Origin of the sequence: Thauera sedimentorum, from assembly GCF_014489115.1 — a bacterium.
GTDB lineage: Bacteria > Pseudomonadota > Gammaproteobacteria > Burkholderiales > Rhodocyclaceae > Pseudothauera > Pseudothauera sedimentorum.
Window position 1 is genome coordinate 56,696 of the sequence record NZ_JACTAH010000001.1, and the last position, 453,958, is coordinate 510,653.

General features: G+C 67.1%; 393 protein-coding genes, 12 tRNA genes, 3 other RNA genes, 3 pseudogenes and 1 riboswitch (2 of these 412 cut by a window edge). Of the genes and pseudogenes, 247 read left to right on the top strand and 164 right to left on the bottom strand.

Annotated features, from left to right (window positions below; translation table 11 throughout):
- On the top strand, nucleotides 1–206 hold the end of the coding sequence (locus IAI53_RS00260; RefSeq protein WP_187716181.1) for a hypothetical protein. It extends 928 nt beyond the left edge of the window; 206 of the gene's 1,134 nt are visible here — the last part of the coding sequence; its start codon lies beyond the left edge, outside the window; it ends in the stop codon at nucleotides 204–206.
- Nucleotides 207–221: 15 nt separating this feature from the next.
- On the opposite strand, the gene cysN is transcribed toward IAI53_RS00260, so the two are convergent.
- Both cysN and cysD read right to left on the bottom strand, forming a co-directional pair.
- A complete protein-coding gene (cysN, locus tag IAI53_RS00265) occupies nucleotides 222–2,141 on the bottom strand; it encodes a sulfate adenylyltransferase subunit CysN (protein WP_187716182.1) in 1,920 nt (639 codons plus the stop codon).
- Complete coding sequence (cysD, locus tag IAI53_RS00270; protein ID WP_222948195.1) at nucleotides 2,141–3,136, bottom strand: sulfate adenylyltransferase subunit CysD; 996 nt, start codon at nucleotides 3,134–3,136, stop codon at nucleotides 2,141–2,143. Before cysD ends, cysN begins: the two co-directional genes overlap by 1 nt.
- A gap of 670 nt (nucleotides 3,137–3,806) precedes the next feature.
- Here cysD and IAI53_RS00275 point away from each other — a divergent pair.
- The 5 genes from IAI53_RS00275 to IAI53_RS00295 all read left to right on the top strand — a co-directional run bounded on the left by IAI53_RS00275 (nucleotide 3,807) and on the right by IAI53_RS00295 (nucleotide 13,321).
- On the top strand, nucleotides 3,807–4,586 hold the full coding sequence (locus IAI53_RS00275; protein ID WP_187716184.1) for a sulfite exporter TauE/SafE family protein: 780 nt from the start codon (nucleotides 3,807–3,809) through the stop codon (nucleotides 4,584–4,586).
- Nucleotides 4,587–4,745: 159 nt separating this feature from the next.
- On the top strand, nucleotides 4,746–8,231 hold the full coding sequence (locus tag IAI53_RS00280) for a glycosyltransferase (RefSeq protein ID WP_187716185.1): 3,486 nt from the start codon (nucleotides 4,746–4,748) through the stop codon (nucleotides 8,229–8,231).
- 109 nt (nucleotides 8,232–8,340) lie between these two features.
- Nucleotides 8,341–11,091, top strand: a complete 2,751-nt coding sequence (locus IAI53_RS00285) for a rhamnan synthesis F family protein (RefSeq protein ID WP_187716186.1) — start codon at nucleotides 8,341–8,343, stop codon at nucleotides 11,089–11,091.
- Nucleotides 11,092–11,299: 208 nt separating this feature from the next.
- A complete protein-coding gene (locus IAI53_RS00290) occupies nucleotides 11,300–12,016 on the top strand; it encodes a class I SAM-dependent methyltransferase (RefSeq protein WP_187716187.1) in 717 nt (238 codons plus the stop codon).
- A 51-nt stretch (nucleotides 12,017–12,067) separates the two neighbouring features.
- The gene (locus tag IAI53_RS00295; RefSeq protein WP_187716188.1) at nucleotides 12,068–13,321 is read left to right on the top strand and encodes a class I SAM-dependent methyltransferase; all 1,254 of its coding nucleotides are present in this window, start codon (nucleotides 12,068–12,070) and stop codon (nucleotides 13,319–13,321) included.
- Here IAI53_RS00295 and IAI53_RS00300 read toward each other — a convergent pair.
- Nucleotides 13,274–14,056 (bottom strand): lysophospholipid acyltransferase family protein, encoded by a 783-nt coding sequence (locus tag IAI53_RS00300; protein ID WP_225433209.1) that lies wholly within the window; start codon nucleotides 14,054–14,056, stop codon nucleotides 13,274–13,276. The two genes, IAI53_RS00295 and IAI53_RS00300, sit on opposite strands and share 48 nt — an antisense overlap.
- Before the next feature lie 71 nt (nucleotides 14,057–14,127).
- Complete coding sequence (locus tag IAI53_RS00305; protein WP_187716189.1) at nucleotides 14,128–14,886, bottom strand: GNAT family N-acetyltransferase; 759 nt, start codon at nucleotides 14,884–14,886, stop codon at nucleotides 14,128–14,130.
- A gap of 242 nt (nucleotides 14,887–15,128) precedes the next feature.
- Between IAI53_RS00305 and IAI53_RS00310 the strand changes: the two genes are divergently transcribed.
- The 3 genes from IAI53_RS00310 to IAI53_RS00320 all read left to right on the top strand — a co-directional run bounded on the left by IAI53_RS00310 (nucleotide 15,129) and on the right by IAI53_RS00320 (nucleotide 17,904).
- Nucleotides 15,129–16,358, top strand: coding sequence for a glycosyltransferase family 4 protein (locus IAI53_RS00310; RefSeq protein WP_187716190.1), 1,230 nt, complete (start codon nucleotides 15,129–15,131; stop codon nucleotides 16,356–16,358).
- Between the two features lie 143 nt (nucleotides 16,359–16,501).
- Complete coding sequence (locus tag IAI53_RS00315; RefSeq protein ID WP_187716191.1) at nucleotides 16,502–17,452, top strand: carbohydrate kinase family protein; 951 nt, start codon at nucleotides 16,502–16,504, stop codon at nucleotides 17,450–17,452.
- Nucleotides 17,431–17,904: an outer membrane lipoprotein gene (locus tag IAI53_RS00320; protein ID WP_187716192.1), complete on the top strand. Its 474-nt coding sequence runs from the start codon at nucleotides 17,431–17,433 to the stop codon at nucleotides 17,902–17,904. Before IAI53_RS00315 ends, IAI53_RS00320 begins: the two co-directional genes overlap by 22 nt.
- 110 nt (nucleotides 17,905–18,014) lie before the next feature.
- Here the strand turns inward: IAI53_RS00320 and IAI53_RS00325 are convergent, their stop codons facing one another.
- The 8 genes from IAI53_RS00325 to IAI53_RS00360 form a co-directional block, all read right to left on the bottom strand.
- Nucleotides 18,015–18,407, bottom strand: coding sequence for a diacylglycerol kinase (locus IAI53_RS00325; protein ID WP_187716193.1), 393 nt, complete (start codon nucleotides 18,405–18,407; stop codon nucleotides 18,015–18,017).
- Between the two features lie 237 nt (nucleotides 18,408–18,644).
- Nucleotides 18,645–19,847 carry a DUF3426 domain-containing protein gene (locus IAI53_RS00330; protein WP_187716194.1) on the bottom strand — a complete coding sequence of 401 codons (1,203 nt, stop codon included), beginning with the start codon at nucleotides 19,845–19,847 and terminating at the stop codon, nucleotides 18,645–18,647.
- Nucleotides 19,844–20,746: a 50S ribosomal protein L11 methyltransferase gene (gene prmA / locus IAI53_RS00335; RefSeq protein ID WP_187716195.1), complete on the bottom strand. Its 903-nt coding sequence runs from the start codon at nucleotides 20,744–20,746 to the stop codon at nucleotides 19,844–19,846. Before prmA ends, IAI53_RS00330 begins: the two co-directional genes overlap by 4 nt.
- A 13-nt stretch (nucleotides 20,747–20,759) precedes the next feature.
- Nucleotides 20,760–22,121, bottom strand: coding sequence for an acetyl-CoA carboxylase biotin carboxylase subunit (gene accC / locus IAI53_RS00340; protein WP_187716196.1), 1,362 nt, complete (start codon nucleotides 22,119–22,121; stop codon nucleotides 20,760–20,762).
- Between the two features lie 128 nt (nucleotides 22,122–22,249).
- On the bottom strand, nucleotides 22,250–22,699 hold the full coding sequence (accB, locus tag IAI53_RS00345) for an acetyl-CoA carboxylase biotin carboxyl carrier protein (RefSeq protein ID WP_187716197.1): 450 nt from the start codon (nucleotides 22,697–22,699) through the stop codon (nucleotides 22,250–22,252).
- 47 nt (nucleotides 22,700–22,746) lie between these two features.
- Nucleotides 22,747–23,244, bottom strand: coding sequence for a type II 3-dehydroquinate dehydratase (aroQ, locus tag IAI53_RS00350; RefSeq protein ID WP_187716198.1), 498 nt, complete (start codon nucleotides 23,242–23,244; stop codon nucleotides 22,747–22,749).
- 52 nt (nucleotides 23,245–23,296) lie between these two features.
- Nucleotides 23,297–23,851: a TlpA family protein disulfide reductase gene (locus tag IAI53_RS00355; RefSeq protein WP_187716199.1), complete on the bottom strand. Its 555-nt coding sequence runs from the start codon at nucleotides 23,849–23,851 to the stop codon at nucleotides 23,297–23,299.
- Nucleotides 23,848–24,453, bottom strand: coding sequence for a hypothetical protein (locus tag IAI53_RS00360; RefSeq protein WP_187716200.1), 606 nt, complete (start codon nucleotides 24,451–24,453; stop codon nucleotides 23,848–23,850). The genes IAI53_RS00355 and IAI53_RS00360 overlap by 4 nt, the downstream gene beginning before the upstream one ends.
- A gap of 90 nt (nucleotides 24,454–24,543) precedes the next feature.
- Here IAI53_RS00360 and mpl point away from each other — a divergent pair, with 90 nt between their 5' ends.
- Complete coding sequence (gene mpl, locus IAI53_RS00365) at nucleotides 24,544–25,911, top strand: UDP-N-acetylmuramate:L-alanyl-gamma-D-glutamyl-meso-diaminopimelate ligase (RefSeq protein ID WP_187716201.1); 1,368 nt, start codon at nucleotides 24,544–24,546, stop codon at nucleotides 25,909–25,911.
- Between the two features lie 96 nt (nucleotides 25,912–26,007).
- Here mpl and IAI53_RS00370 read toward each other — a convergent pair.
- From IAI53_RS00370 to IAI53_RS00405, 8 genes are all read right to left on the bottom strand, one after another.
- Nucleotides 26,008–26,084 (bottom strand) — tRNA-Ile (locus tag IAI53_RS00370).
- A gap of 39 nt (nucleotides 26,085–26,123) precedes the next feature.
- Entirely contained in the window at nucleotides 26,124–28,124 is a 2,001-nt protein-coding gene (gene rpoD / locus IAI53_RS00375; RefSeq protein ID WP_187716202.1) for an RNA polymerase sigma factor RpoD, read from the bottom strand.
- A 58-nt stretch (nucleotides 28,125–28,182) separates the two neighbouring features.
- A complete protein-coding gene (gene dnaG, locus IAI53_RS00380; RefSeq protein WP_187716203.1) occupies nucleotides 28,183–29,979 on the bottom strand; it encodes a DNA primase in 1,797 nt (598 codons plus the stop codon).
- A gap of 24 nt (nucleotides 29,980–30,003) precedes the next feature.
- Nucleotides 30,004–30,453 (bottom strand): GatB/YqeY domain-containing protein, encoded by a 450-nt coding sequence (locus IAI53_RS00385; RefSeq protein WP_187716204.1) that lies wholly within the window; start codon nucleotides 30,451–30,453, stop codon nucleotides 30,004–30,006.
- A gap of 91 nt (nucleotides 30,454–30,544) precedes the next feature.
- Entirely contained in the window at nucleotides 30,545–30,757 is a 213-nt protein-coding gene (rpsU, locus tag IAI53_RS00390; protein ID WP_002924646.1) for a 30S ribosomal protein S21, read from the bottom strand.
- A 117-nt stretch (nucleotides 30,758–30,874) separates the two neighbouring features.
- Entirely contained in the window at nucleotides 30,875–31,519 is a 645-nt protein-coding gene (locus tag IAI53_RS00395) for a BON domain-containing protein (protein ID WP_187716205.1), read from the bottom strand.
- The gene (locus tag IAI53_RS00400; RefSeq protein WP_187716206.1) at nucleotides 31,516–32,109 is read right to left on the bottom strand and encodes a phosphoheptose isomerase; all 594 of its coding nucleotides are present in this window, start codon (nucleotides 32,107–32,109) and stop codon (nucleotides 31,516–31,518) included. Before IAI53_RS00400 ends, IAI53_RS00395 begins: the two co-directional genes overlap by 4 nt.
- A gap of 159 nt (nucleotides 32,110–32,268) precedes the next feature.
- Complete coding sequence (locus IAI53_RS00405; protein WP_187716207.1) at nucleotides 32,269–32,682, bottom strand: YraN family protein; 414 nt, start codon at nucleotides 32,680–32,682, stop codon at nucleotides 32,269–32,271.
- Between IAI53_RS00405 and rsmI the strand changes: the two genes are divergently transcribed.
- The 21 genes from rsmI (at nucleotide 32,681) to IAI53_RS00510 (ending at nucleotide 54,010) form a co-directional block, all read left to right on the top strand.
- Nucleotides 32,681–33,541 carry a 16S rRNA (cytidine(1402)-2'-O)-methyltransferase gene (gene rsmI / locus IAI53_RS00410; RefSeq protein WP_187716208.1) on the top strand — a complete coding sequence of 287 codons (861 nt, stop codon included), beginning with the start codon at nucleotides 32,681–32,683 and terminating at the stop codon, nucleotides 33,539–33,541. The genes IAI53_RS00405 and rsmI overlap by 2 nt on opposite strands.
- 86 nt (nucleotides 33,542–33,627) lie before the next feature.
- On the top strand, nucleotides 33,628–34,662 hold the full coding sequence (gene pyrC, locus IAI53_RS00415) for a dihydroorotase (RefSeq protein WP_187716209.1): 1,035 nt from the start codon (nucleotides 33,628–33,630) through the stop codon (nucleotides 34,660–34,662).
- Nucleotides 34,663–34,679: 17 nt separating this feature from the next.
- Nucleotides 34,680–35,096: a hypothetical protein gene (locus tag IAI53_RS00420; RefSeq protein WP_187716210.1), complete on the top strand. Its 417-nt coding sequence runs from the start codon at nucleotides 34,680–34,682 to the stop codon at nucleotides 35,094–35,096.
- Nucleotides 35,097–35,120: 24 nt separating this feature from the next.
- An RNA gene (gene rnpB / locus IAI53_RS00425) (RNase P RNA component class A) lies at nucleotides 35,121–35,615 on the top strand.
- Between the two features lie 359 nt (nucleotides 35,616–35,974).
- Nucleotides 35,975–36,418 (top strand): division/cell wall cluster transcriptional repressor MraZ, encoded by a 444-nt coding sequence (gene mraZ, locus IAI53_RS00430; RefSeq protein WP_187716211.1) that lies wholly within the window; start codon nucleotides 35,975–35,977, stop codon nucleotides 36,416–36,418.
- Nucleotides 36,415–37,350: a 16S rRNA (cytosine(1402)-N(4))-methyltransferase RsmH gene (gene rsmH, locus IAI53_RS00435; protein WP_187716212.1), complete on the top strand. Its 936-nt coding sequence runs from the start codon at nucleotides 36,415–36,417 to the stop codon at nucleotides 37,348–37,350. Before mraZ ends, rsmH begins: the two co-directional genes overlap by 4 nt.
- Nucleotides 37,347–37,613, top strand: coding sequence for a cell division protein FtsL (gene ftsL, locus IAI53_RS00440; RefSeq protein WP_187716213.1), 267 nt, complete (start codon nucleotides 37,347–37,349; stop codon nucleotides 37,611–37,613). The genes rsmH and ftsL overlap by 4 nt, the downstream gene beginning before the upstream one ends.
- Nucleotides 37,610–39,373, top strand: a complete 1,764-nt coding sequence (locus IAI53_RS00445) for a peptidoglycan D,D-transpeptidase FtsI family protein (protein ID WP_187716214.1) — start codon at nucleotides 37,610–37,612, stop codon at nucleotides 39,371–39,373. Before ftsL ends, IAI53_RS00445 begins: the two co-directional genes overlap by 4 nt.
- Complete coding sequence (locus IAI53_RS00450) at nucleotides 39,370–40,881, top strand: UDP-N-acetylmuramoyl-L-alanyl-D-glutamate--2,6-diaminopimelate ligase (protein WP_187716215.1); 1,512 nt, start codon at nucleotides 39,370–39,372, stop codon at nucleotides 40,879–40,881. The genes IAI53_RS00445 and IAI53_RS00450 overlap by 4 nt, the downstream gene beginning before the upstream one ends.
- Nucleotides 40,878–42,290 (top strand): UDP-N-acetylmuramoyl-tripeptide--D-alanyl-D-alanine ligase, encoded by a 1,413-nt coding sequence (locus tag IAI53_RS00455; protein WP_187716216.1) that lies wholly within the window; start codon nucleotides 40,878–40,880, stop codon nucleotides 42,288–42,290. The genes IAI53_RS00450 and IAI53_RS00455 overlap by 4 nt, the downstream gene beginning before the upstream one ends.
- Nucleotides 42,280–43,368: a phospho-N-acetylmuramoyl-pentapeptide-transferase gene (gene mraY, locus IAI53_RS00460; RefSeq protein WP_187716217.1), complete on the top strand. Its 1,089-nt coding sequence runs from the start codon at nucleotides 42,280–42,282 to the stop codon at nucleotides 43,366–43,368. The genes IAI53_RS00455 and mraY overlap by 11 nt, the downstream gene beginning before the upstream one ends.
- A gap of 7 nt (nucleotides 43,369–43,375) precedes the next feature.
- On the top strand, nucleotides 43,376–44,773 hold the full coding sequence (gene murD / locus IAI53_RS00465; RefSeq protein ID WP_187716218.1) for a UDP-N-acetylmuramoyl-L-alanine--D-glutamate ligase: 1,398 nt from the start codon (nucleotides 43,376–43,378) through the stop codon (nucleotides 44,771–44,773).
- Nucleotides 44,770–46,005 carry a putative lipid II flippase FtsW gene (gene ftsW, locus IAI53_RS00470; protein WP_187716219.1) on the top strand — a complete coding sequence of 412 codons (1,236 nt, stop codon included), beginning with the start codon at nucleotides 44,770–44,772 and terminating at the stop codon, nucleotides 46,003–46,005. Before murD ends, ftsW begins: the two co-directional genes overlap by 4 nt.
- Complete coding sequence (gene murG / locus IAI53_RS00475; protein ID WP_187716220.1) at nucleotides 46,002–47,069, top strand: undecaprenyldiphospho-muramoylpentapeptide beta-N-acetylglucosaminyltransferase; 1,068 nt, start codon at nucleotides 46,002–46,004, stop codon at nucleotides 47,067–47,069. The genes ftsW and murG overlap by 4 nt, the downstream gene beginning before the upstream one ends.
- Nucleotides 47,066–48,481: a UDP-N-acetylmuramate--L-alanine ligase gene (gene murC / locus IAI53_RS00480; protein ID WP_187716221.1), complete on the top strand. Its 1,416-nt coding sequence runs from the start codon at nucleotides 47,066–47,068 to the stop codon at nucleotides 48,479–48,481. The genes murG and murC overlap by 4 nt, the downstream gene beginning before the upstream one ends.
- Nucleotides 48,478–49,404: a D-alanine--D-alanine ligase gene (locus IAI53_RS00485; protein WP_349771871.1), complete on the top strand. Its 927-nt coding sequence runs from the start codon at nucleotides 48,478–48,480 to the stop codon at nucleotides 49,402–49,404. The genes murC and IAI53_RS00485 overlap by 4 nt, the downstream gene beginning before the upstream one ends.
- Nucleotides 49,397–50,230, top strand: coding sequence for a cell division protein FtsQ/DivIB (locus IAI53_RS00490; protein ID WP_187716222.1), 834 nt, complete (start codon nucleotides 49,397–49,399; stop codon nucleotides 50,228–50,230). Before IAI53_RS00485 ends, IAI53_RS00490 begins: the two co-directional genes overlap by 8 nt.
- Nucleotides 50,227–51,456 (top strand): cell division protein FtsA, encoded by a 1,230-nt coding sequence (gene ftsA / locus IAI53_RS00495; RefSeq protein WP_187716223.1) that lies wholly within the window; start codon nucleotides 50,227–50,229, stop codon nucleotides 51,454–51,456. The genes IAI53_RS00490 and ftsA overlap by 4 nt, the downstream gene beginning before the upstream one ends.
- A 144-nt stretch (nucleotides 51,457–51,600) precedes the next feature.
- Nucleotides 51,601–52,743: a cell division protein FtsZ gene (gene ftsZ / locus IAI53_RS00500; RefSeq protein WP_187716224.1), complete on the top strand. Its 1,143-nt coding sequence runs from the start codon at nucleotides 51,601–51,603 to the stop codon at nucleotides 52,741–52,743.
- 150 nt (nucleotides 52,744–52,893) lie between these two features.
- A complete protein-coding gene (lpxC, locus tag IAI53_RS00505; RefSeq protein WP_187716225.1) occupies nucleotides 52,894–53,811 on the top strand; it encodes a UDP-3-O-acyl-N-acetylglucosamine deacetylase in 918 nt (305 codons plus the stop codon).
- Between the two features lie 13 nt (nucleotides 53,812–53,824).
- A complete protein-coding gene (locus IAI53_RS00510) occupies nucleotides 53,825–54,010 on the top strand; it encodes a hypothetical protein (protein WP_187716226.1) in 186 nt (61 codons plus the stop codon).
- Between the two features lie 21 nt (nucleotides 54,011–54,031).
- Here IAI53_RS00510 and IAI53_RS00515 read toward each other — a convergent pair whose 3' ends face one another.
- Nucleotides 54,032–54,460, bottom strand: a complete 429-nt coding sequence (locus IAI53_RS00515; RefSeq protein WP_187716227.1) for a DciA family protein — start codon at nucleotides 54,458–54,460, stop codon at nucleotides 54,032–54,034.
- Between the two features lie 127 nt (nucleotides 54,461–54,587).
- Between IAI53_RS00515 and secA the strand changes: the two genes are divergently transcribed.
- Both secA and argJ read left to right on the top strand, forming a co-directional pair.
- Complete coding sequence (gene secA, locus IAI53_RS00520) at nucleotides 54,588–57,311, top strand: preprotein translocase subunit SecA (RefSeq protein ID WP_187716228.1); 2,724 nt, start codon at nucleotides 54,588–54,590, stop codon at nucleotides 57,309–57,311.
- Between the two features lie 34 nt (nucleotides 57,312–57,345).
- On the top strand, nucleotides 57,346–58,584 hold the full coding sequence (gene argJ / locus IAI53_RS00525) for a bifunctional glutamate N-acetyltransferase/amino-acid acetyltransferase ArgJ (protein WP_187716229.1): 1,239 nt from the start codon (nucleotides 57,346–57,348) through the stop codon (nucleotides 58,582–58,584).
- Nucleotides 58,585–58,671: 87 nt separating this feature from the next.
- On the opposite strand, the gene IAI53_RS00530 is transcribed toward argJ, so the two are convergent.
- Nucleotides 58,672–59,784: a PA0069 family radical SAM protein gene (locus IAI53_RS00530; RefSeq protein ID WP_187716230.1), complete on the bottom strand. Its 1,113-nt coding sequence runs from the start codon at nucleotides 59,782–59,784 to the stop codon at nucleotides 58,672–58,674.
- 159 nt (nucleotides 59,785–59,943) lie between these two features.
- Here IAI53_RS00530 and IAI53_RS00535 point away from each other — a divergent pair, with 159 nt between their 5' ends.
- Nucleotides 59,944–60,774 (top strand): PP2C family protein-serine/threonine phosphatase, encoded by an 831-nt coding sequence (locus IAI53_RS00535; protein WP_187716231.1) that lies wholly within the window; start codon nucleotides 59,944–59,946, stop codon nucleotides 60,772–60,774.
- A 182-nt stretch (nucleotides 60,775–60,956) separates the two neighbouring features.
- Nucleotides 60,957–61,778 carry a LysM peptidoglycan-binding domain-containing protein gene (locus IAI53_RS00540; protein WP_187716232.1) on the top strand — a complete coding sequence of 274 codons (822 nt, stop codon included), beginning with the start codon at nucleotides 60,957–60,959 and terminating at the stop codon, nucleotides 61,776–61,778.
- Between the two features lie 22 nt (nucleotides 61,779–61,800).
- On the opposite strand, the gene IAI53_RS00545 is transcribed toward IAI53_RS00540, so the two are convergent.
- The 3 genes from IAI53_RS00545 to apaG form a co-directional block, all read right to left on the bottom strand.
- On the bottom strand, nucleotides 61,801–63,504 hold the full coding sequence (locus IAI53_RS00545; protein WP_187716233.1) for a protein kinase domain-containing protein: 1,704 nt from the start codon (nucleotides 63,502–63,504) through the stop codon (nucleotides 61,801–61,803).
- 13 nt (nucleotides 63,505–63,517) lie between these two features.
- Nucleotides 63,518–64,036, bottom strand: a complete 519-nt coding sequence (locus IAI53_RS00550) for an FHA domain-containing protein (RefSeq protein ID WP_187716234.1) — start codon at nucleotides 64,034–64,036, stop codon at nucleotides 63,518–63,520.
- 254 nt (nucleotides 64,037–64,290) lie between these two features.
- Nucleotides 64,291–64,674 carry a Co2+/Mg2+ efflux protein ApaG gene (gene apaG, locus IAI53_RS18510; RefSeq protein ID WP_187716235.1) on the bottom strand — a complete coding sequence of 128 codons (384 nt, stop codon included), beginning with the start codon at nucleotides 64,672–64,674 and terminating at the stop codon, nucleotides 64,291–64,293.
- Between the two features lie 132 nt (nucleotides 64,675–64,806).
- Here apaG and purB point away from each other — a divergent pair, with 132 nt between their 5' ends.
- Together purB and IAI53_RS00565 are read left to right on the top strand one after the other, a co-directional pair.
- Nucleotides 64,807–66,174 carry an adenylosuccinate lyase gene (purB, locus tag IAI53_RS00560; protein ID WP_187716236.1) on the top strand — a complete coding sequence of 456 codons (1,368 nt, stop codon included), beginning with the start codon at nucleotides 64,807–64,809 and terminating at the stop codon, nucleotides 66,172–66,174.
- 139 nt (nucleotides 66,175–66,313) lie between these two features.
- Nucleotides 66,314–66,631 (top strand): DUF2322 family protein, encoded by a 318-nt coding sequence (locus tag IAI53_RS00565; protein WP_187716237.1) that lies wholly within the window; start codon nucleotides 66,314–66,316, stop codon nucleotides 66,629–66,631.
- Nucleotides 66,632–66,706: 75 nt separating this feature from the next.
- Here the strand turns inward: IAI53_RS00565 and secF are convergent, their stop codons facing one another.
- The 13 genes from secF to putA form a co-directional block, all read right to left on the bottom strand.
- Entirely contained in the window at nucleotides 66,707–67,639 is a 933-nt protein-coding gene (secF, locus tag IAI53_RS00570) for a protein translocase subunit SecF (protein ID WP_187716238.1), read from the bottom strand.
- A 21-nt stretch (nucleotides 67,640–67,660) separates the two neighbouring features.
- A complete protein-coding gene (gene secD, locus IAI53_RS00575; RefSeq protein WP_187716239.1) occupies nucleotides 67,661–69,514 on the bottom strand; it encodes a protein translocase subunit SecD in 1,854 nt (617 codons plus the stop codon).
- An 84-nt stretch (nucleotides 69,515–69,598) separates the two neighbouring features.
- Entirely contained in the window at nucleotides 69,599–69,922 is a 324-nt protein-coding gene (yajC, locus tag IAI53_RS00580) for a preprotein translocase subunit YajC (RefSeq protein WP_187716240.1), read from the bottom strand.
- Nucleotides 69,923–70,049: 127 nt separating this feature from the next.
- On the bottom strand, nucleotides 70,050–70,955 hold the full coding sequence (locus IAI53_RS00585; RefSeq protein ID WP_187716241.1) for a DMT family transporter: 906 nt from the start codon (nucleotides 70,953–70,955) through the stop codon (nucleotides 70,050–70,052).
- A gap of 121 nt (nucleotides 70,956–71,076) precedes the next feature.
- Nucleotides 71,077–71,850 carry a MetQ/NlpA family ABC transporter substrate-binding protein gene (locus tag IAI53_RS00590; RefSeq protein WP_187716242.1) on the bottom strand — a complete coding sequence of 258 codons (774 nt, stop codon included), beginning with the start codon at nucleotides 71,848–71,850 and terminating at the stop codon, nucleotides 71,077–71,079.
- 40 nt (nucleotides 71,851–71,890) lie between these two features.
- On the bottom strand, nucleotides 71,891–72,556 hold the full coding sequence (locus IAI53_RS00595; RefSeq protein ID WP_187716243.1) for a methionine ABC transporter permease: 666 nt from the start codon (nucleotides 72,554–72,556) through the stop codon (nucleotides 71,891–71,893).
- Nucleotides 72,553–73,563, bottom strand: coding sequence for a methionine ABC transporter ATP-binding protein (locus IAI53_RS00600; RefSeq protein ID WP_187716244.1), 1,011 nt, complete (start codon nucleotides 73,561–73,563; stop codon nucleotides 72,553–72,555). The genes IAI53_RS00595 and IAI53_RS00600 overlap by 4 nt, the downstream gene beginning before the upstream one ends.
- Before the next feature lie 157 nt (nucleotides 73,564–73,720).
- Nucleotides 73,721–74,437, bottom strand: coding sequence for an ABC transporter ATP-binding protein (locus IAI53_RS00605; protein WP_187717895.1), 717 nt, complete (start codon nucleotides 74,435–74,437; stop codon nucleotides 73,721–73,723).
- Entirely contained in the window at nucleotides 74,437–75,273 is an 837-nt protein-coding gene (locus IAI53_RS00610) for an ABC transporter ATP-binding protein (protein WP_187716245.1), read from the bottom strand. Before IAI53_RS00610 ends, IAI53_RS00605 begins: the two co-directional genes overlap by 1 nt.
- Nucleotides 75,270–76,586 (bottom strand): high-affinity branched-chain amino acid ABC transporter permease LivM, encoded by a 1,317-nt coding sequence (livM, locus tag IAI53_RS00615; protein WP_187716246.1) that lies wholly within the window; start codon nucleotides 76,584–76,586, stop codon nucleotides 75,270–75,272. The genes IAI53_RS00610 and livM overlap by 4 nt, the downstream gene beginning before the upstream one ends.
- Nucleotides 76,586–77,500, bottom strand: a complete 915-nt coding sequence (locus IAI53_RS00620) for an ABC transporter permease subunit (RefSeq protein ID WP_187716247.1) — start codon at nucleotides 77,498–77,500, stop codon at nucleotides 76,586–76,588. Before IAI53_RS00620 ends, livM begins: the two co-directional genes overlap by 1 nt.
- 158 nt (nucleotides 77,501–77,658) lie before the next feature.
- Complete coding sequence (locus tag IAI53_RS00625; protein WP_187716248.1) at nucleotides 77,659–78,753, bottom strand: branched-chain amino acid ABC transporter substrate-binding protein; 1,095 nt, start codon at nucleotides 78,751–78,753, stop codon at nucleotides 77,659–77,661.
- 173 nt (nucleotides 78,754–78,926) lie between these two features.
- Nucleotides 78,927–82,592 (bottom strand): trifunctional transcriptional regulator/proline dehydrogenase/L-glutamate gamma-semialdehyde dehydrogenase, encoded by a 3,666-nt coding sequence (gene putA, locus IAI53_RS00630; RefSeq protein WP_349771872.1) that lies wholly within the window; start codon nucleotides 82,590–82,592, stop codon nucleotides 78,927–78,929.
- A gap of 168 nt (nucleotides 82,593–82,760) precedes the next feature.
- On the opposite strand from putA, the gene IAI53_RS00635 reads away from it, so the two are divergent.
- Entirely contained in the window at nucleotides 82,761–83,237 is a 477-nt protein-coding gene (locus tag IAI53_RS00635) for an Lrp/AsnC ligand binding domain-containing protein (protein WP_187716249.1), read from the top strand.
- A gap of 111 nt (nucleotides 83,238–83,348) precedes the next feature.
- A complete protein-coding gene (locus IAI53_RS00640) occupies nucleotides 83,349–86,285 on the top strand; it encodes a transporter substrate-binding domain-containing diguanylate cyclase (RefSeq protein ID WP_222948128.1) in 2,937 nt (978 codons plus the stop codon).
- Between the two features lie 27 nt (nucleotides 86,286–86,312).
- On the opposite strand, the gene tgt is transcribed toward IAI53_RS00640, so the two are convergent.
- The gene (gene tgt / locus IAI53_RS00645) at nucleotides 86,313–87,425 is read right to left on the bottom strand and encodes a tRNA guanosine(34) transglycosylase Tgt (RefSeq protein ID WP_187716250.1); all 1,113 of its coding nucleotides are present in this window, start codon (nucleotides 87,423–87,425) and stop codon (nucleotides 86,313–86,315) included.
- Nucleotides 87,415–88,464: a tRNA preQ1(34) S-adenosylmethionine ribosyltransferase-isomerase QueA gene (gene queA, locus IAI53_RS00650; protein ID WP_187716251.1), complete on the bottom strand. Its 1,050-nt coding sequence runs from the start codon at nucleotides 88,462–88,464 to the stop codon at nucleotides 87,415–87,417. The genes tgt and queA overlap by 11 nt, the downstream gene beginning before the upstream one ends.
- A 47-nt stretch (nucleotides 88,465–88,511) precedes the next feature.
- Here queA and IAI53_RS00655 point away from each other — a divergent pair.
- From IAI53_RS00655 to IAI53_RS00675, 5 genes and pseudogenes are all read left to right on the top strand, one after another.
- Nucleotides 88,512–88,596, top strand: a tRNA-Leu gene (locus tag IAI53_RS00655).
- Between the two features lie 267 nt (nucleotides 88,597–88,863).
- On the top strand, nucleotides 88,864–91,437 hold the full coding sequence (locus IAI53_RS00660; protein WP_187716252.1) for a sensor histidine kinase: 2,574 nt from the start codon (nucleotides 88,864–88,866) through the stop codon (nucleotides 91,435–91,437).
- Entirely contained in the window at nucleotides 91,434–92,066 is a 633-nt protein-coding gene (locus tag IAI53_RS00665; protein WP_187716253.1) for a response regulator, read from the top strand. Before IAI53_RS00660 ends, IAI53_RS00665 begins: the two co-directional genes overlap by 4 nt.
- Nucleotides 92,067–92,195: 129 nt before the next feature.
- Nucleotides 92,196–92,648, top strand: coding sequence for a response regulator (locus IAI53_RS00670; RefSeq protein ID WP_187716254.1), 453 nt, complete (start codon nucleotides 92,196–92,198; stop codon nucleotides 92,646–92,648).
- Between the two features lie 28 nt (nucleotides 92,649–92,676).
- A pseudogene (locus IAI53_RS00675) lies at nucleotides 92,677–93,960 on the top strand (putative bifunctional diguanylate cyclase/phosphodiesterase); the annotation flags it as partial.
- A gap of 49 nt (nucleotides 93,961–94,009) precedes the next feature.
- Here IAI53_RS00675 and nhaR read toward each other — a convergent pair.
- Entirely contained in the window at nucleotides 94,010–95,023 is a 1,014-nt protein-coding gene (gene nhaR, locus IAI53_RS18515; RefSeq protein WP_225433102.1) for a transcriptional activator NhaR, read from the bottom strand.
- A 128-nt stretch (nucleotides 95,024–95,151) separates the two neighbouring features.
- Between nhaR and IAI53_RS00680 the strand changes: the two genes are divergently transcribed.
- The 4 genes from IAI53_RS00680 (at nucleotide 95,152) to tilS (ending at nucleotide 98,683) form a co-directional block, all read left to right on the top strand.
- Nucleotides 95,152–95,493, top strand: a complete 342-nt coding sequence (locus tag IAI53_RS00680; RefSeq protein ID WP_187716256.1) for an HPF/RaiA family ribosome-associated protein — start codon at nucleotides 95,152–95,154, stop codon at nucleotides 95,491–95,493.
- A 69-nt stretch (nucleotides 95,494–95,562) separates the two neighbouring features.
- Nucleotides 95,563–96,228, top strand: coding sequence for a Bax inhibitor-1/YccA family protein (locus tag IAI53_RS00685; RefSeq protein ID WP_187716257.1), 666 nt, complete (start codon nucleotides 95,563–95,565; stop codon nucleotides 96,226–96,228).
- 133 nt (nucleotides 96,229–96,361) lie between these two features.
- Nucleotides 96,362–97,330, top strand: a complete 969-nt coding sequence (locus tag IAI53_RS00690; RefSeq protein ID WP_187716258.1) for an acetyl-CoA carboxylase carboxyltransferase subunit alpha — start codon at nucleotides 96,362–96,364, stop codon at nucleotides 97,328–97,330.
- A 9-nt stretch (nucleotides 97,331–97,339) separates the two neighbouring features.
- Nucleotides 97,340–98,683: a tRNA lysidine(34) synthetase TilS gene (gene tilS / locus IAI53_RS00695; RefSeq protein ID WP_349771873.1), complete on the top strand. Its 1,344-nt coding sequence runs from the start codon at nucleotides 97,340–97,342 to the stop codon at nucleotides 98,681–98,683.
- On the opposite strand, the gene IAI53_RS00700 is transcribed toward tilS, so the two are convergent.
- Together IAI53_RS00700 and IAI53_RS00705 are read right to left on the bottom strand one after the other, a co-directional pair.
- A complete protein-coding gene (locus IAI53_RS00700; protein WP_187716259.1) occupies nucleotides 98,664–99,269 on the bottom strand; it encodes a response regulator transcription factor in 606 nt (201 codons plus the stop codon). The genes tilS and IAI53_RS00700 overlap by 20 nt on opposite strands.
- Nucleotides 99,266–101,231: pseudogene (locus IAI53_RS00705) on the bottom strand (sensor histidine kinase). Before IAI53_RS00705 ends, IAI53_RS00700 begins: the two are co-directional and overlap by 4 nt.
- 241 nt (nucleotides 101,232–101,472) lie before the next feature.
- Here IAI53_RS00705 and ndk point away from each other — a divergent pair.
- The 16 genes from ndk to IAI53_RS00785 all read left to right on the top strand — a co-directional run bounded on the left by ndk (nucleotide 101,473) and on the right by IAI53_RS00785 (nucleotide 116,929).
- A complete protein-coding gene (gene ndk / locus IAI53_RS00710) occupies nucleotides 101,473–101,901 on the top strand; it encodes a nucleoside-diphosphate kinase (protein ID WP_187716260.1) in 429 nt (142 codons plus the stop codon).
- Between the two features lie 80 nt (nucleotides 101,902–101,981).
- On the top strand, nucleotides 101,982–103,103 hold the full coding sequence (rlmN, locus tag IAI53_RS00715) for a dual-specificity RNA methyltransferase RlmN (RefSeq protein WP_187716261.1): 1,122 nt from the start codon (nucleotides 101,982–101,984) through the stop codon (nucleotides 103,101–103,103).
- Nucleotides 103,100–103,903, top strand: a complete 804-nt coding sequence (gene pilW, locus IAI53_RS00720; RefSeq protein ID WP_187716262.1) for a type IV pilus biogenesis/stability protein PilW — start codon at nucleotides 103,100–103,102, stop codon at nucleotides 103,901–103,903. The genes rlmN and pilW overlap by 4 nt, the downstream gene beginning before the upstream one ends.
- Nucleotides 103,900–104,853 (top strand): RodZ domain-containing protein, encoded by a 954-nt coding sequence (locus tag IAI53_RS00725; protein ID WP_349771874.1) that lies wholly within the window; start codon nucleotides 103,900–103,902, stop codon nucleotides 104,851–104,853. The genes pilW and IAI53_RS00725 overlap by 4 nt, the downstream gene beginning before the upstream one ends.
- A gap of 10 nt (nucleotides 104,854–104,863) precedes the next feature.
- Nucleotides 104,864–106,114: a flavodoxin-dependent (E)-4-hydroxy-3-methylbut-2-enyl-diphosphate synthase gene (gene ispG / locus IAI53_RS00730; RefSeq protein WP_187716263.1), complete on the top strand. Its 1,251-nt coding sequence runs from the start codon at nucleotides 104,864–104,866 to the stop codon at nucleotides 106,112–106,114.
- Between the two features lie 19 nt (nucleotides 106,115–106,133).
- On the top strand, nucleotides 106,134–107,435 hold the full coding sequence (gene hisS / locus IAI53_RS00735) for a histidine--tRNA ligase (protein WP_187716264.1): 1,302 nt from the start codon (nucleotides 106,134–106,136) through the stop codon (nucleotides 107,433–107,435).
- Complete coding sequence (locus IAI53_RS00740; protein WP_187716265.1) at nucleotides 107,422–108,066, top strand: YfgM family protein; 645 nt, start codon at nucleotides 107,422–107,424, stop codon at nucleotides 108,064–108,066. The genes hisS and IAI53_RS00740 overlap by 14 nt, the downstream gene beginning before the upstream one ends.
- A 3-nt stretch (nucleotides 108,067–108,069) precedes the next feature.
- Nucleotides 108,070–109,215, top strand: coding sequence for an outer membrane protein assembly factor BamB (bamB, locus tag IAI53_RS00745; protein ID WP_187716266.1), 1,146 nt, complete (start codon nucleotides 108,070–108,072; stop codon nucleotides 109,213–109,215).
- A gap of 15 nt (nucleotides 109,216–109,230) precedes the next feature.
- The gene (gene der, locus IAI53_RS00750) at nucleotides 109,231–110,559 is read left to right on the top strand and encodes a ribosome biogenesis GTPase Der (protein ID WP_187716267.1); all 1,329 of its coding nucleotides are present in this window, start codon (nucleotides 109,231–109,233) and stop codon (nucleotides 110,557–110,559) included.
- A 93-nt stretch (nucleotides 110,560–110,652) separates the two neighbouring features.
- A complete protein-coding gene (gene hfq / locus IAI53_RS00755; RefSeq protein WP_187716268.1) occupies nucleotides 110,653–110,898 on the top strand; it encodes an RNA chaperone Hfq in 246 nt (81 codons plus the stop codon).
- A gap of 51 nt (nucleotides 110,899–110,949) precedes the next feature.
- On the top strand, nucleotides 110,950–112,104 hold the full coding sequence (gene hflX / locus IAI53_RS00760) for a ribosome rescue GTPase HflX (protein WP_187716269.1): 1,155 nt from the start codon (nucleotides 110,950–110,952) through the stop codon (nucleotides 112,102–112,104).
- A 14-nt stretch (nucleotides 112,105–112,118) separates the two neighbouring features.
- Nucleotides 112,119–113,378 carry an FtsH protease activity modulator HflK gene (hflK, locus tag IAI53_RS00765; RefSeq protein WP_187716270.1) on the top strand — a complete coding sequence of 420 codons (1,260 nt, stop codon included), beginning with the start codon at nucleotides 112,119–112,121 and terminating at the stop codon, nucleotides 113,376–113,378.
- Nucleotides 113,378–114,259, top strand: coding sequence for a protease modulator HflC (gene hflC, locus IAI53_RS00770; protein ID WP_187716271.1), 882 nt, complete (start codon nucleotides 113,378–113,380; stop codon nucleotides 114,257–114,259). The genes hflK and hflC overlap by 1 nt, the downstream gene beginning before the upstream one ends.
- A 4-nt stretch (nucleotides 114,260–114,263) precedes the next feature.
- Nucleotides 114,264–114,449: a DUF2065 domain-containing protein gene (locus IAI53_RS00775; RefSeq protein ID WP_187716272.1), complete on the top strand. Its 186-nt coding sequence runs from the start codon at nucleotides 114,264–114,266 to the stop codon at nucleotides 114,447–114,449.
- Nucleotides 114,450–114,457: 8 nt separating this feature from the next.
- Nucleotides 114,458–115,612 carry an ATP phosphoribosyltransferase regulatory subunit gene (locus tag IAI53_RS00780; RefSeq protein WP_187716273.1) on the top strand — a complete coding sequence of 385 codons (1,155 nt, stop codon included), beginning with the start codon at nucleotides 114,458–114,460 and terminating at the stop codon, nucleotides 115,610–115,612.
- A 6-nt stretch (nucleotides 115,613–115,618) separates the two neighbouring features.
- Nucleotides 115,619–116,929, top strand: a complete 1,311-nt coding sequence (locus IAI53_RS00785; RefSeq protein ID WP_187716274.1) for an adenylosuccinate synthase — start codon at nucleotides 115,619–115,621, stop codon at nucleotides 116,927–116,929.
- 104 nt (nucleotides 116,930–117,033) lie between these two features.
- Here IAI53_RS00785 and IAI53_RS00790 read toward each other — a convergent pair.
- Together IAI53_RS00790 and IAI53_RS00795 are read right to left on the bottom strand one after the other, a co-directional pair.
- Nucleotides 117,034–117,118 (bottom strand) — tRNA-Leu (locus tag IAI53_RS00790).
- Nucleotides 117,119–117,349: 231 nt separating this feature from the next.
- Nucleotides 117,350–117,434: transfer RNA gene (locus IAI53_RS00795), tRNA-Leu, on the bottom strand.
- A gap of 38 nt (nucleotides 117,435–117,472) precedes the next feature.
- Between IAI53_RS00795 and rnr the strand changes: the two genes are divergently transcribed.
- The 15 genes from rnr to IAI53_RS00870 all read left to right on the top strand — a co-directional run bounded on the left by rnr (nucleotide 117,473) and on the right by IAI53_RS00870 (nucleotide 138,528).
- A complete protein-coding gene (rnr, locus tag IAI53_RS00800; protein WP_187716275.1) occupies nucleotides 117,473–119,977 on the top strand; it encodes a ribonuclease R in 2,505 nt (834 codons plus the stop codon).
- A 70-nt stretch (nucleotides 119,978–120,047) separates the two neighbouring features.
- A complete protein-coding gene (gene rlmB, locus IAI53_RS00805; protein ID WP_222948206.1) occupies nucleotides 120,048–120,770 on the top strand; it encodes a 23S rRNA (guanosine(2251)-2'-O)-methyltransferase RlmB in 723 nt (240 codons plus the stop codon).
- A 155-nt stretch (nucleotides 120,771–120,925) separates the two neighbouring features.
- Nucleotides 120,926–122,221 carry a nitrate regulatory protein gene (locus IAI53_RS00810; protein WP_187716277.1) on the top strand — a complete coding sequence of 432 codons (1,296 nt, stop codon included), beginning with the start codon at nucleotides 120,926–120,928 and terminating at the stop codon, nucleotides 122,219–122,221.
- Between the two features lie 453 nt (nucleotides 122,222–122,674).
- Nucleotides 122,675–124,075, top strand: coding sequence for a CmpA/NrtA family ABC transporter substrate-binding protein (locus IAI53_RS00815; RefSeq protein ID WP_187716278.1), 1,401 nt, complete (start codon nucleotides 122,675–122,677; stop codon nucleotides 124,073–124,075).
- 28 nt (nucleotides 124,076–124,103) lie between these two features.
- Nucleotides 124,104–125,021, top strand: coding sequence for a nitrate ABC transporter permease (gene ntrB / locus IAI53_RS00820; protein WP_187716279.1), 918 nt, complete (start codon nucleotides 124,104–124,106; stop codon nucleotides 125,019–125,021).
- A 13-nt stretch (nucleotides 125,022–125,034) separates the two neighbouring features.
- Nucleotides 125,035–125,826, top strand: a complete 792-nt coding sequence (locus IAI53_RS00825; protein ID WP_187716280.1) for an ABC transporter ATP-binding protein — start codon at nucleotides 125,035–125,037, stop codon at nucleotides 125,824–125,826.
- 15 nt (nucleotides 125,827–125,841) lie between these two features.
- Entirely contained in the window at nucleotides 125,842–126,603 is a 762-nt protein-coding gene (cobA, locus tag IAI53_RS00830; RefSeq protein ID WP_187716281.1) for a uroporphyrinogen-III C-methyltransferase, read from the top strand.
- Between the two features lie 18 nt (nucleotides 126,604–126,621).
- Nucleotides 126,622–129,138, top strand: coding sequence for a nitrite reductase large subunit NirB (gene nirB, locus IAI53_RS00835; RefSeq protein ID WP_187717899.1), 2,517 nt, complete (start codon nucleotides 126,622–126,624; stop codon nucleotides 129,136–129,138).
- A complete protein-coding gene (gene nirD / locus IAI53_RS00840) occupies nucleotides 129,110–129,427 on the top strand; it encodes a nitrite reductase small subunit NirD (protein ID WP_187716282.1) in 318 nt (105 codons plus the stop codon). The genes nirB and nirD overlap by 29 nt, the downstream gene beginning before the upstream one ends.
- Before the next feature lie 290 nt (nucleotides 129,428–129,717).
- Nucleotides 129,718–132,480 (top strand): nitrate reductase, encoded by a 2,763-nt coding sequence (locus IAI53_RS00845; RefSeq protein WP_225433103.1) that lies wholly within the window; start codon nucleotides 129,718–129,720, stop codon nucleotides 132,478–132,480.
- 38 nt (nucleotides 132,481–132,518) lie between these two features.
- On the top strand, nucleotides 132,519–133,712 hold the full coding sequence (locus tag IAI53_RS18520; RefSeq protein WP_187716284.1) for a methyl-accepting chemotaxis protein: 1,194 nt from the start codon (nucleotides 132,519–132,521) through the stop codon (nucleotides 133,710–133,712).
- 9 nt (nucleotides 133,713–133,721) lie between these two features.
- Nucleotides 133,722–134,579 (top strand): nitrate- and nitrite sensing domain-containing protein, encoded by an 858-nt coding sequence (locus tag IAI53_RS00855; protein WP_187716285.1) that lies wholly within the window; start codon nucleotides 133,722–133,724, stop codon nucleotides 134,577–134,579.
- Between the two features lie 193 nt (nucleotides 134,580–134,772).
- Nucleotides 134,773–135,555, top strand: a complete 783-nt coding sequence (locus IAI53_RS00860; RefSeq protein ID WP_187716286.1) for an enoyl-CoA hydratase/isomerase family protein — start codon at nucleotides 134,773–134,775, stop codon at nucleotides 135,553–135,555.
- A 1-nt stretch (nucleotide 135,556) separates the two neighbouring features.
- Nucleotides 135,557–137,725 (top strand): acetate--CoA ligase family protein, encoded by a 2,169-nt coding sequence (locus tag IAI53_RS00865; RefSeq protein ID WP_187716287.1) that lies wholly within the window; start codon nucleotides 135,557–135,559, stop codon nucleotides 137,723–137,725.
- A 17-nt stretch (nucleotides 137,726–137,742) separates the two neighbouring features.
- Nucleotides 137,743–138,528, top strand: a complete 786-nt coding sequence (locus IAI53_RS00870; protein WP_187716288.1) for an enoyl-CoA hydratase-related protein — start codon at nucleotides 137,743–137,745, stop codon at nucleotides 138,526–138,528.
- Nucleotides 138,529–138,640: 112 nt separating this feature from the next.
- Here IAI53_RS00870 and IAI53_RS00875 read toward each other — a convergent pair whose 3' ends face one another.
- Nucleotides 138,641–140,050 carry a TonB-dependent receptor gene (locus IAI53_RS00875; protein ID WP_187717900.1) on the bottom strand — a complete coding sequence of 470 codons (1,410 nt, stop codon included), beginning with the start codon at nucleotides 140,048–140,050 and terminating at the stop codon, nucleotides 138,641–138,643.
- Nucleotides 140,051–140,107: 57 nt separating this feature from the next.
- On the bottom strand, nucleotides 140,108–140,938 hold the full coding sequence (locus tag IAI53_RS00880) for a nitroreductase family protein (protein ID WP_187716289.1): 831 nt from the start codon (nucleotides 140,936–140,938) through the stop codon (nucleotides 140,108–140,110).
- A gap of 84 nt (nucleotides 140,939–141,022) precedes the next feature.
- Here IAI53_RS00880 and ffs point away from each other — a divergent pair.
- An RNA gene (gene ffs, locus IAI53_RS00885) (signal recognition particle sRNA small type) lies at nucleotides 141,023–141,121 on the top strand.
- Between the two features lie 63 nt (nucleotides 141,122–141,184).
- On the opposite strand, the gene IAI53_RS00890 is transcribed toward ffs, so the two are convergent.
- The gene (locus tag IAI53_RS00890; RefSeq protein WP_187716290.1) at nucleotides 141,185–142,072 is read right to left on the bottom strand and encodes a ZIP family metal transporter; all 888 of its coding nucleotides are present in this window, start codon (nucleotides 142,070–142,072) and stop codon (nucleotides 141,185–141,187) included.
- 123 nt (nucleotides 142,073–142,195) lie between these two features.
- Nucleotides 142,196–143,389 (bottom strand): cyclopropane fatty acyl phospholipid synthase, encoded by a 1,194-nt coding sequence (gene cfa / locus IAI53_RS00895; protein ID WP_187716291.1) that lies wholly within the window; start codon nucleotides 143,387–143,389, stop codon nucleotides 142,196–142,198.
- A gap of 384 nt (nucleotides 143,390–143,773) precedes the next feature.
- On the opposite strand from cfa, the gene dnaX reads away from it, so the two are divergent.
- The 8 genes from dnaX (at nucleotide 143,774) to IAI53_RS00935 (ending at nucleotide 150,943) form a co-directional block, all read left to right on the top strand.
- The gene (dnaX, locus tag IAI53_RS00900) at nucleotides 143,774–145,687 is read left to right on the top strand and encodes a DNA polymerase III subunit gamma/tau (RefSeq protein WP_187716292.1); all 1,914 of its coding nucleotides are present in this window, start codon (nucleotides 143,774–143,776) and stop codon (nucleotides 145,685–145,687) included.
- 41 nt (nucleotides 145,688–145,728) lie between these two features.
- The gene (locus IAI53_RS00905) at nucleotides 145,729–146,052 is read left to right on the top strand and encodes a YbaB/EbfC family nucleoid-associated protein (protein ID WP_187716293.1); all 324 of its coding nucleotides are present in this window, start codon (nucleotides 145,729–145,731) and stop codon (nucleotides 146,050–146,052) included.
- Nucleotides 146,053–146,321: 269 nt separating this feature from the next.
- Nucleotides 146,322–146,915, top strand: a complete 594-nt coding sequence (gene recR / locus IAI53_RS00910) for a recombination mediator RecR (protein WP_187716294.1) — start codon at nucleotides 146,322–146,324, stop codon at nucleotides 146,913–146,915.
- Nucleotides 146,916–147,105: 190 nt separating this feature from the next.
- On the top strand, nucleotides 147,106–147,699 hold the full coding sequence (gene petA, locus IAI53_RS00915) for a ubiquinol-cytochrome c reductase iron-sulfur subunit (protein ID WP_187716295.1): 594 nt from the start codon (nucleotides 147,106–147,108) through the stop codon (nucleotides 147,697–147,699).
- A gap of 3 nt (nucleotides 147,700–147,702) precedes the next feature.
- Complete coding sequence (locus IAI53_RS00920; RefSeq protein ID WP_187716296.1) at nucleotides 147,703–148,971, top strand: cytochrome b; 1,269 nt, start codon at nucleotides 147,703–147,705, stop codon at nucleotides 148,969–148,971.
- Complete coding sequence (locus IAI53_RS00925) at nucleotides 148,968–149,723, top strand: cytochrome c1 (protein WP_187716297.1); 756 nt, start codon at nucleotides 148,968–148,970, stop codon at nucleotides 149,721–149,723. Before IAI53_RS00920 ends, IAI53_RS00925 begins: the two co-directional genes overlap by 4 nt.
- Before the next feature lie 108 nt (nucleotides 149,724–149,831).
- Complete coding sequence (locus IAI53_RS00930; RefSeq protein WP_187716298.1) at nucleotides 149,832–150,428, top strand: glutathione S-transferase N-terminal domain-containing protein; 597 nt, start codon at nucleotides 149,832–149,834, stop codon at nucleotides 150,426–150,428.
- Between the two features lie 53 nt (nucleotides 150,429–150,481).
- Entirely contained in the window at nucleotides 150,482–150,943 is a 462-nt protein-coding gene (locus IAI53_RS00935; protein ID WP_187716299.1) for a ClpXP protease specificity-enhancing factor, read from the top strand.
- Here the strand turns inward: IAI53_RS00935 and IAI53_RS00940 are convergent.
- Nucleotides 150,878–152,104, bottom strand: a complete 1,227-nt coding sequence (locus IAI53_RS00940) for a glycosyltransferase (protein WP_187716300.1) — start codon at nucleotides 152,102–152,104, stop codon at nucleotides 150,878–150,880. The two genes, IAI53_RS00935 and IAI53_RS00940, sit on opposite strands and share 66 nt — an antisense overlap.
- Nucleotides 152,105–152,277: 173 nt before the next feature.
- On the opposite strand from IAI53_RS00940, the gene IAI53_RS00945 reads away from it, so the two are divergent.
- Nucleotides 152,278–152,763, top strand: a complete 486-nt coding sequence (locus tag IAI53_RS00945; RefSeq protein WP_187716301.1) for a hemerythrin domain-containing protein — start codon at nucleotides 152,278–152,280, stop codon at nucleotides 152,761–152,763.
- Nucleotides 152,764–152,832: 69 nt separating this feature from the next.
- Here the strand turns inward: IAI53_RS00945 and IAI53_RS00950 are convergent, their stop codons facing one another.
- Nucleotides 152,833–153,453: a glycine zipper 2TM domain-containing protein gene (locus IAI53_RS00950; protein WP_222948129.1), complete on the bottom strand. Its 621-nt coding sequence runs from the start codon at nucleotides 153,451–153,453 to the stop codon at nucleotides 152,833–152,835.
- A 58-nt stretch (nucleotides 153,454–153,511) separates the two neighbouring features.
- Nucleotides 153,512–154,771: a D-amino acid dehydrogenase gene (locus tag IAI53_RS00955; protein ID WP_187716303.1), complete on the bottom strand. Its 1,260-nt coding sequence runs from the start codon at nucleotides 154,769–154,771 to the stop codon at nucleotides 153,512–153,514.
- Between the two features lie 180 nt (nucleotides 154,772–154,951).
- On the opposite strand from IAI53_RS00955, the gene IAI53_RS00960 reads away from it, so the two are divergent.
- The 9 genes from IAI53_RS00960 to IAI53_RS01000 all read left to right on the top strand — a co-directional run bounded on the left by IAI53_RS00960 (nucleotide 154,952) and on the right by IAI53_RS01000 (nucleotide 165,447).
- On the top strand, nucleotides 154,952–155,953 hold the full coding sequence (locus IAI53_RS00960) for a class 1 fructose-bisphosphatase (RefSeq protein WP_187716304.1): 1,002 nt from the start codon (nucleotides 154,952–154,954) through the stop codon (nucleotides 155,951–155,953).
- 52 nt (nucleotides 155,954–156,005) lie between these two features.
- Nucleotides 156,006–157,694, top strand: a complete 1,689-nt coding sequence (locus tag IAI53_RS00965) for an autotransporter assembly complex protein TamA (RefSeq protein ID WP_187717901.1) — start codon at nucleotides 156,006–156,008, stop codon at nucleotides 157,692–157,694.
- A gap of 2 nt (nucleotides 157,695–157,696) precedes the next feature.
- Complete coding sequence (locus IAI53_RS00970; RefSeq protein ID WP_187716305.1) at nucleotides 157,697–158,287, top strand: chemotaxis protein CheD; 591 nt, start codon at nucleotides 157,697–157,699, stop codon at nucleotides 158,285–158,287.
- 160 nt (nucleotides 158,288–158,447) lie between these two features.
- Nucleotides 158,448–158,738 (top strand): co-chaperone GroES, encoded by a 291-nt coding sequence (gene groES / locus IAI53_RS00975; RefSeq protein WP_107494252.1) that lies wholly within the window; start codon nucleotides 158,448–158,450, stop codon nucleotides 158,736–158,738.
- 55 nt (nucleotides 158,739–158,793) lie between these two features.
- Nucleotides 158,794–160,443: a chaperonin GroEL gene (gene groL / locus IAI53_RS00980; protein WP_187716306.1), complete on the top strand. Its 1,650-nt coding sequence runs from the start codon at nucleotides 158,794–158,796 to the stop codon at nucleotides 160,441–160,443.
- Nucleotides 160,444–160,751: 308 nt separating this feature from the next.
- Entirely contained in the window at nucleotides 160,752–161,438 is a 687-nt protein-coding gene (locus tag IAI53_RS00985) for a response regulator (RefSeq protein ID WP_187716307.1), read from the top strand.
- Entirely contained in the window at nucleotides 161,413–162,906 is a 1,494-nt protein-coding gene (locus IAI53_RS00990) for a sensor histidine kinase (protein WP_187716308.1), read from the top strand. Before IAI53_RS00985 ends, IAI53_RS00990 begins: the two co-directional genes overlap by 26 nt.
- Before the next feature lie 88 nt (nucleotides 162,907–162,994).
- Nucleotides 162,995–163,070: transfer RNA gene (locus IAI53_RS00995), tRNA-Phe, on the top strand.
- Nucleotides 163,071–163,473: 403 nt separating this feature from the next.
- Nucleotides 163,474–165,447 carry a PhoX family protein gene (locus IAI53_RS01000; RefSeq protein WP_187716309.1) on the top strand — a complete coding sequence of 658 codons (1,974 nt, stop codon included), beginning with the start codon at nucleotides 163,474–163,476 and terminating at the stop codon, nucleotides 165,445–165,447.
- Nucleotides 165,448–165,619: 172 nt separating this feature from the next.
- Here the strand turns inward: IAI53_RS01000 and IAI53_RS01005 are convergent, their stop codons facing one another.
- Nucleotides 165,620–166,501 (bottom strand): pirin family protein, encoded by an 882-nt coding sequence (locus IAI53_RS01005; RefSeq protein WP_187716310.1) that lies wholly within the window; start codon nucleotides 166,499–166,501, stop codon nucleotides 165,620–165,622.
- A 32-nt stretch (nucleotides 166,502–166,533) separates the two neighbouring features.
- Nucleotides 166,534–167,133: an FMN-dependent NADH-azoreductase gene (locus IAI53_RS01010; RefSeq protein ID WP_187716311.1), complete on the bottom strand. Its 600-nt coding sequence runs from the start codon at nucleotides 167,131–167,133 to the stop codon at nucleotides 166,534–166,536.
- Nucleotides 167,134–167,229: 96 nt separating this feature from the next.
- Between IAI53_RS01010 and IAI53_RS01015 the strand changes: the two genes are divergently transcribed.
- Nucleotides 167,230–168,150, top strand: coding sequence for a LysR family transcriptional regulator (locus tag IAI53_RS01015; protein ID WP_187717902.1), 921 nt, complete (start codon nucleotides 167,230–167,232; stop codon nucleotides 168,148–168,150).
- Between the two features lie 22 nt (nucleotides 168,151–168,172).
- On the opposite strand, the gene IAI53_RS01020 is transcribed toward IAI53_RS01015, so the two are convergent.
- On the bottom strand, nucleotides 168,173–169,150 hold the full coding sequence (locus IAI53_RS01020) for a threonine dehydratase (RefSeq protein ID WP_187716312.1): 978 nt from the start codon (nucleotides 169,148–169,150) through the stop codon (nucleotides 168,173–168,175).
- A 68-nt stretch (nucleotides 169,151–169,218) separates the two neighbouring features.
- Here IAI53_RS01020 and IAI53_RS01025 point away from each other — a divergent pair, with 68 nt between their 5' ends.
- On the top strand, nucleotides 169,219–170,571 hold the full coding sequence (locus tag IAI53_RS01025; protein ID WP_187716313.1) for an aminotransferase-like domain-containing protein: 1,353 nt from the start codon (nucleotides 169,219–169,221) through the stop codon (nucleotides 170,569–170,571).
- 55 nt (nucleotides 170,572–170,626) lie between these two features.
- Here IAI53_RS01025 and IAI53_RS01030 read toward each other — a convergent pair whose 3' ends face one another.
- Complete coding sequence (locus tag IAI53_RS01030) at nucleotides 170,627–171,505, bottom strand: class I SAM-dependent methyltransferase (protein ID WP_187716314.1); 879 nt, start codon at nucleotides 171,503–171,505, stop codon at nucleotides 170,627–170,629.
- Between the two features lie 271 nt (nucleotides 171,506–171,776).
- Between IAI53_RS01030 and hemA the strand changes: the two genes are divergently transcribed.
- The 4 genes from hemA (at nucleotide 171,777) to grxD (ending at nucleotide 175,438) form a co-directional block, all read left to right on the top strand.
- Entirely contained in the window at nucleotides 171,777–173,030 is a 1,254-nt protein-coding gene (gene hemA / locus IAI53_RS01035) for a glutamyl-tRNA reductase (RefSeq protein ID WP_187716315.1), read from the top strand.
- Nucleotides 173,031–173,089: 59 nt separating this feature from the next.
- Nucleotides 173,090–174,169, top strand: coding sequence for a peptide chain release factor 1 (gene prfA, locus IAI53_RS01040; protein ID WP_187716316.1), 1,080 nt, complete (start codon nucleotides 173,090–173,092; stop codon nucleotides 174,167–174,169).
- Between the two features lies 1 nt (nucleotide 174,170).
- On the top strand, nucleotides 174,171–175,016 hold the full coding sequence (prmC, locus tag IAI53_RS01045) for a peptide chain release factor N(5)-glutamine methyltransferase (RefSeq protein WP_187716317.1): 846 nt from the start codon (nucleotides 174,171–174,173) through the stop codon (nucleotides 175,014–175,016).
- A gap of 98 nt (nucleotides 175,017–175,114) precedes the next feature.
- Nucleotides 175,115–175,438, top strand: coding sequence for a Grx4 family monothiol glutaredoxin (gene grxD, locus IAI53_RS01050; protein ID WP_187716318.1), 324 nt, complete (start codon nucleotides 175,115–175,117; stop codon nucleotides 175,436–175,438).
- A 91-nt stretch (nucleotides 175,439–175,529) separates the two neighbouring features.
- On the opposite strand, the gene IAI53_RS01055 is transcribed toward grxD, so the two are convergent.
- The 13 genes from IAI53_RS01055 to argH all read right to left on the bottom strand — a co-directional run bounded on the left by IAI53_RS01055 (nucleotide 175,530) and on the right by argH (nucleotide 188,112).
- Nucleotides 175,530–175,949, bottom strand: a complete 420-nt coding sequence (locus IAI53_RS01055) for a type IV pilin protein (RefSeq protein WP_187716319.1) — start codon at nucleotides 175,947–175,949, stop codon at nucleotides 175,530–175,532.
- Between the two features lie 2 nt (nucleotides 175,950–175,951).
- The gene (locus tag IAI53_RS01060) at nucleotides 175,952–176,302 is read right to left on the bottom strand and encodes a hypothetical protein (protein WP_187716320.1); all 351 of its coding nucleotides are present in this window, start codon (nucleotides 176,300–176,302) and stop codon (nucleotides 175,952–175,954) included.
- A gap of 25 nt (nucleotides 176,303–176,327) precedes the next feature.
- Nucleotides 176,328–179,789, bottom strand: a complete 3,462-nt coding sequence (locus IAI53_RS01065; RefSeq protein ID WP_187716321.1) for a pilus assembly protein — start codon at nucleotides 179,787–179,789, stop codon at nucleotides 176,328–176,330.
- A 57-nt stretch (nucleotides 179,790–179,846) separates the two neighbouring features.
- Nucleotides 179,847–180,365, bottom strand: a complete 519-nt coding sequence (locus IAI53_RS01070; RefSeq protein ID WP_187716322.1) for a pilus assembly PilX family protein — start codon at nucleotides 180,363–180,365, stop codon at nucleotides 179,847–179,849.
- 33 nt (nucleotides 180,366–180,398) lie between these two features.
- Nucleotides 180,399–181,412 carry a PilW family protein gene (locus IAI53_RS01075; RefSeq protein ID WP_349771875.1) on the bottom strand — a complete coding sequence of 338 codons (1,014 nt, stop codon included), beginning with the start codon at nucleotides 181,410–181,412 and terminating at the stop codon, nucleotides 180,399–180,401.
- Nucleotides 181,412–181,906, bottom strand: a complete 495-nt coding sequence (gene pilV, locus IAI53_RS18755; protein ID WP_187716324.1) for a type IV pilus modification protein PilV — start codon at nucleotides 181,904–181,906, stop codon at nucleotides 181,412–181,414. Before pilV ends, IAI53_RS01075 begins: the two co-directional genes overlap by 1 nt.
- 42 nt (nucleotides 181,907–181,948) lie before the next feature.
- Nucleotides 181,949–182,443 carry a GspH/FimT family pseudopilin gene (locus tag IAI53_RS01085; RefSeq protein ID WP_187717903.1) on the bottom strand — a complete coding sequence of 165 codons (495 nt, stop codon included), beginning with the start codon at nucleotides 182,441–182,443 and terminating at the stop codon, nucleotides 181,949–181,951.
- 134 nt (nucleotides 182,444–182,577) lie between these two features.
- Complete coding sequence (locus IAI53_RS01090) at nucleotides 182,578–183,660, bottom strand: nucleotidyltransferase domain-containing protein (RefSeq protein WP_187716325.1); 1,083 nt, start codon at nucleotides 183,658–183,660, stop codon at nucleotides 182,578–182,580.
- Entirely contained in the window at nucleotides 183,657–184,499 is an 843-nt protein-coding gene (locus IAI53_RS01095; RefSeq protein ID WP_222948131.1) for an HprK-related kinase A, read from the bottom strand. The genes IAI53_RS01090 and IAI53_RS01095 overlap by 4 nt, the downstream gene beginning before the upstream one ends.
- A 77-nt stretch (nucleotides 184,500–184,576) precedes the next feature.
- On the bottom strand, nucleotides 184,577–184,831 hold the full coding sequence (locus IAI53_RS01100; RefSeq protein ID WP_187716327.1) for an HPr-rel-A system PqqD family peptide chaperone: 255 nt from the start codon (nucleotides 184,829–184,831) through the stop codon (nucleotides 184,577–184,579).
- Complete coding sequence (locus IAI53_RS01105; protein WP_187716328.1) at nucleotides 184,828–185,538, bottom strand: hypothetical protein; 711 nt, start codon at nucleotides 185,536–185,538, stop codon at nucleotides 184,828–184,830. The genes IAI53_RS01100 and IAI53_RS01105 overlap by 4 nt, the downstream gene beginning before the upstream one ends.
- 226 nt (nucleotides 185,539–185,764) lie before the next feature.
- Nucleotides 185,765–186,673 (bottom strand): fructosamine kinase family protein, encoded by a 909-nt coding sequence (locus tag IAI53_RS01110; RefSeq protein ID WP_187716329.1) that lies wholly within the window; start codon nucleotides 186,671–186,673, stop codon nucleotides 185,765–185,767.
- Nucleotides 186,674–186,693: 20 nt separating this feature from the next.
- The gene (gene argH / locus IAI53_RS01115; protein WP_187716330.1) at nucleotides 186,694–188,112 is read right to left on the bottom strand and encodes an argininosuccinate lyase; all 1,419 of its coding nucleotides are present in this window, start codon (nucleotides 188,110–188,112) and stop codon (nucleotides 186,694–186,696) included.
- A gap of 79 nt (nucleotides 188,113–188,191) precedes the next feature.
- Here argH and IAI53_RS01120 point away from each other — a divergent pair, with 79 nt between their 5' ends.
- Nucleotides 188,192–189,202, top strand: coding sequence for a sensor histidine kinase (locus IAI53_RS01120; RefSeq protein WP_187716331.1), 1,011 nt, complete (start codon nucleotides 188,192–188,194; stop codon nucleotides 189,200–189,202).
- Nucleotides 189,199–189,978 (top strand): LytR/AlgR family response regulator transcription factor, encoded by a 780-nt coding sequence (locus IAI53_RS01125; RefSeq protein WP_285891452.1) that lies wholly within the window; start codon nucleotides 189,199–189,201, stop codon nucleotides 189,976–189,978. Before IAI53_RS01120 ends, IAI53_RS01125 begins: the two co-directional genes overlap by 4 nt.
- Before the next feature lie 95 nt (nucleotides 189,979–190,073).
- On the opposite strand, the gene ppc is transcribed toward IAI53_RS01125, so the two are convergent.
- Complete coding sequence (gene ppc, locus IAI53_RS01130; RefSeq protein ID WP_187716332.1) at nucleotides 190,074–192,827, bottom strand: phosphoenolpyruvate carboxylase; 2,754 nt, start codon at nucleotides 192,825–192,827, stop codon at nucleotides 190,074–190,076.
- 25 nt (nucleotides 192,828–192,852) lie between these two features.
- Complete coding sequence (locus IAI53_RS01135) at nucleotides 192,853–193,290, bottom strand: thioredoxin fold domain-containing protein (RefSeq protein WP_187716333.1); 438 nt, start codon at nucleotides 193,288–193,290, stop codon at nucleotides 192,853–192,855.
- A gap of 99 nt (nucleotides 193,291–193,389) precedes the next feature.
- Here IAI53_RS01135 and hemC point away from each other — a divergent pair, with 99 nt between their 5' ends.
- From hemC to IAI53_RS01155, 4 genes are read left to right on the top strand one after another with little or no spacing between them, the layout of a single operon-like run.
- Nucleotides 193,390–194,352 carry a hydroxymethylbilane synthase gene (gene hemC, locus IAI53_RS01140; RefSeq protein ID WP_187716334.1) on the top strand — a complete coding sequence of 321 codons (963 nt, stop codon included), beginning with the start codon at nucleotides 193,390–193,392 and terminating at the stop codon, nucleotides 194,350–194,352.
- Between the two features lie 14 nt (nucleotides 194,353–194,366).
- A complete protein-coding gene (locus tag IAI53_RS01145; RefSeq protein ID WP_187716335.1) occupies nucleotides 194,367–195,161 on the top strand; it encodes a uroporphyrinogen-III synthase in 795 nt (264 codons plus the stop codon).
- 9 nt (nucleotides 195,162–195,170) lie between these two features.
- Nucleotides 195,171–196,397 carry a uroporphyrinogen-III C-methyltransferase gene (locus IAI53_RS01150; protein WP_187716336.1) on the top strand — a complete coding sequence of 409 codons (1,227 nt, stop codon included), beginning with the start codon at nucleotides 195,171–195,173 and terminating at the stop codon, nucleotides 196,395–196,397.
- A 9-nt stretch (nucleotides 196,398–196,406) separates the two neighbouring features.
- Entirely contained in the window at nucleotides 196,407–197,618 is a 1,212-nt protein-coding gene (locus IAI53_RS01155; RefSeq protein WP_187716337.1) for a heme biosynthesis HemY N-terminal domain-containing protein, read from the top strand.
- Nucleotides 197,619–197,726: 108 nt separating this feature from the next.
- On the opposite strand, the gene hemF is transcribed toward IAI53_RS01155, so the two are convergent.
- The 9 genes from hemF to IAI53_RS01200 form a co-directional block, all read right to left on the bottom strand.
- Nucleotides 197,727–198,641: an oxygen-dependent coproporphyrinogen oxidase gene (hemF, locus tag IAI53_RS01160; RefSeq protein WP_187716338.1), complete on the bottom strand. Its 915-nt coding sequence runs from the start codon at nucleotides 198,639–198,641 to the stop codon at nucleotides 197,727–197,729.
- Nucleotides 198,642–198,739: 98 nt separating this feature from the next.
- Nucleotides 198,740–200,014 carry a phosphoribosylamine--glycine ligase gene (gene purD, locus IAI53_RS01165; protein ID WP_187716339.1) on the bottom strand — a complete coding sequence of 425 codons (1,275 nt, stop codon included), beginning with the start codon at nucleotides 200,012–200,014 and terminating at the stop codon, nucleotides 198,740–198,742.
- 24 nt (nucleotides 200,015–200,038) lie between these two features.
- Nucleotides 200,039–201,622 (bottom strand): bifunctional phosphoribosylaminoimidazolecarboxamide formyltransferase/IMP cyclohydrolase, encoded by a 1,584-nt coding sequence (gene purH, locus IAI53_RS01170; RefSeq protein WP_187716340.1) that lies wholly within the window; start codon nucleotides 201,620–201,622, stop codon nucleotides 200,039–200,041.
- Nucleotides 201,623–201,683: 61 nt separating this feature from the next.
- On the bottom strand, nucleotides 201,684–201,920 hold the full coding sequence (locus IAI53_RS01175) for a helix-turn-helix domain-containing protein (protein WP_187716341.1): 237 nt from the start codon (nucleotides 201,918–201,920) through the stop codon (nucleotides 201,684–201,686).
- Nucleotides 201,917–202,939: a tRNA dihydrouridine synthase DusB gene (gene dusB, locus IAI53_RS01180; RefSeq protein WP_187716342.1), complete on the bottom strand. Its 1,023-nt coding sequence runs from the start codon at nucleotides 202,937–202,939 to the stop codon at nucleotides 201,917–201,919. Before dusB ends, IAI53_RS01175 begins: the two co-directional genes overlap by 4 nt.
- Before the next feature lie 171 nt (nucleotides 202,940–203,110).
- On the bottom strand, nucleotides 203,111–204,256 hold the full coding sequence (locus IAI53_RS01185) for an FAD-dependent monooxygenase (RefSeq protein WP_187716343.1): 1,146 nt from the start codon (nucleotides 204,254–204,256) through the stop codon (nucleotides 203,111–203,113).
- Nucleotides 204,253–205,593 (bottom strand): Xaa-Pro aminopeptidase, encoded by a 1,341-nt coding sequence (pepP, locus tag IAI53_RS01190; RefSeq protein ID WP_187716344.1) that lies wholly within the window; start codon nucleotides 205,591–205,593, stop codon nucleotides 204,253–204,255. The genes IAI53_RS01185 and pepP overlap by 4 nt, the downstream gene beginning before the upstream one ends.
- Before the next feature lie 8 nt (nucleotides 205,594–205,601).
- Nucleotides 205,602–206,291 carry an N-acetylmuramate alpha-1-phosphate uridylyltransferase MurU gene (murU, locus tag IAI53_RS01195; protein WP_187717905.1) on the bottom strand — a complete coding sequence of 230 codons (690 nt, stop codon included), beginning with the start codon at nucleotides 206,289–206,291 and terminating at the stop codon, nucleotides 205,602–205,604.
- Between the two features lie 17 nt (nucleotides 206,292–206,308).
- A complete protein-coding gene (locus IAI53_RS01200) occupies nucleotides 206,309–207,313 on the bottom strand; it encodes an aminoglycoside phosphotransferase family protein (RefSeq protein WP_187716345.1) in 1,005 nt (334 codons plus the stop codon).
- Nucleotides 207,314–207,439: 126 nt separating this feature from the next.
- Here IAI53_RS01200 and IAI53_RS01205 point away from each other — a divergent pair, with 126 nt between their 5' ends.
- From IAI53_RS01205 to rsmA, 4 genes are read left to right on the top strand one after another with little or no spacing between them, the layout of a single operon-like run.
- Entirely contained in the window at nucleotides 207,440–209,941 is a 2,502-nt protein-coding gene (locus tag IAI53_RS01205) for an LPS-assembly protein LptD (protein WP_225433105.1), read from the top strand.
- An 18-nt stretch (nucleotides 209,942–209,959) separates the two neighbouring features.
- On the top strand, nucleotides 209,960–211,270 hold the full coding sequence (locus IAI53_RS01210) for a peptidylprolyl isomerase (RefSeq protein WP_187716347.1): 1,311 nt from the start codon (nucleotides 209,960–209,962) through the stop codon (nucleotides 211,268–211,270).
- Nucleotides 211,242–212,252, top strand: coding sequence for a 4-hydroxythreonine-4-phosphate dehydrogenase PdxA (gene pdxA / locus IAI53_RS01215; RefSeq protein ID WP_187716348.1), 1,011 nt, complete (start codon nucleotides 211,242–211,244; stop codon nucleotides 212,250–212,252). Before IAI53_RS01210 ends, pdxA begins: the two co-directional genes overlap by 29 nt.
- A 26-nt stretch (nucleotides 212,253–212,278) precedes the next feature.
- A complete protein-coding gene (gene rsmA, locus IAI53_RS01220) occupies nucleotides 212,279–213,073 on the top strand; it encodes a 16S rRNA (adenine(1518)-N(6)/adenine(1519)-N(6))-dimethyltransferase RsmA (RefSeq protein WP_187716349.1) in 795 nt (264 codons plus the stop codon).
- Nucleotides 213,074–213,101: 28 nt separating this feature from the next.
- On the opposite strand, the gene IAI53_RS01225 is transcribed toward rsmA, so the two are convergent.
- From IAI53_RS01225 to xth, 3 genes are all read right to left on the bottom strand, one after another.
- Nucleotides 213,102–213,293 carry a YgaP family membrane protein gene (locus IAI53_RS01225; RefSeq protein WP_187716350.1) on the bottom strand — a complete coding sequence of 64 codons (192 nt, stop codon included), beginning with the start codon at nucleotides 213,291–213,293 and terminating at the stop codon, nucleotides 213,102–213,104.
- 180 nt (nucleotides 213,294–213,473) lie between these two features.
- On the bottom strand, nucleotides 213,474–214,139 hold the full coding sequence (locus tag IAI53_RS01230) for a Crp/Fnr family transcriptional regulator (RefSeq protein ID WP_187716351.1): 666 nt from the start codon (nucleotides 214,137–214,139) through the stop codon (nucleotides 213,474–213,476).
- Between the two features lie 6 nt (nucleotides 214,140–214,145).
- A complete protein-coding gene (gene xth / locus IAI53_RS01235) occupies nucleotides 214,146–214,907 on the bottom strand; it encodes an exodeoxyribonuclease III (RefSeq protein ID WP_187716352.1) in 762 nt (253 codons plus the stop codon).
- 204 nt (nucleotides 214,908–215,111) lie between these two features.
- On the opposite strand from xth, the gene amt reads away from it, so the two are divergent.
- Nucleotides 215,112–218,513: an ammonium transporter gene (gene amt / locus IAI53_RS01240; protein WP_187716353.1), complete on the top strand. Its 3,402-nt coding sequence runs from the start codon at nucleotides 215,112–215,114 to the stop codon at nucleotides 218,511–218,513.
- A gap of 161 nt (nucleotides 218,514–218,674) precedes the next feature.
- On the opposite strand, the gene IAI53_RS01245 is transcribed toward amt, so the two are convergent.
- The 7 genes from IAI53_RS01245 to aceB all read right to left on the bottom strand — a co-directional run bounded on the left by IAI53_RS01245 (nucleotide 218,675) and on the right by aceB (nucleotide 227,335).
- A complete protein-coding gene (locus IAI53_RS01245; RefSeq protein ID WP_187716354.1) occupies nucleotides 218,675–219,151 on the bottom strand; it encodes a glutaredoxin family protein in 477 nt (158 codons plus the stop codon).
- Nucleotides 219,148–221,205, bottom strand: coding sequence for a M3 family metallopeptidase (locus IAI53_RS01250; protein ID WP_187716355.1), 2,058 nt, complete (start codon nucleotides 221,203–221,205; stop codon nucleotides 219,148–219,150). Before IAI53_RS01250 ends, IAI53_RS01245 begins: the two co-directional genes overlap by 4 nt.
- Nucleotides 221,206–221,302: 97 nt before the next feature.
- Nucleotides 221,303–222,076: a DUF2189 domain-containing protein gene (locus IAI53_RS01255; protein ID WP_187716356.1), complete on the bottom strand. Its 774-nt coding sequence runs from the start codon at nucleotides 222,074–222,076 to the stop codon at nucleotides 221,303–221,305.
- Between the two features lie 121 nt (nucleotides 222,077–222,197).
- Entirely contained in the window at nucleotides 222,198–223,469 is a 1,272-nt protein-coding gene (locus IAI53_RS01260; protein ID WP_187716357.1) for an MFS transporter, read from the bottom strand.
- A 188-nt stretch (nucleotides 223,470–223,657) separates the two neighbouring features.
- A complete protein-coding gene (locus IAI53_RS01265) occupies nucleotides 223,658–224,593 on the bottom strand; it encodes a phosphoribosylaminoimidazolesuccinocarboxamide synthase (RefSeq protein WP_187716358.1) in 936 nt (311 codons plus the stop codon).
- Between the two features lie 72 nt (nucleotides 224,594–224,665).
- Nucleotides 224,666–225,601 carry a nucleoside recognition family protein gene (locus tag IAI53_RS01270; protein WP_187716359.1) on the bottom strand — a complete coding sequence of 312 codons (936 nt, stop codon included), beginning with the start codon at nucleotides 225,599–225,601 and terminating at the stop codon, nucleotides 224,666–224,668.
- A 135-nt stretch (nucleotides 225,602–225,736) separates the two neighbouring features.
- Entirely contained in the window at nucleotides 225,737–227,335 is a 1,599-nt protein-coding gene (gene aceB / locus IAI53_RS01275) for a malate synthase A (RefSeq protein ID WP_187716360.1), read from the bottom strand.
- Nucleotides 227,336–227,552: 217 nt separating this feature from the next.
- Here aceB and IAI53_RS01280 point away from each other — a divergent pair, with 217 nt between their 5' ends.
- The 10 genes from IAI53_RS01280 (at nucleotide 227,553) to IAI53_RS01325 (ending at nucleotide 251,638) form a co-directional block, all read left to right on the top strand.
- Entirely contained in the window at nucleotides 227,553–228,449 is an 897-nt protein-coding gene (locus tag IAI53_RS01280; RefSeq protein WP_187716361.1) for a LysR family transcriptional regulator, read from the top strand.
- A 66-nt stretch (nucleotides 228,450–228,515) separates the two neighbouring features.
- Entirely contained in the window at nucleotides 228,516–230,015 is a 1,500-nt protein-coding gene (amaB, locus tag IAI53_RS01285; protein ID WP_187716362.1) for an L-piperidine-6-carboxylate dehydrogenase, read from the top strand.
- A 137-nt stretch (nucleotides 230,016–230,152) separates the two neighbouring features.
- A tRNA-Thr gene (locus IAI53_RS01290) sits at nucleotides 230,153–230,228 on the top strand.
- 660 nt (nucleotides 230,229–230,888) lie between these two features.
- Nucleotides 230,889–236,183 (top strand): DEAD/DEAH box helicase, encoded by a 5,295-nt coding sequence (locus IAI53_RS01295; protein WP_187716363.1) that lies wholly within the window; start codon nucleotides 230,889–230,891, stop codon nucleotides 236,181–236,183.
- A gap of 806 nt (nucleotides 236,184–236,989) precedes the next feature.
- Nucleotides 236,990–239,839, top strand: coding sequence for a DUF8741 domain-containing protein (locus tag IAI53_RS01300; RefSeq protein WP_225433106.1), 2,850 nt, complete (start codon nucleotides 236,990–236,992; stop codon nucleotides 239,837–239,839).
- Between the two features lie 27 nt (nucleotides 239,840–239,866).
- A complete protein-coding gene (locus IAI53_RS01305) occupies nucleotides 239,867–243,724 on the top strand; it encodes an Eco57I restriction-modification methylase domain-containing protein (RefSeq protein WP_187716364.1) in 3,858 nt (1,285 codons plus the stop codon).
- A complete protein-coding gene (locus IAI53_RS01310; protein WP_187716365.1) occupies nucleotides 243,721–247,518 on the top strand; it encodes an RNA-directed DNA polymerase in 3,798 nt (1,265 codons plus the stop codon). Before IAI53_RS01305 ends, IAI53_RS01310 begins: the two co-directional genes overlap by 4 nt.
- A gap of 60 nt (nucleotides 247,519–247,578) precedes the next feature.
- Nucleotides 247,579–248,913 carry a deoxyguanosinetriphosphate triphosphohydrolase gene (locus tag IAI53_RS01315; protein WP_262407732.1) on the top strand — a complete coding sequence of 445 codons (1,335 nt, stop codon included), beginning with the start codon at nucleotides 247,579–247,581 and terminating at the stop codon, nucleotides 248,911–248,913.
- A 128-nt stretch (nucleotides 248,914–249,041) separates the two neighbouring features.
- Nucleotides 249,042–250,820 (top strand): GmrSD restriction endonuclease domain-containing protein, encoded by a 1,779-nt coding sequence (locus tag IAI53_RS01320; protein WP_187716366.1) that lies wholly within the window; start codon nucleotides 249,042–249,044, stop codon nucleotides 250,818–250,820.
- Nucleotides 250,820–251,638: an HNH endonuclease gene (locus IAI53_RS01325; RefSeq protein WP_187716367.1), complete on the top strand. Its 819-nt coding sequence runs from the start codon at nucleotides 250,820–250,822 to the stop codon at nucleotides 251,636–251,638. Before IAI53_RS01320 ends, IAI53_RS01325 begins: the two co-directional genes overlap by 1 nt.
- A gap of 300 nt (nucleotides 251,639–251,938) precedes the next feature.
- Here the strand turns inward: IAI53_RS01325 and IAI53_RS01330 are convergent, their stop codons facing one another.
- The 9 genes from IAI53_RS01330 to IAI53_RS01370 all read right to left on the bottom strand — a co-directional run bounded on the left by IAI53_RS01330 (nucleotide 251,939) and on the right by IAI53_RS01370 (nucleotide 257,445).
- Nucleotides 251,939–252,265: an HGGxSTG domain-containing protein gene (locus tag IAI53_RS01330; protein ID WP_187718015.1), complete on the bottom strand. Its 327-nt coding sequence runs from the start codon at nucleotides 252,263–252,265 to the stop codon at nucleotides 251,939–251,941.
- A 258-nt stretch (nucleotides 252,266–252,523) separates the two neighbouring features.
- A complete protein-coding gene (locus IAI53_RS01335; protein ID WP_187716368.1) occupies nucleotides 252,524–253,303 on the bottom strand; it encodes an ATP-binding protein in 780 nt (259 codons plus the stop codon).
- Between the two features lie 10 nt (nucleotides 253,304–253,313).
- Entirely contained in the window at nucleotides 253,314–254,066 is a 753-nt protein-coding gene (locus tag IAI53_RS01340) for a helix-turn-helix domain-containing protein (protein WP_225433231.1), read from the bottom strand.
- A 9-nt stretch (nucleotides 254,067–254,075) separates the two neighbouring features.
- Nucleotides 254,076–254,468, bottom strand: a complete 393-nt coding sequence (locus IAI53_RS01345; RefSeq protein ID WP_187716370.1) for a helix-turn-helix domain-containing protein — start codon at nucleotides 254,466–254,468, stop codon at nucleotides 254,076–254,078.
- Entirely contained in the window at nucleotides 254,465–254,701 is a 237-nt protein-coding gene (locus tag IAI53_RS01350; RefSeq protein WP_187716371.1) for a hypothetical protein, read from the bottom strand. Before IAI53_RS01350 ends, IAI53_RS01345 begins: the two co-directional genes overlap by 4 nt.
- A 114-nt stretch (nucleotides 254,702–254,815) precedes the next feature.
- Nucleotides 254,816–255,301 carry a hypothetical protein gene (locus tag IAI53_RS01355; RefSeq protein WP_187716372.1) on the bottom strand — a complete coding sequence of 162 codons (486 nt, stop codon included), beginning with the start codon at nucleotides 255,299–255,301 and terminating at the stop codon, nucleotides 254,816–254,818.
- Between the two features lie 115 nt (nucleotides 255,302–255,416).
- Nucleotides 255,417–255,704 (bottom strand): HigA family addiction module antitoxin, encoded by a 288-nt coding sequence (locus IAI53_RS01360; RefSeq protein WP_187716373.1) that lies wholly within the window; start codon nucleotides 255,702–255,704, stop codon nucleotides 255,417–255,419.
- A gap of 9 nt (nucleotides 255,705–255,713) precedes the next feature.
- Nucleotides 255,714–255,992, bottom strand: a complete 279-nt coding sequence (locus IAI53_RS01365; RefSeq protein ID WP_187716374.1) for a type II toxin-antitoxin system RelE/ParE family toxin — start codon at nucleotides 255,990–255,992, stop codon at nucleotides 255,714–255,716.
- A 70-nt stretch (nucleotides 255,993–256,062) separates the two neighbouring features.
- The gene (locus tag IAI53_RS01370; RefSeq protein WP_187716375.1) at nucleotides 256,063–257,445 is read right to left on the bottom strand and encodes a tyrosine-type recombinase/integrase; all 1,383 of its coding nucleotides are present in this window, start codon (nucleotides 257,443–257,445) and stop codon (nucleotides 256,063–256,065) included.
- A 378-nt stretch (nucleotides 257,446–257,823) separates the two neighbouring features.
- Between IAI53_RS01370 and IAI53_RS01375 the strand changes: the two genes are divergently transcribed.
- The 11 genes from IAI53_RS01375 (at nucleotide 257,824) to IAI53_RS01425 (ending at nucleotide 267,553) form a co-directional block, all read left to right on the top strand.
- A complete protein-coding gene (locus IAI53_RS01375) occupies nucleotides 257,824–258,591 on the top strand; it encodes a 3-hydroxyacyl-CoA dehydrogenase (RefSeq protein WP_187716376.1) in 768 nt (255 codons plus the stop codon).
- Between the two features lie 179 nt (nucleotides 258,592–258,770).
- Nucleotides 258,771–261,248: a heavy metal translocating P-type ATPase gene (locus IAI53_RS01380; RefSeq protein ID WP_187716377.1), complete on the top strand. Its 2,478-nt coding sequence runs from the start codon at nucleotides 258,771–258,773 to the stop codon at nucleotides 261,246–261,248.
- Between the two features lie 14 nt (nucleotides 261,249–261,262).
- The gene (gene ccoS, locus IAI53_RS01385; protein ID WP_187716378.1) at nucleotides 261,263–261,511 is read left to right on the top strand and encodes a cbb3-type cytochrome oxidase assembly protein CcoS; all 249 of its coding nucleotides are present in this window, start codon (nucleotides 261,263–261,265) and stop codon (nucleotides 261,509–261,511) included.
- Nucleotides 261,512–261,878: 367 nt separating this feature from the next.
- Nucleotides 261,879–263,303: a cytochrome-c oxidase, cbb3-type subunit I gene (gene ccoN / locus IAI53_RS01390; RefSeq protein ID WP_187716379.1), complete on the top strand. Its 1,425-nt coding sequence runs from the start codon at nucleotides 261,879–261,881 to the stop codon at nucleotides 263,301–263,303.
- A 15-nt stretch (nucleotides 263,304–263,318) separates the two neighbouring features.
- A complete protein-coding gene (gene ccoO, locus IAI53_RS01395; RefSeq protein WP_187716380.1) occupies nucleotides 263,319–263,954 on the top strand; it encodes a cytochrome-c oxidase, cbb3-type subunit II in 636 nt (211 codons plus the stop codon).
- A gap of 17 nt (nucleotides 263,955–263,971) precedes the next feature.
- Nucleotides 263,972–264,160, top strand: coding sequence for a cbb3-type cytochrome oxidase subunit 3 (locus IAI53_RS01400; RefSeq protein WP_187716381.1), 189 nt, complete (start codon nucleotides 263,972–263,974; stop codon nucleotides 264,158–264,160).
- Entirely contained in the window at nucleotides 264,153–265,049 is an 897-nt protein-coding gene (ccoP, locus tag IAI53_RS01405; RefSeq protein ID WP_187716382.1) for a cytochrome-c oxidase, cbb3-type subunit III, read from the top strand. The genes IAI53_RS01400 and ccoP overlap by 8 nt, the downstream gene beginning before the upstream one ends.
- 92 nt (nucleotides 265,050–265,141) lie before the next feature.
- The gene (ccoG, locus tag IAI53_RS01410) at nucleotides 265,142–266,569 is read left to right on the top strand and encodes a cytochrome c oxidase accessory protein CcoG (protein ID WP_187716383.1); all 1,428 of its coding nucleotides are present in this window, start codon (nucleotides 265,142–265,144) and stop codon (nucleotides 266,567–266,569) included.
- 25 nt (nucleotides 266,570–266,594) lie between these two features.
- Nucleotides 266,595–267,089, top strand: coding sequence for a FixH family protein (locus tag IAI53_RS01415; RefSeq protein WP_225433107.1), 495 nt, complete (start codon nucleotides 266,595–266,597; stop codon nucleotides 267,087–267,089).
- Nucleotides 267,090–267,118: 29 nt separating this feature from the next.
- Entirely contained in the window at nucleotides 267,119–267,268 is a 150-nt protein-coding gene (locus tag IAI53_RS01420) for a DUF3149 domain-containing protein (protein ID WP_187716385.1), read from the top strand.
- Nucleotides 267,269–267,298: 30 nt separating this feature from the next.
- Nucleotides 267,299–267,553, top strand: coding sequence for a hypothetical protein (locus IAI53_RS01425; RefSeq protein ID WP_187716386.1), 255 nt, complete (start codon nucleotides 267,299–267,301; stop codon nucleotides 267,551–267,553).
- Between the two features lie 56 nt (nucleotides 267,554–267,609).
- Here IAI53_RS01425 and IAI53_RS01430 read toward each other — a convergent pair whose 3' ends face one another.
- Complete coding sequence (locus IAI53_RS01430; RefSeq protein WP_187716387.1) at nucleotides 267,610–268,053, bottom strand: universal stress protein; 444 nt, start codon at nucleotides 268,051–268,053, stop codon at nucleotides 267,610–267,612.
- 124 nt (nucleotides 268,054–268,177) lie between these two features.
- Between IAI53_RS01430 and IAI53_RS01435 the strand changes: the two genes are divergently transcribed.
- Together IAI53_RS01435 and IAI53_RS01440 are read left to right on the top strand one after the other, a co-directional pair.
- Nucleotides 268,178–269,587: an MBL fold metallo-hydrolase RNA specificity domain-containing protein gene (locus IAI53_RS01435; protein ID WP_187716388.1), complete on the top strand. Its 1,410-nt coding sequence runs from the start codon at nucleotides 268,178–268,180 to the stop codon at nucleotides 269,585–269,587.
- An 86-nt stretch (nucleotides 269,588–269,673) separates the two neighbouring features.
- Entirely contained in the window at nucleotides 269,674–271,407 is a 1,734-nt protein-coding gene (locus tag IAI53_RS01440) for a PHA/PHB synthase family protein (RefSeq protein ID WP_225433108.1), read from the top strand.
- Between the two features lie 99 nt (nucleotides 271,408–271,506).
- On the opposite strand, the gene IAI53_RS01445 is transcribed toward IAI53_RS01440, so the two are convergent.
- Nucleotides 271,507–272,193 (bottom strand): Crp/Fnr family transcriptional regulator, encoded by a 687-nt coding sequence (locus IAI53_RS01445; RefSeq protein WP_187716389.1) that lies wholly within the window; start codon nucleotides 272,191–272,193, stop codon nucleotides 271,507–271,509.
- A gap of 69 nt (nucleotides 272,194–272,262) precedes the next feature.
- Here IAI53_RS01445 and IAI53_RS01450 point away from each other — a divergent pair, with 69 nt between their 5' ends.
- The 3 genes from IAI53_RS01450 to IAI53_RS01460 are packed head-to-tail and all read left to right on the top strand — an operon-like array spanning nucleotide 272,263 to nucleotide 274,418.
- Nucleotides 272,263–273,483 carry an NnrS family protein gene (locus IAI53_RS01450; RefSeq protein ID WP_187716390.1) on the top strand — a complete coding sequence of 407 codons (1,221 nt, stop codon included), beginning with the start codon at nucleotides 272,263–272,265 and terminating at the stop codon, nucleotides 273,481–273,483.
- Between the two features lie 4 nt (nucleotides 273,484–273,487).
- Nucleotides 273,488–273,883 (top strand): SirB2 family protein, encoded by a 396-nt coding sequence (locus IAI53_RS01455; protein ID WP_187716391.1) that lies wholly within the window; start codon nucleotides 273,488–273,490, stop codon nucleotides 273,881–273,883.
- Nucleotide 273,884: 1 nt separating this feature from the next.
- Complete coding sequence (locus IAI53_RS01460; protein ID WP_187716392.1) at nucleotides 273,885–274,418, top strand: hemerythrin domain-containing protein; 534 nt, start codon at nucleotides 273,885–273,887, stop codon at nucleotides 274,416–274,418.
- Nucleotides 274,419–274,481: 63 nt separating this feature from the next.
- Here the strand turns inward: IAI53_RS01460 and fnr are convergent, their stop codons facing one another.
- Complete coding sequence (fnr, locus tag IAI53_RS01465) at nucleotides 274,482–275,222, bottom strand: fumarate/nitrate reduction transcriptional regulator Fnr (RefSeq protein WP_187717909.1); 741 nt, start codon at nucleotides 275,220–275,222, stop codon at nucleotides 274,482–274,484.
- 117 nt (nucleotides 275,223–275,339) lie between these two features.
- Here fnr and hemN point away from each other — a divergent pair, with 117 nt between their 5' ends.
- Together hemN and IAI53_RS01475 are read left to right on the top strand one after the other, a co-directional pair.
- The gene (hemN, locus tag IAI53_RS01470) at nucleotides 275,340–276,731 is read left to right on the top strand and encodes an oxygen-independent coproporphyrinogen III oxidase (RefSeq protein WP_187716393.1); all 1,392 of its coding nucleotides are present in this window, start codon (nucleotides 275,340–275,342) and stop codon (nucleotides 276,729–276,731) included.
- A gap of 55 nt (nucleotides 276,732–276,786) precedes the next feature.
- Nucleotides 276,787–277,488, top strand: coding sequence for a sulfite exporter TauE/SafE family protein (locus tag IAI53_RS01475; RefSeq protein WP_187716394.1), 702 nt, complete (start codon nucleotides 276,787–276,789; stop codon nucleotides 277,486–277,488).
- Between the two features lie 9 nt (nucleotides 277,489–277,497).
- Here IAI53_RS01475 and IAI53_RS01480 read toward each other — a convergent pair whose 3' ends face one another.
- Entirely contained in the window at nucleotides 277,498–277,950 is a 453-nt protein-coding gene (locus IAI53_RS01480; RefSeq protein ID WP_187716395.1) for a MerR family transcriptional regulator, read from the bottom strand.
- A gap of 75 nt (nucleotides 277,951–278,025) precedes the next feature.
- Here IAI53_RS01480 and IAI53_RS01485 point away from each other — a divergent pair, with 75 nt between their 5' ends.
- Nucleotides 278,026–280,431, top strand: a complete 2,406-nt coding sequence (locus IAI53_RS01485) for a heavy metal translocating P-type ATPase (protein ID WP_225433109.1) — start codon at nucleotides 278,026–278,028, stop codon at nucleotides 280,429–280,431.
- Nucleotides 280,432–280,469: 38 nt separating this feature from the next.
- Entirely contained in the window at nucleotides 280,470–280,679 is a 210-nt protein-coding gene (locus tag IAI53_RS01490; RefSeq protein WP_187716396.1) for a heavy-metal-associated domain-containing protein, read from the top strand.
- Nucleotides 280,680–280,702: 23 nt separating this feature from the next.
- Here IAI53_RS01490 and IAI53_RS01495 read toward each other — a convergent pair whose 3' ends face one another.
- Entirely contained in the window at nucleotides 280,703–281,521 is an 819-nt protein-coding gene (locus tag IAI53_RS01495) for an energy transducer TonB (protein WP_187716397.1), read from the bottom strand.
- Nucleotides 281,522–281,623: 102 nt separating this feature from the next.
- A riboswitch (cobalamin riboswitch) is annotated at nucleotides 281,624–281,775 on the bottom strand.
- Nucleotides 281,776–281,836: 61 nt separating this feature from the next.
- Here IAI53_RS01495 and ppa point away from each other — a divergent pair.
- A complete protein-coding gene (ppa, locus tag IAI53_RS01500; protein ID WP_187716398.1) occupies nucleotides 281,837–282,364 on the top strand; it encodes an inorganic diphosphatase in 528 nt (175 codons plus the stop codon).
- Between the two features lie 66 nt (nucleotides 282,365–282,430).
- On the opposite strand, the gene IAI53_RS01505 is transcribed toward ppa, so the two are convergent.
- Nucleotides 282,431–283,558, bottom strand: coding sequence for a GNAT family N-acetyltransferase (locus IAI53_RS01505; protein WP_187716399.1), 1,128 nt, complete (start codon nucleotides 283,556–283,558; stop codon nucleotides 282,431–282,433).
- Between the two features lie 176 nt (nucleotides 283,559–283,734).
- Between IAI53_RS01505 and IAI53_RS01510 the strand changes: the two genes are divergently transcribed.
- Both IAI53_RS01510 and IAI53_RS01515 read left to right on the top strand, forming a co-directional pair.
- The gene (locus tag IAI53_RS01510) at nucleotides 283,735–285,351 is read left to right on the top strand and encodes an NAD+ synthase (protein ID WP_187716400.1); all 1,617 of its coding nucleotides are present in this window, start codon (nucleotides 283,735–283,737) and stop codon (nucleotides 285,349–285,351) included.
- 54 nt (nucleotides 285,352–285,405) lie between these two features.
- A complete protein-coding gene (locus tag IAI53_RS01515; protein ID WP_187716401.1) occupies nucleotides 285,406–285,744 on the top strand; it encodes a P-II family nitrogen regulator in 339 nt (112 codons plus the stop codon).
- 94 nt (nucleotides 285,745–285,838) lie between these two features.
- Here IAI53_RS01515 and IAI53_RS01520 read toward each other — a convergent pair whose 3' ends face one another.
- Both IAI53_RS01520 and trxB read right to left on the bottom strand, forming a co-directional pair.
- A complete protein-coding gene (locus IAI53_RS01520; protein ID WP_187716402.1) occupies nucleotides 285,839–286,612 on the bottom strand; it encodes a Smr/MutS family protein in 774 nt (257 codons plus the stop codon).
- Between the two features lie 8 nt (nucleotides 286,613–286,620).
- Nucleotides 286,621–287,580 (bottom strand): thioredoxin-disulfide reductase, encoded by a 960-nt coding sequence (gene trxB / locus IAI53_RS01525; RefSeq protein ID WP_187716403.1) that lies wholly within the window; start codon nucleotides 287,578–287,580, stop codon nucleotides 286,621–286,623.
- Between the two features lie 230 nt (nucleotides 287,581–287,810).
- Here trxB and IAI53_RS01530 point away from each other — a divergent pair, with 230 nt between their 5' ends.
- From IAI53_RS01530 to IAI53_RS01545, 4 genes are all read left to right on the top strand, one after another.
- Nucleotides 287,811–288,482: a Crp/Fnr family transcriptional regulator gene (locus IAI53_RS01530; RefSeq protein WP_187716404.1), complete on the top strand. Its 672-nt coding sequence runs from the start codon at nucleotides 287,811–287,813 to the stop codon at nucleotides 288,480–288,482.
- Nucleotides 288,483–288,608: 126 nt separating this feature from the next.
- Nucleotides 288,609–290,900, top strand: a complete 2,292-nt coding sequence (locus IAI53_RS01535; protein WP_187716405.1) for a DNA translocase FtsK — start codon at nucleotides 288,609–288,611, stop codon at nucleotides 290,898–290,900.
- Between the two features lies 1 nt (nucleotide 290,901).
- Complete coding sequence (gene lolA, locus IAI53_RS01540; protein ID WP_187716406.1) at nucleotides 290,902–291,552, top strand: outer membrane lipoprotein periplasmic chaperone LolA; 651 nt, start codon at nucleotides 290,902–290,904, stop codon at nucleotides 291,550–291,552.
- Between the two features lie 13 nt (nucleotides 291,553–291,565).
- A complete protein-coding gene (locus IAI53_RS01545) occupies nucleotides 291,566–292,912 on the top strand; it encodes a replication-associated recombination protein A (protein WP_187716407.1) in 1,347 nt (448 codons plus the stop codon).
- Between the two features lie 16 nt (nucleotides 292,913–292,928).
- Here the strand turns inward: IAI53_RS01545 and IAI53_RS01550 are convergent, their stop codons facing one another.
- A complete protein-coding gene (locus IAI53_RS01550; protein ID WP_187716408.1) occupies nucleotides 292,929–293,192 on the bottom strand; it encodes a hypothetical protein in 264 nt (87 codons plus the stop codon).
- 265 nt (nucleotides 293,193–293,457) lie between these two features.
- On the opposite strand from IAI53_RS01550, the gene serS reads away from it, so the two are divergent.
- Complete coding sequence (serS, locus tag IAI53_RS01555; protein WP_187716409.1) at nucleotides 293,458–294,750, top strand: serine--tRNA ligase; 1,293 nt, start codon at nucleotides 293,458–293,460, stop codon at nucleotides 294,748–294,750.
- A 13-nt stretch (nucleotides 294,751–294,763) separates the two neighbouring features.
- On the opposite strand, the gene mltF is transcribed toward serS, so the two are convergent.
- Nucleotides 294,764–296,146, bottom strand: a complete 1,383-nt coding sequence (gene mltF / locus IAI53_RS01560; RefSeq protein ID WP_187716410.1) for a membrane-bound lytic murein transglycosylase MltF — start codon at nucleotides 296,144–296,146, stop codon at nucleotides 294,764–294,766.
- A gap of 155 nt (nucleotides 296,147–296,301) precedes the next feature.
- Here mltF and IAI53_RS01565 point away from each other — a divergent pair, with 155 nt between their 5' ends.
- From IAI53_RS01565 to IAI53_RS01595, 7 genes are all read left to right on the top strand, one after another.
- Entirely contained in the window at nucleotides 296,302–296,673 is a 372-nt protein-coding gene (locus IAI53_RS01565; protein ID WP_187716411.1) for a carboxymuconolactone decarboxylase family protein, read from the top strand.
- An 89-nt stretch (nucleotides 296,674–296,762) separates the two neighbouring features.
- Nucleotides 296,763–296,855 (top strand) — tRNA-Ser (locus IAI53_RS01570).
- Nucleotides 296,856–297,004: 149 nt separating this feature from the next.
- Complete coding sequence (locus IAI53_RS01575) at nucleotides 297,005–298,768, top strand: site-specific integrase (RefSeq protein ID WP_187716412.1); 1,764 nt, start codon at nucleotides 297,005–297,007, stop codon at nucleotides 298,766–298,768.
- A gap of 471 nt (nucleotides 298,769–299,239) precedes the next feature.
- Nucleotides 299,240–300,097, top strand: a complete 858-nt coding sequence (locus tag IAI53_RS01580; protein WP_187716413.1) for a DNA adenine methylase — start codon at nucleotides 299,240–299,242, stop codon at nucleotides 300,095–300,097.
- Between the two features lie 2 nt (nucleotides 300,098–300,099).
- Nucleotides 300,100–301,353, top strand: coding sequence for a metallophosphoesterase family protein (locus tag IAI53_RS01585; RefSeq protein ID WP_187716414.1), 1,254 nt, complete (start codon nucleotides 300,100–300,102; stop codon nucleotides 301,351–301,353).
- Nucleotides 301,350–303,128: an ORC-CDC6 family AAA ATPase gene (locus IAI53_RS01590; RefSeq protein ID WP_187716415.1), complete on the top strand. Its 1,779-nt coding sequence runs from the start codon at nucleotides 301,350–301,352 to the stop codon at nucleotides 303,126–303,128. Before IAI53_RS01585 ends, IAI53_RS01590 begins: the two co-directional genes overlap by 4 nt.
- A gap of 3 nt (nucleotides 303,129–303,131) precedes the next feature.
- A complete protein-coding gene (locus tag IAI53_RS01595) occupies nucleotides 303,132–304,112 on the top strand; it encodes a hypothetical protein (protein ID WP_187716416.1) in 981 nt (326 codons plus the stop codon).
- Nucleotides 304,113–304,696: 584 nt separating this feature from the next.
- Here the strand turns inward: IAI53_RS01595 and IAI53_RS01600 are convergent.
- Complete coding sequence (locus IAI53_RS01600) at nucleotides 304,697–305,284, bottom strand: YkgJ family cysteine cluster protein (protein WP_187716417.1); 588 nt, start codon at nucleotides 305,282–305,284, stop codon at nucleotides 304,697–304,699.
- Between the two features lie 108 nt (nucleotides 305,285–305,392).
- Between IAI53_RS01600 and IAI53_RS01605 the strand changes: the two genes are divergently transcribed.
- Nucleotides 305,393–305,620, top strand: coding sequence for a helix-turn-helix domain-containing protein (locus IAI53_RS01605; RefSeq protein ID WP_225433110.1), 228 nt, complete (start codon nucleotides 305,393–305,395; stop codon nucleotides 305,618–305,620).
- Nucleotides 305,621–305,688: 68 nt separating this feature from the next.
- Here the strand turns inward: IAI53_RS01605 and IAI53_RS01610 are convergent, their stop codons facing one another.
- Nucleotides 305,689–306,498, bottom strand: coding sequence for a hypothetical protein (locus tag IAI53_RS01610; protein WP_187716418.1), 810 nt, complete (start codon nucleotides 306,496–306,498; stop codon nucleotides 305,689–305,691).
- Between the two features lie 1,525 nt (nucleotides 306,499–308,023).
- On the opposite strand from IAI53_RS01610, the gene IAI53_RS01615 reads away from it, so the two are divergent.
- A tRNA-Arg gene (locus tag IAI53_RS01615) sits at nucleotides 308,024–308,100 on the top strand.
- Here IAI53_RS01615 and IAI53_RS18760 read toward each other — a convergent pair.
- The 4 genes from IAI53_RS18760 to IAI53_RS01640 all read right to left on the bottom strand — a co-directional run bounded on the left by IAI53_RS18760 (nucleotide 308,056) and on the right by IAI53_RS01640 (nucleotide 311,721).
- Nucleotides 308,056–309,681 carry a recombinase family protein gene (locus IAI53_RS18760; RefSeq protein WP_225433233.1) on the bottom strand — a complete coding sequence of 542 codons (1,626 nt, stop codon included), beginning with the start codon at nucleotides 309,679–309,681 and terminating at the stop codon, nucleotides 308,056–308,058. The genes IAI53_RS01615 and IAI53_RS18760 overlap by 45 nt on opposite strands.
- Before the next feature lie 353 nt (nucleotides 309,682–310,034).
- A complete protein-coding gene (locus IAI53_RS01630) occupies nucleotides 310,035–310,223 on the bottom strand; it encodes a hypothetical protein (protein WP_187716419.1) in 189 nt (62 codons plus the stop codon).
- Nucleotides 310,217–311,290 carry a hypothetical protein gene (locus IAI53_RS01635; protein ID WP_187716420.1) on the bottom strand — a complete coding sequence of 358 codons (1,074 nt, stop codon included), beginning with the start codon at nucleotides 311,288–311,290 and terminating at the stop codon, nucleotides 310,217–310,219. Before IAI53_RS01635 ends, IAI53_RS01630 begins: the two co-directional genes overlap by 7 nt.
- Entirely contained in the window at nucleotides 311,287–311,721 is a 435-nt protein-coding gene (locus tag IAI53_RS01640) for a hypothetical protein (RefSeq protein ID WP_187716421.1), read from the bottom strand. The genes IAI53_RS01635 and IAI53_RS01640 overlap by 4 nt, the downstream gene beginning before the upstream one ends.
- Before the next feature lie 233 nt (nucleotides 311,722–311,954).
- Here IAI53_RS01640 and IAI53_RS01645 point away from each other — a divergent pair, with 233 nt between their 5' ends.
- Nucleotides 311,955–312,803 (top strand): toll/interleukin-1 receptor domain-containing protein, encoded by an 849-nt coding sequence (locus tag IAI53_RS01645; protein ID WP_187716422.1) that lies wholly within the window; start codon nucleotides 311,955–311,957, stop codon nucleotides 312,801–312,803.
- Between the two features lie 161 nt (nucleotides 312,804–312,964).
- Here IAI53_RS01645 and IAI53_RS01650 read toward each other — a convergent pair whose 3' ends face one another.
- Genes IAI53_RS01650 through IAI53_RS01660 form a run of 3 tightly spaced genes read right to left on the bottom strand, consistent with a single transcriptional unit; the run spans nucleotide 312,965 to nucleotide 315,523 of the window.
- A complete protein-coding gene (locus IAI53_RS01650; RefSeq protein ID WP_187716423.1) occupies nucleotides 312,965–313,417 on the bottom strand; it encodes a DUF411 domain-containing protein in 453 nt (150 codons plus the stop codon).
- 22 nt (nucleotides 313,418–313,439) lie between these two features.
- On the bottom strand, nucleotides 313,440–314,840 hold the full coding sequence (locus IAI53_RS01655; protein ID WP_187716424.1) for a heavy metal sensor histidine kinase: 1,401 nt from the start codon (nucleotides 314,838–314,840) through the stop codon (nucleotides 313,440–313,442).
- Between the two features lie 2 nt (nucleotides 314,841–314,842).
- Nucleotides 314,843–315,523: a heavy metal response regulator transcription factor gene (locus IAI53_RS01660; RefSeq protein WP_187716425.1), complete on the bottom strand. Its 681-nt coding sequence runs from the start codon at nucleotides 315,521–315,523 to the stop codon at nucleotides 314,843–314,845.
- 150 nt (nucleotides 315,524–315,673) lie between these two features.
- Here IAI53_RS01660 and IAI53_RS01665 point away from each other — a divergent pair, with 150 nt between their 5' ends.
- The 7 genes from IAI53_RS01665 to IAI53_RS01695 are packed head-to-tail and all read left to right on the top strand — an operon-like array spanning nucleotide 315,674 to nucleotide 323,153.
- Nucleotides 315,674–316,039, top strand: coding sequence for a copper-binding protein (locus tag IAI53_RS01665; RefSeq protein WP_187716426.1), 366 nt, complete (start codon nucleotides 315,674–315,676; stop codon nucleotides 316,037–316,039).
- A gap of 13 nt (nucleotides 316,040–316,052) precedes the next feature.
- Nucleotides 316,053–316,529: a c-type cytochrome gene (locus IAI53_RS01670; RefSeq protein WP_187716427.1), complete on the top strand. Its 477-nt coding sequence runs from the start codon at nucleotides 316,053–316,055 to the stop codon at nucleotides 316,527–316,529.
- Nucleotides 316,530–316,566: 37 nt separating this feature from the next.
- Nucleotides 316,567–317,844: a TolC family protein gene (locus IAI53_RS01675; protein WP_187716428.1), complete on the top strand. Its 1,278-nt coding sequence runs from the start codon at nucleotides 316,567–316,569 to the stop codon at nucleotides 317,842–317,844.
- Nucleotides 317,844–319,373 (top strand): efflux RND transporter periplasmic adaptor subunit, encoded by a 1,530-nt coding sequence (locus IAI53_RS01680; RefSeq protein ID WP_187716429.1) that lies wholly within the window; start codon nucleotides 317,844–317,846, stop codon nucleotides 319,371–319,373. Before IAI53_RS01675 ends, IAI53_RS01680 begins: the two co-directional genes overlap by 1 nt.
- A gap of 1 nt (nucleotide 319,374) precedes the next feature.
- Nucleotides 319,375–322,536, top strand: coding sequence for an efflux RND transporter permease subunit (locus IAI53_RS01685; RefSeq protein ID WP_187717913.1), 3,162 nt, complete (start codon nucleotides 319,375–319,377; stop codon nucleotides 322,534–322,536).
- A 57-nt stretch (nucleotides 322,537–322,593) separates the two neighbouring features.
- Entirely contained in the window at nucleotides 322,594–322,764 is a 171-nt protein-coding gene (locus IAI53_RS01690; protein WP_187716430.1) for a hypothetical protein, read from the top strand.
- On the top strand, nucleotides 322,761–323,153 hold the full coding sequence (locus tag IAI53_RS01695; protein ID WP_187716431.1) for a c-type cytochrome: 393 nt from the start codon (nucleotides 322,761–322,763) through the stop codon (nucleotides 323,151–323,153). The genes IAI53_RS01690 and IAI53_RS01695 overlap by 4 nt, the downstream gene beginning before the upstream one ends.
- Nucleotides 323,154–323,271: 118 nt before the next feature.
- Here IAI53_RS01695 and IAI53_RS01700 read toward each other — a convergent pair whose 3' ends face one another.
- The 7 genes from IAI53_RS01700 to IAI53_RS01730 all read right to left on the bottom strand — a co-directional run bounded on the left by IAI53_RS01700 (nucleotide 323,272) and on the right by IAI53_RS01730 (nucleotide 333,469).
- Nucleotides 323,272–324,405: an aminotransferase class V-fold PLP-dependent enzyme gene (locus tag IAI53_RS01700; RefSeq protein WP_187716432.1), complete on the bottom strand. Its 1,134-nt coding sequence runs from the start codon at nucleotides 324,403–324,405 to the stop codon at nucleotides 323,272–323,274.
- A 113-nt stretch (nucleotides 324,406–324,518) separates the two neighbouring features.
- Entirely contained in the window at nucleotides 324,519–324,749 is a 231-nt protein-coding gene (locus IAI53_RS01705; protein WP_187716433.1) for a hypothetical protein, read from the bottom strand.
- 150 nt (nucleotides 324,750–324,899) lie between these two features.
- On the bottom strand, nucleotides 324,900–325,460 hold the full coding sequence (gene phaP / locus IAI53_RS01710) for a TIGR01841 family phasin (protein ID WP_187716434.1): 561 nt from the start codon (nucleotides 325,458–325,460) through the stop codon (nucleotides 324,900–324,902).
- A gap of 247 nt (nucleotides 325,461–325,707) precedes the next feature.
- Complete coding sequence (gene lpdA, locus IAI53_RS01715) at nucleotides 325,708–327,483, bottom strand: dihydrolipoyl dehydrogenase (protein ID WP_187716435.1); 1,776 nt, start codon at nucleotides 327,481–327,483, stop codon at nucleotides 325,708–325,710.
- 12 nt (nucleotides 327,484–327,495) lie between these two features.
- A complete protein-coding gene (aceF, locus tag IAI53_RS01720) occupies nucleotides 327,496–329,163 on the bottom strand; it encodes a dihydrolipoyllysine-residue acetyltransferase (protein ID WP_187716436.1) in 1,668 nt (555 codons plus the stop codon).
- A 13-nt stretch (nucleotides 329,164–329,176) separates the two neighbouring features.
- Nucleotides 329,177–331,858 carry a pyruvate dehydrogenase (acetyl-transferring), homodimeric type gene (aceE, locus tag IAI53_RS01725; RefSeq protein ID WP_187716437.1) on the bottom strand — a complete coding sequence of 894 codons (2,682 nt, stop codon included), beginning with the start codon at nucleotides 331,856–331,858 and terminating at the stop codon, nucleotides 329,177–329,179.
- 399 nt (nucleotides 331,859–332,257) lie between these two features.
- Nucleotides 332,258–333,469 (bottom strand): ABC transporter substrate-binding protein, encoded by a 1,212-nt coding sequence (locus IAI53_RS01730; protein ID WP_187716438.1) that lies wholly within the window; start codon nucleotides 333,467–333,469, stop codon nucleotides 332,258–332,260.
- 195 nt (nucleotides 333,470–333,664) lie between these two features.
- Between IAI53_RS01730 and IAI53_RS01735 the strand changes: the two genes are divergently transcribed.
- From IAI53_RS01735 to IAI53_RS01780, 10 genes are all read left to right on the top strand, one after another.
- Entirely contained in the window at nucleotides 333,665–336,376 is a 2,712-nt protein-coding gene (locus IAI53_RS01735; protein ID WP_187716439.1) for a PAS domain S-box protein, read from the top strand.
- Nucleotides 336,351–336,986: a response regulator transcription factor gene (locus IAI53_RS01740; protein WP_187716440.1), complete on the top strand. Its 636-nt coding sequence runs from the start codon at nucleotides 336,351–336,353 to the stop codon at nucleotides 336,984–336,986. Before IAI53_RS01735 ends, IAI53_RS01740 begins: the two co-directional genes overlap by 26 nt.
- Nucleotides 336,987–337,122: 136 nt before the next feature.
- Nucleotides 337,123–338,871 (top strand): potassium/proton antiporter, encoded by a 1,749-nt coding sequence (locus tag IAI53_RS01745; RefSeq protein ID WP_187716441.1) that lies wholly within the window; start codon nucleotides 337,123–337,125, stop codon nucleotides 338,869–338,871.
- Between the two features lie 164 nt (nucleotides 338,872–339,035).
- On the top strand, nucleotides 339,036–340,901 hold the full coding sequence (locus IAI53_RS01750; protein ID WP_187716442.1) for a thiamine pyrophosphate-dependent enzyme: 1,866 nt from the start codon (nucleotides 339,036–339,038) through the stop codon (nucleotides 340,899–340,901).
- Between the two features lie 13 nt (nucleotides 340,902–340,914).
- Nucleotides 340,915–341,532 (top strand): indolepyruvate oxidoreductase subunit beta, encoded by a 618-nt coding sequence (locus IAI53_RS01755; protein WP_187716443.1) that lies wholly within the window; start codon nucleotides 340,915–340,917, stop codon nucleotides 341,530–341,532.
- Nucleotides 341,533–341,709: 177 nt separating this feature from the next.
- Nucleotides 341,710–342,585 carry a bifunctional methylenetetrahydrofolate dehydrogenase/methenyltetrahydrofolate cyclohydrolase FolD gene (gene folD / locus IAI53_RS01760; RefSeq protein ID WP_187716444.1) on the top strand — a complete coding sequence of 292 codons (876 nt, stop codon included), beginning with the start codon at nucleotides 341,710–341,712 and terminating at the stop codon, nucleotides 342,583–342,585.
- 1 nt (nucleotide 342,586) lies between these two features.
- Nucleotides 342,587–343,075: a 5-(carboxyamino)imidazole ribonucleotide mutase gene (purE, locus tag IAI53_RS01765; RefSeq protein ID WP_187716445.1), complete on the top strand. Its 489-nt coding sequence runs from the start codon at nucleotides 342,587–342,589 to the stop codon at nucleotides 343,073–343,075.
- Between the two features lie 10 nt (nucleotides 343,076–343,085).
- Nucleotides 343,086–344,240, top strand: coding sequence for a 5-(carboxyamino)imidazole ribonucleotide synthase (locus IAI53_RS01770; protein WP_187716446.1), 1,155 nt, complete (start codon nucleotides 343,086–343,088; stop codon nucleotides 344,238–344,240).
- The gene (locus IAI53_RS01775; RefSeq protein WP_187716447.1) at nucleotides 344,237–345,271 is read left to right on the top strand and encodes an L-threonylcarbamoyladenylate synthase; all 1,035 of its coding nucleotides are present in this window, start codon (nucleotides 344,237–344,239) and stop codon (nucleotides 345,269–345,271) included. Before IAI53_RS01770 ends, IAI53_RS01775 begins: the two co-directional genes overlap by 4 nt.
- A 75-nt stretch (nucleotides 345,272–345,346) precedes the next feature.
- A tRNA-Ala gene (locus IAI53_RS01780) sits at nucleotides 345,347–345,422 on the top strand.
- A gap of 43 nt (nucleotides 345,423–345,465) precedes the next feature.
- Here the strand turns inward: IAI53_RS01780 and cadR are convergent.
- The gene (cadR, locus tag IAI53_RS01785) at nucleotides 345,466–345,918 is read right to left on the bottom strand and encodes a Cd(II)/Pb(II)-responsive transcriptional regulator (RefSeq protein WP_187716448.1); all 453 of its coding nucleotides are present in this window, start codon (nucleotides 345,916–345,918) and stop codon (nucleotides 345,466–345,468) included.
- Nucleotides 345,919–346,093: 175 nt separating this feature from the next.
- On the opposite strand from cadR, the gene IAI53_RS01790 reads away from it, so the two are divergent.
- Together IAI53_RS01790 and IAI53_RS01795 are read left to right on the top strand one after the other, a co-directional pair.
- Entirely contained in the window at nucleotides 346,094–346,654 is a 561-nt protein-coding gene (locus tag IAI53_RS01790; protein WP_349771906.1) for a cation efflux transmembrane domain-containing protein, read from the top strand.
- 42 nt (nucleotides 346,655–346,696) lie between these two features.
- Complete coding sequence (locus tag IAI53_RS01795; RefSeq protein WP_187716450.1) at nucleotides 346,697–346,987, top strand: DUF3175 domain-containing protein; 291 nt, start codon at nucleotides 346,697–346,699, stop codon at nucleotides 346,985–346,987.
- A gap of 27 nt (nucleotides 346,988–347,014) precedes the next feature.
- On the opposite strand, the gene IAI53_RS01800 is transcribed toward IAI53_RS01795, so the two are convergent.
- Nucleotides 347,015–347,299, bottom strand: coding sequence for a hypothetical protein (locus IAI53_RS01800; protein ID WP_187716451.1), 285 nt, complete (start codon nucleotides 347,297–347,299; stop codon nucleotides 347,015–347,017).
- A gap of 210 nt (nucleotides 347,300–347,509) precedes the next feature.
- On the opposite strand from IAI53_RS01800, the gene acsA reads away from it, so the two are divergent.
- From acsA to IAI53_RS01825, 5 genes are read left to right on the top strand one after another with little or no spacing between them, the layout of a single operon-like run.
- Nucleotides 347,510–349,282: an acetate--CoA ligase gene (gene acsA, locus IAI53_RS01805; protein WP_222948134.1), complete on the top strand. Its 1,773-nt coding sequence runs from the start codon at nucleotides 347,510–347,512 to the stop codon at nucleotides 349,280–349,282.
- A complete protein-coding gene (gene pdhA, locus IAI53_RS01810; RefSeq protein WP_187716453.1) occupies nucleotides 349,279–350,283 on the top strand; it encodes a pyruvate dehydrogenase (acetyl-transferring) E1 component subunit alpha in 1,005 nt (334 codons plus the stop codon). The genes acsA and pdhA overlap by 4 nt, the downstream gene beginning before the upstream one ends.
- Nucleotides 350,280–351,251 (top strand): alpha-ketoacid dehydrogenase subunit beta, encoded by a 972-nt coding sequence (locus IAI53_RS01815; RefSeq protein ID WP_187716454.1) that lies wholly within the window; start codon nucleotides 350,280–350,282, stop codon nucleotides 351,249–351,251. The genes pdhA and IAI53_RS01815 overlap by 4 nt, the downstream gene beginning before the upstream one ends.
- The gene (locus IAI53_RS01820; protein ID WP_187716455.1) at nucleotides 351,244–352,335 is read left to right on the top strand and encodes a dihydrolipoamide acetyltransferase family protein; all 1,092 of its coding nucleotides are present in this window, start codon (nucleotides 351,244–351,246) and stop codon (nucleotides 352,333–352,335) included. The genes IAI53_RS01815 and IAI53_RS01820 overlap by 8 nt, the downstream gene beginning before the upstream one ends.
- Nucleotides 352,336–352,364: 29 nt before the next feature.
- Nucleotides 352,365–352,622, top strand: coding sequence for an acyl carrier protein (locus IAI53_RS01825; RefSeq protein ID WP_187716456.1), 258 nt, complete (start codon nucleotides 352,365–352,367; stop codon nucleotides 352,620–352,622).
- A gap of 152 nt (nucleotides 352,623–352,774) precedes the next feature.
- Here IAI53_RS01825 and IAI53_RS01830 read toward each other — a convergent pair whose 3' ends face one another.
- A complete protein-coding gene (locus IAI53_RS01830; protein WP_187716457.1) occupies nucleotides 352,775–354,568 on the bottom strand; it encodes a tetratricopeptide repeat protein in 1,794 nt (597 codons plus the stop codon).
- Between the two features lie 175 nt (nucleotides 354,569–354,743).
- Here IAI53_RS01830 and IAI53_RS01835 point away from each other — a divergent pair, with 175 nt between their 5' ends.
- Complete coding sequence (locus tag IAI53_RS01835; protein WP_187716458.1) at nucleotides 354,744–356,072, top strand: tetratricopeptide repeat protein; 1,329 nt, start codon at nucleotides 354,744–354,746, stop codon at nucleotides 356,070–356,072.
- A gap of 51 nt (nucleotides 356,073–356,123) precedes the next feature.
- Here IAI53_RS01835 and IAI53_RS01840 read toward each other — a convergent pair whose 3' ends face one another.
- Nucleotides 356,124–357,626 (bottom strand): ABC transporter substrate-binding protein, encoded by a 1,503-nt coding sequence (locus IAI53_RS01840; protein WP_225433113.1) that lies wholly within the window; start codon nucleotides 357,624–357,626, stop codon nucleotides 356,124–356,126.
- A gap of 109 nt (nucleotides 357,627–357,735) precedes the next feature.
- Here IAI53_RS01840 and IAI53_RS18720 point away from each other — a divergent pair, with 109 nt between their 5' ends.
- A complete protein-coding gene (locus tag IAI53_RS18720; RefSeq protein WP_187716459.1) occupies nucleotides 357,736–359,337 on the top strand; it encodes a GGDEF domain-containing protein in 1,602 nt (533 codons plus the stop codon).
- A gap of 68 nt (nucleotides 359,338–359,405) precedes the next feature.
- Here IAI53_RS18720 and IAI53_RS01850 read toward each other — a convergent pair whose 3' ends face one another.
- Together IAI53_RS01850 and IAI53_RS01855 are read right to left on the bottom strand one after the other, a co-directional pair.
- On the bottom strand, nucleotides 359,406–362,234 hold the full coding sequence (locus IAI53_RS01850) for an AMP-binding protein (RefSeq protein ID WP_187716460.1): 2,829 nt from the start codon (nucleotides 362,232–362,234) through the stop codon (nucleotides 359,406–359,408).
- A gap of 52 nt (nucleotides 362,235–362,286) precedes the next feature.
- Nucleotides 362,287–363,729, bottom strand: a complete 1,443-nt coding sequence (locus IAI53_RS01855) for a putative nucleotidyltransferase substrate binding domain-containing protein (protein WP_187716461.1) — start codon at nucleotides 363,727–363,729, stop codon at nucleotides 362,287–362,289.
- A gap of 133 nt (nucleotides 363,730–363,862) precedes the next feature.
- Between IAI53_RS01855 and IAI53_RS01860 the strand changes: the two genes are divergently transcribed.
- Nucleotides 363,863–364,372 (top strand): methylated-DNA--[protein]-cysteine S-methyltransferase, encoded by a 510-nt coding sequence (locus tag IAI53_RS01860; protein ID WP_187716462.1) that lies wholly within the window; start codon nucleotides 363,863–363,865, stop codon nucleotides 364,370–364,372.
- On the opposite strand, the gene IAI53_RS01865 is transcribed toward IAI53_RS01860, so the two are convergent.
- Complete coding sequence (locus tag IAI53_RS01865; protein WP_187716463.1) at nucleotides 364,366–364,803, bottom strand: hypothetical protein; 438 nt, start codon at nucleotides 364,801–364,803, stop codon at nucleotides 364,366–364,368. The two genes, IAI53_RS01860 and IAI53_RS01865, sit on opposite strands and share 7 nt — an antisense overlap.
- A 5-nt stretch (nucleotides 364,804–364,808) precedes the next feature.
- Nucleotides 364,809–365,135, bottom strand: a complete 327-nt coding sequence (locus tag IAI53_RS01870) for a hypothetical protein (protein ID WP_187716464.1) — start codon at nucleotides 365,133–365,135, stop codon at nucleotides 364,809–364,811.
- 300 nt (nucleotides 365,136–365,435) lie between these two features.
- Between IAI53_RS01870 and IAI53_RS01875 the strand changes: the two genes are divergently transcribed.
- Complete coding sequence (locus tag IAI53_RS01875; protein ID WP_187716465.1) at nucleotides 365,436–366,374, top strand: LysR family transcriptional regulator; 939 nt, start codon at nucleotides 365,436–365,438, stop codon at nucleotides 366,372–366,374.
- A 124-nt stretch (nucleotides 366,375–366,498) separates the two neighbouring features.
- Nucleotides 366,499–367,803 carry a Glu/Leu/Phe/Val family dehydrogenase gene (locus IAI53_RS01880; RefSeq protein WP_187716466.1) on the top strand — a complete coding sequence of 435 codons (1,305 nt, stop codon included), beginning with the start codon at nucleotides 366,499–366,501 and terminating at the stop codon, nucleotides 367,801–367,803.
- Between the two features lie 73 nt (nucleotides 367,804–367,876).
- Here the strand turns inward: IAI53_RS01880 and ssrA are convergent.
- From ssrA to IAI53_RS01900, 4 genes are all read right to left on the bottom strand, one after another.
- Nucleotides 367,877–368,254, bottom strand: a transfer-messenger RNA (tmRNA) gene (gene ssrA / locus IAI53_RS01885).
- Between the two features lie 91 nt (nucleotides 368,255–368,345).
- A complete protein-coding gene (gene ubiG / locus IAI53_RS01890) occupies nucleotides 368,346–369,047 on the bottom strand; it encodes a bifunctional 2-polyprenyl-6-hydroxyphenol methylase/3-demethylubiquinol 3-O-methyltransferase UbiG (RefSeq protein WP_187716467.1) in 702 nt (233 codons plus the stop codon).
- A 134-nt stretch (nucleotides 369,048–369,181) separates the two neighbouring features.
- Nucleotides 369,182–369,886 (bottom strand): outer membrane protein OmpA, encoded by a 705-nt coding sequence (gene ompA / locus IAI53_RS01895; protein WP_187716468.1) that lies wholly within the window; start codon nucleotides 369,884–369,886, stop codon nucleotides 369,182–369,184.
- A 98-nt stretch (nucleotides 369,887–369,984) separates the two neighbouring features.
- The gene (locus tag IAI53_RS01900) at nucleotides 369,985–371,304 is read right to left on the bottom strand and encodes a TRZ/ATZ family hydrolase (protein ID WP_187716469.1); all 1,320 of its coding nucleotides are present in this window, start codon (nucleotides 371,302–371,304) and stop codon (nucleotides 369,985–369,987) included.
- 222 nt (nucleotides 371,305–371,526) lie between these two features.
- On the opposite strand from IAI53_RS01900, the gene gyrA reads away from it, so the two are divergent.
- The 30 genes from gyrA to rpoS all read left to right on the top strand — a co-directional run bounded on the left by gyrA (nucleotide 371,527) and on the right by rpoS (nucleotide 401,023).
- Nucleotides 371,527–374,160 (top strand): DNA gyrase subunit A, encoded by a 2,634-nt coding sequence (gyrA, locus tag IAI53_RS01905; protein ID WP_187716470.1) that lies wholly within the window; start codon nucleotides 371,527–371,529, stop codon nucleotides 374,158–374,160.
- The gene (gene serC / locus IAI53_RS01910; protein ID WP_187716471.1) at nucleotides 374,157–375,254 is read left to right on the top strand and encodes a 3-phosphoserine/phosphohydroxythreonine transaminase; all 1,098 of its coding nucleotides are present in this window, start codon (nucleotides 374,157–374,159) and stop codon (nucleotides 375,252–375,254) included. The genes gyrA and serC overlap by 4 nt, the downstream gene beginning before the upstream one ends.
- Before the next feature lie 32 nt (nucleotides 375,255–375,286).
- Nucleotides 375,287–376,351 (top strand): prephenate dehydratase, encoded by a 1,065-nt coding sequence (gene pheA / locus IAI53_RS01915; RefSeq protein ID WP_187716472.1) that lies wholly within the window; start codon nucleotides 375,287–375,289, stop codon nucleotides 376,349–376,351.
- 50 nt (nucleotides 376,352–376,401) lie between these two features.
- Nucleotides 376,402–377,499, top strand: a complete 1,098-nt coding sequence (gene hisC / locus IAI53_RS01920; RefSeq protein ID WP_187716473.1) for a histidinol-phosphate transaminase — start codon at nucleotides 376,402–376,404, stop codon at nucleotides 377,497–377,499.
- A 19-nt stretch (nucleotides 377,500–377,518) separates the two neighbouring features.
- Nucleotides 377,519–378,406: a prephenate dehydrogenase gene (locus IAI53_RS01925; protein WP_187716474.1), complete on the top strand. Its 888-nt coding sequence runs from the start codon at nucleotides 377,519–377,521 to the stop codon at nucleotides 378,404–378,406.
- Between the two features lie 6 nt (nucleotides 378,407–378,412).
- Nucleotides 378,413–380,353, top strand: a complete 1,941-nt coding sequence (locus tag IAI53_RS01930; protein ID WP_187716475.1) for a bifunctional 3-phosphoshikimate 1-carboxyvinyltransferase/cytidylate kinase — start codon at nucleotides 378,413–378,415, stop codon at nucleotides 380,351–380,353.
- A 118-nt stretch (nucleotides 380,354–380,471) separates the two neighbouring features.
- The gene (rpsA, locus tag IAI53_RS01935; RefSeq protein ID WP_187716476.1) at nucleotides 380,472–382,178 is read left to right on the top strand and encodes a 30S ribosomal protein S1; all 1,707 of its coding nucleotides are present in this window, start codon (nucleotides 380,472–380,474) and stop codon (nucleotides 382,176–382,178) included.
- A gap of 11 nt (nucleotides 382,179–382,189) precedes the next feature.
- Nucleotides 382,190–382,474: an integration host factor subunit beta gene (locus IAI53_RS01940; protein ID WP_136383424.1), complete on the top strand. Its 285-nt coding sequence runs from the start codon at nucleotides 382,190–382,192 to the stop codon at nucleotides 382,472–382,474.
- A 93-nt stretch (nucleotides 382,475–382,567) separates the two neighbouring features.
- Entirely contained in the window at nucleotides 382,568–382,867 is a 300-nt protein-coding gene (locus tag IAI53_RS01945) for a LapA family protein (RefSeq protein ID WP_187716477.1), read from the top strand.
- 5 nt (nucleotides 382,868–382,872) lie between these two features.
- Nucleotides 382,873–384,048 carry a lipopolysaccharide assembly protein LapB gene (gene lapB, locus IAI53_RS01950; RefSeq protein ID WP_187716478.1) on the top strand — a complete coding sequence of 392 codons (1,176 nt, stop codon included), beginning with the start codon at nucleotides 382,873–382,875 and terminating at the stop codon, nucleotides 384,046–384,048.
- Nucleotides 384,049–384,102: 54 nt separating this feature from the next.
- Entirely contained in the window at nucleotides 384,103–385,437 is a 1,335-nt protein-coding gene (locus IAI53_RS01955; protein WP_187716479.1) for a UDP-glucose dehydrogenase family protein, read from the top strand.
- 69 nt (nucleotides 385,438–385,506) lie between these two features.
- Entirely contained in the window at nucleotides 385,507–386,397 is an 891-nt protein-coding gene (gene cysM, locus IAI53_RS01960; protein WP_187716480.1) for a cysteine synthase CysM, read from the top strand.
- Entirely contained in the window at nucleotides 386,381–388,405 is a 2,025-nt protein-coding gene (locus IAI53_RS01965) for a translocation/assembly module TamB domain-containing protein (protein WP_187716481.1), read from the top strand. Before cysM ends, IAI53_RS01965 begins: the two co-directional genes overlap by 17 nt.
- A 54-nt stretch (nucleotides 388,406–388,459) precedes the next feature.
- A complete protein-coding gene (locus tag IAI53_RS01970) occupies nucleotides 388,460–388,648 on the top strand; it encodes a hypothetical protein (RefSeq protein WP_187716482.1) in 189 nt (62 codons plus the stop codon).
- Nucleotides 388,645–389,067 carry a YdbL family probable chaperone protein gene (locus IAI53_RS01975; RefSeq protein WP_187716483.1) on the top strand — a complete coding sequence of 141 codons (423 nt, stop codon included), beginning with the start codon at nucleotides 388,645–388,647 and terminating at the stop codon, nucleotides 389,065–389,067. Before IAI53_RS01970 ends, IAI53_RS01975 begins: the two co-directional genes overlap by 4 nt.
- Nucleotides 389,067–389,864 (top strand): 3'-5' exonuclease, encoded by a 798-nt coding sequence (locus tag IAI53_RS01980; protein WP_187716484.1) that lies wholly within the window; start codon nucleotides 389,067–389,069, stop codon nucleotides 389,862–389,864. Before IAI53_RS01975 ends, IAI53_RS01980 begins: the two co-directional genes overlap by 1 nt.
- Before the next feature lie 50 nt (nucleotides 389,865–389,914).
- Nucleotides 389,915–389,991 (top strand) — tRNA-Val (locus tag IAI53_RS01985).
- A 162-nt stretch (nucleotides 389,992–390,153) separates the two neighbouring features.
- On the top strand, nucleotides 390,154–392,073 hold the full coding sequence (thrS, locus tag IAI53_RS01990; RefSeq protein ID WP_187716485.1) for a threonine--tRNA ligase: 1,920 nt from the start codon (nucleotides 390,154–390,156) through the stop codon (nucleotides 392,071–392,073).
- 27 nt (nucleotides 392,074–392,100) lie between these two features.
- On the top strand, nucleotides 392,101–392,625 hold the full coding sequence (gene infC / locus IAI53_RS01995; RefSeq protein WP_187717915.1) for a translation initiation factor IF-3: 525 nt from the start codon (nucleotides 392,101–392,103) through the stop codon (nucleotides 392,623–392,625).
- 130 nt (nucleotides 392,626–392,755) lie between these two features.
- Nucleotides 392,756–392,953 (top strand): 50S ribosomal protein L35, encoded by a 198-nt coding sequence (gene rpmI / locus IAI53_RS02000; protein ID WP_015437124.1) that lies wholly within the window; start codon nucleotides 392,756–392,758, stop codon nucleotides 392,951–392,953.
- Nucleotides 392,954–392,965: 12 nt separating this feature from the next.
- On the top strand, nucleotides 392,966–393,325 hold the full coding sequence (gene rplT, locus IAI53_RS02005) for a 50S ribosomal protein L20 (protein WP_011764816.1): 360 nt from the start codon (nucleotides 392,966–392,968) through the stop codon (nucleotides 393,323–393,325).
- Nucleotides 393,326–393,392: 67 nt separating this feature from the next.
- Entirely contained in the window at nucleotides 393,393–394,424 is a 1,032-nt protein-coding gene (gene pheS / locus IAI53_RS02010; RefSeq protein ID WP_187716486.1) for a phenylalanine--tRNA ligase subunit alpha, read from the top strand.
- A gap of 7 nt (nucleotides 394,425–394,431) precedes the next feature.
- Complete coding sequence (gene pheT / locus IAI53_RS02015; protein WP_187716487.1) at nucleotides 394,432–396,813, top strand: phenylalanine--tRNA ligase subunit beta; 2,382 nt, start codon at nucleotides 394,432–394,434, stop codon at nucleotides 396,811–396,813.
- Between the two features lie 4 nt (nucleotides 396,814–396,817).
- On the top strand, nucleotides 396,818–397,129 hold the full coding sequence (locus tag IAI53_RS02020; protein WP_187716488.1) for an integration host factor subunit alpha: 312 nt from the start codon (nucleotides 396,818–396,820) through the stop codon (nucleotides 397,127–397,129).
- Entirely contained in the window at nucleotides 397,110–397,490 is a 381-nt protein-coding gene (locus IAI53_RS02025; protein ID WP_187716489.1) for a MerR family transcriptional regulator, read from the top strand. The genes IAI53_RS02020 and IAI53_RS02025 overlap by 20 nt, the downstream gene beginning before the upstream one ends.
- Nucleotides 397,491–397,557: 67 nt before the next feature.
- Nucleotides 397,558–397,634: transfer RNA gene (locus IAI53_RS02030), tRNA-Pro, on the top strand.
- Between the two features lie 132 nt (nucleotides 397,635–397,766).
- Nucleotides 397,767–398,510 carry a 5'/3'-nucleotidase SurE gene (gene surE / locus IAI53_RS02035; protein WP_187716490.1) on the top strand — a complete coding sequence of 248 codons (744 nt, stop codon included), beginning with the start codon at nucleotides 397,767–397,769 and terminating at the stop codon, nucleotides 398,508–398,510.
- Nucleotides 398,507–399,163, top strand: a complete 657-nt coding sequence (locus tag IAI53_RS02040; RefSeq protein WP_187716491.1) for a protein-L-isoaspartate(D-aspartate) O-methyltransferase — start codon at nucleotides 398,507–398,509, stop codon at nucleotides 399,161–399,163. Before surE ends, IAI53_RS02040 begins: the two co-directional genes overlap by 4 nt.
- Nucleotides 399,164–399,174: 11 nt before the next feature.
- Nucleotides 399,175–400,077, top strand: a complete 903-nt coding sequence (locus IAI53_RS02045) for a M23 family metallopeptidase (protein ID WP_187716492.1) — start codon at nucleotides 399,175–399,177, stop codon at nucleotides 400,075–400,077.
- A 10-nt stretch (nucleotides 400,078–400,087) separates the two neighbouring features.
- On the top strand, nucleotides 400,088–401,023 hold the full coding sequence (rpoS, locus tag IAI53_RS02050) for an RNA polymerase sigma factor RpoS (RefSeq protein ID WP_187716493.1): 936 nt from the start codon (nucleotides 400,088–400,090) through the stop codon (nucleotides 401,021–401,023).
- Nucleotides 401,024–401,039: 16 nt separating this feature from the next.
- On the opposite strand, the gene mltB is transcribed toward rpoS, so the two are convergent.
- From mltB to IAI53_RS02070, 4 genes are read right to left on the bottom strand one after another with little or no spacing between them, the layout of a single operon-like run.
- Nucleotides 401,040–402,035, bottom strand: coding sequence for a lytic murein transglycosylase B (gene mltB, locus IAI53_RS02055; protein WP_187716494.1), 996 nt, complete (start codon nucleotides 402,033–402,035; stop codon nucleotides 401,040–401,042).
- On the bottom strand, nucleotides 402,032–403,969 hold the full coding sequence (locus tag IAI53_RS02060; RefSeq protein ID WP_187716495.1) for a transglutaminase TgpA family protein: 1,938 nt from the start codon (nucleotides 403,967–403,969) through the stop codon (nucleotides 402,032–402,034). Before IAI53_RS02060 ends, mltB begins: the two co-directional genes overlap by 4 nt.
- Complete coding sequence (locus IAI53_RS02065) at nucleotides 403,959–404,945, bottom strand: DUF58 domain-containing protein (RefSeq protein WP_187716496.1); 987 nt, start codon at nucleotides 404,943–404,945, stop codon at nucleotides 403,959–403,961. The genes IAI53_RS02060 and IAI53_RS02065 overlap by 11 nt, the downstream gene beginning before the upstream one ends.
- Nucleotides 404,945–405,862, bottom strand: coding sequence for an AAA family ATPase (locus IAI53_RS02070; RefSeq protein ID WP_187716497.1), 918 nt, complete (start codon nucleotides 405,860–405,862; stop codon nucleotides 404,945–404,947). The genes IAI53_RS02065 and IAI53_RS02070 overlap by 1 nt, the downstream gene beginning before the upstream one ends.
- A gap of 135 nt (nucleotides 405,863–405,997) precedes the next feature.
- Here IAI53_RS02070 and IAI53_RS02075 point away from each other — a divergent pair, with 135 nt between their 5' ends.
- The 3 genes from IAI53_RS02075 to bamC all read left to right on the top strand — a co-directional run bounded on the left by IAI53_RS02075 (nucleotide 405,998) and on the right by bamC (nucleotide 409,109).
- Entirely contained in the window at nucleotides 405,998–406,924 is a 927-nt protein-coding gene (locus IAI53_RS02075) for a histone deacetylase family protein (RefSeq protein ID WP_187716498.1), read from the top strand.
- A 151-nt stretch (nucleotides 406,925–407,075) separates the two neighbouring features.
- Nucleotides 407,076–407,954, top strand: coding sequence for a 4-hydroxy-tetrahydrodipicolinate synthase (gene dapA, locus IAI53_RS02080; RefSeq protein WP_187716499.1), 879 nt, complete (start codon nucleotides 407,076–407,078; stop codon nucleotides 407,952–407,954).
- 27 nt (nucleotides 407,955–407,981) lie between these two features.
- A complete protein-coding gene (bamC, locus tag IAI53_RS02085) occupies nucleotides 407,982–409,109 on the top strand; it encodes an NlpB/DapX family lipoprotein (RefSeq protein ID WP_187716500.1) in 1,128 nt (375 codons plus the stop codon).
- A gap of 141 nt (nucleotides 409,110–409,250) precedes the next feature.
- Here the strand turns inward: bamC and IAI53_RS02090 are convergent, their stop codons facing one another.
- From IAI53_RS02090 to IAI53_RS02100, 3 genes are all read right to left on the bottom strand, one after another.
- A complete protein-coding gene (locus IAI53_RS02090; RefSeq protein WP_187716501.1) occupies nucleotides 409,251–409,625 on the bottom strand; it encodes a hypothetical protein in 375 nt (124 codons plus the stop codon).
- 170 nt (nucleotides 409,626–409,795) lie between these two features.
- Nucleotides 409,796–410,290, bottom strand: coding sequence for a DUF7931 domain-containing protein (locus IAI53_RS02095; RefSeq protein WP_187716502.1), 495 nt, complete (start codon nucleotides 410,288–410,290; stop codon nucleotides 409,796–409,798).
- 4 nt (nucleotides 410,291–410,294) lie between these two features.
- Complete coding sequence (locus tag IAI53_RS02100; protein WP_187716503.1) at nucleotides 410,295–411,416, bottom strand: cupin domain-containing protein; 1,122 nt, start codon at nucleotides 411,414–411,416, stop codon at nucleotides 410,295–410,297.
- A 156-nt stretch (nucleotides 411,417–411,572) separates the two neighbouring features.
- On the opposite strand from IAI53_RS02100, the gene rlmD reads away from it, so the two are divergent.
- The gene (gene rlmD, locus IAI53_RS02105; RefSeq protein WP_187716504.1) at nucleotides 411,573–412,880 is read left to right on the top strand and encodes a 23S rRNA (uracil(1939)-C(5))-methyltransferase RlmD; all 1,308 of its coding nucleotides are present in this window, start codon (nucleotides 411,573–411,575) and stop codon (nucleotides 412,878–412,880) included.
- A 152-nt stretch (nucleotides 412,881–413,032) separates the two neighbouring features.
- Nucleotides 413,033–413,122 (top strand) — tRNA-Ser (locus IAI53_RS02110).
- A gap of 112 nt (nucleotides 413,123–413,234) precedes the next feature.
- Here the strand turns inward: IAI53_RS02110 and IAI53_RS02115 are convergent.
- The 11 genes from IAI53_RS02115 to lnt form a co-directional block, all read right to left on the bottom strand.
- Nucleotides 413,235–413,516 (bottom strand): type II toxin-antitoxin system RelE family toxin, encoded by a 282-nt coding sequence (locus IAI53_RS02115; protein ID WP_187716505.1) that lies wholly within the window; start codon nucleotides 413,514–413,516, stop codon nucleotides 413,235–413,237.
- Nucleotides 413,506–413,754: a type II toxin-antitoxin system Phd/YefM family antitoxin gene (locus IAI53_RS02120; RefSeq protein WP_187716507.1), complete on the bottom strand. Its 249-nt coding sequence runs from the start codon at nucleotides 413,752–413,754 to the stop codon at nucleotides 413,506–413,508. The genes IAI53_RS02115 and IAI53_RS02120 overlap by 11 nt, the downstream gene beginning before the upstream one ends.
- 185 nt (nucleotides 413,755–413,939) lie before the next feature.
- Nucleotides 413,940–414,782 (bottom strand): hypothetical protein, encoded by an 843-nt coding sequence (locus tag IAI53_RS02125; RefSeq protein WP_187716508.1) that lies wholly within the window; start codon nucleotides 414,780–414,782, stop codon nucleotides 413,940–413,942.
- An 11-nt stretch (nucleotides 414,783–414,793) separates the two neighbouring features.
- A complete protein-coding gene (locus IAI53_RS02130; protein WP_187716509.1) occupies nucleotides 414,794–414,952 on the bottom strand; it encodes a hypothetical protein in 159 nt (52 codons plus the stop codon).
- Nucleotides 414,953–415,001: 49 nt separating this feature from the next.
- Complete coding sequence (locus IAI53_RS02135) at nucleotides 415,002–415,748, bottom strand: hypothetical protein (RefSeq protein WP_187716510.1); 747 nt, start codon at nucleotides 415,746–415,748, stop codon at nucleotides 415,002–415,004.
- Between the two features lie 122 nt (nucleotides 415,749–415,870).
- Nucleotides 415,871–416,674 carry a hypothetical protein gene (locus IAI53_RS02140; RefSeq protein ID WP_187716511.1) on the bottom strand — a complete coding sequence of 268 codons (804 nt, stop codon included), beginning with the start codon at nucleotides 416,672–416,674 and terminating at the stop codon, nucleotides 415,871–415,873.
- Nucleotides 416,675–416,777: 103 nt separating this feature from the next.
- Nucleotides 416,778–417,647: a hypothetical protein gene (locus IAI53_RS02145; protein WP_187716512.1), complete on the bottom strand. Its 870-nt coding sequence runs from the start codon at nucleotides 417,645–417,647 to the stop codon at nucleotides 416,778–416,780.
- Entirely contained in the window at nucleotides 417,644–417,802 is a 159-nt protein-coding gene (locus tag IAI53_RS02150) for a hypothetical protein (protein ID WP_187716513.1), read from the bottom strand. Before IAI53_RS02150 ends, IAI53_RS02145 begins: the two co-directional genes overlap by 4 nt.
- 49 nt (nucleotides 417,803–417,851) lie before the next feature.
- A complete protein-coding gene (locus IAI53_RS02155) occupies nucleotides 417,852–418,724 on the bottom strand; it encodes a hypothetical protein (protein WP_187716514.1) in 873 nt (290 codons plus the stop codon).
- Entirely contained in the window at nucleotides 418,721–423,766 is a 5,046-nt protein-coding gene (locus IAI53_RS02160) for an RHS repeat-associated core domain-containing protein (protein ID WP_187716515.1), read from the bottom strand. The genes IAI53_RS02155 and IAI53_RS02160 overlap by 4 nt, the downstream gene beginning before the upstream one ends.
- Nucleotides 423,763–425,349 carry an apolipoprotein N-acyltransferase gene (gene lnt, locus IAI53_RS02165; RefSeq protein ID WP_187716516.1) on the bottom strand — a complete coding sequence of 529 codons (1,587 nt, stop codon included), beginning with the start codon at nucleotides 425,347–425,349 and terminating at the stop codon, nucleotides 423,763–423,765. The genes IAI53_RS02160 and lnt overlap by 4 nt, the downstream gene beginning before the upstream one ends.
- A gap of 139 nt (nucleotides 425,350–425,488) precedes the next feature.
- Between lnt and IAI53_RS02170 the strand changes: the two genes are divergently transcribed.
- The 17 genes from IAI53_RS02170 to IAI53_RS02250 all read left to right on the top strand — a co-directional run bounded on the left by IAI53_RS02170 (nucleotide 425,489) and on the right by IAI53_RS02250 (nucleotide 444,648).
- Nucleotides 425,489–425,716 carry a hypothetical protein gene (locus tag IAI53_RS02170; RefSeq protein WP_222948135.1) on the top strand — a complete coding sequence of 76 codons (228 nt, stop codon included), beginning with the start codon at nucleotides 425,489–425,491 and terminating at the stop codon, nucleotides 425,714–425,716.
- Complete coding sequence (locus IAI53_RS02175) at nucleotides 425,706–427,121, top strand: hypothetical protein (RefSeq protein ID WP_187716518.1); 1,416 nt, start codon at nucleotides 425,706–425,708, stop codon at nucleotides 427,119–427,121. Before IAI53_RS02170 ends, IAI53_RS02175 begins: the two co-directional genes overlap by 11 nt.
- The gene (locus IAI53_RS02180) at nucleotides 427,118–428,053 is read left to right on the top strand and encodes a hypothetical protein (RefSeq protein WP_187716519.1); all 936 of its coding nucleotides are present in this window, start codon (nucleotides 427,118–427,120) and stop codon (nucleotides 428,051–428,053) included. Before IAI53_RS02175 ends, IAI53_RS02180 begins: the two co-directional genes overlap by 4 nt.
- A gap of 8 nt (nucleotides 428,054–428,061) precedes the next feature.
- On the top strand, nucleotides 428,062–428,934 hold the full coding sequence (locus tag IAI53_RS02185; protein ID WP_222948136.1) for a hypothetical protein: 873 nt from the start codon (nucleotides 428,062–428,064) through the stop codon (nucleotides 428,932–428,934).
- A 4-nt stretch (nucleotides 428,935–428,938) separates the two neighbouring features.
- On the top strand, nucleotides 428,939–429,673 hold the full coding sequence (locus tag IAI53_RS02190) for a hypothetical protein (RefSeq protein WP_187716520.1): 735 nt from the start codon (nucleotides 428,939–428,941) through the stop codon (nucleotides 429,671–429,673).
- The gene (locus tag IAI53_RS02195; RefSeq protein WP_187718016.1) at nucleotides 429,670–429,903 is read left to right on the top strand and encodes a hypothetical protein; all 234 of its coding nucleotides are present in this window, start codon (nucleotides 429,670–429,672) and stop codon (nucleotides 429,901–429,903) included. The genes IAI53_RS02190 and IAI53_RS02195 overlap by 4 nt, the downstream gene beginning before the upstream one ends.
- Before the next feature lie 36 nt (nucleotides 429,904–429,939).
- Nucleotides 429,940–430,824 (top strand): Flp pilus assembly protein CpaB, encoded by an 885-nt coding sequence (cpaB, locus tag IAI53_RS02200; RefSeq protein WP_187716521.1) that lies wholly within the window; start codon nucleotides 429,940–429,942, stop codon nucleotides 430,822–430,824.
- 93 nt (nucleotides 430,825–430,917) lie between these two features.
- A complete protein-coding gene (locus IAI53_RS02205; RefSeq protein WP_187716522.1) occupies nucleotides 430,918–432,936 on the top strand; it encodes a secretin GspD/PilQ domain-containing protein in 2,019 nt (672 codons plus the stop codon).
- A complete protein-coding gene (locus IAI53_RS02210; protein ID WP_187716523.1) occupies nucleotides 432,936–434,687 on the top strand; it encodes a TadA family conjugal transfer-associated ATPase in 1,752 nt (583 codons plus the stop codon). Before IAI53_RS02205 ends, IAI53_RS02210 begins: the two co-directional genes overlap by 1 nt.
- Nucleotides 434,684–435,544, top strand: coding sequence for a type II secretion system F family protein (locus IAI53_RS02215; RefSeq protein ID WP_349771876.1), 861 nt, complete (start codon nucleotides 434,684–434,686; stop codon nucleotides 435,542–435,544). The genes IAI53_RS02210 and IAI53_RS02215 overlap by 4 nt, the downstream gene beginning before the upstream one ends.
- Nucleotides 435,545–435,575: 31 nt before the next feature.
- Nucleotides 435,576–436,493, top strand: a complete 918-nt coding sequence (locus tag IAI53_RS02220; RefSeq protein WP_187716524.1) for a type II secretion system F family protein — start codon at nucleotides 435,576–435,578, stop codon at nucleotides 436,491–436,493.
- Nucleotides 436,494–436,606: 113 nt separating this feature from the next.
- A complete protein-coding gene (locus IAI53_RS02225; RefSeq protein WP_187716525.1) occupies nucleotides 436,607–436,978 on the top strand; it encodes a glutaredoxin family protein in 372 nt (123 codons plus the stop codon).
- A 7-nt stretch (nucleotides 436,979–436,985) separates the two neighbouring features.
- On the top strand, nucleotides 436,986–437,399 hold the full coding sequence (locus IAI53_RS02230; RefSeq protein WP_187716526.1) for a DUF192 domain-containing protein: 414 nt from the start codon (nucleotides 436,986–436,988) through the stop codon (nucleotides 437,397–437,399).
- Nucleotides 437,396–438,337, top strand: a complete 942-nt coding sequence (locus IAI53_RS02235) for a TadE/TadG family type IV pilus assembly protein (protein WP_222948137.1) — start codon at nucleotides 437,396–437,398, stop codon at nucleotides 438,335–438,337. Before IAI53_RS02230 ends, IAI53_RS02235 begins: the two co-directional genes overlap by 4 nt.
- Nucleotides 438,338–438,387: 50 nt before the next feature.
- The gene (locus tag IAI53_RS02240) at nucleotides 438,388–443,766 is read left to right on the top strand and encodes an RHS repeat-associated core domain-containing protein (protein WP_349771877.1); all 5,379 of its coding nucleotides are present in this window, start codon (nucleotides 438,388–438,390) and stop codon (nucleotides 443,764–443,766) included.
- On the top strand, nucleotides 443,763–444,464 hold the full coding sequence (locus IAI53_RS02245) for a hypothetical protein (protein WP_225433118.1): 702 nt from the start codon (nucleotides 443,763–443,765) through the stop codon (nucleotides 444,462–444,464). Before IAI53_RS02240 ends, IAI53_RS02245 begins: the two co-directional genes overlap by 4 nt.
- A 16-nt stretch (nucleotides 444,465–444,480) precedes the next feature.
- Nucleotides 444,481–444,648, top strand: a complete 168-nt coding sequence (locus IAI53_RS02250) for a hypothetical protein (protein ID WP_187716528.1) — start codon at nucleotides 444,481–444,483, stop codon at nucleotides 444,646–444,648.
- 30 nt (nucleotides 444,649–444,678) lie between these two features.
- Here IAI53_RS02250 and IAI53_RS18540 read toward each other — a convergent pair whose 3' ends face one another.
- Nucleotides 444,679–444,882, bottom strand: a complete 204-nt coding sequence (locus IAI53_RS18540) for a hypothetical protein (protein ID WP_225433119.1) — start codon at nucleotides 444,880–444,882, stop codon at nucleotides 444,679–444,681.
- 53 nt (nucleotides 444,883–444,935) lie between these two features.
- Here IAI53_RS18540 and IAI53_RS18545 point away from each other — a divergent pair, with 53 nt between their 5' ends.
- Entirely contained in the window at nucleotides 444,936–445,514 is a 579-nt protein-coding gene (locus IAI53_RS18545; RefSeq protein ID WP_225433121.1) for a hypothetical protein, read from the top strand.
- A gap of 51 nt (nucleotides 445,515–445,565) precedes the next feature.
- Here the strand turns inward: IAI53_RS18545 and IAI53_RS02260 are convergent.
- Nucleotides 445,566–445,907, bottom strand: a pseudogene (locus IAI53_RS02260) (transposase); the annotation flags it as partial.
- Nucleotides 445,908–445,994: 87 nt separating this feature from the next.
- Here IAI53_RS02260 and IAI53_RS02265 point away from each other — a divergent pair.
- Nucleotides 445,995–446,777, top strand: a complete 783-nt coding sequence (locus IAI53_RS02265) for a hypothetical protein (protein WP_187716529.1) — start codon at nucleotides 445,995–445,997, stop codon at nucleotides 446,775–446,777.
- A gap of 244 nt (nucleotides 446,778–447,021) precedes the next feature.
- Complete coding sequence (locus IAI53_RS02270; RefSeq protein WP_187716530.1) at nucleotides 447,022–447,462, top strand: hypothetical protein; 441 nt, start codon at nucleotides 447,022–447,024, stop codon at nucleotides 447,460–447,462.
- Between the two features lie 47 nt (nucleotides 447,463–447,509).
- On the opposite strand, the gene parC is transcribed toward IAI53_RS02270, so the two are convergent.
- From parC to flgA, 7 genes are all read right to left on the bottom strand, one after another.
- Entirely contained in the window at nucleotides 447,510–449,873 is a 2,364-nt protein-coding gene (gene parC / locus IAI53_RS02275; protein WP_187716531.1) for a DNA topoisomerase IV subunit A, read from the bottom strand.
- A complete protein-coding gene (vapC, locus tag IAI53_RS02280; RefSeq protein WP_222948214.1) occupies nucleotides 449,870–450,301 on the bottom strand; it encodes a type II toxin-antitoxin system tRNA(fMet)-specific endonuclease VapC in 432 nt (143 codons plus the stop codon). The genes parC and vapC overlap by 4 nt, the downstream gene beginning before the upstream one ends.
- 5 nt (nucleotides 450,302–450,306) lie before the next feature.
- A complete protein-coding gene (gene vapB, locus IAI53_RS02285; RefSeq protein ID WP_187716533.1) occupies nucleotides 450,307–450,537 on the bottom strand; it encodes a type II toxin-antitoxin system antitoxin VapB in 231 nt (76 codons plus the stop codon).
- A 74-nt stretch (nucleotides 450,538–450,611) separates the two neighbouring features.
- Nucleotides 450,612–452,591, bottom strand: coding sequence for a DNA topoisomerase IV subunit B (locus IAI53_RS02290; RefSeq protein ID WP_187716534.1), 1,980 nt, complete (start codon nucleotides 452,589–452,591; stop codon nucleotides 450,612–450,614).
- 212 nt (nucleotides 452,592–452,803) lie between these two features.
- Nucleotides 452,804–453,274 (bottom strand): flagella synthesis protein FlgN, encoded by a 471-nt coding sequence (locus IAI53_RS02295; protein WP_349771878.1) that lies wholly within the window; start codon nucleotides 453,272–453,274, stop codon nucleotides 452,804–452,806.
- Entirely contained in the window at nucleotides 453,271–453,579 is a 309-nt protein-coding gene (gene flgM, locus IAI53_RS02300) for a flagellar biosynthesis anti-sigma factor FlgM (RefSeq protein WP_187716535.1), read from the bottom strand. The genes IAI53_RS02295 and flgM overlap by 4 nt, the downstream gene beginning before the upstream one ends.
- Nucleotides 453,580–453,680: 101 nt before the next feature.
- Nucleotides 453,681–453,958, bottom strand: the final stretch of a protein-coding gene (gene flgA, locus IAI53_RS02305; protein WP_187716536.1) for a flagellar basal body P-ring formation chaperone FlgA. It continues 415 nt past the right edge of the window; the window shows 278 of its 693 coding nt (coding positions 416–693); its start codon lies off the right edge, out of view; its stop codon occupies nucleotides 453,681–453,683.

Sequence of the window (453,958 nt, forward strand, 5' to 3'; positions counted from 1 at the left end):
TGCGCCTCCTCTCGGCAGACAGGGAACTGATTGCCGTTGGTGTTCCCGGTGACGTGCAGCTGGGCATCGATTTCTGGAAGTACATCAATAGTGGCGATGAACCGTTGCAGCGCATGCTTCTGGACTGCAGTGAGAAGCGGGATCTAGTACTGGAGAATGACTGCGAGAACGGGCCTGACTGGCTGGCTCGGGCAGGCGCGCGGTGAACCTCGCCGGGCTTGTCAGGGCGTGTCATTGATCCGCTCAATCAGGGTGCGAACGGCATCGGGCAGCGGGGTGGTGCCGGTGTCGATGGTGATGTCGGGTTGCTCGGGCGCTTCGTAGGGGCTGCCAATGCCTGTCATGTTGGGTAACAACCCTGCCCTGGCCTTCTTGTATAGGCCTTTAGTGTCACGCTGTTCGCAGATCTCCAGGGTGGTGCCAACGTAGACTTCGATGAAGTTGTCCTTGCCGATGAGCTGGCATGCCATTTCGCGCTCAGCGCGGAAGGGGCTGATGAACGCAGTCATGACAATCAATCCGGCATCCATCATCAGCTTCGCGACCTCGGCGACCCGGCGGATGTTCTCGACTCTGTCTCGCTCCGTGAATCCGAGATCCTTGTTCAGCCCTTGCCTTATGTTGTCACCATCGAGGATGTATGTGCGCTTGCCCTGCGCATGGAGCTCCTGCTCAAGTGCATTCGCGAGGGTAGATTTTCCCGCTCCCGAGAGCCCGGTGAACCAGATGACTTTTCCGTTGTGACCGTTCTGTCTCTCGCGATCCTTGCGTGTGATGGTCAGGCTCTGGCGGTGAACATTCTGTGCTCTGCGCAGATTATGGGAAATGAGTCCTGCCGCGACGGTCGCGCGTGAGTATCGATCGATCAGGATGAATCCACCCATCGTTCGGGAGGCTCGATAGCTGTCGAAGGCAACAGGGCGGCTGAGTGCGAGATTGCACAGCGCGATATCGTTCATCGCGAGCTGTCGGCAGGACTCATGGGCGCCGGTGTTGACATCGACTCGGTGTTTGATCGAGGTGATCGACGCAGTCGCCCACTGAGTCGCCAGTTTCAGTTCGTAGTTGCGGCCGATCAGGCCGGGGTCCTCGTGCATCCAGATGACCGTTGCCTCGAACTGATCGGTAACTTCCAGAGGAGCGTCGGCGGCTGTGATGATGTCGCCGCGCGAGGCGTCGACGTCGCGGTCGAGTACTAGCGTAATGGCCTCCGCCTCTCCGGCAGCGTGCCGGTCGCCGTCATACGTCACGATCTTGTCGACGCGGGCGGTGTGGCCGGACGCCGTGATCCGGACCGTATCGCCCTGCGCCACCCTCCCATTAGCCACCGTACCACTCAGACCGCGAAAATCAGGGTGCGGACGGTTAACCCACTGGACGGGGAACACAAAGCGCTCACTCTCCGACGAGGACGGCGCGACGGTTTCCAGGTATCCCATCAGCGTCGGGCCGTCGTACCAAGCAGTATGCTCGGAGCGCTCGAGAATGTTGTCGCCTCTTAACGCCGAGATCGGTATTGTGGCCGTGTGCTCGAGTTGCAATCTGCTTGCGAGCTTGTCGAAGTCACTCCTGATGGCGCTGAACACGTCGGGATCGAAGCTGACCAGATCCATCTTGTTGATTGCCAGCACCGCGTGGCTGATGCCCATGAGGGAAACCAGGTTGGCGTGTCTTTGCGTTTGCGTGAGTATGCCGAGGCGCGCGTCGACAAGAATGACCGCGACGTCCGCGGTGGACGCGGCTGTGATCATGTTTCTGGTGTACTGCTCATGACCGGGGCTGTCTGCGACAATGAACCTACGCTTGGGCGAAGAGAAGAAGCGGTACGCCACGTCAATGGTGATGCCTTGCTCCCGCTCCGCTGCCAGCCCATCGATCAGCAGCGCGAGGTCAAGATCCTTGCCTTGCGTCCCGTGTCGCTTTGAATCGGCCTCCAGCGCAAGCAACTGATCGTCGAAGATCTGTTGGGACTCCCAGAGAAGGCGCCCGATCAATGTGCTCTTTCCATCGTCCACGCTGCCGCAGGTGATGAAGCGTAGCGTGTCCTGGCCGGCCTGAAGTGCGAGCAGATCACCCGCGGAAGCGATGGTGCTGGTAGGGGCTCGGCAGATAGCTGGCGCTGCCTTCTTGGCTTGTCTCATCAGAAGTACCCTTCCTGCTTCTTCTTCTCCATTGAACTGTTTCCATCGGTGTCAATCTTCCGTCCTTGGCGTTCGGATTGGCGAGAGTTGGCCAGTTCAACGAGGATGTCCTCGATCGTCTTCGCACCGGATTCGATTGCTCCGGTGAGCGGGTAGCAACCAAGCGACCGAAATCGAACGGTGCGAATCTCGATGTCTTCGCCAGGCAGCATCCGACAGCGCTCGTCATCGACCAGCATGATCATGTCTGCGCGCGCGACCACAGGACGGGGCTTGGCGAAGTACAGAGGTACTACCGGTATCCGTTCCTGATGGATGTAGTGCCATATGTCGAACTCGGTCCAGTTCGAGAGCGGGAAAACACGGATGCTTTCCCCTGGGTTCGTTCTGGTGTTGTAGAGGTTCCAGAGTTCTGGGCGTTGCCTCTTCGGGTCCCACTGGTGTGTTGCGGTTCGAAAGGAGAACACACGCTCCTTCGCGCGCGACTTCTCCTCGTCTCGCCGAGCACCGCCGAACACAAGGTCGAACCGATGGTGGTCGAGCGCTTGTTTCAGTCCTTCGGTCTTGGTGATGTCGGTATGCAGCGCGGAGCCATGGTCAAAGGGGTTGATGTCCTTGGCGATCGCTTCCGGATTGACGTGCACCAAGAGCGTCATGCCGCTATCGCGCGCAACTAGGTCGCGAAACTGATACATCTCCTGAAACTTCCATCGCGTGTCGACATGCAGCAGCGGAAACGGTGGGGGCGATGGATGGAAGGCCTTGCGCGCAAGATGCAGCATGACGCAACTGTCCTTCCCGATAGAGAACAGCATCACCGGATTCCTTGCTTCGGAGACCGCCTCGCGGATGATGTGGATGCTCTCGGCCTCGAGTCGGTTGAGGTGAGGCGACGAGGCCGCCCTGACTGCAGAAGATGAATCTGTGCCGCGGCTGAGTTCAAGCAAAGGTCTATACGCCTCGAGAAAGATACGGATCTGGGGGTTGGCCGTCATTCCTCTGAGGTGGCCTAGCAGCGCACCGTGCGGGAACAGTGCAATGGCTTTGCCGAGATGTCGCTGTAGGTCTAGGACCGCGTTCTGCAAGTGCTCCGTGTCTTCGACGGCAACTGGGGTCCAGAAGCGCGCGCCGCGCGCATCGTTGACATGCAGGCATGGCTTGCCGTTTGGCAAGGGGCAGAGTTGGGCAAAAAGAACTCGCTCGCGGCGTTTGCGTGCTTGCTGTATCGCCCAGTCGAGGACAATTCGATTGGGGCGAAACCCCAGTTCATCAGTCAGCCGGTCCTCGTTCAGTTCCGGCGGGAGAAGGTTGCAGGACTGCAGCCGGCGTTCGGCTGTGCGCTTAGTGTCAGCGAACCCCGTTTCCCGCAGGTGCTCATATGCCCGCTCGGTGCTCCAAGTCTGTTCGGAATCCAGACCGTAAAGACTGCGTTCGCGGGCTGTCGCAATTTGCTTCATGATTGAATGGAATGTGTGTTTCCTAAATGATACCATGGAAAAATTGTTGATTAATGCATAAGCAGCGTAATGCGACAGCTTTCGGTCCTTCGTGACCGGCATCCGGCATCGGGCAACCGTGCGGCGGCCATGTCTCGGGGGACGATACCGTCATGAGTGAGATCCGGGTTTCTCCAATCCGCAACTTTCGAACGTCTCTATCGCAGAAATGATTGATGGTGCCTATGCTGTTGCCGGCGCGCTGACCGGTTTTGTTGTTGGTCTGACGGGGGTGGGTGGCGGCGCCTTGATGACGCCGGTGTTGTTGCTTGTCTTTGGGGTGCCGCCGACGACAGCGGTTGCGACCGATCTGTGGTTCGCTGCCATCACCAAGCTCGTCGGCGCCAGAGTCCACCAGACCAACGGGAATGTCGACTGGCAGGTGGCAGGGCGCTTGTGGTCGGGTAGCTTGCCAGCGGCGCTATTGGTAGTCGTGCTCGTGAGCCTTGGGTTGCGAGTTGGCAAGATAGAGTGGCTTAGCGTGGCAATCGGGGTGCTCGTCTTGGTTGCTGGGGTCGGGCTGCTTGTCGGGCCTAAACTGGCAGCTCTCGCGAGTGACGGGTTCGGTGGTCTTCGCCAGTCCAGAGAGTCGATGCGGCGTTCGGTGGGCGCTGCTGCTGGGGCTGTCCTCGGAGTGTGCGTGGCCTTGACATCGGTTGGGGCGGGAGCGCTTGGTAGCGTGATGCTGATGTACCTGTATCCTTCGCGCATGACGCCGCATCGATTGGTTGCAACGGATATCGTGCATGCAATCCCGTTGGCCATGATTGCCGGGATCGGATATCTCTTGGCCGGACTGGTTGATTGGTGGATGCTCGCAAGTCTCTTGCTGGGCTCGATTCCGGCCGTAGTTGCCGGGAGCTTGCTCGCGGGGAGGTTCTCGGGGCGTTTCATCCAGATTTCACTGGCTCTTGTGCTCATCGCAGCGGGAGTCAAGGTTCTCTCATGAGTTGCCCGCTGACGGTGTGGCCGGGATGCCTGGGGTTGTGGTGTGTCGTCGCCCGCCTCGCGCGGTAAAGTTACGCATGAAGGTCGACAAGGACGATCCTGGGCTCGGATCGGCGATCCGTGATTCAGCGGTTTGGTAACGAAGGGGCAATTTGGGCTAATGCTGGATGTAATCGTTCCCGTGTACGCGGGCGAAGCCGATACGCGCCGCTGTCTTGAAAGTGTTCTGGCCTGCCGGCAGCAGACAATGTTCGAGCTGGTGGTGGTGGATGATGCGTCTCCGGAGCCGACGCTCTCCGCGTGGTTGCAGGAACTGGCCGACGCCGGACAAATAAGCTTGCTGCGCAATCCGTACAACCTCGGTTTCGTCCGCACGGTGAACCGGGCGCTCGCACTGCATCCCGGGCGTGACGTGGTGCTGCTGAACAGCGACACGGAGGTAAGCGGCAATTGGCTGGACCGCATCCTGCGTTGTGCGGACTCTCATCCGGACGCAGCGACTATCACACCGTTCTCCAACAATGCGACGATCTGCTCGTATCCCTACGAGGGCTGGTTAGGTGAGGTGCCCGGCCGATTGGGGCTTGCGGCGTTGGATGAGGTTTTCTCTCGCCGTTTGTCCGGCGTGGCGATGGATCTGCCCAGTGGTGTTGGTTTCTGCATGTTCGTTCGGCGCGCCTGCCTGGACGCGGTTGGCGTGCTCGATGATGTGGCTTTCGCACGGGGCTATGGCGAGGAGAACGATCTTTGCCGACGGGCGGCAAAGGCGGGGTGGCGTAACCTGCTTTGCGCAGACGTCTTTGTGTACCACCGCGGTGGCGTGAGTTTTGCGCACGAACGCGGTACGTTGATGAAGCAGGGGGATGAACGCCTGAATGCCTTGCATCCTGAGTATGCGGAGGTAGTGCGACGTTTCATCGTGGACGACCCTTTGCGGCCCTTGCGCGACGCGATTGACGCGGCACGCGCTGCACTTGGCGCAGACGAGGCGGCCGAGGTGAGCCGTGAGCGCGAACGCCGTCCGCCGCTACCCGCTCGGGAGGTGCTGTGGCAGGACACGGCCCCCCATGTGGGTATGGACGTGGTGAATGTGCCAGCCGTGAATTCGGTAGCCGCCCGCCCGTTGCCAGATGAGGTCTGGCTTCATGTGGCACACAGCTGGGGCGGTGGGGTGATGCGCTGGGTCCACGACTTGGCGGGGGCGGACGCTGGCGAAGCGCGCCACTTGCTGTTGAGGTCGCGTAGCTGGCGCAACCATGCGGGGGTAAGGCTCGAGTTGGTAGATCCGATGCTCGCGGATGAGGTGTTGATCGCGTGGACGCTGGATGGACCAATCGGCTATTGCGATACCGAGCATGCTCAGTACCGCGAGATACTGGCGGATTTGATCGCTGCCTTTGATGTCCGTGCGGTTGTGGTGTCTTCACTGATCGGTCATTCGCTCGACGCGCTTGATACCGGATTGCCGACGTTTGTGGTGCTGCATGATCTGTTTCCGTTCTGTCCGGCGCTGTTTGGCTGGTTCGAGCAGACCTGTGTCGAGTGCGGACCGAGTTCCCTTGCGCGGTGCTTTGCGAGCAATCCGCTCAATGTTTTCTGGCAGCACGCTGACGTGAAACGTTGGCAGGCCCTTCGCACGGCCTACGGTGCCCGGCTGGCGGATGAGTCTGTGATGATCGTAGCGCCAAGCAGGTCGGTACATGAGCGCTATGTGGAGTTGTTTCCCTTGTTGCGCGGGCGCTCATGGCGGTTAATCGCACATGGCCTGGCGTCGGTGCCCGTGCCGCTTCTACCGCGCCCAGCTGAGCGTTTGAAGCTATTGGTGCCCGGGCGACTAGCGCCGCATAAGGGTCTGGACTTGTTGCGTGAGGTGCTGCCTGGCGTCTCCGCTTTCGCCGATGTGATGTTGCTAGGCTGCGGTGAGTTCGGCAGGGCCTTCGCGGGACAGCCGAACGTGCAGGTGGTCGAGAGCTACTCACAGGCGCAGATGGCAGCGCATGTAGCCGCTTTCGGCCCGGACTGTGCCTTGTTGCTGTCATCCTTGCCGGAGACGTTCAGCTACACGCTGAGCGAGATGCACGCGCTGGGGGTGCCTGTGCTGGCAAGTGATCTTGGCGCATTCTCCGAGCGTATTGTTGACGGGCAGACCGGCTATCTCGTGGTGCCCGAGGCTGCTGTCGTGATTGCGCGGTTATACGACATGGCTCGCGACCGCCGGGCGCTTGCCGAGATGGCGGGAAGGCTGCGTCAGCAGCCGGTGCATACCGCGGGGCAGATGGTGGCCGAGTACAGGGCGCTGCTACCTCAGCGCAAGGGAGAAGCGGCGATCGCGCCGCGCAAGGTGCTGACGCTGCTGAGCATGGCCTTGGCGGATGCTCGTTGCCGGCAGCGTTCAACAATGGCGCAACTGCTTGAGGCCCGGCGCGAGGTGTCCAGTCATCAGTTCGTTCTGGAGTCACTTGCGCGTGAGCGCGCGCGGAATGCCTACGTCGAGAACGATCTGGCCGGAAGATTAGAACTGGTGGAGGCCGAACGGGATGCGCTACTGGCGTCGACCTCATGGAAACTAACGGCTCCATTGCGTCTGCTGAAGGGCGAACTCAGCCGGCGGACATTGCCCGCCACGACGCTTGATTCGACACGAGCGAAGCAGGAGCCTCACCTGATCCTCGCAACCATGCGTGGCGACCTGATGGCGGAGCGACGCCGCAAGCGGCTGTTGGCCGCGTGCGGGATGAAGCAGGATGACCAGCTTGGATCGGTTGCGTCAGCGTCTGATATGGGGGGCATTCCCTTTCGGGGTATGGCGCTGTATTTGGATGTTTTGCGTTCGGGCAACGGTGGCGATACGAGCGTTGTCCTTTGTTTGGAGAGCGCTGAAGGCCTGAGCCGGGATAGGAGTATTGCTGGCGTATGTCGTGTTGTGGTGCCCACCGCGGCCCTGGCGACCGAGTTGATGAATTTGCTGGAGCCCGATGCTGCGACGGTTGTGCAGGCGGACTATCCATTGGTGGGGGATTGGGATGGTGATTGGGCGCCGTATGTTGCCGACGTGCCTGCCGCGCAAGGGCTGAGGAAGGGATTGCGAGAAGTGCGGCGGGACATGCTTGGCTTGCCGGATGGTAGCCGGATTGTGATTGGATGCGGGGCCGGGGGTGCCGGTAGCGGTTTGTTGCAGTTTGCACACGCCGCCATGGCCGTAGGGAACAGGCATAATGGCGTGTTTTTCGTGTGGCTGGGACAGGTCGATGAAGCTTGGGCTGACGCGCAGGGCGATTCGCTCGCGCTGCCGCAGGCGCTGCGCAGGTTATTCATTTTGGATGATCCGGCGTTCGAGCCTTGGCTACTTGCAGCCGATCTTTACCTTGGTTGTCGGCAGGCTCCTGGCCATGATGCTGGAGCGCTCGAGGCTCACGCCTGCGGGCTGCCAGTGGTTTCACTTGAAACCGAAATTCCTGTGACGGAGCCCGACTTGGTCAGGGAACTGTGGCAGCGGCTGACCGCCTCGTTCGAAAGCGGGTCGGCCGACATGACGACACGACTTCGTCGGGCGGCGAGATTGCGCGAAGAGCGAGGTTCAATGGGCGCTTGGGCGGCTTTCGCCGCTACTTGCGGTGTGCGCTGCACGGACGTGCAGCCTGGTTGATTGGCGGGATATGTCAGGATTGTTGAGCAGTGCTGCTGTGCGGACGCGGATTCGCCGGCTCGGTCGCGCGGTTTACTGGCGCTTGCCGGTACGGCGGCGAGATGCATTGGTGGAGTTGGCCTATCGCCATGCGGGTTTCCTGTTCCGCGGCATGGGGCACTACGAGATGTGGCGTCAGCGAGGTGTGCGCGGCATTCAGGCGGAGGCTGCTGCTGGCCTAGTGGACCTTACCGGTGTTGCGCCCCTGGCGGTCGCTCCGGGTAGGGTTGCGGTCCACGCGCATGTGTTCTATCCGGAACTGGCTGCGGAGTTTTCCGACAGTCTTCGCTGCATTCCATTCGAATTTCATCTGTTCGTCTCTGTTCCGGACAGCCGCGCCGAGACCACGTGCCGAAAGGTGTTCAAGCAATTGCCGCGGCTCGCTGGTCTGAGGGTGGAGGTAGTGCCGAACCGTGGGCGCGATATTGCGCCGATGCTATGCACTTTCGGTCAGGCCTTGAGCGAGTTCGATTTCATTGCGCATATCCACTCGAAGAGGTCCTTATATAACCGGGGGGCGACCGATGGATGGCGTGACTATCTCCTGGGCTCGCTGTTCGGTAGCGAAGACCGTGTACGGCGTATCTTTTCGCTACTCACTGAAGGGGCTGGCATGGTGTTTCCACAGTGCTATGCCGGAGTGCCATACGTGGCGAGCACCTGGTTGGCCAATCGAGAGCAGGGAGCAGCGTGGTGCCACCGGCTAGGAGTCGGGCGGGTTCCGCGCGGATATTTTGACTTTCCGGTCGGTTCGATGTTCTGGGCGCGCTCCGACGTCTTGCGACCGTTGTTGAACAGCGGCGTGCAGCTGAACGAGTTCGACGAGGAGGCAGGTCAGACGGACGGCACTCTGGCGCATGTCATGGAGCGTCTGCTGGGCGTGGTGGCTCGCAGTTCGGGCAAACCGCTGGCGATTCTTCGTGATGAGTTGCGGCCGTCCTGGTCGGTCTGGCGTTTCGAACAGTCTGTGCAGCGCACCGCAGATGCGGCTCGAGCGGTGGTTTCAGCCGCGGATGTGCGACTGGTGGTGTTCGACGTCTTCGATACGCTATTGCATAGGCCCTTGCTAGAGCCGGAGCAGATCAAGCACATTGTGGCCCGCCGAGTGGGAGGCGAACTTGGGAGCCAGTACCTGCGTTGGCGGGCCGTGGCCGAGAACTCCGCCCGCGCTCGGGTCGGGCGCGATGTTGATCTGTCCGCCATCTTTGAGGAAATGGCGGATCTCGCCGGGCTATCCGCGAGCGACGTTGATGTCTTGACGCGTATCGAGCACGAGGTCGAGCTGGCAGCGGTTTCCGCGCGTGAGGACTACAGGCGCCTGTTGTCCGAAGCGTTGCGTGCGGGCAAAAGGGTGGTGTTGGCGAGCGACATGTACCTGCCGCGTCGGCATGTGGAGCTGATGCTGCAACGGTGTGGGGTGGCAGGTTGGCACGCCCTATATGTTTCGTCGGAAGTGGGCGTGCGCAAGGACAGCGGGGCGCTATACGATCACCTGCTTGCGATGGAAGCGGTCAGGGCGGACGAGGTGCTGGTGATCGGGGACAACGAGCGTTCGGATTTTCAGATTCCGGCAGATCGCGGCATGCGTACACTGCATGTTTTGCGCGCGGTGGAGCTCGCTCGAGCGCTGCCGCGGATGGCGCCGTTGGTCGAAATGGTTGAGGATTCCGCGTTGCCAGATGCGGATCTCGCCCTCGGGCTGATTGTGCAGCGCTTTTTTTCGCCTGCGTTCTTCGATAGGTTTGATTCGACCTGCCTCGTCGGAGAGGCTGGGCCGCGCGCACTGGGTTACGCGATAGCGGGGCCTCTTGCCCTGTCATTCGTGCAGTGGCTTGCGGTTCGGGCGGAGGCTGACGGCGTACGGCGGCTCTACTTCCTTGCGCGGGAAGGGCAGTTCTTGCTGGAAGTGTTCCGCCGGTACTCGGCTGTCGCAGACAAAACTCCGTCTGCCGCCTATCTGGTGGTGTCACGTCGTGCGGTGAATGTTCCAGCGATATCTGGCATGGATGACATGCTGGCGATTGCACGTACGTTCTACGGCCCCAGTACGTTGGATGAATACGTCCGGGAGCGTTTTGGGGTGGAACTGGATGAGTCGGAGCTTCAGTCGTTGCACGACAGAGGACTATGGCGCAAGGGGCGCAAGGTAGAGGTGCGGGACGAGGACGTTGACGAACTTTTACCGGTTCTTGAGGCATTGCTGCCGCGGGTCATGCGACAGGTTGCCGAAGAGCACGGACCGCTGATGAGCTATCTCAAGGGGGCGGGGTTGGATGGCGAAGGACGTGTGGCCGTGGTCGATATAGGCTATTCGGGTACCATCCAGCGCCGGCTGAATGTCTTGCTCGGGCGCGATGTGCATGGCTACTACATGGCAACGGATGAGCGTGCTGCGGGCGTTGCAAGTGAGCATGGTGTTCTGGCAGAGGGGTGCTTCCATGATCAAGCGAAACCGGCCGCCGCCGGTCCGCCGCTCATCGCTCAGAGTTTCATCGCAGAGAAGCTGTTCAGCTCGGACGACCCGCAGGTGGTTAGATATGAGTTCGATTCTTATGGCCATCCGCAGCCAGTTCATCGTGCGCTTGCGCCGGCTGAGCTGGCGACGCGTGCTGTGAGGGCAGAGATCCGCGCTGGGGCGCTGGAGTTCGTCGATGATGCGCTGAGAGCTAGAACCGAGTTGCTACCGGATTTCACCGTGCCGCCTCAACTCGCGTCGCGCCTGTTCGAGTCTTTCGTGGAGCAGACCGCAGACGCCGAGCGGGCCGTGATCAACGAGTTGATTCTCGACGACCACTACTGCGGTCGTGGGCTGGTTGCTTAGGGATAACGAGTGAGGTGCATGAGTGAATGGTAGAGCCTTTCCATCCATTTGGTTGGGTGAGTTTCGGGCGAAAGCGGAATACGATGCTCGTGCTCCCGAGCTCGCCGATGCGTTCGCGGTTTTCGACCGGATCGACGACAGGATTCTGTATTCCCGTCATCCTATGACGTTCCCAGCGTATTGCTCGGCGTGCGGGAAAGTGACGAGCATGCGCATCGACTGGAGTTTCGGCGGTACCGGAGGAGGGAGTTCGATACATCCAGCATGGACGGAGACGTGTACCTGCGGGGAGTGCGGCCTTAATAGCCGGATGCGTGCGGTGGTCGATTTTCTCAAGGAGCGCGTTGATCTCCGTGGGACGAAAAGGGCGTATGTCGCGGAGCAGACGACGCCTTCGTACCGGATGTTGGGAACCATGTTTCCCAATCTGGTTGGTAGCGAGTATCTGGGACCAGAGCACAATAGCGGCGACGTCTTGATGCACTGGCGTCGCCTGCACCGAGTGAGGCATGAGGATCTGACTGCGTTGTCGTTCAGCGATTGCGAGTTTGATCTGGCGATTACGCAGGATGTGTTCGAACATGTGCCGGACTACCGCAAGGCGTTTGTTGAGCTCCATCGGGTGCTGACGCCGGGTGGAAGGTTGGTTTTTAGCATTCCCTTTTTTTACGACCTCGAGCAGACGCGCATTCGTGCTTCGCTGGGCAGCGAGGGCGTGATTCACCACCTGCCGCCTGAGATACACGGTAACCCGGTCTCGAAGGAAGGCTCCCTGTGTTATCAGAACTTCGGTTGGGACATCCTGAACGATCTTCGTCAGGCCGGATTCGCTGATGCCTTCGCTGCGATGTATTGGGGCCCATGGCAGGGCCATCTGGGTTTCCCCTTCTTCGTCTTCTCTGCGCAACGAGGAAAACCCGATTGAATGTAGGGACGATCACGCTGATATGTACCCAGAGCGACCCCAGGAGGCGACATGCCTGACATTGCACCGGAGTTGCTTGAACAGGCGCGCAAGATGTGCGCGGACCCCTATATGCGCGACCTTGTGGCGCAACATGCCGGCTTGAACGGAAGGGCGCGGGAAGCGCTTGACTGCAGCATTCACCCAGAGGACCAGATGCTGCTGCATTCATTGCGACATCACCAGGATGCGAATGCGGCTTTCAGCCAGTACTTCAACGTGGGGTTGCAGCAGTATCGCGCTTTCAGGCAGGTGTGGACTCTCCTCGGGATGGATCAGCGTTCCGAAGCGGCAGTGCTGGATTTCGCCTGTGGTTACGGCCGCCTGCTGCGTTTCTTGGCCCCCACTCTGGCCGACGGAACGATCTGGGCGTCCGAGATTCAACCGGAGGCACTTGCTTTCGTAAAGGAGCGCTTTCGGGTGGAGGCCGTGCCGTCGGCCTATCAGCCAGAGGCCTTTCGGCCCGCACGCCGTTTCGATTTGATATGGGTTGCCTCGTTGTTCTCCCATTTGCCGGATCGCCTGTTTCACGCTTGGTTGGCGAGACTCAAGGATGTCGTGGCCGAGGGCGGGGCGATCTGCTTCAGTGCGCATGACGCCTGTCTCTTGCCGGCTGGCGAGGAGATGCCTGTCGAGGGCATCAGCTTCCGTCCGTTCAGCGAAAACGCAGATCTGGATGGGAGTTCGTATGGCACGACCTATGTTACCGAAGACTACGTGCGTAATGCGGTACGGGTCGCGTGCGGTGATGGTTTCTCTTACCACCGCATTCCGCGCGGGCTTGCCCATGAGCAGGATCTGCATGTGATCGCCCGCCATGGCGAGCTGGACCTCACCGTATTGGGTGCTTTCCGCTACGGACCGTGGGGTTGGGTGGACGAACGCCGTTTCGGGCCGGGTGGAGAGTTGTTCCTACGTGGCTGGGCCGCTTCGCTCGATGATGGGCCGGTGCAGGAGATCGACATCAGGGTGGATGGCGTTCTGCACGGTTGTGCCACCGGACTGCCGCGTGAGGATGTCCAGCGGGCGTTTGATGATCCTCGCCTTGCTGGCTCCGGCTGGGTGTTCTCGCTGCCGCTGGACCCACAGGCCGAGTCCGTGTTAGTGGAAGTCACGGCCCGTGATGCGCGAGGCGAAGCGGCCCTACTGTATGCCGGGATCGTGCGCGCTGCGCTGAGGGCGCCAGGCACCGAGCCCGGCCAGCCGGACGCTGCGACATCAGGGCGGGCTTGGCTTGCACGCTTGCGTGGTTTCTTCGTCCGCTAGAGTGGACGCGAGAGAAAATTCGCCCGAGTGAGGACGTAATTTCTCCGAACGGATGGCGCGCGCGATGTGGTCGTGTGTTTCCCTGGCCACTGTGCGGCGATCTGTCATCACCGTGGTGTCGATTGCGGCGGCAGCCTGCACTCTGGCGATGATGGTACGTTCGCCGATGGTGGCCGAGAAGCATGCCCCTAAAGAAATATCCCCGACATAGGCGGGTGCGGATGTGGGCGTGCCGTCGAACAAGTGATACGACAGCGCCAGCGGCTGTACCGCATGTCCCGCCGCGATCGCCGGCTGCAGCAGCGCGGCGTGGAAGTGCAGCACGTGGCTGCCGTCGGTGGTCGTGCCTTCCGGGAAGACCGCGACATTGCGCCCGGCGTCTAGCAGGGCGGCGATTTCCGCATTGACGATCTTGGCGTGGCCGCGGCTGCCGCGGCGCAGGAACACGGTGTCGCTGCGCGCGGCCAGCCAGCCGGCGACCGGCCAGTCGCGCACTTCGGCCTTGGAGACAAAGGCCGAGGGCGCCAGTGCGTTGATCACGAAGATGTCCACCCAGGAGATGTGGTTGGCCACCAGCAGGCAGCCGGGCGCCACCGGCGGGCCCTCGACCTGCAGGCGGATGCCGAGGATGCCGAGCAGGCGCTGCGACCAGCGTTGGCGCAGCGTGAGCTGCGTGTCCTTGCGGCAGAACGGGAAGACGAGGGCAATGGTCAGCACGCCCTGCACCAGATGCAGGGCGGTGCGCAGCGTGCGCCAGGCGCGCAGCGGGCGTGAACTCGTGGCGTTGGCGGAGGTGGCGGTGGTGTTCAGTCCTTGCGTCCCATGAAGTGCCGGGCGTACTTGCCGTCCACCTTGTTCATCGGCATCAGGATCGGCAGGTCGGCGGTGTTGAAGTCGGGGTCCCATGCCGGCTCGCCGCAGATCCACGCGCCGGCGCGCAGATAACCCTTGATCAGCGGTGGCGCCTCGGCCGGCAGGTCGCCGCGCAGACGCTCCAGCGGCAGCGGGCAGCGCGGGAAGACGCGGTACTCCGGCGGCGAGAGATGGGAGTCCTGCAGGCGATTGTACAGGCTTGCCGCGGTGTGGCCGCCGTCGGCCATGCTCACCGAGGCGCAGCCGATCAGGTAGTCGTAGCCGTTGTCCTGCATGTAGCGCGCCAGGCCACCCCACAGCAGGGCGATGACCGCGCCGCTGCGGTAGTCGGCGTCGATGCACGAGCGCCCGATTTCGACGATGCGGCTGCGCAGGTGCTGCAGGCGGGTGAGGTCGAATTCGTTCTCGGAGTAATAGCCGCCCACCCGCCGAGCGGCCGACGGTGACAGGATGCGGTAGGTGCCGACGATGCGCCCGGCGTCCTCGTCGCGCACGATCAGGTGTTCGCAGAACGGGTCGTAGATGTCGCGATCGACGCCCGGTGTGCGTGAGGACAGGCGGGCGCCCATCTCCTCGGCGAACACGCGGTAGCGCAGTTTCTGCGCTTCGAGGATCTCGGTGTCGCAGTTGGCCAGTCCGACGTGCAGGTTGCGGCCGGCCTTCCGGGCGAGTTGCGGGGTTTTCTGCAGCATGGCGCGGGTCCTCTTGAATGTAAGGCCGCGAAGCGGCTCTCGAATCTCCCCTCTCCCGCCCGCGGGAGAGGGGCCGGGGGTGAGGGTGACGGCCGCGTCGGCCGTCCTGGGTTTGCGTCATTCTCGAAAGCCCAGGTTGCGTGAACGTGACTTGCCGGTTACGGCGCCATGACGGGTGCGGTAACCGGATCGTCATCGGCGGGTCATCGTCCTGTCGCGTAGCGGTCGCAGGATGCGCGCTCATGGATACGCCGCTCGTGATGCAGCATCTTGCAACCGCCGAACGCCAGCTGCGCGTGGCGGTGGTCACCGAAACCTATCCGCCGGAGGTCAACGGCGTGGCGATGACCACCGGCCGCCTGGTCGACGGCATGCTGCGCCTGGGTCACCAGGTGCAGCTGGTTCGCCCGCGCCAGGGGCAGGGCGACCGGCCCGCCAGCGCGGACGGGTTGGAGGAAGTGTTGTCGCGCGGTTTGCCGATCCCGCGCTACAACCACCTCAAGCTGGGCCTGCCGGCGCGCAGCGCCTTGCAGCGGCTGTGGTCGCTGCGCCGTCCGGATGTGGTGCAGGTGGTCACCGAGGGACCGCTGGGCTGGTCTGCGGTGGCGGCGGCGCGCAAGCTGCGCCTGCCGGTGATCACCGAGTTCCACACCAACTTCCACAGTTACAGCGGCTACTACGGCGTGGGCTGGCTCAAGCAGCCGGTGGAGGCCTGGTTGCGGCGCTTCCACAACAATGGCGAGGTATGTCTGGCGCCCACCCGGGAACTGGCCGGCCAGTTGATGGCGCGCGGCGTGCGCCGGGTCGAGGTGGTGGCGCGCGGCGTCGATACCGGGCTGTTCAGCCCGGCACGCCGATCCGAGACCTTGCGCAGGGAGTGGGGCGCTTCCGACGAGACGCTGGTGGCCGCGGTGGTCGGGCGCATGGCGCCGGAGAAGAACCTGGCGCTGGCGGTGCGCGCCTTCGATGCGCTGCGTGAGCGCCACCCCGACGCCCGTCTGCTGTTCGTCGGCGATGGACCGGCACGTGCCGCGCTGCAGGCCGAGCGCCCGGACTTCATCTACGCGGGCATGCGCAGCGGCGAAGACCTGGCCGCGCATTACGCCTCCGCCGACCTGTTCCTTTTCCCCAGCCAGACCGAGACCTTCGGCAACGTCACCACCGAGGCGCTGGCCAGCGGTCTGCCGGTGGTCGGTTTCGACTACGCAGCGGCGGCCGAGCGGGTGCGCAGCAACGAAAACGGCTGGCTGGTGCCGCTGGGCGACGACGCCGGTTTCATCGACGCGGCACGACACGTTGCCGGCGATACGGCCTTGCGCCGGCGCCTTGCCGGCAACGCGCGGGCGAGCGTGCAGGACGCGGACTGGGACGGCATCGTCCGCCGCTTGCTGGCGGTGATGGACGAAGTGATCGGTGCGCACGAGTCACGTGAGGCGGGCATCGACCGGATCGCAGGCGCCCGAACCGTGTAGGAGCGGCCTTGGCCGCGATCGCAGCCTACGATGGAACGACCGTCGCATCGCGGCCAAGGCCGCTCCTACGGTTCGTCTTTGCTCGTCCAGCCGACTTTATCCGGGATAATGCGGGGTTTCGTACATCCTCCCGGTAAGCCCTCATGTCCATTCTCGTCTGCGGCTCCATCGCCTACGACACGATCATGGTCTTCCATGATCGTTTCAAGAACCACATCCTCCCCGAGCAGATCCACATCCTCAACGTCGCCTTCCTGGTGCCCGACATGCGGCGCGAGTTCGGCGGCTGCGCGGGCAACATCGCCTACAACCTGAAGCTGCTCGGCGACGATCCGCTGATCATGGCCACGGTGGGCGACGACGCCGACCCCTACCGCTACCGCCTGGAGCGCCTGGGCTTGCGCCAGGACCATGTGCGGCGCGTGCCGGACACCTTCACCGCTCAGGCTTTCATCACCACCGACCTGGACGACAACCAGATCACCGCCTTCCACCCGGGTGCGATGAACCACTCGCATCTCAACAAGGTGGGCGACGCCGCCGGGGTGCGCCTGGGGATCGTCGCCCCGGACGGGCGCGACGGCATGCTGGGCCACGCGGCGCAGTTCGCCGAGGCGGGCATCCCCTTCATCTTCGATCCGGGCCAGGGTCTGCCGATGTTCTCCGGCGAAGAACTGCTGCACTGCCTGCAACTGGCCAGCTACTGTTCGGTCAACGACTACGAGGCTCGCCTGCTGCGCGAGAAGACCGGGCTGGCGCTCGAGGAACTGGCCACCCGGGTGGAGGCGCTGATCGTCACCTTGGGTGCGGAAGGCTCGCAGATCTACACCGGCGGCCGGCGCATCGACATCCCGTGCGTGAAGCCGGACGAGGTGGTCGACCCCACCGGCTGCGGCGATGCCTACCGTGCGGGCCTGCTCTACGGCATTGCAAACGGTTACGACTGGCAGCGTTGTGGCCGGCTAGCCTCGCTGATGGGCTCGATCAAGATCGCGCACCGCGGTGGGCAGAACCACGCGCCGTCGCGCGACGAAATCGCCGCCCGTTACCGGGCGGCCTTCGGAGAGGAAGCATGGCAGCAAGCAGACGCCTGACGCAGTTTGCGCTGGTGATGACGGTGGCGGCCGCGCTCGCTGCGGCCGGCTGCGCCTCGGGTCTCGGGGGCGGTACTTATCAGCGCACCGAGGCGCGGCGCACCATGACGGTACAGTTCGGCACCGTGGAGTCGGTGCGCCCGGTCTTGCTGGAAGGCACCAAGACGCCTGTCGGCGCCGGTGCCGGCGCCGCGGTCGGCGGTCTCGCCGGCTCCACGATCGGCCACGGCCGAGGTGCCGCGGCCGGGGCGATCCTCGGTGCGGTCGCCGGCGGCCTGGCCGGTGCGGCGATCGAGGAAGGTGTGACCCGCCGGCAGGGCGTGGAGATCACCGTGCGGCTGGAGGGCGGCAGCTACCTGGCGGTGGTGCAGGAGGACGAAGGCGAGCAGTTCCGCCCCGGGGAGCGCGTCCGGCTGCTGCGCGATGGTGGTACGACCCGGGTGACGCGTTGAGAATCTGTGAGTAAATCTACTGCGCGGGCCGGTGGCGGCCTTGCGCGGTGCTCGCTCCGTCGCCTATCCGCCTGATATGTCTCGGTCGCTGTGCGCCGAGCGCCTTGCGCTCAACCCAGCAGCACCAGCGCCCACATCAGTGCGAGGTTGACCAGGGCCAGCAGCACCGCGGCGCTGCCGATGTCCTTGGCGCGCTTGGCCAGGCGGTGGTGCTCCAGCGATACGCGGTCCACCGTGGCCTCGATGGCCGAGTTGAGCAGTTCCACCACCAGGACCAGCAGGGTGCTGCCGATCAACACCGCCTTGCCGATGTTGTTGGCGGGGACGAAGAAGGCCGCAGGGATGAGGATCGCGGCCAGCAGGCACTCCTGGCGGAATGCGTCCTCGTGCTTGAACGCCGCGCGCAGGCCGGCGAGCGAGTAGCGGAAGGCGTTCCATACGCGCGCCAGGCCGGTCTTGCCCTTGAACGGGCTCTCGGAAGACGGGGTGTTCTGTGGCTCCATGCCGGTTTGCTGTCCTTGCTGGTGTAGTGCTGCGTCGTTGATGAAACCCTGTTCGACATCCCCTGGAGGAGCGGCCTTGGCCGCGATGCGGCTTTCGTTCCCCCCACAGGCCGCATCGCGGGCAAGCCCGCTCCTACAGCCGCATCGGCTGCCATGCAGCCTCTACGGAGGCACGAGGGCTGGGTAAAAGGCGATCTTTTAGCGGTCGCGCATTACCACCTCATGATGTTGCGGTGCTTACGGATAGAAGATGTACAGCCGGTAACCCACCGCCTGGAGGCCGTGGGCATCGAAGCGCAGCTCCACGACCTGTTCTCGTCCGGCCGGGAACCCGGCCCGCAGTTTGGCGGTTTCCGCGTGTGCCCACTCTCCGGGGTCGAGCACCCGGCGTACCAGCGGGCGGTCCTGGGCATCGGTCAGGGTCAGCTCGAGATGGGGCCATTCCTGCGGGTAGCCGGCCCGGTTGCGCACCGTGGCGTCAAGCACGTAGCTTCCCGGCGAGCGTGGATCGGACTGCAGGTCGGAGGTGGCGATGCTGATCTGCTCGGCGTCGCGCGGTAGCGGCAGGGAGCAGCCGAACTGTGCGCAGGCCGCCAGATAGACCGGGCGCAGCACCGGCATGCTGCGGGTGATCTCCAGGCGGAAGACATAGGCGGACTGCACCGCCAGCGCGCCCAGCATCACCCCCACGCCCAGGCTCCACAGCCAGCGACGACCGGGCGCGGTGCCGGGCTTGGGGCCGTAGCGGGCATCGAAGTGTTCCTCGGTGGTGTCTGCATCGGCCGAAACCTGCCAGGCGGGCGGTAGCTCGCTTGCCTCTGCGCGGTCGTCGGCGGTGGGGGTATCGGCGGCGGGCAAGCTGTCCGCCGGCGCAAGCGAGGGTTCCGCGATGGCGGCCGGCTCTTCTTCCGCCCTCGCACTGCCGGGCTCGGTGCGTCCTGCGCCGGCTTCTGCCAGCGAGGAGGCGAAGGAGAGCGAGAAATCCGCCGTGTGAAAGTCGTCTGGCGGCGCGGGCTGAGCGCTGTCGATTACCGCCGGCGTGTCCGCAAGGCGAGGGGGTGGTTCACTACCTTGGGCCTGTTCGTCCGGCGGAGGGCTGTCGGCCTCGGCTTGCAGCTGGGCGCGTGGCGAGCGCCAGACTTCCGGGATCTCGAAATCCAGCGCCGGGTCGTGGAACTCGTTGCTTGCGGTCTGTTGTACGACCGTAGCTTCCGCTGTGTCGTGCGCCGGGGACGAGGTGCTTGCGTCGGACTGCGCCGTGTCAGGCTGCGAGCCGGTGGCGCGGGATGCCTGTTGGGCATCGGCCTCGGTCAGCAGGTGGTCCAGCGCGTTGAAGGGGTTGAAGCAGTGGCCGCAGCGGACTTCGCCGTGGCGTGCGCTGAGCTGCTCCGGCCGGACCCGGAACACCGTCTGGCAGGCCGGGCAGCGGGCGAACATCATGCCCCGTCGCGCTCCCCGAGGCTGCCTTCGAGGCGCACCCAGCCTTCATGCGTGCCGCCTACGCGCAGCGCGATGAAGGGTGCGTAGGCCGAGATGACCTGTTCGGCCTGTGTTTCCAGCACGCCTGACAGTGCCAGTCGTCCGCCGGGGGCCACCCGCGCGGCGAGCAGCGGTGCGAGCACACACAGCGGATTGGTGAGGATGTTGGCGACGACGATGTCGAAGCGCTCCTCGAGCTCGACCCGCGAGTGCTGCAGGCGCAGCGTCACGCCGTTGCGTTCGGCATTGTCCTGCGCGGCCAGCAGCGCCTTGTCGTCGATGTCCACGCCGAGCACCTCGGCCGCGCCCAGCCTGGCGGCGGCGATGCCGAGGATGCCGGAGCCGCAGCCATAGTCGAGCACGCGATCGCCTGCGCGCACTGCGTTGCACAACCACTGCAGGCACAGCCGCGTGGTCGGGTGCGAGCCGGTGCCGAAGGCCATGCCCGGGTCGAGTTCGATGTTGATCGCGTCGGGGTCGGGTGCGTCGTGCCAGGAGGGTACGATCCACATGCGATCGCTGATGTGGATGGGCTCGAACTGGCTCTGGGTCAGTTGCACCCAGTTCTGCTCGGCGACTTCATCCACGGTGAAGGGCGGTACCGCGGCGAATCCCGCGGCGGTCGCCGCCTGGGCGAGCGCCACGGCGAGATCGGCTTCGGCATCGAACAGGGCGACCACCCGGCTGTGGTCCCACAGCCGGGTGGGGTGATGGCCCGGTTCGCCGAATTGGGGCTTCTCCGCCTCGGTGCCGGCGTCGGCGTCCTCGATGCCAACCGACAGCGCGCCGGCTTCCATCAGGGCGTCGGACAGCGCTTCGGCCTTGTCGGCTTCGGCCTGCAGGGTGACGGAGATCCACATTGCGCGGCGGCCCTCAGCCCTTCTTCACTTCGTTGCGGTCGGCGAGCTTGTGCTCCAGGTAGTGGATGCTGGTGCCGCCTTCGATGAAGCGCGCGTCGAGCATCAGTTCCTGGTGCAGCGCGACATTGGTCTTGATGCCTTCGACCGCCATTTCGGACAGCGCGATGCGCATCCGGCGGATGGCCTGCTCGCGGGTATCACCGTAGGTGATCAGCTTGCCGATCATTGAATCGTAGTGCGGCGGCACGGTGTAGCCGTTGTAGACGTGCGAATCCACGCGCACGCCGGGGCCGCCCGGGGTGTGCCAGTTGGTGATGCGGCCCGGAGAAGGCGTGAACTTGAACGGGTCCTCGGCATTGATGCGGCATTCGATGGCATGGCCGCGGAACTCGATGTCGCGTTGCTTGAACCACAGCTTCTCGCCGGCGGCGATGCGCACCTGCGCCTGGACGATGTCCACGCCGGTGATCAGTTCGCTGACCGGGTGCTCGACCTGTACGCGGGTGTTCATCTCGATGAAGTAGAACTCGCCGTTCTCGTACAGGAACTCGAAGGTGCCGGCCCCGCGGTAGCCGATCTTGCGGCAGGCTTCGGCGCAACGCTCGCCGATGCGGGCGATCAGGCGGCGGTCGATGCCGGGCGCGGGCGCTTCTTCGATGACCTTCTGGTGGCGGCGCTGCATGGAGCAGTCGCGCTCACCCAAGTAGACCGCGTTGCCGTGCTGGTCGGCGAGTACCTGGATCTCCACGTGACGCGGGTTTTCCAGGAACTTCTCCATGTACACCACCGGGTTGCCGAAGGCAGCGCCGGCCTCCGAGCGGGTGGTGGTCACCGCGTTGAGCAGCGCGGCTTCGGTATGCACCACGCGCATGCCGCGGCCGCCACCACCGCCGGCAGCCTTGATGATCACCGGGTAGCCAACGGCGCGGGCGATCTTGACGATCTCTTTCGGATCGTCCGGCAGCGCACCGTCGGAACCAGGCACGCAGGGCACGCCGGCAGCCTTCATGGCGTCCTTGGCGGAGACCTTGTCGCCCATCAGGCGGATGGTATCGGGGCGCGGGCCGATGAACACGAAACCGGATTGCTCCACGCGCTCGGCGAAGTCGGCGTTCTCCGACAGGAAACCGTAGCCGGGGTGAATGGCCTCGGCGTCGGTGACCTCGGCCGCCGAGATGATCGCCGGCACGTTCAGGTAGCTCAGGCCTGAGGGGGCTGGGCCGATGCACACCGACTCGTCGGCGAGCTTGACGTACTTGGCCTCGGTGTCGGCTTCGGAATGCACCGCGACCGTGCGGATGCCGAGCTCGCGGCAGGCACGCAGCACCCGCAGGGCGATTTCACCGCGGTTCGCGATCAGTATCTTTTCAAACATGGGTGGTCTCCGCGGTGAAGCCGCCCTCGTGGCCTGCGGCCACGGCGCGATTTGGCTGCGCCGCTGCGCCGCCTGCCGGCGGCTGGTCACCGCGGTTTGCGATCTGGATTTTCTCAAACATGGCGTGATCAGCCGATGATGAACAGCGGCTGGCCGTACTCGACCGGTTCGCCGTTGTCGACCAGGATGGCCTTGATGACGCCGGATGCGTCGGCCTCGATCTCGTTCATCAGCTTCATCGCCTCGATGATGCACAGCGCATCACCTTCGTTCACGCTCTGGCCCACATCGACGAAGGGCTTGCTGCCCGGCGAGGAGGCGCGATAGAAGGTGCCGACCATCGGCGACTTGACCACGTGGCCTTCCGGCAGCGCATCTTCCGCAACGGATGCCGAGACTGTGGTCGCTGCAACCGTTGCCGGCGCAGCGGCAGGCATCTGGGTAACGTAGGTGGCCTGCGGAGTGGCGGTCAGATGCTTGGCGATGCGAACCTTCTCCTCGCCCTCGGTGACTTCGAGTTCGGAAATGCCCGATTCCTGGACGAGGTCGATCAGTTTCTTCAGCTTGCGCAGATCCATGCTGTTCTCCGGACAGGACGACGCCCAGCGGGAGCCGTCGGCAATGATTAATGTTGTGCTTCGCGCAGACGCGAGAGGGCGTACTCGAGGGCGGCCATGTAGCCGTAGGCACCGAGCCCGCAGATGACACCGGCCGCGCGATCCGAAAAATAGGAGTGATGCCGGAACGGTTCGCGGGCGTGGATGTTGGAGAGATGCACCTCGACATAGGGGATGGACACCGCGGCCAGGGCGTCGCGCAGGGCGACGCTGGTATGGGTGTAGCCCGCCGGGTTGATGATGATGAAGCCGATGCCTTCGGCTGCCGCAGCCTGGACCCGGTCGATGAGTTGGCCTTCGTGATTGCTCTGGAAGGACTCGACGACGGTGTTCTCGGCGCGTGCCCGGGCGTCCATGGCGGTGTGGATGTCCGCCAGCGTGGTGCGACCGTAGACGTCCGGTTCGCGGGTGCCGAGGAGGTTAAGGTTGGGGCCGTGAAGAACCAGTATGCGGGCCGCCGGAGGTGGCGGTGTTTGGTTCTTTTGGCTGCGTTTTTGGCGCGTCATGGCGGCAAGTTTGCCGCAAATCGCTGCATTTTGTCCAGTGCGGCGAACGTCTTCAGCTACGCTGCGCGGGGAGCAGTGCGCGAATTCTGCCTTCGAGTTCGTCGGCTTTCAAGGTGCCCAGCTTGATGTGGGCGATGCGCCCGTCGCGGTCGAGAATCACCGTGAACGGCAGCGCCTGTGCCTGGTTGCCGAAATCGGCGGCGAGCTGCAGGGTCTGCGGCGTGCCGATCAGTAGCGGATAGGGTACGGCGTGTTCGTCCTGGAAGGCCTGGACCTTGTTGGTCGCATCGATCGACAGGCCGACGAACTGCACCGGCTCCTCGCTCAGCTTCAGGCTGACCTCGGCGAAGTCGGGAATTTCCTTGCGGCAGGGTGGGCACCAGGTGGCCCAGAAATTGACCACCAGCACCTTGCCCTGCCATTGCGACAGCGCCTGTGGCTGGCCGGCGAGATCGGGCAGGGTCAGGCCGAGCAGTGCCGATCCTGCGTCCGGGCTGACTCCCGCGGTCTCGGCGGGCGGTTGCGTGTTGCGGTTGGTCAGGTAGCCGGCGGTGGCGGCGGCGACGGCGACCAGCACGATCAGGGCGACTTGCAGCGGGCGCTTCACAGGGCGGACTCCGGGGATGGGGCGGCGAGGAGCGCTTCGACCTGCGGCAGGCGGGCGCGCTCGTGGGGTTTGCGGCCGAGCCGTTCGGCGCCGGACGGATAGATGGACAGGCGAACCGGCAGGTCGCCCCAGTCGAAGGCCAGCACGGTCTCCGGCGGGTTGGGGCCGGGATGGCGCGGCTTGCGGTGCTCGTAGGCGACGTCCTCGTTGAGGAAGAAGATCTCCACTTCCTTTGCGCTTTCGGGAAACAGGTCGATCTCGATCTCCGCATAGCGCCCGGCTGTTCCATCGAGCACGCCACCGGTCAGGTAGGGCCGGAAGTCTTCCAGCTCGCGCATGATCTCCACCGCAGCCTCGCGCATCTCGCGCACGCGCTCCAGTTGCTCGTCATCCTGGTATAGCGCCTGCCAGGCGCGCAACTCCGCTTCGATCTCGGCATTGGTCGGCAGGGTTTCGGACTCGCTGGCGCCGAGCTGGCGGGCGGCCTTGCGCTTGGCAAAGCCATAGTCGCCGATACCGTCCTCGGCCATCATGCGGGCGGCCAGGGCGGCGATCTCGCGACGCAGGTTGTCGGATCTGGACGGGGTTGCACGGGAGGGCATGGTCGCTGGGGGCGGTGACCCCATCGGGTAGAATGCCGCCCATTCTACACCGGCCGGTTACAGAACTATTTCGGCGGCCACGGAGCTTTTATGCACATTCACATCCTCGGCATCTGCGGCACCTTCATGGGCGGCGTGGCGCTGCTGGCCCGCGCAGCCGGGCACACGGTCACCGGCTGCGACGCCAACGTCTATCCGCCGATGAGCACCCAGTTGGCCGAGCAAGGCATCGGGCTAACCGAAGGTTACGATCCCACGCAGATCGAGCTTGCGCCGGACATGTTTGTCGTCGGCAACGCAATTTCGCGCGGCAACCCCTTGCTGGAAGCAATCCTCGATCGCGGCCTGCCCTATGTGTCGGGGCCGCAGTGGCTGTCGGAGTATGTGCTGGCCGGGCGTTGGGTGCTGGCAGTCGCCGGTACGCACGGCAAGACCACCACCACCTCATTGCTGGCGTGGATGCTGGAGGATGCCGGGCTCAATCCGGGCTTCCTGGTCGGCGGCGTGCCGAAGAACTTCGGCGTCTCGGCCAGGCTGACCGATTCGCCCTTCTTCGTCATCGAGGCGGACGAGTACGACACCGCCTTTTGCGACAAACGCTCCAAGTTTGTTCACTACCGCCCGAGGACGGCGATCCTGAACAATCTGGAGTTCGATCACGCCGACATCTTCGCCGATCTCGCCGCCATCGAGACGCAATTCCATCATCTCGTACGCATCATGCCGCGTAGCGGACGTATTGTCGCCAATGCCGCCGAGCCCGCGCTCAAGCGCGTGCTGGAGCGCGGTTGCTGGTCCGAGCTCGAATGGTTCGAGGATGCTGCCGGCTGGTCGTCCGCGGTCGGCGCAGGCGAGGGCGAGGCAGTGTTCAGCCTGGCGGGGCGCGAACTGGGCCGCGCGACCATGCCGCTGGCCGGGCGCCACAACCGCGCCAACACGCTGGCCGCAATCGCCGCTGCACGGCACGTCGGCGTGCCGCCGGAGCAGGCCATTGCCAGCCTCGTGCGCTTTGCGGGCATCAAGCGCCGCCTCGAGGTACGTGGCGAGGTCGGCGGCGTTACCGTCTATGACGACTTCGCCCACCATCCGACCGCGATCGCCCTGACCGTGGAAGGCCTGCGCCGCCGCCAGCCGGGAGGGCGCATCCTGGCGGTACTGGAGCCGCGGTCGAACACCATGAAGCTGGGGGTAATGAAGGCGCAGTTACCGAGCAGTCTTGCTGATGCGGACCAGGTCTATTGCTACACCAATGGCCTGGGGTGGCGCGCGGAAGACGCACTTGCCCCGCTGGGCGAGCGCGCCCGCTGCGACGACGACCTGGATGTGCTGGTTGCGGCGGTGGCGAGTGAGGCGCTGCCTGGCGACCATGTACTGGTGATGAGCAACGGCGGCTTCGGCGGTGTGCACGGCAGGTTGCTCAATGCGCTGGAGGCGCGTTTTGGTGCTGCCCGCAACTGACTTTGAGCAGACTGCAGGCTCGTGACCAAAACACGAAAACGGCTGCCCGGTTCGTGCCGGTGCAGCCGTTTTTTCCTTTAAGTTCAAGGAGGTGTCTGGTGGGCCCTGCGGGACTCGAACCCGCAACCAAAGGATTATGAGTCCTCTGCTCTAACCGATTGAGCTAAAGGCCCCCGTCGCGCCCGCCAAGGGCGGGTGCGATAAGAGGAGCCTCAGGCGTCGCTGTCCAGGAAACTGCGCAGGCGCTCCGAGCGGCTCGGGTGGCGCAGCTTGCGCAGGGCCTTGGCTTCGATCTGGCGGATGCGCTCGCGGGTGACGTCGAACTGCTTGCCGACCTCTTCCAGCGTGTGGTCGGTGTTCATCTCGATGCCGAAGCGCATACGCAGGACTTTGGCTTCGCGCGGGGTGAGCGAATCGAGTACCTCGCCGGTGGCGTCGCGCAGGCTGGAGTACATCGCCGCTTCGGCCGGAGCCAGAGTGGCGGTGTCCTCGATGAAGTCGCCCAGGTGGGAGTCGTCGTCGTCGCCGATCGGCGTCTCCATGGAGATCGGTTCCTTGGAGATCTTCATGATCTTGCGGATCTTCTCCTCGGGCATCTCCATCTTCTCCGCCAGCGTCGCGGGATCCGGCTCCTGGCCGGTTTCCTGCAGGATCTGGCGGCTGATGCGGTTCATCTTGTTGATGGTCTCGATCATGTGCACCGGGATGCGGATGGTGCGCGCCTGGTCGGCGATCGAGCGCGTGATGGCCTGGCGGATCCACCAGGTGGCATAGGTGGAGAACTTGTAGCCGCGGCGGTATTCGAACTTGTCCACCGCCTTCATCAGGCCGATGTTGCCTTCCTGGATCAGGTCGAGGAACTGCAGGCCGCGGTTGGTGTATTTCTTGGCGATGGAGATCACCAGGCGCAGGTTGGCCTCGGTCATCTCGCGCTTGGCGCGGCGCATCTTGGCTTCGCCGGTGGACATCTGGCGGTTGATGTCCTTGAGTTCCTTGAGAGGAATGCCGATGCGGTCCTGCAGGTCGATGAGCTTCTGCTGCTCCTCGAGCACCGCGGGGTGGATGCGCATCAGGCCTTCGGCGTAGTTCTTGCCGGCGGCGATCTCGTCCTTGAGCCAGTCGAGGTCGGTTTCCTTGCCCGGGAAGACCTTGATGAAGTGGGTGCGCGGCATGCCGGCACGGTCCACGCACAGTTGCAGGATCTGGCGTTCGTGGGCACGCACCTGCTCGACCATGTGGCGCACCGAGTCGCACAGCTTCTCGATCGCCTTGGCGGTGAAGCGGATGTTGAGCAGCTCGTCGGAGATCGCCTGCTGCATCTTCAGGTAGGTCTTGTCCTGCGAACCCTTCTTGGCCAGCGAGGCCATCATCTTCTCGTAGTGGCCGCGGATGGCCTCGAAACGCAGCAGGCCCTCGGTCTTGAGCTTGAGCAGGGAGGCCGCGTTGGCGCTGTCGCTGTCGCCGCCGCCGGAGTCGTCGTCGCTGTCGTCGTCGTCGTCGCTGTCACTGTCGCTGTCGCCGTCGTCGGACGAGCTGTCGCCGTCGTCCGAGCCGCTGTCGGACATGTCGGCTTCCTCGCCGCCGCCGTTCGGATCGAGCAGGCCATCGATCAACTCATCTATGCGCATCTCGTCGCGCGAGACCTTGTCGGCGATGTCGAGCATCTCGGCGACGGTGGTCGGGCAGGCGGAGATCGCCAGCACCATGTGCTTGAGGCCGTCTTCGATGCGCTTGGCGATCTCGATCTCGCCTTCGCGGGTCAGCAACTCGACCGTGCCCATCTCGCGCATGTACATGCGCACCGGGTCGGTGGTGCGGCCGAACTCGGAATCGACCGAGGACAGCGCCTGTTCGGCCTCTTCTTCCGCCTCGTCCGCGTCGACCGTGGCAGGCACGTTGTCGGACATCAGCAGGTCTTCGGTGGCGGGCGCCTCGTCGAAGACCTGGATGTTCATGTTGTTGAACGTGGCGATGATGCCTTCGATCTGCTCGGCATCGGCCACGTCATCCGGCAGATGGTCGCTGATCTCGGCGTAGGTGAGGTAGCCGCGTTCCTTGCCGAGCGTGATCAGGGTCTTCAGCCGGGTACGACGCACTTCGGCGTCGAGCGGCGAAACCTGCGGGCTTTCGGTGACCTGTGCGGCTTTGCCAGCCTTAGAGGCCTTGCCTCTCGGGCTGTTCTTGCGCGAATCCGTGGTCTTTTCGCGGGCCATAGCGCTCCTCGATGTGGGGGCAGAATGATTGGGTAAACAGGGAATTATACTAAAAAACTCAGACTTTGCCGGCGCCTGCGAGGTTCCTCTTCTCAAGGAGCAGTTCCGCCAGCCGGTGACGGCCGGCTGCATCCAGTCCTCCGTCGGCCGCGCGGGCGGTCAATCGGGCGATCTCCGCGGCGATTGCGTCGGCGTGCAGTGCACGCAGGGCGTCCTCGAACAGGGTCTCGACGATCGCGTCGTCGAACTCCGCTTCGACCAGTTCGCCGGCGGCGCGGGCGAGCGTTTCGCCATGTTCGGTTTCGCGGAAGCGTTCGATCAGTGCCCCCAGGCCGCAGCCGGGCATCAGGTCGCCGACGCTGGTCGCGTCGATGATAGAGATCAGCGCGCGCGCCTCGGGGCTGTCGTCCGGGATGAGGTCCACCGGCAGGCGCGCAGCCCATTGCGGATGGTGCAGGACGAGGCGGAGCAGCGTATCAACCTTGGACGGCGGCTTGCGCCGTCCGTTTCCCGGCCTCGGTGCGCGCCGGGCGGGCGGGGCGGTGACCGTGTCCGCGCGGCGGGCTTGTCGGTTGGGTGGCGGATTGCCCGTGCCGAAGGCCTGTTCCACCTCCTGCTGGGTCAGCGCGCTTTCCTCTGCAATCGACTTGACCACCTGCAGGCGAAGCAGCGGGGCGGCGATGCGGGTGACCAGCGGGCGCGCCTCATGGACGAAGCGGGCGCGTCCCTCGGCGGAGTCCATGTCGCATTGCGCGCGCAGCGTCTGCACGAGGAAGGTGCCGAGCGGTGTGGCGCTGCGTGCCGCTGCGCGGAAGGCCTCGGCGCCTTCCGCGCGCACGAAGGAGTCCGGGTCGTGCTGTTCGGGCAGGAACAGGAAGGCGAGCGTGGCGTCGTCGCGCAGGGCCTCGAGGGCGTTCTCCAGCGCGCGCCAGGCAGCCTTGCGGCCCGCCGCGTCGCCGTCGAAGCAGAACACGACGCGGTCGGTCTGGCGCAGCAGCGTGTTGATGTGATGCGGGGTGGTGGCGGTGCCAAGAGCGGCGACTGCGTTGTCGATGCCGAACTGCGCCAGCGCGACCACGTCCATGTAGCCTTCGACCACCAGCGCCGAGCCGGCGTCGCGGATTGCCTTCTGTGCCTGAAATAGGCCGTAGAGTTCCCGTCCCTTCTCGAACAGCGGGGTTTCCGGCGAGTTGAGGTATTTCGGCTCCCCCTTGTCCAGCACCCGTCCGCCAAAGGCGATGACGCGGCCGCGGCGGTCCAGGATGGGGAACATGATGCGGTCGCGGAAGCGGTCGTAGCGTCGACCTTCCTCGTTGTCGATCACCAGGCCTGCATCCGCGAGCACCTTCGCGCGATAGTCGGGGAAGAGCTTGTCCAGCCCCTGGCGCGGTGCGTAACCGATGCCGAAGCGCGCGGCGATCTCGCCGGACAGGCCGCGGCGCTTGAGGTAGTCGATGGCGGCGGGGTGTTGCTTGAGTTGCTCGCGATAGAACTGCGCGGTGCGCGTCATCGCCTCGACCAGGCGCTCATGGGTGTCGTCCGGAGCGCGCGCCGCGAACTTGCCGTCGTCGGGCACCTGCATGCCTACCTGGGCCGCCAGTTCCTTGACGGCCTCGACGAAGTTCAGGCCGCTGTACTCCATCATGAAGCCGAGCGCGCTGCCGTGGGCGCCGCAGCCGAAGCAGTGGTAGAACTGCTTGCTGGGGCTGACCGAGAAGGAAGGGGATTTTTCGCCGTGGAAGGGGCAGCAGGCGAAGTAGTTCGCCCCGCCCTTCTTCAGCGGCAGGTAGCGTTCGATGACGTCGACGATGTCGACGCGGGCCAGCAGGTCCTGGATGAAGGACTGGGGGATCATCGACGGCGGCGCGCCGCGCTTCCGTCAGGTGGTCGCAAGCGCGGCGCGCAGCTTGCGCGACACCTCGGCCATGTCCGCGCGCCCGGCGAGGCGGGGCTTGAGCTGGCCCATGACCTTGCCCATGTCGGCAGGTGAAGCGGCGCCGCAGGCGGCGATGGCCGCAGCAATCTCCGCGTCGATCTCCTCGGGGGTGAGCTGGGCGGGCAGATAGACGGACAGGACCTCGATCTCGAAGCGCTCTGCGCTGGCCAGTTCGGGCCGGCCGGCCGTGTCGTACTGCGTCGCGGCATCGCGTCGCTGCTTGACCAGTTTCTCGACCACCGAGAGGATCGCGTCGTCGTCGAGTTCGATGCGCTCGTCGACCTCGCGCTGCTTCACTGCGGCGAGCAGCAGGCGGATGGCGGACAGGCGTGCCGCTTCCTTGGCGCGCAGCGCGGCCTTCATGTCGTCCTGGATGCGGGTCCTGAGGGACATGACTTACTCCGTGCGGAAATGCAAAACCGCACCGGGCGAGGTCGATGACCTGCGCCCGGTGCGGCGGTGTCCGGCGAGTGCCGGCGCGAAATCAGTAGAGCTTCGGCGGCAGGGTCTGGCTGCGCAGGCGCTTGTGGTTGCGCTTGACTGCGGCGGCCAGCTTGCGCTTGCGCTCGGCGGTGGGCTTTTCGTAGAACTCGCGCGAACGCAGTTCGGTCAGCACACCGGTCTTCTCGATCGTGCGCTTGAAACGGCGGATCGCAACTTCAAACGGCTCGTTTTCCTTGACGCGAATACCCGGCATTGCGTACTTCCTTGAGATGTCTGGTGGACAGAAAGGGCGAAAGTATAACTGCGTGCGGCGAGTACGCCAAGTCCACCTGAAACGCTCCGGCGTCTCGGTGGTCCATGGCTGTTCCGCCTACTTGCCGCTGGTGCCGATGCGTGCATCCAGCCGGCGGGCTTCGTCGTCGCTGATGTACTCGAACACGCGAACGACCTTGCTCACGCCGGCCGTGGTCCGTGTCACTTCGGTGGCGAGGTCGGCCTCGCGGCGGGTGACCAGTCCCATCAGGAAGACGGTGTTCGCCTCGGTGACGACCTTGACATGGTGGGCGCCGAAGGTCTGCGCATCGACGAAGCGGGCCTTGACCTTGGAGGTGGTGACCGCGTCGTTCGCGCGCGCGCTGAGTGGGGAAATGCCCGCTACCCGCACCTCGTTGATGACCGCGCGCACGTTGGCCACTCCGGTGGCGATCCGCTCGATCTCGACGCGGACCTGCTCGTTGGGTGCCTCTCCGGTCAGCAGGACGTTGCGGTTGTACGAGGTTACGTTCACATGCACGGCGTCGCCAAAGCGTTCGCGGATGCGGTTGCCGGTGCGCCACTCGATGCCCTCGTCCTCGACGTAGGCGCCCGAGGTCCGGCGGTCGGCAACCATCGCGGCGCCGACGCCAACGCCGGTTGCAACCACCGGGAAGCAGCCCTGCAGGGTGGCCGCGGAGCCGAGGGCGGCCAGGGCCAGCAGGGTGTTGCGGCGCGAGATGGATGGGGTTCTTGTCGTCATTCTTCCACTCCGAGTAGCAGGCAGTCGATGCCGTCGCACAGGCAGTGCAGGGCCAGCAGGTGGACCTCCTGGATGCGTGCGGTGCGGTCGGCCGGGACACAAAGATGTACATCGTCCGGGTGCAGTAGTTCGCCCATCCTGCCGCCGCCTTTTCCGGTGAGCGCCACCACGCGCATGTCGCGCTCATGTGCCGCGGCGATCGCGTCGATCACGTTGGGGGAGTTGCCGCTGGTGGAGATCGCCAGCAGGACATCGCCCGCTTGGCCGAGGGCGCGCACCTGCTTGGAGAACACCTGCAGGTAGTCGTAGTCGTTGGCGATCGAGGTCAGCGTGGAGCTGTCGGTGGTCAGCGCCACCGCGGCGAGCGGCGGGCGCTCCATCTCGAAGCGGTTGACCAGTTCGGCGGCAAAGTGCTGCGCATCGGCGGCCGAGCCGCCGTTGCCGCAAGCCAGGATCTTGCCGTTGTTGAGCAGGCACTGGGTCATCACTTCGATGGCGCCAGCCAGCGGCGCGGCCATCGATTCGACCGCGGCAAGCTTGGTCTGCGCGCTGTCGTGGAACTGGCGTGAAATGCGGGCGATGAGATCCATGTGCGAAATTCGGCTGGGGTACAGGCGGGGCAGCAAGTCTAGCATGGCGGGGTGAGGCGTCCGATCACGCGCGTCGCTGCCAGGAGCGATTCTGCCGGAGTGCGTGTCGTCGGGGCGTTACGCTTACAGGAATTTACCAAGCGCGCGTGCTGCGCTTGCTCAGTCGGCCTCGAAGGCGCCGCGCAGCCACTGGATGTTCTGCACATCCAGTGCGCGCATCAACACCGCATCGAAGCGGCAGGGGTGGTGCGCCATTCCTTTGCCGGCGCCGGCAAGCCACCAGCGTGCGGCCAGGATGATCCGCCGCTGCTTGTGGGCGGCGATGCTGGCCGCAGGGCCGCCGAAGGCGCTGTTGCCGCGCAGGCGCACTTCGACGAAGACCACGGTGTCGCCATCCAGCGCGACCAGGTCGATCTCGCCGCCGCGGCAACGGACGTTGCGTGCGAGCGCGTGCACGCCGTGGGCGGCGAGAAAGCGCTCCGCCAGGTCCTCGGCTGCGCCGCCGCGGGCTTGCGCGCCCGCGCCCGGGGCATCGACAATCGACCTTTGAATGCCAGCGAGGAATCGTTTCATGAGCGAGGGGATTGCGCCGCTTTCAAGTACGCCGTCATTGTACGTGGTGGCAACGCCGCTCGGAAACCTGCAGGACATCAGCCCGCGGGCGGTGGCGGTGCTCGGCTCGGTAGCGGCGGTTGCGGCCGAGGATACGCGCCACAGTCAGCGTCTGCTGGATGCTTTCGGCATCCGCGCGCGCTTGATCGCCCTGCACGAACACAACGAGCAGTCGGCGGCCGGCCAGGTTTTGCGCTTGCTGGAAGAGGGCGGTTCGGTGGCATTGATCAGCGACGCCGGTACGCCTGCGGTGTCCGATCCGGGGGCGCGGGCTGTCGCGCGGGTGCGCGCTGCCGGGTTTCCGGTGGTCGCGGTGCCGGGGCCGTGCGCGGCGGTGGCGGCGCTGTCGATCAGTGGGCTTGGCGAGCGGGGGTTCCGCTTCGTCGGCTTTCTTCCGCCCAAGCGCGCTGCCCGGCGCACCGCGATCGAGGCCTTGCGTGGCGACCCCGATGCGCTCGTGTTCTACGAGGCGCCGCATCGGGTGTCGGAGTGTGTCGAGGACCTGGCCGGAGTGCTCGAGTCCGGGCGCCGCTTGCTGATCGCCCGCGAGCTGACAAAACTGCACGAGCAGAGCGTCGTGCTGCCCTTGGAAGAGGCGGCCGCGTGGCTGGCAACGGACCCGAATCGCGTGCGCGGCGAGTTCGTGCTGGTGCTTGAGGGGGCGCCGCCGGGAGAGGGGTTGGACGCGGAGGCGGAGCGGGTGCTCGCCCTGTTGCTTGCCGAACTGCCGACCAAGTCGGCGGCGCGACTGGCCGCCGACATCACCGGGGCGTCCAAGAACGCGCTGTACGCCCGCGCGCTGGAGCTCAAGGCAGGCTGAACGCCGCCTATAATGCGCAGTCTGGCCTTGCCGGATGCTCGTGCATCGCGCACCCACGTTCATAGACCGACCGGATATCCAAGAGCATGACTTCGATCACCCTGATTCGCCCCGACGACTGGCATCTGCATGTGCGCGACGGCGCCGCGCTCGCGACCGTGGTGCCGCATACCGCACAGCGTTTCGGTCGTGCGCTGATCATGCCGAACCTGCGTCCGCCGGTGGTTACCACCGCGCAGGCGCTCGCCTACCGCGAGCGTATTCTGGCCGCGGCGCCGGACGGTTTGCGCTTCGAGCCGCTGATGAGTCTGTATCTCACCGACAACATGCCGCCCGACGAGATCGACCGCGCCAAGGCGAGTGGTGCGATCGTCGCCGCCAAGCTGTACCCGGCCGGCGCCACCACCAACTCAGATGCCGGCGTGACGGCGATCGAGAAGATCTACCCCATCCTCGAACGCATGGAGAAGGTCGGGCTCGTGCTGTGCGTGCATGGCGAGGCGACTGGCGCCGAAGTCGACGTGTTCGACCGCGAGCAGGTGTTCATCGAGCGCGTGCTCGCACCGCTGGTCGGGCGCTTCCCGGGACTGCGCGTGGTCTTCGAGCACATCACCACGGCCGATGCCGCAGCCTTCGTGCGAGCGGCGGGCGACAACATCGGCGCCACGATCACCGCGCATCATCTGCTGCTCAATCGCAACGCGATCTTTGCCGGCGGCATCCGGCCGCATCATTACTGCCTGCCGGTGCTCAAGCGCGAAACCCATCGTGTCGCCCTGGTAGAGGCGGCGACCTCGGGCAATCCCAGGTTCTTTCTCGGCACAGACTCCGCGCCGCACGCGCAGAGCACCAAGGAAGCGGCTTGCGGCTGTGCCGGGTGTTACACCGCCCATGCCGGCATCGAGCTCTATGCCGAAGTGTTCGAGGCAGCGGGCGCGCTGGATCGCCTGGAGGCTTTCGCCAGCCTGAACGGACCGGCCTTCTATGGCCTGGCGCCGAATGCCGATACCATCGTCCTGAAACGTGAGCCATGGGAGGTGCCCGCCGCCTACCCGTATCTCGACCATGATCCGCTGGTGCCGCTGCGGGCGGGTGAAACCGTCGCCTGGCGCTTGGCCTGAACAGGGAGCTTCTCGTCATGCCTGCCGTCCTGCGCCGCCTCGCCGCCCTGGCTCTCTTGCCGCTGCTCGCCGCCTGCGAGAACAGCGCCACCGCCTTCATGGTCGAAGGCAACCAGCATGCGGTGATTCTCGTCCGCGAGCAGCCCTACTTCTGGACCAGCGAGGTGAACCAGGCGGTGGTGGTGTCCCGCCTGCCGGCTTGCCAGCGCAAGGTCAACATCCATTCGAGTCCGACCGATCTGGTCGAGATGGAGGTGTACGAGGCCGGTGACCTGCTCTGGGCGCTCCGCCAGGGGCAGCGCTGGTATCTGGCCAGCACCGATAAGTGCCTGGTGCAGGACTGGGTGAACGAGGCAGGCTCCCCGCCGGGCGCGCTGGTCGGTACCTTCCGCCTGCGTGATGGCGCGCCGGTGTTCGAGCGCGCAGGCGGTTAGGCAACAAGTTATAATCGTCGCCGGGAAGTTCGCCAGGCAATCGCTGCACCTCTTCGGGGGTGTGGAGGAAAGTCCGGGCCCCGCAGAGCAGGATGCCGGCTAACGGCCGGGCGCCGTGAGGCGACGGAAAGTGCAACAGAGAGCAGACCGCCGATGGCCGTCCGGGCTTCGCCGCCGCAAGGCGGCAAAGTCCCCTCCTGAAGAGGAGGCTTCGCGTTTCGGCGCGGAGGGAGGCTGCCGCGTAAGCGGCAGTGGCTGGTGCGGCGTAAGCCGCGCCAGACGGATCAGGTAAGGGTGAAACGGTGGGGTAAGAGCCCACCGCGGGACTGGTAACAGGACCGGCACGGCAAACCCCATCCGGGGCAAGGCCAAATAGGGGAGCAATGGCGTGGCTCGCGCTGCTCCCGGGTAGGCTGCTGGAGCGCCGTGGCGACGCGGCGCCAAGAGGAATGATTGCCCGGCGGCACGGTGCGAACCGCTGCCGTTCGACAGAACCCGGCTTATCGGCGAACTTCCCCACTCGCTACGTTCTTTCCCGGTTAGGGAAGCGATGCTCCATGGCACTGCGCACAGCGCCCTCCTTGTGCCCGGGAAGGTGGGAGATCTCACCACTTCTCACCCGCGTTCCCCACTTTGCCCCACCGCCTTCGCATGACAGCGCGCATTTAGAGTTGTTTCTCATGAAAATGCGCTATATGCCTTGATTTTTCAGGGTTTATTCTGCGACTCCCATTCGTTCGTAAGTCATTGTGTAACAACGGGAAAGCCCCCGGGATCTCCCTTGACCGGGTTTGGTCTTTCCACTAGAGTGGGGATTAGTGGAGAAAAGTGGGTGAAAGTGTCAAACAAGCGCTTCGCCCGTCACCTCAGGGGGGTCAATGTTCCAGGGTGCTATTGCGCTCAGTCTCGATGCGAAGGGTCGCCTGGCGATCCCTGCGCGGCATCGTGACGCGCTGGTGCCGGACGGCGCCCCCCTGGTGATCACCGCCCACCCGCATCGCTGCCTGCTGGTCTACCCGCAGGCAGCGTGGGAACCCATCAGCCAGAAAATTTCCGCAATGCCTGGTCTTGATCAGCGCACGGCGGCACTCAAGCGCCTCTTGATTGGTTTTGCCCAGACCGAGGAGGTCGATGCCGCTGGCCGTGTGCTGGTGGCGCCGTCGTCACGTCAGTGGGCGCAACTCGACAAGCAGGTGTGGCTGGTGGGGCAGGGCTCCCATTTCGAACTGTGGTCTGACGCCGGCTGGCAGAAGCAGCTGGAGGCCATGCAGAGCATCGACAGCGATGCGCTGCCGCTGGGATTCGAGAGCCTCGCCCTGTGAGCGCCGCGCAGCAACATGTAAGCGTCCTGCTCGAAGAGGCACTGGACGCGCTGGCGGTCAGGCCGGGCGGGGTGTACGTGGATGGCACCTTCGGCCGCGGCGGGCATAGCCGGGCGATTCTCGCGCGCCTCGGTGCGACCGGCCGGTTGATCGCCTTCGATCGAGATCCGGCGGCGATCGCGGCCGGGCGGGCGGTGGGCGATCCGCGCCTGACCTTGGTGCATGCGCCGTTCAGCGCCCTGGGTGACGAACTGGACGCGCTCGGGGTGGCGGCGGTGGACGGCGTGCTGCTCGACATCGGCGTGTCCTCGCCGCAACTGGACGATGCCGCGCGCGGCATGAGTTTTCGCTTCGATGCGCCGCTGGACATGCGCATGGATACGAGCCGCGGGCAGACCGTGGCGGAATGGCTGGCGGAGGCGTCCGTCGGGCAAATCACGGAGGTGCTCAGGGACTATGGCGAAGAACGGTTTGCTCATGCGATTGCAAAGGCGATTGCAGCTGCTCGGACAGGGGGGGCTGTTGCAACCACTGGACAACTTGCCGCGATCGTGGAAAAGGCGGTCCGTACACGCGAGCCGGGTCAGCACCCGGCGACGCGGAGCTTTCAGGCTCTACGGATTTTCATCAATCAGGAGCTCGAAGAGCTGAGCCGTGTCCTGCCTGAGGCGGTGGCGCGGCTCAAACCCCATGGGCGTCTGGCGGTGATCAGCTTTCACTCGCTGGAGGACCGCATCGTCAAGCGCTTCATGCGCGACGAGTCGCGTGCCGACCGTCTGCCCGCGCGCCTGCCCTTGCGGGCCGATCAGTTGCCGAAGCCGCGGCTCGTCCTGTTGGGCAAGGCGGTGCGGCCGTCCGAGGCCGAGGTGGCTGGCAATCCCCGCGCGCGTAGTGCGGTGATGCGGGTGGCCGAACGCACGGAGGCGGCATGATCCGCGTGGACGCCTTCATCCTCGCTCTGGTGGTGGCCAGCGCCCTGGGCGTGGTGGCCGCCCAGCATCAGGCGCGCAAGCTGTTCTCCGAACTGGAGCGCGAGCAGGCACGCGCGCGCGGGCTCGAGGTCGAATGGGGGCAGCTTCAGCTCGAACAGAGCACCTGGGCGGCGCACGGACGGGTCGAGCGCATGGCGCGCGAGGCCCTGGGCATGCGTCCGCCGGCCGCCGGCCAGGTGATCGTCGTGGAGCCGCGCGGATGAAGAAGAAGCCGGTACCCGTCACCCTCAACCACAATCCCCTGCTGCGGCGCGAGCTGCCGGCATGGCGCGCGCGCCTGGTGCTGGTCGGCCTGCTTGGCTGCTCCTGCGCGCTGGTGGCGCGCGCCGCCTGGTTGCAGGGCTTCAACAACGAGTTCCTGCAGGCCAAGGGCGAGTCGCGCTACGCGCGCGTGCTCGAGGTGCCGGCCACCCGCGGGCGCATCACCGACCGCAACGGCGACGTGCTGGCGGTGAGTACGCCGGTGCGTTCGATCTGGGCGATCCCCTCCGATGCCCGCCTGTCGCCGGCCGACGCCCGCTCGCTCGCGGCCTTGCTGGAGATGGATGTCACCGAGCTGAACGACCGCCTGGCCAGCGCGCGCGATTTCGTCTACCTGCGCCGCCAGCTTTCGCCCGAAGTGGCGGAGAAGGTCGCGGCGCTGAAGCTGTCCGGCATCCACCAGCAGCAGGAATACCGCCGCTACTACCCCGGCGGAGAAACCACCGCGCACATCCTCGGCTTCACCGGGGTGGAGGACCGCGGGCAGGAGGGTATCGAACTCGCCTACGATCGCGTGCTGGCCGGCGCATCCGGCTCCCGGCGGGTGATCAAGGACCGCCGCGGGCAGATCGTCGAGGACGTGGAGTCCATCCGCCCGCCGCGCGACGGCGAGGACCTTGCCCTGTCGATCGACGCCAAGATCCAGTATCTGGCCTATTCCGCCCTGCGCGAGGCGATCCAGAAGCACAGGGCCAAGGCCGGCGCGGTGGTGGTGCTGGACAGCCAGACCGGCGAGGTGCTTGCGCTGGCCAACGCGCCCACCTACAACCCGAACAACCGCGCCACCCTTACCGGCGCGCAGCTGCGCAACCGGGTGATCACCGACAGCTTCGAGCCGGGTTCGACGCTCAAGCCCTTCGTGGCCGCGCTGGCGATCGACCGCGGCAAGCTCACCGCCAGCTCGGAGATCGACACCGGGCAGGGGCGCATGACGATAGGCCGCGCGACCATCCACGACACCTCCCGGCACGGCATGCTGAACGTCGCGCAGATCGTGCAGAAGTCCTCCAACGTGGGTACGGTGAAGATCGCCATGGAGTTCAGCCCGCAGGAGATGTGGGCCTTCTACGACGCGCTCGGGTTCGGCGCCCCGCTTGGCCTCGGCTTCCCCGGCGAGGCGGCCGGCCGCCTGCGCAATCCGTCCACCTGGCGGCCGATCGAGCAGGCCACCATGTCCTATGGTCACGGTCTGTCGGTCACCCTGATCCAGCTTGCACGCGCCTACCTCGCATTTGCGCGCGACGGCGAACTGATGCCGGTCTCGCTCGTCCGCCAAGAAGGCCTGCCCAAGGCAGGCAAGCGGGTGATGTCGCCGCAGACCGCGCGGGAGATGCGCGCCATCCTCGAGATGGCCGCGGGCCCGGGCGGCACCGCGCCCAAGGCGCAGATCGCCGGCTATCGCGTGGCCGGCAAGACCGGTACTGCCCACAAGCTGGAAGGTGGGCGCTACACCAACAAGTACGTGTCCTCTTTCGTCGGCTTTGCGCCGGTGTCCGCCCCGCGGCTGATCGTTGCGGTGATGATCGACGAACCGTCCGCCGGCCAGCACTACGGCGGTGCGGTGGCCGCGCCGGTGTTCGCCCGCATTACCGAGAGCGCCCTGCGCGCGCTGGGCGTGGCGCCCGACGCGCCGCTGGTGCCGCTGCAACTGGCACGCCCTGCTACCGCCGCGGTCGAGACGCCGGCACGGGAGGCCATGTGAGCGCCGCCGACGTGGGAGCCATCCTCGAGAACCTGCGGCGCGCCGGTGTGGTGCCCGCGGGCATGACCGCCGATTCGCGCAAGGCCGGGCCGGGCGACATCTTTGCCGCGTGGGCGGGCTTCCGGGTCGACGGCCGGCGCTACATCGCCGACGCGGTCGCCCGCGGCGCCTCGGCGGTGCTGTGGGATGACGCCGACGGTTTCCGCCCCGAGCCGGCCCCGGCCGTGCCCGGCATGCCGGTGAGCGGGCTGCGGGCCCTGGCAGGCGACCTGGCCGACGAGGTCTTCGGCCGTCCGTCGGCCGGACTATGGCTGGCGGGCGTCACCGGTACCAACGGCAAGACCACGGTGAGCCAGTGGCTGGCGCGTGCGCTGGGTGAGCTCGGCGCGCGCTGCGGCATCGTCGGCACCCTGGGTTGCGGCTTTCCCGGCGAGCTGGAGGAGGGCGTCAACACCACGCCGGATGCGATCGAACTGCATCGCCATCTCGCGCGCTTCCGCGCCGCCGGGGCGGAAGCTGCGGCCATGGAGGTGTCCTCCATCGGACTGGATCAGGGGCGGGTGAATGGGGCGCGTTTCGCTGTTGCGATCTACACCAACCTGTCGCGCGATCATCTCGACTACCACGGCACCATGGAGGCCTACGCTGCCGCCAAGGCCCGGTTGTTCGATACGCCCGGACTCGCCCATGCGGTGATCAATCTGGACGACACCTTCGGCCTCGCGCTGGCGCGCCGCCAGCTCGAACGCGGCATGGACGTGATCGGCTACACCCGCGTGGCGACCAATGCCGACGCCGTGCCCGGCGCCCGGGTGCTGCTGGCCGACGAACTGCAGGTCGCCCCCGGCGGGCTGCGCTTCGCGCTCAAGTGGGACGGGCGGCGCCACGACCTGCAGGTGCGCATGGTGGCGCCGTTCAACGTCTCCAACCTGCTCGCGGTGGCCGGCGCGCTGCTGGCGCGTGGCGTGGCGGCGGATGCCATGGCCGGGGTGCTCGCCCGCCTGACGCCGCCGGAAGGCCGCATGCAGCTGGTGGGCGGGGTCGGCGAGCCGCTGGTGGTCATCGACTACGCCCATTCGCCCGACGCCCTGGCCAAGGTGCTCGAAGCGGTGCGCAGCACCGCGGCGACCCGCCGTGGGCGGGTGGTCTGCGTGTTCGGTTGCGGCGGCGACCGCGATCCGGGCAAGCGCCCGCTGATGGGCGAGGTGGTCAGCCAGCTCGCGGACCGCGTGGTGATCACCAGCGACAACCCGCGCAGCGAGGACCCCATGAAGATCATCGAGGCGATCGCCGCCGGCGCCCGGCCGGATGCCGACCGCGTGGTCGACCGCGCCCAGGCCATCGAACTGGCGATCTGCGAGGCGGCGGCCGACGACGTGGTGGTGCTCGCCGGCAAGGGGCACGAGCCCTACCAGGAAGTGCTGGGCCAGCGCGTGCCCTTCTCCGATCTCGAACAGGCGCGCCTGGCCTTGCGAGCCTGGAACCGCAAGCAGGGGGTGGGCGCATGATGCTCTTGCAGGATGCCGCGCGAGCGCTGGAAGGGCGCGCCACCGGTGTAGCCCGTTTCACCTGCGTGGGAACCGACAGCCGCGACATCCGTGCCGGGCAGCTGTTCGTGGCCCTGCGCGGCGAGCGCTTCGACGGTCACGACTTCGTCGCCGCGGCGGCCGAGGCCGGCGCGGTGGCCGCGCTGGTCGACAGCCGCTGGGCGGCCGGGCACGACCCGGCGCCGCTGCCGCTGCTGGTGGTGGACGATACCCGCCTGGCCCTCGGACGCCTGGCCGCGCACTGGCGCAGCCGCTTCGACATTCCGGTGCTTGGTGTCACCGGCAGCAACGGCAAGACCACGGTCAAGGACATGTGCGCAGCCATCCTGCGCGCGCAGGCGGTGAGCGACGGCGCTGGCGAGGACGCCGTGCTGGCCACCGCCGGCAACCTGAACAACGACATCGGTTTGCCCCTCACCCTGCTGGCGCTGCGCGATGGTCACCGTGCCGCAGTGGTCGAGATGGGCATGAACCATCCGGGCGAGATCGCCTACCTCACCCACATCGCACGGCCCACGGTGGCCATCGTCAACAACGCCCAGCGCGCCCACCTGCAGGGCATGGGCAGCGTGGCCGAGGTGGCGCGCGAGAAGGGCACGATCTACGAAGGCCTGGGCAGCGGCGGCGTGGCGGTGATCAACGCGGACGATCCGCATGCCGCCTACTGGCGCGATCTCAACGTGGGGCGCCGGGTGGTGGCCTTTGCGCTGTGCCACCCCGCGGATGTCGTCGGGCGCTGTGTGCTGCACGGTCTCGGTTGCCACATCGAGCTCAGTACGCCGGACGGCGTGGCCGGCTTCGAGCTTCAGGTGCCCGGCGAGCACAACGCCCGCAACGCCGTCGGTGCGGCGGCGGCCTGCCTGGCCGCGGGCGCGTCGCTGGCCTCGGTGGTGGCCGGGCTGAGCGCCTACGCCGGCACGCGCGGCCGCCTGCAACGCCGTCCCGGGCCGAATGGCGCGGTGGTGCTGGACGACAGCTACAACGCCAATCCGGATTCGGTGCGCGCCGGCATCGAAGTGCTGGCCTCGACGCCGGGACGCAAGATCCTCGTGCTGGGCGACATGGGCGAGATCGGCCAGACCAGCGCGCAGGTCCATGACGAGATCGGCGGCTACGCCAAGAGCAAGGGTGTGGATGCCCTCTACGCGCTGGGCGAGATGAGCGCGGTGGCGGCGCGCAACTTCGGTGACGGCGGCAGTCACTTTGCCTCGGTCGACGCCCTGGTCGAGGCGCTGGTCCCGGCGCTCGACGCGGATACCGTGGTGCTGGTCAAGGGCTCGCGCTTCATGCGCATGGAGCGGGTGGCCGAGCGCCTCGCCGCACCGCCGGCCGCGGCCGGCAAACAGGAAAACGACAACGATGCTGCTTGAACTTGCCCTCTGGCTGGGCCAGGAAACCCGCGCTTTCAACGTCTTCGGCTACATCACGCTGCGCGCGGTGCTGGCCGCGCTGACCGCGCTGGCGATCTCGCTGATGTTCGGCCCGCGGGTGATCCGCTGGCTGACCGCGAAGAAGATCGGTCAGGCGGTGCGCGACGACGGTCCCAAGTCGCACCTGACCAAGGCCGGCACGCCCACCATGGGCGGCGCGCTGATCCTCATCGCCATCGCGGTGACCGTGCTGCTGTGGGGCGATCTGTCCAACCAGTACGTGTGGGTCACGCTCTTCGTCACCCTCGGCTTCGGCGCCGTGGGCTGGGTGGACGACTGGCGCAAGGTCGTGCATCGCGACCCCAAGGGGCTGGCCAGCCGCTGGAAGTACCTGTGGACTTCGGCGATCGCCCTGGTTGCCGCGGTCTATCTCGGCCTGACCGCCAGCACCCCGGCCGAGACCGAGCTCATCGTGCCCTTCTTCAAGGCGGTGGCCTATCCGTTGGGCATCTTCGGCTTCATCGCCCTGTCCTATTTCGTCATCAACGGCACCAGCCACGCGGTGAACCTCACCGACGGGCTGGACGGCCTGGCCATCATGCCCACCGTGATGGTGGCCGGCGCGCTGGCGATCTTCGCCTACGTGGCGGGCCACGCGGGCTTCTCCAAGTATCTGGGCGTGCCCTACGTGGCCGGTGCCGGCGAACTGGCGGTGTTCTGCGGCGCGATCTGCGGTGCCGGTCTGGGCTTCCTGTGGTTCAACGCCTACCCGGCCGAAGTGTTCATGGGCGACGTCGGCGCGCTGGCGCTGGGCGCGGCGCTCGGCACCATCGCCGTGGTGGTGCGCCAGGAGATCGTGCTCTTCATCATGGGCGGCCTGTTCGTCGCCGAGACCCTGTCGGTGATGGTGCAGGTGCTCTACTTCAGGGCCACCGGCGGCAAGCGCATCTTCCGCATGGCGCCGCTGCACCACCACTACGAACTGAGCGGCTGGAAGGAAACCCAGGTGGTGGTGCGCTTCTGGATCATCACCATCATGCTGGTGCTGTTCGGCCTGTCCACCTTGAAGCTGAGATAAGGCGGAGATGAGCGCACTCGCGGGCAAACTCGTACTGGTACTCGGGCTCGGCGAATCGGGCCTGGCGATGGCGCGCTGGTGCGCGCGCCAGGGTGCCTGCCTGCGCGTGGCCGATACCCGTGCCGAGCCGCCGGGCGTGGCCCGCCTGCAGGGCTTTGCTCCGGGTGCCGCCCTGTACACCGGCGCCTTCGCCGACAGCCTGCTCGACGGTGTCGACCTGGTCGCGCTCAGCCCCGGGCTGGACCCGCGCGGCGGCGTGGTGGCCGAGGCGCGTCGTCGTGGCCTGCGCGTGGTGGGCGAGATGAGCCTGTTCGCCGCGGCACTGGACGAACTCGGCGCCCGCGCCGCGACCCGCATCCTGGCGATCACCGGCACCAACGGCAAGACCACCACCACCGCGCTGGCCGCCCACCTGGCCTGCGCCGCCGGGCTGGATGCGGTGGCCGCCGGCAACATCAGCCCGGCGCCGCTGGACGTGCTGGTCGACCGCCTGGAAGCAGGCAAGCCGCTGCCAGCGTGCTGGGTGCTGGAGCTGTCGAGCTTCCAGCTCGAAGCCGCCGAGGGCTTTGCAGCCGACGCGGCGACCGTGCTCAACGTCACCGACGACCACCTCGACCGCTACGCCGGCCTCGACGAGTACGCGGAAACCAAGGCACGCATCTTTGCCGGCAACGGCGTCCAGGTGCTCAACCGCCAGGACCAGCGGGTTGCCGCGATGGCGCGCGCCGGGCATCGCGTGTTCGCCTTCGGCATCGATGCCCCGAACGACGCGACCGGCTTCGGCATCGTCGAGCAGGATGGACAACGCTGGCTGGTCGAAGGCGGTACCGCGCTGCTGCCGCTCGCCGAGCTGCCGATCGCCGGCCTGCACAACGCCGCCAATGCGCTCGCCGCGCTTGCCCTGTGCCGCGCCATCGGCCTGCCGCAGGCGCCGCTGGTCGCCGGGCTGAAGACCTTCCGCGGCCTGCCGCACCGGGTCGAACTGGTGGCCGAGCGTGCCGACGGCGTGCTGTTCTACGACGACTCCAAGGGCACCAACGTGGGCGCCACGCTGGCCGCGCTGGAGGGCCTGGCCCGGCCGGTGGTGCTGATCGCCGGCGGTGACGGCAAGGGGCAGGACTTCGCGCCCTTGCGCGAGCCGGTCGCGCGATACGCCCGCGCGGTGCTGCTGATCGGCCGCGATGCCGGCCGTATCGCCGCTGCGCTCGACGGCTGCGGCAAGCCGGTCGAGCACTTCGCCGCGCTGGACGAGGCGGTGGCGCGCGCCAACAAGGTCGCTCAAGCCGGCGACGTGGTGCTGCTCTCGCCGGCCTGCTCCAGCCTGGACATGTTCCGCAACTACGCGCACCGCGCCGAGGTGTTCGTCGCCGCGGCGCGCGGCCTGCCGCAGGTGGCTCCACGATGAAGCTGGCGCTGCCGTCCCTCTCCACGCTGTTCGCCCCGCGTCGCCCGACCGGCGGGGCGGAGGCCGCGCGTGCGGTGAGCCGGCTGATGCGTCCTGCTGCGCCGGCGCGCGAACTCGATCCCCTGCTGATCTGGTCCGCCGCCGCCTTGCTGCTGATCGGCCTGGTAATGGTCTATTCCGCGTCGATCGCGATCGCCGAGGGCAGCCGCTTCACCGGCAACCAGTCGCACTACTTCCTGCTGCGCCATGGGGTCTACCTGGCGCTGGGCACGGCCGCCGGGCTGCTCGCCTTCCAGGTGCCGATGGGGCGCTGGCAGCAGGCCGCGCCCTGGCTGTTCATGGTCGGCGTGCTCCTGCTGGTGCTGGTGCTGATCCCGGGCATCGGCCGCGAGGTCAACGGCGCGCGCCGCTGGCTCTCCCTGGGGCCGGTGAACCTGCAGCCGTCCGAGCTGATGAAGGTGTTTGTGGGCCTCTACGCCGCCGACTACACGGTGCGCAAGCTCGACGCCATGGGCAGCTTCAAGCGTGGTTTCCTGCCGATGGCCGGCGTTATCGTGCTGGTCGGCTGCCTGCTGCTGATGGAGCCGGACTTCGGCGCCTTCGTGGTGATCTGCGCGATCGCCTTCGGCGTGCTCTTCCTCGGCGGGGTCAATGCCCGCGTGTTCGCCTTCCTGGTGGTCGTCGCCCTGGTCGGTTTCGCCCTGCTGGTGTGGCTGTCCCCCTACCGTCGCGACCGCCTGTTCGGCTTCATGGACCCCTGGCAGGACGCCTTCGGCCGCGGCTACCAGCTCTCGCACGCGCTGATCGCCTTCGGTCGCGGCGAGTGGTTCGGCGTCGGACTCGGCGCCAGCGTCGAGAAACTGTTCTACCTGCCCGAGGCGCACACCGACTTCCTGCTCGCCGTGCTGGCCGAAGAGCTCGGCTTCGTCGGCGTGCTCGCGGTGGTCGTGCTGTTCGCCCTGCTGGTGCAGCGGGCGTTTGCCATCGGCCGCGCGGCGATCAAGCTGGAGCGCTACTTCGCCGGGCTGGTCGCCCAGGGCATCGGCCTGTGGATGGGCGTGCAGTCCTTCATCAACATGGGCGTGAACATGGGCCTGCTGCCCACCAAGGGCCTGACCCTGCCGCTGATGAGCTTCGGCGGCTCGGGCATCGTGGCCAACTGCTTGGCTTTGGCCATTCTCCTGCGGGTGGACTGGGAGAATCGCCAAGTCATGCGGGGAGGGCGCGCATGAAGACGCTCCTGGTGATGGCCGGCGGCACTGGCGGACACATCTTCCCGGGCATCGCGGTGGCCGAAGTGCTGCGCGCCAAGGGCTGGCGCATCGTGTGGATGGGCAACCCGGAAGGCATGGAGGCGCGGCTGGTCCCGGCGCGCGGCTACGACACTGCCTGGGTGCGCTTCGGCGCGCTGCGCGGCAAGGGCCTGATGCGCAAGCTGATGCTGCCGGTGAATCTGCTCGCCGGCTTCTTGCAGGCGCTGCGCGAACTGCGCCGTGTCCGGCCCGACGTGGTGCTGGGCATGGGCGGCTACATCACCTTCCCGGGCGGCATGATGGCCGCGCTCACCGGGCGCCCCCTGGTGCTGCACGAGCAGAACTCGGTGGCGGGGCTCGCCAACCGCGTGCTGGCCGGCGTGGCCGATCGCGTGCTCTCGGGCTTTCCGCGCGTGCTGAAGAAGGCGCGCTGGGTGGGTAATCCGGTGCGCGAGGACATTGCGGCGGCGGCCGCGCCCGCCGAGCGCTTCGCCGGACGCGAGGGGCCGCTGCGCATACTCGTGGTCGGCGGCAGCCTGGGCGCCTCGGTGCTCAACGTCACCGTACCGCAGGCGCTGGCGCGTATCCCGGCCGGGGAGCGTCCGCTGGTCACCCACCAGGCCGGCGAGAAGCAGATCGACGCCCTGCGCGCCGCCTATCGCGATGCCGGCGTGGACGGCGAACTGCTGCCCTTCATCGACGACATGGCGGCGCGCTACGCAGCGGCGGATCTGGTGATCTGCCGCGCCGGTGCGCTCACCGTGGCCGAACTCGCGGCGGTCGGCGCGGCCAGCCTGCTGGTGCCTTTCCCGCATGCGGTGGACGACCACCAGACCGGCAACGCGCAGTTTCTGTCGGAACACGGCGCGGCCTTCCTGCTGCCGCAGGGCGAACTGAACGCAGACAAACTGGCCGGCATCCTCGCCGGCCTGACCCGCGAACGCCTGCTGGAGATGGCCGGCAAGGCGCGCGAACTGGCTAAACCGCAGGCGGCCCTCGATGTGGCCGCCGAATGCGAGCGACTGGCGGAGGGCCAGCGATGAAACACAAGGTCAAGCACATCCACTTCGTCGGCATCGGCGGCGCGGGCATGAGCGGCATCGCCGAGGTGCTGGTGAACCAGGGCTTCACGGTGAGCGGCTCCGACCTGGGCGACAGCGCCACCACCCGCCGCCTGCAGGCGATGGGCGCGCGCGTGGTGAAAGGGCACGACGCGGCGAACATCGACGCCGCCGACGTGGTGGTCACCTCGACCGCGGTCAAGGGCGACAACCCGGAAGTGATCGCCGCGCGCGCGCGCAGCATCCCGGTGGTGCCGCGCGCGCAGATGCTCGCGGAGCTGATGCGCTTCCAGCGCGGTATCGCCATCGCCGGCACCCACGGCAAGACCACCACCACCTCCCTGGTGGCCAGCATCCTCGCCGAAGGCGGCATGGACCCCACCTTCGTCATCGGCGGGCGGCTGAACGCGGCCGGTGCCAACGCGCGCCTGGGCAAGGGCGACTTCCTGGTGGCCGAGGCCGACGAGTCGGACGCCTCCTTCCTGATGCTCAATCCGGTGATCTCGGTGGTGACCAACATCGACGCCGACCACATGGACACCTACGGGCACGACTTCGCCCGGCTCAAGCAGGCCTTCGTGGATTTCCTCCAGCACCTGCCCTTCTACGGCGTGGCGGTGCTGTGCGAGGACGACCCGCACGTGCGCTCCATCATGCCGCTGGTGTCCAAGCAGATCGTGCGCTACGGCCTGTCGGAGAGCGCCAACATCCGCGCCGAGAACATTCGCGCGGACGGCGGGCGCATGCTGTTCGACGCGGTGCGCGTCAACGGCACCACCAGCCGCCTGCCCATCGTGCTCAATCTGCCCGGCATGCACAACGTGCTCAACGCGCTGGCCGCCATCGCGGTGGCGACCGAGGTGCAGGTGCCGGACGCCGCGATCATCAAGGCGCTGGCGGAGTTCAACGGCGTGGGACGGCGCTTCCAGCGTTACGGCGAGGTCGCCCTCAGCGACGCGCAGGGGCAGCCGCGCGGCAGCTTCACCCTGGTCGACGACTACGGCCACCACCCGGTGGAGATGGCCGCCACCATCGCTGCGGCGCGTGGCGCCTTTCCGGGCCGCCGCCTGGTGCTGGCCTTCCAGCCGCACCGCTACACCCGCACGCGCGACTGCTTCGAGGATTTCGTCAAGGTGCTGTCCTCGGTGGATGCACTGTTGCTGGCCGAGGTCTATGCCGCCGGCGAGACGCCCATCGTGGCCGCCGACGGCCGGGCGCTCGCGCGCGCCCTGCGCGTGGCCGGCAAGGTGGAGCCGGTATTCGTCGAGGATATTGCGGAGATGCCGCAGGCGATTGTGGTCGCCGCCCAGGACGGCGATGTGGTGATCACCATGGGTGCCGGCTCCATCGGCGCGGTGCCCGGCAAACTGAGCAGTGAGGGGAGCGAGGCGTGAGCGTGGAGGCTGGGGTGGATTTCGGCAAGGTCGCGGTGCTGTTCGGCGGTTCCTCCGCCGAGCGCGACGTCTCCCTGATGTCGGGCAAGGCGGTGCTCGAGGCCCTGCAGCGCGCGGGCGTCGATGCGCATGCCTTCGACCCGGCCGAGCGCGACCTGCACATCCTCAAGGAAGAGGGCTTCGACCGCGCCTTCATCGTGCTGCACGGGCGCGGCGGCGAGGACGGCACGGTGCAGGGGGCGCTGGAACTGATGGGCATCCCCTACACCGGTAGCGGGGTGATGGCCTCGGCGCTGTCGATGGACAAGTGGCGCACCAAGATGGTGTGGCTGGCCGCCGGCCTGCCCACCCCGCGCTACGCCATCCTCGACGAACTCAGCGACTGGGACGCGGTGGCCGCCGAGCTCGGCCTGCCGATCTTCGTCAAGCCGGTGCATGAAGGCTCCAGCATGGGCGCAACCAAGGTCACCGAGGCGGACCAGCTGAAAGCGGCCTGGGAACTGGCGGCGCGCTACGACGACCTGGTGATCGCCGAGGAATTCGTCACCGGCGCCGAGATGACCGCGCCCTTCCTCGGCGAGCGCGCGCTGCCGCTGGTGCGCATCGTCGCGCCGGACGGCAACTACGACTACCAGCACAAGTACTTCACCGACGACACCCGCTACGACTGCCCCTGCGGCCTGCCGGAAGCGCAGGAGCGCGAGCTGCAGGCGCTGATCATGAAGTCCGCCAAGGTGCTGGGCTGCCGCGGCTGGGGGCGGGCCGACCTGATCCTCACCGACGATGGCCGTCCCTACCTGCTGGAGATGAATACCGCGCCGGGCATGACCGGCCATTCGCTGGTGCCGATGTCCGCCCGTGTGGCCGGGCTGAGCTTCGAGGCCCTGTGTCTGGCGATTCTTGCGGAGGCCCGCCTTGGCTGAACTGGCTCGCAGCCGCCTCGCTTCTTCCCGCAGCGCCGCCAAGGGCGCGCAGGGGGGGCGTGCGCGCGAGTCTACCGGCCTCTGGAACCGGCCGGCGCTGCTCAACCTGCTGGCCGACCTGCTGATGCTGTTTGCGGCGCTGGGGCTGACCTGGGTGGTGGTGAGCTGGTTCCTGTCGCGCCCCTTCTTCCCGCTGCGCGAGGTGGTGCTGCTGTCGCCGCCGGCGCAGGTCACCACCGCCCAGCTCGAATACGTGGCGCGGGCGGCAATTCGCGGCAACTTCTTCACGGTGGATCTCGATCAGGTGCGCGCCGACTTCGAGAAGCTCCCCTGGGTGCGCCGCGCGGAAGTGCGCCGGCGCTGGCCCGACGTGCTGGAACTGCGCCTGCAGGAGCATCAGGCGGTAGCCTACTGGACCTCCACCGACGGCAGCGACACCCGCCTGGTCAATCGTCAGGGCGAGGTCTTCGTGGCCGCGAGCAACGCGTCCATGCCCGGCTTCTCCGGGCCGCAGGGCTCGGCGGCCTACATGCTGGCCCGCTATGAGGCCTTTGCCGGGCTGCTGGCGCCGCTGGGCCGGCAGCTGGTCGGCGTGGTGCTGTCGGCGCGCGAGGCCTGGCAGCTGCGCCTGGACAACGACATGGTGATCGTGCTCGGTCGCGAGCAGGACAAGGCGCCGCTCGAGGAGCGGCTGGCGCGTTTCGTCGCGGCCTGGCCGCAGACGCAGGAAGGCATAGGCGTACAGGTGGCGGTGGCCGACCTACGCTACCCGAGCGGGTTCGCCCTCACCCCGGCGGACACCCTGGCTATGAAAGGCAAGAAATGAGCAAGGACTACAAGGATCTGATCGTCGGCCTGGACATCGGCACCGCCAAGATCACCTGCATCGTCGCCGAGGCGCGCCCCGACGGGCGGCTGGACGTGGTCGGGCTGGGCACCCAGGCGACCAACGGCCTCAAGCGCGGAGTGGTGGTGAACATCGAGGCCACGGTGGATGCGATCTCGCGCGTGATCCAGGAAGTCGAGCTGATGGCCGACTGCAAGATCCGCGACGTGTATACCGGCATCGCCGGCAGCCACATCAAGAGCTTCAACTCCAACGGCATGGTGGCGATCAAGGACAAGGAAGTCACCCCGATGGACCTCGAGCGGGTCATCGAGGTGGCGCGCGCGATGCCGATTCCCGCCGAGCAGCAGATTCTCCACATCCTCACCCAGGAATTCATCATCGACGGCCAGGGCGGCGTGCGCGAGCCGATCGGCATGAGCGGGGTGAAGCTCGAGGTGAAGGTGCACATCGTCACCGGCGCGGTCTCCGCGGCGCAGAACGTCATCAAGTGCGTGCGCCGCTGCGGGCTGGAAGTGATGGACCTGATCCTGCAACCGCTCGCCTCCAGCTACGCGGTGCTGACCGAGGACGAGAAGGAGCTGGGCGTGTGCCTGGTCGACATCGGCGGCGGCACCACCGACATCGCGGTGTTCACCCAGGGCGCCATCCGCCACACCGCGGTGATCCCGGTGGCCGGCGACCAGATCACCAACGACATCGCCATGGCGCTGCGCACCCCCACCGCGGAAGCCGAGGAATTGAAGATCCGCCACGGCGTGGCGATGCACACCCTGGCCGACCCGGAGGAGATGATCGAAGTACCCGGCGTGGGCGACCGCCCGCCGCGCAAGCTCTCGCGTCAGGCGCTGGCCGACGTGATCGAACCGCGCGTCTCCGAGCTCTTCGAGCTGGTGCAGGCCGAGCTGCGGCGCAGCGGCTACGAGGAGCTGCTGTCCTCGGGCATCGTGCTGACCGGCGGCTCCTCGGTGATGAACGGCATGGTCGAGCTGGGCGAGGAGGTGTTTCACATGCCGGTGCGCGTGGGCGCGCCGCAATACGAGGGCGGCCTGGCCGACGTGGTCTGCCAGCCGCGCTACGCCACCGCGATGGGTCTGCTGATGGAGGGCGTGGCCCAGCGCCGGCGCGGCATCCAGGCGCGCGAGACGCGCAGCGTGCGCCAGGTCTTCGGGCGCATGAAGGCATGGTTCGAGAAGAATTTCTGAGCTGGACGGATGGGCCGTCCAGTCAATGTGAATGAGTGCCTGTCGTGAATCGGTATTTAGTTATAGACTTCGCTCGCAATACTAAATACAGGTTCGGTGGGTGTTCTGTGTGCAGTACTGCTTTATTACTCGGAGGCGAGGCAAATGTTTGAAATCGTTGAAAAGGTTCCCACCGGAACGGTGATCAAGGTGATCGGTGTCGGCGGCGCCGGCGGCAATGCGGTCGACCACATGATCCGCGAGGGCGTGCAGGGCGTGCAGTTCGTGGTCGCCAACACCGACGCGCAGGCGCTCAGCCGCTGCCTGGCGCCGGCCAAGATCCAGCTCGGCGTCACCGGCCTGGGCGCAGGTTCCAAGCCGGAGGCCGGCCGCGCGGCGGCGCAGGAGTCGCGCGACGCGATCGCCGAGGCGCTGGAAGGCGCGCACATGTGCTTCATCACCGGCGGCATGGGTGGCGGCACCGGTACCGGCGCGGCGCCGGTGGTGGCCGAGATCGCCAAGGAGATGGGCATCCTGACCGTCGCCGTGGTGACCAAGCCCTTCGATTTCGAGAACCGCCTGCGCGTGGCCGAAAGCGGCGTCGAGGAACTGACCCGCAACGTCGATTCGCTGATCGTGGTGCTCAACGACAAGCTGCTCGAAGTGTTCGGCGACGACGCCGGCTTCGAGGACTGCTTCCGCTCGGCTGACAACGTGCTGCGCTCCGCGGTGGGCGGCATTGCCGAGATCATCAACGTACCGGGCCTGGTCAACGTCGACTTCCAGGACGTGCGCACCGCGATGGGCGAGATGGGCCGCGCGATGATGGGCTCGGCCGAGGCTGCCGGCCTGGACCGCGCGCGCATCGCCGCCGAGCAGGCTGCGGTCAGCCCGCTGCTGGAAGGCACCGAACTGTCCGGCGCCCGTTGTGTCCTGATCAACATCACCGCCAGCCGCTCGTTGAAGATGTCGGAAGTGCGCGACGCGGTGAAGACCGTGCAGGCCTTTGCCGCACCGGAAGCCTTCGTCAAGTACGGCACGGTGTTCGACGAGTCGATGGAAGACCGCATCCGCATCACCGTGGTGGCCACCGGCCTGGGTACCCCGCGCGCCGCACGCCAGCCGGTGATGCAGGTGGTGCAGGGCACCGGTACGTACGGCCCGGCCGGCGGCGGCGCGGTGGACATGGGCAATCTCGACGTGCCGGCGGTGATCCGCAGCGGGCGGCGCACCACGGTCGAGGCCATGAGCGCCAACGGCATGGGGACCTACGACATCCCGGCCTTCCTGCGCAAGCAGGCCGACTGACGCATACGTCGCCTCCGTCTGCGTCCGGCGGGCGCCCCGGCATGGACCTCTGCCTCCGGTCCGTGCCTGGGCGCCCGTCGCTCATTGATCCGGGCTTCCGGCCTGTCCTGTCCTCCGTGTTAAGATGCTGAGCTCACAAGGAAAATCGTCATGATCAGGCAGCGCACCCTCAAGTCCATCGTCCGTGCCACAGGCGTCGGCCTGCATGGCGGACGCAAGGTGAACCTCACCTTGCGCCCGGCAGCGCCGGACACCGGCATCGTCTTCCACCGGGTCGATCTCGATCCGCCGCTGAGCCTGCCTGCCGATCCGTATTCCGTGTGCGATACCCGCATGTGTTCCGGCCTGGAGCAGGGCGGTGAGAAGGTCGGTACGGTCGAGCACCTGATGTCGGCCTTGTCCGGCCTGGGCATCGACAACCTGCATGTGGACGTCGATGCGCCCGAGATTCCCATTCTCGACGGCAGCTCCGGTCCCTTCGTGTTCCTGCTGCAGTCTGCCGGCATCGAGGAGCAGAAGGCGCCCAAGCGCTTCCTGCGGGTCAAGCGCGCGGTGGAGTACCGCGAGGGCGACAAGTGGGTGCGCCTGGAGCCTTACGACGGTTTCCGCCTGAACTTCTCCATCGTCTTCAATCACCCTGCCATCGACCGCACCTCCACCGAGGTCACCGTCGATTTCGCCGAGCAGTCCTACGTGCGCGACGTGGCGCGCGCGCGCACCTTCGGATTCATGCAGGACGTCGAGTTCATGCGCTCGCACGGCCTGGCGCTGGGCGGCAGTCTCGACAACGCCATCGTCATGGACGAATACCGCGTGCTCAACGCCGACGGGCTGCGCTACGCGGACGAGTTCGTCAAGCACAAGGTGCTCGACGCGATCGGCGACCTCTACCTGTGCGGCCATCCGCTGCTGGCGTCCTACTCCGCGCACAAGGCCGGCCACGCGCTCAACAACCAGATCCTGCGCGTGCTGCTGGAAGACCGCAGCGCGTGGGAGATCGTCACCTTCGAGAAGGCCGCCGCCACGCCGCGCGCGGTGAGCCACCAGTTCGACCTGGCGCTGGGCTGAGGCTGCCGGGCGCATGGTGATCCTGCGGATCCTGGTGCTGCTGGCGGCGTTTGCCATCGGCAGCTCCTTGCTAGCCTGGCTGCTCACCGGCAATCCGCGCTACCGCCTGTGGGCGTGGAATCTGACCCGCGGCACCCTGCTGGCGGTCGTGGCCGTGCTGGTGCTGTTCGCCCTCGAGAGGATCTTCTTCTCCGGCTGATGCCGCGCGCCGCCGGCGGCCTCAGCGGCTGCGGCGCGCCAGGCGCTCCAGCGCCTCGCGCAGGGGCGAATCGGCCGGCAGCGTGGCAGCGAACTCGGTCAGGCTCTGCTTGCCCTGCGCGGAGATGCAGCGTTCGGCCGGTGCCGGGCGCCACGGCGCCGGCTGCTGAACCGCCACCCTGACCTGGATTTCCGACAGCAGATGCCCCTGGTCGCGCAAGCGCTCCACCAGGCTGGGTGCCATCTGCTTGAGCTTGACCGCTACCGCGTTGCCCTGGGCGAACACCACCAGGGTTTCGCCCTTGAGGTTGCCCACCCGGCAGGAGGCCGCCAGCAGCGGCGGCAGGCAGCGCTCGAAAGCACCCTGCAAACGGCGCAGCCGCGCGGCATGGTCCTGCAGGCGGGAAAGGGCGTCGCCGCCGCCGAGAAAACGCTGGATCGATTGGGTCATGAGTGGGCTTCGCGGTCCGGCTTGCGATGGTAGGCGGCCGCCCGGCGTCCGGCAAGCGGTCCCCTTAGAGCGCGCAATACCTGCGTGCTAAACTTGCGCCTTTGCCGAATCGAACCGACAGGACCCCATGATCTCCGGCCTCCTCAAGAAAATCTTTGGCAGTCGCAATGACCGCCTGATCCGCCAGTATCAGCAGACCGTTGCCCGCATCAACGCCATGGAGCCGGAGATCGCCGCCTTGTCGGACGAGGCCCTGCGCGGCAAGACCGACGAGTTCCGCCAGCGCCTGGCCGGCGGCGAGGCCCTGGACAACCTGCTTCCCGAAGCCTTCGCGGTGGTGCGCGAAGCCGGCAAGCGGGTGCTGGGCATGCGCCACTTCGATGTCCAGCTGGTCGGCGGCATGGTGCTGCACAACGGCAAGATCGCCGAAATGCGCACCGGCGAGGGCAAGACCCTGGTGGCCACGCTGCCCGCCTATCTGAATGCGCTCACCGGCAAGGGCGTGCACATCATCACGGTGAACGACTACCTGGCCAGCCGCGACGCCGAGCAGATGGGGCGCATCTTCGCCTTCCTCGGCATGAGCACCGGCTGCAACCTGTCGCGCATGCCGCACGCCGACAAGCAGGGCGCCTACCAGGCCGACATCACCTACGGCACCAACAACGAGTTCGGTTTCGACTACCTGCGCGACAACATGGTGTATGCGCAGGGCGAGCGGGTGCAGCGCGAGCTGGCCTTCGCCATCGTCGATGAGGTGGACTCCATCCTGATCGACGAGGCCCGCACCCCGCTGATCATCTCCGGCCAGGCCGAGGACCACACCGAGCTCTACCTGAAGATGAACCAGGTCGCGCCGCTGCTGAAGAAGCAGGAGGGCGAGGGCGACAACGTCACCGAGCCGGGCGACTACACGGTGGATCTCAAGTCCAACCAGGTGCTGCTCACCGAACAGGGTCACGAGACCGCCGAGCAGCTGCTGGTGCGCATGGGCCTGCTCAACGAGGGTGCCGGCCTGTACGAGCCGGGCAACATCCTGCTGGTGCACCATCTGTACGCCGCGCTGCGCGCCCACGCGCTGTATCACAAGGATCAGCACTACGTGGTGCAGAACGGCGAGGTGGTCATCGTCGACGAGTTCACCGGCCGCCTGATGGCCGGCCGGCGCTGGTCCGACGGCCTGCACCAGGCGGTGGAGGCCAAGGAAGGCGTGAAGATCCAGGCCGAGAACCAGACCCTGGCCTCGATCACCTTCCAGAACTACTTCCGCATGTACGGCAAGCTCGCCGGCATGACCGGCACCGCCGACACCGAGGCCTTCGAGTTCCACTCCATCTACAGCCTGGAGACCGTGGTCATTCCGACCAACCGGCCGATGATCCGTCGCGACGAGAACGACAAGGTCTATCGCACCGCCGGCGAGAAGTGGAAGGCGGTGATCGACGACATCCGCGACTGCGTGCAACGCGGCCAGCCGGTGCTGGTCGGTACCACCTCGATCGAGACCAACGAGTTCCTCTCCGCGCTGCTGAAGAAGGAGAAGATCGACCACCAGGTGCTCAACGCCAAGCAGCACGACAGCGAAGCGCAGATCGTCGCCGAGGCGGGGCGCCCGGGCGTGGTCACCATCGCCACCAACATGGCCGGCCGCGGTACCGACATCGTGCTCGGCGGCAACATCGACAAGCGCATCGGCGCAGTGCGCGCCGACGAGACCCTGTCGCCCGAACAGAAGGACGCGAAGATCGCCGAAATGCGCAGTGAATGGCAGACGGTGCACCAGCAGGTGGTGGCGGCCGGCGGCCTGCACATCATCGGCACCGAGCGCCACGAATCGCGCCGTATCGACAACCAGTTGCGCGGCCGTTCCGGCCGCCAGGGCGACCCGGGCTCCAGCCGCTTCTACCTGTCGCTGGAAGATCCGCTGATGAAGATCTTCGCCGGCGACCGCCTCAACGCCATCATGGTCCGCCTGAAGATGCCGGAAGGCGAGGCCATCGAGCATGCCATGGTGACCCGCTCGCTGGAGTCGGCGCAGCGCAAGGTCGAGCAGCGCAACTTCGACATCCGCAAGCAGCTGCTCGAATACGACGACGTCGCCAACGACCAGCGCAAGGTGATCTACCAGCAGCGCAACGAGTTGCTGGAAACCGAAGACATCTCCGACACCGTCAAGGCGATGCGCCAGGGCGTGCTGCTGGAAACCTTCCGCATCTACGTGCCCGAAGACAGCGTGGAGGACCAGTGGGAGGTCGCCGGCCTCGAACAGGCCCTGGCGGCCGACTTCCTGCTCAAGTTGCCGGTGGGCGAATGGCTGAAGGCCGAGCCCGAACTGGACGACGAGGCCATCCTCAAGCGCATCCTCGATGCGGCCGAGGAAGCCTATGCCGCCAAGGTGGCGATGGTCGATCCGGCTGCCTGGCACCAGTTCGAGCGCAATGTGATGCTGCAGAGCCTGGACAACCACTGGCGCGAGCACCTTGCCGCGCTCGACCATCTGCGCCAGGGCATCCACCTGCGCGGCTATGCGCAGAAGAACCCCAAGCAGGAGTACAAGCGCGAAGCCTTCGAACTGTTCGAGAACCTGCTCGACACCGTGCGCGGCGAAGTCACCAAGCTGCTGCTGACCGTTCAGGTGCGCACCGAATCCCAGCTCGAGCAGGCCGAGGCGCCGCCCGAGGTGGAGAACGTGCAGTACCACCACGCCGACTACGACGAAGCGCTGGGCGGGGCCGCCGAAGGCGAGGGCGCGCGCCAGCCGGCGATGGCCGGGCCCAAGGTGGGGCGCAACGACCCCTGCCCCTGCGGTTCGGGCAAGAAATACAAGCATTGCCACGGCAAGCTGAGCTGAGCGACCCGCTCCGCCTGTCGAACAGGAGTCCATCATGGCCGTCAATCTCTCCACCCCGAATCCCGCCGACCTGCGCCCGGTTGCCGGCGTACGCCTCGGCGTTGCCGAAGCAGGCATCCGCAAGGCCAATCGTCGCGACCTGACCTTGATCGAACTCGCCCCCGGCAGCCGCGTGGCCGGCGTGTTCACCCGCAACCGCTTTTGCGCCGCGCCGGTACAGCTGTGCCGCGAGCATCTCGCCGAGGGCGACATCCGCGCGCTGGTGATCAACACCGGGGTGGCCAATGCCGGCACCGGCGAGCAGGGCCTGGTCAATGCGCTGGAAACCTGCGCCGCAGTCGGCCGGGTGCTCGGCGTGGGCGCGCAGCAGGTGTTGCCCTTCTCCACCGGGGTGATCCTCGAGCCGCTGCCGGTCGACCGCCTGATCGCCGGCCTGCCGGCCGCGCAGGCCAATCTGCGCGTCGATGGCTGGTTCGACACCGCGCACGCGATCATGACGACCGACACGCTGGCCAAGGCGGTGTCGCGCACCGTCGAGGTGGGCGGCAAGACGGTCACCATCACCGGCATGAGCAAGGGCGCCGGCATGATCAAGCCCAACATGGCCACCATGCTGGGTTTCCTGGCCTGCGACGCCGCGGTGTCGCAGGACCTGCTCAACGCGCTGGTGCGCGAAGCGGCCGACCTGTCGTTCAACAGCATCACCGTGGACGGCGACACCTCGACCAACGACTCCTTCATCCTGATCGCCACCGGTCAGGCCGGCAATGCCGAGATCACCGAGCCGGCGGGGGCCGACTGGGCCGCGCTGCGCGAGGCGGTGATCGACGTCGCGGTGCGTCTGGCGCAGGCCATCGTGCGCGACGGCGAGGGCGCCACCAAGTTCATGAGCATCGTGGTGGAAGGCGGCGCCGACCGCGAGGAATGCCGCAAGGTGGCCTACGCGGTGGCGCATTCGCCGCTGGTCAAGACCGCCTTCTTCGCCTCCGACCCCAACCTCGGGCGCATCCTCGCAGCCATCGGCTACGCCGGCATCGACGATCTGGACGTGAGCCGCCTGAAGGTGTGGCTGGGCAATCCGGACGAGAGTGTGCTGGTCGCCGAACACGGCGGCCGCGCGGCGAGCTACGTGGAGGAAGCCGGCGCGCGCATCATGGCGCACGCCGAGCTCACGGTGCGCATCGACCTCGCCCGCGGGCGGGCCGCCGCCACCGTGTGGACCTGCGATTTCTCCTACGACTACGTCAAGATCAACGCCGACTACCGCAGCTGAGCACGCCCTGCAGGAGCGGCCTTGGCCGCGATCGCGGCCGACCGTAGTTCCCACAGGCCGAATCGCGGCCAAGGCCGCTCCTACCCCCTAGAACAGGCTGCCCTGTACGGGCATGTTCGCATCCGCCGGCGCCGCGGGCGGGCGGAACAGGTCGCGGCGCAGCTCGTCGATGCTCGGCGCGCTCATCCCCAGTTGGCGACGCACCCGTTCCATGCGTTGGCTGTAGAGCTGTGCAAAGGGGCCGCTGCCGCGCATGCGGTGGCCGAAGCGTGGGTCGTTCGCCTGGCCGTTGCGGCACTGGCTCAGCACGCTGAGCACATGGGCGGCGCGCGCCGGATAGTGCGTCTGCAACCAGTCCTCGAACAAACCCTTCACTTCGCCCGGCAGGCGCAGCAGCACGTGCGCGGCCTGGTCGGCGCCGGCGGCGTGTGCTGCCGCGACGATCGCTTCCAGTTCCTGGTCGTTGAGCGCCGGGATCAGCGGGGCGAAGAACACGCCCACCGGAACGCCGGCCGCCCGCAGCGCGGCGATGGTCTCCAGCCGGCGAGCGCCGCGCGGGGCGCGCGGTTCCAGACGGCGCGCCAGCGCGTCGTCCAGGGTGGTCACGCTGACGGTGACGCGGACCAGCCGGTCGCGGGCGAATTCGCGCAGCAGGTCGAGGTCGCGTTCGATCAGCGTCGACTTGGTGACGATGGCCAGCGGATGGCGGCATTCGAGCAGCAGTTCGAGCAGGCGGCGGGTCAGGCCGGTCCGGCGCTCCACCGGTTGCCAGGGGTCGGTGTTGCTGCCCAGGGCGATGGGCGCGCAGCGATAGCGCGGGTGACTCAGTTCGCGGCGCAACAGCGCTGGCGCATCGGGCTTGAAGAACAGCTCCGTCTCGAAGTCCAGGCCCGGTGAGAGATCCAGGTAGGCGTGGCTGGGGCGGGCGTAGCAGTAGATGCAGCCGTGCTCGCAACCGCGGTAGGGATTGATGGCACGGTCGAAGGGCAGGTCGGGAGAGCGGTTGTAGCTCAGCACGCTGCGGGCATGATCCACCGACAAACGGGTTTGCACGGGGCCGATGGAGGCATCGCAGCCTGCTTCATCGGGGGCCGGCTCGTGCTGCAGGGTCAGAAAACGGGCGTGCGGGCTGCTCGCGCTGCCGCGTCCGCGCGGCGCGCCTGAGGAGTTGGCTGGATAGCTGAAAATACGTACAGTCATGCGCCATTCGACACCCGTGCTCCGGCAGTGTCAAGCGGTGGACCGCTGCGCCGTTTGCCCGTCCGCGCGTTCCGCCTTACCATCCCGAGCGGATAGCGCGGCGCGTCATGCCCGCGAGCCGCCGGCCCTCAGCGGGTGCGGTGGCCGGCCGGAGGAAGAATGAGGCGGACGAAGTCACGGACAGGACAGGCGGGGCATATCGGTGGTCGGGCCGAACAGCAGGACCATGCCGCCTGCTTCGCCAGTGCCGACGGCCGCTGTCATCTTCTGGTGGTCGCCGACGGCATGGGCGGGCGCACCGGGGGCGAACTGGCGGCACGTACGGTGATCGACGTGGCCGAGGCGCTCTGGAACGAGTCAGCCCAGCGGCCGGACGATCCGCCCGCCTTCCTCGAATCCCTCTGCCAGCGCGCGCATGCCGCCATCCGCCAGCATGCCGAAGACTGCGGCGAGAGTGCGGGAGCCACCGTAGTGGCCTTGCTGACCACGCCCGAGCGCGCCTGGTGGGTGCACGTCGGCGACAGCAGGCTCTATGCCTTCCGTGACTGCAGGCCGGTGTTCCGCACCGAGGATCACACGCTGGTGCAGCAACTGGTGCGCAGCGGGCAGATCGACGAGGCCGAGGCGGCGGCCCACCCCGAGCAGCACAAGCTGCTCCGCGGACTCGGCGGATACGACGCGCTGCAGACCACGCACGGGCAGATGCGGGTCGACCCGGACACCGGGTTCGTGTTGTGTACCGACGGTTTCTGGGCGAAGGTCGCGGCGGACGAGATGGCCGGCCTGCTGCTTGCCGAGGTGCTTGGCGATGCGTGCGCGCAGTGGGTCGGGATCGCGGTCGCGCGCGCCGGGGCCGAGTCCGACAATGCCACCGTGGCTGTGCTGCAACCCGCCGGAAGGAGATCCGGGTTTGCCTACAGGCAGCTGTGGCCGCTGTATGCCGCCGGCGTCTTGGCGCTGGCGGCCTTCCTGTTTCACGCGATGAGATGATGACGACTACACGAACGAACTCCCTGGCTCTGCTTGGCCTGTTCTCGGCCGCCGTGCTCTTAGGCGCGGGCGGGTGTGCCGGCCTTCAAGGCGCCGGCGCGGACGGCCCTGATGCGCCGGCAGCGGAGGCCGCGATACAGGCTCCCGCTGCAGAGGCCGGCGAGCAGCGGCCCGAGGCCGAGGTGCGCGAACTCGGCCGCATCATCGAGATGCTCCAGGACGGGCAGTACGGAGAGGGGCGGAGCGCGCTGCAGGCCTACCTGCAGCACGAACCGCGTAGCGCGGTGGCCAAGGGCTTGCTGCGCCAGCTCGAGACCGATCCCGTCCAGTTGCTCGGGGCGGCGCACGAGGCCTACGAGGTTCGGCCGGGCGACACGCTCGGCGGCATCGCCGCCCGTCACCTGGGCGATCCCTTGTCGTTCGTCGCGCTGGCGCGCTACAACGGCATTGCGCGGCCCAAGGCGCTCACTGTGGGACAGATGCTCAAGCTGCCGCTGAGAAGCAGGGCTGCGTCCGCCTCGGGGGCGGCCGTGGAGCCGGCAGAGACTCGCAATCCCCGCTTGCAGGCGATCGAGGACGACCTGGCTGCCGGTCGCATCGATGCCGCGCAGGCCGGAATCGCCCGCCTGCGCGTCGAGGGCGGCGTACCCGCCGAAAGGCTCACCGTGCTGGCGCAGCGCGCACGCGGGCTTCAGCACCAGCAGCGCGGCCTGGTGTTGCTGCAGGCGGGCCGCAACGAGGAGGCGTATGCGGCTTTCGAGCAGGCCCTGTGCATCGTGCCGGACCTGGAGCCCGCCGGCCGGCAACGCACCGAGTTGCGCAAGCGCCTGGTGAGCGACTACCACGAGGCCGCGGTGGTGCACTACCGCAACCAGCGGCTGGAAGAAGCGATAGGCCTGTGGGACAAGGCGCTGGCGCTCGATCCGGCCTTCGAGCCGGCGCGCGGTTACCGCACTCGCGCGCTGGAACTCAGGCGCAGGCTGAGAGCCCTGGACAACTCCTGAGGCAGCCTCTGAGGCGCGTTCGTCAGTTGCGATCGCGCGATTTGCCGGCCCGGGCGCTGCCGGGCGCCGCCGGCTCCACCATGCGGGTGGCGGGCGCGGGCGGGACGCCGTTGCCGGAGGTGGCGTTGCGCTTGGCGGAGTGGGTGACGAACATCCGCGCTTCCAGCGAGTCGGCCATGGAGTTGTAGGCCGAGAACAGCCGTTCGAACTCGTCGTCGCGGTGCATGCGGATGCGTCCGTCGAAGCGCCCCTGGGTGATCTGTCCCAGCGCCCGGCGGAGGATCTCGATGGGCACCACCAGGCGCCGTGACAGCGTGTAGGCGCCGATGAATACGGTGACCAGGGTGACCAGCATCACCGCGATCATCGCCGCCAGGGTGGTGCGGTTGGCGGCCTGCAGCGCGGCGGTGGAGATGCCCACGCGCAAGCGGCCGAGTTCGTGATCCTGGTAGAGCACGGGCGCGTCGAACAGCAGGTAGGAGCGTCCCTGGCCGTCGTCTAGCGTGTAGATGGCCTGGCTGCCGTGCAGCAGCACGCGGCGGTCCTCGGGCAGCGGGACGTCGGCCGAGCCGGGGGCGCTGCCGTCGGTGCTGGCCACCAGCTGGCCGTTGCGGTCGCTGACGGAGACATGCTCGATGTCGCGCTTGCGCGCCATTTCGTCGATCATCGCCTGAATGGCGATGCGGTCTTCCAGCAGCAGGTCTTCGGCACTTTCCAGCGCCAGGGTTTCGGTGAGCGTGAGGCCGTAGTCGTAGGCGACGCGGGTCATCGCCTCGTTCTGCCGGTGATAGACCACTGCCAGCCCTGCGGTGACGGTGACCGCCACCAGCACGCTCATCACCGCGGTCCAGCGCAGGCGCAGGGGGATGAACCGCCGCCCTCGCCAGGTGCGCTCCTGCTCGGCGAGGGCGTCGTCGATGCGCTGCAGGTCCTCGATCAGCTCCGCGCCGGTCTGATAGCGTTCGGCGGGATCGCGTGCCAGCAGCGTGCGCGCAACGTCGAGCAGGGCCTGTGGAGTAGCCGGGTCGAGCGGCTTGAGCGGCGGCAGCGGCTCCTTGAGGATCTTGCGCAGCAGTTCATGGACGTTGTTGGTGCGGAAAGGCGTGTGGCCCGACAGCAGCCAGTAGAGCAGCACGCCCAGCGAATAGAGGTCGCTGCGCCCGTCCACCTCGCCGCCGCGGATCTGCTCGGGCGACATGTAGTGCGGCGTGCCCGCGACCGGGCTGCCGTCTTCCGGGCGCGGGCCGGATTTGTGGCGCAGGCGGGCGATGCCGAAATCCATGACCTTGACGTTGCCGCTGTCGCTGGTGACGACGATGTTCTCGGGCTTGATGTCCTGGTGCACCACGCCCTGGCGGTGGGCGTAGTCGAGCGCGTCGGCGATCTGCGTGACGATGCGCAGCACGGTGCGCACCGGCAGGCGATCACGCCGTTCGACGAAGGACTCGAGGGTGGGGCCCTCGAGCAGTTCCATGGCGATGAAGGGCACGCCGTTGACCACGCCGACGTCGAAGATGGTGACGATGCCCGGGTGGGTGAGCGTGCCGGCCGCGCGCGCTTCGGTCAGGAAGCGATAGCGGTACTCCTCGCGTTCGGCGTACTCGGCGCGCAGCGTTTTGATGGCGAGGATGCGGCGGATGCGCGGATCGTAGCCGCGGTGGATGACCGACATCGCACCGCTGCCCAGTTCGCCACGCAGGATGTACCGGCCGAGCGTAATGGCCACGACGCGCGTGTCCCTAGAGCAGGGTAAGGGCTGCCGCTGCGAGACCCAGCACCGCTACCGCAGCGACCCAGACCCAGGCCGGTGTGCCGCGTGGGCGCGGCTTCGTGCCACCCTGTGCCGCGCCGGTGCGGAACACGAACTCGGCGCGGCCGAAGCGCACCCGGTCACCATCCTGCAGCGGGCCGTCGTGGGCCTTGGCGTCGTTGATGAAAGTGCCGTTGGTGGACAGCATGTTGATCACCCGGTAGCGCCCTTCGTCGTGGAGCACCCAGGCGTGCTGAGCCGACACGCTGTCGTCCGGCAGGATAATGTCGTTGTCCTCGCGGCGGCCGATCAGGGTCTTGCCACGCTTGAGGACGAAGCGCTGGTTCTCGAAGGGCGCGGAGGTGCCGACGAGCGCGGCGCGGTCCACGTCGCCCTCGCTGTCGGCCGATGGCGAGGCGATTACCTCGGCCAGTTCTTCCGGGCGGAAGAGAATGGTGCCCTGCGGACCGGTCCATTCACCGCTGGCGTCCTTGCGTTCCTTGAGCACGATCGCGTATCCCGTTGCTGTTGATGCAGCTTACCAAGGAGGGAGTATGCCCGTTCGCCGCCGACGCGACAACGGGAAATGCCAGATGGGAGTCGAGGCGCCCCGGTGCCTGCCACGAAGTCCCGCGGCAACGGGCATATTCGCTTCACTGCGGCACATGATTGCGACAGTCTCTGTCAGCGGCGTGCAGTGGCGGTCATACGATATAAGGAGTATGTCCGGGTTGCCGCCGGCAGCGCCGTTAGAGATCCATGTCAGTGCAGGACGCGGGGCATTGCGAGCATGAAGGGAGGAATCTCCACCTCGAAGCTGTGTCCGTCCCCCGACACCATCTGGTAGCTGCCGTGCATGGTGCCGACCGGCGTCGGGATGCTGGTGCCGCTGGTATAGCTGAACTGCTCGCCGGGGGCCAGCAGCGGTTGCTCGCCGATGACCCCCATGCCGCGCACCTCCTGCTGCTTGCCGTCGCCATCGGTGATCACCCAGTGCCGGCTGATCAGCTGGGCCGACAAGGTGCCGGCATTGGTGACGGTGATGTGGTAGGCGAAGACGTAGCGGTCGTCCTCGGGATCGGACTGGTCGGCGACGTACTCGGCGACGGCTTCGACCCGGATGAGGTATTTCTCCGTAGTGCTCACGTTGTGACCTTGTACTCTCAGGACGGGAAGGACGCGATGCGTTTTCGGCGCCCGGTCGGCGATGCGTGCAAGCCGCTGCTGCCGAGCGCCGGGTGAACGGTAAAATAGCACTCTTTGTCCGGAATACCTCCCATGTCCGCTTTCGCCCTTACCGCGCTTTCCCCGCTCGACGGCCGCTACCACGCCAAGGTGGCCGGCCTGCGCGACCACTTCTCCGAGCATGGCCTGATCCGCAACCGCGTGCGCGTCGAGGTTGAATGGCTGAAGGCGCTGGCGGCCGACCCGGCGCTGGCCGAGATCGCCCCGTTCTCGGCGGCCACCGTGGCCGAGCTGGACGCCGTGGTGGCGGGCTTCGCTCCTGCCGACGGCGAGGCGGTGAAGGCCATCGAGGCCACTACCAACCATGACGTGAAGGCCATGGAGTACTGGCTGAAGAAGCGCCTCGGCCACAACGCCGAAGTGATGAAGGTGTCCGAGTTCATCCATTTCGCCTGCACCTCGGAAGACATCAACAACACCTCGCACGCGCTGATGCTCAAGGAAGGACGCGATGCAGTGCTGCTGCCCGCGCTGGACGCGGTGATCGCACGCTTCCGTGGGCTGGCCCACGACCTGGCCGCAGTGCCGATGCTCTCGCGCACCCATGGCCAGCCGGCCAGCCCGACCACGCTGGGCAAGGAGATGGCCAACATCGCCGCCCGCCTGCTGCGCGCGCGCGCGCAGATCGCCGCGGTTTCGCTGTGCGCCAAGTTCAACGGCGCGGTGGGCAACTACAACGCCCACCTGTCGGCCTGGCCCGAGTTCGACTGGGAAGGCTTCAACCGCCGCTTCATCGAGTCGCTGGGCCTGGAGTTCAACCCCTACACCATCCAGATCGAGCCGCACGACGCGATGGCCGAGCTGTTCGACGCCATGGCGCGCACCAACACCATCCTCATCGACGCCTGCCGCGACATCTGGATGTACATCTCGCTGGGCTACTTCAAGCAGAAGCTGAAGGAAGGCGAGGTGGGCTCGTCCACCATGCCGCACAAGGTCAACCCGATCGACTTCGAGAACGCCGAAGGCAACCTGGGGGTGGCCAACGCGGTGCTCAAGCACTTCTCCGAGAAGCTGCCGGTCTCGCGCATGCAGCGCGACCTCACCGACTCCACCGTGCTGCGCAACATGGGCGTGGGCTTCGGCCACACCGTGCTGGCGCTCGACAGCTGCCTGCGCGGGCTGAACAAGCTGGAAGCCGACCCGGCGCGCCTGGCGGCCGACCTGGCCGAGTGCTGGGAAGTGCTGGCCGAGCCGGTGCAGACGGTGATGCGCCGCTTTGGCATCGAGAACCCCTACGAACAGCTCAAGGCGATGACCCGCGGCAAGGGCATCACCCGCGAGGCCCTGCACGAGTTCATCGCCACGCTGGCGATTCCGCAGGGCGAACGCGAGCGCCTGCTGGCGATGACGCCGGCGAGCTACATCGGCAAGGCCGAGGAACTGGCGCGCCGCATCTGACCCGTCCCGCCGGCCGGAAATGGTCGGGACGGGCCGTAGAAGCGGCCTTGGCCGCGATGCGAGCCGTGGCACAACGGACGCCGTATCGCGGGCAAGGCCGCTCCTGACGGTGCCTTATCGAGTACGGAGAGAAACAAGCATGGCTTTTGCCGAAAACCTGAAGCAGTTGCCGGGTGTCTCCCACCTGGCGGCGATCGAGCTGATCGACGCCCAGGGCGCGGTGGTCGGCCGCATCGAGAACAAGCCCGGCCAGGCCGGCTCGCTGGCGGTGTACAACCATCTTGCGCAACTCTATGGGGCGATCGGCCCGGACGCGGCGTCGCGCGGGCTGGAACTGTATGCCGAGCACAGCGAGGATGCGCGCGCCAATCCCGGCAAGCATCCCAACATCGACCGCCTGATCGGGCTGATCGAGCGCAACGAGACGCTGCGGGTGAAGCAGGCCTTCGCAGTCTGAGCGTTTCGCCAGACGCGCAAAAGGAACAAGGGCGCCCGCAGGCGCCCTTGTTCTTTCCGGAAGCGGGTGCGGGGATCAGACCACCGCTTCTTCCTTTTCCTTCTTCGGCTTGACGAACTGCTCGCGCGACACGCCCAGCCACATTACCAGCGGGCTGGCGACGAAGATCGACGAGTAGATGCCGAACATGATGCCGATGGTCAGTGCCAGGGCGAAGTAGTACAGGGTCTCGCCGCCAAAGATCAGCATTGCCAGCACCATCATCATCGTCGAGCCGTGGGTGATCACGGTGCGCGAGATCATCGCGGTGATGGCGTGATCGAGCACCTGCGGGGTGCTCATGTTGCGCTTCTTCTTGAAGGTTTCGCGCACCCGGTCGAACACCACCACCGACTCGTTCACCGAGTAGCCCAGCACCGCCAGTACCGCCGCCAGCACCGGCAGCGAGAACTCCCACTGGAAGGCCGCGAAGAAGCCGATGATGATGATCACGTCGTGCAGGTTGGCGATGATGGCCGATACCGAGAAGCGCCACTCGAAGCGCATCGCCAGGTAGGCCATGATGCCGAAGATCACCAGCAGCAGCGCCATCGCGCCGTCGGTGGCCAGTTCCTTGCCGACCTGCGGGCCGACGAACTCGACACGCCGCAACTCGGGCGCCGGGCCGGACAGGGCGTTCAGCGTGCCCATCACCCGTTCGGAGATGCGGGAGGTGTCGAGGTCCTCGCGATTGGGCATGCGGATGAGGATCTCGCGCGCGCTGCCGAAGTTCTGCACCTGCGCATCCGGGTAGCCGTCGCCCGCCAGCGCCTGGCGGATGTCCTCGATGCGCGGCGGCTCGGGGTAGCCGATCTCGATCAGCGTGCCACCGGTGAATTCCACCGACAGGTTGAGCCCGCGCAGGACGATGAAGAAGACGGCGAGGACGAAGACAAGCGTGGAGACGATGTTGAACTTCAGCGCATGGCGCATGAAGGGGATGTCGTTTCGCTGGCGGAAGAATTCCATGATCGTGTTCCGTCCCTTTCCTCAGTTGGCCGACTGGCCGAGATGCAGCTTCGCCACCTTGCGCTGGCGGCCATAGATCAGGTTGATGATCATGCGCGACACCATCACCGCGCTGAACATCGAGGTGAGGATGCCCAGGCAGTGCACCACCGCGAAGCCGCGCACCGGCCCGGAGCCGAACACCAGCAGGGCGATGCCGGCGATCAGCGTGGTGATGTTGGCATCGAGGATGGTGTCGAAGGCGCGGTCGTAGCCGGCGGAAATCGCCGCCTGCGGGGTGGCGCCGTTACGCAGCTCCTCGCGGATGCGCTCATTGATCAGCACGTTGGCGTCGATCGCCATGCCCAGGGTCAGCGCCATCGCGGCGATGCCGGGCAGGGTGAGCGTGGCCTGCAGCAGCGACAGCAGGGCGACCAGCAGCATCAGGTTGAAGGTCAGCGCGATCACCGACACCAGGCCGAACAGGGTGTAGTAGACGATCATGAACACCGCGATCGCCACGAAACCCCAGACCACCGAGTTGGAGCCCTTGGCGATGTTCTCGGCGCCAAGGCTGGGGCCGACGGTACGCTCCTCGATGATCTCCATCGGTGCCGCCAGGCTGCCGGCGCGCAGCAGCAGGGCGACGTCGTTGGCCTCGGTGGTGGTCATGCGCCCGGAAATCTGCACCCGGCCGCCGCCGATCTCGGTGCGGATCACCGGCGCGGTGACCACCTCGCCCTTGCCCTTCTCGATCAGCAGGATGGCCATGCGCTTGCCGACGTTTTCGCGCGTAACGTCGCGGAAGATGCGTGCGCCGGCGGCGTCCAGGGTGAGGTGCACCGCCGGTTCGTTGGTCTGGCCGTCGAAGCCGGGCTGGGCGTCGGTCAGGCGGTCGCCGGTGAGCACCACCTGGCGCTTGACCAGCAGCGGCAGGCCGCCGCGCTCGGTGTACAGCTCGGTGCCGAAGGGCACGTTGCCGGCCAGCGCCGCTTCCAGCGCGCCCGGGGTGTCGTCCACCATGCGCACTTCCAGCGTGGCGGTGCGGCCGAGGATGTCCTTGGCCTTGGCCACGTCCTGCACGCCGGGCAACTGCACCACGATGCGGTCGGCGCCCTGCTGCTGGATCACCGGCTCGGCCACGCCGAGTTCGTTGATGCGGTTGTGCAGGGTGGTGATGTTCTGCTTGATCGCGAAGTCGCGCATGGTCTGCTGCGCCGGCGCGGTGAGAGTGGCGATCAGCTTGAGGTCGTCGGCGCCGTCGTCGCGGTCCACCAGTTGCAGGTCGGCGGTGGAATTCAGGATCGCGGTGCGCGCGGCCTCGCGTTGCGCTGCGTCGCGGAAGCGTAGTTGTACGGTGTTGCCCTCGCGGGTGATGCCGGCGTGGCGCACGCTGCGGTCGCGCATCAGGGTGCGCAGGTCGCCCGCGGTGGCGTCCAGGCGCTTGGTGAGCGCGCCGGGCATGTCGACCTCGAGCAGGAAGTGCACCCCGCCGCGCAGGTCCAGGCCGAGGTACATCGGCAGCGCGTGGATGCTGGTGAGCCAGTTGGGTGAGGCCGACAGCAGGTTGAGCGCGACGATGTAGGACGGGTCCTGCGGGTCCGGATTGAGCGTGCCCTCGATGACGTCGCGCGCGCGGATCTGATCCTCGGCGCCGGCGAAGCGGAAGCGCAGGCTGTTGTCGTCCGCGAAGCGTCCGGTATGTGCGATGCCGGCGCTGCGCAGGGCTTCCTCGACGCGGCTGCCGGTGTCCGCCGCGTCGAGCTTGACCGTAGCCTTGCCGCTGGAAATCTGCACTGCGGGCACTTCGCCGTAGAAGTTCGGCAGGGTGTACAACAGGCCCCACAGCAGGATCAGGCCGATTACGAGGTTCTTCCAGAGCGGATAGCGATTCATGGCGGCGGAATGGTGATGCGGGCAGGGACGGCGCAGGGCCGAAAGAACGGCCGGCCCGCTATGGGGCCGGCCTGGAGAGTGTGCTCAGAGGGCCTTCAGGGTGCCTTTGGGCAGGACCGTGGCGACGGCCTGCTTCTGCACGGCCACCACGGTGTTGGCGGCGACCTCGATCTGCACGAAGGCGTCGCCCACTTCGGTGACGCGCCCGGCAATGCCGCCGCCGGTGACGACTTCGTCGCCCTTGGCCAGTGCCTCGACCATGGCCTTGTGTTCCTTGGCGCGCTTCATCTGCGGGCGGATCATCAGGAACCACAGCACCACGAACATCAGGATCAGCGGCAGCAGACCCATGAAGCCGCTCTGGGCAGCGCCGTCGGCGGCCTGGGCGTAAGCGTTGGAAATCAGCACGTTGTACTCCGAAGGTTGACGTCAAACGGGGGATTATAGCAGCACGGCCGGACACGCCGGCGTGCGCGGAACCGGGGAGGCGCGTGGCCTTGCCGTCCGCCGGCCGCAGGCTTCGGACCCGCTGCGCTCAGCGGCGTTCCCCGCGTGCGGCCAGGTAGATGCCGGCCAGCAGCAGGGTGAAGCCGGCCAGTTGCAGCGGCGCGAAACCCTCGCCGAAGAAGACCCAGGCCATCGCCGCGCTGCCCACCGGTTCGCCCAGGGTGACAACGGCCACGAAGGTGGCCGACACATGGCGCAGCGACCAGTTGTAGGCGGTGTGGCCGAGCAGCTGCGGCCCCAGTGCCATGCCGGCGAGCACCGCCCACGCCGCCAGGCTGTGTCCGGTCAGCGCGCTGCCGGACAGGCCGCTGGCGCTCACCAGGAAGAGCGCGGCAACGCCGTAGGCCAGCCAGATGTAGGCCGACAGGCCGAGCCCGGCGCGCAGCCGGCGCCCGATCAGCAGGTAGGCGGAGAAGCACCAGGAGCCGATCAGCGCGAGCAGGTTGCCGAACATCGGGTCACTGCCGGCGCCCGCGGTCTGGCTGTCGCTCCAGAAGATCAGCAGGCTGCCGCCGAAGGACAGGGCGATGCCGCCCAGCATCATGCGGGTCGGGGTCTCGCGGAACAGCAGGAAGGAGGCCAGGCCGATCCACAGTGGATTTGTGGTGACCAGCGCGGTGCTGGAGGCCACCGAGGTGTATTCCAGCGAGCTGATCCAGGTGGCGAAGTGGGCGGCGAGGAACAGCCCCGCGGCCAGCGCCATGAGCATCTGGCGACCGGTGAGCGCGATCAGGTCGCGGCGCGACTGCAGCAGGGCGATCGGGGTGACCACCAGGGCGGCGATGCCCAGCCGCCAGGTGGCGACCACCAGCGAGTCCACCCCTTCGGCCTGCGCCAGGCGGGCGAAGATGGCACCGAAGGAGATGGCGGTGAGGCCGAGGCCGAGAACGACGAAGGGCAGCCAGCGGGCAGGGGGCGTGGTCGGGGTGGTCATGGTCTCGGGGGCGGTGCGGGAAGGGTGGTGGCGTCGGTCGTGCTCGTGGGTCGCGAGGAGCCAGTGACAAGGGCCGCCGGATGGCGGCCCTTGTCCGGGCGGGTCGGTTTGCCGGGGCCGCTCAGAAGGCCGGCACCACCGCGCCCTTGTACTGGTCGAGGATGAAGCGCTTCACCGCCTCGCTCTTCAGCGCCTCGACCAGCTTGACCACCGCCGCGGCGTTCCGGTTGTCCTCGCGGGTGACCAGGATGTTCACATAGGGCGATTCGCTGCCTTCGATGGCCAGCGCGTCCTTGGCCGGGTTGAGTCCGGCCTCCAGCGCGTAGTTGGTGTTGATCAGCGCGAGATCCACCTGGCCGAGCACGCGCGGCAGGGTGGCGGCTTCCAGTTCGCGGATCTTGATGCCCTTGGGGTTGTCGGCGATGTCGCGCGGGGTGGCCAGGATGTTGGCCGAATCCTTGAGCTTGATCACCCCGGCCCGCTCCAGCAGCAACAGGGCACGCCCGCCGTTGGTGGCGTCGTTGGGGATCACCACGCTTGCGCCCTGGGGCAGCTCGGCGAGGCTCTTGATCTTGCGCGAGTAGGCGCCGAAGGGCTCGATGTGCACGCCGGCCACGCTCACCAGGTTGGTGCCCTTGCTGCGGTTGAATTCGTCCAGGTAGGGCTGGTGCTGGAAGAAGTTGGCGTCCATGCGTTTCTCGGCCACCTGCACGTTGGGCTGCACGTAGTCGGTGAATACCTTGACCTTGAGCTCCACGCCTTGCTTGGCCAGCGCCGGCTTGATGAACTCGAGGATCTCGGCGTGCGGCACGGCAGTGGCGGCCACGTTCAGCGTGTCGGCGGCCTGGGCGCCGAGGCTGGCGGCCAGCGCCAGCGCGGTGAGCAGTTTCTTCATGGGTTGCCTCTCGTGAAGGGGGAAGGGAAAGCGCGCAGGGTCATCTGCGCGAAAAGTGCACCACCAGCCGGTCGCCGATGGATTGCAGGATCTGCACAAGTACCAGCAGCAGGACCACGGTGACGATCATCACGTCGGTCTGGAAGCGCTGGTAGCCGAAGCGGATGGCCAGGTCGCCCAGCCCGCCGGCGCCCACCACGCCGGCCATCGCGGTGTAGGACACCAGGGTGATGGCGGTGATGGTGATGGCGGCGATGATGCCCGGGCGCGCCTCGGGCAGCAGGGCGTCGATGACGATCTGCCGGGTGGTGGCGCCCATTGCCTGGCTGGCCTCGATGATGCCGCGGTCGACCTCGCGCAGCGCGGTCTCCACCAGGCGGGCGAAGAAGGGCGTGGCGCCGGCGACCAGCGGCGGGATGGCGCCGGCCACGCCGAGCGAGGTGCCGGTGAGCAGCACGGTGACCGGGATCATGACGATCAGCAGGATGATGAAGGGCAGCGAGCGCAGCGCGTTCACCAGCACCGACAGCAGGCGGTAGAGGCCGCGGCGCTCGAACATCTGGCGCGGGCCGGTGAGGAAGAGCAGCACGCCCAGCGGCAGGCCGAAGAGCACGGTGAACAGCAGCGAGCCGCCCAGCATCAGCAGGGTGTCGACGGTGGCGAGCCAGATCTCCGCGAGATCGACGTTTACGAAGAACTCGTTCATGCGCGCAGCACCTCCAGGTGCACCTCGGCTGCGGCCAGGCGGTGCTGTGCGGCGTCGATGTCGCCGCCCACCAGGGCGATGGTGAGCTGGCCGTAGGGGGTGTCCTTGATGTGGTCGATGCGTCCGGCGAGGATGCTGAAATCCACCCCGGTCTCGCGCGCCACCGTGCCCAGCAGCGGGGCGTAGGTGGCCTCGCCGCGGAAGGTCAGGCGCAGGATGCGCCCGGCCACATGGGCGAAGTCCGCGCGCTGCTCGTGCTCGTCGATCTGTTCGGCTTCGAGCACGAAGCGCCGCGTGGTGGGGTGCTGCGGATGCAGGAAGACGTCGCCCACCGGGCCGAGCTCGACGATGCGCCCGGCGTCCATCACCGCCACGCGGTCGCACACCCGGCGGATCACGTCCATCTCGTGGGTGATCAGCACGATGGTCAGCCCCAGCTCGCGGTTGATGCCGTCGAGCAGTTGCAGCACCTGGGCGGTGGTCTGCGGGTCGAGCGCGCTGGTGGCCTCGTCGCACAGCAGGATCTTGGGCTCGGTGGCCAGCGCCCGGGCGATGCCCACGCGCTGCTTCTGGCCGCCGGAGAGCTGGGCGGGGTACTTGCCGGCGTGCGCCTCCAGGCCGACGCGCGCGAGCAGGCTGTCCACCCGCTCGGCGATCTGCCGGCGGCTGAAGCTGCCGGCGAGCTTGAGCGGCATGCCGATGTTGTCGGCCACGGTCTTGGACGACAGCAGGTTGAAGTGCTGGAAGATCATCCCGACGCGGCGGCGGAAGGCGCGCAGGCCGGCGGCGTCGAGCGCGGTGACGTCCTCGCCGTCTACCACGATGCGGCCTGCGCTCGGTTCCTCCAGGCGGTTGATCAGGCGCAGCAGGGTGCTCTTGCCGGCGCCCGAGTGGCCAATGAGGCCGAAGATCTCGCCGCGTTCGACGCGCAGGTCGGTGGGCTGCAGGGCGGGGATGTCCCGCCCGTCCACGCGATAGGTCTTGCCGGCCTGCCTGAGTTCGATCACGTCCCTTGTCCTGCTGCTGGCTTCCGGCTGCGGCCGGAAGAAAAAAGCGCCGAGTTTACCGGCGCGCGTGGCGGACACAATGGGGTCCGCGGAATATGGATATGGTGAGTGAGCGCAAGCGTGCCGGTGCACTGGCACGCTTGCGCTCACCCCGGGCTCAGCCGTGGCCGCCGCCTTCCAGGTAGGCGGCGCGCACCTCGGGGCTGGCCAGCAGTTCGGCGCCGCTGCCTGCCAGGGTGATCTCGCCATGCTGCAGCACGTAGCCGCGATGGGCCACGCGCAGCGCCTGGTTGGCGTTCTGCTCGACCAGCAGGATGGTCATGCCGTGGTCGCGGTTGAGCTCGCGCACGATCTGGAAGATCTTGCGGATGTAGATCGGCGCCAGGCCCAGCGAGGGTTCGTCGAGCAGCAGCAGCTTGGGCCGGCTCATCAGCGCGCGGCCGATGGCCAGCATCTGCTGCTCGCCGCCGGACAGCGTGCCGGCGCGCTGCACGGCGCGCTCCTGCAGGATGGGGAACATCGCATAGACCCGGGCGATGTCGGCCTCGTAGTTGGCCTCGTCGCCCTGGATGGCGCCCATCTGCAGGTTCTCGAGCACGGTCATGCGCGGGAAGATGCGGCGGCCTTCCGGCACCAGCGCGATGCCGCGGCGGGCGATCTCGTGGGTGTCCAGCCGGGTGATGTCCTCGCCGTCGAAGACGATGCGCCCGGCGCTGGCCTGCGGCTTGCCGAACAGGCTCATCATCAGCGTGGACTTGCCCGCGCCGTTGGCGCCGATCAGGGTGACGATCTCGCCGACCTGCACCGACACGTCGATGCCGCGCAGCGCGTGGATGTGGCCGTAGTGGGCATGCACCCCTTCCATGGTCAGCATCATGATGCGCGTTCCTCCGTGTAGTCCTCCATCACCCCTTCTTCCTCGTCCTCGCCCAGATAGGCCTTGATCACGGCCGGGTCGTTCTTGACCGCCTCCGGCGCGCCCTCGGCGATCTTGCGGCCGTAGTTGATCACGCAGATGTGGTCGGAGACGTTCATCACCACGCTCATGTCATGCTCGATCAGCAGGATGGCGACACCCTGTTCGCGGCACAGGTAGAGCAGCAGCTCGTTGAGCTCCGCCGACTCGCGCGGGTTGAGGCCGGCGGCCGGCTCGTCCAGGCACAGCAGCACCGGGTCCACGCACAGCGCGCGGGCGATCTCGATGCGCCGCTGGGTGCCGTAGGGCAGGTCGCCTGCGGCGTGGTCGGCGAAGCGGGTGAGCTGCAGGCGTTCCAGCCAGGTGGCCGCGCGGGCGACCGCCTCGCGCTCGGCCTGGCGGTAGCCGGGCAGGCTGAACAGGCCGGCGATGGAGAACTTCGACGCCCGCTGCAGCACGTTGTGCTGGGCGACGATGAGGTTCTCCAGCACCGTCATCTTGGGGAACAGGCGGATGTTCTGGAAGGTGCGCACCACCTGGGCGTCGCGGGCGACGCGGTGGCTGGGCAGGGATTCCAGGCGCATTTCGCCGCGCTTCGGGTGGGCCAGGCGCAGCGTGCCGGTGGTCGGCTTGTAGAAGCCGGTCAGGCAGTTGAACAGCGTGGTCTTGCCGGCGCCGTTGGGGCCGATGATGCCGGTGATCTTGCCGGCCGGCACTTCCAGCGACAGGTCGTCGATGGCGGTCAGGCCGCCGAAGCGCATGGTCAGGTTGCGAACCGAAAGCAGGGTGCTCATCGTGCGCCCTCCTTGGCGGTCGTGCCCGCGGCGGACAGGCGCAGCGTGGGTTCGCGGTGGGCGAGCAGGCCGCCCGGGCGCCACACCATGATCAGTACCATGGCCAGGCCGAACAGCAGCATGCGGTACTCCGAGAAGTTGCGGCCGAACTCGGGGATCAGCACCAGCAGCGTGGCGGCCAGCACCACGCCCATCTGCGAGCCCATGCCGCCCAGCACGACGATGGCGAGGATGATCGCCGACTCGGTGAACACGAAACTCTCCGGCGAGATGAAGCCCTGGCGAGCGGCGAAGAACACCCCGGCGAAGCCGCCCAGCATGGCGCCGATGGCGAAGGCCGACAGCTTGATGTTGGTGGTGTTCATGCCCATCGCCTTGCAGGCGATCTCGTCCTCGCGCAGCGCCTCCCAGGCGCGACCGACCGGCAGCTTGCGCAGGCGGGAGACGAAGGCATGGGTGAGCAGGGCCAGCACCAGGATCAGGTAGTACAGGAAGATCAGCCGGTGCATCGGCGAGAACTCCAGGCCGAAGAAACCGGCGAAGTTCTGTCCGCCCTCGGGTGCGCTGCGGGTGAACTCCAGGCCGAAGAAGCTCGGTCGCGGGATCGAGCTGATGCCGTTGGGGCCGCCGGAGAGTTCGGTCCAGTTCACCAGGACGATGCGGATGATCTCGCCGAAGCCCAGCGTGACGATGGCCAGGTAGTCGCCGCGCAGGCGCAGGATGGGGTAGCCCAGCAGGATACCGAAGGTGGCGGCCAGTGCGCCGGACACCGGCAGCGCCTCCCAGAAGCCCCAGCCGAACTGGGTGGACAGCAGGGCGTAGGAGTAGGCGCCGACCGCGTAGAAGGCCACGTAGCCCAGGTCGAGCAGGCCGGCGAGGCCGACCACCACGTTCAGGCCCCAGCCCAGCATCACGTAGATCAGCACCGTGGTGGCGGTGTCGACCACGTAGCGGTTGTCGGAGAACACGATGGGCAGGGCCACCGAGGCGCCCAGCGCCAGCCAGCCGAGCACGTTCACCACCGCCTGCGCGCGGCTCGCGCCAGTGTCGCCGGCGGCGCGCTGGCGCGCGAGCTTGCGCTGCTTGAGATTATCGAAGGCCCAGCGCAGCGCCAGGCGTCCGCCGAAGGCGATGGCGACCGCGGCAACCAGCAGGCCGAAGCGGGTTTCCACCGCCAGGCGGCCGCCGGCGTCCACGGTGGTGAGGCCGATCAGCGGAATGCCCAGGATGAGGGCGACGAAGGCGATCCAGCCGGCGTCGCGCAGGCGCTCGGCCGGGGTCATGCCATGGTGGGCGAAGACGACGGTACTCATCAGACCTTCTCCACTTCAGGACGGCCGAGCAGGCCCGAGGGGCGCAGCATCAGCACTAGGCAGAGGATGCCGAAGGTGGCCACGTCCTTGTATTCGGTCCACAGGTAGGCCGACCAGAAGGCCTCGATCAGGCCGATCAAGAGGCCGCCCAGCATCGCCCCGGGCAGCGAGCCGATGCCGCCCAGCACCGCCGCGGTGAAGGCCTTGATGCCGGCCAGAAAGCCGATGAAGAAGTCCACCACGCCGTAGTACACCGTGACCATCACCCCGGCCACCGCGGCGAGCGCCGCACCCAGCATGAAGGTGAAGGAGATCGTGCGGTCCACGTTCACGCCGAGCAGCGAGGCCATGGTGCGGTCCTGCTCGCAGGCGCGCTGCTGCCGGCCGAAGGGGGTCTGGGTGATCATCCAGGTGAAGGCGATCATCAGCACCGTGGTGGTGACGATGATCAGCAACTGGCTCCAGCCGATCTGCACGGTGAATTCAGGTGTGCTCCACAGCTGCAGACCGCCCTCGATGACCGGCGGGATGGGCTTCACGCGCGCGCCCTGGGTGAGCTGCACCGCGTTCTGCAGGAAGATCGACATGCCGATCGCCGAGATCAGCGGGGCCAGGCGGGTGGAGCCGCGCAGCGGCCGGTAGGCGGTGCGCTCGACCGCCCAGCCGTAGGCCGAGGTGAAGAAGATCGACACGATCAGCACGAAGGTCAGTGCGAGCGGAATCGAGGTGACGTCGGCGGCGGCGAGCAGGGTGAAGGCGGTGACCGCGATGAACGCGCTCACCATGAAGATGTCGCCGTGGGCGAAGTTGATCATGCCGATGATGCCGTACACCATCGTGTAGCCGATCGCGATCAGGCCGTACATGGCGCCGAGCGTCAGGCCGTTGATGAGTTGTTGCAGTGCGTAGGCCACGCTTGTCTCCTGCTGTGGCGGCGCACGACGGCTGACGGCGGTGGCGCCGTCGCCGTGCGCAATAATGGTTTTCGGAGGTGGTGTGTAGGAGCGGGCAGGTCCGCACTGCGGCGCTTCCGCTTTTGCCGGAAGCGCCGCAGTGCGGCCGGGGCCGGTGCTTACTGGGCGTAGTCGTACTGACCGCCCTTCCAGCGATAGACCACGAAGCCCGGCGCCTTCTGGTCACCCTTGGCGTCGAAGGACAGCTTGCCGATCACGGTGTCGAAGGTGCCGCCGCGCAGCGCCTTCTCCAGGTCGGCGTACTTCACGCTCTTGGCGCCGTTGGCGGCCTGCTCGAACAGCTGCATGGCGGCGTAGGCGTAGAGCACGTAGCCTTCCGGCTCGATCTTGGCGGCGCGGAACTTCTCCACCACCGGGGCGGCGGCCGGGTTCTTGCGCGGGTCGGGCGAGAAGGTGAACATCACGTTGTCGGCGGCCGGGCCGGCGGCGGTGACCAGCTCGGAGTTGGTCATGGTGTCGCCGCCCATTACGGTGAGCTGCAGGCCGGCCTGCTGGGCCTGGCGCAGGATCAGCGCGACTTCGGTGTGGTAGCCGCCGTAGGCCATCACTTCCACGCCGGCCTGCTTGAGCTTGGTGACCAGGCCGGAGTAGTCCTTCTCGCCGGCGGTGATCGACTCGCGCAGCGTCGGCTTCATGCCCTTGGTCTGCATGGCGCTGGCCATTTCGTCGGCAAGGCCCTTGCCGTAGGCGCTCTTGTCGTCGACCACGGCGACCTTCTTGCCCTTGAACTTGGTGGCGATGTAGCTGCCGGCGACCATGCCCTGTTGGTCGTCGCGGCCCATGATGCGGAAGACGTTCTGCAGGCCGCGCTCGGTGACCTGCGGGTTGGTGGACACCGTGGCCATCGGGATGTCGGACTCGTTGTACACGTCGGACGCCGGGATGGTGGAGCTGGAGCACCAGTGGCCGTGCATGAACACGATGCCCTTGTTGACCATGGTGTTGGCCACCGACACGGCCTGCTTGGGATCGCAGGCGTCGTCGCCGATCTCCAGGGTCAGCTTCTCGCCCAGAACGCCGCCGCGGGCGTTGATGTCGGCGATGGCCATTTCCGCACCGCGGCGGATCTGGTCGCCGGCCGAAGCGTACTGGCCGGTCATCGGGCCGGCGATGGCCACCGGCAGGTCGGCCAGCGAAACCTGGGAATAGGCGCCGAGCGCCAGGCAGGCGGTAGCGAGCAGGGTTTTCTTCATCAATCGTCTCCTTGTCAACAGAGGTGTAAGCGTGGTCAGGATGCTCCGCGCACCATACGGTAGCGTTTGCGCCCGGCTACGATAAGCGGATTTTTTGTTCTTTCCATCCGTGATGCCCCTAACTGCATGAACTCCTGCGCGGTCGGGGCATCCGCGCAGGAGGTGTGCTCGGTCTAGCCGCCCATGGCCATCAGGCTGGCGTTGCCGCCGGCGGCGGCGGTGTTCACGCTCACCGTGCGCTCGTGCACCAGGCGGGCGGGGTCGTACTCCGGCTCGGGGCGCAGCAGGCCGACGATGGGACCGCGGCGCGCGGCCAGGCGTACCCGCCAGGCGTCGGCCTCGCTGTCCGGGCCGTCGAACAGCAGCGCGCCGAAATCCGCCTCCTGCCAGCCGGCGTCGAGCTCGATCTGCGCGGCCAGCGCCGGCGGCAGCGCGGCGGCGAGCTTGCGGGTGATGTCGTTGTCGTCCAGCAGCAGGCGGTTGCCGGTGGCCAGCGCGACCAGCACCTGATGCAGGCGGGCGGCCGAGCCACTGGCCACGCCGGCGATGCGTCCGCGCGGCACGAAGCGCAGGCTGTCGTCCTCGCCGGTGGGGCCGGGCAGGGTCAGCGTGAGGCCGTCGATGCGGCGCGTGCGGTAGGCGTCCAGGCGGTCGCGCAGCACGGCGATGTCGTCACCCTCGAGCAGCGCGCGGCCGTCGCGCTCCAGCCATTCGGCGAAGGCGTCGAGTGCCGGCAACTCTGCGGCGGGGCGCTCGAACACCGGGCCGGGCGTGCGCGCCAGCAGGCGGTGCAGGTAGAGCGGGCCGCCGGCCTTGGGGCCGGTGCCGGACAGACCCTCGCCGCCAAAGGGCTGCACGCCGACCACTGCGCCGATCATGTTGCGGTTCACGTACAGGTTGCCGACATGCGCGCGCGTCACCACGCGGGCGATGGTCTCGTCGATGCGGGTATGCACGCCCATGGTGAGGCCGTAGCCACTGGCGTTGATGCTGTCCACCAGGCGCTCCAGGTCGCGCTCGCGGAAGCGCAGCACATGCAGGATGGGACCGAACTGCTCGCGCCCGAGGCGGGCGAGGTCGTCGATCTCGATGATGGTCGGCGCCACATAGGTGCCGCGGGCGCAGTCGGCGGGCAGGGCCGGGCGGGTGACCCGGCAGCCGGCGGCCTGCATCGCGGCGACGTGGGCTTCCAGCCCGTTGCGGGCGTCCATGTCGATCACCGGGCCGACGTCGCGGCGCACGTCGGCCGGGTTGCCGATGCTCAACTCCTGCGCGGCGCCCTGCAGCATCTCCAGCATGCCGTCGGCCACGTCTTCCTGCAGGCACAGCACGCGCAGCGCCGAGCAGCGCTGGCCGGCGGAGTCGAAGCTGGACGCGAGCACGTCGGCCACCACCTGCTCGGGCAGCGCGGTGGAATCCACGATCATGGCGTTCTGCCCGCCGGTCTCGGCGATCAGCGGCACGTTGCCGCCGCGCGCGGCGAGCTGGCGGTTGATCAGCGCGGCCACTTCGGTGGACCCGGTGAACATCACCCCGCGCACCCGCGGGTCGGCCACCAGCGCGGCGCCAACGGTCTCACCGCGTCCGGGCAGCAGCTGCAGCGCGCCGGCCGGCACGCCGGCTTCATGGAACAGGCGCACCGCGGCGGCGGCGATCAGCGGGGTCTGCTCGGCCGGCTTGGCGATCACCGGGTTGCCGGCGGCCAATGCCGCGGCCAGCTGGCCGGTGAAGATGGCGAGCGGGAAGTTCCACGGGCTGATGCACACCACAGGCCCCAGCGGCTGGTGGGTGCCGTTGTCGAATTCGCGCGCCTGGGCGGCGTAGTAGCGGCAGAAGTCCACCGCCTCGCGCAGTTCGGCGACCGCGTTGGCCCAGGTCTTGCCCGCCTCGCGCACCGCCAGTGCCATCAGCTGGTCGCCGTCGCGCTCCAGCAGGTCGGCGGCGCGCGCCAGGCAGTCGGCGCGCTCGGCCGGCGGACGGGCGGCCCAGGCGGGGGCGGCGGCGCTGGCTGCGGCAAGGGCGGCTTCGACTTCGGCGGTGCCGGCTTCGACGACCTGGCCGACGATGTCGTCATGGTCGGCGGGGTTGGGCACGGGGCGCGCGGCGGCGCTGCCGGGCACTGCTTCGGCCAGCATCGGCCCGGCTTGCGCGGGAACGCTGCGGCTGGCGGCCAGCGCGGCGGCGATGCGTTCGCGCACGGTCTCGGAGGCGAGATCGACGCCCGCGGAGTTGGCGCGCGCCGCGCCGTAGAGTTCGGCCGGCAGCGGGATGCGCGGGTGCGGGGCGCCGGCGAGTGGCGCCGCCTCGGCCACCGGATCGGCGATCAGCGCCTCGACCGGGATGTTCTCGTCCACGATGCGGTTCACGAAGCTCGAGTTGGCGCCGTTTTCCAGCAGGCGGCGGACCAGGTAGGCGAGCAGGGTCTCGTGGCTGCCGACCGGCGCGTAGATGCGCACCAGACGGCGCAGCTCGGGGTTGCCGACCAGCTGGTCGTAGAGCGGTTCGCCCATGCCGTGCAGGCACTGGAACTCGTAGTCGCCCTGGGCATAGCCGTCGCCCGCGAGGTGGAACACCGCCGCCAGGGTGTGGGCGTTGTGGGTGGCGAACTGCGGGTAGATGGCGTCGCGTGCGCCGAGCAGCTTGCGGGCGCAGGCCAGATAAGACACGTCGGTGTACACCTTGCGGGTGAACACCGGGTAGCCGGCCATGCCGTCCATCTGCGCGCGCTTGATCTCGGCATCCCAATAGGCGCCCTTGACCAGGCGCACCATGATGCGCCGGCCGCTGGCGCGGGCGAGGTCGATGATCCAGTCGAGCACGTAGGGCGCACGCTTCTGGTAGGCCTGTACCACGAAACCCAGGCCGTTCCAGCCGGCCAGTGCCGGGTCGTGCGCAAGCGCTTCGAGCAGGTCCAGCGAGAGGTCGAGGCGGTCGGCCTCCTCGGCGTCGATGTTGAGGCCGATGTCGTACTGGCGGGCGAGCAGGCAAAGGTCCTTCATGCGCGCCAGCAGTTCACCCATCACGCGCTCGCGCTGCGCCCACACGTAGCGCGGGTGCAGGGCGGAGAGCTTGACCGAGATGCCGTTGCCGTCGATCGTGCCGCGCCCGGCCGAGCCCTTGCCGATGGCGTGGATCGCTTCCTCGTAGGAGCGGTAGTAGCGCTCGGCGTCGGCCGCGGTCATGGCCGCCTCGCCCAGCATGTCGAAGGAGTAGCGGTAGCCGCGCTTCTCGGCGCTGCGGCCGCGGTCGAGCGCCTCATCGATGGTGCGCCCGGTGACGAACTGCTCGCCCAGCATGCGCATCGCCAGGTCCATGCCCTTGCGGATCAGCGGCTCGCCGCCGCGCGCCAGCAGGCGGGTGAGCGCGCTGGCCAGGCCTTCTGCGCTGGGGGTGGCCACCAGGCGGCCGGTGATCAGCAGGCCCCAGGTGGCGGCATTGACGAACAGCGAGGGGCTGTTGCCAATGTGCGAGCGCCAGTCGCCGCCGGCCAGCTTGTCGCGGATCAGGCGGTCGGCGGTGGCGCGGTCGGGCACGCGCAGCAGGGCTTCGGCCAGGCACATCAGCGCAACGCCTTCCTGGCTGGACAGCGAGAATTCCTTCATCAGCGCATCCACGCCGGAGGAGCGCACGCGCTTGGACCGCAGTCCGCTCACCAGCTTGTGGGCGAGTTGGGCGATGCGTCCCTGCAGGGCGTCGTCCACCCGTGCCGCACGGATCAGCGGCGGCACGCATTCGGGTTCCGGCATGCGCCAGGCGGCGTCGATCTGCCGCCGCGATGCCTCGCGCGGTGCGTCGGGGAGCGCGGCCTCGGCCGCAGGGAACGAAACGGGCGTGTTCACGACAGGGGCTCCATTACAGGGGCCGGTGAGGCGCCGGGCCGTCACCGGAAGTTCAAGTGCCTGAAATATGAGCGAACAACTACAGTTTATGGCGCCAAAAATCGAATTTATTCAGACATAATTCCTACCTTGCTAGACTTCTGCAGGTCATATTCCTGCTGCACTGCAATGGACCGGATCGATTTGAGAATACTCGCGGAGCTGCAGGCCGATGCCCGCCTGTCGGTGGTGGAATTGTCGCGCCGCGTCGGGCTGACCAAGACGCCGTGCGCCGAGCGCATCCGCCGCCTGGAGAAGACCGGGGTGATCCGCGGCTACCACGCCGAGCTCGACCCCGAGGCGATGGGGTCCGGGCACATCGTCATCGTGCAGGTGCTGCTCACCAGCACCACCGCCCACGACCTGCGCCGCTTCAACGAGGCGGTGATGCGCATCCCCGAGATCCAGTCCTGCCACATGATCGCGGGGGATTTCGACTACCTGCTCAAGGTACGCACGCGCGACATCCACGAGTATCGCCAGGTGATGGGGGAGAAGATCTCCGAACTGCCCTGCGTGAAGCAGACCCACACCTACGTGGTCATGGAGAACGTCAAGGACGGCGCCCTGGTGCCGGTGCCGGCCGCGCCGCGTCCGGCGGTGTGACAAAGCTCACGGCCGCCTGCCGCATGCGGGCGGTCGCTGCGCGGGCGGCGGTTCGCACATAAGCAATTGGCGGTATGCTCGTGGCGTTCATCGACCGCCATTGATTCCTCCATGCCTCCTCGCCCGCCGTCAGCATTCCTGAGCATCCTGCGCGGGCTGTCATGGGCGGTGTTCGCCTGCATGCTGATGCCCGCCGCGTGGGCGCTCGAGCTCGATGCCGCGGCGCGCGCCTATCTGGCTGCCACGCCGCAGGTCACGGTCGGGGTGATCTCCGACAACGAACCGTATTCCTCGGTCGGCAGCGGCGGCGCCGCGGGTTTCTCCATCGACGTGCTGGAAGAGGTCGCCGCCCGTACCGGGCTGCAGTTCCGTTATCGCGCGGGCAGCTGGCCGGAGATCTACCCGGCCTTCCTGCGCGGCGAGATCGACGTCATCGACGAGATCTCCTTCCGCGAGGACCGCGCGCAGCGGATGCTGTTCACCGCGCCCTATCACTATCGACAGACCGCGGTGATGCACGACGTCGGCCGTCCGCTGGCCGCGCCCGACGGCTTGGCCGAGCTGAAGGCCCGCCGCGTCGGCGTGGTGCGCGACATCTATTACAAGAGCGCGCTGCAGGCGAGCGGCGCGCAGCTCGTCGAGTACGACGGCCTGCCCAGCCTGATCCGCGCACTGGCCTTCGGCTGGGTGGATGCCATCGTCGGGCCGGAGGTCACCCTGCGCTTTCTCGCCAGGCAGGCGGGCTACGGCCACCTGGCCATCGCGGGCGGTGTCGACATGGGCGGGCTGGAGGTGGAGGACTTCCGCCTCGCCGTGCTGCGCGGCAACGAAACCCTGCACCGCATCCTGGAGGCCGGGCTGGCCGAGGTTCCCCCGGAGCGCCTGGCCGACTTGCTGGAGAGCTGGCAGGAGTATGGCGGCCAGGCGCTGCGGGCGACGAAGAGCTTCCGTCCCAACGAGCAGCAGGCCGCCTACGTGCGCCGCCTGGGGCCGGTGCGGGTGGGCGTGATGCGCGACTACGCGCCCTTCAGCTTCGTCGACGGCGGCAAGGTGCAGGGGCTCGCCGTGGACGTGCTGGAGCGCGTGGCGGACCTGAGCGGCCTGCAGGTGGTGACCGTGGCCGACCGCTGGACGGTGCTGTTCGATCTCTTCCAGCGCGGCGAGATCGACATCATCGCCAACATCTCGGATCACCCGTCGCGGCGCGAGTTCACCCGCTTCACCGCGCCCTACCACGTCATTCCCAACGTGGTGTTCACCCGCGATCCGGGGCTGGTCGTGGAGCGGCCCGAGGATCTGAACGGACTGCGCATCGCCCTGGGCGCCGAAGTGTTCTACGAGGGCGCGGTCAAGCAGCGCTACGGCGATGCGGCGGTGGGCTTCTCCGCGCAGTCGTCGATGTTCCAGGCGCTCGCCGAAGGCAGCGTAGACGTGGTGCTCGCGGCCCTGCCCAACGGCCAGCACTGGGTGCGCGAGCTGGGCCTGACCGACGTACGGGTTGCCGGGGAGCTGCGCATGCCCGGGGTGGAGGGCGAGGATCTGCGCTTCGGGGTGCGTCCGGCGCTGGAGCCGCTGGCGCGCATCCTCGACGACGCACTGGCGGCGATCTCGCCGACCGAGCGGCGCACCATCGAGAACCGCTGGCTGGGGGCCAGTGCGGCGCGTGGCGGCGCGTCCGATGCCAAGGTGACGTTCAGCGCCGCCGAGCGGGACTGGCTGGCCGCCCGCGGTGCACCGCTGAGGGTCTGTGCCGCACCCTCCGGGATGCCGCTGGAGGGCTTCGACCAGCACGGGCGCTACAGCGGGGTCGCCGGCGATTTCGTCGCGCTGTTCGAGGAGCGCAGCGGGGTCGGCTTCGAGTTCGTGCGGCTGCCCAACCGCCAGGCCGCGCTGGCCGCCGCGCGGGCCGGCGACTGCGACCTGCTGCCCATGCTCATGCAGGACGCCGGGCGGCAGGCCTACCTCGACTTCACGACGCCCTATTACACCGTGCCGGTGGTGCTGCTGGCGCGCATCGAGGCGCCCTTCGTCGACAGCCTGGCCGAGCTCGACGAGGCGGCGGTGGCGGTGATGAGCGGGCACGCCTCGCTGGACCTGCTCAGGACGCGCTACCCGCGCCTGCGTTTCGTCGAGGTGGCCAGCGAGGTCGAGGGTCTGCGCCGGGTGCAGCGTGGCGAGCTGTATGGCTATGTGGGCACCCTGCTGTCCGCCGGGCACTATCTGCAGGAACTCGGCCTGGCCGACATCAAGGTGGTGGCGCGGGTGCCGGGCGACATGGCGCTGGCGGTGGCCACGCGCAAGGACGAACCGCTGCTTGCCGCGGTGGCGCAGAAATGGGTGGACAGCCTGGGCGACGAGGACCGCCGCCGGATCGAGGCGCGCTGGCGCGCGGTGCGCCTGGAGCAGCGGGTCGACTACGCGCTGCTGTGGCAGGTGGCCGGCGCGGCGGCGCTGGTGCTGGGGCTGTTGTTCGTGTGGAACCGCAAGCTGGGCGTGCTCAACCGCCGGCTGGAGGAGGCCAATGGCGCGCTGGCGCGGATGGCGGTGACCGACGGCCTGACCGGGGTGGGCAACCGCAAGTACTTCGATGCGCACTTCGAGAACACCTTCCGGCGCTGTCAGCGTCACGGCCTGCGTTTCGTCGTGGCGATGGTGGACGTGGACCACTTCAAGCGCATCAACGACTCCTACGGGCACCAGGTCGGGGACGATTGCCTGCAGGCGCTGGGCGCCTGCCTGCGCGGCCACCTGCGCCGTGGCGACGATCACGTGGCGCGCTTCGGTGGGGAGGAGTTCGTGGTGTTCAGCCTTGCGGCCGCGGACGAGGATGTGGCGGCCTGGCTGGAGACCCTGCGCCAGCGCGTGGCGGCCCTGGAAGTGCCGGCGGGCGATGAGGTGGTGCGTTTCACCGTGAGCGTGGGCGTGGCCGACGGCGTGCCGGCGGACGGCGCGCGGGCGGCCGACTATCTGGCGCGCGCCGACCAGGCCTTGTACGAGGCCAAGCGCGCGGGGCGCAACCGCTGCGTGCGCGCGCCGCTCGCGGACTGACCGCGGCGGCACGTCAAGGACTGGCGCTCAGGCGGTGCCGGTGGCGCGTTCGCTGCGGAAGCGCGCGACGTACTCCTTGAACTGGTCCGTGGCGATGGCCTCGCGCAGTTCCGCGGTCAGGGTCTGGTAGTAGCGCAGGTTGTGGATGGTGTTGAGCATGCTGCCGAGGATCTCCCCGGTGCGGTGCAGGTGGTGCAGGTAGGCGCGGCTGAAGTTGCGGCAGGTGTAGCAGTCGCAGCTGGGGTCCAGCGGGCGGGTGTCGGCCTTGTGGATGGCGTTCTTGATCTTGAGGTCGCCGTAGCGGGTGAACAGCCAGCCGTTGCGCGCGTTGCGGGTGGGCATCACGCAGTCGAACATGTCGATGCCGTTGGCCACGCCCTCGACGATGTCCTCCGGTGTGCCCACGCCCATGAGATACCGCGGCTTGCCCGCAGGCAGGCGCGGCGCGGTGTGAGCGAGGATGCGCTGCATGTCCTCCTTGGGCTCGCCCACCGACAGCCCGCCGATGGCGAAGCCGTGGAAGCCGATATCTTCCAGCGCGGCCAGCGATTCGTCGCGCAGGTCCTCGTACATGCCGCCCTGCACGATGCCGAACAGCGCGTTGCCGTTCTGCAGGCGGTCGAACTCGTCGCGCGAGCGTCGCGCCCAGCGCTGCGACAGGCGCATGGACTTGGCGGCTTCGTCGCGGGTGGCGGGGTAGGGCGTGCATTCGTCGAAGATCATCACCACGTCGGAATCCAGCACGGTCTGGATCTGCATGGAGATTTCCGGGGTGAGGAAGAGCCGCGCGCCGTCGATCGGGCTGGCGAACTTCACCCCTTCTTCGCTGATCTTGCGCAGCGCGCCGAGGCTGAATACCTGGAAGCCGCCCGAGTCGGTGAGGATGGGCTTGTCCCAGGCCATGAAGCGGTGCAGCCCGCCGTGCGCGGCGATCACCTCCAGGCCCGGGCGCAGCCACAGGTGGAAGGTGTTGCCCAGGCAGATCTGCGCGCCGATGCCGGCCAGCATGTCGGGGGTCATCGCCTTCACCGTGCCGTAGGTGCCCACCGGCATGAAGACCGGGGTCTCGACGACGCCGTGGTTCAGGGTGAGGCGGCCGCGGCGCGCGCCGCCTGAGGTGGCGAGAAGCTCAAACTGCATCGTGTTCGGCGTCCGGGTTGCGGGTCAGGAACATGGCGTCGCCATAGCTGAAGAAGCGGTAGCCCTGCGCCACCGCATGCGCATAGGCGCGGCGGATGGCGCCCATGCCGGCGAAGGCCGAGACCAGCATCAGCAGGGTGGACTTCGGCAGGTGGAAGTTGGTGACCAGGCCGTCGACCACCTGGAAGTGGAAGCCGGGCAGGATGAAGATGTCGGTCTCGCCGGCGCCGGCGGCCAGCGGGCCGTCCTGGGCCGCCGCCTCCAGCGCGCGCATGCTGGTGGTGCCCACCGCGATGACGCGGCCGCCGGCTGCACGCGTCTCGGCGATGGCGGCCACGGTCTCGGCCGGGATCACGTAGCGCTCGGCGTGCATCTGGTGCTCGCCGAGGTCGTCCACGCGCACCGGCTGGAAAGTGCCGGCGCCCACGTGCAGGGTCAGCCAGGCGAGCTTCACGCCCCTGGCCTTGAGGCGGGCGAGCAGGGCGTCGTCGAAATGCAGGCCGGCGGTCGGTGCGGCCACCGAGCCGGGCTCGCGCGCGAACACGGTCTGGTAGCGCGACTCGTCGGCGTCGCCCGCCGCGCGGCGGATGTAGGGCGGCAGCGGCAGCTTGCCGTGGCGCTCGAGCAGCTCGAAGAGATCCTCGCCGGCCGGAAAGCGCAGGTGGAAGAACTCGCCGACGCGGCCCAGCACCTCGACTTCGAAGGCTTCGGCCAGGCGCAGCCGGCTGCCGGCGCGTGGACTCTTGCTGGCACGTACCTGGGCGAGCGCTTCGTGCGGGCCGACCGCGCGTTCGACCAGCACCTCGACCTGGCCGCCGCTGTCCTTGGTGCCGTGCAGGCGGGCGTGGATCACGCGGGTGTCGTTGAACACCAGCAGGTCGCCGGCGCGCAGGCGCTCGGGCAGGTCGGTGAAGCTGAGGTCCACCGGCTGGCCCTCGTCGAGTGCCAGCAGGCGGCTGGCGCTGCGTTCGGGCAGCGGCGCCTGGGCGATCAGCTCGGGCGGCAGGTGGTAGTCGAAGTCGTCGAGGGTCAGGGGCATGTGCTTGCCGCGCGCGGTTGTGTTCGGGATAATGCAGGGCTTCCCGTGCCGGGATGGCGGAATCGGTAGACGCAGCGGACTCAAAATCCGCCGCCGCAAGGTGTGTGGGTTCGAGTCCCACTCCCGGCACCATCGGCCGGCCTCGCTCCCGTCGCCCGTTCGTGGCGCCCGAGGCGCCGGATTCTAGCAGAACTCCCCTTCCGCCTGCCGAGGCCGCATGCCTCGCGTTCACAGCTCCGCGTGTGCCCATTTTGGGGCGTTTGTGTATAGTGCCGCCTATCACGCTTGCATCGACACGCCGTGTCTGTTCGAATCGAATTCCGTTCGGGTAGTCGCACTGCCCCCTTGCCCGGTCTAGCCATGACCCAAACCTCGTCGCTGGCATTCGGATCGAGCCGGATGCCGATCGAGTTTGACCCGCAGCGCCTGCCGCACCTGCCCGGTGCGCTCGGTGCGCTGCTGTTCGTGGTCGGCCTGGCGCTCGCCCTGGGCGCGGCCTTCCTGCCGGGCAGCCTGATGCGCGTGCTGCCGGTCGCGCAGTCGAGCGGCGCAAACGCCCTGCTGGCGCTTGCCCTGCTCGGCGCGGCGGCAGGGCTGCAGCCCTACCGGCGGTTCCTGTGCGCCGACGTGCTGGCCCTCGCCGCCGCCGCGCTCGCGCTCTTGCCGCTGGTGCAGGCAATGACCGCCTTGTATCCCGCCGACGGTCCCTGGCGCCTGCTGCTCGAAACGCGCAAGGCGCCCGGCGAGGCTGGCTTCTGGCCGGGCCGCATGTCTCCTTCCTCTTCCCTGGGCCTGCTGATCGCGGCCGCTTGCGTGTATTACCTGAGACGCCTGCGCGGCGCGCGCGGGGTCAAGGTCTGGCTGGGCATGCTGACCGTGCTGTTTGCCGGCGGCATGGTGGGGGTGCTCGGTCAGTGGCTGGACGTGCCGCTGCTGATCGGCGCCGCGGGGGACGCGGTGGGGACGGCCTCCGGTACCGCGCTGGCGCTGCTGGTGCTCGTGCTGGTGCTGTTCCGCCTGGCGGTGGGCACGCCGTCGATCATCGCCTATTTCGACGGGCGCCCGGATCGCAGCGTCTTCGCCCTGAGCGCGGTGGGCCTGCTGGCGACGCTGGTGGTCGGCGGCATGCTGACCGGTGGCCTGATGGCCGGGGTCGGGCTGGAAGGCTACCGCCAGGCCCTGGCCGAATCGCTGCGCACCCATCTTCTGCTGGCCGAAGCCGAACTCCGTGAGGCGGGCCGCATTACCGACGAGGCACACCGGCGTGCCGAGGCCGGGGTGCCGGACTGGTTCGTGGTGCCGGATGCGGTGGCCGGCGGACGCGGTGCCAGCGTGGCGGTGCGGATCGAGCCGCCGGCTGCATCGGCATCGCGCGCAGGGGGGCTGCGCTTGCCGCTCTCGGACCGGGATGGCATCTCGCTGGCGATGCGGGGCGGCTGGTTGATCGAGGGGCGCCGTGCGCTCAACGGCGGGCGCGGGGATCTGGTGGTGGAGATGCCGTTTTCGGCCTTCGACCTGCTCGCCGAGCGTGTGGCCGCGCTTGGGCGCAGTGGCGAGCTGGTGGTTTGCGGGCGGCAGGCTGCGGGTGGTGCCGAACAGTGCTTCCCGACCCGGCGCATCGTCCATGCCTTCGAGCGCGACCTGGTTCAGGCACGCAAGGCGGAGCCCACGCCGATGGCGCGCGCGCTGGGCGGAGAGAGCGGAGTCTCGGAGGTCCGCGACTACCGCCAGCATCGGGTGATGGCCGCCTATGCGCCGCTGACCGGCAAGGTGGCGGCGGTGCTGAAGGTGGACGTGGTCGAGCTGCAGGCGCCCCTGCGCCAGGCGCTGTGGGCGGGCGTGGTGCTGGTGGCGGTGGTGGCGCTGCTGGGCGGTGCGGTGGTGTATCGCCATGTGCGCCCCTTGATCCTGCGCCTGAGCCGCACCGAGCGCGCGCTCAACCGCGCCCAGGCCGTGGCCCAGGTGGGCAGCTGGTACGCCAATGCGCGCAGCCGGCGGATCGTGTGGTCGGACGAGACCTACCGCATCTTCGCCGTTCCGCCAGGCACGCAGATCAGCCACGACGTGTTCATGCAGGCGGTGCATCCGGACGACCGCGCCCGGGTGGATGCGGCCTGGCAGCGCGCGCTGGGCGGCGCACCCTACGATATCGAGCACCGCATCCTCGCCGGCGGGCAGGTGCGCTGGGTGCGCGAGCGCGCCGAACTGGCCTTCGACGCCAGCGGCGCGATGGTCGGCGCGACCGGCACGGTCGAGGACGTCACCGAGCGCAAGGCGCGCGAGGCGGAGCTGCTGGGTTCCCGCCAGAAGCTGCGCGATCTCGCGGCCTACCACGAGAAGCTGCGCGAGGAGGAGCGCACCCACATCGCGCGCGAGATCCACGACGAGCTCGGCCAGCACCTGACCGCCCTGCGCATGGACGCTGCGCTGCTGCAGCTGAACTACGGCGAGGGCAACCCCGGCCTGGCGCAGAAGGTCAGCGCGATGAAGAAGCTGATCGACCGGACCATCAAGGTGGTGCGCGGGGTGGCCAGCAGCCTGCGTCCGGCCGCGCTCGATCTCGGCCTGGCGTCTGCGGCCGAATGGCTGGTCGGCGAGTTCCGCGCGCGCAGCGGGGTGGAGTGCACGCTCGAACTTCCCGGGCATGAGCCTGCGCTGGACGACGCGCGCGCCACCGTGGTGTTCCGCATCCTGCAGGAATCGCTCACCAACATCACCCGCCACGCGGCCGCCAGCAGGGTGGACATCCGCATCGCCGAGCTGGACGGCCGCCTGCGCCTGGAAGTGCGTGACGACGGTGTCGGCTTCGACCCGGCCGAGGTGCGTGAGCGCAAGACCTTCGGGCTGATGGGTATCCGCGAGCGTGCGATGATGTTCGGCGGCAGCGCCAGCTTCATCAGCCGTCCCGGCGAGGGAACCAGGCTGCAGGTGGAGATGCCCTTGGGTGAAGACCATTCCCGGAGTGACCGATGATCCGCATTCTGATTGCCGACGACCACGCGATCGTGCGCCAGGGCGTGCGCCAGGTGCTGGCCTTCGCCCCGGACCTGGAGGTGGTGGACGAGGCGCGGGACGGATGGGAAGTGGTCGAGCGGCTGCGCGCAGGCGGAATCGACCTGCTCATCACCGACATGAGCATGCCGGGGCCTCACGGCGTGGATCTGGTCAAGCGGGTCAAGGACGAGCACCCGAGGCTTCCGGTGCTGGTGCTGACCATGCACGGCGAAGCGCAGGTGACCGCGCGCGTGCTGAAGGCCGGGGCCACCGGCTATCTCACCAAGGACAGCGAGCCCGAGGTGTTGATCGAGGCCGCGCGCAAGGTGGCCGGAGGCGGGCGGCACATCGATCCGACACTGGCCGAGAAGCTGGTCTTCGAGACTTCGCTGGCCGGCGAGCAGCGTCCGCACGAGCGCCTGTCGAATCGCGAGTACGAAGTGCTGGTGCGCATCGCCCAGGGCGAAAGCCTGAACGACATCGCGGAGGCCCTGCACATCTCGGCCAAGACCATCAGCACGCACAAGGCCCGCCTGATGCAGAAGCTCAACCTGCACTCCACCGCCGAACTGGTGCGCTATGCCCTGCAGAACGGCCTGAGCGGCTGAGATCTGCGGGATGTGACTCGGCGCCCGCCGGCCAGGGAATACCTCGCGTCTCCCGGGCGGGTGTCGGGAAATCCCTACGGACTGTCGCTGCCGGCTGCAGCGCATCGCCATGCGACGCCGATTTTCCGCTTGCCCGCCAGCCGGCAAACTGGCCGCAATGCGTCAACGGCGGCAGGCATGAAGATTCTGGTGGTGGATGACAATCGGGAAGTATGGGCGCGGCTGATCGGTCTGCTGGGGGAAGGGCCGTTGCCGGAAATCGCCTACGCCGCGGATATCGCCCAGGCGCGCGCAATGCTTGAACGCTGCACGCCGGAACTGGTGGTGCTGGAAACGCGCCTGCCCGACGGCAGCGGACTCAGCCTGCTGAACGAACTGCGCGCCACCCGCCCGGGCCTGCCGGTGGCGATGTTTTCCAATCATCCCGAGCTTTCGCGCCATGCGCTCGCCCAGGGGGCGTGTTGCTTCTTCGACAAGTCGCTCGATTTCCCCGAGCTGCTGACGCTGCTGCAGGCGGATGCGCCGGGGCGCGATGCCGCGGCGGACGGGGCGGGCCCCGCGTGTTGTGGCGGGGCGCAGTAATGGGTCACAGGGCGGAGGGGGTTGAATGATGCGGCGACCGGCATGTGAATCGCGCCCCTGCGCTCCCGCTGCGGAGGCGGATGTTGGCGAGCGCGATGGCGAGTGGGACCTCTGCCGCTTCACCCACGCGCCGGCGGTCGATTCGGCCGAGACCGATGCCCTCACCGGCCTGCCGAACCGCCAGGGCTGCGTGCGCGAGATCGACCGCGCGCTGGCCTTTCGCCATGCGCGCGGTGCGCTGCTGCTGATCGACCTCGACATGTTTCGCAGCATCAACGGCAGCCTGGGACACGACTGCGGCGACTGCCTGTTGCGGGCGGTCGCGGCCCGCCTGCAGGCGCACCTGCCGCCGGGGGCGTTTCTGGCGCGTTTCAGTGGCGACGAATTCGCCGTCGTGCTGCGCGGGGCGACGCTGGATGAAGCCGGCGAGCGGGCCGCGGGGCTGCTGGAGTGCTTCGACGAGCCCTTTGCCTTCGGGGGGCTGCAGCTGCTGCAGCAGGCCAGCATCGGTGTGGCGCTGTATCCGCAACATGGCGAGTCGGCCAATGAACTGCACAGCCATGCCGACCTGGCGCTGCACCGCGCCAAGAAGCTCGGGCGGCGGACCTGGCAGTGCTACGAGACCAACATGGGCGCGCGGGTACGCCGGCGGCAGTTCCTGCTCGGACGCCTGCGCCGTGCCTTGCTGGGCACCGAGTTCCACCTGCACTACCAACCGCGGATCGAACTCGCCAGTGGGGCCATCTGCGGCTGGGAAGCCCTGCTGCGCTGGAATTGCCCGGGCGATGGGGCGGTAAGCCCCGCGGAGTTCATCCCGGTGGCGGAGGACAGCGGACTGATCGTGCCGATCGGCGAGTGGGCGCTGCGCGAAGCCTGCCGCCAGTTCGTGTCCTGGCGGAACCAGGGGCTGGAGCCGGGCAGCCTGGCGGTGAACCTCTCACCGCGCCAGTTGCGTGCGCCGCAACTGGTGGAGCGCGTGGCGGCCATCCTCGAGGAGACCGGCATGCCGGCCGCGATGCTGGAACTGGAGATCACCGAGACCGCGGTGATGGAGGAGTTCGACAGCTCGGCGGACATCCTGACCCGGCTCTCGGATCTCGGTGTCGGCATCGCGGTCGACGATTTCGGCACCGGCTACTCGTCGCTCGCCTACCTGCGCCGGCTGCCGGTCGACAAGCTCAAGATCGATCGCAGCTTCGTGCGCGCACTGGAAGATGGCCCGCACGACGTGGCGATCGTGCGCACCATCATCGAGCTGGCCTGCACCCTGGGCCTGACGGTGGTGGCCGAGGGCGTGGAGACCGAGGCGCAGTTGCGCCTGCTGAACGGTGCCCGTTGCCACGAGATGCAGGGCTATCTGTTCAGTCGTCCCGTTTCGCCGGCGTCCTGCGTGCAGTTGATGCACGCGGGCGCCGGACTGCCGGCTGCGCTGCTGCCGCGCCCTCGGCCGGCGCCGCCCTTGCGGACTCATTGGGCGCCCGAGTGGTGAGCCCGTCGGTCTCCCGCGCCCGGCTCACTGCACGGATCGCGGGGTGGGTGAGGCGGCGCTCGACCGAGATCGCATAGAAGGCTTCGGTAACCTCGGGTGCTTCGCCGATGAGGCGGACGCCGTGCTGCCGGCAGATCTGCTCGGCCAGCAGGGTGGGGGCCAGGAAGACGCCGGCACCGGCCTCCCCGAAGGCGGTCATCAGCGCGCTGTCGTCGAATTCTCCCACGACCCGGGGGCGGATGCGGCGATCCTCGAGCCAGTGCAGCATGGGCGCGCGTACCGCCGCCTCGGTGCCCGGCAGCAGCAACGGCGCACCGTGCAGGCAGCCCGGGAAGTCTCCCTTCAGCGATTCCGACAGTCTCTCCGTGGCGAACAGGCTGACCGAGGACTCGGCCAGCTTGTGGCTGTAGCCGCGCACGTCCATCTGGGGCGGCAACGGGCTGTCGGCCAGCACCACATCGAGCTTGTGGATCGCCAGATCGCCGAGCAGGCGGTCGAGCTTGTCCTCGCGGCAGACGATGCGCACCTGCTCCGGCAGGGACAGCGAGGGCGCCAGCAGCACCCAGGCGATGGCCTTCGGCACCACGTCCGCCACGCCGACCCGGAACGGCAGGACATGGCCGGTCGAGCGGCTGCTCAGTGCGGTCTCCAGCTCGTTGCCGAGGCGGAAGATCTCGTCGGCATAGGTCAGCACCATCTCGCCGGTCTCGGTCAGCACCAGGCGGCGCCCGTGGCGGCGGAACAGGGTGACGCCCAGGCTGGCTTCCAGCGTGGCGATCTGTCCCGACAGCGTCTGCGGCGCCAGCCCCGAGCGTTCGCTCGCCCGTACCACGCCGCCTGCGCGTGCCACGCTCCAGAAGTGGTGGAGTTGCTTGAAGTTGATCATCGTCGTGAATTGTTCGAAAAAACAGGATAAAGATTCAGTTGAACTCGGATTTTACCGAACAGTCCTAGACGTAGCATTCGGCATGCTCATCGGCGTGCCGGGCTTGCCAAGTTCAAAGGAGAATGTGCATGCGTATCGATCTGCGGTGTGACGGTGTCGAGCCCAGCCCCGGGCTCAAGGACTACGTGGCCAAGCGGATGCGTTTCGCCATCGGTCGCTTTCGCGACCATATCCAGTGGGCGCGCGTGAAGCTGGCGGATGTGAACGGGCCGCGCGGCGGCACGGACAAGCGTTGCGTGGTACAACTGCGCCTGCGCAACCTGCCGGACGTGATCTTCACGATCACCGAAATCGAGGTGCGCACCGCGGTGGATCGCGCCGCAGACCGCGTGGCGCGCGTGCTGGCGAGCAGGCTGGACCGCCAGCGTCACGGCATGCGGGTGCAGCCGGCGGCGCTGGCCGGCGCCTGAGCCGGGCCGTGGCCTGGAAAGAAAACTAGATTCGATGTAGCTGGATTACTTGCAGGAGGTAGACGTTCCATGGAAAACCGCATCGCCACCATGACCCGCTCGGAGGCATCAGTCCTCTCGACCAACCGGGTCATCCGCAACACATACGTCCTGCTGTCGATGACGCTGGCCTTCTCGGCCGCCGTGGCCGGCGTTTCGATGGCGCTCGGCCTGCCGCACCCCGGGCTCATCCTGACCCTGGTCGGCTACTTCGGCCTGTTGTTCCTGACCACCAAGCTGCGCAACAGCTCGGGCGGCATTCTCGCGGTGTTCGCGCTCACCGGCTTCATGGGCTACACGCTTGGGCCGATCATCTCCGCCTACCTGGCGATGCCCAACGGCCACATGGTCGTCATGCAGGCGATGGGCGGCACCGCGGCGATCTTCCTCGGCCTGTCCGGCTACGCGCTGACCACCCGCAAGGATTTCTCCTTCATGGGCGGCTTCCTGATGGTCGGCATCCTGGTGGCCTTCCTGGCCGGCCTGGGCGCGATCTTCTTCGAAGTGCCGGCGCTGTCGCTGGCGGTGTCCGCGATGTTCGTGCTGCTGATGTCGGGCCTCATCCTCTACGAGACCAGCAACATCATCCACGGCGGCGAGACCAACTACATCATGGCCACGGTCACGCTGTTCGTGTCGATCTACAACCTCTTCACCAGCTTGCTGCACCTGCTGGGCTTCATGAACAACGAGTGATCGCGCTACGCGCACCATGCGCCGGGCGGCCTGCGGGCCGCCCGTTTCGCGTCTACGACGCTCGGATGTATCCACCCTTCCCCCGGACGGGGGTGGGGTTACAATACGCGCCTCTCAAGTTTGGACGGGTCAGATGAAGACCACCTTTCTGGATTTCGAACAGCCGCTGGCCGACCTCGCGGCCAAGATCGACGAACTGCGCTTCGTGCAGGACGACTCCGCGGTGGACATCTCCGAGGAGATCGCCCGCCTGGAGTCCAAGAGCCAGTCGCTGACCAAGGATCTGTACGCCAAGCTCACGCCCTGGCAGATCGCCCAGGTCGCGCGCCATCCGCAGCGCCCCTACACGCTGGACTACGCCGAACTGATCTTCACCGACTTCGAGGAACTGCACGGCGACCGCGCCTTCGCCGACGACAAGGCGATCGTCGGCGGCCTGGCGCGTTTCAACGGCCAGAGCTGCATGGTGATCGGCCACCAGAAGGGGCGCGACACCAAGGAGAAGATCCTGCGCAACTTCGGCATGCCGCGCCCGGAGGGCTACCGCAAGGCGCTGCGCCTGATGAAGATGGCCGAGAAGTTCGGCCTGCCGGTGTTCACCTTCGTCGACACCCCGGGTGCCTATCCCGGCATCGGTGCGGAAGAGCGTGGCCAGTCGGAGGCGATCGGCCACAACCTGTACGTGATGGCCGAACTCAAGGTGCCGATCATCACCACCATCATCGGCGAGGGCGGCTCCGGCGGCGCGCTGGCGATCGCGGTCGGCGATCAGGTGCAGATGCTGCAGTACTCCACCTACTCGGTGATCTCGCCGGAAGGCTGCGCCTCCATCCTGTGGAAGAGCGCGGACAAGGCCTCCGAGGCGGCCGAGACCATGGGCATCACCGCGGCACGCCTGAAGTCGCTCGGCCTGGTCGACAAGGTGGTGAATGAGCCGGTTGGCGGCGCGCATCGCGACTACCGCGCGATGGCGCAGAGCCTGAAGCGGGCACTGACCGACTCGCTGCGCCAGGTGGCCGACCTGACGCCGGCCCAGCTGGTCGAGCAGCGTCTCGAGAAGCTGATGAGCTACGGGCGCTTCAAGGAACAGAAAGTCGCCTGAGATCCACCGGTGACCGCCTCGCCCCCGGCCCTGCTGCAGGACGAGCTGGCCGCGGTGCTGGCCGCCGCGGGTGTCGGCGAGGGTGCGACGCTGTGCTGCGCGCTCTCCGGCGGGGTCGATTCGGTGTTGCTGCTCCATGGCCTGGCGGCCTTGCGTGAAACGCTCGGCTTCCGTCTCGTCGCGGCGCATGTGCATCACGGGCTGAGCCCGAATGCCGACGACTGGGCGGCATCCTGCGCCGGGCAATGCGCGCGCCTGGGCGTCTCCCTGCAGACCTTTCATGTCGCGGTCGATCGCGGCGATCCGGCTGGCCTTGAAGCGGCGGCGCGGCGTGTGCGCCACGCGGCGCTGCGTCGCGTGGCCTGCGACTGGCTGGTGTTCGGCCACCACCAGGACGACCAGGCGGAGACGCTGCTGTTCCGCCTGGCGCGCGGCGCCGGCGTGCGGGGAGCCGGCGGCATGGCCGCGGTCGAGCCGGGCGCGCCGGGGCGTCTGCGTCCGCTACTCGGCGTGCGCCGGGCGCGCATCGAGCAGGCCGCGCGCGACGCCGGCCTTGTCTGGGTGAACGACGAGAGCAACGCCGACCTTCGCCATACCCGCAATGCCTTGCGCCATCGCGTGCTGCCGGCGCTGGAGGCGGTATTTCCGGCCGCGGTGCCCGCGCTGGCGCGTGCGGCGGAGAACTTCCGCGAGGCGGACGAACTGCTCGACGCGCTGGCGGCCGAGGATGCGCTGCGCTGCGGCGGGCGCAGGCTGTCGCGCGAAGCCTTGTGCGCCTTGCCATCGGCACGGCTGCGCAACCTGCTGCGCTGGCGGATGCGCGACCTGGGTGTCGAGCCGGTCTCGCGTGCCCGCCTGATCGAGACCGAACGGCAGTTGCGCGAGACCGCGCCGGGCAGGCCCTTGCGCCTGCCGCTGGGTGAGCTGGCCTGCTGCGTCTATCGCGACGAGCTGTGGCTGGAGCGTGCCCTGCCGGCGAACCCGGTGGCGCTGTGCTGGCGAGGCGAGACGCGGCTGGGCTGGGGCGATGGCGCGGTGGCCTTCGAAGCGACGCTCGGCCGCGGGCTGTCAGCAGCGGCGCTGGGCAAGGCGGGCGAGGTGTGGCTGGCCCCGCGCTGGCCCGGGCTGGCGATGCGCCTGCAGGCCGGGCGGCCGCGGCGCAGCTTCAAGAACCTGTGCCAGGAGGCGGGCGTGCCGCCGTGGCTGCGCGACCGCCTGCCGGTGCTGCGGGTCGATGGCGAGGCGGTGTGGATCGCCGGCATCGGGGTGGCGGCCGGCTGGCAGTGCGCGGCGGGCGAAGAGGGTGTGCTGCCGGTGTGGCAGCACGGAGGGATCAGTAGCGGATGCCGGTGAGCATCTGCGCCAGTTCGACCGCCGAGCGCACCCCCATCTTGTCGAAGATCTTCGCGCGGTGTGCCTCCACGGTACGCATCGAGATGTTCAGTTCGTCGGCGATCACCTTGTTGAACTTGCCTTCGAGGATCAGGGCCATGACCTCGCGTTCACGTGTGGTGACCGTGGCGAGCCGTGTCTCCACGGTCTCGCGGTCGGCGGCGGCGCGCTGACGTTCGGCGTCGGCCGCCAGCGCCTTGTCCACGATGTCGATCAGTTCGTTGTCGTTGAAGGGCTTCTCGATGAAGTCGAAGGCGCCCTTCTTCAGCGCTCCGACCGCCATCGGCACGTCGCCGTGGCCGGTGATGAAGATCACCGGCAGGCGGCAGTCGCGCGCCAGCAGCGCGTCGAAGCATTCGAGGCCGCTCATGCCGTTCATGCGGATGTCCAGCACGATGCAGCCGTTCCATTCCGGCTGCCACGCGGCCAGGAAGTCCTCGGCGCCCGGCCACAGCCTGCAACTCAGCCCGCGGGTGCGGAACTGCCATTCGAGTGCGTCGCGGATGGCTTCGTCGTCGTCGATGATGTGGGCGCAGGCCTCGTTCATGCGGGCTCCACCGGTAGCGTGAGGATGAAGATGGTACCGCCTTCCGGGTTGGCTTCGAAGCCGAGCCGTCCGCGGTGCAGTTCGGCGATCGAGCGGCAGATGTTCAGGCCCATGCCCATGCCTTCCTGCTTGGTGGTGAAGAAGGGCTCGAACAGCCGGCGCGCGGTCTCGGGAGCGATGCCGCAGCCCTGGTCGAGGACCCGCACCACCAGCAGGTCGTCCTCCTGGCTGGTGCGCAGGCGCACGGTGCGCCGCTCCGGCGGGTTGTCGCGCATCGCGTCCATGCCGTTGCGCACCAGGTTGACGATGATCTGCTCGATCATCACCGGGTCGGCATCCACCTCGGGCAGGCGGCCGGCCAGTTCGGTGGTCAGGCGGATGCGGCGTTTGCGGGCGTCGGCCTCGATCAGGTCGACCGCGTCGCGGATGATCGCGTTGATGTCCACCGGCACGCGCTTCGGTTCCGAGCGGCGCACGAAGTCGTGCACCCGGCGGATGATCTCGCCCGCGCGCTGAGCCTGGCGGCCCAGCCGGGCGTGGACCTCGCGCAGCTCCTCGCGATCGATCTCGCCGCCGCCGGCGAGCCGGTTCATGCAGCCGCTGTTGTAGCTGGCGATGGCCGCCAGCGGCTGGTTGAGCTCGTGCGCCAGGGTCGAGGCCATCTCGCCCATGGTGATCAGGCGGGAGGTGGCCTGCAGGCGCTCTTCCTGCTGCAGCGCCAGCTCCTGGGCGCGCTTTTGCTCGGTGATGTCGAGGAAGGAGCCTAGCCAGCCGGTATGGCGCCCCAGGGCGTCGATCAGCGGGGCCTCGAAGAGCAGCACGTCCAGCGGTTCGCCGTTCTTGCGCCGGAAGCGCAGTTCCACCCCTTCAGGGGTCGAGCCGGTGTCCTGCAGGCGGTCGAGCAGTTCCTGGCGCCGCTCGGTATGGTCGGGCAGCCAGTAGGGCAGGGGCGGCGCACGGCCGATGAGCTCGTCCTCGCCGTATCCGGTCATGCGGCAGAAGGCCGGGTTGACGTGGGTGATGCGGCCGTCGAGGTCGCGCGCGCATGCCGGTGATCATCGAGTCCTCCATCGCCTTGCGGAAGGCGGACTCGTTGCGCAAGGCCTGCTCGGCGGCCTGCCGGCGGGCGAGCTGGCTGCGCAGCTGCCAGACGCTCCATAGGATGACGCCGCACAGGAGCACCAGCGAGGCGGTGAGCAGCACCGGAATCCAGCGCGTTTCGCCGCGATAGGCGGTGATGTGCAGGGTCAGCCCGTGGCCGGGCGGCTCGAAACTCATGCGGTACTCGTGCGCCGTCGACAGGGGTGCGACCTTGGACTTGGCGGCGATCTCGCGGCCGTCCACGTCGAGCACGCTCACCCGGTAGCGCTCCGAGAACCACCAGGGCAGCTCGCGCACGATCAGGCTCTGCAGCGAATACACGCCGACCGCGGTGCCGACGAAGGCGCCTTCGGCGTAGAGCGGCACGTGGACTTCGAAGTGGTAGTCGCCGCCGGTCACTTCGTAGGCCGGGCCGTAGGCCGGCTGGCCGATGGCGCGCGCCAGCCGGAACATGGATTCGGCCGGCACCGCACCATGGGTCTCGCCCAGCAGGTGAGCTTCGGACAGCGGCGGGACGGCGCCCTTGACCACGCCGTCGGCGTCGAGCCAGATGACCCGGGCGAGGCCGCTTTCAGGGCGCAGCAGCTGGTCCAGGCTGGCGCTGGTACTCGGCGCATGCACGCCGGTGGCCAGCAGTTCCGGCCCCAGCTGGGCGAGCTGCGCGGCGTTGCGGTCGAGATGGAAGCGCATGTTCTGCTCCATCCACAGCACGTCGTTGATCAGCGTGGCGCGCTGAGCCTCCTCGTCGTAGGCGCGGGTGAGCCAGACCAGCGCGGCGATGGTGCCGAGAAACAGCGCAAGCGTCAGGTAGGGCAGGCGCAACTGCCATGAGGCGGGCGCCGGCGCAGGGGTTCTGTCCATCGTGGTGGGTCTTGCGGCTCGGTGTAGGAGGGCTCCGGGGCGAAGGGCGCCGCAACCGGCGCAGGGCAGAAGGGTAAAGAAAATTCGCCGCCCGGGGGCGAAATCTTGCCCGCGGAGGCGTGGCGCCGGCTGTGGCCGGACTCTTGGCCGGTTACAAAGCCGTCGGCCTGGACGTCCTCATGGGCGACGCGGAAACCTGCTAAAATTCCGCGTTTTGTCAAACCCCTGTCTGGAGTCCTTCATGGCCATCGAACGCACCCTGTCCATCATCAAGCCCGACGCCGTCGCCAAGAACGTGATCGGCAAGATCTACCAGCGTTTTGAAGACGCCGGCCTGAAGATCATCGCCGCCAAGATGGTCCATCTGTCCGAGCAGGAAGCCGGCCAGTTCTACGCCGTGCACAAGGAGCGCCCCTTCTTCAAGGACCTGGTGTCCTTCATGACCTCCGGCCCGGTGATGATCCAGTGCCTGGAAGGTGAGAACGCCATCGCCAAGAACCGCGAGCTGATGGGCGCCACCGACCCGAAGAAGGCCGACGCCGGCACCATTCGCGCCGACTTTGCCGAGTCGATTGACGCCAACGCCGTACACGGCTCCGATGCGCCCGAGACCGCCGCGGTCGAAGTGGCCTTCTTCTTCCCCGGCATGAACGTCTACAGCGGCCGCTAAGGGAACCGGGGCGGGCGCGGCAGAGTCGAGACACTGCATCCGCAGCTTCTTTCTCCGCACCGCCCCCGCTGCACAAGACCATGGTCAATCTGCTCGATTTCGATGTCGACGGCCTCGTCGACTGGTTCGCCGAACGCGGCGAGAAGCCGTTTCGCGCCCGCCAGGTGATGCGCTGGATGCACCGCGAGGGCTGTGACGAGTTCGAGCGCATGACCGACGTGGCCAAGAGCCTGCGCGCCAAGCTCGCCGAAGAGGCCTGCATCCGCGCACCGGTGCCGGTGCGCGACTCGGTGTCGGCCGACGGCACGCGCAAGTGGCTGCTCGACGTGGGCAACGGCAACGCGGTGGAAACCGTGTTCATTCCCGAGACCAGCCGCGGCACCCTGTGCGTGTCCTCGCAGGCCGGCTGCGCACTGGACTGCGCCTTTTGCTCCACCGGCAAGCAGGGCTTCAACCGCAATCTCTCCGCGGGCGAAATCATCGGCCAGCTGTGGCTCGCCAACAAGCTGCTCGGCGCGGCCCGCGACGCCGCCCCCGACCTCGAGGCCGGCGAACGCGACAACGGCCGCATCATCAGCAACGTGGTGATGATGGGCATGGGCGAGCCGCTCGCCAATTTCGACAACGTGGTCACCGCGTTGCGCCTGATGCTCGACGACCACGCCTATGGTCTGTCGCGCCGCCGTGTGACCGTATCCACCTCGGGCATCGTGCCGGCCATGGATCGTCTGCGCGAGGAATGCCCGGTGGCGCTCGCGGTGTCGCTGCACGCTTCGAACGATGCGCTGCGCGACCGCCTGGTGCCGATCAACCAGAAATATCCGCTGGCCGAGCTGATGGCCGCCTGCCGGCGCTATCTAGACCGTGCGCCGCGTGATTTCGTCACCTTCGAGTACGTCATGCTCGACGGCGTGAACGACCAGGATGCCCATGCGCGCGAGCTCGTCGCGCTGGTGCGCGACGTGCCGTGCAAGTTCAACCTGATCCCGTTCAACCCCTTCCCGAACTCCGAGTTCCGCCGCTCGCCGGCGGAGCGTATCCGCCGCTTTGCGGGTATCCTGATTGACGCCGGCATTGTCACCACGACCCGCAAGACGCGCGGCGACGACGTGGATGCGGCCTGCGGCCAGCTCGCGGGCCAGGTGCAGGACAAGACCCGGCGTACCGTACGACTCGTGAAACCGATGGAGGTCCGCTCATGACGCGCTTCGCCGCGAAGCTGTTTCCTGCTGCCCTGACCCTGCTGCTGGCCGCTTGCGCGACCGCGCCGGGAGGTGTCGCGCCGAACGCACAGGCGGAGCGTCCGCATTCCGATCGTGTACCGGCGACGGCTTCGGAGGCAAGCGCCAAGGTGCACGTCGAGTTGGGCATGGCCTACCTGCAGGTGGGGCGTTTCGACGTGGCACTGGACGAGGCGGCCGTGGCGCTGGATGAGAGCACCTCCTATGCGCCGGCCTTCCATCTGAAGGGGCTGGTTTACATGATGGTCGACGATAGCGCGCAGGCTGAGTCGAACTTCCGGCAGGCTCTCTCTCTGGCTCCGGGCGATCCGGATTTCAACAACAGCTTCGGCTGGTTCCTGTGTACCCAGGGACGCGAGGCTGAAGGGTTGGAACGCCTGGCTCTGGCTGCGCGCAATCCCTACTACCGTACGCCGACCTATCCATATGCCAATGCGGGTTTGTGCTATCTGCGAACCGGCGATACTGCCGCTGCAGTGGCCCAGTTCCAGCGTGCGGTGGACGCAGATCCGAACAATGCGCAGGCCCTATTCCACCTCGCCGCCATTGCCTACCGCAAGGGTGACTTCGCCGGCGCTCGCGTGCATCTGATCCGCCTGCACCAGCAGAGCGATCCGACGCCCGAGTCGGTGTGGCTGGGCCTGCGGACCGAGCGCAGGCTGGGCAACACGGAGGCGGAGGCGAGCTATGCGGCGCAGTTGCGCAGCCGTTTCGGCAGCTCGCCGGAGTTTCAGTTGATGCAGCAAGGAAAGTACGAGTGAGCGAGACGATCGATCAGAGCCCCGAGATCGAACAGACCGATCCGGCTGCGGTCGGCGAGATCCTGCGCGGCGGTCGCGAGGCGCGCGGACTGACGGTCGCCAACGTGGCGCAGATGCTCAAGCTGGGTGTCCGCCAGGTCGAGGCGATGGAAGCCGGTCGCTTCGACCTGTTGCCCGGGCCGGCCTTCGTGCGCGGCTTCCTGCGCAACTATGCGCGCCTGCTCGGTCTCGATGCCGAGCCGCTGGTTGCCGCCGTGGATGCCGGACCGACTTCGGCCGCGCGGGTAGAGCTCTCGCCGGTGTCCAACGCCGACGGCGTCATGCCGGTGAGTGGCGAGCGGCGCATGTCGTCCACGCCGGTGGTCCTGGTGGCCTTCGGTCTGCTGCTGGTGGTGCTGGTCGGCTGGTACTTCGACTGGTTCCGTACGCCGGGACAGCCGGCAAACGATCTTGCGCTGCCGGCCTCCCCGGAGATCGTGCCGCAGAATGAACCGCTGTTCCCGCCTCCGCCTTCCGCCGAGGATGTCGGCGAGCCCGGGCTGCCGGCGCAGGTAGCTGTGGAACCGGTGGAGCCGCCCACGGCCGACGCGGGTGCCGCACCCCGGGACGAATCCGCCGCAGCGCAGCCTCCCGAGCCGGCGCCGCCTCCCGCGCAGCCGGCCCCGGTCCCCGCCACGCCCGCCGAGCCCGCAGTCCAGGAGTCCGCGACGGGCGGCAGCGTGATCGAGCTGCGTTTCGCCGGCGAGTCATGGTTCGAGATCCGTGATGCGAGCGGCAACATCGTTGCCACCGGTACGGGTAGCGCAGGCCAGGTGCGCAGCGTGCGCGGCACGGCACCGCTGGCGCTGGTGATCGGCAATGCTGCCCAGGTACGCCTCAGCCACAACGGTCAAGCAGTCGATCTGGTGCCGCATACCCGGGTCAGCGTCGCCCGCCTGACCCTGCAGTGAGATCAGCAAGATGACGAATGCCCCCGTCTGCCCCTTCGGTGCGCAGTCGCGCCACCGGACGCGACTGGTGCGCGTCGGCCGCGTCGCGGTCGGCGCGGATGCGCCGGTGGTGGTGCAGTCCATGACCAATACCGACACCGCCGACGTGCTGGGCACCGCGATGCAGGTCGCCGAACTGGCACGCGCCGGCTCGGAGATCGTGCGCATCACGGTGAACAACGAGGACGCCGCGCGCGCGGTGCCGCATATCCGCGACCGCCTGCTGGCGCTCAATGTCGACGTGCCGCTGGTGGGCGACTTCCACTACAACGGCCACAAGCTGCTCACCGATTTTCCGGCCTGCGCTGAGGCGCTCGCCAAGTTCCGTATCAACCCGGGCAACGTCGGCGCCGGCACCAAGCGCGACCCGCAGTTCGCCGCCATCGTCGAACTGGCCTGCCGCTACGACAAGCCGGTGCGCATCGGGGTGAACTGGGGCAGCCTGGACCAGTCCGTGCTCGCACGCATCATGGATGCCAACGCCAAACTCGCCGAGCCGCGCGACGCCGGCGCGGTGATGCGCGAGGCGCTGGTGGTCTCGGCGCTCGAATCCGCCGCCAAGGCCGAGGAGTACGGCTTGGCGGGCGACCGCATCATCCTGTCGGCCAAGGTCTCCAGCGTGCAGGATCTGATCGCGGTGTACCGCGAACTGGCCGCGCGCAGCGACTACCCGCTGCACCTCGGGCTGACCGAGGCCGGCATGGGCTCCAAGGGCATCGTCGCCTCCACCGCGGCGCTCGCGGTGCTGCTGCAGGAAGGCATCGGCGACACCATCCGCATCTCGCTCACGCCGGAGCCGGGCGGCAGCCGTAGCCAGGAGGTGATCGTCGCGCAGGAGATCCTGCAGACCATGGGCCTGCGTGCCTTCACCCCGATGGTCACCGCCTGCCCGGGCTGCGGGCGCACCACCAGCACCTTCTTCCAGGAGCTGGCCGACGGCATCCAGCGCTACGTGCGCGAGCAGATGCCGGTGTGGCGCGAGCAGTATGACGGCGTGGAGAACATGACCCTGGCGGTGATGGGCTGCGTGGTCAACGGGCCGGGCGAGAGCAAGCACGCCAACATCGGCATTTCGCTGCCCGGCACCGGCGAGACGCCCGCCGCGCCGGTGTTCGTGGACGGCGTCAAGACCGTCACCCTGCGCGGCGACAACATCGCCGCCGAGTTCAAGGCCATCGTGGACGACTACGTGGCCACCCGTTACACGAGGAAGGCGGGCTGAGCCCGCGGAAAACAAGAATATGAGCAAGACCCTGCAGGCCGTGCGCGGGATGAACGACATCCTGCCCGACGACGCCGAAACCTGGGAGCATTTCGAGGACATCGTCCGCGACTGGCTGAAGAGCTACGGTTATCGCCCGATCCGCATGCCCATCGTCGAGCCGACGCCGTTGTTCAAGCGCGCCATCGGCGAAGTCACCGACATCGTCGAGAAGGAGATGTACTCCTTCGAGGACGCCCTCAACGGCGAGCAGCTCACCCTGCGCCCGGAAGGCACCGCGTCCTGCGTGCGCGCGGCCATCCAGCACAACATGGTGGCCGGCAGCGGGCCGCAGCGCCTGTACTACCACGGTCCGATGTTCCGCCACGAGCGCCCGCAGAAGGGACGCTACCGGCAGTTTCACCAGATCGGCGTCGAGGCGCTGGGCTTCACCGGGCCGGACATCGATGCCGAGCACATCATCATGTGCGCACGCCTGTGGGACGATCTCGGGCTCGAGGACGTCAGCCTGGAGATCAACTCTCTCGGTTCGGCCGAAGAGCGCGCACAGCATCGCGCCGCGCTGATCGCCTACCTGGAGCAGCACCAGGCGCGCCTGGACGAGGACGGCAAGCGCAGGTTGTACACCAACCCCTTGCGCATCCTCGACACCAAGAACCCCGAACTGCAGGATGTGGTCGACGCCGCGCCGCGCCTCGCCGATTATCTCGGCGACGAGTCTAGCGCGCACTTCCAGGCGGTGCAGGTCCTGCTCAAGGATGCCGGCATCCCGTTCCGCATCAACCATCGCCTGGTGCGCGGGCTGGACTACTACAACCGCACGGTGTTCGAGTGGGTCACCACCCGCCTCGGCGCGCAGGGTACGGTCTGCGCAGGCGGGCGCTATGACGGCCTGGTCGAGCAGCTCGGTGGCAAGCCGACGCCGGCAGCGGGCTTTGCCATGGGCGTGGAACGCCTGCTCGCGCTGTGGCGCGAGTCCGGTGGCGAGGCCGACCGCATGCAGCCGGACGTCTACGTCGTGCACCTGGGCGAGCAGGCCCGCCGGCTGGCGTTCCGTGCGGCCGAAGCCCTGCGCACCCATGGTTTTGCGGTACTGCTGCACTGTGGCGAGGGCAGTTTCAAGTCGCAGATGAAGAAGGCCGATGCGAGCGGTGCCGCGGTGGCGCTGGTGATCGGCGAAGACGAGGCGGCGGCTGGCGAGATCGGCCTGAAGCCCTTGCGCGGCCCGGGCGGGCAGCAGCGCATTGCGCTCGATGCCTTGCCCGAAGCGGTGGCCGGGCTCCTGTATTCAGAAGAAGAGGACGACGATGGCAGTGTATGACCTGGAAGAGCAGGAACAGATTTCCGAGCTCAAGGCATGGTGGGCGCAGTACGGCAAGCTGATCACCGCGCTGGCGGTGGCTGCCGCGGTGGCTTCGGTGGGCTGGCAAGGCTGGCAGTGGTACCAGGGCAAGCAGGCCGCCGAGGCCGGCGCGCTCTATCACGGCGTCGAGCAGGCCGTGGGCAAGGGTGACAGCCAGAAGGCGCGCGAGCTCACCGGTCAGCTGATCGGCAGCTACGGCGGCACCGCCTACGCGCAGATGGCTGCGCTGCTGTCGGCCAGCGCGCAGTTCGACCGCGGCGACCTGGAGAACGCGCGCGCCCACCTCGCATGGGCGAGCACGGACGGCCGCGATCCGGCGCTGCGCGACATCGCCCGCCTGCGCCTGGCCTCGGTGCTGCTGCAGGAAGGTAAGCTGGACGAGGCCCTCAAGAGCCTGGAGGCCCCGGCCGCGGCGCCGCTGCAGGCCCGTTTCGCCGACCTGCGCGGCGACGTCCTCGCCGCCCAGGGCAAGCCGGCCGAAGCGCGCAGCGCCTACCAGGCCGCGCTGGATGCGGTCGGCAACGGCGGCGAGGGTGCCGCCACCCTGCGCGAAGTCGTGCGCGTCAAGCTCGAAGCGCTGGAGGGCTGAACGATGCGTGCTGCAAACATGCGTTCCCTCCTGTTGACGGTCTTGGCTACGGTGGCCACTGCCGGCTGCTCATCGCTGAACCCCTTTGCCAGTTCGGGCCCGAAGCCGGCGGAACTCGTGGACATCCGGCCCTCGGTTGAACTGCGCCCGCTGTGGTCGGCGAATGTCGGCGAGGCCGGCGCCTACGTCTTCCAGCCGGAAGTCGCCGGCGACAGCGTCTATGCCGCCGCGCACGACGGCGAGGTGGCGCGCTATCGCGACGGTCGCCCGGTGTGGTCGGTGGACCTGGACCTGCCCCTGTCCGCGGGCGTCGGCACCGACGGTCGCCTGGTGGTGGTGGTCAGCACCGCGGGCGAGGCGGTGGCGCTGGATGCGGCCGACGGCAAGGAGCACTGGCGGGTGCCGGTGGGCGCCGAGGTGCTGGCACAGCCGGCCGTCTCGGAAGAGATCGTCGTGCTGCGCAGCTCCGACAACCGCCTGATCGCGCTCGCGCCCGCCGACGGTGCGCGCCGCTGGGTATACCAGCGCAACACGCCGCCGCTCGCCCTGCGCAGCTTTGCCGGCATCGTGCTGGAGAGCGGCGTGGCGCTTGCCGGTTTCCCGGGGGGCAAGCTGGTCGCGGTCAGTACCAAGAACGGCGGGGAACTGTGGGAGCTGACCGTGGCCACGCCCCGCGGTGCGACCGAGCTCGAGCGGGTCGCCGATGTCGCCGGCACGCCGGTGCTCGGGCGCCGGGAGATCTGCTCGGTGACCTATCAGGGCCGTGCCGGCTGCTTCGACATGACCAACGGCAACGTGCTGTGGTCGCGCGAGTTCTCCAGCAGCGTCGGCATGGACCGCGATGCGCGCTTCGTCTTCCTCACCGACGAGGTCGACGCCGTGCATGCGCTCGATGCCTTCAGCGGCGCCAGCGTGTGGAAGCAGGACGCCCTCGTGCGGCGTGCGGTATCGCGTCCGCTGGTCATCGGCGACTTCGTGGCGGTCGGCGACTTCGACGGCTACGTGCATCTGCTGCGCCGTGAGGATGGCCGTTTCGCGGCGCGCGCGAGCGCGGGCGACGGAGCCGTTGCCGCCGACATGCGCCGCCTGGGTGACGGTTTCGTCGTGCAGACCCGGGATGGCGATCTGCAGGCCTTTGAAGTTCGTTGATGAGCAGAAACTAGCGTGAATCCCACCATCGTTCTCGTCGGCCGCCCCAACGTGGGCAAGTCGACCCTGTTCAACCGCCTGACCAAGACGCGCGATGCGCTGGTGGCCGATCAGCCGGGTCTGACGCGCGACCGTCATTACGGCCTCGGCCGGGTGGGGGAGCGCAAGTACCTGGTGGTCGATACCGCCGGTTTCGATCCGGTCGCCAAGGACGGGATCATGCACGAGATGGCGCGCCAGGCCGAACAGGCGATCGCCGAAGCCGACGTGCTGCTGTTCCTGGTCGACGGGCGCAGCGGACGCACGCCGCACGACGAGGAGATCGCCGCCCGCCTGCGCCGCGCCGGCCGTCCGGTGCTGCTGGTGGTCAACAAGGCCGAAGGCATGGATCGTGCCGCGGTCGCTGCGGATTTTCATGCGCTCGGCCTGGGCGACCCGCTGCCGGTGTCCGCGGCCCATGGCGACGGGGTGCGGCAGCTGGTCGAGATCGCCCTGGCGCCGTTCCCGGCGGACGAGGAGCCCGCCGCCGCGGCCGATGCCGGTCCGCGCGTGGCCATCGTCGGCCGCCCCAACGTCGGCAAGTCGACCCTGGTCAACGCCCTGCTGGGCGAAGAGCGGGTGATCGCCTTCGACATGCCGGGCACCACCCGCGATGCGATCTCCATCCCCTTCGAGCGCGACGGCAAGCACTACACGCTGATCGACACCGCCGGCCTGCGCCGGCGCGGCAAGGTCTTCGAGGCGGTGGAAAAGTTCTCGGTGATCAAGACCCTGCAGGCCATCGAGCAGTGCAACGTGGTCGTGCTGGTGCTCGATGCCGCGCAGGACATCTCCGAGCAGGATGCGCATATCGCCGGCTTCGTCCTCGATGCGGGGCGCGCGCTGGTGGTGGCGGTGAACAAGTGGGACGACACCGACGACTACCGCCGCGAGCGCATCAAGGCGGAGATCGCCCGCAAGCTGAATTTCCTCGGTTTTGCGCGCTTCCATTACATTTCGGCGCTCAAGTCGTCCGGTATCGGCGCGCTGCTCAAATCGGTGGATGCGGCCTTTGCCGCCGCCATGGTCAATCTGTCCACCCCGCGCCTGACCCGCACCCTGCAGGCGGCCCTGGCCAAGCAGGCGCCACCGCGCCACGGCGTGTTCCGCCCCAAGCTGCGCTACGCGCACCAGGGGGGCAGCAATCCGCCGGTGGTGGTCATTCACGGCACAGCGCTTGAGCACGTGCCGGCGTCCTATGTGCGCTTTCTGGAACACACCTTCATCGAAGCCTTCAAGCTTCAGGGCACGCCCTTGCGGATACAGTTCCGGACCGCGCACAATCCATATGCCGACAAGGCCTGATTCTCCACACCGGGATTTCCCTGTACCGTCCATGTGGCAGTGCAGCAAGAAATCCTTTACATTCCTATAAACATAAGATCTCGAGGTCCAAGCATGAGCAACAAAGGGCAACTTCTACAAGACCCGTTCCTGAACACCCTGCGCCGGGAGCACGTTCCGGTGTCGATCTATCTGGTCAACGGCATCAAGCTGCAGGGCCAGATCGAGTCCTTCGACCAGTACGTGGTGCTGCTCAAGAATACCGTGACCCAGATGGTCTACAAGCACGCCATTTCCACCGTGGTGCCCGCGCGCCCGGTGTCCATCCAGCAGCAGGATGGCGGCGAGGGCAGCAACTGAATCCCAACATCCCGGAAACGGCCCGTCAGGGGCCGAACGATCTGAGCGCTCATGTTTGAACGTCCCGCCTCGGGCGAACGGGCCGTGCTCGTTCAGCTCGATCTCGGCCAGGGGGCCGTCGAAGAGCGCCTGTCGGAACTACAGCTTCTGGTGACCAGTGCCGGGGCCTCGGTCGAGGCCGTGGTGCGCGGCCGTCGCGCTGCGCCCGATCCGGCGCTGTTCGCCGGTCGTGGCAAGGTCGAGGAGGTTGCCGAAGCCCTGCGCGCGCACGAAGGCGATCTGGTGATCTTCAACCACGCCCTGTCGCCCGCGCAGCAGCGCAACCTGGAACGCGCGCTGCAATGCCGGGTGATCGACCGCACGGCGCTGATCCTCGACATCTTCGCGCTGCGCGCGCGCAGCCACGAGGGCAAGCTGCAGGTCGAACTGGCCCAGCTGCAGCACCTGGCCACGCGGCTGATCCGTGGCTGGACCCACCTGGAGCGGCAGAAGGGCGGCATCGGTCTGCGCGGTCCGGGCGAAACCCAGCTCGAAACCGACCGTCGCCTGCTCGGCATGCGGGTCAAGACGCTCAAGGGCAGGCTCGCCCAGATCGGCCGCCAGCGTCAGACGCGGCGCCGGCAGCGCGAGCGGCGCGACGTGCTGTCGGTCTCCCTGGTGGGCTATACCAACGCCGGCAAGTCGACCCTGTTCAATACGCTCACCAAGGCAGGCGCATATGCCGCCGACCAGTTGTTTGCGACGCTGGACACGACCTCGCGCAAACTTTTTGTCGGTAGCGGGAACGTCGTGCTGTCCGACACGGTCGGATTCATCCGGGATCTGCCGCACGCGCTGGTGGCGGCCTTCGAGGCGACGCTCGAGGAAACCGCTTCTGCCGATCTGCTGCTGCATGTGGTCGATTCGGCCAGCGAGGACCGCGACGCGCAGATCGAGGCGGTCAACCAGGTCTTGCGGGAGATCGGCGCCGGCGAGGTGCCGCAGATCCTGGTATGGAACAAGATCGACCTGACCCACGCCGCTCCGGCGGTCGAGAGGGACGACTGTGGTAATATCAGGCGCGTTTTTTTGAGCGCCCGAAGCGGTGAAGGTCTTGCCCTGCTGCGGGATGCGCTGGCCGAAGCGGCGCACCGTGCGGGCGCGGCGGCACCGGGTCAGGCGGATTTCACCGAGCCGGTCCCGGATACCGAATTCATAGAAAAGTGATTACGGGCATATTCATGTCACTCAACGATCCACGCTGGGGCAACCAGGGCGACGACGACCGCGGTCAAGGCAACCGCGGCGGCAACCAAGGCCCCCCCGATCTCGAAGACATCTGGCGGGACTTCAATCAGAAGCTCTCCGGCCTGCTGGGCGGCAAGCGCGGTGGCGGGCGTCGTCCGTCCGGAAACGGCGGTGGCGGCGGCCCGCAGATGCCCAACGTGTCGTTCCGCCAGTTCGGCGGCGGCATCGGCGTGCTGGTCGGCCTGCTGGTGGTGGTCTGGCTGGCCAGCGGCTTCTACATCGTCAATGCGAACGAGCGCGGCGCGGTGCTGCGTTTCGGGCAGTTCGTGGAAACCACCGATCCCGGTCTGCGCTGGCGCCTGCCCTATCCCTTCGAGTCGCACGAAATCGTCGACCTGACAGGGGTGCGTACCGTCGAGGTCGGCTATCGCGGCGCGGAGCGCAACCGCGTGCTGCGCGAGGCGCTGATGCTGACCGACGACGAGAACATCATCAACATCCAGTTCGCGGTGCAGTACATCCTCAAGAGCCCGGAAAGCTATCTGTTCAACAACCGCTTCCCGGACGAAACGGTCGGCCAGGCCGCGGAAACCGCCATGCGCGAAATCGTCGGCCGCAGCAAGATGGATTTCGTCCTCTACGAGGGGCGCGAGGACATCGCTGCTTCCGCCCAGGCGCTGATGCAGTCCATCCTCGACCGCTACGATACCGGCATCCAGATCAGCCGCGTCACCATGCAGAACGCCCAGCCGCCCGAGCAGGTGCAGGCCGCTTTCGACGATGCCGTCAAGGCCGGTCAGGACCGCGAGCGTCAAAAGAACGAGGGCGAGGCCTACGCCAACAACGTGATTCCGCGTGCTCGTGGTACGGCCGATCGCCTGCTGGAAGAGGCCCGGGCCTATCGTGACCGGGTGGTTGCCGCCGCAGAAGGTGAGGCGAGTCGCTTCGAACAGATCCTCACCGAGTACAACCGCGCCCCGGGCGTGACCCGCGAGCGCCTGTATCTGGAAACCATGCAGGAAGTGCTGTCGAATTCGAGCAAGGTGATGATCGATGCCAAGGGCAACGGCAACCTGCTGTTCCTGCCGCTCGACAAGCTGATGCAGCAGGCCGGTGGAACCGCCGGCGCTGCGGGCGCGAATGCGCCGGGCGATGCCCCCGCCGCGGCGCCCGCTCCGAGCAGCCGTTTCGATGCCACGATGGATCCGCGCAGCCGCGACTTTGCACGCATGCGTGAGCGGGGAGAACGCTGATGCGTGAAAAGATGCCCTTTGTTGCCGGTGGCCTGCTGCTGGCCATCCTGATTGCGTCGATGACGCTGTTTACCGTCGATCAGCGCCAGTACGCGATCGTCTTCCAGCTTGGCGAGGTCAAGCAGGTCATCCAGGAGCCGGGTCTCAAGTTCAAGTGGCCGCTGATCCAGAACGTGCGCTACTTCGACAGCCGCATCCTGACCATCGATACGCCGGAGCCCGAGCGCTTCATCACCGCCGAGAAGAAGAACGTGCTGGTGGATCACTTCGTCAAGTGGCGCATCATCGATCCGCAGCTGTACTACGTGTCGGTGGCCGGCGATGAGGCGCGTGCCCGTATCCGCCTGCTGCAGACGGTCAATGCGGGCTTGCGCGAAGAGTTCGGCAAGCGCACCGTGCACGACGTGGTCTCCGGCGAGCGCGACCGCATCATCGAACTGATGCGCGAGCGCGCCGACCGCGACGCGCGCACCATCGGTGTGCAGATCCTCGACGTGCGCCTCAAGCGGGTCGATCTCCCGGTGGAGGTGTCCGATGCGGTCTATCGCCGGATGGAAGCCGAGCGTACCCGGGTAGCCAACGAACTGCGCTCCCAGGGTGCGGCCGAGGCCGAGCGCATCCGCGCCGATGCCGACCGCCAGCGCGAGGTGATCGTTGCCGAGGCCTACCGCGATGCCCAGCGCCTCAAGGGTGAGGGCGATGCGCAGGCTACGGCGATCTACGCCCAGGCCTTCGGCAAGAACGCCGACTTCTATTCCTTCTGGCGCAGCCTCGAGGCCTACCGCTCCAGCTTTGCCGACAAGGGCGACGTGATGGTGGTCGACCCGACGTCGGATTTCTTCAAGTACATGAAGAACTCGGACGGGCCGCGAAAGAACTGAGCGGATGGCCAGCTCCCTGCTGATCGCCTTCGCACTGATGCTGGTGCTAGAAGGTATCGTTCCCTTCCTCGCGCCAGCCACCTGGCGCGAGACCTTTTTGCGCCTCGCGCGCCTGCATGACGGTCAGATCCGCTTCATCGGCCTGACCTCGATGCTGGCGGGCCTGATCCTGTTGATCCTCTTTCATTGAAGCCTTCCATGCGCTGGGTATTGCCAGACCACATCCAGGACGCCTTGCCGGGCGAGGCCGAGAAGCTCGAGGCCTTGCGCCGCGGCCTGCTCGACGCCTTCCGCGCGCACGGCTACCAGCTCGTCGCGCCGCCGCTGCTCGAGTACCTCGACTCGCTGACCACCGGCGCGGGCCAGGACCTCAAGCTGCGCACCTTCACCCTGGTCGACCAGCTCACCGGCCGCACCATGGGCGTGCGTGCCGACACCACGCCGCAGGTCGCGCGCATCGACGCCCATCTGCTCAACCGCAGCGGCGTGGCCCGCCTGTGCTACTGCGGCAGCGTGCTGCACACCCTGCCGTCCACGCTGACCGCCACCCGCGAGCCGCTGCAGCTCGGCGCCGAACTCTATGGCCATGCCGGCCTGGAGGCGGACATCGAGGTGATCCGCCTGCTCGCGGAGGCGCTGCGTCTCGCGCAGGTGCCGGCCAGCCGCATCGACATCGGCCACGTCGGGCTGTTCCATGCGCTGGCCGCGCGGGCCGGCATGGTGCCCGAGCGCGAGGAGGAGCTCTTCGCGCTGCTGCAGGCCAAGGACGTACCCACGCTGCGCGAGTTCCTCGCCGGGGTGGCTGAGCCGGTCCGCGGTGCGCTGCTCGCGCTCACCGAGCTCTACGGTGACGCCACGGTGCTCGACGAGGCGGCACGCCGCCTGCCGGACGAACCCGAGATCCGTGCCGCACTCGACGATCTGCGCGCGTTGGCGGCCGCGCTCGGTGATCTGCCGCTGAGCTTCGACCTGGGCGACCTGCGTGGCTATCACTATCACAGCGGGGTGGTGTTCGCCGCCTACGGCGAAGGTTCGCCCGCAGCGCTCGCGCTGGGCGGGCGTTACGACCGTGTCGGCCAGGCCTTCGGCCGTGGGCGTCCGGCCACCGGTTTCAGCCTGGATCTGCGCGAACTGGCGATGCGACTGCCCGACGGCGTGCCGGCGGGGGCGATCCTCGCGCCGGCCGGGGACGACGCGGCACTGGCGGCCACGGTGGCTGCCTTGCGTGCGGCAGGCGAGATCGTCATGACCGCATTGCCGGGACATGAGGGAACATGGAAGGAGGCCGGTTGCGACCGGCAACTGGTCAGGCGCGACGGCCGCTGGGCGGTCGAGGCGCTACAGGGAGAGTAAACAGAGATGGCTAAGAACGTAGTGGTGGTGGGCACCCAGTGGGGTGACGAAGGCAAGGGCAAGATCGTCGACTGGCTCACCGATCATGCCAAGGGCGTGGTGCGCTTCCAGGGTGGGCACAATGCCGGCCATACGCTGGTGATCGGCCAGAACGAGTACAAGCTCAACCTGGTGCCCTCGGGCATCGTGCGCGAAGGCGTGGCCTGCTACATCGGCAACGGCGTGGTGCTCGACGCCCAGCACCTGCTGGAAGAGATCCGCAAGCTGGAAGCCGGCGGCATCCAGGTGCGCAACCGCCTGCGCATCAGCCCGGGCTGCCCGCTGATCCTCGGCTACCACGTCGCGCTCGACCATGCGCGCGAGGCAGCACGCGCGGCCGGCGACAAGATCGGCACCACCGGCAAGGGCATCGGCCCGACCTACGAGGACAAGGTGGCGCGCCGTGCGCTGCGGGTGTACGACCTGTTCGACCGTGAGCGCTTCGCCGAGAAGCTCAAGGCCAACCTCGAGTACCACAACTTCGTGCTCACCCAGCACCTGGGCGCCGCGCCGGTCGAGTTCGACAAGGTGTTCGCCCAGGCGATGGCCGATGCGGACGAGCTCCGTCCCATGGTTGCCGACGTCTCCGCCGAGTTGTACGCGATCAACAAGTCCGGCGGTTCGCTGCTGTTCGAAGGCGCGCAAGGCACGCTGCTGGACATCGATCACGGCACCTATCCCTTCGTGACCTCCAGCAACTGCGTGGCCGGCCAGGCCGCCGCCGGTTCGGGCGTCGGTCCGGGCCGCCTGCACTACGTGCTGGGCATCACCAAGGCCTACTGCACCCGCGTGGGCGGCGGTCCGTTCCCCACCGAACTGGATATCGAGACCAAGGGCGTGCCGGGTGAGCAGATGTCCACCAAGGGCCGCGAGTTCGGTACCGTCACCGGGCGCAAGCGGCGTTGCGGCTGGCTGGACCTGGCCGCGCTGAAGCGCTCGATCATCATCAACGGCGTGACCGGGCTGTGCATCACCAAGCTCGACGTGCTCGACGGTCTGGCGGAACTGAAGCTGTGCACCGGCTACATGCTGGACGGTCAGCGCATCGACCTGCTGCCGATGGGCTCCGAGGAAGTGGAGCGCTGCGAGCCGATCTACGAAACCATGGCGGGTTGGAGCGGCACCACCTACGGCGCGCAGAGCTGGGACGCGCTGCCGCAGGAGGCGCGTGCCTACCTGCACCGCATCGAGGAAATCTGCGAGATTCCGATCGACGTGATTTCCACCGGTCCCGAGCGTGACGAAACCATCCTGCGGCGCCATCCGTTTGGCGCCTGAACCTCGGTGTTCCGCCGCCGGCCTGCGGGCCGGCGGGGCGCTCGCCGCGGAAGCGGGCAACGGAAAAGCAAAAGGCCGACACAAGGTCGGCCTTTGCTTGAAACTGGTGCCCAGAAGAGGACTCGAACCTCCACACCTCGCGGTACTAGTACCTGAAACTAGCGCGTCTACCAATTCCGCCATCTGGGCGAGAGGGGCGATTATAGCCGTGTCGCGGTGCTTGTCAAACCCCTTGTGGGGGCGGGCGCATGAATGCGCTGGCGCCCCCGGCCGGCAGCGTGCCGTAGGAGCGGCCTTGGCCGCGATTGTCCGGTCCAGCCACGTGCGTAACGCGGCCAAGGCCGCTCCTGCAGAAGCAGCGCCGCAAACGAGCGCGGTAAACGGAAAAAGCCGGTCTTTTGACCGGCTCTTCCTTGAAACTGGTGCCCAGAAGAGGACTCGAACCTCCACGCCTCGCAGCGCTAGTACCTGAAACTAGTGCGTCTACCAATTCCGCCATCTGGGCAAGAGCCGCGCATTATAAGGACGTAAAAAAGAAAGTCAATGACTACCAAATCCAAAAAGACACCGGCCGCGAAAGGCCGCAAGATTTCCGCGGTACGCCGCGCCGATCCCTTCTTCGAACGCGAATCCGCCAGCTACGATTATCCGCTGCCCAGCCGCGAGTACGTCGAGCAGACCCTGGCCGAACAGGGCGTGCCGCTCACCCTCGAGGCCCTCGCCGAAACGCTGGAGATCCAGCCGCACGAATTCGAGCACTTCCACCGCCGCCTGCGCGCCATGGAGCGCGACGGCCAGGTGATGCGCAACCGCCGCGGCGCCTATCTGCTGCCCGACAAGGTCGACCTGATCAAGGGCAAGGTGCAGGGCCATCCTGACGGCTTCGGCTTCCTGGTGCGCGATGACGGCGGGCCGGACATCTTCCTGGGCCCCAAGGAGATGCGCGAACTGTTGCACGGCGACCGTGCCATCGTGCGCATCGCCGGGCAGGACCGCCGCGGGCGCCCGGAAGGCAAGCTGGTCGAGGTGCTGGAACGCGCCAACAGCCGCGTGGTCGGGCGCGTCATCAACGAGCACGGCGTAACCATCGTGGTGCCGGAGAACCGCCGCCTGGCGCAGGACATCCTGGTGGCGCCGGGCGGCAAGCGCCCGCAGCCGGGGCAGGTGGTGACCGTCGAGCTGATCGAGCAGCCCACCAAGTTCGCCCAGCCGATCGGCAAGGTGGTCGAGGTGCTGGGCAACTACGCCGATCCCGGCATGGAGATCGAGATCGCCCTGCGCAAGCACGATCTGCCCTTCGAGTTTTCCTCCGAAGCCAAGGTGGAAACCCGCAAGCTGCCGGTCAAGGTGCGCAAGAAGGACAAGACCGGGCGCGAGGACATCACCCACCTGCCGCTGGTCACCATCGACGGCGAGACCGCCAAGGACTTCGACGACGCGGTGTACTGCGAGCGCCAGGGCAGGGGTTTCCGCCTGATCGTGGCGATCGCCGACGTCTCGCACTACGTCGAGGCCGGCGGCGCGCTGGATCGTGACGCGCTGGAGCGCGGCAACTCGGTGTACTTCCCGCGCCGGGTCATCCCCATGCTGCCGGAGAAGCTCTCCAACGGCCTGTGCTCGCTCAATCCCGAGGTCGAGCGCCTGTGCATGGTGGCCGACATGAGCATCTCGATGACCGGCGCGATCAAGGCCTACCGCTTCTATCCGGCGGTGATGTACTCGCATGCGCGGCTGACCTACAACAAGGTTGCCGCCGCGCTCTACGAGGGTGACGAGGGGATGCGCACCGAGCTTGGCGCGCTGCTGCCCCACCTCGAGAACCTCGATAAGCTCTTCCGCGTGCTGCTCAAGGCGCGTGCCAAGCGTGGTGCGATCGACTTCGAGACCACCGAGACGCGGATGATCTTCGACGACAACGGCAAGATCGCGCAGATCGTCCCCGAGGTGCGCAACGACGCCCACCGCCTGATCGAGGAGTGCATGCTGGCGGCCAACGTGTGCGCCTCCGACTTCCTGCAGCAGCACAAGCACGCGGCCCTCTACCGGGTGCATGAGGGCCCCACCCCGGAGAAGCTGGAGAAGCTGCGCGGCTTCCTCGCCGAGTTCGGCTTCGACCTGCCCGGCGGCGACGACCCGCATGCGCGCGACTACGCCCGCCTGCTGGAGAAGCTCAAGGGCCGTCCGGACGTGCAGCTGTTGCAGACCGTCATGCTGCGCTCACTGCGCCAGGCGGTTTACAGCCCGGACAACGTCGGACATTTCGGCCTCGCCTACGAGTCCTACACCCACTTCACCTCGCCGATCCGCCGCTACCCCGACCTGCTGGTGCACCGCGCGATCAAGGCCGTGCTGGCCGGCGAGCAGTACCGCCCGGGCGACTGGGACGCCATCGGCATGCAGTGCTCGACCACCGAGCGGCGCGCCGACGAGGCCACCCGCGACGTGGTGGCCTGGCTCAAGTGCTACTACATGCAGGACCGCGTCGGCGAGGAGTTCTCCGGCTGCGTCTCCGCGGTGGTACCCTTCGGCCTCTTCGTTGCGCTGGACGACATCTTCATCGAGGGCCTGGTGCACATCTCCGACCTCGGCAGCGACTACTTCCATTTCGACGAGGCGCGCCACGAACTGGTCGGCGAGCGCAGCAACGCGCGCTACCGGCTTTCGGACCGGGTGCGGGTGCAGGTGATGCGGGCGGATCTGGAGACCAACAAGATCGATTTCCGCCTGATCGCCGGCCCCGAGCGCCCCACCGAGCGCAGCGGCAAGACGGCCGCCGACCGTGCGGCCAGGGCGGGCCGCGGCGCGAAAGCCGAAGCGGGCCAGGACAGCGGCGCCGCGCCGCGGGCACGCACCCGCAGCGCCACGGCCGAGCCGGCTATGGCGCCGGCAGCGCGCAAACCGGGCAGTACGTCCGCCAGCCGGCGTGCGCCGGGCGCCGCGGGCAAGGGCAAGACGACAGGCAAGGCGGCGGGCAAGGGCAAGGCGGTGAAAACCGCCAAGCGCACCGCGGCTTCCACTACAGGCAAGAAAGGCAGGAAACGTGGCTAAACCCTCCAACCGTCCGCCGCGCGAGCGGCAGGACGCCCCCCAGGCCGGCGAGAGCCGGGCCGACAGCAAACTGATCTACGGCTTCCACGCGGTGCTCGCCCGCCTGCGCCGCGACCCGGAAGCGGTGTTCGAGCTCTACGTCTCCGCGCAGCGCAACGACGTGCGCGCGCGCGAGGCGGTCAAGCTCGCCGAAGCGGCCCAGGTGCGCATGATCCAGGTCGAGTCCGACCGCCTTGACGGCATGGTCGGCACCCGCCGCCACCAGGGCGTGGTCGCGCGGGTGGATGCCCGTCGGCGTGAACTCAAGCTCGCCGACGTGCTCGACAGCCTGGACGAGAACGCGCTGATCCTGGTGCTCGACGGCGTGCAGGACCCGCACAATCTCGGTGCCTGCCTGCGGGTGGCGGATGCGGCCGGCGCGCACGCGGTGGTCGCACCCAAGGACCGCGCGGTGGGCCTCAACGCCACCGCGGTCAAGGTGGCCAGCGGCGCGGCCGACACCGTGCCCTACATCACCGTCACCAACCTGGCGCGCGCGCTGCGCGAGATGCAGGAGGCCGGCATCTGGGTGGTCGGCGCCGCGGGCGAGGCCGACAAGTCGCTGCACGAAATCGACCAGAAGGTCCCGGTGGCCTGGGTGCTGGGCGCCGAGGGCGACGGCCTGCGCCGCCTGACCCGCGAGACCTGCGACGAGCTGGCGAAGATCCCGATGTACGGCAGCGTGGAGAGTCTCAACGTCTCGGTGGCCAGCGGCATCTGCCTGTTCGAGGCGCGGCGCCAGCGCACCGCCTGAGCGCCGGCGGTCCCTTCCCGACGCCCGTCCGGCACCTCCGGTGCCCGGCGGGCGTCGTGCTTTCCGCGTTGCTGCGCACGGTACTTGCATGAGCTCCTGGCCGGCGGGCCACGGGGGCTCGCCGCGAAGCAAGCAGCATGGGAGCGCAGAGGACGATGAAATCAGCGGCCGGCTTTCTGCTCGCGGCCAAGCGCTGCGAGATCCAAGGCCTGGAACAACTGGCCACGACCGCGGAACTGCTGGGCGGCATCGCCCGCCTGGTGCACGTGCTGCAGAAGGAGCGCGGCGCCTCCAACGTTTACCTGGGCTCGGGCGGCAGCCGCTTCGCCGCCCAGCGGCTGCAGATCATCGCCGAAGGCGCAGCGGCCGAGGCCGAGGTACGCCAGCGCCTGTACCGCCTGGATGTCGATACCGGGCGCATGTCCGGCGGCGCGCGGCTGTTCTCGCGCATCGCCTGGGTGCTGCACGGGCTGGATGCGTTGCCCGCGCTGCGCGAGCGCATCGCCGCGCAAGTTCTGAGCCCGGCGCAGGTCACCGCGGCCTTCTCGGAACTGATCGCCGGCCTGCTCGCCGTGGTGTTCGAGGCCGCCGACACGGCCTGCGACCCGGCGGTGTCGCGCGCCCTGGTGGCGCTGTTCAACTTCATGCAGGGCAAGGAACTGGCCGGGCAGGAGCGCGCCACCGGGGCCGCGGCCTTTGCCGCCGGCCGTGCGGACGCATCCCGCCAGCAGCGCCTGCTGCACCTGATCGAGGCGCAGGAGCGCTGCTTCCAGCTGTTCGCGGAGTTCGCCGGCAGCGACACCGTGGCGCTGTGGCACGCCCAGCAGCAAGCCGGCACGCTGGCCGAACTGGAGCGCCTGCGCCGCGTGCTGTGCGCCACACCCGCGGACGGCGTCCTGGATGCCGAGCTGAGCGATGCCTGGTTCGAGTGCTGCACGACGCGGCTGGATGCGATGCGCGCCGTCGAGGACGCGCTGGCGGCCCATTTGCGGACCTTGTGTGCGGGCAAAATCTCCGACGCGCGCGCCGAGCTGCACGACCAGAAGTCCTTGCTCGATGCGCTGGTGGCCGGTGCCCCGGGGGGCGTGCCGCCGGTGGCGGTGTTCTTCGAGCGCGCGCTGGCGGGTGCGGACGGCGATCCGCACGCAAACGGCGAACTGCTGGCCGCGGACGGCCTGGGGCCGCAACTCGGGCGCTCGGTGCTCGACATGCTGCAGGCCCAGTCGCGCCGCCTGCAGGCGATGAGCGACGAACTCAACGCAGTGCGCGGCGCGCTCAACGAGCGCAAGGTGATCGAGCGCGCCAAGGGCCTGCTGATGGCGCACCGCGGGCTCACCGAGGACCAGGCCTACAAGATGCTGCGCCAGACCGCGATGAACCAGGGACGCCGGCTGGTGGACGTGGCCGAAGCCACGCTGGCGCTGGCCGACCTGCTGCCCTCGGGGCCCTGAGCGTTTCACCCGCGGAGACGGCGGATGTCGCGGGCAAGCCCGCTCCTGCAAATGGTAGGAGCGGGCTTGCCCGCGATTGCAGCGTTCTTTTCCCGCCTGCCGCATCGCGCTCCAGGGCGCTCCCGCACCCCCGTCGCCTGCCCCGGCAGGCCGCACCGCAGGCGTGCGCCAGCGGCGGATGCTGCACTGCAATAGTGCGCTGTAGACGCTCCGCTGCCGGATGGGAAAGAGGGTGAATTCATCGGAAACCCCCTGGTAAAGCGGATTCGACGGTTCTGGCACGCCCCCTGCTAAAGAATGCTCGAGGCTGGACCAACGGCGGTTCGGCGTTCGAGGCAGCAACAGGCAGTACCGCGAACACATTGGACAACGGCGTCCATTTCCCCCGGCGACGGCGCAGGGGCGAGATGGGCGCCTTTTTGTTTTTCCGAACCGCTTTTCAGGAGTTCAACCATGAGCAAGCAGAGCAAGGACTTTCCCACCCTGTCGCGTCGCGGCTTCATCAAGGCCGGTGCCGGCCTGGGCGGTGCCGCCATGCTGTCCTCGCTGTTCCCCGCCGGTGCCTGGGCTGCGGGCAGCGAGGGCCTGGAGAAGACCGCGCTGAAGTTCGGCATCATCCCGCTCACCGACTGTGCGCCCATCGTCATCGCCAAGGAGAAGGGCTTCTTCAAGAAGCACGGCCTGGACGTGATGGTTTCCAAGGAAGCGTCCTGGGCCAACATCCGCGACAAGGTCTCGCTTGGCGAGCTCGATGGCGCGCACATGCTGGCCGGCATGCCCATCGCCGCCACGCTGGGCGTGGGCGCCACCCAGAAGGAAACCATCACCGCCTTCTCCATGGACCTCAACGGCAACGGCATCACGGTTTCCAACGAGCTCTACGAGCGCATGGTGGAAGCCGACCCCGAGGCCATGAAGACCCGCCCGACCACCGCCAAGGCGCTCAAGAAGGTGATCGACGCCGACAAGGCCGCCGGCAAGGAGCCGATGACCTTCGCGATGGTGTTCCCGGTGTCCACCCACAACTACGAGATCCGCTACTGGATGGCCTCCGCCGGCATCGACCCGGACCGCGACGTGCGCCTGATCGTCATCCCGCCGCCGCAGATGGTCGCCAACCTGCAGTCGAAGAACATCGTCGGCTACTGCGTCGGCGAACCGTGGAACCAGCGCGCGGTGGAGATGGGCATCGGCCGCTCGATCATCACCAACTACGAGATCTGGAACAACAACCCGGAGAAGGTCTTCGGCGTGACCCGCGAGTGGGCCGACAAGCACCCCAACACCCACAAGGCCGCGGTGCGCGCGCTGATCGAGGCCGCGCAGTGGATGGACCAGCCGGAGAACCGCAAGGAAGTGGTGAAGATCATCTCCGCCAAGTCCTACGTCAATGCGCCCGAGTCGGTGGTGGAGAACTCGATGACCGGCACCTGGCTGTACACCAAGGCCGAAGGCCCGCAGCAGATGCCGGACTTCAACGTCTTCTACCGCTACGCCGCCACCTTCCCGTGGCAGTCGCACGCAGTGTGGTTCCTCACCCAGATGGTGCGCTGGGGGCAGATCGAGCAGCCGATCAACTTCCACAAGGTGGCCGCCCAGGTCTATCGCAGCGACATCTACCGCGATGCGGCCAAGGACCTGGGCATCGCCGTGCCGACCATCGACTTCAAGACCGAAGGCAGCAACGCCGCCGGCTGGACCCTGGACAAGGCGACCGCGCCGATCGCCATGGGCCCGGACCGCTTCTTCGACGGCAAGACCTTCGACCCCGCCAAGCCGCTGGACTACCTGAAGAGCTTCGAGATCCACGCCCGCAAGGTCGATCTCGCCGCCCTGGCCCAGGCCAATGCCTGATCCGCGCCACCCGGACAAGGAGAACGCCATGAGTTCGATTCCGCTCACTCTCGACAAGGCCGCCGCCGCGCCGGCCGCGGACAAGCCCGCCCGCCCGGCGGCACGTAGCGTGCCGCTGCAGGCGGTGGCCGAGAAGCCGCCCGCGGTGCCGCTCGCCGAGCGCCTCGGCCCCTGGATCAACCAGGCCATCCGCTCGACCGTCGCGGCGCTCAGCGGCCTGGCGGTGCTGCTGGTGATCTGGTGGGCGGTGGCCGATTCGCTGGACACCTTCCCCGGCCCGCGGGCCACCTGGCAGGCCGCGGTCGAGCTGCTCGCCGAGCCTTTCTACAGCAACGGCCCCAACGACATGGGCATCGGCTGGAACGTGCTTTACTCGCTCGGCCGGGTGGGCGTGGGCTTCGGCCTGGCGGCGCTGGTCGGCATCCCGCTCGGTTTCATCGTCGGCCGCTTCCGCTTCATGAGCACCGCCGCCGAGCCGGTCATCGGCCTGCTGCGTCCGGTCTCCCCGCTGGCCTGGCTGCCGATCGGCCTGCTGGTGTTCCAGGAGGCCAACCTGGCGGCGATCTGGGTGATCTTCGTGTGCTCGATCTGGCCGATGATCATCAACACCGCCGCCGGCGTGCGCGCCGTGCCGCAGGACTACCTCAACGTGGCGCGCGTGCTCAACCTGTCCGAATGGAAGGTGGTCACCCGCATCCTCTTCCCCGCGGTGCTGCCCAGCATCCTCACCGGCGTGCGCCTGGCGGTGGGCACCGCCTGGCTGGTGATCGTCGCCGCCGAGATGCTCACCGGCGGCATCGGCATCGGCTTCTGGGTGTGGGACGAGTGGAACAACCTCAAAGTCGAGCACATCCTGATTGCCATCGTCATCATCGGCCTGGTTGGCCTGGCCCTGGAGCACGCGCTGCTGCTGGTCGCCCGCCGGTTCAGCTTCGAAGCGCGCTGAAGGAGAACGCACCATGAAGAAGATCGTTTCCATCGAGGGCGTCGGTCAGACCTTCGACACCCGCAAGGGCCGCTTCGTCGCGCTGCGCGACATCGACCTGCAGATCCGCGAAGGCGAGTTCGTCTCGCTGATCGGCCACTCGGGTTGCGGCAAGTCCACCCTGCTCAACCTGATCGCCGGGCTGACCACGCCCACCGACGGGGTGCTGCTGTGCGACGGCCGCGAGATCGCCGGCCCCGGCCCGGAGCGCGCGGTGGTGTTCCAGAACCACTCGCTGCTGCCCTGGCTGAGCTGCTTCAACAACGTCTATCTCGCGGTCGAGCGGGTGTTTGCCGCCACCGAGCCCAAGGCCAGGCTGCGCGAGCGCACCCGCGCCGCGCTCGATCTGGTCGGCCTGTCGCACGCCGAAGCCAAGTATCCGCACGAGATCTCCGGCGGCATGAAGCAGCGTGTGGGCATCGCCCGCGCGCTGGCCATGCAGCCGCGCATCCTGCTGATGGACGAGCCCTTCGGCGCGCTCGACGCGCTCACCCGCGCCAACCTGCAGGACGAGCTGATGAAGATCATGGCCGCCACCGGCGCCACCACGGTGATGGTGACCCACGACGTCGATGAGGCCGTGCTGCTCTCCGACCGCGTGGTGATGCTCACCAACGGCCCGGGCGCGACCATCGGCGAGATCCTCGAGGTCAAGCTGGAGCGCCCGCGCGACCGCCTGGCCCTGGCCCATGACCCGCAGTTCGCGGAGTGCCGCGCGGCGATCATGGAGTTCCTCTACCACAAGCAGCTCAAGCGCGCGGCCTGACGCGGGGGACCCATCATGTCCAAGGTATATCTGATCGGTGCCGGACCGGGCGCCGCGGACCTGCTCACCCTGCGCGCGGCCAGGGTGCTCACCGAACAGGCGGAGATCGTGCTGGCCGACGACCTGGTGTCGGCCGAGATCCTCGCCCTGGTGCGCCCCGCGGCACGCGTGCTCAAGGTGGGCAAGCGCGGCGGGCGGGCCTCCACCCCACAGGACTTCATCCACCGCCTGATGGTGCGCTACGCGCGGCGCGGCCGCACCGTGGTGCGCCTCAAGGGTGGCGACCCCTATGTGTTCGGGCGTGGCGGCGAAGAGATCGAGGCGCTGGCCGTGGCCGGCGTGGAGGCCGAGGTGGTGCCGGGGCTCACCGCCGGCATCGCGGTGCCGGCCGCCGCGGGAATCCCGGTCACCCACCGCGCCTACACCCATGGCGTGACCCTGGTCACCGGTACCGCCGGCGAGGGCTGTGGTGAGCCCAACTGGGCTGCACTCGCCAGTACCGGCACCACCCTGGTGATCTACATGGGCCTCACCCGCCTGCTCAACATCGTCGCCCGCCTGATCGCCGCCGGCCTGCCGCCCGACACCCCGGCCGCGGCGATCGCCTCCGGCACCCTGGCCGCGCAACGCCAGGTCAAGGCGCGCCTGGCCGACCTGCCGGCGCGCGTCATGGCGGATGGCCTGGCCTCGCCCGCCATCATCGTGGTCGGCGAAGTGGCCGCCTTCGCCCGCTGCGGGGCGCTCGATCTGCCGGCCGCCCGCGTGCTGGCCGCCTGAAGGAGACACATCATGCTCATGCGCAAACAGAAGCTCGTCATGGTCGGCAACGGCATGGCCGGGGTGAAGACCCTGGAGGAACTGCTCAAGCACGCCCCGGAGCGCTACGACATCACCGTCTTCGGCGCCGAGCCGCACGGCAACTACAACCGCATCCTGCTCTCGCCGGTGCTCGCCGGCGAGATGACCCTGCCCGAGATCATGCTCAACGATCTCGACTGGTACCGCGACAATCACATCACCCTGCACGCCGGACGCAAGGTGGTGGAGATCGACCGCGGGCGGCGCATCGTGCGTGCCGACGACGGCACCGAGGCGCACTACGACCGCCTGCTGCTGGCCACCGGCTCGCTGCCCTTCATCCTGCCGGTGCCGGGCCGTGACCTGCCTGGGGTGATCGCCTACCGCGACATCGCCGACACCGAGGCGATGATCGCCGCCGCCGCCAGCCATCGCCACGCGGTGGTGATCGGTGCCGGCCTGCTCGGCCTGGAAGCGGCCAACGGCCTGGTGCTGCGCGGCATGGAAGTCACCGTGGTGCACCTGGGCGAGTGGATCATGGACCGCCAGCTCGACAAGCCCGCCGCCGACCTGCTGCAGGCCTCGCTGGAAGCCAAGGGCATGAAGTTCCGTCTCGGCGCCAACACCGCCGAGCTGCTGCCGGTGGAAGGCGAGGGCGGCGCGCCGCGGGTCGGCGCGCTGCGCCTCAAGGACGGCAGCCTGATCCCCGCCGACCTGGTGGTGATGGCCGCCGGCATCCGTCCCAACACCCAGCTCGCCGAAGCGGCCAAGCTGCATTGCGAGCGCGGCATCGTGGTCAGCGACACCCTGCAGACCGTCACCGACCCGCGCATCTACGCGGTGGGCGAATGCGTGAACCACCGCGGCACCGCCTACGGCCTGGTCGCCCCGCTGTTCGAGCAGGCCAAGGTATGCGCCAACCACCTGGCCGGCTACGGCATCGGCCAGTACAAGGGTTCGGTGACCTCCACCAAGCTCAAGGTCACCGGGGTGGATGTGTTCTCCGCCGGCGATTTCATGGGCGGCGAGGGCTGCGACGAGATCGTGCTGCACGACCGCGCCGGCGGGGTGTACAAGAAGCTGGTGCTGAAGGACGACAAGCTCGCCGGCGCGGTGATGGTGGGCGACACGGCCGACGGCTCCTGGTACTTCCAGTTGGTGCGCGAGGGTCGCAACGTGGCCGAGATGCGCGATCACCTGATGTTCGGCCAGGGTTTCGCCCAGTCGCAACTGGGTGACGCCGGCCACCAGGGCCAGAACCAGGCCGCGCTGCTGCCCGACACGGCGGAAGTGTGCGGCTGCAACGGGGTGTGCAAGGGCACCATCGTCAAGGCGATCCGCGAGGAAGGCCTGTTTTCGCTGGACGAGGTGAAGAAGCACACCAAGGCGGCGAGTTCCTGCGGCTCCTGCACCGGCCTGGTCGAGCAGATCCTCGCTTCCACGCTGGGCGGCGCCTACCAGGCGGTGGACAAGCACGCCAAGCCGGTGTGCGGCTGCACCGATCACACCCACGCGGAGGTGCGCGCGGCGATCCGCGAACACCACCTGACCTCCATCCCGGAGACGATGAAGGTGCTCGACTGGAAGACCCCGAGCGGCTGCGCGACCTGCCGCCCGGCGCTCAACTACTACCTCATCTCCACCTGGCCGCACGAGGCCCAGGACGACCCGCAGAGCCGCTTCATCAACGAGCGCGCGCACGCCAACATCCAGAAGGACGGCAGCTACTCGGTGGTGCCGCGCATGTGGGGCGGTCTGACCACGCCGGCCGAGCTGCGCGCCATTGCCGATGCCGCCGAAAAGTACCAGGTGCCCACGGTGAAGGTCACCGGCGGCCAGCGCATCGACCTGCTGGGGGTGAAGAAGGACGACCTGCCGGCGATCTGGGCGGATCTCAACGCCGCCGGCATGGTCTCCGGCCACGCCTACGGCAAGAGCCTGCGCACCGTGAAGACCTGCGTGGGCGCCGAGCACTGCCGCTTCGGCACCCAGCTGGCGATGGACATGGGGGTGAAGCTGGAGAAGATGCTGTTCGGCATGTGGAGCCCGCACAAGGTCAAGCTGGCGGTCTCGGGCTGTCCGCGCAACTGCGCGGAGTCCGGCATCAAGGACGTCGGCGTGATCGGGGTGGATTCCGGCTACGAGATCTACGTCGCCGGCAACGGCGGCATCAAGACCGAGGTGGCGCAGTTCCTCTGCAAGGCGGCCAACGACGAGGAGGTGATGGAGTTCTCCGGCGCCTTCCTGCAGCTCTACCGCGAGGAGGGCTTCTACCTGGAGCGCACCTGCCACTACGTCGAGCGCGTCGGCCTGGACCACGTGAAGAAGCTGGTGGTGGAGGACGCCGCCAACCGCCGCGCGCTGTTCGAGCGCCTGCTCTACGCCTTGAAGGACGCGCCCGACCCCTGGGCCGAGCAGCAGGCCGCGCCGCTGGCGCGCCAGTACAAGACCATCGAATTGAAAGTCGACAACCAAGGAGCGCGCCATGGCCTGGCAGAAAGTCTGTCCGCTTGAGGAGATTCCGCTGCTCGGTGCCCGCGTGGTGGCGCACGAGGACGGCGCCATCGCGGTGTTCCGCGCCGACGGCGACACCGTGTTCGCGCTGCGCGACGCCTGCCCGCACAAGGGCGGCCCGCTGTCGCAGGGCATCGTGCACGGCAGCGGCGAGTCCGCCCGGGTGACCTGCCCGCTGCACGGTTGGAACGTCGATCTCGACTCCGGCCACGCCTGCGCGCCGGACGAGGGTTGTGTCGAGCGCTACGCCACCAAGGTGGAGCATGCGGTGGTGTGGCTGGAGGTTTGAGCTCCGACTTGCTTGAAGTCGCCGGAAACTGGCCCCGGCTGGCAAGGATGCTCCTCCCCCTTCAAGGGGGAGGCTGGGAGGGGGATGGGTTTCCTGTGGGAGAGATCTGTGTCCATACAGGCCTCGCCGGAGACCCATCCCCACCCCGGCCCGGGAGGGCGGGCTTTGCACAGCCCGCCCGCTCAGTCGGCACGGAGCAGAGCTCCGCGAAACCCCGCCTTCGCCCCCTTGAAGGGGAGGGAGAGGCCCGGGCCCCGCAGGAGCATTGGAAGCAGACAATGGAGTCGAACATGAACCTGGCCGACATCGGCCCCGCCTCGGGGCAGGAAGTGCGCACCGCCTGCTGCTACTGCGGCACCGGCTGCGGGGTGATCGCCGAGCATGACGGCCGGCGCATCACCGGCGTGCGCGGCGACCCGGCGCATCCGGCCAACTTCGGCCGGCTGTGCACCAAGGGCTCGGCGCTGCACCAGGCCGCCGCGCCCGGCGGGCGGGCGCTGTTTCCCGAACTGCGCAGCGCGCGCGGCCTGCCGCGCCGCCGTGTGGGCTGGGACAGCGCGCTGGATGGCGCCGCCGAGCGCTTCGCCGCCATCATCCGTGAGCACGGCCCGGACGCGGTGGCCTTCTACATCTCCGGCCAGCTGCTCACCGAGGACTACTACGTCTTCAACAAGCTCGCACGCGCTCTGGTCGGCACCCACAACATCGACTCCAACTCCCGCCTGTGCATGTCCAGCGCGGTGGCCGGCTACAAGGGCACGCTGGGCGCGGACAGCGTGCCCGCCTGCTATGAGGACATCGACCACGCCTCGCACCTGCTGATCGCCGGCGCCAACCCGGCCTGGGCGCATCCCATCGTGTTCCGCCGCATCGAGGCGGCCAAACGCGCCAACCCGGGCCTGTCGATCACCGTGGTCGACCCGCGCCGCACCGAAACCGCGGAGTTCGCCGACCTGCACCTGCAGATCGCCCCCGGCAGCGACGTGTTGCTCTACAACGCCATGCTGCACGTGCTGCTGTGGGAAGACCTGGTGGACCGCGACTTCATCCGCGACCACACCAGCGGCTTCGACGCCCTGCGCGCGCAACTCGCCGAATGCTCGCCCGGTGCGGTGGCCACCGCCTGCGGCGTACCGGCCGAACGCATCGTCGAGGCCGCGCGGCGCTTCGGCAACGCGCGCGCGGCGCTGTCGCTGTGGTGCATGGGGCTCAACCAGTCGCATCACGGCACCGCCAGCAACAGCGCGCTGATCCACCTGCACCTGGCCACCGGGCAGATCGGCCGCCCCGGCGCCGGACCGTTCTCGCTAACCGGCCAGCCCAATGCCATGGGCGGGCGCGAGGTGGGCGCGATGGCCACCATCCTGCCCGGCCACCGCGACCCGGCGAATGCCGCCGAGTGCGCCGAACTCGCCGCCCTGTGGGGGGTGCCGGCGCTGCCTGCAACGCCGGGTCTGACCGCGGTGCAGCTCTTCGATGCGCTCGCCGAAGGCAAGGTCAAGGCGGTGTGGATCGCCTGCACCAATCCCGCGCATTCCTTGCCCGACCAGACGCGGGTACGCGCCGCGCTGGAGAAGGCCGAGTTCGTCGTGCTGCAGGAAGCCTTTGCCGACACCGAAACCGCGCCCTATGCCGACCTGCTGCTGCCGGCGGCGAGCTGGGGCGAGAAGTCCGGCACCGTGACCAACTCCGAGCGCCGCGTCAGCCGGGTGCGTGCCGCGGTGCCCGCGCCCGGCGAGGCGCGCGCCGACTGGACCATCGCCGCCGACTTCGCGCGCCGCCTGGCGCAGCGCATGGGGCGTAGCGCGGACGGCTTCGCCTGGGCCGACGAGGCCGCGGTGTTCGCCGAGCATGTGACGCTCAGCGCTGGGCGCGACTGCGACATGAGCGGCCTGTCGCACGCCCTGCTCGATGCCCGCGGGCCGCAGCAGTGGCCCTTCCCGCAGGGCGCGGAGCAGGGCAGCGCGCGTCTGTTCACCGATCACCGCTTTCCCACCGCGGACGGCCGCGCGCGCTTCAACCCGGCCGGCTTCCCGCAGCGCCACGCGTTGCTGCCCGAACCGGTCGACGCCCGCCATCCCTTCGTACTGCTCACCGGCCGCCTGCGCGACCACTGGCACGGCATGAGCCGCACCGGCAAGGTGGCCGGGCTGTGGGGCCATACCCCGCGCGCCGAGGTCGCCCTCAATCCGGCGGACATCAGCCGGCGCGGGCTGCGCGCCGGCCAGCTGGTGCGCGTGGCCGGGCGGCGCGGCGCAGTGGTGCTGCCGCTCGCCGCCGATGCCGCGCTGGCCCCCGGCCAGGCCTGGATCCCGATGCACTGGGGCGCGGCCACGCTGGCCCAGCCGGGCGCCAACACCCTGACCTCGCCGGCCACCGACCCGATCTCCAGGCAGCCCGCGCTCAAGCAGGCGGCGGTCGCCATCGCGCCCGCCGAGCTGCCCTGGCGCGCGGCCTGGGCGGTGGCCACCGACAGCGCCGCCGACGCGGTGGCGCGCATGGCCGCGCTGCAGCCCTGGCTGGCGCGCTTCGCCTATGCCGCGCAATCCCTGGTGGGACGCACCCGGCGGGTGCTGGTGCTGCAGGTGGCCGACGTGGCGGCGCCCGACGAGGCCCTGCTGCACGCCATCGACGCGGTGTTCGAATGCACCGCCCAGCAGGCCCCGCTGGCCTACCGCGACGCGCGCCGCGGCATCGCCAAGTGGGCGCGGGTGGACCAGGGCCGCCTGGCGGCCATCCGCCTGGTGGGCGAGAGCGCTGCGGCCGACTGGCTGGTGGCGGCGATCGCCGCCGGCGACCCGGCCGATTCCTTGCGCAGCTGGCTGTTCGCCCCGCTCGCCGAGGCCCCGCAGGGCCTGGCCACCGCCAGCCGGGTGGTGTGCAACTGCCACGGCGTGAGCGAGACGCAGATCCGCGAGGCGGTGGCCGGCGGTGCCGACCTGGCGCTGCTGCAGACCACCCTCAAGTGCGGCACCGCCTGCGGCTCCTGCCTGCCCGAACTGCGCAGGCTGGCGGCGGGTGCCGTGCCCAGTGCCACCGGCTCGCCGGCCTGAGCTGCAGCGTTTTCCCCGACGACAGAGAGACAACAATAATGAACAACCCGACGATGAGCCTGGAGGCGCCGCCGCCCGGCGCCGCACTGCGGCCGCCCGGCCTGTTCCTCCGTCTGGCGCCGGCCTGGCTGGCCGGTGCAGGTGGTGGCCTGCTGCTCGGTGGCGCCCTGGGCGTGTCCGGCCAGCTCGCCGGCGCCGTGCTGCTGGCCTATGCTGCCTGGCAGCTTCTTGCCGTGGCACGTGGCGTGCGGCGTGCCGGCGAGGCGCTCGATGCCTTCGCGCAGGACTGGGAGAACGGCCGCTACGACACCCGCCTGCCGCTGGCCGCCACCGAGCTGCTGGGGCGCGCGCCCGAACGGCTCAATGCTGCGGCACGCCGGGTGGCCGCGGTGCTGGCCGAGCTGGTGCGCGCCAGCGAGGAGCTGAAGAACGTCTCGCGCGAGAGCCTGGCCGGTGTCGCCGCGGGCGAGGAGGGCGTGCGTGCGCAGCGTGACATCACCGTGTCGTCCGCCGCCACGCTGGAGCAGCTGATCACCAGCCTGGCCGCCACCCGCGACGCCGCGGCGGAAGCCGCCGAGGCCGCCGGGCAGGCCGAGGGCGAGGCGGCGCGCGGCGCCGAACGGGTGGACACGGTGGCCTGCGCGATGGATCGCCTGGCGCATGCGGTGGAGGGCGCCGCCGCGGTGACTGCCAGCCTGACCGAGCGCACCCGGCGCATCGAAGGCATCGTCGCCACCATCACCGGCATCGCCGGGCGCACCAACCTGCTGGCCCTCAACGCCGCCATCGAAGCGGCGCGTGCCGGTGAGGCCGGGCGTGGCTTCGCCGTGGTGGCCGACGAGGTGCGCCAGCTCGCCGACCGTACCGCCGCCGCCACCGGTGAGATCGCCGCCCTGATCGCCGAAGTGCTGGCCGAAGTCGACCGCCTGGTCGAGGTGGTCGATGGCGCCAACACGCAGGCCGGCAGCAGCGCGGCGCAGGCACGCGAGGCTGCCGCCGCGCTGGCGGCGATCCGTGCCGCGGCGGCGCAGACCCTGGCGCACATGCGCGAGATTGCCGCCGCCAGCGCCGAACAGAGCACCGCCGGCGAACGCATCGCGGCGGACGTCGAGCGGGTCGCGCGCCTGGCCGACGAGAACGCGTTGCGGGTGGCCGAAAGCAGCGAACTGGCGCGCTACCAGGACGAACTGGTGGCCCGCCTGGAGAACCGCCTGCACGGCAGCAGCGAGTGAGGGCCGGCCATGGACAGCCAATGGATGTACGGCGCGGCCCTGCTGGGCGCCGCCGCCCTGTGGATGCTGGGCCGCCACCGCCGGGGGCGCGGCCCGGGGGCACGCGAAACCCAGGCCGAACGCGCGCTGGCGCAGGCCGGGCAGCTCACCGAGCTGGTGGCGGCCCTGCAGCAGCACCGCGGCATGAGCGGCGCATGGCTGGCCGGTGACGCCAGCTTCGGTGCCCGCCTCGGCGAGCGGCAGGCGGGCATCGAGCGTTTGTTCGCGCAGGTGCTGGAAGCGGCGGCTGCGGAGGATGCCGAGGCTTTTCCCTGCTTCATCAGCCAGGACGTGCTGGGGCTGCGCTTTCGCTGGCGCGAGCTGGTGCAGGAGCTGGCCGTACTGAGCGCCGAGGAGAGCTTCCGCCGCCACAGCCGGATGGTGGCGATCCTGCTGGAGTGGCTTTCGGCGCTCGGCGAGGCGCGCATCGCGCCGGCCGGCGGCGCCTACGAGCCGCAGGCGGTGCGCCGTCTGCTGGGGCAGCTGCCGGCGCTCGCCGAATGCCTGGGCCAGGCGCGTGCGCTATCCAGCGCAGTGGCCGCGCGCGGACGCTGCGCGCCGGTGGCCAGGGTGCGGCTGAGCTTCCTGGTGGCGCGCGCCACCCAGCTGGTCGAGCGCAGTGCGAGCGGCGGGCAGGGGGAAGCCGCGTGGCGTGCCGCCACCGCCTTCCTGACGCTGCTGCGCGAGCAGGTGCTGGGCAGCCCCCAGGTCGGCACCGACGCGGCGACCTGCTTCCGCCTCGGCAGCGTGGCGGTGGATGCGGTCTACGCGTGGATCGCCGAGGAACGCGCGGCGCTCGGCGCAGGAAGGTACGCACACGCCTTCTGAGGCGGACGCGCAGCGGCTCCTGCAGGGTCGAAGGCCTGCGGATGCGGCGCTGCGGCACATGTCCGCAGCCGCCGCATGGTTTCGTCATCGCCCCATCGCCGCTAGACTGTTCCGTATGCACTCCCCGAGTGACGGGACCGTCGAGAAAGTCCCGCGGCCGCGGGATGCGCTTCCCACCCGACATGGAGGCAGCATGAGCTTCGAAACCATTCTGTATTCGGTGCATGAGCAGATCGCCGAGATCCGCCTGAACCGTCCGCAGCGCCTCAACGCGGTCACCGCCACCCTGTACGACGAACTCAACCAGGCCCTCTCGCTCGCCGAGGCGGACAAGGACGCCCGCGTGGTGCTGCTGACCGGCGAGGGGCGCGCCTTCTGCGTGGGCGCAGACCTCAAGGAACACAAGACCGGCCGCACCGCCTTCGACCGCCGCCAGTACCTGCTCGGCGAGCAGCTGGTGTGCAAGCGCCTGCTGCAGTTGAAGAAACCGGTGATTGCCGCGGTGAATGGCTACGCGCTGGGTGCCGGGGCGGAGATGGCGATGGCCTCGGACTTCATCCTGATGGCCGAGAGCGCGCAGATCGGCCTGCCGGAGATCAGCATCGGCAACTTCCTCGGCGGCGGCGTCACCTGGCTGCTGCCGCGCCTGGTGGGGCTGGCCAAGGCGCGCGAGCTGGTTTTCCTTGGCGAGCGCATCAAGGGCGAGGAGGCGGTGCGCATCGGCCTGGCCAACCGCGTGCTGCCCGACGAAGGCTTCCTCGACGCGGCGCGCGCCTTTGCCCTGAAGGTGGCGGGCAAGGCGCCGTTCTCCATGCAGCTGGCCAAGGAGCAGCTCAACATGGCCGCCGAACGCACTCTCGATGCGGCGCTCACCGCCGAGCTGGAAGGGATGATGTTCGTCGGCACCACGCGCGACTGGCAGGAAGGCGTGGACGCCTTCGCCGAAAAGCGCGCACCGGTCTTCAGGGGGGAATGAGATGAACCACGTCATGCCGGTCGTGCCGCACAAGAGCCCGCTGCACGACATCCTCGCGCCGTCTTCCATCGCCATCGTCGGCGCCTCGGCTGACCCCACCAAGCGCGGCTACAAGGCCATGGTGGGACTGATCAAGGACGGCTACCGCGGGGCAATCCATCCGATCAACCCGAAAGCCGACATGATCCTCGGGGTGAAGACCCTGCCATCCATCGAGGCCCTGCCCGGGCCGGTGGACCTGGCGCTGATCTGTACCCCGGCGGCCACCGTACCCGGCATCATCGCCGAGCTGGGGCGCAAGGGGGTGAAGGGCGCGGTGGTGCTGGCCAGCGGTTTCAAGGAAACCGGGCCGGAAGGCGCCAAGCTCGAACAACAGGTGCTGGATGCCGCACGTGAGGGCGGGGTGCGGGTGATCGGTCCCAATACCTCGGGCATGTTCAACCTGCACCACAAGGTCAACCTGCTGGCGCTGGCCAACGTCAAACCGGGCGAGATCGGTTTCATCTCGCAGTCGGGCAACATGCTGCTGTCGCTGGTGCTGGAGGCCGAGCACAACGGTCATGTCGGTTTCTCCACCTATGTCGGGCCGGGCAACCAGACCGACGTGGGCTTCAACGACTACCTGCGCTATCTCGGCGAGGACGAGCACACCCGGGTGGCCACGCTGTACGTGGAAGGCTTCCGCGACGGCCAGCGCTTCCTGCAGGTGGCGCGCGAGATTTCCGCGCTGAAGCCGGTGGTGGTGTACAAATCCGGCTCCACCGAACAGGGCCGCAAGGCGGCCAGTTCGCACACCGGCGCGCTGGCCGGCAGCTATGCGATGACGGTGGACCTGCTGCGCCAGGTCGGGGTGAGCGTGGTGCAGCACTCCAACGAGATCCTGCCGGTGGCCGAAGGCCTCGGCCTGCTGCAGAAGGCGCCCGGCAAGCGCGTGGCGGTGATCTCCGACGGCGGCGGCCAGGCCACCATCGCCTCCGATCGCCTGGCCGAAGCCGGGCTGGAACTGGCCGAGCTGAGCGAGCAGACCAAGGCACGCCTGGCGGCCATCCTGTTCCCGCAGGCCTCGCTGGTGAACCCGGTGGACGTGGCCGGCAGCAGCGACGCCAACCCGGCGCTGCTCGCCGAATGCATGGAGATCGTCGCCGAGGACGAGAACGTCGACAGCGTCTTCCTGGTCGGCATGTTCGGCGGCTACGCCATCCGCTTTGCCGAGGACCTGCTGGGCGGCGAGATGCGCGGCGCGGAGTCGATGATCGAGCTGTCCCGCCGCAGCGAGAAGCCGGTGGTGGTGTATAGCCTCTATGCGCCGATTAAGCCGCCGGCATTGCGCCGCCTGCACGAGGCGGGCGTGCCGGTGTACACCTCCATCGAGCACGCGGTGCGTGTGCTCGCCGCGCTGGGCGAGCGCGGCATCTACCTGAAGAGCAAGGAGGGCGACGTACACCCGCCGGCAGTGGCGCCCAGCGAGGACATGCTGGCGATGTTCGCCCGCGCCAAGGACGAGGGGCGCGATCTCTACGAGTACGAGGCCAAGGCCCTGCTGCGCACCCACGGCATCGAGGTGGCCGAGGAGGCGGTGGTGCGCGACCCGGACGAACTGGCCGCAGTGGCGCAGCGTTTCGGCGATCAGGCGCTGGTGATGAAGGTGGTGTCCAAGGACATCCTGCACAAGTCGGACGCCGGCGGGGTGAAGCTCAACCTGCGCGGCGAGGCCGCGCTGCGCAGCGCCTGGGCGCAGATCATGGAAAGCTGCCGCGCCTACGACGCGAACGCCGACATCCGCGGCGTGCTGGTCACGCCGATGGCGAAGAAGGGTGTGGAGGTCATCGTCGGCGTGAGCCGCGATCCGATCTTCGGCCCGGTGCTGATGTTCGGCCTGGGCGGCATCTTCGTCGAGATCCTCGAAGACGTCGCCTTCCGCGCCATTCCGCTGTCCGAGTTGGACGCGCGCTCCATGGTCGACCAGCTCAAGGCGCGCAAGGTGCTGGAAGGCGCGCGCGGCGAACCGGCGGTGGACAGGGCCGCGCTGGTGGACCTGCTGCTCAAGGTGTCCGGCATCGTCTCGGCCTATCCGCAGCTCTTCGAGCTCGACCTCAATCCGGTGATCGCCTACCCCGACGGCTATGCCGCGGTGGATGCGCGCATCATCATCAATCGCGCGGTCGTGTGACTGCGCCGGAGCCCCGCATGAACCTGCCTCAACTGACCGATGCGCTGCTGACGCTGGAAAACCGCGTCGCCACGCTGACCTTCAACCGCCACGACCTGCGCAATGCGCTCACCGGTACCGCGCTGGTGGACGACATCGTTGCGGTGGCCGAGTGGGTGAACCGCTGCGACGAGGTCTCGGTGCTGGTGATGACCGGCGCCGGCTCGGCCTTCTCCTCGGGCGGCAACGTCAAGGACATGGCCGAGCGCGGCGGCGACTTCGCCGGCGACGTGGCCGAAGTGGCCACCCGCTACCGCCGCGGCATCCAGCGCATCCCGCTGGCCCTGCAGCAGGTGGAGGTGCCCATCATCGCCGCGGTGAACGGCCCGGCGATCGGCGCCGGCTTCGATCTGGCCAACATGGCCGACATCCGCATCGCCTCGGAGAAGGCCAAGTTCGGCGAGACCTTCTTGAACCTGGGCATCATCCCGGGCGACGGCGGCGCCTGGTTCATGCAGCGCCTGATCGGCTATCAGCGCGCCTTCGAGCTGACGCTCTCCGGGCGCGTCGTCGATGCGGCGGAAGCGAAGGAAATCGGCATCGTGCTGGAGGTGGTGGCGCCGGAGCAGCTGCTGGCGCGCGCCCAGGAACTCGCCGCCCGCTTCGCCGCCCAGCCGCCCAAGGCGGTGCGCCTCACCAAGCGCCTGATGAAGTCCGCCCAGCGCATGGAGCTGAAGGACTTCCTCGACCTGTGCGCGGCCTTCCAGGGCATGTGCCACAACGAGCCGGAACACCTGGAGGCGGTGAAGCGCTTCCTGTCCTGAAGCGGAACCGGCGGGTAGGAGCGGCCTTGGCCGCGATGCGGCCTTTGGAAGACGGTCGCCGCATCGCGACCAAGGCCGCTCCTACACGGGGAAGCTTGCGCGGCGCAGGGTCCTATTCGCTGTCGTAACCCAGCAGGCGACGTTCGGCGATCAGGCGGGCGACCGCTTCGGGTACGTCGCGCTCCCAGTCGCCGCTGCCGCGGCGCAGGTCGGCCAGCACCGCGCCGCCGTCGATGTGCAGGTGGCTGTCGTCCACCGGCTCGACCGCGATCAGTTTCTCGTTGGCCACCAGGTGGGCGAGCAGGTGGGTGAGGTTCTCCGGCACCTGCACGTTGTCCAGGGTGACCATGGGCGCGTCGGTGGCCGGGCGCGAGGGGTACACGTAGACGTGGGTGTTGTCCGGGAAGAGCTTGCCGAAGGCTTCCAGGATGCCGCCTTCCAGGCCCTCGTAGTACTTCTCGTCGAACAGGAACTGGAAGTCGCGCACCGACAGCACGATGCCGATCGGCTTCTGCGTGTAGCGCCGCAGGTAGGCGCGCAGGCGGAAGAAGCGCACGTAGTCGGAGATCATCACCGTGTAGCCCTGCGAGGCCAGCAGGTCGATGCGCGCGAGGAAGTCGGCGCCGTCCAGGTTGTCGCCGCTGATTAGCGAGTTCATGGTGATCTCGGCCAGCGACACCATGCGCTCGTCCTCCACCCCTTCCAGCGCGGCAAAGCGGCGCTGGCCGGCGTGCATCATGTCCACATTGACGCAGGTCACCGGCTTGAAGCTGCCGCGCATCACCATCACCGGCTTGCGGTAGAAGAGCTCGCCCGGCACCACGACCTCGCCCTGCGGGTTGAAGATCACCGCGCGGGTCAGCCAGCTGCGGATCAGGTGCAGGTTCATCAGGCGGTTTTCGACGTCCTCGAAGTAGGGGCCGGCGAAGTGGATCAGGTCCACTTCGATGCGGTCCGGCCCGAGCCCGTCGGCCAGGCCTTCGACGATCCATTCCGGGTGGTCGTGGTGGAAGAAGGCGCCGTGGATCAGGTTCACCCCGAGGATGCCGAGCGCTTCGGACTGCCGGGCGTTGGTATCGTCGAGCATGCGCACGTGCATGATCACTTCGCTCGGCGCCGCGCCCGGGTGCAGTTGCAGGCGGATGCCGATCCAGCCGTGGCATTCGTTCTGCTGCTTGAAGCTGCGCGCGGTCACCGTGGCGGCGTAGGCGAAGAAGGTGGTGTTCTTGGGACGCACGTGCGACAGGCGCTCGACCACCTGGTCGAACTCCTTCTCCAGCATCTGCATCAAGCGGCTGCGGCTGACGTAGCGGTCGGCGTGGCCGTAGATCGCGTCGCTCACCGCCATGTCGTAGGCGGACATGGTCTTGGCGATGGTGCCGGCGGCGGCGCCGACATGGAAGAAGCGGCGCGCCACCTCCTGGCCGGCGCCGATCTCGACGATGGAGCCGTACTTGAACTTGTCCAGGTTGATCGCCAGCGCCTTCTGGTCGGTGGTCAGGCTGTTGTCGCGGGTGCGCATCGTTTCGGGGGTCCCGGGTGATGAGGGGTTGAGCGGGGCGGGCGTGGTGCGCATGGTCTACTTCAGCGCAAAGCCCATGCCGCGCAGCGTCTCGACCAGGCGGTCGCGGCCGGAGAGGGTTTCCGGGCCGGCGATGCGCTTGGACGAATGCACCGCCCAGGTGCCGTGCACATTCATCTTCTGGTCTTCGTAGAAGCGTGCCATGGCGGCGTTGTAGGCCTCGATGCCGGCCTGCTGCTCGGTCACCGGCAGGTAGCGTTCCTGGTGCAGCACCACCTGCTGGGGCAGGCGCGGCTTGACTGTCGCCGGTGGGGCGGCGGGGTCCTCGACGCCCAGGGTCATGCCGAACACGGCGAACACGCGCGGCGGCAGGCCGAGCAGTTCGGCCACCTTCTCCGGCTGGTTGCGCATGCCGCCGATGTAGCAGCCCGACAGGCCGAGCGATTCGGCGGCAGCCAGGGCGTTCTGCGCCGCCAGCGCGGCATCGACCACGCCGATGATGAACATCTCCAGATAGTCCAGCGCGCCGTTCGGGCGCTCCACGCTCTCGGCCACATGGGCCAGGCGGGCGAGGTCGGCCAGCCACACCAGAACCAGCGGCGCGTCGCGCACATGCGCCTGGCCGCCGGCACATTCGGCCAGCGCGGCGCGGGTGTCCGGGTTGCGCACCGCGACCACGCTCCAGGCCTGCAGGTTGGACGAGGTGGCGGCCGACTGTGCGGCGGCAATGATGGCGGCGAGCTGGTCCTCGCTCACCGGGTCGGGCAGATGGCGGCGCACCGAGCGGTGGCCGAGCAGGTGGTCGATGACCGGCGTCCACGCGGCGGGCGCGGGCAAGGTGTCGGTGCCGTAGCGGGTGGCGATCAGTTGCTGGGCGCGGGCGTTCATCCTGGCTCCGTGGGTCGGGTGGCAAAAAAACAATAAGTATAGGCCGGTGCGCGGGAGGCTGCCCGCTGCTACAATGCCGGCCGTGGCGGGTCTCCCCGCATTGCAGCGCGGTGAACCTGGTCAGGGCCGGAAGGCAGCAGCCACAGCCGTTCCCTGCAAGTGCCGGGGGTCAGGCTCGCCACCCCGAACATGAAAACGCCGGATGATCCTCGCGGACATCCGGCGTTTTTCGTTTGTACCTTGTCTTCAGGCCAGCAGCGTATCCATCAGCATCATGCCGACGAAGCCGGCGACCAGTCCGCCGGTGGCCAGCGTCTCGTGCCCGCGGCGGTGCGATTCCGGGATGATCTCGTGGCTGACCACGAAGAGCATCGCGCCGGCCGCCGCGCCCAGGCCCCAGGGCAGCAGGGCGGCCGACTGGCCCACCGCCAGCGAGCCAACGAGTGCTGCGGCGGGTTCCACCACCCCGCTGGCCGCGGCCACCGTGAAGGCGAGCAGACGGCTGTACCCGGCGGCGACCAGGGCGATGGCGACGATCAGCCCTTCCGGCACGTTCTGCAGCGAGATGCCGGTGGCCACCGCGTTGCCGCTGGCTTCGCCGGCCGCCACGCCGATCGCCAGCCCTTCCGGGATGTTGTGCACCGCGATGGCGAACACGAACAGCCACACTGCCTTGGCCGAGCGCCGGCCGTCCGGCGCGTGCTTGTGCGGCAGCGCGCGGTCCAGGGCCAGCAGCGCCAGTGCGCCGGCCAGCAGCGCCGCGGCCACCGTCACCACCGCGTCGGCACGGCTGGCACCCAGGGCTTCGGCGGCGTCGAAACCGGGCATCAACAGCGAGAACACGCTGGCGGCAAGCATCACACCGGCGCCGAAGCCGAGCAGCATGCCTTGCACGCCGGCGCCGATGCGGCGGGTGACCAGCACCGGCAGCGCGCCGAGAGCGGTGGCGAAGGCTGCCATCGCCCCGCCCGCGAGCGCGCCGCGCAAGGGGCCGTCGATGCGCGGCAGGGCGTCGGCCGCCTGCATGGCGAGCAGCGCGAGGCCGAGCAGGGCGATCGTCCAGCCGGACAGCGCGCGCGCGAATCCTGCCGGGTTGCCGGGCTGGAAGTGCAGGCGGGCGATGCGTGCGGCCATGATCGATCTCCTTGTTCTGGCAAGGGGCGCGCGATGCGCCCTGTTGCATCAACTATCGATCATGGCGATACATAGTTCAAATTGAATGACTTGAAATACTCAATAGGATGAATTGATCGAAATTCAGGACGGCCGCCGATAGCCGCCGGCCACGCCCTGCGGTGACATCACGATCTGCCACAACTGGGTGGTGCGCGCGCGGAAGGTGCCGGCGCAGGCAAGCAGGTAGTAGCGCCACATGCGGTGGAAGCGTTCGCCGTAGCCGTCGGCAAAATGGGGCCATGCCGCCTCGAAGTTGGCATGCCAGGCCATCAGCGTGTGGTCGTAGTCGGCGCCGAAGTTGTGCACGTCCTCGGTGATGAAGCTGTCCTCGGAGGCATCGGCAATCTGCCCCAGCGAGGGCAGGTCGCCATTGGGGAAGATGTAGCGGTCGATCCACGGATCGGTAGGCGTGCGGCGGCGCTTCTTGCCGATGGTGTGCAGCAGGAACAAGCCGTCGTCGGTCAGGCAGCGCCGCGCGACCTCGAAGAAGTGGCGATGGTTCTTGTGGCCGACGTGCTCGAACATGCCGATCGAGGCAACGCGGTCGAAGCGCTGGTCGCCCGCCGCGCCGAACTCGCGGTAGTCGGCCAGGCGGAACTCCACCGGCAGACCAGCGCAGCGCGCTTCGCCGTGTTCGGCCTGCTCGCGCGAGATGGTCAGCCCGACGCAGGCGACGCCGTAGCGCTCGGCGGCGAACTTCATCAGGCTGCCCCAGCCGCAGCCGATGTCGAGCAGGCGCATGCCCGGCGCCAGGCCGAGCTTGCGGCAGATCAGGTCGAGCTTGGCTTCCTGCGCGTCGGCGAGGTTGCCGGCGTCCTTCCAGTAGCCGCAGGTGTAGGCCATGTAGGGGTCGAGCATGGCTTCGAAGAAGGTGTTGCCGGTGTCGTAATGGACTTCGCCCACGTGCCAGGCGCGCTTGAGGTTCTGCAGGTTCAGCAGCTTCGCGCGCAGGCCCTGCACCAGCAGGGTGGTGGTGCCCACCCGCTCGTCCAGGCGGGCGCGAAGCAGGCGGGCGATGAGTTCGTCCACCTGCTCGCAGTCCCACCAGCCGTCCATGTAGCTTTCGCCCAGCCCAAGGCTGCCGGTCGCCAGGATGCGTTCGGCGGTCTGCGGATGATGAACCTGCATGTCCCACGGACGCTTGCCGTCCACCTGCACGCCGGCTTCCCCCAGCAAGGCGGCGAAGACCTCTTCGGTGCTGCGTGCGGCGAGCCGTCTGCGCGGTGCCGGCGGGCCGGGCAGTGTCGAAGAGGAACCGGAATGGGCGTGCTCCATCGCGTGTCTCCCATCGCTGTCGCGCGATCCAATGCAACGGCGAGGCAGGGCCTCGCCGTTCTTCACCTTAGACGAACGCGCACGCTGCCGCCGGTCGCCGCGGCAGCGTGCGCCTCGTGCTCAGAAGGCATTGCGCGCGTAGTTCGCGAGCACCGTGCAGAGGGTCTCGAACAACTCGTCCAGGCCTGTGTCGTTCATGTACATGGCGTGTCCTCCGGCCGCAGGCATGTCCCTGTCTTGTTCCCTGAAGGATGGACGGCGCGGCCTTGCGCTGCCAATTGATCGTGGCAATTGTTTCGATTGCCACATGCAATCCGCGAGGCTCGCGCGCTGCCTGCGAGCTAGCCGCGGGGCGGGCCGGTCTGTCTGCTAGAATCGCCCGCCATGAGCTATCAGGTACTCGCGCGCAAGTGGCGGCCGAAGTCCTTCGGCACGCTGGTCGGCCAGGAGCATGTCGTCCGGGCGCTCACGCACGCGCTGGCCACCGGGCGCCTGCACCACGCCTGGTTGTTCACCGGCACCCGCGGGGTGGGCAAGACCACCATCAGCCGCATCCTCGCCAAGGCGCTCAACTGCGAGACCGGCGTCACCGCCGAGCCCTGCGGCCAGTGCGCCGCCTGCCAGGCGATCGACGCCGACCGCTTCCCCGACTACGTCGAGATGGACGCGGCCTCCAACCGCGGCGTGGACGACATGGCCGCGCTGCTCGACAAGGCGGTGTATGCGCCCACCCAGGGGCGCTACAAGGTCTACATGATCGACGAAGTGCACATGCTCACCGGGCATGCCTTCAACGCCATGCTGAAGACGCTGGAGGAGCCGCCCGAGCACGTCAAGTTCATCCTCGCCACCACCGACCCGCAGAAGATCCCGGTCACGGTGTTGAGCCGCTGCCTGCAGTTCAACCTCAAGCAGATGCCCCCCGGGCACATCGTCGAGCACCTCACCCGCATCCTCGAGGCCGAAGCCGTGCCCTTCGAGGCGCCGGCGCTGCGCCATCTGGCCAAGGCCGCGCACGGCTCGATGCGCGACGCGCTGTCGCTGCTCGACCAGGCCATCGCCCACGGCGCCGGCAAGGTGGAGGAGGAGCAGGTCACCCACATGCTCGGCACGGTGGGCGACGACCACTTGTACGCGGTGTTCGATGCCCTGCTCGCCGGCGACGCGGATGCGCTGCTCGCGGTGGCCGACGCCATGGCCACCCGCAGTCTGTCCTTCGACGCCGCGCTGCAGTCGCTTGCATCGCTCCTGCACCGCATCGCCGTGCTGCAGTTCGCCCCCGCGGCGATCGCCGACGAGGCCGAACGCAGCCGGCTGCAACCCTACGCCGACGGCTTCGACGCCGAGTATCTGCAGCTCGCCTACCAGATCGCCATCCACGGGCGTGACGAACTGGCGCTGGCGCCCGACGAGCAGGCCGGCTTCACCATGAGCCTGCTGCGCCTGCACGCCTTCCGCCCCGAGAACCCGCCGCCGCTGGGCGCGGCCGGCGGCGCGGGCGGCGGGAGCGGCACAGGAAGGGCCCGGCCGCTGGCGCCATCGCCGGGCCGCCCGGCGGCGGCGAGCGCGCCTGTCAGGCCCGCGGTCGTCGACAGTGCCGCGGCCGCGCCGGGCGCGACCAGCAGGACGCAGGAGGCGCCGGCGAACCCGGTGCCGGTCGCCGCGCAGGCGGTCGAGGCCGTCGAGCCGGCCCCGGTGCGGGCGACGCCGATCGAACCTCCTCCGGCCCCGGCTGCCTCCGCCGCCCCGGAACCCTCCGAGCGCGCCGACATCCCGCCGTGGGAGGATCTGCCGCCGGAGGCCTTCGAAGGTTCAGCCGCCTCCCCGGCGGCGCGCGCGCCCATGCCCGCGCCGGAATCGGCGACCCCGTCCGCGCCGCCCTCCCGCTCCGTGGGCGATGCGCGCATGCCCACGGGTAGCGACGACTGGCATGCGCTGGTGCGCGCGCTGGGCCTGGGCGGCATGGTGCGCGAGCTCGCCCAGCACTGCGAATGGGTGGGCGAGCGGGACGGCCAGATAGGCCTGCGCCTGTCGAACGCCCATCGCCATCTGCTGGACATGAATCCGGCCAGCGTCGAGCGCCTGCAGGACCAGCTCGGCGCCCACTTCGGCCGCCCGATGCGGCTGCGGATCGACATCGGCGCGATCGCCGACGCCACGCCGGCGCAGCGCGACCAGGCCGAGAAGCAGGCCCGCCATGTGCAAGCGGTTGCGGCGCTGGAAGCCGACCCCTTCGTGCGCGAGCTGATCGAACGTTTCGACGCTACCCTGCTCGAAGCTTCGGTCCGCCCGCTCTGAGACACCCGAAACCCAGTTACCTACTTGCGGAGAACCCCATCATGATGAAAGGCGGTATTGCCGGCCTGATGAAGCAGGCCCAGCAGATGCAGGAAAACATGAAGAAGATGCAGGACCAGCTCGCCACGGTCGAGGTCGAGGGCCAGGCCGGTGCCGGAATGGTCAAGGTCGTCATGACCTGCAAGCACGACGTGCGCCGGGTGTCCATCGACGACTCGGTGATGGACGACAAGGAGATGCTCGAAGACCTGGTGGCCGCCGCGCTCAACGATGCAGTGCGCAAGGTCGAGACCACCACCCAGGAAAAGATGGCCGGCTTCACCTCCGGGCTGAACCTGCCGCCGGGCATGAAGCTGCCGTTCTGACTTGTTGATCGCCCCGAAGGGGCGCTGACTGCACCCTCCCCTTCAAGGGGGCGAGGGCGGGGTTTCGCGGAGTACTGCTCCGCGCCGCCTGAGCGGGCGGGCTGTGCAAAGCCCGCCCTCCCGGGTTGGGGTGGGGATGGGTTTCGGCCCCGGCGCGCAAGGACGTCAGTTGATCCCGACGGAAACCCATCCCCCTCCTGTCCTCCCCCTTGAAGGGGGAGGGACCCTTCGAATACGTTCCGGCGGCCCGATTTGCAGCAGCTCTTCCCATGTCCCCCTCCTCGCTAGATGAACTCATCGACGCGCTGCGCTGCCTGCCCGGGGTAGGCCCCAAGTCCGCCCAGCGCATGGCCTACCACCTGCTGCAGCGCGACCAGCGCGGGGCGACGCGCCTGGCGCAGGCGATGGCGCACGCGCTCGAGGTGCTGCGCCACTGCGAGCGCTGCAACAATTTCTCCGAGACCGACGTCTGCCAACGCTGCGCCAACCCGCAGCGCGACCGCAGCCAGCTGTGCGTGGTGGAGATGCCGGCCGACCTGGCGATGATGGAGCAGACCCACGCCTACAACGGCCTGTACTACGTGCTGATGGGGCGGCTGTCGCCGCTCGACGGCATCGGTCCGCGCGAGCTCGGGCTGGACAAGCTGATCGCGCGCGCCACCGACGGCGAGGTCGCCGAAGTCATCCTGGCCACCAACTTCACCAACGAGGGCGAAGCCACCGCCCACACCGTGGCCGAGCTGCTGCGCGCCCGCGGTCTGGCGGTGAGCCGCCTGTCGCGCGGGGTGCCGGTGGGTGGGGAACTGGAACACACCGACACCGGCACCATCGCCCAGGCCCTGGTCGAACGCCGCAGCCTCTGATCCCTGCACAAGCCCCTGTTGCGCCGCGGCATTTCGCTGGCTGGCATTCGCCCCGGGTGCGGCAATTGGCCGCGCAAAGCCTTGATTCACGCGGGAATTCGCCATATGCGCTTTTTCTGCTGCACGCTTTTCGCTATAATCCCGGGGTTTTTTTGAATCCAGTCTTTGGTTTCCTTTCAGGGAAGAGGTCATGAGCGTTGATCAAAAGATGGACAGCGGCCGCCGCACCTTGCTGCTGGCGACGTCGGCCGCGGGCGGTGCCGCCTGCGTGGCGACGGCGGTGCCGTTTGTCGCCAGCCTGACGCCGTCCGAGCGTGCGAAGGCGGCAGGTGCGCCGGTCGAGGCCGACGTGAGCAAGCTCGCGCCGGGCGAGATGATGACGGTGGAGTGGCGTGGCAAGCCGGTGTGGATCCTGCGTCGCACCCCGGAAATGCTGGCGTCTCTGGAGAAGACCGACGGGCTGGTGTCCGATCCGGAATCCGAGAAGCCGATGCAGCCGGACTACGCCAAGAACAAGCACCGCTCGATCAATCCCGAGTATCTGGTGGCGGTCGGCATCTGCACCCACCTGGGCTGTTCGCCGTCCGAGAAGCTGAAGTCCGGCACCGAAAGCGGCCTGGGTGCCGACTGGGCCGGCGGCTTCCTGTGCCCGTGCCACGGTTCGCTGTTCGATCTGGCCGGCCGGGTCTACAGCAGCATGCCTGCGCCGGACAACCTCGAAGTCCCGCCGCACCAGTACCTGGCGGATTCCCTCCTCCTCATCGGCGACGACGGAAAGGCCTAAGCGATGACGACCAAATCTCAGGCTTTGCTGAACTGGATCGACGAGCGCTTCCCGCTCACGTCCACCTGGAAGGCGCACCTGTCCGAGTACTACGCGCCCAAGAACTTCAACTTCTGGTACTTCTTCGGCTCGCTGGCCCTGCTGGTGCTGGTGATCCAGATCCTCACCGGCATCTTCCTGGTGATGCACTACAAGCCGGACGGCACGCTGAACGCCTCGGGCATCCCGGTGGCCTTCGCCAGCGTGGAGTACATCATGCGCGAAGTGCCGGGTGGCTGGCTGATCCGCTACCTGCACTCCACCGGCGCCTCGGCCTTCTTCGTGGTGGTGTACCTGCACATGTTCCGCGGTCTGCTCTACGGCTCCTACCGCAAGCCGCGCGAGCTGATCTGGATCTTCGGCACGCTGATCTTCCTGGTGCTGATGGCCGAGGCCTTCATGGGCTATCTGCTGCCCTGGGGCCAGATGTCGTACTGGGGCGCGCAGGTGATCATCAACCTGTTCTCCGCGATCCCGCTGATCGGCCCGGACCTGTCGCTGGTCATCCGTGGTGACTACGTCATCTCCGATGCCACGCTGAACCGCTTCTTCTCCTTCCACGTCATCGCCGTGCCGCTGGTGCTGATCGGCCTGGTCGCCGCGCACATCATCGCGCTGCACGAAGTCGGCTCCAACAACCCGGACGGCGTCGAGATCAAGAAGAAGAAGGACGCCAACGGCATCCCGCTGGACGGCATCCCCTTCCATCCGTACTACACGGTGAAGGACATCGTCGGCGTGGTGGGCTTCCTGTTCTTCTTCAGCGCGGTGGTGTTCTTCGCGCCCGAAGGCGGCGGCTACTTCCTGGAGTTCAACAACTTCATCCCGGCAGATCCGCTGAAGACCCCGCCGCACATTGCGCCGGTGTGGTACTTCACGCCCTTCTACTCCATCCTGCGCGCGGTCACCTACCCGCTGTTCGGGCTGGACGCCAAGTTCTGGGGTGTGGTGGCCATGGGTGCCTCGGTGGTGATCATCGCCTTCCTGCCCTGGCTGGACCGCAGCCCGGTGAAGTCGATCCGCTACAAGGGCCCGATCTTCAAGATTGCGCTGGTCGTCTTCGTGATCTGCTTCTTCATCCTGGGTTACCTCGGCGTGCTCGCACCGACCCCGGGCCGCACCCTGGTGGCGCAGATCTGCTCGGTGTTGTACTTCGCGTTCTTCCTCCTGATGCCGTGGTACAGCAAGATCGACAAGTGCAAACCCGAACCGGAAAGGGTGAATTTCAAATGAAGATGCGAGTAATCAACCTGATCAAGCGCGCCGCGGCCGTGCTGCTGTTCGCGCCTTCGCTGGCGCTGGCCGCGGGGGCGGTGCTGCACCTGGATCGCGCCCCGGTGAGCAAGGATCCGGCTGCGTTGCAGCACGGCGCCAAGCTGTTCGTGAACTACTGTCTGAACTGCCACAGCGCCAGCTTCATGCGCTACAACCAGCTGGAGAACATCGGCCTGTCGGAGCAGCTGATCCGCGACAACCTGATGTTCACCGGCGAACGCGTCGGCGACCTGATGAAGATCGCCATGCGTCCGGCCGACTCCAAGGTGTGGTTCGGCGCCGCGCCCCCGGATCTCACCCTGATCGCGCGTCAGCGTGCCTCCGAGTTCGGCAGCGGTGCCGACTGGCTGTACACCTACCTGCGCCAGTTCTATCGCGACGAGGCCCGTCCGACCGGCTGGAACAACGTGGTGTTCGAGAACGTCGGCATGCCGCACGCGCTGTGGGAACTGCAGGGCGAGCAGGTGGCCAAGGTCACCGAGAACGCCGACGGTTCCAAGCACGTCGAGCTGTCGCTGGCCAAGCCGGGCAAGATGAGCGTGGAAGAGTACGACAGCGCGGTGGCCGATCTGGTCTCCTTCCTGGTGTGGATGGGCGAGCCGGTGGCCGAGAAGCGCAAGCTGATCGGTACCTACGTGCTGCTCTTCCTGGTAGGCCTGTTCGTGCTGAGCTACGCGCTCAAGAAGAACTACTGGAAGGATATTCATTGAGCTCACGGGTGAGCGGCCGCAAGGCCTAGTCCGCCTCAATCCTGCCAGACGCACCACGCGAATTTCCGCGTGGTGCGCTTTGCTTTTGTATCCGGAGTTTTACGCATCATGATGAACCTGTATTCCGGCACCACCGATCCGTTCAGTCACCGTTGCCGGATCGTGCTCTTCGAGAAGGGCATGGACTTCGAGGTGATCGACGTCGATCTGTACAACAAGCCCGAGGACATCGCCGTCATCAACCCGTACAACCGCGTCCCGGTCCTGGTGGACCGCGACCTGGTGCTGTACGAGTCGAACATCATCAACGAGTACATCGACGAGCGCTTTCCGCACCCGCAGCTGATGCCGCCCGACCCGATCATGCGTGCGCGCGCCCGCCAGTTGCTGCACACCTTCGAACTGGAACTGTTCTCGCACATCGATGCGCTGGAGAAGAACCAGAAGGGTGTGGACAAGAATCGCGCGCATGTGCGCGACCAGCTGGTGCAACTGGCGCCGATCTTCACCAAGCAGAAGTTCATGCTGGGCGACGAGTTCTCCATGCTGGACGTGGCGATCGCGCCGCTGCTGTGGCGTCTCGAGCACTACAACATCGAGCTGCCCAAGGCCGCCGCGCCGCTGATGAAGTACGCCGAGCGCATCTTCAGCCGCCAGGGCTTCATCGACGCGCTGACGCCGTCCGAGAAGGTCATGCGCCGCTGATCCGTCCCACCCGGCTCCGCCCGACCGGGCGGAGCCCGTCCTGCAGCAAAGTGATGACGACCGTATCCACCAAACCCTACCTGATCCGTGCGATTCACGAATGGTGTGTCGATCAGGGCTTCACGCCCTATCTGGCCGCGGTCGTCGACCGCAACACCCTGGTGCCGCCGGGGGCAGCGCGCGACGGGCAGATCGTGCTCAACGTCGGCTACGACGCCACCCATGAGCTGTCGATCGGCAACGAGTTGATCACCTTCCAGGCCCGCTTCGGCGGCGTCGCCCATTCGCTGGCGATTCCGGTCGGCAACGTCGTCGCCATCTACGCGCGCGAGAACGGCCAGGGCATGGCCTTCGAGGTGGAGGGCGGGGCAGCCGGGGATGAGGATGACGGTGCCGAAGAGGCGGCAGCGCCCGAGGCTGGCTCCGCGGAAGAGACGCCCGATGGCGACTCAGCGGGTGCCGCTGGCAGCAGGCCTGCCGGCGGGCGCGGGAGCCACCTCAAGATCGTCAAGTAGGCGCTGGGCGGGGTGCGCCCAGCCGCGGTATAGCAGCGCGAGCTTGCGCGCCATTTCCTCGGCCGCCCAGGTCCGGGCGTAGCGGTGGGCTTCGACCGCGAGCGCCTTCAGGCGCGGTGGGTCGTCCAGCAGGTCCGCGACGATGGCGGAGAACGCCTTGGCATCGGCCGGCGCGATCCGGCAGCCGAGCTGACGGCCGAGGATGTCGCGGGTGCCCAGTTCGGCCAGTGCGACCACCGGGGTGCCGAGCGCCATGGCCTCCAGCAGCACCAGGCCCTGGGTCTCGGTGCGCGAGGCGAACACGAAGAGATCGGCGGCGCGGTAGCAATCGTGCAGTTCGCTGTTGCGGTCGAGGTAGCCGAGGAAGCGCACGTGTTCGCTCAGCGCGCGCTGCTGGACCGCCGCGGTCAGCGATGCCAGGGCCGGCCCTTCGCCGGTGATCAGCAGCAAGGCCTTGGGCTGGCTGTGCTTGAGGTGTTCGATCACGTCGATGAGGAAATCGATGTTCTTCTCGTGCGCCACCCGGCCGACGAAGAGCAGCAGACGGCGATCCTTGTCGATGCCGTAGCGGCTGCGGAAAAAGCAGCCGTCGCCGCCGACGAACTGCCGGGCCGGCAGCCCGGTCGGCAGGACGTGCAGCGGTCGGGTGACGCCGTATCCGCGCAGGATGTCGGCCATTGCGGTGGAAGGCACGATCACCGCGTCGAGTTCGTTGCACTGGCTGCGCGAGAAACGGCGCGCCGCGCTGCGCAGCCACGGCCGGGGCAGCACGGGGACGTAGTGGAAGAGGTATTCCTCGAAGAAGGTGTGATAGGTCGCCACGCAGGGCACGCCCAGGGCGCGCGCGATCTCCAGCCCGGCATAGTGGGCGGCGAAGGGCGTGTGGACATGGACCAGGTCGATGCCGCGGCCGCGCAATTCAGGCAGCAGCGCGCGGATCGCGCCGCGGCGCATCAGCCGGTCTTCGGGGTCCATAGGCAGGTAGCGCGAAGGTATGCGCAGGATGTCCGGATCGTCGTCGGGCGCGGCGCCCGGATAGGCGGGGGCGATCAGGGTGCTGCGCACGCCCTCGGTGGCGAGGGCGTGGCGGAAGGTTTCGATGGATGTGCTGACCCCGTTGATGCGGGGAAAGAACACGTCCGAGATCATCAGGATATGCATGGCCGATTGCCGGTGGAGGCGATACGGCACTCTAGGGCACCGCGGTGACGGTTTCGTTTCAGCAAGGCCCTTGATAAGGGTCAGATCGGCTGGATCATTTTCCCCTTATAAACCCCTGCCGGTTCCGCATGCCGGGCCGGTGATCAACCGTGAAGACTAGTCGGAGAAACACGATGCCTGCGATGGAATGGAGCGACAAGCTGGAACTCGGCCTGGGAAAGATGGACGACACGCACCGCGAGTTCGTCGACTTCTACAACGCCTTGCAGGCCGCGCCGCCGGAAGCTTTCATCGAACGGCTGGACGCCTTCATCGAACACACGGTGGCGCATTTCGACCAGGAGAACCGCTGGATGGAGAAGGTGAACTTCCCCGGTTGCCACCGCGCCGAGCACGACCGCGTGCTGGTCGTCCTGCGTGACGTGCGCGAACGCGCCGCAAAGGGCGACACCTTCCTCGGCCGGCGCCTGGTGGAAGAACTGCCCGCCTGGCTCGACAACCACGTCAATGGCATGGATGCCGCGCTTGCCTTCCATCTGCAGACCATCGGCTTCGACGTCGAGACCGAGAGCTTCCGGGCCGATGCGGCGGGCGGCTGCGGGGAGCAGGGCGCGGGTGGTTGCGCCTGCGCCACGCTCAGCAAGGACGAGGCCGCCTGAGGGGCCGGCGCCGCTAGCCCACATTTCTCACATCGGCGGCCGCAGCAGCGCGGGTGTGAGAGATGCGGGCTATAGACCAACGATCTCCCAACTGCCGTCCGCTCGCCGACAGCCGCGTCCGCGCGTGCTGCTCTTGTGCGTCCCCTCGGTCATCAGGGTGAACTCGCGGCACGGCGCCTTGCCGGCATCCTTGCCGGCGATCAGTTGATAGCGTAGCCCGTCGGGTGCGTCCCACCGTACCTGGCGGCCGGCGGGCAGCAACTCCAGCGCGTGGCCGATGCAGGCGCGGTCCGGGTCACCCAGGCTGCGTGCGACTTCCGCCCCGAGCACCGCGCCGATGGCGGTGCCGACCAGAATGGCAATCTGCCGGCCACTGCCGTCGCCGACCTGGCTGCCGACTGCTCCGCCAAGCACGCCGCCCAGTACCGCACCAACCGTCTCACGATCGCAGCGCCCTCCCAGGATACCGTAGTCGCGCGACCATTGCCGTCCGGTGTAGCCGAGGTAGTAGGGGTCGTGCTTCTTGCGCCAACCGTGGGCAGGTGCGTGCGCAGGAGGGTCCGCCTGCACTGGTGTGGGCAAGCTGAGCAGGGCGGCCAGCATGCCCACCAGAATGCCTTGGCTGGCCGATCTGGATGCGAAAAGGCTGCGAGTGCGCATCGTGGTTTCCTCCTGACGATGGTGAGTCATCCGGGAAAGCCTATAGGGTGCAAGCCGTCGCGGCTGTAACGGCTTGAATCCCCTCCAGTCACGCGCGCCCGAGAAAGGGGAAGCGCGGGTCCGGGCGGCCGCCACCCATCAGCGTTGCCAGTGCCGCCGCGGAACCGCAGGCCAGCGTCCAGCCCAGCGTGCCATGGCCGGTGTTGTACCAGAGGTTGACGCCGCCACCCTTGCCGATGAGCGGGGTGTTGCCCGGCGTGGCGGGGCGCAGTCCGGCCCACAGCTGGGCCTTGGCCGGGTCGATGGCGCCCGGCAGGCGGTCTTCCAGCCAGCGCAGGATGCCCTGGCCGCGCAGCGGGTCGGGGGTGGTGTCGAAGCCGTTGAGCTCGGCCGTACCGGCGACCCGCAGGCGGTCGCCAAGGCGCGAGCAGACGATGCGCGCGGACTCGTCGGTGAGGCTGACCATGGGCGCGCGCGCCGGGTCGGCCACCGGCGCGGTGATCGAGTAGCCCTTGACCGGGTAGATCGGCAGGCGTTCGCCCAGCGGCGCCACCAGCGCGGGGCTGTAGCTGCCCAGGCAGACCACGTAGGCGCCGGCGCTCAGCTGGCCGGTGTGTCCCGCGGCGTCCTCAACCTCCACCGCGTCGATCAGCCCGCCGGTATGCAGCAGGCGGCGGATGCGGGTGCCGTAGTAGAAATGAACGCCCGCCTCCTCGCACCGGGCGGCCAGCGCCTGGGTGAAGCGGAAGGCGTCGCCCGATTCGTCGTCCGGGGCATGGATGCCGCCGGCGATCCGGTCGGCGACCGCGGCCAGTGCGGGCTCGATGGCGAGCATCTCGCCGCGGCCGCACAGCCGGGCGCGGATGCCGTGGCGGGCGAGTATCTCCACCCGTTCGCCGGCGTCGCGGAACTCGCGTTGGCTGAAAAACAGGTGGAGGATGCCGCGGCCGAGAAACTCATAACCCAGCCCGAGTTCCTCGCGCAGGCTGCGCAACTGCGCGGCGCTGTATACCGCCAGACTGGCGATCGCCTCGGTATTGCGCCGGGTGCGCCCCGGCAGGCATTCGCGCAGGAAGGCCAGCGCCCAGCGCCACTGCGCCGGGTCGCGGCTGGGGCGGAAGCGCAGCGGGGCGTCGCTGCGCCCCAGCCAGCGCAGGGCGATCAGCGGCGCGGACGGATTGGCCCACGGCTCCGGGTGACTCACCGAGATCTGCCCGCCGTTGGCGTAGCTGGTTTCCAGGCCGGCCGCCGGCTGGCGGTCGATCACGCTGACGTCGAAACCCGCGCGGCGCAGATACCAGGCGGTGGTGACGCCGGTGATGCCGGCGCCGAGAACCAGGACATGCATGATGTATCGGGCGTGGAGTTCTCAGGGGTGGTCGGAGCGGTGCGCCGCCTGGCTCGGCGGCGACGGGACGAGGGCCGATGATACCCGCTGGGGCGCCGTGCCTGCGCGCCGATGGTGCGCGGGCGGCCGGGAAGCGGGATAATCCGCGCATCCGCAACCAGACTTCGAGGTTATCCAAGCATGCGTCGTGTCACTCTGACCCAGTTTCTCATCGAACAGCAGCGCGCCGGGCGCATCTCCGCCGACCTGCGCCTGTTGATCGAAGTGGTGGCCCGCGCGGTGAAGGCCATCTCGGTCAACGTCTCCAAGGGTGCGCTGGCCGGCGTGCTCGGCGAGGCCGGGACCGACAACGTGCAGGGCGAGGCGCAGAAAAAGCTCGACGTGATCGCCAACGAGATCCTGCTGCAGGCCAACGAGTGGGGCGGGCACCTGGCGGCGATGGCCTCCGAGGAGGTCGAGGAGGTGCACCAGATCCCCTTCGACTACCCCAAGGGCGGCTACCTGCTGCTGTTCGATCCGCTCGACGGCTCGTCCAACATCGACGTGAACATCTCGGTGGGTACCATCTTCTCGGTGCTGCGTTCGCCCGCCGAGGACAACGAGCCGACCGAACAGAACTTCCTGCAGCCCGGTCGCGAACAGGTCGCTGCGGGTTATGCGCTGTACGGCCCGTCCACCATGCTGGTGCTCACCGTCGGCAAGGGCGTGCACGGCTTCACCCTGGACCGCGAGATGGGCAGCTTCGTCTACACCCATCCCTACATGACCGTGCCGGTCGATACCGGCGAGTTCGCCATCAATGCCTCCAACGCGCGCTTCTGGGAGCCCCCGGTGCAGCGCTACGTCAGCGAGTTGCAGCAGGGCAAGGAAGGCCCGCGCGGGCGCGACTTCAACATGCGCTGGGTGGCCTCGATGGTGGCCGACGTGCACCGCATCCTCACCCGCGGCGGCATCTTCATGTACCCGATGGACGAGAAGTGCAGGGCCAAGGGCGGCAAGCTGCGGCTGATGTACGAGGCCAACCCGATGGCGATGATCATCGAGCAGGCGGGCGGCGCCGCGAGCACCGGCCGCGAGCGCATCCTCGACGTGCAGCCCGAGAAGCTGCATCAGCGCGTGCCGGTGATCCTCGGTTCGCTCAACGAGGTCGAACGGGTTGCCGCCTACCACCGCGAGGAATGAGCGCCGCCTGAAGCGGCATTGCGCGCTGGCGGCGGTTGTCGCCGGCCTGCTCATGGTGCCGGCCGCGCCGGCACTCGCCCAGGCCGCCCGCCTGGAGGCGCCGGAGGCGGTGCGTGCGCTGCTGGCCCGCCACCTGCGCATCGTACAGGCCGATGCGGTGCTGCCGGAACTCGCCGCGGACCGCAGCGCCCTTGCGCGGCGTACCCGCCGCGAAGCGGCCGATCTGCTCGCCACCGAAGGCTATTTTGCGCCCCGTATCCGCCTGGAACGCTCCGACACCGGGCCGTGGACGGTGACCGTCGAGCCGGGCGAGCGTGCGCGGATCGACAGCGTGAACATCGCCTTCGAGGGCGACCTGGCCGGCGAGCAGGGCGAGCGTGCGGCGCGCCGCGAGGCCCTGCGCCGTGCGTGGTCGCTGCAGCCCGGCCAGCCCTTCCGCCAGGCGGCCTGGGATGCCGCCAAGTCGCAACTGCTCGACGCGGTGTCCACGCGCGACTACGCGGCCGCACGGCTGTCGGCCAGCAGGGCGGAGGTCGACCCTGAAACGGCCCGCGTCGCCCTGTCGCTGACGGTCGACTCGGGGCCGCCATTCACCCTGGGACCGTTGGCGGTGAGTGGGCTGCGCGATCTGCCGGCCGATCTGGTGGTTCGCCACAGTACGCTGGAGCCCGGCGAATCCTATGATCGCGACCGCCTGCTGGCCTTTCAGGGCACCCTGCAGAACGCGCCGCAGTTCGCCTCGGTGATCGTGGACATCGAGCGCGACCCGGCGCAGGCGGACGGGGTGCCGGTGAGGGTGGAGGTGAGCGAGGCGCAGCCCCGCCGGGCCGGCTTCGGTGCGGGTTACTCGACCAATACCGGCTATCGCGGCGAGTTGAGCTACTCGGACGTCAACCTGCTGGGGCGCGGCTGGGAGCTCTACAGCGGCCTGCGCCTGGAGCAGCGTCGCCAATCGCTGTTCGCCGACGTATTCCTTCCGCCGGTGCAGGCGCGTTATCGCGACAGCTTCGGCGCCCTGGTCGAGCGCAGCGACCTGCAGGGCCTGCGCCTGACCACCCAGGCGGTCGGCGTGGCGCGCGCGACCACGCGCGGCAGCATCGACACCCAGCTGGCGCTGCGCTACCAGCACGAGCGCAGGGTGCCCGACGGCGCGCCGCCGAGCAGCAGCAACACGCTGAGCGCCAACTGGACCTGGTTGCAGCGCAAGGTGGACGACCTGCTCGACCCGCGTGAGGGCTACGTGCTGGAAGTGCAGGCCGGCGGCGGCGCGCGCGCCTTGTTGTCGGACCAGGATTTCGTGCGTCTTTACGGGCGCGTGGTGCGTTACCAGCCGGTGCGCGGGCGAGACGTTCTGATCCTGCGCGCCGAACTCGGCGCCACGCTGGCGCCCAGCCGCGAGGGCATTCCACAGGACTTCCTGTTCCGCACCGGCGGGGCGCAGACGGTGCGCGGCTACGCCTACCAGAGCCTGGGCGTGAGCGAGGGCGAGGCCACCGTGGGCGGGCGCTACATGGCGGTGGCCAGCGCCGAGTATGTACACTGGTTCCGGCCCGACTGGGCGGTGGCCGCCTTCGTCGATGCCGGCGATGCCGCCGACAGCCGGCAAACCCTGGACGCCAAGCTCGGTTATGGTGCCGGGGTACGCTGGGCCAGCCCGGCCGGACCGCTTGCGCTCGATCTCGCCTGGGGGCGGGAAGCGCGCCGCCTGCGCCTGCACTTCGGCATCGCCATCGCCTTCTGAACATGGGACAACAGGACAATCTTGCCGGCCGTGAGCTCGAACGCCTCGCCCAGGTCATCATGCCGGGCGGGTGGGCGGTCGAGCGCGAGCGGCCGATCGCCACCTTGCTGGGTTCCTGCGTGGCGGTGGCGCTCTACGATCCGGCGCTGAAGCTCGGCGGGCTCAATCACTTCATGCTGCCCTGCTTCAACCGCAGCGCCGGGCGCAGCGAGGTGGACGCCCTGCTGGCCGGCGACTTCGCCATGGAAGCCTTGCTCAACGCCATGCTGGCGCGCGGCGCCAAGAAGGCCCGGCTGGTGGCCAAGGCCTTCGGCGGCGGCATGGTGGTCTCATCGCTCGACCGCAGCCAGATCGGCCAGCGCAACGTCGAGTTCACCCGCGAGTGGCTGGCGCGCGAGGGCATCGCGCTGCAGGCCTCCGACTTCCTCGGCCAGTGGTCGCGCAAGGTCGTGCTCGACCCGCGCACCGGCGACGTGTTCTGCAAGCGTGCGGCCAGCACGCTCGCCATCTCGCAGCGCATCGAGAGCCGCGAGCAGGCCTATGCCGAAACCATCGCCGCGCCCAAGCCGAAGGGCAACATCGAACTTTTCTGAAAATCCGCCCTTGAAAAGGCCAGGGGGCGTCCCTATTATTAGCACTCGTCGGCGGCGAGTGCTAACAAAACTGCGAAAGCACCGTTGCCGGAAATCCCAAATTCCCGATTTGCGGCTCGTTCCGCAGACTTAGTGTCAATTCGAAACGAAGGAGTGCTCGATGAAGATTCGTCCCTTGCATGATCGCGTGATCGTCAAGCGTCTGGAAGCCGAACGCAAGACCGCCAGCGGTATCGTGATCCCCGACTCCGCCGGCGAGAAGCCCGACCAGGGCGAAGTGCTGGCCGTCGGCAACGGCAAGATCCTGGACGACGGCAAGGTGCGCCCGATGGCCGTCGCCGTGGGCGACAAGGTGCTGTTCGGCAAGTACGCCGGCCAGACCGTCAAGGTCGAAGGCGAAGAGCTCCTCGTCATGCGCGAGGAAGACATCATGGGCGTGGTCGAGGCCTGAGCCTCCCGTCCGTTCAACGCCGATCCATTACCGAATACTCAAGGAGTTCTGAAGAATGGCAGCTAAAGAAGTCAAGTTTGGCGATTCCGCCCGCGAGCGCATGGTCGCCGGCGTCAACATCCTGGCCAACGCGGTCAAGGTCACCCTGGGCCCGAAGGGCCGCAACGTGGTGCTGGAGCGCTCCTTCGGCGCCCCGACCGTGACCAAGGACGGCGTCTCCGTCGCCAAGGAAATCGAGCTGAAGGACAAGTTCGAGAACATGGGCGCGCAGATGGTCAAGGAAGTCGCCTCCAAGACCTCCGACATCGCCGGTGACGGCACCACCACCGCCACCGTGCTGGCCCAGTCCATCGTTCGCGAAGGCATGAAGTTCGTCGCCGCCGGCATGAACCCGATGGATCTGAAGCGCGGCATCGACAAGGCCGTCGTGGCCACCATCGAAGAGCTGAAGAAGCTCTCCAAGCCCTGCTCGACCAACAAGGAAATCGCCCAGGTCGGCTCGATCTCCGCCAACTCCGACAGCGACATCGGCGACATCATCGCCAAGGCCATGGACAAGGTCGGCAAGGAAGGCGTGATCACCGTCGAGGACGGCAAGTCCCTGCAGAACGAGCTGGACGTGGTCGAGGGCATGCAGTTCGACCGCGGCTACCTGTCGCCCTACTTCATCAACAACCCGGACAAGCAGGTTGCCATCCTCGAGCAGCCCTTCGTCCTGCTGTTCGACAAGAAGATCTCCAACATCCGTGACCTGCTGCCGGTGCTCGAGCAGGTCGCCAAGGCCGGCCGTCCGCTGCTGATCATCGCCGAGGACGTGGAAGGCGAAGCGCTGGCCACCCTGGTGGTGAACAACATCCGCGGCATCCTGAAGACCTGCGCCGTCAAGGCCCCGGGCTTCGGCGACCGTCGCAAGGCCATGCTGGAAGACATCGCCATCCTGACCGGCGGCCAGGTCATCGCCGAGGAAGTCGGCCTGACCCTCGAGAAGGCCACCCTGGACGATCTCGGCCAGGCTGCCCGCATCGAGATCGGCAAGGAAAACACCATCATCATCGACGGCGCCGGCAATGCCGAGCGCATCGAAGCGCGCGTCAAGCAGATCCGCGTGCAGATCGAGGAAGCCACCTCCGACTACGACCGCGAGAAGCTGCAGGAACGCGTGGCCAAGCTGGCCGGCGGCGTTGCGGTGATCAAGGTCGGTGCCGCGACCGAAGTCGAAATGAAGGAAAAGAAGGCCCGCGTGGAAGACGCCCTGCACGCCACCCGCGCTGCGGTGGAAGAAGGCATCGTTCCGGGCGGCGGCGTTGCGCTGCTGCGTGCCCGCGCCAACCTGGCCGGCCTGAAGGGCGACAACCACGACCAGGACGCCGGCATCAAGATCGTGCTGCGCGCCATGGAGCAGCCCCTGCGCGAGATCGTCGCCAACGCTGGTGACGAGGCCTCCGTGGTGGTGAACAAGGTTGTCGAAGGTTCCGGCAACTACGGCTTCAACGCCGCCACCGGCGAGTACGGCGACATGGTCGAGATGGGCGTGCTGGACCCCACCAAGGTGACCCGCACCGCGCTGCAGAACGCCGCGTCCGTCGCCAGCCTGATGCTCACCACCGACTGCATGGTCGGCGAACTGGCCGAAGACAAGCCGGCCGGCGGCATGCCCGACATGGGCGGCATGGGTGGCATGGGCGGCATGGGCATGGGCATGTAAGCTCCGCCCAGGTCATTCGCCTGAAAGATCGGCCCCGCTGCGGCGGGGCCGATTTGCGTTCACGCGCAGCGCGCTGCGCTGGCGCAGGGCATGCGGATGCGGATGCGCGCACGACGCGGGAAGCGTGTGATAATCGGACGGCTCGGGGGAGAGGGAAAAAGGCGGCGGGGAGCGCCCTGCTGCAGGAACGGGACGCTCCCCGGAATGGTCGCCCGGAGGGGCAGCCATTCCCTAGGACCGAGTAAAAGGAGAACAGCGGGTGCAACTGTAGGAGCACGCGCTTACACATAACTTACATCCTGATTCCAATGCGCATTCTCCTCGCTGAAGATGATACGGTCATCGCGGACGGGCTGGCGCGGACCTTGCGCCGTGCCGGCTATGCGGTGGATCACGTGGCCAACGGCGCCGAAGCGGACGCCGCGCTGGTGGCCCAGTTCTACGACCTGCTGATCCTCGATCTCGGCTTGCCGCGCCTGCCGGGCATCGAGGTGCTCAAGCGCCTGCGCGCGCGCAAGTCGGCCATGCCGGTGCTCATCCTCACCGCCCAGGACGGGGTCGAGGACCGCGTCCGCGGCCTGGACGCCGGCGCCGACGACTATCTCACCAAGCCTTTCGCCTTGCCGGAGCTGGAAGCCCGGGTGCGTGCGCTCACCCGCCGCGGCACCGGCCAGCCGCGCTGCATCGAGATCGGCCATCTGTCCTACGACCAGGCCGACCGCGTGGTGAAGATCGGCGGGCAGGTGGTCGAGCTGTCGGCGCGCGAGGTCGGCCTGCTCGAGGTATTCGTCCTGCGCGTCGGCCGGCTGGTCAGCAAGGACCAGCTGGTGGACCACCTGTGCGGCTGGGGCGAGGAAGTTTCCAGCAACGCCATCGAGGTCTACGTGCACCGTCTGCGCAAAAAGCTGGAGGACAGCGGCGTGCGCATCGTCACCGTGCGCGGGCTCGGTTACTGCCTGGAAAACCCGGATGCTGAACCGGCGGCGAAAGCCTGAGCGCAAGGCCGGCGCCGGGCGGGTGCCCGGCCAGCCGAATTCGCTGTTCGGCGAGATCCTCGACTGGATGCTCGCGCCGCTGCTGTTCCTGTGGCCGATCTCCATCATCGTCACCCACAACGTCGCGGACAACATCGCCAACCAGCCCTACGACCGGGCGCTGGCGGACAGCGCCCGTGCGCTGGCGCGCATGGTCGAGCTCGACGGCGGTGAAGTGGTGGTGAACTTCCCCGCGCCGCCGCGCGCATTGTTTCGCGCCGACCAGGACGACACCGTGTACTACCAGGTGGCCGAGCACGGCGGCCAGGTCGTGGTCGGCGACGGCGAGATCCCCTCGCTGCCGCGCCCGGCGCAACTGCTGCCCGACGAGGTCCTGTTCCGCGACGAGGTGATCCACGGCGAGGAGGTGCGCATCGCCTACCAGTTCGTCGAACCGCGCGGCGCAGGGGACGAACGCCTGTTGCTGGTGCAGGTGGCCGAGACCCGCAACAAGCGCACCGACCTCGCCTCGCGTGTGGTCACCGGCGTGCTGCTGCCGCAGTTCGCCATCATCCCGCTCGCGGTGGTGCTGGTGTGGGTCGGCCTGACCCGCGGCATCGCGCCGCTGTCGCGCCTGCAGAGCCTGATCCGCCGCCGCCGCCCCACCGACCTGTCGCCCATCCCGCCGGCCAGCGTGCCCGAGGAGGTGCGCCCGCTGATCGTGGCGTTCAACGACATGATGAGCCGCCTGGAAGAGAACCTGCAGGCCCAGCAGCGCTTCATCGCCGACGCGGCCCACCAGATGCGCACTCCGCTCACCGGCCTGCGCATGCAGACCGACCTCGCGGTGCTGGAAACCGACCCGGAGTTGCAGCGCGAATCGCTGCGCCAGATCGCCGAGAGCGCCGACCGCGCCAGCCACCTGATCAACCAGCTGCTGTCGCTGGCGCGCGCCGAAGCGAGCTTCGAGAAGCTCTACGCCGTCGAGCGCGTGGACCTGGAGGCCATCGTGCGCGAGGTGGCGCAGGACCTCTTCCCGCGCGCGCTCGCCAAAAGCATCGACCTGGGCGTGGAGGGCACCGGCCAGGCCCTGGTGGTGGAGGGCAATCCGGTGCTGCTGCGCGAGATGATCAAGAACCTGATGGACAACGCCATCAAGTACACCCCGCGCGGCGGCAGCGTCACCGCACGTACCCGTCACGCCGGCGCGCCCATCCTTGAGGTCGAGGATACCGGCATCGGCATTCCGGAAGCCGACCGCGAACGGGTATTCGAGCGCTTCTTCCGCGTGCTCGGCAGCGGCGTGGACGGCTCCGGCCTGGGGCTCCCCATCGTGCAGGAGATCGCCGAACTGCATCGCGCCACCGTGAGCCTCAACCCGAATCCGGCCGGGCAGGGAACGATCGCCCAGGTCGTGTTCCCGCGCGGCCACGTCGCGGCGCAGCCCCCGGCCGGGCGCGGCGAGACCGCCGAAACCGAGGCCGAGTGAACTGCGGCAAGGCTGGATGAAAGATAAAAATGTTGGCCGGGTGTTTGACAGCGCCGCTCTATTCGCTATAATGCGCGCTCTTCAGGTCGGCCAGTTAGCTCAGTTGGTAGAGCAGCGGATTGAAAATCCGCGTGTCCGTGGTTCGATTCCGCGACTGGCCACCACAAAATATCCAAAGCACTTGGCCCGGCCCACAAAGCCGGGCCAAGTGCTTTTCGTCGTCCATTTCGCGCTCGCCGAGACAGCCATCGGCGAACGGCTGTGGTCGAACCGGAGCTTCTCGGCTGCACTCAGTATGGATTTACCGGGGGAGGCTGGTCTCGACCAGCCTTCAATTGGCTCAGCCCGAACGGTATCTCTCGCAGGGGCCCGGGCAGGGAGCATGCCCAAACCCGCATGCCGACGACGTTCGCACAGCGGTGCGAAGGCGCAGCAAGCTGGGCATATCGGTGTATCGAACGCTCGGAGCCAGGCGGTTCGGGATGTCGGCTACGCGTCATCCGTTGGTCATGGTGCTGAAACACAAGGCAGAAAGAATTGCTCACCCGATCTTCATTGGAGCATCCCGTGAGCAAACCTGAATCCGCAGATGTGCTGCCCTGCAATCTTTCTGACAATGAGCATTTTCAGCAAGTCGTTGACCGTGTTGTCAGTCGGCGCGGGTTTCTGAAAAGCAGTCTTGGTCTCTCGGCCGCCGTGTTCCTGGCGGGGCCGCTGGCCGCCTGTGGTGGCGGTGACTCGGATGATGACGACGAACAGAAAGGACCGAGGATTGGCTTCAAGGCGGTAGCCGCCTCGACCGCAGATGCCATCGTGGTGCCCGAGGGTTACAGCTACCAGGTGCTGGCGCCGTGGGGGAGTGCGTTGTTCGTCGATTCCCCGGCTTGGCGGACCGACGGCACCAACACTGCTGCCGAGCAGGCCCGTCAGGTAGGCGACAACCACGACGGCATGCACTTCTTCCCGATCGACGGACAGTCGAGCAATGAGGGGCTGCTGGTGGTCAACCACGAGTACGTGAACCCCGAATACCTCTACGGCGCCGAGTTCATGACGCCGTGGACCGTCGAGAAGGCCAACAAGGCCCTGGCGGCTCATGGCGTGTCAGTGCTGCATATCGTGCGTAATGCCGCAGGGAAGTGGGAGGTCAAGCTGGATTCCTCCTATAACCGCCGCATCACGGGTACGACGCCCATGACCCTGTCGGGGCCGGTGGCCGGTAGCGATCTGGTGAAGACCGGTGCCGATTCGAGCGGCATGACGGTGCTGGGCACGCTCAACAACTGTGCAAACGGCTACACCCCCTGGGGTACCTACCTGACCTGTGAGGAGAACTTCAACGGTTACTTCGGTACCACCAGCAGTGATGAGGCCGCGCTGACGCCGGCACTGCGCCGTTATGGGTTTGCCAAGGACGGTTTTGGCTATCGCTGGCATGAGGTCATCGACCGCTTCGACTATGCGAAGGAGCCCAACGAAGGTAACCGCTTTGGCTGGGTGGTCGAGATCGATCCTTTCGATCCGGACTCAACGCCCGTCAAGCACACCGCGCTCGGGCGCTTCAAGCATGAGAATGCGGCGTACGCGATTGCGGACGACGGACGCCTGGTGGTGTACATGGGCGACGATGAGCGCTTCGACTACATCTACAAGTTCGTGTCCGACGGCGTTTACGTTCCGGCACAGGGCAAGGCGAACAGTGCGCTGCTCTCGGCCGGCAAGCTCTATGTCGCACGCTTCGAGGCCGGTAGCGCCGCAGGAGACATGATGGGCGCCGGGCAATGGCTGTTGCTCGACAAGTCGAACCCGCTGCTTGCCGGCGATGCCGATCTGCCAACCCAGGCCGATGTGCTGACTTATGCGCGCATTGCTGCGGACAAGGTGGGTGCCACGAAGATGGACCGGCCCGAGTGGATCGCCGTCCATCCGGAAACCGGTGAAGTGTACTGCTGCCTGACCAACAACAGCCGTCGCACCGAGGCGCAGATCGACGATGCCAATCCGCGTGCGGGCAACGACTACGGGCAGATCATCCGTTGGCGCGAGGCCGGTGGCGCGGCTGCCGACAGCTTCGACTGGGATCTGTTCGTACTCGCCGGCAATCCGGTTGCTGTCCCCGATCGCAAGGATCTGCGTTCGGGTTCGAGCAACATCAATGCCGACAACACCTTCAACAGTCCGGATGGGTTGGCGTTCGACCAGGATGGACGTCTGTGGATTCAGACCGACGGCAATTACTCCAATGCCGGAAAGTACGCTGGCCAGGGCAACAACCAGGTGCTGTGCGCAAACCCGGCAACGGGCGAAATCCGTCGTTTCGCCGTCGGGCCGAAAGCATGCGAGATCACCGGTCTGAGCTTTACCCCGGATGGCCGCACGCTGTTCATCAACATTCAGCATCCGGGTGAGGCTGGCAGCAACCCGGAGGAAGTTGCGATGAACCCGCTTTCGGTATCGACCTGGCCCGATGCGGCCGGTGGGCGGCCGCGTTCGGCCACGGTGGTCATCACCCGTAATGATGGCGGCGTGATCGGCGCCTGACCGATTCGCAGAACGCGGGGCGTCTTAGCCCCGCATGCAGCCCGAGGGGCGATGTTGCCATGACGCGAACATCGCCCCTCGCCACGATCCGCGGGCTGTTCTTCTGGCCGGCTGCGTCCGCCCGTTGTCTGGCGCGCATGAAGAAACGCCTAGCCACCACACTTTTCAGCGATCAACCTTCCGCCAGCTGGCCGTCCCGAAAATCGGCTAGCGCCTGGTAGATTTCCTGCTCCGAGTTCATCACGAAGGGGCCGTACTGCACGATACGCTCGCCCAGCGGGCGGCCGGCGATCAGCAGGGCGCGCGCGTCGCCGGGGGCCTCGATCCGCACGCCGTCGGCATCCGGTTCGTTGGCGAGAATCGCCATCTTGCCTGCGGACACCTGCCGTCCGGCAACCTGCACTTCGCCACGATAGACGTAGAGGAAGGCATTGTGCCCGGCGGGCAGCGGCTGCGCGAAGCTGCTGTCGGCTGGCAGATGAAGGTCCAGGTACAGCGGCGCGGTCGCCTCGCGCTGCACGGCGCCGGGCACGCCGTGGCTCTCGCCGGCGATCACGGTGACCGCCACGCCGTCCGCGGTGGTGAAGCGGGGCAGTTCGTTGGCGGCGAAATCTCGGTACCAGGGAGCGCTCATCTTGTCGCGCGCCGGCAGGTTGAGCCAGAGCTGGAAGCCTTCCATCAGGCCTTCCTGCTGCTGCGGGATCTCCGAGTGGATCACCCCGCGCCCGGCGGTCATCCATTGTACGCCGCCGGCTTCGAGCAGGCCCTCGTGCCCGGCGCTGTCACGGTGCAGCATGCGCCCGGCGAGCATGTAGGTGACGGTCTCGAAGCCGCGATGCGGGTGGTCCGGGAAGCCGGCGATGTAGTCGTCCGGGCGGTCGCTGCCGAAGGCGTCGAGCATCAGGAAAGGGTCGAGGCGGCGCTGCAGTTGCTGGGTGAGCACGCGGGTCAGCTTGACCCCGGCGCCGTCCGAGGTGGCGACGCCGGTGATCAGTTGCTCGACGCCGCGCGCTCGGACGAGCGGCGTGGAGACCGGGTGGAGGATCTGATTCATGACTGCTCTCCTGAGTGTTGCCGCCGACCGCTTCAGGCCAGCGCGGCAGCGAGGTCGTCTTCCGCCTGTGCGAAACCCTGGCGGGCGGCTTCGTCGCCCATGTTGAGACCCTCGGCGTAGATGAAATGCACCTCGGTCATGCCGAGGAAGCCCAGCACGGTTCGCAGATAGGGCACCTGGGTGTCGGCTTCGCTGCCACGGTAGCGTCCGCCGCGGGCCAGCGCCACATAGACCGTCTTGCCCTTGAGCAGGCCTTCCGGGCCGTCGGCGGTGTAGCGGAAGGTGACGCCGGCGCGCGCGATCGCGTCGATCCAGCTCTTCAGTTGCACCGGCACGGTGAAGTTGTACATCGGTACGCCGAGCACCAGTACGTCGGCGGCCTGGACTTCGGCGATCAGCGCGTCATCGAGCGCCACACGGGCGGCTTGTTCCGGGCTGCGTTGCTCGACCGGGGTGAACAGTGCGCCGAGCGTGGCTTCGTCGAGCGCCGGATGCGGGTTGCTCGCCAGGTCGCGCACCGCCAGCGTCGCGCCGGGGTGGCGTGCCAGCAGGCGCTCGGTGACGGTGTTGGCAAGGCGGGTGGAATTGCCGCCTTCGCGGCGGGCGCTGGAATTGATCTGCAGGATGTTCATGGTGGTCTCCTTGGGGCCGGGTAATCGTATGGCTGACACTTTATTGGTCCGCTCCGGCTTGCAGAAGACCGATGAATGGATAACATTGTCCCGTATATGGAACAGTACGAACCCAACGACCTGCTGATCTTCGCCCGCGTGGTCGAGGCCGGGAGCTTCAGCCGCGCGGCTGAGCGGCTCGGCCTGCCGAAATCCACCGTGTCACGCCGCGTCGCCGTGCTGGAAGAGCGCCTGGGCGAGCGCGTGCTGCTGCGTACTACGCGACGGCTCACGCTGACCGAGTTCGGCGGCCACCTGCTGGAGCACGCGCGGCTGGTGGCCGACGAGGTGGATGCGGTCAAGGCGCTGGCCGAGCACCGTCAGGCCAGGCCCAGCGGCCGGCTGCGGGTGTCGATGCCGGGTGACTTCGTGAACCTGCTGCTGACCGAGATGCTGGCGGCCTTCACGGCCATGCATCCGGCGGTATCGCTGGAGCTGGATCTGTCGCCTCGACGGGTGGACATCCTCGGCGAAAACTTCGACCTCGCGGTGCGCATGGGCGATCTGCCCGACGACGCGCTGCTCGCCGCACGCCGGCTGGCGCAGTTGTCGATGGGGCTCTATGCCGCGCCGACCTACCTCGCCGAGCATGGCGAGCCCGCCGTTCCTGATGAGCTGGCGCATCACCAGGCGCTGCTGCTGCCGCGCGCCGGCGGCTCGGTGGTGTGGGTGCTGAGCGGCCCGGGCCCGCGTCGCGAGATCGTGCCGGCCGGGCGGATCAGCGCCAACTCGCCCGAACTGCTGATCGCCCTCGCCGGCGCCGGCGCCGGTATCGCCGCGGTGCCCGATTACGCGGCGCGGGCGCGCGTGCAGCGCGGCGAACTGCGCCGCGTGCTGCCGGCCTGGCAACTGCCGGCGAGCGTCGCGTGGGCGGTGTTCCCGGGGCGGCGACTGATGCCCGCGAAGACGCGCGCTTTCCTCGACATGCTGGAGGCCGCCCTCGCCGGGGCCTGCGCGGAGGCCGCGGGGTCCTCCTGAGCCGCCGCGTGCCCCCCCGGCCTCAGACGCCCGCCATCGAGTCCCGGGCGGCCAGCACCTCGGCATAAAGCGCGCGATCCACGTTGCCGCCGCTCAGCACCACGCCCACCCGCCGGCCCCGCAGGATGTGGCGTTCCTGGACGGCGGCGGCCAGCGCCGCGGCGCCGGCGCCTTCGGCCACGTTGTGGGTCGTCTCGAAGAGCAGGCGCATGGCCGCTTCGACCTCGTCGTCGCTCACCGCGACGATGCGCGCGGCGCCCGCCCAGATGATCTCCAGCGCCTGCGGGTCCGGCGTGCTGCAGGCCATGCCGTCCGCGATGCGGGTGGACACAGGGTGGGCCACTGCGCGGCGCTGCGCGAAGGACAGGGCATAGGCCGGCGCATGGGCCGACACCACGCCTACCACCTCGGTCGCGAGGCCCAGGGCGTCGCGCGCCGCGATCATGGCGGCGATGCCCGAGCCCAGTCCGATGGGCACATACACCACGTCGAGCGGCGGCGCCCCGCGCAGGAACTCCAGGCAGTAGCTGGCGACGCCGCGCACCAGGTCGCCATGGAAGGCGGGCACCAGGTGCGCGCCGTCGCGTTCGGCGAGCGCCGCGGCATGTTCGCGTGCTGCCTGGAAATCCGCACCGTGCTCGATCAGTTCGGCGCCCAGCGCACGCATCGCGGCGTTCTTCTCCCGGCTGTTGCCGTGGGGCACGACGATGCGCACCGCGAGGCCGCAACGCGCGCCGGCCACGGCGACCGACTGGCCGTGGTTGCCGCGGGTGGCGCACACCACCTGGCGCAGCTCCGGCTGTCTAGCGCTCAGCGCGGCGAAGTAGGTGAGCCCGCCGCGTACCTTGAACGCGCCGGTCGGGCAGTGGTTCTCGTGCTTCACCCAGGTCTCGGTGCCGAGCCGTGCGCTGAGCAGCGGCCAATGATGCTGGGCGGTGGGGGAGAGGGTCCGGTGGACGAGGGCAGCGGCGGATTCGAGGGCGTCGAGGGAGAAGGGCATGGGCAGTCTGCTGGCGTGGGTGGGTGTGTTGCGGGTATTTTGTCTGCACTGTTTGGAGGATTGTGTGCATGACAATCTGGCTGCCCGCGCTTGAGCCCGGCGTTCCCGCCTATCTCGCCATCGCCGACGAGATCGCCCGCGGCATCCGCGCCGGCGCGCTGCGTCCCGGCGACCGCCTGCCCACCCACCGCCTGCTGGCCGACCTGCTCGGGCTCAACGTGAGCACCGTCACCCGGGCCTACCGCGAGGCGGCCCGGCGGCGCCTGGTGGACGGGGAGACCGGCCGTGGCACCTTCGTGCTCGCGCGCTCCGCGGAGGCGGCCCTGTTTGCCCTGGAGAAAAGACCGCAAGCAGACCTCATCGACCTGTCCACCAACACCCCGCCCCTGATGCCGCGCGACGGCGACCTGCTGGCCGGCGTGCAGGCGCTCTCCGCCGGGGAGGCCGCCGCGCTGCTGCACTACCACACCCCCGGCGACTGGCTGGTCCATCGCGCGGCGGTCGCCGGCTGGCTGCGGCGCCGCGGGCTGGAGGTGGCGGGCGAGGACATCGTGGTGTGCGCCGGTGCCCAGCACGCCTTGGACGTGGCCCTTTCGCTGTTCGAGGGGGCGGGTGAGCTGTCGGTCGAGGCGCTCACCTACCCGGGCCTGAAGGCGGTCGCCCGGCAGCGCAAGCTGCGGCTGGCGCCGATGGCGATGGACGGCGAGGGCGTGACGCCCGAGGCGTTCGAGGCCGCCTGCCGGGCGGGGTCGGGGCGTGTGGCGGTGCTGTCGCCCACTTTGCAGAATCCGACCACGGCCACCATGAGCCTCGCGCGTCGCCGGCAGATCGTCGCCATCGCCCGGCGGTTCGACGCCCTGATCGTGGAGGAAGACGTGTACGGCCTGCTGCCGGTCGATGCGCCGCCGCCGCTCGCGGCGCTCGCCCCCGAGCGGGTGTGCTACGTCAGCGGGCTGTCCAAGACCATCGCGCCGGGCCTGCGTCTGGGCTATCTGGTCGCACCGCCTGCGTTGCGCGAACGGCTCGCCGATGCGGAGCACCGCACCAGCTGGTACGTCGCCCCTTTCGCCGCGGCGCTGGCCGCCCGGTGGATGAACGACGGCACCGCCTGGCGGCGCCTCGCGGCCCAGCGCCGGGAACTGGCGGCGCGACACGCCGTGGTGCGGGAGACGCTCGCCGGGCTGGACTGGGCGGGGGCGCCGCATTGCCCCCATGTCTGGCTGCGGCTGCGCCGAGGCCCTGCCGCGGACCTCGCCGAGCGGGCGCTGCGCGCCGGGGTGGCCGTGGTGGCCGACCCGGTGTTCGCCGTCGGGCGCGGGAAGGGCTACGAGGGCTTGCGGATCTCTACCGGTGCAGCGGCCAACCGCAAGCAGCTGGCCGCGGGGCTGGGCATCCTGAGAGCACTCGTCGCGGGCGAATAGTCCGGCGCCCGCCCGGTACGGCAGGGCCCGCGGGTGCCAGGGCCGGCGTTGCGATCTACCAGGGGCGGCAGGCGAGCGGGAAGCCGCCATGGGCGAAGAAGCGCACCATGTCGCGGAAGTCCCTTTGCTGATCCGCGCCGAGTTCCCGATAGACCTCGCGCGCCGCGGACTGGGTGGTGGCGCGTACCCGGTGCGGGTGGCGGCTGCGGATCGCCACCAGGAAGGGCACCAGAAAGGTGTGATGCATGCGGACCGCATCGCCCAGCACGGTGGCGGCCTCGCGCAGTTCGGCCACGCTGAAGGCGGCGCGCAGCGAGTTGTAGTAGCCCTCGGTGAACAGCGGTGGCTGTTCTGCGCTGCGCTCGTTGGCGAAGAAGGCCTGTGTCGCTTCGCGCTTGAGGCGGCCGAAGTCGGCCAGATACAGGCCGCCGCCGGGTTTGAGCACCCGGCGCACTTCTGTCAGGCAGCGCGCCAGGGCGGCCGTGTCCGGCAGATGGTGCAGGGTGATGGTGGACACCACCGCATCGAGGGATGCGTCGTCGATGCCGGCGAGCCGCTCCATGTCGCCCTCTTGCAGCGTCACGTTGTGCAGCCGGCAGCGCTGCAGCGTGTCGTCGGCCAGGCCGAGCATTTCGGGCGAGGCGTCCAGGCCGGTGAAGTGCGCGTCGGGATTGAGCCGGGCGATCACCGCAAGCTGGTTGGCCGGGCCGCAGCCCAGGTCCAGCACCCGGCCGCCGGCGGGAATCACCGCGCTGGCCTGGATGGCGTGATAGAGGTAGGTGAAGGCGAGGATGCCGTCCTCGCGCCCGGCGCGCATGAAGGCCTGGGTGGCGTCCGGGTCGGTCATCACCAGCTCGGGCTCGGGTACGCGAACCTGGCGCTGGCGGGAAGCGAGATCGAGGACGAGGTTGAACAGCAGGGAGAAGCTGGGCATGGTGGCGTGCCGTGGCGGCTGTGGTGATGCCGTTGCAGGATGCCGATTATGACGCAAGTGGGCCGTACCCCGCGCTGCGACTTGCATGCGGCGCATGGGCCGCGCCCGGCAAGCGGGCAGGCCGGGCCGGGTACGCTATACTCGGAGCCCTGAGGTTTTCGCTGGCTGGTTCCCGCTTGCGCGGCGATTTTCCGGAACCCCCTGATTTTGCTCAAATTTAGCGGCTAATGCCGGGTGTTATAATCCCGCCGTCCGTCTCTGTGCACCGCGCATGCAACTCTACGCCCTCGGTCTGAATCACCATACCGCGCCCCTCACCATCCGCGAGCGGGTCGCGTTTCGGCCCGAGCGTCTGGAACAGGCCCTGCAGGATCTGACCCGCGCCCGTACGGTGCCGGAAGCCGCGATCCTGTCCACCTGTAACCGTACCGAGGTCTACTTCGCCACCGAGCAGCCGCAGCACGCCGCCGACTGGCTGGCGCGCTTCCATGCGCTGCCGCTGGACGAGATCTCACCCTATCTGTACACCCACCCGCAGCGCGAGGCGGTGCGCCACGTCTTCCGCGTGGCCAGCGGGCTCGATTCCATGGTGCTGGGCGAGCCGCAGATCCTCGGCCAGGTCAAGGAGGCCGCCCGCCGTGCCGAAGACGCCGGCACCATGGGCACGCTGCTGCACAAGCTGTTCCAGAACACCTTCTCGGTGGCCAAGGAGGTGCGCTCGACCACTGCGATCGGCGCCAACATCGTCTCCATGGCCGCCGCCGCGGTGCACCTCACCGAACGCATCTTCGAGCGCGTGGACGACCAGCACGTGCTGTTCATCGGTGCGGGCGAGATGATCGAGCTCTGTGCCGCCCATTTCGCCGGCGCGCGTCCCAAGTCGATGACCGTGGCCAACCGCACCGAAGCGCGCGCGTCCGAACTCGCCCAGCGCTTTGGCGCCCAGACCCTGCGCCTGGATGCCATCGGCGAGGCGCTGCCGCGCTTCGACGTGGTGGTTTCCTGTACGGCCGCACCGCTGCCCATCGTCGGCCTCGGCATGGTCGAGCGCGCGGTCAAGGTGCGCCGCCACCGCCCGATGGTGATGGTCGATCTGGCCGTGCCGCGCGACATCGAGCAGGAAGTCGGCAAGCTCGACGACGTCTTCCTGTACACCGTGGACGATCTCGCCCAGGTGGTGGACGCCGGGCTTGAGTCCCGCCAGCAGGCGGTGCTGGAGGCCGAAGAGATCATCGACACCCGGGTGGACGGCTTCCTGCACTGGATGCAGGCGCGCGACGTGGTGCCCACCATCCGCGCCTTGCGCACCCACGCCGAGAGCCTGCGCCACGCCGAGCTCGAACGCGCCCTGCGCCTGCTGGCGCGCGGCGACGACCCGCGCCAGGTGATCGAGGCGCTCAGCCACGGCCTGACCAACAAGCTGGTACACGGCCCCACCCGCTACCTGAACCAGACCGACGGCGAGCAGCTTGCCGAGGCCAGCCGGCTGGTGCAGCGCCTGTACAACCTCCACCCGGACGAATAGCCGGGGCGCGGCCGGCCTGCGCCGGACACGAACGCCCGCTTGGGCTGCCCCCATTCCAGATGAAGCAGAGCATCCGAGACAAACTCGAACACCTGGCCTCGCGCCTGACCGAAGTCGATCGTGAACTCGCGGCCGAGGACGCCGCGCGCGACATGAACGCCTTCCGCGCGCTGTCGCGCGAGCGCGCCGAGATCGAGCCGGTGGTGGCGCTCTACCGCGACTACCTGCAGGCCGAGGCCGACTGCCGTACCGCGCGCGAGATGCTCGCCGACCCCGAGATGCGCGAGCTGGCCGAGGCCGAGATCGAGGCGGGCGCGGCGCGCATCGATGAACTGGACGGTGACCTGCAGCGCGCCCTGCTGCCGCGCGACCCCAACGACGAGCGCAACCTCTTCCTGGAGGTGCGCGCCGGCACCGGTGGCGACGAGGCGGCGCTGTTCGCCGGCGACCTGCTGCGCATGTACGCGCGTTACGCCGAGCGCCAGCGCTGGCGGGTGGAGATCGTGTCGGCGAGCGAGTCCGAGCTGGGCGGCTACAAGGAGGTCATCGCGCGCATCAGCGGCGCGGGCGCCTACTCCAAGCTCAAGTTCGAATCCGGCGGCCACCGCGTGCAGCGCGTGCCGGTTACCGAAACCCAGGGCCGCATCCACACCTCCGCGTGCACCGTGGCGGTGATGCCGGAAGCCGACGAACTGGCCGAGGTGAACATCAACCCGGCCGAGCTGCGCATCGACACCTTCCGCGCCAGCGGCGCCGGCGGCCAGCACATCAACAAGACCGATTCCGCGGTGCGCATCACCCACCTGCCCACCGGCATCGTGGTCGAATGCCAGGACGACCGTTCGCAGCACAAGAACCGCGCGCAGGCCATGTCGGTGCTGGCCGCGCGCATCCGCGACGTCCAGGTGCGCGAGCAGCAAGCCAAGGAGGCCGCCACCCGCAAGAGCCTGGTGGGCAGCGGCGACCGCTCCGAGCGCATCCGCACCTACAACTTCCCGCAGGGGCGGGTCACCGACCACCGCATCAATCTCACGCTGTACAAGCTGGACGCGGTGATGGACGGCGAACTGGACGAACTGGTCGATGCGCTCACGCTGGAGCACCAGGCCGCGCAGCTGGCCGAGCTGGCCGGGGACTGAGATGGACGATCTGGTCGCCACCCCCGACATCGCCGGCGCCCTTGCCTGGGCGCGCGAGCGCGTCGGCGTGATGGAGGCGCGCATCCTGCTGCGCCACGTCCTGCAGTGCCCGCCGGCCCGCCTGGTGGCCCACCCGGAGGAACGCCTGACCGACGAGGACTGGGCGGCCTATCGTGCGCTGGTCGAGCGCCGCGGGGCCGGCGAGCCGGTCGCCTACCTGGTGGGCGAGCGCGAGTTCTTCGGGCGCAGCTTCCTGGTGTCGCCTGCGGTGCTGATCCCCCGCCCGGAAACCGAACTGATCATCGAACTCGCGCTTGCGCACTTCGGCAACCGCCCGCGCCCGCGGGTGCTGGACCTGGGCACCGGCAGCGGCGCCATCGCGGTGACCCTGGCGCGCGAACTCGACGCCGCCGACGTCACCGCGGTCGACGCCTCCCGCGAAGCGCTGTGGGTGGCCATGGCCAACGCCGCGCGCCTGGGGGCGAGCGTGTCTTTCGTGCAGGGCAGCTGGTTCGATGCGCTCGACGGCGAACGCTTCCAGCTCATCGTCTCCAACCCGCCCTATGTCGCCGCGGGTGATCCGCACCTGGGCGAAGGCGACCTGCGCTTCGAGCCGCACAGCGCGCTCGCCGCTGGCGCTGACGGCCTGGACGATCTCAAGACCATCATCGCCGAGGCGCCGCGCCACCTCGACGACGACGGTTGGCTGATGCTCGAGCACGGCTACGACCAGGCCGCCGCCGTGCGCAGCCTGCTGACCGACGCCGGCTTCACCGCCATCACCTCCTGGGCGGACCTCGCAGGCATCGAACGGGTCACTGGCGGACGCTGGTCCGGGCGGCACTGACAACCAAGGTCGCCGGCCTTGACCGGTGATATTGACGGATCGGATCGAGCCCCCTAGACTTTTCCGACTGATTCACTCAACTTTTCAAAGCGAAGATCATGGACATCCAGGACGTCATCCGCGAGCAGGTTTCCTCCAACCCGGTGGTGCTCTACATGAAGGGCACCCCCCAGTTCCCGCAGTGCGGCTTCTCCGCCACCGCGGTGCAGATCCTCAAGCACTGTGGCGTGAGCGCGGTCGCCGCGGTGAACGTGCTGGAGAACGACGCCATCCGCCAGGGCATCAAGGAGTTCTCCAACTGGCCGACCATCCCGCAACTCTATGTCGGCGGCGAATTCGTCGGCGGTTCGGACATCATGCGCGAGATGTTCGAGAACGGTGAACTGCAGCAGATGCTGGCGGATGCGGGGGCGGTCCGCTAGGCTGAGCACTATCGCTGAGTCACTGCTCCCCGGGAACGATAGATGACGATCAACTATCGTTGCGCCGGGGCAGTCAGTTACGGGGTCAGGGCTACCAGCACTGCGCCGCGGTCCTTCCGGCGGCGGCGTTGACGATGCCTTTCAGTCCTGTGCTGGCCAATGTCAGGTCACCGCACTGGTCACCTGATTGCGCACCCGCACGGGTCGCAACAATGACGAAAGTCGTGGCAGTCAAGGAGCCGGCCTGAAACGCGAGGTTGTAATTGGCGGGGCCCCCGTCGGCAGGGCAACGGAAGTTATTGATTTCTGCTCCGCCTAGATACGTGTTGGTCGTCGAATAGCGCCGCTCCAGGGCATTGGCTAGGCTGACCATGACCGTCTGACACTCCGCACGCCGGGAACGGGCCAAGTAGTCCTGATAGTTCGGGATAGCAATGGCGGCCAGCACCGCGATGATGACAACTACGATCATCATCTCGATCAAGGTAAATCCAGCAAGCTTGTTACGCATGGTTAGCGGTTCCGCGGCTGTTGGTCCCCGGTTGGGGGAAAGAGGTGCATGCTGTTGACGATCCAGCCATCAGCAGATTCGTAGGCGTTGAGTCCGGCCGTCCAGCCCACCATCCGCTGGCTGAGCATGGATACTGGTGACGGTGTGTCAGCATGGTCAATCCATATGCTCGCCTCATTGCTGATCTGGTAAGTCCGATTTCCTGCAGTGATCGTATTTGCCCCAATCCCGATGCGTTGCACTTTGACGTACGTCTCGTATTCAGGGGGGGCTGCCTGCGCATATCCAGTCGTTAAAAGTGCGAGTAGCAACAGGGCTGCTCGACTTCCGGTTGAAGCTAGGCCGATTTTCATGTTCTGAATGCTCCGTTTGAGCGGATTACCTCAGTTGCCGCCAAGACTGGCGTCCCCACCTCGATTCATCTTCCTTGGTAGGAGGATCGTCCGGGCAATTCTCGGGGTTCTTTGCCCATTCCTCGTCATAGTCCGGATGATCGGGGCTGCACTTGGGATCCTTGTCCCTCTTTCCTCCTAGGACGTTCGCAGCATCTTCTCCGTGCAAGGTGGTGGTGAAACCGGTACCAGGGCCGAGGTAGCGGCCCGAGACAACCACCTTCTCTCCGGTGTTCGGATCGGTGACGTACTCCTTGTCATCAAAGAACTTGTCTCGGTTCAGATCGAACACAGTGAACGTGTGGCGGGCGCCAGATACCGCGTCGAGCGACATGTACCAGCTTCTTGTGCCCGAGGAGCACGGGTCTTCGTTCGGGATCAGAGTCGCAAAGTCGATCCGTCCGTCGAACGCTAGGTTTGGTTGGGCGATGATGCGTTCACCCTCTGCCCCGTTTGCTGGGGAGACGAGATCGAGATAGAAACCCTTCTGCGTAGTCAGCGCGTTGTTCGTGACCAGCCGTACGCCTTCTGTATAGTCGAACGAAGTATCGGTGTTCTCGAACGAGGCGGTTTGTTCGTGATAGATCTCCTGCTCGAGGAGGTCTGCGCGCAGTACTTTTGCCGCGGTGGAGATCGTGCTGCAGGCGCCAGTCGTGGTCAAAGCGCACTCATCCTGAACGCCGTAGAAGGTCTGCTGGGAAAGATCGCCCTGGTCGCCAGTCAGGAAAAACTTGCCTGTACCAAAGTAGACCATGAGACCCTTGGTCGGGTGGCGGGCGACAGCCGGCTTTGCGGTGATCGGTTGCGCATTGCCTGCCCCGATACCGTCGACCGCCTTGAACAGCGGTTTCGGGGTGCCGGACGTCTGGAAAGCGACCTTCCAGTCGGAGGAACTTGCGCCACTGAAGTCGAACTTCCAGAGGTTACCTCGATAATCGCCTGCATAGACGAGGTCGATCAGGCCGTTACGGTCCGAATCGATGGTCACCGGGGTCGCTAGTCCGTTTGGTACAGCCGAAGACCCTACACTTGTATCGATTCTCTTGAGTAAGGTCCCGGTAGCGAGATCCACGACGAACAACTGTGCCCGATGCGAGTTACTGTTATAGCCATTGCCGAAAATGGCAACCCATTGGCCGCTCTCTGTCTTGACGATGGAGGCTTGTCCGATGGAAAGGCCGAGCTCGTTGTGGGTAAACTCCCACATCACCTTGGAGGCTGCCGGGGTCGTCGTCGGGCTCTCGATGTTCAGGGCAAAGTAGGAGCGTCCTCCGGCGCCGGTCGAACCAACGAGCACAGTCCGCCAGCTGCCGCCGATATACGCGTCCCCTGCAACCGGAGAGCCGTCAACATAGTAGCGGTGTCCGTCCTTGTAATCCTTCTCCGCCAGATACTTCAGGTTCGGGAAGATGGCATTCGGGACAAACGCAAAGACCTCGTCGCCAGTGGCAGCGTTAAAGGCATGCAACATGCCGTCGTTTGCGCCGACATAGACCATCGCCTGGCGGTTCTTGAACGCGGCGCTGTTTAGACGGGTGAGATAGCTGGTGCGTTCGGCGCTAGTCAGTCCGGAGGCGCTTCCGTATGACTGCCTGTCGCTGCCCACGTGCAGGGGCGTCGAGTTTACGATGTCACCCAGCCGTGAATTGCGAGCCCGGAAGTCTGACCCCTCATATGTAGCGTCGCCGCGCAGGAAGTTGAGCAGTCTTGCGTCGCCGTTCAGGTTGGTCTGCTGCAGGGGGTCGAGCGACCCCCATAGGAAATCACGGCCCGCCGAGTTATCAGGGCTCCAGGTAACGATCTCACGTGCGCTCGGGCTCATGAGACCCAGGCGCGCACCGGCTTCCCAGTCCGCACTGGCGCTCAGCTGACCGGTGATCGGATTGAAAGGGATCGCTTCCAACTCTCCCGTCCAGTTGGTGCTGTCAAAGCTGCCTGCATAGAGCGTGGTCCCGGCGGCAGCCCGGGATGAACTGCGAGCAAGCCCACTGGACGAGGCGTTGTCGTCAATGATCGCCGCCAGGATGTTTCTCAGCGCGGTCGAAAACTCGTCGGGATTGTTTGCTTGATAGAAGCCTCCGCGGCCATTGACGGCGGCGTGCAGCATGTCGTTGATGGTGCTGGACGTGTTCGAGGTAACGGAGGGCCAGTTGATGGTAGCGCCGGATGAGATGGCATTGAATGCTGCGTCTGGGTCGACCGAACCTTCGACGCCAAGTCCGACCGTAAACGTTGCCATGTGCTGCCAGAACGCCGGGTCTCGCACGCTTACCGGCACCTTGTTGTCAAGGTCGGGATACAAGTCACGCTTCCAGTAATACATCGCGACGTCGGCCAGCGTATTGCTCTGGCTGTCCGAGAACGGCGACTGCGGCGTATATGTATACGAGGTCGGGGTATCGTCGTTCAGGAAGCCGGTGATCGTCGTGCCCGCGGTGTTGTCGACGTTCTCTCGGGCGTCTGATGTAGCCGCCGCGGCATCGTTCCAGTAGCCGTCAGACATCAGCAGCGTATAGCTCTTCCGGCAGGAAAGATGGTTGCCGCCGGTGGTGCCTGGCGTCGTACTCCAGGGGCCTTGGTCAGCACTGTTCTCGTAGTATCGACCGGCCGCGTCGAGCGCGCGCCGTAGGGGTGTGTTCCCGGACTGTGGGGTCGTGAACAGCCAGTCAAAGAAGTCTTCGCGATCTGTGCCGCTGAATTTGCGTACGCCTCGTTCGATCGTCGTGACACTCTTCCCGTCGCGAGTCGAACTGGTCGATTTGTTGATCCGGCCATAACCGATTCGTATGCCATCCGCCAGGCCCGCAAACGCTCTGCTGACGCCGGCACGAGCAGCGAAATTCCGCGAACGGTAGTAAGAGTACCAGTTGGCGAAGTTCTGCTGTTGATCTACGTCGAAGGGCAGGACCACCTTGTAGTAGCAGCTATCCTTGTTCTTCTTTTCTTCAAGCGTCCCGGTGCAACTCCCTCCGCGGTTCTCATCGAACTGATAATAGTATGCGCGCTGATTGTTGTATCCCGTGCCGCCGCCGAAGCTGGGCGTGAAGTTGTTGGACAGGTTGACGCTACCCGAGCGAGCGTAGCCGTCTGTCCATGCGGACGTAAAATTGGAATTGCCGAGCGAGTTGCCGTTATGGTCGAGCGGTGGCAGATAGGTGACGGTAGGGTCGTAGTAGATTCGGTTGTAGGTGCTTGACTTGGACCGCGCATTCGAGCTGGAGATGCTGTCCGGCATGTAAAAACGCGCCATGGAGCCGGAATCGTCGTGGATGTACATCAGGTTCGGCTCGAGGGTTCTGCCGAGCACGAGAGGAACGTCGGCGACGTCCAGTTGCGCGGAGGCGAGCGGTGATAGTGCCGTGCCGAGTGCGGCGCAGAGAGCAATGCTCAGGCGTCTCCGGGCAGGAGCGGCGCAGAGACGGAGATCCGGGCAGGAAGGTGCGTTCATGGCAGTCACCGTATGTACTGAACTCGTGGCAAAACAGTGCGTGAAGGGAGGCCGTAATCAGTTTTCTGGACGCGATTCGGTGATTTGGAGAATGACGACCGTGTCCGCCCGCCCACCCTGTGCGCGTGCTGTGACACGAAAGTAGTCGATGATGTCGGGACTCGTCGGATCGAGGCTGCGATCCACCTCCTGCAGCTGTTCGATCTTGAAACGAGGTTGATTTGCAGCGGGGATCTCGGCTGTTCTGAAGCCGGGGTGGGCCACGCTATCGGTATTGCCGGCATCCCAGTTCGCGTCTTCCGTAAGTTGTGCGTAGGTTCGCGGGACGTTAAAGAACGCGTTTCCTGCAGTCGCTTCGTTGCCGGCGCTGATCAGTCCCTCCCCCTCGCGCAGCGCCGCTTCGGCGGCCTGAAAGGCGAGATCCCGATCACGCATGTTGCCTGCCATGCGCTCTTGCTGGTTGGTGCTTTGCATCGCAGCCAAGCCCAGCATTGTCATCAGTAGCAGCATGATCAGGCCGACGATCAGAACGACTCCACGCTGGGTCGAGGGGCCGGCTCGCATAGATGTGCTCATCTCAAATGCCTAGTCTGTTGGCGAGTAGCCGAATCACTTGATTCGGTTGCGTAGTGCAATTGACGTGCTGAAAACCTGATAAAAGCGCCTGTCGGCGGGGACGAAGTCGTCGGCTGCGCCTTCGTCACCGAATGGAATGGCGGGTTGTATCTCGGTGAGCACGTTGTTCTCGGGCGTAGCGATCAATAACTGTACGCGAATGGAAACCACGCGCCTCCAGTCAGGCACCGCGGCAGCAGCGACGTATGACTGCACAGGGCCGAAACCTTCCCCGTCGCCGATGCCGTACCGAATGTGCATGCGCTCGACACCTTCGATCAGTTCCTGCGCGGCATTGCCACCGAACTGACGGTAGAGTGCGCGGACGGGCTGACCGGCCTGATTGACACGCGGCGTTTCTCGCACGTAGTAGTTGATCCAGGTGCCAAACTGCGGAATGAGTATCGAGCCTACGTTGTAAGTGCGCTCGAACGCTGCGTGAGACACGGTCGTGGCGCCAAGGCCTGTCACCGTAAAGACGTCCGCTTGCTGACAGTCGGTAATCAGCGCCAGATTGTTCACTGCAAGCCGGTTGCCCAGAGGTGCGAAAGCTCCGTCAAGAGTGATATTGGCGGATGTCGATGCCATCGCTGCCGAGACCGGAATGGGTTCTCCGCCGCCAAGAACGCTGAAGCTGTCGGTGTTCGCGACTGCACCGACTCCCGCATAAACGAACGGTCGGGTAATCGAGTCGTTGCCGACGGCGGTCTGTACGTCCGCTGGCAGCAGCGCCCGGCCCCGGATGTCGGAATCAAGGTTGGTCAGTCGGCGACAACCTGCAAAGCCCGATGAATGAAGGTCATTGACCATGATGTCGATGGCGATCCGGCCATTCTCCTGCAGCCTTTGCACGGCGTCGTTGTACCAGTATGTCTGCCGACTTGACAGAAACGCGAAGAGCACTCCGCCAAGAATCAGCATGCCGATCAGCATGCCGATCATGACTTCGATAAGCGTCATGCCGCGTTGCGAACGAGGTGTCATTGTGAGATGGCTGCGCTGTCGCATCAGAGCCTCCCGACAACCGTGAGTGTCTGAGCGGCGCGCTGCACTGTCGAACCGCCGCCGCCATCTGCAGTGAACTGGGCATCCGCCCACCGGATGTCGATTGCGTGATAGTCCCCAGCATTGTCACAGGTGCCGTCCGCGTCGCTCCGGCATACGCCTCCTGTTGCTGCGCCTCCCAGTGCTGCCTGCAGCGAAGCGCGCCATGTACGAATGTCCGTGCTGAACAGATCTGCTCCCGCGGGGGTTGCGGCGTCTATTCCAATGTCATAAGGTGTTCCTGTGAGATCCCCCGCATCCGCCGCGAGTCGAATGCGGTCTAGCATTGCGTGCCCAAGCATCGTCGCCTGCGATCTTTGCATTGCGCTTTGGTTGACCTGAAGCGACGCACCTTGAAGGCCCGCCATTCCGAGCAGACCGAAGGACAGTATGATCATTGCAACCAAGGCTTCAAGAAGCGTTGAGCCGCGTTGCTTGGAAACACCCTGGATTCTCACGTGGAGTACCTCGTTGCCGAATATGCTTGTGTTAGCGTGCGGTCACGGGCAGCTGAGTCGCTGAATGGAGCCTCGCCCGGTTGCCTGAATGGTGATCTGCCGTATTCTTTCATCGCCAGCGGGGCACGTGACGGGGGAGAGGGTGATGACAAAGTCGGCCCCGGGAGCCGTTTTCTGTCCAAGCCGGTCAAAGGTGACCTGCGTCGCGGATTCTGCAATCTGGATCCCGCTTTGGTTGAGCGCCTCATGCACGAAGATCTCCGCTCCCGCACAGTTCGCACCGGTGTGGATACACCACCCAGCTTCGTAACCGGCACCGCCTCCAGCGACCCCTGCACTTACCGACACGGGCAGTCCGCGACGGATCGCTTCGTTCCGTGCGCTGGCGAAGGCAGCCAAGAGGTCGTTTGCCTGTGAGGCGATCCGGCCATTCTGGACCGTGGTAGTCAGGCTAGGTGCGGCGATGGCGGCCAAAAGTGCCAGAATCGCGAGCGCCGTCATGACCTCGATGAGGGTGAATCCGGAATCTCTTTTCATGTCGTGATCCTACTTCCGAGAGCGTGGCGTCCGACACCTTGTATGGACAGGCGGTGACCCTCGTTCGATGAACGGTAAGGGGTGGTGAAATCGATGGACACCTACGTCCGATCGGTTGGAGTCGAGGCTTTGTATCAGGGTGGCCGCCTACTGGTGTTCGTGAGGTACTTACGTACCAGATGCCGCACGAGCAGCAGTGGGGGCATCCGCAGCCAGTGCGCACGTACATAGAGCAGCCAGCGCGCGACAGGATCCATCGTGCTGTCGAGCACGACATGATGGGGAACGAGTGCTCGCGCATGCAACAGGTCGGTCAGTTGGCTGGATAGCGAGGAGGGCTTGTGACCGAGACTGGATGAGGCACCATACAGCAGGCTAGCGCATTGACGGCGTGCGAACGCGAGCGGCGCCTTCAGATTCAGCACATCGGCGCGGGCGTCCAGTTGGGCGAAGGCGGCGGGATGTTCAGCTGAAAGATGTTGGAACAATCCGTCGAGGTCGAGCAAATCGCGATAGCCGTTGGGCAGCTCGCCTTCGTGATACAGATGCGTCGCACTATGCAACAGCATGTCTGCAGGGGAGAGCACGAACACGCCGTCGAGGTCGGGAACCGGCGCCGCCTGCTCGAGCATGGTGGCGGGGTCCGGGTCGAAGCGGGCGGTGAGGGGCAGGATGCGGTGGTGTACGTCCACCACCGTGCCGCGCCGCATGTGGCGCATGGGCGGGAGTTCGTGCATCCACTGGCGGTAGTAGCGCTGGTCGTAGGCGTCGTGGTGGGTGGTGGCCCAGCCGTGACGCATCAGGGCGGCTTCCACCTCGTCGATCCGGCTCCGCGGAACGAGGATGTCGACGTCCGAGAAGAAGCGTCCGCGAGCGAAGGGGAGATCGGCGGCAAGGTAGGCGGCCCCCTTGAGCAGGACGAGCGGGACGCCGATGGTGTCGAGCGCCTTGCGCAGGCATTCGATCTCCCAGCGCACCGCGCGCGCCTGGCGCGCGGCCAGGGCCCGGCCGGCGGCGATATGCGGCCTGCAGCATGGTGGAAGGGCGTCGGCCGGCAGCCGCTCGGCCGTGGTGGCAAGCAGACCCAACACGTTTGCGCGCCGGGCAAGCCGGATCAGCATGTCCCACGACGGCAGGTCCAGGGCGGCGAGTTGCTGCGGATCGCGCAGCAGTCCGGCCAGTGCGGCGGGCGTCCAAGGCCGCTCGTCGCGATTCATGCTTTCAGCGCTCCGAACCATTCCCGTGCCTCTTCAAGCCGCTCGTAGCACAGGTCGATTGCCGGTGCGCGCGAGATCAGGTCGGCAAGCGCGGTGAAGGCGGTGGCGCCGAGCACGTCGTAGTTGAAGGCGTTGTCGATCAGCATGGCCATTGCTTCCGGGCGCGGGATGCGCTCGGTGTGCAGCGCGCTGCCGGAGAGGTAGCGCGGTGTGACGATCCATTGCAGCCGTGCGGGGCGGTCGACCGCGGCCACCGCGCTCGCTGGCGGCGCCAGGTGGGCTACCGTGCCTTTCTTGGTGTCCGGCACCGGTGTGTTGAGCACGGCTTCCGGCAGGGTGTCGCGGATCACGTCGATTGCCGCGTTCTTGAGATTGACCGGTCGCGCCAGGCCGTGGACCAGTCCGTTCGCCGGATCGATCAGCGCCAGCTCGTCAGAGAGCAGGCGCCAGCCACGGTGGGCGAGGTAGGCGCACAAGGTGCTCTTGCCTGCGCCGGGCGGGGCGGGAAGCAGCGCGGCATCGTCACCGCGGGCGAGTACCGCGGCATGCAGCAGCAGATACTGATGGGCATGGCTGGCGATGCACCAGTTCATGCCCCATTCGAACAGGGCGAAGGCTTGTGGCGCGGGTAGCGACAGAAAGGGCGAGTAGCCGTCGAGCCTGAAATCGACCTGCGGACGCAGCCAGCGCCTCGGGCTGGCCGGTCGCTCCAGGGAGACGTGGAAGTCGGCGAAGGGCGGGCTGTCGATGACCAGGTGATGGGCGTAGAGCAGCCGCAGGTTGTCCGCGACGACGGCTTCCTTGCTGGCAATGCGGAAGGTGAAGGGGCCGGTGCGCAATCCGAGGCGCCCTTGCGCGAGCCAGCGCGCGAGGGTTTCGCGAGGCAGGGTGCCAAGTGGCACAGTGGGTGCAGGCGTCAAAGGAGGCGTGCAGCGGTCAACTGGTCGAGTGCCAATTCTATCCGCGAAAGCTGTTCGACCGCCGTGTCATCCGTCCGCGCCAGCAGCTCGCGGACGGCCTCGGGCGTGGGGCCGCATTGCCGGGCGGCGTGCAGGACCGCCAGGGTGAATGGGTCGAGCAGGTGGGTGTCGCCTGAGCCGCAGTCATACAAGGCACCGCCGTCATCCCAGGCGACCTCGATCAGGCTGTGCTCGGGGGGTAGCGTTCTCAATAGGACGCGAGCCCGGTCTGCTGGATGTACGCGACGATGTCCGCGGCATACCAGCGGGTCGCGCCGGCGTAGGGGACGTAGTAACCCTGCGTTGCGTACTCGGCCCACAGGCTGCGCAGCCGCTGCTCGGTCATTGCCCGCGGGTCGACAAGGCCGACGCGGATGTTGAGCAGTGCGCCGACGAAGTGGAAACCGATCTTGGCGGGGTCGTCGCCACCGGTCAGATGCATGACTTCAAGTAGGGAGAGCGGTTTCCACTGACCATTCTTGCGCTTGTAGTAGCGGGCATGCGAGCCTTGGGCGAAATGGCTGTGGAAGGCGTCGGTGGGGGGAATCGGCCAACTTATGAAGGCTCCCTCCTGAGCGACGACATCCTCGTCGTAGGCCCAGTCTACGTTGCCATCGTCCTCGTGTTTGGCCTGGGCCTTCTTCCAGCGCTTGAAGGCTTCGATCTCCTCATCAGCCACGTTCTTCCAGACACCTGGGGAGCGCCCCTGGCAGAGCGGCAGATCGTCACCCTTGTGGCTCAAGGTTCCGGACAGCGTTTCCGATGGACTGAAACAGGTCTGTGCGAGCACCGGCCGGCTGGTCAGTGTGACCAGCAAGGGCGCTGCCGACAGCCCGCCGCGCACCAGGCGCCGACGAACGCCCGATACCTCGGTGGTCGGGGGCGCTTGTTTGACGCGGGGGTCCGGATCGGGAGTCATGGCCATGTGTCCTGCCTGATGCCTGTGGTTGATTCTAGGTGCCTGCGAGGGCGCGTGCCGTGATTCAATGCACGGGCGCAGTGCGCAGGCGTTTCAAGCAACAAGGGTGCCTGAATCCATCAAGACCTTATATCTCAATGGCTTGGAAGGAGGAATGGATGCGTCCGGCGGGATGTGGCCTGCCGGGTGTCAACTATTCCGACACCTGGCTCAACTCTAGCAGCGCCTACAGGCGCCGAATGCCCAGGGAATCGTTCAGGCGGGTGACCAGGCGGGTCGCCTCGCCCAGATAGCCGCGGCCGAACAGGTTGAGATGGTTGAGGATGTGGTAGAGGCTGTAGAGCAGCTTGCGTTGCTCGAAGCCTTCGTTGAGCGGCGCGCGGCGGCGGTAAGCGGCGTGGAAGGCGGAGGGGAAGCCGCCGAAGAGTTCGCTCATGGCGATGTCGGATTCACGGTCGCCGTAATGGACCGCAGGGTCGAACAGGGCCGGCGTGCCGTCGGGCAGCACGCCAGCGTTGCCGTGCCACAGGTCGCCGTGCAGCAGGCTGGCGCGCGGGCGGTAGTCGAGGAAGAGCGCGGGCACGCGCTCGAACAGGCGTTCGCCCTGTTTCTGCAGTTCGCCTGCGAAACCGTGTGCGCGGGCCATGGCGAACTGTGGGCGCAGACGAAATTCGACGAAGAACTGCGACCAGTTGTCGGTGAGCGTATTGCGTTGCAGGCTGGCGCCGATGTAGTTGTCCGCATGCCAGCCGAACTGCGCGCCGCAGGCCTCGTGCAGCGCGGCCAGTGTTTCGCCGAACCGGCTGCCTTCCTCGGCGCTGTGCACCGGGCGCAGTTCAAGGTGCTCCAGGATCAGGAAGGCGTGGTGTTCGTCGGTCGTGCAGCCAACCACCGCCGGGGTGCGGAAGCTGCGGGTGGCGGCGATCGCCGCCAAGCCGTCGGCTTCGGCGGCGAACACCGGCTGCTTGGCGGCCGTGTCGAGCTTGACGAAGTAGCGCTGGCGGCCGTCGCCGACGACGAAGGTCTCGTGCGTGCAGCCGCCGGCGACCGCGTCGATCTGAGCCAGGCGGAAGGCGTTGCCGGCCGCCTGGCGGATGGCAGCTTCGATCGGGGCGCGGGCGCTGCGAGCCGGCATCGTCGTGGCGGCCGGGCGGGTCAGCCCAGGCGCGCGCGGGCGCGGGCGACTGCCGCGCGCACCTGCTCCGGGGCCGTGCCGCCGATATGCTTGCGCGAGGCGAGCGAGCCGTCCACGGTGAGTACGCCGAACACGTCCTCGCCCACGCGTTCGGTCGCGCCGGGCACATGGGCCATTGCCGCACGCAGTTCGTCCAGGGTGAATTGCGGCAGGTCGCAACCGCGCACCTCGGCCGCACGCACCGCGAGGGCCACGGCCTCGTGGGCATCGCGGAAGGGCAGGCCCTTCTTGACCAGGTAGTCGGCCAGGTCGGTGGCGGTGGCGTAGCCCTGGGTCAGCGCGTCGCGCATGGACTCGGCCTTGACGCGGATGCCGCCGATCATGTCGGCGTAGATGCGCAGGGTGTCGATCACCGTGTCGGCGGTGTCGAACAGCGGTTCCTTGTCTTCCTGGTTGTCCTTGTTGTAGGCCAGCGGCTGGCCCTTCATCAGGGTGAGCAGGGCGATCAGGCTGCCATTCACGCGGCCGGTCTTGCCGCGAACCAACTCGGGTACGTCCGGGTTCTTCTTCTGCGGCATGATGGACGAGCCGGTGCAGAAGCGGTCGGCGAGATCGATGAAGCCCACGCGCGGGCTCATCCACAGGATGAGCTCTTCCGACAGGCGGGAGAGGTGGGTCATCAGCAGCGCCGAGGCAGCGCAGAATTCGATGGCGAAGTCGCGGTCGCTGACCGCATCGAGCGAGTTGTAGCAGACCTCGTCGAAGCCCAGTTCGGCGGCGACGAACTCGCGGTCGATCGGGTAGCTGGTGCCGGCCAGCGCGGCGGAGCCCAGCGGCAGGCGGTTGACCCGCTTGCGGCAGTCGACAAAGCGTTCGGCGTCGCGCCGGCTCATCTCGTAGTAGGCCATCAGGTGGTGGCCGAAGGTCACCGGCTGAGCCACCTGCAGGTGGGTGAAGCCGGGCATCGGCGTGTCGGCGTGGGCTTCGGCCACGTCGAGCAGGTTCTTCTGGAAGTCGGCGATCAGCACGAGGATCTGGTCGATCGCGTCGCGCAGCCACAGGCGGATGTCGGTGGCCACCTGGTCGTTACGGCTGCGCCCGGTGTGCAGGCGCTTGCCGGCATCGCCCACCAGCGCGGTCAGGCGCTTCTCGATGTTGAGGTGCACGTCCTCGTCGTCCAGGCTCCAGGCGAACTCGCCGCGTTCGATCTCGCCGGCGATCTGCGCCATGCCGCGTTCGATGTCCGCGAGGTCCTGCGCGCCGATGATGCCCTGGCGGGCGAGCATCTTGGCGTGGGCGAGCGAGCCGCGGATGTCCTGCGCGGCCATGCGCTGGTCGAAGAACACCGAAGCGGTGTAGCGTTTCACCAGGTCGGAGACGGGTTCGGAAAAGCGCCCGGACCAGGCCTTGGCCGGCTGGGAGGAGGTGGTGTCTGTCATAATGTGCGCGATCAGGATGTTTCCGGCCGGACCCGGCCGTTCATGGGGCCGTCGGGTGCGCCGCACCCCGGCTTGAGCGATGCAGAGTATAAAGCAAAAGGTCCAGCCTCCCTTGCCGCCCGGCGGACTGCCCGATTTCCGCAATCTGGGCGTGCTGCTGCGTCTGTTGCTGCTGGTCAACCTGCTGGTCGTCGCCACCGTGCTGGTGCAGGCGGACAGTCTCGAACTGTTCATGCCTTCCTTCGTTGCGCTGGCCGGTCGGGTCGCGCTGCCGCTGCTTGCGGTGGTGCTGATTCTCTACACCGTGCAGCCCGCGTTTGCGCGGATTTCGCGGCGGGCCGGTGCGGCACTGGTGCTGGCGGTCGTGCTGATCGTGACCGGTACGGCCTATGGCCTGGCCGGAGAAGGCGCCAGCCTGCAGCGCTGGGTACTGTGGGCGCTTGCCGCGACGGGCGGCGCGCTGCTGTACTTCGATTACCGCAACCGCTTGCTCTCGCCCGCGCTGACCGAGGCGCGGCTGATGGCGCTCACCGCGCGTATCCGCCCCCATTTCCTGTTCAACAGCCTCAATGCCGTTCTTGGCGTGATCCGCTCGGACCCCCGGCGTGCGGAGCGTGCGGTAGAGGAACTCGCCGACCTGTTCCGCGTGCTGATGCGCGAGAACCGGGAGCTGGTCCGCCTGGAAGATGAACTGGCGCTGTGCGAGCGCTACCTCGATCTGGAGCGCCTGCGGCTGGGAGAGCGGCTGCAGGTGCATTGGAATGCCGAGCACTGCCCGCTGGATGCGCTGGTGCCGCCGTTGCTGTTGCAGCCCTTGCTGGAGAATGCGGTGTATCACGGCATCGAGCCACTCGCGGAAGCCGGCGAGGTCCGGGTGCAGTTGTACCGGCGGGGCAAGGAACTGCGTATCGAGGTGGATAACCCGGTGTCGGACGCGGAGTCGCATCATGCCGGCAATCGCATGGCGCTCGACAACCTGCGTGAGCGCCTGATGCTGTTCTTCGATCTGGAGGCCGGCCTGGAGAGCGAGCGCCGCAACGGCCGCTACCGGGTGCGCATCCGCATGCCATACAGGAGTGCCACGCCATGAGCTCCGTGTCCCGCATCCTGCGTGTGCTGATCGTCGATGACGAGGCACCTGCGCGCAGCCGCCTGCGCGATTTGCTCGGCGACATCGCCGCCACCTGCCCGACTTGCATCGTGGGGCTCGCCGCCAATGGTGTGGAGGCTCTCCGCCTGCTTGAAGAGGCGCCTGCCGATGTGGTGCTGGCCGACATCCGCATGCCGGTGATGGACGGCGTCGAACTCGCGCGCCACCTGCGCCGGCTGGAACCGCCGCCGGCGGTGGTGTTCACCACGGCCTACGACCAGTACGCCGTACAGGCCTTCGAACTGGCTGCGGCGGATTATCTGCTCAAGCCGGTGCGCGCCGAGCGGCTGGCCGAAGCGCTGGGCAAGGCGCGCCGCCTGATTGCCCCGTCCGATGCCGCGCTCGCGGCCCTTGCGCCCGGAGCGCGGCGGCATTTCAGCGTCAGCGAGCGTGGACGCATCCTGCTGGTGCCGGTCGAGGAGGTGGTCTATCTGAAGGCCGAACAGAAGTACGTCACCGCGCGTACCGCAGACCGTGAGTACCTGCTCGACGAAGCGCTGGTGCAACTCGAGCAGGAGTTCGGCGAACGCTTCATCCGCATCCACCGCAACAGCCTGGTGGCGCGCGCCGCCCTCCAGGGCGTGGAGCGCGCGAGCGAGCCGGACGAGGAGGGGGCGGGCGAGGGGCACTGGCAGGCGCTGCTCGCCGGTGTGCCAGAGCGCCTGCCGGTGAGCCGCCGGCAATGGCCGGCGGTGAAGCAGTTGTTGGGCCTGTAGGAGCGGCCTTGGCCGCGATGCGGCCGTGGTGCTTCCATAGGACGCATCGCGGCCAAGGCCGCTCCTACACGATGCACCGCGCAGCGGCGCCGAGTTCACCCGCTGTTGCGCAGGCCTGCGGCGATGCCGTTGATCGAGATGTGTATCCCCAGGCGGATGCGTTCGTCGTCGTGACTTTCGCGGTGACGGCGCAGCAGTTCGACCTGCACGTGGTTGAGCGGGTCGAGATAGGGGAAGCGGTTGCGGATCGAACGCTTGAGCAGCGGGTTGCCGTCCAGCAGTTCCTGCTGTCCGGTGATCGCCAGCTGGGCATCGACCGTGTCCTGCCATTCCTTGCGCACCCGCTCGAAGATCGCGTCGCGCAGCGCGGTGTCGCGCACCAGTTCGGCATAGCGGGCGGCGATCGCCAGGTCGGTCTTGGACAGCACCATGTCCATGTTCGACAGCAGTGAGGCGAAGAAGGACCATTCACGGTTCATGTGTTGCAGGCGCGCCAGGCCGTCGTCCGGATGGGTGGTCAGCCAGGCCTTGACCGCGCTGCCGAAGCCGTACCAGCCGGGCAGCATCAGCCGGCACTGCGACCACGAGAACACCCAGGGGATGGCGCGCAGGTCTTCGATGCGCGTGCCCTTCTTGCGCGAGGCCGGGCGCGAGCCGATGTTCAGTTCGGCGATCTCGCTGATCACCGTGGATTGCCAGAAATAGTCCTCGAAGCCGGGGGTCTCGTACACCAGGCCGCGGTAGGCGGCGAAGGCGGTGTCGGAGAGCACCTGCATGGTGTCGAGGAAGGCCGGGTCGGGTGCCGCGGCCTCGCCGGCGAGCAGGGTCGCTTCCAGCGTGGCGGCGACCAGTACTTCCAGGTTGCGGCGGCCGACCTCGGGGTTGCCGTACTTGGCGGCGATCACCTCGCCCTGCTCGGTGAGGCGGATCTGGCCCTGCACCGCGCCGCCCGGCTGGGCGAGGATGGCCTGATAGCTCGGGCCGCCGCCGCGGCCCACCGAACCACCGCGGCCGTGGAACAGGCGCAGGCGCACGCCGTGGCGGGCGAAGACTTCCGCCAGGCCGATCTCGGCCTTGTAGAGCTCCCAGCCCGAGGTCAGGAAGCCGCCGTCCTTGTTGCTGTCCGAGTAGCCCAGCATGACTTCCTGCAACTGGCCGCGTGCGGCCAGCAGCGCGCGGTAGGGTTCGAGGGCGAACAGGCGGTCCATCACGCCCGGCGCGTTGCGCAGGTCCTCGATGGTCTCGAACAGCGGCACCACGTTCACGTCCAGCGCGTTCTCCCGCGGGCGCAGCAGGCCGGCCTCCTTGAGCAGCACGGCCAGCTCAAGCAGGTCCGAGACGTCGTCGGTCTTGGAGATGATGCAGTTCTGGATGACGCCGGGGCCGAAGCGCAGGTGGGCGGCGCGCGCGGCGCGGAAGATCGCCAGCTCGGACTCGGTTTCGTCGCTGTAGCGCATGTGCGGCGAGGCGAGCGGGCGGGGGCTGGCGAGTTCGCCGAGCAACAGCTCGACGCGGGCGGTTTCGTCCAGCGCGCGGTAATCGGCCACGCCTCCCGCGGTGGCGAGCAGTTCGGCGACCACGCGCTCATGTACGTCGGCGTTCTGCCGCAGGTCGATCGGCGCCAGGTGGAAGCCGAATACCTTGACCGCGCGGCGCAGGTGGCGCAGCCGCCCGCGGGCGAGCGCGGCCGAACCGTTGGCGACCAGCGAGCGGTGGATGGTCTCCAGGTCGGCGGCCAGTTCGGCGGGGCCGGCGTAGGCTTCGGCCGCAGCGACCGGCGGGCGTGGCGGCGCGTTGCCGAGCAGGGTGGTCCAGGTGGCCGCCAGGCGCGCGTGCATGCCGGCGATCGCGCGGCGATAGGGCTCGTCGCTGCGATGCGGCGAATGGTCCACCGAGCGTTCGGCGAGTGCCTGCAGCGCATCGGAGACATCCACCAGGCCGACCGCGAGCGAGAGCTGGGAGCCCAGCGCGTGCAGTTCGTCGAGATAGAAGCCGAGCGCGGCGGCGGCCTGCAGGGCGAGCGCGCGTTCGAGCACTTCGGCGGTGACGAAGGGGTTGCCGTCGCGGTCGCCGCCGATCCAGCTGCCGACCTGCAGGAAGGCGGGCAACTCGCCGTTGGCCGCGCCCAGGCGGTCTTCCACGCTGGCGTACAGGCGCGGCAGTTCGCGCAGGAAGGTGGTGTCGAAGTAGGACAGGCCGTTGTTGACCTCGTCGATCACCGACAGGCGGGCCGGGCGCAGCATGCGCGTCTGCCACAGGGTGAGCACCGCGCGGCGCAGCGCGGCGTCGTTGGCCTCCTGCTCTTCGGGGGTGAGGCGCATGCGGTCGCGCTCGTCGAGCAGGCGGGCGATCACCGTCTGGCAGTTGAGGATGCTCTTCCTCTGCACCTCCGTGGGGTGGGCGGTGAGCACCGGGGAGACGAAGGCGTCGTCGAAGAATCCGGCGAGCTCGTCCGGCGCTGCGTCGCCGAGCGCGCGCGCCGCCTTGTCCAGCGCATGCGCCAGGCTGCCTTCGCGCGGCGCCGAGCCGGCCAGCAGGTGGGCGCGTGAGCGGCGGATGTGGTGCTGGTCCTCGGCGATGTTGGCGAGGTGCGAGAAGTAGCTGAAGGCCCGCACCACCTGGATGGTCTGCTCGCGCGCCAGCGCGTCGAGGATGCCTTCCAGCTCCCGGCGCGCGTCCAGGTCGTCGTAGCGGCGGAAGCGCACCGAGGTCTGGCGGATGCGCTCGATCAGCTCGAAGCTGGCCTCGCCCTGCTGGTCGCGCACGGTGTCGCCGAGCAGGCGGCCGAGCAGGCGGATGTCGTCGCGCAGCGGCGCGTCCTTGTCGGTGGGCGTGGTGTTCTCGGCCATCTTGCTTGTCTTCGGTCCTGTTGGTTCAACGGGGTACTGCGCTCAGACGTTCTCGCGCCGTGGCGATCGCCTGTTCCAGGTACTGGCCGTAAAAGTCGGCCAGCCGCATGCCGACGATCGGTTCAGCCAGCCGCTCGCCGCGCGGGCCGTACACCACCACCGTGGGGGTGAAGCGGACCCGTTCGCGCTCGGCAAAACTGCGCTGCGTGCCGCGGCGCCCCTGGAAGTCCACCAGCGGTGCGTCCGAGTCGAGGTCGATCTGGCGGTACAGCGCCGCATCGCGGCTGCCTGTCTCGCGTGACATCGGCACCAGGTAGGTGCGCGCCTCTTCGCACCAATGGCAGCCCGACTGGCTGTAGAGCACCACCATCGGCTTGTCGCTGCGTGCCATCTCCACCGCCTCCAGCTGCAGGTTGCGTGGCGCGGGCAGCTCCAGCGGCGCAGCGCGGAGGGCGAGCGGCATGCATGCTAGAATCGCGGCCAGCCACCGCGCCATGGGTGTCAACCCTGATGCTGCGCTGCGGCGAAAGACTGCTTCAGGCATGTATCCCGTTCTCCTTGCATGAGTTTCCCGACCGTGACCCGTATCGAATCCGGTAGTGCCGCGCCCGAGCGCATCGTCATCGCCACCCGCGAAAGCCGCCTGGCCCTGTGGCAGGCCGAGCATGTCAAGGCACGGCTCGAGGCATTGTATCCCGCGTGCCGGGTGGAGTTGCTGGGCATGACCACGCGTGGCGACCAGATCCTCGACCGCCCGCTGGCCAAGGTCGGCGGCAAGGGGCTGTTCGTCAAGGAACTGGAAACCGCGCTGCTCGACGGGCGTGCCGACATCGCGGTGCATTCCATGAAGGACGTGCCGATGGAAATGGCCGAACCCTTCGCGTTGCCGTGCATCTCGGCGCGCGAGGTGCCGCTCGACGCCCTCGTCTCCAACCGCTACGCCAGCCTGGACGACATGCCGCCGGGGGCGGTGGTCGGCACCTCCTCGCTGCGCCGCGAGTCGCAGCTGCACATGAGCTATCCCTACCTGTCGGTGACCAGCCTGCGCGGCAACCTCGACACCCGCCTGCGCAAGCTCGACGAAGGCCAGTACGACGCGATCATCCTCGCCGCCGCCGGCCTCAAGCGCCTGGGCCTGGGCGAACGCATCCGCGCGGTGCTGCCGTCCGAGGTCTCGCTGCCGGCCGCCGGCCAGGGCGCGCTGGGCATCGAGTGCCTGGCCAGCCGTCCGGAAGTGGCGGCCTGGCTGGCGCCGCTCAACGACGCCGACACCTCGGCCTGCGTGCGTGCCGAGCGCGCCGTGGCCCGCGCGCTGGCTGGCAGCTGCGAGGTGCCGCTGGGGGCCTACGCCGAGATCCGCGGCGGGCGCCTGTGGCTGCGCGGCTTCGTCGCGCTGCCCGACGGCAGCCGCATGGTGCGCGCCGAACTCGAGGGCGACCCGGCCGAGGCCGAAACGCTCGGGCGTGCCCTGGCCGAGGATCTGCGGGCCCAGGGCGCCGAAGCGATCCTCGCCGAACTCGGCTGAGCGCGCCGCCGCTGATGTCTGCGAGCGCAGCCCAGTCCCTGGCCGGCCGTCGCATCGTCGTGACCCGGCCGGCCGAGCAGGCCGATGCGCTGTGCGAAGAGATCGCCCGGCGCGGCGGGACGCCGATACGTTTCCCGGTCATGGCCATCGAGCCGCTGGATGACCCCTCAGCTTTGCGTGAGCTGGCCGCGCGCCTGGACGGTTTCGACTACGCTTTTTTCGTCAGCCCCAACGCGGTGCGGCATGCGCTCAAGTTGCTGCTCGCCGAGCGCGGCTGGCCCGCGCGGGTGGCGGTGTCCACGGTCGGCAAGGGCAGCGAGCGCGCCCTGGCCGAACATGGTTTCGACAAGGTCATCGCCCCCCAGGCCGGCTTCGACAGCGAGTCGGTCCTTGCCCTGCCGGCCTTTGCGCCGGAGGCGATACGCGGACGGCGCGTCGTGGTTTTCCGTGGCGATGGCGGGCGCGAACTGTTCGGCGACACCCTGCGCGAGCGCGGGGCTGAAGTCGAGTACGTCACCTGTTACCGCCGCAGCCTGCCGCAGGCCGCGCCGCGTGTGCTGCTGGACCTCGCCGCGCGCGCCGAACTGGATGCCCTGAGCCTCACCAGCAGCGAGGGGGTGCGCAACCTGGTTGCCCTGCTGGGCGGCGATGTGCCTCCTGAGCTGGCCGGCGTGCCGGTGTTCGCACCTCATCCGCGCATCGTGGAGCAGGCCAGGCTGGCGGGCTTCACCCGCGTCATCGAGACCGCGCCGGGTGACGCCGGCCTGCTCGACGCGCTGGAGGCGCATTTCGACAACAGCCTCGGTTAAACTGAACGCATGAAAGAAGAAATCCCTGCGCTCACGCTCCCCCCTGCATCCGAGGATGCGGGTGGCAAGACCGCCGATCCGGCTCCCGCGTCCGCCGCTGCGTCCGAAACGGGTGGCGAGACCCCCAATCGTTCGGCGCCGCCGGTACGTAGCGGCTCTGCCGGAATTGCCCTGTTGCTCGCGGCGATCGCCGCGGCCGGCGCGGCCGTGGTCGGCTGGCAGGCCTGGCAGACCCGCGGACAGGTAGCCGACTTGCGCGACGAGCTGGCCCGCAGGCTCTCGGGCGCGGATGCGGTGGCGACCGAGGCGCGGGCCTTGACCCGCCAGCAGCAGGAAGCCATCGCCACGCTGCAGGGCAAGCTTGGCGCGCTGGAATCCAAGGTCGCGGCCACCGAGGGGCAGGCCTCGGCGCTCGAGGCGCTGTACCAGGAGTTTTCCCGGTCCCGCGAGGACCGTGTGATGGCCGAGGTCGAGCAAGCCGTCACCATTGCCGGGCAGCAACTGATGCTCGCAGGCAATGTCGAGGCTGCGCTGATCGCCCTGCAGGGTGCGGAGAGCCGCCTCGCGGCGCAGGATCGCGGGCAACTGGCACCGCTGCGTCGTGCGATCGTGCGTGACATCGAGCAATTGCGCACTATGCCGCAGGTCGATGTGCAGGGCATCGCGCTGCGTCTCGAGGTGATGCTCGAAGGTGTCGATGCCTTGCCCCTGGCCTATGCCGGCGAGCTTGAGACGCCGGCGCAGGCCGAGGAGGCACCGGCCGAGCCCGCGTCGCAGGGCTCGGCGGCGCTCGATTTTGCCGCGGGCCTGGCGCGCGATGTGTGGAACGAGCTCAAGACCCTGGTGCGGGTCGAGCGTCTGGACCAGGCCGAACCGGTGCTGCTGGCCCCTGCCCAGAGCACCTTCCTGCGTGAAAACGTCAAGATCCGCCTGCTCACCGCGCGGCTTGCGCTGCTGGCGCGCGACGGCCGCAACTTCGAAGCCGATCTCTCCCAGGCGCGTGGCTGGGTCGAGCGCTTCTTCGATGCGCGCGACGAGCGCGTGCAGACGATGCTGGCCGAACTGAAGAAGCTGGAAGCGACGCCGGTCGTGGTCGATCACGGGGTGACGCTGGACAGCGTCGCCGCATTGCGTCTCCTGCAGGCGAGACCCGGAAACGCTGCCGTCGACGGCACGCCTGCTGGCGACAAGCAAGCCGGGGCCGGCGCCGATGGCGCCGCTCCGGGCGAGCGCTGAGGTCGGCCCATGCGTGCCCTGATCTGGCTCATCGGCATCTTCGCCCTTGCCGCGGCGCTGGCGACCGCAGCGAGCATCAATACCGGTTACGTGCTGCTCGTGGCGCCGCCCTATCGTGTGCAGCTGTCGCTCAACCTGGTGATCATCGGCCTGCTGGCGGCCTTCTTCCTCGCCTACCTGCTGGTCAGGGTGGTGCGGCGCACCCTCGCGCTGCCCGGTGCGGTCGGAGCCTTCCGCGAACGCCGGCGGCGCGAGAAGGCCGGGCGTGCGCTGCGCGACGCGCTGCGCACCCTGTTCGAGGGGCGTTACGCACAGGCGGTCAAGTTTGCCGACAAGGCCTACAGCAATGGCGAGAGCCCCGCCATGGCCGCGCTGGTGGCGGCCCGTGCGGCGCACGCCATGCGCGACGAGACCCGCTACAAGACCTGGCTGGGCCGGGTGGCCGAGCACGGTGACGAGGCCCGCGCCGCGCGCCTTATGAGCGAAGCCGAGCTGGCGGTCGAGGACCGCAACTTCGAACTCGCCGCCGAGCGCCTGGAAACCCTGCGTCTGCTCGGCAACCGGCAGATCGCCGCGCTGCGCCTGTCCCTGCGGGTGGCCTCGGCGCTGCGCCGCTGGGACGAGGTGCTCAAGCTTGCGCGTCAGCTCTACAAGCACAAGGCCTTGTCGGACGAGCAGGTGGCGCCGGTGATCCGCCGGGCGCATGTCGAGCGGATGCGGGAGCTGGTCGGCGACGGCAAGGCCCTGGCCGACTACTGGAAGGCGATTCCGTCGACTGAGATGAAGGATCGCCGGATGGTCGAGCGCGCCGTGCCGCTGCTGGTCGCCGGCGGGCAGGGGGCGCTGGCGCGCCGCAAGGTGGAGCAGTTGCTCGACGCCGAATGGGATACCGAACTGGCCCGGCTGTATGCCCTGTGCGGCCAGGACGATGCGGTGGCCTGCCTGGCCAAGGCCGAGGGCTGGCTCAAGCAGCACCCCAAGGATGCCGGCCTGCTGCACGCGCTGGGTCGCCTGTGCCTGCAGGCGCAATTGTGGGGCAAGGCGCAGAGCTACCTGGAAGTGTCCCTGGGCCTCGATCCGGCGGTGGAGACGCATCTTGCGCTGGCCGGCCTGCTCGAGCAGCTCGGACGTGGCGAAGAAGCGCAGGACCACTACCGCGCGGCCGCCAAGGTGTCGGCGGAGCCGGCGGCGGCGCAGGGCGGTCTTCCGGTCGCCGTTTGACGCAAGGGGCATGCGCGGCCTGCATGAAGGCCGCATCGCGGGCAAGCCCGCTCCTATGCCCGCAGAGCCTGTTGTAGGAGCGGCCTTGGCCGCGATCCCACGGTTTCCCTACACCCAGTCCTGCGGTTTCAGATAACGCTCGTAGAGCGCCGCTTCGGCGCTGCCGGCTTCCGGATGCCAGTCGTAGCGCCATTTGACGATGGGCGGCAGCGACATCAGGATGGATTCGGTGCGTCCGCCCGACTGCAGGCCGAACAGCGTACCGCGGTCGAACACCAGGTTGAACTCCACGTAGCGTCCGCGGCGGTAGGCCTGGAAGTCGCGCTCGCGCTCGCCATAGGGCGTGTCGCGGCGGCGCTCGACGATGGGCAGATAGGCGTCGAGGAAGGCGTCTCCGACCGAGCGGGTGAGGCCGAACGCGGTGTCGAAGGAGGTCTGGCCGTCGGCGCCGAGGTCGTCGAAGAACAGCCCGCCGACGCCGCGCGGCTCGTTGCGGTGCTTGAGGAAGAAGTAGCGGTCGCACCAGTCCTTGAGCCGGCGGTACTCCGCCTCGCCGCCGAAGGGCAGTACCGCTGCCTTGCAGCTGGCGTGGAAGTGGCGCACGTCCTCGTCATTGCCGTAATAGGGCGTGAGGTCCATGCCGCCGCCGAACCACCACACCGGGTCCTTGCCCTCGGCCAGTGCGACGAAGCAGCGCACGTTCATGTGCACCGTCGGGCAGTAGGGGTTGCGCGGGTGCAGTACCAGCGACACGCCCATGGCCTCGAAGCGTCGCCCGGCCAGTTCCGGGCGGTGCGCGGTGGCCGAGGCCGGCATGGCCTCGCCCATGACGTGCGAGAAATTGACTCCGCCGCGCTCGAAGAAGCCGCCCTCCTCGATGACACGGGTCAGGCCGCCGCCGCCCGCGGGGCGCTCCCAGGCGTCGGCACGGAAGGCCTGACCGTCGAAGGCCTCCAGGCGCTCGACGATGCGTGCCTGCAGGCCGGTGAAATAGTGCTTGATGGCGGCGAGGTCGGGGGTCATGGCAGGGTGGAGAGATTGTCGTAGGAGCGGGCTTGCCCGCGATTGCTGCCTCGTTCGAGGCCGGCGCAATCGCGGCCAAGGTCGCTCCTACATGGAGATCAGCCCTTGCGGGCCACGGCGCGGTGGCCGATGTCGCGGCGGTACTGGCGGCCGGCGAACTGGATCTGGTCGGCGACCTCGTAGGCGGCCTTCTGCGCGCTGCGCACGTTGTCGCCCAGCGCGGTGACGCACAGCACGCGTCCGCCGGCGGTGACGACCTGGCCGTCCTGCTCGGTGGTGCCGGCGTGAAAGACGTGTACGTCTTCGCTGTCGGCCGGCAGGTGGGTGATCGCATCGCCCTTGCGCGGGCTGTCGGGATAGCCTTCGGCGGCCATCACCACGCCGAGCGCGACGCGGCGGTCCCATTCGGCCTCGATCTGGTCGAGCTTGCCGGCGATCGCCGCTTCCACCAGGTCGGCCAGGTCGGTCTTCAGGCGCATCATGATGGGCTGGGTTTCCGGGTCGCCCATGCGGCAGTTGAATTCGACCACGCGCGGCTTGCCGGCCTCGTCGATCATCAGGCCGGCATAGAGGAAGCCGGTGTAGGGGCTGCCGTCGGCGGCCATGCCGGCGAGCGTGGGCTGGATGACCTCGCGCATCACCCGCGCGTGCACTTCCGGGGTGACCACCGGGGCGGGGGAGTAGGCGCCCATGCCGCCGGTGTTGGGGCCCTCGTCGCCGTCCTTGAGGCGCTTGTGGTCCTGGCTGGTGGCGAGCGCCAGCGCGTTCTTGCCGTCGGCCATGACGATGAAGCTGGCTTCCTCGCCCTGCATGAACTCCTCGATGACCACGCGCGCACCCGCATCGCCCATCTTGTTGTCGAGCAGCATCATGTCGATGGCCGCGTGCGCTTCGTCCAGCGTCATGGCGACGACCACGCCCTTGCCGGCAGCCAGGCCGTCGGCCTTGATGACGATGGGTGCGCCCTCGGCATCGACGTAGGCGTGCGCTTGCGCCGCATCCGCGAAGGTCTGGTACTTCGCCGTCGGGATGTTGTGGCGGATCATGAACTGCTTGGCGAAGTCCTTCGAACTTTCCAGGCGGGCGGCGGCCTGCAGCGGGCCGAATACCGGCAGCCCGGCAGCGCGGAAGGCATCGACCACGCCGGCGGCGAGCGGGGCTTCGGGGCCGACGACGGTGAAGGCGACCTTTTCGTTGCGCGCCAGATCGACCAGTTCCGGGATCGCCGTGACCGGCACGTTCTCCAGCAGCGGTTCGCGTGCGGTGCCGGCATTGCCGGGCGCGACCAGTACGCGGGTGATCTTGGGCGACTGGGCCAGCCGCCAGGCCAGCGCGTGTTCGCGTCCGCCCGAGCCGATGACGAGGACTTTCATATAGGCGCTCCGATCAGTGGCGGCTTAGTGGCGGAAATGGCGGAAGCCGGTGAACACCATGGCGATGTCCTGCTCGTCGGCCGCGGCGATCACCTCGGCGTCGCGCATCGAGCCGCCCGGCTGGATCACCGCGGTGGCGCCGGCCTGGGCCAGCACGTCAAGGCCGTCGCGGAAGGGGAAGAAGGCGTCCGAGGCGACCACGCAGCCGGCGATCTGCAGGCCGGCGTTCTCGGCCTTGATCTTGGCGATGCGGGCGGAATCGACGCGGCTCATCTGGCCGGCACCGACACCGACGGTCATGCCGTCCTTACAGTAGACGATGGCGTTGGACTTGACGTACTTGGCCACGCGCCAGGCGAACAGCATGTCACGCATCTCGGCCTCGGTGGGCGCACGCTTGGTCACCACCTTGAGGTCGGCGAGCGCGATGCGCGCTTCGTCGGCGCTTTGCACCAGCAGGCCACCGCCCACGCGCTTGTAGTCGAGCGCGCCGGCAGGCTGGCCGAGCGGGCAGGTGAGCACGCGCACGTTCTGCTTGGCGCGCAGCAGTTCCAGCGCGTCGGCCGTGTAGGCGGGGGCGATCAGCACTTCGAGGAACTGCGCGGAGACCGCTTCGGCGGCGGCGCGGTCGACCTCGCCGTTGAAGGCGATGATGCCGCCGAAGGCCGAGGTCGGGTCGGTGGAGAAGGCCTTCTTGTACGCTTCCAGCGGGCTGGCGCCGAGCGCCACGCCACAGGGGTTGGCGTGCTTGACGATCACACAGGCCGTGGTGTCGAAGGCCTTGACGCACTCCCAGGCGGCGTCCGCGTCGGCGATGTTGTTGTAGGACAGCTCCTTGCCCTGCAGCTGGGTGTAGCTGGCGATGCCGCCTTCCGGCGCGTTGGGTTCCTTGTAGAAGGCCGCGCTCTGGTGCGGATTTTCGCCGTAGCGCAGGTTCTGCACCTTGTCGAAGGCGAGCTGGAAGCGCTCCGGGTAGGCCTGCTTGGACACGTCGCCGGCTTCGTTGCTGACCAGCGCGGTGAGGTGGTTGGAGATCGCCGAGTCGTAGCGCGCGGTGTGGGTGAAGGCCTTCACCGCCAGCGCGAAGCGGGTCTTGTAGGAAAGCGTCTTGGCGTTGGCCTTGAGCTCGGCGACGATGCCGGCGTAGTCCTCGGGATCGGTGACGATGCCCACGCCACCGGCCTCGTTACCGTGGTTCTTGGCCGCGGCGCGCACCATGGTCGGGCCGCCGATGTCGATGTTCTCGATGGCGTCTTCCAGGGTGCAGTCCGGGCGGGCCACGGTGGCCTGGAAGGGGTAGAGGTTCACCACCACCAGGTCGATGCGGCTGATGTCGTGCGCGGCGATGGTGTCCATGTGCTCGGCGAGGTCGCGGCGCGCGAGGATGCCGCCATGGACCTTGGGATGCAGGGTCTTCACCCGGCCGTCGAGCATTTCGGGGAAGCCGGTGTGCTCGGAGACGTCGGTGACGGCGAGGCCGGCATCGCGCAGCAGTGCGGCGGTGCCGCCGGTCGACAGCAGCTTGACGCCGAGGGCGGACAGTTCGCGGGCGAAGTCGAGCACGCCGCGCTTGTCGGACACGCTGATCAGGGCTTGGGTGACGGTCATGTGAAGCTCTGCAACAGGAAGTGGGAAAGACGGTACGCGGCGCGCGATGCGCCGCGGGCGATCACAGCAGATCGTATTCGGTGAGCTTGCGGCGCAGGGTGTTGCGGTTGATGCCGAGCATGTCGGCCGCGGCGGTCTGGTTGCCGCCGGCCTGGCGCAGGACGAATTCGAGCATCGGGCGTTCGACGTTGCGGATCACCATCTCGTAGATGGCCGCCGGCCGTTCGCCGTCCAGGTCGCGGAAGTACTGGTCTAGGGTGCGCTGGATGGAATCGGCGATGTCGTTGCTACGGCTCATGCTGCGAGCTCCTGCGGGAAGTCTTCTTCGTAACGCAGGCGGGCGTCGGCCTCGGCGAGCTGGCCGAAGAAGGCGTCCACCGCGTCGAGCTGGGTGGGGATGGTGGGCAGCTGGTTCATCGTGCGGCGGAAGGCCGCCGAGCCGACCAGGCCCTTGGTGTACCAGGAGATGTGCTTGCGCGCGATCTTCAGGCCGGTGTCTTCGCCGTAGAAGGCGTAGAGATCGGCGAGGTGCTCGCGGCAGACCTGGTGTATCTCGCTGACCAGCGGCGCGGCGAGCAATTCGCCGGTGGCCAGGTAGTGTTCGATCTCGCGGAAGATCCACGGCCGGCCCTGCGCCGCACGGCCGATCATCACGCCGTCGGCGCCGGTGTAGTCGAGCACGTGCTTGGCCTTCTGCGGGCTGTCGATGTCGCCGTTGGCGATCACCGGGATGTTCACCAGCGTCTTGACGTGGGCAATGGTGTCGTACTCCGCCTCGCCCATGTACTGGTCGGCGCGCGTGCGGCCGTGGATGGCGATGGCGCGGATGCCGGACGCTTCGGCGATGCGCGCGACCGTGGGGGCGTTCTTGTTGTCGCGGTTCCAGCCGGTGCGGAATTTCAGCGTCACCGGGGTGTCGGGCACCGCCTTGACCACTGCTTCGAGGATGCGCGCGATCAGCGGCTCGTCCTGCATCAGCGCGGAGCCGGCCATCACGTTGCACACTTTCTTGGCCGGGCAGCCCATGTTGATGTCGATGATCTGTGCGCCGCGCTCGGCGTTGTAGCGCGCGGCCTCGGCCATCATCGCCGGATCGGCGCCGGCGATCTGCACCGAAATCGGCGCCACCTCACCCTCGTGGTTGGCCCGCCGGCGGGTCTTGGCGCTGCCGTAGAGCAACGAATTGGAGGTCACCATCTCGCTCACCGCGAGTCCGGCCCCCAGCTTCTTGCACAGCTGGCGGAAAGGACGGTCCGTCACCCCGGCCATGGGGGCGACGAAAAGGTTGTTGCGCAGGGTGAAACCGGCGAACTGCATGGGGTGGTCGGGCGTGGGGGAAAGGGCGGCATTTTACCCCATGCGGCGTAGGGGTGGGGGAGTGGTGCACGGGCCCGTCGCGACGGAGTTCCGTCGGAGCGGCCTTGGCCGCGATGCGGCGATGCCGGGTGTCAAACAGGCCCCATCGCGGCCAAGGCCGCTCCTACACGCTCACGGCCAGGCGCGGGCGCCGAACATCATGCGCTTGGCGACGAAGTGGCGCAGCGGCGGCAGCATGTCCAGCGCGAACAGGCCGGCGCCGCGCAGATGACGCAGCGGCGGCAGGTCGTTGCTGAACAGGCGCACCAGGGTGTCGGTGAAGCGCACCGTGCCGAAACGGTCCGCGCTGCGGCGGCGGGCGTAGGCGGCCAGGGTGGCGGGTGCGCCGGGGTCGCCGGGGTGGCGCAGCAGGGTGTCGGCCAGCGCCCATACGTCGCGCAGCGCGAGGTTGAAACCCTGGCCGGCCACCGGGTGCAGGGTCTGGGCGGCATTGCCGAGCCAGACGGTGCGCGGCCCCACCGGGCTGCGCCGCACGCGCAGGCCGAGCGGGTAGCGCAGGCGTTCGCTGACCGCAGTGAGGGTGAGGCGGGTGCCGAGGTGGGCCTGCAGGCGGGCCAGATAGGCGGCGTCGTCCAGGGCGAGGAGTTCGTCGGCCTGTTGCGGCGACGCAACATGGACCAGCGCGTAGGCCTCGCCGCAGGGCAGCAGGGCCACCGGGCCGGCCGGCGTGAAGCGCTCGAAGGCGGTGCCGCGCGCTGCGCCGGTGGCCTGCACCATGGCGATCAGCGCGTGCTGGCCGTAGTCGCGGGTCATCGTCTCTGTGGGGTCGGCGTTGATGCTGCCTTCGGCGCACACCGCAAGACGGGCGCGGCAGCTGCCTGCGTGGCGGCCGGCGAGTTCGATGGCGACGCCGTCCGCGTCCGGGTTGAGGCTGCGCACCTCGGTTTCGTCCAGCACGCTGATGCCGGCGCGGTCGAGCGCCCGGCGCAGCGCGGCGGCCAGCGCGCCGGCGGGGGCGACGTGGCCGAGGGCCGGCACGCCGTAGTCGGTGGCGTGGATCAGCGTGCGGCCGAAGCCGCCCTGCTGGGAGACGTGGATGGTGTCGATCGGTGTGGCGGGCAGGGCCTGCCATACGCCCAGGCGCTCCAGGGTGAGGCGGGTGCCGTGGGAGAGCGCGAGCACGCGCGGGTCGGCCGCGGTGGCTTCGGCCGGGCGGGCGTCGGCCAGCACCACGTCCAGCCCGCTGTCCTTGAGCGCGAGGGCGAGCGCCATGCCCACCGGGCCGGCACCGACCACCAGCAGGTCGTGGGTCGTCATGCCTGCGCCTCGCGCATCACCGCTTCGATGTCGGCCACGCTGCGCGGGGCGTCTTCGGTGATGAACTCGCAGCCGTCGGCGGTGACTACGGCATCGTCCTCGATGCGCACGCCGATGTTCCAGAAGGCCTCGGGCACCTTGTCGTCCGGGCGGATGTAGCAGCCGGGTTCCACGGTGAGCACCATGCCGGGGGCGAGCAGGCGCCAGTCGCCGTCCTGCTTGTATTCGCCCGCGTCGTGCACATCCATGCCCAGCCAGTGGCCGGTGCGGTGCATGTAGAAGCGGCGGTAATCACCGTTTTCCAGCACGCCGTCGAGGCTGCCGCCGAGCAGCTTCAGGTCCAGCATGCCCTGGGCGAGCACGCGCACCGCGGCTTCGTGCGGTGCGTTCCAGTGTGCGCCGGGGCGGATGGCGGCCTTGGCCGCGCCCTGGGCGGCGAGCACCAGTTCGTAGATGTCGCGCTGCGGGCCGGAGAAGCGGCCATTGACCGGGAAGGTACGGGTGATGTCGGAGGCGTAGCCGTCGAGCTCGCAGCCGGCATCGATCAACAGCAGGTCGCCGTCGGCCATGCGGCAGTCGTTTTCCACGTAGTGCAGCACGCAGGCGTTGCGGCCGCTGGCGACGATGCTGGTGTAGGCCGGGGCCTGGCTGCCGGCGGCGCGGAAGGCGTGCAGCAGTTCGGCCTCGATCTCGTATTCGAAGCGTCCCGGGCGGGTAGCGGCCATGGCGCGGCGGTGGGCGCCGGCCGAGATGCTGGCGGCGCGGCGCATGGTGGCCAGTTCGAAGTCGTCCTTGATGAGGCGCATCTCGTCCAGTTCGGCACGGATGTCGCGTACCGAGTGCGGCGGCACCACGCCGCTGCGGGCGTTGGCGCGCACCGTGTTGAGCGCGGCCATGACCTTGCCGTCCCATTCGCCGTCGTAGCCCAGGCCGCTCCATAGCACCGGCTGGTTGGCGAGCAGGTCGGGCAGGCGGCGCTCGAGGTCGCCGATGGTCCACGCCTCGTCGAAGCCGAAGGCGGCCTGCGCGGCCTCGGGGCCGTAGCGGTAGCCGTCCCAGATCTCGCGCTCTTCGTCCTTGGCGCGGCAGAACAGGATGCTGCGGTTCTCGGCGCCGGCGACCAGCACCACCACGGCCTCCGGCTCGCGAAAGCCGGTGAGGTAGTAGAAGTAGCTGTCGTGCCGGTAGGGGTAGTGGGCATCGCGGTTGCGCGCGCGCTCCGGGGCGGTGGGCAGGACGGCGACGCCGCCGCCCAGCGCATGCATGCGGGCGAGCAGGCGCTCGCGACGGGCACGGAAGGGGGTGATGTCGAGGACGTGTTGGGTGGGCGCGTTCATGGCGGGGATTATGCGCGGTGTTGTGCTTCGACGGCGAGATGGCGGTCCAGTTCGGCGAGGCGCGCCGGGGTGCCGACATCCAGCCAGTAGCCGGTGTGCAGTGCGCCGGAGACGCGCCCTGCGGCCATCGCGCCGCGCAGTAGCGGGGCGAGCTTTGCCGGGTGGCCGGCGGGCAGGTCGGCGAACAGCGCCGGGTGGTAGGCGCCCAGGCCGGAGAAGGTGAAGCGCGTGCCTTCCTGGTCCATTACCCGGTCGCCGATCAGCGTGAAGTCGCCGTCCGGATGGTGGTCCGGGTTGGGCACCAGCAGCAGATGGGCGAGATCGCCGGTCGCGGCGAGCCGGTGTGCTGCGGCGGCGAGCAGCGCGGGGTCGGCGTCGCAGTAGACGTCGCCGTTGATCACCAGGAAGGCCTGCCCGCCGAGCAGGGGCAGGGCCTGGCGGATGCCGCCAGCGGTTTCCAGCGCGGTGCCCTCGCGTGACCAGGCGATGTGCACGCCGAGTGCGCTGCCGTCGCCCAGTGCGGCTTCCAGTTGGGCGCCGAGGTGGGCGTGGTTGATCACCAGTGCGGTGATGCCGGCTGCGCGCAGGCGTTCGATGTGATGCACGATCAGCGGCTTGCCGCCGGCCGCGAGCAGCGGCTTGGGGCAGTGGTCGGTGAGCGGGCGCATGCGTTCGCCGCGGCCCGCCGCCAGAATCATCGCGCGCATCGGCGCGCTCAGAAGGTGTAGCCGAACTCGACCGGCTCGGGGTCGAGCTGGTCGAGCAGCCGCAACAGCGGCGCGAGTTCGCCGTAGCGGCGGCAGGCGCGGCGCAGATAGTCCATCACCAGCGGCATGTCCTTCAGGTAGCCGTCCTTGCCGTCGCGGTGGTAGAGGCGGGCGAAGATGCCCAGCACCTTGAGGTGGCGCTGCACGCCCATCCACTCGAAGTCGCGGTGAAAGTCGGCGAAATGCTCGCGCACCGGCAGGCCGAGCTTGCGCGCGGCGTCCCAGTAGCGCGCCAGCAGGTCGAGGACGAAATCCTCTTCCCAGCGGATGTAGGCGTCCTTGAACAGTGAGGCGAGGTCGTAGCTGAGCGGGCCGTATACCGCGTCCTGGAAGTCGATGATGCCGGGGTTGCGGCCGTCTTCCAGATACATCAGGTTGCGCGAGTGGTAGTCGCGATGCACGAAGACCTTGGGCTCGTCGAGGTTCACCGCGAGGATGCGCGCGAACACCTTGTCGAGCATGGCGCGCTGGGCGTCGTCGAGCGTGTGGCCCTTGTGGCGGGCGACATACCATTCCGGGAAGAGCTGCAGCTCGCGCATCAGCAGTTCGCGCGAGTACTCGGGCAGCACGCCGGGGCGGCTGGCGGCCTGGATGGCGACCAGGCTGCCGAGCGCGTCGGCATACAGCGCGTGGGCGTTGTCGGCGTCGAGCACCTGCAGATAGGTGCGGTTGCCGAGGTCCGAGAGCAGCAGGAAACCCTGTGCCGCATCCTGCGCGAGCAATTCCGGGACATGGGCGCCGGCGGCGCCGAACAGTTCCGCCACCTGCAGCCAGGGGCGGCAGTCCTCGTGTTCGGGCGGCGCGTCCATGACGATGCGCGAGGGGCTGCCGTCGGCGAAGCTGACGCGGAAGTAGCGGCGGAAGCTGGCGTCGGCCGACGCCGGTGCGAGCTCGAAGGCCTGCCCGGGCAGTTGCGCCGCGAGCCATTGCTGCAGTTGGGCGAGTCGATGCAAACCGGTTCTCCGCGAACGTTCGTGTAAAATCCGCGAGTTTATCAAAGGCACCGAACGCGCCGACGAGCGCGCAGCCAACTTTTTCGGATGGGGAGCGCTTTGCCGGACTTGGGCTTGAAGACGCGGATGCGATTGATTCCGCTGCTGTTGTGCTGGATGTCGGGGAGCGCGCTGGCGGGTAGCATGCCTGCGCTGGTGGTGTCGCCCGATCTTGTCGGGGATGGGGCCGCCGCGGGGGCGGTGCGCAAGCCGCAGGGCGCTCGAGCGACTTCTCAGGCTCCGCAGCCCAATGCCCCCGATCCGGTGCCGGCAGAGCGCGGTGTCGAGGTTCGTCCGGTGAGTCCCGAAGCTGCGCCCGCTCGTACGGAGCCCGTTCGGCAACCCGCCGCCGCGCCGGTGACCCGGCCCGAAGTGCGACCGGCGCCGGCACTCGACACCGCGCAGCCTGCTCGGGGCGCAGAGCAGGGTTCGACAGCGGTCACCGCGCTGCGAATCCGCGGCACCCGGGCGGTGGAGCTGGTTGCCGAGGGCGAGGCCGAACTGCAGCGGGGCGACCTGACCCTGACTGCCGACAGCCTGACCTATCGCGAGTTGACGGACGAGGCGGTCGCCGAGGGCAATGTGCGGCTCGCCCAAGGCGCTGACGAGATCACTGGTCCGGCAGCACGCCTCGTGATCGGTGAGCGCACCGGTGAATTCCAGTCCCCGCGCTACGCGATCACGCGGGCCTCCGAGCCGGAACCCGGCAAGCAGAGCCGGGTGATCACCGGCAGCGGAGGCGCAGATGTCCTGAACTTCGAAGGCGAAAATCAGTACAGGTTGTTCAACGCGACGTGGACCAGCTGCAAGCCGGAGAATCCCGACTGGTACGTCAAGGCTGGCGAACTCGAACTGGACTACGACACCGAGATCGGAACCTTGCGTCATGGCACCGTGGTGTTCAAGGACACGCCCATCCTGTGGGTGCCATGGGCGGAGTTTCCGCTGGTCGGCCGGCGTCAGTCCGGATTGCTCGCGCCGACCTTCGGGACGTCGAACACGACCGGTGTCGACATCACCCAGCCCTATTACTGGAATATTGCGCCCAACTACGACGCCACGCTGATTCCGCGTTACATGAGCCGGCGTGGCTTGCAACTGGGCGGGGAGTTCCGTTATCTCACCGAGGCCAGCAGCGGCGAATTGCGCGCCGAATGGATGCCTGAGGACAAGGTGGCCGGGTTCGAGCGTCGCCTGGGTTCCTGGCAGCACCAGCAGCGCATCACTTCACGGTTGTCGGCTGCCATCGATCTCAATTCGGTGTCGGACGACGAGTACTTCGAGGACCTCAGTTCCCGTGTCGCGGTCGCTTCCAAGGTGAACCTGGTGCGCCAGGGCCAACTGTACTATCAGGGAGCCGACTGGTGGGATGCATCGGCACTCTGGCAGCGCTATCAGACCTTGTCTGACGACGATACGGTGCGCCGCGAGCCGTATCGCCGGCTTCCGCAACTGGCGCTCAACGCCAATCGCGCCGGATTGTATGGCGGCACGACGTTCGCCATGAAGGCCCAGTACACTGAGTTCGATCATCCGGACAAGGATCTCGTCAGTGGCGGAGTGCGGCTGTTTACCGCCGGCAGCCGGCTGGTCCTCTATCCTCAACTGTCGCTGCCGTTCGAGCGCGCCGGCTACTACATCACCCCGAAGATCGGCGTCCATTACACCCGCTACGACCTCGACGAACCCTATCAGGTCGTCGGGGGGCGCACGAAGATTACCCGCAGTGTGCCGATCTTCTCGCTCGATACCGGGCTGAACTTCGAGCGCGAGGCGAACTTCTTCGGGCAGGACTACATCCAGACCCTGGAGCCGCGTGTCTTTTACGTCCGCGCGCCGGAGCGCGAACAGGACGACATCCCCCTGTTCGATACCTCGCGCTACGACTTCAGCTTCGCGCAGATGTTCTCCGAGTCGCCCTACAGCGGGCACGACCGCATCGCGGATGCCGACCAGGTGACCGTGGCCTTGACCTCGCGCCTGATCGATCCGGTCAATGGGGCGGAGCGGCTGTATGCTGCGATCGGTCAGCGCCACTACTTCTCGGACCAGAAGGTGGCCTTGCCGGGCGAAGCGCTCCGGGTGGACCGCCGCACCGATGTACTTGCGGCGCTTGGCGGGCGCATTACACCGACCGTCTCGCTCAATTCCGCATGGCAGTACGATCCGCGAGAGAGTCGTACCGAGCGTATTGCGATCGGCGGGAGCTGGCGCCCGGAGTTCGCCAAGGCGGTGAACATGAGCTACCGGTGGACCCGCGACGTGCTGCGCGATATCGACGTGTCGGCGCAGTGGCCGCTGGGCGGGCGCTGGTACGGCGTCGGGCGGGTGACCCGCTCGATCAAGGAAGGGCGCATCACCGAAGCCATTGCGGGGCTGGAGTACGATGGCGGGTGCTGGGTGTTCCGCACCGTGGCGCACCGCTTCGCCACCACCGAGGACGACGTAACCCAGGCGCTGTTCTTCCAGCTCGAACTGAACGGACTGGCGAGCATCGGTTCGAATCCGGTGGGCCTGCTCAAGCGCAGCGTGTCCGGCTACGGCAAGATCAACGAACCTGGCTCCGGGCGCATCTTCGGCACCGACTGACAAACAAGACGAGACACCATGAATCGACTGATTTCCCGACTTGCCCTGGCGCTGCTCGCCTGCACCGCCGGCATGGCTTCGTCGCTGCAGGCCGCGCCGCGCGTGGTGGAAGTGGATCGCATCATCGCGGTGGTGAACAACGAGGTGATCACTGCCCTGCAGTTGCGCGAAAGCCTCGACCAGGCTGTGCGCCGGCTCGAGCGGCAGGGCACCGAACTGCCGCCGCGCGAGGTGCTCGAGCGCCAGATGCTCGAACGCCTGATCCTCGAGCGTGCCCAGTTGCAGCTCGCGCGCGAGAGCGCCATCCGCGTGGACGAGACCATGCTCGAGCGTGCCATCGCGCGCATCGCCGAGAACAACGGCATGACGGTGGACGGCCTGCGCGACACCCTGACCAGGGACGGCATCCCCTGGAGCCGCTTCCGCGACGAAATCCGCACCGAACTGTTGCTCACCCGCCTGCGCGAGCGCGAGGTGGACAGCCGAATCGTGGTCACCGAAGCCGAGGTGGATAACTTCATCGCCACCAATCCGGACGCCTTCTCCGGTCGCGAGTACCGTCTGGCGCACATCCTGCTGCGCGCGCCGGAAGGCGCCTCGCCGGAACAGATCGATGCCCTGATTGCCCGGGCCAATGACGTGATGCGCCGGCTGGGTGGGGGCGAGGATTTCGCCGCGGTCGCCGCCAGCGTATCGGACGCCCCGGATGCGATGAACGGCGGAGAGCTCGGCTGGCGCAGCCGCGACCGCCTGCCGGCCATCTTCGCCGAGGCGGTGGATGCCCTCCGCCCCGGGCAGGTCGCTCCGGTGATGCGCAGCGCCGCCGGCCTGCACGTGCTCAAGCTGCTGGACGTGCGCGGCGGCGATGCCGGGGCGGACAGCGTGGAGCAGACGCGGGTCAGCCATATCCTGATCCGCACCTCCGAAGTGCTCTCCGATGCCGAGGCCGAAAGCCGCCTGAACGGCCTGCGCGAGCGTGTCATCCACGGCAAGGCCGACTTTGCCGAACTCGCCAAGGCGCATTCGGCCGACCTCTCGGCGGCCAAGGGCGGCGAGCTGGGCTGGGTCTATCCGGGTGACACCGTGCCCGAGTTCGAGCGCGCGATGGACGCGCTGGCGCCCGGGCAGGTCAGCGAGCCGGTGCGCTCGCCCTTCGGCTGGCACCTGATCAAGGTGCACGAGCGCCGGGTGCAGGACGTCTCCGAGGAGCGCAAGCGTGCCATGGCACGTGCCGCGCTGCGCCAGCGCAAATCGGAGGACGCCTTCGAGGATTGGGTCCGCCAGCTGCGCGACAGCACCTATGTCGAATACCGCCTCGACCAGGAGTGAGCTGCCGCTGCTCGCCGTCACCAGCGGCGAGCCGGCCGGGGTAGGCCCGGAGCTGTGCGCCCATCTGGCCGCGCGTGACTGGCCGCTGCGCCTCGTGGTGCTTGGTGATGCGGCCTTGATCGAGGAAAGGGCCGCGCGTAGCGGCGTGGACGTGCTGGTGCGCGAATACCTGCCGGGTGAGCCGGCGCGGGCCGGCGTGCTCGATGTCCTGCACTGCCCGCTGGCCGCCCCCGCGCAGGCCGGCACGCTAGACCCGGCCAACGCCGCCTACGTGCTCGGCCTGCTCGACTGCGCGATCGAGGGTTGCCGTTCGGGCGAATTTGCCGGCATGGTCACCGCCCCGGTGCACAAGGGCGTAATCAACGACGCCGGCGTGCCCTTCTCGGGACACACCGAGTATCTGGCTGACAAGACCGGCACTCCGCGGGTGGTGATGATGCTGGTCGGCGGCGGCCTGCGGGTGGCGCTGGCCACCACCCATCTGCCGCTGTCGGCGGTACCCGCGGCGATCACCCCCGCATTGCTGGAAGACACCCTGCGCATCCTGCACCGCGACCTGGTGGCGCGTTTTGGTCTGGCTGCGCCGCGCATCCTGGTGGCCGGGCTCAATCCGCATGCCGGCGAAGGCGGCCACATGGGGCGCGAGGAGATCGACGTGATCATCCCGGTGCTCGAACGCCTGCGCGCCGAAGGCATGCAACTGGCCGGCCCGCTGCCCGCCGACACCCTGTTCGTGCCCCACACCCTGCAGCAGGGCGACGCGGTGCTGGCCATGTACCACGATCAGGGCCTGCCGGTACTCAAGCATGCGAGCTTCGGCGGCGGCGTGAACGTCACCCTCGGCCTGCCCATCGTGCGCACCTCGGTCGACCACGGCACCGCGCTGGACCTGGCCGGCACCGGGCGTGCCGATCCGGGCAGCCTGTTTGCCGCGGTGGAGCTGGCCGCACAGATGGCGCGTGCGGGCCGCGCGCATCCCTGAACCCACCTCTTTTTCACGGGCCGCACATGGAACACCGCGCACGCAAGCGCTTCGGGCAGAACTTTCTGTCCGACCCGAACATCATCCGCAAGATCGTCGACGCCATCCGTCCGCTGCCCGACGACCTGATGGTGGAGATCGGCCCCGGCCTCGGGGCGATGACCGAGCCGCTGCTCGAGCGCCTCGACCACCTGCACGTGGTCGAGATCGACCGCGACCTGATCGCCCGCCTGCACCAGCGCTGGACGCCCGAGCGGCTCACGGTGCACGAGGGCGACGCGCTCAAGTTCGATTTCGGCTCCCTCGCCGGCGACGGCTGCCCGCTGCGCATCGTCGGCAACTTGCCGTACAACATCTCCACGCCCATTCTCTTTCACCTCGCGGAGTTCGCCGAACAGGTGCGCGACATGAGCTTCATGCTGCAGAAGGAGGTGGTGATGCGCATGGTGGCCGAGCCGGGCAGCGAGGAGTACGGGCGCCTGTCGGTGATGCTGCAATACCGCTTCCGCATGGGGCGGCTGTTCGACGTGCCGCCCGGCGCCTTCCGTCCGGCGCCCAAGGTGATGTCGAGCATCGTGCGCATGATCCCGCTGCCGCGCGAGGCGCTCGGTGCGCACGATGAGGCGTTGCTTGGCGAGGTGGTCACCGCCGCCTTCGGTCAGCGTCGCAAGACCCTGCGAAACACGCTGCGCGAGTATCTCGGCGAGGCGGATTTCGCCGCCCTGGGCATCGACCCCGGCCTGCGGGCCGAGCGTCTGGCGGTGGCCGACTACGTGGCCATCGCCAATCACGTGGCGGACAAACGAAAAGGGCCGGGATGACCCGGCCCTGGCATTCAGGCGATGCGCCTCACTGCTTCTTCAGCGGGCAGGTGTTCATGCCGAGCAGGGTGTAGGCCGGGCACCAGCCCATCAGGCCGGTAGCCAGCGGCACCACGCCGATCCAGGCCCACACCGGACCGCCCATCAGCGCCCAGGCGATCAGCGCGATGCCGACCACGATGCGCAGGATCTTGTCGATTCCGCCGACGTTCGCTTTCATGATGCTCTCCTTGTGTGTTCGAGTGAGCAGCATTTCAGCATAGTGCGGTAGCGCGGGTCTGTAACCGCGGTCACATAGGTCGCGATGCGTGCCGGGAAGGCCTGGGCGCACGGCGCCTGGGCCGTTTCGCCGGCACTGCGCTACTTGTAGGAGCGGCCTTGGCCGCGATTTCCCGCCGGGTCAGCTGCTCTTGCCCGCGCTCGCCAGCCGGCGCAGCCCGGCCGGATCGAGGATCTCCACCTGCTCGCGCGCCAGGCGCACCAGGCCGTCGGCGGCAAAACCCTTGAGCAGGCGGCTGACGATCTCGCGCACGCTGCCCAGTTCGTCGGCCAGTTGCTGGTGGGTGACGTGCAGCACGCGGCCCTTGCCGAGCAGCAGGGCGGCCAGACGCTGGTCCAGCCTGCGGAAGGCCACCTCCTCGATCAACTGCATCAGGTCGGCGATGCGCTCGGCGAACAGGTGGAAGACGAAGCCGCGAAAGGCCGGTTCGCCCAGCAGTTCGTCGAACACCGCCTTGGGCAGCAGCATCAGCAGGGTGTCGGATTCGGTGACGCCGCGGGCGTTGTAATCCTCGTGGCCGAGCAGGCAGGACGAGGAAATGATGCAGGTCTCTCCCGGGGCGACGCGGTAGAGCGGCAGTTCGCGCCCGCTGGGCGCGCACTTCGACACCCGCACCGAGCCTTCGACCACGAAGGGGAAACCCTCGCAGGCCTGGTGGTCGTCGAACAGCAACTGGCCGGCGGGCACGCGCATCCAGCGTGCGGCGGCCTCCAGCCGGTCGCGCGCGGCCGGCGGCAGGGCGTCGAGCACCGGATAGCGGGCGGCGAGGCTTTCGCTGTCGTTCATCGGCGTTCAGGCGTCCACGTCGAGGACCACCGGCGCATGGTCCGACGGGCGTTCCAGGCGGCGCGGCGCCTTGTCCACCGCGCAGCTGCGGCAGGCGGCGCGCAGCGGCTCGGACACCAGGATGTGGTCGATGCGCAGGCCGAAGTTGCGCCGGAAGGCGAGCATGCGGTAGTCCCACCACGAGAAGCTGCGCTCGGGCTGCTCGAACAGGCGGAAGGCGTCCACCAGGCCGAGATCGGTCAGCGCGCGGAAGGCGGCGCGCTCGGGCTCGGAGACGTGGATCTCGTCGGTCCACTCGGGGTGGGCGTCGCGCGCTTCCGGGGCGATGTTGAAGTCGCCGGTGAGCACCAGCTTCGGATGGCGGGCCATCTCCTCGCGCACCCATTCGGTGAGTGCGGCCAGCCAGCGCAGCTTGTACTCGAACTTCTCCGAGCCCACCGCCTGGCCATTGGGGAAGTAGCCGCAGATCACCCGCACGCCGTCCACGCTTGCGGCGATGATGCGCTTCTGCTCGTCCGCGAAGCCGGGAAGGTCGCGCACGATGTCGCTGGCCGCCGTCGGCGTCAGGATGGCAACCCCGTTGTAGGTCTTCTGCCCGTTGGTCGCCGCCTGGTAGCCGGCCTCGGCCAGCGCCTCATGCGGAAAGGCCTTGTCCTCCATCTTCAGTTCCTGCAGGCACAACGCATCGGGCTTGTGCTCGGCGAGCCAGTCGAGCACGTGGGGCAGGCGGATCTTGAGCGAGTTGACGTTCCAGGTGGCGATTTTCACGGGTCATACCAGTGGCGCGGGGAGCCCCAAGTGTACTCAGGATCGGCCCCCAGCGCGCGTCTCCGGCACTCTTCTTGCGATGCAGCATGCGTTGCCCCTTTTCGCCAGAGTCCTCGGCCCGCGCTGCACCAATGCGGTGCCAGGCGGCGCGGCCGTGCGCCGGGATGGTGATTGCGGGGCTGAACCCGAACCGAAAGGCGTCCGATGGGTGCGAGCGCGATCGACATCTTGTGGGTGGTGTTCTGTGCCGGGCTGGTATTCCTCATGCAGGCCGGCTTCCTGTGCCTCGAGTCTGGGCTCACGCGCAGCAAGAACGCGATCAACGTGGCGATCAAGAACGTGGTCGACTTCGCGGTCGCGGTGGCCCTGTACTGGGGCTTCGGCTTCGCGCTGATGTTCGGGCTGAGCGCCGGCGGCGTGTTCGGCACCAGCCACTTCATGGTGCCGGTCGGGCTGGGCAGCGAGCCCGGCCTTGCGACCTTCTTCCTCTTCCAGGCGATGTTCTGCTCCACCGCGGCCACCATCGTCTCCGGCGCGGTGGCCGAACGCATGCGCTTCTCCGCCTACCTCGCGGTGGCGGCGCTGATCGCCGCGCTCATCTACCCGGTGTTCGGCCACTGGGCCTGGGGCGGTGCGCTGGGCGATGGCGAAGCCGGGGGCGGCTGGCTGGCGGAACTCGGCTTCGTCGATTTCGCCGGTTCCACGGTGGTGCATTCGGTGGGTGGCTGGGTGGCGCTCGCAGCGGTGCTGATCATCGGTCCGCGCAGCGGACGCTTCGATGCGCAGGACCGCGTGCAGCCGATCTCCGGCGGCAACCTGCCGCTCGCGATGCTGGGCGTGCTGCTGCTGTTCTTCGGCTGGTTCGGCTTCAACGGCGGCAGTACGCTGGCGCTGGATGCGCGGGTGCCGGGCATCCTCGGCAACACTGTGCTCGGCGCGGTGGCGGGGGTGTTGACGGCGCTGGCGCTGGGCTGGGCACTGCGCGGCTATGCGGACGTGGTCCATACGCTCAACGGCGCGATCGCCGGCCTGGTGGCGATCACCGCCGGCGCCCACGCGGTGAGCGCCGCGGCCGCCGTGCTGATTGGCGCGCTGGGGGCGGCGGTCATGGTGGCCAGCCAGGAATGGTTGCTGCGCCGGCGCATCGACGACGCGGTCGGGGCCATTCCCGCCCACCTGTGCGCAGGCATCTGGGGCACGCTGGCGGTGGCCTTGTTCGGCGACCTGCAGGCACTGGGCACCGGCCACGGCCGCCTGGCGCAGTTGGGCGTGCAGCTGCTCGGCGTGGGCGCCTGTGGGGCGTGGTCCTTCGGCATCGCCTGGCTGGTGCTGCGCCGCCTCGACCGCGTGCTGCCGCTGCGCGTGCCGCCGGACCACGAGCTGAGCGGCCTCAATGTCTCCGAGCATGGCGCGCGCACCGAGCTGATCGAACTGCTGCAAGTCATGGAAGTGCAGGAGAAGACCGGCCAGCTCTCGGTGCGCGTGCCGGTGGAGCCGTTCACCGAGGTCGGCCAGATCGCCGCAGCCTACAACCGCATGATGGATGCGCTGGAGCGCGCGGTGGGGCAGACCCGCGCGATCATCCGCGACGTGCGCGACGGCATCATCACCTTCACCCGCGAGGGGCTGCTGCGCAGCCTCAACCCGGGTGCCGAAAAGCTGTTCGACGTGCCCGCGGCCGAGGTGGTCGGCCAGCCCATCGTGCGGCTGATGGGCGAGGCGCCGGCGGTGGCGCCGGTGCATCTGGTCGGCCTGCTCACCCCGGGCGACAAGACCGAGCTGCGCCTGCGCCGGCGCGGCGCAGAGCCGCGCGTGCTGGAGGTGTCGGTGAGCGAGAGCGAGCATGGCGGCGAGTCGCTGCTCACCGGGCTGGTGCGCGACGTCACCGAACGCCGGCAGATGGAGGAGCAGATCCAGCGCGAGCGCGATCTCGCCCAGGTCACGCTGGCGTCGATCGGCGACGGGGTGATCACCACCGACGAGCGCGGCACGGTGAAGTACCTCAACCCGATGGCCGAGCGCCTGACCGGCTGGAGCCAGGAGGAGGCGGTGGGGCGCAACATCGCCACGCTCTACCGCCTGGTCGACGAGGCCAGCGGGGAGCCGCTCGACAACCCGGTGCGCGCGGTGCTCGCCAGCGGCCGCGAGACGCGCTGCCACGACCACGGCCTGTTGCTGCGCCGTGATGGCGACGCGGTGCCGGTGCAGGACACCGCGGCGCCGATCCGCAGCCGTGCCGGCTACCTGATCGGCGTGGTGCTGGTGTTCCACGACGTGACCCTGACCCTGCAGCTCACCCGCGAACTCACGCACCAGGCGAGCCACGACGCGCTCACCGGCATTCCCAACCGGCGCGAGTTCGAGCGCCGCCTGGGCGACCTGCTCGAGCAGTCGCGCACCGCCGACGCCGCCCACGTGCTGTGCTATCTCGACCTCGACCAGTTCAAGGTGGTGAATGACACCTGCGGGCATGTCGCCGGCGACGAGTTGCTGCGCCAGGTCACCGCCCTGTTGCGCGAGCACCTGCGCAAGTCCGACCTGCTCGCCCGCCTCGGCGGCGACGAGTTCGGGGTGATCTTCCACGACTGCCCGGTGGACAAGGCCGAGGAAATGGCCGACGGCATGCGCGAGACCATCCGCGCCTTCCGCTTCGCCTGGGAGGGCAAGAGCTTCTCGATCGGGGTGAGCATCGGCCTGGTGCCGGTGGCGCCGACCGACCGCGACCTCGCACGCCTGCTGTCGGCGGCGGACGCGGCCTGTTACGCGGCCAAGGAGGCCGGACGCAACCGGGTGAATGTGTACCGCCAGGACGACGACCGCCTGCTCGAGCGCCATGGGCAGATGCAGTGGGTGGCCCGCCTGAACCGCGCGCTGGACGAGGACCGCCTGCGCCTCTTCGTCCAGCCGCTGGTGCCGCTGGCGGTCGGCGGGACGGTGCATTACGAGATCCTGGTGCGCCTGGAGGAGGAGGGACGGCTGATCGGCCCGGGCAGCTTCATCCCGGCGGCCGAGCGCTACAACCTGATGCCGCAGATCGACCGCTGGGTGTTCCGCAACGTGCTGGCCTGGGTGGGCGACACCTGTCGCAAGCTCGGCCGGGTGGACGGCACCTGGTGCGTGAACCTGTCCGGCACCTCGCTCAACGACGAGCGCCTGCTCGACGAGATCCGCAGCGGGCTCGCGCAAGCGGCGCTGCCGCCGGGCACGCTCTGCCTTGAGATCACCGAGAGCTCGGCGGTGGCCAACCTGTCACGGGTGGTGGGCTTCATCGGCGAGGTCAAGGCGCTGGGCTGCAGCTTCGCGCTGGACGACTTCGGCAGCGGGCTGTCGTCCTTCGCCTATCTCAAGACCCTGCCGGTGGACTACCTCAAGATAGACGGCAGCTTCATCCGCGACATCGCCCGCGATCCCACCAGCCGGGCAATGGTCGAGGCGATCAACACCATCGGCCACACCATGCGGCTGGAGACGGTGGCCGAATTCGTGGAGAACGAGGCCATCCTGCAGGTGTTGCGCGAGATCGGCGTGGATTACGCGCAGGGCTACCACACCGGCATTCCGCGGCCGCTCACCGACTTCGGCGCGGTGCGGGTGATGCCGCGCTGAGCGCGCCGGAAGCGCCGCCGCGTTTCGATGGCGAGCAGCGCCCCGGACGCGTGTAGGAGCGGTCTTGGCCGCGATCGCCGCACGTGCGTTTTGGCAGCTTCCGTATCGCGGCCAAGGCCGCTCCTACATGCGCTTTCGCCGACTTTGAGCAGGCGGGCGCTTCAGCGCGCCGACAGCGGGGGCGGGTAGCCGGCGTCGTCGATCAGGCGCTGCCAGCCGGCCGCCTGGAAGCCCTTGAAAGGCTGCCGCCCGACCAGCAGGGCGGGCACTTCCTCGGGCTGCTCGAAGGCCTGGCGGTAGGCGGCGAGGTCGTTGTCGTCCTTCATCGGGCGTTCGTTGAAGGGCACGCCGCGCTCGTTGAGCCAGGTCCTGGCGCGGGCGCAGGGCTCGCCGCACTGTTCGGAAGTGAACAGGGTCACCGGGAAGTCCGCCATCGCCTTGCGCACCGTGTAGGGCAGTGAGGGGTCGGCGCGTCCCGGCACGAAGCTGCGCTGATCCAGTTCGCGGATGTGTTGCGGCGGCGGCTGGTCGGAATAGTGCACCACGCCGCGCTCGTCCACCCAGCGGTAGGTGGTCTGGGCGAGCAGCGCGGGGGTGGCGGCGAGCAGGGCGGCGGCAAGCAGGATGCGTGGGGTCATGTGGTCACCATTCCGTTGTGGCGCAGCAGGGCGTCCACCCGCGGCTCGCGGCCGCGGAAGGCCTTGAAGGACTCCAGTGCCGGGCGGCTGCCGCCCACCGCGAGGATCTCGCGCCAGAAGCGCTCGCCGGTTTCGCGGTCGAGCAGGCTGCCGCGTCCCGCGCCGGCTTCCTCGAAGGCCTCGAAGGCGTCCGCGGAGAGCACCTCGGCCCACTTGTAACTGTAGTAGCCCGCGGCATAGCCGCCCGAGAAGATGTGCGAGAAGCTGTGCGGGAAGCGGTGCCATGCCGGCGGGATGATCACCGCCACTTCGCGGCGCACCTCGTCGAGCAGGCGCAGCACGACATCCACCGGCACCGGGCCGGTGGTGGCGTCCACCTCGCTGTGCAGGCGCAGGTCGAACATGGCGAACTCGAGCTGGCGCACGGTCTGCATGCCGCTCTGGAAGTTCTTGGCGGCGATCATCTTGTCGTACAGCGCACGTGGCAGCGGCTCGCCGGTGTCCACGTGGGCGGTCATCGCGCTGAGCACGTCCCATTCCCAGCAGAAGTTCTCCATGAACTGGCTGGGCAGTTCCACCGCGTCCCACTCCACGCCGTGGATGCCGGAGACCGCCAGCTCATCCACCCGGGTGAGCAGGTGGTGCAGGCCATGGCCGGCTTCGTGGAACAGGGTGAGCACGTCGTCGTGGGTGAAGGTGGCCGGTTTGCCGTTCACCGGGCCGGGGAAGTTGCACACCAGATAGGCCACCGGGGTGGAGACCCCGGCCGGGCCGCGGTAGCGGCTGCGCGCCGAGTCCATCCAGGCGCCGCCGCGCTTGGTGTCGCGGGCGTGCAGGTCGAGGTAGAAGTGGCCGATGGTCTCGCCGTCGCGCTCGATGCGGAAGAAGCGGGTGTCCGGGTCCCAGCGCGGCGCTTCGTCCGGCAGGATGTCCACGCCGTACAGGGTGCGCACCACACCGAACAGGCCGTCGAGCACCTTGGGCTCGGGGAAGTACTGCTTCACTTCCTGGTCGGAGTAGTCGTAGCGCTTCACGCGCAGCTTTTCAGAGGCCCAGGCGATGTCCCAGGGCTGCAGCTCGGGCAGGCCCAGTTCCTCGCGCGCGAAGGCCTGCAGTTCCGCCAGGTCGCGTTCGGCGAAGGGCTTGGCCTTGGCGGCCAGCTCGCGCAGGAAGGCGAGCACCTCGGCCGGGTTGTCGGCCATCTTCGGCACCAGCGAGATTTCGGCGAAGTTGCGGTAGCCCAGCATGCGCGCTTCCTCGTCGCGCAGCGCGAGGATGCGCCCGATCAGCGGGCCATTGTCCCATTCCGGCTTGCCGGCCTCCGAGGCGCGGGTGGCGTAGGCGCGGTACATGCGCTCGCGCAGGCCGCGGTCGTCGGCGTACTGCAGCACCGGCAGGTAGGAGGGCATCTGCAGGGTGAACTTCCAGCCGGCCTGACCGTCGCGCTCGGCGGCGGCGCGCGCGGCCTCCAGCGCGTCGGCCGGGATGCCGGCCACGCCGGTTTCGTCGCGCACGTACTCGGCGTGCGCGTTGGTGGCATCCAGCAGGTTCTCGGAGAACTTCGCCGCCAGTTGCGACTGCTCTTCCTGGATGGCCTGGAAGCGCGGCTTGAGTTCATCCGGCAGTTCCGCGCCGGAGAGACGGAAGTCGCGCAGTTCGTGCTCGACGATGCGCCGGCGCACCGGCGACAGGTCCGCAAAGGCGGGGCCTTCGGCCAGCGCCTTGTACTTGTCGAACAGCGCCAGGTTCTGCCCCACCTCGGCGTAGAAGCGGGAGACCTCGGGCAGCATGCCGTTGTAGGCCTCGCGCCATTCGGGCACGTCCTTGACGCTGTGCAGGTGGCCGACCACGCCCCAGGCGCGGCCGAGCCGCTCGCCCGCCTCGGTGAGCGGCACCACGAAGCCGTCCCACTCGGGCGTGCCCGGCTCGGCGGTGAGCCGGGCGATCAGCGCGCGGTTCTCCTCGATCAGCTCGCGGATCGCGGGGGCGACATGTTCCGGGCGAATGGCGTCGAAATCGGGCAGGGCTTGCAGGTGCAGCAGCGGATTGCTCATGGCTGGGGTATTCCGTCGGGGTGTGTATCGGTCGCTATTGTGCCGAAAAAGCAGCGGGGGCGCCCGCGGGCGCCCCCTATCACCGCGATGGAGCCGCTCAATCGATCAGCTCGCGGTAGGCGTGCCAGGTGGCGTGGCCGAGCAGCGGCAGCAGCACGACCATGCCGATCATCATGGTGGCGAAGCCGATGGCCATGGCGAGCACGATGATCGCCGCCCACAGCGCCATCGCGGCCGGGCTGCCGCTGACCGCGCGCAGGCTGGTCATCATCGCGGTGGCGATGTCGGTGTCGCGCGCCATCAGCATCGGGATGGCGATCACCATCAGGGAGAACACCAGTGCGGCCATCACCCCGCCGGCAGCCAGCCAGGTGACGGTGAACTGCAGTTGCTCGCCGTTGAGGAACACGTCGCGCATCAGGTTCGACACCTCCGGCACGTTGCCGGTGTACAGCAGCGCGAACAGGATGGCCGAGACCCGCTCCCAGGCGATCAGCATGAAGGCGAGCATGATGCCGCAGTAGAACAGGCTTTCGCGGTGGCGGCCCAGCCCGCGCATCGATTCGGCCCAGCCGATGCGCTCTCCGGCCTCGCGCCGGTGCGAGATCTCGTACAGCCCGGCGGCGGCCAGCGGGCCGATCAGCAGGAAACCCGAGATCGCCGCGGTGAACAGATAGGGCATGTTCGCCGCGTAGGCGAGGATCAGGTAGCCGATGACCGCAAGGATCGCGCCGTGGGTCAGGCTGGCGAGCGGGTTGGCGCGCAGGTCGTCCCAGCCCATGCGCAGCCATTGCAGCGGACGTCCGGCGTCCACGTGGTGGACGTGCGGCAGTTGGAAATGGTGGTCCAGCGGGTGGTAGGAGTGGTCCATGGCAGCCTCCATCGTTCTCTCTGACGGGATGGGGCGGCGCCCGTGCATGGGCTCGCAGCCGGCCCCGTGCTGCATTTGATCGGCGCCGGCGGAGGGAGTTCGCAAACGGGATGCGTCGGCGTCAGCCCGCCGGCCGGACCTCCTGCCACACGTTGCGGCAGCCGGTCTCGCGCACGCGGAAGCTCCACAGCGCACCGAACAGCCCGGCGCCGAACAGCAGGCCGATCCCCAGGCGGAAGGTATCGACCGAGTAGATGCGCACCCCGTCGACCATCGTGCCGTCCCAGTTCAGATCCATCACCAGGCCCACCGCCGGCTGCAGCAATGCGCCGGCGAGGAAGCCGCCCATGTTGGTGACGCTGGTGCTCATGCCCGAGAGCTGGGGCGGGTTCACCTCCTTGGCGCAGGCCCAGGTCAGCGAGAAACTGGAGGTGGTGAAACCCATCAGCGCGAACAGCGCATAGGACAGCCCGACCGGCATGCGCAGCGCGGAGAGCCACACCAGCCACAGCAGGCAGTAGGCCAGGCTGGCGGCGATCAGCACCGGCTTGCGGCGGCCGATGCGGTCGGACAGCGTGCCGATGGCCAGGCAGCCGATGGCGAAGCCGGCGAAGAACAGCGACAGGTGGCTGGCCGCCTCCACCCGGGTGAGGCCGTGCACCTGCACCAGGTAGGGCGTGGCCCACAGGCCGGCGAAGGCGAAGAAGCTGCCGGCCAGGCCGAAGTTCACCCACACCGCGGGCCAGGTGGCGCGGTTCTTCAGCACGCCGAGCAGGCCGTTCAGCACCACCGTGCGGTCGAAGCGCGGACGCGGCGCTTCGGCGCTGCGCCCGTCCTTGATGAACACCCAGCAGGCGACCGCCAGCAGGGCGGAGATCACCGCGGCGGCAAAGAACACCCCGCGCCAGGAGGTGACTTGCGCGAGCGAGGCCAGCGGGGTGCCGGCCAGCATCGAGCCGAGGTTGCCGAGCAGCATGGCCACGCCCACCATCGTGGCGAAGCGCCGCTCGTCGAACCACACCGCGATCAGCTTCAGCATGGCGATGAACACCACCGACACGCCCAGCCCGATCAGGGTGCGGCCCACCAGGGCCACGTCTAGGTCCGGCGCGAGGCCGAACAGCAGGCTGCCGCCGGAGGCGATCAGGCCACCGATCAGCAGGATGCGGCGCGGCCCGAGGGTGTCCACCAGGATGCCGGTAGGCACCTGCATGATGGTGTACACATAAAAGTAGGTTGCCGCCAGCACGCCCAGCGAGGCCGCACTGGTCTGGAAGGCCAGCGCCAGGTCTTGCGCGATGCCGGCGGGGGCGAAACGGTGGAAGAAGGACATGACGTAGGCGGCGATGACCACGGCCATCGCCAGCCCGCGTCCGGTGGCGGGAACCTGCATGGGGCTGTCTCCTGAGCTGCGCCCGCTCGTGTCGGGCTGTTGTGCTTTTGTGTGCAGGGCTGTCCTGCGTCGACCCTGGGGCGTCCGTAGGAGCGGCCTTGGCCGCGATCACGGCAGTGGTGTTGGCCACGGCCTGATCGCGGCCAAGGCCGCTCCTACATATCTGTGGGGGGTGTCCCCCGCGCTTCTCAGCCCAGCAGGTTACCGGTGAGGCGCTCGTAGGCCTCGCGGTACTTGGCCGCGGTGTGCTCGATGACCTCCGCCGGCAGGCGTGGGCCGGGCGCCTTCTTGTCCCAGTCCAGGGTCTCCAGGTAGTCGCGCACGTACTGCTTGTCGAAGGACGGCGGGCTGATGCCCTCGCGGTAGCTGTCGGCCGGCCAGAAGCGCGAGGAGTCGGGGGTGAGCGCCTCGTCGATCAGATGCAGGGTGCCGGCCGCATCCACGCCGAACTCGAACTTGGTGTCGGCGATGATGATGCCGCGCCCGGCGGCGTATTCGGCTGCCTCGGAGTACAGCGCGATGGCCGCGTCGCGGGCTTCTTCGGCCAGCCCGGCGCCGGTCTTGCCGGTGCCGGCGAGCGCCTCGGCCAGCGTGGCCTCGCAGTTGGCCTGGGCGACCGCGAAGGAGACGTTCTCGTCGTGGTCGCCCACTTCCGCCTTGGTGGCCGGGGTGAAAATCGGCGCCGGCAGCTTGGCGGCCTGCTTGAGGCCCGCCGGCAGGGCGATGCCGCAGATTGCGCCGGTGGCCTGGTAGTCCTTCCAGCCCGAGCCGATCACGTAGCCGCGCACCACCGCCTCGATGGGCAGCGGCTTCAGGCGCTTGACCACCAGCGCGCGGCCGCGCACCTGATCGCGCTCGTCGGCGGCCACCACGGTTTCCGGGTCGATGCCGGTGAGCTGGTTGGGGACGATGTGGCCGAGGCGGTCGAACCAGAAGTTGGCCAGCGCGGAGAGCACCCGGCCCTTGTCCGGAATCGGGTCCGGCAGGATCACGTCGAAGGCGGACAGCCGGTCGCTGGTGACGATCAGCAGCTTGTCGGCATCGACCGCGTAGATGTCGCGCACCTTGCCGCGGCCGAGCAGCGGCAGGCTCTTGATGGAGGATTCGAAAAGGGGAGTGCTCACGGTGACGGTACCGGTCGAGGTAAAAGCGGAATTATAGGTGCGGAAGCGGCGCGGCAGGGATGGCAGATCCGCTCACATCAGCGCGTGGCCGAGCGTGCGCAGCGCGATGCCCACCGCGGCGCCGGCCAGCGCCGGGCGCAGCACGCCGGCCACCCGCCGCCCGGCGGAGATCAGCACCGCCACCCCGGCCACGTCCAGCGGGTGGATCAGGAAGCCGGCGCTGGCGTTGAGCACCTCGGCGCTGGCGCTGCCTTCGCGCAGCATCTCGTCCATCACCCCCATCATCGCGGTGCCGCCGGCGATGTACTTGGTCAGCGTCGGCAGGATCAGCGCGGGGTCGATGGCCAGCAGGGCGAGCAGCGGGGTCAGCAGCGCGGTCAGGGCGTCGATCGCCCCGGTGGCGCGCAAGGTCATCACCGCCACCAGGGCCAGCACCAGCATGGGGATGGCGCCCACGGCGATCTTGAAGGCTTCCGCGCCGGCGCGGTTGATCACGTCGAGCACGCCCTTGGCGTCCTCGGCGGTGCGGTGGTGCAGGGTCTCGTCCACCGGCCCTTCGACCGCGGACAGTCCGCGCCCGAACAGATGCCAGGTGGCCGCCGCGGCGAGCAGGCCGCCGGCGAACGAGAGCGCCAGGGTGAGCGCGAAGTCCAGCCCCATGGCCGCCATCGGGAAGGTGACGTTGGCCTGCGCCATGGCCATCACCATGGCCAGCGTGGCCGCCAGGTGGCGGTCGGAGGCGCCGCGGCCTTCCATCATGGTCAGCGTGGCCACCGGGGCGGCGAAGCTGACGAAGTTGATCTGCAGCGCGGCGAAGGCGCCCAGGCCGGTGAGGCCCGCCGGGCGCAGCAGCGGCGTGGCGCGCTGCACCACCCAGTCGATCACCCCGCGCGCTTCGAGCAGGCGCATCAGCGACAGCATGACCACCATGATGGGCAGCAGCACGAAGAGCGCGAGTTCGACCGCGGAGCGGCCGGCGCGCAGGACGATGTCGGTGATCAGATCCATGGTCGGGGGGAACTCGGGGCGAGCATTGGAGGGCAGGCGTCCGGATGGTAGCGGATGACGGGCGTGTTTGCTGCGTTGCGACAAAAACAACAACGGCGCCCGGAGGCGCCGTTGCGGTTGCAGCCCGGGCGGTGTTCAGTCCATCGCCTCGTACAGCGGCAGGGTGAGGAACTCGGGGAAGTCCTCGGAGAGCGACATCTCCTCGAAGATCTTCGCCGCCTGGTCGTAGGTGGCGGTGTCCTCGCCCTGGGCGGCGACGGTGGCCTTGACCTTGGCGAGTTCCTCGGGGATCAGCGCGCGCACCATGTCGGCGGTGACCTTGCGGCCGTCGTCGAGCTTGCCCTTCGGGCTCACCACCCACTGCCATATCTGCGAGCGCGAGATCTCCGCGGTGGCGGCGTCTTCCATCAGGTTGTGGATGGGCACGCAGCCGTTGCCGGCCAGCCAGGAGCCGAGGTAGTGGATGCCGACGTTGATGTTGTTGCGCACGCCCACTTCGGTGATCGGCTGCTCGGGCTGGAAGTTCATCCAGTCCTTCGGGCCGAAGCTGTCGGACACCTGCTTGTCCCACTGGTTGGGGCGGTTGCCCAGCACCTTGACGAACTCTTCCATGGCGATCGACACCAGGCCCGGGTGGGCCACCCAGCCGCCGTCGTAGCCGTCGTTGGCGTCGCGGGTCTTGTCGTGGCGGATGCCGGCCAGCGCCTTCTCGTTGGCGGCCGGGTCGTTCTTGATCGGGATCAGCGCGCTCATGCCGCCCATGGCCGGGGCGCCGCGCTTGTGGCAGGCCTGCACCAGGGCCAGCGCGTAGGAGCGCATGAAGGGCACTTCCATGGTGATGGCGCCACGGTTGGCCAGGCAGAAGTCCTTGTTCTTCTTGAACTTCTTGATGCAGGAGAAGATGTAGTCCCAGCGGCCCGCGTTGAGACCGGCGGAGTGGTTGCGCAGCTCGTACAGGATCTCTTCCATCTCGAAGGTGGCGAGGATGGTCTCGACCAGCACGGTGGCCTTGATGGTGCCCTGCGGCAGGCCGATGTGGTCCTGCGCCATCACGAAGATGTCGTTCCACAGGCGCGCTTCGAGGTGGCTCTCCATCTTCGGCAGGTAGAAGAAGGGGCCGGCGCCGCGGGCGATCTGTTCCTTGGCGTTGTGGAAGAGGAAAAGCGCGAAGTCGAAGATGCCGCCGGAGACGCGCTGGCCGTCGACCAGCACGTGCTTCTCGTCCAGGTGCCAGCCGCGCGGGCGCACCTGCAGGGTGGCGATCTTGTCGGCGAGCTTGTACTCCTTGCCGTTCTCGGCGACGAAGTCGATCTGGCGGCGGATCGCGTCATAGAGGTTCACCTGGCCCTGGATCTGGTTGTACCAGTTGGGGCTGTTGGAATCCTCGAAGTCGGTCATGTAGGAGTCGGCGCCCGAGTTGAAGGCGTTGATGATCATCTTGCGCTCGACCGGGCCGGTGATCTCCACGCGGCGGCATTCCAGGGCCTTGGGCAGCGGGGCGATCTTCCAGTCGCCTTCGCGCACCGACTTGGTCTCCGGCAGGAAGTCGGGCAGCTCGCCGGCGTCGATGCGTGCCTGGCGGGCGACGCGGGCGGCCAGCAGTTCCTGACGGCTCGGCTCGAAGGCGCGGTGCAGCTTGGCCACGAGTTCCAGCGCCTCGCGGGTGAGGATCTGGTCGAAGCGGGGGTGCAGGGGGGCATTGATCTGCATGCCCTGGGGCAGGTCGAGGCTCATGACAACTCCTGTAAACAAGCGGTTTTTGCGAATCGTGGATGTCCTGGTGCAGCGCCGGGGCCGGCGGGCCGCCGCGCGCGGGGTTGCCCCGTCTGAGTGCGTGCGTGCCGCGGGCGGTGTCTCCTCCACCCGGCATAAGATGGACCCGAGTCTATTGCGTCACAAAAGAAAATAGAAGATAAGGCTTAATCAATTGATCTTTTACTTTGAGTAAAAAATGGATCAACTCAAGCAGATCGAGAGCTTCGTCAGCGTGGCCACCCGCGGTTCGCTCTCGGCCGCGGCGCGCGAGGCCGGCGTGACCCCGGCGGTGATCGGCCGCCGGCTCGACGCCCTGGAGGCGCGCCTGGGGGTGAAGCTCCTGCTGCGCACCACCCGGCGCATCACGCTCACCTTCGAGGGTAGTGCGTTTCTCGAGGACTGCCAGCGCATCCTCAACGATCTGGCCAATGCCGAGGCTTCGGTGAGTCTGGGCGGCATCAAGCCCAGCGGGCATCTGCGCCTGACCGCGCCGGCCGGTTTCGGCCGGCGCCACGTGGCGCCGGTGGTGATGCGCTTCCTGCAGGACAACCCGGAGGTGAGCTGCACCCTGGAACTGTCGGACCGCATGGTCGATCTGCTCAATGAAGGCTTCGACTGCGCGATCCGCATCGGCGAACTGCCCGATTCCAGCCTGGTGTCGGTGCGTCTGGCAGAGAACCGGCGGGTGGTGATCGCCAGTCGCGAGTATCTGGCGCGCCACGGCACCCCGCGGACCCCGCAGGACCTGCTGGCACACAACTGCCTGTGCCTGGCGCAACAGCGCGGCTGGCAGTTCACCGGTGAGGACGGCGCCCCCATGCTGCTGCGCGTGGCCGGCAACCTGGAGTGCAACGACGGCGCGGTGCTGCGCGACTGGACCCTGGCCGGCCTGGGCCTGGCCTGGCGATCCTTGTGGGAGGTGGGCGAGGACCTGCGCAGCGGCCGCCTGGTGCAGGTGCTGGAGGACTGGGCGGCGGCGCCGCTGGGCATCTACGCGGTGTTCCCGCAGCGCCGCCACCTCGCCCTGCGCATGCGCCTGCTGCTGGATCATTTCCGCGACACCTACGCGCGGGCGGAGTACTGGGGGGCTTGACTCGCCCGGTGCCCGGCAGCCGGCAACCGGGCTACTACACTCTTATGGTCAGGGAGGATGCCTGTCATGGATATCGATACCGTACTCGCCGACCTGGGGCTCGCGCCCGGCGATCTGCAAGCCGGCGCGCTCACCGTCCGCTCGCCGATCGACGGCAGCGTGCTGGCGCGCCTCGCACCACATTCGGCGCAGGGGATCGACGCCGCGCTCGCCCGTGCGCAAGCCGCCTTCCTGCGCTGGCGCGATATGCCCGCGCCGCGGCGGGGCGAACTGGTACGCCTGTTCGGCGAGGAGTTGCGCGCCAACAAGACGGTGCTCGGCCGCCTGGTGAGCATGGAGAGCGGCAAGATCCTTGCGGAAGGCGAAGGCGAGGTGCAGGAGATGATCGACATCTGCGACTTCGCCGTGGGCCTGTCGCGTCAGTTGCACGGCCTGACCATCGCCTCGGAGCGCCCCGGGCACCGCATGATGGAGACCTGGCACCCGCTGGGCGTGGTCGGCGTGGTGTCGGCCTTCAACTTCCCGGTCGCGGTGTGGGCGTGGAATGCGGCACTTGCGCTGGTGTGTGGCGATGCCCTGGTGTGGAAGCCTTCCGACAAGACGCCGCTCTGCGCGCTTGCCTGCCGGGCCTTGTTCCTGCGTGCGTGCGCGCGTTTCGGCGAGGTGCCCGAGGGCTTGCTGGAGGTGGTGATCGGTGGGCGCGAGGCTGCCGAAAACCTGGCCGACGACCGCCGCATCGCGCTGCTCTCGGCCACCGGCTCGTGCGCCATGGGGCGGGCGCTGGCGCCGCGGGTGGCGGCGCGCCTGGGGCGCTCCTTGCTGGAACTGGGCGGCAACAACGCCATCGTGGTCGCGCCCAGCGCGGACCCCGACCTGGCCGTGCGCGCCATCCTGTTTTCTGCTGTCGGCACCGCCGGCCAGCGCTGCACCAGCGCGCGCCGGCTGATCGTGCACGCTTCGCTGCGCGAGACGCTGCTCGTCCGCCTGCGCAAGGCCTACGACAGCGTGCGAATCGGCGACCCGCTCGATCCGGAAACGCTGATGGGGCCGCTGATCGGCCGCGACGCGTTCGACGCGATGCAGGCTGCGCTGGCCGCGGCGCGAGGCGAGGGCGGTTCGGTGTCCGGCGGCGAGCGGGTGCTGGCCGAGCGCTGGCCGGATGCCTGGTACGTGCGCCCCGCCCTGGTGGACATGCCGGCGCAGACCGATACCGTGTGCCGCGAGACCTTCGCCCCCATCCTCTACGTGCTCGGCTACACCGAGCTGGACCAGGCAATCGCGCTGCACAACGCGGTGCCGCAGGGCCTGTCCTCGGCGATCTTCACCAATGAGCTGCGCGAGGCCGAGCGCTTCCTGTCCGCGGCCGGCTCGGACTGCGGCATTGTCAACGTGAACATCGGCACCTCGGGCGCCGAGATCGGCGGCGCCTTCGGCGGCGAGAAGGACACCGGCGGCGGGCGCGAATCCGGCTCGGACGCATGGCGGGCCTACATGCGCCGCGCCACCAACACCATCAACTACTCAACCGAGCTGCCGCTGGCGCAGGGCATCCGCTTCGGCGACTGAGGAGGCGCCGCATCTGTAGGGGCGGCCTTGGCCGCGATTTCTGCCTCCGCTCATGGCAGGACCGCATCGCGCCCAAGGCCGCTTCTACCCGAGGCGATTGAAGAATTGCCGACTATCCGCTATAGTCCGACGCCTTCGCCGGCATAGCTCAGTTGGTAGAGCAGCGCATTCGTAATGCGAAGGTCGGGGGTTCGACTCCTCTTGCCGGCACCAGTAAATTCAAGCACTTAGGCCAGTCCTCCGGGGCTGGCCTTTTTGCTTCTCGGCTTCGTGTAGCCACGGTGTAGCCAAAATTGGACGGTGTAGCCACAGCTGCTGCGGGGCCGTCCCACCCCAGGAAAAACAAAAAAAACCGTCACGAGGACGGGTCCATTCTCGGCACTGACAGTGTGGCGGTGCTGGGCGTATTGTCGGTCTCGCTGGCCGCACCTGAAGAGAAGCCTCCGGGCTGGCTCGCGCGGTCGGGCTGGACTGGGCCGAGGCGAACACGATCTGTACATTCCCTCGCGCGCGCGTATTGGTCGCACAAATCCCCTTGTGGTCGGGCAATCCCATGCCACATGAGTGCCCTCCTTTACGCAAGAACGTTGCGTATCGAAGCGGGTTGCCGCGTGTCCTGAAGTCCTCGGGCGCTTGCTGTTTGCTCACGGCCCGATCCTGCAACGCCGGGGGAAAGGGAAAGCCGCTTTTCGTGCCGTTGCCCTGATGGTCGAGTAAGCCAAAGGACATAAGCCTAGCGATCGAATGTCATTCGACTGCGTTCGTGCCAAGGGTTGCTGCCACGAATCCACGTACAATTGCACGCCAAATACGTATGAATGCCGATGCTCCTTTCTATGGGGCTTGATGGGCAAGGGCTTTAGGGAGGCTTGATTGGACGTCTTCGAGTTCCGCGGAAAACTTGTTGCCGACTACGCGGCCTTCACCCGCAGCTTCACCCGTATCCACGCCGAAGACATCAAGCGCTTCGTCGACGACGCCTACAACTCCGGGCGCTATTGGCCGGCACCGCTCGTCCAGGTCAATCCCAACTTCAAGGCGGGCGGCACCGTTGAAGCACTGGTGACCGCTGGCGCGCTGCACCCGGAGTGCGGGCGCATCTTCCGCGCCGGCAAGTCGGCTTCGAGCCTGGGTGTGTCGCTCACCCTCTTCAAGCACCAGGAAGAGGCGATCGGATTCGCACAGAGTGGTGAGAGCTACGTCCTGACCACGGGTACCGGTTCGGGCAAGTCGCTGGCCTACTTCATCCCAGTCGTCGACGCCATCCTCAAGGCCAAGGTAGCTGACCCCACGCCGCGCACCCGCGCCATCGTCATCTACCCGATGAACGCGCTCGCCAATAGCCAGCTTGAGGAACTTGGCAAATTTCTTGGTGACTACGGTGACCATCCGCCCGTGACCTACGGTCGCTATACCGGCCAGGAGAGCGATGAAGAGCGGCAGAGGCTGGCAGCGAACCCGCCGGACATCCTGCTCACCAACTTCATGATGCTCGAACTGCTCATGACGCGGCAGGATGACAAGGACAAGGCCGTCATCCGCAACGCCAAGGGCCTGCGCTTCCTGGTGCTGGATGAGTTGCACACCTACCGTGGTCGCCAGGGGGCGGATGTTGCGCTCCTCGTGCGTCGGGTACGCGAGGCGCTCTCCGACAACCTGCAGTGCATCGGCACTTCGGCAACGATGGCAACCGAAGGCACCGAGCAGGCCAAGAACGAAAAGGTTGCTGAGGTGGCCAGCCGCCTGTTTGGTACCCGCATCACGGCCGCCAGTGTCATCACCGAAACCTTGCAGCGGGTCACGCCCGAGCAGTTGCTGGTCGAGCACGTGCGACCACAACTTGCCGAAGCCGTCCGTGCTGGGGTACCCGAGTCCGCCTCCTACGGGGTGCTCGCCCAGCACCCGCTTGCCGTCTGGGTGGAACTCACGCTGGGGCTGACCCGCGACGAGGGGAAGTGGCGCCGCGCCCGTCCCATTACGCTGGATGTTGCCGCCGACCTGTTGGCAGCGGATGCCGGTGTTGATATCGGCCAGGCCAGAACGGTGTTGGCAGACTTCCTGCTGCTCGCCTACCGCACCACCGACAAGCCGCCCTCCGAGGGCGGGCGCAGCCTCTTTGCATTCAAGCTCCACCAGTTCATCTCGGGCGGCAGCAAGGTCTACGGCACCCTCGAACCTGCCGGGCGGCGCTACCTCACCCTGGAGGGTAGCCAGTTCGTCCCGGGCGACCGCGCACGCCGGCTCTATGCGCTGCATTTCTGCCGGGAATGTGGGCAGGAGTACATCCCGGTCTGGGACGAGAACAGCTCAAACGGTCGCGTGTTCAATCCGCGCAACATCGAGGAGCGCAGCCACGATGACGAAGACGTCAAGAACGGCTATTTCATGCCAGACACGACGGGCGTCTGGAACGACACGCTGGACCGCTATCCTGAGACCTGGCTGGAGCCCAAGAAAGACGGCGACCTGAAGCTGCGCTCCAACTACAAGAAGCGCCAGCCCCATCATGTCAGGGTCGATGCTGAAGGCCGGCACACCGGCGACGGTATGACCGGTTGGTTCATCCCGGGCAATTTCGGCTTCTGCCTGCGCTGCGGAGTGGTACATCCGACCGCAGGCAAGGAGTCGCTGCGGCTCACCGGCTTGTCTGGCGAGGGGCGCAGTTCGGCGACCACCATGCTCACGTTGTCGGCGCTGCGTTACCTCTACGAGGAAGACGAGCAACTCAAGGAAGAGGCCAAGAAGGTCCTGGGCTTCACCGACAACCGACAGGATGCAGCGCTGCAGGTCGGACACTTCAACGATTTCCTGCAGGTACTGCTGCAGCGAGCCGCGCTCTTCGCAGCAGTCCAGAAGGCTGGCGGCAGCCTGAACGAGGGTGAGGTTGCCGAGGCCGTATTCAAGTCGCTTGGCTTTGACCGCGATGACCCGGGCGTGCGTGCCGAGTACATGCAGGAGCCCGATATCAAGGGCAACGCCCGGCGTCAGGTGCAGGACATCATGCGCGCCATTCTTGGCTACCGGGTGTACTTCGACCTGCGCCGTGGCTGGCGCTTCAACAACCCCAATCTTGAGCAATTGGGCCTGGTTCATATCGAATATCAGGACCTCGACGAACTGGCGGCTGACGCGGGGGAATGGTCTGAGGCGCCGATCGCCTTGCAGGCGGCGTCGCCCGACGTCCGCAAACGGCTCCTGGTCATGCTTTTCGACGCCATGCGCCAAGGGCTTTGCCTTGCGTCGCGCTACCTCGACCGCAGTGAGCTGGACCGCCTCAAGACCTCCAGCTACGCCAACCTGCGTGAGCCCTGGGGTTTCTCCGAGGACGAGAATCCCATCTCCTCGAACTGGTTCATCGTCGGCGCCAAGCCCCGTGACGAAGACCGTCGGAACGTCGAGTATCTCGTTTCCGGCAGTGCCCGCTCCAAACTTGGCCGGGAGCTGAAACGCCCGAGCAACTGGCGCGAAGCCGACGAGAGTGACAACCCGCATGCCGCCAAGCTCAAGGACGAGCAATGCGAAGAGGTCATCAAGGCGCTGCTCAAGGCGGCCAAGTCCTATGGTCTGGTGGTGTCCGAGGAGACCGAGTTCGGCATTACCGGCTATCAGCTCAATGGCACCGGCCTGTTATGGACGCTTGGTGAGGGCAAGAGCAAGAAGGGCGCGGATGACAACGCCTTCTTCCGCAGCCTGTACGGCAACATCGCCGGCATGCTGGCAGACCCGGTGCATCGCCTTTTCGATTTCGAGGCGCGCGAACACACCGCCCAGGTCGAGCAGGATGAGCGCCTGGAGCGCGAGGCCCGCTTCCGCTTCACCCAGAAAGACCGCGACGATTGGCAGGCCGCGAATAACAAGCCGCTGGAATGGCTGCCGGTGCTGTTCTGCTCGCCGACCATGGAACTAGGCGTCGATATCTCCTCGCTCAATACCGTTTACATGCGCAATGTCCCGCCCACGCCGGCCAATTACGCGCAACGCAGCGGCCGGGCAGGGCGTGCGGGCCAGCCTGCGCTGGTCATCACCTATTGCGCCGCCCAGTCACCGCACGACCAGTATTTCTTCCGCGATCCGGTGCGCATGGTCCATGGCCAGGTCAATCCGCCCACGCTCGACCTCGCCAACCGCGAACTCATCCAGAGCCACCTGCACGCCATCTGGCTGGCAGAAACCGGCAAGAAGCTCGACAACAGCGTGCGCGGTCTGCTCGATATGAACGACCCCGCCGCACCGCTGACCGACGACTACCGGCAGCAGATGGATGCGGATGCGCCGCAGAAGCGGGCGCATGAGCGCGGCCTGCGTGTGCTGGCCATGCTCAAGGACGAACTCACCGAAGAGAAGGCCCCCTGGCATACGCCGACCTTTGCCGATGAGGTGTTCCGTCGCGCCTTCCAGTCCTTTGACCGGGCGCTCGACCGCTGGCGCGACCTCTTCGCCGCCACCAAGCGGCAGATGGAAATCAACCAGAAGGTGATGAACAACCCGGCCGCGAGCGAACGTGACCGGCGCGATGCCAAGCAACGCCACGACGAAGCCTTCCGCCAGCAGACCCTGCTGCTGCAGGAATCGGGCTCAGCCAACTCCGACTTCTACACCTACCGCTATCTGGCGAGTCAGGGTTTCCTGCCCGGCTACAACTTCCCCCGCTTGCCGTTGATGGCCTACATCCCGGCGCGCAAAGGCAAGATTGGCCGCGAGAACTTCCTTTCCCGCCCGCGCTTCCTGGCCCTGTCCGAGTTCGGTCCCTACAGCCTCATCTACCACGAGGGCAGCCAGTACCGCGTCGTGCGAGCCATGCTTTCGGTCGGCGCGGAAGACCAGGTCTCGGTCGGCGCCAAGCTCAGCACCGAAGTGGCGCGCATCTGCCCCGCCTGCGGTTACGGCCACTTCCGCAACCAGCGGGATGCCGACCGCTGCGTGTCCTGCAACGCCCCGCTGGCCGACTCCGTCGCCGTGCAGAACCTCTACCGCATCGAAAACGTCTCGACCAAACGTGCCGAGCGCATTACCGCCAACGAGGAAGAGCGCACCCGACAGGGCTACGAGATGCAGACCACCATCCAGTTCGGCGAGCAGGATGGACGCCTGCAGGTCATGCACGCAGTCATGAAGGAAGGTGACACGCCGGTGCTGGAGCTCCAGTACGGCCCCGCTGCGACCGTGTGGCGCATGAATCTGGGCTGGCGGCGCCGCAAGGAGAAAAGCCTCCTCGGTTTCATGATTAACCCGGTAACCGGCCACTGGGTCGGCGGCGCGGAAGAGGCTGGCGAGCCCGACCCGGACACCCCACCGGACAAGACCCCGCCGCAGCGCATCGTTCCCTACGTGGAAGACCGGCGCAACGTGCTCATCGTGCGTCCGCTCGAAGAACTTGACATCAAGACCATGGCGACGCTGCAGTACGCCTTGAAGCGCGGCATCGAGGCGGTCTATCAGCTCGAAGAGAGCGAGCTGATGGCCGAACCGCTGCCCAAGGCCGACCTGCGCCGTTCAATCCTGTTCTACGAATCGGCCGAAGGCGGGGCCGGTGTGCTGACCCGCCTCGCGACCGAGCCCGATGCGCTGGCCAGGGTCGCTGGCGAAGCGCTCGCCATCATGCACTTCCGCCGCCCCGAGTCGGGAGCCTGGAACAGAGAGCAGTTGGATGAAGAGTTCGACGCCGATGGCAAGCCCATCTGCGAGGCTGGTTGCTACCGCTGCTTGCTCTCCTACTACAACCAACCCGATCACGTGAACATCGACCGGCAGGACGCCGACAACGACGGCAAGGTGCTCGACATCCTCTGCCAGCTTTCGAAGGCCCGGGGCGAAGCAGGCAGCTTCGGGCGTACGGCAGAGGCGCAGCTTGGTGAGCTGGAACGCGTTTCCGGAAGTTCTCTGGAGCAGACGTGGCTGAGCTATGTCCGTGAGCACGGCTATCGCCTGCCCGACCAGGGGCAGCACACCATCGAGCGTTGCCAGGCTTCGGCGGACTTCTTCTACGAGGACTGGAAGGCCGCGGTCTTCATCGATGGACCGCATCATGAGACGGCCTCTCAGGCCGAGGGTGATGCCGCCATCAACGCATGCCTGGAAGCCGCCGGTTATTACGTTGTTCGCTTCCCCAAGGATACCCACCACTGGCCTGAGGTCTTCAAGGCTCATGCTGGCCTTTTTGGAGCTTAGCTCTTCGGGGATGCGTGTTGGTGTCGGTCCAATTGGGATTGGAGGGGCGTGTGACTACCTCTATTGAGAATTGTCAGCGAGTCCTGTCTGCTGTCGGCACGTTGCACCGTCATGGTTATGAGGGGCTTCGTGTTATGCCTGTTCTGGATGAAGAGCGGTGGATTGCCTTTATTGGGCCAAGACTGGCGTTTTCCTCGCTCGATGGCGCTTACGCGGCTCCAGACCTACGCGGACGTTGTGTGCGGTTCTCAATGGGGTATAGCCTTCCCGAAACGAATGATTGCTTCGAGCTCTTGAGGGCGCTTTATGCCGGGGTATGCGTTCAGGCAGATGTTGGGAGTGCCATGCAGCTTTCCCCCGAAGCTGACAAGAGATTCAGGGAGTGGTTGGAGCACTCTAGGCTACGTGACCCAGAGTACAGCGCATGGTACTTCTCACTGGGAGGAAGGCTATTTTTCGCCAGAGATGCCCTGCCATACCGAGAAGACGTTGAAGTTCCCGCATCACGGCGTGGCCCCGTGTTCTTTGCAGAGTTTCGCCCATCTGAGAACGGAATTGAGCGATACCGTCGTGATGAGTCTCTATCTCGGCCGCCTGGTGGGAAGGCGTTTTCTGACGGAGGAAGGAGGATTGCCAATCCGGAACTAAGACTTGCGGAAGCGCGCCCGACAGACGCGCCAAGCCTGCGGTGGAGTTCCTCTGGAAGCTCGGGAAATGAGAGGGCTCTCGATGAGTGGTATGAAGATTATGTGCATCGAGATTGAGTATCGAGTTCTCGGGCACGATTTGCATGATTTTGGGTTTTGATGATGACCTTTCAGTACCAACCCGGCTCCCTCGTCTCGGCCCGTGGCCGCGAGTGGATAGTCCTTCCACAGTCCTCCGACGACACCCTGCATCTTCGCCCGCTCGGCGCTACCGACGACGACGCCACGCTCATCTACCTGCCCATCGAACCTGGGCCGGTAGGGCCGGCGACCTTCCCCTGGCCCACGGCTGAGCAGGCATCGAATTTCGCCGCAGGCCAACTTCTCCGTGATGCACTGCAACTTAAGCTGCGCACCGGCGCAGGCCCGTTCCGCAGCTTCGGCAACATCGCTGTCGAGCCGCGCGCCTACCAGCTGGTGCCCTTGCTGATGGCGCTCAAGCACGAGGTGGTGCGCCTGCTGATTGCGGACGACGTGGGTATCGGCAAGACCATCGAAGCCGCGCTCATCGTCCGTGAGTTGCTCGACCGTGGCGAAATCAATCGCATGGCCGTGCTGTGCCCACCGCACCTGTGCGAGCAATGGCAGCGCGAGCTGAAGGAGCGCTTCCACATCAATGCGGTTGTGGTGCGCAACACCACCGCCAACCGCCTGGAGCGCGGCTTGCCAGCGAACCAGTCGGTGTTCGAAGCCTATCCCTTCACCGTGGTCAGCCTGGACTACATCAAGTCCGACCGCCGTCGGGACGAGTTTCAGCGCGCCTGCCCGGAGTGCGTGATTGTTGATGAAGCGCACACCTGCACCTTCAGCGGCCAGGGCAAGCAGAAGCGCTACACCCTGCTGAAGGGGCTGGCAGAAGACAGGTCGCGCCACATGGTGCTGCTTACCGCCACGCCACACTCGGGCGACGAGGAAGCCTTCTACAACCTGCTCGGGCTGCTTCACCCGGAGTTCCGTGAACTCAAGGACATCCCCCCGGACGCCCGCCGTCCGCTGCGCGAGCAGCTCGCCAACCACTTCGTACAGCGCCGCCGCCCGGACATCGAAGAGTGGAATGACCGCAATGTCTTTCCCGAGCGCTTTTCGGCTGAAATCACCTACAAGCTCACCGGTGAGTGGGGGCGGTTGTTCGATGAGGTGCTCGACTACGCCCGCGACCTGGTCGAGCGAGCCGAGGGCAAGGGACTCCTGCAGCAACGCATGAGCTGGTGGGCTGCGCTTGCCCTGCTGCGCTGCATCTCCTCTTCGCCAGCCGCGGCCGTCAATGCCCTGCGCACACGCTTGCAGGGCACTGCCCCGAGTGAGGACACTGACGCTGCGGAGATCGAACTCACGCAGGAAGAGGCAGAGGAGCAGGGCCGCGAGCGGGTGCTCGACGGTGTCGAGGACGACCTCTCCACCCAGGACATCGAACCGGGAGCCCGCACCGAAGACGGCGCCCGTCTTGCCGAATTGATTGAGCGTGCCGCGGGCTTGGCCGGCCCATCCAAGGACCCCAAGCTCAAGAACCTCATCGAACACCTCAAGGAGCTCACCGAAGCCGGGTTTCAACCGGTGGTGTTCTGCCGTTACATCGCTACCGCGCACTACGTGGCCGAGCATCTGCGCACTGTCTTCCGCAACCATCAGGTCACGCCGGTAACTGGGCAGTTTGCCCCTGCCGAGCGCGAAGCCGCCGTCGAAGCCATGGGTGAAGCCGAGCAGCGCATTCTGGTGGCAACGGATTGCCTGTCCGAAGGCATCAACCTGCAGAACCTCTTCACCGCCGTGGTGCACTACGACCTGTCGTGGAACCCCACCCGCCACGAGCAGCGAGAAGGCCGTGTGGACCGCTTCGGCCAGAAGGCGCGCGAAGTGCGCACCACCATGCTCTACGGCCAGGACAACCCGGTCGATGGTGCGGTGCTGCAGGTCATCCTGCGCAAGGCCGAGAGCATCCGCAAGGAGCTCGGCGTGCTGGTGCCCATGCCCGACGACGAAGGCAAACTCACCCAGGCTCTGGTCGGCGCCGTGTTGTTGCGCAAAGGCACAACGACTAACCGCATGCCGCAATTGGGCCTCGACTTTGGAGACCCCGAGCAGTCCATCGACACCGCGTGGACCTCGGCGCGCGACAAGGCTGCCAAGAACCGCACCCTGTTCGCGCAACGCCGCCTCAAGCCCGAGGATGTGCTGCCCGAATGGCAGAAGACGCTGGCCGTGCTCGGTGGCGAGGCCGATGTGGCGCGCTTCGTCAAACGGGCCGCCCAGCAGCTCGGCGCCCCGCCGGAAGAGACCACCAAGGCCGGCGTGACGCACTGGAAACTCCACGCCTCCAGCCTGCCCTCGGCAGTGCGTGAGCGCCTGGAGGGCGAGGGGCTCGCGGGTACGCTGCGCATCGACTTCCATCAGCCGCCGGCGCCGGGCACGCAGTTCATCCATCGCACCCATCCGCTCGTCTCGGTGCTGGCGGATTTCCTGCTCGAGACTGCGCTGGACGATGCCGCCGTCGAAACCGACAGCGCACTCGACGCAGTCGCCCGTGCGGGCGCCATCTTCACCGAGGCCGTCGAGACACGCACCACCGTCCTGCTGGTCCGCCTGCGCCACCAGCTCACCGTCAGCCACCGGGGTCAGTCCCGCCTGCTGCTGTGTGAGGAAACCCTCACGGTCGGTCTGGAGGCCGGTAGCGAAGCGACTCCGCTGGCGGAGGCTACCGCCCGCGCCCTGATGGCCGCCGAGCCTGCCCGCAACATGCCGCCGCCGCTGCGCGACCAGCACATCCAGCGCGCGCTGGCGCAGTTGCCGGAGCTTCAGCCCACGCTGGAAACACTCGCCCGTGCCCGCGCCCAGCAGCTGCTCGACGACCATCGTCGTGTGCGGGTGGCGTCCGATGCGCGCGGTGAATACCGGGTCACGCCCAGCCTGCCGGTGGACGTCATGGGTGTCTTCGTTCTCATCCCGGCCTGATGCCAGCAAACAGGAATCGACAAGAAGATGGCTCGCCGTAACAACCACGAACTCGCCTTTGCCGCCCTGTCCATCGAAGGCGCGCTGCTCGCACCGGACTTCCTCAACAAGGTCGCCCACCTGGACGCGAAGTCCGACCAGAACGAAACCGACTACGACATCCCCCGCGGTCTCAAGCTGCGCGACGAAGTCGGTCGCTACTGGAAGATTGCCCAGAACCTCTGGCAGGATTTTTCTGTCCGGCGCGAACGGTCGGACGTGGACAGCCACGCGGTCACGGTGCGCGATTTCCTCGAACCCTTCTGCCGCCAGGTGCTGGGCTTTGCAGACATGCGCCCGGTGGGGCAAGTGACCCTGGATGAGCGCATCTTTCCAATTGGCTTTGCAGCCGGCGAGGGCAGGGTACCGCTGGTTTTCGCCGCCCACGACCAGGGGCTGGACAAACCCAGCACCCGCCATGGCGATGGCGTGCGCCGCCGCTCGCCCTTCCTGCTCGCCCAGGAATATCTAAACGCCAGCAGCGACTGCCTGTGGGCCGTGGTCAGCAACGGCCTCAAGCTGCGCATCCTGCGCGACAACCCCAGCCTCACCCGCCCGGCCTACATCGAGGCCGACCTGGAAGCCATCTTAAATGAGGGCCTCTACCCGGATTTCACCGCCCTGTGGCTGCTCGCCCATGCCTCGCGCTTCGGCAAGGTCGGCGCCGAGCCCGCCGACTGCGCCCTGGAGCGCTGGCGCAACACCGCGCAGGAAGACGGCATCCGCGCCCGCGACCGCCTGCGGGTAGGCGTTACCGAAGCCCTGCGCGCGCTTGGCACCGGTTTCCTCGCCCACAAGGACAACGCCGAGCTGCGCCGCCGCATCGAGGCCGGCGAACTCAGCACCCAAGCCTATTTCGAGCAACTGCTGCGCCTCATCTACCGCTTCATCTTCCTCGCCACCATCGAAGACCGCGAACTCGTCTTCGCCCCGGACGCCACCCCGGAAGCCCGCGAACGCTACTTGTCCGGCTACAGCCTGACCCGCCTGCGTCAGCTCGCCGCCCGCCGTCGCAGTTACGACCGCCACGCCGACCTGTGGCAGGTACTCACCATCACCTTCGCTGGCCTGGGCCGCGGTCAGCCGGCGCTGGGCCTGCCCGCCCTCGGCGGGCTTTTCGAAGCCGCCCAATGCCCGGACCTGGACTGCGCCCGCCTGGAAAACCAGGCCCTGCTGTCTGCCCTCTTCAGCCTGTGCTTCTTCCGCGATGGGGCGGCGCTCTCGCGGGTGAACTATCGCGACATGGACTCCGAAGAGCTCGGCAGCGTGTATGAGAGCCTGCTGGAGCTCGTACCCCAGGTCACACTCACCGGCGGCGCGCGCCGTTTCGGCTTCGTCGGCGACGAGGAAGAGGGCAGTACCAAAGGCAACGCCCGCAAGCTCACCGGCTCCTACTACACCCCGGACAGCCTGGTGCAGGAACTCATCAAGAGCGCCCTGGAGCCGGTCATCGCCCGCACCTTGGCGGAGAACCCGCAGGAGCCGGTCCAGGCCCTGCTGGCACTCACCGTCTGCGACCCGGCCTGCGGCTCCGGCCACTTCCTGCTCGCAGCCGCCCGCCGCATCGCCGATGAAGTCGCCCTGCTGCGCGCCCCGGAAGGCAACCCCAGCCAGCAGGACTTCCGCCATGCCCTGCGCGACGTGGTGGCCCACTGCATCTACGGCGTGGACAAGAACCCCATGGCGGTGGAACTCGCCCGCACCGCCCTCTGGCTGGAAGCCTACACCCCCGACCGGCCGCTCACCTTCCTCGATGCCCACCTGCGCTGCGGCGATGCCCTGCTCGGCGTGCTGGATGAAGCCATCCTGCAAGACGGCATCCCGGACAAAGCCTTCAATGCACTTTCCGGCGACGACAAGGAGGTGGTCAAGCGCATCAAGAAGGCCAACCGTGACGCGCTGAAGAGCATCGTCAAGGCGAAGGAGAGATCCCGCCAGATGCTGAGCCTGGACCTGGACGAAAACGTCGACGCCGCCAGCTTCGAGGCCCTGCCGGACGATACGCTGGAAGCTCTGCAGGCCAAGCGCGCCGCCCATGCGGCGCTGGAAGCAAGCATTGCTGCCTCCAAAGCCCGGCTGGCGGCGGATATTTTTGTAGCCGCCTTCGTGCTGCCCAAGACCGTGGAGACGGAAGCCCGCATGCCGACCAGTCAGGACCTGTGGTTAGTGCTGAACGGCGATGCCCCGCGCCCCGGCATCGCCGAGTCGGCCCATGCGGCCGCCCAGTCCGCGCAAGCCTTCCACTGGTGGCAGGCGTTTCCTCAGGTCAAGGCCCGGGGTGGCTTCGATGTGCTGCTGGGAAATCCGCCGTGGGAGGTCTCGCAATTCACTGATGAAGAGTACTTCGGCGCGACTTTGCCCTCCATTTCTGGAATGCGTTCTGACCACAGAAAGCGAGCGATTTCTGAACTGAGGGTGGGGAATCCCAGGCTTTGGTCGGCATATCAGAAGGCCCGCCGCTTTCAAGAGTCCTTAAATGTCTTCTTCAAGGAGTCAGGTAGATACCCTAAAGCAGGCATCGGTCGGAGTAATCTTTTCGGCCTCTTTGTGGAGTCTATTGCGCACCTGATGGATGCTAAAGGGCGCTCTGGCTTTATCGTCCCTACCGGATTTGCAACTGACGACAGTAGCAAATTTCTATTCGAGAGTATTATCGAGCGCAAGCTTCTTGTAAGTTTGTTTGACTTTGAGAATCGGGATGGGATTTTCCAAGAGGTCCATCGGAGCTATAAGTTTAGTCTCGTGACGCTAGGGAGTTCTGAAGCAACAGAGCTTGCCTGTTTCGCAACGCGTGTTTCCGATTTGGCTGACGGCAGAAGACGTTTTGTTTTGAGGGCACAGGATTTTTCCCTGATTAATCCTAATACTATGAATTTGCCTGTTTTTAGAACGCAGCGAGATTCAGAGCTGACAATGGCCATCTATCGTAAATGGCCAGTTTTGTCGAATAAAAACTCTCTGGAGAATCCTTGGTGCATTGATATAAAAAGAATATTCAATATGGGTGTTCCGGAGGTTGCTGCTCTTTGCTCGAATAGCCCGGGAAGCTCGAGGGTTCGAATGTTTGAAGCGAAAATGTTTCACCAGTACGATCATCGCTGGTTTGGCTATGGTGCGGGATCTGATGATAGAGGTAAGACTGACCCATCCTTTCTTGTTGCTGGTCGGTATTATATTGACAGGTCTGTCGTTGAGTCAGAGTTGCACGGGCGCGATGGATCCAGGCAGTGGCTGCTTGCGTGGCGGGACGTCTGTCGCTCGACCGATGAGCGAACTGTAATTGCTTCTGTCATCCCAAGGGTTGCAACCGACTTCACCATCCGTGTCGGTTTTCTTAATCACGGTGCGGAGTTCTCGGCTTGCTTTCTCGCAAACTTGAATTCACTGGTGCTTGACTTCATTGCGAGGCAGAAGATTGGCTCAATACATCTGTCGGATTACATAACGTACCAGCTCCCGTTTATTTCGCGTTCTGCATATGGTGAGGGTGAAATAGCATTTATTCTCCCCCGCGTCCTCGAACTCACCTACACCGCTCACGACCTGAAGCCCTGGGCGGCAGACCTCGGCTACGACGGTCCGCCTTTCCCCTGGAACGTTGAGCGCCGCGCCCAACTGCGCGCCGAACTCGACGCCTACTATGCCCGTCTCTACGGCCTGACCCGCGACGAACTCCGCTACATCCTCGACCCCGCCGACGTCATGGGCGAGGACTACCCCAGCGAGACTTTCCGGGTGCTCAAGAACAATGAGTTGCGCGAGTTCGGCGAGTACCGCACGCGGCGACTGGTTTTGGCGGCGTGGGATGCAATGGAACAGGACTGGGCGGGGCGGACAGCTGCATGACTATCGTTCGTGATAAATATCGGGTTCTGGCCCCGCGAGCGAGCTTGCTACACGATGTGGTGGTGCTCGCGCAGGCGTGGAAGAAGTCTCACACATACATCCGCCGACACAACTGGTACGCCGATACCCTTGAGCTGGATTGTTCGGCATTCGACCTGGACTCGAAACTGGGGCAATGGTCGAATGAGCTAAAAGATGGGGGTTATCGTCCGAACCCAGCCTGGTTGGTTCCTTCCCCAAAGAATGGCGCATGGGGATTCGGTGCCGAGTTCTCTGGCGGCTGGGGAGCTGCGCCGACCAAAGATGGTGGTCGTCCCGTTCTTCGCCCACTCGCCCACCTTGGCATCCGCGAGCAGACTGTTTCCACCGCTGCGATGCTGTGTCTTGCAGATTGCATCGAAAGCGCACAGGGGAACACGACCTTGTCAGCTGAGGAAGCCCTCTCCGCCGGGGTGTTCAGTTACGGCAACAGGCTCTACTGCAGATGGTCGGATGACAACCGGCGAGCCCACTTCTCTTGGGGCAACGCAACGTCCTACAGTCGATACTTCCAAGACTACCAACAGTTCGTTGAGCGCCCAAATGTACTGGCGCGCAAGGCTGAAAGCGAGCATCGCGATGCTGCCGTCTTCATCGTCAAGTTGGACCTCAGCGCCTTCTATGACAACGTAGATTTAGGCTTGTTGGTCGACAAGCTCAAGAAAACCTATTCCAGCTATCGTCGACGCCATCCGGATGTTCCGGCTGCGGACACTCGGTTTTGGCGCTTGCTGAGGAGAATTCTAAGCTTTACGTGGAGAGAAGCAGACCGTGACCTGCAGGGACTCTTCCGAGACTCTGTTCTTCCTGCTGGTTTGCCTCAAGGACTTCTGGCCAGCGGGTTTCTGGCGAATGCCTACATGCTGGAGTTCGATGAAGCAGTGGGGGCGATTGCCAGTGCGGGTGGCTCCGTTGGTGAACATGAACCCGTAACAGTTCACGATTACTGCCGGTACGTTGATGACCTGCGTCTGGTCGTCTCAGTGAGAGACTGGCCAACTCCTGAAGCATTGATTCGGGAGGTCATCCCCCAATGGGTCCAAGCTCAACTGGAAGCGACGACTGGCGCGGGGCGTCTCCGTATCAATCCGGAAAAGACCGAGGTTGAGCCATACCGGGCTGTGGGCGGCGACGCAGGGACCGCTGCACGCATGAAACTGCTTCAACATCAGTTGAGTGGGCCCTTCGATGTGGTCGCGCTGCAACAGGTCGAGGCTGGGTTGAATGGCCTTCTTGCCTTGGCGGAGCTCGGCGCGGCAACTGCGAGTTCGCCGGGCGACTCCGCTGCATCACCTCTCTTGGAGTCCGTGGCGCGACCCAAGCTGGAAGTCCGGGACGACACGCTGACTCGGTTCTCGGCGTATCGCCTGACAAGGTCCCTCCGCATGCGTCGGAGCATGACCAACCTTGCGGAAGCATTGCCGGAGGGCGGAACGGCGAAGGATGCGTTGCTTCATGACTTCGAGGTAACCGCGCGCCGGTTGGTTGCCGCTTGGTCGGTCAATCCTTCTCTTGTTCAGGTATTGCGGTATGCGATGGACCTTTTCCCCAGCCCCACGTTGTTGGAGCCGGTCATTGAGGGCATCACGAGCAAACTAAACCAGCAAGACGTACCGGAGGACGAAGAGCGGGTCGTCTACTACGTGCTTGCTGAACTGTTCAAGGCAGGGGCGACGGAAACGGGTAGGAGGGCTTCCCGTGATGCTGCGTTCGAAATCGGCGATGCTCAGGCTTATCGGGCTACCCTTGTTCGTCTAGCGCGGAGGCTTCTTGAGACCGGTTCGAGAGTGCCTTGGTACGTCAACCAACAGGCTGCACTGTTGCTGGCCTCGTCTGGCATCCCGATGGATGAGCTGCCCTCCATATGCGAGTTGTGCTTTCATCGTGCGCTCAACGACTACGTGGCGGGAGAAAGCCGCTGTCGAGAATTGCCCGCGCGCGATGAGGTCGCTGTTTCATTGGTCGGGTTTCAGCTTGCGCCGGACCACAAACGCTACGTTGCTTGGTTCCGAAATTTTTCAAGAGACCGCCCACGGCTGCAGGTGGCTGAAGCAGTTCGGCTGATAGGGCATGCTGACCACGACCTCCTCGCAGCACTTGTGCGGAGCGGAAGACGCCGTTCTGTGCCTGAATACCTCCGGGCTTATCTCGACTCCCGCCGGTCATCCTCTTCAACTCAACTTGATACGGATACATGGATTCCGTTCCTCAAGGTTATTACACATCCGTGTGCGGTCTTTTCCGAAGAGAACGCTCTCCTGCAACTCGCAAGGCAGCTGACCAGTTTGCCGAAGGCTGCTCTGAAGAATCCCCATAAGCTAACGCCGGCAAGCCTCCGTGTGTGTTGCAGTGATTGGGACAGGCTCAAGGACCCAAGAGAAGATGTGCTGCGACTCGAATGGTTGGATACGTCTAATCCTGACCCGGCTTACGAAACACCAGCGTGGTGTGCGAAAGGTCAGGGGTGGATGTACGCCTTTGGGAGACTCCTGAGGGCCGCAGCGACAGGGCAGCCGGACTTCACCGCACGAAACTGGCTCCTTAGCGAGGATGCGGCGGGTTGGTATCGTGGCATCCGGAGTACTTGGCAAAGTCGGCGGACAGGCATGCTCCACACTTCGACCGCGCTGGTAGGGACGACCTCTGCCATCACGCCTTGGTTTTCCGCTCTATTGCTGGAACTGCTAAGGTGGCCAGGCATAGCGGAGGTGAATGGAGCGAGTCTCTTCTCTGACCGTGACAGTGTCGAGAGCTTCGCAAGCTTGGTTTCGGCGCGATTAGAGGTGCAGTCGGAAATCTACGGTCGCAGTTCAGATATTCCAGTTTATCGATACCCTGTCGAATGGCCGCTCCGGGATAACCGTTGCCTGAGAGTCGTTCAAGTGCAGGGTCTAATGCCCGCGAGTTCGGATTTCGGAGATGGGCTTGAGGGGCTCAGCGTTGCAGCCTACCGGGAGCGTCATCGTAATCACACTGCGACGCTATTGCATCTCGCGTACCGTCACATCCAAGCCCGCGATGCGGTTTTGGGGCCTCAAACCAGTCCACGAGTTGATTTGGTCATCTTTCCTGAGTTTGCAGTCCATGTCGATGACCAAGACATCATGCGTGCATTCTCGGATGCCACGGGGGCGATGTTGTTCTATGGCCTAGTGGGTGCGACGACCGCTGGAACAGCGGGCACTGTCAATGCTGCTCGATGGCTTGTTCCGCAAAGGCGTGGTGGGAGGCGTTCATGGGTCGAGGTAGACCAAGGGAAGTGGCATCTCACAGAGGAGGAGGGCTATTTGGGCGTGTCTCCATGGAGGCCGCATCAGGTGGTTATCGAGTTACAGAGCCAAAGGGAACGACCATATCGAATCTCTGGCGCGATTTGTTACGACGCTACCGACCTTGCGCTAGCCGCGGACCTGCGGGACGAAACGCATATGTTTGTCGTCGCGGCGATGAACAAGGACGTGAAAACCTTCGACAGCATGGTCTCGGCACTTCGTTATCACATGTACCAGCACGTACTTATTGCGAACTGTGGCGAATATGGTGGCTCGACGGCCCAGGCGCCGTATGACATCGAACACAAGCGATTGATTGCTCACTCTCATGGGGGCAATCAACTTGTGATTGCGGTGTTCGATGTCGAGATGGATGACTTTGGTCCCGCGCTAAGGGCTGCAGTTTCGCCAGTAACGGTAATGAAGCGGGTGAAGGAGAGAATTGGCAAGACGCCGCCGGCAGGGTTAGGTCGGCGCCCTTGACATAGCGCTTGGTGTTCTGGTTTCAAGGAGAGGCAATTGGCTGGCAACTCTTGGTTGGCGTTGATGTCGGGGCGCCGGATAGGTCGTCTCGACGAAAGTGTTGAGTTCTGTGGGCCTCGCTCCCCCTTTCAACGTGATTATGACCGAATTCTTTTCTCATCTGCGTTTCGGCGAATGCAGGACAAGACGCAAGTGTTTCCTTTGGCAAAGAACGATTATGTTCGTACACGATTAACGCACAGCCTGGAAGTTTCATCTGTTGGGCGTTCTCTCGGTGTGATGGTCGGTGATGTGCTGCTAAAGAAGTATTCGGAACTGAATTCTGCGGGGCTGCAAGTTTCCGATTTCGGGACCATTGTGGCTGCTGCTTGCCTATCGCACGATATTGGCAATCCACCCTTCGGGCACGCCGGAGAGTCAGCCATCCAGGATTGGTTCCGGTCGCCCGATGTTGACGGGAGGTACGTGTCGGGGCGAGGCATGCAGGATGCTCGTCAAGAGGACCTGAAGTCATTCGAAGGGAATGCGCAGGGATTTAGAATTCTTACGCGCCTTCAGTTCCCAAGCCAGGTTGGAGGTATGCAGCTTTCTGCTGCGGTGCTCGGAGCGTTTGCAAAGTACCCGCGCAGGTCAGTTGTCGACTTGCCGGGGACTGGCGGCATCAGCGGTAAGAAGTTCGGTTTCTTTTATGCGGACGAAGAGAGTTTTCGCCAGGTTGCCGAAGTTCTGGAACTGCCTGAAAAGGCCGACGGCGCTTGGTATCGGCACCCACTTGCGTTCCTGATGGAAGCTGCAGACGATATTTGCTATCGAATCATGGATGTCGAAGATGGCTTCCGAACGGGGTGCTTACATTTCGATGAGGTGCGGTGTTTATTTGAAGGCGTACTCGACGAACCATCTCTCCGCCGTTTGGATGACATTCCTTCCAACAAGCACAAGGTGGAGTACCTGAGAGCCAAGGCGATTGACCTTGCTATTCGGGAAGTCGTGGCGGTATTCCTTGAGCGCGAGGAAGCCATGTTGACGGGTGAGTTCGACGACGACCTCATGAGTCACGTCGCCCACGCAGCTGAGTTTCGTGCGTTCAAAGACCTCGCTCGCGAAAAGGTCTACTCGGCTCGCGCCGTCGTTGAAGTCGAGGCGTGCGGATACAAAGTCCTGGGAGGGCTGCTTGATGCATTCTTGGCGGCCATAGACGACTATGCATCAGGGGGTGGGAAGAAAGCATCTCCCAAATCGAAGACGATGCTCAGGTTGCTTCCAGAGGGGAGCTATAGAGAGGACTTGGATTTCTACGAACGCGCCTTGGTTGCCAGCGATGCGGTTTCTGGGATGACCGACTCGTTCGCCTTGATGATGTATCAGAGGATTCACGGCATAAGCCTGCCGTGACTGATTGTATGTGGTACGTGAGCGGCTCCCCGAGAGTGTGGGCTCTGGGTGGTCGATTTGGTGAAAATGGCATAGGACAACGAACCGGCGACAAAGGACTGGGAGTACGAGATGGAGACCGTAAGCGAATGAACGAACGCCTGTTCAAGGAAGTGAACTACACGCTCAGCGTGCTGCTGAATGAAATCAAGCTTGGCGTCATCGGTCTGCCGGACATCCAGCGGCCGTTCGTGTGGCCGAACGCCAAGGTCCGTGACCTGTTCGACTCGATGTACAAGGGCTACCCGGTCGGGTATTTCCTGTTCTGGCAGACGGGGGCGGAGGAGGTTGGTACCAAGGGCATCGGCCAGGGTGAGAAGCAGAAGGCGCCGTCCCTGCTCATCGTCGACGGCCAGCAGCGCCTGACCTCGCTGTACGCGGTGGTGATGAGGGAGCCCGTCCTGCGTGACAACTTCGAGCACGAGTACATCCGGATTGCGTTCAATCCCTTGAAAGGCGAGTTTGCAGTGCCGGATGCCACCACCGAGAAGCAGCCGGAGTTCATCGCTGATATCTCCGAAGTGTTTGCGCGGCCTTCGCACAAGACCATCAACGAATACGTCAAGCGTCTTCGGAATGCGCGCGAGGCGACCGGGGGCTCTCTGAGCGATGAAGAGGAGGAGCGAGTGGCCGATGCCATCGGTCGCTTGGTGGGTTTGAGCGGCTTCCCCTTTGTCGCCCTGGAGCTCACCCAGGCCGCCAACGAAGAGCAGGTGGCCGACGTCTTCGTGCGCATCAACAGCGAGGGCAAGAAGCTCAACCAGTCGGACTTCATTCTCACGCTGATGTCGGTGCATTGGGACGAAGGGCGCACCGACCTGGAGCGTTTCAGCGTGGCGACGCGCAAGCCGCTCGCCGGAAACGGGCCCAACCCGCTGAACCCCATCTTTCAGCCCGAGCCCGACCAACTGCTGCGGGTCGATGTCGGCGTGGCTTTCCGGCGCGGCCGGCTTGAGCACGTGTATTCGATTCTGCGCGGCAAGGATCTGCGCACCGGCGAGTTCTGCCCGCTGCGACGTGCAGAGCAGTTCGAGCGCCTGAAGGCGGCGCAGGCGAAGGTGCTGAGCCTCACCCACTGGGCCGATTTCCTTAACGTGGTGCGTGCGGCGGGCTATCGGCACCTGCGCTATGTGAGTTCGGAGGGCGCGCTCATCTTCGCGTACCAGCTCTACCTCATCGGCCGGACTGAATTCGGCGTGGAGCCTTTTGCGCTGAAGCAGGCGGTGGCCCGGTGGCTGTTCATGTCGCTGCTGACCGGGCGGTATACGAGCTCGCCCGAGTCCCAGTACGAAACCGACCTGAAGTTGTTGCCCGAAGGCAACGACCCCAAGGCTTTCGTGCGGGCGCTGAGCGAGGTGGAGGCGGCTACGCTGACGGACGACTACTGGGCCAAGTCGCTGCCATTGGCGCTGGCCACCTCGGCGGCGCGGGGTCCCAGCCTGTTCGCCTACTACGCCGCGCTGGTGTTGTGCGAGGCAAAAGCGCTGTTCTCCAAAGGCAAGGTTGCCGATCTGCTCGACCCGCCGGCCATCGGCAACAAGAAACCGCTGGAGCGCCACCACCTGTTTCCGAAGCGCTACCTGCACAAGATCGGCGTCAAGGAGCTGCGGGACACCAACCAGATTGCCAACTATGCGCTGGTGGAATGGGACGACAACATTGCCATCTCCGACATCCCGCCCAAGGAGTACTGGCCCAAGTACGCGGCCCGGTTCTCCTCGGATGAGCTCAAGGCCATGATGCACTGGCATGCCTTACCAGAGGGGTGGCAGGAGATGGACTACCAGAGCTTCCTGGTTGCCCGGCGGCCGATGATTGCGCAGGTCATCAAGCAGGGCTATCAGAAGTTGGTCGGGACGGAGGCTTGATGGCAGCCATCCTCGGGTCTCCTGCTCAGGAAGGCTCGGCAGAGCTCTCTCTTGAGCAGACGCGTGTTGCAAAGGCAGCGGCGGATGCGGGGTTCGACCTGACGCCCGAGCAGCAGGGAAGCTGGACACTCTTCCGTTCGACTGCCTTTCCCGCTTGGGTGGGGCTGGCCGTGCAGGAGCCCGGGATCTACAGCCTCGGCTTGTCTGATGCAGCGGTTGGGCAGCGGCTTGGCGTTGAGCTTGGGTTGGAACCGTCTGCGGAGCCGGGGCCCTGGGCGCTGCGGTTTGATGGGGTGGAGGGGTACCTGCGGCTGCACCGCATCCTGCTGCGGGTCGCCGCCGTTTCGCGCGTCGTTCACCAGGAGGGACTGAGGGCGTTCGTCGCGGCGACTCGAACGCCTCCGAGCGGCACGGAAGCCGTCCGCGAGGTCGTTCAGCGCGTCGGTCAGGACATCTTCCGGCGGTCGCTGATTGAATACTGGGGCGGGCGGTGCGCCGTGACGGGCCTGGATGTGGTCGAGGTGCTGCGCGCATCGCACATCAAACCGTGGGCGGACTGCGAGAACGATGCCGAGCGCCTGGATGTGTTCAACGGCCTGTTGCTGGCACCGCACCTGGATGCCCTGTTCGACAGGGGCCTGGTGACCTTCTCCGATGCGGGGCAACTGTTGCGTTCTCCGCAGTTGAGTGACCGCCAATGGGGACTGCTTGGGATGGGCGGAGTGGAGGCGCGGGCGGAATCACTTGCCGACGGTCATCGGGAGTACTTGCGGTGGCACCGGTCCAGAGTGTTCCGGGGTGGCGCTGGCTGCGGTTGATCTGAGTAACGCGTGGAGGCAGGCACGAGCGGCCTTGCAGAATGCACCGGTTTCAGCGGCAGTGTTAGACGCAACGCCAACGCCTGCTCGCATTGCGGGCGGCTGTTGGCGCCGGAGCTGTGCTTGTGCTGCTGCGCGGCCTGACGATCCCCGTCTTTGACACAAACGAGTCCGGCCGAACGTTATTTCTCGTTATGGGCTTGCTGGCCCTCTCATCGTGCAAGGGATGTGGCGTCGCGTTTCATGACGTCATCGACCGCGCTACATGTAACGCCCAAATTCCAACTTTTCCCTACTCTCTCATGGGGTTCGCTTACCCTTCGGTGCATTTCCGTTCAAAGCAGCCCGTGCCTTCCCCTCGACGCTCACCGGTCCGGTGCTCAGCCCGCCGTGAAACTTGCAGCGCCCGTTCGCATAAATCACGGTGTGCTTGCAAGGTGCTCCCGCTCTGGTTCGCGCGCCACACGTCAGGTTAAGCAGATCATCCGGTATGGGCGGATAGGCCGGTGGCGGGTACTGGTAGCCGCGCTTTCGCCATTCCTCGGCAATGCGTTCGCGCTCAATGTGGTGCGCGCGCCACCGTCGGCGACGGTCGCGCTCGGGATCCTTCTTGGCTTCGGTGGTCATGGTCTTACGCTCCTTGCACTGCCGCCTGGTACTGCAACACGTGTCCGGATCCTCCTCGCGCCCCCATGGGCCGCCCCCTCGGGTTGCTGCGCTGGCCCTTTTCCCAGCCACTCTTCTTCGAGTCGGTCACGTTGTTTCTCCCAGTGCAAGAACAGGGCATTGGCCCGTCATCCGTCCATCATTCGACATTCGCAAACGCGCCTTTTCTCGCTCGAGCTTGCGGTGTTTGCGGCGGCCGGATAGTGTGGTTTGGGAGCCTTACGCATTGAGCCCTTGACCTCTGGCAGACGCCCAATCGAAGACGATCAACTGACCGCCGTCCTCGCGCAGGCGATCGAAAATGCGCTCCCCGAGATAGCCCTTGATCGCGTCGGGCGCGAGATTCGAGAGCATCAACGTCGGCTGGCGCTGTTCGTATCGATCGTTCAACACATCGAACAGGATCAGCTTCTCGGCATCGCTACCGAACTGCATCCCGACTTCGTCGAGAATCAGGAGGTCCGGAAATGTGAGCGCACTTACGGCTTGCGCCTCGGTCTCTTCGGCTGCCTTGCCCCACGTGTCCTTGATGCGACGGATTGCCCTGAGCGTGGTGGTGAAAAGCGCCGTTCGGCCAGCGGCCATGATCTGCAACGCGATGCCGACCGCGAGGTGCGTCTTGCCGGTCCCAGGTCTGCCGACGAACAGCGCACTGCGGCCAGTCTTGAGAACGTGCTCGAAGTCGTCGGCATACTGACGTGCGAACGCCAAGGCGCGGTGCTGTCCGTCGGTGGTTGCCTGGTAGCTGTCGAGCGTACGGGTCGTGAAGCGCTCAGGAATGCCGGCATTCCCGAGCCGTTGTTGCCACGCGCGAACGCGCCGCGTCTCTTCGTCCTTCAGCTCCGCCTCGCGCCTCGCTTGCTCGTATTCCTCGGAACAGCGCGGGCACTTGCTCCAGAGCGCGCCGGCAAACTGCTTGCTCACGTAGTCGCCGTGCTTGTCGCACCGCGCGGTGCGAGTCTTCCTCTCTGCATTCAGTTGATCGGAAAAGGTCTGCATTTCGTAGTCCTCAGATCGGGCCGCCTTGGCCGTAGTCGACCGAGGCAAAGTTTTCGGGGGAGGGGGTTGGGCGCGGAGCAGTGCGGTTGCCGCCCTTGCAGTGCCAATCCGCGCGGAAGGTCTGCCAGCCGCGAGCGCAGCAGATCTGCAGGACCTCGTCGAGGCTGATGCCAGCCTTGCCCGCCTCGCGCGTGATGTCCGCAACGACTGTCTTGGTCACCGGTGCGCGCTTGGCCTTGCGGAGAGCAAGGAAGTCATCTGCGGTCTGCTGATCAGCACCGAGGGCGAGAAGGTGCTGGCGCGGGTCGAATTTCGCCTTTGCCGAACCGGATTGCAGCGGTCCTTGTGTGGGCGTGTTTACATGGTTTGTTCTGGTGGTCTGTTCTTTGCGTGTTGCCCATTCGGCAACGGGTGGGGTTGCCGAGTGGGCAACCGTTGAAGTTGCCGAAGGGGCAACCGTTGCCGAATAGGCAACCGTTCCGGAGCCCTCCAGATCGGGCACGGTGATGGTGTAGCGGGTCGCCTTGGAGTGGCCGCCTTTGCCGTCCTTACGCAACCACCCTAGGCGTTCCAGGGAACTGGTCGCGGTCGAGATGTTGCAGACGTTCATGCCGCACCGCTCGGCGATCTGTTTGCGGGACGGCCACACCGTATCGGTGGTCTTCGCGCGGAAGGAGAGCAGCACGCCAAGCACACGGACCTGTTCCAAGGTCAGCCGCTTGTCGCGCCAGACTTCGATCGGGACGATACTGAAAATTTTCATGTTCACCGGTCAGCTCCGAACGCCCGCCCGAGCTGCCTCGACGAAGCGGCGGCCACGCTCGCCGGCCTGCTCGATCGTCAAGCGCGGCAGGCTGTACTCGGCAATGCACGCGTTGCGCCCGTCGCGGGTCGGAACGATGATGTCGCGGGTTTCCACCGGAAAGCCGGCCTGGCGCAGCCGCAGGACATGGTGCGCGGCGCGGCTCGAACCATGCCGATTCCAGACATCCATGTGCGTGATGTGCAGGCCGTCCAGCAGATCGGCAAGAACTCGACCCTTGACCGAGGTCGGTCGCGGGTACGAGAATTGGCCCTGAGTGGTTTCAGCAGTGCCGACTTCGCCCGCCTGGCCGCGGGCGTTGTCCAGAGACGCCGGCCTTTCTGCGAAGGTCGGCGTTTTCATTTCACCACCTCACCGCGGGCCAGGGCGTCGATTTCGTTCGCGGGCCATGCAAGGAAGCGGTTGGCACGCTTGATCGGGTGCACGCCCATGTACGCGCCGTCACGGCAGAGCGCAACGCGCAGCGTGTTCGGACGAATGTGGAGGATGGCGGCAGCCTGCTCGGTCGAGTAGGTGCTTTCCGGGGTGAGCGGCGCATCATTGCGCCAGGTCGTCTGGATGGTGTTCGTTTGCATCCGCTGGTTCTCCTTTCGGAAAACCAACGTTCGCGCCTCGCGGGATTGGTTGGCTGCGGAACGTTGGCGGATACAACCGTATTTACTGGACTGTGTGCGCTCTAAACGATCGTATCAGCGCGATATGATCGTAGTGCCCGCGGGAGCCATAGAGGCAAGGGCTTCATCGGGGAGGCTCTCGAGCACATCTCGATACTTCGCGTAGGCATCCCTGACGATTGAAGTACCCCGGTTCTCGTCCTCGAATAGCAATCCGGTCACAGCTTCCAGTGCTTCAAGCCATTTCCAGTTCTTCCTCAGGTGGAGGATGACTAGCACTGCGGCCATCACATCGCGCTCTGTAGTGTCGGGTCGGGGATGGTGACCTCGCCTCCGCTCCAGGCCGAAAGCTTGGTCTGCGCTCCATCCGTCGTCCACTATCCTCTGAAAGGCCATCTTGACGAACGCGAGGAGCACCTCCTGGTTGTACGGCATCTCGTTGCTGAAGCGCTCGTGGAAGTACTCGATCAGGTTCCTCGCTGCATCCGGAGCATGTTGTACATGTTGGACAACATTCAGCGCACCTCGCAGGTCGGAGTCACTGACATCGGCCCACTTCATTCTTTCCGATCCGTCATCGTTGCACCTTGAAGCAGGCGCCGCACCAGCCTGGCATGGGATTCCGGCTTTCCTTACGTCGGAGTAGGCGCGACAGAACTCAGGTTTTCTCAGGTGGTCAGGCGGCAATCCGCGCCAAGGGCCGAATATCCGGCGCGGGCTGCTGCTCGGCCTGCCAAAGGTCAAACTGCGTCTGCATCCCGAGCCATAGGTCAGGCGAAGTGCCCAGCCATGCGGCCAGACGCAGCGCCATGCCGGCGGTGACGCCAGCGCGCCCGTTCAGCACCTTGGAAAGCATCACGCGGGAGATCTGCAACTCCTTGGCGGCCTGCGTGACGGTCATGTCCTCGGGGATCCATTCCCGCAGCACCTCGCCGGGGTGGGCGGGGTTGTGCATCCTGCTCATGTTGTGCTCCTAGTGGTAGTCCTGGTAATCGACCAAGACGGCGTTCTCGCCTTCGAAGGTGAATGTCATGCGCCAGTTGCCGTTAACCCAAACAGACCAGTGGCCGGCAAGGTCGCGTTCCAGCGGGTGCAGTCTCCACCCCGGTGCATTCATGTCATCAGGGCCTTTCGCGCAATCCAGAGCGGTCAGCATCACACGCAGCCTTCCGGCTTGATGGGGTTGGATGCCGGCCTTGCTTCCCGTGCGAAAGAAGGCTTCTAGGCCCTTGTGGCGGAAGGTCTTGATCATGTGAGGAGTGTAGGCTGTAAATTAACGATTGTCAACAAGGCGGGCAATTTGCCGGCAACAGCCTGCCCAGTCAGGCCACCCCACGCACGGCGGGCGCGGCCTCTTGCTGCCGCGGCTGCTCGATGCCGGCCTGTTCCAGAATCCAGCCCTCGATCTTCGTGTGCCAGACGCGCAGCAGGTCGAGCGGGCGGCGGCGGTAGTGCTTCTCAGCCAGGGCGGACGGCTTGTGCCCCATGATCTGTGCGGACACGCCCGCCGGGCACTCCACCCACTCGGCCAGCGTGCCGAAGGAGCGGCGCAGGCCGTGTAGGGTCAGGGGCGGCAGGCCGGCGGCAGTCAGCGCCCGATTATGGGCGGCGCGGGGCTCCTGCAGCCGGCCGGATGCGGCCGTCTTGCTGCTGAACACCCAGGGGGACGGCTGCCAGGTGCTCAGGTCGTTCTGGATGCGCTGGCTGTGCAGGATGCGCCACTGCGGCGGCGGGGTGTCGTTGCGGCGCTTCAGGTCGCGCAGCAGGCCGGCCACGAAGGGGGTCAGCGGAATGGTGCGCTCTCCTTCCACCTTGTCGCGGATACGCAGGCTGTTCCATTGGAAGTCCACATCCTCCCAGCGCAGACTGGCCAACTCCTCCCGGCGGGCGCCGGTCAGCAGCAGAGACTGAAGGTAGGCCGCCGGCACTGCGGGCAGGGCGCGTACTGCGGCGAACCACGGGCGCAACTGCTCGCGCTGCAGGCAGTCATCCTTCGGGGCACGCTTGGGGAGCTCGTCGCGGGCGGCTCGGCTGGTGCAGGCGTCGGGGTGAATCTGTCCCTGGTATTCCGGGCGCTCGGCGCACCAGTTGAGGAAGGCGCGCAGGCGAGTAAAGGCGTTCTTGGCTTGGGTGGGACGCCGCGCAGCTTCGTTCTTCAGGAAGGCACGCACCGCGGTACCATCGATCTTCTTGAGCGGATGCGCAAGCAGGGGCAGCAAGATGCCGGGCTGCGTGGTGTCGCCTTCCCCCTTCTTGCGTCCGCGGGTCTTGGGTTTGCCGCCGGGATCGGAGAGGCGCTGATGGTCCAGTAGGGTGCGGGGGCTCCAGCGGGCGCAGCGGGCCTGCAGGTAGGCATTCCAGGCTTCCAGGGCCGATGCTTCGGTACGGCGCAACTCCTCGCGTCTGGCTTCGCTGGCGGCGATGCGTTCGGCTTTTTCCTCGCGCGGGTCAGTGCCTTGATCAATTTCGGTCTGCAGGCGGCGGGCCTCGGTGCGTGCATCCTCAAGAGCCCATGCGCGCACGTCGCCGATGGTCACGCGGATGGTGCGGCGGTTCAACTTGCTCTCAAAGATGAAGGCTTTCGCGCCGGCGGTTGCGCGCACGGCAAGACGGGGTGCCTCGGTGTCCCACAGAAAGGCTTGTTTCGTGCCCTCTGGGCACGTGAAGCGTCGGATGCGCTCGGGGGTCAGGCGTTCGCGCTGCATGGCATCGGCTCCGGCTGGTTTGGCTACACGGCGTCTCCCGTGTAGCCACGGTGTAGCCAAATTCTACCAATGTCGTTCAATGCCGATCAATGTGAATTTCTAGAAAACTCTGGAAAAACAATTACATAACGATATTATGTGTATGCGCCCTAACCCCAATAAACGCCGTGTTTTGCGATTTCGTAATGCGAAGGTCGGGGGTTCGACTCCTCTTGCCGGCACCAGACGAGGTGAAAAGGGCAGCCCATGCGGGCTGCCCTTTTTGCTTTGGGCCGGGCGGTGCGGGGCAGGGGTGTCATCGCGTTGACGTTTACGTCAACGTACACTATCGTCCGCGCAGTATCCGATTCAGCCATCCGAACCCAGGAGGAGAAAGCAATGAAGATCGACAACAAGGTATTCGTGGTCACCGGCGGCGGCTCCGGCCTGGGCGCGGCAACCGCGCGCATGCTGGTGGCGGCCGGCGCCAAGGTGGTGCTGGCCGACGTCAACGCCGAGGCCGGCGAGCAGGTCGCGGCCGAACTGGGCGCCGCGGCGGCCTTCGTCAAGACCGACGTTACCGACGAGGCCAGCGCCAAGGCAGCCATCGACCGCGCGGTGAGCGGCTTCGGCGGCCTGCACGGGCTGATCAACTGCGCCGGCGTGGCGCCGGCCGAGAAGGTGGTGGGGCGCGAGGGCGCACACCGTCTGGAGTCCTTCTCGCGCACCGTGAACATCAACCTGGTGGGCAGCTTCAACATGATGCGCCTGGCGGCGGAGGTGATGACCAAGGCGGAAGCCGACGAGGGCGGCGAGCGCGGGGTGATCGTCAGCACCGCCTCGGTGGCGGCCTTCGACGGCCAGATCGGCCAGGCCGCCTACGCGGCCTCCAAGGCCGGCATCGTCGGCCTGACCCTGCCGGTGGCTCGCGAGCTGTCGCGCTTCGGCATCCGCGTGATGACCATCGCCCCGGGGATCATGGAGACCCCGATGCTGATGGGCATGCCGCAGGAGGTGCAGGATTCGCTCGGCAAGATGGTTCCTTTCCCCTCGCGCCTGGGCAAGCCGGCGGAGTACGCCGCGCTGGTGCGCCACATCATCGAGAACAGCTACCTCAACGGCGAGGTGATCCGCCTGGACGGCGCGATCCGCATGGCGGCCAAGTAAGGCGTTTGCATGACGGCGGCCGGGCTGCGCGATGCTGCGCAGACCCGGCCGTTTTGCCATCTGCTGAACCTTTGCTGCACCGCATTGGTCAGGGGTGGGAAATGTGCTAAAAGTGCGCTTCCCCATTTTCCCGACCCGGTCTTTCCACAAGGACGGTGCGGGCGCCTTGTCCCCGGTCAATGAACACTGTCAGCGAAACCGCTCCGCCCGCCCTCGTCGAGGACGCGGACTGCTACCACTGCGGGCTGCCCATCCCGCCCGAAACCCGGCACTACGTGAAGATCGACGGCCGCGCGCGGCGCATGTGCTGCGTCGGCTGCGAAGCGGTGGCGCAGTCCATCGTCGACAATCAGCTCACCGAGTATTACCGCCACCGCGATGCGATGCCCGAGTCGCGCCGTGAGGCGATGCCGCAGGAACTGCAGGAGCTCGGCCTGTTCGACCACCCGGACTTCCAGAAGAGCTTCGTGCGGCCGGTGGGCGAGCATGAGCGCGAGGCCTCGCTGATTCTCGAAGGCATCACCTGTGCGGCCTGCGTGTGGCTCAACGAGCAGCACGTGGCACGCCAGCCCGGGGTGCGCGGCATCGACATCAACTACGCCACGCGGCGTGCGCGGGTGCGCTGGGACGAGCGCGAGATCAAGCTCTCGGACATCCTCGCCGCGGTGCAGGCCATCGGCTATCGCGCCTATCCCTACGACGCCGAGCGCTCCGAGCAGGTCGCCCACCGCGAGCGCCGCTCCATGCTGTGGCGGGTGTTCGTCGCCGGCTTCGGCATGATGCAGGTGATGATGTACGCCATCCCGGCCTATGTGGCAGGCGAAGGCAACATGACCGCCGACATCGAGCAGTTGATGCGCTGGGCGAGCCTGGTGCTGACCCTGCCGGTGGTGTTCTATTCCGCAGCGCCCTTCTTCCAGCGCGCCCTGCGTGACTTCCGCCTGCGCCGCCTGGGGATGGACGTGCCGGTGGCGCTCGGCGTCGGCAGCGCCTTCGCCGCCAGTGTGTGGGCGACGCTGGTGCACGGCCCCGAGGTGTATTTCGACTCGGTGACCATGTTCGTGTTCTTCCTGCTGTGCGGGCGCTATCTGGAGATGCTGGCGCGGCAGAAGGCGGTGCGCGGCGTGGAGGAACTCGGCAAGGTGCTGCCGGCCTTCGCCGAGCGCCTCGCCGCCGACGGCGCGGTGGACAAGGTGCCGGTATCGCAGCTGGTGCCGGGCGACCGGGTGAGGGTGCGTCCCGGCGAGGTGATTCCGGCCGACGGCATGGTGGTCGAGGGCACGAGCGAGGCCAACGAGGCCTTGCTCACCGGGGAGAGCCGTCCGGTGCCCAAGGCTGCCGGCGCGGATGTCACCGGCGGCAGCATCAACGTTGCCAGCCCGCTGCTGGTCGAGGTGCGGAAGGTCGGCGATTCGACCCGGCTGGCGGCCATCCGCCAGTTGATGGATCGCGCCGCGGCGGAGAAGCCGCGCATCGCCACCCAGTCAGACCGGGTGGCGCGGGTGTTCATCGTCGCGCTGCTGCTGCTGGCCGCCACCACCTACATCGTCTGGCAGTTCGTGGACCCCGACCGCGCTCTGTGGGTGTTCGTCTCGGTGCTGGTGGTGGCCTGCCCGTGCGCCCTGTCGCTGGCCACCCCGACCGCGCTCACCGTGGCCACCGACACGCTGGCGCGCATGGGGGTGCTGATCACCCGCGGGCACGCTATCGAGGCGCTGGCGGGTGCCAACCGCTACGTGTTCGACAAGACCGGCACGCTCACTCACGGGCGCATGCAGGTCGATGGGGTGAGGGTGCTGGACAACAGCGACGAGGCCGGCGTGCGCGCCCTGGCCGGTGCGCTCGAGCAGGCGTCCGAGCATGCCATCGCCGCCGGCGTGCGTCTTGCCGCCGATGGCCTGGATCTGCCGGCGGTCGAGGAACTGCGTTCGGTGACCGGTCAGGGGGTCGAAGGACGTGTCGACGGACGGTTGCTGCGTATCGGCCGTCCGCCTTTCGTGGCCGAGCTTGCCGGTGCGCCGGTGCCGGATGCGGTGGCGGAACTGGAGGCGGACGGGGCCACCGTGGTGGCGCTGGGGGGCGAGTCGGGCTGGATCGCGCTGTTCCGCCTGGCCGATTCGGTGCGCGAGGACGCGCCCGATCTTTTTGCCCGCCTGGCCCGCGAGGGAATTCCGACCGCCATCCTGTCCGGCGATTCGCCGGCGGCGGTGCAGGCGATCGCGCAAGGCGTGGGGGCGGGCGAAGCGCATGCCGCGATGACGCCGCAGGACAAGCAGGCCTGGGTCGAGTCCCGTCAGCGCGAACCTGGCGCCCTGGTGGCGATGCTGGGCGACGGGGTCAATGACGCGCCGGTGCTGGCGCAGGCGCATGTGTCGGTCGCCATGGGCGGCGGCACCGACCTGGCGCGCAACCAGGCCGACGTGGTGCTGCTCTCCGAGAGCCTCGAAGGCCTGTCGCGCGCCATCGGCCTGTCGCGGCGCACGCTGGCGGTGGTGCGGCAAAACCTGTGGTGGTCCTTCATCTACAACTTCACCTCGGTGCCGCTGGCCATGCTCGGATTGATCACCCCCTGGATGGCCGGGATCGGCATGGCGGCGAGCTCCCTGCTGGTCGTCCTCAACGCGCTGCGCCTGCAGGGCGCCCGGCGCGCCACCTGAAAGCAAGGTACTCAATGGACGATCTGCTTGGCAGTCTCTACATCCTCATCCCGCTCTCGGTGGTGCTGGTCTTCGTCATCGGCGTGATTTTCTGGTGGTCGGTGCGCTCGGGGCAGTTCGACGACATGGAAGGGCCGGCCTATCGCCTGCTGATGGACGATCGCGATCCGCCGGCGGCCGACGCTGCGGCCGAGGATGGTCCCGCCGCACGGACGGGCGAGCAGCTGCGGAATGGACAGGAAAGGTCCGGGAATCACGACTGAGGGCGGATAAAGCTGCGCAATTTGATTTAAGTCAACGCAGCTTCGTCAGGGTAAGGCACACTGCGCGCATGGTTATTCGCTGGTGAGCCGCAAGAGCCGGGGCGCCAGCGACGTCCGGATTTTTGTCTCTCTGTTGGGGTTGGGGGTGCGTTCAATACGCACCCTTTTTTTTCGCCCGGCGCAAGCCCGAAACTGTCCCGATTCGTTGGCTGGCGCGCTTTCCGGACTTACCGCGCTGCAATACAATGTTGATCTGCGTCAAATTCAGGTTCCGGTCGCGGCGTATCCTTCACCGGTCGATTTCCGGGGGTGCTGCCGCGAAATCGGAGGGATCTACAAGGGGTTTTTAATCAAAGAGGTGACTCACATGCAATCGCAAGCGACTTATAACTACAAAGTCGTGCGCCAGTTCGCCATCATGACGGTGGTGTGGGGCATCGTGGGCATGCTGGTCGGCGTAATCGTCGCAGCACAGCTCGTGTGGCCCGAATTGAGCGTTCATGAATGGCTGTCGTATGGCCGTCTCCGTCCGCTGCACACCAATGCGGTGATCTTCGCATTCGGTGGCTGCGCGCTGTTCGCCACGTCCTACTACGTGGTCCAGCGGACCTGTCATACCCCGCTGTTCGCGCCCGGTCTCGCGGCGTTTACGTTCTGGGGCTGGCAACTCATCATCGTGCTTGCGGCCGTCACCCTGCCGCTCGGCTTCACCTCCGGCAAGGAGTACGCCGAGCTCGAGTGGCCGATCGACCTGCTGATCGCGGTGGTCTGGGTGTCCTACGCGCTGGTGTTCTTCGGCACCATCGTCAAGCGCAAGGTCTCCCACATCTACGTGGCCAACTGGTTCTTCGGTGCCTTCATCCTCACCGTTGCCCTGCTGCACATCGTCAACAGCGCTGCCATCCCGGTCAGCCTGACCAAGTCCTACTCCGCCTACGCCGGCGTGCAGGACGCGATGATCCAGTGGTGGTACGGCCACAACGCGGTCGGCTTCTTCCTGACCGCCGGCTTCCTGGGCATGATGTACTACTTCGTGCCGAAGCAGGCCGACCGTCCGGTGTACTCCTACCGCCTGTCGGTGGTGCACTTCTGGGCGCTGATCTTCACCTACATGTGGGCGGGTCCGCACCACCTGCACTACACCGCGCTGCCCGACTGGACCCAGTCCGTCGGCATGCTGTTCTCGCTGATCCTGCTGGCACCGTCCTGGGGTGGCATGATCAACGGCATCATGACCCTGTCCGGCGCCTGGCATAAGCTGCGCACCGACCCGATCCTGAAGTTCCTGATCACCTCGTTGTCCTTCTACGGCATGTCGACCTTCGAAGGCCCGATGATGTCGGTGAAGACCGTCAATGCGCTGTCGCACTACACCGACTGGACCGTCGGCCACGTGCACTCCGGTGCGCTCGGCTGGGTGGCCATGGTGTCGATCGGCTCGATCTACTTCCTGCTGCCGCGCCTGTACGGCAAGACCGAGATGTACAGCGTCAAGCTGATCAACACCCACTTCTGGGTGGCGACCATCGGCGTGGTGCTCTACATCGCCTCAATGTGGATTGCCGGCGTGATGCAGGGCCTGATGTGGCGTGCCACCAACCCGGACGGCACCCTGACCTACTCCTTCGTCGAAAGCGTGAAGGCGAGCTACCCGTTCTGGACCATCCGTCTGGTCGGTGGCGTGCTCTTCCTCTCCGGCATGCTCATCATGTTCTACAACATGCTGAAGACCATTGCCGGCGAGAAGGCATACAACGCCCCGGTCGTGGCCCCCGCTGCCGCTCACGCCTAATCGGAGATACCTAACATGGCTCAATCGAAGCACGAGAAAATCGAGCGCAGCGTATTCCTGATGATCGTCCTCACCCTGCTGACCGTCAGCGTCGGTGGTCTGGTGGAGATCGTTCCGCTGTTCTTCCAGAAATCGACCACGCAGGCGATCGACCAAAAGGGCAACACGCTCGACGTGAAGCCCTACGATCCGGTTCGCCTGGTCGGTCGCGACATCTACATCCGCGAAGGCTGCTACAACTGCCACTCGCAGATGATCCGTCCCTTCCGCGCCGAAACCGAGCGCTATGGCCACTACTCGGTGGCGGGTGAGTTCATCTACGACCACCCGTTCCAGTGGGGCTCCAAGCGTACCGGTCCGGACCTGCATCGTGTCGGCGGCCGCTATTCCGACGAATGGCACCGTGTCCACCTGCTGAACCCGCGCGACGTGGTGCCGGAGTCCAACATGCCCGCGTACTACTGGCTGGATCGTCCCGCCAAGGTCGATGACATCCAGGCCAAGATGCGCGCGCTCAACATGGTCGGCCTGCACAAGTACAGCGAGGAAGAGATCGCCGCCGCGCCCGCCGCGGTGGAAGGTCTGACCGAGCTGGACGCGGTGGTCGCCTACCTCCAGGGTATGGGCACCGCACTGCAGAACGTAAGGTAAGAGGTTGAGGACGCGCCGTGGAATTGAACGATCTGAGAATCATTGTCACCGTCCTGGGCTTCCTGTGTTTCCTGGGTATCTGCGCCTGGGCGTACAGCAAGCATGCCAAGGCGGGCTTCGATGAAGCGGCGCGGCTGCCTCTGACCGATGACGATCCGCCGGTCGAGACCGACCGGCACGGAAAGGAAGGAAAAGCAAATGGCTGACTTTGTTAGCGGTTTCTGGAACGTGTATGTGATGGGCCTGGTTGCCCTGAGCCTGCTGTTCTGTGTGTTCATTCTCATCACCAACATGACCAAGCGGCCGCAGAAGGTCGAGCTGCATGGCCACGTCTGGGACGAAACCCTGCAGGAGTACAACAACCCCCTGCCGAAGTGGTGGCTGTACCTGTTCTGGATCACCATCATCTTCGCGGTGGTGTATCTGGCGATCTACCCGGGCTTCGGCAACAAGCAGGGCATGTACAACTGGAGCTCGATCGGCCAGTACGAAACCGAAATGGCCAAGGCGGAAGAACGCTATGGTCCGATCTTCAACCAGTATCTGGAGCAGGACCTGATGGCGGTGGCGGCCAATCCGGAAGCCAACGCGATGGGCCAGCGCATGTTCCTCACCTATTGCGCGCAGTGCCACGGCTCCGCGGCGACCGGTGCCAGGGGTTTCCCCAACCTGACCGATGCCGAGTGGAACTGGGGCGGCGAGCCCGACACCATCAAGACCACCATCATGGGTGGCCGCATGGGCGTCATGCCGCCGTTCGGCCCGGCGCTGGGTGGTGAAGGTGTGAAGGACGTGGCCAACTACGTGCGTTCGCTGTCCGGCCTGGCCCACGACTCCCTGCGTGCCCAGCGCGGCAAGGAGCTGTTCGACCAGCAGTGCGTCGCCTGCCACCAGGCCGACGGCACCGGCAACCCGATGCTGGGTGCGCCGAACCTTACCAACGACTCCTGGCTGTATGGCTCGTCCGAGGCAACCATCATCGAAACCATCACCAACGGCCGTCAGAACCAGATGCCGGCCTTCGGCGAGTTCCTCGGTGAGGCGAAGGTGCACATCCTTTCCGCATATGTATTGAGCTTGAGCAAGGGTCAGTAAGCGCTTGCGTGGTAACGTGCAGTACCCGTCCCCGGGGGAAACCCCGGGGATATTTCGAAGCAAAACAATAAGAATCCACTAATAAAGCGATCATGAACAGCACAGCCCCCCAGCCTCAACCTGCCGGCGCACCTGAGCCGCAGGACCAAGATACCTTCTATGCCGCACGCAAGAAGCTCCAGGTGCGGTCGACCACCGGTGTGTTCGCTACGTGGCGATGGGCGCTGGTGTGGTTCACCCAACTGCTTTACTACGGCCTGCCGTGGCTGCAATGGAATGACCGGCAGGCGGTGCTGTTCCATCTCACCGAACGCAAGTTCTACGTGTTCGGCTGGGTCTTCTGGCCGCAGGATGTGTTTTACCTTGCCATCCTGCTCATCATCTCAGCCTACGCGCTGTTCTTCTTCACCGCGATCGCCGGACGCCTGTGGTGCGGCTATGCCTGTCCGCAGACGGTCTACACCGAGATCTTCATGTGGATCGAGGAGAAGATCGAAGGCGACCGCAACGCCCGCATCAAGCTCGACAAGTCGCCCCTGAACGCGCGCAAGCTGGGCCTGCGCGGGACGAAGTACGCGATCTGGGCGCTGGTTGCGCTGTGGACCGGCTTCACCTTCGTCGCCTATTTCTCTCCGGTCGATGAGCTCCTCCAGTCCGCTGCGAGCTTCAGCTTCGGCCCGTGGGAACTGTTCTGGATCCTGTTCTACGGCGCTTTCACCTACCTCTTTGCCGGCCACTTGCGCGAGCAGGTTTGCAAGTACATGTGTCCGTACGCCCGCTTCCAGGGCGTCATGTTCGACCCCGATACGCTGGTCATCACCTACGACGAAGATCGCGGCGAACCGCGTGGCGCACGCAAGAAGGGCTCTGACTACAAGGCGGCAGGCAAGGGCGACTGCATTGATTGCGGCATCTGCGTGCAGGTGTGCCCGACCGGCATCGACATCCGCCAGGGACTGCAGTACGAGTGCATCGGCTGTGCCGCCTGTATCGACGCCTGTGATCAGGTGATGGACAAGATGCAGTACCCGCGCGGCCTGATTCGCTACTCCACCGAGAACGCGATGAAGAAGCACTGGGGCATGCGCGAGATCCTCGTCCACGTGATGCGGCCGCGAACCCTGGTCTATGGTGGCATCCTGGCGGCGTTCTGCGTGGCGCTGGCCTGGGGGCTGGCAACCCGGTCTACTCTGCGGGTGGACATCATCCGCGACCGTGCTTCGCTGGCCACCGAGCTCAGCGACGGCAACATCCAGAACGTCTACCGCCTGCAGGTCATGAACATGACCGAGGCGCCTCGCAGCTTCGACCTGCGGGTGACCGGGATGGACGGTGCCGAGATCCGTGGTGAAACTCGTGTGGACGTGCCCGCTGCGACCACCCAGGCGGTCACCCTGCAGGTGGTCGTGCCGCCCAGTTCGGGGCGGCCGGGTGCCAATCATCTCTACTTCGAGGTCAACGCCACGGATGACGCATCGGTGGCCGCCCGCGAAGAAACAACCTTCCTGATGCCCCACTGATCATATGAGTACGGCAACCTCGACCATGCACAAGCCCGAGCCCTGGTACAAGCAGTTCTGGCCTTGGTTCATCCTGGCCATCCCCGGCACGGCCATCGTCACCGGGGTGATCTTCCTGGTGATCTCGATCAAGACCTGGGATGGTCTGGTGGTCGATGACTACTACAAGGAAGGGCGGGCGATCGTCATGACCATCGACCGGCTCGCGCTCGCCGGCAAGCTGGGCCTGAGCGCCGGCCTGTCGATTCGCGACGATTCGCTGACGGTGAATGTCGCCGCAGCCGATCCCGCCAGCGTGCCCGATACGATACACCTGACGATCGCGCATCCCACCCGTGGCGGCATGGACCAGGAGCTGGTCCTGCGTCGCCACGGCGGTACGTTCACCGGCGTGATCGCGCCCCTGCATGCGGGGCGCTGGTTGTTTCAGATAGAAGACGAGTCCCGCAGCTGGAGAATGAACGGGGCCGCATACCTCCCGACAGAGACGGAAATAAGGATCGATCCATCCGGTTCGTAAATCCCGTCAACTGTAGAAGGAGAAGTAGCATGGCCTGGAATGAACTGTTCACCACCGATATCGGTCTGCTGAGCCTGTTCACGATCGGTTTCGTCGTCGTGATGGGCGCATACATCTACCGCTTCGCGAAGCGTCATATTGCCGAGGACGCCAAGCGAGCGGAGACCAATCAGGGTTGAGTTCCGTCTAGTCGGTATAGGAGGCGTGCCGTGTTGAAGTGGATACAGGTGTTGTGGCCATCGTTCCTGGTGGCAGGTATTGCCGAGGCAGTCTTCTTTACCGTCGTTTCACCCCAGGAACTCTACTGGTTCGGTGAGCCGGTGCATCTGTCGGAGCTCGCCACCTATTCCATCGGTTTCTTCGGCTTCTGGCTGGTGTGCGCCGCGTCGAGCCTGACCACGGTGTTTCTTCAGCGGCCTGCCGAGGAACTGAACCGCACGGGCCAGAAAGGGCCTGCGCGATAAGGAAAAATGGCCCGCACATGCGGGCCATTCTTCTTTTTGCGCCGTTGCGCGGCCTTTCAGCGATAGACCAGTACCGGCGTCTTGCTGTGGGTCAGCACCTTCTGCGTTTCGCTGCCCAGCAGCAGGCTGGCGATACCGCGGCGTCCGTGCGACGCCATGAAGATCAGATCGCAGCCATGGCGGTCGGCCGCGTCGATGATCGCCTCGTAAGGCACCTCGTTCACCGTGGTATCGGTGTCGGCGTTGACGCCCTCGGCGTCGGCCGTGCCCTTGGCCTTGTCGAGAATCCGTTTGGCTTCCTCCGCTGCGGATCTGGCGAACTGTTCCGGCGTGGTCGGATCGATCAGTGCGCCTTCGCCGTAGATCGGCATCGGAAAATCCGGCTGGGCGTAAAAGAAGGTAATCCGGGCGCCCGCATCGCGCGCGAAGGAGACTGCACGCGCAACCGTGCTGTCGGACAGTGGAGATCCGTCCGTGGGTACGAGCAGGTGTTTGAACATGACGGTGTATCCTTCTTCTGACGGTGGTGAACGATTATAGCCAGCGCACGGGGGCAAGCGGGGTTGACGGCCGTCAACCGCATTGCGGCGGCAGCCCGCTGGCAAATTAGCTTGGAGGCTCGACATGGAACTGACCTTCCACGGCGCGGCAGGCGAGGTGACCGGCTCCTGCGCCCGGCTGCGCTCCGAACGCAGCACCGGGTTGATCGACTGCGGCATGTTCCAGGGCGGCAAGAGCGCGGCGCGCAAGAATCTGCGCGCGCTGGACTTCGACCTGCGAGCGCTCGACTACGTGCTGCTGACCCACGCGCACCTCGACCACTCCGGCCTGATTCCGCGGCTGGTCGCCTTAGGCTACAGGGGGGCGATCCACGCAACCGCTGCCACGGTCGATCTGCTGGAGATCATGCTGCTCGATGCGGCATATATCCAGGAGAAAGAAGCCGAATGGGCAAACCGCCACAACCGCGCCCGCCATGTCCGTCGCGGCTGGGATGCTGCGCCGCTCTACACGGTGGCGCAGGCGGAGGCCAGCCTCAAGCGCCTGCGCCCGCACCCGTACGGGCAGCCCTTCGAACCCGCCGCCGGGCTTCGCTGCACCTTTCACGATGCCGGCCACATTCTCGGCTCGGCCATCATCGAACTCGACGTGGAGCAGGGCGGCAGCGTGCGCAAGCTGGTGTTCTCCGGCGACCTCGGCCAGCCCTTCCGCCCTGTGGTGCGCGACCCGGCGACCCTCGCGGAAGCAGACTACTTGTGCATCGAGTCCACCTATGGCGACCGCTTGCACAGGCCGATGAAGGAGACCGAGGACGAATTGGTACACGCGATGCAGCATACGCTGGAGGTCAAGCGTGGCAACGTCATCATCCCGGCCTTCGCGGTGGGGCGTACCCAGGAGGTGATCTTCGTGCTCGCCGACCTGGTTCGCAAGGGGCGGCTCGGCAACCTGGAGATCGTCGTCGATTCCCCGATGGCCGCCGCGACGACCGAGCTGAGCCTGCGCTACGACCACCTGTGGGACGATGAGACGCGGGGCTTGCTGGCCTGGATGCGCGAACACCCCGGGCGGGCCAGCGTGCGCTTCGTACAGGACGTGGAGGAGTCGATTGCGCTCAATGACCGCCACCACGGGCTGGTGATCATCTCCGCGAGCGGAATGTGTGACGCGGGGCGGGTCAAATACCACTTGCGCAACAATCTTTCGCGCCGGGAAAGCTCGATCATCATCGTCGGCTTCCAGGCCGCCGGATCGCTTGGCCGGCGCCTGGTGGAGGGCGCGCGCTACGTGACGCTGTTCGGCGAGCGCGTCCCCGTTCATGCGGACATCTACACGATAGGCGGGCTGTCGGCGCATGCGGATCAGTCCGCATTGCTCGCCTGGCTGGGCAATTTCCATCGCCCGCCGCGGCAGACCTTCGTGGTCCATGGTGAGCAGCGTGCCGCGGAAGCCTTCCGTACCGCCATCGAGAGCCGTCTCGGATGGCACGAAGTGAACCTTCCCGTGCCAGGGGAGCCGAACCCCTTGCGTTGAAGTGCAAAGGAATTGTCATCAAGAGTGGCCGGTCGCATGGTCAAATCATGCCGGAGGCCACCCCTCAACCGATCGAAGGTAAGACCATGAGCCGTTCCACGAAAACCACACCGCCCCAGACCCTGCGGCGCACGATCCGCCAGATCCATGACACCGTCGAAGGCAGTGTCGATCCGCTGGGCATGGCGGCACCCATCGTCCACGCCCAGCTCGCCTGGCTGTCCCATCCCCAGGAACTTGCCGAACACCTCGCGCGCCTGTCTTCCGACCTGTGGCGCCTGCAGACCCATACCTGGAAGCGGGCCCTGGGCATGCCCAGCGAGGACCCGATCCGGCCGAATGCCGACGACGCGCGCTTTGCCGATCCGGTGTGGACCGAATCGCCGAGCTGGGACCTGACCAAGGAGTGGTACCTGGCATTCACCCACCACCTGCAGGACATGCTCTACGAGACCCCGGGCCTGTCCGGCAAGGAGCGCCGGCGGGCCGCCTTCTGGTGGCGGAAGTGGCTCAACATGGTGGCGCCGACCAACTTCCTGTGGACCAACCCGGTGGCCCTGCGCAAGGCGATGGAGAGCAACGGCGAGAGCCTGGTGAAAGGCTTCCAGAACTTCCTCGGCGACCTGCGGGCCGGCAACGTGCGCATGACCTCGCCCGAGGATTTCACCGTAGGCGAGAACCTGGCCACCACCCCCGGCGCAGTGGTGTTCCGCAACCGCCTGCTGGAGGTGATCCACTATGCGCCCACCCTGCCCAAGGTGCATGCCGAGCCGGTGGTGATCGTCACGCCGTGGATCAACAAGTTCTACATCCTCGACCTGGTGCCCCGCAAGAGCATGATCCGCTACCTGCTGGACCAGGGGCTGGACGTGTTCATCACCAGCTGGAAGAACCCCGATGCCTCGATGCGCGAGGTCGGCTTCGACGACTACCTGGAGGACGGCGTCCATGCGGCGGTGGAGGCGGCGCGCCGCTTCACCGGGGCCAGGCAGGTGCATGCGGTCGGCTACTGCATCGGCGGCACCGCGCTGAGCATGTACATGGCCTGGGCCAACCGGCGCTACAAGGCCGACGAGGTGCCGGTGGGCGACTGGACGCTGTTCACCACCCTGGTGGATTTCCACAAACCCGGCGACATCGAGGTCTTCGTCGACGAGGCCAGCATCCGCTACATCACCCGGAACATGGCGCGCCAGGGCTATCTCGACGGCAAGGAGATGGCCGCGTCCTTCCGCCTGCTGCGTTCGAACAGCCTGATCTGGCACTACGTGGTGAACGGCTGGCTGTACGGAGAGGCCCCGCCGCCCTTCGACGTGCTGTACTGGAACATGGACACCACCCGCATGCCGTTCCGCATGCACGCCTGGTATCTGCAGGAGCTCTACCTGCACAACCGCCTGGTGCAGGCCGACGCGCTCAAGGTTGCCGGCGAGCCCTTGGACCTCGGCCGCATCGTCCAGCCCTTGTACGCGGTGTCGGCCGAAGACGACCACATCGCCCCGTGGCTGCAGACCTACAAGGTCAACCACCACGTGGGCGGTGCGAAGCGCTTCGTGCTGTCGAGCTCGGGCCACATCCTCGGTATCGTCAATCCACCGGTCACGCCGCCCAAGCGCAAGTACTGGGTCGCCGATGCACATCGCACCGAACCGGCGGAGGCCTGGCAGGCGCGCGCCGAGGAGCATGCCGGCAGCTGGTGGGAAGACTGGATGGCCTGGCTCAAGCCGCGCTGCGGCGAACTGGTCGACGCCCGCCCGGCGGCCAGCAAGGACATGCCGGCGCTGGCCGCGGCCCCCGGCACCTACGTGCTGGAGCGCTGAATCCCTTCCCCGCCGGTTCCCACTTGACCGCTGTCAAGGCTGCCGCGGCGCGGCCGCGGACAATTACGTCCTGGTTTCCGTGCAGCCTTCGACACGCCTTCAGTTCTGATAGCGCGCCAGGCGAGCGGGATCGTGCAGGGTGATGTGCTTGCCGCGCACGGTGACGAGACCGGCTTCTGAGAGGTCGTGGAAGATGCGCGACAGGGTCTCCGGGGTCAGGTTCAGGCGTGAGGCGATGACCTGCTTGCTGACGGCCAGGTCGAACTCGCGCCCGCCGCCGTCGGATTCGTCCGACTGTTGCAGCAGGTAGCCGATGACGCGCTGGGTGCTGGAGCGCAGGGAATAGGTTTCCACGTCGCGCACCATGCTGTGCAGGCGGATCGCCATGCCGGCGAGCAGCTTGCGCGCGAAGGACGAATCCTGGTCGATCAGCTCGGAGACCACGCTCTGGCCGATGTGCAGCAGTTGCGTGTCGACCAGCGCCTCGGCGAACACCGGGTAGGGGCGGCTCATGAACATCACCGCCTCGCCGAAGCTCTGCTGCGGGCCGATGACCTCGACCACCTTCTCGTTGCCCTGCGCCGAGGAGAACGCGAGCTTCACCTGGCCGGTGACGACGAAGTAGAAGCCGTGCGCCTGATCGCCGCGCTGGAAGAGCACTTCGCCCTTTTCCAGGCGCTTCTCGCGGGTAAAGCGGGACACGCGCTCGATGTCTTCGTCCGACAGTTCGCCGAAGAGAGGCACGAGACGCAGCAGGTCGGGGATGTCCTGGGAAGGAATGGGCATGGGTGATCTCCGTTTTTCGTACATTCTAGCCCGCCCCAAGATGGGGCAGGCATGTTGAGGTGAGCAGGCATGGCAGTTTCTTCACCGGCCGCTGCGGGTCGTCCGCTGTTCTTCGCGCCCCACCGGGCCATGTTCCTGTCCGGCGGCGTGATGCTGCTGCTCGTCTTCCTGCTCTGGGCCGTCGAGCTCGGCGCCCGGGCGGGGCTCCTTCCTGCGCTCGGGTGGGCGCTGCCGCCGGGCTGGGGGCATGCGCTGCTGACCGTCGGAGGCGTGTTTCCCTTCTTCATCTTCGGCTTCCTGTTCACCGCGATGCCGCGCTGGCAGAGCATGGGTGACATCGCTCCGCAGCAGTGGCTGGGCGCCTGGCGCATTCTCGCGCTCGGCTGGGCGGCGGTGATCCCGGGCCTGTGGTTCGCGCCCTTGCTCGCCGCGGGCCTCGCCGGGGTGCTGTACGGCTGGGCCAGGCTTGCCGCGGTGCTGTGGCGGGTGGCCTTCCGTTCCCAGCCCGACCCGCTGCACGCCCGGGCCACCTGGCTGGGTGTGGCGGGCGGCGGGTTGAGCATCTTCGCCTGGCTGGTGTTCGCGCTCGGCGGCGGGGCAGGCTGGGCGCGCGTGGGTATCGAGGCCGGCGTGTGGTGGTTCCTGCTGCCGGTGTTCTTCTCGGTCTGCCACCGCATGGTGCCCTTTTTCTCCAGCAACATCATTCCGGACTACGTCATCGTCCGTCCGCGCTGGGCGCTGTTGCTGATGCTGGGGGCGAGTTTCGTCCATGGCGCGCTCGGCATGGCCGAACTCGGCGGCTGGCGCTGGGTCGTCGATCTGCCGGCCGGTCTGGTCGCGCTGTGGCTGTGCATCCGCTGGCGACCGGTGGCTGCCCAGCGCGTGCGCCTGCTGGGCATGCTGCACATCGGTTTCGCGTGGCTGGGCGTGGCCCTGCTGCTGTCCGCAGCGCAGGCCGCGGGCGCCCAGCTCGGCTGGTACGGCCTGGGCCTGGCGCCGCTGCACGCGCTGGGGATCGGCTTCTTCGGCTCCATCGTGCTCGGCATGGTGTCGCGGGTCACCCTGGGCCATTCGGGCCAGCCGCTGGCGGCCGACCAGCTGACCTGGTCGCTGTTCCTCGCCATGCAGGGGGTCGTGCTGCTGCGCATCCTCGCCGACCTTGCGCCCGCTGTGCTCTCTCCCTGGCTGATGCTGGCCGCGGTAGCCGGCTGGCTGGGCATCTTCGTGACCTGGGCGCTGCGCTACCTGCCCATCTACCTGCGTCCGCGGGCCGACGGACGGCCGGGATAAGACCATGTATTTCGCACTCAAACACCTGCATGTGACCTGTGTGGTGCTGAGCATTCTCGGGTTCACGCTGCGCGGCGCGTGGATGCTGTCCGGCAGTGCGCTGCTCGAACATCGTCTCACCCGGGTGCTGCCCCATGTGGTCGACAGCCTGCTGCTGCTGTCGGCCATCGCGATGGCGGTGATGATCGGGCAGTACCCTTTCGTCGCCGGCTGGGTCACGGCCAAGGTCATCGGCCTGCTCGCCTACATCGTGCTTGGCGCGGTGGCCTTGCGGCGCGGGCGCACCCTGGCGCTCAGGGCGGCTGCGTTCTTGGCGGCGCTGGCGGTCTATGCGTGGATAGTGTCCGTGGCGCTGCTCAAGAGCCCCGCCGGTTTTCTGGTCTATTTAGGAGCTCACTGACATGAGCGATTCACTGATCCCGGTCGCACCCGGATTCGAAACCCCGCTCGAGATGCTGGAAGCCTGTCACGGCCGCCTGCAGGGGCAGCTCGAGACGCTCGCCCGCCTGGCCGCCTGGCTGCCCGCTCATGGTGCGGACAAGCAGGCACAGCAGGCGGCGAGCGCGGTGATGCGCTACTTCGACCTGGCTGCGGTCAATCACCACATGGACGAGGAAGACGATCTCTTTCCGGTGCTGCTCGCACGGGTCGATGCGCCGCGTCGCGCGCAGCTGCAGGCGCTGATCGACTGGATCCTCGCCGACCATCAGCGCATGTTCGCCGCCTGGGCGCTCATGCGCGAACGTCTGGCGGCGATTGCACAGGGAGAAGCGGCAGAGCTGACCGCGGAGCAGGTCGAGGAATTCGCCAGCCGCTACCATCAGCACATCGCCCGCGAGGAAGGCGAATTGTTGCCCTACGCCCGCGAACTGCTGACTGACGAGGACGTCGCCGCCTTGAGCGAGACCATGGTCGCCCGCCGGCGTCAGGGCTGAGAATGTGCGAATAAACCTACTGCGCGGGCCGATGGCGGTGTTGCGCGGTGCTCGCTCCGCGCTTCAGCCGCCGGCCGGTTGATGGTGCAGCAGCTTTTTCAGGCCGGCGATGTCCAGGATGCGGATGTGTTTCTGCTGCACGGCCACCAGACCGTCTTCCTGGAAGCGCGAGAAGGCGCGTGACACGGTTTCGAGCTTGAGGCCCAGATAAGAGCCGATCTCCTCGCGCGTCATGCGCAGGTGGAACTCGGCCGCCGAGAAGCCGCGCGCGGTGAAGCGCTGCGACATGTTGAGCAGGAAGGCCGCCAGGCGTTCTTCCGCGCGCATCGAGCCGAGCAGCATCATCACGCCGTGGTCGCGTACGATTTCGCGGCTCATGACCTTGTGGAACTGATGCTGCAGGCCTTCGACCTCGCGCGAGAGTTCTTCCAGCTTGCCGTAGGGGATTACGCAGACCTCGCTGTCTTCCAGGGCGATCGCGTTGCAGGTGTGGAACTCGGTGCTGATGCCGTCCAGACCGAGGATCTCGCCGGTCATCTGGAAACCGGTGACCTGCTCGCGGCCGTCTTCGAGCAGCACGTCGGTCTTGAAGGAGCCGGCGCGGATCGCGTAGATCGCCTCGAAGAGGTCGCCGGCGCGGTACAGGTGCTGCTGACGCTTGATCTTGCGACGGGCGCCCACCAGTTCGTCCAGGCGGTCGATCTCGTTTTCCGACATCCCGAACGGCAGGCACAGCTCCTGCAGGTTACACTGAGAGCAGGCGGCCTTGAGGTTTGCCACAGAGATCGGCACCGTCGCCTTCATTTGCAAGATAAACAGCTCCGTCTCTCACCGGGATCAACGGAGCCTCGTTGATCCACGTCAACCACAAAACTACGGCTTTCTGCGATCTTACGGAACAGACTGCCGCCCCGTACGACCATGAGCAATCAGAAAGAACTCGTCTTCGACACCCAGTTGATCCGCCGCTTCGACATCAACGGGCCGCGCTATACGTCCTACCCGACGGCGGATCGCTTCGTCGAAGCCTTTGACGCCAAGGCCTTGCGCGACTGGCTCGCCAAGCGGGCAGTGGGCGGTCTCGGCAAACCGCTTTCATTATACTTCCACATCCCTTTCTGTAACACGATCTGTTACTACTGCGCCTGCAACAAGATCATCACCAAGGATCACGGGCGCTCGGCCAAGTACCTCAAGTACCTGGCCAAGGAGATCGAGATGCAGGCCGCCTGTCTGGGCGGCAGCCGGCAGGTTACCCAGCTGCACCTGGGGGGCGGCACGCCCACCTTCCTGTCGCACGAGGAAATGCACCAGCTGATGGACTCGGTGCGCCAGCACTTCACGCTGGTGCCCAACGGCGAGTATTCCATCGAGGTCGACCCGCGCAAGGTGGACTTCGATACCGTCGAGATGCTCTCCAACCTCGGCTTCAACCGCATGAGCGTCGGCGTGCAGGATTTCGCCCATGACGTGCAGGTCGCGGTCAACCGCGTGCAGAGCTTCGACGAGACCAAGCTGGTGGTCGACGCCGCGCGCGCCACCGGCTTCAAGTCGGTGTCCATGGACCTGATCTACGGCCTGCCCAAGCAGAACATCATCAGCTTCAACCGCACGCTGGAGCAGGTGCTGGAGATCTCTCCCGACCGCATCTCGCTCTACAGCTACGCGCACCTGCCGCAGCTGTTCAAGCCGCAGCGCCGCATCAACTCGGTGGACATGCCCACCGCCGACACCAAGCTGCAGATCCTGCAACTGGCCATCCGCCGGCTCACCGAGGCGGGCTATGTGTACATCGGCATGGACCACTTCGCCAAGCCGGACGACGAGCTCACCATCGCCCAGCGCCAGGGGCGGCTGCACCGCAACTTCCAGGGCTACTCCACCCACGCCGAGTGCGACCTGCTGGCCTTCGGGGTGTCGGCGATCAGCAAGGTGGGGCCGACCTACGCGCAGAACGTCAAGACCCTGGACGAGTACTACGACATCCTCGACCAGGACGAGTTGCCGGTGCTGCGCGGCATCGAGCTTACCGCCGACGACCTGCTGCGCCGCGCGATCATCCAGGCGCTGATGTGCCATTTCGAGGTGTCGATCGAGTCCATCCAGATCGCCCACCTGATCGACTTCAAGGAATACTTCGCCGAGGAACTCGCCGACCTGCGCGAGATGGAGAAGGCCGGCCTGCTGAAGATCGAGGACGACTGGATCAGCGTGCTGCCCCCGGGGCGGCTGCTGGTGCGCGGCATCGCCATGGTGTTCGACCGCTACCTGCGCGCCGACCGCGAGCGGGCGCGCTACTCCAAGGTGATCTGATCCCGCCCCGCGCGGCGTAGAATGCCTGCCCTGATGCATCTTCCGGCTCTTCCGAATGCCTGAAACCGGCTATATCGCCGTCTTCCTCATCGGCCTGCTCGGCGGCACCCACTGCGTGGGCATGTGCGGCGGCATCGTCGGCGCGCTCACCGTGCAGGTGCCCGGGCAGACCCGCCGGCAATGGCCGATCCACCTGGCCTACAACCTCGGGCGCATCACCACCTACACGGTGATCGGCGGCCTGCTCGGCGCGCTCGGTACCGTGGGCATGCTGTACAACGAGGTGATGCCCATCCAGCTGGGCCTGTACGTACTGGCCAACCTGATGCTGGTTGCCCTGGGCTTGTATCTCACCGGCTTTACCCAGTTGCTGGCGCCGGTCGAGCGTGCCGGCCACCACATCTGGCGGCGCGTTCAGCCTTTCACCCGGCGCTTCCTGCCCGCGCGCTCGGTGGCACAGGGCTACCCGCTCGGACTGCTGTGGGGATTCCTGCCCTGCGGACTGGTCTACAGCGTGCTGGCCACCGCGCTGGTGACCGGCTCGGCGACCCGCGGCGCGGGGCTGATGCTCGCCTTCGGCCTCGGTACGCTGCCCAACCTGCTGCTCGCCGGCCTGTTGTTCAAGCGCTTCCGCGACATCACCCGCAACGGCAAGGTGCGTTTCGCTGCCGGCCTGACGGTGCTGGGCTTCGGCGTCTTCGGCCTGTTCCATGCCCCCTCGCTCGGCGGCACCCTGTGGAGTGGCGTGGTCTGCTGAACGGGGCGTTCAGCGTTCTCCGTCCAGGGCCTGCAGGATAGGGCAGGGGGCCGGTGCCTCGGTGTGTTCGCAGCAGTGCACCAAGCCCTTCAGGGCGCTGCGCATGTCTTCCAGCTGGCGGATACGGTTTTCGATGTCGTCGATCTTGGCCTGTGCGAGCGCGCGCGCAGTGTCGCGATCGCGTTCCTCGTCCAGCGCGAGCAGGCCGGCGACCTCGTCCAGGCTGAACCCCAGGGTTTGGGCGCGACGGATGAAACGCAGGCGGGACACCGTCTGCGCGTCGTACACACCGAAAGCGCCCTTGCGGCCAGCCGGGGTGCCGATCAGGCCGCGGCGCTGGTAGTAACGGACCGTCTCGACGCCGACCCCGGCGGCTGAAGCCAGCCGGCCTATGGTCAGACCGGGTTCCGCTGTTGTCGCGTTGCGCGAGGGAAGGGGCGGGCGGGACGTATGCGTGTTCATCAGGGGGTTGACTCCGTACCTTGGTACAGGGTCTAGACTGCCACCATCGACACAGCGTCCGCAAGCGGGACCATCATGAACGATCGCACTCCCATCGACACCACCACCGTCGAACTCCCCATTGCCGGCATGACCTGCGCGGCCTGCGCCACCCGCATCGAAAAGGTGCTCAACCGCATGCCCGGCGTGGAGGCCAGCGTGAATCTCGCGGCAGAGCGGGCCCAGGTACGCCTGTCCGGAGAAACCGCGACGCAGGCGGTGGTCGAGGCCATTCACAAGGCGGGATTCGAGGTGCCGCCCGAGCAGCTCGAGCTGTCGATCTCCGGCATGACCTGCGCCGCCTGCGCCACCCGGCTGGAGAAAGTGCTCAACCGCCTGCCGGGGGTGGAAGCGGCAGTGAACTTCGCCAGCGAGCGGGCGGTGCTGCGCTACCTGCCCGGTGCGATGGACCCGCAGCAGGCCATCGACGCGGTGGCGAAGGCCGGTTTCGGCGCAGTCGAGGCCGGGCTGGATGCGCGCGAACAGGAGCGCGCCCGCCATGCCGAGACCTGGCGGCGCGACCTGCGCATGTTCTGGATTGCCGTGCTGCTGACCCTGCCGCTGGCCGCGCAGATGCCGGCGATGCTGGGCGCTGGCTGGGCGGGCGATGCGCACCACGACGTGATTCCGCGCTGGCTGCAGTTGCTGCTCGCCACCCCGGTGCAGTTCTGGATCGGTGCGCGCTTCTACCGCGGCGCCTGGGCGTCGCTGCGTGGCGGCGGGGCCAACATGGACGTGCTGGTGGCCCTGGGTACCAGCATGGCCTGGCTGTTCAGCACGGCGGTGACCCTGCTCGGCCTGCACGACCAGCATGTGTACTTCGAGGCCTCGGCGATGATCATCACCCTGGTGATGCTCGGCAAGCTGATGGAGGCCCGCGCCAAGGCGCGCACCGGCGCGGCGCTGGATGCGCTGATGCGCCTGCAGCCGAAGATGGCGCGCATCGAGCGCGACGGCCAGCTCGTCGAGCTGCCCGTGGCCGCCGTGCGTCCCGGCGACGTGTTCGTGGTTCGTCCGGGCGATTCGGTGCCGGTCGACGGCGTGGTGTTGTCGGGGCAATCCGCCCTCGACGAAGCCATGCTCACCGGCGAGAGCCTGCCGGTGGACAAGGCCGCCGGCGACAAGGTGTTCGCCGCCACGCTCAACGGCGAGGGCCTGCTGCGCTGCGAGGCGACCGGGGTGGGGGCGTCCACGCTGCTGGCCGGCATCATCCGCATGGTCGCCCAGGCGCAGGGCTCCAAGGCGCCGGTGCAGCGCCTGGCCGACCGCATCTCGGCCGTCTTCGTGCCGGTGGTCGTGGGCCTCGCGCTGCTGACCCTCGCCGGCTGGTGGCTGTGGTCGGGCGACTTCGCCCAGGCCTTGATCAACGCCGTGGCGGTGCTGGTGATCGCCTGCCCGTGCGCGCTCGGGCTGGCGACGCCCACCGCGATCATGGTGGGCACCGGCCAGGGTGCGCGTGCCGGCATGCTGGTGAAGAACGCCGAAGCGCTGGAACTGGCCGAGAAGGTGCGCGTGCTGGCGGTGGACAAGACCGGCACGCTGACCCGGGGCGAGCCCGCGGTGACCGACGTGCTGCCGGCGCCCGGGTGGACGAGCGGGGGCTTGCTGGAGATGGCGGCTGCGGCCGAGCAGGGCAGCGCCCATCCGATTGCGCGGGCGGTACTGGCCCACGCCCAGGCCGAGGGCTTGAGCCTGGCGCCGGTGGAAGCGGTCCGGAGCTTCGGTGGCAAGGGGCTGGAAGGGCGTGTCGAAGGCCGCACGGTGCTGCTGGGTGCCCCGGGTTTCCTTGCTGAGCGCGGGACGGCGGTGCCGGAAGGTTTCTGCGACGAGCTGGCGGCCGGTGGCCGTACGCTGGTGGCGGTGTCGGTGGACGGTGCTTTCGCCGGCGCGCTGGGCGTGGCCGACCAGGTGCGCGAGGACTCGGCCCGCGCGGTGGCGCGCTTGCAGGCTCGCGGTATCGAGGTCGTCATGTTGACCGGCGATCATGCGGCGACAGCGGCGACGATTGCCGCGCAGGTGGGCATTGAGGATTACCGGGCAGGCGTGCTGCCTGGCGACAAGGCGGCGGCGGTGAAGGCCCTGGGCAAGGACGGCAAGCTGGTCGGCATGGCCGGCGACGGCATCAACGACGCGCCCGCGCTGGCCGCGGCCGATGTATCGTTCGCCATCGGCGTGGGGGCCGACGTCGCGGTGGAGGCCGCCGACATCACCCTGGTGCGCAACAGCCTGGACGGGGTGGCCGACGCGATCGACCTGTCGCGCGCCACGCTGGCGAAGATCCGCCAGAATCTGTTCTTTGCCTTCATCTACAACGTGCTCGGCATTCCGCTGGCGGCGCTCGGTTTCCTCAACCCGGTGGTGGCCGGCGCGGCGATGGCGATGAGCTCGGTGTCGGTGGTCAGCAACTCGCTGCTGCTTCGGCGCTGGCGAGCCGGGCGATAGGTTTTGTTCGATGGACCCCAAGGGCTGGAGTGAAAGCGATGAATGAAGTGACGATCAAGGTGGAAGGCATGAGCTGCGGCGGCTGCGTGCGCAACGTGACCGGTGTGCTCAAGGCGCTGGCCGGCGTGAGCGAGGCGGAGGTGTCGCTGGACGGGGCGAGCGCGCGGGTCAGCTACGATCCCGCGCAGGTCACCCCCGAGCAGATGCGCGCGGCGGTCGAGGCGGCCGGCTTCGACTCGCCGGCCTGAGCGCCGGCGCGCAAGGGCGCGGCTCAGCGCCCTTCCAGGCGAAACACGATGGGCACCCGCAGCCAGCTGTCCACCGGCTGGCTGCCGCGTCTTGCCGGCTCGAAGCGCCAGTGGGCGACGGCATCGCGCGCCGCACGGTCGAGCCGCGGGTGGCTGCTGCTCTCGGCGATCTCGATTTCCGCCGCACGTCCGGAGGCCAGCACGTGGACGCGCAGCGTCACCTGGCCTTCTTCCCCCCGGCGTCGCGCGGCGGCGGGATAGCCGGGCGGGGGATTGTGCAGGTAATCGGCGTCGTAACGTGCGGGCGCCAGGGTCTCCGCCTGTTGCCGGCTGGTCGCTGCCACTGCGCTGGTAGTGGGGGCCGGGGCTTGGTCGGCGGGCGGTTGAACCTCTGTTGCCGGATCGGGGGCGGATTCGCCGGGCGGCCGGGCGGCGTGGTCCTCAGGGACCGGTACCACCGCGGCCGGTTCCGGCGCTTGCCGGGGCACGACAGGCGCGTGGCTTGCCGCAGTCGTGACCGGACGGGCGTTCTGCGGCGGCGGTAGCGGACGTGGCTTGGGCGCCTGGGCGGACGGCTTGGGTTTGACGGGTTCCTGCGCTGGCCGGGGGGGCAGGCTGGGCGTCGCCGTCGGTTGGGCGACCGGTGGCGTGAGCAGCTGGACGCTCACCACGCTCTCGGCAGGGCGCGCCTGGGTCAGTGGTTCATCGCCCAGGCCCAGCCAGGCCAGGCCGGCCACGTGCAGGCCTGCGACCAGCGCAAGCCAGCCCCATTGCAGCGGCGGCAGCACGGTGGCGCCATGGGCGCCGCCGGAGGACAGCAGGGAGGGCGTGGGGTTGTTCATCTCGGCCCGCGGAACCAGACTATTGCGCGGGCGGACACGGGCACGAGGCTCGCGACGCGCAGCCGACCCGCAGCGCTTCACACACGGCCGGTGCATGGCGCCGGGCCGCATCATTGGAAGGCCGGTCTCCGGGCTCGGCGCGGAAGGTCTTTCCAGCGCCATACCGTTGCGGGGGCAGCACAGGCCTTGCACCTGTTTCCCGATTCTCCTTCGCGGCGACAGCCGGCGAAGGCACCTTCTATTCAGCGCTGCATTATAGGCGGTGCAGGCTTTCCCGTATAATTTCGCCCACTTTTTCCATGGGAGGGTTGTGTAATGGGCTTCGAAAACGTCCCCGCCGGCAAGGATGTGCCGAACGACATCAACGTCATCATCGAGATTCCGGCGCAGGCCGATCCGATCAAGTTCGAGGTGGACAAGGACAGCGGCGCGGTCTTCGTCGATCGCTTCATGGGCACCTCCATGCGCTACCCGATCAACTACGGCTACGTGCCGCACACCATCGCCGGCGACGGCGACCCGGTGGACGTGCTGGTGGTCACCCCCTTCCCGCTGCTGCCGGGCGTGGTGATCCGCTGCCGTCCGGTCGGCGTGCTGAAGATGGAAGACGAGTCGGGCATGGACGCCAAGGTGGTGGCGGTGCCGGTCTCCAAGCTGACCCCGCTGTACGACAAGGTGCAGACCACCGACGACCTGCCCGAGCTGCTGATGAAGCAGACCGTGCACTTCTTCGAGCACTACAAGGATCTCGAGCCGGGCAAGTGGGTCAAGGTGCTGGGCTGGGGCTCGGTGGACGAGGCCCGCAAGGAAATCACCGACGGCCTGGCCAACGCCGCCAAGTGATCGCCGTGGCCCGGTGAACGCCGGGCAGCAGGATGGAAGGCCCGCCGCGTGCGGGCCTTCGTGCGTCTACGGCCCGCTGCGGAAGGGCGAGCGTTCGGCCAGTTCGTCGAGGTAGAAGCGCACGCCCTTGCGTTCGCGCGCGAGGAAATCGTCCACCGCGTCGCGGAAGCGCGGATCTGCGATCCAGTGCGCCGAGCAGGTGGGTACCGGTTCCAGGCCGCGCGAGAGTTTGTGTTCGCCCTGCGCGCCGCCTTCGAAGCGCGACAGTCCCTGTGCGATGCAGTAGTCGATGGCCTGGTAGTAGCACAGCTCGAAATGCAGGAAGGGCAGCGCCTCGGTCGCGCCCCAGTAGCGCCCGTAGAGCGCCTCGCGGTCGCACAGGAAGAACGCGGCGGCGACCGGTTCGCCCTGCCGTTCGGCGACCAGCAGGCGCACCCCGCCGGGCAGGGCGGCCGCCAGCGCCGGGAAGAATGCCGGGGTCAGATAGGGCGTGGAGCGGTGCAGCGCGTAGGTGAGGCTGTAGCAGCGGTGGAAGAAGGCCCAGTCGGCTGCGCTCGCGCCGTGGCCGTCGAGCCAGCGCAGGCTCAGCCCGTGTGCGGCGGCGCGGCGGCGTTCCTGGCGGATCTTCTTGCGCTTGTCGTGGTTGAGCTGGGCCAGGAAATCTTCGAAGTCGCGGTAGCCGGCGTTGCGCCAGTGGAACTGCACCCCGTGGCGCAGCATCAGCCCGGCTTCGGCCAGCCAGGGGGCTTCTTCATCGGCGGGAAAGAGCAGGTGGAAGGACGACAGGCCGCTGTCGGCAACCGTGTCCAGCACCGCGGCGAGCAGGGCCTTGCGGTCTGCGCCGCTGTGGCCGAGCAGGCGTGCGCCGGGGATGGGTGTGAACGGCACCGCGGCGAGCCACTTCGGGTAGTAGGCCAGCCCGTGGCGGGCATAGGCTTCCGCCCAGGCCCAGTCGAACACGTATTCCCCGTAGGAGTGCTGCTTTTCGTAGAGCGGCATCGCGGCCACCAAGGTGCCGTCGCGCCACAGCGTCGCGTGGCGCGGCAGCCAGCCGCTGCGCCCGCCCACGCAGCCGGTGGCCTCCAGTGCATGCAGGTAGGCGTGCGACAGGCAGGCCTGCGAGCCGGCCAGCGCGTCCCAGTGGGCAGCAGGCAGGTCGCTCAGTCCGTTGAGCAGGCGAAAACGGTCCGCCAAGTTGGTGCCTCCGCGCAGTCGCCCAGTTATTGTGCAACTGCGCAAATCGTTTCCGGGTCAGAGGGTTGGGTGAGCTGTTCCGCTCTTATCCACAGGCTTGCCCACCTTGTCTGTGCAATACTGCATCGCAAGGTCGGCGCGCCGGAAAGGCGGATCACACGGTATAGTTGCGGCCCATGAATACCACGCTTTCGATCGCTGTCGCACAGCTCAATTTCACCGTTGGCGACCTCGTCGGCAACGCCGACCGCATCATCGACGCGCTGGCGCGCGCGCGCGCCGAAGGTGCCGACCTGCTGCTCACCCCGGAACTGGCGCTGTCCGGCTATCCGCCCGAAGACCTGCTGCTGCGGCCGGACTTCTACCGCGCCTGCGCGCGCGAGATCGAACGCATCCTGCCGCATACCCAGGGCATCACCCTGGTCCTCGGCCATCCCGAGGAGCGCGGCCGGCAGCGTTTCAACGCGGCCTCGGTGATCCGCGACGGCGTGGTGCAGGCGGTGTATCACAAGCTCCTGCTGCCCAACTACGAGGTCTTCGACGAAGAGCGCTACTTCGATCCGGGCATGGCGGCGTGCGTGTTCAGCCTCAAGGGCGTCAGCCTGGGCGTGAACATCTGTGCGGACGTATGGGAGCCGGGTCCGGCCGAACTGGCCCGCAAGGCCGGGGCGCAGGCGCTGCTGGTGCTCAACGCCTCGCCCTATCACATGAACAAGCAGGCCAGCCGCTATGAAGTGCTGCGCGCCCGCGTGGCCGTCACCGGCATGCCGGTGCTGTACTGCAACATGGTCGGCGGGCAGGACGAACTGGTGTTCGACGGCGCCTCCTTCGCGCTCGACGGCAAGGGAGGGCTGGCCTGGCAGGTGCCGTCCTTCGACGAGCGGGTGGACGTGGTGCGCTTTGCCGAGGGGCGCTGGTTGCCGGGAGCCAAGGCCGAGCCGCGCACGCTGGAGGCCGAGGTCTACGAGGCGCTCAAGTGGGGGGTGCGCGACTACCTGGGCAAGAACCGCTTCCCTGGCGCGATCATCGGCCTGTCCGGCGGTATCGACTCCGCGCTGACGCTGGCGGTTGCGGTCGATGCGCTCGGCGCCGAGCGGGTGCGCGCGGTGATGATGCCCTCGCCCTACACCGCGCAGATGAGCCTGGACGACTCGCGCGAAATGGTCCGCCGGCTGGGCGTGCGCTACGACGAGATCCCGATCGAGCCGGCGATGCAGGCCTTCGGCGGCCTGCTCGCGGAGCAGTTCGCCGGCCTGCCGGCCGACACCACGGAGGAGAACCTGCAGAGCCGCATCCGCGGGATGATCCTGATGGCGCTGTCCAACAAGACCGGCGCCATCGTGCTGACCACCGGCAACAAGAGCGAGATGGCCACCGGCTATGCCACGCTGTACGGCGACATGGCCGGCGGTTTCGCGGTGCTCAAGGATCTGTACAAGACCTTCGTGTTCCGGCTTTCGCGCTGGCGCAACACCCAGGGCGAGGTGATCCCGCCCAACATCATCGCCCGCCCGCCATCCGCCGAACTCAAGCCCGACCAGACCGACCAGGACACGCTGCCGCCCTACGACGTGCTCGACGCGATCATCCAGGCCTACATGGAGCGCGACGAGTCGCCGCGCGAGATCATCGCCGCCGGCTATCCGGAAGAGGACGTACGGCGCACCGTGGCGATGCTCAAGCGCAACGAATACAAGCGCCGCCAGGCGCCGGTGGGCATCCGCGTGACCCGCCGCGGCTTCGGCAGGGACTGGCGTTATCCGATAACATCGCGCTACCAGGACGAATTCTGAGCGCCGGCGGCCGACCGCCCGGCGAGCCCGCAACCGAACAATGAGGATTTCCCGATGAAGAAGATCGAAGCCGTCATCAAGCCCTTCAAGCTCGACGAGGTGCGCGAGGCGCTCTCCGAAGTGGGCATCACCGGCCTGACCGTGACCGAGGTCAAGGGCTTCGGCCGCCAGAAGGGCCATACCGAGCTGTATCGAGGCGCCGAGTACGTGGTGGACTTCCTGCCCAAGATCAAGGTCGAGATCGTCATCGGCGACGACCTGGTGGAGCAGGCCACCGAGGCTATCATCAAGGCCGCGCGTACCGGCAAGATCGGCGACGGCAAGATCTTCGTGATGCCGGTCGAGCAGGTGGTGCGCATCCGCACCGGCGAGACCGACGAAGCGGCGATCTGAGCGCCGTTCAGCGTCAGGCTCCATTCGTAGGAGCGGCCTTGGCTGCGATGAGGCGTGCGGAAAACGAAGGCTGCAATCGCGGCCAAGGCCGCTCCTACACGCCCTGAGTCTTGTCCCGGGCGCCGCCCGGCGCCCGCAGCAACACCAGCAGCGCACCGGAACCGCCGGCATGCGGGCCGGCCTGGCAGAAGGCGAGGATCTCCTCGCGCTGCGCCAGCCAGCCGCGCGAGAGCTGCTTGAGGATCGATACCCGTCCCGGCGATCCCAGTCCCTTGCCATGAATCACCCGCACGCAGCGCCGCCCGCGCTGCAGGCTGGCCTGCAGGAAGCGGCCGAGCGCCTCGCGCGCCTCGTCGCGGGTCAGGCCGTGCAGGTCGACTTCGCCCTGCAGCACCCAGCGCCCGCGACGCAGGTCGCTGAGAACACGGCGCGGCAGACCGGGGCGCAGGAAGGCGGCTTCCTCGCCGATGTCCAGGCGATCTTCGAAACTGAGCGGGGTGTGCAGCGACTCGTGCAGCGTGGCCGACTCGTCGGCGTGGCGGCGCAAGGGCAGGGGGGGCGGTGGCGTGGCGCCGGTCTCCACGCGCGCGTGGCGCGCCGCCAGCGGCTGGACTTCGCTCATGGCGCTGCGAAACAGCGCGCGTTCGTCGGCGCTGGGGCCAGTGGGAGGCGGCGGCTCCTCCGCCGGGGCGGGTGGGGCGGTCTGCTTGTGGCGGTCCCGGGCTGCTTCCCAGGCGCGCATCAGCGGACTTTGCGGCTTCTTGCGCAGCGCCTTCAGGTCGGCGAGGGCGCGCAGCGGCGCCGGCTGCGCGTCGCCGGCCGCCGCCGCGGGCCGTTCCGGCGGGCGGGGGCGGGCGCGGCGCGACATGACGGGACTCAGCTCACGTTGCCGAGCGCATCCAGGTAGCGTTCGGCGTCGAGCGCGGCCATGCAGCCGGTGCCGGCCGAGGTGACCGCCTGGCGGTAAATGTGGTCCTGCACGTCGCCGGCGGCGAACACGCCGGGAATGCTGGTCTGCGTGGCATTGCCCTCACGTCCGCCCTGGGTGATCAGGTAGCCGTTCTCCATCTCCAGTTGACCTTCGAAGATGTCGGTGTTGGGCTTGTGGCCGATGGCGATGAACACGCCCTGCAGGGCGACGTCGCGGGTGGCGTCGGTCTTGAGGTCGCGGATGCGCATCCCGGTCACGCCGGTGTTGTCGCCCAGTACCTCGTCCAGCGCGGAGTCCAGGGCCAGCTCGATCTTGCCGGCGGCGACCTTCTCCATGAGCTTGTCGACCATGATCTTCTCGGCGCGGAACTTGTCGCGCCGGTGCACCAGGGTCACCTTCTTGGCGATGTTGGCGAGATACAGCGCCTCTTCCACCGCGGTATTGCCGCCGCCGATCACCGCGACGTCCTGGTTCTTGTAGAAGAAACCGTCGCAGGTGGCGCAGGCCGACACGCCGCGCCCGGAGAATTTCTCTTCCGAGGGCAGGCCGAGGTACTTGGCGGTGGCGCCGGTGGCGATGATCAGCGCGTCGCAGGTGTACTCGCCGGCGTCGCCGATCAGGCGGAAGGGGCGCTCCTGCAGCTTCGCGGTGTGGATGTGGTCGAAGATCATCTCGGTGTTGAAGCGCTCCGCGTGCTTCTGGAAACGCGCCATCAGGTCCGGGCCCATCACGCCGTCGGCATCGGCCGGCCAGTTGTCCACCTCGGTGGTGGTCATCAGCTGGCCGCCCTGCGCAAGCCCGGTGATCAGCACCGGGTCGAGGTTGGCGCGTGCGGCGTAGACGGCAGCGGTGTAGCCGGCCGGGCCGGAACCGAGGATGAGCAGGCGGGCGTGCTTGGTGGTCATGGTGGCGTTGCCTTCGGTCGTGTTGCGGATCGCGGGATTATAGCCGAGCGTCCGCACGCCCCGTTCAATGGGGGTGATAGCTTCATGCGATCACAATTCTTCAATCGCCGGAGTGGCGGCTATTTTTTAGTGGCGCCGGGATTGTCGTCCGTCATAGATGTTCGTCTATACTCCGTGACACCGATCACGCTGCAGCCATTGTTTCGCAGAGCATGCCCCACGGAGACCTCATGAGCCAGCCGACCGCCGTTTCCACCATCGCCTTGAAGACCTTCTCCCTGTTCCAGGGCTTGTCCGACGAGGTCCTCTCCACGGTGGCGCACTGTTCGATGATGCGGCGCTTTCCGCGCGGGCAGGCGGTGGTGCTCGCAGGCGACCGCAGCGACTTCGTTTATTTCGTGCTGACCGGCAGCCTCAAGGTGGTGGTCAGCGACGAGGACGGGCGCGAGGTGATCCTGTCCATTCTCGGCCAGGGCGAGTTGTTCGGCGAGATGGCGATCTTCGGCGAGCAGCCGCGCTCGGCCTCGGTGGTGGCGGTCACGCCCTCCGACCTGGTGATGATCCCCAAGCAGGATTTCCGCCAGATCATGAAGGACAACTTCGAGGTCGCCTGGCGCATCATGTGCAATCTGGCCGAGCGCCTGCGCAACGCCGACCGCAAGATCGAGAGCCTGGCCCTGATGGACGTGTACGGCCGGGTGGCGCGTCTGCTGCTGGAAATGGCCGAGGAACACGGCGGCGAGATGATCGTGGTGCGCAAGATCTCCAAGCAGGACATCGCCAAGATGATCGGCGCCTCGCGCGAGATGGTCAGCAGGGTGATGAAGGATCTCAGCGTCCAGGGGCTGATCGAGGAAGGCGAGCGCGGCATCGTGCTGCGCGAGCGCCTCAACGACGTCTGAGCGCCGGCCCGGCGGCATGTCCGGGTCGCCATTGTTACCGCCGGCAACCGTGAGGGTGAGGGAAGGCCCGTTCGCATATAATCGGCTGCCGACCCTGCCACCGGATTCGCCCGGCGCCCCTTTCTGATGCTGTCCCGTTCCGCTTCACGTTCCCAACCGCTTCCCGAGAAGATTTCGCTCCTGCTGCAGGAGGCGAAGTGGCTCGCGCTCGGCGTGCTGTCGCTGTACATCGGCCTGATCCTGCTCGGCTACAGCAAGACCGACCCGGGCTGGTCGCATGCGGCCGAAGTCGCGCGCGTGAGCAATCCCGGCGGGCGCTTCGGCGCATGGCTGGCGGACCTGCTGTTCTACCTGTTCGGGCTCTCCGCCTGGTGGTGGGTGATCTTTCTCGGATACGGGCTGGCCTGGGGTTTTCGCCGTTTGCGCCATGCCTACCAGGCGGACCGGCGTTCCTTCTTCATCGTCCTGGCCGGTTTCTTCGTGGTGCTGCTGAGCAGCAGCGCGCTCGAGTCCCTGCGTTTCCATACGCATGGCGCCGCGCTGCCGCTGGCGCCTGGCGGGCTGGTCGGCGTGGAACTGGGCGCCGCGGTGCAACGCTATCTGGGTTTCACCGGCGGCACGCTGATGTTGCTGGCCCTGCTCGCCTCGGGCCTGTCGCTGTTCTCCGGCATCTCCTGGTTCACCGTGATCGAGCGGGTCGGTCTGGGACTGGAGCAGGCCTGGTTGGCTGCCCAGCATGCCTACTACACCTGGCAGGACCGTCGGGCCGGCCGCGAACTCGCGCAGAAGCGCGAGGCGGTGGTCGAGACCAAGCGTCGCAAGACGGTGGAGGCGCCGCCGCCGCAACTGCGCATCGAGCCGGCGGTGGTCGAGGTGCCCAAGTCCGAGCGCGTGCAGAAGGAGCGCCAGCAGACCCTGTTTGCCGACCACGCGGAAGGCGGGCTGCCGCCGCTCGCGCTGCTCGACGAACCGGCCGGCAACGGCGAGCCGCCGTCGGCCGAATCGCTGGCCTTCACCTCGCGGCTGATCGAATCCAAGCTCGGCGAGTTCGGCGTCGAGGTCAAGGTGCTGGCCGCCTATCCGGGCCCGGTGATCACCCGCTACGAGATCGAGCCGGCCACCGGGGTAAAGGGCAGCCAGGTGGTCAATCTGGCCAAGGATCTCGCCCGCGCACTGTCGCTGATTTCCATCCGCGTGGTCGAGACGGTGCCGGGCAAGTCATGCATGGCGCTGGAACTGCCCAACCCCAAGCGCCAGACCGTGCGCCTGTCGGAGATCGTCGGCTCCAAGGTCTTCCACGACATGCATTCGCCGCTCACCGTGGTGCTCGGCAAGGACATCGGCGGCCTGCCGGTGGTGGCCGACCTCGCCAAGATGCCGCACCTGCTGGTGGCCGGCACCACCGGTTCGGGCAAGTCTGTGGGCATCAACGCGATGATCCTGTCGCTGCTCTACAAGAGCGAGCCCGAGCGGGTGCGGCTGATCATGGTCGACCCGAAGATGCTGGAGCTGTCCATCTACGAAGGCATCCCGCACCTGCTCGCGCCGGTGGTCACCGACATGAAGCACGCCGCCAACGCGCTGAACTGGTGCGTGGTGGAGATGGACAAGCGCTACAAGCTGATGGCCGCGGTCGGCGTGCGCAACCTGGCGGGCTTCAACAAGGCGGTGGCGGAGGCGGCCAAGGCCGGCGCGCCGCTCACCAATCCGTTCTCGATCACCCCGGAGAGCCCGGAGCCGATCGAGCAACTGCCGCACATCGTGGTGGTGGTGGACGAGCTCGCCGACCTGATGATGGTGGCGGGCAAGAAGATCGAAGAGTTGATTGCCCGCCTGGCGCAGAAGGCGCGCGCGGCCGGCATCCATCTCATCCTTGCCACCCAGCGCCCCTCGGTGGACGTGATTACCGGCCTGATCAAGGCCAACGTGCCGACCCGCATCGCCTTCCAGGTCTCCAGCAAGATCGACTCGCGCACCATCCTCGACCAGATGGGCGCCGAGGCCCTGCTGGGCATGGGCGACATGCTCTACCTGCCGCCGGGCACCGGCCTGCCGGTGCGGGTGCACGGTGCCTTCGTTGCCGACGAGGAAGTGCACAAGGTGGTCGAACACCTCAAGAAGATGGGGCCGCCGGATTACGTGGAAGGCATCCTCTCCGCGCCCGAGGACGACATGGAGGCCGCGCTGGGCGGTGGCGGCGGCGAGGGCGGCGACGAGGCCGATCCGCTCTACGACCAGGCCGTCGAAGTGGTCGTCAAGACCCGGCGGCCGTCGATCTCCCTGGTGCAGCGCCACCTGCGCATCGGCTACAACCGTGCCGCGCGCCTGATCGAGCAGATGGAGCGCGCCGGACTGGTGAGCGCCATGGGCAGCAACGGCAACCGTGAAGTGATCGTTCCGCCCAAGGAGGGCGACTGAGATGTTTCTTCCTAGACGCGCGGCACTCGCTCGCCTGGCGGGCTGTGCCGTGCTGGCCGTGGCGGCGGCGCTCCCCGCGGGCGGTGCGCTGGCGGCCGACGGCATCGCCCAGCTGCGGCGCTTTGTCGCCGAGATCCGCCATGCGCAGGGCGAATTCGAACAGACCGTGCATTCGACTTCCGGGCGCAAGCCGCAACAGGCCAGCGGGCAGTTCGCCTTCTCCCGCCCGGGGCGCTTCCGCTGGAGCTACGACACTCCCTACCAGCAGCTGCTGGTGGGCGACGGCGAGCGCCTGTGGTCCTGGGACCGCGACCTCGCCCAGGTCACCGTGCGGCCGCTGGGCGATGCGCTCGGCAGCACGCCGGCCGCGGTGCTGGTCGGCAGCAGCGATTTCGAATCGGCCTTCGAACTCTCCGACGGCGGCGCCTCCGACGGCCTCGCCTGGGTGGTGGCGCGCCCCCGCCACGCGGACAGCGGCTTCGAGTCGATGCGCCTGGGCCTGGCCGACGGAACGCTGCGGCGCATGGAGATGCGCGACAGCTTCGGCCAGAACACGGTGATCGTATTCACCCGCCTGGCCGCGGTCGGCGCCATAGACCCGCAGTTGTTCCGCTTCACGCCGCCGCCCGGGGCCGACGTGATCGGCCAGTGACGCCGGCACGACGATGAGCGACCTGTTCGAGGCGCTGGAGCCGCCGCGCGTACCCCTGGCCGAACGGCTGCGTCCGAAGACGCTGGACGAGGTGGCCGGTCAGCAGCACCTGCTGGGGCCGGGCAAGCCGCTGCGTCTCGCCTTCGAATCCGGCAAGCCGCACTCGATGATCCTGTGGGGGCCGCCGGGCGTGGGCAAGACCACGCTGGCGCGCCTCATGGCACAGGGTTTCAACGCGGAGTTCGTTGCGCTCTCGGCGGTGTTCTCCGGCGTCAAGGAGATCCGCGAGGCGATTGCCCAGGCGCAGGCCGCCAAGGCGCGCGGGCGCCACACCATCCTCTTCGTCGACGAGGTGCACCGCTTCAACAAGGCCCAGCAGGACGCCTTCCTGCCCTTCGTGGAGCAGGGGCTGGTGACCTTCATCGGCGCCACCACCGAGAATCCGTCCTTCGAGGTCAATTCCGCGCTGCTGTCGCGGGCCGCGGTGTACGTGCTCGAATCGCTGGACGCCGAGGCGATGCGCGGGCTGTTCGAGCGTGCGCGTGCAGCCGCCTGCGCGGAGCTGCCCTTCGACGATGACGCGCGCGACCGCCTGGTCGGCTTTGCCGATGGCGACGCGCGCCGGCTGATGAACCTGGTCGAACAGCTCCAGGTGGCGGCGGAAACCGCCGGGGTCGATACCGTTTCCGCGGACTTCGTCGACCAGGCGCTGTCGCGCAACCTGCGTCGCTTCGACAAGGGCGGCGAGGCCTTCTACGACCAGATCTCGGCGCTGCACAAGTCGGTGCGCGGCTCGCACCCGGACGCCGCGCTGTACTGGCTGTGCCGCATGCTGGACGGCGGCGCCGATCCGCATTACCTGGGGCGGCGGCTGGTGCGCATGGCGGTGGAGGACATCGGCCTGGCCGATCCGCGCGCGCTGGAGATCGCGCTCAATGCCTGCACCACCTACGAGCGCCTGGGCTCACCCGAAGGCGAACTCGCGCTGGCGCAGGCCACGGTGTTCCTGGCCAGCGCGGCCAAGTCCAACGCGGTGTACAAGGCCTATAATGCCGCCCGTGCCTTCGTGGCCGCCGACGAGTCGCGCCCGGTGCCCTTGCACCTGCGCAACGCGCCGACCCGGCTGATGAAGGAACTGGGCTACGGCAAGGCCTACCGCTACGCACATGACGAACCCGAAGCCTACGCCGCGGGGGAGAGCTACCTGCCCGAGGGCATGGCCGAGCCCGGCTGGTACCGGCCGACCCCGCGCGGGTTGGAGGCGCGGATTGCCGAAAAGCTCGCGAGGCTGCGCGAACTGGATGCCGCTGCGGGCGAGCCGTCCGACGAGGACGGGCCGCCGTCGCGACGCAGTCGTTGAGGCAGGGGCGGGCGTGTCAGTGCTGCAGGGGATGGTCGGCCATGAAGCGTGCGCAGAGGTTGCGCGCCTGTTCGGCCTTTTCCAGATCGCCGCGCTCGGTGGCGCGCTCGATCAGGTCGAGCATGTAGTTGGTCAGCAGCAGCACCCCTTCGGGGGTCTGCACCAGTCCGCAAGCCATCTGCGCGGCCGCGGCGTCGGGGATGTCTTCATGTTCGGCGATCAGTGCCACTTCGTCTTCGGTAAGATCGCAGTAATCGAGGCAGTCCCGGATAGATAGCATCTGTTTCTCCTCCTGTTCTCTGGGGCCGTCTGCGCGGCTTGCTCAACATCTTAAGCCTATGTGATCGGGAGCCGTTTGCAAGAAATGTTTCGCCATGCAATGTGATGCAAGCGATTGTTTTGTTTAATTAAATTTGTGCTGTGCGACATGAGTTCCCGTGCTCTGGAAAGGCTTTGCAAGCATGGGGATGGCGTACGATATTCAGAGCCGGCTTCAGCTCCCGGCGCCATGTCGATGAATTGAAAGACTATCCGGAAATCTTCCCATGCTCGATGTACAACTTCTCCGTTCCCAGTTCGACCAGGTCGCCCAGCGACTCGCCACCCGCGGCCTCACCCTGGATGCCGCCGCCTTCCAGGCCATGGAAGACGAGCGCAAGCGCCTGCAGACCCGCACCCAGGAGCTGCAGGCGCGGCGCAACGCCCTGTCCAAGGAGATCGGCAAGCTGAAGGGCCGCGGCGAGGACGCCTCTGCGGTGATGGCCGAGGTCGGTCAGCTGGGCGACGAACTGAAGGCCTGCGAACAGGCGCTGCCCGGCCTGCTGGAACGCATCGGCGAGTTTGCCGCCGGCCTGCCCAACCTGCCGCACGAGAGCGTGCCGGAAGGGCGCGACGAGAGCGCCAACGTCGAGGTGCGCCGCTGGGGCACGCCGCGCAGCTTCGAGTTCGCGCCGCGCGACCATGTGGACCTCGGCGCGCCGCTGGGGCTGGACTTCGAGACCGGCGCGCGCCTCTCGGGCTCGCGCTTCACCTTCATGCGCGGGCAGATCGCCCGCCTGCACCGCGCGCTCGCGCAGTTCATGCTCGACGTGCAGACCACCGAGCACGGCTACACCGAGTGCTACACGCCCTACATCGTCAATCGCGAGGTGCTGGTGGGCACCGGCCAGCTGCCCAAGTTCAAGGAAGACATGTTCTGGGTGCTGCGCGGCGGCGACGAGGAGGGGGCCGAGCAGTACCTCATCTCCACCTCCGAGATCCCGCTGACCAACACGGTGCGCGAACAGGTGCTGCCGATGGATGCCCTGCCGCTGCGCTTCACCGCGCACAGCCCCTGCTTCCGCTCGGAAGCGGGCAGCGCCGGGCGCGACACCCGCGGCATGATCCGCCAGCACCAGTTCGACAAGGTCGAGATGGTGCAGATCGTGCACCCCGAGAAGAGCTACGAGGCGCTCGAGGAGATGGTCGGCCACGCCGAGGCCATCCTGCAGAAGCTCGGCCTGCCCTACCGCGTGGTGGCGCTGTGCACCGGCGACATGGGTTTCTCGGCGGCCAAGACCTACGACCTGGAAGTGTGGCTGCCGGCGCAGGACACCTACCGCGAGATCTCCAGCTGCTCCAACTGCGAGGACTTCCAGGCCCGCCGCATGCAGGCGCGCTTCAAGAACGCGCAGGGCAAGAATGAGCTGGTGCACACCCTCAACGGTTCAGGGCTGGCAGTCGGTCGCACGCTGGTCGCTGTGCTGGAGAACTACCAGCAGGCCGACGGTTCGATCGCCATCCCGTCCGCGCTGGTGCCCTACATGGGCGGCGTGGAAGTGCTGCGCGCCGCGGGCTGACCGCGCCACGCGCTCAGTCGTTGCGGCTCAGTCTCAGGCCGCGCGGCTGCAGCGGCGGCACGTAAGGCGGTTCGATGCGGGTGAGGATGTCGTAGTAGTTGCGGATGTTCTCGGTCATGATCACCGCCTCGCCGCCGCGTGCCGCACCCGCCTTGAGGCGCGCAGCGTATTCCGGGCGGGAGAGCAGCGGCAGCACCGTCTTCAGGCCCCACCACGAAGTGTGGTCGCGCTTCATGGTGCGTGCGATCGCCCGGGCGCCTCGCAGGTGGCCCATGCCCAGGTTGTAGGCGGCGGTGGCCATCCAGGTGCGGTCGGGCTCCTCGACCTCGTCGGGCAACTGGTCGCGCAGCATCGCCAGATAGCGCGCGCCGCCCAGGATGCTGTCGCGCGGCTCCAGGCGGTCGCGTACCCCGAGGCGGTCGGCGGTCTCGACGGTCAGCATCATCATGCCGCGCACCCCGGTGCGCGAGGTGGCCAGCGGGTCCCACTGCGATTCCTGATAGGCCAGTGCCGCCAGCAGGCGCCAGTCGATACCCGTGCGTGTCTGGGCTTCCTGGAAGTGCGGGCGGTAGAGCGGCAGGCGCTCGCGGACGCGGCTGAGGAAACCGTTGATGTCCGAGTTGCGCAGGCGGCGTACATGGCCGAAATAGCGGTCGGCCACACGGGCCAGCTGGCCGCTCTCGCTCGATCCGGCGAGAAATGACTCCACCTCGCCGGCCAGCGGGTCAGCCGGTTCCAGCGGCAGCGCCCAGGCGATGTGCGACTTCAGCGGGAGATCCCAGGCTACCGTGAGTTCGGGAAAGACACGCTGGGCGATGGCGAAGTGCAGCCGGTCGGTCGCCACCAGATCCAGTTTGCCCTCCGCAGCCTGCTCCAGCAGGGCCTGGTCGCCGTCGGCCACCGGTACATGCAGGTTGAGCCCGAGGACGCGCTTGCGCAGGCGCTCAAGCTTGTCGACCGGTAGCGAGCCCCGCCGCGCCGACACCATGCGCCCCGTCAGTTCGGCCTCGCTGCGGATCGTCCCGCGCTCCGCGCGTCCAACCAGCACGTAGTCCACCTCGCGCAGTGACGCCGACCAGCGCAGCGGCAGGAGGTCGTTGCGTGCCAGCCCCGCGGCCGCCAGATGCACTTCGCCGTCGATGACCGCGCGCAGCATCTGCGTCACGTCCGGATAGACGATGAAGCTGACCGGCACCTGCAACCGCTCGCCGAGTTCCAGCAGGAGATCGTGCTCGAAGCCGGAGCTGCCTTCCTCGTCCTGGCGGAAGGAGATGGCGTCGTGACGGGTCGCCACGCGCAGTTCGCCCAGCGTGCGGAAGTCCGGGATGCGCGGCGCATCCGCGGGAGTACAGCCCGTGAGCAGGGCGGTAAGCAGGATCAGGATCGGCAGTCGCACGGGCTCTATCCGAATGTCGGGCGACGCGATTGTCTGTGAGCATGCGGATCCGGGCAACCGCGTAAGTCAAATTTAGACGGCGGTGGCGTGTCGCGACGGGCACTTGTGCGCAGGCAGTGCTATATTAGCCGGCTCTAAATTAAGGAGAGCTCCTCATGTCCGGCAAGTCCTTCGTGCAGATCACCAACGACGTTTCCAAAGCCCTCGAGGCCTTGCGTGCCGAGGCGCCCGAAACCATGCAGGGTTTCGGCGCCATGGCCAAGGGAGCCCTCAAGGAAGGTGCGGTTTCGGCCCTGCACAAGGAGCTGATCGCGCTCGCCATCGGCGTGGCCTCCCGTTGCGACGCCTGCATCGGCTTCCACGTCAAGGCGCTGATCCGCCTCGGGGTGACCCGCGAGCAACTGATGGAAACCCTGGCCGTGTGCGCCTACATGGGCGGCGGCCCCACCCTGATGTACGCGGCCGAAGCAGTGCGTGCCTACGAGGAACTGCTGCCGCGTACCGCCAAGGCCAGCGCGACCGCCTGAGGCAGATGAAGGTGTTGCGGGGCTGGTGCAATTCGCCGAGCTTGTGCGTATAATGCGCCCTCCCGCAAATGCGGCATGTGCGGGAAAGCGGAGAGGTACCGAAGCGGTCATAACGGCGCCGACTCGAAATCGGATGGTCAGGGAAACCTGGCACGGGGGTTCGAATCCCCCCCTCTCCGCCATGTCTTCGTAAGCTGTTGAAGTTAAGGAATTCGCCTTTAGAGCAAGGCGTTTTTACCCAGAACTTCTACACAACGCTTATACACATTGGCAGAGTTCAGCTTCATGAGCTTCCTAGCTCCCTATACTCGGGATCAGGAACTTCAAAGCGATGCCAATGCTCCCCACCGGGCTCCAACGCCACCGCACTTCCGGCACGTACTACCTTCGCCGGCGTATTCCGACTGACCTGCTCAGCTGCTACCGCGGCAGAAAAGAGGTCGTCTTCTCGCTCCGAACCAAGGACTACCGCACGGCGCTCGAACGGCACCGTAACGAAGAGTCGCGTCTGACCGCCGAGTGGAACCAGAAGCGCCAGCACTTGGCCGACAGCGCTGCGCGCGAACAAGTCCAGGCGCTTGTTCGTATCGACGCCCTGACACCCGAAGCCATCGACGCCATCTGCAAGCATGCGGAGGCGGCCAGCCTTGCCGGTGACGAAGCGCGGCGTGAAAGCGAGACGCCCTACACGCTCGAGGAGATCGAGGACTACCGGGGCGGGTATGCCGAGGCCAACTCCCTCCTCAAGGCCGCAGTGGCCCTTGGCGACCATGACTTCCTGCGCGGCCCGCTCGAGCAGTTCCTGCAACTCTACAGGTACCGGGTCAACGCCTCTGATGCCGAGATGCGGCGACTGGCGCTGGCCTACGGCCGTGCAGCCATTCGGACGAACGAAAAGCTGCTGAACCGCTACGAGGGCAAGGACGAGCCCACGCCGACGCTAGCCCGTCAGCTCGGCACGCCGATGCTATCGGAGGTCACCCAGGCCTATCTCGAGTACTACAAGAAGCTCGACAAGCCGGCGATGCTCCGCAAGGTCAATACGGTAATGCCCCTGTTGCTAGATATCGTCGGTGACAAACCGATCGGCTCACTCAGGCAAACCGACCTCGAAGACTACTTCGAAGCGGTCCAGCGTCTGCCGCCGCGGTGGAAGGATGTTTGTCGTCAGGAGGGCATCTCTGCCCGTGAGCTTGCCGCGCAACACCGCGCTGAAATGAGCAAGGGCACGTTCGACGGCACCTATCTCGCCGCCATGGCCCCCTTCCTAAGGTACTGTCGCCGCAAGTGGCAGGACCAGGGATGGCCCATGAGCCTCACCACCGAAGGCGTCCAGTACATCGGGACCCGCAGGGAGTCCGAAGGCGGGCAGCGTCATTTCGAGCAGGATGAACTCAAGCGCCTCTTTGAGGGTGCCGAGATGGCCGCCTTTGCGCGAGACACCTCGCAGGCGCACAAATTCTGGCTTCCGCACCTTGGCCTGTTTACAGGAGCTCGGGTCAACGAAATCTGCCAGCTCAATCCCCAGACTGATATTCGTGCGGATGTTCGATCCGGCGTGTGGTTCCTCGACATCACCGACGACTCGGAGAGCCACAAGCACGTCGAGAAGTCGGTGAAGACGGCAGGGTCCAGACGCAAGGTTCCGATTCACCCGAAGCTGCTTGAGCTCGGATTCCTGCAGTACGTCGAGCGCGTCAAGGCGCTGGGTCATACGCTGCTCTTTCCCAACTTCACACCGGTGGCCGGCAAGGCGTCACCCAAGGCCAGGTTGTGGTTCAGCAATTTCCTGCGCGACATCGGCCTGCGGGACGAAACACCCAATGCCCGTATTGTCGGCATGCACGCTTTCCGTTCCACGCTTCTTCACCAAGCGATGGTGCAGGGCGTGGTCAATGCCGAGGCGATCACAGGCCACACCAGCAACGTCACCAGCATCGAGAAGATTCAGGACGGGCAGCTGGACCAGGATGCCTCGCCTGTGGTGAAGAAGTACCGCGGAGAACTGCCTGTGGACAAGAAGCTGGAAATACTGGCACGCATTGCCTACGACATCGCGTTCCATCTTCCGGCCGCGCCAGGGGTGGCTGACTAGCTCTGTGCGATTGAGCGCCGCCGCGAGCTGCATGCGCTCAGGGTTGGGCAGCCAGCGTTGTGCCTAGAGCAGAGGCAATCACTGCTCGTGGTAGCGCGAATAGCCAGCGAATCATGGCGTCTCAACGGAGGAACGACCGATCTTCGGTCTGAACGGTCATTCAAGTCTCGCCGCTGAGAGACTGCACTGCGGTGAGCAGCAGCCGTTTGTCGCGAGGCCGGACAGAAGCCCCGACTTGGTGAGCGAGAGGGAGAAATCTAGCGATCGTCCTCAGCGCTCACGGCATAGAGCCACCGAGCCAGACTTAGCTACGCCGAGCCGCGACGCATCGATCAACTCACAAGCTAGTCGAAGCAGGCGCTACCCGCCTCAAGACAGCGGCAAGCATGTTCGACTAAACTAGCCCCGCTAGGCACCGTTACGTAGAGCTACTCGCTGACTGCCGCCCCATGACGTACCGATGAGAGTACATTGAGCCCGATTCAACACGATAGCCCGCGCCGGGATCTAGCCGAGACTGGCAACAAGAGCCATGGACGCCCATTCCTCCGGTGGGCCGGGAGCAAGCGAAAACTAATCCCCGTCCTTCAAGAGTATTGGAGCGACTCGTATGGCCGATACGTGGAGCCGTTCATGGGTTCAGCGTGTTTATTCTTTCACTTAGATCCGAGTGCGGGATTACTAGGCGACATCAACGCAGAACTCGTCGAGTGCTTTTGTCAGGTACGCGCAGACCCGCAAGCCGTTCACGAGGAATTGGCCACTTATGGACATGGTTCTGATTTTTTCTATCAGCTACGCGAAAAGATTCCAGAAGAACTGACACCAGTTCAACGTGCTGCGAGATTTATCTATTTAACGCGGTACTGCTTTAACGGCCTATACCGGACGAACCAATTGGGACGCTTCAACGTGCCGTTCGGCGGTACGCGAACAGGAAAACTTCCGACTCTTGAGCAGTTAACGTTCGCCGCAAAAAAGCTCAACTCGGCAGAGTTAATTTGCTCCGACTTTCTAGGCACAATCGAACGCGTCCAACCCAATGATTTCGTTTACCTGGATCCGCCATACTGGGTAGAAGGGAAGCGACGAACGAATCAATATGGACCAAAGACCTTCTGCAAAGACGATCTCAGCAGACTTAAAGCTGCTCTGGAGCATATTCACGAGCAAGGCGCGCATTTCGTACTGAGCTACGAGGACTGCGACGAGGCTAGAGAGATCAGCGGTTCATGGCACGTAAAGCAAGTACCCGTTAGAAGAAACGTCGCTGGCTTTTCGCAGCACCGAAAGATAGAACACGAGATGATCGCAACGAACATTGCATAGTTATGACAAATCGTCGTATCGCTGTGATCAGCGACATCCATATCGGCCCCTTGGCTCGGAGCCGCGATCTTCTGCCGCCGGGTATGTCGAGCCCAATTGCGCGAGACGAGGAATTTATCGTGCAATTTGAAAAGTTCGTACGATCGAAAGACCTCGTAGCCGATTTTCTCGCTATTGCCGGCGACCTCTCGTGCAAAGCGAAGCCGGAGGAGTTCGAACATGCTTCTAGAGTAATTGAGAGGATTGCCGGTATTCTAACGGTTCCGATGGACCGAGTTATGTACGTTCCCGGCAATCACGACGTCGATTGGACCGTCTTGCAGTTGGCCGACCCTTCGGCAGGGCCAACAACGAGAGATCTTAGATGGCGGCAGCGCTATGCCCCCATCACGGAGACTGATAATCTGTTCGCAAGGCGGACTCAAGTCTCATTTACTGGTCAATTATTCACCCCCCCCTTTGTTGGTTATTGGAGGTACGGTGAAGCGCTATTCGCAGCGGTAAATTCGGCCGCACACGATCGTCCGACCGAGGAAGTTCATCATGGCTTTATTCGAGAGGAAGCGGTCGAATGGCTTGGTGAGAACATTCCCACTCGTGATAGTGATAATGAACTTCGCTGTCTCATTCTTCACCATCATCTGTCCCCTCATGCAAATCTTGGAAACGAAGCACGAGACTTCTCGACTTGCCAGAATGCGGACCGGCTGCTTGCCGTCCTACGGAAACTCGACTTTGATCTTATTCTTCATGGTCACAAGCACTATCCGCGATTTCAAACGGAATTGGTGGAATCGGATCATCCGATACTAGTGCTCGGGGCCGGCAGTTTCTGCGCGAGCCTAAATGGCTACGGCGGCGGCGTTCAAAACCAATTCCATTTCCTTACGATAGAAGGAAGATCTCCAATCACGGGGAGAATATTTGGGGAATTGAGAAGCTGGGCCTACGTTCACCCGTCTGGCTGGTCAGAAAATAAGAAGGTCTATACCGCTGTCGATCATCTGATTGGATTTGGCGGACCTCTGGATTGGCGCGAAATTGTTTCCGTGCTAAAGGAGCCAATTCGTGAAAAGGCGGCATCAGAACCCATCTTCAGTCTCGACCAGGTTTTGGAAAGTGGCCAATTGCGTTATGTTTCACCTGAGACCGCACGTAAAGCCATCGAAGAAATAGCACGGACTGAAAACCTCGATGTAAGTTGGGTCGACGAACCGCACATCTGCGCTTACATTCGCAGAAAGGAACTCCGATGAACGAGACGAGCGTAAGAAATCTTTTTGAGGTAAACAACGCCCGGACTCAGTCTATTGAAGAGGTTGTTCGCACGTTTGTTCCTTCTGACTCATTTTGGCGCCTAGTGACTGGCAAGAATCATGTTGTGCTTGGTGCTCGCGGTTCAGGTAAGACAGCTGTGCTGAAAATGCTCTCACACGATCATTTCAGCCGCTTCGACGATCCGATGGCTGCTTCGCTCGTCAATGATCGGAAGTTTATTGGAACCTTTGTTCCAATGCGAGCTGACTGGATTGGAACGTTAAAGAACAAGCCGTGGCAGACACCTGAGGACAATCTAAATCTTTTCAGATGGAGGCTTAATCTATCTTGCTGTTCTGGTTTCATCAGCACGGCGGAAAGTTGCCTCAGATCGTATTGCGCGACCCAAGAGAGGATTTTTAGAGAAAGGGATCTTGCCGAAATGCTCCGCGTCGCGTGGGTTCCCCACGGCAGGTCAGTGGATAACTTGAGAGGCTTGCGAGACCTTCTTGAAGATGTCGAGTGGGAGGCTCAACTAGGCGAACTGTCTGCTACGACGCAGATGCGATGCGGTCCGGAGCAGAAGATGGGCAGCGTATTCGATTTGGAATTGTTCAGCCCAATTTCCCGTGGAATAGAAGTCCTTAAGCGAGTTATTTCGTTTCCGGATGATGCTGTTTGGGCTCTGGCCTTAGACGAACTTGAATTCCTTGACGAACACCATCATGAGCTAATTAATACGTTCCTTAGGGGTAGAAGCGCTCTGGCGTTCAAACTCTCAACAATGCCGTACTTCCATCACACTTTGAGAACGAGAACATCGCAGCCGATCACGGCGGGTAATGATTTCGACTACGTGTATCTTGACAATGATGCGAGCATTCGACGGACCGATCGGCGCGGATGGGCTGAATGGGCTAATGATGTGCTATGCCGAAAGATTGCTTACGTCAGGCGAGATAGGGCCGAAGAGTTCAGTCTAAGCAGACTGTTAGGCACCGACTCGCCCCTACTAGACGAGAAACCTGCAAGCTGGGAGCAGGATTCATCCATGATGCTCCTGCTCAAGAGGTACGCTAGCAACGCGACTATTGAGCGCGCACAGCGCCTATCGCCAAGGGCGTTCAAGGACCAAGTGTCACGAAAAATGCATGGGATGCTTCTTTTGCGGGATCAGGGTGAACTCGCGGGAGGAAACAGAAAGCATCATCTATACAGCGGTCCAAAGCTGTTTGCTCTTTGCAGTGACGCCAACCCGCGACAGCTAATTAGATTGTTCAACGAACTGACTCTTCGCAGGACCACGGATAATGTCCTGGGCTCGAGAAAGAAGATCAATCCGACTGTGCAATCGCAATGCATAATCAGCTTCTCCGGAGATGTCCTTCAGAATGCTGCCACAGAAGAGGGAGTCGGCGGTGAACTTCACTCCTTTATAAGGAGTTTGATGGAGTATTTTCACGATCGATTCTACAAGCAGCCACTTACAACGGATTGCTATTACGCCATTAGAACGCCTAATGATCTAAGCGAAGAGATGTGGGAGCTGATAAAGCATGCCGTCGGATTGGGATTGATGTTTCCGAAGACGACATTCAATCAGCCTGATCTACTTCCTGGGCGGACAGGAAGTGAATTCGACATGGCATTTCGGCTAGCACCTAAGTTCGGCCTCCTGCCGCGAAAAGGGAAGCCTGTTCCTCTCTTCGCCGCACTCAGCAAAGGGATGAGGGCGTCTCGGTCAGCCCATGCACATCAACTCGACCTACTGTAAAAAATGGAACGTCGTTTTCCGGAAATTTTCGTAGCAGACGTAGGGTTTGAGATGATTACCTCCTCTCACTACGATCTGGCTATTTTTGCCTCAGGCTATGAGCAGCGCTGCACTTATTGCGCTGAAAAGCTAGATTTCTCTCACATTTCGAGGGTGCTTGTTCTGGGGTTCGAGGACTCCGTGATCATCGAATCAAGAAGGCGTAACGACAGTATCTTCTTTGAGAGAGCTGAGACAAGACCGTCGATCGCAGGCGCGAACTATGCGGAGATAATCGGTCGTGAGATTTATGCCTGTGTTTCGGATTGTGTCACTAGGGGACGAAAGCCTCGTCTATTGGTGGATTACTCGTCAATGTATCGAGAGTGGTATGGCTACGCTTTATCGGTGGCCTGCGAGCTCGTGAGTTTAATAGGCGAAGTTGAGATCGACTTTGTGTACTCAGCTGGAGCGTATCCGGAAAACTATAGGAACGCACTTCAGGGTGTTGTCTTGGAGAGTATTGCGCCGTTAGTCGGGATGGAGGGGCTGTCAGCCTCTCGTAGTAGCTCTGTTGCGATCCTCGGACTTGGTTTTTCGCCAGTTGCAGGGTTGGGCGCGCTGGAGCGCCTGCAGCCGGATGATGTTCTTTGCTTCTTAGCGAGCCCCGCGTCCGATGATGGATATGTCAGCGTTAGCCGTAACAGTAACGAGTGCTTGATTCGGCGTTCCTCATCAATCGTTGAACTGCCGCTCTTGAGCTTGGCAGGCACCTACCGGGGGTTGGCTGAATTTGCTTGGCCTTACGTTGACCGACATCACATCAACGTCCTTCCTATGGGGCCCAAACCCCATGTTCTAGCCTCGATGCTTGTTGCAAAGACTTTTCGATCAGTCGCCTGCCTGTACGGTCGAATCAAGACTCCCTATGGAATTGACGTTCCCGCAAATGGCCAAGTGGGAAGTAGTAGAGTAACGATTACCTGTAGCAGAGAACGTCACTGAATCGACTTGGAGCAGTCTAGTCGGAGCTTGGTGGTACGAGTGCATCTCGACGTGCATTCTTTCCGTTGGCTCTCTCTACCAAATTGGCCCGGCAAGGAAGCGATACACCGTTTAAAGTCGACGCATCGGTCTGACGATTATTGGTCCCGGTACGGGCTTCGGTGAGTCGGCTCGGGGCGGTCGCTAGAGCCGCTCGCGACCCTGGGGTGGCGCCTGTTCCCACTCACTGTCAATTGACAGCGGTTCGCCCTCTGGAATCTGCCTCAGCAACTCGGCTAGCGTGTAGCGTGGGCGCGGTAAGTGTGCTCCAGGCACGCTCAACATGAGGCCCCCAGCTTTGGGCTCGACCTTAAACACTGCCCCCTCGATCAGTCCGTGGCGCTCCATGAATGCCTCCGGCAGCGCAAGCATCAGCTTGCCATCTGCGCGTCGCACGATACCTTGCATAGTTGCTTCCTCCGATGTTCAGCGGTCAGCATCACCGGCGGCGACAGCCCCGTTCCGCTGGCAGAGCGGCACTCCCGCGTTGCGGGAAGAGGCGCTCATTGAAGCGCGGCCGGCAGCTCGTTTCCGATCGCCTTGGTTCAGTCAGGAAAGAACTCATGGATCTCCCCCCAAGGCTCCTCGCGGCCGCCCTCTCGCACCAGCAGGTGGTAAGGCATCTCGATCCTGTCGACGTCGTAGCTTCCCACCGGCTTTCGCTCCTCCGTTGGTACGCTGGTGTCGCACGCTGACGCGTCGTCGTTCAGCGAGTGGTGTAGTCGGCAGATGATGGGGCGCACTTCGTAGACGGAGCAGCGGCTGTCCTTGAGAAAGGGGCAAGGAGTACCGAAGAACGCCCTAGCTTGAGTGAGCGCTGTGAACTGCGGTCGGGCCGGGATGCGGGTCATTCGGCGTCCGCTCGCCTGTGCAAGCACTTCGGCTTCGTGCGCGTAGATCATCGTCGTCATGCTGCAGCACGCCCCGCACCCGGAACGACAGGCAGCATGGGGCGCGATGGCTGTATTGAAGCGGTCCGCCAGCGCAAGCAGTTTCATCCGACGCGTTTTCCGGCTCGCGTTCTCGAGCCGTATTCGATTGGCGATGCTCTCAAGGGTAGTCGGGTCCATCCAGTCGTGGCCGTCGACGATGGCTGCGATCTTCTGGCGGAGCTGTCTTTCTAGTTCGGTCATGGATGATGTGTATAAGTCACGGTTCAAGAAGTGACTTATAAGCGGCTGACGCAAACGCGTCAACGCCACACCATCGGCACTACGATGACAGTGCCGCCAAGTCCCCAGATGTCCTCCGGAAGTGCCCGCCATGTGCTCGCGCAGAATCTCAAGCGGCTGCGTGCTGAGCGCGGCTGGTCGCAGGAGCAACTCGCTTTTGAAGCAGGGCTGCATCGCACCTTTGTCGCCCATGTGGAGCGCGAGGTGCGCAACATCTCTTTGGATAACATCGAGCGGCTCGCCAAGTCGCTGGGCGTTAGCCCCGCAGCTCTTCTTACTCCCTCCGAGGTCGGCTAGGACGCGCGCCCCGAAACCAGCGGCTGGCGATCCCTCTGCGTGCGAAGCCTCGGAGGCCTCGAGAGCGACTACAAACGGAGCCGAGCACCGGCCGGTTGCTTCTGCACAAAGAACACGAATGGGAACTCATCCCGGTAGCCGTGCTGGCGCACAAAGTGGAACAGCTCGAACGTCTGTGCCCGGATGCCGGCGAAACCGGGCTGACGCGCGAGAATGGCAAGGCTTTCCTCGACGGCAGGAGCGTTGTTAGTCGCCTGCCGGGCTGACAGCAGGGCATACCATTCGCGCATCGCTTCGCGTGGCCGTCGCCACGTCCACGATGGCTTGCCCCGAACCGCGTGACGGACAAGCTCGTAGCCCAGCCAGATGAGGCGGGGCTCCTTTGTGATGTCCTTGAGTGCCTCGTTGGCACGCACCTGGCCCTCGCCCGGCGTGACCAGCAGCAACCAATCGACCAAGGGCTCCGCGGCCCCCCTCGGAGTCGCCATCTGGGAATCCGTTTGGTCCGACGTTGTGGCTGCTTCCTCAGGGAGGCATCGGGAAGCTTGTTGGGCGCCTTCCTGGAGGCTAGTGATGTCAGGATTTTCCTGTCCGCGTATCCGCTCGTCGGGTGCCTCCACGTGCGGCTCGAAATTCGGCCAGTAGAGCACCAACTGGGCGTTGGCGAGTCCGCGCTGTTTGCGCAACAGGCGTTGCGCCGGCGAGCAGCCGATGCCGTAGCGTTCATGGAACTTCTGCGCGAGCCTTCTCACCCGCCCAGCCGGGCACTTCCCCGACACATAGTAGGAGTAGCCCTTGGGTACCAGGTCGAGCACCCGAGCGAGCGCAGCTGTCTTTGAAGTCGCAACAGGAGTCGAGGCGGGCAAGGGGCGTGTCATGGGCATTCTCCGGGTGTTGATACCCGGTATAGCGTCGGGCTCAGTGATGCGCGGGCTTCTCCGAGAACCCGCATCGTTGCAGTGTGATTCGGTGTGGCGAAGCCACACGTATTGATGTTCCGTGAATTTGTCTCGCGGATCGCAGCGCGATCCGCCTATACGGAGCTAAGGCAACACCGTGCAGGTGGGCATGGCCAGCGCGAAAGCGCTGGTGCGCGCACACCCGGCGGCCTGCCCGGTCGCGTTCGGGGCGACAGCAATCGGACGCGAGCGGGCAGGCCGCCACCTGCAAACCACACGCCGAAAGGCACGCCGGAATCGCCATTCCGGAAGCGACAGGAGACGCCAATCCTGTCGTGAGCAAACGCTGAAGCGCAGTGCCTTTAGTCGGGCTCGCTGCGCTACGACGGGCGCTGGATGGTGCAACTCCATCCTTCGACCCAATCGAATCCAGCGTATGTTGGGCGACGCGGAAACGGCGCCGGGGAGGCAATGCCCCGGTGACCTGTTATCCAGCGAAAGTCGGTTCAGTCCGACCCGTGGGGCGTATCGAAAGAGCGCAACGCGTGCCGCGCAGGAAGGCTTCTGAGCGCACGGTAACGTGCGAGGGCTGCAAGGGGAAACCTGGCGCAGCTGGCACCCGGAGAAATCCGGGGTCGATGGATAGCTCAACCCTGTAACGGCGCCCTTCGAGGGCGCTGCGCGGAGCATGATGAAGCCACAGGCACTGAGCCATGGTTCGTCGTCGATGACGCACATTTCGAGTACCCGAGTCGCTCTGGAACATCGGACCGGGGAAATCCAAGGAAAGCCGGAATGGCTAGAAATGTTGCGGAGACAGTGGCGTCATCAAGCGCAGTAGCGGATGACTAACGCGGGAACCGACTGGCGTGGCATGGGGTGGCACCCGTGTCAGAGAGCGCCAGCCGGGGGAGATTCGGTAAGTAGGGTTCGATCCCAATGGTGATACGACCGAAGCCATGGGAGAGCGGAGCAATCCGCGGCAGGTGCTGGCACACCTGTCCCGAAAGCCGGAAGCGTTTTGCGAAAGTGTGGTGCTCCGCAAGGAGCAAAGAATAGGGCTTGGCAGCCCGTTGCAGTGGGTCGTGCCATCGCTTGGCCGCGATGGTACGAAAGGACCGGTTGGCACCGTGTCCGAGCGTTCATGGAAAAAGTATCCGAGGAGGAAACACACGACTCGGCCCCTCGCGCGACTGCGCGAGGGGCTGCTCTGCCGCGGGGTACGCCGATGGGGCAGGGGGCGCTGAGATCACCCCAGCGAGCCTCCTTGGCCGGCTGCGGGCAAGTACTTGCGCGCGCCGGTTCGTTACGGTTAAAATCTGCGGCTCGCTCTTCTACACAAAGCTGTTCCACATCGCTGTGTAGAGAAGCGATAGTTGCTAGGAAGTAGGGGTGGTTTTCGATGGTTCTTCGGATTCCCCCCCCTCTCCGCCAGCAGTAAAAAAAGCTTTGAAAAAGGCTTGACGAAGCGAAATTGGCTGCTAAAATCTCGCTTCTTTCGAAAGCGCCCGTAGCTCATCTGGATAGAGTACCTGGCTACGAACCAGGGGGTAGGAGGTTCGAATCCTTCCGGGCGCGCCATACACCGATGAAAGAGGGCACCTGATCCAGGTTGCCCTCTTTTGTTTTCTGCACCGCCAGCGCAAGGCGGTCGTAGCTGCCGCGGATCGCGGCCTCGTTCCCGTTGATCACGATCTCATCGACCAGCACCTGCAGGTAACGCTTGGCGAACTCCGGCCGGCCGTCCTGTAGGCGTTTCCGAATCGCCTTGCTGAAGGCTTCGATGTTGCTCGGCAAGATGCGCGCAGCCGGCATGTGATAGTGGCGGCGCGCACCGGCCAGCTCGATGAGCGCCGACTCCTTCGCAGCCTTCAGGCTCTGCACTCGCTTCTTTAGCGTCTCGTCCAGGTCGATGGTGCCCGTCTCGATGGCGTCGTAAAGCCGTGCGAGCCGCTCCTCGGTGCCCTTGAGCTGGCGCTCCAGCGCCTTGATGGTCTGGCTCTCGCTGTCCTTGGCCGCTTGGGTGCGCTTGCGCAGTTCCGCAATCAGTACATGCAGTCGCTCGGGTGCGAGGATGCGCTCGGTGAGGTGGGCGAGGATCAACTCGTCGAGCTTCTCCATCGGCAGGTTTGGACTCTTGCAGGCGTGGTTACCCTTCGACTGGCGAGTCGTGCATTTGTAGTAGCGGTAACGCCCGCTCTTGCCGGTCACCAAGGTCATGTGAGCGCCGCACTCCCCGCAGCGGATCAGACCGGTGAGCAGCGTCGGGTTATTGACCAGGCGCGGCGGTGCCTTGGCGGGCGAACGTGCCTCCCGTAGCTGGCGCACCTTCTCAAAGGTCTCCCGGTCGATCAGCGCCGGAATCTCGGTGCGCACCCACTCGGATTCGGGCCGAATCTTGCCGGTGCGCGAGTCGCGCACGTTGAAGTAATACTCGCCCACATAGGTCGGACTGGACAGGAGGTCATGCACCTTCTGAATCGTCCAGGCGCTGCCCCGGTGCAGCAGACCGCGCTCGGTCAGATGCTTGACGATCTCCTTGATGCCGAGCGTGCGCCCCTCGTAGCCGTGCAGGTAGAGGTCATACACCCGGCGCACCACCGCGGCTTCCGTCTCGTTGATCTCCAGGCGCTTCTTCTTGCGCCCCCGGCTGCCGGTGATCTCGGTCGAAACGGCGTGGAAACCGAACGGTGCCCGCGAGCCGTTGAAGAAGCCTTGCCGGGCGTTCTCCCGCATCGCCCGCGAGGTGTGCTTGGAGTTCTCCTTGCTCTGGTACTCGTCGAAGAGGCTGAAGAGCCGGCGGGCCATCTCGCCCATCGGGTCGTCGCTGGTCTGCTGCGTGATCGAGACGATCTTCACGTCGTTCTTGGCGAGCTTGCGCTCATAGACGCCGAACTCGACCACGTCCCGGAAGAAGCGCGACAGGCTGTGAATGATCAACCCGGAGAAGGGCGCGGGCTTGGTGAGCGCGTCGGCGATCATCTGTTGAAACACCGGGCGCTTGTCGTCGGTGGCCGATGCGCCCGGTTCGACGTACTCGCGCACGATCTGATGACCGTGGGCGGCGCACCAGTCGCGCATCTGCTGGAGTTGATCGGGAATCGAGAGATCGTTCTCGGCCTGGCGGGTCGTCGAAACCCGCGCGTAAAGACAAACCAGCATGGTGCCCCTCCCGGCGTGGGTGGCTTCCCGTCGTCCGCTCGGCGCCAGTGTGGCTACGAAGCCCACTCCGTCAAGGCCAAGCCTTCGGCGCTTCGCGGCCTTGACCGAGCGGGCTTCTCCGCGATCCTTGGTCGCCAAGCGAACGACGGCAAGCTCTGGCGGCGCTCAGTCCTCCTCGGCTTCGATCAGCGCCTGCATGTCCCTGACGATCTCCGTCAAGACGGATTCAAGCAGATCGACTTCAGCCGCAGTCGGCGAGGCGAGCGCCTCAGTAGTCCAAACAATAGTGACGGTCGGTTCCCGGCTCACGCATGATGCACCTCCTTTTTTGCCGTGTCGGGCCTGCCCGTTCCTTACCTGTCCTTGATGCGCTGAAGCGCATCTTCTAGCTCACGTTGAAACCCGCTCTTACCCAACTCATTCAGGACGATCTTCCGGAAAGCCTGAAACTGCGAGTCGGGCAGCGCGGCCTGTGCGGCCAGCAGCACGTTGTTCTTGCGCCGGTCCAATGCGTCGAGGATGGCCGAGAGTAGAGCTACCATTGCCCGAGCCTCATCTGCGTCATCCGCCGATCCACGTCCATGTCCCACGACAGCGGATCATGCAGCGCATCGAGCCTGGCCTGGAGGACTCCTACGGATTCCTCCAGGCCAATCTCGCTGCGCCCCTTCATCAGCCCTTCGATAGCGGCCATGCGCTTGAGGTAACCGTAGACGCTCACTGCGAGCCGCATCATCCGCTCGTCGAGTAGCGCCTTCGGGTCAATTTCCTTGAGTACGCCCAGGCCGCCGAGCGATTCGATGCGCGCCTGAAGGTCCGCCCACACCGGATGCAGCGGCCAGCGCGAGCGGTTGCTATCGGTACTCGGGCGCCGCAAGGTCGTGTGGTCGTGGGTGACGTAACGCAGCAAGTCGCCCTGGCGCTCCGCCAGGTCGTCGAAGGTCTTGAGGCCGAAGCGGCGCAACCACTCCTTGCGCGCCTGCCATTCGATGCGCCAGACGTTCTCCGTGCAGCCCCACAGATCGAAGAACCAGGTCTTGGCGCTCTTCTCCGTGATTTCGGCGCACTTGTCGTACACGCGCAGCACCAGCGGGCCTTCGCCGAGGCGAAAGGTCTGCGCCCGTCCGTTCTTGCGGTGCTTGTTGTCCTTCTGCGCCTGCGAGACGAAGCTCTCCTCGTCGAAGTCGAGGACCGGCAGCGCGTAGTCGAAAGTGAAATCCACCCGCGAGAGCCGCTCGGCCCGGTAGGGGGCGTAACCGACCGACTCGGCCCACCGCAGGAAGCGCGCATGCAAGGCCACCGCGCCGAACTGCCAGAGCGCGAAGCTGCGGAAGGTGACAAAGAAGTTGGGCTGGTTGAACTCCCCGCACTGGATGGCGAAGGCTTCGTTCTCCAGCAGGAAGGGGTAGCCGCTGCCGGTGCCGTGCGAGGCGAGCAGAAACTCCTCGGTGCCGAGCCGCAGTGCGGTCGGGTGGCGTGACTTGGAGGACTTCAAGACTTCCTTCTCGACGGCCAGCTGCTCAAAGCTGAGCGCGCAGGACGGCGAGGGCGCGAGGTAGTACGCGCATTCGACCGTGTCGTGACCGAAGAGGAGGAAGCGGGGGGTCATTTCTTGCGCCGCTCTTCCAGTTCTGACTTGGTGATGTGAATCTCGTGGTAGAGCGGATCGGGGCTTTCAATGCCGAGTTCTTGCTCAATATCCGTGAAGTGCTTGTTTGCCAGTTCGCGGAACTGGCCGCGCGCACCGCCCAGGTGATACACCGGTTCGTACTCGATACCCTCTCGTTCTGCGTTGTACTTGTAGTCGCTCTGATTGTCCGTGAGCGGGCCGAGTGCTTCTGGAAGGTTCTTCTCAAACTCCTCCATGGCGAACGTCAGCAGGTCCGAGACGATCTGCGTGCGGTTCTTGGTCGGGTACATCTCGCACGCCGCAGCGATCTTGGCTGCGATGTGGGTCGGTAGCCGGAAGGAGAACTGCTTGGGCGTGAGTCGGGTGTTGTCCGGGCTGGCCCAGAACTCGTGTAGGTTGGAAGCTTTCATGACGATGGCGACAGTCGTTTGAATGTCGCAAAGTCTATAAAAAGCTAAGGAAACATGCAAGCGAGTGTCGAAGGTGCGTCGAAAGCCTGGGATCTAGCCGCAGCATCCGTCGTGGTTGCTTAGACGTGCCACGCCAGTTTCCCCCTTCTTCAACGGGAGGTATAGTCGCTTCGGTTATCCGAAATATGTATTCATAGCCCCCCGTGTTACATGGACGGGGGGAAGGGGGACTTGTGAAGGTATTCATCAGCTGGTCTGGCGAGAAGAGTAAAGCCATTGCCTCAATCTTCAAGGACTGGATTCCCGCTGTAGTGCAGGCAGCAAAGCCCTACTTTTCGCCCAATGACATCGAAAAGGGGTCGAGGTGGTCTAGCGAAATTGCGAAGGAGTTAGAGGAGTCCAGTATCGGCTTGATCTGCCTAACGGATGACAACCTGCAGGCCCCATGGCTGATGTTCGAGGCGGGTGCTCTGTCCAAGAGCATGGATAAGGCCCGGGTTTGCCCCATGTTGTTTGGGGTAGAACCCACTGATCTTGCAGGGCCGTTGGTCCAGTTTCAAGGGACTCCCTTTTCGAAAGAGGAGGTCTTGAAACTGATCAGAACCATCAACACACAGCTTGGGGAGGCTGCTCTCGACGGTGGCGTGCTGAACTCTGTGTTCGAGAAATGGTGGCCAGACCTTGCTGAAAAGGTCGAGAAGGCTCTTAAGAATGAGAGGAAAGCGGTCGGTGGAGAGCTTCGCTCGGACCGTGAGCTACTGGAAGAAGTGCTCAAGATTACTCGCACCTTGTTTGTTCGAGACAAAGTGCCTCCAAATAGGCATGCAGGCGTTGTCTACCCGCTTTCCATTCGCGTCACGTCCGAACTGATTGAGCGCAACATCACCTTTGCAGGTGACATCCTTGAACGAGTGCCTGATGTGCCTGTACTAATCGCCACGAAGGACCACCTTGAGGCCTCCCTGACCCCGCTCTTCGAGCTGTTGCCTGAAGAATTTCACCGCCGCTTGGCCCCTCGGGCAGACAGTATGATCGCGGCGCTGAACAAGCGTGTGGAAGAACTCGAAGAGATCCCCTTCTAGCTCAAACGCGTAAGCGAACCAGCCAGTGCCCGAATCTGTCGTGTCGGGCGCGCCAAATACAGAAAACGCCGACCTCACCGAGGTCGGCGTTTTTCTTTGTGCGTTCGGGGCGTCGCGCGCCTCGGCGTGCGGCCGGCGGCGCGTGGGTAAGGGATACGGTCTCAGTGGCTGGCGAACACCACGGTCTTGCCGTCGCGGTCGAAGCTGACCACGTCGTAGCGGTCGGCCGGGTAGGGGCCTTCCATGCCGGGCGAGCCCATGGGCATGCCCGGGGCGGACACGCCGACCACCGGGGGTTTGTCGGCCAGCAGGCGTTTCACGTCGGCGGCCGGCACATGGCCTTCGACGATGTAGCCGCCGACCTTGGCGGTGTGGCAGGAGCCCAGTTCCTGGGGTACGCCGGCCTGGCGCTTCACCGCGCCCATCTCGCGGGTGGCGATCTCCTTCACCTGGAAGCCGTTGGCGCGCATGTGATCGGCCCATTTGCCGCAGCAGCCGCAGTTGGGGTCCTTGAACATGGTGACTTCCTCGCCGCTGGCGAGGGCGGGCAGGGCGGTGCCGAGCGCGAGGCCGAGCGCCAGCGGGGCGAGCAGTCGGGGCAGGGTGGCGGGCATGATGCGGTCTCCAGGGTTGAATTCAGTGGGATGCCGTAGCCGCGCTGCGGGCCAGCGGCAGGTGCAGGCGGAAGGTGCTGCGGCCGTCGGCCGAGCTCACGTCGAGGGCTCCGCCGTGCACTTCGGCGATCGAGCGGCTGATCGCCAGCCCGAGTCCGGCGCCTTCGCCGTGCTGCCGGCGGCCGGCGCCGGCGCGATGGAAGCGTTCGAAGATCTGCGACAGCTGTTCCGGGGCAATGGTTTCGCCCTGGTTGCTTACCGCCAGCGTGGCCCGGGTGTCGTCGCGGGTGATGGCGATGTCCACCGTGCTGCCGGGTTCGGCGTGGCGCAAGGCGTTCGACAGCAGGTTGGAGAGCGCGCGGCGCAGCATCAGGCGGTCGCCGGTGACCGCGGCTTCGCCGCTGACTGTGATGCGCACCTCTTCTTCGTCGGCCAGGGCCTCGTAGAACTCGGCCAGGGCCTGCGCTTCGACCGCGAGCTCCACGGTTTCTTCAGGGCGCGGCAGGCGGCCGTTGTCGGCCTGGGCGAGAAACAGCATGTCGCTCACCATGCGCGCGATGCGTTCGTACTCTTCCATGTTGGAGGCGAGGATCTCGCGATACTCCTCGGCGCTGCGCGCGCGCGACAGCGCCACCTGGGTCTGGGTCATCAGGTTTGACACCGGGGTGCGCAGCTCGTGGGCGATGTCGGCGGAAAAGTCCGCCAGGCGGCGGAAGGACGACTCCAGGCGATCGAGCATGCCGTTGAGCGCGTCGGCCAGTTCGCGCACTTCGGCGGGCGCGCCCTGCTCGGCGAGCCGCTCGCCGAGCTGCTCGGCCGACAGCCGGCGCGCGGTGGCGGTGACCCGGCGCAGCGGCGCCAGCCCCTTGTAGGCGGCCAGCCAGCCGAGCAGCGCGGCCGTGACCGCGGCCAGCGAGATGCCCAGCCACAGGCGGGTGCGCACTTCGTCGAGAAACTGCGCATGGTGCGAAATGTCCAGCGCCAGCACCACCTGCACGCCTTCGCCCGCATTGCCGGCAGGCAGTGCGACCAGGCTTTCCCGGCCGATGAACTGGCGTCCGCCCTGTTCCCACATCGTCGCTTCGCTGGGCAGGGCGGCGCCGTGCAGCTGCGCGGGCGGGAAGTGCCCCGCCTGGATGGCGTGCACGATGTCGCCGGAGGCGTCGCGCAGCAGCACGCCGACCATGTCGTGGCCGGTGAAGGCATCGTCCAGGCGCTGGCCGAGCGTGCGCGTGTCGCTCGGCTGGCTTTGCAGCAGGTTCTGGATCAGCGTGAGCTTGCCGCCCAGTTCGTGCTGGTCGAGCTCGCGGAAATGCGCCTCCACCGCCCGCCCGAGCACCGCGCCGACCACGATCAGCAGGCTGGCCGTGAGCAGGGCGAAGAGCAGCGCGATGCGCGCGGTGAGCGAGACCGGTCGTCCCATGTTCAGGCGGTTCCCGGCGTTTCCAGCACGTAGCCCATGCCGCGCACGGTGTGGATCAGCTTGGGCTCGAAGGGTTCGTCCACCTTGGCGCGCAGCCGGCGTACCGCCACCTCGATGACGTTGGTGTCGCTGTCGAAGTTCATGTCCCATACCTGCGAGGCGATCAGCGAGCGCGGCAGCACTTCGCCCTGGCGGCGCAGCAGCAGCTCCAGCAGGGCGAACTCCTTGGCAGTGAGGTCGATGCGCTGGCCGGCGCGGGTCACCCGGCGGCGCAGCAGGTCCAGCTCCAGGTCGGCGGCGCGCATCAGCTCCGGCTCGCGGGTGCGGCCGCGGCGCAGCAGGGTGCGCACGCGGGCGAGCAGTTCGGAGAAGGCGAAGGGCTTCACCAGGTAGTCGTCCGCGCCCAGTTCCAGGCCGCGCACGCGGTCCTCCACCTGGTCGCGCGCAGTGAGGAAGAGCACCGGGGTCTCGTGCCCGCCGCGGCGCAGGGTCTGCAGGATGCCCCAGCCGTCGAGCGAGGGCAGCATCACGTCGAGCACGATCAGGTCGTACTCGCCGTTCAGCGCCAGGTGCAGGCCGTCCAGGCCGTCGCGCGCCAGATCGACCACGAAGCCGGCCTCGCCCAGGCCCTGCCGGAGGTAGTCGCCGGTCTTGGGCTCGTCTTCGACGATGAGGATCTTCATGTTGTCCGTCCGCTGCTGCGCATGGCCGCATTGTGCCCTTGCCGTGCCGCGTGGGCGTATTGATTACAGAGATGTAATCCGCGCGTCAGCTTCGTGTAGACCCTGCGCGGCCAAACTCGGTGCCACCTTCAACCTGCACCTGGAGCCGACATGAGCATCCGTATCTCCACCCAGGCCACTCCGGCCGTCTCCGTCATCTTCGCCGGCCTGCTGTTCGCCGTGCCCCTCGCCCCGGCGTCGGCCGCCGATGAGCATGCGGGCCACGGCGCCGGCCATGTCGCCACGCATGCCGCGGTGGGCGCGTCGGAGGGCACGGTACGCAAGATCGACCCTGCCGCCGGCAAGCTGACCATCAAGCACGGACCGCTGGAGAACCTCGGCATGCCGCCGATGACCATGGCCTTTGCCGCGGATGCCGCCTTGCTGGACGGGGTCAAGGTTGGCGACAAGGTGCGCTTCGTGGCCGAGCGGGTCAATGGCGTGTTCACGGTGAAGTCCCTGGAAGTTCAGCCTTGAACGCGGGGGCGTGATGCGGGCGAAGCTGGCTGCGCTGGGCGGCCTTGCGGGCTTCCTCGGACTGGCGCTCGGAGCCTGGATGCTGGCCGGTGACGCGCCGGCGTCCGGGCTGCTGCGACCCGACGACGCAACGCTGACCGAGCGTGGCCGGCAGGTCTACCTGGCGCATTGCGCCGCCTGCCACGGGGCGGAACTCCAGGGACAGCCCGACTGGCGCACGCGCGGCGCCGACGGCAGCTTGCCGGCACCGCCGCACGATGCTTCCGGCCACACCTGGCACCACCCGGACGAGCTGCTGTTCCGCATGACCAAGTACGGCGTCGGGCAGGCGGCCGGGCTTGAGGGCTACGAGTCGGCCATGCCTGCCTATGAGGGGCTGCTCGACGACGAGGAAATCGTCGCCGTGCTGTCGTGGATCAAGTCGCAGTGGCCGGCCGAGGTGCGCGCCATGCACGACCAGGTCAACGCGCGGGCACAGGCCGTGCGCTGAGCCGCTGGCCCGCGGGTCGGCATTCAAGGACAAAGCCATGAAATCCGTGACCCTGACGGTCTCCCGCTTCATCCTGCTGGCAGCGGCATTCGGTGCCCTGTCGGCAGCCCAGGCCGCCGAACCCGCGCTCGGCGAGCGCCTGGACGAACTGCTGGCCTACGCCCGCGAGCACAACCCGGACCTGGCCGCCAGCACGCTGGAGGCCGACGCGGCGCATGCGCGGGTCGAACCCGCCGCCGCGCTGCCGGACCCGCGCTTCCAGCTCGAGCTGATGGACGTCACCAACACCATGAATCCCGGGCGCTCGACTTCGCTGCTGCCCGGCGAGGTGGGCACCACGCGCTACCGGGTGATCCAGCCGCTGCCCTTCTGGGGTAAGCGCGATTTGCGCGGAGAGGTGGCCGCCGCCCAGGCCGGGCGTACCGATGCGCTGCGCGAACGCACCCGCGTCGAGTTGGAATTCCGCATCAAGAGCGCCTTCGCCCAGCACTACCAGGCTTTCGGGCGCAGCCGCATCCTCGACGAAACGCTGGCCCTGGTCGATCTGCTCGAGCAGGTGGCCACCGCGCGCTACAGCGTCGGCCTGGTGCCGCAGCAGGACGTGATCCGCGCGCAGAGCGAACGTACCGCGCTGAAGGTGGAGTTGCTCGAGTCCGAGCGCCGCCGGCGCGATGCCGCGGCCAAGCTCAACGCCGCGCTGGCGCGCGATCCGCGTGCGGAACTGGCGCCGCCGCGGATGCTGCCGGCCGGGCCGGAAGAGATGGACCTGGCGCTGCTGGCCGAACGGGTGCGCACCGCCTCGCCCGAGATCGCCGGGGAGCGCGCCGGCATGCTGGCCGCGCAGAAGAGCCGTGAGCTCACCTGGCTCAATCGCTATCCCGACTTTGCCGTGGGCGTCACCCACAACCGCCCGGCGGGCGGCGACAGCAACTGGGACGTGATGCTGGAACTCAACATCCCGCTGCAGCAGTCCGCGCGCCGCGCGCAGGAGCGCGCCGCGGTGGCCGGCGAGCAGGCCGCCGAAGCGCGTGTCGCCGCCGCCGAGGCTCGCCAGCTGGGCCGTCTGGGCGAGGCCTGGGCGGGCTTCGAGTCGAGCCGCGAGAAGGCCGGGCTGCTGCGCGACACCTTGTTGCCGCAGGCCGATGCCACGCTCGAATCCGCCCGCGCCGGCTACGAGACCGGGCGGGTCAATTTCAATACCGTGATCGAGGCGCAGCGGCAGATCCTGCGCACCCGCCTCGCCCTGCTGGACGCCGAAGCCGACACCGCGCTGCGCCTGGCCGAACTGGAACTGATTGCTGGAGGAAGCCTGTGATGCGACCGATGGGTTTGGGCCTGACCGTAGTGGCGATTGCCGTGGCTGCGGCCGGCGGCTACTGGGCCGGCAGCGGCGGACATGGTACGCCGGCGGCCGGCACCGAGGTGGCCGCGGCCGGCGAGGCGGCGCCCGCGCAAGGCAGCGGCGAACGCAAGATCCTCTACTACCGCAATCCTATGGGTCTGCCGGACACCTCGCCGGTGCCCAAGAAGGACTCCATGGGCATGGACTACATCCCGGTGTACGAGGGCGACGGGCCGGACGATACGGGCGCGGTCAAGGTCAGCCCGGCGCGCCTGCAGACCCTGGGGGTGAAGACCGCGCGCGCCGAGACCGCGGTGGTGGATGCCGCGGTGCGCGCGGTGGGCCGGGTGGAAGTGGACGAGCGCCGCATCCACGACGTGGCGCCGCGCTTCGAAGGCTGGATCGAGCGCCTGTTCGTCTCCGCCACCGGCGATCCGGTCAAGAAGGGCCAGGCGCTGTTCTCGGTGTACAGCCCGGAACTGGTCTCCGCGCAGCAGGAACTGCAGATTGCCGAGCGCCTGTCGACCGGAGCGAGCGCGGGTGAGGCCGAGGCGGTGGCCGGCGCCGAGCGCCTGGCCCAGGCCGCACGCGAGCGCCTGCGCAACTGGAACGTGGCGCCCGGCAAGGGCGATGCCGCGCGGGTGATATTGAGCTCGCCGGTCAATGGCGTGGTGCTGGAAAAGCGCGCCGTCGAAGGCATGCGCTTCGCGCCCGGCACTGCGATCTACCGCATTGCGGACCTGTCCTCGGTATGGGTGCTGGCCGACGTGTATGAACAGGACCTGGCGCGGGTCAAGGTGGGCGAGACCGCCCAGGTTACCCTCGATGCCTATCCCGGGCAGACCTTCGATGCCCGCGTGGCCTATGTGTACCCGACGCTCAACGCCGCCACCCGCACCACGCCGGTCCGCCTGGAACTGGCCAACCCGGACGGCCAGCTGCGCCCGGGCATGTTCGCCCATGCGGAGCTGGCCACCGCCGGGCGCAGCCCGCAGGTGACCGTGCCGCGTTCGGCGGTGATCGATTCCGGCGAGCGCCAGGTGGTGTTCGTGGTGCAGGGCGAGGGGCGCTTCAAGCCGCAGGAGGTCAAGCTGGGCCAGCGCGGCAGCGAGCGGGTGGAGATCCTCGACGGGCTGGCCGAGGGCGACGAGGTGGTGGTCGCGGCCAACTTCCTGATCGACGCGGAGAGCAACCTCAAGGCCGCGCTGGCCTCCTTCGCGGAGCCGCAGGCGGCCGCCGCCAAGGTGTACGAGGCCACCGGCAACATCGAATCCATCGATCTCTCCAGCAACTCGGTGTCGATGACCCACGACCCCATCCCCGACCTGCAGTGGCCGGCGATGACCATGGACTTCGGACTGGACAACGCCGAGGTGACGGCCGGCATCCTGCCCGGCGAGCCGATCTGGTTCGCCTTCGAGGACCGCGGCGACGGCGAGTTCGTCATCACCCGCATCGAGAAGATGGACGGCGCCCATGCTGCCGGCCACGGGGGGCACTGACATGCTCGACCGGCTGATCGAATGGTCCGCGCGCAACGTCTTCCTGGTCTTGCTCGCCACCTTTGCGGTGGTCGCCGGCGGCGTCTATGCGGTGAAGAAGACGCCGCTGGACGCGCTGCCCGACCTCTCCGACGTGCAGGTGATCGTCTATACCCAGTACCCCGGCCAGGCGCCGCAGGTGGTGGAGGACCAGGTCACCTATCCGCTCACCACCGCCATGCTCGCGGTGCCGCAGGCCCGTGTGGTGCGCGGTTTCTCGATGTTCGGCGCGTCCTATGTGTACGTGATCTTCGAGGACGGCACCGACATCTACTGGGCGCGCTCGCGGGTGCTGGAGTACCTCAGCGCGGCGCAGGGCAACCTGCCGTCCGGGGTCAATCCGCAGCTCGGCCCGGACGCCACCGGCGTGGGCTGGGTGTTCCAGTACGCGCTGACCGGCAAGGACCAGAGCCTGGCCGACCTGCGCAGCGTGCAGGACTGGTACGTGCGCTACCAGCTCACCAAGGCCGGCGGCGTGGCCGAGGTGGCCAGCGTGGGCGGCTTCGTCAAGGAATACCAGGTCACCGTGGACCCGCACCGGCTGGCCAGCTACGGCATTCCGCTCTCGCGCGTGTCGCAGGTGATCCGCGAATCCAACCGCGATGTCGGCGGCCGGGTGGTGGAACTGGCCGAGAAGGAGTTCATGGTGCGCGGTCTGGGCTACCTGGACGGCGTGGGCGACATCGAAAAGCTGGTCCTGAAGGCCGACGGCGGCACCCCGGTACGGGTGTCGGACGTGGCGCGGGTCGAACTGGTGCCGGCCGGGCGGCGCGGCATCGCGGAACTCAACGGCGAGGGCGAGGTGGCCTCAGGCATCGTCATGGCGCGCTTCGGCCAGAACGCGCTGGACGTGATCGCCAACGTCAAGGAAAAGATCGAGGAGCTCAAGCCCGGCCTGCCGGCAGGCACCGAGATCCTGCCGGTGTACGACCGCGCGCCGCTGATCGAGCGGGCGATCGCCAACCTCAAGTGGACGCTGATGGAGGAGAGCCTGATCGTCGCCGCGGTGTGCGTGATCTTCCTGCTCCATGTGCGCAGCGCGCTGGTGGCCATCATCACGCTGCCGATCGGCATCCTGATCGCCTTCATCGCCATGCGGGCGATGGACATGGGCAGCAACATCATGAGCCTGGGCGGCATCGCCATCGCCATCGGCGCGATGGTGGATGCGGCCATCGTGATGATCGAGAACGCCCACAAGCGCCTGGAGCGCCTGGCGCCGGATGCCACTCAGCGCGAGCGCGCGATGACCATGATCGCCGCCTGCAAGGAGGTCGGCCCGGCGCTGTTCTTCTCGCTGTTGATCATCACCGTGTCCTTCCTGCCGGTGTTCACGCTGGAAGGGCAGGAAGGGCGGCTGTTCAGCCCGCTGGCCTTCACCAAGACCTTCGCCATGGCCGGCGCCGCGCTGCTGTCGGTGACCCTGGTGCCAGTGCTGATGATGTTCTTCATCCGCGGGCGCATCATGCCGGAGCAGAAGAACCCGGTGAACCGCTTCCTGATCTGGGTGTACCGGCCGATCATCCAGTGGGTGATGCGCCACAAGTGGCTCACCCTGGTGCTGGCGCTCGTGTCGATGGCCGCCACCGTGTTCCCGGCACGGCAGATCGGCTCGGAGTTCATGCCCACGCTCAACGAAGGCGCCATCTTCTACATGCCGGCCTCGCTGCCGGGCATGTCGGTGACCGAAGCGTCCCGCCTGCTGGCGGTGACCAACCGGGTGATCAAGACCTTCCCCGAGGTCGAGTCGGTGTACGGCAAGGCCGGGCGCGCGGCCAGCGCCACCGACCCGGCGCCGATCGAGATGTTCGAGACGGTGATCAACCTCAAGCCGGCGTCCGAATGGCGCCCCGGCATGACCGTGGACAAGCTGATCGCCGAGATGGACGCTGCGCTCAAGTTCCCCGGACTGGCCAACTCGTGGACCATGCCGATCAAGGCGCGCATCGACATGCTGTCCACCGGCATCCGCACCCCGGTGGGGGTGAAGGTGTTTGGCAAGGACCTCGCCACCATCGAGAAAGTGGCGCGCGAGATCGAGCAGGCGGTCAAGAACGTGCCGGGCACATCGAGCGCCTATGCCGAGCGTGCCACCGGCGGCTACTACCTGGACATCGTCCCGCGCCGCGAGCAGCTGGCGCGCTACGGCATCACCGTGGGCGACTTCCAGCAGGTGGTGGCCACCGCGCTCGGTGGCACGCCGGTGACCACAGCGGTGGAAGGCCTGGAGCGCTACAACATCAGCGTGCGTTACCCGCGCGCCCTGCGCGACGACCCGCAGCGCATCGCCACCGAGGTGTTCGTGCCCTCGACCGCGGGCATGATCCCGCTCGGCCAACTCGCCGACGTCGAACTGCGCAACGGCCCGCCGGGCATCAAGACCGAGAACGCGCTGCTGGCGGCCTACGTGTTCGTCGACATCCGCGACCGCGACATCGGCTCCTACGTGAAGGAAGCCCAGCAGGCGGTGGCCGACAAGGTCAGCTTCCCGCCCGGCTACTACGCCACCTGGTCGGGGCAGTTCGAGTACATGGAGCGCGCCAAGGCCAAGCTGATCGTGGTGGTGCCGCTCACCCTGGCGATCATCTTCGTGCTGCTCTATCTCAACTTCCGCCGGCTCACCGAGACCCTGATCGTCATGCTTTCGGTGCCCTTCGCGCTGGTCGGCGGCATCTGGCTGATGTGGTGGCTGGGCTACAACATGAGCGTGGCGGTGGCGGTGGGCTTCATCGCCCTGGCCGGCGTGGCCGCGGAAACCGGCGTGGTGATGCTGATCTACCTCGACCAGGCGTGGAAGGAGATCCGCGCCGAGCGCGAGGCCGAAGGGCGGCTGCCCGGCGCGGCCGACCTCTACCACGCGATCATGGAAGGCGCGGTGGAACGCGTGCGGCCGAAGATGATGACCGTGGTGGCGATCATGGCCGGCCTGCTGCCCATCATGTGGAGCACCGGCACCGGATCGGAGGTGATGAGCCGCATCGCCGCGCCCATGGTGGGCGGGATGATCTCCTCCACCGTGCTGACCCTGGCGGTGATCCCGGCGCTCTACGCGCTGGTCAAGGAATGGCAGCTGCGCCGCAGCCAGCGCGGGGCGGAGCAGATCGTGCCGATCGGGCAGGCCTGAGCGGGCGAACGCGGTCGTACCTGCGGTCGTCCACACGGTAAAGGAGGAGGACGGGCGATGAACGACTGGCTGAAGCGCACCTGGCAGGCCTTCCGCGCCTGGTGCCGGGAGAACGAGCAGGCGCACCGCAATGCGCCGGTGTCGCCGTGCTGCTCGGCACCCCCGCCGGGCGCCGGCCAGCGCCCGCATCACGACGAACAAAAGAGCGGAGAAGGAGAACGTCGATGAACCGTCATGCAATCTGGACTCGCCGCCTGGCCCTGCTCGCCGGCCTGTTGCCGCTGGCCGCCGCGGCCCAGGGCTGGCAGGCGCCGCCCAAGCCGAGCAAGGGGCTGATGCCCAATGCGGTGCTCGGCAAACCCCTGTTCCAGGCCAACTGCGCGCAGTGCCACGGCGCCGATCTCAAGGGCAGCGACCAGGGGCCGCCGCTGTTGCACCGTATCTATGAGCCTTCGCACCATGGCGACGCGGCCTTCCAGATGGCGGTGGCGCAGGGCACCAAGGCCCACCACTGGCAGTTCGGCGACATGGCGCCGGTGCCCGGCCTGACGCCGGACGACGTGGCCCACATCACCGCCTATGTGCGGGTCGAGCAGCGCAGGGTCGGCATCCGTTGAGGGGTGGTCGCGGCGTCGGTGTTTCCTAGTTTCCAGTCAATCGCCTTCGGCTTCGCGTGACGGCGCGCGTCCGTCGATCTGCTGTCTGGACGGCAGGCGCGGGCCGTCAGGCGCGGCTTTAACCGGGGCGCACCGCCTCCAGCGCCTGCTGCAGCCGCGCCACCGTGCCGTCGACGTCGTCCAGCTTGTCGAGGCCGAAGAGGCCGATGCGGAAGGTCTTGAAGTCGGCCGGCTCGTCGCACTGCAACGGTACGCCGGCAGCGGTCTGCAGGCCCGCGGCGGCGAAGGCGGCGCCGCTCTTGATGGCGTCGTCGTCGGTGTAGCTCACCACCACGCCCGGCGCCTTGAAGCCCTCTGCGGCCACGCTCCGGAAACCGTGCGCTTCCAGCAGCGCGCGCACGCGGGCGCCGAGCTCTTCCTGCGCGGCGCGCACCCGCTCGAAACCACGGCCCTCGGTCTCGCGCATGATGTCGCGCAGGCGGCGCAGGCTGTCGGTGGGCATGGTGGCGTGGTAGGCGTGGCCGCCGCCTTCGTAGGCGGCCATGATCTGCAACCACTTCTTCAGGTCACAGGCGAAGCTGGTGCTGGTGGTGGCGTCGATGCGCGCGCGCGCGGCCTCGCCGAGCATGACCAGGGCACAGCACGGCGAGCCACTCCAGCCCTTTTGCGGGGCGCTGATCAGGATGTCGGCGCCGGTCGCCTCCATGTCCACCCAGATCGCGCCGGAAGCGATGCAGTCGAGCACGAACAGGCCGCCGACCGCATGCACCGCGTCGGCCACCGCACGCAGGTAGGCGTCGGGCAGGATCATCCCCGAGGCGGTCTCGACGTGCGGGGCGAAGACCAGCTCGGGGCGGTGCTCACGGATCGCGGCGACGACTTCGTCGATCGGCGGCGGGGCGAACGGCGCCTGCGATCCGTCGCTCGTCGGCCGTGCCTTGAGCACGACGGATTCGGCCGGAATCCCGCCCATGTCGAAGATCTGCGTCCACCGGTAGCTGAACCAGCCATTGCGGATCACCAGCGTCTTGCGCCCGGTGGCGAACTGGCGCGCGACCGCCTCCATGCCGAAGGTGCCGCTGCCGGGCACGACGGCCACCGCCTGTGCGTGATAGACCTTCTTCAGCAGCGCCGAGATGTCGCGCATGACGCCCTGGAAGGCGCGCGACATGTGGTTCAACGAACGGTCGGTATAGACCACCGAATATTCGAGCAGGCCATCGGGATCGACATCGGGCAGCAGGCCGGGCATGGTCACCTCCTTGAGTGTTCCCGGCGGCGGCGTGCGCGCGCCGGGCAAATGAGGGGTGGGTCGCCGGTTCGCCCGGCGCAGCCACCCGCTCGCGACAATTTGTTTACACGCGCTCAGTCCGCCTGTTCGCCGAAGGCCGGCACGACCTCGTCGATCAGCGCGTGCATGGCTGCGCGGATCTGCGCTTCGCTGCAGCCCATCAGCAGGGCGTCTTCCATGATGTCCTGCACCGTCTGGCGCAGTTCCGCATGGTTCTCGTTGAGCACCTTGATCTTTTCCAGGCAGGCGACCGGTGCGCCGCTGGGCTTGCGCCAGATGATGGTATCGGGGTCCGTGGTCTTCATGGCCGTGGGGCGAGCAGGGAATACCGCGGAATTCTAGCCCGGGAGCCGCCGCTGCGTCAGGAGCGGAAACGACCGCGGCCCGCTCCCTGGTCGGGAAGCGGGCCGCGGATCACCCGGCGACCGAAGGCGCCGGGGCGGAGCGAAGTTCGCTCAGGCGGACTTGCGGGCCGGCTTGGCGGCGGTGGCGCCGACAGCCTTGACGGCCGCGCTGGTCGCGGAGCTGACGTTGGCTTCGGCGATATCCACCACCTGGCGGGCAGCCTTGCTCACGCTGTCGTAGGTGGAGTTGGCGGCGGCCAGGGCGCTCTTGACCGCGGAGATCGCCGCGTCGGACCCGGCGGGGGCGGACTTGGCGGCCTCGTCCAGGGCGGCGTTCATGGTCTTGTTCAGCTCGGCGAACTGGGATTCGAGCAGCTTGCTGATCTCTTCCTGGTTCTGCGACGCAATTTCGTAAACGCTGCGGTAGTAGGCTACCAGCTTCTCGGCGCCGGGCTGGACCAGGGAGGTCTGCAGGGCGACGAAGGCTTGCGGGTCCTTGGCTTCGGTCAGTGCCTTGAGGTTGGCCATGCTGTCTTCGATCATGGCGCGGGCGGTGTTGAGGTTCAGCGCGGCCAGGCGCTCGGCGGAGGCCATGGCGGCGGCGCTGACGCTGAGCAGGGATTCGACGGTGGCCTTGTTGCTGGCGGCGAGCTTTTCGGGGGTGGCGATCATGGCAGACTCCTGATGACGTTGGTTGTCGGTGTTGCCGGCAGCCTCCCGCTGAGAGAGCGAATTGCTGCGGTGCACAATTACAAGTGTAGAGTACGAATTCTTGATGTCAACAAATAATTGTGCGCTGCAGCAAAAATCGTCCGCATGCTCGGGACAGGCACAAAAGGCAGCGGGCCGGCGGAACCCTGGGGTTCCGGTCGGCCCGCCGGTAGTGGTTGTGGGCGGGATGAAACCCGCCGTCCGCTGACTACTTCTTGCGCATCGGCGGCAGGTCGGTGCAGCTGCCGTGCGCGACCTCGGCCGCCATGCCCACCGTCTCGCCCAGCGTCGGGTGCGGGTGGATGGTCTTGCCGATATCGACCGCGTCGGCGCCCATCTCGATGGCCAGACAGACCTCGCCGATCATGTCGCCGGCAGACGGCCCGACGATGGTGCCGCCGATCACGCGGTGCGTTTCCGCATCGAAGATCAGCTTGGTGAAGCCGTAGTCGGCGCCGTTGGCGATCGCGCGGCCCGAGGCGGCCCAGGGGAACTTGGCCACCTCGACCTTTTTGCCTTCGGCCTTGGCCTGCGCCTCGGTGTAGCCGACCCAGGCCACTTCCGGATGGGTGTAGGCCACGCCGGGAATTACCGTGGCGTCGAAGGCAGCCTTCTGTCCGGCCGCGACTTCCGCCGCGACGTGGGCTTCATGCACCGCCTTGTGGGCAAGCATGGGCTGGCCGACGACGTCGCCGATGGCGAAGATGTGCGGCACGTTGGTGCGCATCTGCGCATCCACCGGGATGAAACCGCGCTCGCCGACGATCACCCCCGCCTTGTCGGCGCCGATCTTGTTGCCGTTGGGCGCGCGGCCCGCCGACTGCAGGATCATGTCGTACTTCACCGGCTCGGCGGGTGCCCCTTCGCCTTCGAACTTCACGTAAAGGCCATCGTCCTTGGCCTCGACGGCCACGGTCTTGGTCTTCAGCATGATCTTGTCGAAGCGCTGGGCGTTCTGCTTCTCCCACACCTTCACCGCGTCGCGGTCCGGGCCCTGCATCAGGCCGTCCATCATCTCGACCACGTCGATGCGCGCGCCGAGCGTGGAATACACCGTGGCCATCTCCAGGCCGATGATGCCGCCGCCGATGACCAGCATCTTGCCCGGCACCTGGCGCAGTTCCAGCGCGCCGGTGGAGTCCACGATGCGCGGATCGCGCGGGATGAAGGGCAGGTGCACGGCGGCGGAACCGGCTGCAATGATGCACTGCTTGAACTTCACCACCTTCTTGGCGCCGGTCTTGTCCTGTGCGCTGCCGGTGGTTTCTTCGACCTCGATGTGATGCGGGTCGAGGAAGCTGCCGTAGCCGCGGATCACATCCACCTTGCGCGCCTTGGCCATACCGGCCAGCCCGCCGGTGAGCTTGCCGATCACGCCGTCCTTGTGCTTGCGGAGCGCGTCGACATCGACCGTGGGCTTGGCGAACTTGATGCCGGCGGTTTCGACATGTTCGGCCTCTTCGATCACCGCGGCGACGTGCAGCAGCGCCTTGGACGGGATGCAGCCGACGTTCAGGCACACCCCGCCGAGCGTGGCGTAACGCTCGATGATCGCGGTCTTGAGACCGAGGTCGGCGGCGCGGAAGGCCGCCGAGTAGCCGCCTGGGCCGGCGCCGAGGACGACCATGTCGTACTCGACGTCGGCGCTGCCGGCGTGCGCGGCTGCGGTCGGGGCCGACGCCGCGGCGGGTGCTGCGGCCGGCGCCGGGGCGCTAGCCTGAGCAGGGGCCGCAGCGGCTTCGCCAGCCGCCTCGACCTTGATCAGCACCGCGCCTTCGCTGACCTTGTCGCCGAGCTTGACCAGCACTTCCTTGACCACGCCGGCGGCCGACGAGGGCACATCCATGGTGGCCTTGTCGGACTCCAGCGTGCAGATGGCGTCATCCACCTTGATGCTGTCGCCGGCTTTGACGAACAGCTCGATCACCGGCACCGCGTCGAAATCACCGATGTCCGGCACCTTTACTTCAACGATCTGGCTCATGTCCGGGCCTCCTTACAGCATGACCCGACGGAAGTCGGCCAGCAGTTGGGCGAGATAGACGTTGAAGCGGGTGGCCAGCGCGCCGTCGATGACGCGGTGATCCGCGGTCAGCGACATCGGCAGGGTAAGGCGCGGCACGAACTGCTTGCCGTCCCACACCGGCTTCATCACCGACTTGTTCACCCCGAGGATGGCCACTTCCGGCGCATTGACGATGGGTGCGAAGTAGGTGCCGCCGATGCCGCCCAGCGAGGAGATGGTGAAGCAGGCGCCGGACATGTCGGCCGGGCCCAGCTTGCCATCGCGCGCCTTCTTGGCCAGCGCGCCGGTTTCCGCGGCGATCTCGAACACGCTCTTCTTGTCGGCGTCCTTGACCACCGGCACGACAAGACCGTTGGGGGTGTCCGCGGCGAAGGCGATGTTGAAGTACTTCTTGTAGACCAGGTTGTCGCCGTCGAGCGAGGTGTTGAACTCGGGGAATTCCTGCAGTGCGCGCACCGAGGCCTTGATGATGAAGGCGAGCATGGTGAGCTTCTTGCCGGACTTCTCGTGCTCCTTGTTCATCGCCACCCGGAAGGCTTCCAGGTCGGTGATGTCGGCGTCCTCGTGGTAGGTCACAGCCGGGATCATCACCCAGTTGCGCGCCAGATTCTGGCCGGAGATCTTCTTGATGCGGGAGAGCGGCTTGACCTCGACCTCGCCGAACTTGGCGAAGTCCACCTTCGGCCAAGGCAGCAGGTCCAGCCCTCCGCCCAGCGACGCGCCCGCGCCGGCCGCAGCCGCCTTGCCCGGCACCACGCCGGTGCTCATCGCGCCCTTGACGAAGGCGGTGACGTCTTCCTTGAGGATGCGGTTCTTCGGTCCGGTGGCCTTGACCTGGGCGAGATCCACGCCCAGTTCGCGGGCGTAGGCGCGCACCGAGGGGCTGGCGTGCACCTTGCCGCCCAGCTTCACCGCGGAGGGGGCTGCAGCGGGCGCGGGGGCCGGTGCTTTCGCTCCTCCCCCTTCAAGGGGGAGGCTGGGAGGGGGATGGGTCTTGCCGGACGCTGGCTGAACCCCATCCCCACCCTGTCCCTCCCCTTGAAGGGGAGGGGACCCAACAACGGCGCCTGCCGAGGCGCCTGCCGACTCGACCTTGATCATCACCGTGCCCTGCGACACCTTGTCGCCGACCTTGACCAGCACTTCCTTGACCACCCCGGCAGCCGAGGAGGGCACGTCCATGGTGGCCTTGTCGGACTCCAGCGTGGCGATGGCATCGTCCACCTTGATGCTGTCGCCGACCTTGACGAACAGCTCGATCACCGGCACGTCGGAGAAGTCGCCGATGTCGGGAACTGCGACCTCGACCACGCCGCCGGCGGCAGCCGGGGCGGGGGCAGCGGGTGCCGGGGCAGCAGGTGCCGCGGCAGCCGGCTGGGGCGCCGCAGCAGCCGCGCCGGCTGCTTCCACCTTGATCAGCAGGCTGCCTTCCGCGACCTTGTCGCCGACCGCGACCAGCACTTCCTTGACCACGCCGGCGGCCGAGGAGGGCACGTCCATGGTGGCCTTGTCGGATTCCAGGGTGGCGATCGCGTCATCCACCGCGATGGTGTCGCCCACCTTGACGAACAGCTCGATCACCGGCACCTCGGAGAAGTCGCCGATGTCCGGAACCTTCACTTCGATCAACTGGCTCATCGTCATCTCCTCCTCAGACCGTCACCGGATCGGGCTTGTTGGGGTCGAGCTTGTACTTGACCATGGCGGCGGCAACCTTCTCGCGCTCGATCGCGCCCTCGTCGGCCAGCGCCTTGAGCGCGGCCAGGGTCACCCAGTAGCGATCCACCTCGAAGAAGTGGCGCAGCTGCTCGCGGGTGTCCGAGCGGCCGAAGCCGTCGGTGCCCAGGGTCACGTAGCTGCGCTTGACGAAGGGGCGGATCTGCTCGGCGAAGAGCTTCATGTAGTCGGTGGCGGCGATCACCGGGCCTTCGCTGCCTTCCAGGCAGGCCTCGACGTGCGACTTCTTCGGCGCCTCCATCGGGTGGAGCAGGTTCCAGCGCTCGCAGTGCTGGCCGTCGCGGGTCAGCTCGTTGAAGCTCGGGCAGCCCCACAGGTCGGCTTCCACGCCCCAGTCGTTCTTCAGCAGCTCGGCGGCGGCGATGACCTCGTTGAAGATGGTACCGGAACCCAGCAGCTGCACGCGCGGGCCCTTCTTGTCGGCGCCCTTGCGGAAGGCGTACATGCCCTTGAGGATGTCCTTCTCGGCGCCGGCCGGCATCTCGGGATGTTCGTAGTTCTCGTTCATCACCGTGATGTAGTAGTAGATGTCCTCCTGCTCGGCGAACATCCGCCGCATGCCGTCCTGCACGATCACCGCCACCTCGTACTGGAAGGTGGGGTCGTAGGACACGCAGTTGGGGATCATGTTGGCCATGATCTGGCTGTGGCCGTCCTCGTGCTGCAGGCCTTCGCCGTTGAGCGTGGTGCGCCCGGCGGTGCCGCCGATCATGAAGCCGCGGGTGCGCTGGTCGGCTGCCGCCCAGCACAGGTCCATGGTGCGCTGCAGGCCGAACATCGAATAGAAGATGTAGAAGGGCACCATCTGCACGCCGTGCACGCTGTAGGCGGTGCCGGCGGCGATCCAGTCGGCCATCGCGCCGGCCTCGTTGATGCCTTCCTGCAGCACCTGGCCGGTTTCCGATTCCTTGTAGAACATCAGCTGGTCATGGTCTTCCGGCACGTACTTCTGGCCCTGCTGGTTCCAGATGCCGTACTGGCGGAACATGCCTTCCATGCCGAAGGTGCGGCTCTCGTCGGGCACGATGGGCACGATGTGTCGGCCGATCTGCTTGTCCTTGAGCAGGGTGTTCATGATGCGCACGATGGCCATGGTGGTAGACAGCTCGCGCCCTTCGCCGGAGGCCTTCAGCAGCGCGGCGAAGGCGTCCAGGCCCGGCACCGCCAGCGGCTCGGCCTTCTGCCGGCGCTGCGGCAGGAAGCCGCCCAGCTCCATGCGGCGCTCCATCATGTACTTGTACTCGGGCGAACCCTCCTCGAAGCGCAGATAGGGCAGCTCGGCGAGCTTGTCGTCCGGCACCGGCAGGCCGAAGCGGTCGCGGAAGCGGCGGATGGCGTCGATGTCCAGCTTCTTCTGCTGGTGGGAGATGTTCATCGCCTCGCCGGCCTGGCCCATGCCGAAGCCCTTGATGGTCTTGGCGAGGATCAGCGTGGGCTGGCCCTTGTGCTCGGTGGCGGCCTTGTAGGCGGCGAAGATCTTGAACAGGTCGTGGCCGCCGCGGTTGAGATTCCAGATCTCGTCGTCGGTCCAGTCGGCCACCAGCTCCTTCAGTTCCGGGGTGTTGAAGAAGTGCTCGCGCACATAGGCGCCGTCCTTGGCCTTGAAGGTCTGGTACTCGCCGTCCACGCATTCCATCATGCGCTTCTTGAGGATGCCCTTCTTGTCACGCTGCAGCAGCGCGTCCCAGTGGGTGCCCCAGATCACCTTGATCACGTTCCAGCCGGCGCCGCGGAATTCGGCTTCCAGTTCCTGGATGATCTTGCCGTTGCCGCGCACCGGGCCGTCCAGGCGCTGCAGGTTGCAGTTGATGACGAACACCAGGTTGTCGAGACGCTCGCGCGCGGCCATGCCGATGGCGCCGAGCGACTCGACCTCGTCGGTCTCGCCGTCGCCGAGGAAGGCCCACACCTTGCGCGATTCGGCCTTGGCGGCGTCGATCAGGCCGCGGCTGGCGAGGTACTTCATGAAGCGGGCCTGGTAGATGGCCTGCAGCGGGCCGAGGCCCATGGACACGGTGGGGAACTGCCAGAAATCCGGCATCAGCCAGGGGTGCGGATAGGAGGAAATACCCTTGCCGCCCACTTCCTGGCGGAAGCTGTCCATCTGCTCTTCGGTGAGGCGGCCGAGCATGAAGGCGCGCGCATACACGCCGGGCACCGAGTGGCCCTGGAAGAAGATCAGGTCGCCGCCGGTTTCATGCTCCAGGCTCTTCCAGAAGTGCGAGAAACCCACGTCGTAGAGCGCCGCGGCCGAGGCGAAGGAGGCGATGTGGCCACCCACGTTGGTGTGCTTGTTGGCGCGCACCACCATGGCCATGGCGTTCCAGCGGATGTAGGAATGGAGCTTGATCTCCATGTCCGGGTTGCCCGGGTACTTGGGCTGCTGCTCGGCCGGGATGGTGTTGATGTACTGCGTGTTGGCGGAGTAGGGGATGTCCACCCCCTCTTCGCGCGCGGATTCGATCAGCTTCTCGATCAGGTAGTGGGCGCGCGGTGCGCCTTCGTTATCGACGACTGCGGCCAGTGCGTCCAGCCATTCCTGCGTCTCCTGCGCGTCCGGATCGGCCTGCAGCAGTACGTTGGATTTCCCGGTCATGGTCTGTCTCCTCATGACTTGCGGTTAGCGAATCCCTCCCGGCGGGGGTGGAACCGGGCAGGGGCGGTTCTTGATTTGATGCGCGCGTGGCCGTTCCGCAGCGGCGGACGGCCATCTCCTCGAACTATAAAACGTTGTTTCGCGATGTGCAACATCGTTTCGCCTGTTGCAATGAAGCCGACGGCGGCGCTCGTTCGGCCCGGATGCAACAACGCCCGCCGGATGCTGGTCTGCAGCGGGGCGGGCGTTGTCGGGCGCGGAGGCGGAACTGCCGGTGGAGCAGGTCGCAGCGGGCGTGTGTAGCGGGCGAAACGTGGGGGAAAAAAATCGGCCGGGAGATGAGGGAGGGAGGGAGAGATTCTCCCGGCCGATCGGGAAAGCGGATGTCGGGTTGCGGCTTCATTGCCGGACTGCCCGTTGACGGTCTTCGTCTCTTGCAAAGACCACCTGTCCGTTGCGCACCTCGCCCATCGAGATGTCACGGGTATCGGTGATCGTCTCGTGGCTGGTCCGGGAAAAGGGACGATCATACGTCATGATCACGCCCTCGACCCGGGTGCGCAGGTCTTCGAGTGCCTCACGGATGCGGTCTCCGTCGGTGCTGCCTGCCTGCTCGATGGCGGCGGCGAGGAGCAAGGCCGAATCATACCCCTGCGCGGCGGCCGGTGGCACCGGAATGCGTTCCGTTCCCGTTTTCTCCTTCCAGGCGGCGAGAAAGCTCGCGCGCCGTTCGGTGGTGGGTTCCTGGATGAAGGTCTGCGGCATGCGCGCGCCTTCGGCGTTGGGCCCGGCGTTGTCGATGAAGTTGGACATGGCCAGCGTCCAGCTGCCGATCAGCGGCGCCTTCCAGCCCATGCGCGCCATGCCGTTGGCGATCTGCGCAAGCTCCGGGCCGATGCCGTAGGTGAGGATGGCCTGGGCGCCGGCCGCGCGTGCGCGGCGCAAGGGGGTGAGCATGTCGGCCTGGCGCAGCTGGAAGCGCTCCACCGCCACCGGATGGATGTCGCGCTCGACCAGCGCACGCTCCAGGTCCTCGCGGCCGAGCTGGCCGTAGTTGGTGGCGTCGTGGAAGATGGCCACGCGGCGCAGGCCGCGGCGCTCCACCGCTTCCTCGACGATCATCGCCGCCTGCAGGGTGTCGTTGGCCGATACGCGGAAGACGAAGTTCTCCGGGTGCTGGGGCGGCAGGAACTGCTTGGTGATCAGCGAGCCGGTGGCCACCGAGGTGATCACCGGGATGCGTGCCTGCTGGTAGAAGCGCTGGCTGGCGAGCGCCACGCCGGTGTTGACGATGCCCAGGCCGGCCACCACGCCTTCCTTGATCAGCTCCTGCACCACCTGGGCACCACGCTCGTTGCGCGCCTCGTCGTCACGTTCGACGAGCTCGATCGGACGGCCGAGCACGCCGCCGCCGGCGTTGATCTCGGCTGCGGCGATGCGGATGCCTTCGCGCATCGAGATCCCCATCGGGCTGGAGCCGCCGGTGAACGGTCCGGATACGCCGATGCGGACAGGCTCCACCGCCACGGCCTGCGCCGATGCCAGCACCAGTGCCGCCAGCAGCGGCCCGCAGGCACGGCGCAGCAGTCGAAGCGGAGCTCTTGGGAACATGGCCGGACTGTAAGCCGGCCGGTCGCGGGGCTGAATTGGCGAAAACCCCAAGCGCCTGCCGCGACCCTGTCCGCGGTAAGGGAAAGACCGAATGTCGGCCCGCGCGCAGCGCGGCAAGAATGGCGCACTGAATGCCACCGGCACGGACCACCCGCCGCCTGTGCGCACCGCAAACCGCGACCGACCCTTCATTCCATGTCCGATTCCGCCGACCGCGGTCAATTTGCTCCCACCCGCTGGTACTGGACCGCGCCCTATGTGGCGGTGGTGCTGTTCGCCGTCGCCATGCTCGCGCTGGTGTGGCTGCTGCAGGAGCGCGAGGTGGCCGCGCAGCGCAGCGCGGTGGCGCGCGACGTGCAATGGGCCGAGCAGACCCTGCGCCTGCACATGCAGGGCACCGAGGAATTCCTCGGCCAGCTCGCGCGCGACCTCGCCGCCGGGGCGCTCGATCCGGACGCCTTCCAGCTGCGCGCCAACCAGCACATCGCCAACAACAGCGAACTGGTGAACGTGGTGTGGGTGGGCACCGACGAACTGGTGCGCTGGTCGGCGCCCTTCGATACCACGGAATGGCTGGCCGGCGACGCGCTCTCCGGGCCGCAGCTGGAACCCTACGAGCGGGCCCGCGACCAGGGTGGGCCGAGCTACGGCCTTCCCTATGTCAATCCGCGCAGCAATGCGGTGATCGAGGTCTATGTGCCGGTGCGTCGCGGTCGCGAGTTCCTCGGCGCCATTGCCGCCGTCTACTCCATCGAGCGCATGGCGCGCCACATGGTCCCCGGCTGGTTTGCCGAGAAGTACCGCCTGGCGCTGGTCAGCCCGCAGGGCGAGACGCTGGCGGTGAGCTCCGGGGTGAACGAACTGGACGAGAGCGTGTCCTTCGAGATTCCGCTCGATCCGCCGGGCGGCGGCCTGCGTCTGCGCGCCACCGCCTTCCGCACCGCGGGCCACCTGCCGCAGGCGCTGCCGACCATGATCATCATCGGCCTGTCGGTGTTCGTGCTTTGGAGCCTGTGGCTGCTGCGCACCCATGTGCTGCGCCGGGTGCAGGTCGAGCGCGAGCGCGACCGCCTGTTCAATCTCTCGCTCGACATGCTCTGCGTGGTCGGCCTCGACGGGCGCTTCCGGCGCTGCAATCCGGCCTTCGAGCGCGTCCTGGGCTACCCGCCGGACGAACTGGCCGGCCGTGCGCTGCTCGACCTGGTGCACGCCGAGGACGCCGCCACCACGCTGGACCACCTGCGCCTGCTCGAAGGCGGCGAGGCGGTGAGCTTCGAGAACCGCTGCCGCTGCAAGGACGGGCGCTACAAGTGGCTGGTGTGGAGCATCAACCCGGTGCGCGAGGAGAAGCTGGTGTACGCGGTGGCGCACGACATTACCGGACGCAAGGCGGCCGAGGAGGCGCTGCGCGCCGAGTCCGCCTTCCGCAAGGCGATGGAGGAGTCGGTGCTCACCGGCCTGCGCGCCATCGACCTGTCCGGGCGGATCATCTATGTGAACTCGGCCTTCTGCCGCATGGTGGGCTTTTCGCAGGACGAGCTGGTCGGCGCCGAGGCGCCTTTCCCCTACTGGCCGGCCGAGGACGTCGACACCTGCCAGCGCAACCTGGAGCTGACCCTGGCCGGCCAGGCGCCCTCGGGCGGCTTCGAGATGCGCATCAGGCGCAAGAACGGCGAGCGCCTGGACGCGCGCTTCTACCTGTCGCCGCTGATCGACCTGACCGGCAAGCAGACCGGCTGGATGGCCTCGGTCACCGACATCACCGAACCGAAGCGGGTGCGAGCCGCGCTGGAAGCGGCGCACGAGCGCTTCGAGGCGGTGCTCGACGGCCTGGATGCGGCGGTGTTCGTGGCCGATGCGCGCACCGACGAGATCCTCTTCGCCAACCGCGCGTTCAAGAACATCCACGGCTTCGACGCGGTAGGCCGCACGGTGCGCGGCGTGGCGGTGCCCCAGCCCGAGCGCGGCGACTACCGGGTGGACCCGCGCGGCCTGGCCCTGGTCGACCTGCCGCGCGAGCTGTTCGACGGCGAACTGCAGCACCCGCTCTCGGGGCGCTGGTATCACGTGCGCGAGCAGGCCACGCGCTGGGTGGACGGCCGGGTGGTGCGCATGGGCATCGCCACCGACATCACCGACCGCAAGCAGACCGCCGAGGTCTCGCGCCAGCAGGAAGAGCGCCTGCAGCGCACCGGCCGCCTGATCACCATGGGCGAGATGGCCTCCACGCTGGCGCATGAACTCAACCAGCCGCTGTCGGCCATCGCCAACTACTGCATGGGCTGCGTGACCCGCATGCAGTCGGGCAACTGGAAGCAGGAGGACCTGCTGGCGGCGATGCAGAAGGCCAGTTTCCAGGCCGAGCGCGCCGGCAAGATCATCCGTCGGGTGCGCGAGTTCGTGAAGAAGAGCGAGCCGCGGCGCAGCGCGGTGCCGATCGGCGAGGTCCTCGACGACGCCATCGGCTTTGCCGAGATTGACGCCCGGCGCATGGGCGTGCGGGTAGAGGAGGAGGTGCCCGAAGGCCTGCCTGCGGTGTATGCGGACCGCATCATGATCGAGCAGGTGGTGCTCAATCTGGTGAAGAACGGACTGGACGCCATGCACGACAACCCGCCGGAAGACCGGCTGCTGCGGGTGCGCGCGCGCGCGCTCGGGCCGCTCAGTGTGGAGGTGGCGGTGATCGACCGCGGGCACGGCATCGGCGAGGAAGAGCGCAAGCGCCTGTTCACCCCCTTCTACACCACCAAGGCCGAGGGCATGGGCATGGGTCTGAACATCTGCCGCTCCATCATCGAGTTCCACGATGGCAGGCTGACGGTTGAATCCAACCCGGAAGGCGGTACCATCTTCTCCTTCACATTGCCCACGGAGGCTGCGAGTGAGCGTCTTGCCCGCCGAGCCTGACCAGACCATCTACATCATCGACGACGACGAGGCCCTGCGCGACTCGCTCGTCTGGCTGCTGGAGTCCAGCGGCTACCAGGTGCTGGCCCACGAATCCGCCGAAGCCTTCCTCGCCGTCTACAACGAACACCTCACCGGCTGCCTGGTGCTGGACGTGCGCATGCCCGGCATGAGCGGGCTGGAACTGTTCGAGGAACTCGGCCGCCGGCGCTGCACCTTGCCGGTGATCTTCATCACCGGTCACGGCGACGTGCCGATGGCGGTGTCCGCGCTCAAGAAGGGCGCGGTGGACTTCATCGAAAAGCCCTTCTCCGACCGCGACATGCTCGGCCTGATCGAGCAGTGCCTGGCCACCGAGCGCGAGAACCGCTCCAAGCGCCGCCAGGAGGCCGACACCGCACGCCGCCTGGAGCAGCTCACCCAGCGCGAACGCGAGGTGCTGGACCTGATCATCGTCGGCAAGCTCAACAAGCAGATCGCCGACGTGCTCGGCATCAGCATCAAGACCGTCGAGGTGCACCGCGCCCGGGTCATGGAGAAGATGGGCGCGCATTCGCTGGCCGAACTGGTCCAGCACGTGGTCAGCGCCGAGCCCGCTCCGCCGCGCTGAGCACGCAGGCCGCGGCCGCGCGGACCGCGCCCTTTCATCCGCCCGCCGCCCGCAGCGCCACTGCCGGCGGCGTTTTTCCTGGCGGTAACGGCGTTCCGCATCGTGGTACGCCGTTCTTGTGGTGTAATCGGCAACGATGACCTCGATCAACGCTTTCCTCCTGCTAGGTGGTGTGCTGCTGTTCGTCAGCGTGCTGGCCAGCACGCTCTCCGCACGCCTCGGTTTGCCGCTGCTGCTGCTGTTCCTGTTTGTCGGCATGCTGGCCGGCGAGGATGGCATCGGCGGCATCGCCTTCCACGATTTCTCCACCGCCATGCTGGTCGGCCAGCTTGCGCTGGCGGTCATCCTGCTCGACGGCGGCCTGCGCACCCGCATCGAAACCTTCCGGGTGGCGCTGTGGCCGGCCGCGGTGCTCGCCACCTGGGGGGTGATCGGCACCGCCTTGCTGCTTGGGCTGTTCGCCACCTGGCTGCTGGATGTGCACTGGAGCCTGGCCCTGCTGCTCGCCGCCATCGTCGGCTCCACCGATGCCGCGGCGGTGTTCTCGCTGTTGCGCAACAGCGGCGTGCGGCTCAACGACCGGGTCAAGGCCACGCTGGAGATCGAGTCCGGCGCCAACGATCCGATGGCCATCCTGCTGGTCACCGTCATGGTGGAAGTGTTGCTGCAGCCCGAAGCGGCCAGCGGCTGGCGCTTCGCCTTCCTGCTGGTCACGCAGATGGGGCTGGGGGCGCTCGCCGGGGTGGCCGGCGGCTGGGTGCTGGCGCGGCTGCTCGCCCGCCTGCGGCTGGCCGAAGGTCTGTATGCGCTGCTCATCGTCTCCGGCGGCCTGATGATCTTCTCCGCCACCAACGCCATCAACGGCAGCGGCTTCCTGGCCATCTACCTTGCCGGCCTGGTGGTCGGCAACAAGCGCTGCCACGCCACCGAGCATGTGCTGCGGGTGATGGACGGCCTGGCCTGGCTGGCCCAGGCGGGGATGTTCCTGATCCTCGGCCTGCTGGTGACCCCTTCGCACCTGCTGGATAACGCCGGCTACGCGCTGGGCATGGCCCTGTTCCTGATGCTGGTCGCCCGCCCGCTGGCGGTGTGGTCGGGCCTGCTGCCCTTCCACTTCGCGCGCAACGAGGTGGCCTATATCTCCTGGGTGGGCCTGCGCGGCGCGGTGCCCATCGTGCTGGCCATCTACCCGGTGATGATGGGGGTGCCCAACTCCATCCTGCTGTTCGACGTGGCCTTCGCGGTGGTGCTGGTGTCGCTGCTGGTGCAGGGGGCTACGGTGCCGATGGCCGCCCGGCTGTTCCGCGTGGTGGTGCCGCCGCGCGACGAGCCGGTGGACCGCCTCGAAGTGTGGGTGGGCGAGACCGCAGCGCTGGACCTGCTGGAATACCGCGTGGCCGCCGGCTCGCGCGCGGAGGGGCGGCATCCCGACGATCTGCTGGACGAGGAAGGCAGCGACGCAGTGCGCTGCGTGGCCGTGGTGCGGCGCGGCAACCTCCTGCGTACCACCTCCGGCACGCGGCTCGCGCAGGGCGATTCGGTGTGGCTGGCCGCGCCCGACGAACTGGCCGAGCGCCTTGCCAAGGCCTTCGCTGCCGGCGGCGCGGGCAACGAACTGACCGCGCACGCCGGCTTCTTCGGCGAGTTCGTGGTCGATCCGCACTGCCCGGCGGGGGAGTTGGCCGCGGCCTACGGCTTCGAGTTGCAGGAGGACGAGGTCGAACTGCCGCTGGCCGTGATGTTCCGCCGCCGCCTGGCCCGTCCGCCGGTGGTGGGCGACAAGGTCAGCATTGGCGCCTTCGTGCTCACGGTCAAGGAGATGGACCACGCCGGGCACGTCACCCAGATGGGCCTCAAGTGCCCCTCGCTGCCGCGGCTGTTCTGAGCTTCGACCGGTAGGCCGCGGTCGCCCGCGTGGCCGGGCCACAACAGATATTTCCCATGGATGGAAAAGGGTCAATCGTCCGGGCGTTGACCTCGATCAAGCGCGTATCTTTGACCGACCGGTAAGTTTGCTCTCTTTGCCTGCACGAATCGGGGAGTCCGTCCATGGGAGCACCTTTGCCCGCACCGGCCGCCAGCCGGCTGTTCCTTTCGGGTAACGAAGCGGTCGCACGCGCGGTTTGGGAGACCGGCTGCAAGGTCGCCGCCGCCTATCCGGGCACGCCGTCCACCGAGATCCTGGAAGAGCTCGCGCACTACCCGGACCTGTACGCCGAATGGTCGGTGAACGAGAAGGTCTCGCTGGAAGTGGCGCTGGGCGCCTCGATGATGGGCGCGCGCGCTTTCTGCGCGATGAAGCACGTCGGCCTCAACGTGGCCTCCGACGCGCTGATGACCATGACCGTGACCGGCACCGAAGGCGGGCTGGTGATCGCCGTGGCCGACGACGTGGGCATGTCCTCCTCGCAGAACGAGCAGGATTCGCGCTTCTGGGGCCGCTTCGCCCACCTGCCGGTGCTGGAGCCGGCCGACGCGCAGGAGGCCTACGCGATGACCAAGGCGGCCTTCGAGCTGGCCGAGCGCCACCGCTGCCCGGTGATCCTGCGTCTCACCACCCGCATCTGCCACGTCAAGGGCCGTGTCGAGGTGGGCGAGCGGGTCGCCGTGGAGCCGGCCGGCTTCACCAAGGACCCGCGCCGCTGGGTGATGGTACCGGGCAACGCCAAGCCGCGCCTGCCGCTGATGTTCGAACGCGAGGCGGCGCTGGCGGCCGAAGCCGAAACCTCCGACCTGAACCCGCTGTTCGATGGCAGCGACCTTTCCGTCGGCTTCGTCGCCTCCGGTCCGGCCTTCATGCATGTGCGCGAAGCCTTCCCGGATGCGCCGCTGCTCAAGCTCGGCCTGTCCTGTCCGTTGCCGCTGCACAAGATCCGCGCGCTCGCCGGACGGGTGCAGCACCTGGTGGTGGTGGAGGAGACCGAGCCGCTGGTCGAATCCGAACTCAAGGCCGCCGGCATCCCCTGCCACGGCAAGGACATCCTGCCGCGCCTGGGCGAACTCGCCCCCGACGTGCTGCGCCCGGCGGTCGCCCGCCTGTTCGGCGGCGCGGCCCCGGCCCCGGCGCATGTGCCGGCGCAGCAGGTCTTCCCGCGTCCGCCGACCATGTGCGTGGCCTGTCCGCACCTGGGCGTGTATTACACGCTGTCGCAGATGCGCAACCTCATCATCTCCGGCGACATCGGCTGCTACACCCTGGGCGCCGGCCATCCGTGGAACGCGCTGGATACCTGCATCTCCATGGGCGCCTCGATGGGCATGGCGCTGGGCATGGACAAGGGCAGGGGGGCGGCCGACGCCAACAAGAAGGTGGTCGCGGTGATCGGCGACTCCACCTTCCTGCACATGGGCATGCAGGGCCTGCTCGACATCACCTACAACCGCGGCAACGTCACCATCCTGCTGCTCGACAACCGCGCGGTGGGCATGACCGGCGGGCAGGACAACCCGGGCACCGGGCGCGACCTGCACGGCGAGGAAGCCCAGCGGGTGGATTTCGCCAAGCTGTGCGAGGCCCTGGGAGTGAAGCGCGAGCGTATCCGCGTGGTCGATCCCTACCAGCTGCCGGTGCTGTTCAAGGCGCTGCGCGAGGAGACCAAGGTCGAGGAGCCCTCGGTGATCATCACCGACCGTCCCTGCGTGCTGATCGACCACTACCAACCCACCAAGCCCTACCTGGTGGTCGACGAGCGCTGCACCGGTTGTGGCAACTGCGTGGATGTGGGCTGTCCGGCCATCCACGTCACCCGGCGCGAGACCGAAGTGAAACCGTCCGGCAAGGAAGTGGAGCTGTCCTTCGTGCGCATCGAAACCTCCGCCTGTACCGGCTGCGGCCTGTGCGTGCAGCCTTGCGCGCCGGAGGCCATCGTGCACGCCGATCCCGTGCATCCGATCCAGTTCCTGCGCAAGCAATGAGAATGGGGCCAGCATGACTGCAAGCAACAAGACGACCAACATCCTGGTGTGCGGTACCGGCGGCCAGGGCGTGATGACCGCCACCGAGATCCTCGCCGAGGCCGCGCTGTCGCTCGGCTTCGACGCCAAGAAGACCGAGGTGGCCGGCATGAGCCAGCGCGGCGGGGTGGTGACCTCGCACCTGCGCTTCGGCGAGCGTGTGCTGTCGCCGCAGATCGTGCCGGGCGAAGCGGACCTGCTGGTGGGGTTCGAAGCGGCCGAGGCGCTGCGCTGGGTGCACATGCTGCGCCCCGGCGCGGTGGTGCTGATGAACGTCGGCCGCCTGGTGCCGCCGGTGGTGAACATCGGCCTGTTCGACTACCCGGAGGACCCGGTCGCCGAGATCCGTGCGCTGGGCCTCGAGGTGCACGCCTTCGACGCCAGCGCGCTGGCGCAGGAGCTGGGCAACATCCGCCTGGGCAACACCGTGATGCTCGGTGCCATGGCCGACCGCCTGCCTTTCCCGGCCGAAGTGCTGCGCGAGGCGGTGCTGGCGCGCTTCGCCAGCCGCAAGCCGCAGTTGGTGGACGTGAACCGTCAGGCTTTCGAGCTGGGCCGGCGCGCGGTGGCGGAGGAAGCGCTGGCGGCCTAGCCCGTACCAAGGCCGCGCCGTCCGGCGTGTAGGAGCGGGCTTGCCCGCGATGCGGCGGTTGTTTCCTCTTAGGCCGCATCGCGGCCAAGGCCGCTCCTACCGGGCGAGGCCCGTGCCCCGTTCGCACAAGCCCCTGATGCTGCGATAAAATCCCCGGTTTTTCCAAAGGCCATTCCCATGACGGCACGCATCATCGACGGCAAGGCCCTGGCGGAACAGGTGCGCGGCGAGATCGCCACCCGCGCGGCCGCGCTTGCGGCACGCGGCGAGCAGCCCTGTCTCGCGGTCCTGCTGATCGGCGCGGACCCCGCTTCCGCGGTCTATGTGCGCAACAAGGTGGCCGGCTGCGAGAAGGCCGGCATCCGTTCGCTGCGTTTCGACTATTCCGCCGACGTTGCCCCCGAGGAGGTGATGGCCAAGCTGGCCGAGCTCAACGCCGACCCGGCGGTGCACGGCATCCTGGTGCAGCTGCCGCTGCCGCCGCAGTTCGACGAAGCCGCGGTGCTGGAGGCGATCAGCGTGGAGAAGGACGTGGACGGCTTCCACGCCGAGAACGTCGGCCGCCTGTCCCAGAACCAGGAAGCCTTCATCCCCTGCACCCCGCACGGCGTGATGAAGATGCTGGAATCCACCGGCGTGCCGCTGGCCGGCGCGGAAGCGGTGGTGATCGGCCGTTCCAACATCGTCGGCAAGCCGATGGCGATGCTGCTCACCAACGCCGGGGCCACGGTCACCGTGTGCCACTCCAAGACCCGCGACCTGGCCTTCCATACCCGCCGCGCGGACATCCTGGTGGCGGCGGTGGGCAAGCCGCGCTTCGTCACCGGCGACATGATCAAGCCGGGCGCGGTGGTCATCGACGTCGGCATCAATCGTCTCACCGAAGGCCCGGACGCCGGCAAGCTGTGCGGCGACGTGGATTTCGATTCCGCCGCGCAGGTGGCCGGCGCGATCACCCCGGTGCCGGGCGGGGTGGGGCCGATGACCATCACCATGCTGCTGGAAAACACCGTGATTTCCGCCGAGCGCGCCGCGCGCCGCAAGGGACTTTGAAATGAGCGCTACCCCGATCGTCGGCATCATCATGGGCTCCAACTCCGACTGGCCCACGATGAAGGCGGCCGCCAAGGTGCTGGAAGACTTCGGCGTGCCCTTCGAGGCGCGCGTGGTCTCCGCCCATCGCACCCCCGACCTGATGTACGAATACGCCGAAAGCGCGCGTTCCCGCGGCCTGCAGGCCATCATCGCCGGTGCCGGCGGCGCGGCCCACCTGCCGGGCATGGTCGCCGCCAAGACCACCGTGCCGGTGCTGGGCGTGCCGGTGCAGTCCAAGGCGCTCTCCGGCCAGGATTCGCTGCTCTCCATCGTGCAGATGCCCAAGGGCATCCCGGTGGCCACATTCGCCATCGGCGAGGCGGGTGCAGCCAATGCCGGCCTGTTCGCCGTCGCGCTGCTCGCCAACAATGATGCGGCGCTGGCCGACAAGCTCGAAGCCTTCCGCGCCCGCCAGACCCAGGCGGTGCTGGACATGACCCTGGATTGATGAGCGCGCGATGATCCTGCCCCCCGCCACCCTCGGCATGCTCGGAGGCGGCCAGCTCGGCCGCTTCTTCGTTTCCGCCGCCCACGAGATGGGCTACAAGGTCTGGGTGCTGGACCCGGACCCGCACAGCCCCGCCGGCCAGATCGCCGACCGCCATCTGGTGGCCGCCTACGAGGACTTCGCCGCGCTCGACCAGCTGGCCGCCGAATGCGCCGCGGTGACCACCGAGTTCGAGAACGTGCCGGCCGGCACGCTGGACTACCTGGCCAAGTTCATCCCGGTGCATCCGTCGGCCGCTGCGGTCGGCGTGTGCCAGAACCGCATCGCCGAGAAGAGCTTCCTCGCCGACAACGGCCTGCCGCACGGCCCCTTCGCCGCGATCCGCAGCGACGAGGACATCGCCGAGGCCAACGCCGCCCTGTTCCCCGGCGTGCTCAAGGTGGCGCGCTTCGGCTACGACGGCAAGGGCCAGGCGCGCGTCGCCAGCCGCGAGGAGGCGCTCGCCGCCTTCCACGGCTTCAACCGCGAAGCCTGCGTGCTGGAGAAGCTGCTGCCGCTCGACTACGAAGTCTCGGTGGTGCTCGCGCGCAGCGCCGCCGGCGAGGTGCGCGCCTTCCCGACCGGCGAGAACAGCCACCGCCACGGCATCCTGGACGTCACCATCGCCCCGGCGCGCGCTTCCGCCTGCCTGGCCGACAATGCCCAGCAGGTTGCCGAGCAGATTGCCGCCAGGCTCGGCTATGTCGGCACCCTGGGGGTGGAGTTCTTCGTCACCCGCGGCGAGCTGGTGGTCAACGAGATGGCCCCGCGCCCGCACAACAGCGGCCACCACACCATCGATGCCTGCGTCACCAGCCAGTACGACCAGCAGGTGAGGGCGCTCACCGGCCTGCCGCTGGGCGAGCCGCGCCAGCACTCGGCCGCGGTCATGGTGAACCTGCTCGGCGAGCTGTGGTACGAGGGCGGCGCGCACGACGGCAAGTATCGCGAGCCGGACTGGTCGGTGCTGCACGCCGTGCCCGGCCTGCGCCTGCACCTGTATGGCAAGCACCACGCCCGCCCGGGCCGCAAGATGGGTCACTTCACGGTGATCGGCGACGACCCCGCCGCAGTGCTGGAACGCGCCATGGCCGCACGCGCGGCCATCGGCATCCGCGACGAATGAGCGCTGTGCCGGGACGCATCGCCGCGCCCACGGCGGACAACATTGCCCGTGCCGCGGCGCTGCTGCGCGCGGGCAAGCTGGTCGCCCTGCCTACCGAAACCGTGTATGGACTTGGCGCCGACGCGCTCGATCCGGTCGCCACGGCCGCCATCTTCGCCGCCAAGGGCCGCCCGGCCGACCACCCGCTGATCGTCCATCTGCCCTCGGCCGAACACCTGCCGCGCTGGGCGCGCCGCATCCCCAAGGAGGCGCTCGCGCTGGCGCGCGCCTTCTGGCCCGGCCCGCTCACGCTGATCCTGCCGCGCGAGGAGGACGTGCCCGACGCGGTCACCGGCGGGCAGGACACCGTCGGCCTGCGCGTGCCCAATCATCCGGTGGCGCTCGCCCTGCTGGCCGCCTTCGATTCCGGCATCGCCGCGCCCAGCGCCAACCGCTTCGGGCGTATCAGCCCGACCACCGCCGCGCACGTGGAGCAGGAACTCGGCGAGCGCGTGGACCTGATCCTCGACGGCGGCCCCTGCCAGGTCGGCATCGAATCCACCATCCTCGACCTGTCGCGCGACGAGCCGGAGATCCTGCGCCCCGGCGCGATCACCGCCGAGGACATCGCCCGCGTCATCGGCCGCCGGCCGAAGGTGCGCGGCGAAGCTGCGGCGCCGGCCGAGGAGACTGTCGACACCCCGCGCGTCTCCGGTTCGCTCGCCGCCCACTACGCCCCGTCCACCCCGCTGCGCCTGCTGCCTGCGGCCTTGCTGGTCGAAGAGGCCGCCGAGCTGGCCGGCGAGGGCAGCCGGGTGGCGGTGCTCGCCCACGGCTGTGCCGACCCCGGCGACAGCCGCTTCACCTGGATCGCCGCCGGCGCCGACCCGGCAATCTACGCTCACGACCTCTACGCCCACCTGCGCGCGCTCGACGCGCTGGGCGCCGATTTCATCCTGGTCGAAGCCCCGCCGGCCGATCCCGCCTGGTCTGCCATCGCCGACCGCCTGGGCCGCGCTGCGGTCGGTTCCGGCGAGGCGGACGAGACCTGAGGCCCGAGCGAAACCGGGTGGTCCAACTTGGGACTTCCAATCGACCGGGCGTGTGGCTATAATTCGCCGCCTCAAGGGCCGATAGCTCAGCTGGGAGAGCGCCGCGTTCGCAATGCGGAGGTCGGGAGTTCGATCCTCCTTCGGTCCACCAGATACCAGAAAGCCAGAGTCGCAAGACTCTGGCTTTCTTGCGTCTACCGCGAACTTTCCCCCACTTCCGCCCCCGCTGCATGACAGGCACAAGCCTCGCCGTGCGCGGCCGAGACCAGCTCCTGCAGGATGCCGCAGTCCGCGGCCAGGTGGCCGGTGTCGCAGCGCGCGCGCAGGGCGGCGAGCTGGTTTTCCAGTGCGCGCAGCGACTGCAGGCGTGCGCGCACCCGGGCGAGCTGGGCGTCGATCAGCTGGTTGATGTCGCCGCAGTCGGCCTGGGGGTGGGCGACGAAGTCGAGCAGGCGGGCGATCTCGGCCAGGGGCATGTCGAGCGCGCGGCAGTGGCGGATGAAGGCCAGGCGTTCGAGCTGCGGCGTGCCGTAGTCGCGGTAGCCGTTCGGCGCGCGCGTCGGCGGCGGCAGCAGGCCGGCTTTCTCGCAGTAGCGGATGGTGTCGACGTCCACGCCGGTGCTGCGGGACAACTCGCCGATGCGCATGGGGGGCTCCTGTTCTGTCGTGCCCAGTCTAGCGCTTGACCCTGGAGTTGCTCCAGGGTTTCAAATCGCTGCATCGAAGTTGCGACGATGGAGGAAAGAGATGTCCGCATGTTGTTCGGGGGGATGTTCGGCGCCGGCGACCCGTGTCAGTCCGCGGTTTCGCCGCGCCTTGTGGGTGGCGCTGGTGATCAACGCGCTGATGTTCGGGGTGGAGATCGTCGGCGGGCTGAAGTCGGGCTCGGTTTCGCTGCTGGCCGATGCGGTCGATTTTGCCGGCGATGCGGCCAACTACGGCCTGTCCCTGGCGGTGCTGTCGATGGGCCTGTTGTGGCGGGCGCGCGCCGCGCTGGTCAAGGGGCTCACGATGGCCGCCTATGGGGTGTTCGTGCTCGGCAAGACCGCCTGGGCGGCGGTGCATGGGGTGCCGCCCGAGCCGGTGACGATGGGCGTCATCGCAATGCTGGCGCTGTTCGCCAACCTTGTTGTCGCGGCGCTGCTCTATGCCTACCGTGAAGGTGACGCCAACATGCGCTCGGTGTGGCTGTGCAGCCGTAACGACGCGATCGCCAACGTGGCGGTCGGCGCGGCGGCGCTCGGGGTGATGGGCAGCGGATCGGCGTGGCCGGATCTGCTGGTGGCAGGGGTGATTGCCGGGCTGGCGCTGTCGGCCGGGCACAGCGTGGTGCGCCAGGCCCGCAGCGAGATCGCCGCACAGGCCACGATCGCCGCTGCTTGAGCCGGTGACGAGGCGTGCCTGGCTCGTTTGGGGAAGGCCGGGATGAAGCATGACGCACGCTGGTCGCAGAAGGTCACGGAAAGGAGCCATGCGCTGGATCTGGAACCGGGCGTCTTCGCGCTGCAGGATCCGCGCGAGATTGCCCGCTCGCTGGCGCGCTCGGCCGAGGCGAGCAGCACGCGCCGTACCGATCCCTTCCGGTCGGCCATGTCGATGCTGAACTTCTACATCAACCGCGCCGGCTCGCGGCTGACGGCCGAACGGCGTGACCGCCTCGAAGCCGCCAAGGACGAGCTGCGCGCGCTCTACGGTCGTCCCCGCCGTCGGGTGTGACGGAGGTCGCGCCCTCCGGCGGCGACGTCAGCCGTCCTCGATCCGCGGACCCGGCCCCTCCGCGGGCAGGCCGGTGTCCGGGTCTATCCATTCGGCGATGCCGACTTCGTCCTCGGCTTCCGCCAGGCTCTCGCCCACCTCCAGGTCTTCCTCGACGTCGGTGGACTGCACGTCGGTGACCGCTTCGAGCAGGGTGGCGAAGGGGCCGAATTCCGCGCCGCTGGCCTTGTCCTGCCAGTAGAAGCCGTCGGGTCGTTCGATGATGCGCGTGCTGTCGTAGTTGGGCGGCGTCTGCGGGATCACGGGGGGCATGAAGCGCTCTCCTTCGGCGGGCTCATCCGGGTGCGGCGGCGGGAATGGCCGCCAGTGTTCAGGATAGACGGCGCCCTGGCGTGCTGCGCGCGTCACTGTCGCCCCGCCTTGCGCAGCGTCTATGCTGAATGCAGGCAGGGCGCTGCCCGGTGCAATGCGCGCCGCAGGCCCGCAGCGAGAACGGGCTGCAGGCGCCAATAGGGGGAGGGCATGGTGGATCGACCGTCGATCATCCGCAAGAATGCGGACGCGCTGCGCGTGGCGCCCAACCTGCTCGACTATGCGGCCACTTGCCGCGATTTCTCGTGGGACATGGTGCGCGCGGCGCTCGCCGGGTTGCCCGGCGGCGCGCTCAACATCGCCCACGAAGCGGTGGTGCGTCATGCCGAGGGGGCGGCGGGCGAGCGCATCGCGTTGCGCTTTGTCGGCCGCGCGCGCCAGCGCGACATGAGCTACCGCGAGCTCGCGGCGCAGACCGCGCGTTTCGCCAACGTGCTCGCGGCGCTCGGCGTGCGGCGTGGCGAGCGGGTGTTCGTGCTCAGCGGGCGGATCCCGGAACTCTACGTGGCGGTACTCGGCGGGCTGCGCGCCGGCTGCGTGGTGTCGCCGCTGTTCTCCGCCTTCGGCCCAGAGCCGGTGGCCACCCGCGTCAATCTCGGCCGCGGCGCGGTGCTGGTGACCACCGAGTCGCTGTATCGCCGCAAGGTGGCGCCGGTGCGCGGGCAGCTGGCGACGCTGCGCCACGTGCTGTTGGTGCGCGATGAGGAGGACGGTGAGGGGGACTGTCCGCCCGGCACCGAGGACCTGGCGCGCCTGATGGCGCAGGCCACCGAGCGCTTCGACACGGTGGCCACCGCGCCCGACGAGCTCGCCCTGCTGCATTTCACCAGCGGCACCACCGGCACGCCCAAGGGCGCGATGCATGTGCACGGCGCGCTGCTGATGCACTGGATGAGCGGGCGCTATGCGCTCGACCTGCACGCGGATGACGTGTTCTGGTGCACCGCCGACCCGGGCTGGGTCACCGGCACCTCCTACGGCATCGTCGCGCCGCTGCTGCACGGGGTGACGTCCATCATCGACGAGGAGGACTTCGACGCCGAGCGCTGGTATCGCATCCTGCAGGCGCAGCAGGTCAGCGTTTGGTACACCGCGCCGACCGCGGTCCGCATGCTGATGAAGGCCGGCGCCGAGCTGGCGCGCCGCTTCGCCTTTCCGCAGCTGCGTTTCGTCGCCAGCGTGGGCGAGCCGCTCAACCCGGAGGCGGTGTGGTGGGGCCAGGAGGTGCTCGGCCTGCCGATCCACGACAACTGGTGGCAGACCGAAACCGGCGGGATCATGATCGCCAACCTGCCCGCGCTCGACATCAAGCCCGGCTCCATGGGGCTGCCGCTGCCCGGCGTGGAGGCGGCGATCGTGCGGCGCACCGCGGACGGCGCGGTCGAGCCGGTCGCGGCGCCCGACGTCGAAGGCGAACTCGCCTTGCGCCGCGGCTGGCCGTCGATGCTGCGCGGCTACCTGGACAACGAGGCGCGCTACCGCCAGTGCTTCAGCGGCGACTGGTACCTCACCGGCGACCTGGCGCGGCGCGATGCCGACGGCTATTTCTGGTTCGTCGGCCGCAGCGACGACGTGATCAAGTCGGCCGGCCACCTGATCGGGCCCTTCGAGGTCGAGAGCGTGCTGATGGAGCACCCGGCGGTGGCCGAGGCGGGGGTGATCGGCAAGCCCGACCCCATGCTCGGCGAGGTGGTCAAGGCCTTCGTCTCGCTGCGCCAGGGCGTCGAACCCGGCGAGGCGCTGCGCGCCGAACTGCTCGCCCACGCACGCCGCCGGCTGGGCGCGGCGGTGGCGCCGAAGGAGATCGACTTCGCCGCCACGCTGCCGCGCACCCGCAGCGGCAAGATCATGCGCCGGCTGTTGAAGGCGCGCGAACTCGGTCTGCCGGAAGGCGACCTGTCCACGCTGGAGGGCGGCGCATGACTGCACGGCGCAAACCGAAAGCGGCTGCCGGCGAGCCGTTGCCGCCAGCGCTGCGCCTGCTCGCCGACATGCTGCGCATCCGCCGCATGGAGGAGAAGTGCGCCGAGCTCTACGGCGCGGGCAAGATCCGCGGCTTCCTGCATCTGTACATCGGCGAGGAGGCCTGCGCGACCGGGGCGATGCACGTGCTGGCGCCCGACGACAACGTGGTCGCCACCTACCGCGAACACGGCCACGCCCTGCTGCGCGGCGTGCCGATGACCGCGATCATGGCCGAGATGTACGGCAAGGCCGCCGGCTGCTCGCGCGGGCGCGGCGGCTCGATGCACCTGTTCGACGCAGCGCGGCGCTTTTACGGCGGCAGCGCGATCGTCGGCGGCGGCCTGCCGCTGGCGGTGGGGCTCGCGCTGGCCGATCGCATGCAGGGCGTCCGGCGCGTCACCGCCTGCTTCTTCGGCGAGGGGGCGATGGCCGAAGGCGCCTTCCACGAGGGCATCAACCTCGCCGCGCTGTGGCGGCTGCCGGTGCTGTTCCTGTGCGAGAACAACCTCTACGCCATGGGCACCGCGCTGGCGCGTTCGGAGTCGCAGACCGACCTGTGCGCCAAGGCCGCGAGCTACAAGGTGCCCACGCTGTGCGCCGACGGCATGGACGTGCTCGCGGTGCAGGAGGCCACGCGCCGCGCAGCCGGGCAGGTGCGCGAGGGCGGCGGGCCCTGTTTCGTGGAACTGCAGACCTACCGCTTCCGCGCCCATTCGATGTTCGACCCCGAACTCTATCGCGACAAGGCCGAAGTGGAAGCCTGGAAGGCGCGCGGGCCGATCCACGGCTTCTCGGCCCGCCTGAAGGCCGCGGGCGAGCTCACCGAGGCGCAGTTCCTGGCGCTCGATGCCGAGGCCGGGCGCGAGGTCGAGGCGGCGGTGGCGTTTGCCGAGGCCGCGCCCTGGGAGCCCGAGGCCGATCTGCTCCGCGACGTCACCACCCCGGGGAGCGCGCCATGAGGACGAGCTATCGCGAGGCCATGCGCCAGGCGCTGCACGAGGCGCTGAGCGGCGACCCGCGCGTGTTCCTGATGGGCGAGGACGTGGGGCGCTACGGCGGCACCTATGCGGTGTCCAAGGGCTTCATCGACGAGTTCGGCGGCGAGCGCATCCGCGACACCCCGCTGTCGGAACTCGGCTTCGTCGGCGCCGGCATCGGCGCGGCGCTCGGCGGCATGCGGCCTATCGTCGAGATCATGACGGTCAATTTCAGCCTGCTGGCGCTCGACCAGATCGTCAACAGTGCGGCGCTGCTGCGCCACATGTCCGGCGGGCAGTTCTCGGTGCCGCTGGTGATCCGCATGGCCACCGGCGCCGGCCGCCAGCTCGCCGCCCAGCACTCGCACAGCCTGGAGAACTGGTACGCGCACATTCCCGGCATCCGCGTGCTCGCCCCGGCTACCGTGGCCGACGCGCGCGGCATGCTAGCCCCGGCGCTCGCCGATCCCGACCCGGTGGTGATCTTCGAGCACGCCCTGCTGTACAACCTGGAGGACGAGCTGGCCGGCGACTGGCGCTGCGACATCGAGCGCGCCGCGATCCGCCGTCCGGGCACGCAACTGAGCCTGATCACCTACGGCGGCTGCCTGCCCAAGGCGCTGGAGGCGGCCACGCAGCTCGCTGGCGAGGGGCTCGACGTCGAGGTGGTTGATCTGCGCGTGCTGCGCCCGCTGGATGCGGACACCATCGCCAACTCGGTGCGCCGCACGCACCGCGCGGTGATCGTCGACGAGGGCTGGCGCAGCGGCAGCCTGGCCGCCGAGGTGATGGCGCGCATCGTCGAGCAGTGCTTCTACGATCTCGACGCCCCGCCGCTGCGGGTGTGCAGCGAGGAGGTGCCGATCCCCTACGCCAAGCACCTGGAGGATGCGGCGCTGCCGCAGGTCGCAGACATCGTCACGGCGGTCAGGGAGACGCTGAATGTTTGAGTTCCGCCTGCCCTCGCTAGGCGCCGACATGGACGCGGGCAAGCTGCTCGAATGGACGGTGAAGCCGGGCGACGCGGTGCGCAAGGGGCAGGTGGTGGCGGTGGTCGATACCGCCAAGGCGGCGATCGACGTGGAGATCTGGCAGGACGGCACGGTGTTCGAACTGCTGGTCGAACCCGGCGAGCGCATCCCGGTGGGCACGGTGCTGGCGACCCTGCTCGAACCGGGCGAGCAGCCCGGCGAGCTGCGCCCCCGCCCGCCCGGGCGGGCGCGCATCTCGCCGGCCGCACGCAAGCGCGCCGAGGCGCTGGGCGTGGATGCGGCCCGGCTCAAGGGCAGCGGCGCGGGCGGGGCGGTGACCCTTGCCGACGTCGAAGCCGCCGCCGCGCCCCGCCCGGCCGCGGAGGCCGGGCGCGACCGGCAGGCCGCCATGCGCGGGGTGATCGCCGCGGCGATGAGCCGCGCCAAGCGCGAGATCCCGCATTACTACCTGCTCGAGACCATCCCCATGGCCCGCGCGCAGCGCTGGCTCGCGCAGGCCAACGAGGGCCGGCCGATCGAGCGCCGCCTGCTGATGGCGGTGCTGCAGATCAAGGCGGTGGCCCTGGCGCTGGCCGAGTACCCCGAACTGAACGGTCATTTCCGCGACGGCCGCTTCGTGCCGGGCGCCGCGGCGCACGTCGGCGTGGCGATCGCGATGCGCGGCGGCGGGCTGGTGGCGCCGGCGCTGCACGATGTGCGCGCCAAGTCGCTGGACCAACTGATGGGCGAGCTTGCCGACCTGGTGCGGCGCACCCGGGCGGGCTCGCTGCGCAGCTCGGAGATCGCCGATCCGACGGTCACGGTGACCAACCTTGGCGACGAAGGCGTCGAGGCGGTGATGGGCGTGATCTACCCGCCGCAGGTCGCGCTGGTCGGCTTCGGGCGTGTGGCGCTGCGTCCCTGGGTGGAGGACGGCGCGCTCCTCGCGCTGCCCACGGTGGTGGCCAGCCTGGCCGCCGACCACCGCGTTTCCGACGGCCACCGCGGCGCGCTGTTCCTGGCCGAACTGCGCGAGCGCCTGCAGCACCCCGAGGAGCTTTGAGCGCCGCCGGCGCAGGGAGGAGACGAGCGATGGGCAGCACTCTCGACGACGCACGGCTGCGCGCGCAGGTGATCGGCATCCTGCGCCGCATCGCCCCGGAGCTGGAGGAAGGCGCGCTGAGCGACGACCGTCCGCTGCGCAGGCAGGTGGATCTCGACTCGATGGACTGGCTGAACTTCCTGGTCGGCATCAGCCGCGAGCTGGCGGTGGACATCCCCGAGGCGGACTACGGCCGCCTCGTCACCCTGGCCGACCTGATCGGCTACCTGAAGCAGCGGCGGGCGTGATGGTTTCGTGCTGGCGGGTCGGCGTATGGGTCCGTCCTGCATCCCCCCGTAGGAGCGGTCTTGGCCGCGATGCGGCCTGAGAGGAAACAAGCGCCGCATCGCGGCCAAGGCCGCTCCTACCATCGTCCGCAGGCGGATCCGGCGCTGCCTGACTAAGCGCCGGCGTCGAAGCGCCAGGCGACCGGCTGCTCCGGGCGGTAGGCGCAGAAGGTGCCGGTGCGCAGGCTGTTCTCCAGGTGGCGGCCGAGCGGCTGGTGCACCTCGTGCAGCTTGCGCACCGCGTGGCGGATGCGCCAAGTCACCGTGCTGCGCGCGCGCTCCGCCAGGCTGCCCAGGCGGCGGTTGCGCCCGCCCAGGCCGAGGGCGCGGGCGAGGGCGTCGAGCAGTTCGTCCAGTTCGCCGCGCAGCCGCTCGCTGCGCCCGAGGTCGTTGGCGTCCTCGGCCTCGGCCAGTTCCTCCTGCAGCTCGCGGATGCGCGCCTGCACGCTGCGCCGCGCACCGGCGTCCAGTACGCGCTCGCCGGCGTAGGACTCGGCGGCACGGTCGGCCAGGTCCAGGCAGTGCAGTTCGTCGCCCGGGCGCTCGAGCAGGCGGCGGATGTCGTGCAGACCCTTCATGTCGGCGACGATGGACTCGCGCCCGCGAAAACGCAGCAGCCAGGCGTCGCCGCGCCGCGCGAAGAGCTCCGGCGCGGGTGTGGCCTCGGTCGCCTCGGCGACTGGCGTCGGGCCGTCGGTGTCGATGCCGAGCAGGCGGAAGCCTTCGCGCAGGAAGTCCTGGTCTTCCGCGCGGCGGTAGGGGTTGACCGCCAGCAGCCAGCGAAAGGCTTCGCCGGGCGTGGGCTCGCGGCCGCGGGTGATGCGCTCGCGGAAGGCGTGCTGGTAGTCGGCCAGGTAGCGTTGCGCCTCGTCGCTGCGCCCGAGGTAGGCCAGCGCGACCGCGAGATAGGCCGGGGTGTCGACGATCGGCAGGTCGGCGGCGCGCTTGCCGGCGGCCAGCGCGGCTTCCAGGTCCTGGGCGGAGAAGTGCGCCATCGCCGCGTAGGCGTAGTAGGCGGTGGGGTGGTAGGGGTTCAGGCGCATCGCCTTGTGCGCGTGGGTCACGCCCACTTCCGGGCGGCCGAGGAAGGTCTCGCACAGGGCGAGCTGGATCAGCATGTCCGCGTCGTTGGGGCATAGCGCCAGCGCGCGGTCGAAGTACCACGCGGCGAGGTCGTACTCGCGCCGGTAGAGCTGGATGCGGCCGATCACCAGGTGCAGCAGCGGGTCGCGGTCGTCGAGGTCCAGCGCGCGGTGGGCGTGCGCGTAAGCCTGGCGCGCGTTGGTCTCGTAGTGCTCCCACAGCTGGCAGCTCCACTCGTTGAACCAGGACAGCGACAGCCCGCCGTGCGCGCGGGCGTAGAGCGGGTCGATGGCCAGCGCGTGCTCGAACAGCACACGCGCGGCGGTATCGGCCTCCAGCGTGCCCCGGCGCAGCAGCATCATGCCGCGCAGCGTGGCCTCGTAGGCCGCCAGCTTGTCGGTGGGCTTGCCCTGCGCCGCACTCAGCAGGCGCTCTTCCAGGCGGGCGGCGAAGGTGGCGGCGATGCGCGCGACGATCTCGTCCTGCAGTTCGAAGGGGGCCTCGGCAGGCGCCTCGAACTGCTCGCGCCAGATCTGCGTGCCGCTGTCGGCCTCGACCAGCGTGGCGGTCACGCGCAGCCGTTCGCCCGCGCGCCGCAGGCGTCCGCGCAGCACGTGGCTGGCCTGCAGCCGGTGGGCGACTTCCGGATCGGGCAGGTCTGCGACCGCCAGCCCGGACATCCAGGAGATCACCTGCAGCGTCGGAAAACGGCTCAGCTCGCCGCAGACGTCCTCCAGCAGGCCCTGGGCGAGCAGCGCCTCGCCGTCGCCGTCGTCGGCGGTCTGGAAGGGCAGTACTGCCAGGGTCGGGCCGTGCGCGGACATCAACGCTCTCCTGCGGCGCCGGAGCCTTGCGGGGCGCCTGAATCATTCTAGACGCCGTCCGCCTCACGGCCAGGCGCGGGCCGCCTCACATCGTAAGGCGTCGCCTCACGCCTATACGGGTGACGGGGCCGCTCCGGCTCCGCATCCACCCCGAGAACCGAGAGGAGAACCACTCATGCAGATCCGAGACATCCGTGGCCTGACGCTCACCGGCGCCACCCAGGAGGCGCTGCCGCACTATGAACAGGCCGTGGCCGAACTGCTGTGCTACCGCGCCGACCCGGTGGCCAGCGTGGACCGCGCCATCGCCGCCGCGCCCGGTTTCGCCATGGCCCACGCCTTGCGCGCCTGGCTGCACCTGCTCGGCACCGAGCCGGCTGGGCTGCCGGTGGCGCGCGAATCGCATGCGCTTGCCGCGCGCTGGGCGGCGAGCGAGCGCGAGCGCGGCCATGTCGCGGCCATCGGCCACGTCCTCGACGGCCACTGGCAGCGCGCCGGGCGCGTGCTGGAAGATGTCAGCATTGCCGAGCCGCGCGACCTGCTGGCCCTGCTGGCCGGACACCTGATCGACTTCTACACCGGCCACTCGCGCATGCTGCGCGACCGCATCGCCCGCGCCCTGCCGGCCTGGAACGAATCGGTGCCCGGCTACCACGCGCTGCTCGGCATGCACGCCTTCGGCCTGGAGGAGACCGCCGACTACCTGCGCGCCGAGGCCGCCGGGCGCCGCGCGGTGGAGCTCGAACGGCACGACGCCTGGGCCTGGCATGCGGTGGCGCATGTGATGGAGATGCAGAACTGCACGCGCGATGGCATCGCCTGGCTGCGCAGCGACAGCGCGGCCTGGGCCGAGGATTGCTTCTTCAAGGTGCACAACTGGTGGCACCTGGCGCTGTTCCACTACGACCGCTGCGAGTTCGACACCGTGCTGGCGATGTTCGACCGCGAGGTGTTCGGCGAACGCTCGCCGATGGCGCTCGACCTGATCGACGCCTCCGCCCTGCTGTGGCGCCTGCAGCTGCAGCGCGTGCCGCTGGGTAGCCGCTGGGACGCGGTGGCGGAGAACTGGGCGCCGTTCGCCGCGGCGGGCAACTACGCGTTCAACGACGCGCACGCGGCGATGGCTTTCGCCGGTGCCGGGCGCGGCGACCTGGTGGAGGCGCTGCTGGCCGCGCAGCAGGCGACGATGGCGCGCACCGACGACAACGCCGCGTTCACCCGCGAGGTCGGCCATCCGCTGTGCCGGGCGATCCTCGCCTTCGTCGACGGCGACTACCGCCGGGCGGCCGGCCTGCTGCGCGACCTGCGCCCGATCGCCCAGCGTTTCGGTGGCAGCCACGCGCAGCGCGACATCATCGACCTCACCTTGCTGGAAGCCGCGCAGCGCGGCGGCGAGGTCGCGCTGGCCGAGGCGCTGGCCGCCGAGCGCAGCGACCTGCGTCCCGCCAGCCCGCTCGCCCGCCTGCTGCTCGAACGCAGCGAGGCGCAGCCGCTGGCCGCTTGAAGGGACGCCCCGTCCTGCCCGGCGGGCCGGCCAGGTACGGCCGGCCCGCCTTCAACGCCACCGGAGCGCGGCGAGATCGTGCACGTAGATCGGGTAGTTCACCCACAGGCCTTCCAGGCCCTTGCGCGCGACGGTGGACACCTGCGGGGCGTAGAGCCAGGCGTTCACCGCGTCGTCGGCCAGTTTGCGCTGGATGTCCGCCAGCAGGCGGTTGCGCTGGCGCGGGTTCACGGCGTTGCGGTGGGCTTCGACCAGGGCGCGGAAATCGGCATTGTCGTAACCGAAGTAATAGGACGGGTCGGTGTAGATGTCGTAGTCCAGCGGTTCGACGTGGTTGATCAGCGTCATCTCGAACCTGCCCTGGAAGGCGCCGTTCAGCCAGTCCGGCCAGCTGACCAGTTCGATGTCGACGTCGATGCCAGCCGCGGCGAGCTGCTGGGCGACGACCTTGCCACCGTCGCGCGCGTACGGCGTCGGCGGCAGGCTCAGTTTCAGCCTCAGGCGGCCCTCGACGCCGGCTTCGGCCAGCAGCGCCCTGGCGCGCACCGGGTCGTAGGGGTAGCGGTCTGCCAGGTGCAGGTATCCGTCCTCGGTGGGGGAGTAATGGCTGCCGATCGGATCGCCGCGCCCTTCCAGCACCTGGTGGATCACCGCGGCGCGGTCGATGGCATGGCTGATCGCCTGGCGCACGCGCAGGTCGTCGAGCGGCGGGTGGCGGTTGTTGAGGGCGAGCAGCGTCTTGCTGCTCGACCCGCCGGTCAGTACCTGATAGCGCTCGTTCAGCCGGTTGCGCAGCACCGACTTGGTCGCGAAGTTGAAGAAGACGTCGACCTCCGGCGGCAGTTCGGTGCTGTCCACGAAGGAGTTCACGAAGCGGAACACCGCCCGCTGCAGCTGCACTGATGCCGCGTCGCGGTAGCCCGGCCACTTCACCAGGGTGATCGCGTGTCCCTTGTCCCAGCGTTCCAGGCGGAAGGGCCCGGTGCCGACCGGTTCGGTGCTTGCCCGCTCGGCGCTGGCCGGGTGCAGGATGACCGCCGGGCTCTCGCCGAGCCGGTAGAGCAGGTGCGGGTCGCGATGACGCAGCACCAGCACCACGGTGTGCGGATCGGGGGTGTCGATGCGCTCGATGTTGTCGAAGAGCTTGGTCCGCGACTTGTTTCCGGAGTCGGGCGCCTTGGCCCGTTCGAAGGAGTACTTCACGGCCGCGGCGTCGAAGGCCTGGCCGTCATGGAAGCGCACGTCGCGGCGCAGCCGGAAGCTGTAGTGGCGCGCGTCCGCGGAGATCTCCCAGGATTCGGCCAGCAGCGGCGTGGTGCTGCCGTTCTCCTCGATCTTCACCAGGCCTTCGAGCACGTTGTAGTGCACCACTTCACCGACCGCCGCCGCCGGCGCCGAGGTGGGGTCGAGGCTGTTGGGTTCGAGGGTGATCCCGAACACCACCTGGTCCCTGGCGCTGGCAGGGCCGGCGAGCCAGGCGCCGGCCATCAGGTGGGCAATCAGCAGGTAGCGTGCGATCATACGCATCGTGCTGCGCCAGTCGGTCTTGCTCATCTGGTTTCCCTCGCTGAATCCCTGAACCTGTCGTTCTCGATTATCCGGGTCGAATTTGTCCACTGCATTCCTTTCAGCGTCCGATTCCAGCCGCGCACGCCGCAATGGCGTGTTCGCCGCAGCGGCGCTGGTCGCGAGTCTGCTGTTCGGTCTGCTGTACTGGCTGCACGGGGTCTATGTCGAGCGTGAGCACCGCCATCGCCACCAGGCCGAACGCGAACTGCAGTCTATCAATCAGTTGCAGTTGCGCGCACTGAATGCGTGGCGCCAGGATGCCTTGCGCGATGCGGGCATGCTGGTCGAGGACGGATTGCTGGCCGCGGCGCTGGCGCAATGGCGGGGTGCGGCGGACCGGACGGCGCGCGAGCGGGTCGGCGAGCGCCTCCGCGCGCTCAAGGAACTGGGGCATTACACCGCGGTTCATTACGTCGACATCCAGGGGAAGGTGCACCTGAGCGCGCTGGGCGAGGTGAGCGAGCCCGGCGTCGACCGGGTGCCGGACAGCGAGTCCGCCTTCCTGCGCGAGGCGCTCGCCTCGGCCGTTCCGGTGATGTCCGAACCGGTGGCCCGGCAGGTGTTCGCGTTTCCCTCGGTGAGCGTGTTTGCCCCGCTGTACGACGACGAGCGCGCAATCGGGGCGGTGTGGCTGGTGCAGGACCTGCGTGTCGGCCTGATCCCGCTGGTGGAGCCCTGGCCCACCCCCAGCCAGACGGCGCGTTCCAGCATCGTGTGGCGCGAGGGCGACCTCGCCCGTTACCTGAATGCCCCGCGCGGCGCGAACGCCGAAGTCCTGCACTACACCTATCCGCTCGATGCCGGGCATACCGCCGTGGTGCAGGCGCTGGAGGGCGTGCGCGGGGTCTTCTACGCCCGCGACGAATCCGGGCGTGCGGTGATGGCCGTGGCCAGCCCGGTCTTCGGCACCGACTGGATGCTGGTGTCCGCGGTCGAGATCGCCGAGGTCTTTGCCGACGTACGGCGGCGCGAACTGCTTGCCCTGACCCTGCCGGTAAGCCTCTTGCTGCTGTTCTCGGCCGGTGTGATAGGCGTGGTGCTGCGCCGCGCCTGGCAGCGCGAGCGGGTGCTTACCCAGGCCCTGCAGCGCAGCCTGGGCGGGCTGGAGGCCGAATTGCGGGTCGACCCGCTGACCGGGGTGGCCAACCGCCGCGCGATCGATGAGTCGGCGCGCTTCCAGCTCGCGCTCGCGGTGCGCGGCAGGACGCCGCTGTCCCTGCTGATGATCGATGTCGATCATTTCAAGAATTTCAACGACCACTATGGCCATCCCGCCGGCGACCAGTGCCTGAAGAGCGTGGCGGCGGCGCTGCAGGCCCATGTGGGACGCGCGGGCGAACTGGTCGGACGTTACGGCGGCGAGGAGTTCGCCGTGCTGTTGCCCCTGTCCGATGCGAAGGCCGCACTGGATCTGGCGCAGCGCATGTGCAAGGCGGTGCGCGAACTGCGGATCCCGCATGCGGCGTCGGCCGGTGGGCCGTGGGTGACGGTCAGCGTGGGGGTGGCGTGGCTCAAGCCGGAGGAGATCGCGCTCGACCTCGCTCGCGCCCATCATGAAGCGCCCGGCGGCGCGGTGGACTGGCCGCCGCTCAGAAATCTGTTCGAGCGTGCCGACATGGCGCTCTACGAGGCCAAGCGCACGGGGCGCGATCGCGCGGTGCTGTACGACGACCTGGCCGGCTGCACGGTGTCCTGAACCGGGCACTCGCGGGCTCGTCCTCGCAGATACGCGATGCCGACTACTGGTGAAGGCCCGGCCGGCGCTCAGGCGCCGGGCAGCGCCGGTTCGCCGCAGTGTGCCAGGATCGCTGCCTGGGCTTCGTCGCGCAGGCGGATCAGCGCAGCCCAGTCGCTGCCGCCCGGTGGCAGTGGCGCACACACGGTGAGCCGCAGCGGCGCCACGTGGGGCAGCCAGTCGCCGTCGGGCAGCATCCGCCGGGTGCCGGCGAGCGCCAGCGGCACCACCGGGATCCGGGCCACGGCGGCGGTCTGGAAAGCGCCCAGGCGGAAGGGGCGCAGGCCGGGCTCGCGCTCGAAGGTGCCCTCGGCGAAGAACAGCAGCGGCGGCGGCTCGCGCGCGCTGTCGGCCAGTTCGCGCGCGTCGGCCACGCTGCGCCGAGCATCCAGGCGGTCCACGAAACGGGTCCCGAGGCGGGTCAGCACCGCGTGCAGCAGGCCGCCGCCGGCCAGTTCGCCCTTGGCGACGAAGCGCACCTGCCGCGGCAGGATGGCGGCCAGCACCAGGCCGTCCAGATAGCTGGCGTGGTTGGCCACCAGCACGCAGGGGCCGTCGGGCAGCGGCGCCAGCATGCGGCGCTCGCAGCGGTAGCCCGACAGGCGCAGGCAGCTGCGCGCCAGCAGGCGGCAGGCGGTCCAGCGCTGGGTGGCGCGCGGCAACAGCCACAGGGCGGCGAAGGTGGCGGGCAGGTGCAGGCCCAGCATGGCCCATGCCCAGAGACCGTGCAGACGGTCGGCAAGCCGGCCGCTGTGGCGCCGCAGGTGCTCGGGCAGGCCGGCCAGCGCCAGGCGGAGCACCTGCAGCCAGGGCGCGCGCTGCGCCTGCGCCAGTGTGCCTGCCAGGTAGCGGCTGCGCAGTTCGGCACGGCGGATCTTGCCGCTGGAGGTCTTGGGCACGGTGTGCGGCGGGGCCAGCACCACCTCGTCCGGCGGCAGGCCGAGCAGATCGCTGCCCAGCGCGGCGATCCGCCTGTGCAGTTCCGCCCGCGCGGCGGCGCCGCGTTCCCGGGTTTCGGCCACCACCACCAGGCGCTCGCTGCCTTCGCCGCCCGGGTCGCTCACCCCGAAGGCGGCCACGCAGCCCTTGCGCACGCCGGGCAGCTCGCCGGCGGCCTGTTCCAGTTCGTAGGGATACACGTTGCGCCCGCCGCGGATGATCATCTCCTTGGCACGCCCGCACAGGTAGAGCTCGCCCTCGGCGAGGTAGGCGAAGTCGCCGGTGTCCAGCCAGTCGCCATGGAACAGCGCGGCGCTGGCGCCCGGGTTGCGGTAGTAGCCGGCGGTGGCCGACGGGCCGCGGAACTGCAGGCGGCCGACTGTGCGTTCGTCCAGCGCGCGGTCGTCGGCATCGACCACGCGCAGTTCGTGGCCGGGCAGCGGCAGGCCGCAGGAGACGAAGCGCAAGGCGGCGGGGTCGGCGGCGTCGGCCGCTTCGGCACGTGAGGCGGTGGCGAAGGGCTCGCGGCGGATGCGGTCGATGCGCGGGCCGCGGCCTGGCGGGGTGACGGTCAGGCCGACCGTGCATTCGGCCAGCCCGTATACCGGCGCCAGCGTCTCCGGGGCGAAGCCGTAGGGCGCGAAGCGCTCGGCAAAGCGCTCGAGCGTGGCCGGGCTGACCGGCTCGGCGCCATTGGCGGCGAAACGCCAGGTGGACAGATCCAGCCCGTCCAGATCCACGTCGGCCAGGCGGCGCACGCACAGTTCGAAGGCGAAGTTGGGGGCGGCGCTGACCGTGCCGCGGTAGCGGTGGATGGCCCACAGCCAGCGCTCGGGACGGGCGAGGAAGTCGAGCGGCGACATCAGCACCAGCGGGTAGCCCTGGTACAGCGCGCCCAGCCAGGCGCCGATCAGGCCCATGTCGTGGTACAGCGGCAGCCAGCTGACCGCAACGTCGCCGGCATCCAGGCGCAGGGCCTGGCCCCAGGCGCGGATGTTGGCCAGCAGGTTGGCGTGGGTGAGTGCCACGCCCTTCGGCTGGCCGGTGGAGCCGGAGGTGTACTGGATCAGCGCCAGGTCGTCCGGGTTCTGCGCCACCGGCGCTGCCGGCGTGCCCGCGCCGCCCAGCAGGTCGGCCGGGGTGAGCACCTGGCGCAGCGCCGGGGCGAGACCGGGCAGCAGGCGGGCGAGCGGGCGCACCGCGTCGAAGGTGAGCAGCACCGGCGCTTCGCAGTTGCGCAGGATGCCGGCCTGGCGGCGCAGGTGATCCTCCAGCAGGGCGGGGCGCGCCGGCGGGTAGAGCGGCACCGGCACCGCGCCGGCATGCAGCGTGCCGAAGAAGCAGCGAAAGAAATCCAGCCCGGAGGGCAACATGATGGCGACGCACTGGCCGGGCTGGACGCCGGCGCGGCGCAGGGCTCCGCCCGCCGCTGCGGCGGCGTCGGCCAGGCCGCGGTAGTCGAGCGTCTCGGCGGCCTCGTCGGCCTGCAGGAAGGTGACATGGGTGCGCTGCGGCTGGCGCGCGGCGTGCCAGGCGAGCACCGCCTGCAGCGTGGGGGCGACGCCGGGCGGGCTCACCGCGAGCTGCGGCGGTGCCGGGGGCGGGGCACGTTCGGCGCGCTCCGCGGGGGGGCGCGATGTCGTGGCGCCCGGCGCTCGCCGGGCCTGGCGCTGCAACAGGGCGAGCAGTTGCCGCGGGGTGTCGGCACCGATCACCTCTTCTTCGGGCAGCGCCATGCCGAAGCGCTTCTCGAGTCGCGCGAGCAGCTCCACCCGGGTGAGGCTGTCGAAGCCCAGATCGTGGTCGAGGCGGCTGTCCAGGCCGGTGCGGGTGCGCCGGCCCGGGTGCAACTCATTCGCCAGGGCGTCGATGACGGCGATCAGCGCCGCTTCGCCCGGTGGCACGGGCGGCTTGTCCATGGCCCCAGTGTGGTAGGCGCACCGGGGCTTGGCAAGCCGCGCCGCGCGGCGGTCAGCCGCCCATCTGGGCCAGCTGGAAGCGGTTGCGCAGGAAGCCCTGGAAGGTCTTTACCTCTTCCAGCGCGAGCTGCAGGCGGCCCTTCTCGATACGGTTGAGGTGGTCCAGCGGCAGGTGGTTGCTGGGTTCGCGGCCCTGCTCCAGCGCGAGCAGCTGGGCGCGCAGGCGCAGGCCGACCAGGAAGTCGAAGGCGGCGACGATGTTCTCGGCCTGCTGGCCGTTGAGCACGCCGGCCTCGCACAGGCCGAGGATGCGGTCGCGGGTGCCGCCGTCCACGATGCCGGCGCGCAGCGCCATGGCCTTGACCCCTTCGGTGATGGCGAAGATGCCGGCCTTCTTGACGTCGATGCTGCCGCGATGCGGGCCCTTCTTTTCCGCCACCACACGGCCGAACCAGCCCAGCGGCGGGCGGAACTTGACCACATTGGCCGCGCTCCTGGCGAGGAAAAGGTCGTTGGCGCGCAGCTGTTCGGTGATGCAGGTCTTCAGTTCGCGCTCGAAAGCCGGGTCGCCGTGCAGGGTGCGCAGATCGAAGAACATGCTGCCGGACATGATGTTGTCCGGCGTCGGCGTAGCCAGCCACTTGTCGAGCACCTGCTTCCACTCGCGCAGGCTGCGCCGCCAGATGTCGTTCTTGGCCATGATGCCGCCGGGGCAGGGCGGGACGCCGATGCTGATCAGGGTGTCGATCAGGTCAATGCTGAACTCGCGCAGGCGGTCGAGCTCGGCGGCGGACAGGTCGTCGGCGTAGATGATGGCGTTGTCCTGGTCGGTGACCAGGGTCTGCTCGCCGCGCCCCTCGCTGCCGAGCACCACGAAGGCGAAGCGCTTGGTGAGGTCCGGGTAGCGTTCGGAGCGCACCAGTTCGATCAGCCGCGCGAGGATGCGGTCGTTGAGGTGGGCTACGGTCTGCACCAGGTCGCGGGTGTCGATGCCGGTGCCGACCAGATGCACCACCAGCTCCTCGACCTTGCGGTGCAGGGCCTTGAGCGCCTCGGCGCTGTCGGCCTCCTCGATCTCCAGCATCAGCTGCTGGGGCGAGCGGCTCTGCAGGCGCAGCACGTCGGAGTCGGTGAGGATGCCGCTCAGGCGACCGTCGGCATCGACCACGCACAGGCGGTGGATGCGCCGCCGGCTCATCAGGAACAGCGCCTCGAACAGGTACTCGTTCTCGCCGATGGTCACCAGCGGGCTGTTCATCACGTCGCTGACCCGCAGCTCGCGTGGGTCCAGGCCCGCGGCGACCACCTTGTTGCGCAGGTCGCGGTCGGTGACGATGCCCACCGGCTCGGCATCCTTGCACGCCACCACGCTGGAGATGCCGCGCTGACGCATGTCGGCTGCCACCTCCACCAAGGGCTGGTCGGCGGCGCAGGTCACCACATTGCGCCGGGCAAGGCTGCCCACCGGGGTGAAGAAGACATTCTCGGCGGTCATCGGATGCATCCCCCTTTTGTTTGAGTGGTTATACGGATGGACTATATACGTTCGGCGCACGCTCGTGGGGGAGGAGGGGGTGCGCACGGCGCGCGGCTGCGTCAAACTACCGGGCTGAAAGCGGAGGCAAGGAATGGATGGAGCGCAGCGGCCGCAGCGGTGGGCCTTCGATACGCCACTGGGGCGCATGGTGGCGCTGGCCGGCGCGCAGGGCTTGCTGGGCCTGTACTTCGATGATCAGAACGACCTGCCGGATGCAGCGTGCAGCGACGAAGCGCCGTCGCATCCGCTGCTGCGCCAGGCGGAGCGCGAGATCGCCGAGTATTTCGCCGGCGCCCGCGCGGCCTTCAGCCTGCCGCTCGCCCCGGCGCCGACCGCCTTCCAGCAGCGCGTGCGCGAAGGGCTGACGACCGTCGGCGCCGGCCAGACCACCACCTACGGCGAGCTGGCGCGCGCCATAGGCAGCCCGCAGGGCTTCCGCGCGGTTGCCCAGGCGCTGGCGAACAACCCCTTGGTGATCATCGTGCCCTGTCATCGCGTTCTGGCGCACGGCGGCAAGCTGGGTGGGTTTTCCGCCGGGCTGGCGCGCAAGCCGCAGTTGCTGGCGCACGAGGCGCGCCACTGGCGCCCCTTGCTTCAGTAAGGGCGGCCGCGGTACATGCGGGGCGCGCGCGCGGCGGCCGGAGCAGGACCGGTCGGTTCGCGCGGCTGCTCCGGCGACGGCAGCGCGGCGATGGTCTCGGCATCGAGTTCGCGCAATGCGATGTTGCTGAGCATGCGCACCGAGGACAGGCTGGCCGCTTCGCCGCCAAGCAGCACCAGGGTGCCGGCGGGGGCAAGGCGCAGCATCAGCCAGTGTTCGGCAAAGCGGAGCACCAGGTCCCGCGTGCCGGGCAGGCAGGCTTCGGCGCCCTCCTGCAGTGCGGCGAGGTAGGGGCGCGCGGAAGCCAGAACGCCGGCATCGACGAAATCCGGCATCCGGTTCAGCCGCGGCTCGCAATCGGCGTCGAGCAGGCACAGTCCGACGACGCCCGGCAGTTCCAGTACGTTGTCCAGCAGCTTGACCATATCCATCGTGTTCAGCCTCCGTGTAGCGTGCGGTGCAGCGCCCGCGCAACATCGTTCAGGTGCGCACGCGAGTCGAGGGTCACGCCAACCGTGCCGCTGGCACAGGGCAGGCACAGGGCGGTGAGCTGGCGGCCATGCAGCTGCAACTCGCGCAGGTCGTCCAGACCGAGGCAGCGCCCGAGCAGGCCGGCGGCCCGCACGAGCGGGTTGATCATCGTGGCGAGCGGCTCGACACCCTCGCCGCGGAGCGAGAGAACCTCGTCGTTGTCGGCACAATGCAGGTAGCCGGTGACGTTGGGGGCCTTGAGTATCTCGCTGATGGTGTGCTCATCCGGCATGGGCTTCTCCCGAAAGAAGGTTCTCGGAGCAACGCAGCATTCGTGCCAGTGACGGAGTCGCTCTTGCGCATGCATCAATCCCGCAGGGCCGCGCGGAAAGCGCCATGCGGCCACGGCTTGCCATGGTCAGATCCGTGCATACGGCATGTTGCGATGCACTATGAATGTGCGCGTGCAGCGTCCGCTGCCATCCCGCGGTGCGCGCCGTGCCGCGTGGGCGCGGGGTGCCGGACACTCTGCCGCGATGCCCTGGCGTGCCGGCAGTGGCACAATTCCCACCCCTACTTGCCAGGGCCGGACATGGAACTGAAGTGGTTGGAAGATTTCCTCAGCCTCGCCGAGACCGGCAGCTTCTCGCGCTCGGCCGAGCAGCGCCACGTCACCCAGCCGGCGCTGTCGCGCCGCATCCGCGCGCTGGAAGCCTGGCTCGGCGTGCCGGTGCTCGACCGCAGCACCTACCCGAGCCGCCTCACCGCTGCCGGCGAAGCCTTCAAGGGGCCGGCCGCCGACATCGTCAACCGCCTGCACGCCGCGCGTTCGCTGGCGCGCGGACAGCAACCGGTGGCCGGCGATGCGCTGGTGTTCGCGGTGCCGCACACCCTGGCCTTCGCCTTCTTTCCGGCCTGGCTGGGCCGCCTGAAGGCCGAGTTCGGCGAGGTGCCGACCCGGCTGATGGCCGGCAACGTTCACGACGTGGTGATGAGTCTGGCGGAAGGCGGCTGCGATCTGCTGCTGTGCTACCACCACCCCTCGCATCCGGTGTGGCTGGACCCGGCGCGCTTCGAGGGCCTGTGCCTGGGCACCGAGCGGGTGCGCGCCTTCGTGCCGCGCGGGCGCGCGGGCGATCCGCGCTGGCAGCTGCCGGGCAGCGCGCAGGCGCCGATCCCTTTCCTGCGCTACGGCCCCAACACCTATCTGCGGCGCATGGTCGACACCATCCTCGACCGGGCCGCAGAGCCAGCCCACCTCGCCCTGCAGTACGAGTCGGACATGGCCGAAAGCCTCAAGGCGATGCTGCTGGCCGGACACGGCCTGGCCTTCCTGCCGGCCAGCGCGGTGGCGCGTGAACTGGAGCGCGGCGAGGTGGCGGTCGCCGGCGGTGCGCCGTGGAGCCTGGAAATGGAGGTGCGACTGTACCGCGACCGCGCCAACACCCGGCCGGAACTGGCGCGGCTGTGGCAGCACCTGCTCGACCGTGCGAAGCGGAGCATGCCCGCCGAAGGGGCGCCCGCGGTGTAGCCGGGTCGGGTGCGGGAGAGGCCGCGGAGGTTATGCACCGATTGCATAACCCGATGACCCAACGGCATCGGGCACGAGGGCGCGGGCGCACAGAATGCCGTCACCCCTCAAACGGAGACCACCGATGTCCAACCTCGCCGATGCCACCGCCGCCCGCCTGGGCGGCCTGTCCTACCTCAACCCCAACGCGCCCGAACCGTGGGCGAGCTTCGTCGAACAGATCGAGCGCGTGCGTCCTTACCTGGGCGAGCTGGAGCGCTGGATCGAGACTCTCAAGCACCCCAAGCGCACGCTGATCGTCGACGTGCCGATCGAGCGCGACGACGGCACCGTGGCCCACTACGAGGGCTACCGGGTGCAGCACAGCCTGTCGCGCGGACCGGGCAAGGGCGGCATCCGCTTCCATCCTGACGTCACCCTCAACGAAGTGATGGCGCTGGCCGGCTGGATGACGATCAAGAACGCCGCGGTGGGTCTGCCCTTCGGCGGCGCCAAGGGCGGCATCCGGGTCGATCCGGCGAGCGTCAGCAAGGGCGAGCTGCAGCGCATCACCCGCCGCTTCACCTCGGAGATCGGCATCGTCATCGGCCCGGATCGCGACATTCCGGCCCCCGACGTGGGCACCAACGCGATGACCATGGCGGTGATGATGGACACCTTCTCGATGAACCGCGGCGGCACCGCCACCGGCGTGGTCACCGGCAAGCCGATCGCGCTCGGCGGCAGTCTCGGTCGCCAGGAAGCCACCGGCCGCGGCGTGTACATCACCGCGCGCGAAGCCGGGCGCCATCTCGGCCTGCCGATCGAAGGCGCGCGCGTGGCGGTGCAGGGCTTCGGCAACGTCGGCGGCATCGGTGCGCGGCTGTTCCACGAGGCCGGCGCGCGGGTGATCGCCATCGCCGACCACAGCGCGACGCTGGTCAACAAAGCCGGCATCGACATCCCCGCCGCGCTCGCCCATGTGGCCGCGCACGGCGGGCTGGCGGGTTTCGTCGGCGCCGCGCCGCTCGACATCGAGGAGTTCTGGCGGCTGTCGTGCGACTTCCTGGTGCCGGCCGCGCTCGAAGGACAGATCACCGCCGAACGTGCCGCCGGCATCCGCGCGCGGGTGGTGGTGGAAGGCGCCAACGGCCCGACCACGCCGGCGGCTGACGACATCCTGCGCGAGCGCGGCGTGCTGGTGGTGCCGGACGTGCTGGCCAATGCCGGCGGCGTGACCGTGTCCTACTTCGAGTGGGTGCAGGATTTCTCCAGCTTCTTCTGGACCGAGGACGAGATCAACGCGCGCCTGGAGCGCATCATGGTCGGCGCCTTCAACGCGATCTGGCAGGTGGCGCAGGAAAAGGGCGTGTCGCTGCGCACCGCCGCCTTCATCATCGCCTGCCATCGGGTGCTGGAGGCGCGCGCCGAGCGCGGCCTGTATCCCTGATACGCCGCTCCGCTCGTCCGCGTCACAGGCAGAAAAGAAAAACCCCAGCCGGTCACGGCTGGGGTTTCGGTACTGGTGGAGCCGGGGGGAATCGAACCCCCGTCCGCAAGCCCTCTACAGGCAGATCTACATACTTAGCCAGGCTATTTGGATTTAACCCCTGACTTAGCCGCCCGGCAGGCCGGACAGGGGCGAGTTACCTTACCTTTAGCTGCCGAACCAAGTAACCCGGTTCTGCTCGCGATTCTCTGTAAATGACACTGCAGCGGCTCAGCTTACGCTAAGACCACCCGGCCCAGAGACCTGCCGGTGCAGCGCCCGCCGGGATTAAGCGGCGAGAGCGAAACGCTCGTCGTTGGCGTTTGTTGATTTCCAGATGGATTTACGAGGTGACTGGTCCTCGGTATGCACTGCTCTGCTTCGCGACCCACGTCGAAGCCAGGTCGGCCCCAGTGATCGTTGTGACAGATATGGTGATGCGTGGTTCAGATTTCAAGAGGCAGTGTATCACGCGCCGCCCGGCGAGCACGACGCCGGACTGCTCAGCGCACGCGCACGGCGCTCATCAGATAGTTGACGTCGGTGTTGCGGCCGAGCGAGTAAGCCTGGCTGAAGGGGTTGTAGCTCATGCCGATCAATTCGCGTGACTCCAGGCCCGCCTCGCGTGCGTGACGCGAGAGTTCCGACGGTTTGATGAACTTGGCGTAGTCGTGGGTGCCGCGCGGCAGCAGCTTGAGCACGTACTCTGCGCCGATGACCGCGAACAGGTAGGACTTGGGGTTGCGGTTCAGCGTCGAGAAGAAGACCATTCCGCCCGGTTTGACCAGGCGTGTGCAGGCGGCCACGGTACTGCCGGGGTCGGGTACATGCTCGAGCATTTCCATGCATGTGACCACGTCGAAGCGTGCGGGGTGCGCGTCGGCAAAGGCTTCGGCGCTGGCGTGGTGGTAGTCGACCTTGAGGCCGCTCTCGAAGAGATGCAGACGGGCCACCCCGAGCGCCTTCTCGGACAGGTCTATGCCGGTAACCCGCGCGCCGCGTGCGGCCATGCCTTCGGAGAGGATGCCTCCGCCGCAGCCCACATCGAGTACGTCCTTGCCGGCCAGCATCGCCTGATCGTCGATCCAGTCAAGGCGCAGGGGATTGATCTCGTGCAGCGGCTTGAATTCGGAGGCAGGGTCCCACCAGCGGTGCGCAAGGTCGCTGAATTTCTGTACTTCGGCGGGATCGGCATTCGCGTTCATCGGCTATGTCTCGGGCGGAACTCGGGAAAAGGCGGATGGTACCGGAAATCGATCGCTTGGCAGACCCGCCGTTCCCTCGCCGGAAAAGAAAAAGCCCTGCCAGGGCAGGGCTTTTTCGGGGCGTGAGCCGGCGATTACTTGGTGCCGATCACTTCCACTTCCACGCGGCGGTCCGGCTGCAGGCAGCTGATCAGCGCGGCGCGGCCCTTGGTGCCGTCGCACTTGTTACCGGTGACCGGCTGGCGCTCGCCCTTGCCTTCGGTGTAGACGCGGTTGGCTTCGATGCCCTTCTCGACCAGGTAGGTCTTGACGGCAGCGGCGCGGCGCTCGGACAGGCGCTGGTTGTAGGCGTCAGAACCGATACGGTCGGTGTGGCCCACGGCCAGGATGACTTCCAGCTTCAGACCCTTGGCCTGGGCAGCCAGTTCGTCCAGGCGGCTCTTGCCTTCCGGCTTCAGCACGGCCTTGTCGAAGTCGAACAGGGCGTCGGCGGAGAGCTTGACCTTGTCAGCGGTCGGGCGGACGGCGGGTGCGGCAGCCGGGGCCGCAGCCGGAGCGGCGGCGGTGCACTTGTCCTTGGGTACGATGTCGCCATCGCACTCGCAGCCGGCCGGGAATTCACCCGCCATGGCGGAGGCGGCAGCGGCCGGGCTCCAGTAACCGGTCCGCCAGCACAGGCCGGTACCGCTGCGGGCGACAACGTTGCGCGCGTCGATCACGTACGGGATTTCGCCCTTGCCGTCGACGACCACGTCCTTGGTCTGGGCAAAAGCGGCGGGAGCGGAGAAGCCGGCCGCAGCGACGGCGGCGAGCAGCAGCATCTTGGTTTGTTTGATCATTTTTGTTCCTCGTCGAAGGGCAGGGATTGAATGAACCCGAACGGTATCGTGGTGCTTTCGGGAGCTTGTGGCGTTGAACGGACAATACGCTATCCAGTTCAAGTAACAAGTTTAGTTTGCCACACGGCAATAAGCCGGAGCAATTCTCTGTCGCTAGTGTGCAACAAGCTTTTACTCTCTTCGATCCTGAGTTCTCCATCCACCCAGACATGTGTCACATGTTCGCGTCCGGCGACGTTGACGAGATGCGAGACCGGGTCGAAGCAGGGCAGTGTTTCGGGCGTGCCGAGCCTCACGGCACACAGGTCGGCGAGCTTGCCGGGTTCGATCGAGCCGATGCGGTCGGTCATGCCGAGCGCCGCGGCGCCATTGAGGGTGGCCATGCGCAGGGCGGTGTGTGCCGGCACCGCGGTGGCGTCGAGGGTGGCCACCTTGGCCAGCAGGGCCGCGTGGCGCATCTCGGTGAACATGTCTAGGCGATTGTTGCTGGCCGCGCCATCGGTGCCCAGGCCGACGTTGATGCCGCGCTTGAGCAGGGCGTCTACCGGGGCGATGCCGCTGGCGAGCTTCATGTTGGAGGTGGGGCAGTGGGCGACGCTGCAGCCATGGTGCGCGAGCAGGTCGATGTCGGTGGCGTCCAGGTGCACCGCATGTACGCCGATGAAGTTGGCGCCGGGCAGCCCCAGGCGCTCCAGCCTGGCGAGGGGGCGGGTGCCGTGCTGAGTCAGCGAGTCGCCGATCTCCTGCGCGGTCTCGTGGATATGGATGTGGATCGGCACTTCGATCTCCGCCGCCAGGCTGGCCACCCGCTGCAGGGCGTCGTCGGAAACCGTGTAGGGAGCATGGGGCGCCAGCGTGAAGCCGATGCGCGGATGGTCGCGCCAGCGGTCGCGTGCGGCGAGGCCCTTGCGCAGGCAGTCGTCGGCGCCGGACGCGTAAGGCGTGGGGAAGTCGAGCACGACCGCGCCGAGGACGGCCCGCATGCCGGCCTGATCGAAGGCGTCGGCGGCGGCATCGGGGTAGAAATACATGTCGTTGCAGGTCGTCGTGCCACCGCGCAGCATCTCGGCCGCGGCCAGCAGGGTGCCGTCGCGTACGAAGGCGGCGGATACGTGCCGGCCTTCGGTGGGCCAGATCGCTTCCTGCAGCCAGCGCATCAGCGGCAGGTCGTCGGCGATGCCGCGCATCAGGCTCATGGCCGCGTGGGCATGAAGGTTGACGAAGCCGGGGAACAGCACGTGCTCGGTCAGCGCCAGGGTCCGCGCGGCGGGATGACGCCGGCGCGCTTCGTCGCGCGGCAGCAGTGCGAGGATTCGTTCGCCGCTCAGGACGACGGTGTGCTCTTCCAGCGTGACGCCGGCGGGTTCCACCGGCACGATCCAGCGGGCCTCGATCAGCAGGTCTGCCGTGTCATCCATGTGCTTGATGCCTCCAGGTTGGGCGCGCGGCGGGCTCGCCTGCCGCCGCGAACAGGTTCGTGAGCTGCGAGCTTACTTTGCGAGCGCGGTCGGACGCCATCGCAGCCGCCATCCGCGGGATGCGCGCCAGCGCGCCCGGAATGCAATCGGGAGGCGGTTTGAGCCGGTCGGCATGGTAAGATTTCAAGCTTTTGATCAAGCGGATAATCCCGCCGTCGCGACATGACCCAGTTCGCCAAGGAAACACTGCCGATCAGCCTGGAAGAGGAGATGCGTCACTCCTACCTCGACTACGCGATGAGCGTGATCGTGGGGCGGGCGCTGCCCGATGCGCGTGATGGCCTGAAGCCGGTGCACCGGCGCGTGCTGTTCGCGATGCACGAGCTGTCCAACGACTGGAACCGCGCCTACAAGAAATCGGCACGTATCGTCGGCGACGTGATCGGTAAGTACCACCCGCACGGCGATTCGGCGGTCTATGACACCATCGTTCGCATGGCGCAGGATTTCTCGCTGCGCTACATGCTGGTCGACGGCCAGGGCAACTTCGGCTCGGTCGATGGCGACAACGCCGCGGCGATGCGTTACACCGAAATCCGCATGGCGCGCATCGGCCACGAACTGCTGGCCGACATCGACAAGGAAACGGTGGACTTCGGGCCGAACTACGACGGCTCCGAGAAAGAGCCGCTGATCCTGCCGGCGCGCATTCCCAACCTGCTGATCAACGGTTCCTCGGGCATCGCGGTGGGTATGGCCACCAACATCCCGCCGCACAACCTGGGCGAGGTGGTCGACGCCTGCCTGAAGCTGCTTGAAGAGCCGGATACCGACATCGAGGCGCTGATCGACATCGTCAAGGCGCCGGACTTCCCGACCGCCGGGCTGATCTACGGCCTCAACGGCGTGCACGAAGGCTATCGCACCGGCCGCGGCCGGGTGATCATGCGCGCTCGCACCCACTTCGAGGACATCGGCAAGGGCGACCGCCAGGCCATCATCGTCGACGAGCTGCCCTACCAGGTGAACAAGCGCACCTTGTTGGAGCGCATCGCCGAGCTGGTGAACGACAAGAAGGTCGAGGGCATCAGCGAGATCCGCGACGAATCGGACAAGTCCGGCATGCGCGTGGTGATCGAACTTAAGCGCGGCGAGATGCCCGAGGTGGTGCTCAACAACCTGTTCAAGCACACCCAGCTGCAGGACACCTTCGGCATGAACATGGTGGCCCTGGTCGATGGCCGCCCGCGCCTGCTGAACCTCAAGCAGATGCTGGTGTGCTTCCTGGAGCACCGCCGCGAGGTGGTCACCCGCCGCACCATCTTCGAACTGCGCAAGGCGCGCGACCGCGGCCACATCCTGGAAGGCCTGGCGGTGGCGCTGTCCAACGTCGACGAGATCATCGCGCTGATCAAGGCCGCGCCCGCGCCGGCCGACGCGCGCCGCGGGCTGATGGAGCGCACCTGGCGTTCGCCGCTGGTCGAGGAGATGCTCTCGCGCGCGATGGCCGACAGCTATCGCCCGGAAGGCCTGCTGCCGGAGTTCGGCCTGTCCGCGCAGGGCTATCGCCTGTCCGACGTGCAGGCCCAGCGCATCCTGGAGATGCAGCTGCAGCGCCTGACCAACATGGAGCAGGACAAGATCGTCGGCGAGTACCGCGAGGTGATGGAGCTGATCACCGACCTGCTCGACATCCTCGCCCGCCCTGAGCGCATCACCGCGATCATCGTCGAGGAACTCACCGCGATCCGCAACCAGTTCGGCGATCCGCGCCGCTCCGAGATCGTCATGAGCACCGCGGAGATCAACATCGAGGACCTGATCACCCCGGAAGACATGGTGGTCACGCTCTCGCACGGCGGTTACTTCAAGCGCCAGCCGCTGGCCGACTACCGCGCGCAGCGCCGCGGCGGACGCGGCAAGCAGGCCACCTCGATGAAGGACGAGGACTTCATCGACCGCCTGTTCGTGGCCAACACCCACGACTACGTGCTGTGCTTCTCCAGCCGCGGCCGGGTTTACTGGCTCAAGGTCTACGAGGTGCCGGAAGGCACGCGCAACTCGCGCGGCAAACCCATCGTCAATCTCTTCCCGCTGCTCGAAGGCGAGAAGATCACCGCGGTGCTGCCGGTCAAGGAATTCGACGACGGCCACTTCGTGTTCATGGCCACCTCCGAGGGCACGGTCAAGAAGACCGCGCTGTCGGCCTTCGCCAACCCGCGCAAGGCCGGCATCATCGCCGCCAGCCTGGACGACGGCGACCGCCTGATCGGCGTGGCGATCACCGACGGCGAGTGCGATGTGATGCTGTTCTCCGACGCCGGCAAGGCGGTGCGCTTCGCCGAAGGCGACGTGCGCCCGATGGGCCGCGAGGCGCGCGGCGTGCGCGGCATGACCCTGGAAGACGGCCAGCGCGTAATCGCCATGCTGGTGGCCAAGGGCGAGGAGCAGGCGGTGCTCACCGCCACCGAGAACGGCTACGGCAAGCGCACCCCGGTGGGTGAATACACCCGCCACGGGCGTGGCACCAAGGGCATGATCGCCATCCAGACCTCGGACCGCAACGGCAAGCTGGTGGCGGCCGTGCTGGTCGATCCGGTCGATGAGGTGATGCTGATCTCCACCGGCGGCGTGCTGATCCGCACCAAGGTGCGCGACATCCGCGAGCTGGGCCGCGCCACCCAGGGTGTGACGCTGATCAACCTGGACGAAGGCACTTTCCTGGCCGGCCTGGAGAAGGTGGCCGAGTCCGAGGACGATGCGCTCGAGAGCGGCAACGGCGAAGAGCCGGAAACCGAAGGCGGCGAGGGCGGCGCGGGCGTTGAAGACGCCGGCAACGGCGAGGCCGACGCATGAGTCGCGTGTGGAACTTCAGCGCCGGTCCCGCGGCGCTGCCCGAAGAGGTGCTGCGCCAGGCGGCCGAGGAGATGCTCGACTGGCACGGCGCCGGCATGGGCGTGATGGAGATGAGCCATCGCGGCAAGGAGTTCATGTCGATCGCCGAAGCCGCCGAAGCAGACCTGCGCGAGCTGCTCGCGGTGCCGGCCAGTTACCGCATCCTGTTCATGCAGGGTGGGGCGATCGCCGAGAACGCCATCATCCCGATGAACCTGCTGGGCGACAGGAAGGTCGCCGACTACGTGGTCACCGGCTCGTGGTCGCAGAAGTCGCAGAAGGAGGCGCGCAGGTATGCCGGGGTGAACATTGCGGCCACGTCCGAGGCCGGCGGTTTCACGTCGGTGCCGGCGATGCGCGACTGGCAGCTGTCGGACGACCCCGCCTACGTGTTCACCTGCACCAACGAGACCATCGGTGGGGTGGAGTACCCCTTCGAGCCTGATCTGGCGCAGATCGGCCGCGCTGAGGTGCCGGTGGTCGCCGACATGTCCTCGCACATCCTGTCGCGCGTCATCGACGTCTCCAAGTACGGCCTGATTTTCGGCGGCGCGCAGAAAAACATCGGCCCCGCGGGGCTCACCATCTGCATCGTGCGCGAGGACCTGCTCGGGCGCGCCATGCCGCTGTGCCCGTCGGCCTTCGACTACAAGACTGTGGCCGAGGCCGGCTCCATGTACAACACCCCGCCGACCTACGCGATCTACATCGCCGGGCTGGTGTTTCAGTGGCTCAAGCGCCAGGGCGGCGTGGCCGCGATGGAAGCGCGCAACATCGCCAAGGCGCGCCTGCTCTACGATTACCTGGACGGCTCCGGCTTTTACGAGAACCGGGTCGATCCGGCCTGCCGCTCGCGCATGAACGTGCCCTTCTTCCTCAAGGACGAGTCGCTCAACGATGCCTTCCTGAGCGGAGCCAAGGACGCCGGGCTGGTGCAACTCAAGGGACACAAGTCGGTCGGCGGCATGCGCGCGTCGATCTACAACGCGATGCCGATCGAGGGCGTGGCCGCCCTGGTCGACTACATGAAGGCCTTTGCCGCGCGCCACGGCTGAGTACCGGCGAGCAACACTGAGACGAGCGGAAGATGAGCGACGAACTGCTGAACCTGCGCAACCAGATCGACCACCTGGACGAGGAGATCCTCGCCCGCCTGGCCCAGCGTGCGACCTGCGCGCAACGCATAGGGGTGATCAAGCAAGGCAATCTCTACCGTCCGGAGCGCGAGGCCCAGGTGCTGCGCCGCCTGGCCGACGCCAACCCGGGGCCGCTGCCGGATGCGGCAGTGCAGACCATCTTCCGCGAGATCATGTCCGCCTGTCTCGCGCTTGAGCAGCCGCTCAAGGTGGCCTATCTGGGGCCGGCCGGCACCTTCTCCGAGAGCGCCTCGCGCAAGCATTTCGGCAGTGCCCCCAACTTCCTGCCGCTGTCGACCATCGACGACGTGTTCCGCGCGGTGGAGGCCGGCAATGTCGATTACGGCGTGGTGCCGGTGGAGAACTCCACCGAGGGCGCGGTGGGCGGCACGCTCGACCTGCTGCTCGCCAACCCGCTGAAGATCTGCGGCGAGGTCAAGCTGCGCATCCACCAGCAACTGCTGTCGCGCGCCGACGGCATCGGTGCGGCCAAGCGCCTGTATTCGCATGCGCAGTCGCTGGCGCAGTGCCATGAATGGCTCAACCGCAACCTGGCCAGCCTGCCGCGGGTGCCGGTGGCGAGCAACGCCGAGGCGGCCCGCCTGGCCGCCGAGGACCCGGAGTCCTGCGCGATTGCCGGCGAAGCCGCCGCGGAGCTCTACGGGCTGAAGGTGCTGGCCGCGAACATCGAGGACGATCCGAACAACACCACGCGCTTCCTGGTGATCGCCCGCCACGACGCCGGCCCGTCCGGCAGCGACCGCACCTCGCTGGTCTGTTCGGCGACCAACCGGCCGGGGGCCATGCATGCGCTGCTCGAACCGCTCGCGCGGCACGGGGTGAGCATGACCAAGCTGCAGTCGCGCCCGGCGCGCTCCGGTCTGTGGGAGTACGTGTTCTACGTCGATATCGAAGGCCATCAGGACGAAGCCCCGGTTGCTGCCGCGCTCAAGGAACTCAACGAGCGCGCAGCCTTCGTCAAGGTGCTGGGGTCCTATCCGGTGGCCGCCATCTGAAGCCCGCCGGGCAGGCCAGCCCGGCGCCACGTAAGAACGGGAGACATCCGATGAGTGCAGCCAGTCAGGCGCCCGACTACATCCGCGCCATCTCGCCCTACCAGCCCGGAAAGCCGATTTCCGAGCTTGCCCGCGAGATGGGCATCCCGGAAGCGAGCATCGTCAAGCTCGCTTCCAACGAGAATCCGCTGGGCATGGGGCCGCGCGCTCGCGAGGCGGCGCTGGCGGCACTGTCCGGCATCGAGCGTTATCCGGACGGCAACGGCTTCGCCCTGAAGGGAGCCTTGTCCCGGCGGCTGGGGGTTGCGCCGGAGCAGGTGGTGCTGGGCAATGGCTCGAACGACGTGCTGGAACTCGCGGCACGCGCCTTCCTCGCGCCGGGGCGTTCGGCGGTGTTCTCGCAGTACGCCTTTGCCGTGTATCCGCTGGCGATCAACGCGGTCGGCGCCCGGGGCATCCAGGTGGCGGCAAAGGACTACGGGCACGACCTCGACGCCATGGCCGCGGCCATCGGGCCGGACACGCGCATCGTCTTCGTCGCAAACCCGAACAACCCGACCGGCACCTTCATGCACGGGCCGGAACTCGAAGCCTTCCTGCAGCGGGTGCCGCAAGACGTGCTGGTGGTGCTGGACGAGGCCTATACCGAGTACCTCAACGCCGAGCAACGCTACGACAGCATCGCCTGGCTGCCGCGCTTCCCCAACCTGCTGGTCTCGCGCACCTTCTCCAAGGCCTACGGGCTGGCCGGCCTGCGGGTCGGCTACGGCATCGCCCACCCCGATGTGGCCGACCTGATGAACCGCGTACGCCAGCCCTTCAACGTCTCCAGCGTGGCGCTCGCCGCAGCCGAGGCGGCGCTGGGTGACGAGGAGTTCCTTGCGCAGAGCGCGCGGGTGAACGAGCGCGGCATGGCGCAGATCACCGAGGCGCTGGCCGAACTCGGGCTGGAGTGGATTCCTTCCGCCGGCAACTTCGTCACCTTCAGGGTGGGCGAGGCGGCGGCGGTCAACGCCAGCCTGCTGCGCCAGGGCGTGATCGTGCGTCCGATCGCCAGCTACGGCATGCCGGAATGGCTGCGGGTGTCGATCGGCCTGCCGGAAGAGAACGCCCGCTTCATCGCCGCGCTGAAGCAGGCCCTGGGCTGAACCGGGGGCGGACGGAGCGATGGCGCTGATCGGCAAACTGGTGGTGTGCGGGGTCGGCCTGATCGGCGGCTCCTTCGCGCTTGCGCTGCGGCGTGCCGGCATGGTCGACCGGGTGGTCGGCATGGGGCGCAGCCAGGCCTCACTGGCACGCGCGGTCGAACTTGGGGTGATCGACGAGGCGGCCACCGACTGGGCAGTGGCGCTGGACGGGGCAGACCTCGTGCTGCTCGCCGCGCCGGTCGGCCAGATGGATCCGATCATGGCCGCGATGGCCCCGCACCTGGGGGCCGATACCGTGGTCACCGATGCCGGCAGTACCAAGCGCGACGTCATCGAGGCCCTCTACCGCCATCTCGGCGGGCGGCTGGCCAACGTGGTACCCGCGCATCCGATCGCCGGCGCCGAGAAGAGCGGGGTCGATGCGGCCTTTGCCTCGCTCTACGAAGGCAAGAAGGTGGTCGTCACGCCCTTGCCGGAGAACGCGCCGGCGGCGATCGAGCGCGTGCGCGCGGCCTGGGCCGCCTGCGGCGCGGTGATCCACCAGATGTCGCCGGCCGAGCACGACCGCGTGTTTGCCGCGGTCAGCCATCTGCCGCACCTGTTGGCCTTCGGCCTGGTGCACGACCTTGCCGGGCGGGCCAACGCCGAGCAGCTGTTCAGCTACGCGGCGAGCGGCTTCCGCGACTTCACCCGCATCGCCGGCAGCCATCCGGAGATGTGGCGCGACATCTGCATCGCCAACCGCCAGGCCCTGCTTGGCGAACTCGACCAGTACCTCGCCGAGCTCGCCTACCTGCGCGCTTTGCTGCTGGCCGGCGACGCCACCCGCCTGGAACATCTGTTCGACGAGGCGCGCCGCGCGCGCAACGCCTGGGCCGAACAGCAGACCAACATCGCAAGCGAGTAATCCCGCATGGAATACCTCGATCTAGTCCCGCTGCAGGGCGCCCGCGGGCGGGTGCGCCTGCCCGGCTCCAAGAGCATCTCCAACCGCGTGCTGCTGCTCGCCGCGCTGGCTGAAGGCGAAACCGACATCCGCGACCTGCTGGCCTCGGACGACGTCGAGCGCATGCTCGATGCCCTGCGCGCGCTCGGCGTGTCCTGGCAACGTCGCGAAGGCAGCGACGACTATACGGTGCAGGGCGTCGGCGGCGCTTTCCCGGTGAAGACGGCCGAGCTCTTCCTCGGCAACGCCGGCACCGCCTTCCGTCCGCTCACCGCGGCGCTCGCGCTCGCCGGCGGCGAGTACCGCCTGTCGGGCGTGGCGCGCATGCATGAGCGCCCTATCGGCGACCTGGTCGACGCGCTGCGCGAGGCCGGCGCGGCAATCGATTACCTGGGCAAGGAGGGCTACCCGCCGCTCGCCATCCACCCGGCCACGGTGCGCGCCGGCGGCGCGCTGCGGGTACGTGGCGACGTTTCCAGCCAGTTCCTCACCGCCCTGCTGATGGCGCTGCCGCTCACCGGCGAGGAGACCGTCATCGAGGTGGTCGGCGAGCTGATCTCGAAGCCTTACATCGCCATCACCCTGGCGCTGATGGCGCGCTTCGGCGTCGAGGTGCGGCGCGAGGGCTGGGCGCGCTTCACCGTTCCGGCCGGCGCGCGCTACCGCAGCCCGGGCACGGTGTACGTCGAAGGCGACGCTTCGTCGGCGTCCTACTTCCTCGCCGCCGGTGCCATCGGCGGCGGTCCGGTGCGGGTGGAAGGTGTCGGGCGCGACAGCATCCAGGGCGACGTGCGCTTTGCCGAGGCGCTGGCGCAACTGGGCGCGCGCATCGACATGGGGCCGAACTGGATAGAGGCGAGCGCCCCGGAATCCGGCCGCCTGCGCGCCTTCGACATGGATCTGAACCACATTCCCGATGCGGCGATGACCCTGGCGGTGGCCGCGCTGTTCGCCGAGGGCCCGTGCACGCTGCGCAACATCGCCAGCTGGCGGGTCAAGGAGACCGACCGCATCGCCGCGATGGCGACCGAACTGCGCAAGGTCGGCGCCGAGGTGGAAGAGGGGGGCGACTACCTCGTGGTCACGCCGCCGGCCGCCTTGCGGATGGCGGCGATCGACACCTACGACGACCACCGCATGGCGATGTGCTTCTCGCTGGTCAGCCTGGGCGGCCTGCGGGTGCGGATCAACGATCCGAAATGCGTTAACAAGACCTTCCCGACCTATTTCGAGCGCTTCGCCGAGGTGGCGCGCCCGGTGCCGGTGATCGCCATCGACGGCCCGTCCGCTTCGGGCAAGGGCACGGTCGCGGCTCGTGTGGCCGAAGCGCTCGGCTGGCACTATCTGGACAGCGGCTCGCTCTACCGCCTGGTGGCGCTCGCCGGCATGCGTGCCGGCGTGGCGCTGGACGACGAGGCCCGGCTGGCCGGGATCGCCGCCGCCTTGCCGGTGTCCTTCGAAGGCGGCCGGATCTGGCTGGAAGGCAAGGACGTGACCGAGGACATCCGTGCCGAAGCGTGTTCGGTCGGGGCGTCCAAGGTGGCTGCCCTGCCCGCGGTGCGGGAAGCCTTGCTCGACCGCCAGCGCGACTACCGTGCCGCGCCGGGCCTGGTGGCCGAAGGGCGCGACATCGGCTCGGTGGTATTCCCGGACGCGCAGCTCAAGGTCTTCCTGACCGCCTCTGCCGAGGCACGTGCCGAACGCCGGTATAAGCAGTTGATGGAAAAGGGAATGGCTGCTAGTATGGAGAGTCTTTTACGGGATCTTCAGGAACGGGATGCACGCGATGCGGCCCGCCCGGTGGCCCCGTTGAAGCAACTGCCGGACGCCGAGCTTCTCGATACCACGCAAATGGACGTGAAGCAGGCAGTGAGCTTCGTGCTCGAACGCGTGCCCGCTGTGGAGTGAGACACAGCGCAGGGCGCGCGGCGTCCTTTGATGTCGCGGCTCGCGGGATGGTCCTGCAGCCGCTTTTGCCAACCAACAACTGGCCGCCTCACCGCGGCTCTGGGTCCTCCTCAATCACATGTCTACCTCCACCCCTGTTTCCGCCCAGGAAAGTTTCGCCGCTCTTTTCGAAGAAAGCCTCGCCCGCCAGGAAATGCGCGCCGGTGAAGTCATCACCGCCGAAGTCGTGCGCATCGACCAGAACTTCGTGGTCGTCAATGCCGGCCTGAAGTCCGAGAGCTACGTGCCCATCGAGGAGTTCCGCAACGACCGCGGCGAACTCGAAGCCAATGTCGGCGATTTCATCCACGTCGCCATCGAGGCGCTGGAAGACGGCTACGGCGAAACCCGCCTGAGCCGCGACAAGGCCAAGCGCATCGCCGCCTGGAACGACCTGGAAAAGGCGCTCAACGAAGGCGCGCTGGTCAAGGGTGTGATCACCGGCCGCGTCAAGGGCGGCCTGACCGTCATGACCAACAGCATCCGCGCCTTCCTGCCGGGTTCGCTGGTCGACATGCGTCCGGTCAAGGACACCACGCCGTACGAAGGCAAGGAATTCGAATTCAAGGTCATCAAGCTCGACCGCAAGCGCAACAACGTGGTCGTCTCCCGCCGTGCCGTGCTCGAAGAGTCCATGGGCGAAGAGCGCGAGAAGCTGCTGGCCAACCTCAAGGAAGGCACCGTCATCAAGGGTATCGTCAAGAACATCACCGACTACGGTGCGTTCGTCGACCTGGGTGGCATCGATGGCCTGCTGCACATCACCGACCTGGCCTGGCGCCGCGTCCGTCACCCGTCCGAAGTGCTCAACGTCGGTGACGAGATCGAAGCCAAGGTGCTCAAGTTCGACCAGGAGAAGAACCGCGTCTCCCTGGGCCTCAAGCAGCTGGGCGAAGATCCGTGGGTCGGCATCTCCCGCCGCTACCCGCAGGGCACCCGCCTGTTCGGCAAGGTCACCAACATCACCGACTACGGTGCGTTCGTTGAAGTCGAGCAGGGCATCGAGGGCCTGGTGCACGTGTCCGAAATGGACTGGACCAACAAGAACATCCACCCGACCAAGGTCGTCCAGCTGGGCGACGAGGTCGAAGTGATGATCCTCGATATCGACGAAGACCGTCGCCGTATCTCCCTGGGCATGAAGCAGTGCGCTGCCAACCCGTGGGAAGAGTTCAACATGAACCACAAGAAGGGCGACAAGGTCAGCGGCCAGATCAAGTCGATCACCGACTTCGGCGTGTTCATCGGCCTGGACGGCGGCATCGATGGTCTGGTGCACCTGTCCGACCTGTCCTGGAGCGAAACCGGCGAAGACGCCGTGCGCCGCTTCAAGAAGGGCGACGAAGTCGAGGCCGTGGTGCTGGCCATCGACGTCGAGCGCGAGCGCATCTCCCTGGGCGTGAAGCAGCTCGAAGGCGACCCCTTCACCAACTTCATCGCCACCCACGAGAAGAACTCAATCGTGCGCGGTACCGTGAAGTCGGTAGAGGCGCGCGGTGCGGTGATCGCGCTGAACGAAGACGTGGAAGGCTATCTGCGTGCTTCGGAAGCCGCCGCCCACCGTGTGGACGACCTGACCACGGTGCTCAAGGAAGGTGATGAGATCGAATCGGTGATCATCAACGTGGATCGCAAGACCCGTTCGATCAGCCTGTCGATCCGTGCCAAGGACCAGGCCGAGCAGTCCGAAGCCATGCAGAAGCTGGCCTCGGAAAGCTCCGCTGCGACCGGCACCACCAACCTGGGTGCCTTGCTCAAGGCCAAGCTGAACGAGCAGAAGCAGTAAGCTGACCCGCCATGACCAAATCGGAGCTGATTGCGCAGCTTGCGGCGCGTTTTCCGCAGCTTGTCGCAAAGGACGCCGATTACGCGGTCAAGATGATCCTCGATGCGATGACCGACGCCCTGTCGCGTGGTGATCGCATCGAGATCCGCGGGTTCGGGAGCTTTGCGCTCAACTACCGACCGCCGCGCGTGGGACGCAACCCCAAGTCTGGAGAAAAGGTGCACGTGCCCGAGAAGTACGTGCCGCATTTCAAGGCTGGCAAGGAGTTGCGCGAACGCGTCGACCTGGCTGGTTGAGCGGCCGGCGATATCGCCGGTTTCGTGATATGTCACCGAAGGCGGCGCAGGCCGCCTTCTTTTTTGTCCGTCCCTCGGAGATAATGCCTGCCCATGCGCCTCGTGATGTGGATTCTCCGCCTCCTGCTGTTCTTCCTCCTGTTCGGCTTCGCGGTCAAGAACGATCACCTCGTGCGCCTGCATTTCTTCTTCGGCGCCGAGTGGGAACTGCCGCTGGTGTTCGTCATCCTGGTGATCTTCGCGGCCGGTGCGCTGCTCGGGATCACCGCGACTTTCGGCTCCCTGCTGCGTCAGCGGCGGGAGATCGGACGGCTGCGCAAGCAACTCGCACGCAGCGAGCGTGAGCGCCAGAACCCGCTGCGAGTCGATGCGCAGGCCCCCGAGACGCTCTGATCACGATGGAAATCGAATTCTGGTGGTTGCTGGCGCTGCCGCTGTTCTTTGCCCTCGGCTGGCTGGCCGCGCGCATCGACATCAAGCAGGTGGTGCATGAGTCGCGCGCCCTGCCGCGCTCCTATCTCAACGGCTTGAACTTCCTGCTCAACGAGCAGCAGGACAAGGCGATCGACGCCTTCATCGAAGCGGTCAAGATCGACCCGCACACCATAGAACTGCACTTCGCGCTCGGCAGCCTGTTCCGTCGTCGCGGCGAGACAGATCGGGCGATCCGCATGCACCAGAACCTGGTCGATCGCGAGGACCTGACCGAGGAGCAGCGGCTGCAGGCCCTGGGCGAACTGGGGCAGGACTTCCTCAAGGCCGGTCTGCTCGATCGTGCCGAGGCCGTCTTCCTCAAGCTGCGTGGCACCCGCCTGAACGACGTTGCCCTGCGCTATCTGCTGGAGATCTACCAGCAGGAGAAGGACTGGGCCAAGGCGATCGAGGCGGCCGGCGCGCTGCCGGATCACGAAAGCGTGCTGTGGCGCATAGAGGTGGCCAACTTCCACTGCGAGCTGGCCGCGGCCGCGCTGGCCGATTCGCGCCGCGAGGAGGCCAGGCGCCACATCGACGAGGCGCTGGCGATCAACCCGCGTTGCGTGCGCGCCAGCCTGTTGCTGGGCGATCTGCTGGCCGCGGACGGACAGGACGAGGCCGCACTCGAGGCGTGGAAGAAGATCGACAGCCAGAATCCGGTCTATCTCGCGCTTGCCGCCGAGCGGGTGATGGAGGCCTACCAGCGCCTGGGGCGCATCGAGCAGGGCCACGTACTGCTGCGCTCCTGGCTGGAACGGCACGCTTCGCTGGACCTGCTCGACGAGGTCTTCCACTGGGAGCTGGAGTCGCGCGGCGGACGGGCGGCCTATGATCTGGTGCGCGAGGAGTTGCGCCGCAATCCGACCCTGCTCGGCCTCGACAAGCTGCTCGAGGCCGCATTGATCTCCGCGCCTGCAGAGCAGCGCGGCGACATCGAACTGGTCAAGCAGCTGATCCACGGCCACACCCGCAAGGTCGCACGCTACCGCTGCGATGCCTGCGGCTTCAAGGCGCGCCAGTTCCACTGGCGCTGTCCGGCCTGCGGCGGATGGGAAACCTATCCGCCCAAGCGTACCGAGGAATTCGACCTCGCTCCATGAGTTGTAAAGAGCCGGCGCTAGATTGGGCCGGCCCTTACAGCGCATGGAGCGATCATGAGAATCACCGTAGTCGGTACCGGTTATGTCGGTCTGGTCAGCGGCGCCTGCCTGGCCGACGTGGGCAACGACGTCCTCTGCCTCGACGTCGATCCCGCCAAGATCCAGACCCTCCAGCAGGGCGGCATTCCGATCCACGAGCCCGGCCTGCCCGAGCTGGTTCGCCGCAACGTCGAGGCCGGGCGCCTGCGCTTCACGACCGATGTCGAAGCGGCGGCGCGTTACGGCACCGTGCAGTTCATCGCGGTCGGCACGCCACCGGACGAGGATGGCTCGGCGGATCTGCAGTACGTGCTGGCCGCGGCACGCAACATCGGCCGCTACATGGACGGCTATCGGGTGGTGGTCGACAAATCCACCGTGCCGGTGGGTACGGCCGACAAGGTTCGCGCGACCATCGCCGAGGAGCTTGCGGCCCGCGGGGCGGCCATCGATTACAGCGTGGTGTCCAACCCGGAGTTCCTGAAGGAGGGCGCCGCGGTCGAGGATTTCATGCGGCCGGATCGCATCATCATCGGCGCCGATGACGAGCGCGCGATCGACTGCATGCGCGAGCTCTACGCGCCCTTCCAGCGCAATCACGCGCGGCAGCTGGTGATGGACGTGCGCAGCGCGGAGCTTGCCAAGTACGCCGCCAACGCCATGCTGGCCACGCGCATCAGCTTCATGAACGAGCTGGCCAATCTCGCCGAAACGCTCGGTGCCGACATCGAGCAGGTGCGCCAGGGCATCGGCTCCGACCCGCGCATCGGCTGGCACTTCCTCTACGCCGGCTGCGGATACGGCGGATCGTGCTTCCCGAAGGACGTCAAGGCGCTGGTGCGCACCGGGCGGGAGCACGGCCACGAGCTCGGCCTGCTCGCCGCGGTCGAGGCGATCAACCGGCGCCAGAAGCTGAGGGTGGTGGACAAGGTCGTCAGGCGTTTCGGCGAGGACCTTCGCGGCCGGCACTTCGCCCTCTGGGGCCTTGCCTTCAAGCCGGAAACCGACGACATGCGCGAGGCGCCCAGCCGGGTGGTGCTGGAGGAGCTGTTCGCGCGCGGGGCCACGGTGGCGGCCTATGACCCGGCGGCGAGTCGCGAGGCGCGGCGCATCTTCGGGCAGGAGACGCGCCTGGGCTGCGTGGAGCGTCCGATGCAGGCCATCGAAGGGGCGGACGCCTTGATCGTGCTCACCGAATGGAAGGAGTTCCGCAGCCCGGACTTCGAGCGCATCCGCGCGCAGATGCGTCAGCCGGTGGTCTTCGACGGGCGCAACATCTACGAGCCCGCGGTGATGCGCCGCTACGGCATCGAGTACTTCGGCATCGGTCGCAGGTGCCGGGCAGCGTAGTGTGTGACCGCCCCCGCGGCGGGCGTGTCCGGGTTACCATCGCTCCATTGCCGCTGCACCGAAGCCGAAATGGACTACAAGACCCTCGAAGACTACGTTGGACAGACCCCGCTGGTCAGGCTCAAGCGCATCAACGCCGGACGCAACAACGTCATCCTTGCCAAGCTGGAAGGCAACAATCCCGCGGGCTCGGTCAAGGACCGCCCGGCCCTGTCGATGATCGTCCATGCGGAGGCGCGCGGAGACATCGTGCCGGGCGACACGCTGATCGAAGCCACCAGCGGCAACACCGGCATCGCCCTGGCGATGGCCGCGGCGATGCGCGGTTACCGCATGGTGCTGGTGATGCCGGAGAACCAGAGCGTCGAACGTCGCCAGACCATGCGCGCATTCGGCGCCGAACTGGTGCTCACCCCCAAGGAAGGCGGCATGGAGATGGCGCGCGACGTCGCCGAGCAGATGCGCGACGAAGGCCGCGGCATCATCCTCGACCAGTTCGCCAACCCGGACAATCCGCTCGCGCACTACGAAGGCACCGGTCCCGAGCTGTGGGAGCAGACCGGCGGCACCATCACCCACTTCGTCAGCAGCATGGGGACCACCGGCACCATCATGGGCACCTCGCGCTTCCTCAAGGCGCGCAACCCGGCGATCCGCATCGTCGGCTGCCAGCCCGAGGAGGGCTCGCAGATCCCCGGCATCCGCAAGTGGCCCGAGGCCTATCTGCCCAAGATCTACGACAAGGACTGCGTCGATGCGCTCGAGTACGTGAGCCAGGCGGAAGCCGAGGAAATGACCCGGCGGCTCGCGCGCGAGGAGGGCATCTTTGCCGGCATTTCCTCGGGCGGTGCCATGCACGTGGCCCTGCGCATCGCAGCGCAGGTGGAGAACGCGGTGATCGTGTCCGTGGTGTGCGACCGTGGCGACCGCTACCTGTCCACGGGTGTGTTCCCCGGCTGAGCCCACGCCGGCCGCGCACGCCCGCGGCCGCTGCCTCCGCGCCCTGCTGGCGCTTGCCGTCGCCCTGCTGCCTGCATGGCCGGCCGCCGGGCGCGAACTGACGCTGAGTGTCGATAGCGTCGACCATCCTGCCTTCAGCCTGCGGGACGTCCGCATCGCGCTGGATGCGGGGGCCGGTAGCGCCGATCTGCGCATCGGGCGGGTGGATGTGGACGGGTTCGGCCTGCGCGACGTGGGCCTGCACTGCGCGGAGTTCCGTTTCTCGGCAAGCGAGTTGACCTGTCGGGACGGTCGCCTCGATGCGCCCGGCTTGCCCGGTGGCGTCGCCACCACGCTGCAGGCCGATCCCGCGAGCCGCAGCGGCACCTTGCGGCTTCTGTTCTCCCCCGGCGAAACCCTGGTGCTCGCTGCCGGTGAGTCGGGCGCCCTCGAGGCGCGGTTTCAGGCGCTCGACCTCACGCGCCTGGCCCGTCTGCTGCCCGCGCTCGCCCGCTGGCAGCCGCAGGGGCGCGTGACCGGCAGCGCCGGCTACACGCCGGTCGCCGACGGCGGCGAGTTGAAGCTGGGCGTGACGCTGGACCAAGGCGCCTTTTCCTCCGCAGACGGCCTGCAGGCCGGCGAGGGGCTGGCCCTAAGGCTGGACGCCCGCGCCCGCCGGGCGCGCGGCGCCTGGCGTTGGCAGACGGGCGTCGCCTGGGAGGCGGGCGAAGCCTACCTTCACCCGCTCTATCTCACCGCGGGGCCGAGCCTGCAGGCCTCGGGCCGCTACGCGGAGGGGCGTCTGGAAGTGAGCAGCGCCGCGCTGGCACTGGACGGCGTGCGCAGTCTTGCTGCCAACGCGGTATTCGATCTGCGGACGGGCCGGCTGGACGATGCCGGGCTGGCGATCGCCGACGCCGACCTGGCGGTGATCGGCCCGACTTTCATCGCACCCCTGGTGGCGCCGGCACAGGCCGGGAGGCTTAAGTTCGCCGGACACGCCAGCGTCGGGCTGCGCATCATCGACGGCAGCCTGGTTGCGCTGGATGCCGCGCTTGCCGAGGCCGGTTTCAGCCTGGATGGCACGGGCCTGAGCTTCGGGCCGGTCAGTGGTGCCGTGCCGTGGCGCAGCGATGCGGCGACCGAGGCCGTCCTGAAGGTGGATGGCGGGCGTTGGCAGGCGCTGCAGCTCGGCGAGTTCGAACTGACGGCCCGGTTGCACGGCGCGCAGCTGGAGGTGCCGCGCCTGCGCATTCCGGTGCTCGACGGCGCCCTGGTGTTCGAGCAGCTGGCCCTGCAGCATGGTGACGCCGGCTGGTCGGGGCAGGGCGGGGTGGTGGTCGAGCCGGTGTCGGTGCCGATGCTGACCCGCGCGCTGGGCTTGCCCGAGATGGCTGGCGTGCTGTCGGCCGCGCTACCCGGTTTGCGGGTTTCGCCCGGCGAAGTGGTGCTCGACGGCACGCTGGTCGTTTCGGTGTTCGGCGGCTACCTGCAGGTGAGCGAACTGCGTCTGCTGGAGCCCTTTGGCGTTGCGTCCCACCTGTATGCCGATATCGATGCGCGTCACATCGACCTCGCGCAACTCACCGATACCTTCTCCTTCGGCAGCATGAGCGGTTACGTCGATGCCAGCGTGACCGGCCTGGAGCTGGCGCGTTGGCGTCCGGTGCGCTTCGATGCGCGGGTGGCCAGCAGCCCGGGCAGCTACCCGCGCCGCATCAGCCAGCGCGCGGTGCAGAACATCGGCGCGCTCGGTGGTGCGGGTGCGGTGGCCGCCATCCAGCGCAGCATGCTCGGCTTCTTCGACTCCTTCGGCTATCGCGAGATCGGCCTCTCCTGCGTGCTGGCCGATGGTGTGTGCCTGATGGGCGGGCTGGACGATGCGGCGGGTGGTGGCTACCTGCTGGTGCGCGGCGGCGGCATCCCGGCGCTGAACGTCATCGGCTACAATCGCCGCGTCGATTGGCGGGAGCTTGTCGATCGGCTGCAAGGCGTGATCGAATCGAATGCGCGACCGGTCATACGATAGTGGAATGCGGTGTCCGTGCCGGAGCGCGTCCGGCGCCGCAGCAAAGGTGAGTCCATGAATGCCGTCCTGCGCCCGATCCTGTTGGCCGCCCTGCTGGTGGCCAGCAGCGCCTGCGTAACCATCAACATCTACTTCCCCGCCGCGGCCGCCGAGAAGGCCGCCGACCGCATCATCGACGAGGTCTGGCAGTTGCGCGAAGGCGCGCCGACGCCGGCCCCGGAGAACGGAGGAACGCCGCAATGAAACTTCCCGCCTGGTTCAGATCGTGGATTTCGGCGCTGTGCATCGGGTTTGCCGTGAGCGCGGCCGCGCAGGGCAACCTTGAGATCGATACCCCGGCAATCGCCGCCCTCAAGCAATCGATGCAGCAGCGCCATGCGCAGCTCGCTCCGCTCTATGCCGCAGGGGCCGTGGGCCTGGCGAGCGACGGCAGCGTGACCCTGCGCGACGCATCCAGCGTGCCGCTGGCGCGCCGGGCGCAGGCGAATACCCTGGTGGCTGCCGAGAACGCCGACCGCGCCGCGCTCTACCGCGAGATCGCGCGCGCCAACGGGCACCCCGAGTGGGAAGCCGACGTGCGCAAGACCTTTGCCGAGCGCTGGATCGACCGGGCGCAGAAGGGCTGGTGGGTGCAGCGCGGCGGTGCCTGGGTGCAGAAGTGATGCCGGTCCTCGTCTTCGACATCGAGACGATTCCGGACGTCGCCGGCGTGCGGGCGCTCAACGGCCTGTCCGACGAGTTGTCCGACTACGAGGTCGCCGAGTTCGCCTTCCAGCAGCGCCGAGCCGCGAACGGCACCGACTTCCTGCAGCACCACCTGCACCGCGTGGTCACCATTTCCTGCGTATTGCGCGACGCCAGCCAGTTCCGCGTGTTCTCGCTGTCGGAGCCGGACGTTGGCGAAGGGCAGATCATCCAGCGCTTCTTCGATGGTATCGAACGCTACACGCCGCAGATCGTCTCGTGGAACGGCGGCGGCTTCGATCTGCCGGTGCTGCACTACCGCGGCCTGATCCACGGGGTCAGCGCGCCGCGTTACTGGGACATGGGCGAGGGCGACTACAACGACTCGCGCGACTTCAAGTGGAACAACTACATCAGCCGCTACCACCAGCGCCACCTCGACCTGATGGATCTGCTTGCGCTCTACCAGCCGCGCGCGAATGCCCCGCTGGACGAGATGGCCAAGCTGATGGGTTATCCGGGCAAGCTGGGGATGGACGGCGGCGCGGTATGGCAGGCCTGGCAGGACGGCAAGGCGGCGGAGATCCGCGATTACTGTGAAACCGACGTGGTCAACACCTACCTGGTGTACCTCGGATTCCAGCGCATGCGCGGGCATCTGGATGCTGCCGCCCATGCTGCGGAAGTAGGCGTGGTGCGCGACGCCCTGGCGCATATCGGCGCGCCGCACTGGGAGCAGTATCTCGCCGCCTGGCCCGAATCGGCGAACCAGTAAGAAAGTGCTTTACAGAGGCCGTGGAATCTTTATAATGCGCGGCTCTTAGCAGGCGCGTAGCTCAGTTGGTTAGAGCACCACCTTGACATGGTGGGGGTCGTTGGTTCGAATCCAATCGCGCCTACCAGACATCTGGAGCCGGAAACAATGTTCCGAACTACTACGACCGAATCCTGAATTTAATTCGTCGGGTTCCGCTGTAGTGCTCCATAAAAAAAGTGCGGTCTCGACCGCACTTTTTTTTCGTCTGTACATCCCTGGCGTCGCCGGGGTCAGCTTGAGGTCCAAGATGCCGAACATCACCCTTCCGGACGGCTCTGTCCGCAGTTTTGAACAATCTGTCTCGGTCGGCGAGGTTGCGGCCTCAATCGGCGCCGGTCTGGCGAAGGCCGCGCTGGCCGGCCGGGTGGGCGGTCGCCTGGTCGACCTGTCGCATCGCATCGACAGCGACGCGGAGCTGGCGATCATCACCGACAAGGTCCCGGAAGGAATCGACGTCATCCGCCACTCCACAGCGCATCTGCTGGCCCATGCGGTGAAGGAGCTCTTCCCCGACGCCCAGGTCACCATCGGTCCGGTCATCGAAAACGGCTTCTACTACGACTTCGCCTACAAGCGTCCGTTCACCCCGGAAGATCTGGAGAAGATCGAGCAGCGCATGGCGGAACTAGTCAAGCGCGACATCCCGGTGGCGCGCGAAGTGTGGGCGCGCGACCGTGCGGTGGCCTTCTTCAAGGAGCAGGGCGAGCACTACAAGGCCGAGATCATCGCCTCGATCCCGTCCGACGAGGACGTCTCGCTGTACCGCCAGGGCGACTTCATCGACCTGTGCCGCGGCCCGCACGTGCCGAGTACGGCCAAGCTCAAGGTCTTCAAGCTGATGAAGGTGGCCGGCGCCTACTGGCGTGGCGACTCGAAGAACGAGATGCTGCAGCGCATCTACGGCACCGCCTGGGCGAAGAAGGATGAGTTGGACGGCTACCTGCACATGCTCGAGGAGGCCGAGAAGCGCGACCACCGCAAGCTGGGTCAGCAGCTCGACTTCTTTCACTTCCAGGACGAGGCGCCGGGTTCGGTGTTCTGGCATCCCAAGGGCTGGCGTCTGTTCCAGAGCCTGATCAACTACATGCGCGACCAGCAGGAGGCGGCCGGCTACGTCGAGGTCAATACGCCCGACGTAATGGATCGCGGCCTGTGGGAAACCTCAGGGCACTGGCAGAACTACCGCCAGAACATGTTCACCACGCAGACCGAGGACGAGCGCGTGTTCGCGCTCAAGCCGATGAACTGTCCGGGTGCGGTGTCGATGTTCGCCCAGGGGCTGAAGAGCTACCGCGACCTGCCGCTGCGCATGGCCGAGTTCGGCAAGGTGCACCGCTACGAGCCGTCCGGCGCGCTGCACGGCCTGCTGCGCGTGCGCCACTTCACGCAGGACGACGCGCACATCTTCTGTACCGAAGAGCAGATGGAGCAGGAGTGCAAGGACGTCGTCGCGCTGATCCTCGACATCTACAAGGACTTCGGCTTCGACAACGTGCGCATCAAGCTGTCCACCCGGCCGGACAACCGCATCGGTACGGACGAGACCTGGGACAAGCTGGAAGGCGCGCTGGCCGCGGCGCTCGACCACATGGGCATGGCCTACGAGCTGTTCCCGGGCGAGGGGGCGTTCTACGGCCCCAAACTGGAGTTCGTGCTGCGCGATACCATCGGCCGCGACTGGCAGTGCGGCACCCTGCAGGTGGACATGAACCTGCCGGAGCGTTTCGACATCAACTACGTGGCCGAGGACAACTCGCGCCGCCGCCCGGTGATGCTGCATCGCGCGTTGTTCGGCTCGCTGGAACGCTTCACCGGCATCCTCATCGAGCACTATGCCGGTGCGCTGCCGCTGTGGCTGGCGCCGCAGCACGCGGTGGTGATGAATATCTCGGAAGGGCAGGCCGACTACGTGAAGGACGTCGTCAAGCAACTGCGCCAGGCCGGATTCCGCGTCGATGCCGATTTGCGCAACGAGAAGATTAACTATAAAATCCGCGAACATAGCGTGCACAAGCTGCCCTATCTGCTGGTCATCGGCGAGAAGGAAAAAGCCGAAGGCAAGGTTGCAGTGCGCGCGCGGGGCGGCCAGGATCTTGGCCAAATGACCCTAGAATCGCTGATCGGTCGCTGGCGTCGCGAAGTCGAAGCGAAAGCCGGCCCGGTCTGATTTTTTTGGAATTTCTGGAGAGGAACCATCGCTCAAGATAAGAAGCAGCGCGTCAACGGGGAGATCAACGCGCCTGAGGTCCGGCTGGTCGGTGAAGAAGGCGAACAGCTTGGCATCGTGTCCCTGAACGCAGCGCTGAGTGCCGCTGAGGAAGCCGGTCTGGACCTGGTCGAGATCGCACCGATGGCGAAGCCGCCGGTGTGCAAGGTGATGGATTTCGGCAAGTTCAAGTACCAGGAGCAGAAGAAGGCCCATGAGGCCCGTCTGAAGCAGAAGCAGGTGCAGATCAAGGAAGTCAAGCTGCGCCCCGGTACCGACGAGAATGACTACCAGATCAAGCTGCGCAATCTGAAGCGTTTCCTCGAGGAAGGCGACAAGTGCAAGGTGACCTTGCGCTTCCGTGGTCGCGAGATGGCGCACCAGGAGTTCGGTCTGCGCCAGCTGGAACGAGTCAAGGCTGACCTGGAGGAGTATGGCCAGGTCGAGCAGATGCCCAAGATGGAAGGGCGTCAGATGATCATGGTGATCGCGCCGATCAAGAAGAATCGCTGATCGGGCGTTTGCCCTGAAAGCCCCCAGGGGCGAACGGCGGTCTAAAGCTGCCGTAGAACAAGTGGTGTCAGGTCATGAAAGCAGTCGGTTCGGCTGCTACCTGGCGGCATTCATAAACCAGGAGTTAGCAATGCCCAAGATGAAGACCAAGAGCGGCGCCGCGAAGCGCTTCAAGGTCCGCGCCAGCGGTGGGATCAAGCGGTCCCAGGCGTTCAAGCGCCACATCCTTACCAAGAAGACCACCAAGAGCAAGCGCCAGCTGCGCGGCATGACCGAAGTTCATGCTGCCGACGAGAAGCTGATCCGCGCCATGCTGCCTTACGCTTGATAGGAGACCGCAATGCCTCGAGTTAAACGTGGTGTAACCGCCCGCGCCCGTCACAAGAAGGTCCTCGATCAGGCCAAGGGTTACCGCGGCCGTCGCAAGAACGTATACCGCATCGCCAAGCAGGCGGTGATGAAGGCCGGCCAGTACGCCTACCGCGACCGTCGTCAGCGCAAGCGTCAGTTCCGTGCCCTGTGGATCGCCCGTATCAACGCCGCCGCGCGTGAGCTGGGTCTGACCTACTCCACCTTCATGAACGGCCTGAAGAAGGCTGCGGTGGAAGTGGATCGCAAGGTGCTGGCCGACCTGGCCGTGTTCGACAAGCCGGCTTTTGCCGCGCTCGCCGAACAAGCCCGGGCCAAACTCGCTGCGTAAGCTGACGCAGCATCGAAAAAGGAGGCCTGGCCTCCTTTTTTTTTCCTGTCATTCTCCACGGTCTTACATGGACAACCTGGATCAACTGGTTCAACAAGCCGCCGCCGACTTTGCCGCCGCGGCCGACAGCACCCAGCTCGAACAGGCCAAGGCGCGCTACCTGGGCAAGAGCGGTTCGCTGACCGAGCTCCTCAAGGGGCTGGGCAAGCTGGACGCCGATGCGCGCAAGGCGGCGGGTGCCGAGATCAACCGGGCTAAGGTGGCCGTCGAGGGCGCCCTGGAAGCACGCCGTTCCGCGTTGCGCGAGGCCGCGCTGCTGGCCCAGCTCGCCGCCGAGGCCCTGGATGTGACGCTGCCGGGGCGCGGTAACGTACCCGGCGGCCTGCATCCGACCAGCCGCACGCTGGAGCGCATCGAGGCGCTGTTCCGCTCCATCGGCTTCGTGGTGGCCGACGGCCCCGAGATCGAGACCGACTGGCACAACTTCACCGCGCTGAACACACCGGAGAATCATCCGGCGCGTTCGATGCACGACACCTTCTACCTCGAAGGCCACGACGACGTGCTGCTGCGCACGCACACCAGTCCGGTGCAGATCCGCGCGATGCTGGCCCATGTGGCGCGGCATGCCGATCTCGACACCATGCCCGAGATCCGCGTGATCGCCCCGGGGCGGGTGTACCGGGTCGATTCCGACGCCACCCATTCGCCGATGTTCCACCAGGTCGAAGGCCTGTGGGTGGGCGAGAACGTCAGCTTTGCCGACCTGAAGGGCGTGATCGCCGACTTCCTGCGCAAGTTCTTCGAGAGCGACGACCTGCAGGTGCGCTTCCGTCCCTCGTTCTTCCCGTTCACCGAACCGAGCGCGGAGATCGACGTGGCCTTCATGAGCGGCGCGCTCAAGGGGCGCTGGCTGGAGATCGCCGGCTGCGGCATGGTGCATCCGAACGTGTTGCGCTTCGGCGGCATTGATCCCGAGCGTTACACCGGCTTCGCCTTCGGCATGGGGCCCGACCGCCTCACCATGTTGCGCTACGGCGTCAATGACCTGCGCCTGTTCTTCGATGGCGATCTGCGCTTCTTGAGCCAATTCAGGTAATCGAATCATGCAATTCTCGGAAAAGTGGTTGCGGAGCCTCGTCAATCCGCCGCTGGACAGCGACGCGCTCGGTCACCTGCTGACCATGGCCGGCCTGGAAGTCGAAGAAGCCGACCCGGTCGCCCCGCCGTTCACCTCGGTGGTGGTGGCCCGTATCGTCGAGACGGAGAAACACCCCAACGCCGACAAGCTCAAGGTTTGCAAGGTCGACGCGGGCAAGGGCGAACTGCTGCAGATCGTCTGCGGCGCGCCCAATGCGGCGGCCGGAATGCTGGTGCCCTGCGCCACGGTCGGTGCGGTGCTGCCGGGCGACTTCGCCATCAAGGCGGCCAAGCTGCGTGGTGTGGAGTCCTTCGGCATGCTGTGCTCGGCCCGCGAACTGGGGCTGTCCGAGGATCACGGTGGCCTGCTCGAGCTACCCATGGATCTGCCTGTGGGGCAGGACATCCGCACGGCGCTTGCGCTCGACGATATCCGCTTCACCATCAAGCTCACGCCCAATCGCTCAGATTGCCTAAGCCTGGCGGGCGTAGGGCGCGAAGTGGCGGCGCTGACCGGCACTGCGCTCGCCCTGCCTGCGGCGGAAGCGGTGGCGCCGACCATCGATGCCCGCCGTGCCATCGTGCTCGATGCCCCCGAGGCTTGCCCGCGCTACTGCGGACGGATCATCCGCGGTGTCGACGCCAAGGCGCCGACGCCCGAATGGATGAAGCAGCGCCTGCAGCACAGCGGCGTGCGGGCGATCAGTGTGCTGGTCGACATCACCAACTACGTGATGCTGGAACTCGGCCAGCCGCTGCATGCCTTCGACAATGCGCGCCTGGACGGGAGCGTTCATGTGCGTTACCCGCAGCCCGGTGAGCAGGTGTTGCTGCTCAACGAGCAGACGGTTACGCCGAGCGCGGATACCCTGCTGATCGCCGACGAAGCCCGCGCGCTGGCGCTCGCAGGCATCATGGGTGGCGAGGAGAGCGGCATCACGCTGGATACCACCGAGGTGTTCCTCGAGAGCGCCTTCTTCGCGCCCGATGCGATCGCCGGACGGGCGCGCAGCTACGGTTTTTCGTCGGACGCCTCGCACCGCTTCGAGCGCGGCGTCGACTTCGAGCTTCCGCGCCTGGCGATGGAGCGCGCCACGCGCCTGATCCTGGACATCTGCGGCGGTGAGGCCGGCCCGGTGGAAGAGGCCGTGTCGCCACAGCATCTGCCCACCCGACCGGCGGTGCGCCTGCGCCCTGCGCGTGTGCGCAAGCTGCTGGGTATCGACCTCGGCGACGAGGCGATCGCCGCACTGCTCGAACGCGTGCATCTTGCCGTTCATCGTGAAGGCGCCGATTTTCTGGTCACGCCGCCGTCCTTCCGCTTCGACATCGAGATCGAAGAGGATCTGGTGGAAGAGATCGCGCGGCTGCATGGCTACGACAACATCCCCGCGGTTGCGCCGCAGGGCACCCTGCTGATGCTCGACCGCTCCGAGAGCGGCCGCTCGGCCTGGGACGTCCGCCACCTGATCGCGGCACGCGACTACCAGGAGGTGGTCAACTACGCCTTCGTCGACGCGGCCTGGGAGCGGGACTTCTGCGCCAATCCGGATCCCATCCGCCTGGCCAATCCGATCGCCAGCCAGATGGGCGTGATGCGCTCCAGCCTGATCCCCGGCCTGGCTGCCAACGTGGTCACCAACCGCAATCGCCAGCAGGATCGCGTGCGCGTGTTCGAGATCGGTCGCTGCTTCGAGCGCAAGGCCGATGGCGAGCCGGTAAGCGGATTCCGTCAGCCCTTGATCGTGGCCGCCCTGGCGGCCGGTCCGGCGCAGCGCGAGCAGTGGGGCGCTGCGGCGCGCAACGTCGATTTCTATGACGTCAAGGGCGACCTGGAGGCGCTGTTCGCGCCTGCCAGCCTCGGTTTCGAGCGCCTGTCCCATCCCGCGCTGCATCCCGGCCGGGCGGCCACGGTGCTGTTCGAAGGACGACGCATCGGCATCATCGGCGAGATTCACCCGGTCTGGGTCCAGCGTTACGACCTGGGGCCCGCCCCGGTGGTGTTCGAGGTCGAACTGGAGGCCGCACTGGCCGCCTCCTTGCCGGCCTACAGAGAGATTTCGCGTCAGCCCGCGGTGGTGCGCGATCTGGCCCTGGTGGTCGGCCAGGAGCTTCCGGTGGCGAGCGTGCTGGCGGTGCTGCGCGAGGCCGCGCCGGCGATCGTATGCGATATCGGCTTGTTCGACGTCTACCATGGCAAGGGCATCGAGCCCGAGAAAAAGAGCCTTGCCTTCAGGGTGTTGATGCAAGATACTCATCGAACGCTTGAAGAGGCCGAGGTTGAGCAGGCCGTCGAATCACTCGTGCGGCACGCGGAAGCAAAGCTCGGTGCCCGGTTGCGTGGCTAGGGAGATGGGCGTGACCTTGACCAAGGCGGAACTGGCCGACCTGCTGTTCGAGCGGGTCGGTCTGAACAAGCGCGAAGCCAAGGATATGGTGGAAGGCTTTTTCGAGGAGATCCGGCAGGCGCTGGAACAGGGTGATTGCGTGAAACTGTCGGGGTTCGGCAACTTCCAGTTGCGCGACAAGCCGCAGCGACCCGGTCGCAACCCCAAGACCGGTGAGGAAATTCCGATTACCGCCCGGCGCGTCGTGACCTTCCATGCGAGCCAGAAGTTGAAGGCCGCGGTGGAGCAACTGAGCGATGCAAGCAAGCAGCCCTAACGTCGGGTCGGACGCGCTGCCGCCGATACCGGCCAAGCGCTACTTCACCATCGGTGAGGTCAGCGAACTGTGCGCGGTCAAGCCACACGTGTTGCGCTATTGGGAGCAGGAGTTCACCCAGCTCAAGCCGGTCAAGCGACGCGGCAACCGGCGCTATTACCAGCATCACGAAGTCCTGCTTGTTCGCCGGATCCGGCAGTTGCTGTACGACGAAGGCTTCACCATTTCGGGTGCCCGCAACCGGCTTGGCGAAACCGCGCTGCACGAGCATGAGGTCGAGGAGGAGAGCGACCGCATGAAGGCACTGGTGGCGGAACTGCGGAGCGAAATCGAGGCGCTGCTGGCGGAGCTCCGGTCCTGATTGGTGCCGATGCATCGATCTGCTGGTGGAAATTCCGAAAAGCGGTGCTATAATCCCGCTCCTGTGTCGGGGCGTAGCGCAGCCTGGTAGCGCACTTGCATGGGGTGCAAGGGGTCGCGAGTTCGAATCCCGCCGCCCCGACCAATGTTTGCAGACAAGAAACCGGCTCAATGCCGGTTTTTTGTTTTGTGCGCATCCCTGCGCGGTGGATGCTGCTATGCTCCGCGGGCTACCCGCGGCGTCCCGCGCCTGCGGTACATGGAGTACGGAAAGATCATGCGCATTCTCGTCAGCAACGACGATGGTTACTTCGCGCCGGGCATTGCGGCGCTTGCCGAGGCGCTCGCCACGGTGGGTGAGGTGACCGTGGTCGCCCCCGAGCGCGACCGCAGCGGTGCGAGCAACTCGCTGACGCTCGACCGGCCGCTGTCGCTGCGCCGCGCGGCCAACGGATTCTATTTCGTCAATGGTACGCCGACCGACTGCGTGCATCTGGCCGTGACCGGCATGCTCGATCATCTGCCCGACATGGTGGTTTCGGGGGTCAATCACGGCGCCAACATGGGCGACGACACCATCTACTCCGGCACGGTCGCCGCGGCCACCGAGGGCTTCCTGCTGGGCGTGCCGTCGATCGCGGTGTCGCTGGTGAGCAAGGGTGCGAGCGATTTCACCGCCGCGGCGCGCGTCGCCAAGGATCTGGCCGAACGATTCAAGCGGGCTCCTTTCCGGCAAGCCGCACTGCTCAACGTGAATGTGCCGGACCGTCCCTACGAGGCGCTTGGCGGCGTTCGCGTGACCCGTCTGGGCAAGCGCCACAAGGCGGAGCCGGTCATCCGCAGCCTGACGCCGCGGCAGGAGACCGTCTACTGGATCGGTGCTGCCGGCGAGGCGGCGGACGCCGGCGAGGGGACCGACTTCCATGCGGTGGCCAACGGTTGCGTGTCGGTGACCCCGCTACAGATCGATCTGACGCATACCGGGCAGATCGCCCCGGTAGCGGACTGGCTGGCGCAATGAACATGCCGCTTGCCGACGCCGGACGGGCCGCGATGCGTGCGCGGGCGCGCATGGTGGAGCGCCTGCGGACCCAGGGCGTGCGCGACGAAAAGGTGCTGGCGGCGATGATGCAGGTGCCGCGCCACCAGTTCGTGCAGGAGGGGCTGGCGTACAGCGCGTACGACGATACGGCCCTGCCGATCGGCTTTCAGCAGACGATTTCGCAGCCCTTCGTGGTCGCACGGATGATCGAGCTGCTGCGCGCGGGCCGTGAACTCGGGCGTACGCTGGAGGTCGGTGCCGGTTGCGGTTATCAGGCTGCCGTGCTGTCCTTCGTCGCCGCGGAGGTCTACGCGGTCGAGCGCATCCGCCCGCTGCTGGATCGCGCGCGCGAGAACCTGCGTACGCTGCGCCGTCCGAACGTGCGCTTGAAACATGCGGATGGTAACCTCGGGTTGCCCGAGGCGGCGCCGTTCGACACCATCATCGTCGCCGCGGCCGCGCCGTCCGTGCCCCAGGCGCTCAAGGAACAACTTGCGCCCGGCGGCCGTCTGATGATCCCGGTGGGAACAGGCGATCAACGTCTGGTGCTTGTCGAGCGCCAGGGTGGAACATTCAGGGAAAGCCGGCTCGAAGCAGTGCGCTTCGTGCCCTTGCTGACGGGTACGGAATGAGAAGGAAGACGATGTCGGGAGGTATTTCGCGCCTCGCCCTGGTGGCGATGGCTGCAATGTTGCTGGGTGGTTGTGCGTCCAAGACTGCGGCGCCGGTGCGCGACGCGACCGTGCCGCCTCCGGTCGCCGAAACGGCGGCCACCCCGTCCCAGGATAGGATGTTCCATGTGGTGCAGCCGGGCGACACCCTGATGGGCATCTCGCGCCAGTATGGGCAGAGCGTCGCCGACCTGGTTTCCTGGAACGGCCTGAGCAACCCGAACCAGATCTCGGTCGGTCAGCAGTTGCGCGTTGCGCCGCCGGAGGGAGCGGTGGCGCAGACGATGGCGATACCGGATACCACCGAGCTGCGTCCGCTCACCGCTTCGCCGGCAACGGAAGGGCCCGTCTTGATCGAGGAGCCCAAGGGTGGGCGGCAGCCCTACAGCGATCAGGCGTGGGCAGCACTGCAGGGGCGTCCGGCGGTGCCCGCGGAGGTTGCAGCACCGGCCCAGACCGGCGAGCAGGGCGCATCCCCGGCCGCGGCCAGCGCCTGGGTGTGGCCGATTGGCGGTGGGGAGATCCTGCTGGGCTTCGAGCAGCCCAAGGGCGAGAACGGCAAATTGCTCAACAAGGGCATAGACATCGGCAGCGCACCCGGCACGCCGGTACTGGCTTCCGCGCCCGGAACGGTCATGTATGCCGGCAGCGGCTTGCGCGGTTTCGGAAAACTGGTCATCATCAGGCACGAGTCGGACTACCAGACCGTATATGCCCACAATCAGGCCTTACTGGTGAAGGAGGGCGAGACGGTGACTCAAGGTCAGAAGATTGCCGAGCTGGGGAGTACCGATGCGGATCGCCCCATGCTGCATTTCGAGATCCGTAGACAGGGCAGGCCACTGGACCCATTGAAGTACCTGCCCCCGCGCTGACGAGGAGGCCATGCACGATCCGGCAACGCCTGAAGACGTTGACTGCCAGGAACCGGATCTGCCGCTCGAGGTGGAGGTTTTTGCCGAACCTCCTCCTCCGGCACCGGAGAGCGAGTTTCTCAGCGATGTCACGCAGATCTACCTGAACGAGATCGGCGCCAATCCGCTGCTCACGGCACAGGAAGAGGTCGCACTGGCGCGGCGGGTGCGTGCGGGCGACTTCGATGCCCGCCAGGTGATGATCGAGCGCAACCTGCGCCTGGTCGTCAATATCGCCAAGCACTACCTGAACCGGGGAATTCCGCTGCTCGACCTGGTCGAGGAAGGCAACCTCGGGTTGATGCACGCGCTGGAGAAGTTCGATCCCGAGCGCGGCTTCCGCTTCTCCACGTACGCGACCTGGTGGATCCGGCAGAACATCGAGCGCGCGATCATGAACCAGTCGCGCACCATCCGGCTGCCGGTTCATGTGGTCAAGGAGCTCAACCAGGTGTTGCGCGCCCAGCGCCATCTGGAGGCCTCGGGCAACGGCGAGTACAGCCTGGAGGAGATCGCCCAGCGCCTGGGCCGCCCGGTGGAGGATGTCCGGGCCATCCTGGCGGTGTCGGAGCACACCGCATCGCTTGACGCACCGCTGGACATCGATCCTTCTCTGTCCATCGGCGAGTCACTGGCCGACGAGCACGCCGAAACCCCCGAAACGCAGATCCATACCGGCGAGATCGAAACCCTGATCCGCGAGTGGATCGCCATGCTCAACGACAAGCAGCGGCTGGTGATCCGGCACCGTTACGGGCTGGACGAGTGCGAACTGATGACGCTCGAAGAGCTTGCCGCGCAGCTCGGCCTGACCCGCGAGCGGGTGCGGCAGATCCAGCTCGAGGCGCTGGGTCAGCTGCGTCGCATCCTCAAGCGGCGCGGTATCTCCAAGGACGTCCTGCTCTGAGCGCTGAAGGCGGCGCCTACCTGCCGTTTGCCTGGCGCAGGGCTTCGGCCAGCTGGAACACCGCCATCGCATAGAAGCTGCTGCGGTTGTAGCGGGTGATCACATAGAAATTGCGATAGCCCAGCCAGTATTCGGTTTCCGCGCCGGGGCTGGCCAGATCGACCAGGGTGGCGGTCTCCGCGGGGGCGCCGCCCTCGCTGCGGGCGATGCCGGCGGCGGTCAGCGTTTCCGGCGACAGGATGGGGTCGATGCCGGCATCGACCAGGGGCTGGACCGCGGCGGTCGGGGCGATCCGCGCGCGCTCGGCCACCGGGCGACCCGCCTGCCAGCCGTGCGCGTGCAGATAGTTGGCAACGCTGCCGATGGCATCGACCGGATCGGCGTCGAAGTCGATCCGTCCGTCGCCATCGAAATCCACTGCATAGTTGCGCACGCTGCTCGGCAGGAACTGCGGGTAGCCGACCGCGCCGGCATAGGAGCCGAAGTAGCTCATGGGGTCGCGGCGCTGTTCGCGCGCGAGCAGCAGCAGTTGTTCGAGCTCGCGGCGAAAGAGGGGCGCGCGCGGCGGGTAGTCGAAGGCCAGGGTGGCGAGTGCGGAGAGCGTCTCGAAGTTGCCGGTGTGGCGGCCGTAGAGCGTCTCAACGCCGATGATGGCGACGATCACCTCCTCCGGCACACCGTACTGCTCGCTGGCGCGACGGATTGTCCCGGCGTGCTCCTGCCAGAAGGCGACGCCGCCGTCGATGCGTGTGCGGTCCAGGAAACGGGCACGGTAGCGCTGCCAGGAGCGCACGCCCGGGGTCGCCGGCGGGCGGATCAGTTCGATCACCCGCGGATGATGCTCGGCACGGTCGAGCAGGGCGTAGAGCTGGGCGTCGTCGAAGCCGTGGGCGCTGCTCATCTCGCGGATGAACTCGCGCACCTCCTCGCGATGCACGTAGGAGGCGCTGGCGGTGATCGGCAGGGTGGCGGCCGCCAGGGCGATCAACAGTCGGCGGGTGCTTGCGGTCATGACAGTTGCAGTCTCCGGATACGTTGCTTCAGGGCGCGGATGTCCGCCGCCGCGCCCGGCGCACGATAGCGCAGGCGGGCATAGTCGGTGGCGATCCTCTCGATGTCGGCTGCGCGGGCGGGAAACGCCTCGCGGAGCCGGGCGGCGAAAGCGAGCGGGCCTTCCCACGGGGCGCGGGCCAGCCCGTGGCGTGCTGCCTTGCGGCAGAACGCGAGCCAGGCGCGATCGAGCGGATCGACGCGGCGGCGCTGCAGGACCGCCCAGCCGAGCAAAGCGGTCATCAGCAGGCCGGCGGCGGCGCTCATCATCACGGTCAGCGTCCGCCAGTCGGTCCGTGCAAGGCCCAGGCGTTCCAGCAGGTCGCGCTGCCTGTCGGGATTGTAGCCAAGAACCCACTGGTTCCAGTGGTTGGACAGCGCTTCCCACTGGTTGCGGAGGCCGCGCAACCACGAGAACTCGGCGCGCATCAGCAGCGGACGCGGATCGCCGAGGCGGAGCGACTCGCCCAGGCCGGCCTCGATGCGGCGCGGTGCCGCCAGGGCGGTCGGGTCGACACGCCGCCAGCCTTCGCCTGCCAGCCACACTTCGGCCCAGGCGTGGGCGTCGGACTGGCGCACCACCATCACGTTATCGACCGGATTGATCGCGCCGCCCTGGTAGCCGGTGACTACCCGCGCAGGGACGCCCGCGGCGCGCATGAGGAAGACGAAGGCGGAGGCAAAGTGTTCGCAGAAACCCTCGCGAGTGTCGAACAGGAAGCCGTCTACCGTGTCTTCGCCGAGTAGCGCCGGATTCAGGGTGTAGACGTAGTCGCCCGCCCGCAGGTGCGCGACCGCCCGCTGCAGGACGTCGCGCGCGCCGCCGCCAGCGCCGGCGAAACCTTCGGCCAGCTCGCGTGCGCGCGGGTTGCCCTGCGGCGGCAGGCGCAGCGCGGCGGCCAGCACGGCTTCGCTCTCGCCGAGGCCGACCACGGTGTCGGGCCGGGCGCGGAGCGCGAAACGGGCGCGGCTGCGCACCGGGCGTGGGGCAAGAAGCTGGAAGTCGCCGGTGTAGGCGAAGCCGGCGAGTCCCGCATCGGGATAGTCGAGCGCCAGCACCCAGCGCTGGTTGTGCGGCTCCAGCGTGAGTTCGTAGGCGTAGTTCGGTCCGTCGGGCTGATACACCGGCTCGTTGCGTGGCGTGCTTCGACCCGCGCGCCATGTGCGGCCGTCGAACTCGGTCAGGACCGGGCCGCGCCAATAGCGCTGGGTGGGTGCGGGCGGCTCGCCGTCGAAGTCGGCGCGAAAGGCGATGGCATCCGACAGGCTGAGTTCGCTGATCGAGCCCGGCGCCATCGAATCGGACAGACCGCTGATGCCGCTGTGCGCGTCGGCGGGGAGTCCCCACAGCGGACCCTGTACGCGGGGGAACAGGATGAACAGCACCAACATGAAGGGTAGCGCCTGGGCGAACAGCAGTCCGCCCGCGCGCAGCTGAACGCCCGGAGCCGCCCGCGGCTGGTGCAGGGCGAGCAGGGTGACGGTGGCGAGCCAGGCGCCGGTGAGCGCGAGGGCTGCCACCGGCAGGGTCTGGTTGTAGAAGAACAGCCCCAGTTGCAGGAAGAAGCTCAGCAGCACGGCGACCCGCACGTCCCGCGTACTGTCGCCTTCCAGCAGCTTGAGGCAGAGCAGGGCCGCCAGCAGCGCGACGCCCGGGTCCTTGCCGAAGAAGTGCCCGAAATGAAAGCGGATGCCGGCGGCGACGCCCGCGGCAAGCACCAACAGGATCAGGCGCGGTGGGCCGGACTGGCGGATGCGCCACAGTTGCGCGCCACGCAAGATCAGCAGCGCGAAGCACAGCGCGGACAGCCAGACCGGAAGATGGGCGGCGTGGGGTGCCAGGGTGAGGAAGGCGGTGGCCAGCAGCCAGCGGTGTGCGGAAGCCTCAGCGTTCATCGTCCGGACTCCGGTGCAGGGCCAGCAGCATCAATCCTTCATGCAGATGCCGCGCCCCTGTGCCGCGCGGCAGTTGCGCATCGCCAAGACGCAGTGCAAACGGCTGTCCGCTGGCGTGCGCCGCGATCAGCCAGGCGCTGAGGCGTGCGAGCCGCGCTTCGTCGTCCATGCCTGCCGGCAGTTCGGCCCAGTCGAGCACGATGTCGCTGCCCGCGCTGCCGGCGAACTGCTTGGTGAGTAGGGGGCCGCCGCGTGCGAAAGCCTTCCACGCGACGTGGCGCGGCGAGTCGGCACGCTGGTGCTCGCGCAGGCCGGCGAAGTCCTCGTCGCCGTGCTGGTGCCGGCGCGTGCCCGGCCCGATGTTGCTGCCCGATGGCAGTGGTGGCGGGTCGGCTTCCGGTGCCGGGTACACCAGGCAGCGCAGGTCCGGCACCAGCACGCTCCAGGCGCGGATCAGGCCCAGCGGATAGCGGGTTTCCACGGTGATGCGGCCGGGACGCAACCAGCCGCGGCGGCTGGTGGGCAGTTCGAGTGCCGCCTCGGCGACCTCCCCCGCAGGCAGGTCGATTCGGGCCCGGCTCGTGCCTGCCGCAAGCTGGAGCGCAGGCCGTGGCGTGTCGCGGTCGTTGCCAAGCTGCAGGAGGAAACGTGCCGGTTCGCCGCAGAACACCGGTTCGCAGCGTCCGGCGTGAATCTGCAGGTTCAGCAGGTTGCGGAAGGCGTGCACGATGCTGGTGACCGCGATGCCGCCGAGCAGGAAGGTGAGCGCGAAGCCGAGGCTGAGCTCGTAGTTGATCGAGGCGATCAGCATCACCAGCAGGGTGGCCGCAAAAGCCAGCCCGGCCGGCGTGGGCAGCACGAAGATGCGGCGTTGCGGCAGGCGGATGGGCAGCGCCTCCGCCCGCCCGATGCGGAACAGCCAGCGCTCCAGGGCAGTGCGCAGCGGTCCGCCGGGGGATGCAAGCAGGCCGGGCATCAGATCAGCGGGACGGCCTCGATCATCGCCCGCAGCATCTCGGGCGGTGCCGGCCGGCCGTCGGCGGCCAGATGCAGGCGATGGCCGGCGACGTGGGGGAACATCGCCTGCACATCCTCGGGCAGGACATGGTCCCGGCCATCCACCAGTGCCCATCCGCGTGCGGCGGACAGCAGCGCGAGGCCCGCGCGCGGACTCAGGCCGGCGGCCAGTTCGGCGTTCTGGCGGGTCGCTGCGACCAGTGTGTGTAGATAGTCGATCAGGCGGTCGGCGACGATGAGTTCGCGCGCCGCCCGCTGCAGGTCGAGCAGGTCCTGCGGGCGGATCACCGCCTCGCGGCGTTCGAGCAGGCTGCGGCGGTCCTCGCCCATCAGCAGGGCGCGCTCGGCGGCGCGGTCGGGATAGCCCAGGCGGATGCGCATCAGGAAGCGGTCCAGCTGGCTCTCCGGCAGCGGGAAGGTGCCGATCTGGTCAACCGGGTTCTGCGTGGCGATGACGAAGAAGGGTGCCGGCAGCGCGAGTGTCTGGCCGTCGGCGGTGACCTGGTGCTCCTCCATGGCTTCGAGCAGCGCGCTCTGCGTCTTGGGGGTGGCGCGGTTGACCTCGTCGGCGAGGATCAGCTGGGAGAAGATCGGTCCGGGGTGAAAGCGGAAGGCGCTGGTGTCGCGGTCGAACACCGACACGCCGATGATGTCTGCCGGCAGCAGGTCGCTGGTGAACTGGATGCGCTGGAACTGCAGGCCGATCAGCCGCGCCATGACGTGGGCCAGCGTGGTCTTGCCCACGCCGGGTACGTCCTCGATCAGCAGGTGCCCGCGGGCAATCGCACAGGTCAGCGCGAGACGCAGCTCGTGCTCCTTGCCGAGGATGATCTGGCCGGCCGCTTCGAGCAGGCGGGTGATGTGGTGATGGGGCATCGCCGGGATACTGTGAAATCAATAAGGAAGCGGTGATAATAGACGACAAACATCATGAGGCTGGGCCGCCCGCTGAATCCGCAAGGTATGAGGCCGGCAGGCGCGGCAAAGTTCGGCGCTGAGGAGAGAGGGGGTATGACGACAACCGCGTTCATCACGCATCGCGAATGCTGGCTCCATGACATGGGGACCTTTCACCCGGAGTGTCCCGACCGTCTGTCGGCGATCAACGACCGCCTGATCGCCGCGGGGCTGGACCTCTATCTGTCGTTCTACGACGCGCCTTACGCCGAACCCGAACAGATCACCCGCGCCCATCCGGCGAGCTACTTCGAGGAGCTCTCGGCCAATGTGCCCGAGCACGGCATCCGCCACCTCGACCCGGACACGGCGATGAGCCCCAACACGCTGAAGGCGGCGCTGCGCTCGGCCGGTGCCGGCGTGCTGGCCACCGACCTGGTGATGAAGGGCGAGGTCGAGAACGCCTTCTGCGCCATCCGCCCGCCCGGCCACCATGCCGAGCGCGCCAAGGCGATGGGGTTCTGCTTCCTCAACAACGTGGCGATCGCGGCCTTGCACGCGCTCGAGGCGCATGGACTGGAGCGGGTGGCGATCATCGACTTCGACGTGCACCACGGCAACGGCACCGAGGACATCTTCCGCGAGGACCCGCGGGTGATGATGGCCAGCATCTTCCAGCACCCGTTCTATCCCTACAGCGGCGCGGACAACCCGCCTGCCCACATGTGCAACGTGCCGGTGCCCGCAGGCACCCGGGGCGACGCCTTCCGGCAGATCGTCAGCGACATGTGGCTGCCGGCGCTGCGCAAGCACAACCCGCAGGCGATCTTCATCTCCGCAGGTTTCGACGCGCACTACGAGGACGACATGGGCTCGCTCGGCCTGGTCGAGGCCGACTACATCTGGGTGACCGAGCAGATCAAGGGGCTTGCAACCGAGTGCGGCCACAAGCGCATCGTCTCCCTGCTGGAAGGCGGCTATTCGCTTTCCTCGCTCGCCCGCTCCGTCGTGTCGCACATCAAGGCCCTGGCCGATCTCTGAGCTGCAACAAGTGGAACCGCCCCGCCGGACCTGCTCCTTGCGAGGGCGTTGGCCGCCGGGCTTGCAGCGATGCACGCGGTTCCCCTCAAGCCGGGCTGGTCGCGCGAACGCGATCGGTTAGAATGGGTTTTTTAACTGTTTCGGCCACGTCATGATTACCGGATCCTTAGTCGCCATCGTCACCCCGATGCATGAAGATGGCAGCCTGGATATCGCCCGCCTGCGCAGCCTGATCGACTTTCACGTCGCGGAAGGTACGGACGGTATCGTCATTGTCGGCACCACCGGCGAGTCGCCCACGGTCAACTTCGAAGAGCACTGCGAGCTGATCAAGATCGCCGTCGAGCACGCCGCCGGCCGCATCCCGGTGATCGCCGGCACCGGCGCCAACGCCACCGACGAGGCTGTCGAGCTGGCGCGTTTTGCGGCCGACGCAGGTGCTGCGGCACACCTGTCTGTGGTGCCCTACTACAACAAGCCCTCCCAGGAAGGCCTGTATCGCCACTTCCGCACCATCGCGGAGGCGGTCGAGCTGCCGCTGATCCTCTACAACGTGCCCGGCCGCACGGTCGCCGATCTGGCCAACGACACCACCTTGCGCCTGGCCGAGATCCCCAACATCGTCGGCATCAAGGACGCCACCGGCAGCATCGACCGCGCCTGTGACCTGATCGCCCGCGCGCCGAAGGGCTTCGCGCTCTACAGCGGTGACGACATGACCGCAGCCTGCTTCATCATGCTGGGCGGCCACGGCACCATCTCGGTTACCGCCAACGTGGCGCCGCGTGCCATGCACGAGATGTGCGCCGCGGCACTGGAAGGCGACGCCCGCCGGGTGCGCGAGATCAATGCCCGCCTGGTGGGGCTGCACCGCGACCTGTTCTGTGAAGCCAACCCGATTCCGGTCAAGTGGGCGGTGGAACAGATGGGGCTGATCGGTCCGGGCATTCGCCTGCCGCTTACGCCGCTGTCTGCGGCACTGCACGAACGCGTGCGCCAGGCCATGCGCCAGGCCGGCATCAACGTCTGACACATTCCTATAGACTGCAGGAACCCAATGAACCGTTCATCGCGTACTGCCGTATCCCTCCTTGCGCTGTCGCTGGTATTGACTGGCTGCGGCAGCCTGGAATCCAAGAAGATCGACTACAAGAGTGCGCAGACCGTACGCCCACTCGAGATCCCGCCCGACCTGACCGCCCCGGCGCGCGATGACCGCTATGCGGTGCCGGATGTCTCACCGCGCGGCGTGGCGACCTACTCGGCCTATAGCGCCGACCGTGCGACGCAGCCGCGATCGGGCATCGAGGTTCTTCCCGTCGTCGAGCAGATGCGCATCGAAAGGGCCGGCACGCAGCGTTGGCTGGTGGTGCCGGGCGACGTCGACAAGCTGTGGCCGCAGCTCAAGGACTTCTGGCTGGAGCTCGGCTTCATCCTCAACATCGACCGCCCCGAGATCGGCGTGATGGAAACCGACTGGGCGGAAGATCGCGCGAAAATTCCGCAGGATTTCATCCGTTCGACGATTGGCAAAGTGCTGGATGGCCTGTATTCCACGCCCGAGCGCGACAAATTCCGTACCCGCCTTGAGACGGGCAAGGACGGGCAGTCGGTGGAGATCTACATCAGCCACCGCGGCATGATCGAGATCTACCCGACCGAGGCCAAGGATCACACCATCTGGCAGCCGCGTCCCGCTGACCCAGAACTGGAAGCGGAGATGCTGCGCCGCCTGATGGTGCGCCTGGGGGCTGACGAAGCCCGTGCCGCAGCCCAACTGGCTACTGCTGCCGAGCCCGAGCGGGCGCAGATCCAGACTACCGCTGATGGACGCGTTGCGCTGGCGATGGAGGAGTCCTTCGACCGTGCCTGGCGCCGGGTCGGTCTGGCGCTCGACCGTATCGGCTTCACGGTTGAAGACCGCGACCGCTCCCAGGGGCTGTACTACGTGCGCTACGTCGATCCGGAAGCGGACAACGAGTCGAAGAGCGAGAAGGGCTTCTTCTCGAGCCTGGCCTTCTGGCGCAGTGACGAGAAGGTGGCCGAGGGGGGCAGCGAGTACCGCCTGCGGCTGCGCGGCGAAGGCGAGCAGACGGTAGTGTCGGTACTCAGCCGCGAGGGGGGCGAGGATGGCTCCGCGACCGCACGCCGCATGTTGAGCCTGCTGCAGGAGCAGCTGCGCTGATTGGCTGAGGGGGCGCCGGCCGCAGGTTGCCGGCCCCGCCCCGTGCTGCGGCGTTCTTCTGCAGGTCTTGCGCAAGAAGGATGCCGCCAGAACGACAAAGCCGGCTCACGGGCCGGCTTTGTCGTTGATGCAGTATTGCGATTACTGCTTGGGCATTGCTTCCTTGGCTGCTTCGCCAGCTTCCTTGGCGGCTTCGGTGGTTGCCTCGACGGCCTCCTTGGCGGCCTCGGTGGTCGCCTCGACGGCGTCCTTGGCAGCTTCCTTGGCGCCTTCGACCATCTCGCCGGCCTTTTCCTGGACGGCTTCGGCGCCTTCCTTCACGGCTTCGGTGGCGCTGCCGGCGGCGGCCTCGCCTTCCTTGGCGGGCTCGGCGGCGGGTTCGGCCGGTGCAGCGGGGGCGGCGGCCGGAGCAGCCTGCTCGACCGGAGCCGGAGCCGGAGCGGGTTCTTCCTTCTTGCCGCAGGCGGAAACGGCGAGTGCGAGCAGGGCGGCGAGCAGCAGAGAGGTTTGCTTCATTGTTATGGTTCCTTGTCGATGGGTGTACACACAGCTTGCATCGTTTGCTGGACGGCGTCAGAGACGCTCATTCGCGGCCAAGCGATGCAAAAAATGCTAACACGCCCTTCCCGTCGGAATCCATTGCGAAACCCTTCAATTGTTGCGCCGCAGGAGCGCTATCAATCTGATCAAAGCCCAATAACCGCGCCACTTTGCGCCGGCTGGGCGTTTATCCATATTGTTTCAAATTGTGCAAAATACGGCGCACAGGCGGCGGGATCGTCGAGGCAGGCCTTTCCGCGCGGGCGATCTTCGTGAAACCGGGTGACCAGATGGCGGCGGTCGATGACTGCGAAGGGCTGATGCAGGGCCTGCAGCGGATCGTCGCCGGGGGCGGTGCGTACGGCGAACTTGTGTCCGTAGGTGCCCAGCAGATGCAGCAGGCGGGGGCTGGCCCGATCGAGCCGTCCGGTATCGACAAGCAAGGCACGCAGGCATTCGCGCCCGCTCGCGCGCACCAGGAAGTGTTTGAGTACCTCGGCTCCGTCCAGGGATTCGAGCCCGGTTTCGCCCAGGTCCGGATCGAACAGCACGATCTCGCGCTCGGCACGTCGGATCGCTTCGAGCAGCGCAGCCCGGTAGGCCGCATAGGTGTCGAATTCCTGCACGGTCGGGCTGTTCATCGGGTCAATCCTCCCGGGGGTGGCCGAAGCCGGCGAGATACCAGTCGTACAGCACTGCCAGCAGCGCCGGGCTGCAGTCGTGTCCGGCGTCGATCCGGCGGCGGTGCGCGAGGCCGGCCAGGGCCTCGTGTTCCGCAGCCGGCGTGTCTACCGCTTCGCCGTTGAGGAAGAAGCGCCCGTCGCGGAACAGCAGGATGGAGCGGGCGTCCAGCGCGAAGCCGCCACGCTCGACCTCGCGGCCGAAGCGGGCCTGCGACAGCGGCTCGTCGGGTGGGTCAAAGAACACGTGCGGTTTCGGCTCGGTGAGATACTCGCCGAGGAAATCGGCCACCATGTCGCGGTTCCAGCGTATGGCCTGCAACATGCTGGCGACCTGGTCGACCATGGCCTCGGAGATGAGCGCGGAGTTGTCCTGCAGCGCCAGGCCGGGGTCGGCGTATACCGCATCCAGGCAGACGCGCTCCTGCAGCCAGCCGAGGAACTCGACCCCGAGTTCCTGAGCGGTCGGTGTGCGGAAACCGATGGAGTAGGTCATGCACTCGCCCACCGCGATGCCGTTGTGCGCCCAGTGCGGCGGCAGGTAGAGCAGGTCGCCCGGTTCCAGCACCCAGTCGTGGATGGGGCGGAAGTCGCGCAGGATGCGCAGCGGCGCGCCCTCGACCAGGCTGTGGTCCTTCTGGTCGCCAATCTGCCAGCGCCGCTTGCCCATGCCCTGCAGCAGGAAGACGTCGTAGTTGTCGAAGTGCGGGCCGACGCCGCCGCCATCGACCGCGTAGCTCACCATCAGGTCGTCCAGGCGGGCCTGCGGAATGAAGTCGAAGCTGTGCAGCAGGCGGTCGCCTTCCGGCACCCACAGGTTCAGGCCCTGCACCAGCACGGTCCACGGCGTGCGCTTGCCGCGCAGCCTGCTGCGGCGTTGCGGGCCGTGCTCCACCTCCCAGGTATCGCCGTCGTGGCGCACCCAGCGCGACTCGACGTCCGGGTCGCAGGCGAGGTCGAACAGTTCGTCGCGTTCCAGGACGCCCGTGAATCCGGCCACCGCCTGGCGGACGAGGAGAGGTTTTTTCTGCCAGTATTCCTCGAGAAACTGGCGGGGCGAGAGGCCCCCGAGCAAGGTCGTGATCATGCGGCGGATTATAGTCGGGCATGCGGGAAAAGCCCCACGCTTGCCTCCGCGTGGCGGCGCTGCTCCCGAGGGGTCGCTTTCCGCCTTGGGGCGGCCCGGCCACAAAAAAACGCCCCGCTACCGGTAAAATCGCGCTCTTTTCCTACCGGAACGATCATGCCCGTCACCGTCATCGAATCGCTCGACCACGAAGGCCGCGGTGTCGCGCGCGTCGGTGGCAAGGCGGTGTTCATCGAGGGGGCGCTGCCCGGGGAAACGGTGGAGTACGAAGTCCATCGCAGCCGGCCGAATTACGAGCAGGCCCACACCCTGCGGGTCGTCAGGGCCAGCGCCCTGCGTGTGGCGCCACGCTGTCCGCATTACGGCGTTTGCGGCGGCTGTTCGATGCAGCATCTCGATTCCAGCGCGCAGGCCGCGATCAAGCAGCGCGTGCTGGAGGACGCCCTGTGGCACGTCGGGCGGGTGCGGGCCGGGATCGTGCACACGGCCATCCACGGCCCGGCCTGGGGTTACCGCGACCGGGCACGGCTGACCGTACGCCTTGTGCCGAGCAAAGGCGGCGTGCTGGTCGGCTTCCACCAGCGCCGCTCCAGCTACGTGGCCGACATGCACACCTGTCCGGTGCTGCCGGCACATGTCTCGGCGATGCTCCCGGCCCTGCACGAACTGATCGCCGGGCTTTCCATCCCCGACCGCCTGCCGCAGATCGAGATCGCCCGCGGCGATGCCGCCACCGTGCTGGTGTTCCGCAACCTGCTGCCGCTCAACGCCGCCGACGAAGCGCGTCTGGCGGCATTCGCGGATACACATGGCGTACAGGTCTGGCTGCAGCCGGGCGGTCCGGACACCGCGCATCCGCTGTACCCGCGCGATGTCCCCAGCCTGTGCTACACCCTGCCGGAATTCGACCTGCGCATGGATTTCCGCCCGACCGATTTCACCCAGGTCAACGTGCACATCAACCGCTTGCTGATCCGCCGCGCGCTGCAGTTGCTCGAGCCGCGCGCGGGCGAGCGCATTGCCGATCTGTTTTGCGGTCTGGGCAATTTCAGCCTGCCGATCGCACGCAGTGGCGCCGAGGTGGTGGGCGTGGAGGGCAGCGAGGCGCTGGTGCAGCGCGCTGGCGAAAACGCACGGCGCAACGGTCTCGCCGGCAACACCCGCTTTTACGCCGCCAACCTGTTCGAGGCCACCGAGGACAGCCTTGCGGCCCTGGGGCCGCTCGACAAGCTGCTGATCGATCCGCCGCGCGAAGGCGCGATTGCCGTGGTCAAGGCGCTCGGGCCGCAGCAGCGTCCAAAGCGCATCGTCTATGTGTCGTGCAACCCGGCCACTCTGGCCCGCGATGCCGCGGTGCTGGTGCACGAGAAAGGCTACGTACTGAGCGGCGCGGGCATCGCCAACATGTTCCCGCAGACCTCGCATGTGGAATCGGTGGCGGTATTCGACTACTCGGGCAGCTAGATCGGACGCGTGTCAGGGGTATAATCGCGCGCTTCCGGTGCAAGGCCGGAAGGTAGGGAAGCTTGGCGCTAGCGAATCGCCGCCTTGCGGGGTGCAGCTGAAACCGGCGGGGCCGTCGGGCCGCTTGCAGCCGTCGAGCATCGTGAAGGCAAGGAAGCGTGGCAGAGTGGTTGAATGCACCGGTCTTGAAAACCGGCAGGGGTTTGCGCCCCTCGTGAGTTCGAATCTCACCGCTTCCGCCAGCTGGCCTGAAGGGGCGATTCAATCGCGCTCGTAGCCGAGCACATCGCCCTGCCAAGCCAGACGTAACCAAGGCAACAAACCCCGATGCGAGCATCGGGGTTGAGTTAAACGCTAGCGCTGGTCTGCGGTCTTATAGACCGCATGACGTTCGCGCTTGCCTACCGCTACTACCACGACAAGCAACTGCTGGTCTCGAACCTCATAGACCAGCCGATACCCGACACTGCGAAGCTTTATCTTGTACCGGTCCGGATGCCCGCTCAGCTTGGCGGAGGGGACACGAGGATTCGACAGTCGCTCCTCCAGCTTCTTCTTGAAGTGTTCTCTGATGCTCCCGTCGAGTTTCCGCCATTCGGCCAAGGCTTCATCTAGAAACCCTAGCTCAAAGCTCATCCAGCGTGACCTTCGTGACAGGTTGACCAGCTCGTGCGTCAGCAATCGCGTTCAACTCCAGGTCTTCAATGCGGTCCAGCAACGCCTCATAGGCTTTTGCCGGAATGCAGTAAAAGGCCGGCTCATTGCGATTCAAAATTGCCACAGGAAAGCCTTCTCCTGCTGCAACCGTAGCCATTGGGTTCCGCTTCAGCTCAGACACGCTGGCTGCCGTACCTGCCAAGATCTGATGTGTCATGTTTGACTCCAAGATCTGTTTATGGGTTTCAGAATAGCACTTGGAAACGTGCCATTCAAGGTGCTGAAACTCTGCTCCTTTCGTTGTTATGGCCCTGTTTCGTGTACGGCAGCTCACGAAAGGCTGTATTGACCCAGTGGAAGGCGAGATGGCACTGATATGTTCGATGGCGCACAAGTGGCCTCTCACTGCTTGCGCTCGGGTAATGCGAAAGCCACCGGGCAGTCCGGAAAGCTCGCCTCGAAGTTGCGCACCGTACCTTTGATGTCGATGCGTACCAAGCGGGCGACGAAACAGTGCTCGGCGGCGGGTTTGCTTAGCTCGAAGACTTCGGGCTCGATGGTGAGATGAGGATTGCCCCAAGTCTGCCCACCGTCGCGCGATTCGATGCGGTAGGCGCCGACGACAGGAGCGGGGTCAGGGGCATCCTTGGCGACCAGGGCGTTTTCCATGACGAGAAGGCCGGGTCGCCAGACGATCGCATAGCGGTCAAAACGCCAGCTGCGCGCCTCAACGTCGGCAAACCGCGTTTCCCCTATCCTGCTGTCGTAGATTACGGCACGATACGACTCGTCATTCACGTTGATGGTTTGGAACTCGTCCGCGCCAGAAGGCATAAAGCGATCGCTCAACGAATACGGCACCCCATTGATCAAGCCGTTCGAGGCACATTGCCACGCCATGAAATCGGGATTGTTTCGTTCCCGAACGAACAGCCCCCAGTCCTTTCCTCCGGCCGCGTGAAACTCTTGGTCACCGTTGGGGGGGCGGTAGTAGGTTTCGAAGAGAGAGCGATTGACCTCGCGGCTTCCGCCGATCCAGATATTGGTCGGATGCCTGTGGACTGGCTTGAGTCCGAGGTAGGTCGAGCGCAGGATGAAGCTGCTGCCATCGGGCAGGGCGCACTCGATCTCGTCCTTGCGCGGTTCGTAGGCCGAGCCGCAGGCCGCGGTGAGCAGCGCCAGTAGGTACGGCGCCAGGGTTCGCGGCACCCAGTTCTTCACGGTGCAGGTGTAGTACGTCTTCATTGGCCGGATCGTCATTGCTTCGAATCCATCCCCAGGTAGCCGATTCGTGCATTGCTCAACGCGCTGGCATCCATCTTGTAAACCTCGCGCAAGGGCTTGACGCCGACCATGACCCCTTTGGCCGCATCATAGAGCCGCGTTATCTCGAGCTTCGTATGCTCGACGGCCAAGTGAAAGGCGAGGTAGTACGGACATGTTCGATGGCGCACAAGTGGGCACTCACTGCTTGCGCTCGGGTAATGCGAAAGCCACCGGGCAGTCTGGGAAATCGGGCTTGAACCGGCGGTCATCTATGCGTATCAAGCGGGCGATGAAGCATTGTTCGTCGAACGTTCTACCCAACTCGAAGGCTTCGGTTTCGGTGGTAACGTGGGGGTTGGTCCAAGTTTGGCCGCCATCCAGAGACTCAATGCGATAAACCGCAACGGTGAGAGGAGGTGAAGAATCTTCTGTCTCCAAAGCAATTTCTATGATCACTTTCTCAGGCCGCCATATGATGGCTGATCCTCCATAGCTGGCTTTAAGACGCTTGAGCGCGTCGCGTATATGATTTGGAGGATTTCCTCCTAAAGATGCGGAAAAGAAGAGGTCGCGATCCTGATTCAGTCGTGTGAATGTACTGCTTCCGGGGGCTTTGTAGCTGGTTAGTGCCTTGTAGGGTGCCTTGTTGATTAGCCCGTACATGGCGCATCGTTGTCTCGCAAGTTGAGGGTTGTCATAGTCTCGAATGCCATAGACGGCACTGGTTGGGCCGATCTCAATTCGACTGCTCTTTACTTTGTAATAGCTCAGAATACCGCTCTCATTGAGTCGTTCCGCCGTATGCGGAACGAATCTCGCCAGCGGGTACCAGTCGTAACTGCTGCGCAGAATGAAGCTGCTGCCTTCGGGCAGGCCGCATTCGATCTCATCATGTGTGCGGATGGAGCAGGAGGATAAGGTTGCGCTGAGCAGGACCGCGGCCATGAGTGGGGCGAGAGGACGAATCAAGAGACTCCTTAGCGTGTCGCTTGACACGCGTCGTATTGGGTTGGTGCGGTCGAAGGCTAGGTTGACGGAGAGTGTTTTTACGGCGCACAAGTGGGCTCTTACTGCCTGCGTTCGGGCAACGCAAAGGCCACCGGGCAGTCGGGGAAGTCGGGCTTGAATCTGCGCCCGTCGATGCGTATCAAGCGGGCGACGAAGCACTGCTCGGCGGCGGGTTTGCCCAATTTATAGACTTCGGGTTTCAAGGTGAGATGAGGGTTCTTCCAGCTCTGTCCGCCGTCGCGCGATTCGATGCGGTAGGCGCCGACGACAGGGGCGGGGTCAGGGGCGTTCTTGGCGACCAGAGGTGTTTCTATAGCGAGTAAATCGGGCCGCCAGATAATGGTATCCACCGCCCAGGAAACGGTGTTTCTGTCGAAACGCAACTCTAAGTCCTTGATATCCTCGAACTGTGGTTGATCTACTTCGCGCCCGAAGATCACTGCGCGAAACAGTTCGTCCCGTGCGTTTAGCTTTCTGGCCCCATCCGCTCCAGGGGGGATGTAGCGGTTTGCGAGCACATAAGGCACCCCGTTGATCATGCCGTGCAGGGCGCAAAGCCGCGCTATGTAGTCGAGATCGTTGTATTTCGGCAATATCAAGCTAGCGGAATGGGCTCCAGCTGCATGAATCTCTCGGCCGCTGTTTCTTGGACGGTAATAGGTCGAGAAGCCGGTGCTGTTGAGTCGCTCTGAAGCATGCGGAACGAATTTCGCCAGCGGATACCAATCGTAACTGTTCCGCAATATGAAGCTGCTGCCGTCCGGCAGGCCGCATTCGATTTCATCATGCGTGCGGATGGAGCAGGCGGATAAGGTGGCGCTGAGCAGAAGCGCGACCGTGAGTGGGGCGAGAAGACGACTCAAGAGGCTCCTTAGCGTTTCAAATTGCGCGCGTCGTCTTGGGTTGGTGCGGTCGACGGCTAGGTTGACGGCGAGTTACTGCGTTTGATGGCGCACAGGATTGGGCTCACTGCCTGCGCTCGGGCAACGCAAAGGCCACCGGGCAGTCCGGAAAGCTCGCCTCGAAGTTGCGCACCGTACCTTCGATGTCGATGCGCACCAGGCGGGCGACGAAGCACTGCTCGGCGGCGGGTTTGCCCAGTTCGAAGACTTCGGGCTCGAAGGTGAGGTGGGGGTTGCCCCAGGTCTGGCCGCCGTCGTGCGATTCGATGCGGTAGGCGCCGACAATAGGGGCGGGATCGGGCGCGGTCTTGGCGACCAAAGGTGTTTCTGCAGCGAGTAGATCGGGCCGCCAGATAATGGTATCGATCGACCAGGGAATGGTCTTCCGGTCAAAGCGCAAACCCGAGTCCTCAATATTCTTGAACTGAGATTGATCTACCGCTTGGCCGAGGATTACTGCGCGAAACAGTTCGTCCTGCAGATTGATGTCTTGGAATGTGTCCGCTGTACGGGGCATGTATCGGTAGGCAAGCTTATACGGTACGCCGTTTACCATCCCGTGCAGGGCGCAAAGCCGACTTATGTAGTCAAGGTCGTTCTGCTTACTTAGAATCAAACCCCATGAATGCCCACCCGCAGCCGGCAGCTCATTGCCCCCCTTCACAGGTTGGTAATAGGTCGCGAATCCGGAGCGGCTGACGCTTCTTGCTCCACCGATCCAGATATTGGTCGGATGCCTGTGGACCGGTTTTAGCCCGAGATAGGTCGAGCGCAGGATGAAGCTGCTGCCATCGGGCAGGGCGCACTCGATCTCGTCCTTGCGCGGTTCGTAGGCCGAGCCACAGGCCGCGGTGAGCAGTGCCAGCAGGCACGGAGTTACGGCCCGTCGCGCTCTGGCCGGGTTAAAGTACGTTTCCATCTGCCGGGTCGTCATTGCTTCGAGTCCATCCCCGGGTAGCCGATGCGTGCGTTGCGCAACTCGTTGGCATCCATCTTGTAGACCTCGTGCAAGGACACGACGCCGACCATGACCCCTTCGACCGCATCGTAGAGCCGCGTGATTTCGAGCTTCGTATGCTCGACGACCAAGTGAAAGGCGAGGTAGTACGGACATGTTCGATGGCGCACAAGTGGGCTCTCACTGCTTGCGCTCGGGTAATGCGAAAGCCACCGGGCAGTCCGGAAAACTCGCCTCGAAGTTGCGCACGGTACCTTTGATGTCGATGCGCACCAGGCGGGCAACAAAGCACTGCTCGGCGGCGGGCTTGCCCAGTTCGAAGACTTCGGGCTCGAAGGTGAGGTGGGGGTTGCCCCAGGTCTGGCCGCCGTCGTGCGATTCGATGCGGTAGGCGCCGACGACCGGAGCGGGGTCGGGCGCGGTCTTGGCGACCAACGGTGTTTCTGCAGCGAGTAGATCAGGCCGCCAGATAATGGTATCGACCGACCAGGAAGCGCCCTTTCGGTCAAAGCGCAACCCGGAGTCCTCAATGTCTTTGAACAGCGATTGATCTACTTCGTGGGCGAAGTTCAATGCGCGAAACAAATTGTGCTGCGAGTTGATTCTCTCGAACCGATCCGCCTCAGGGGGCATGTAGCGGTTTGCGAGCACATACGGCACCCCGTTGATCATGCCGTGCAGGGCGCAAAGTCTTGTCATGTAATTGAGATCGTTGTACTTCGATAAAATCAAACCCCATGAATGACCGCCGGCTGCATGAAGATCACGACCGTCCTTCGCCGGGCGGTAATAGGTTTCGAAGCCCGAGCGGTTGACGCTTCTTGCACCGCCGACCCAGATATTGGTCGGATGCCTGTGGACCGGTTTGAGCCCGAGATAGGTCGAGCGCAGGATGAAGCTGCTGCCGTCGGGCAGGGCGCACTCGATCTCGTCCTTGCGCGGCTCGTATGCTGAGCCGCAGGCGGCGGTGAGCAGCGCCAGCAGGTAGGGCGCCACGGTTCGTTGCATCCAGACCGGCGCGGTGCGGTATTTCGTTATTGGTCCGATCATCATTGTTTCGAGTCCATCCCCAAGTAGCCGATTCGTGCGTTGATCAATTCGCGGGCATCCATCTTGTAGACCTCGCGCAAGGGCATGCCGCCGACCATGACCCCTTCGGCCGCATCGTAGAGCCGGGCGATCTCCAGCTTGGTGTGCGCGACGGCCAGATGGAAGGCGAACTGGTACTTGTCGGTGATCTCGACCTGCACGTAGATGCGGTCGCCGATCTTCAAATCGGACTGGGTGACGCCGAGGTCGGCGTACCATTCGGTGCCGAACATCAGATCGTCATCGTTTTTCTTTGGTGGCTCACCCTGATACTCCTTCACCTCCCACCCGAACATCGGCGGCCCGTCATACGGTGCGCTGCCGCCCGGGCCCGCATCATCATCCTTGTGCCAGTAGCCATGGGTGGTGGGGTCGATGTGGCATTCGATGTCGCCGGGTTTGCCGTGCTGCATGAGGGGACAGCCGACCGGTTCGGCGGTGAGGTTGACCGTGCCGCTGAATAGGCCTTCGACGAGTGTCTCGTCCCACAGGGTGTGCTGGTTCAGCCCGGTCGGCACGTAGCCGACCTCAAAGACGTGGTAATTGTGGCTGAATGGGTCGGAAGGGTCTTCGAGTACGTAGAGGCGGTCTGGACGCACAGGAGGCGTGCCGAGGAAACCGATGGTGCCGAGGTCGTTGCACACCGCACCGCCGCGGCCGAAGCCGTCAACCCAGTTGGTGTGCGCGTAGAAATCCGCGATGGCATGGGTATTCTGGCCGAAGGACGACAGGATGGAGCGGATGTTGTACGTCGTCATGGCACTTGTTGCGCCGCCGACGGACGCGTAGTTGTCCCGCAGGCCGCTGATCTGTGCGAGTGCGGGGGCGATCCAGTCGGTGGTGCCGTAGTGCGGCATGAGCGTGTTGCAGTGCATGTCCTGGCACATCGGCCCGTTGTTGGGGTTATCCCAGTGGTTGTAGATGTTGCCCTGCCCGCCGCCCAGGTTGAACGGACTGCCCTGCGAGTCGGTGTGATAGTTGTTGCGGACGATCTGGTCGATGATGGTTGGTGAGAAGCGGTAGCCGTTGTCCATCTGGTACTGGGTGAAGGCGATCATCAGGATGTCGAGGTGTCCGCCCTGGTCGGTGAGCTTGAGCGGACGCGATTGCCGGGAAGTCCAGAAGAAATCCTCGTCGATCGGAAACAAGCCCAGTGGATCGACCGCGCCGAGGGGGGCGTTGCGCACGTAGGCGTAGCGGTTGTCCGAGTCGCTGAGCCCGAGCGGGTCCGGGGTGAGGTAGCGGCCCGAGCGCGGGTCGTAGTAGCGGTGGATGTTGTAGTGCAGCCCCGTCTCAGCGTCGTCGTACTGGCCGGCGAGGCGCAGCGGGTAGTGGAAGGCGGGCATATCGACCGCGGTCGCGGCCAGGGGCTCGCCGAAGGGGCCGAAGGCCTGCTGCCAGACGATGTTGGCGTGCTCGTCGGTGACGGCCAAGGCCAGCCCGCGCGGGTCGGCGTGGATGGCGAAGACGTCCCGGGCTTGCTCTCCGTCGTCGGCGCGCAGCAGGGTATGGGGGCGATGGCCGGCATAGAGGTACTGGGTGTGCAGACGGCCGTGCGCGTCGGCCTCGGCCACGAGGCGGTGCTGCAGGTCGTAGATGAAGAAGGTGGTGCGCCCGTCTACGGTCTTGCTGATGCGGTTGCCCAGCGCGTCGTAGGCGTAGCGCGCGATCATGCGCTGCTCGCGATGCACCTCGGTCAGGCGGTGGGCCTCATCGTAGGTCAGGTGCAGCGTGCCGAGTGCGCTCTGGCGGCCGAAACCGTCGCGCGATACGGCTTGCTGAGAACGGCGCTCGCCCAGGGGCGTATAGGCGGTGTGCAGCAAGGCGCCGTCGCGGCCGTCGAGCCGGGCTTCCGCTAAACGGCCGGCAGCGTCGTAGGCGAAGGCGGTAGTTGTGCCACCGAGCTCGGTGGCGGTGATGCGTCCCGCGCGGTCGCGGGTTTGGCGCAGCTCGATGAGCGCGGGGCCGTCGGACGGTGCCACGGCGATCGACTGGATGCGCCCGTTGGTGCCGGCCGTCACTTTCGTGTGCATGCCGTTCCCGTGCCGATAGGACAGCGCGTGGCCGAGCGGCGGGTGGGCGATGTCGGCGAGCAGGGTTTGCTCGGTCAGCGCCTGTGGCAGCAGCGCGTGCAGCCAGTCGGCAAATCCGTCGGAGAGCCTGCGCGCGGCATTGAGCCAGCCGCGTTCGCGCGCGATGTGTTGTGCGTGGGCGGTGTGGGGGTCGTAATGGTAGTGCAGGCGTTGTCCATCGGGCAGGCTGCGGGCGAGAAGGCGTCCGTCTGTCGCGGCGTAGGCGTAGCGGCTGGCAAAGCGCAGCGTCCCTGTGTCGGCCTCGATGTACTGCTCGTGGAGGGTGATCTGGCCGAAGGCATCCCGCGCGAAGACGTGTGCATTGGCGCACCCTTGCAGGCGTTCGAGCAGGTCACCCTGGTAGTGCAGGGATTCGGTGCAGCCGGCGCGGTGGCGTTCGATCAGGCGGCCGGCGTGGTCGAAGCGCAGGGTTTCGACGCTTTGTTCGCCCTGCAGGCCGAACTGCCGTTTCTCCACAGTGGCTCCGCTGTAGGCGTAGAGCAGTCGCCCTTCGTCGGGGGCCAGTTCGATGGCGGTGCGTCCGAAGTCGTCCTTGAGCAGCACATGGCCGCGACCGGCGGCATCGCGTAACATCCAGGCGCCGTCGCGTAGGCTCAGCGTGCGCATACCGCCATCGGCAGCGAGCTGGTGCAGGCCGGCGGCGTCGGTGCCTTGCAGCACGGCCGCGCCGTCGGGCGCGAAGCTGACGCGCCCCTCGCCCGATTGGGGCGCCAGCCCGTAGGCCTGCATGACTCCGTCGGCGTCCACGCGGGCGACCAGGCGGTTGTGTTCGTCCCTCAGGTTCATCTGCGCCCACGCGAGCTCGCCGTGGGCGTCATACACGGCGCGGGCGAGAAGGCGCCGTTCGCGGTCGTGCAGGTCGACGAGCTTGCCGTCGGGAGCGAGCGTAGTGGTCGTGCCGTCTGCCGCGTGCTCAATGCTGGTGGTGATGCCGTCGGGGCCTCGGGCGCTGACAAGCCGGCCGAGGGCGTCGTAGCTGAAGGCGTACTCGCGGGCGAGTGGCGCCATGTTCATAGCGGAGGCCGTCACGCTCGCCTGCAGCACTGCGCCGCGTGTGTCGAGGCGCACGGTGCGGCTGATCTGGCGGATTCCGTCGGTGAATGTGCTGGTGTCCACCCTGCCGGCCGGGTCGCGCGCCAGCCGGGTCTGCCGGCCGCCTGGCTCGGTGCGCAGCACCGGGTGGTGACCGAGTTCATCCCACTCGAAGCGCGTGATGTCCGAATCCTCGGGCGAGGCCTGCGGTCCGTTGGGCAGCGGACCGTCGATCTCGGTGAGCACGCTGCGGCCGTTGATCCGGGCGTATGCGTAGGTGGTGGTGCGCTCGATGGCGGTGGCCGCCTCGGGGGTACGGGCCGGCTCGCCGTTCTCGTCGAGCGGGCTGAAGCCGGTCTCGGTGACGCGCAAGGGCTGGCCGGCTTCGTTGTAGTCGATGCGGATCTGGTGCTCCTTGCCGGGCACCACGCTGGGGCGGGCGATGAGCACGGGAGTGGTGGGCGTGCCCGGGCCGTAGGCGTAGCGCACCCAGCCTTGAAGTTCGGGGCGGCCAGAGATGAAACGGTAACCTTCGACATGCAGCCTGCGGCCGTGCGCATCAAACTCCGTGCGCGTGCTCTGCAGGGGGTGGCCATCGTCGTCCAGCGTGGTGGTGAGCAGCGGGCGGCCGGCGGCGTCGTAGCGGTAGCGTACGTTGGTCGGCGGGCAGGTGGCGCAGCCCGGACCGCGTGCTTCGATGATGCGGCGTTCGCTGCCGATCAGCTCGGTGATATAGGTGCTTGTCTGGCCGAGGCTGTTGGTGAGCACGGTGCGCCCCGGAGTGGAGAAGTCCAGGGTGAGATCCTCGGCGCCGCGCTCGCCGTGCGGCGGCATCGGACCGCGCACCGAACGGATGGCGCGCGCCTCCTGGTCGTAGGCCCAGCTGGCGATGCGTTGGTGAACTAGCTCGCCGTCCGTGCCGCTCCCCGAAACCGTGATGCCGGTGAGCAAGGCGGGGGAATGCTCGTCCTCGTAGTGGTACTCGCGTGCCAGGGTGCTGGTGGTGGTGCCGCGCCCGGCATAGGGGTGAGGTTGCGTGGCAGGGTCGTAGCCGGTGGGCAGGGTGACCTTGGTGAGCTTGCCGGCCTCGTCGTAGGTGTAGGCGATGCGCCCGAGCGGGGTGTCGATGTGGGCGATGGTGCGCAGATCGTCCGTGTAGCCGATGCGCAGCGTGCGACCCTGGGGGTCGGTCACCGACACCAGGCGGCCGGCAGGGTCGCGCTGGAGGGCGACGAACTCGCCGGAGGGGGCGAGGATCTGGGTGAGCAGGCCGTGGCCGTCGAAGAACAACCGGCGGCCGTCGGGCCAGTGCCAGACGTACTGCTCGCCGTGCGCCTTGCGGCTGATGAGGACCTGTCCGCGGGCGGGGTCCAGGCTCGCGCAGCGGTCGGGCTCGGTCGGGTTGCGGGCGAAGATGATGCGCGAGCCGTCGGCCTGGAGGATCTGCAGGTTGTGGCGGGTGGAGTAGAGACGGGTGTCATAGGAGAGCCGCCAGCCCGGACCGAGGTGGATACCGCGGCGTTCGGTGTGACCGAGGCGGCTGTTGTAATGGCGTACGACTTCCAGGCCGAGCACGCCGGGCAGCGCGGGCAGGTCGGCCTCGCGTTGGTATTTGTTTCCTGAGAGTACGCTGATCGGGTTGCCGGCACCCACCGATTGTCCGCCCGGCGCGGCCTGGGTGGCCGGGCCGCCCTGCACGCCACAGGGGTTGCCGACGTCGTTGTTGACGCACTGGGTGGGGGATGCCGGCCCGCCGGGTGCGGGGCAGCTCATGGTGACGCCGCAGCCGCCGAGCAGCTCGTCGAGCGTGCCCTGGGCGCCGGCCGGCAGGCCGGGGATCAGTAAGAGCAGCAGAACAGAGGCGAGGCGGACGGGCTTCATGTGCTTCCTTCCGAAAGGACTGAGCGGGCGATCGAGCGTCTTTGCCCGATGGCGGCCAGGAGCAGGGTGGCGCAGGCGAGCAGCACGGGAGCGTTGCCGAAGCGCACGTAGGGCGTGAGGCCACGCATGGGCCGGACTGCGCCGGTGAGTGCGGCTTCGCCCTCATGCGCTGTCCGGGCGAGAACGTGGCCGCGGTGGTCGATATGGGCGGCGCCGCCGGCGTTGGTGGTGCGCAGCACCGGGCGGCCGGTTTCCAGCGCACGGGCCCGTGCCATGACCAGGCCCTGTTCGATGGCGGCGCTGCGCTCGAACCAGGCCATGTTGCTGGGGTTGAGGAAGAGCGAGGCGTCGGCTGCGCGGCGCCGCGCCAGGTCGGGTGAGCCGTCTTCGTGGCAGATCAGCGTTGCAAGCGCGAACCGGCCAAGGTCGAAGGGCGCCTGGCCGGGGCTGCCGGGGCTCAGGTCCTTGAGCGGGAACTGCAGGTGTCGTGAAAACCATGAAAAGCCCGGCGGGCTGTATTCGCCGAAGGGCATCAACCGTTCCTTGGCGAACAGGCGCATCCGGGAGCCGTCAGCGGGAATGTGCAACAGGCTGTTGTGGGCCTGCTCCTTGGCGCCCATCTGTGCGACGCCGACGAAAAGATGGCTGCCCTGCCCGCGCGCACCGCGCTGCAGGCGGTCGAGGGTGCCAGCCGGCAATTCGTGAACGAAGACCGGAAAGGCAGTCTCCGGGGCGAGTACGAGGGTCGCGTCGGCCGCCAGCATCCGTTCGGCCAGGCGCTCGATGCGGGCGGGAACGAGATCAAGCGAGAACTTGTCCCGCTGCGCCGAGGCGGTGCCGATCAACGCAAAGTCGATCGACTCGCCTTGCGGGGCAATCCAGGGCAAGCCGGCGCCCCAGTGGGCAGCGCCCAGGACTGCGGCGAGCGCCAGCAAGGCGGTCGCCATTGGGCGGTATTGCCGGCACACGAGATGGTCGGCGATGGGTAGCCAGCCGAGACAGAGCAGGTAGGCAGCGAAGCTCAGTCCGTACGGACCAATCAACGGCAGGAGTCCTGCCAGCGGCGTGTCCAGCCATGCGTATGCCATGGCGATCGAGTTGCCGCCCAGCAAGGCGTCGCGCACCCATTCGCCGACGGTGAGCAGTGCGGACAACTGCGCTACGTCGACCAGACGCCGCGGCACGCCGTGCGCGGATGGGGCGCTCCGCCGCAGTCGGGCGTGGAGATAGAGCGGCGCGGCGATGAAACCGGCCTGACAGAGCAGGCTGGCGATCGTTGCGAGCAGGGCCAGGGGCGTGGGTAAGCCGGTCTCGCGCAGCAGCGCGGTGATCATCCAGCCCTGAGCACCGGCATGCAGCGTGACGCTGAACGCCAGGGCCGTCAGGGCCGCCGTTGCCGGCCTACGGGTACCGGTCATCAGACGGGGCAGCACGCCGAAAGCCAGCAGCAGGACCCATGGCCGTGACCACGGCGCCCAGCCCAGCACCGCGAGCGCGCCCAGCATGACGGCGAGGGCCGCCGGAGCGATGCCGTACGCCGGTGCAGAGTCGCTGCCGGCAGGGGCAAGGGTAGCGAGCGACATGCGGGTGAGTGCCTGCAATCAAAAATTGATGTTGTCATATGCTAACAGCGTATTCATAATGCGTCACTCGATTGATCGACCTTGTAACGAAACCAAGGGTGTGAACATGAAACGTGAGCAAAGACAGGCGGGGCAGGGCATGACCGAGTACATCGTCATCGTTGCGCTGATCGCCGTTGCGGCGATCGCGGTGTACCAGTTCTTCGGCCAGACCGTCCGCAGCCAGACGGCCGGGATCGCACTCGAGGTCTCGGGCCAGTCGGCACAGGCGGCGATCGACTCCGCACAGACGTCGGCCAACAGCGCGCAAACCGAGGGCACGACGGTGAAGGGGCTGGACAACTACACCAACGAGAATGCGCGCTGAGCGCGGACCCCGCAGGCAGTGCCTGTCGCCGGGGCCCCGGCGGCAGGCCGGGCAGGCCGCGATCTACGGCCTGTTCGTCATCCTCGGCGCGGTGGTGGCGCTGTTCTTCCTGTTCAATACCGGGCAGCTGTCGGCCGAGAAGACCAAGCTCGTGAACACCGGCGACGCCGTGGCCTACAGCGCCGGGGTGATGAATGCACGCACCTTGAACTACCAGGCCTACGCCAACCGCGCGATGCTCGCCAACACGGTGGCGATCGCGCAGCTGGTGAGCCTCTCCTCGTGGATCGATTACGTGGAGACCCTGGGCGACGGCGGCAGTGGCGTGAGCTGGTCGAAGTACATCGCCTACTACCCGTCCTACCTGGTGGCCGACTACGCCGGCGAGTACCTGAGCTACCTGAACGAGGACCTCTGGGACGGCAGCATCCTCGAAGGGCTGGCCTCGGCATCGGACGAGATCATCCGCAACCGGCTCATGCATGCCCAGCAACTCGCCCATGCGGGGCTGATTCCGGCGCGCCAGCGTGTCATGGAGGAAGTGGCCCGGGCCAACTACAAGGACGACGGCAGCGTCACCGTCGAGACGCTGTTTCTCGGCGGCGCGGACATGGCGGGCTTCGTCACGCGCTATGCCGACGACGAGCGCACACGCTTTGCCGAGGCGGCGCGGACGGCGGCGAACCGCGACGGCTTCGTGCCCCGGCGCAGCTGGCTGATGCCGGCGCTCTATCCCGACGGCTGTTCCTACATGTTCGACTGGCTGAGCCGGCGCGGCGGCACCGAACTGATCGGCTTCGACGAATGGAAGGCGCTGGACACCTTGTCCGAGTGGCGCTGGAAGACCAGCAAGTCGGGCGCCTGCTACATCACCGAGTACGCGGTCGGCCATGGCGCCAGGATCGCCGCCGAGGACCCCGACTCCGATACCGACTTCAGCCGCTACGACTACGCGCGGATGGTCAATCCGAGTGCCAGCATGCTGGCGCTGAGCGAGGCCTCGTCCGAATCCTGGGGTTACTCAGGCCTGCCCGATTTCTACGACCTGTCCGAAAGCAGCCTGGACGAGGACGATCCGACCTTGCGCTTTGCCGTGCGCATCCGCCGCCCGGTGGCGCAGACGCGTACCGGCGAGGGGCGTTCCGCGGTGCGCGGCAGCGGCAGTGGCACTCGTCTTGCGGCGCTGAACGACTTCCAGGCTGCGCCGGCCGGCGGGGACGAACTGGTCGCGGTGTCGGCCTCCGAGGTGTTCTTCGAGCGTACCGACGACAATGCCTACGGGCAGTCGCAGGGCACACCGGTGGAGATCGGCAGCCTGTTCAATCCATTCTGGCAGGTCAGGCTGGTGGCGGCCGATGACGAGGCCCGCTTTGCCCAGGGCCAGCAGGGAGCCTATCTCCCATGACGCGCGCCATGGCCAGGTACCTTGTCGCCACGCTGTTATGCCTGGCGCCTGCGGCGCAGGCCTCCGACGCCTGGAGTCCGTTCCACAGGAGTCTTGGCGGCTCGTCGGTGCGCGTGGCCTACGTCCACCTGCAGATGGAGCAAACCCCCAGGCACCGGGAGGCAGGCCGGCGGCGGATCGAAACGCGCCACGAGATATGCCGTCAGGGCAAGGAGGCTGCCCGGCTCGTCGGCGAAGCGCCGGGACCCTACCGGGCTCTTCCACCCGAAGGGGTGCCGCAGCGGCCCTGGGTCGAGGACATCGAAATCTACTACGGGGAGGGGCGCTCGGTGACGGTGGTGACCAGCACCACCTACTGGGTCCATTCCGGCGGACCGACTGCCAGGTATCCGGACAGGAAGGACGATTGCGCGCTGGCGCGCACGACATCGAGGACCATCTACTACGTCGATGGCGCCACGGAGTGCAAGCTGCGCCAGAGGGAAGGCCGGCCCGACCTCAAGATGTCGTGCAAGCAGGTGCCGGGGCGGGCGAAAGCCAATGTTGCGGCACCGGGTATCGTGGTCGTCGTGCCGATCCCGCAGACGCCACGGGGCGCCGGCGGACAGCCCACCGCGCTGCCCGATGCCGCATTGCCAATGCTGGAGGGCACCGGGGAATCGCGGACCATCGCGGGCAGGCCTTGCCGCGTCTTCGGGACGCCGGACCTGACCGAGACATGTGTCGCGACGCAGGTGGATCCTGCCATCTTGCAGGTCTCGCCGTTTCACAGCGTCTCCGGCCTGCTGCTGCAGGCGGTCATGATCGACCGCAGCTACACCGCGCGCCAGGTGGAGGACGGCATCGAGGTCGGCGACGACCTGTTCCGCATCCTCGACGGGAACGAGGTGTCCGCCGAGCGTTTGCCGCTGCTGCCGGCGGGGCATCGCTGAGAGCCGCCATGACAAGCGCACGCGCAGCGATGACCTACATCCCATCCCGCTGGGTGGCGGGAACCCGCCCGCGCGGAGTCGTCGTCCGCCCGCTGGCTGCGGCGCTGCGCGGCCAGGCGCTCACCGAGTTCCTCGTCGTGGCCCTGGCGCTGATCCCGCTGTTCCTGCTGATCCCGTTCATCGCCAAGTACCAGGATGTGGCCCACGCCACGCAGTTGGCGGCCCGCTATGCGGCGTTCGACGCCACCGTCAGAAACGATGCCGCCACCGGCGGCTGGAAGCCGGAGGGGGAGCTTGCCGACGAGATACGGCGCCGCTTCTTCGGCGCCTCGGACGCGCCGGTGAAGACCGGTGACGTTGCGGGCGACTTCGATGCGCATCGCAATCATTTCTGGGCCGGACCGGACGGACGGCCGCTGCTGGCAAGCTTTGCCGATGTCGCGGTCAGTTTCGGGCATGGGCGTGGCAGCACTCATGGCGACGGTTTCGACGCTACCCAGGACATGGACAGCTTCGCCATGCTCGCCGAGGGCCTGGGCCTCGGTTCGCGCGGCATCTACACCGCCAACGTCAGCGTGGTGCTCGCCGACCTGCCCGCGGGGCTGGCGTTCTACCGGCCGTTCGACCAGATCGGCATCGCCATGACCCGCAGTACCAGCCTGCTGCCCGACCCCTGGACCGCCAAGGGGCCCGCCGAGGTGGAGCAACGCATCCTGCGCAGCGCAGCGGTCTTCCCGGCCGGCAATCTGGCCGGGGTGGCCGGCATCGTCAATGGTTTCGTCGCGACCATCGAGTTTCCCGCCGGCCTGCAGGGCCCGAAGCTTGGTGAGCTCGAGTTCTGGCGCGACGTCGTGCCGGAAGACCGGCTCAAGTCGGACTGAAGCCATGAGCCCCGGCACTGCATTCCATTCGAAGGCCAAGGCCTGCTTGCAGCATCTCGCCGTGCTGCTCCTCGGCGCCCTGTTGGCGGTGCCCGCAGCGGCCGGCGAGCCGGTCATCGAGCTTCCGAGCTCCGCGCGGCCCTTTGCGGTGGGGGACAAGCTCGTCCTCAACGGCCTGCCGATCAGCATGCGTGGCTTTCGCTCGGCGCAGTCCGTCGACGAACTCGTCGCCTGGTTCAAGCGGAGGCTCGGTGCGCCGGTGGTGGAGACCCGTCATGGCAGTACCGTCGTGCTCGGCAAGGCGGCGGACGGTCATTACCTGACGGTGCAGCTGGAAGCCGACCGGCGCGGCGTGCGCGGTCTTGCCGCGGTCGGTGCGCTGCGGGCCGCGGCCGAGGACCAGGGGCGCTATCGCCAGCGAACCGGGCCTGTACTTGCCGCCCTGCCTCACGGGTCGCGCCTGATCAGCGAGCTGCTGTCCGAGGACCGTGGCCGGCAGTCCTGGCACCTGGTCGTCGATAACCAGTACGGCGAGCAGCTCAACAGCGAGCGCGTCACCGCGCTGATGCGGGACCGTGGTCTCGCACTGGAACGCGAGTCGCACGTTTCCGGTGAAGGCCGCCTGCTCTATTTCCGCGGGAACGGCGCGGAGGCGATGGCCACGGTGGCGAGTGCGCCGGACCGCCGCGGCGCGATCGTCATCAACTTCGTCGGTTCCGCCCTGGAGGCCTTCCAGTGATCCCGACTCCCGCGGTGGCCCCGGATCGGTCTCGTCTCGTCTTCGCTGCGCGGCGCCCCGCCGGTTTCGAGGCGGGCCAGGCCATGCTCGAGTACGTCGTCGTCTGCGCCGCGCTGGCCGTGGCACTGGGCATCGGCCTGGGCAGCGACGACAGCGTGCTGTGGCAGCTCATCCAGGGCTTTCGTGTCGGCTACCAGAGATTCAGCTTCGCGCTGTCCTTGCCAACCTGAACCGGCGCCACGTTCCGGTCACCAATGGATTTCCTCATGCAGCTACCGTCATTCCTTTCCCGAGTGCGCTACAACAAGACCTGGCTCGTCCTCGGCGCGGCGCTCGCCATCGGCCTGCTCGCCGCCTTCGCCGCGCAGAGCTACCTCGCCCGGCGCATGGCCGAAATCGAGGCCCGCTCACGCGGGCAGACCGTGGGGGTAGTGGTCGCCAAGCGGGAGTTGCGGGCTGGCGAGCGCATCTCGGAAGACACCGTCGCAGTGCGCGCGGTGCCGGTCGACTTCGCCCATTCCCAGGCCATCCGTCCGGAGAGCTTCACCCAGGTTGCCGGGCGCAGCATCACCTACGCATTGAAGCCGGGCGAGATGGTGTTGTGGAGCCTGCTGGAGGGGCAGAAGCCGGCAAGCTTCTCGACACGCGTCGCCGACGGGCGGCGTGCGATTACCGTGCCGGTCGACGAGATCAACTCCATCTCCGGCCTGCTCGAGCCCGGCGACCTGATCGATCTGGTCCTCACCCTGGCGCACAACGGCCGCAAGCACAGCTTCGTCATGCAGCAGAAGCTGCGCGTGCTGGCCACCGGCCAGCGGGTCGGGGACGACCCGCGCAGCGGCGAGCGGCGGCAGTACTCCACCGTCACCCTCGATACCACCCCCGAACAGGCGGACACCATCATCCGCGCCCGCGAGGCCGGCAAGCTCACCGCCTTGCTGCGCAACCCGCAGGACGGCGTCGAACTCGCCGAACACCCGCTGGCGGCGAGGCTGCTCAAGGATCTGAGTGGCGAGATCTCCCAGGTGCCGGTTCTCTACGGTGGGCGCAGCGGCGGCTTGCCGCCCGAAGGCCTTCATCTCGGCGCGCTGGCGCAGGGTGGGGCGCCGGGCAACGCGCCGTCTGCGCTCCCCGTGCCGCCGATGCGATAGGGCTTTCATGTTTTCCGGGCCGTTCATACCAGGATGCCAATGACTTCACAGAATCGGATCTCTGCGCTGCTTGCAGCGCTGTCGTGCGTCGCCATGACGTGCGCGCTCCCCGCCCATGCCCGTCAGGCCGGCGACTCGGCCGGTATGGCCGGCGGACAGGAAGTGCGCCGCTTTGCCGAGAGCTGGTACTCCGCTGGCAAGGCTGCTTCCGGCAATTCGCCACGGATGGAGATCGTCGACGACCAGGCCGCGATCCCGGAGATCGAGATGTTCGTCGGCGAGACGCGCGTGTTCCCCGCGCCTGCGCTGGCGCGTATCGCGGTCGGCAACGGGCAGATCATGAGCGCCGCGTCGCTCGACGACCGCGAGGTCATCGTCTTCGCCAATGCGGTCGGCACCTCCTCGCTGTTCATCTGGAACCAGGACGGCAGCCATCGGCGGGTCAAGATCAACATCGTCGCAGGCGACACCACGCGCGTCGCGCGGGAGATCGCCGCCTTCCTCTCCGCGATTCCGAATGCCACGGCCTCGGTGATCGGCGACAAGGTGATCGTCGAAGGCGAGGAGCTGAGCGACCACGATCTGGCCAAGATCGACGAGATCGCCAAGCGCTACCCGCAGGTGGTCAACTTCACCAATCGCACCGGCTGGGACCAGATGGTGCTGATGGACGTGAAGGTGGTCGAATTCCCCACCAACGAACTGCGCGAGATCGGCCTCAAGTGGGGTTCGACCGGCGGCTTCGCGGTGGGTGGGGTGTGGTCGCCGATCGGCCGCGGCGGTGAGCGTGGCGACTACACGATCAACCTGAACACCGGTACCGGCAACGCCGCGCCCATCGTCCCTTCGGGCAGCGGCACCACGATTCCGCTGCACAGCGGGCTGAACGTGCTGAGCGTGCTCAACATGGGCCTGAATGCCCAGTTGAACCTCCTGGCCCAGGACGGCAAGGCCTCGATTCTCGCCGAGCCGCAGCTCTCGGCGCGCAACGGCGCCAAGGCCACCTTCCTGGCCGGCGGCGAATACCCCTACACGGTGTCGACGATCAACGGTCCGACGGTGATGTTCAAGCCCTTCGGCGTCAAGCTCGAGATCACCCCGCTGGTGTCGCGCAAGGGCGTCATCCGCGCGACCATCGACAGCGAGGTCAGCGCCATCGACACCTCGGTGTCCACGGTTGCCGGACCGGCGCTGAGCTCACGGCGGACCAGCACCGAGTTCAACGTGCGCGACGGCGAGACCCTGGTGCTCGCCGGGCTGCTGAGCCGCAAGACCAGCGAGAGCATCGACAAGCTGCCCTTCCTGGGCGACCTGCCGATTCTCGGCGCCTTGTTCCGCTCCAAACGCTTCCAGGACGACGAGACCGAACTGGTGGTGTTCGTGACGCCCCATGTGGTCGACAGCCGCAGTCCCGGGCTGGTCGACCGGGTCGCGCGCGCCACGGACAGACTAGAACAGAGCCAGGGCGTGTCGCCCTATCTCGACCCGCCGAACGAGCCCATGCCCGGGTCGGCCGCTCCGGACGGGCAGGGTAGCGACCTGCCGCAGGCAGCCCTGGCCGCCGAATCGTCCGCGCAGGGCTTGTCCGTCGATGCGGGCGTACCGCCGCCCGTCCATCAGCGGGTGGTGAGCGAGCAGGTGGTGGTTCATGAACTGCCCAATCGTGCCAGTGCGGTCCTCGCACGACTGCGCAAGGGGACCGTGCTCACCGCGCTCGGGGCCGACATCGTCGGCGGCTGGCGGCAGGTGCGGCTGGACGATGGGTCGACCGGGTGGGTGGCCGACCGCGGGTTGTCGCCCACCATCGAGACGCCGCATCAGGGCAGGGTGGCAGAGCAGGGCGCCGACGGGCGCATGGCGGCCCGTCCGGTGACCGCGCCGGCGGGCACCGAAGCCACCCCCGGCGGCTGGTTTCGCGTGGGCGTGCGTCGGCTCGCGCTGCGGGTCAGCCCCGACGTGAACGCCCAGCCGGTCGCCTGGCTTGCCGCGGGCAGCGAAGTGGAGGCGTTGCTGCCCGAGGCGGTATCCGGCTGGCTGCCGGTGCGGGCGGGCACACACCGCGGCTGGGCGTGGGCGCAGTCGCTCCGCCTCATCCATGCGGAGCAGCCCTGATGTTGCGCGTCGAGATCATCCAGCCCGATGGCGCGAGCAGGACGGTCGAGGTGCCCGGGGAGGCGGTCATCGGCAAGGGTGCCCAGAACGAGATCCGGCTAGACAGCTGGCGGATCGGCAAGGAGCACGCCCATCTGTTCAAGACCCCGGCCGGCGTGCTGATCGAGGACGTTGGCGCCTTCGGCGGCGTCAGCGTGAATGGGCAGCGCATCAATGGCCAGTCTTCGCCGCTCAGGCCGGAGGACGTGATCGGGATCGGCCCCTACAAACTCAAGGTCGTGGACCTCGGTTCGGTGCTTGCCGAAGCGGGTGAAGGGCGTGATGCGGCGTCTTCTGCGCCGGCGGCCCCCGGGGTGGAGGAGGGGCGAGTTGCGCCGCCCGGACGCGACCGACCTGACGAGGCCGAGAGCCCGCTGCCATCCGGCGCCGAGCAGGCCCGCCGCCAGCTCGAGTTCGAGTGGCGCAAGCTGCTGCACGGGCGCCTGCTGGAAGTGATGGACCTGCGTCGCCAGGATGTCCACCAGATGTCCGACGAGCGCCTGCGCGCGGAGACCGCCCGCCTGATCGCCGAGATCCTCGCTGAAACCGAGGCGGAGATTCCGCCCGAGCTCGACCGCGAGCTGCTCAGCAAGCAGGTGCTCGACGAGGCCATCGGTCTGGGCCCGCTCGAAGAGCTGCTGGCCGACGACTCGGTGACCGAGGTCATGGTCAACCGCTACGACGAGATCTACATCGAGCGCGCCGGGCGGCTGACGCGCTACCCGCTGGCCTTCACCGGACACCGGGCGGTGGTGGGGGTGATCGAGCGCATCGTTACCCCGCTCGGGCGGCGCATCGACGAATCCTCGCCCATGGTGGATGCGCGCCTCAAGGACGGCTCGCGGGTGAATGCCATCATCCCGCCGCTGGCGCTCAAGGGGCCGTGCATCACCATCCGCAAGTTCGCCAAGCGCAAGCTCGATGCTGCCGACCTGGTCCGCTTCGGCAGCCTGGATACCGCAATGGCCGCGTTCCTGCAGGTCTGCGTCGAGGCGCGCAAGAACATCATCGTCTCGGGCGGTACCGGTTCGGGCAAGACCACGCTGCTCAACATCCTGTCCAACTTCATCCCGCCCGGCGAACGCATCATCACCGTGGAGGACGCCGCCGAGCTGAAGCTGCACCACGAGCACCTGATCAGCCTGGAAGCCCGGCCCTCGAACGTCGAAGGCAAGGGCGCGGTGTCCATCCGCGACCTGGTGCGCAACACCCTGCGGATGCGCCCGGACCGCATCGTGGTCGGCGAATGCCGCGGCGCCGAGGCGCTCGACATGCTGCAGGCGATGAATACCGGCCACGAAGGCTCGCTCACCACGCTGCACGCCAACACCGTGCGCGATGCCCTGGCCCGCCTGGAAACCATGGTGCTGATGGCCGGCATGGATTTGCCGCTGTCGGCCATCCGCGAGCAGATCGCCTCGGCGGTGGACATCGTCATCCAGCAGAACCGCTTCGCCTGCGGCAGCCGCATCGTCACCAGCGTCGCCGAGATCACCGGCATCGAGAGCGGCATCATCCAGATGCAGGAGATCTTCCGCTTCCACAACCAGGGCATCGGCGAGAACGGCCGGGTGCATGGTCGCTTCGCCGGCTGCGGCATCGTGCCCAGCTTCTACGACGAACTGCGGGCCACCGGGCGCGCGCTGGACATCGAGATCTTCATGAGCCATGGCGCCGCCCTCGACGAGCTCGGCGAGGAGCTCGCCCTGTGAGCGACGCCGACATCCTCTACCTGGTCACCGGGGTCGTCGCGCTCAGCACGGCGCTGGTGGCCTGGTTCGTCATCGATCTCAGCACCGTCACGATGGCCCGCTACCGCGCCAGCTTCACCGAGCGCGCGCACTTCCAGGCCCAGGAGTTCTTTCTCTTCATCGATCCCAGGAAGCTGTTCGTCGCCAATATCGCCGTCATGGCGCTGGGCGCCATCCTGGTGTGGAGCGTCACCGGCAGCGCGGTCGTCGCCGTGCCGGCCTTCTTCGTGCTGGCCCTGTTGCCGCGCTGGATGTATGCGCTGTTCAGGCGCCGCCGTCTCGACCGCTTCGAGCAGCAGTTGCCCGACGCCCTGATGATGACCGCCGGCGCGCTGCGCGCCGGCCTGGGCCTCAATTCCGCGCTGGCCCAGCTGGTCGCCGAGACTTCGCCGCCGATTTCGCAGGAGTTCGGCCTGATGCTGCGCGAGCAGCGCCTCGGGGTGGCACTGGAACAGAGCCTGGGCAACCTCAACCGGCGCATCGCCACGCCGTCGACCACGCTGGTGGTCTCGGCCATGCGCATCGCCTCCGAAACCGGCGGCGGCCTGGCCGAGACCCTCGAGCGCACCGCCCAGACCATCCGCAGCCGCCTGCAGCTGGAAGGCAAGATCCGCGCGCTCACCGCCCAGGGCAAGCTGCAGGCCTGGGTGGTCGGTGCACTGCCGCTGATCCTGATGCTGGTGCTCAACAAGATGGAGCCCGAAGCCATGAGCCGGCTGTGGCACACCCGGGAAGGCTGGGCCACGCTGGCCGTCATCGGCCTGCTGGAGTTCCTCGGTATCTACGTCATCCGCCGCATCGTGTCGATCGACGTATGAACGGCGATCTCCATTTACGCATGGGCAAGGCATGAACGAAGACACGCTCGTCATCATGGGCCTGGCATTGGCCGCGGGGCTTGCCATCGCCCTGCTGGCCTGGTCGCTCGGCCGTGCTGTCGCCGAGGTCCCTGACGAAGACCGCGAATACAAGGATCCGCCGCCGTTGGGCTTTCGCCTGGTGTGGTGGCCCATCCAGTGGATCAGCTACTACCTGGAGCCCCTGCTGCCGGCCAAGCAGCAGACGGCGGTAATGGGCCGGCTGCGCAAGGCCGGTCTCGACTACGCGCTGCGCCCCGCCCAGTTCGTCGCCGCCCGCCTGGTCGTCGCCCTGCTTGCCGGCGGCTTGTTCTACTGGCTGCTGGATTCCTTCGACCCGGGCAGGACCGGTGGCGAGCCCTTCGCTGACACCCTGTACTGGCAGGCGGGCCTGTGTGGCGCCCTGTTCGGCTGGCTCTACCCGGCGATCTGGCTGCGCGACACCATCCAGAGCCGGCGCCGCGAACTGCTCAAGGCGCTGCCCTTCTTCCTCGACATCATCACCCTGTGCGTGGAGGCCGGGCTGAACTTCCAGGGTGCACTGCACCAGGCCGTGCTCAAGGGGCCGCGGGGCGTGCTGCGCGACGAGTTCCAGCGCGTGCTGCGCGACGTGCGTGCCGGCAAGCCGCGCGCCGAAGCGCTGCGCACGCTGGCCCAGCGGGTGAGCGAAGGGCCGGTGACCAACTTCGTCGCTTCGGTCATCCAGGCCGAACGGCTGGGCATGAATCTCGGCCCCGTACTCCGCGCGCAGGCCGACCAGCAGCGTGTAGAGCGCTTCCTGCGCGCCGAAAAGCTCGCCATGGAAGCGCCGGTGAAGATGCTCTTCCCGCTGATCGCCTTCATCTTCCCGTGCACTTTCATCGTGCTGTTCTTCCCGATCGTCGTCAGATTCATGGAGGCCGGAATATGAGAGTTCCCGTGATCACGATTTCAAGGCTCGTCGTCGCGTGCCTGGCGCTGCTCCCCCTGCCTGGTCGCGCGATAGATCTAGGCGGAATAGTCCGCAATGCATTCGAGAGGGCGGTGAGCCAGAAGGCCCACCAAGTCGTCAACGATGCGTTCAGATCGATTTCCACCGTATCGAGCGGACAGGTCGCACGGGATACGGAGCGGCCTGCCGACACCGCCGGGAAGGTCATCCTCTATCGCAATGCCACCTGTGGCTACTGCAAGAAGGCAGCCTCCTACATGCATTCACGCGACATTCCGTTCGTCGAGCGTGATGTCAACGCCAGCGCCACGTTCCGTGACGAGTATCGCGCCTACGGCGGGAAGGGCGGGGTGCCGCTGTTGGTCTTCGGTTCGGAAACCCTGCATGGATTCTCCGAAGCGGCCTTCGACGAGCGCTACGCGCGCATGACTCAGAGTGCCGGCAAAACGAATGCGGTGCCGTGAGCCTTACATGAGCCAACCCGTCAAGGCCGTCAGCGGACATTCGATCCGGGGCCCCGAGTTGGCCTACGTCGCAGGCGGGCAGGGCACACCGAGCTTTGCTCTCGTGCTGGCAGCCGGGTTCTGGTCGCGCTTCGCCGGGCTGATGCTGCGCAGGCCCCCGAAAGGAGCTCAAGGGCTGCTTCTGGTCCGGTGCGCCAGCATCCACACCTTGTTCATGCGCTACTGGCTCGATATCGCCTGGCTGGACGGTGCAGGCCGCGTGCTGGCCTGTGTCCCGGATCTCGGTCCTTGGCGCGCCCGCGTGGGCCCGCGCGGCACGGTGCATGTACTGGAACTCAAGGCCGGCAGCCTGGCCGCGATGGGCATCGAAACGGGCTGCCGCATCGAGCATCCGGCGCTGCAAGGGAGACAGCCAGGATGAAGCGCCTCCTGCGTGCCCGGCGCCATCGCGGCGCAGCGATGGTGGAGTTCATCGTGGTCGGCCCGGTGCTCACCCTGCTGGGCCTGGCGAGCCTGCAGTACGGTCTGCTGTTCTTCCACAAGAACCAGCTCAACCACGCCAGCTTCATGGCTGCGCGCGCCGGCAGCATGGCGCACGCAGATCTCGGCCACGTGCGCGCGGCGCTCGTGCGCGCCCTGGTGCCGGTGCACGGCGGGGGCGGCAGCACGGCCGAACTGGCCGCCTCGCATGCGCGCGCGCAGGCCGAGGTCGGGCAGTACAGCCGCATCGAGCTGCTCAACCCCACGCGCGAATCCTTCGACGACTGGAATTCTCCCCGCCTCGAGGACAAGTACGGCCGGCGCGCGATCCCCAACGCCAACCTGGCGGCGGCTGACCCGGCACAGGTCGGCTCAGCCTCGGGACAGAGCCTGCAGGATGCCAACCTCCTGAAGCTGCGCATCACCTACGGCTACCGCCCCGCAGTACCGTTGGTCGGCCCGATCTACCGACGCTACCTGGCCTGGCTCGATACGGGCGAGGACGCCTTCAATACCGCGCTGATCGAAGCCGGGCGCATCCCGGTGGTGACGCACGCGACCGTACGCATGCACAGCGACGCCCTCGAGCCGGACGACCCGGTGTCGATGCCCGGGCCGGGCAATGGCGGCGTGCCGACAGACCCCGGTTCGCCGCCGGTGGTCGATACCCCTCCGCCGGTGTGCGTGACGGTCGGGTGCACCGTCGAAGGCGGCGGAGGGAGCGATGGCGGAGACGATACGCCACCGGCCTGCAACCCGCAGACCGACCCCTTGGGTTGCCGACCGATCGGCTGCCGCGCGGGCGACCCCAGCTGCGATCCGATGTGCGAGGTCGCCTGCTGCGTTTCGACCAACCCCCCTGTCAGTTGGCTGCCATGACGCCATTGCAACGCTCTGCTCGGATATCGAGTCACGCCACGATCCGGTTCGTGTTCTGCGCCCTGCTGCTGGCCTCACCGGCCATGGCGCAGATGAGTACGGCTCCGCTCGATTGCGGCGCCGGCCCCGGCGGGGCCACCGACTGCGCCAGCGCAGGTCCGGCCAGCCCCGGCAACACCAGCGGCACCGAACTGGGTGCGGGCAACCCGATCAACGTCGTCACCGGCAACAAGTACCAGCGCGAGACCGACCTGCCCGCGCTACCTGGCCCGCTAGGGCTGGAGATCGTGCGCCACTACAACAGCAGCATTCGTGGCCTCGGGCAGATCGGCTACGGCTGGCGGCTGTCCTACGAGACCGATCTGTACGCCATCGGCGACACCGTGCAGATCCTCACTGCCGACGGCAGGCGTCTGATCTTCCAGCGCACCCCGCAGGAGCCCGCCGAGTGCGCCGGCAGCAACCCGGCCGACGGGCGTATCGCCATCCGGCGCAGCGCCGATGGCCGCGAGCACTACCGCTGGATCTGGCCTGGCGGACGGGAGCTGGACTTCAATCCGGACGGGCGGCTGGTCAGTATCGCCGAACCCAACGGCCCCCTGCTGACCCTGACCCGCGGCCCGCGCGGCGAACTGCTGCAAGTCAGCGACCCGCAAGGGCGTAGCCTGCTCATGCACTACGGTCCCGCGCAGGGAGACGGCTTCAAGGGCATCGTCGCCATCGACAGCCCGGTGGGCCGCTTCGAGTACGTGCACGAAACCGAAGGAGCGGGCATCAGCAACCTGCTGCAGGTCCGGTACCCGAACGGGCTGGGCGCGCGGCACTACCACTACGAAACAGAACGGCAGGCCGGCCACCCGCACGCGCTGACCGGCATCAGCCAGGAGATGCTCGACGGTGAGCGCACGCGCCTGCAGCGGCTGTCCACCTGGGGCTACGACGAGCAGGGGCGGGCCGTCGTCTCGGTGCGGGGCGAGCCGCGGCGGCTGGATGCAGATGGGCAGCCCGTGGCGGGCACCGGGGTCGAACAGGTGGAGCTGAGCTTCGTCCGACCGAGCCTGCCCGACGGAGAGCCTGGCGAGACCGTGCTCACCAACAGCCTCGGCCAGCTCACCCGCTACCGGCATGCGCAGATCGGCGGGCAGTACCGGCTGCTCGAAGCGCGCGGGGCGGGCTGCGCCGGCTGCGGCGAGACCGACGTGCGCTATGGCTACGACCGGCACGGCAGTCTGGTGGAGCAGACCAAGCTCGATCGCAACGGCCAGCCGCTGTGGAGCCTGCACTGGGAATACGACTCCCTTGGCCGGATCGTGCGCCACTCCCGGCAGGACTGGCAAGCCGGCCGGGTCCTGGCGACCCGGCTGCTGGAGCGGCGCGAATACGAAGGCCCGCGCGACGCCCCCAGCCTCGTCGCGCGGCCCAGCGTCGTGCCGGGGCGGGAACATCAGCTGCGCATCGACTACAACGAGCGCGGCCAACCGCTGCGCGTGCACGAGACCGGCTACAGCCCGTTGACCACGGCCGGCGACGTGGCCGCCAATGCAGACCAAGCCACCCGCATCGACCGCAGCACCACCTACGCTTACCGCACCATCCTGGGCCGCAGCCTGTTGGCCGAAATCGATGGCCCCTTGCCCAACGGGCCGAAAAATGGCCCGGAAGACTCCGACATCACCCGCTACGAATGGGATGCGCGCGGCAACTTCATCGTGGTACTCGAGCAAGCGGGCGGGCGGCGAACCGCGCTGCAGTATCACCCGGATACCGGACTGCCACAGCGCGTCGTCAACGACGAGGGCGTCGAGGCCACCTTTGCCTACAACCTGCGCGCTCAGCTTGTGAGCGTGCGCAGCCACGGCCCGGGCGGGTCACCGCCACGCGAACAGCAGATCCGCCACGACGCGCTCGGCCGCCCGGTCGAAGGCGAACACCCCGGAGTGCCCGGCGCCAACTGGCGCCAGGCCTGGGACGAGCACGGTCGCTTGCAGTGGCGCGCCTCCGCCCTGGGCGTGTTGAACACCTACGCCTACGACACCGAAGGCCGGCTGATCGAGCAGGGCCGGCACAGCGCCAGCTTCGAGCAAACCCTGCGGCGCCGCTACGACGAGTCGGGTCGGCTCGCGCACGTCCGGGACAACGCGGGGCGCAGCCTGCAATGGCACTACGACGCGCAGGGCCGGCTCGAACGCATGGTTGATGCACTGGGCTTTGGATACCCCGCGCCAGCCGACCCGACGGCTCGCCCGGCCGAAACCGATCCGGCCGGCAGAATTCTGGCGCTGCGCGACGACTTCGGTCGCACGGTGCTCACGCAGAGCCCGGACAGCGGCACGGTCCTGCGCCAGTTCGACGCCGCTAACCGCCTCGTGGCGATGCGCGACGCGGGCGGCAACCACGCCCGCTACGACTACGACGCACAAGGCCGCATCCTGCGCCAGACGGTCACCGACGCCCGCAGCGGCAACGACGAGGTGACCGTCTGGCGCTACTCGGGCCGGCACTTGGTTGAGCTCGTCCACCCCACCCAAAGCGAACGCTACGAATACGATGCGCGCGGCTATCGCCGCGCGCGCATCGTCCGCCTCCCCACCGAGCAGGGCGAGCTGACCGCCGTCACCCGCTACGAACATGACGAGGCCGGCCGGCTCGTCGCCACCACCTTGCCCGACGGCAGCCGGCTGCGTTACCAGCGCAACGGCCAGGGCCAGGTCGTCGCGCTCACGCGCAATCCGGTGCGCACCGCCTGGCTGCGCTGGCTGGGCCGCGAGCAGACCATCGCCCGCGGCTTCGAACGCGACCTGATTGGGCTGCGCGGCTACACCACCGGCAACGGCATCGAGACCCACTACCAGCGCAGCCGCAACGGCGCGCTGGCGCGGGTAGTGCATCGGCACCGCAAGGTGGAGCAGGCGCAGATGGCCCGCCACGGGTCTGCGCCCCTGCGGCTCGGCTACGGCCCGCAGGAGGCGGCCGAACGCCTGCTGGGCATTGCCCCCGCCCGGGCGCAGACGCCGCCGGCCTCGAAGGCCTCGCGGCTGCCCGGAGCGCTTGGGCTGCCGAACGACCCGTCGGCGCTGATTGATCACCGCTACCTATGGGATGTCCGAGGCAACCTGCTGCACAGCCGCCAGCTCGCCGCCGACGCACAGCCGGCCTGGCGCAGCCACGCCTATGACGGACACGACCGCCTGCTCGCCTCGGTCGAGTGGCAGGTCCACGGCAACACCCTCGCCGAACAGGGCGTCTGGCGCTACGCCTACGACCGCTCGCAACGCCGCGTGCTCGACCAGCAGGGCGTCGCCTCGCAAGCCGAGCTCTACGCCGGCACCCGGCGCAGCGCCTTCGTGCCCGACAGTCATCGGCGCATCGATGGACCCGCCAGCCGCTACAGCGCCAGCGGCCAGCCCGAGCAACTGGGTCACCGCGAATACCACTGGGACGCGCGGGGCCGGCTCGTCGAGGCGCGCGAGCACGGTACGACGCTGGTGCGCTACAGCTACGACCACCGCGGCTTGCGCAACCGTAAGACCCTGCTCTCCTCGCCCCCCGTTCGTCCCGAGCCTGCCGAAGGGCGAACCATCCACTACCTCTACGACGACGCCCGCCAACCGCTGGCCGAGCTCGACGGCGCGGGGCGGATCCTACGCCAGTACGTCTGGCTCGCCGACCTGCCCTTGGCCGTCCTCGACACGCCCGAAGGCAGCGCGCCGGCATCGGCCGGACAAGGCGCCGCCGAGCGCATCGTCGGCGACCTGCGGCGCATTGCGCAGAGCTGGCTCGCCGGCCTCGACGGCATCGCCTGGCTGCACGCCAACCATCTCGGCGCCCCCGAGCTCGCGACCGGTGCCCAAGGCCAGGTGCTGTGGCGCGCACACTACGCGCCCTTCGGTGCGGCATCGGTCACCGGCCGCGAGAGCTTCGCCCTCCACCTGCGCCTGCCCGGCCAGTACTTCGACCCTGAAACAGGTCTGCACTACAACCGCGCCCGCTACTACGACCCGCAAGCCGGCCAGTACCTTAGTCCGGACCCGCTCGGCACCCCCGACGGGCCCAACCCCTATGCCTACGTTGCCTTCAACCCGCTGCGCTACATCGATCCGGACGGGCTCATCCTCTTCGCCTTCGACGGCACGGACAACTCTCGTGACAGGCGCGAACTGGAGCGCCTCGGTGGCTCGAGGACCAACGTGGTACGGTTCGCGGATCTTTATGAGGTCGGTGGCGCCGTGAACTACGTGTCCGGCGTGGGCACGCGCCACTTCGAGGATGGAAACACCAACTACCTGGGCGATGAGTATCAGGACATCCTACCGAACGGCCTCGGCCCCATCCCAGATCGTGGCGGCAATTTCACCGGGCGCGCGCGCATCGAGCGCATGTGGAGCTACTTCATCGACGCGGCCGAGGCCCATCCCGACGATGAGACCATGGACATCGACATCGTCGGCTTCAGCCGCGGCGCGGCGCAGGCCCGGGAGTTCGCCAACCGGCTGGTGGCCGCCAGCGTCATCTACGATGGGGTGCGCTACATCCGGTACTCGGCGCTCGACGGCGTCACGCGCCAGGAGGTCACGCGCTGCCAGCCGGTCAACCTGCGCTTCATGGGCCTGTTCGACACCGTCCTGAGCACCGACCTGCCGTGGGGGGCAACCTATCGTCTGGCGATACCGGCGGAGTTCGCCCATGTGGTGCATGCCGTGGCGCTTAACGAGTACCGCAGCCAGCCTTATTCCTCCGACGTGTTCGGCTACCCGTTCAATGCGGCCTTCTGGAATGCGACCCGTCGCAATCTGCCCGACGACTTGCACCAGGGCGGCTTCCCTTTGGAATCCATCGGCGCGAGCAGCCACGAGCTCGGCCAGGTGCGCATCGAGCGCGGCTTCATCGGCGCGCATGCCGATATCGGTGGCGGCTACGACGAGGGTGAAAACCAGTTGTCCTTCGTGGCGCTGAACTGGATGGTCGAGCAGGCGCAGAAGGCGGGGGTGAACATGAACGCTTCCGGCCTGGACTCGATCCCGGTTTCCAACCCCATCCTCCACGACCAGAGCAACGCCTTGCGCATCGGGGACCCGCGCGAGACCCCGCCGGTCTCACGTGCAGTCCAGCAGGGAGACATGACGTTTATCGAAACGGAGCTCCTGCGCGCCGAAGACCGCGAAGTCCGAGGCGCAGTCGCCGGCACCACCCAGCGTGACATGGGATTTACCGACTTCGGCCCCGATGACCGCAGCCTGACCACCGGCGAGACGCACGACTTCATCGCCTATACCGAGCGCCCCGTGACGGGCAACCCGAATGACACCTGGGACGCGCTGACCGGCAACCAAACGGGACGGGTAAACATCGCTGCATACATGGACTGGCTGTGCGAACACGGTTATTTCGAGCGAGGTTCGGCACAGTGCGCATCTGGAGGAGCACCATGACAAGGAAATCGTCATCCCTGCCGCAGTCCCCATCGCGCCGCACGCTGCTGGCACTGAGCGCTGCCTTTCTGGCCGGCTGCCGGGGCAGCGCCCCCCGGCGCGTGCAGGCTCCACGCCAGCCTCTGAGCGCGGAGGACGAGGCGCTCAAGCGCAAGTTCCGCGGGCTCGAGGGCGGGCAGTTGCGGGTCGACTCGTTGTTTGTTGTTCATGGACTGAACATCTTTGACGAGAACGGGCGGCTTTTCTTCAGACGCGCGGGCATGAGTCCCCCCCGAGGCAGATTCATCGGTAGCTATGGTGCGGAATTCGGGGTGCCGAAGTTCTTGCGGGTGGAGTGGCGGGACAAGATCGAGATGGAGCCGGACGGCGCGCTCAAACGAGGTTTGCCAGGCGATGCCTTCTACGGTGGCACCATCCTGGGTGACTACACGATCCCCGTCGCCTCGCGCATTCCCGACGCCCTGCTCGAGGAAAAACGGCGGAACGGCGGCGGGTTCCGGCTGAAGATCCGCATCCATCCCGACGGGCCGCTCATCGGCTGGGACCTGGAGCGCGCTCCGGGCTCGGCACCCGACGGCTCGAAGTTCCATCACGCGGGCGGGGACTTCCAGGAAGCCTTCATCTACAACGGCAAGGCACTGCGCAAGGGCTGGTTCATCCACCCCAGGACCGGTGAGCGTATCGAGACCGATTTCTGAACGCCGGAACTGCTGAATGAAGGCGCACGCCAATACGCTGCAGTACATCAGCCGGCTGCCGCGCGACCTCGAGCAACTGGGCGAGGGCACGGCGCTCGACCCGCGGACGCTGGGCAACGTCACCGGCACGGTGGACATGCAGGCCTACGTACAGTGGTTGCGCGACAACGGATACGGACTGTAAGGAGAACCGCACATGATGAGGCGACGCATCCTATTCGCCACTGCCGCAAGCGTGCTGCTCGCCGGCTGCCGCGGCGCACCGCCGGCGCCCGCACAGCCGCTCACCCCCGAGCAGGCGCGCTACCTGGAGAGCCGCGAACGTATGCTGAAGAAGTTCGGCCGCCCGGGCTTCGAGCTCGTGGTCGATGCGATGGAAGGGCAGGAGTTTCTCGGCGTCGAGTTCTTTCCCGAGCATGCGAAATACCCGTTCCTCCAAAGGGGGGGCAACGCCTGCAAACGCGGGGCAAGATGGTGCTCTCGCAGCCGGTGCCCGAACGGGTGCGCATTGTGTGGCGGGACTCCAGCGAGTTCGTACCCGACGGGCGGGCGCTCTACGCCGGCAACATCATCGGCGACGAGCTCCTCGAAGTCGGCTCGCGCATTCCGCAGGATCTGATCGACGAGCTCAAGCGCGATCCGCGCGGCAGCCTGCGCCTGAAGTTCCGCATGAGCGAACAGGGCACGCTGTTCGGCTGGGATATCGAGCGGCGGCCGGGGCTCCACAGCGACGAGGCCAGGAAGGCTCGCGCGCAGGGCAAGGACCTCTATTACCCGCCCGCCCATAGCCACACCGGGGGCGATTTCAAGGAAGCCCGGCCTGCCTACTACGTCTGGGACGGGCACGGTTTCACGGAGCTGCCGCGGGCGCTGCCGACACCCTTGAGTGTGGCAGACCAGGCATTGCTCGACCAGTACGACCTGACACTGGTCGGCAAGGAGGGATGGATCAGGACTGTTCCTCCCACACCTTCGAACTACCGCAGAGTCTGGGAAAAAGGTTGGTACATCGACAGGCGCACCGGACTGAAGATCGAGACGGACTACTGAAGCAGCGGTTTTCCAATGGATGCCCCACCGATTCGAGGAAGCGATCATGACATCATCTGAACACCACGCGAGGCGGCAGGCCCGATGCTCGCTCACACGGGTATGTTCGAGCATGCGCCGGACCGCCTCGCTCTTGCGTTACGGGGCTAGCGGTTTACCCCGAAACCGACCTTGAGCGCTTCGATGTCCAGGTGCGCTTCGGCCAGCAGGCGCTTGAGCCGGTCGTTCTAGACTTTCAACTCCTTCAGCCACCAGGCGTCCTCCGCATCCATGCCGCCGTACTTCACCCGCAATGCGTAGAAACTTGTCGGGCAAGAACCCGTGCTGGCGCGCCAGCTCCGACACGGCCATGCCGGCCTAGACCGGCTTGAGGAACCCGATGATCTGCTCGATGGTGAGTCGACTCTCTTCATGTCCGTTCTCTTCATGGTTGACGGACTTTAAAGCTTCACGTGGTACGGCTCAGTGGGGGCAGGTCAGATGGAAAGACTGTTGAGAATATTCGTCACGACATTGACCTCATTTGTGAGCCTCTTTCTTTCCTTTTCCTCATTCTCAGCTGCTTACGAGCAGACTCTTGACAGTGGCAATTATCATTTGGAGCGCTGGGAGATGCCATTGGTGCGGTTGATTGTTAAGGATGCTAAATCGCATCAGAACGATAATGGCATAGCGCTGATTGAGGTGGATCTGATCGAGATTATCCGAAAGGGGGAAATGCAGCTAGGGAAAGGTCCAATAAGAGCTCAGTGGCGAACATATCGCGAGGCGTCGCCTCTTACTGCAGATTCGTGGGGAGGGGGTGAATCGGTTGGTGAGGAGCTATTCGACAGCTTAATGAATGTGAGTTTAATCTGTTTTGTGGGCTCGGCTTCAGGAAATATTATTTTGTATGCAGATGCATGTTTTGTTGATGGTCCTGATAATAAGGAAATTGCTGTGAAATTCTCCAAAAGAAAGCCGATTGGAGAATACTTGTATGATTACGCATGGTTATGCGTTCTGTTATTTCCGCTAATCGGATTTATCTTGATTTTTGCTCTTCCAAAAATCGGTATGGTCGTTTCTGCTTCGTCGTTTCCGGCGGGAGTTTACATTCTTTCAGAGGGGAAAGCGTACGATGCAATCATCGTTTACCCAGCTCTCATTCTCGCGGGAATTGTAACGGCCTTAGGCTTTGCCCGGTTGCTCCATCAGATGGTCAAGGAGGAACGGAAGGATAAGGCCGTTGCCAGTCAGGACGAAGCATCGAGCTCAGATTGACCTCCTCCTAGCATCTTATGTGTGCTGATACGGTATCTCCGGGAATTGTTATGGGCTGCAAGACCTCAATCGTCGTAACGTTCTTGCGACTGTCTTGTTATCGGTTATTGCGCCCACCGCATTAGCAGAAATTCTCAGAGGGCCGAGCGCAGCACGTCATGGACTGCGAAGTCGTGAGGTCTGGATCGGGGCAAGATCTCTGGCAGGGGCCAGAATAGGACGGGCCGACGGCGACATTCAGGTCGTGTTTTTCGTCGATCTCAATTGTCCCGCCTGCGTCCAGTTGTGGCGATGGTTCGACATGCCAGCACGTCGCCAGTGGGCGACGTTGTGGGTGCCGGTGAGTCATATGCATCATTCCAGCACGGGACGCGGCATCGCGCTGTTACGCTCGGCACAGCCTAGGGCCGCTCTCCAGGAGAACTACGGTGAGGGCTTCGACCGGTCTACACGTACTGGCGGACTTGCAGTTGCTGAAGACGAGACGCTGGCCGAACTGTCCGCGATCCGCGTCAATACACACTTCTGGCGCACCTCTCTTTTCGAAGCCACTCCCATCACACTCTACCGCCGGCGTAATGGAACCTATTGGCAACTGCTGGGCCAGTTGCCCGAGCCGCAGATGGGTGCAGCCTTCTCGGAGCTCGGTTCGGCAGTCTTACCCGTCTTCAAAGCGCCGCGCTGAGACTTGGTCCGTCCCTGTCAGGGGAATACCGTATCAGCACATCCGGCTCAGTCTCCCAAGCGTTCCGGCACGATCCTCGGCGTCAGCGCCATACCCTTGGCGGTACGGCGGTGACGCAGGGTTTCGCGCTGGGTGGGCTTGAGTTCGATGGTGATGGGTTTGCCGCCGCGGCCGGTGCCGTGGATGCGCAGCGGGGCGTCGTCCGCAGGCAGGGCGACGGCAGTGAGCGCTTCGCGGTCTTCCAGCTTCATGACGATGACGCCGCGGCCGCCGGCCTGCACCTTCATCTCACTGCGGGCAAAGATGAGGATGCGGCCGTTGGCGGATACCGCGGCGATCCACTGGCCGTTGGCGGCTGCCGGTTCCAGGACCTTCTCGCCTTTCTCCAGGGTCATGAAGGCCTTGCCGGCGCGCTGGCGGCTGGTGGCGTCGGCGAGCGTGCAGATGAAGCCGTAGCCGCCGGAGTTGGCAAACATCCAGGTCGAATCCGGGCGGGCGGAGAGCACCTGGGCGAGCTTGCCGCCGTCCTGGAAATCCACCAGCGTGGTGATCGGAGTGCCGTCGCCGCGACCGCCGGGCAGGTCGGAGACCTTCACGGTGTAGGCGCGGCCGTTGGTGTCGATGACGACCAGCGGCCAGGTGGTGCGGGTTTCGATCTGCGCGAAGGCGAAGTCGCCGGCCTTGTAGCTGATTGCCGCCGGGTCGATGCCGTGGCCCTGGCGGGCGCGCACCCAGCCGTTCTTGGAGACGATCACGGTCACCGGCTCGTCGGCCACGCTGATTTCGGCAGCGGCCACCGGGGCGACGGTTTCGATCAGGGTGCGGCGGGCGTCGCCGTACTTCTTGGCGTCTTCGGTGATCTCGCGCAGGATCAGCCTGGTCATCGCGCCGCGGCTGTCGAGCAGTTGCTGCAGGCCTTCGCGCTCTTCCTTCAGCTCGGCGAGTTCCTTCTCGATCTTGAAGCCTTCGAGGCGGGCGAGCTGGCGCAGGCGGATTTCTAGGATGTCCTCGGCCTGGATGTCGGTGAGGCCGAAGGCACTGATCAGCGCCGGCTTGGGCTCGTCGGATTCGCGGATGACGCGGATCACTTCCTCGATGTGGAGGAAGGCGATCATGCGTCCTTCGAGGATGTGGATGCGCCGGTCGACTTCGCTCAGGCGATGGCGGGTGCGGCGCTCGACGGTGACGTAGCGGAAGTCGATCCACTCGCGCAGGATCTGCACCAGGTTCTTCTGCTGCGGACGGCCGTCGCGGCCGATCATGGTGAGGTTCACCGAGGTGCTGCTCTCCAGCCCGGTGTGGGCGAGCAGCACGGCCATGAACTCGTCGCGGTCGATGCGGCTGGAGCGCGGCTCCAGCACGATGCGCACCGGCTCGGCCTCGGACGACTCGTCGCGCACCGTCTCCAGCACGCCCAGCACCAGCTGCTTGAGCTGCTTCTGTTCCTGGCTGACGTCCTTCTTGCCGGCGCGCGGCTGCGGGTTGGTGAGTGCTTCGATCTCGGCCAGCACGTTGGCGGTGGATACGCCGTGCGGCAGCTCATGGACGATCACCCGCCACTGGCCGCGGGCGAGCTCCTCGATGCGCCAGCGCGCGCGCAGGCGCAGGCTGCCGCGCCCGCCGGCATAGGCGTCGCGGATGGCTTCGGGCGAGGAGATCAGCTGCCCGCCGCCGGGGAAGTCCGGCCCCGGGAGCAGCGGCAGGATGTCGTCCAGCCCGGCTTCCGGGTGGCGGATCAGGTGGCAGGTGGCCTCGGCCACTTCGCGCAGGTTGTGCGGCGGGATCTCGGTAGCCATGCCCACCGCGATGCCCGAGGCGCCGTTGAGCAGCACGAAGGGCAGGCGCGCGGGGAGCAGTTTGGGCTCCTGGAAGGCGCCGTCGTAGTTGGGGGCGAAGTCCACCGTGTCGCGGTCGATTTCGGCCAGCAGCAGCTCGGCGATCGGAGTCAGGCGGCATTCGGTGTAGCGCATCGCCGCGGCCGAGTCGCCGTCGCGCGAGCCGAAGTTGCCCTGGCCGTCGACCAGCGGGTAGCGCAGCGAAAAGTCCTGCGCCACGCGCACCATGGCGTCGTACACGCTGGAGTCGCCGTGCGGGTGGTACTTGCCGATCACGTCGCCGACCACGCGCGCGCTCTTCACGTGCTTGGCGCCGGCGGCGAGGCGCATCTCGTTCATCGCGAAGAGGATGCGGCGCTGCACCGGCTTCATGCCGTCTTCCACCTGCGGCAGGGCGCGCGACTTGACCACGCTCATCGCGTAGGCGAGGTAGGCGCGCTCGGCGTAGCGGTCGAGCGGCAGGCTGCCGTCACCGTTGCCGTTGTTCTCGGCAGGCGGGGCGGGGGGCGCGGGCGGGACCGCTGCCGCGGCGTCCGGGAAGTCGAAGAGGTCGGGCGTATCGGTGTCTGTGCTCATGATGCGGCAATGTAGGGGGCCGGAAGCTCGTGCAGCTGCGGGTCCGCCCAGTTTTCGAGGGCGAGTCCGGCGACGCGGTCGAACTCGCGGAGGTTGTTGGTGACCAGGGTGCAGCCCAGCGTCAGGGCGTGCGCGGCGATCTGGGTGTCTAGGGGGCCGATCGGCGTGCCGGCGGCTTCCAGCGCGCAGCGCAGTTCGGCGTAGCGCCACATGGCGCGCTCGTCGAAGGCGGCGACCTCCAGCGGCAGGAGGAAGGTCTCCAGCGCGGCGCGGTTGCGCGCCGAGCCGCTCTTGGCCACGCCGTAGGCCAGTTCCCCGGCGGTGATCGCCGAGATGCCGATGTCGCCGACCGGGTGCTGCTCGAAATGCAGCCTCACGTGCGCCGGACGCTGGTTGATGAGATAGATGCAGATGTTGGTATCCAGCATGAATCTCACGGCAGCAGATCCTCGCGCTCTTGCTGCGCCGGCTGCTGGCGCTCGAGGACGAAGCCGGGCTCGAACTGCTCGAGCGCGCCGAACAGGGTGCCCCAGCCGCGCCGGGGCAGCAGCACCACCGCGTCGCCGACACGCTTGATGAATACCTCGTCGCCTTCGAAGCGGTATTCCTTGGGCAGCCGCACGGCCTGGCTGCGGCCATTGACGAAGAGCTTGGCGGTTTCCATGGGGGCTCCGGAAGGTGATGGATATCGTTAGTATATACCGTGTCGCAGCCGATGCCTGCGGGCGTCGGCGAGGTTCAGATATCCGCCTCCACGGAGTCGCCGTTCTCTTCCATCCAGGCGCGTCGCCCCGACGCTTCGCCCTTGCCCATCAGCAGGGTGAACATGCGCAGGGTGTCTTCCAGCGCCTCGGGGCGCACCGCCACCGGCAGCACGCGGCGGGTGGCCGGGTCCATGGTGGTCTCGCGCAGCTGGTCGGGGTTCATCTCGCCCAGGCCCTTGAAGCGGCCGACCTCGATGGCCTCGGCGCGGAAGCCTTCCTGCACCATGCGGTCGCGGATCGCGGTGAGTTCGCCTTCGTCGAGCGCGTACAGGCGGCGCGCCGGGCGCTTCTTGCCCTGGGCGGGCACGTCGATGCGGTAGAGCGGCGGCTGGGCGACGTAGATGTGGCCGCGCTCGATGAGCTTGGGGAAGTGGCGGAAGAACAGCGTCAGCAGCAGGGTCTGGATGTGGGCGCCGTCCACGTCGGCGTCCGACATGATGATGATCTTGCCGTAGCGCAGGCCGGAGAGGTCCGGCTCGCTGTCGGCGCGGTGCGCGTCCACCCCCAGGGCCACCGCGATGTCATGGATCTCGGCGTTGGCCAGCAGGCGGTCGGGGTCGATCTCCCAGGCGTTCTGCACCTTGCCGCGTAGCGGCAGGATGGCCTGGGTTTCCTTGTTGCGCGCCATCTTGGCCGAGCCGCCGGCGGAGTCGCCCTCGACCAGGAAGAGCTCGTTGCGCTCAATGTCCTCGGATTCGCAGTCGGACAGCTTGCCCGGCAGCACCGCGACGCCGGAGCTCTTCTTGCGCTCGACCTTCTGCGCGCTCTTCTGCCGCGCCTGGGCTTGGCGGATGGAGAGTTCCGCGATCGCCTTGCCGGCTTCCACGTGGTTGTTGAGCCAGATCTCGAAGGGGTCGCGGATCTGCCCGGAGACCAGCTTCACCGCCTCGCGCGAATTGAGCTTTTCCTTCACCTGGCCCTGGAACTGCGGGTCGAGCAGGCGTGCGGAGAGCACGAAGCTCATCCGCCCGCACACGTCTTCCTGCTGCAGCTTGATGCCGCGCGGCAAGAGCGCATGGTGCTCGATGAAGGACTTGACCGCCTCGAACACCCCGGCGCGCAGGCCGGATTCGTGGGTGCCGCCGGCCACCGTGGGGATCAGGTTCACATAGGATTCGCTCGGCACTGCGGTCTCGAACCAGGCCACCGCCCAGGCCGCGCCTTCGCCCTTGGCGAAGTTGGCGTCGTCCGCGCCGGCATAGCCTTCGGCGGTGTAGACCGGGGCCACCGGCTCCAGGTCGCCGGCCAGCTCCTTCATGTAGCCGGCCAGGCCTTCCGGGTAGCTCCAGCGCTTGGTGAGCACGGGGCCGGCGGGCTGCTCGATGTCGAGTTGCACGGCGACGCCGGGCAGCAGCACGGCTTTCGAGCGCAGCAAACGCTCGATCTCGCCGAGCGGGATCTTGGGGCTGTCGAAGTACTTCGGGTCCGGCCACACCTGCACCCGGGTGCCGCTCTGGCGGCCGCAGTCGCCGACCGTCTGCAGGGCGCCGATGCGCTCGCCGCCGTCGGCGAAATCGATGCGGTACTGCTTGCCTTCGCGCTTGACCTCGAGCTCGATGCGGGTCGACAGCGCGTTGGTCACCGCCACGCCCACGCCGTGCAGGCCGCCGGAGAAGGCGTAGGCGCTGTTGCCCTCGCGCTTGTTGAACTTGCCGCCGGCGTGTAGCCGGGTGTAGGCCAGCACCACCACCGGCACGCCTTCCTCCGGGTGCAGGCCGACCGGGATGCCGCGGCCGTCGTCGGCCACCGAGACCGAGCCGTCCAGGTGCAGGGTGACGTGGATCTTCTTCGCAAAGCCGGCCAGCGCCTCGTCGGCGGCGTTGTCGATGACTTCCTGGATGATGTGCGCCGGGCTGTCGGTGCGGGTATACATGCCGGGGCGCTCGCGCACCGGTTCCAGCCCCTTCAGCACGCGGAAGGAGGATTCGTCGTATTGCTGCTGCTTGCCAGTCATCGCGGACCCGTCGGTGTAGGACGGGCGCAAGGATAAGGCGGGAGCGGGGGGAAGGGAAAGGGGAGAGCGGAAAGCTCAGGGCGACCGCACGAATGCCGGTATCGTCCCCATCGTTCCATAGGAGCGGCCTTGGCCGCGATTGCGGCGTCCGTCGTCCCGCGGGCCTCATCGCGGCCAAGGCCGCTCCTAGCGGGGCTGCGACGCAAGGGGGATCAGGCGCTGCCCAGGATGCGTCCGCCGCCGGTGGTGCGGGCGTGGCCGTCGGCGTCGTAGAGCTGCGGCCGGTCGGCCGCGGCCAGCAGGATGGACAGTGCCCCCTGGTTGTGCTGCATGCGCTCGATGACCAGCTTGCCGTTCAGGCTGTTGCGCTCGCGCGCTTCGGCTGCGAGGCGCAGCACTTCGTCCCACTGGGCGAGGGTGTCGGGCATGTCGGCGCACAGGCTGCGGATCGCCTCGCCGGAGTTGGCCAGGCCGAGCCGGCCGAGCAGCATGGCGCGGGCGTCGTGCAGGCGCTGCAGGGTGTGGTAGAGCTCGGTCTTCTCGTTGGTGAGCGCCAGCAGCGCATCGGTGTCGCCCGCGACCAGCAGGCTCTCCTCGCGGCCGAGCAGGGTGATGAAGGTACGCAGTTGCGTGACCTCCATGCCGATCAGCTGGGCAAACTGCAGGCGTTCGGTCTGGTTCACGAGTGTCCGGGGTTCTCGTTCAGCATCTGGCGGACGCTGTCGATCAGGCCGTCGGCGATGCGGCCGGCGTCGATCTTGAAGCGTCCCTCGCTGATCGCCTGGCGGATCTCGTCGACCCGGGCGCGGTCGACGACCGGCGCATTGGCGATGGCAGTCTCGGCCTTCTGCAGGCTCGAGGACAGCGAGGACAGTTGCACTTTGTCTCCGCCGGCGGCTGGGGCCGGCCCGGTTCCCGCCTGCTGGCGGGGTTTCGTCTCGCCGGCCTGCGGGCCGCCGAGCGACTTGACGGCGCTATCGATCTTCACGGCATGACTCCCGATGGGTGTTGTCTGTAACGTATTTCGGCGCGACGAAGGAAAACTTTAGCGATTTTTACAGATATTTTTTTCGCGTGGCGAGCGTCGCATCAGAGACCGACCTCGACGACCCCTCCGTTGCGCGCGATCCCCGAGATCACCTGGCCGCTCGGCATGCGCACGCGCACCGTCTCGCCCTCGGTTGCGCCGTTCAGCGCGCGCCCTTCGCTGCTCACGTTGAAACCCGGGCCGCGGCTCACCACCTTGACGTTTTGCCCCTGGCGCACCGCCGGCGGCAGGCGCAGGTGGGTGGTGCGCAGCGGAGCACCGGCGCCCACCGCGATCCGCACATGATGGCCGACCGCCTGGGCCGGATCGGTGATCGTGG

Bases quoted from the DNA above. Each gene is read 5' to 3' on its own strand.
- cysN (WP_187716182.1), bottom strand. From the start codon at position 2,141: ATGAGACAAGCCAAGAAGGCAGCGCCAGCTATCTGCCGAGCCCCTACC.
- cysD (WP_222948195.1), bottom strand. From the start codon at position 3,136: ATGACGGCCAACCCCCAGATCCGTATCTTTCTCGAGGCGTATAGACCT.
- IAI53_RS00275 (WP_187716184.1), top strand. From the start codon at position 3,807: ATGATTGATGGTGCCTATGCTGTTGCCGGCGCGCTGACCGGTTTTGTT.
- IAI53_RS00280 (WP_187716185.1), top strand. From the start codon at position 4,746: ATGCTGGATGTAATCGTTCCCGTGTACGCGGGCGAAGCCGATACGCGC.
- IAI53_RS00290 (WP_187716187.1), top strand. From the start codon at position 11,300: ATGCGCATCGACTGGAGTTTCGGCGGTACCGGAGGAGGGAGTTCGATA.
- IAI53_RS00295 (WP_187716188.1), top strand. From the start codon at position 12,068: ATGCCTGACATTGCACCGGAGTTGCTTGAACAGGCGCGCAAGATGTGC.
- IAI53_RS00305 (WP_187716189.1), bottom strand. From the start codon at position 14,886: ATGCTGCAGAAAACCCCGCAACTCGCCCGGAAGGCCGGCCGCAACCTG.
- IAI53_RS00310 (WP_187716190.1), top strand. From the start codon at position 15,129: ATGGATACGCCGCTCGTGATGCAGCATCTTGCAACCGCCGAACGCCAG.
- IAI53_RS00315 (WP_187716191.1), top strand. From the start codon at position 16,502: ATGTCCATTCTCGTCTGCGGCTCCATCGCCTACGACACGATCATGGTC.
- IAI53_RS00320 (WP_187716192.1), top strand. From the start codon at position 17,431: ATGGCAGCAAGCAGACGCCTGACGCAGTTTGCGCTGGTGATGACGGTG.
- IAI53_RS00325 (WP_187716193.1), bottom strand. From the start codon at position 18,407: ATGGAGCCACAGAACACCCCGTCTTCCGAGAGCCCGTTCAAGGGCAAG.
- IAI53_RS00330 (WP_187716194.1), bottom strand. From the start codon at position 19,847: ATGATGTTCGCCCGCTGCCCGGCCTGCCAGACGGTGTTCCGGGTCCGG.
- prmA (WP_187716195.1), bottom strand. From the start codon at position 20,746: ATGTGGATCTCCGTCACCCTGCAGGCCGAAGCCGACAAGGCCGAAGCG.
- accC (WP_187716196.1), bottom strand. From the start codon at position 22,121: ATGTTTGAAAAGATACTGATCGCGAACCGCGGTGAAATCGCCCTGCGG.
- accB (WP_187716197.1), bottom strand. From the start codon at position 22,699: ATGGATCTGCGCAAGCTGAAGAAACTGATCGACCTCGTCCAGGAATCG.
- aroQ (WP_187716198.1), bottom strand. From the start codon at position 23,244: ATGACGCGCCAAAAACGCAGCCAAAAGAACCAAACACCGCCACCTCCG.
- IAI53_RS00360 (WP_187716200.1), bottom strand. From the start codon at position 24,453: ATGCCCTCCCGTGCAACCCCGTCCAGATCCGACAACCTGCGTCGCGAG.
- mpl (WP_187716201.1), top strand. From the start codon at position 24,544: ATGCACATTCACATCCTCGGCATCTGCGGCACCTTCATGGGCGGCGTG.
- rpoD (WP_187716202.1), bottom strand. From the start codon at position 28,124: ATGGCCCGCGAAAAGACCACGGATTCGCGCAAGAACAGCCCGAGAGGC.
- dnaG (WP_187716203.1), bottom strand. From the start codon at position 29,979: ATGATCCCCCAGTCCTTCATCCAGGACCTGCTGGCCCGCGTCGACATC.
- IAI53_RS00385 (WP_187716204.1), bottom strand. From the start codon at position 30,453: ATGTCCCTCAGGACCCGCATCCAGGACGACATGAAGGCCGCGCTGCGC.
- rpsU (WP_002924646.1), bottom strand. From the start codon at position 30,757: ATGCCGGGTATTCGCGTCAAGGAAAACGAGCCGTTTGAAGTTGCGATC.
- IAI53_RS00395 (WP_187716205.1), bottom strand. From the start codon at position 31,519: ATGACGACAAGAACCCCATCCATCTCGCGCCGCAACACCCTGCTGGCC.
- IAI53_RS00400 (WP_187716206.1), bottom strand. From the start codon at position 32,109: ATGGATCTCATCGCCCGCATTTCACGCCAGTTCCACGACAGCGCGCAG.
- rsmI (WP_187716208.1), top strand. From the start codon at position 32,681: ATGAGCGAGGGGATTGCGCCGCTTTCAAGTACGCCGTCATTGTACGTG.
- IAI53_RS00405 (WP_187716207.1), bottom strand. From the start codon at position 32,682: ATGAAACGATTCCTCGCTGGCATTCAAAGGTCGATTGTCGATGCCCCG.
- pyrC (WP_187716209.1), top strand. From the start codon at position 33,628: ATGACTTCGATCACCCTGATTCGCCCCGACGACTGGCATCTGCATGTG.
- IAI53_RS00420 (WP_187716210.1), top strand. From the start codon at position 34,680: ATGCCTGCCGTCCTGCGCCGCCTCGCCGCCCTGGCTCTCTTGCCGCTG.
- mraZ (WP_187716211.1), top strand. From the start codon at position 35,975: ATGTTCCAGGGTGCTATTGCGCTCAGTCTCGATGCGAAGGGTCGCCTG.
- ftsL (WP_187716213.1), top strand. From the start codon at position 37,347: ATGATCCGCGTGGACGCCTTCATCCTCGCTCTGGTGGTGGCCAGCGCC.
- IAI53_RS00445 (WP_187716214.1), top strand. From the start codon at position 37,610: ATGAAGAAGAAGCCGGTACCCGTCACCCTCAACCACAATCCCCTGCTG.
- IAI53_RS00455 (WP_187716216.1), top strand. From the start codon at position 40,878: ATGATGCTCTTGCAGGATGCCGCGCGAGCGCTGGAAGGGCGCGCCACC.
- mraY (WP_187716217.1), top strand. From the start codon at position 42,280: ATGCTGCTTGAACTTGCCCTCTGGCTGGGCCAGGAAACCCGCGCTTTC.
- murD (WP_187716218.1), top strand. From the start codon at position 43,376: ATGAGCGCACTCGCGGGCAAACTCGTACTGGTACTCGGGCTCGGCGAA.
- ftsW (WP_187716219.1), top strand. From the start codon at position 44,770: ATGAAGCTGGCGCTGCCGTCCCTCTCCACGCTGTTCGCCCCGCGTCGC.
- murG (WP_187716220.1), top strand. From the start codon at position 46,002: ATGAAGACGCTCCTGGTGATGGCCGGCGGCACTGGCGGACACATCTTC.
- murC (WP_187716221.1), top strand. From the start codon at position 47,066: ATGAAACACAAGGTCAAGCACATCCACTTCGTCGGCATCGGCGGCGCG.
- ftsA (WP_187716223.1), top strand. From the start codon at position 50,227: ATGAGCAAGGACTACAAGGATCTGATCGTCGGCCTGGACATCGGCACC.
- ftsZ (WP_187716224.1), top strand. From the start codon at position 51,601: ATGTTTGAAATCGTTGAAAAGGTTCCCACCGGAACGGTGATCAAGGTG.
- lpxC (WP_187716225.1), top strand. From the start codon at position 52,894: ATGATCAGGCAGCGCACCCTCAAGTCCATCGTCCGTGCCACAGGCGTC.
- IAI53_RS00510 (WP_187716226.1), top strand. From the start codon at position 53,825: ATGGTGATCCTGCGGATCCTGGTGCTGCTGGCGGCGTTTGCCATCGGC.
- IAI53_RS00515 (WP_187716227.1), bottom strand. From the start codon at position 54,460: ATGACCCAATCGATCCAGCGTTTTCTCGGCGGCGGCGACGCCCTTTCC.
- secA (WP_187716228.1), top strand. From the start codon at position 54,588: ATGATCTCCGGCCTCCTCAAGAAAATCTTTGGCAGTCGCAATGACCGC.
- argJ (WP_187716229.1), top strand. From the start codon at position 57,346: ATGGCCGTCAATCTCTCCACCCCGAATCCCGCCGACCTGCGCCCGGTT.
- IAI53_RS00530 (WP_187716230.1), bottom strand. From the start codon at position 59,784: ATGACTGTACGTATTTTCAGCTATCCAGCCAACTCCTCAGGCGCGCCG.
- IAI53_RS00535 (WP_187716231.1), top strand. From the start codon at position 59,944: ATGAGGCGGACGAAGTCACGGACAGGACAGGCGGGGCATATCGGTGGT.
- purB (WP_187716236.1), top strand. From the start codon at position 64,807: ATGTCCGCTTTCGCCCTTACCGCGCTTTCCCCGCTCGACGGCCGCTAC.
- IAI53_RS00565 (WP_187716237.1), top strand. From the start codon at position 66,314: ATGGCTTTTGCCGAAAACCTGAAGCAGTTGCCGGGTGTCTCCCACCTG.
- secF (WP_187716238.1), bottom strand. From the start codon at position 67,639: ATGGAATTCTTCCGCCAGCGAAACGACATCCCCTTCATGCGCCATGCG.
- secD (WP_187716239.1), bottom strand. From the start codon at position 69,514: ATGAATCGCTATCCGCTCTGGAAGAACCTCGTAATCGGCCTGATCCTG.
- IAI53_RS00585 (WP_187716241.1), bottom strand. From the start codon at position 70,955: ATGACCACCCCGACCACGCCCCCTGCCCGCTGGCTGCCCTTCGTCGTT.
- IAI53_RS00590 (WP_187716242.1), bottom strand. From the start codon at position 71,850: ATGAAGAAACTGCTCACCGCGCTGGCGCTGGCCGCCAGCCTCGGCGCC.
- IAI53_RS00595 (WP_187716243.1), bottom strand. From the start codon at position 72,556: ATGAACGAGTTCTTCGTAAACGTCGATCTCGCGGAGATCTGGCTCGCC.
- IAI53_RS00605 (WP_187717895.1), bottom strand. From the start codon at position 74,437: ATGCTGACCATGGAAGGGGTGCATGCCCACTACGGCCACATCCACGCG.
- IAI53_RS00610 (WP_187716245.1), bottom strand. From the start codon at position 75,273: ATGAGCACCCTGCTTTCGGTTCGCAACCTGACCATGCGCTTCGGCGGC.
- livM (WP_187716246.1), bottom strand. From the start codon at position 76,586: ATGAGTACCGTCGTCTTCGCCCACCATGGCATGACCCCGGCCGAGCGC.
- IAI53_RS00625 (WP_187716248.1), bottom strand. From the start codon at position 78,753: ATGAAGAAAACCCTGCTCGCTACCGCCTGCCTGGCGCTCGGCGCCTAT.
- IAI53_RS00635 (WP_187716249.1), top strand. From the start codon at position 82,761: ATGGACCGGATCGATTTGAGAATACTCGCGGAGCTGCAGGCCGATGCC.
- IAI53_RS00640 (WP_222948128.1), top strand. From the start codon at position 83,349: ATGCCTCCTCGCCCGCCGTCAGCATTCCTGAGCATCCTGCGCGGGCTG.
- tgt (WP_187716250.1), bottom strand. From the start codon at position 87,425: ATGCAGTTTGAGCTTCTCGCCACCTCAGGCGGCGCGCGCCGCGGCCGC.
- queA (WP_187716251.1), bottom strand. From the start codon at position 88,464: ATGCCCCTGACCCTCGACGACTTCGACTACCACCTGCCGCCCGAGCTG.
- IAI53_RS00660 (WP_187716252.1), top strand. From the start codon at position 88,864: ATGCCGATCGAGTTTGACCCGCAGCGCCTGCCGCACCTGCCCGGTGCG.
- IAI53_RS00665 (WP_187716253.1), top strand. From the start codon at position 91,434: ATGATCCGCATTCTGATTGCCGACGACCACGCGATCGTGCGCCAGGGC.
- nhaR (WP_225433102.1), bottom strand. From the start codon at position 95,023: ATGATCAACTTCAAGCAACTCCACCACTTCTGGAGCGTGGCACGCGCA.
- IAI53_RS00680 (WP_187716256.1), top strand. From the start codon at position 95,152: ATGCGTATCGATCTGCGGTGTGACGGTGTCGAGCCCAGCCCCGGGCTC.
- IAI53_RS00685 (WP_187716257.1), top strand. From the start codon at position 95,563: ATGGAAAACCGCATCGCCACCATGACCCGCTCGGAGGCATCAGTCCTC.
- IAI53_RS00690 (WP_187716258.1), top strand. From the start codon at position 96,362: ATGAAGACCACCTTTCTGGATTTCGAACAGCCGCTGGCCGACCTCGCG.
- IAI53_RS00700 (WP_187716259.1), bottom strand. From the start codon at position 99,269: ATGAACGAGGCCTGCGCCCACATCATCGACGACGACGAAGCCATCCGC.
- ndk (WP_187716260.1), top strand. From the start codon at position 101,473: ATGGCCATCGAACGCACCCTGTCCATCATCAAGCCCGACGCCGTCGCC.
- rlmN (WP_187716261.1), top strand. From the start codon at position 101,982: ATGGTCAATCTGCTCGATTTCGATGTCGACGGCCTCGTCGACTGGTTC.
- pilW (WP_187716262.1), top strand. From the start codon at position 103,100: ATGACGCGCTTCGCCGCGAAGCTGTTTCCTGCTGCCCTGACCCTGCTG.
- ispG (WP_187716263.1), top strand. From the start codon at position 104,864: ATGACGAATGCCCCCGTCTGCCCCTTCGGTGCGCAGTCGCGCCACCGG.
- hisS (WP_187716264.1), top strand. From the start codon at position 106,134: ATGAGCAAGACCCTGCAGGCCGTGCGCGGGATGAACGACATCCTGCCC.
- IAI53_RS00740 (WP_187716265.1), top strand. From the start codon at position 107,422: ATGGCAGTGTATGACCTGGAAGAGCAGGAACAGATTTCCGAGCTCAAG.
- bamB (WP_187716266.1), top strand. From the start codon at position 108,070: ATGCGTGCTGCAAACATGCGTTCCCTCCTGTTGACGGTCTTGGCTACG.
- hfq (WP_187716268.1), top strand. From the start codon at position 110,653: ATGAGCAACAAAGGGCAACTTCTACAAGACCCGTTCCTGAACACCCTG.
- hflX (WP_187716269.1), top strand. From the start codon at position 110,950: ATGTTTGAACGTCCCGCCTCGGGCGAACGGGCCGTGCTCGTTCAGCTC.
- hflK (WP_187716270.1), top strand. From the start codon at position 112,119: ATGTCACTCAACGATCCACGCTGGGGCAACCAGGGCGACGACGACCGC.
- hflC (WP_187716271.1), top strand. From the start codon at position 113,378: ATGCGTGAAAAGATGCCCTTTGTTGCCGGTGGCCTGCTGCTGGCCATC.
- IAI53_RS00775 (WP_187716272.1), top strand. From the start codon at position 114,264: ATGGCCAGCTCCCTGCTGATCGCCTTCGCACTGATGCTGGTGCTAGAA.
- IAI53_RS00780 (WP_187716273.1), top strand. From the start codon at position 114,458: ATGCGCTGGGTATTGCCAGACCACATCCAGGACGCCTTGCCGGGCGAG.
- IAI53_RS00785 (WP_187716274.1), top strand. From the start codon at position 115,619: ATGGCTAAGAACGTAGTGGTGGTGGGCACCCAGTGGGGTGACGAAGGC.
- rnr (WP_187716275.1), top strand. From the start codon at position 117,473: ATGACTACCAAATCCAAAAAGACACCGGCCGCGAAAGGCCGCAAGATT.
- IAI53_RS00810 (WP_187716277.1), top strand. From the start codon at position 120,926: ATGAAATCAGCGGCCGGCTTTCTGCTCGCGGCCAAGCGCTGCGAGATC.
- IAI53_RS00815 (WP_187716278.1), top strand. From the start codon at position 122,675: ATGAGCAAGCAGAGCAAGGACTTTCCCACCCTGTCGCGTCGCGGCTTC.
- ntrB (WP_187716279.1), top strand. From the start codon at position 124,104: ATGAGTTCGATTCCGCTCACTCTCGACAAGGCCGCCGCCGCGCCGGCC.
- IAI53_RS00825 (WP_187716280.1), top strand. From the start codon at position 125,035: ATGAAGAAGATCGTTTCCATCGAGGGCGTCGGTCAGACCTTCGACACC.
- cobA (WP_187716281.1), top strand. From the start codon at position 125,842: ATGTCCAAGGTATATCTGATCGGTGCCGGACCGGGCGCCGCGGACCTG.
- nirB (WP_187717899.1), top strand. From the start codon at position 126,622: ATGCGCAAACAGAAGCTCGTCATGGTCGGCAACGGCATGGCCGGGGTG.
- nirD (WP_187716282.1), top strand. From the start codon at position 129,110: ATGGCCTGGCAGAAAGTCTGTCCGCTTGAGGAGATTCCGCTGCTCGGT.
- IAI53_RS00845 (WP_225433103.1), top strand. From the start codon at position 129,718: ATGAACCTGGCCGACATCGGCCCCGCCTCGGGGCAGGAAGTGCGCACC.
- IAI53_RS18520 (WP_187716284.1), top strand. From the start codon at position 132,519: ATGAACAACCCGACGATGAGCCTGGAGGCGCCGCCGCCCGGCGCCGCA.
- IAI53_RS00855 (WP_187716285.1), top strand. From the start codon at position 133,722: ATGGACAGCCAATGGATGTACGGCGCGGCCCTGCTGGGCGCCGCCGCC.
- IAI53_RS00860 (WP_187716286.1), top strand. From the start codon at position 134,773: ATGAGCTTCGAAACCATTCTGTATTCGGTGCATGAGCAGATCGCCGAG.
- IAI53_RS00865 (WP_187716287.1), top strand. From the start codon at position 135,557: ATGAACCACGTCATGCCGGTCGTGCCGCACAAGAGCCCGCTGCACGAC.
- IAI53_RS00870 (WP_187716288.1), top strand. From the start codon at position 137,743: ATGAACCTGCCTCAACTGACCGATGCGCTGCTGACGCTGGAAAACCGC.
- IAI53_RS00875 (WP_187717900.1), bottom strand. From the start codon at position 140,050: ATGCGCACCCGCGACAACAGCCTGACCACCGACCAGAAGGCGCTGGCG.
- IAI53_RS00880 (WP_187716289.1), bottom strand. From the start codon at position 140,938: ATGAACGCCCGCGCCCAGCAACTGATCGCCACCCGCTACGGCACCGAC.
- IAI53_RS00890 (WP_187716290.1), bottom strand. From the start codon at position 142,072: ATGGCCGCACGCATCGCCCGCCTGCACTTCCAGCCCGGCAACCCGGCA.
- cfa (WP_187716291.1), bottom strand. From the start codon at position 143,389: ATGGAGCACGCCCATTCCGGTTCCTCTTCGACACTGCCCGGCCCGCCG.
- dnaX (WP_187716292.1), top strand. From the start codon at position 143,774: ATGAGCTATCAGGTACTCGCGCGCAAGTGGCGGCCGAAGTCCTTCGGC.
- IAI53_RS00905 (WP_187716293.1), top strand. From the start codon at position 145,729: ATGATGAAAGGCGGTATTGCCGGCCTGATGAAGCAGGCCCAGCAGATG.
- recR (WP_187716294.1), top strand. From the start codon at position 146,322: ATGTCCCCCTCCTCGCTAGATGAACTCATCGACGCGCTGCGCTGCCTG.
- petA (WP_187716295.1), top strand. From the start codon at position 147,106: ATGAGCGTTGATCAAAAGATGGACAGCGGCCGCCGCACCTTGCTGCTG.
- IAI53_RS00920 (WP_187716296.1), top strand. From the start codon at position 147,703: ATGACGACCAAATCTCAGGCTTTGCTGAACTGGATCGACGAGCGCTTC.
- IAI53_RS00925 (WP_187716297.1), top strand. From the start codon at position 148,968: ATGAAGATGCGAGTAATCAACCTGATCAAGCGCGCCGCGGCCGTGCTG.
- IAI53_RS00930 (WP_187716298.1), top strand. From the start codon at position 149,832: ATGATGAACCTGTATTCCGGCACCACCGATCCGTTCAGTCACCGTTGC.
- IAI53_RS00935 (WP_187716299.1), top strand. From the start codon at position 150,482: ATGACGACCGTATCCACCAAACCCTACCTGATCCGTGCGATTCACGAA.
- IAI53_RS00940 (WP_187716300.1), bottom strand. From the start codon at position 152,104: ATGCATATCCTGATGATCTCGGACGTGTTCTTTCCCCGCATCAACGGG.
- IAI53_RS00945 (WP_187716301.1), top strand. From the start codon at position 152,278: ATGCCTGCGATGGAATGGAGCGACAAGCTGGAACTCGGCCTGGGAAAG.
- IAI53_RS00950 (WP_222948129.1), bottom strand. From the start codon at position 153,453: ATGACTCACCATCGTCAGGAGGAAACCACGATGCGCACTCGCAGCCTT.
- IAI53_RS00955 (WP_187716303.1), bottom strand. From the start codon at position 154,771: ATGCATGTCCTGGTTCTCGGCGCCGGCATCACCGGCGTCACCACCGCC.
- IAI53_RS00960 (WP_187716304.1), top strand. From the start codon at position 154,952: ATGCGTCGTGTCACTCTGACCCAGTTTCTCATCGAACAGCAGCGCGCC.
- IAI53_RS00965 (WP_187717901.1), top strand. From the start codon at position 156,006: ATGGTGCCGGCCGCGCCGGCACTCGCCCAGGCCGCCCGCCTGGAGGCG.
- IAI53_RS00970 (WP_187716305.1), top strand. From the start codon at position 157,697: ATGGGACAACAGGACAATCTTGCCGGCCGTGAGCTCGAACGCCTCGCC.
- groES (WP_107494252.1), top strand. From the start codon at position 158,448: ATGAAGATTCGTCCCTTGCATGATCGCGTGATCGTCAAGCGTCTGGAA.
- groL (WP_187716306.1), top strand. From the start codon at position 158,794: ATGGCAGCTAAAGAAGTCAAGTTTGGCGATTCCGCCCGCGAGCGCATG.
- IAI53_RS00985 (WP_187716307.1), top strand. From the start codon at position 160,752: ATGCGCATTCTCCTCGCTGAAGATGATACGGTCATCGCGGACGGGCTG.
- IAI53_RS00990 (WP_187716308.1), top strand. From the start codon at position 161,413: ATGCTGAACCGGCGGCGAAAGCCTGAGCGCAAGGCCGGCGCCGGGCGG.
- IAI53_RS01005 (WP_187716310.1), bottom strand. From the start codon at position 166,501: ATGAATCAGATCCTCCACCCGGTCTCCACGCCGCTCGTCCGAGCGCGC.
- IAI53_RS01010 (WP_187716311.1), bottom strand. From the start codon at position 167,133: ATGAACATCCTGCAGATCAATTCCAGCGCCCGCCGCGAAGGCGGCAAT.
- IAI53_RS01015 (WP_187717902.1), top strand. From the start codon at position 167,230: ATGGAACAGTACGAACCCAACGACCTGCTGATCTTCGCCCGCGTGGTC.
- IAI53_RS01020 (WP_187716312.1), bottom strand. From the start codon at position 169,150: ATGCCCTTCTCCCTCGACGCCCTCGAATCCGCCGCTGCCCTCGTCCAC.
- IAI53_RS01025 (WP_187716313.1), top strand. From the start codon at position 169,219: ATGACAATCTGGCTGCCCGCGCTTGAGCCCGGCGTTCCCGCCTATCTC.
- IAI53_RS01030 (WP_187716314.1), bottom strand. From the start codon at position 171,505: ATGCCCAGCTTCTCCCTGCTGTTCAACCTCGTCCTCGATCTCGCTTCC.
- hemA (WP_187716315.1), top strand. From the start codon at position 171,777: ATGCAACTCTACGCCCTCGGTCTGAATCACCATACCGCGCCCCTCACC.
- prfA (WP_187716316.1), top strand. From the start codon at position 173,090: ATGAAGCAGAGCATCCGAGACAAACTCGAACACCTGGCCTCGCGCCTG.
- prmC (WP_187716317.1), top strand. From the start codon at position 174,171: ATGGACGATCTGGTCGCCACCCCCGACATCGCCGGCGCCCTTGCCTGG.
- grxD (WP_187716318.1), top strand. From the start codon at position 175,115: ATGGACATCCAGGACGTCATCCGCGAGCAGGTTTCCTCCAACCCGGTG.
- IAI53_RS01055 (WP_187716319.1), bottom strand. From the start codon at position 175,949: ATGCGTAACAAGCTTGCTGGATTTACCTTGATCGAGATGATGATCGTA.
- IAI53_RS01060 (WP_187716320.1), bottom strand. From the start codon at position 176,302: ATGAAAATCGGCCTAGCTTCAACCGGAAGTCGAGCAGCCCTGTTGCTA.
- IAI53_RS01065 (WP_187716321.1), bottom strand. From the start codon at position 179,789: ATGAACGCACCTTCCTGCCCGGATCTCCGTCTCTGCGCCGCTCCTGCC.
- IAI53_RS01070 (WP_187716322.1), bottom strand. From the start codon at position 180,365: ATGAGCACATCTATGCGAGCCGGCCCCTCGACCCAGCGTGGAGTCGTT.
- IAI53_RS01075 (WP_349771875.1), bottom strand. From the start codon at position 181,412: ATGCGACAGCGCAGCCATCTCACAATGACACCTCGTTCGCAACGCGGC.
- IAI53_RS01085 (WP_187717903.1), bottom strand. From the start codon at position 182,443: ATGAAAAGAGATTCCGGATTCACCCTCATCGAGGTCATGACGGCGCTC.
- IAI53_RS01090 (WP_187716325.1), bottom strand. From the start codon at position 183,660: ATGAATCGCGACGAGCGGCCTTGGACGCCCGCCGCACTGGCCGGACTG.
- IAI53_RS01105 (WP_187716328.1), bottom strand. From the start codon at position 185,538: ATGACTCCCGATCCGGACCCCCGCGTCAAACAAGCGCCCCCGACCACC.
- IAI53_RS01110 (WP_187716329.1), bottom strand. From the start codon at position 186,673: ATGCCGGCTCGCAGCGCCCGCGCCCCGATCGAAGCTGCCATCCGCCAG.
- argH (WP_187716330.1), bottom strand. From the start codon at position 188,112: ATGACAGACACCACCTCCTCCCAGCCGGCCAAGGCCTGGTCCGGGCGC.
- IAI53_RS01120 (WP_187716331.1), top strand. From the start codon at position 188,192: ATGCAGAGTATAAAGCAAAAGGTCCAGCCTCCCTTGCCGCCCGGCGGA.
- IAI53_RS01125 (WP_285891452.1), top strand. From the start codon at position 189,199: ATGAGCTCCGTGTCCCGCATCCTGCGTGTGCTGATCGTCGATGACGAG.
- ppc (WP_187716332.1), bottom strand. From the start codon at position 192,827: ATGGCCGAGAACACCACGCCCACCGACAAGGACGCGCCGCTGCGCGAC.
- IAI53_RS01135 (WP_187716333.1), bottom strand. From the start codon at position 193,290: ATGCCGCTCGCCCTCCGCGCTGCGCCGCTGGAGCTGCCCGCGCCACGC.
- hemC (WP_187716334.1), top strand. From the start codon at position 193,390: ATGAGTTTCCCGACCGTGACCCGTATCGAATCCGGTAGTGCCGCGCCC.
- IAI53_RS01145 (WP_187716335.1), top strand. From the start codon at position 194,367: ATGTCTGCGAGCGCAGCCCAGTCCCTGGCCGGCCGTCGCATCGTCGTG.
- IAI53_RS01150 (WP_187716336.1), top strand. From the start codon at position 195,171: ATGAAAGAAGAAATCCCTGCGCTCACGCTCCCCCCTGCATCCGAGGAT.
- IAI53_RS01155 (WP_187716337.1), top strand. From the start codon at position 196,407: ATGCGTGCCCTGATCTGGCTCATCGGCATCTTCGCCCTTGCCGCGGCG.
- hemF (WP_187716338.1), bottom strand. From the start codon at position 198,641: ATGACCCCCGACCTCGCCGCCATCAAGCACTATTTCACCGGCCTGCAG.
- purD (WP_187716339.1), bottom strand. From the start codon at position 200,014: ATGAAAGTCCTCGTCATCGGCTCGGGCGGACGCGAACACGCGCTGGCC.
- purH (WP_187716340.1), bottom strand. From the start codon at position 201,622: ATGACCGTCACCCAAGCCCTGATCAGCGTGTCCGACAAGCGCGGCGTG.
- IAI53_RS01175 (WP_187716341.1), bottom strand. From the start codon at position 201,920: ATGAGCCGTAGCAACGACATCGCCGATTCCATCCAGCGCACCCTAGAC.
- dusB (WP_187716342.1), bottom strand. From the start codon at position 202,939: ATGCAGTTCGCCGGTTTCACCCTGCGCAACAACCTTTTCGTCGCCCCC.
- IAI53_RS01185 (WP_187716343.1), bottom strand. From the start codon at position 204,256: ATGACGACCCACGACCTGCTGGTGGTCGGTGCCGGCCCGGTGGGCATG.
- pepP (WP_187716344.1), bottom strand. From the start codon at position 205,593: ATGAACGCGCCCACCCAACACGTCCTCGACATCACCCCCTTCCGTGCC.
- murU (WP_187717905.1), bottom strand. From the start codon at position 206,291: ATGATTCTGGCGGCGGGCCGCGGCGAACGCATGCGCCCGCTCACCGAC.
- IAI53_RS01205 (WP_225433105.1), top strand. From the start codon at position 207,440: ATGCGATTGATTCCGCTGCTGTTGTGCTGGATGTCGGGGAGCGCGCTG.
- IAI53_RS01210 (WP_187716347.1), top strand. From the start codon at position 209,960: ATGAATCGACTGATTTCCCGACTTGCCCTGGCGCTGCTCGCCTGCACC.
- pdxA (WP_187716348.1), top strand. From the start codon at position 211,242: ATGTCGAATACCGCCTCGACCAGGAGTGAGCTGCCGCTGCTCGCCGTC.
- rsmA (WP_187716349.1), top strand. From the start codon at position 212,279: ATGGAACACCGCGCACGCAAGCGCTTCGGGCAGAACTTTCTGTCCGAC.
- IAI53_RS01225 (WP_187716350.1), bottom strand. From the start codon at position 213,293: ATGAAAGCGAACGTCGGCGGAATCGACAAGATCCTGCGCATCGTGGTC.
- IAI53_RS01230 (WP_187716351.1), bottom strand. From the start codon at position 214,139: ATGAACGACAGCGAAAGCCTCGCCGCCCGCTATCCGGTGCTCGACGCC.
- amt (WP_187716353.1), top strand. From the start codon at position 215,112: ATGGGTGCGAGCGCGATCGACATCTTGTGGGTGGTGTTCTGTGCCGGG.
- IAI53_RS01245 (WP_187716354.1), bottom strand. From the start codon at position 219,151: ATGACCCCACGCATCCTGCTTGCCGCCGCCCTGCTCGCCGCCACCCCC.
- IAI53_RS01250 (WP_187716355.1), bottom strand. From the start codon at position 221,205: ATGAGCAATCCGCTGCTGCACCTGCAAGCCCTGCCCGATTTCGACGCC.
- IAI53_RS01255 (WP_187716356.1), bottom strand. From the start codon at position 222,076: ATGGACCACTCCTACCACCCGCTGGACCACCATTTCCAACTGCCGCAC.
- IAI53_RS01260 (WP_187716357.1), bottom strand. From the start codon at position 223,469: ATGCAGGTTCCCGCCACCGGACGCGGGCTGGCGATGGCCGTGGTCATC.
- IAI53_RS01270 (WP_187716359.1), bottom strand. From the start codon at position 225,601: ATGGATCTGATCACCGACATCGTCCTGCGCGCCGGCCGCTCCGCGGTC.
- aceB (WP_187716360.1), bottom strand. From the start codon at position 227,335: ATGAGCCTCGACCTGCCCCAGGGCATGCAGATCAATGCCCCCCTGCAC.
- IAI53_RS01280 (WP_187716361.1), top strand. From the start codon at position 227,553: ATGGATCAACTCAAGCAGATCGAGAGCTTCGTCAGCGTGGCCACCCGC.
- amaB (WP_187716362.1), top strand. From the start codon at position 228,516: ATGGATATCGATACCGTACTCGCCGACCTGGGGCTCGCGCCCGGCGAT.
- IAI53_RS01300 (WP_225433106.1), top strand. From the start codon at position 236,990: ATGATGACCTTTCAGTACCAACCCGGCTCCCTCGTCTCGGCCCGTGGC.
- IAI53_RS01305 (WP_187716364.1), top strand. From the start codon at position 239,867: ATGGCTCGCCGTAACAACCACGAACTCGCCTTTGCCGCCCTGTCCATC.
- IAI53_RS01310 (WP_187716365.1), top strand. From the start codon at position 243,721: ATGACTATCGTTCGTGATAAATATCGGGTTCTGGCCCCGCGAGCGAGC.
- IAI53_RS01320 (WP_187716366.1), top strand. From the start codon at position 249,042: ATGAACGAACGCCTGTTCAAGGAAGTGAACTACACGCTCAGCGTGCTG.
- IAI53_RS01325 (WP_187716367.1), top strand. From the start codon at position 250,820: ATGGCAGCCATCCTCGGGTCTCCTGCTCAGGAAGGCTCGGCAGAGCTC.
- IAI53_RS01330 (WP_187718015.1), bottom strand. From the start codon at position 252,265: ATGACCACCGAAGCCAAGAAGGATCCCGAGCGCGACCGTCGCCGACGG.
- IAI53_RS01335 (WP_187716368.1), bottom strand. From the start codon at position 253,303: ATGCAGACCTTTTCCGATCAACTGAATGCAGAGAGGAAGACTCGCACC.
- IAI53_RS01340 (WP_225433231.1), bottom strand. From the start codon at position 254,066: ATGAAAATTTTCAGTATCGTCCCGATCGAAGTCTGGCGCGACAAGCGG.
- IAI53_RS01345 (WP_187716370.1), bottom strand. From the start codon at position 254,468: ATGAAAACGCCGACCTTCGCAGAAAGGCCGGCGTCTCTGGACAACGCC.
- IAI53_RS01350 (WP_187716371.1), bottom strand. From the start codon at position 254,701: ATGCAAACGAACACCATCCAGACGACCTGGCGCAATGATGCGCCGCTC.
- IAI53_RS01355 (WP_187716372.1), bottom strand. From the start codon at position 255,301: ATGAAGTGGGCCGATGTCAGTGACTCCGACCTGCGAGGTGCGCTGAAT.
- IAI53_RS01360 (WP_187716373.1), bottom strand. From the start codon at position 255,704: ATGAGCAGGATGCACAACCCCGCCCACCCCGGCGAGGTGCTGCGGGAA.
- IAI53_RS01365 (WP_187716374.1), bottom strand. From the start codon at position 255,992: ATGATCAAGACCTTCCGCCACAAGGGCCTAGAAGCCTTCTTTCGCACG.
- IAI53_RS01370 (WP_187716375.1), bottom strand. From the start codon at position 257,445: ATGCAGCGCGAACGCCTGACCCCCGAGCGCATCCGACGCTTCACGTGC.
- IAI53_RS01375 (WP_187716376.1), top strand. From the start codon at position 257,824: ATGAAGATCGACAACAAGGTATTCGTGGTCACCGGCGGCGGCTCCGGC.
- IAI53_RS01380 (WP_187716377.1), top strand. From the start codon at position 258,771: ATGAACACTGTCAGCGAAACCGCTCCGCCCGCCCTCGTCGAGGACGCG.
- ccoS (WP_187716378.1), top strand. From the start codon at position 261,263: ATGGACGATCTGCTTGGCAGTCTCTACATCCTCATCCCGCTCTCGGTG.
- ccoN (WP_187716379.1), top strand. From the start codon at position 261,879: ATGCAATCGCAAGCGACTTATAACTACAAAGTCGTGCGCCAGTTCGCC.
- ccoO (WP_187716380.1), top strand. From the start codon at position 263,319: ATGGCTCAATCGAAGCACGAGAAAATCGAGCGCAGCGTATTCCTGATG.
- ccoP (WP_187716382.1), top strand. From the start codon at position 264,153: ATGGCTGACTTTGTTAGCGGTTTCTGGAACGTGTATGTGATGGGCCTG.
- ccoG (WP_187716383.1), top strand. From the start codon at position 265,142: ATGAACAGCACAGCCCCCCAGCCTCAACCTGCCGGCGCACCTGAGCCG.
- IAI53_RS01415 (WP_225433107.1), top strand. From the start codon at position 266,595: ATGCACAAGCCCGAGCCCTGGTACAAGCAGTTCTGGCCTTGGTTCATC.
- IAI53_RS01420 (WP_187716385.1), top strand. From the start codon at position 267,119: ATGGCCTGGAATGAACTGTTCACCACCGATATCGGTCTGCTGAGCCTG.
- IAI53_RS01430 (WP_187716387.1), bottom strand. From the start codon at position 268,053: ATGTTCAAACACCTGCTCGTACCCACGGACGGATCTCCACTGTCCGAC.
- IAI53_RS01435 (WP_187716388.1), top strand. From the start codon at position 268,178: ATGGAACTGACCTTCCACGGCGCGGCAGGCGAGGTGACCGGCTCCTGC.
- IAI53_RS01440 (WP_225433108.1), top strand. From the start codon at position 269,674: ATGAGCCGTTCCACGAAAACCACACCGCCCCAGACCCTGCGGCGCACG.
- IAI53_RS01445 (WP_187716389.1), bottom strand. From the start codon at position 272,193: ATGCCCATTCCTTCCCAGGACATCCCCGACCTGCTGCGTCTCGTGCCT.
- IAI53_RS01450 (WP_187716390.1), top strand. From the start codon at position 272,263: ATGGCAGTTTCTTCACCGGCCGCTGCGGGTCGTCCGCTGTTCTTCGCG.
- IAI53_RS01455 (WP_187716391.1), top strand. From the start codon at position 273,488: ATGTATTTCGCACTCAAACACCTGCATGTGACCTGTGTGGTGCTGAGC.
- IAI53_RS01460 (WP_187716392.1), top strand. From the start codon at position 273,885: ATGAGCGATTCACTGATCCCGGTCGCACCCGGATTCGAAACCCCGCTC.
- fnr (WP_187717909.1), bottom strand. From the start codon at position 275,222: ATGAAGGCGACGGTGCCGATCTCTGTGGCAAACCTCAAGGCCGCCTGC.
- hemN (WP_187716393.1), top strand. From the start codon at position 275,340: ATGAGCAATCAGAAAGAACTCGTCTTCGACACCCAGTTGATCCGCCGC.
- IAI53_RS01475 (WP_187716394.1), top strand. From the start codon at position 276,787: ATGCCTGAAACCGGCTATATCGCCGTCTTCCTCATCGGCCTGCTCGGC.
- IAI53_RS01480 (WP_187716395.1), bottom strand. From the start codon at position 277,950: ATGAACACGCATACGTCCCGCCCGCCCCTTCCCTCGCGCAACGCGACA.
- IAI53_RS01485 (WP_225433109.1), top strand. From the start codon at position 278,026: ATGAACGATCGCACTCCCATCGACACCACCACCGTCGAACTCCCCATT.
- IAI53_RS01490 (WP_187716396.1), top strand. From the start codon at position 280,470: ATGAATGAAGTGACGATCAAGGTGGAAGGCATGAGCTGCGGCGGCTGC.
- IAI53_RS01495 (WP_187716397.1), bottom strand. From the start codon at position 281,521: ATGAACAACCCCACGCCCTCCCTGCTGTCCTCCGGCGGCGCCCATGGC.
- ppa (WP_187716398.1), top strand. From the start codon at position 281,837: ATGGGCTTCGAAAACGTCCCCGCCGGCAAGGATGTGCCGAACGACATC.
- IAI53_RS01510 (WP_187716400.1), top strand. From the start codon at position 283,735: ATGAATACCACGCTTTCGATCGCTGTCGCACAGCTCAATTTCACCGTT.
- IAI53_RS01515 (WP_187716401.1), top strand. From the start codon at position 285,406: ATGAAGAAGATCGAAGCCGTCATCAAGCCCTTCAAGCTCGACGAGGTG.
- IAI53_RS01520 (WP_187716402.1), bottom strand. From the start codon at position 286,612: ATGTCGCGCCGCGCCCGCCCCCGCCCGCCGGAACGGCCCGCGGCGGCG.
- trxB (WP_187716403.1), bottom strand. From the start codon at position 287,580: ATGACCACCAAGCACGCCCGCCTGCTCATCCTCGGTTCCGGCCCGGCC.
- IAI53_RS01530 (WP_187716404.1), top strand. From the start codon at position 287,811: ATGAGCCAGCCGACCGCCGTTTCCACCATCGCCTTGAAGACCTTCTCC.
- IAI53_RS01535 (WP_187716405.1), top strand. From the start codon at position 288,609: ATGCTGTCCCGTTCCGCTTCACGTTCCCAACCGCTTCCCGAGAAGATT.
- lolA (WP_187716406.1), top strand. From the start codon at position 290,902: ATGTTTCTTCCTAGACGCGCGGCACTCGCTCGCCTGGCGGGCTGTGCC.
- IAI53_RS01545 (WP_187716407.1), top strand. From the start codon at position 291,566: ATGAGCGACCTGTTCGAGGCGCTGGAGCCGCCGCGCGTACCCCTGGCC.
- IAI53_RS01550 (WP_187716408.1), bottom strand. From the start codon at position 293,192: ATGCTATCTATCCGGGACTGCCTCGATTACTGCGATCTTACCGAAGAC.
- serS (WP_187716409.1), top strand. From the start codon at position 293,458: ATGCTCGATGTACAACTTCTCCGTTCCCAGTTCGACCAGGTCGCCCAG.
- IAI53_RS01565 (WP_187716411.1), top strand. From the start codon at position 296,302: ATGTCCGGCAAGTCCTTCGTGCAGATCACCAACGACGTTTCCAAAGCC.
- IAI53_RS01575 (WP_187716412.1), top strand. From the start codon at position 297,005: ATGCCAATGCTCCCCACCGGGCTCCAACGCCACCGCACTTCCGGCACG.
- IAI53_RS01585 (WP_187716414.1), top strand. From the start codon at position 300,100: ATGACAAATCGTCGTATCGCTGTGATCAGCGACATCCATATCGGCCCC.
- IAI53_RS01590 (WP_187716415.1), top strand. From the start codon at position 301,350: ATGAACGAGACGAGCGTAAGAAATCTTTTTGAGGTAAACAACGCCCGG.
- IAI53_RS01595 (WP_187716416.1), top strand. From the start codon at position 303,132: ATGGAACGTCGTTTTCCGGAAATTTTCGTAGCAGACGTAGGGTTTGAG.
- IAI53_RS01600 (WP_187716417.1), bottom strand. From the start codon at position 305,284: ATGACCGAACTAGAAAGACAGCTCCGCCAGAAGATCGCAGCCATCGTC.
- IAI53_RS01605 (WP_225433110.1), top strand. From the start codon at position 305,393: ATGTCCTCCGGAAGTGCCCGCCATGTGCTCGCGCAGAATCTCAAGCGG.
- IAI53_RS01610 (WP_187716418.1), bottom strand. From the start codon at position 306,498: ATGACACGCCCCTTGCCCGCCTCGACTCCTGTTGCGACTTCAAAGACA.
- IAI53_RS18760 (WP_225433233.1), bottom strand. From the start codon at position 309,681: ATGCTGGTTTGTCTTTACGCGCGGGTTTCGACGACCCGCCAGGCCGAG.
- IAI53_RS01630 (WP_187716419.1), bottom strand. From the start codon at position 310,223: ATGGTAGCTCTACTCTCGGCCATCCTCGACGCATTGGACCGGCGCAAG.
- IAI53_RS01635 (WP_187716420.1), bottom strand. From the start codon at position 311,290: ATGACCCCCCGCTTCCTCCTCTTCGGTCACGACACGGTCGAATGCGCG.
- IAI53_RS01640 (WP_187716421.1), bottom strand. From the start codon at position 311,721: ATGAAAGCTTCCAACCTACACGAGTTCTGGGCCAGCCCGGACAACACC.
- IAI53_RS01650 (WP_187716423.1), bottom strand. From the start codon at position 313,417: ATGCCCGCCACCCTGCCCCGACTGCTCGCCCCGCTGGCGCTCGGCCTC.
- IAI53_RS01655 (WP_187716424.1), bottom strand. From the start codon at position 314,840: ATGGGACGACCGGTCTCGCTCACCGCGCGCATCGCGCTGCTCTTCGCC.
- IAI53_RS01660 (WP_187716425.1), bottom strand. From the start codon at position 315,523: ATGAAGATCCTCATCGTCGAAGACGAGCCCAAGACCGGCGACTACCTC.
- IAI53_RS01665 (WP_187716426.1), top strand. From the start codon at position 315,674: ATGAGCATCCGTATCTCCACCCAGGCCACTCCGGCCGTCTCCGTCATC.
- IAI53_RS01670 (WP_187716427.1), top strand. From the start codon at position 316,053: ATGCGGGCGAAGCTGGCTGCGCTGGGCGGCCTTGCGGGCTTCCTCGGA.
- IAI53_RS01675 (WP_187716428.1), top strand. From the start codon at position 316,567: ATGAAATCCGTGACCCTGACGGTCTCCCGCTTCATCCTGCTGGCAGCG.
- IAI53_RS01680 (WP_187716429.1), top strand. From the start codon at position 317,844: ATGCGACCGATGGGTTTGGGCCTGACCGTAGTGGCGATTGCCGTGGCT.
- IAI53_RS01685 (WP_187717913.1), top strand. From the start codon at position 319,375: ATGCTCGACCGGCTGATCGAATGGTCCGCGCGCAACGTCTTCCTGGTC.
- IAI53_RS01690 (WP_187716430.1), top strand. From the start codon at position 322,594: ATGAACGACTGGCTGAAGCGCACCTGGCAGGCCTTCCGCGCCTGGTGC.
- IAI53_RS01695 (WP_187716431.1), top strand. From the start codon at position 322,761: ATGAACCGTCATGCAATCTGGACTCGCCGCCTGGCCCTGCTCGCCGGC.
- IAI53_RS01700 (WP_187716432.1), bottom strand. From the start codon at position 324,405: ATGCCCGGCCTGCTGCCCGATGTCGATCCCGATGGCCTGCTCGAATAT.
- IAI53_RS01705 (WP_187716433.1), bottom strand. From the start codon at position 324,749: ATGAAGACCACGGACCCCGATACCATCATCTGGCGCAAGCCCAGCGGC.
- phaP (WP_187716434.1), bottom strand. From the start codon at position 325,460: ATGATCGCCACCCCCGAAAAGCTCGCCGCCAGCAACAAGGCCACCGTC.
- lpdA (WP_187716435.1), bottom strand. From the start codon at position 327,483: ATGAGCCAGATCGTTGAAGTAAAGGTGCCGGACATCGGTGATTTCGAC.
- aceF (WP_187716436.1), bottom strand. From the start codon at position 329,163: ATGAGCCAGTTGATCGAAGTGAAGGTTCCGGACATCGGCGACTTCTCC.
- aceE (WP_187716437.1), bottom strand. From the start codon at position 331,858: ATGACCGGGAAATCCAACGTACTGCTGCAGGCCGATCCGGACGCGCAG.
- IAI53_RS01730 (WP_187716438.1), bottom strand. From the start codon at position 333,469: ATGTTCCCAAGAGCTCCGCTTCGACTGCTGCGCCGTGCCTGCGGGCCG.
- IAI53_RS01735 (WP_187716439.1), top strand. From the start codon at position 333,665: ATGTCCGATTCCGCCGACCGCGGTCAATTTGCTCCCACCCGCTGGTAC.
- IAI53_RS01745 (WP_187716441.1), top strand. From the start codon at position 337,123: ATGACCTCGATCAACGCTTTCCTCCTGCTAGGTGGTGTGCTGCTGTTC.
- IAI53_RS01750 (WP_187716442.1), top strand. From the start codon at position 339,036: ATGGGAGCACCTTTGCCCGCACCGGCCGCCAGCCGGCTGTTCCTTTCG.
- IAI53_RS01755 (WP_187716443.1), top strand. From the start codon at position 340,915: ATGACTGCAAGCAACAAGACGACCAACATCCTGGTGTGCGGTACCGGC.
- folD (WP_187716444.1), top strand. From the start codon at position 341,710: ATGACGGCACGCATCATCGACGGCAAGGCCCTGGCGGAACAGGTGCGC.
- purE (WP_187716445.1), top strand. From the start codon at position 342,587: ATGAGCGCTACCCCGATCGTCGGCATCATCATGGGCTCCAACTCCGAC.
- IAI53_RS01770 (WP_187716446.1), top strand. From the start codon at position 343,086: ATGATCCTGCCCCCCGCCACCCTCGGCATGCTCGGAGGCGGCCAGCTC.
- IAI53_RS01775 (WP_187716447.1), top strand. From the start codon at position 344,237: ATGAGCGCTGTGCCGGGACGCATCGCCGCGCCCACGGCGGACAACATT.
- cadR (WP_187716448.1), bottom strand. From the start codon at position 345,918: ATGCGCATCGGCGAGTTGTCCCGCAGCACCGGCGTGGACGTCGACACC.
- IAI53_RS01795 (WP_187716450.1), top strand. From the start codon at position 346,697: ATGAAGCATGACGCACGCTGGTCGCAGAAGGTCACGGAAAGGAGCCAT.
- IAI53_RS01800 (WP_187716451.1), bottom strand. From the start codon at position 347,299: ATGCCCCCCGTGATCCCGCAGACGCCGCCCAACTACGACAGCACGCGC.
- acsA (WP_222948134.1), top strand. From the start codon at position 347,510: ATGGTGGATCGACCGTCGATCATCCGCAAGAATGCGGACGCGCTGCGC.
- pdhA (WP_187716453.1), top strand. From the start codon at position 349,279: ATGACTGCACGGCGCAAACCGAAAGCGGCTGCCGGCGAGCCGTTGCCG.
- IAI53_RS01815 (WP_187716454.1), top strand. From the start codon at position 350,280: ATGAGGACGAGCTATCGCGAGGCCATGCGCCAGGCGCTGCACGAGGCG.
- IAI53_RS01820 (WP_187716455.1), top strand. From the start codon at position 351,244: ATGTTTGAGTTCCGCCTGCCCTCGCTAGGCGCCGACATGGACGCGGGC.
- IAI53_RS01825 (WP_187716456.1), top strand. From the start codon at position 352,365: ATGGGCAGCACTCTCGACGACGCACGGCTGCGCGCGCAGGTGATCGGC.
- IAI53_RS01830 (WP_187716457.1), bottom strand. From the start codon at position 354,568: ATGTCCGCGCACGGCCCGACCCTGGCAGTACTGCCCTTCCAGACCGCC.
- IAI53_RS01835 (WP_187716458.1), top strand. From the start codon at position 354,744: ATGCAGATCCGAGACATCCGTGGCCTGACGCTCACCGGCGCCACCCAG.
- IAI53_RS01840 (WP_225433113.1), bottom strand. From the start codon at position 357,626: ATGAGCAAGACCGACTGGCGCAGCACGATGCGTATGATCGCACGCTAC.
- IAI53_RS01850 (WP_187716460.1), bottom strand. From the start codon at position 362,234: ATGGACAAGCCGCCCGTGCCACCGGGCGAAGCGGCGCTGATCGCCGTC.
- IAI53_RS01855 (WP_187716461.1), bottom strand. From the start codon at position 363,729: ATGACCGCCGAGAATGTCTTCTTCACCCCGGTGGGCAGCCTTGCCCGG.
- IAI53_RS01860 (WP_187716462.1), top strand. From the start codon at position 363,863: ATGGATGGAGCGCAGCGGCCGCAGCGGTGGGCCTTCGATACGCCACTG.
- IAI53_RS01865 (WP_187716463.1), bottom strand. From the start codon at position 364,803: ATGGATATGGTCAAGCTGCTGGACAACGTACTGGAACTGCCGGGCGTC.
- IAI53_RS01870 (WP_187716464.1), bottom strand. From the start codon at position 365,135: ATGCCGGATGAGCACACCATCAGCGAGATACTCAAGGCCCCCAACGTC.
- IAI53_RS01875 (WP_187716465.1), top strand. From the start codon at position 365,436: ATGGAACTGAAGTGGTTGGAAGATTTCCTCAGCCTCGCCGAGACCGGC.
- IAI53_RS01880 (WP_187716466.1), top strand. From the start codon at position 366,499: ATGTCCAACCTCGCCGATGCCACCGCCGCCCGCCTGGGCGGCCTGTCC.
- ubiG (WP_187716467.1), bottom strand. From the start codon at position 369,047: ATGAACGCGAATGCCGATCCCGCCGAAGTACAGAAATTCAGCGACCTT.
- ompA (WP_187716468.1), bottom strand. From the start codon at position 369,886: ATGATCAAACAAACCAAGATGCTGCTGCTCGCCGCCGTCGCTGCGGCC.
- IAI53_RS01900 (WP_187716469.1), bottom strand. From the start codon at position 371,304: ATGGATGACACGGCAGACCTGCTGATCGAGGCCCGCTGGATCGTGCCG.
- gyrA (WP_187716470.1), top strand. From the start codon at position 371,527: ATGACCCAGTTCGCCAAGGAAACACTGCCGATCAGCCTGGAAGAGGAG.
- serC (WP_187716471.1), top strand. From the start codon at position 374,157: ATGAGTCGCGTGTGGAACTTCAGCGCCGGTCCCGCGGCGCTGCCCGAA.
- pheA (WP_187716472.1), top strand. From the start codon at position 375,287: ATGAGCGACGAACTGCTGAACCTGCGCAACCAGATCGACCACCTGGAC.
- hisC (WP_187716473.1), top strand. From the start codon at position 376,402: ATGAGTGCAGCCAGTCAGGCGCCCGACTACATCCGCGCCATCTCGCCC.
- IAI53_RS01925 (WP_187716474.1), top strand. From the start codon at position 377,519: ATGGCGCTGATCGGCAAACTGGTGGTGTGCGGGGTCGGCCTGATCGGC.
- IAI53_RS01930 (WP_187716475.1), top strand. From the start codon at position 378,413: ATGGAATACCTCGATCTAGTCCCGCTGCAGGGCGCCCGCGGGCGGGTG.
- rpsA (WP_187716476.1), top strand. From the start codon at position 380,472: ATGTCTACCTCCACCCCTGTTTCCGCCCAGGAAAGTTTCGCCGCTCTT.
- IAI53_RS01940 (WP_136383424.1), top strand. From the start codon at position 382,190: ATGACCAAATCGGAGCTGATTGCGCAGCTTGCGGCGCGTTTTCCGCAG.
- IAI53_RS01945 (WP_187716477.1), top strand. From the start codon at position 382,568: ATGCGCCTCGTGATGTGGATTCTCCGCCTCCTGCTGTTCTTCCTCCTG.
- lapB (WP_187716478.1), top strand. From the start codon at position 382,873: ATGGAAATCGAATTCTGGTGGTTGCTGGCGCTGCCGCTGTTCTTTGCC.
- IAI53_RS01955 (WP_187716479.1), top strand. From the start codon at position 384,103: ATGAGAATCACCGTAGTCGGTACCGGTTATGTCGGTCTGGTCAGCGGC.
- cysM (WP_187716480.1), top strand. From the start codon at position 385,507: ATGGACTACAAGACCCTCGAAGACTACGTTGGACAGACCCCGCTGGTC.
- IAI53_RS01970 (WP_187716482.1), top strand. From the start codon at position 388,460: ATGAATGCCGTCCTGCGCCCGATCCTGTTGGCCGCCCTGCTGGTGGCC.
- IAI53_RS01975 (WP_187716483.1), top strand. From the start codon at position 388,645: ATGAAACTTCCCGCCTGGTTCAGATCGTGGATTTCGGCGCTGTGCATC.
- IAI53_RS01980 (WP_187716484.1), top strand. From the start codon at position 389,067: ATGCCGGTCCTCGTCTTCGACATCGAGACGATTCCGGACGTCGCCGGC.
- thrS (WP_187716485.1), top strand. From the start codon at position 390,154: ATGCCGAACATCACCCTTCCGGACGGCTCTGTCCGCAGTTTTGAACAA.
- rpmI (WP_015437124.1), top strand. From the start codon at position 392,756: ATGCCCAAGATGAAGACCAAGAGCGGCGCCGCGAAGCGCTTCAAGGTC.
- rplT (WP_011764816.1), top strand. From the start codon at position 392,966: ATGCCTCGAGTTAAACGTGGTGTAACCGCCCGCGCCCGTCACAAGAAG.
- pheS (WP_187716486.1), top strand. From the start codon at position 393,393: ATGGACAACCTGGATCAACTGGTTCAACAAGCCGCCGCCGACTTTGCC.
- pheT (WP_187716487.1), top strand. From the start codon at position 394,432: ATGCAATTCTCGGAAAAGTGGTTGCGGAGCCTCGTCAATCCGCCGCTG.
- IAI53_RS02020 (WP_187716488.1), top strand. From the start codon at position 396,818: ATGGGCGTGACCTTGACCAAGGCGGAACTGGCCGACCTGCTGTTCGAG.
- IAI53_RS02025 (WP_187716489.1), top strand. From the start codon at position 397,110: ATGCAAGCAAGCAGCCCTAACGTCGGGTCGGACGCGCTGCCGCCGATA.
- surE (WP_187716490.1), top strand. From the start codon at position 397,767: ATGCGCATTCTCGTCAGCAACGACGATGGTTACTTCGCGCCGGGCATT.
- IAI53_RS02040 (WP_187716491.1), top strand. From the start codon at position 398,507: ATGAACATGCCGCTTGCCGACGCCGGACGGGCCGCGATGCGTGCGCGG.
- IAI53_RS02045 (WP_187716492.1), top strand. From the start codon at position 399,175: ATGTCGGGAGGTATTTCGCGCCTCGCCCTGGTGGCGATGGCTGCAATG.
- rpoS (WP_187716493.1), top strand. From the start codon at position 400,088: ATGCACGATCCGGCAACGCCTGAAGACGTTGACTGCCAGGAACCGGAT.
- mltB (WP_187716494.1), bottom strand. From the start codon at position 402,035: ATGACCGCAAGCACCCGCCGACTGTTGATCGCCCTGGCGGCCGCCACC.
- IAI53_RS02060 (WP_187716495.1), bottom strand. From the start codon at position 403,969: ATGAACGCTGAGGCTTCCGCACACCGCTGGCTGCTGGCCACCGCCTTC.
- IAI53_RS02065 (WP_187716496.1), bottom strand. From the start codon at position 404,945: ATGCCCGGCCTGCTTGCATCCCCCGGCGGACCGCTGCGCACTGCCCTG.
- IAI53_RS02070 (WP_187716497.1), bottom strand. From the start codon at position 405,862: ATGCCCCATCACCACATCACCCGCCTGCTCGAAGCGGCCGGCCAGATC.
- IAI53_RS02075 (WP_187716498.1), top strand. From the start codon at position 405,998: ATGACGACAACCGCGTTCATCACGCATCGCGAATGCTGGCTCCATGAC.
- dapA (WP_187716499.1), top strand. From the start codon at position 407,076: ATGATTACCGGATCCTTAGTCGCCATCGTCACCCCGATGCATGAAGAT.
- bamC (WP_187716500.1), top strand. From the start codon at position 407,982: ATGAACCGTTCATCGCGTACTGCCGTATCCCTCCTTGCGCTGTCGCTG.
- IAI53_RS02090 (WP_187716501.1), bottom strand. From the start codon at position 409,625: ATGAAGCAAACCTCTCTGCTGCTCGCCGCCCTGCTCGCACTCGCCGTT.
- IAI53_RS02095 (WP_187716502.1), bottom strand. From the start codon at position 410,290: ATGAACAGCCCGACCGTGCAGGAATTCGACACCTATGCGGCCTACCGG.
- IAI53_RS02100 (WP_187716503.1), bottom strand. From the start codon at position 411,416: ATGATCACGACCTTGCTCGGGGGCCTCTCGCCCCGCCAGTTTCTCGAG.
- rlmD (WP_187716504.1), top strand. From the start codon at position 411,573: ATGCCCGTCACCGTCATCGAATCGCTCGACCACGAAGGCCGCGGTGTC.
- IAI53_RS02115 (WP_187716505.1), bottom strand. From the start codon at position 413,516: ATGAGCTTTGAGCTAGGGTTTCTAGATGAAGCCTTGGCCGAATGGCGG.
- IAI53_RS02120 (WP_187716507.1), bottom strand. From the start codon at position 413,754: ATGACACATCAGATCTTGGCAGGTACGGCAGCCAGCGTGTCTGAGCTG.
- IAI53_RS02125 (WP_187716508.1), bottom strand. From the start codon at position 414,782: ATGAAGACGTACTACACCTGCACCGTGAAGAACTGGGTGCCGCGAACC.
- IAI53_RS02135 (WP_187716510.1), bottom strand. From the start codon at position 415,748: ATGGCCGCGGTCCTGCTCAGCGCAACCTTATCCTCCTGCTCCATCCGC.
- IAI53_RS02145 (WP_187716512.1), bottom strand. From the start codon at position 417,647: ATGACGACCCGGCAGATGGAAACGTACTTTAACCCGGCCAGAGCGCGA.
- IAI53_RS02155 (WP_187716514.1), bottom strand. From the start codon at position 418,724: ATGATGATCGGACCAATAACGAAATACCGCACCGCGCCGGTCTGGATG.
- IAI53_RS02160 (WP_187716515.1), bottom strand. From the start codon at position 423,766: ATGAAGCCCGTCCGCCTCGCCTCTGTTCTGCTGCTCTTACTGATCCCC.
- lnt (WP_187716516.1), bottom strand. From the start codon at position 425,349: ATGTCGCTCGCTACCCTTGCCCCTGCCGGCAGCGACTCTGCACCGGCG.
- IAI53_RS02170 (WP_222948135.1), top strand. From the start codon at position 425,489: ATGACCGAGTACATCGTCATCGTTGCGCTGATCGCCGTTGCGGCGATC.
- IAI53_RS02175 (WP_187716518.1), top strand. From the start codon at position 425,706: ATGCGCGCTGAGCGCGGACCCCGCAGGCAGTGCCTGTCGCCGGGGCCC.
- IAI53_RS02180 (WP_187716519.1), top strand. From the start codon at position 427,118: ATGACGCGCGCCATGGCCAGGTACCTTGTCGCCACGCTGTTATGCCTG.
- IAI53_RS02185 (WP_222948136.1), top strand. From the start codon at position 428,062: ATGACAAGCGCACGCGCAGCGATGACCTACATCCCATCCCGCTGGGTG.
- IAI53_RS02190 (WP_187716520.1), top strand. From the start codon at position 428,939: ATGAGCCCCGGCACTGCATTCCATTCGAAGGCCAAGGCCTGCTTGCAG.
- cpaB (WP_187716521.1), top strand. From the start codon at position 429,940: ATGCAGCTACCGTCATTCCTTTCCCGAGTGCGCTACAACAAGACCTGG.
- IAI53_RS02205 (WP_187716522.1), top strand. From the start codon at position 430,918: ATGACGTGCGCGCTCCCCGCCCATGCCCGTCAGGCCGGCGACTCGGCC.
- IAI53_RS02210 (WP_187716523.1), top strand. From the start codon at position 432,936: ATGTTGCGCGTCGAGATCATCCAGCCCGATGGCGCGAGCAGGACGGTC.
- IAI53_RS02220 (WP_187716524.1), top strand. From the start codon at position 435,576: ATGAACGAAGACACGCTCGTCATCATGGGCCTGGCATTGGCCGCGGGG.
- IAI53_RS02230 (WP_187716526.1), top strand. From the start codon at position 436,986: ATGAGCCAACCCGTCAAGGCCGTCAGCGGACATTCGATCCGGGGCCCC.
- IAI53_RS02235 (WP_222948137.1), top strand. From the start codon at position 437,396: ATGAAGCGCCTCCTGCGTGCCCGGCGCCATCGCGGCGCAGCGATGGTG.
- IAI53_RS02245 (WP_225433118.1), top strand. From the start codon at position 443,763: ATGACAAGGAAATCGTCATCCCTGCCGCAGTCCCCATCGCGCCGCACG.
- IAI53_RS02250 (WP_187716528.1), top strand. From the start codon at position 444,481: ATGAAGGCGCACGCCAATACGCTGCAGTACATCAGCCGGCTGCCGCGC.
- IAI53_RS18540 (WP_225433119.1), bottom strand. From the start codon at position 444,882: ATGCTCGGGAAAGAACTCGACGCCGAGAAACTCCTGCCCTTCCATCGC.
- IAI53_RS18545 (WP_225433121.1), top strand. From the start codon at position 444,936: ATGGTGCTCTCGCAGCCGGTGCCCGAACGGGTGCGCATTGTGTGGCGG.
- IAI53_RS02265 (WP_187716529.1), top strand. From the start codon at position 445,995: ATGGAAAGACTGTTGAGAATATTCGTCACGACATTGACCTCATTTGTG.
- parC (WP_187716531.1), bottom strand. From the start codon at position 449,873: ATGAGCACAGACACCGATACGCCCGACCTCTTCGACTTCCCGGACGCC.
- vapC (WP_222948214.1), bottom strand. From the start codon at position 450,301: ATGCTGGATACCAACATCTGCATCTATCTCATCAACCAGCGTCCGGCG.
- vapB (WP_187716533.1), bottom strand. From the start codon at position 450,537: ATGGAAACCGCCAAGCTCTTCGTCAATGGCCGCAGCCAGGCCGTGCGG.
- IAI53_RS02290 (WP_187716534.1), bottom strand. From the start codon at position 452,591: ATGACTGGCAAGCAGCAGCAATACGACGAATCCTCCTTCCGCGTGCTG.